Here is a 461,373-nt window from a genome sequence, read left to right as displayed (position 1 = left end):
CGGCAGTATCTATTATGAGTGCATCATAGGCTTCTTGTTTGAATTTATCACACCCGGCAAATACGACTGATGCTGGATCTTGATTTGGTGTGCCAATAACAATGTCGACGCCAATTTTTTGTGCCCATGCGTGTAGTTGTTCGGCAGCAGCAGCACGGAATGTGTCTGCAGCAACGAGTAATACTTTTTTTCCATTTTGAGACAATAAGTGAGCAAGTTTACCAACAAAGGTTGTTTTACCTGATCCATTAATACCAGCTAAAACATATACCTGTCTATCGGCTAATGAAATAGATTCTGTTTTTTGTAGAATAGTTATTAAAATGTTGCGCAATGCATCACGCAAATTTTGTCCTTCTGGTAATGTACCATCTTGGGCATATTGTTTGAGCTGATTAATTATTGTGCGTGTTGTTTGTACACCGGTATCTGCAGATAGAAGAGTAATTTCTAATTCTTTTAAGGTAGATTCGTCTATGGTTGTACGACCAAAGATGGCAGAAACTTTAGTGGTGAAGTTATTATAGATTTTTTGAAGTTTTTGTTTGATAAAATTAAACATAGATAAAGTCCTTAATTCTTTTATTATTAGTGTAGCAAAAGCCCAAATTTTATCCATATTTAGGCTTTTTAAAGAAAAATTTATACACTTGATGGATGCAAAAATAGTTATTTATGGAAAGGTTTATGTATGTTTTTTATATATATGGTTTTTGTATTGTTCGCTATGAATCCACTTGAAGGTATGAAGCGCGTACGTTCTCAAGATGAATTCCCAGTATTTGATGATGCATACTGGCAACGTGTGCAGCAAAAAATTCGGAAGCAAGCACAGGTGGTCAGTAAGGATAAAAAATTGCAAGACAATATATTGCATAAGGTGCTACGTATGCATACTAATGCACGTATTATGCAACACATAGAGTTGGTTCCAGGTTCAATGGCAACGGTTCCGATACAAGTGCCTGCAGATATATGCAGACCTGCAAAAACGGGTAGTTGTTTAGCGTTAGCACCGCAGGGTCCTCATGCCAATAAGGAATTCGAATTTCAAGGGAATATTTTTAAAAAATATCCGAATGATGTGTTATTTGATGCAATTAAACGGGGTGATAAAGAAGCAATACAAACATTATTTAGTAGAAATTCCATACCGCCACGTATAAAAAACGCAGCAGGATGCACGGTACTTCATGTGGCTGCATGTCATAATGCTGAAATCTTACAATTCTTGGTAGAATCATATTCTTTAGATGATTTGGTTGATGAGCCTAATAATGCTAATTTTACGCCACTATTTTATGCGGTTAGTAAGGGAGCGCTTGATTCGACCAAGTATCTACTGTTGCATGGTGCTGATAAAGATAGGCTTGCGGGTAGTCATTTTGATGTTTCATTAATCGATTATGCTGCAAGATATGCTCGCCATGATGCAAAGCATGGAGGACATATTGAAATACTCGCATTATTGATTGATGAATATAATATGCCTTTTGATAAACCAAATAATTACAATAGAACTCCATTGCATCAAATAGCGGCCGGAGGCCATTTGAATGGGGTAAAATATTTATTGGAAAAAGGTGCAAACAAACATGCATGTGATGAAGATGGTAGCACTTTGATGCATTACGCAGCTGTAGGGGGTAATGTAGATATGATGCGGTTTTTATGCGATGACTGTGGTATGCGGGATTTAATTGATAAGCCGGATAAAAACGGCATGACGCCATTGCTTAATATGGTTGAAGAAGAAAACAATAATACAATACCTATGATTGATTTTTTGCTTGCACAAGGTGCAGATATATATGCGTGCGATGTTCAAGGACAAGGCGTATTGCATCATGCTGCTTATAACGAAAATGGCATAGCTATCATGCAGTTTTTACTTGAACAACTAAAAGATGCTGATGCTAAAGAAAAACATATAGAGCGTTATGTAGCCGCAAAAGAATATGATAAATTACTTACATTATTAGTTAAAAAAAATATACCTATAAATGAAAAAGAGAAAAAAAGGAGAAAAACGCCATTGCACATAGCTGCCAAGATTGGCAATTTGCCGATGGTAAAATTTTTGGTCAGTCAAGGTGCAGATATACGTGCAGAGGCGAGCTTTAAAAGAAAGAAAAGACCATTTCACACAGCAGGTTCTCCATTTAAATTAGCAAAAAATAAAGAGCAGTATCATATTGTGGATTTTATAGTTAATTACAGCGCAGAACAAGCAGAATACAAATGCCCGATATGTTTTTCTGAGCCAGTGGAACCTAATCAACGTACAGTAGCTCATTTGAATTGTTTACATTTTTTGTGTAAAACATGTAAATTAGCCTTACATGATCGGCACTGTCCAACGTGCCGTGGCCCATTAGATAAGGATTATGATGTTGGCGCAGCACCATCACATAATGATTAATAAAGATCCTAGTTCGGATAATTATGATTAATACGTACTAATGGTTCAACTCGTTGTAAAAATAATTTAGTGCGGCGATAATCATTACCAATAAGTAATGCATATCGTCGCATGAATATATCGAGTGAATCTTCAGATAATATATTCAACATTTGTTGATACTTGATGAGTGCAAGAAGCAGCTCGTCAAGATTGCTTACTTGGTTGCTATGTGCAAAAAGTGTGTGCAAATAATTGTGGTTGATAAAAAACTGTTTACTCAGATCAAGTGGCATGTTGGTTACAAAAGCATGAATCTTTGGTGGTTCCGGTGCGCATAAGTAGTAGAGCCGTCCCTTTTCTTGATATCCCAACGTCAGACATGCAAATGTAGTTTTTAGAAATTCAAAAATTTGTGGTTGTTCTGCGCGTAATTCTTCTTCAGTTTTTTGATAAGGGAAAGGATAACGTACAGGATCCATAGAACCTGTTTGTACCTGATATACTACACCGAATAAGGTACGGTTATTGCTGGTGATAGTGACCATTGTGCCAAATTGAGGGAATTTATCCCATTGCCAGCTTTGTGCAAGCCAGCCGGTTAATGAGCTTTCAATAACTTCAGCAAATGGTTTGTTGTTCTGCATAATCACTTTCTTGAGGGGTAACAATATTGGTTAAAAAACTTACCCGATGAATAATTGAATGCGTGTGAGTGTTAATTGCAAGTTTATGGCTTTGAGTGCTGTATCCTTTGTGCTTTTGTAAATGATAGCTGGGAAACAGCGTTGCATATTTTGCCATCATATGGTCCCTGGTTACTTTGGCTACAATAGAAGCTGCAGCTATAGAACTCGATTTGCGTTCTCCCTGGGTAAAGCTGTATGTCGGTATGTGTCCAAGCCCGGTATCAAACAGATTCAAAGGTACAGCATCTATGAGTATACATTCAGGGGTGAGTGGGCAGGAGGCCAGTAGGTGTACAAGGGCCTTTTTCATACCCAATATAGTGGCTTGCCAAATATTGTGCTCATCAATCAAGCGGTTATTGATAATGCCAACAGAGTACCAGCAATGCTTTTTGATCCATAAAAAGGCTTTTTCGCGCTCCTGAGGGGTCATGAGCTTGGAATCTTTCAATTGGGGGTGGCTTTTACCAGGTGGTAATATTACTGCTCCAGTGACCAGGGGGCCAGCCAAGCACCCGCGGCCTACCTCATCTATACCACAGACAACAGCCCCTCGTTGCCAAGAGGTTTTCTCATAGTAATTTTTAGTGATTTTCAGGGAGGAAATTTTTTGGCTCATATACCTGTAACCCGTTTGACAATCAGTATATTTGGCGTACAATTAGAAATAATGCAGTGGATTCAATCATACTATAAGAAAACTAAGATTGTAAGAAGGAGTATCTCATGGCTTCAACTTCGACTCAATTACGAGTAAAAGAACTGCTCAGAGAAAAAGGCTGGACCACTAAGGTTTTAGCAGAAAAAACAGGGATGTCAGAGAGTTATCTGACCCATATCAAAAACGGTACTCGCCGTTGGAACGAAGACTCATTACGCAAATTAGCAATGGCATTTGAAATTAGTCCAATCGACTTGTTCTCAGAGCGTCGTCAACGTACTGATAATATTGATAAAAATGTTAGTATGCCTGAAAAATCAGATGTTAACCTACAGGTAAAAATTGTACCGGTTGTAGGTGAAGTTCCATCAAACCCATCTCCATATAACAACCAATTAATGCAAATTACTACTGGTCACAAAGATGAATTTGTACCAGTATTAAACTCAAATGATGATGCAATGTTTGCTTTGTGTGTAGAAAATAACACGATGTCACCAACCTTTGTAAAAGGTGATTACTTAATCGTATCGCCAGAAGTTTGGACACGTTCAGGTGATATTGCTGCGGTAGAATATGGTAATGATACGCCGGTAAAATCTATTGTACAGGTTACCTACACCGAAGATTTTATAGTACTTGAATCAGTGAATCATAAGCAACCACCAATAGCATTGGTGCGTGGCAAAGATCACTTTAGAATTATAGGTCGTGTAATTCACCGATCTCAAAAACTTGCTTAAATAGACTCAGAAAGGTCAGGAAAACTAGATTTTTCTGGCCTTTTTGCTATCTTTGATTATAAATAAACTCTTAAATACTAAATAGAATAGGGTGGTCCTGTTCTATAGTGTTTAGTTCACTTCCACTTAGTATAGAGGAAATGCATGATGCACCGTTATGAAGTACTTATGCTTGCGGTACCTGAAATTACCCAAGATGAGACAAAATCTATCGAAAAACAGATTGATTCTGTAGTTCGCCAATCAAATGGATCATTGATATCATTTGAGCGCTGGGGTAAATATAAATTATCATATCCAGTAGATAGAAATGATTATGGCATATACTTTCTAGCTCGCTTTGAAACTGACAAAGCAGAAACAGCATTGAATGAAATATCATCATTGTTCAAAATCAGGTTAAACAACATTGTAATGCGTAATATGTTGACCAAGCTTGAACCAAATCAGTCACTTGCATATCAGCGTCCAAAATCTTTAGAAGATGCGCCGGAAACAACAAATTCACGCGGATTCATGGATGAACGTAAAAAGATTGAAGGCTTGATTTCTGCAGTAGATGGCAAGAAAGGTCAAGTAACAGATATTGATTTTGAAGAAATGGAAGAAGATACTGAATTTGATGACCAAGAATAAGCTAGTTAAGGACAATAATCATGACTAAGAAAATTAAATTAAAAATTAGCGCTCGATTAGTAAAAAAACGTACACGACGCAATGGCGCAGGTCCAAACAAGCATTGTCGTTTTTGTGGGAAAAAAGAGTATGCATTGAATCTTGATTATAAAAATGCAACTTTTTTGAAAGGTTTTTTAACTGAGCGTGGTAAAATTTTACCTTCACGTATTTCTGGTAACTGTGCATTGCACCAACGTGAATTGTCACGTGAAATTCGTAAAGCTCGTGTAATGTCTTTATTGCCATACACAACTCAATATCTTTAATAGTTAATAACATCAAGGTGCTTGCTTATTGAGGTAGGCACCTTTTTTAACCCAATAGGTGAATAAATGGAGCGTTCTAATCTGCGCAACATAGCAATCATCGCACACGTAGATCATGGTAAAACAACATTAGTAGATCAACTATTACAACAATCTGGTACAGTTAGTATGGCTGGACAAGACCGCGTAATGGACTCAAATGATCTTGAACGTGAACGTGGTATTACTATTTTGGCAAAAAATACCGGTATTACATACGGTGATTATGCAATTAATATTGTTGATACACCAGGCCACGCAGATTTTGGTGGCGAGGTGGAACGTACGCTGCAAATGGTTGAAGGCTTTTTATTATTAGTTGATGCGGCGGAAGGTGTTTTGCCTGGTACGCGTTTTGTATTGCAAAAGGCGTTGCAACTTGGATTACAGCCTATTGTGTTTATCAATAAGATTGATCGTAAAGATGCAGATATAAAACGTACTGAAGAAAGTATTCATGAGCTATTTTTAGATTTAGCACAAGATGATTCGCAATTAGATTTTCCTGTTTTATATGGTTCAGGCAGATTAGGATTTGCAACTACTGATCCTTCAGTTGAATCAAAAGATATGCAGCCTATATTTGATGCGATTATCAAATATGTACCAGCTCCTCAGTCACAATCTGATTCATTACAATTACTGATTACAAATATTGATCACTCAGACTTCTTGGGTCCAATTGCTGTTGGCCGTATCTTTGGTGGAGAACTTAAGTTAGGACAACAAATAGTTCTTTGCAAGGGAGACAAAATAGGTGCTCCAACTAAAGTTACTAAAATATTTAAATTTGTTGGCCTTGATAAAGTTGAAGTGCCGGAAGCTGCAAGTGGTGATATTGTTGCAGTAACTGGGTTTAATGAGCAGCCTTCAATTGGTGCTACAGTTTGTGCGCCAAATAATCCAAATCCATACCCATATGTAGCAATTGATGAACCAACACTCAGTATGTTTATCTCAGTCAACGATTCACCATTTAATGGTAAAGAAGGTAAGTTTTTAACGTCTCGCCATTTAAAAGATCGTTTTGATAAAGAATTAAAAACTAACGTTGCATTACGTGTTGAACCAACTGATTCTCCGGAAATATTTAAAGTATCTGGCCGTGGTCAATTACATCTTGGTGTGTTAATTGAAAACATGCGTCGTGAAGGATTTGAGTTACAAGTTTCTGCACCGCAAGTTATTTATAAAACTATTGATGGTCAAAAGTACGAACCAATTGAATTTGTGGTGATTGATACTCCAGAAGAATATCAAGGTTCTGTGATGGAAAATCTTGGTAGACGTAAAGGTATCATGAAAAATATGGTTACCTTTGGTGATGGGCGTATACGTTTGGAATATGAAGTGCCATCACGTGCTTTGATTGGGTTCAAAAGCCAATTCTTAACGGATACACGTGGTACTGGTTTATTGAACGTGAGCTTTCTTGACTATCAACCATACAAGGGTGATATTCCAACACGTACTAAAGGTGCATTAGTGTCCATGGAAAATGGACCAGTAACCGGATATGCACTGGATGCCTTACAAGAACGCGGTATTTTATTTGTAGAGCCAGGTGAGCCAGTATATGAGGGAATGATTATTGGTGAGCATAGCCGAGACAATGACTTGACGGTAAATCCATGTAAGGGCAAAAAATTAACTAATATGCGTGCATCTGGTTCAGATGATGCTATTAAACTTGCACCAGCGCGTAAAATGTCCCTTGAGCGTTGCATGGAATGGATACGCCCGGATGAACTTATTGAGGTTACACCAAGTTCTATTCGTTTACGTAAACGCGTTTTAAATGAGACAATGCGTAAACGCGTAAAATAGGTTCTATGTTTAAGTATACAATTGTAATTGCGTACGATGGTACCAACTATCATGGGTGGCAGGAACAAAAAGATTTGATGACGGTCACCCAAGTACTTCAAGATACTTTTGCATATGTCTTTAAAAAATCCATAAAAATTCTTGGTGCATCGCGTACAGATGCGGGTGTACACGCACAGGGGCAAGTAGCGCAATTTAAAACCGATTTGCCTTTGGATACAGCAACGATGCTTCGTGTTTGGAATGCTGTATTACCAGGTGATATTATCATAAGATCATTAGATCTTTCTATTGCGGATTTTCATCCATTGTATAATGTGGTGCGTAAAACATATCACTATCACGTTTTTTTGAAAAAACCATCACCATTTGTACAACGATATGGTTGGTTTTATTCTTCTCGTGTTGATATTGATAAGCTCACTAGTGCATTACAGATTTTTGTTGGAACGCATGATTTTACTTCGTTTTGTTCTATTGATGCACCTGATCCTAATAAAATACGTACGATTGATCAAATTTCTGTAGAATACGTAGAGTCATGGGATGCATATCGGATAACAGTCGTAGCGCAAAAATTTTTACGTTATATGATTAGACGCATGGTTGGTGCAGCACTTAAAGTTGCAACAACTCCTGATATGCCGACACATTATATACGTGATGTGTTGCAAGCAAAAAACCCGATAAATACATTACCTACAGCCGCAGCAAAAGGATTGACTTTACATAGCATTGAATATGCTGTACCAAAAATAAAGGGAACTCATGAATAAGCTTATGAAAAAAATTATTATAGCAGCAAGTTTAATTGGTATTGCAGGTGTTGGTTATTATTATGTGCAACATCAAAGCAAACCGCAGCAGGTACTAGAACAAGGTCCTTTTTATACTTATGATGAGGCACGAGATTTAGAATCTATTTTAAAATTGTTTCAAGAAAATTGGTATTGGTTAATCGCATCGCGGCCGGACTATTCGCGCGAATATGCAGAGTATTTTTTCAAATACCGTGCGCCCACAAGAAATCCTTTGCATGCGGGAATATTGCAAATTAAGGTATTACGTGTAGATAACCAATTGGCAGGATTTACTGCTTATTACAAAGAAAATCCGCAGGTTGGTATCTTGCTATTTTTAGCGGTTGATCCAATATTTAGGGGTAAGGGGTATGGAGAACAGCTCGCAAGATTTGCGGTTAATGATTTAATAGCTCAAGGAGCTAAAAAAATACAGCTAGTAACACGTACGGTAAACTTTGCTGCACAGAAAATATATAAACGCCTCGGATTCCAAGAGGTGTACCGTGATGATGAGGGTTATGTGTATTTTGAATATATGGTACCGACTACCTAATCATTTCTGTGGGTATGGGCAGCTGCATTAGTTTTAAAATAAATGGTGCTATATCAGCAAGTTGGGTGAGCGAAAGCTCACCTTTTTTTATGTGCTTGTTAATAACCAGAAATGGTACTGGGTTAGTGGTATGTGCCGTACGCGGTTGCTGATATTTTTCATCATACATCTCTTCTGCATTGCCATGGTCTGCCGTGATAATTAAGGTGCCATCAAGTTCTTTGATTATGACGGTATATAGTTTTTCTAATTCGTGATCAAGGCATTCAACTGCGCGTACAGTAGCATCAAAGTTTCCCGTGTGACCAACCATATCGGCATTTGCATAATTAATCAGATAAAAATCCTGTGGATTTTTACGTAAAGAATCAATAACTGTTTTGGTAATTTCTGCAGCAGACATGCAAGGATATTTGGCATAATTTTTTGCATGTAACGAAGGAATAATTATGCGAGTTTCAGTAGCTACAGGGTTTTCTTGCATACCGTTAAAAAAGTAGGTAACATGGGCATATTTTTCTGTTTCGGCAATACTGAATATTGATTTGCTATGTTTAGCCAAGATTTCTTTGAGTGTATGTTGTATGGTAGAATGCGGGAACATAAAATTTGTTCTTAAATTATCAGCATATGCTACGGGAGTAATAAAAGTACTCAGTGGTATATAATCACGTTTAAAATTACTAAAATCTTTTTGTATAAAAGCTGCAGTCAATTGCCGTGCACGATCCGGTCTAAAGTTGAAAAAAATTATGCCATCACCTGGTTTAATTATACTGTTTGCCGCTAGCTGTGTGGGTGGTATAAATTCATCGGTAATCGATTGATGATAATAATGATCGAGTGCATTTTGCCATGTGGCAAACGGTTTTTGTTTATCTGCTTTTTGAGTAAGTGCTTTGTATGTGTGCTCGGTACGGTCCCAATTGCGATCTCGGTCCATAGCAAAAAATCTACCATGTATTGAACCAATGGTTCCGCGTCCTAATTCTTGTAACTTTTTATCGAGTTTTTTTAGATAAGTTGCCGCTGATTGAGGTGGCGTGTCACGCCCATCTAAAAATGGATGTACTATAATCTTGTGAATCCCATGATTTACTGCTGTATCCAAAAAAGCAAATAAGTGATTTTCAAGGCTATGTACACCGGCATCAGAAAGTAGTCCTATAATATGTAAAGTGCCTTTATTTTGAGCAATAATATCTAACTCATGTTGTAATATTTTATTTTTGGAAAAAGAGCCGTCAGAAATAGCTTTATTCAATACCGTGATTGGTTGTTCTACAATACGTCCACTACCAATAGTCAAATGACCAACTTCTGAATTGCCAATATAACCCGAAGGTAATCCGACTGCTGTGCCAGAAGCTTGTAATAATGTATGTGGATAGTGTGTAAACCAGTTATCTAAATGTGGTCTATGTGCATGCGCAATAGCATTATATTTTTTTGCATTAGAATAGCCAAATCCATCCAAAATAACTAAAACAACTGGTTTTTTATTGGTCATAAATTTCCTTTTTGTTTGAGTCTTAGTAAAATATCTTGCCATAATGCAATATTTTATGGTTATATTAGTACCTAATTTTAAGTAAAAGTAATAGGTATACAGATAAAAAAGGAGCTTATTTATGAAAAAATTATTAGCTATAAGTTTGCTATGTTGTTGGTGTTATGTATACGCTCAGGAAAGTCCATCGCAATATAGTGGTAGCGATCCAGTTAATGTCCCGATGGTCAAAAATTCAAGAGCTCTCAAAAAGAGAAGTGCTTCTAGAGGCAGCAGTGAAGCTCTTAGATTAGGAAAACAACATGGGTTTCCGCCGGTCAATAACACGTCCAATACTTTATCACGCATAGATGGTATTCCAGCGCCTACATCACCACGTTCTATGCCGACTTCACCACGACCATTAACACCAACATCTCGTTGGAGCAGATCAGAACAGACACGGGTGAGATCGAATTCTGCGAGTGCAGGTTCTCAATAACAAAAAGAATAATTTTTGTTCCTTTGCTCAAATAGAGGTATACTAGGCCTTTGTATTCTGTAGTTTTTTGAAAAAAAGGGAACATATGTTTTGTAAAAAAATCTTAACTATAATTGGTATTTCGCTAGTTAGTCTTACGTGTGGACGTCCTCGTGTTACACAGCCACATAAAAATATATCGGTACAAAAACAAAGTACAGTAGTATTATCCGAACAATTTGACCATGTAAAAACAAAAACAGATCTTGATGATAGTTTACGCTTGGCCACCAAAGCAGGAATTCTCAGTTATGTGCAGCAATTGGTAGAGGAATATGGTGCTGATATTACCAATGTAGATGAATATGGTGATACATTATTGCATCACGCATGTTCATTTGGGTTTATTGATGTAGTTAAATACTTAGTAGATGTGTGTAAAATGGATGTCAATGTACAAGGCATGTGTGGAGACACACCATTGCATTGTGCTATTAGCAATGGGCATTACCACATAGTGCGGTACCTAATTGATGAGTGTGGCGCGGATATTTATATAAAAAATAATGAAGGGTTAGATGCAATAGGTATGATGCGAGAAGTGCAGTTATTGTATCAAGCAATGGGCTACTTTATTGAGCAGGCTGCGCAAATTCAAATGGATAAGAAAGTAGAATCGCAAGATGTAGATATGGATGCTTTATTTGATGAATTAATTGATGAAATGGTAGAGCATGGTGCAGTTTCAGAGGATATTTCCATAGAACCATTGCCTCAATGGAAGATATATCTTATGCGTATTGGTGATTTTGTATTACAAAAATATGATGTAGGCAAACAAATGTGTACTGCGGTATACACAAAATTTGTAGGTATACTTTAAAATAATCTATTGGTTGTCATATTATGGAACATGAATTTGCATTGTATCTAGATAATTTATCGCATATACTCAAAAGTCAATCTGATGAATATATTACTATAGATGATAAAGATTTTTTTCATCGTTTAGTACATGTATTGCGTATGCATCAGGGGCAGAAAATTATCTTGTTTGATGCTATGCAACATGTAGAAGTACTTCTTGATGCATTTGAGGGTAAATCCCGTGTTATTGGGCATATTCGTGCATATCATATAAACAAACAGCTTATGCCAACTGTTCACTTTATATTGCCTGTGTTAAAAAGAGAAGATCTTTCTGAAGCGGTATACGGTCTGGCAGAGGCCGGAGTAAACTCTATTCAATTGGTTACTACACAGAAAGTCCAGCGAGTATGGGGTGGTCAAAAAGAACTCGAGCGACTTGAGCGAGTGATTATTGCTGCTGGAGAACAAGCAAAACAATTTTCATTGCCTACTTTGCATGCGCCAATTGAATTAAGTGCGTATCTTGTGCAATTGGCAAAAAGTGCATACAAAATGTATGCTGACCCAGAAGGTATGGCACTTACAACAAGTATTCAACAAATACCATCGTCCATTTCTGAATTATATATCATGGTTGGACCCGAAGGTGATTTGACGCCGTCAGAAAAAGAATTAGTTCACGCGGCATCATTTAATTTTTTTAAACTTACGCCAACTATTTTACGTGCAAAACAGGCTGCCATAGTAAGTGCTGCAGTTTTTCGGTCTATTGTATAATTCTTTTTAAGAAGTGTATTCCAAATAGTATTACTATTTTTATTGATTTTTGTTTTGCAGCAACATTACACTAAAGATAGATGTTACGTTTTGTATATTCGTGACACGAAGGGGTGGAGCAAAATCATATAAAGGGGATATAACTATGGAAAAGGGTCGATCTGATATAGCATTATTATTAACCGTATTAGTTTTGTTTAGTGCTAGTATTGGTTTTTTGCATGGGTCAAAGACGGTCCGCAAAGATACGGTACGATCCTACACTCACCCTTTAGATGAAGTTCGTCGTTCACAAGCCCTTAATTATCTACAACCTTTACTTATTGCACGTGCGCCAGGTGTACTTGCACAAACACTGCAAGGAGTATCCCTTGAGCGGACTGAAGAATTGGCCAGAATAATCATAAAAGATAATAAATCCCCATTGAGTCGTGATGAAAAAGTAGTATTTATTCTTGCACTTGCTCATGCATTTACTCTTGATCAATACGCACAATATAAATTATTTAATTTGCTTCGTTTATTAAAAAAGGGAACGCCGCCTTTAGTTATCGCAGCGCAAAGCGAATATGTTGCAGAGATCCCTGTGCTTACGGGATGGATACGAAGTAAAAATATTATTGAGTTTGCTCCTGAACAAGCATTAACTTATGCAGTTGATACAAATAATATTGATGCATTTATGAATTTGATCAAATACGGTGTGTCATTAAATTCAACTGTTGCAACACAATTATTAACTCTTGTAGTTGAACAAAATAGAGATGTTAGATTTGTATCGTTTTTAGTTGATCATGGTGCGGATGTAAACGTTGTTGAAAATAAACGCACACTACTTATGATTGCGGTAGAACAAAATAATAAAGCCATGGTCCAAACATTGCTTAACTCTGGTGCACAAGTAGGAATAGTAATTGTTCCTGAAATAGGATCCGCATTGCAATTAGCAATAGAAAAAGGGTATGGGGACATTGACGTGCTTTTGCGTGAATATGGTGCGCGTGAGATGAATCAGTAATTTATTTTTGTTCAAAAGCTTGTTGTGCGGCATGTTTTTTTAAATACAATGGTAGCAATTGATATGATATATTTTTTTTCTGCTGCCACTGTTGCCAGCCTATAGTGCCAATTTGTTTAAGTGAACAAGTCTGTGGAAGATGCTCAGGGATATATGCGTTGTTACCAAACATGTGCAAAATATCATCACGATATAGCGCTGTTCCATTTCCTATAAACCGCAAAAAATCGTTGGGATAATCATTATGAATCTGTTTGAGAAGTTCAGTGATTTTCATATACCCAGTTTCAATAGTTTGTAAATGTATATGTATTGCAAAATATACTTCTTGATTAAATGCATTCAGTAAAACAATAGTGTTGGGATATGTATCATTGAGATGTTCCTCAACTAATGCATGTAAGCCATCGATCCCAGTCATAGGTATTTGCTGGGCAAAACTTAACCCATTAGTTGATGCTAAAACTACGCGAAGTGTAGTAAATGGCCCTGGCCCTTGATTAACGGCCAGAAACTGAATAGCATCTAAAGCAATATTGTTACACGCAAGCAGTTGTTGTATGCATGGTATAAAATTTTTACTTGCGTGTATTTTGGGTTCGCATATGACATCAATAAGTCGGTCTTGCTCAAATAACCCTAACTCGATAGATTCATAAGTGTTTTGGATAGCTAAAAAAAGATTTGATGTTAATTTCGATTTTTGCATTTTTGTTGTTGATAAAAGATACTGAATGAATCAGATTCTATAGTCTTTTCTTTTTTTACAATGATTTTACCACAGTTGAGACACTTCCATCCTTCAAAGCTGAGAAAATGATCAAAAAAAGATTGCAAAACCATGAGGCCATCGCACTTTTTACATTTCATCTTACTCTCGCCCCTCTAGCAATCACCTACTAAGTGATTACGCTTGCTTCGTTACCTTACTCCTTCTTTAATTCCATGCTAGCGCATAACAATTATTCTTGTCAATAAATTAGCTATAAAGGCTTATTCTAGCAGATTTTTTTGAAAATTAAGATGATCTAAATATGAACCAAGAATAAGTGCTGCAGCAATGGCATGCGATTGTAACTTATCTTCTTTTGTTTTCGATTTTTGTATACGTGCAGCTTGCTTGCTCGTAAGTCGTTCATCCCACAATTTCCATGTGACAGAACTAAACATTGCTTCTAGCTTAAGGGCAGTGTTTTTTATTTTAAGTGTTTGTTCACTTTCTGTACCACGTAGTGTTTTTGGATAACCAACTACAACGGTGATAATTGGTTCAGCAGATAATATAGTGGTAAGTGTATCTTTCAAATCTTTACTTGCGACTGTTTTATATGGACGCGCAAGCATTTGTAATGGATCAGAAATAGCGATACCAGTCCAACTATCACCAATATCTAGAGCGAGTATTTTCATAGTTTTTATTTTCGTTTTGATCGGGTATGCAGATGTCTAAAACTTGAGTATACTAAAGATTCTCGTGTTGTAAAAATCATTGTACAAAACTGAAGGGAACAGTTGTGATTAACTTGTCTGACATACTTATTATAAAAAATTGGTTACTTGGTTGGCCGTTAATTTTTTATGTCGTAGCAGTCAGTGTTGCATGTACTATTTGGTTGCGTTTTGTGCAGATCCGCTATTTTTTTAAAGCAATCAATACATTACTCAATCCGTCTGAAACTGCACATGCCGGAGATATGACCCCCGTACAAGCATTTGTGAATGCATTGAGTGCAAGTATCGGGAATGGTAGTCTTGCGGGTGTTGCTACAGCAGTGTATATGGGCGGACCCGGTGCTGTATTCTGGGTTATGATTTTTGGTATGGTACTTATGTCTATACGATTTGCAGAAGTTTTTTTGAGCACCCAATTTGCAAAGTATGCACCACGTGGTACCGTGCTTGGTGGTCCAATGTTGTATCTCAAACAGTTGCCATTTGGTTATGTATTTGCCTATTTATATGCAATATCATGTGTCATTTTTGGGTTACTCGGAGGTAATGCAGCACAATCAAACTCAATTATGTTGGGTTTGTATACAACATGGGGTATTCCTCCAATGGTAACCGCTGTTGTAGCTGGTTTGTTTACTCTCTATGTAATTCTGGGTGGCTCGCAACGCATTGTTCAAGTTTCTAATAAAATTGTACCAATTAAGGTTATAGTTTTTTTCAGTTCTTCATTTTTTGTGCTGGCTTATAACTATGCGAATATTTTTAGTGCTTTACAACTCATTGTTATGAGTGCTCTTGAACCGCAAGCTGTGTTTGGTGGCACGCTCGGGTTTACTTTTCAACAAGCCTTGCGTTTTGGTATGGCACGTTCTATTTTTGCTACGGAGGCAGGTTTGGGAACTGCTGGTATTTTATTTGGTTTTACCGGTAGTACAGAATCGGTTAAAGATGGTCTTATTTCTATGGTGAGCACATTTATTAGTGCGCTTGTAGCATTTTTAGTTGGTTTATGTATTGTTACCAGCGGTGTGTGGAATTCTGGATTTGACAGTACGGCACTGACTATTGCAGCATTTAATACAGCATTTGGACAACTGGGTGGTTGGATTGTGAATTTTCTTGCTATTGCATTTGGTATGGGGGTACTTGTTACGTATGCATATGTTGTTCGTGCCGCATGGTTTTCATTAACGAATGGTAAGTATGGATTTGCTTTTGTTGTGGTATATGCGCTGACCACAAGCATAGGGGCTTTGGTTTCTGTTGAATTTGTATGGAATGCGATTGATGTATCAGTTGCTTGTATGTTATTTCTTAATTTATTGGGTATAGCATATTTACTTCCCGTTATTTCTCGAGAGCTGAACGCATATATGCAAAGTGAATAACAATGAATCAAGTGATGATGCCAAAAAAATTTCCTGTTACGTGTCATACCGATTACGTTCAACCAGGATCAACGTTTGTCGCAATCGCCGGCATGAGTGTTGACGGAGTTGCTTATATTCCACAGGCGATCAAAAATGGAGCCTCTGTGATTGTATTGGCTGAGGACGCTCAGGTGTCTGTAGATACTTGGCGACTTATGCGTGATGCTGGCGTTGAGGTTCAACGTGTGCCAGATACACGTAAAGCACTTGCTGTATTAAGTGCGCAAGCAGCAGGATATCCAGCACGTCAATTAAAGATTATTGGTGTCACTGGTACCAAAGGAAAAACGACTACTACTTTTTTGTTAGCACATGTGTTGCAAGGTGCAGGCAAAAAAGTAGGTTTGGTCAGTACGGTACATAATCGTATAATGGATACTATATTTCCACCGGCGCTTACAACACCACAGCCAGATTACTTGCAACAGTTTTTGCGCTGTTGTGTAGATGCGCAAGTAGAATATGTAGTGATGGAGGTTGCTGCACAAGCGCTCAGTTTGCATCGAGTGCATGATATTTTGTTTGATGGCGTTATATTTACTAATTTTTCTCATGAACATTTAGAGTTTTATCCCACTATAGATGCCTACTTTGCGGCCAAATGTTTGATATTTGATCAGGTTAAAAACGGTGCACCAGTATTGATTAACATGGATGATGCACTATCGGTGCCGCTTATACAAAATCAATATAAAGGATTTGGGTTTCATGGAAGTACAGTCATAAAAACAGAACAACCATGCACTATTATGTGTGATGATGTTATTATTGCTTGCCCCGTTTTGTTAGGAAGTTTTAATTGTTATAACATACTCGGTGCTGCGCGTATGGCGCTTGCTCTTGGTATACGCCAACAAGATGTTGTCAGTAGTTTAGCATATTTTTCTGGTGTACCGGGTCGCTTACAACAATTTAGTATGCCGAATGGTGCACGGTGTATTATTGATTATGCGCATAACCCGTCATCATATGAGGCAGTACTTTCTATGTTACGTGCACAAACAGATGATTTGATTGTGGTATTTGGCGCAGGAGGGCAACGTGATCCGCACAAACGGCCTATCATGGGTAAGATAGCATCAACTTTTGCAGATACGGTAATTTTAACTTCCGATAATCCACGAACTGAAGATCCACTAAAAATTATGGAAGATATTGCAGCTGGCATAGAACATAAATATAAAGTTATTTATGAAGTTGATCGGCAAAATGCTATTAATTTAGCATATAAAAAATCACGTGCAGGATCTATTATTGCTATTTTGGGCAAGGGGACTGATGAATATCAAATTGTCGGTTCTCAGAAAAAATATTTTAGTGAGCGGCAAATAATTCAAGCATTGTATTAAAAAAGGATAAGAAATGAAAAATATTAGGTTCATGTTACTTATCTTGATAACAGCTTTGAATATGCAAAGTATGGAAAAAGCCTCACCGGGACTTTCTCTTGAAGAAGCAGTTGTACAACTACGTGAATCGAAATCTAAATATCAATACTTCAAATTTAAAGCTATAGATATGTTGCAACAATATGTGCCAATAACAGATAGTTATGTTATGCATATGGCCAGACAGTTGAGGTTATCTGAATATCGTTATCAAATATATGGGGTAGCTGGCATAGTTTTTATCTTGATGTATTGGTTATCAGAGCCGCTAGGCAACAGAATAGAGCTGTAGGAAAAATTTGTGAAGATACCATTACTTATCGTTATGCTTGTATTTGGGCAATTAGTGGCAGCAATGGAAGAACAAAATCAGCAAGCTAGCGGGCCGCATGTAATTGCATATTTTAATGATGAGCGTGATGAGACTATTTTTGAATTTTTTAAAATACATATACAAGTGCAAAAATATAATGAGCAACGTGCAATTGCACAACTACGACGCGCAGAACAATATCGTATGTATATGGGTGGAGTGATGTGTATAGCAATAGTTAGTTGTGGATTTGTGCTGTATACCTATTTTGGATGGGAAAATTAATTGTATGAAGAAACAATGTTTAATTTTTTTATTATTGGTATGTAGCAATATTTATGCAATGGAATCCGATGGGATTGACCGTAATCAATCCACAGCCATGGTAATCGATAGTAGTGGGCAACATACAATAATACGCTATCAGAAAAATGAAAATGCAGCAGAGGAATTTCTAGAAATCATCAGACAAATTATACAAAAAGATGATGAAGCTCGTGAACGAGAAAGAAATATGCGGATACAATCAGACCGTATAAAATTGGGATTAAAAATGCTTTTTATTGCAGGTGCAGCGTGGGCGATTATAAGTACTATGCAAAGACTGAGTGCTTAAACAAGGAAGCATATGAAAAAGATATTCTTGGCATTGTTTATTGTATGTCCTATTCCTTTGAATGCGGGTAATGACGAAATACAAAAGCAAATAATTGAGCAGACAACAGAGCTTACCTCTAGGCAGCAGTTTACGGTTAACCTATTAAATTATGTCTTTAGGTGGTCAAATCGGCCTGCACCGCGTATTGTAGATCCTAGTCATGTGACTCAACGATCTATAAACCAGGCAATGCAAATAGTTGATCAACGACACGAACAGTTACAAAATACACTTGAGCAGCTACAACAAATAGCAAAAAATCGGCAGCAAAGAGAACAACGAATAAAGAATATAAGAACTATAGCGATTACCGTTGGTATTATATCAAGTGGAGTTGCAGCAGGATTGATTGGATATAGTGCTTACGCATGGTTTAATTCTTGAATAACTAGAAAGATATTGTATGAAAATTATGTACTTTAATTTTCTATTATTGTGCAGTAGCGTAAATATTTTTGGAGTGAATCCTGAAATTAGTCATATTGTAGAACAACAGAACAATAGGAAGAATGAGATTAGGGAGCAGATACAATATGTTGCCAGACGAGATCATGCTCTATATATAGCTTTTAACGATTTACATACAGATTTAAAGCGATCTCAATATCTAGATAAATTAATAATTAGAGTAGCCATTGTATCTGGAATTAGTTCAGTTGTATCAATAGGTGTTGGTCTTTATTATTTTTTTAGTGCTTAAGTAAACAAGGATATACATGCAAAGAATTTTATTTTTAATACCATGGCTAACTACTGCTTGTATATCAATGCATGCTATGGCGCCAGATGATTTTACCAAAAAAGAAAATTATCAAATAGTGCAAGAGAGTCGTGATTTAGATATTGAAGTTGATCAACAAGGAAAATTGCTTGATCAAAGAGAAAATTTAATGGGATTGAGCAAACATTTTCCTATTTCATTAACGCAAGATATGGTTGATCGATTAAATCGTCTTACAAAAATATTTGATCTTGCAGAAGTGCATCATTTCTATATTAATAGTCAATCAGATGAGTTGGTTGATGAAGCAAATAGTCAAGAAAACTGGAGCAGTCAAGCAAATGATGCTTGTAGTGATGATGAAAGAGATGAATCTAATGAAGGTTCCACAAGTAGCAACATGGATGTATGTAATAAATCAGTAAAAATAATCATGATAAATGATACGCAAATATATAAAATATATGGCAGAGCAATGGGTATCGCTTTGGCATTGGTTCTTGCAGGAATATATTTATAATATTGGTATAATTTAATAATTATTAAAAATGATCTAATCAACAAAGAAGGGTATTTACAATAATGAAAAGAATGGTTTTGCCTATAATAGTATGTGCAGTAAGCTGTATATCAGTGCAAACAAATGGTATGAGTAGATTGCCTGGAGTCAAAGAAAATCAGGATAATAGTAAGTTAGAAGTGAATGAGAGCTTTTTTACCCAAAAAAACATAGGTAATTATGGAGAACCTATTATTAAGTGTAGTAAAGTAATAGCTGATGGTACTCAATATGTATATGAAAAAAAGCCAGAAGCGTTCCATGGGGTATTGGCAGCATTAATTCTAGCAGGGTATTATTGGTGGATGATCAGTATTTTTGCTACTCAAAATGCTACTTTACAATCTTAAATCTAAACGGTAATATTAAATTTCGATCTGTGTCGGTACAACCTATTTATTTTTAATAAACGGAGCAGCATACATGGAACTATCAGTTCTCAATTTTTCTCTTATTTTTGGTGGAGTTGCCGCCTTTGGGTTGGCAGTTGTTGCCTTTCTGATGAATGCGATTCAAAAAATTACGGTCGAAGATGAAAAGGCCGAACGTATAGCGCAGGCTATTCGTACTGGTGCAATGACCTTTTTGCGCGAAGAGTACAAAATTATTACTTTAATGGTACTTATTATTGGTACCTTTATAGGGCTCTTGGTAAAAAGCATATTAGTTACTGCGGTATTTATGGTTGGTTCATTCATGTCGATGTTGACAGGTTTTCTTGGTATGCGCGCAGCAACAGCGGCGAACGTACGTACTACCTTGGCAGCAAAAAATCGTGGTGAACACGCTGCATTCCTTGTTTCATTTTTTGGTGGCGGGGTTATGGGTTTTGCAGTTGCAAGTTGCGGGTTATTGGGTCTTGGTACTATATATTACTTGTATTCTGATCGTCCCGACTTTTTATTATTGTTAACCAGCTTTAGCGTTGGAGGCTCACTTGTTGCATTTTTTGCACGTGTTGGTGGGGGTATTTATACCAAATCAGCTGACGTAGGTGCCGACTTAGTGGGTAAAATAGAAGCTGGTATTCCTGAGGATGATCCGCGTAATCCGGCAGTAATTGCAGATAACGTTGGTGACTGTGTAGGTGACACTGCTGGTATGGGTGCTGATATTTATGAATCATATGTAGGTGCTATTGTAGCATCGACTATTTTGGCAGTCAGTATGCATGCAGACAAAATTACCTATGTTACATTGCCAATAATGCTTGCAGCCCTTGGATTAATAGGTTCGTTGTTTGGTTTGATTTCGAATTTATTATTTAAGTTAGAACCAGCAGCTATGTTACGTAATGCAGGGTATATTGCAATTGTAACGCTCCTTGGGCTTTCATTCTGGTATATGCGATCAGTTGGTTTACCAGTTGAATTGTTCTATGCTGTTGCTCTTGGTTGTATATCTGGTGTTGTAATTGGTCTAATAACCGAACATTACACAGGTGGTAAGCCAGTAGAACAAGTTGCAGAAAGTGCAAAAACTGGTTCAGCAACAAATATTATTTACGGTTTATCAGTTGGTATGGAATCTACCGTAGCGCCTGTTATTATTTTGGCAGGTATAGTATTGGTAGCATATCTTTTTGGTGGTGGATTGTTTGGTGTATCATTGGCAGCTGTTGCTATGCTTGCAACGGTAGGTATTAGCATGACAGTTGATGCGTATGGTCCAATAGCAGATAATGCTGGTGGTATTGCAGAAATGTCAGGTTTTGATCCTTCAGTTCGTAAAATTACCGACAAATTAGATGCGCTTGGTAATACTACAGCCGCTATGGGTAAAGGTTTCGCCATAGGTTCAGCGTTGCTGACTGCACTTGCTATGTTCTCTGCATACTCTCAAGAAGCAGGCATAGAGGTGTTAGACGTTTTGGATCCATTTATATTGACTGGGATGTTTATTGGTGCAACAGTACCGTTTTTGATTTCTGCATTAACTATGCGTTCAGTGAGTAATGCTGCATTGCAAATGGTACTTGAAGTACGTCGTCAATTTAAAGAAATTAAAGGCCTCATGGAAGGTAAGGCAGAACCTGATTATGCACGCTGTGTAGCAATTAGTACACGTGCATCATTGCGTGAAATGATATTGCCTGGTGTTATTACTGTTTCTTTACCTGTAGTAATTTTTTATACCCTAGGTAAACCGGCTCTTGGCGGGATGCTTGTAGGTTCAACATTGGTTGGTGTCTTACTTGCTCTTATGATGGCTAATAGTGGTGGAGCTTGGGATAACGCGAAAAAATATATTGAAGCAGGGCACCTTGGTGGTAAAGGTTCAGATGCACACAAATCAGCCATAACTGGCGACACGGTGGGCGACCCTTTCAAAGATACATCTGGTCCAGCACTTAATATTTTAATTAAGTTAATGTCAGTAGTTGCACTATTGCTTGTACTGATGAAGTAACATAAATATGTACTAAAAAAAGCCCTATGGAATTTCCGTAGGGCTTTTTTTTATACTTTATATTGTTGTTTTTTAATGATCATACACGAGATCAAAAAGTTTTCCCCATAAAAATAAGTATGTTTCAAATAAATTTTGAACTTTTTCTATACTAGTAGAATCAATGAGTAATTGTGTCAGCTGTTTTGCTTGCTTGTATTTGAACATATTACCTATTGCAATGATAACGGGAAGATGACCTTCATGGTTAACATGATTTACGTTTGCACCATGCTGTAATAAAGTTTGAACCAATACAAGATTGCCGCCTCGAGCTGCTTTAAACAATGCGGTTTCTCCACCTTTATCTTGGCCATTAATATCTGCGCCAAATAATAAAAGAGATTTTGTCATATTAATACAAACACGTTTATCCTTTTTTGAATTTATTGGCATTTGAGCAACTAAAACCAAAGCAGGTGTATAGCAACTACATGCATTAGGGTTTGCACCATATTTGAGTAAGTAATATACAGCAACATCATCTTTTTGTTGGATAGCTATATCAAGCGGGGTCTCGCCTGTATTACTCCGGTGATTAATAATGTTAATTTTACGTGGATGATCTTGTAGATTAGTAAGAATTAGCTTTAATGCTGCAAGATTGCCGCCTTGCGCGGTTGAATGCAGTGCATTGATGTTATTTGTTTTTTCTAAGCAACTTATGTCTGCATGGTGGTTGAGGAGTAATTCTACCATGTTAGCATACCCGTGAAATCCAGCAGCCATGAGTGGGGTAGCGCCATCGGTATTTGCAGAATTGACATTAGTACCAAGCTCCAATGCTTCTTGGAGTACATCACATTTATTGCATAACGTTGCTAAATGGAGAATGGTAAGCTTTTCATCAGTTGCCGTGCTGTCAGGATGTGCTTCTCCTGAGCGGATCTTATTGAACATGATCTTGAGAAAAGCTTCTAAAGAGGTACGCTTTTCAGCTTGTGATAGGGGTGGTGGCGTAGATGGTTTAATAATATTTGTGTTTTCCATAGTATATATGTTTGTAATCCATATACTTGCATATAAAAAAAGAATAGTTAAAGTGCGAATATTCACAAAGATCCTCCATAATAGTTAAATAAAGCGTTGTTGTTTTTTATTATATATGCGAAATGATACGTCAAATAGAGAACAATTGCAAAGTATACATATATATTGCATATTAACATCTTATTTTGCTAGATTTAAATTGACAGATGGAAATATTTGTTGAGAGGGGGCTGGTATGAAGGGGTTTTTAAATTTAGCTCATGTATTGCATTTTTTTGTAATTATAGCAGGTTCCTGTGTATATGGAGCAGATCTCAAGTTAGGTATTGAAAATGCTTCCCAGCTACTTAAATATACTTATAATAAAAAAAAGATAATGCAATGTAAGGTTGGTTTTATAACTAATCACACGAGCAAAGATCAATCTGGTAATAGATCTGTTGATATTTTATTGCAACATGGACTTACTATTTCTTATTTACTTGCTCCTGAACATGGCTTTTATGGTGTAGTTGCAGCGGGCAAGGATATAACAAACACAGTAGATAAAAAAACCGGTATAAAAATTGTCAGTTTATATGATCAGCATGCCAAGCGGGAAGTCAGCCCAGAGATAATGAAGTCAATAGATGTACTTATGTTTGATGTGCAAGACGTTGGTATGCGCCATTACACGTATATTGCAACCATGTTCTATGCTATGCGTTCTGCTGCACAACATAATAAGCCATTTGTGGTTTTTGATCGCCCTAATCCATTGGGATATCGCATTGAAGGCCCTATTATCGATGAGGTAATTCCTGGTTCTATGATTGCTGCAGTGCCAATTCCATTACGTCATGGGATGACTGTCGGTGAGTTAGCACAATTTTTTAATCGGCATATATTACATAATGCAGTTCAATTGCATGTGATTAAAATGCAAAATTATACGCGGTTCAATACGCCAGATAATCTACTGAAAAACCTTTCTCCTAACATTACATCTGCACAATCGTGTTATGGATATAGTTTTTTAGGATTACTTGGAGAAGTTAGGCCTTTTGATGTTGGTGTTGGTACAGAGATGCCTTTTTGCCGTATAGGATTATCAGAAAAATATGCAGTTACACAAGATGTTTGGAAATCATTACATAGTGTATTACAAACACAAGGTATTCAATCACACATAAAAGATTATACACGTAGAAATCAAAAGTTTCACGGGGTAACGTTTTCTATAAACAACATTCAACAAGTGGCATCATTTGAATTGTTACTCAAGGTACTTAGTTTATTCAAACAAGCAGGTGTGCCGTTACAGTTTTCTGAGTATTTTGACCGTGCAGTGGGGACTCCGTATGTACGGCAGTATATTGAGGGTTCATTGGGGCGTATTGCATTAGCACAAGTAATTAATAATCGCATGTACAAATTTCTTACACAAGCTCGTTCTGCATACTTATATGCGCCAATACCCCAGTATACACAGATGAACTAGTATTTAATTTTCTTTTAGATCTTTTAAAAAGCTTATTTTTTTTACAAATTACTTATATAAATTTTATAATTATATTAAACCCTACCAAATTACTTGTTTGAAGGCGTAGATTACCTATTATTCTGCTTTAAAAATAAATTCAGTAAGAATAAAATTGATATATTAATCAGCAGAAAATTTTAGAATATGTTTTCACAAAAAAAATATGAAAAAACTATTTGATTACGAATCACTAAACGGTTACAGTATATGATACTAACTTGGTGAATACTTTTCACATAGTCAAAATTAATAACTCAAAAAACTGTTTGATTCATTATATAAAAGGTGCCAAAACACCTTAAGGGGATTTGCACCCTAAAATGAAAAATAACCCAAGTTAGTCAAAAAGGATGGTAGTGGTCTGGTGCTTATAGAATGAAAGGATTTTTATGGAACAAAGACAACGTGTTACAGCGCAAGGTGCTATGCCATATGCATATGATACCGGTACCAATCAAGTAAACAACATGTTTAAAAAATATACGGCATATACAGTAATTCGTGCAGATGGTGTACGTGAGTTACTGAGTATTGAACGTATGCATGCTACGGTAGCGTGGGCGGCAACAGGGTATGAATCATTAATTGACATTGACCGTGTATTACAAGAGGCATGTAAAAATGTATTTGATGGGATTACTGACCGTCAAATTGCAGATGCCCTGATACTTGCGACCAGTGTTTTTGTTGAATCAGATCCCGCATATGGCTATGTTGCAGGTCGTTTATTATTTAAAAAATTGTATGCCGAAGCAACTGGAACATCTACGGCACATTCAGATATTGATGCGGTATACCGTCAACACTTTGTAGATACTATCAAGTTTGGTGTAGAAAATAATATATTTGATCGACGGGTATTGGAATTTGATTTAGATCGTCTTGCGCAGGCTTTGGTTCCTGAACGAGATGATCTTTTTGATTATATGGGCTTGCATACGCTGTATCAACGTTATTTTGTACGGCATAAAAAACGGCGTATGGAGCTTCCTCAAGCATTTTGGATGCGTGTTGCTATGGGGCTTGCACTTCAAGAGCCAGAAAAAGAAAAATATGCTATCAAGTTTTATAACTTAATGTCACAGATGCGTTATGTGCCAAGTACGCCAACGTTATTGCATGCAGCACTTACGCGCCCACAGTTAAGTTCTTGTTACTTAACAACGGTTACAGATGATTTAGTGCATATATTTAAATGTTTTGGCGATAATGCTCAAATGGCAAAATGGTCTGGTGGCGTTGCCAATGATTGGACAAACATTCGTTCAACAGGAGCAATTGTTAAAGCCATTAATGCAGAAAGCCAAGGACTTATTCCATTCCTGAAAATCGCTAATGATGTGACGGCAGCTATTAATCGTAGTGGTAATCGCCGCGGTGCATGTTGTATGTACTTAGAAACGTGGCATATGGACATAGAAGATTTTATTGATTTGCGTAAAAATACGGGTGATGAACGTCGTCGTACGCATGATATTAATACGGCAAATTGGATTCCAGATTTGTTCATGAAGCGAGTACAGCAAGATGCTGAGTGGACGCTATTTTCACCACATGAAGTTCCTGATTTACATGATTTATATGGTAGCGCTTTTGAAAAGCGATATGAAGAGTACGAACGCATGGCAGAACGTGGTGAAATTGAGATGACGCGCAAAATATCTGCTAAACAACTTTGGCGTAAAATGCTTAGCAGATTGTTCGAAACCGGTCATCCATGGATTACGTTTAAAGATCCGTGCAATGTGCGTTCTCCACAAGACCATGTTGGTGTGGTGCATAGTTCAAACTTATGCACAGAAATTACACTCAATACATCAGCGGAAGAGACTGCGGTATGTAATTTAGGCTCCATTAACTTGGCAAAACATGTTGTGGAAGCAGAAGTTAATGATCAAATGCTTGCCGATACGGTAACACTTGCGGTACGTATGCTCGACAACGTTATTGATATTAATTTTTATCCAACGCAAGAAGGTAAGACGTCTAATTTACGCCATCGTCCTATTGGCTTTGGGCAAATGGGTTTACAGGATGCGATGTACAAACTTGATATTGCATTTGATAATGAACGTGCGCTTAATTTTAATAATGAGATTCAAGAAAAGCTTGCATATTATGCAATTCTTGCATCTTCAAAACTTGCGCAAGAACGTGGTGCCTATCCATCATACAAAGGTTCAAAATGGGCTAGAGGCATTTTCCCGCAAGATACTATTGCATTGTTAGAAAAAGAGCGCAGTCAAAAAATTGAAGCATTACCATCAGGTAAGCTTGATTGGAACCCAGTACGTGCACATGTTAGAGAATATGGCATGCGTAATTCAAATGTGATGGCTGTTGCGCCAACAGCAACTATTTCAACGATAGCTGGATGTTTTCCATGTATTGAGCCTATTTATAAAAATATCTATGTAAAATCAAACATGAGTGGTGAGTTTACCGTGGTGAATAAGTTTCTGCATGCTGATCTAAAAAAACTTGGATTATGGGATCAAAATATGCTTGATGAACTCAAGTATTACGATGGCAGTGTACAGCATATTGAGCGTATACCACAACATTTTAAAGATAAGTACAAAGAAGCATTTGAGATTGATCCAATTTGGTTAATTAAGCTTACTGCGGCTCGTGGCCAGTGGATTGACCAAAGCCAGTCGCACAATGTATTTATGAAAGGTGTATCTGGTAAAAAGTTAGATGAAATTTATATGACTGCATGGCAATATGGCCTTAAAACTACCTATTATTTACGTACGTTGGCTGCAAGTCAGATTGAAAAATCTACCTTGGATGCGAAGAAATTTGGGTTTACACAAAAACGTACGTATGCAACTAATGATGTGGCTATGTCGATAAATACTGTTGAAGAAGATAATATGGTAACAACTGGACAAACATGTTCAATTTCAGCTGATCCAGAGTGTGATGTATGTCAATAGACAAAAGGAAAATTATGGCAAACTATAATGGAATTATTAATAACTCAGTTGTAGATCCTAATAAAATTTTACCCATGCGCTATCTATGGGCACGGCAGCATTATAAGGATGGTGTAGCGAATAACTGGGTACCAGAAGAAGTTGCTATGCAAAATGATATAGAGCAATGGCAATCTCCTATGGTTTTAACCGAGACGGAACGTCGCCTTATTTTGTGGAATCTTGGTTTTTTCTCAACGGCAGAATCATTAACAGCAAATAACTTGGTATTAACGGTATACAAATATGTAACCAACCCAGAATGTCGCCAATATTTGTTACGCCAGGCATTTGAAGAAGCAATTCATACCGATACCTTTATTTATTGTTGTGATTCATTGGGTTTGAACCCTGATGAAATCTATAATATGTATGCAACCGTACCATCTATAAAAGCAAAAGATGATTTTGTGGTTAATTTAACCAAGTCGATTTTGGATCCAAATTTTACGACTGAAGGTGCCAGCAATATCAAGAAATTTTTGCATGATTTGGTTGGATTTTATGTCATTATGGAAGGCATCTTCTTTTATGCGGGGTTTGCTATGATGCTTGCTCTCAAGCGTCAGGGTAAAATGATTGGCATTGGTGAACAATTCGAATTTATCATGCGAGATGAGAGTCTTCACCTAGCATTTGGCTGTGATTTGATCAATACCATAAAAGCAGAAAATCCCGAGTGTTGGGATCAAGCATTCCAAGATGAACTGGTTATATTAATCAAAAAATCAGTTGAACTTGAGAAATCATATGCAAAAGATGCGTGTCCACAAGGAGTCTTGGGAATCAATGCAGAACAGTTTTGTGAGTACGTCGAATATATTGCGGACCGTCGCTTAGAGCGTATTGATTTGCCCAAAGTATATGGTACTACCAATCCATTTCCCTGGATGTCCCAGTCGACAGACTTGGCTAAAGAGAAGAACTTTTTTGAAACCAGGGTTACTGAGTACCAGACTGCAGGATCGCTTGAATGGGAATAAAGACCTACGGGGCCTGCAAAAGGCCCCTTTTTTTGATGTCTAGGGGTTACAAATAGAAAATATCGGCACTTTTCCTAGGTGTTTTTACTATTCTGAACCTGTAACCGATTACTAGTGCAAGGGGGGCTTTTGCGCTCTGTAAGCCTTCATGCTAGCATAATAATAAGCTAAAATAGTAATAAAAATGGGGTTATTCCTTAAATAGGTATTTTTTACCCATTAACAGGGACTATATTATGAAACAGATTAAATGGATGGTTTTACTACTTAACGTATTGGGTAGTGCTTTGGTATTTGGTATGGAAAGACCACATATGACAGAAGCATTTGTACGTAAGCTGGCTTCTGATGCATTTGTAGGTCAGAGTAGAGATTCTCTAGATGAACTACAAAGTGCATTGAATGTTAATCCAGAGTTAGTACATCCCGTATTAGAGCAACGTATTCTAAAAAATACGGATGATGCTAATGCTGAAGATGTTCTTGCATATATCTATTATCTTAATATGTACATTGGTAAACCGGAAACAAATTTAAATACCATAAAATCTATATTAAGAAATTGTTTAAATGATAATCTTCGATACAAAAGTATGGTTCTGGATGGTATCCAGACAGATAAATTTTTTACTGAGCTTTTTGATATTTTGTCAGATACTTCAGTGGAAGAATTACAAGAATGGCATACAATATTTGCAAATACACGGCATGCAGAATCTATTCTTACAATTATTCGTGATCGCCAAGGTATTTCCACAGAAGACGTTTTAGAATTGCAAGCTGAACAAGAGGGTCCACCCTATCTATATATTCCATCATCAATACAACCTGATAGACAGGCGCAATTGCAAGCAAGAAAAGATAATGCAAGCTATTGGATGACTCTTGAGCGTCAGATGCGTAATGCAGTAAAGAAAAATGATATACATACGCTGTTAGATTTATTTAGTGATAATTTTTCTAGTGATTCAATAAACGTCATGCCATCAGATGCTTATAATGAAATTATGAGCATTATACGTCCTATATTTGAAACATCAGTAGATGAACGTGTACAGCACGTATGGCAAAATTTCCAACGAGATTCTATTGATAGAGCTCGTAATGATCTGCAAGAATTGCAAGAAGCAACGCAAGAGCGTCGTGCTCCTGACTATACAAAAGAACATAAAATTGTACCGGCAACACAATTCCCATTAACACCAGAACAAGAAGAAAGCATTCAACAAATTGGCAAAGAAATAGAACAACTTATAGAAAAAGCACCAGCACCAAGTTCTTCTGCTCCAAAACGCAGAATAGAAGTATTGGTACCATCTATGAATATAGATGGGCAGCCGCAAGAAGGCGCCGCAGCTGCTTTATTTGATATAGCACACGATGCAGGTTATGAAAGCATCAATCATATGTTAGCTTCAGATGAAGGAAAAGCCTTGCTGCATGCAATGGGATATGATACTACGCGTTTATGCGAGCAATATAAACCTAAAATTTTAGGTAAAGGCAAAACTAGAAAACGTGCACTTAGTGCAGTAGAACCTGTTGAAGAACAAAACATGCTGCCTCAGGATGAGAAAGCATCTGCTGTATTGCCGGTGAATGCGATACCAAGTCCAAGTGCTAAGAAGATCTCTATATCTTCTGCTGAAGCATCAATACCTGTTGATGCGGGTAATGTACAGACATTAGGTACCTTAGGTGGATTTATAATGTTTGCACAAAATCGCCCGGTATTGACCATAGTTGGTATTTGTGCTGTTGCTTATATAGGTTCGTGGTTATACAACAAGTATTGGGTTGATAATAAAGATGAAAAAATAGAAGAGAAAAAAAATGATATTGCTTCGGAAGTAACAATAGAAGAAAAGAATCAACAGCCGGTTGAGCAAAAAAAAATTAGTAAAAATCTACGTACAACAAAACATAAAAAACGTAGATAAAAAATGTTAATTAGAGTCTAATCGATGTTTTATAATGGAGGAATTCTTATGAAAAAACATCTTATTTTAGCAACAGCTATTGTTGTTGCAGGTAACGCGTCTGCTATGTCTTGGAAAGAATCTTTTTCTAATACATGGAAAAACGTTTCTGATAAAGTATTAGAAACATGTACAACTGGGGCTACTACAGTAACAGAAAAATACAACAACTTGACTGACAGCCAAAAGCGTCTAGCTAAGTATGGTGCTGCTGCTACAGCTGCTACAATTGTAGTTGCTACAGGTGTATATGTGTACAACACATACTTTGCAAACAATGCAGTAACGCCAGAAGTTACAGAAGCTGCTAAATCTGCTGAAGATACAGTGGTAGTTGAAGAAACTCCAGTAGTAACAGAAGTAGTTGAAGCAACTCCTGCTAAAGCGAAACGTCAAGTACGCAAACCAGCAGCTGCTAAACGTTCAGTACGTCCAGCAGTTCGCAAAGGTGGTTGTGCGAATGGTCGTTGTGGCCGTCGCTAAACTGAGCGAATCGTAAACAAATAAAAAAAAGCCGTTCCACATTCTGTGGGCGGCTTTTTTTGTGCTTATTTCTTGTTCTTATAGTTCTCCCAGAGCTATACTTACTTATAGGGACCATGTATGTGTTAATCAAACATGCAAAAGGGGATCTATGAAGTACGTGTCTTATTTCTTTATATTTTTGCTCTCATGTTCCTTGCATACAACTCAAGCCAGAATGGAAAATTGGTTGCTTGCAGTGTTGCCGTATTTGGATACTTTGTTTGAAGATACCTCATCACAGGATGCTCAAACAGATGCCCAACCAACTGAATGTTTTTTACCTGATGCCTCGGATGAAGAATATCAAACCTATTCCTCGCAAACGTGTGATTATGAAGAACGCGTTGTCTGGTCTCTATCGGGTGGAGTGGCAGTCATTTGTATTCTTGTGGCACTTATGAAGCATTAAATAGTAGGGCTTGCTTTTTCTTGATTGATCAGATAGAGAATGTGTGTGGCATAATGTACCGGAGGAATCATGAAGCACGCATATTTTTATCTACTGTTTTTTTCTTTTTTACCTTTTTTCTCTTTTAGTATGGATCATAATTCCAGTTGTGAGGTATTGGTTCCTATAAGTCCTATAGATTCGTCCAGAGTTTTTGACCCAGCATTGGAGTCTATTTTTGTAGCAACACACATCTTGTCTTGTATTTTGCGTGGTATTGTTACAGAAGATGAATTGCCACACGAGCGAGAACAATCGCTTGTCGATATGACTAACAAGATTGAATTTTTCAAACAAAGTAATCAAGATGACTATAAAAAAATGTTATCGTCCATCCGTACTGAATTTAAAATTAAGAAAAAACTAGGGGTGCTAAACCAGCATCTGTCATTAACTTCCAAAATACGTGAGTTTGGACTTGTTTTATATGCACAATTATTATATAAACGGATTGAGCAGTTACAACTAGAGTTACTCATGAGTCGTGTTAAGCAAAAATATGATGATGTAAATCTTGGATCATGTATTTCAAATAAAATAGCATATATAGGTGGCGGATTACTTGTGTTTAGTTTGCTTGCAAATATAGGTATGGTGATACGGTTGCTGATTATTGCTTCTTGATAAAAAATATGTGATGATCCGAATAAATAGTATAATTTTTTGGAGAGTACCATGTTTAATTTTTATGTATTATTGCTTGTTATGTCAACCACTCTCAATGTGTACCCTATGGAGCGTGTATTGCAAGAAGATGCTTCCCATGAACGGGTGCCAAGTCTTGCGCTTACCGGTGTAACTGTTGAAACAGATGCAGTAACCAGCCAGGAACGGTCTTTGACTACTGAACGTATGATTTTACAAGAATTATTAAAACGTGAAGAGAAAAAAAGAGAGGAAAAACGGAGAACTGAACAACGTGATGCCTTAGCTGACAGCATAGAGCCACATTTTTATGATGCATTACGTCTTGCAGATACCACCGAAAATGCACGATTACGTGCTCAGATAAAACAGTTACGAGCAGAGGCTGCGGAAAAACAGGCAGATGAAGAGCGTAAAAAACTTATCAAAGATAGATTAAAACGAATGTCTGGTGTTGATGGGTTAAGTATTAGTGATCTTGCGCAACATGCTAAAAATTTACGTGCCGGTATAGATGAAATTTATCAAGGACGTCTTGGTGATCCAGATAAGCCAATTGATGAACAATCGTTCAAAGAGCTTGCCTATCAATGTGTTTTAGCGCGCTCAAAATCTGCTCCACGCAAAAGAAGTGAAAAACAACAAAAATTTGTACAACGTAAAGATTTTTTGAATAGGTGGTTTGAGCGTCTTGACCCTGAGGTGGTACAAGAGATTATGGGTGTGTATCAAGAAGCAACATCTGATAGTGAAAAATCGTCAAGTCAACGTGATGTAGTGCCATCAATTGTAAGTGCACTTATGAATATTGAAAATAAGCGTGCTATAAATCCTGATCAGCTCAGTGGACTTATGGAACAACTAGTTACTGAGCATTTGGAAAAAAAGGGTGAGACGAATAAAACATGGTTTATCCGTATGGCTGTTGCGGCAGTCGTGTTACTTGCGGGTAACGTTGGCCAGGCACTTGGCTGGAATATTGGTAATGGTGCGTAATATAAAAAATAAAAACAAGTAAAAAAAGGCATGTATCTAACATGCCTTTTTTTAGGAAAAGAACTAAAACGTGTTGTTAATCAAGCCAAGTATTTCGCTTTTACTTTTAAAACCAGTTGTTTGTTTTACATTTTTGCCATCTTTGAAGAATATCAAGGTAGGGATGCTTCGTACACCATAGCGATGTGCTATAGCTTGTGCTTTATCCATGTTAACTTTAACAAATGTAACCGTATCTATTTCGCGTGCAAGTTCATCAATGATGGGGCCAAGTCGTTTGCAAGGTCCACACCATTCTGCATAAAAATCTACGAGGACATTGCCGGTTGCAATAATAGAATCAAATTCAGATGCAGAGGTTACGTGAACAGTACGGCTTCCCTTGGTTGTTGAGGTAGCCGCTTGAGAAGCAGTTGTTTCTTGTGCTTGCTGACAAGCAGTTAATGAAATACTGCACAGCAATATCAGTGCGAGTGACTGGTGTGTTTTCATAAAAGAACTCCTTTTGATTAAAAATAACGATATGTATAGTTTAGACTAACAAAGGGTTTGGTTACGTCAACGTTATCAGCAAAAAACAAAAGAATAAACGTGCAGGAGAGTATAATGCAGTTTCGTGAGGTTGTATATGTCGATTATGTACCACGTAATATTGAATGCATTTTGGCAGCAGATATTGGCGGAACGAATAGTAATTTTGGTCTTGTGCAATTGGTAGATGGCAAGATTAATCTACTGTTTTCTTTGCATATCAAAAGCCAAAATATAACTAATTTTATCTCCATTGTGCAGGAATTAATCAAATATGTGCAAGACAAATATGCAATTACCATCAGATTTTCTGCATTTGCAGTTGCTGGTGTTGCATCAGTAGCGCGCGATTATGCTAAACCAACTAATTTGGATTTTGCGATTAGTAGTAAAGAAATTTTAGAGCATACTCATTTGTCATGTGCTTTTGTAGTCAATGATTTTGTAGTGATTGGCTATGGGGTGGATCAGTTAGATCCAAAAAAATTGGTCAAGGTGAATGAAGGTCATGTGCGTGCCTATGCAAATAAAGCAGTTTTAGGTGCTGGAACCGGACTTGGCAAGTGTATTATGATGTTTAATTATGAACTTGGTTGGTATGAACCTTCTGCATCAGAAGGTGGTCATGCCGATTTTCCTGCGCAAGATCAACTTGAGCTTGATTTAATACAATACATTCATAAAAAAGAACAGCGTGTATGTAATATATCATGGGAAGATGTACTTTCTGGCAATGGCATTAAGCGTATCTATAGTTTCTTTCTTGCGCGAGCACATGGTAATGCACATGATCATCAGTCGCCGCATCCGGATGAAATTTTTAACGCACGAAACCAAGATGAATATGCTAAGAACACCTTTGATTTATATGCAAAACTATATGCACGTTGTGCAAAGGATTTAGCTCTCAATGCACTCGCTCTTGGTGGTGTGTATATTGCTGGTGGGATTGCGGCAAAAAATCTGCCACTGTTTCAGCAAGAAATTTTTCTGCATGAATTTGTAAATTGTGGTAAGCAGCAGGAACTGCTCAAAGAAGTGCCACTGTATGTTATTACTGATTATAACGTAAGTTTGTATGGGGTAGCTGCATATATGATTTTGGAAGGTATGTGCGATCCATTACTAAATAAGTAACTTGTAACTTTTTGGTTGGCACGCTACACTTAATTTTACCGTAAAATTAAGACTTTTTTTATCACAAAGGTTATCGTGCGTATACCATATGCTACATTATTTTTTAGTATAAGTGTTGTACTTGCAGTGGGAATCATATTCTTCAAGCAGCAACACCAAGATGAGCACAAAAAACTTTTTGTGGTATGTACTACGAGTATGATTACTGATGCAGTTAAAAAAATAGGCGGTGATTTGATTGACGTATATGGGTTAATGGGGCCTGGGGTTGATCCGCATTTATATCGTGCGACTGAAGGAGATGCACATCATTTAGCATCTGCTGATATTATTTTTTATAATGGCTTGCATTTGGAAGGTAAGATGGGCACGATGTTTGCTGCTATGCATGCATATACTACTACTATTGCTATAGCAGATGCTCTTGAGATTGATCAATATATAGCGTCGCAAGATATGCATGCTTTGCATGATCCACATATTTGGTTTGATGTTGCATTGTGGATGCGTGTAGTTACTTTAATACGGGATACGCTTGTTGCGCATGATCATGATGAAGTACATCAAAAAAATTATTACCAGAGAGCCGAATCATTTTTGCATGAGCTATCCATGCTTCATTCCTATGTACAAGCTCGTGCACAAGAGCTGCCAAAAGAAAAAAGAATTCTAATCACTGCTCATGATGCATTTAGTTATTTTGGCCGAGCATATGATTTTGATGTAATTGGATTACAGGGCATTAGTACTGATGCAGAAATTAGTACCAAAGATATACAAGATTTGGTAGAAATTATTATTAACCAAAAAATTCCAGCTATTTTTGTTGAATCCTCTGTTCCTTATCGTAGCTTGCAAGCAGTGCAGGATGCTGTTGCTGCCCATGGATGGCATGTTACGCTAGCAGATGAATTATTTTCTGATGCGCTCGATAGCCCTAACACTCAATCTGGTACCTACATTGGCATGGTTCGGCATAACATTGATACCATTGTTAATGCATTACAAGGGAGAGTATGAACAAATCATATGTTTTAGAAGTAAAAAATTTAACTGTAGCATATAATCAAGAGCCAGTTTTGTGGCATATTAACGGTGCTATACCGGCAGGAGTTATGCTTGCAATTGTAGGGCCTAATGGTGCAGGTAAATCAACATTATTGCAAACCATGCTTGGACTTATACAACCAATTGCAGGTACCGTTTCGTTCTTTGGTAGTGATTACAAAAAATATTACAAAAAAATAGCATATGTGCCACAACGCAGTACGGTCGATTGGGATTTTCCTGCTACCGTATTTGATGTAGTTTTGATGGGTAGGTATGCGCATATTGGTTGGTTACGAAGACCATCAAAAATTGATTATGATGAAGTCCATTTTGCCCTTGCGCAAGTTGGTTTAACTCAATTTGCCAATCGCCACATTAATCAATTATCAGGGGGACAGCAGCAGCGTGTATTTTTAGCACGCGCACTGGTGCAAAATGCAGATGTATATTTATTAGATGAACCATTTGTTGGGGTAGACATGGCAACTGAGCATACTATCATTACTATGCTCAAGCAGTTGCGCTTGCAAGGCAAAACGGTAATAGTTGTGCATCATGATTTACAAACGTTACAAGAATATTTTGATTGGATGTGGTTAATTAATAAACGTTCTATTGTATGTGGTCCAATTGATGTGGCATTACGCAAAGAACATATCGAATCTGCATATGGTGCATCCAACTTATGTATACGGTACCCAAAAGAAAATCAGAAAGTTATATAATGATTATTAATTACACTATCGCATTAACATTGATAGGTGTTACATTGCTGGGTATTACCGCAGGCTTACTTGGTGTTTTTGTTGTATTGCGCCAACAGAGTTTGCTTGGTGATGCAATTGCCCATGCATCGTTACCAGGTATGGCACTTGCATTTTTGATAACATACAGTAAAAATCCTTTCATCTTAATGATGGGGGGTGCATTAGCTGGTGGTGTTGCTGCATTGTTACTTCATATTATTATTCACAAAACACCGCTCAAAAAAGATGCAGCATTAGGAATAATATTATCGGTTTTTTTTGGTATAGGGCTTGTGCTTATTACGGTAATACAAAAGGTTCCTATTGCGAGCCAATCAATTTTAAACAAATTTTTATTTGGTAATGTTTCTACTTTGTTGAAAAGTGATGTATATGCAATGTGTATAATCAGTGTGTTAGTAATCGCAGCAGTTATTTTATTTTGGAAAGAGTTCGTTATGGTAACGTTTGATCAGTCATATGCGCATGCGATGGGCTATCGCGTAGTATGGCTAGATGCATTACTGACAGGTTTAATTGTGCTGACTATTATGATTGGTTTACAAACAGTGGGGGTTATTCTTATGAGTTCTTTGTTAATTGCACCGGCAGCAGCTGCACGGCAATGGACGGTACGCATACTACCTATGGCAGCATTTGCCATATTTTTTGCGGTAAGCGCGAGTGTACTTGGTGCATTGATCAGTAGTCATGTACGTCAGTTGCCGACTGGTCCAACTATAGTTGTGTTATTAAGTGTATATGTTTTTGTTTCTCTTGCATGTGCATTCAAACGCGTAATAATGGTATAGCGTAAGGAATTTTATGAAAAAAATACGATATGCCATAGTGGCATTGTTAGTGTATTCATGTGTAACGTATAGTATGCATAGAATTATGAAATCAAACAAAATATTTGGTTTGAATACAAGACATTTTAGAATGTCGCGTAATTATGTACCAAATATAAAACCTTTACAAACTCCTTGGTATCAAGGTAATGATGATATTAGAAAGCGTACATGTACTCAGCAGCTTATTGAAGAACTAGCAAAACCAGTAGCAGATATTAATTTTGAACGTGCAGTATTTTTAGTCCAGTGTGGTGCAGATCCAAGTATACCAACACAACATGATAACATTCGGTTGCTACAATTGTTAGTAGGACGTCCACAATACAATAACCTCACAAATGCATTATTAGATCATTATCCACAACTTGTACATGATGTATGCATAACAGGGTCTGGTCCATTACACAATGCAGCGCGGATTGGTAATGTTCCTGTATTAAAAAAACTTATTGCTTGTGGAGCTCAGGTGAATAAACAGGATAGTTATGGCTATACTCCCTTGCATACATTGGCATATTTTAATCCAGTGATTACTGGAAAGACAGCTCGTATAGCATTGCTCCTCAAAAAATATGGAGCTGATGTTACTATATTGAATTATGATCACACACCTCGCACTCCTGCGGATATTGCCAAAAATCTTGATAATCAGATATTGTATGATTTGCTACGACCAACCAATACTATGTACTTACCTTTATATACCGATAATGAAAAATAATCATGTTGTTTCAGCTTAATATTTTGATCATTGCTTGTTTAGTTGCCATAGCATGTGTGTTGCCCGGAATATTTTTGGTATTACGAGGGGTAGCACTCATGAGTGACGCGATTAGCCATGCAATTTTGCCAGGTATAGCAATCATGTTTTTGGTAGTGCAACGGCTTGAGTCTCCCCTATTAATTGTTGGTGCATCGTGTGCAGGGTTATTAACAGTCATATGTACAGAACGTTTAATTCAAACACGACGACTTAAAAAAGATGCTGCTATAGGACTAGTATTTCCCTTCTTTTTTTCAGTAGGCGTGATTATTATTAGTCTATTTGCACGTAATGTGCATCTAGATACTGATATAGTGTTATTGGGTGAATTAGCCTTTGCACCGTTTAATAGGCTTATGTTATTTGGTGTTTATGTAGGGCCATATGCTCTTTGGATTCTTGCTGGTATTGCAAGTATCAATGCATTATTTGTTTTATTATTTTATAAAGAATTACAGCTACTCAGTTTTGACGAGTCAATGTGTAATTTATTTCAGTTCAAGCCGGCATTGTTATATTATGCTCTCATGACTATTACCAGCATTACTGCGGTAGCAGCATTTGATATTGTTGGTTCTATTGTAGTTGTTGCGCTTATGATTACGCCACCTGCAACTGCTTATTTGTGTACGCATCGCTTACAGCCTATGATTTTATTGAGTATCTTTTTTGGTATAGTTTCTGCATTGTTTGGATATGCCGGTGCCCGTGTATTTGATGTATCTATTGCCGGGTCTATTGCAAGCATGGGTGGCATATTATTTTTAGGAGCGCTTTTATGTGCGCCATATCATGGGTTAGTAGCTCGTATAATACGTTTGAGATACTATAAACACATACTTGCACGCAAATTACTATGTACCTATCTTGCGCAGTCACCACAAACAGGTAATCATATTGATGACATTGCAGTACAACTTGGTTGGCAACCTATGTTTACACAGGCCATTGCGCAGGAAGCATGTAACAACTTGCTGGTTACTGTCAATCAAGGGTGGGTACAATTGACGTTACTTGGTCATCAAGCATTGGCTGATCAGATGCCAAGGTAATGGGCATTTTTTGTGTGTGTTCTGCATCATCTTGATCAAATAATGTTAGATCAAAAACTGGTTTGTAATTACTACCTTTTACAAACAAAATAGTATCAGTTGTTTGTCCAGGCTCTAGTATTACGGTACGCGTTAATGATTTTTGTTTTATATCTTGTTTAATACGTGTATTAGTACGCAGTGATTGTATGCCTTGTACAGTAGTACTCATGGGCGTATTGACTAAAATCATAAAAGGTACAGAAGCACAGAGTGCTCCGCCGGCAATAGCGGCGGGAATTGACCATGTGAACATACCGATGACAAGCAGTGTAGTGCCACCAATAGCAGTTAATGTAGTGAATGCTGTACCAACAGCAACAATGCTAACCATGCGTAAGAATGTATGATTTTGAATACGGTGTGCAACGTGGTGATACGGAGTGAGCTTTAGATCTATGCTATTTTTATTGAGTATCCATGTTGTTTGGCTATTGTTTTTGATAGACAGTTGAATAGGATATATGCACGTATCATGTTTATGATGTATTAAACGTGACCCTCTGCTTCCAAAAAGTTGAATGCAATCTTGTTGGTCATATTTTTTGGCATATATGTGTATGTCATCTTGCTTTGCTTGGTAGGTAACATATGAACAGAGTGGACGTAAAGGCTTTTTTTTATAAGATTTTACCTTGGCGCAACCCGGTAATAGCAAAAAAAGTGCAATAAGATACATATTAATATATGCAAAATATAAACGACGGATCATAGAACCTCCATATGGTAAGCCTCTCCTTTGCATTTTAGTGTGACTTAATAGGCTTTTTTGTCAATTGTATATAATGTGTAATCGATGTAGTCTGTATAATATTTCACCCTAGTTTTTATATTTTTAAGGAGTGATCATGCGTGTGATGTTTGTTCTATGCCTTATGCTTAATATTGTATTATGTGCTATGGAGAAACCAAATCTACCACCGTTTTTACCACTACCTCCTGAGATTCAGCTAACAATTATTGAATGTTGTATTGCTCAAGAGATAACTTTACTCAATCAAGTACGTTCACTTGCTCAATTACGTTGTGTGAATAGAGATTTATATAATGTTCTTGATTCAGTTAGTATTGGACGAATATTACGCTTTAGTAAGCCTGCACAAGATGCTGACCAGGTGCAGCTTGTTCAGAGGGTAATGGAGTCTGAAGATGTATCTGAAGAAGATTTATCTGCATATGAATTTAGTGAGGATGACTCACACGACAAACAACAAAATCCATTAAGTCCACTGAATACATTATTATTTAATGCAATTGGTGGGCATAGCGCTGTGTGGGCGGCTGGTCTGCTGAGTGCAAAAGCGGATAAAGATACGCGTGATTTTGATGATGGATATACAGGATTACATGTTGCCGTTCATGTAGGCTCTACCAGTTGCTTACTTGCATTACTCAACGCAGGTGCGGACATAAATGCGTGTAATGAAGATGGGTGTACGCCGCTTCACGTGGCAGCAACACAAGGTAAGCTCAATTGTTTAAAATTATTACTCGCGCGTGGTGCAAGCACAGAATGTGTTGATGGTGAAAATAATACACCGCTTGATATGGCAATGGCGCATAAGCAACCTGCATGTATGGATGAGCTGTTACGAGCAGGTGCCTGTCATGATAGAATAGGTACAGATGGTGCACATATCATCCATCGTATGGCAGCTTATGGTACAGTTGATATGTTGAATGTATTATTAGGACACGAGTATACATATGTTGATATAACTGATGATGATGGTAATACGCCACTCCACTATGCTGCTATGGAAGGCAAGCATGCAAATGTACAAGCATTGCTTGCAGAGCACGCAAATTCACAAGCACGTAATCATAGTGGCGATAGGCCATATGATTTGGCATGTGCATATGGACATAGCACATGTGCAAAATTATTGCGTAAAAAGTTTAGATAGATATATACACGGATTCGTATTGCTTTTGACCATAAGGCAATTGCGTTGTATGTTCATACTATCATATTGCCATGGAGTATGCGTAATGAAAAAAAATATCTTGTTTTCTTATGAGCAATCAAGTTTGGTGTATATTGAGCAATTACAACAGATTGGTGCCCAGCTACAACCGGAAATAAATCGCATAGTTGATGCGCTTGAATGTGCATATGATACTCCCTACGCATTTATTAATTTATCTCGTGATATAAAATTACGTGATTATATTCATACAATGGTTGCAGAAAAAAAGAAATTAAATCCTACGGTGTTAGTAGTCATTGGTATTGGTGGCTCAAACTTGGGTACTATAGCAGTACACGAAGCTTTATGTGGAAAATTTTATAATGAGCAACAACCGGATATAAAAGTTTATTTTGCAGATTCAATTGATACTGATTACATCTATGACATTGTGTTGCTTGTCGAGCAGGAGTTAGAACAAGGAAGCAATGTTCTTATTAATGTAGTTAGTAAATCGGGAAGCACCACAGAGACTGTTGCAAACTTTGAATTATTTTTATACCTACTCAAACGATACAAAAAAGATACCTATCACCAATATGTTGTAGTAACTACCGATGAACATTCAAAATTATGGGAATTTGCACAAGAACATAATTTTACCCATCTTATAATTCCTGCTCAAGTTGGAGGACGTTATGCAGTTATGTCTGCCGTGAGTTTGTTCCCGCTCGCATTACTTGGTGTAGATATTGATGCTCTGCATGCAGGAGCACAAAGTATGATACCAACATTGATACATACTGATCTATCGCATAATATTAGTTCCCTATCTGCAGCGTGGTTGGCATATGAGTATCAACATGGCAAAGTAATTCATGATACATTTATTTTTTCAGTGGATCTAGAAGGTGTAGGCAAATGGTATCGCCAGTTGATGGGAGAGAGCTTGGGTAAACCCAATGCACAAGGAAAACCTGTTGGTATGATGCCTACCGTATCTATAGGAAGTATAGACTTGCATTCTGTTGCACAATTATATTTGGGTGGACCGATCAATAGATGTACTACTTTTATATCAGTTGCTAAGAATAAATCACAAATAGTTTTACCGCGGTGGCAAATATTTGATCAATTAGTCGCAAAGCTACAAGGTAAATCATTTCCTGACGTTATGGAGGCAATTATGCAAGGTGTTCAGCGAACGTATACAAAAAAAAGTATTCCATTTGTGTCAGTTGTGTTACCGGAAAAAAGTGCGTATTATATTGGACAGTTATTACAAGTTAAAATGTTGGAAATGATATATTTATGTTATCTACTTGGTGTCAATCCATTCGATCAACCACATGTCGAACTATATAAGAAAGAAACACGAGAGATCTTAGCTCATGAATAATGTTGCGCTTATTGTATTTGGTATAACGGGTGATTTGGCAACGCGGAAACTAATTCCTGCAATCTATCATTTGCTGCAAAAAAAACGAATTGATACTATTGCACTAATTGGTGCCGCATTTGAAGATATGCAACCAGATGTAATTTTGGAACGTGCAAAAAAATATATCCCACATGTTGATCAAAATGTATGGCAAAAATTGCATGAATGTTTTTATTATCAAAAGCTTAATTTTACTAATAAGAATGATTACTTTGCATTAGCACAATTGATTAATACGGTAGAGCAAAAACACCAACTGAGTGGCAACCGTATAGCATATCTAGCTGCTGCATCGCATTTTTTTTGTGATATTACGCAGTACATGGGAGAATCTGGTACCATTAAACGTATGTCAGGTGATGCATCATCCTGGCAGCGCATAGTGTATGAAAAACCTTTTGGCAGAAATTTACAATCTGCGCATGAAATCAATGAGTGTATACAACAGTGGTTTGACGAAACACAAATTTATCGTGCAGATCATTATTTAACTAAAGAGCTGGTAAGCAATATTACGTTATTACGATTTACCAATTGCGTGTTTGAGCCATTGTGGAACAATCAATATATTGATAGTGTTCAAATTATTCTGAGTGAAGATCGCGGTATAGAAAACCGTGGTGCGTATTATGATAAATATGGTGCATTATGCGATGTAGTACAAAATCATATGTTGGAACTTCTTGCTCTAGTTGCTATGGAAGCACCACAAAAACTTATTGGAGACTTTGTGCGTGACAAGCGTGCGCAAGTTCTCAAAGATGTTCGTGTAATTGATGGGATACTTGGGCAATATGCAAACTATACGCATGAAGAGTATGTGCAACCCGATTCAAAAACGGAAACATTTGCAGCACTTTGTCTTGCAGTGGATAATGCTCGGTGGACAGGTGTACCTTTTTATCTAAAAACGGGTAAATGTTTGAATACCTATGAAGTGGTTATTAATATCAAATTCAAACAGGTGGCGTGCTTAATGCTAGCAAAAGACTGTCCTATTGATTCAAACTGGCTTACTATTCGTGTAGCGCCTGATGCTACATTTGTTTTAACTCTAAATGCAAAAAAACCAGGACGCTCTGATGAACTTATTACCATTCCGTTAGAATTTTGTCACAGTTGTTTATATGGTGAAGTAACTCCTGATGCATATGAAGTTTTGCTAGAAGAAGTGTTGACTGGTGAACAAGCAACATCAGTACGTTTTGATGAAATTGAATCAGCATGGCAAGTGATTGATAGGGTACATCATAAAAATTTCCCTGTGTATTCCTATGCATGTGGTAGTACTGGCCCACTAGAAATGGAACAATTTTGTAAGAAACATGGTATGAGGTGGCGATCATGAAGGTTGGGATTATTGGTCTAGGCCGTATGGGCAATGCTATAGCATACCGGCTTATTAATGCTGGGCATGACGTAATAGGTTTTGATCTTAATATGCATGCACGTGCAGAACTTGTTGCTATGGGTGGTACTGCAGTAGATAGTTTAGAACATATAGCGGCCGCTGCACGTATATTTTGGTTAATGGTTCCTGTTGCCGCAGTAGATACGGTAATTCATGAATTAAAAAAATATAGTAAAGCAGGTGATATTTTTATTGATGGTGGTAATAGTTATTTTGAAGATTCGATCCGTCGTGCTCATGAGCTTGCGCAACACAAAATATTTTTTTTAGATTGTGGTACATCTGGTGGTGTATATGGTCGCACACAAGGTTTTTGCTTGATGGTTGGTGGTGATGAAACAATGTACACAAAGGTATATGAGTTATTAGCAGCTATTGCTGCACCCGGTGGTGTAGCCCGTGTTGGCTCATCTGGCACCGGTCACTATGTCAAAATGGTTCACAATGGTATTGAATACGGTCTTATGCAGGCGTACGCTGAAGGTATGCAACTTATCAAGGATGGATGTTTTAAATCAGAGCAATTAGATTTAGAAGAAATTACTCGTATATGGAATACTAGTTCCATTATTCGTTCATTTATTTTGGAGCTTATGCATAATATTTTTACGCAAGATCAAGACTTGAACAGCATACGTGGCAAGGTTGATTCAACAGGTATGGGTAAATGGACGGTGCAAGAAGCGCATAAAGCCAAGGTTCCGGTTCCCGTGATTGAAGAAGCATTGCATGTGCGTGAATGGTCACAACAGACAGGCGGTAACTATGCAACCAAACTTGTTGCGCTGCTACGTCAACAATTTGGTGGTCATCCGATACATACTATTGGAGAAGAGCATGAAAATTCTTGATATTAGCTGGCCTATTAGTACGGCAACAACGGGATACAAGGATAAACACGTAGTTAATTTTGAAGATGTAAAACATTTTGTTGTTGATAACGCACGTGAAACTAATATCTGTTTAAGTTCGCATACGGGAACGCATGTTGACGCGCCATCACATTTTTTAAAAGACGGAAAAACTATTGATGAAGTACATCTTGAGCGTCTTGTAGGGCCCTGCAAAGTGCTTGACTTAATGCATGTACAAGAAAAAATCACCCGTGATGATATACAAGATTATGATATTCAAGAACATGATATTGTGTTATTCAAGACTTCAAATAGTATGTACCATGCAACTGATAAGTTCAGCCCACAGTTTGTGTATCTTGAAGTTTCAGGCGCAGAGTACCTTGCACAAAAAAAAGTAAAAGCAGTAGGCATTGATTATTTGGGGATAGAGCATAGCCAACCGGGGCATCTAACCCATCGAACGTTAATGCATGCAGATGTAATTATTATTGAAGGATTACGGCTTGGGCATGTAGAGCCAGGTGTCTACCAATTTGTGTGTTTACCATTATATATAATTGGACTTGAAGCAGCACCGGCGCGTGCAATTTTAATGAAATAACTAAAACCCTTATACAAGGAGTGCTTATATGAAACGTGTATTATTGTCAGTTGCATTATTAACCGTAGCAGGAGCTCTATCTGCAACATGTTCTTACACAAAATCATGCAATCTATCTGGCGAGTGTGATGGTAGAAAAGTAGAAACTCGTTGTGATAGCTGCCCATGCAAAGATAATGAAGCCAACAAATCAGGCTCAGAATGTTGCAAGGAAGAATGTTTGTGTGATGAAGAAATAAAATGTGCTACTTGTGGTGGCCAAAAAGAAGAGCCTCAAGTTACTGTGCATGATGCATGTGCAGATTGTAATGATGCTGAAATCGAAGATTGCGGTGATTGCTCAGCTGAGTAATATTGATTAAACAGTAATTTATTTTTATAGATACAAGAGAGCTCCGAAATTTCGGAGCTCTCTTATATGGTTCGTATTATATGTAAATTGTAGATATGTGGTAAGGTTTCAAAAATAAGGCTTTTAGACGCGCGAGCTTGTTTGTATTGCTCGTTGGTAACACTGTGCGCCTGGACGTAAGCTGCGCTTTTGTGTGGTAAAATCAGCTTCATACAAACCAAATTTTTTATTGTATCCACGATCCCATTCAAAGTTATCCATCAATGACCAATAAAAATAACCACGTACATCTACGCCTTCTTTAATTGCTTGAGATAGTGCATATAAATAGCGCTTGATATATAAAGGACGGCGATCATCGTTACCATCCGGTACGCCGTTTTCAGTTACATAAATTGGTTTGCCAAGTTGAGCCATTTCTTTGAGCGCTATGTATAACCCTTCGGGATATATTGGATATTCCATGTCTGTCATAATTTCGCCATCAAGGCATGCCGGAGCTACAATATCTTTGGTAGAAAAATCGCAGTTAATTAACTTATCAAAAATATTGGATTTGAGTACCACGCGTGAATAAAAGTTTAAACCGATAAAATCATATGCGTCCGGTGCATCAACAATAGTTCTGCGCAATAACGGTATACGAGGGAATAATTCGCCTGTTTTTAAAAAATGTACTATCGCGTCATTAAACACATAATTCATAAAAAGAGATGGTATATGTTCCAATACACTTATGTACGAATGTGACTCGAAAGATAAATATTGGTGAACAATACCTATTTGTGTATCTTTTCCACCCGGTAATGCTTTGAGTGTATTATATACATCAACATGTGCAATGAGCATATGTTTCATGACAGTTGCTGCGGTGTATATATTGTGTTTGCCTGGGGGAAACGCTCCATGGATATAGCCTTGGAAGGCATAGGGTCCAATCTCATTGATAGTACACCACAGCTTTACTTGATCTTGTAGGTGCATAAAAATGCGTTCACAAAAACGAACAAAGTAACGAATATTTTCTTCTCGCTCAAAGCCGCCTCTTTCTTCAAACCACTGTGGATGCGTGAAGTGATGCAAAGTAATCATGGGAGTAATACCATTGGCGATAAGTTCATTACATACATCTTTGTAATGATCCATTGCCGCTTGGTTGAATTTTCCCTTTTGAGGTTCAATAATACTCCATTCTACGGATAAACGCAGTGCATTGCAGCCAAGCTCTTTGATTAGTTGAATATCATTTTTATAATTGTTCCAGAAGTCGCATGCTATACCGGATGTTTGATTGCCATCAATGGTCGGGTAACCATTTATGGTACCCTGTGCCTCCCAATGAGCCCAGTTACTGTCCGGGCAATTAATTGCTCCTGAATTTTGGTATTCAGACATAGAAACACCGCATAAGGGAGGCAGTACAATATCATTGATATTGATATGAGACCAATCCCAATGTAGGGTGGCAACTAGGGGAAAACTGATAAATAGAAATGCAAGAACTATAGATGGATTTTTAACATTAATCATAAAAAATACTCCGCTAAACAAGAATACACCTATAGTTTATTGTAACAAAATAGGGCTTAGTAACAAGATAAACGTATTATTACAATCCCTTTTCATATGCATCCAAAACTTCAACTATTTTTTCCCCAAAGTCTTTTGCTTGCTTGGGGCCGATAGCAGTTACTACATGGCTTTCAACGACTACGTTCATGGGCACATACTGTGCGCCATAATCTTCCAAAATATCAGGTAGTTTTCCATCTTCGTTCCAGCCAGTTGCCATCTTGCCATCCAAAACTTCTGCATGTGCAAGAATACGAACCGCAGCGCAAATAGCCCCATACGGGATAAGGTTTAATTCAGTAAGTTTGAGAAATTCATAGCTTGTTGCATTATCTAGATGCTCTAGACATCCGGGGCCACCAATAAAATAGATGCCTTCATAGAATTTGGGGTCAGTTTGTGTCAAAAGCGTATCTACTTGGACTTGATTGCCATCTTTATCGGTTGCATAACCATCTTTATTACTTGCAGTGACCACTTGGTAGCCGGCTTGTTCTAAGATTTTTTTGGTATCACCATATTCAACCGGGTGGAATCCTTCATGTGCAATGACGAGCAAAACTTTTTTATTCATAGTATCTCACTTTTTTGGGAGTTCATTTTATGTTTTGCAGAATAGAATTCAAATGATTCTTTGTCAATGGTGCCGTATACGTGAAATATAGGGAAGGTAGCTTCTTGATAGGTGCCAGTATATGTAGTTGGCTCTATATGCACCATGCTGTCTGCAGACAGCACAATATGTGTTGCGTGTGCACCAAGGTGTTTGATGGTGCCATGTTGCTTATGCACTGCTTCACGCATTTGGAAAAATGTTTGCCACGCTGATTTACTGAGTGTTCCATGCCACCATGGCAAGTATACATACTGGATTTTCATATTTTTACATAACGTTGTTATAGCCTCAAAGGTACGCATGCTCGGTTGCAACATAACTACATGATCAATATGTAGCGATCCTGTTAGCTGAATAATGTATGGCATTAACGTGTATTGTACCCATGAACAGGCAGATGCACTTTTGCCAATTACGCCAGGATCAATAATAATGGTTTGTTTGTTGTCATGTGCAATAGTTATGGTGCCACCATTGCATGGTATCTGGTGTAGTATTGGCTTGTATTGTGCATGCATTTGTAGAACAATATAAAAACCTGCTAATAACAAGGTGAATACAATACTCAGATATTTTGCAGTTTCTATTTTACTGTGTAGTACTACATAAATTGCTGTGCATGGTATTATGAACAGTAGCCACATAGATGGCTTTGCAAATCCAATTAAGCAGCTTTGGCTATACCAATCGAGTAGCCAGAGCCATACGCTTGTCAATATATCCAATGCCCAGGCGAACCATGTGTTGGGGATATGTAATAATTCGGTAAAAAATAACAAAGAAGAAAGTAATAAAAACAAACTCAAAAAAGGACTAAAGATTAAGTTTCCCACGGGCGATAGCAAAGATAGCGGCAATCCCCAGGCAATCAAAAATGGTAATGATATAAGGGTAAGAAACAGTTGTAATTGTAAAAAGCGTAGTAAATAAAGTTGAATTTTTGGAATATACAATAATAGGTTCATGTATATAGCATACATGAACCTATATTTTTTGCGAATTAGTAAGGCTTTTGACGGCTTACCGGAGCAGATTCAGATGGAGAATTCTGTGCCAATTTTTTGTGATGTTTTTTGAGGAACAAATCTAAATATGTTCGAGCTTCTGAGGAAATATATGGACTCCCACCAGCAACACTATCAAAATTTGCAGTATCATATTTATGTTTTAGAATTTCAACACATAATTGTGCTCGTTGTAGTTCCAATTTAGCTTGTTCAATTTCATATAGACGGTCTGATGACATACCGTTTGCTTGCGATATGATAACAAGTGATGAAATGATAAGTAATTTTTTCATGGCGATCCTTAATCTATTTTTTTATATGATCGAGTGTTTAAATAATTTATTGATGTATATGCCTCTAAAAAACCTCTTGCCTTTGCCTTAGGTGTATCATTTATACTAAATTTATTGCTGTCCAATATGTTTAGGCATAGTTGGGCTTTTTGCACTAATAATTTTTCATTATAATATCTTTCTTTCATATCTATGTATTCTTGAGTAAGTTTTTTTTGTGATTTCTTCTCCATGCTATGTACAAAACTTACGCCGCATACTAGTAACAACAAAAACTTTTTCATGAATGCTCCTCTGAATTTTAAATTGAGCTTATGGTATCACCAAAAAAAATATGTGCAAAGTTATACCATTGCGTTGCATAATTTATTTTTACTATTCTTATTGCAATGTGGGATTACATGAAGGGGAAATTATGAAAAAGTTTTTTAGCAAAGTACGTGCGCGTCAATTTTGGACACAAGTATATGCTTCACATCGTTGTAAAATGTCTCGTGGAGCACAAAATATTGCACGAATGATTAATTTTGCGAACAAGGATAACTGGAGACGTAAGCAAAAGTAGTTTTGTGTAAACTGGGCATTTAGTTATTCTTAAAAATTATTTTTTTGTTATTGAAAATTTTGCGCTTCCCGCGCGGGGCAAATATATTGCTTGCCCAATATATTTGATACAAGGGCAAAAAAGGAAGAGGACTTCCTTTTTAAATCCTTCCTTGCGCTCATACGGCAAACTCTCGCCTATATTTGCTTATCATGCTTCTGATTTGAAATATTTACATTGCTCACTCAAGATCTCTGTATGCTAACGCGCGGCTGCGGATTGCTTCTACGAGCGCGAATGAACTAATATATAAAATGGATAATCCGGTAGCGCATCGGTAGACCTCGGCCGTAGGCCTGAGTGTCGTGCCTATGCGCGAGAGAGGGATCAAACAGGCTGTTTGTGTATTTTAGTCCAGATCTTTTGTACAAGCAAAAGATCTGGCCGTGTCCGCCATAGCCTTGGCGAAGGCTGGATGCTGCCCGCATAGGGCAAACTTACAAAAAATAAAAACTAAACTCAAAGTACTAAAAAACAAAAAATTAAAAACTAAAAAATTTGTCCTACCCCAACAGGGTTAATATACTGGTCACATTACCACCACTTTCAAAAAAGGAATTTAAAAAATGAATTACGAAAAACAAAAATTTTTAGAACATAAAGCATATAATCTCCGTAAAAATTCAATTTTGTTACCCAGTTATGCAGGCTCAGGCCATCCTACTACGTGCTTGTCAGCTGCAGACATAGTAGCAACATTGTTTTTTGATATAATGCGATACGACCCGGACAATTTTGAAAATCCAAATAATGATCGATTTATTCTTTCCAAAGGACATGCATCAGCTTTGCTCTATGCTGTGTGGCATGAGCTGGGTAAAATCACTGATGCACAGATGAAAACATATCGTGATATTAACTCATCATTGGAAGGGCATCCAACGCTTCGATTTAAGTATACTGAAGCGGCAACTGGTGCATTGGGTATTGGTCTTTCTATAGGACTTGGTGAAGCACTTAATGCAAAACTTGATGCACGTGATTACTATACCTATGTATTACTTGGTGACGGCGAGCTTGCAGAGGGTGCAATCTGGGAAGCAGCAGAGCTAGCGGCTTATTATAAAGTTGACAATCTGATTGCGATAGCTGATATTAATCGGCTTGGTCAAACAGGGGCAACAATGTATGGGTATCATGTACAAAAATATGTAGATAAATTTGAAGCATTTGGGTGGCAGACTTTTTTGGCAGATGGACATAATGTAGTTGACATGGCACAGGTGTTAACTCAAGCAAAAGAAGTTACTGGCAAACCGAGTATTATTATTGCAAAAACTATCAAAGGTCGTGGTGTTGATTTTGCACAAGATGAGAATGGCTATCATGGCAAGCCATTTTTGCAAGATGAATTACAACGTGCATTGCATGAGCTGGAACATAACTATCAAGTAGCTGCTACCTATACTAATGATATTGCATGGCAACCACACATGCCAAAACAAGAGAAGCCACTTGAGCAAAAAAAAGCTGCCAAAATGCCCACTCCTTCATATAGAATCGAAGAAAAAATTCCTACACGCAAGGCATATGGTCAAGCTTTGGCGGTTTTGGGAACGGTAAACCAAAATGTTGTTAGTCTTGATGGAGATGTGAAAAATTCTACCTATGCAGAATTATTTGAGGCGGTGCATCCTAAACGTTTTATTGAGTGCTTTATTGCTGAACAAAACATGGTTGGCATGGGTATTGGTTTTGCACGACGTGGTAAGTTACCATTTATTTCTACTTTTGGTGCATTTATGACACGTGCACATGATCAAATTCGTATGGCGGCAATTGGACAATCAACTATCAAGTTAATCGGTTCGCATGCAGGTATATCCATTGGGCAAGATGGACCATCACAAATGGGCTTGGAAGACATTGCTATGATGCGTGCGTTGCCTGATTCCATTGTATTATATCCATCCGATGCGGTAAGTACCTATAAATTACTTGAACAAATGGCAAACTATAATGATGGCATTAGTTATATGCGTACTACTCGCATGGCAACGCCAGTGCATTATCGCAACGATGAAGAATTTCCAATAGGTGGTTGTAAGATTGTGCGTGTGAGTCAAAAAGATCAAGCATGTGTAATTGCTGCAGGTGTTACCTTAGTTGAAGCACTCAAAGCATATGAAATTTTGCAGCAACAAAATATCAACATCTGTGTCATTGATTTATATTCTATCAAGCCACTTGATACTGAAACCGTATTTCGACTTGGTCAAGCATCTAATAATTATATTATCACGGTAGAAGATCATTATATTCAAGGTGGTATTGGTGAAGCAATTGCTGCGGCTATGTGTAATACGAGTATAGAAGTTACCTCTCTGGCTGTATCTGAATTGCCACGATCAGGAAAACCGGAGGATCTACTCAGTTGGGCAGGTATTGATGCTCAATCGATAGTAAAGGCAGTGATGTATTAATGAATATTTTTTGGATACTTGGTGTATAAGCATAATAAGTTTTTAGCAAAAGGTTGATCATTGGCATTTTTATGCCATATAGTAATTTCTCTGAGCGTGCTGGGCAACAGGCGTAAAAAATATGGTTTATTGAATTCATTATGAAAAATTGCTCGCCCATTTATTTTTATTTTTGCCTGTGTTACATGTGGGTGATTAGGAAATCGCCGATGAGAAAATGGGGGAAACTTAATAGCATGCTTTGATGAGCAATGTTTCTTGCGTAATTGTGGTGCTATAATTTGTACAATATCCAAGCTTGAATATAATACGTATACATGCTCAAACATAGGACTGCCAATTAGGTCCATAGTTTTTGTTTGTACCGGGCATGCGAGCATGACGAGCGTGTCAATGATAAATGGTGTCTCATCTTCTACAGTAGCAAGATTGAGTGCCACATTACCCCCATGACTATGAGTTATTAACTGAATTTGAGGGGCGTACCCATATTCTAGTTTATATGCAGTAACAAGTTTCTTAATTTCTGCATAGAGTACACGTGCTGTTTGTGCACGGATTTCTGCATTTAATTTGCCGGACCATCCGTAGAAATAGAAGCTATCAAAGGGAAAACGTTCTGGTTCATAAATAAATAACGTATGTGCTATGTCGCGCAAATAATGATTGTCTGGAAATTCTGCGGCTTTCTTGAGTCCTGTTTTCCCATGAAATGCTTCTTGCAATGCGCGCCGCGGAAAAAAACGTGTTCCATGAATCCAAATAGTAATGGGAGGGCGTTGTTGCGTGAGCGGTGCAGTTATTGCTGGCTTGCTGAGTGTTATGGTTAATTTTCTTTTAGTTGTTTTTTGTCCGCATGAAGGTAATAGGATTAGTGTACATACTACCATGTATACTATGGAGCGTGTATGCTTTTTGTTTACCTTGTTCATGAGCTACTCTGGTTAGTGGCCCTACTTACTAATCAAAACCATAATGAATGTCAAACAGAATTGTCAACAAGTTTTGGGGACGGATATAATTTACATTTTGTCCTAAATTAATTAGTATAATAACACTTGATGTCACATCTGGGCATGGGGGTTACAATGACACAACAATTCTTTTTTTGGTTAGCAATAGCGTTTTTATTTTTACTCGGTGAGCTCGGCAATCCGGGGCTGTTTTTCTTTATTTCATTCGCATGTGGTGCATTAGTGAGTGCTGTGGTAAGTTTTTGGACTGCTGCACTTATCATACAAATGACTATATTTTTAGTTATTACCGTCATAAGTATCATACTATTACGCACGTTGCTTTCTTCTTATACACAGGTGCAGATAGAGCGTCATTATTATAGTAATGTTGATGCACTGGTAGGCAAAAAAGCGTTGGTAATAAAAACAATTAAACCGGATCAGGCTGGCCAAGTAAGAATACAAGGAGAAATATGGGCTGCGCGTGCCGATATAGAGATTGCAAGTAATACACATGTAGAAATTGTTGCCGTACGTGGAGCTCATGTACAGGTCCGTATTATACACTAATAATATTTCATCGAAAGGCGTTAGCTATGGTAGGATTTCCAATAGGCTTTGCCATCTTTTTTTTAGTAGTATTCTTATTTTTAATTGTATTACTTATAAAATCAGTTTATCTAGTCAAGCAGGCAGAAGTTATTTTGATCGAGCGTCTAGGTAAATATCATCGTATGCTTAAACCAGGCTTACACATAGTAGTGCCATTCTTGGATAATCCACGACAAGTTATGTGGACATTTATTCAAGAAGCAGACCGTGGTCGATATTTTAGATTTAACCGTACTATTACGCGTATTGATTTACGGGAAGCGGTGTATGATTTTCCTAAGCAGAATGTGATTTCAAAAGATAATGTAACTATGGAGATTAACGCATTACTCTATTACCAAATTACCGATCCAAAAGCTGCGGTATATGAGATCAATAATTTACCCCAAGCAATAGAAAAATTAACCCAAACGACGTTGCGTGATGTTATCGGGTCTATGGATCTGGATGAAACATTGGTGTCTCGTGGACAAATTAATGAACGTCTGCGCATTGTACTTGATGAGGCAACTGACAAGTGGGGGGTAAAAGTTAATCGGGTTGAGTTACAAGAAGTTAATCCTCCCGAAGATATTCGCCATGCAATGGAAAAGCAAATGCGTGCCGAGCGTGAACGACGTGAAATGATTTTGCGTTCAGAGGGTAAAAAACGTTCTGCAATATTGGAAGCAGAAGGTGATCAAGAGTCACGTGTTTTAGAAGCAAAAGGCCAAGCAGAAGCGCGCTTGACCATTGCGCAAGCAGAGGCCGAAGCTATCCAGATGATTCAGCGTTCAGTACCGCACGGTGATCCGCTTCCTTATTTGATTGCAATGCAATATATAAAAGTGTTGCCAGAACTTATGAAGGGTAAAGATGATAAAATTATCTTAGTGCCATATGAAGCAAGTTCAATGATTGGCTCGCTAGCTAGCATGAAAAAGATATTTGAACAAGTGAAGTAAACGAAAAGCCCCGCATTATTTGATGCGGGGCTTTTTTATTTAACGAGGAATGTTTGCCGATCTTTTTTACCTTCAGGGTCTTCGTGTGACTCATGCACAAGTTCTTCATGTTCGCTAATTAGGGTATGCACGATCTCTTTGCTGTGTGTTGGCATAACGCATAAAAGCACAATAACTGATAATTTAATCAGGGTTGTCAGACCAACTAGTAGCAAAGCCATCACATGTTCTTTTGATCCTTTCATGTCATTCCCTTTCTTTATTATTTTTTCCAAACGACGTGACATATCATAGGTGTGTAACCTAATACATCTTATTTTGTGTGCATGTATCAAAAATTAAGAAACATGTCGGTGTGTTGTTAACAACAGCACGACTGCCAAATAATAGATGTGGTGCATGACCACGTAATAAAGAAAAAAGAAATAAAGATATTCTGAAGAAAAGAAAGTGAAATTAAATGGTTATTGGAGACGTTGTATTGGCCACCATACCTATCGTATGATCGCCTGCATGAGGATTTGTTTCTAGCCATTGCTTTACTCCTGGCTTAAACGGGTTTTGTGATATGAGTAGAAAACTTACTGCTTACATAAAATTTTCTACATTACGTAATTATTTCTATCACAAAACATATAAGAAAGCAATTTCAATTTAACTTTTTGTTTTTTTTACAGACAGAATTATGTGGTTTGTTTGGTATAAGTATTTATACGGTTTAACCATCCTTGCAAAAATTGTTTTTCATGTTGTGGTCCATTGTGTACGCGTTGCGTGAGTAATGTGCGCGCTGCATTTTGGAAAGCAATTAATGGATCAATATTTTGTGTTTGTGTGTTCATATGTTCAAGGACTTGTAGCAATCCCCATCCTTGTTCTTTATACCGTTCTTTTTTATTAGTACCATCGCCTTTAAAATTTATGTAATCAATGAGTGCATATAGCCCATTACTTGATTGTGCTACACGATTGAACTGTTTTTTTATAGCAGCTCGTTTGTTCTTGGGTGTAGCTTGCAATAAAATGGGAAGTGATTGTTCTAGTCGTTGTATAATAAATTGTGCTTGTATATCGACGGTATTTGCAAGCAATGTGCGTAACTCGCATAGATCAGGGTGATCTAGAGCTGCTAAAAATTCTTGCCGAGATGACCAAGGGCAGTGTTTTGCTGTTGCAAGCCATGCAGGTAACGTGATGTTATTTTTTTTGAAAAATGAAATCAGATCGGGAAATGTTTGTGTATATGGGCTCGTACAATTCTTGGGAAACCAAATAAAATGACCAATTCCCATTGAAGGAAATTCTTCTGCTTTATTCCAAAATGTAAGTCCATCAATGGAGCCATTACATTCATTATGCCAGATGCGTTTACCAATTTGTAATGCATCTTGCTTTGAAACATGTACAGCAAGTAGTGCAGGTGCATAGAATACATATAAAAAAAGTAATGCTATATGCATATTTTACCTTTTAATACGTTTTATTTCTTGTTCTATGTCAGGTGTAATGGTATGTATGTACTGTATAAGTGTATCATTATTATTTAAGATATTTGGATCATGTTTTGCAACTTCAAGAATGATGCCAAGTACATTAAAAAATATACTCGTAACGTAGGGCAGTGAAAGTTTTTCATTTACTACTGCTAGGGCCAGCGCGTGTTCAATAATTTGTGCAATATGACTAACTACAATTTTTGGATTGGTCTCGTCTATAGTATTAGTATATTGTTCGAGATCAATTTCTATAGAATAAATACTTCTAACGGTTGGCGAAATATCATGCGCATATTGTGTTACAGCGTGAGAGTCAATTTCAGATATACTGATGCTTCTGTGTTGTGCAATTTGTAGTACTATACCCAATATATTGGCAAAAATACCGGCTACATGTGGACCAACGTTATGTTTGTCTTCTGCCATTACTACTGCATGTTCAACAATGTTTGCAATATGACCAACTACAATTTGAGGATTTGGACTACCAAGGTCATTTGTACTAATATCAATTTCTGCTGCAATCAGGGGAGGTGAGGCAAGAATGCATATTAATAAGACATAAGATCGCTTCATACTTTGTCCTTTTTACTACTTTTATTCCTTATTATTTTCTGCAAAAATTAATACTTGTCGTACACGCTTAGGGCTTGCTTTTTGAATTTGAAAATAGAAATGTTTGTACAACAACCGCTCGCCTTTTTTAGGTAGATGCTGCAGATGTTCAGTTAAAAAACCGCCAAGAGTGACTGATTCTTCTGATTCAAGACTTATATTTAATAATTCTTCAACATCTTCTAGTGGTATACTTGCATCTACAAGCCAACCACCTTCTTGGAGTGCAATAATTTTTTCACTGATTAGTTCATGCTCGTCACTAATTTCTCCCACAATTTCTTCCAAAATATCTTCGAGGGTAATAAGGCCAGTCATGCTGCCGTGTTCATTAATAACTATAGCAATATGCATATGCTTTTGTCGTAATTCGCGTAGAAGCTGATTGATCTTGACAGTCTCGGGGATGAATATAATAGGGCGCATAAGCTCTGCAATTGATTTGACTTCGTGCTTATACAACATTTCAAAAAGATCTTTTTGGTGTAACATGCCTACAATATTTTCAGGCTTGTCTTCATATACAGGTAAGCGAGTATATCGATAGGTTGAGAATATATCGCGTGCATTGTTAATGGATGCATCTATAGAAATAGACACAATGTCGGTTGCAGGAACCATGATCTCTTTGACTGGTGTATACCCTAATTCAAAAATATTTTCTAACATTTCTGTTTTTTCGGGTTCAATCAAACCTTTTTCATGCGTATAACGGATCAGGAATTGTACCTCTTGTTCTGAAGAAATCCATTCACTGCCGGTAAATGCTTGTTTGCCACTCAGCTGATACACAATGGCATTCGAAAAATTGAGCAATGTGGTAACGAGAGGACTTAGTAAGCGATACATGAGTGCCAGTAGCCAAAGCATATTTTTGAAAATACGCTCGCCACGACCGTGTCCCTTTGCAAGATTTTTTGGAATAATTTCACCAAAAATAATGATGGCTATGGAAGCAAATGCAATACCTGCAGAAAAGCCAAGACCACTTGAAAGATTGAATCGTGCAAAGATGGTTTCCATGATGCCGGTTGCTAATGCGGCAGATGTTACATCAGCAATACTACTCATAATGAGGGTAGTAATTAATACTCGATGGGGTGTTTTTTCCAATGCCTGAAACAGGAAATTGTACTTGCTGCCGGTTGCTTGCGATAATTCCTTAATTTTAAATAACCGCATTGCAGTAATGCTGGTTTCTATAAATGCAAATACTGCACGTATAGCCAGGGCACCTATAAAACAAATTATAGGTGTCCATAATTCTGTCAGTAAAGGTTGTTCCATGATTATTGATTACCTATTATTCATCGCTATCATCTATGTCATCATCTTCATATGCTATATCATCTGCTTGTTTATCTTCTAGTTTTTTTTCTAATAATGCAAGCAATCTTTTACTACGGGACGGATGACGTAATTTGCGCAATGCTTTGACTTCTATTTGACGAATACGTTCACGGGTAACTGAGAAATCTTTACCAACTTCTTCTAAGGTATGTTCTGACGCATAATCTATACCATAGCGCATTTTGATGACTTTTTCTTCACGAGGAGTTAATGTTTTGAGTTCTTCTCGTACACCTTCACGCAGATCATTGTGACCAGCAGTTTCTGACGGTGAAAATTCATTTTCATTTTCTATAAAGTCTTTGATAAATGCATCTTCACTATCGCCTACTGGTGTCTCAAGAGATATAGGTTCTTTTGAAATTTTGATGATATTTTTAATTTTCTTTTCATCCAGATTCAGTTCTTTTGCTAATTCAGCATATGTTGGCTTGCGGCCTTCTTTTTGGTGATACGTACGTTCAATTTTATTGATTTTATTGAGTGTTTCAACCATGTGAACTGGAACACGAATGGTACGTGATTGGTCTGCAATAGCACGGGTAATTGCTTGGCGAATCCACCAGGTAGCATACGTAGAAAATTTATATCCGCGTTCGAATTCAAATTTTTCTACCGCCTTCATGAGACCAATATTACCTTCTTGAATCAAGTCAAGGAAGTGTAAACCGCGATTGACATATTTCTTTGCAATATTTACTACCAAGCGTAAGTTAGCTTTGGCCAAGTCATCCTTAGCTCGCTTATCCATGGCTTGGCTGATGAGCAATTGCTTATAGCGCTCCATCATAGTATCACGTGGAAGTCCGGCTTCTACTTCTAACTTCTTAATAGCTTTATGCGCAACACGGATACTTGTTTCAAGTTCTTCAATAACGCGTTTGTCTTGTTCTGTTGGTTTTTTAATTGCTAAATATGGTTCCAGCTGTTCTTGACATACTTTTATGAGCTCTTCTTTTTCTTCAATCTTTTTGACATGTTTTTCTAAACGTTTGGTCAGACGTTTGATGAGCTTATTAGATAATTTAATAGAGCGAATAGTTTCGCCTATAGCTTCTTTATTTTCTTTTACTTTGGCAAGCATCTCGTTCTTTTTTGCTTGCGAATCTAGGTTGCCACGATACGATTGATAAATCGCATCTTCGTTTTCGATTAATTTTTCTATTTTTTTAATAGTTTTAAGTAAATCTGTTTTTTCTTCTTCTATCTTAGGCAAATTTTCTTCATCAAATTCAGAAAATTGGATAACATCTTTAAGCGGTATAATATTTTTTTCTAATTTATCTGCTAAGACAACAAATTCTTTATATAAAAATGGAAAACGAGAAATAGAATCAATAGATCGTTCTTTGCTGCGTGCAATTTTTTCTGCAATGTCTGTTTCAGTTTTTTTGTTTAGTAATGGTATTTTACCTATATCACGCAGGTATGATTTTACACTGTCAGCAATTTGTGCAGAGGTAGTTTGTTTTGCTTCAATACGTTCTTCATCATCACTATCTTCAGCAACTTCTTCTTCATCCTCATCAAGGTCATCCTCTACTTCGAGAGTAGTCGTAACCTTTGCAGCAGGTGCTTCGTGTGGTTCAAAATCTATGTCACCACTTGCCTCAAGATCTTCTTGCGACATTAATTCAATATGTTCTTTTTCGATTAGCTCTTGGAGCTCATCGGCTTCTTTATCGCTTAAATTCTGCTCATCACTGAAGATAACAAGTTCTTCAAAAGTAAGAACACCTTCTCTTTTGCCGCGTTCTATCAACTCTTGAATGAGTTCTTTTTTCAAATCAAGATCTTTTGCTTTTTTAGTAATAGTACTGGCAGTCGATGACTTTTTAGTGCTCGTTTTAGCGACTACCTTCTTTGCAGAGGGTTCTTTTTGAGAAGAACGAGTAGTTTTTGTCTTTTTGATTGCCATGGTTTATACATACCTTTTTAGGTTAATGGGTTTTCTTATTTTGAAGAAGAAGCTATAAGTTGTTGTTGTAAATGTACAAAATCTTGCATAAGTTTTTTTACTTGTTCTTTATTGCCACTTTGTTTTGCTTGTGCAATTCTGGTTTTTATATCCTGTACAATAACTTTCCATTGTTTTTTTTGCAGTTGGTATACAAGTTGTTCAAATGCTATTTGATCAATTGATGCAGTGCGCTCAAGTAATAAGCCGCTGACGTATTCTTTTTCATGATCAGATAACATATCAAAAAACTGGGTGAAATGTACCTTGCCTTCTGCTGATTGGGCATGCTGTAATTTTTTCAGGATGGTTCGCAGGGGTTCCGGCATATATTCAATAATGGCCAACATACGCTCATTTGTACAAAATTCCGTATTATGCAGTATAGCACAAAAGAGCCTTTTTTCTAGTATTGGTAGGGTTTTTCCATCATCCCCGATAATTTCTTCTGTCTGATCTAGAGCAGGCAAAGGACGGCTATGGATACGCCCTAATTCATGTAGTAATGACTCAAAAGGCATGTCAAATATCTTTGCCGCTTTTTGTAGGAGCATATCCTGCTTTAGACGGTCATCTATATGCTGAATTATTTCTAAAAATTCTCTGATTTTTTCTACTTTTTTATTCAGGGGTAATGAAGTAAATTCTTTACCTTGGGTATGCAGAAAAAAATGGAAAATATTTTGTGAAGTGCCGATTAATGGCCCCAAAGACTTATGGGTTAATAAATATGATGCAGGGTCATCTTTGGCCGGTAGCGTAATAACATGAAGCTCCATGCTTACCTGCCAGCAAAGCTCAGTGAGCCGTAGAATTGCTTTTTGACCAGCATGGTCCCCATCATATAAAACGTATAATTTTTGGGCGTAACGAGACAGGGTTTTCAGGTGTTGTGCAGTACAAGCGGTCCCAAGAGTTGCTATGGTATTTGGATATCCATGTTGTACCATTGCCATACAATCGGTATATCCTTCTACCAGGAAAGCGGTATCTGTTTTTTGAATAGCTTCTTTTGCTAAATCAAGTCCAAATAAAAGGGAACCTTTTACAAAAAAGTCATTTTCTCGTGAATTGTAATATTTTGGGCGTTCATCGTCTAATTTAAAGGTTCTACCACCAAATCCACAAAATCTACCCAAATGGTCCTTAATAGGGAATATAAGGCGTTCTTCAAAGGGTGAATAAAGGACTGTTTTACCCTGGCTAATGATGTGTGCTTCGATTAAATCATGAGGTAACGTATTGTGTTGTTTCATCCAGTCAATAAAGTGCTTAATACTCTGGAGTCCACCCGGAAAATAGCCCAACGTGAAATAATTGATATGGTTTATATCAAAACCTCGCATGCGTATATAATTGAGCAAAGATTCATTTTTTTGTAATTGCTCGTGGCACCATATTGCCATGTATTTGCACAGCTCAAAATAATGATTTCGCTCATTGGTAGCAATGGCAGATGTTTGTGCAGAAAGAGAAGCTGGTAGCTCTAGATTATAGCGGTCGGTTAAATGTTTTGCAGCTTCAAGTTGTGAGCAGTTTTCTATTTTGGATATAAACGTAATAACATCACCACCGACATGGCACCCAAAGCAATAAAAAATTTCTTTGTGTGGGCTGACGGTAAAAGATGCTGTTTTTTCATGATGGAATGGGCAGTGCCCTTTCCAATAGCCACCAGCTTGTTTGAGTGTGGCATATTCTTGCGTAACATCGAGAATAGAAATGTGTTCTTTGATAAAGGTAAATATATTCATATAATTTAAGAATATTATTTTTTTCTACTGATGAAAAGAAAAGCGCAACATGCGGCAAATATAATCCCTAATGCAACCCATTGGTTGACTGAAAAATCTGCTAGCATGGGTGATGCAAAAAAGGTACGGTCATCTCGCCAAAAATCAACCAAAAACCGTTCGAGACTGACAAACAAAAGATAAGAACAAAGTAATTGACCAGGCTTGGTAAACACTCGTTGCAAAACAAAATACTGCAGGGTAAATATACCAAGTAATGCCAAGCTATTATACAGCTGTGTTGGATGGATATACACATGAAGAGGGGCAGAAGATTGTATATCCGTATAAAGTACGGCCCATGGTACATTGGTTGCTACCCCATAGCAACAGCCAGCACAAAAACAGCCAATACGAGAGATCGATTGAAGCAATGGAGCATATATAGATACCAAGTCAAGAAATGGTAGCACTGGTATTTGTAAATAACGCAACAATACGGGTAACATGATGCAAATGGCAATAATACATCCAAGAATAGAAAAGCCTCCTTGCCAGTAGGCAAAAAATTCACCAATGTTTGTAACGCCTCCTGGTTCTGTCAGGGTGTATAACAGGCGTCCTCCAAATACACCGGTAATAATACTTACGATTAAAATAGGATTAAAATATTCTTGCAAATTGAGCTTAGTGAACTGTGGATGGCGTCGAATAAGCCAGAGGAATACGAGTAACCCGAGTGCTATAAAAAGACCATAACTGTAAATTGAAAATGGTCCATAAATATGTAATAATTCGCGACGCATCATAGAGTTATCATTTCTTTGTTAATTCAGTTAGTTTGACTTCTTGTGTACTGATAGGTTGTGCATTGGTGGCATGGATACGATATGGATCGCTCCAAGATTTAAATTGAAGATCAATTGGCTTTTGTCGATCAGTAACACGGAAGGTGACTTCTTTTGCTCGTTGAATTTTACCCCAAGGAGGGTTCCATTCGTATGAATAGATTACATTGAATGTTTGTTCGGTGATATCAATAGCACTGTTTTGATCTACCTTTTTTCCATTAACGTAAATAGTGAAGTTTGTAGGGTAATGATTCATGCAATATTTACGGTATACCGTGTCTTTTGGCTCAATGTTGTTTTTTATCAAGATAGCTGGATGAGCTTGCGTGGCATGAGTAGATGATGATTCTTGTGCCAAAAGACTCAACGAGCTAAATAATAATACATATAACAACAGAAAGAACATGGCATATCCTTTTTATAACTTAATGTTTTTCAGAATACGTAAAAGATTAGTAAATTGCAATTATTACAATTATGCCTTTATATTTTATATAATAATATGGACCTTTTGTTTGTTATATTGATATAATTATTTCAAATAAGAATTTTAGGGGTTGGCATGAAAAATATAGTATATATGATAAGCGCAGGGGTATTGCTTGTATCTCCAGCAATTGGTATGAAGCGCCCAAATAGTGGGATGCCAGAGGGTCAAGGGGTATTAAAAAAGCTACGTATTCAGCAAACAGAGCGGTATCCTATAAAGTTAATAGATAATGCGAGTGGTAATTACACCTACATAGATGCTGAATTATTTCCTTTCGTCGAGCAGCAGTTAGAGGGTTCAGAGGAAATACGTGTTAATTATTCTTATGATATTTTCCCTTTGTTTAAAGAAATGTTGCGTATATGGCATTTGGCGGATCTAGTTGGTCTTGGTCATTATGAGACTACCAAGTTATCTCGACGTTGTGTTTCGAGTGCAGTGATTGATCCTCATATGGTTGATGTGATACAAAGTCCTGAGCTTCTTGTACAAACTATTAAAATGCTGGATTACTTTTCTTTTGCCGGTATAGAACCTGTTATCAAAGGTATAGTGGCAAAATACGCACATATATTAGTTGATTCTCCAGAGCCTATAACGGTTCTCGATTTGCCGCAGCCATATAATGAGGAACTTGCAAAATATTATTACTTACTATCTGGAGGCAAAGAATTACCAGAAATAGAACATCCTGGATATTCAATAGATGAGTTAATTGACTCTCTTGAGTTTAATAGACTAAAGCCGGAAAATCGTATAAATCCTGATAGATTTATACCACGTGAACGTATTGTAGATGGTCAAAGGGTGGTTTATTATGCAGTGGTATTAAGAAATCTTAAGTTACGTTCAGTAGAAGGATTGGATAGATTATTAAAACTAAAGAAAATTCGAAATACACAGCTAAATGGGTTGAATCTGAGTGACAATCAATTGGTATCTCTGCCAGATGAATTTATATCCAATCAGCCAGGACCAGATAATAGGCCTTATTATTATCCACGTTTAGAACAACTTATGTTAGAGAATAATCAACTTACCAGATTACCGGATGATTTTTTACATAACGCTAGCATAATAACGGAATTATATATGGATGATAACAAATTGGAAACATTACCGGCTCATTTTTTATCAAATGCTCCGCGATTGAAAGATTTAGATGTAAGCTCTAATAGGATAACCAGTTTGCCTGCTGATTTTCTGCATAATAGTCCGGAATTAGAGTTTCTTTTTTTAGATAACAATCAATTATCGCTGCAAGAAATCCAATTATTGCGTAATCGCTCACCACAAGCTGCATATGCTATAGATAAAGCTACAGAAGTTTCAGACGAAAACCCAGAAGATTAATTACGTCTTTTAATGGTGCATATAAGCAATGAAACTGCGGCCGGTGTCATGCCGGGAATCAAACTTGCTTGAGCAATGGTGGCTGGTTGGTGTTTGCTCAGTTTCTGTTGCAATTCAATAGAAAGGCCAGGTAGGTCTTTATACGCAAAGTTTACCGGTATTTTTAATGCTTTGTATTGTTCTCTACGTTCTACTTCTTTGAGCTCTCGTTCAAGATATGGTGCATAGCGCAATTGTGCGTGAATAGTTTGCAGTGCACGGTCAGATAGCTGTGTGCTTGTTAAAGCTACAATTTCAGCTTTATGTGTTTGCATGTCTTCAAAAAGAGTAAGCAGATGCGTTATTGTTTTTTCTGCATAAATTTTTTGTACTGTGTCTTCTATTAATTGTTTTTCATGTACAAAATCTGCATACAATTGTTCATCAATCAAACCAAGCTGATATGCTTTTGGTGTTAAGCGTAAAAAAGCATTATCTTGTCGCAATAATAATCGCCGTTCAGCGCGTGAGGTAAACATACGATATGGTTCATCAACACCCATAGTGACTAAGTCATCAATCATGACCCCAATGTAGCTTTCAGTCCGATCCAAAATAAATTCAGGTAGGTTATGAGCTTTCAAGTGTGCATTGATGCCGGCTAGCATGCCTTGTCCTGCAGCTTCTTCATAGCCCGTTGTACCATTAATTTGTCCGGCTAGAAATAATCCTGGTACTTTTTGTACTTCGAGTGTTTGGTTAAGTTGATTAGGTAGTACAAAATCATATTCTACGGCATAACCTGCTTTGGTTATAATCGCGTGCTCAAAACCGTTAATACTACGAATATATTGTTCTTGTATATCAAGTGGTAGTGAGGTAGAAATACCATTTGGATAAATCTCATCACAGGTTTCTGTTTCAGGTTCGACAAAAATTTGATGTGAAGTTTTGTCAGGGAAACGAGCTATTTTGTCTTCGATTGATGGGCAATAACGTGGACCAATGCCAGTTATATTACCGCTATACATTGCAGATTTATTTAAATTTTCTCGAATAATTGTGTGAGTAGCTTCATTAGTACGCGTTATATAGCAAGCTCTTTTATTGACAACATTATGTGGGTAAAACTCAAACAAATAGTTGAGATTGTCATCTTCTTGTTGTTCCATTTTAGAAAAATCTAAACTTGCACGTGACAAGCGCGGTGGCGTACCGGTTTTCAGGCGTTGCATATGCAACCCAAGATTGCGCAAGCAGTCAGACAATGTAGTGACGGCTTGTTCATCGCGGCGTCCTGCAGAGTAATTATGTGTGCCAATATGGATACGACCATTCAAGAATGTGCCAGTAGTCAAAATAACTGTTGGTGCAGCAATGATAGATCCATCTTGTGTACGTACACCAGTAACTTGTTTTTGTTCATTAACGAGTACTTCTTCTACCATGCCATTGCGTAAGGATAGACTAGGCAGTGCTTCGAGCGTTTTTTTACTCAGTTGATTATAGGCTTCTTTGTCGATTTGCAACCGGAGTCCTTGTACAGCCGGACCTTTGCGGGTGTTCAGCATACGTGCTTGCAGGTAGGTCTGTGTGCAAAGTTTTGGCATTAAGCCACCTAGTGCACTTATTTCAAATACAATATGGCCCTTGCCTACACCACCAATTGCAGGATTGCAGGGCATAAGACCTATCTTATTAGTATCCAGAGTAATGAGTAATGTTTTAGAGCCCATGTTGGCTGCAGCGTGTGCGGCTTCTATGCCGGCATGACCACCACCAACAACAATGACATCATATGTGTATGCTTTGTTCATGATTGTTACCTATAAAAAAAAGATACCAGAGCAAAAAGCTCTGATATCCTTTATTGTACGTAAATTACGGTGTTCTTTCAAGCATAAGAGAAATAACCTCCATTTCCCCTAGCCTATATGAATTTATAATTATGCACATTTAATACGGTACCCAAGGCCACCGATTAATTCTGCGTATGATCTATCGTGTTGTTTACGCAAGTGAGAGATAATTGCAGTTTCATCTTTGGCAACTTTAGCTGTTAAGTCTAAGTCTACCTTGCGAAGTGCTGCTTTGAATTTTTCAAATTTTTCTTGTAACTCATTAATAGCTTTTGTAGATGTATATTTTTCTAATTGTTTCATTGCTATACCAACAGCTAATGAGTTTTTAGTTGTACGATGTTGGTTTAAAACTTGGCAAACATGTTTTGCTTTTATCAAAAGGCCAGACACAATATCATGTGCTATGGTCATAGCTTCTTTATATGGACTTGTTTGTAGCGTTGTTTTTAAGTGTTTTTCCAGCAATTGTGCATCAGCAGAAAATTTATTAACTGCATGGTTCATTTCATCGATGTACTTAGTATATGGCTTATTATTTTTTTTGCTGAAAAACTCATCAGTCCATGTCAGTGTGAATTTTACATATCCAGTTAAGTTTTCTACACAGGTATGTACATATTTTTTGACATCATCTGCTGTTTTGAGTGTTTCCGTAGCTTGAACGGTGACCTTAGTTACCTCGGCAGGATTGCTTTTTGTATATCCACCTGGGACTAAAGCCATGATTAATGCAAAAAGGTAGTTTTTCAATGTGAAAATATTCATACGATATCCCTTCCATTCCTAAATAAATCTGTTTAACGAAAGAAGTCTATTTGATACTACTTAGTGTATAGATATATCTGCCCGCGTCAAAAGCCCCCCTTCAGGCCTGTGTTCTATTGATAAAACAGGTATATTTCACTATTCTTGGAGCAGTACTTTAACTTGTGGAGAAAGTCATGTTATACCATATTTCGCATATTTTGACCCCATTTTGGTCTCCTTTGAATGTAGTGCATTATGTGAGTTTTCGGGCCATAGCCGCCCTATTGAGCTCGTTGTTGTTCTCTTTTATCATAGGGAGCTGGTTTATTGATAAATCAAAGCAATTTTTCAGATCAAAAGCTCGGGAATGGACTCCTGAGCGGCATAAGGCTAAAGATGATATGCCGACCATGGGAGGCATATTTATGCTCATGGTGGTGGTTATAAATGTATTGCTCTGGTCTGATTTGACCAATAAGCTGGTGTGGATTTTTCTGCTGAGTATATGTGCATTTGGCGCTATTGGTGGGTGGGATGATTGGTCTAAAATACGATATAGGAAGGGCATATCTGCACGAAACAAAATTATGCTACAGATAGGGGTAGCTACCGTTACCATTATGGTATGGTTATGGATAGGGCATAGCCAGACTGATATAGTATTTCCTTTTTTCAAAGCATTTCACCCTAATATTGGATGGTTTTTTGTTCCGTGGGCTGTTTTTGTTTTGGTAGGTTGTAGCAATGCAGTTAACCTGACCGATGGGCTTGATGGGCTTGCTATTACTTCATTGCTGCCTAATTTTGTTATTTTTTCTTTAATTGCGTATCTTGCGGGACATCTGCAATTTGCTTCCTATTTACATATTCCCTTTGCGGGGACGGCAGAAATAGCGGTAATCGGTGCTATGTTAATTGGTGCCTCACTTGGGTTTTTATGGTATAACGCGTATCCAGCACAAATTTTTATGGGTGATGTTGGTTCGCTTGCGCTAGGTGCGGCGCTTGCACTTATGGCATTGATGGCAAAACAAGAATTATTATTACCTATTGCAGGTGGATTATTTGTGGTAGAGGCAATTTCTGTTATAGCACAAGTATTTTCATATCGTTTTTTGGGACGTAGGATTTTAAAAATGGCACCATTACATCATCATTTTGAATTAATGGGTTGGCCAGAATCAAAAATTACCGTCCGCTTTGGGATAATTTCACTTGTATTGTGTTTATTGGCAGTGATTACTTTGAAGCTACGTTAACTGGTGCATGTTGATTACTCGTAAAGAACATAATAATACCAATTATTATTAGGCTTATAAGTGAAATAAGTGCCGTAAGTCCTGCATAGTACATTGTGTATATGCATGAGGATAACAGTAATAAACAGCTACATAAGCCAAGTGCTGGAATAAACATGTTAATACGCAATTGAGGATAATTTTTTTTTGCTGCTAGTAGTGCAAGTATGCTAAGTGTATAGGCAATTGTGCATCCAAGAGAACCAGTCAATTGTAGAGGTACCTGTGCCCCTTGAGTAACTAATAAATGTATGGTGCACACAAGTCCTTCTGTTAGTACACATAGCCATGGGATGTGATGGCGGTTTAATGAAGTAAACCATGAGCTAAAAAATAAATGTTTATGTTCTGCGAGCGTGTATATGTTCCATGTGTTACTAAAAATAATACTGTAGCTTCCACTAAGTGCAGATGAAGCAATGGCAATGTGGAACATATTGACTAGTGTTTGTGTATAAGATGCATGAGGAAATAATTTACCTATGAGCCCTGGAAATATTGAACGATAGTCTAAATAATGGAGAATATTGGGTGCAAGTGCTCCGAAAGCAACGAACTGGTATATACAGTAAATAAAAATAACAATGCCGTAAGAAATTAACACGGCACGAGATGCGTTTTTTTCTGGATTTTCAATTCTACTGCTCAATGAACAGGCGGCTTCAAATCCTAAAATGCTAAAAAGTACAAGTGGAATGGTGAATGGAATGCCTTCCCATATACGATATGATGATGAAAAATTATTTCCTTTAAATAAAAAGAGGCCAAATATGGCAAGGAAAAAAATAGGAGTCAACTTAAGAATTGTAAATATCGCCTGTAATTGGCTGCCTGTTTTAACATTCAACATATTGCATAGTATAAAGGTGCTTAAAAAACTAAAATCTAGTACAAATGGATGTAGCTGAGCCAAGAAAGGCAGTATTTTTTGTAGAAACAAAACAGATACATGGATCATGATGGTAGCTGATCCCAATTTTCCAATGAAATAACTCCATGCAGCTAAAAATCCAACAAATTGATTTATTTCTTTACTACCAAATACATAAAATCCTCCTGTCGGGTGCAAAATAAGTAATCGAGAAATTGAAAGAATGAGTGGAAGCATGATAATGCCAATAATTACATAGCTCAATACACCCAATGCTCCAGCCCATTGTGCAAGTTCTGTGGTATTAATAAAAACCCCTGCGCCAATCATAATATTGATATTGATTAAGACCGCAGCAAACAATGATAATTTGTGATGTTGTGCCATATAAAAGATCCTACAGGTAATTATTCAAGAATGTTGTGTCAGTCTAAAAATATTTTTTTTATTCAGCAAGTTTCTTACGTAAGGGCTAGCAAGTTGTAGCACGATTGTTTTAATATAAAGCGTAAGGGGGATTTTGCATGAAGAAATTATATTATATCAATTATTTGTCAATTTTGTTGTTTTTTCCTATATCCAGTATGGAAAAAAACAACAGATTTCTGGATGATTTACGATCTGCATTGGATACCGGTAACCTAATAGAAGTAGAAAATATTGTACAACAACATATCACATCTTTAAGTGCGTTTGATCAGCACTCTGTTGCAATGTCTCTTAAAGACAGTATTCAAGGATTATATGAAAGAGATACAACAATGAGAGATGATTTGAAGCATTTTTTCCCCACTATTTTTATGGGGAGTAGCGAATTATGTGCTTATATCTTGGAATCTACTCAGAGTGCGTATGAAAGTACCGATTCATATACGACTGATGAAGATTCTGAGGAATCGTCTATTACTCCGCTGGATGTTATTACACATCACATTATTGGTAATAAAAAGGATGAGCACGGGTTTTTGTTTGAAGTTAAACATAATAATATGCAAATAATTTTGGGATTAGTGATAACGGTAAGTGCCACTTTTATTGGAGGAGCTAAGTTATATACTCGTTATTATGCGTGGAAAAAAGATCAAAATCAGCCTATACCCGCAGAGTACGGTATAAAAATTACTACTCAGCAACGGCGAATATCAAATGGCATGCCAGAATTGATGAATCCGCACGTCAGACAGGTATTCAGACAGCTTGCAGAATCTATGGGGCAAACGCGAGATAAAGGGCAATGGAACCAGCAACGGCAGCGTTTAAACTTTCGGTCTTGCCGGGCATTGGTAGAGTAAGGCGTATGTCGCATTGTTGTACCCAGTCCTCGGGAATGCCATGTGCTTCATTACCGATTACTAATAAGGTGTTTTTGAGGTCAACCTCAGCAGGTGGTTGGCCATTAGATACGACAAGAGCACATAAAGATAAATTTTTTTTGTGTTGAATTAATTGATTCCAACTCATTTGAAAAATGTGTACCAGTCCAATGGTTCCGGCACTTGCATGTATAACTTTTGGACTCCATGGATCAACTCCTTCTATGACGACTACTGTTTTTTTCCCCATTGCAGCAGAGGTACGAATTAAAGTTCCCATGTTGCCTGGATCAGTTATGTGAGCTAGTACGGCTCCGGATCCTAATTGATTGAGCGGTGGTGTAGTTGGCATAACAAATACGCCAAGTATACCACTGGGGCTTTTTGTAGTGCTTATTTTTGTCATTACTTCATCAGTTACTTGCGTGATATGATCATCTGATACTAATTTTTGAGCATCTGTTAGCATAGATGTAGTGACCAATAAATTTTTAAGTTCTTGTCCTGCTTTAATCAATGTGCTGCACACACGCAATCCTTCTGCTATGAATTCTCGATGCGCCGTACGGTATTTTGTCAAATGTAATTGGGTAATATGTTTAATTATTGAATTTTGGCGAGATGAAATAGTTTTCATAGTAATAGCTCAAGTTTTTCGTAATATTTTATATATGGTTTGTTAGGTTACAAAATAATGTTGGATTTTAGTTGTGATATAAGATCATTCACTGCTGCTGATGAAATATTATTATTGAATAACAGTATAGCAAAATTATCAATGAGGGATGGTATAAAAGTAGAATGATTTCTTTTGATGAGTATAGTTATAGCTTTTTTAAGTGCTGCATAGTGTAGTAACAAATATATCTTATCAGCAGTGAAATGTTGATCGAAGAAATAGTGCATAAGAAATGGTGCATTAATGCGTGGCATGAGTTGTTTTAACCAGATTATATGAAAATTTTGGGGGGTATTAAATGTATCCATTTGCCAAATATATGATAAAGATGCATCGGGTAGCCATGCACGCCTATATAATGCTTTTGTATCAACAACATATGTTTGATCATATTTATTATATGCTATAAGTTGATTGCCACTATAAATCATGGCTTTAACATACGTATCGAGTAATGGGAATTCTGCGTGCTGAGTATAATTTTGCAGGTCGAATAAACTAATAGAGCCATTTTTACGTCCAATAGCGCATTTTGTTTCGTCAGTATGCATGCACAAAGAGGTGATGGGCGATATATTGTGTTGCCCTAACGATGCAATAGTAATGCCATCTTTTGTTTTAATTTGTATAAAAAAATGATTGTGGTTATCGTAATTGCCGGGCAACCAACGGCGGTCATTCAAGTCACGCAAAATAATGTAGTTACCATTCTTGAATGTATAAATTTTGCCAGTTTTATTTATTAATATTGGATGGCCAACTGATCGGGATGCGAGTGTTGGTATGGTAAGATATGGACAATAAAGACTAACATTGGGATCTTGCAATAGGCTTTCAATAAGATCGATAGGGAGTCTCTGCAATTGTTCTGCCGAATAATAAGTTATGTGGCGAACAATTGTTTGAGTGGCAATTTTTTTTAAACTACGTGGTTGTTGTCCGGTACATAAAAAAACTAATGTACTCAGCGTACACCATACCAGATAGCGCTTCATTACTACCCCTAACCCTTTGATATTTAGTATGAAGTAATTCTGCAAAAAAATTAAAGTAAAAAATAAAAAAGATGATTTTTAGAGTTTATTGTCAAGAATAAGCTGTCGATATTGTGCCATCAATTGGACCATGAAATGCAAATTGTGGATCGATGCAAGGGTGTGCCCTGCTTGTTCTTTTGCTTTGTGCAAGTGGTGCAAGTAGGCAAGTGTGTAGTTCTGACATGTGTAGCATGTGCAGGTTGGGTCAATAGGATTAAAATTTTCTTTATTACTCGTGTGACCAACTTTAATGTTGCCATTGAACGTGAATAGAAGTCCATGGCGAGCACATTTGGTTGGGTGAGAGCTATCGAACGTATCAATACCAAGGCCAATACATTGGGCGAGTGAAGAAGTATCACCAATACCTAGCAAGTGACTTGGTTTATCTTCTGGCAATTGAGGCATAGTGGAAGTTAGCATGTTGATCATTTCTTCACGCGTTTTGCCCAAGCTGCCACCAATGGCATAACCATTAAATGGCAATGCGCTCAAATATCGACAGCTGAGTGAACGTAAATCCTTATCGATGCCGCCATGTACCACCGCATACATTGCCTGGTTATTGGGATTGGCTAAGTGAGCATCGAGTGATCTTTTTTCCCAGCGATGGGTCCTGTGTAATGATTCGAGTAATTTTTTGTCACGGATGTGATAGGGTGGCAGTTCATCGAGCGGAATTATAATGTCTGCGCCCAAATCTTTCTGAGCTTGCACAGACGTCTCGGGAGTGAGTAAAATTTTGTCTCCGTTGCGATATGACCTGAATACGACCCCTTCTTCAGAGACCTTGAGCACGGAATTGTCATGTTTCTTCTGGCCGCTACTTTTGAGTTCACTATGAACACCTCCATACATGAGGCTGAAGACCTGGAACCCACCCGAATCGGTAATAAGTGGCATAGAACGGTTCATGAATTTATGGAGGCCACCGGCTTGTTTAACCGTTTGGCTACCTGGTTGCAGCATGAGGTGATAGGTATTGCAAAACATGAGCTGGAGGCCAATGGTATCTGCCAAAGTAGTATCAATTGCCTTGAGGGTAGCATTGGTGCCAACGGCCACAAAATTAGGTGTATCAATTATGCCATGTGGCGTATGGATACGCCCTACGCGGGCTCGTGACTTTTTGGATTGATGGATAAGTTCAAACTTGAATGGCTTGCTTGTATTCATGATTCTTTATATAACTTAATAGTTTACTTTTTATTTATAATAACATATTGCGTGGAATTTAATATATTCTTTTGGTAAAGCAAACGTGTTATTTTCCAAGTTCATGAATTTTTTTAGATAACCCTACAAATGGTGTAGCAACTATGATAGCTAGCAGTTTTATGGAGTAGCTGATTATCACGACTTCCCACAAATTGCCGATGATGCCATAAAGCCCTAGAAAGGTGAATAAAACGGTATCAAGTAGCTGGGTGATTATGATAGATGCATAGTTGCGAATAATGAGTAACCGGTTTTGCAGAGTACGCTTTAGCATTCCATACAGCATATAGTCTGCAGTTTGAGAAATTAAATAGACCGTGAACGAGGCGATTACTATACGTGGCATGAAGCCCAATATGGGAACAAAATATTGATGCATGGTGTCATCTATATGAGGAATATAAGCCAAATGGATTTGTGAAACTACCGCATAAAATACCAATAAAAAAAAATTGATCCAAATAGCTTTGCGGGTAATAGGGCGCCCATAATATTCTTGCAATAAATTTAAGCCAATTACTGAACCTATAGTAAAAGCATCAGAGCTGGTAGCGGTAAACCCAAACAAGGTAATTTGTTTAATAACAAACAGGTTGGCCAGCACACATTGTAAGCACACAAATGCAACGAGTGCTGCTTGTCCCAAATAGAGAGCTCCCAGTGCAGTCAAACTAATAAAAATAGCGTGTAAAATAAATATGAGTTCATTCATCATAATATATTAATTCAGCAGTATTGAGCGTTAATCTATTGTTACTATGGTATAAAGTTATGTGTTTTTCAAAATTTGTTACCTCAAAAAAACGGCTTGAACATGTATGGCAAACATAAATAATGCGAGGTAATTTAGTAGATTGTTGTTGCTTTGGCCTATTATATGTATGGTTATACACTTTGCCTAATACCGATAGCACAGTTTCCATACTGTAACTGTTAGAAAAAGTTAATACGTTGATGAGCATACTGAGCACATATAGTTTGATATTCATGGTGAGCAGTGGTTCCATTATTAAAATGTTGTTTTTTTGAAGCAGCTTGCATAGCGGTTATTACGTGCCAACGTCCTTTGCGGGGTCGAGCTGGTTTGGTGTGATGTTTTTTAAATTCAGTTAATTGGTATGTTTGCTGGCATGTATTGCATATGACATGCAAGCAGTTAGTAAATTTTGTGTGTTTTATTATATGTTTTTCAAATTTTTTTGCCTGAAATGTACCAGAGCAATGGCTACATATAACTTGTACATAATCAGCTAAACGATCTTTTTTTTTATGGGTTTGCAGATGTTCTGTCAGTTTGTTTTCTTGGTTAAATGCTGCATAACATCTACCGCATATGAAACTTAAAAACTCAGATGGTATAGGTATATGTATTATGACTGTATTATATTTGTCTGCGTCATAGTCAGGGGATACGTCTGATGATGATTCATGCGCAGTGCTACGAGTAATTGAAGAAATAGTTTCATCATCAGGTAATTTATCAAGTGGTATCTCTTCTTCCAGCAAATCCCAAACGGTTTCTACGTATGATGGATACGAGTCTTCGTACCAAGAGTTATCATCATGGGTACGCTTCATACCGTGTACTAAGCATGAATATGAAAGTAGAATACATAACAGATGTTTTATTGTAGTAGAGGCCATTCTTTAAATCCTATAAGTTGACATTCCGGTTGAGGTATGATTCCAAAAGAATCATATACTTTTTGTTGCATGGTTCGTGCGAGTTGGACAATATCATTGCTTGTTGCATTACCTTGATTAACAATCATATTAGCATGTTGGTATGAAACAGTAGCACCACCTATCTGTAGAGCTCCTTTGATACCAATTTTGTCCAAATAATAGGCAACATAGATCATTTTTTTATTATTACTAACCAATGTTACTTCATGTTCGTGAAAGTTTCTGAAAAAACTTCCACATGTGTGTGTTTGTGGATAACGTTGTGCGCGATGCCGTATAATTTCAATACGTCGTCCCTTTGCATAAGCGGTTTCTATGTCAGTTGCTTTTTTGAGCATGAAGGTTGCATTTACTAAGTAATAGTCTTGCGCATGTAGTTGAGATTGATCATATCCAAAGTTGAACCAATCGGGTAACACTGCTGCAGTAGCACCTGTTTGTTTGTTTATGATTTGAGCGCCAGCTAAAAATTGATCAAGTAGAAATTGAAAATAATGTAGGTTGATAAATACTGCACCGCCGATAGTGCTTGGGATGCCACTGAATTCTTCCAAGCCAATAATATTATGTTCTAGACAATACTCAATCAGTTCATGCATAGTTACACCCGCTTGGGCGTTCACCAAAACATAGGGTGCATTAGTTTGTTGAGTACTTATGTATATTTTCTTTAATTGCGGACGGATAACTAACCCGTCAAATCCATCATCACTTATTAAAATATTTGCCCCTTGCCCCAATACAAAAACTTGTAAGTTATTATCTTGTGCATAGGCAAGCGCTATTTGAAATTCTTGATCATTAGTTGGTTCGCAATAATACCGGGCAATACCGCCTGTTCTGAACCAATTTTTATCTGCTAAAGGAATATTGGTTTGAATAAATGGTTGTATTGGAGGTGGTGGTTGATTAATAATGTGCATGATTATCTAAAAAGTGCACGAAGTGCCGATTTGTACTTTAAGTGGTTTTGTACGGATAGTGACTTCTTTTTTATCAACCAAATCATAGCAAGTAGTGCTGCAACAGTTTTTTAATGTTTTAATGCATGGATCACAGGCTATATAATGTTTATTGCATTTTGTATTTACGCAATTAGTATATTCATCGTATGCTATATTGCATATGTCACAAGTTGTTAAAATATCATCGTTTATTTTGTCTGCTACGCGGCCATCAAATACATAGTTTTTACCTCGAAAAAACCCATCAGGATATTTTTCTGTATAGCGCTGTATACCACCTTTGATTTGATATACTTCTTTAGCAACATGTTTTGATTTAAGGTAACTTGTAGCACGTTCACAGCGGATACCACCGGTGCAATACATTAACACTTCTTTGTCTTTAAATTCATTCAAGTGTTCATCTAGATATTGTGGTAGTTCACGGAAATTTTGAATGTCTGGCAATATGGTTTTGGTGTTTGGAGATTCGAATCTACCAATACGCCATTCATAATCATTACGAGTATCGAGAATAATTAAGTTATCCGGGTGCTTTTTAATAAGTTCATGTACTTCATCTGGGGTCAGATGTTTGCCCCCATCAGCAGGAGTAATTTTTTCAGGATCCACACCAAGATGAACTATTTCATTGCGGACTGTGACATATAATCGTGGGAAGTACTCAGCGCCACCGTGTGCTTCTTTAAAGTCGATACCATCAAATAACGGATGGCCATTCATGATTTCCTTGTATTTATCGGTATTTTCTACGGTACCACCCAGGGTTCCATTGATTCCCTCATGGCCAAGCAAGATTCGGCCTGTTAAGCCTAGTTCTTTGCAAACCTTTTTTTGCCATTTAAGGATTTGTTTTGGGTATTGGATGTGTACATATTTATAAAAAAGTAGAATTTTTCCCATGATTATTGCCCTTTAGAAAAAGATACCTCGGTAAAACCAGTATAACACGAGGTTTTTAATGCGCCAATAACCTATTGGGCAAATCTTATATTTCGTTCGATTTGGTGACTATAGAATAGAACTAATGTAGCAGCTTGTATGAGAGGGCTCCAAGTAATGCAATTTATGTCTTTATTAGACCATAGGTACCACCTTATATTATCAGAAAATTGTAAGGGGCACCCATCTGCCTCTAATTTTTTTTGCAGGTGCGCACGGTAGGCTAGGTGATAGTCTGACCAAATTTCCGGAGCTAGATCAACAGAACAGGCTAGACATAGCTTGTTTGGCAGGCATGTAGAGTTGCCACAGGTGGAGGTACCTTTATGTTGTTCTTTAAGGGCATATGTCAACATGATTTGTAAGGAAGGGTTATTACTGATATCGCTATATATCGTATTTGCTAAACTGAGAATATGTCTACTTGCAAGCGATTCTTCTATGTCAAAATCTTCATAGATTTTAGCTAAACCATACCGTGCGACTAATGAAGCATCTAGGATATTAGTTTGGCAGCGATGTACTGATTTATAATAATTACTGACGATGTTTTGATCTACGTAAAGATTGTTAGATTCTGCTTGTAGTACTAATTGAGCGCAGCTTCGCTTAATTTGCTCTTTAATAATTGGTTCAAATGATTGAGTAGTAATTGGTTTGTTTACTATTTCAGCTACTTTTTCTTTATAGAATAGTTCTGATGCATGATCTTTAACCATACTATGTGCTGAAGCGTGTAATAATAGAGAAAATAAACTTATATATAACCTATTCATACAAAATCCTTCTTGTAATTTCAGAGCAAGTTTAAAAGATTATATAAAGGTATATAAATAATTTTTTTAAATATGGTCAATGCGTTTTTTAAATGCATGCCAAGTAAGGAGAATAAAAACAATACTAAATCCAAATAACGCACTCAGACATAACCAAAGTGGTAAGAATTGAGAGCCTCCGATTATAGCTTGTCGTAAACCTTCGGTTACATAAATTGCAGGATTTAAGTAAAGCAGAGTGCCCAGAGTAGGAGAAAATTCATAAATAATGGTACGTGGAATCCAAAAACCACCCAAGGTAAACATAGGGAGATTTATACGTGCCCATAAAAGCTCAATTTGGCTAGTACGAGTAAAATAAACTGCTGCAAGCATATGATAACTTACGCACATAAGACTACTTGCCAGCAAAATAATAGCTACATAGAACCAATTGGTAGCATGTGTATCCAAAAAGTTACCAAGAAACAGTTTTCCCAATGGGTAAAAAGGAAGCATTAAACAAAAAACAAGAATCCATGCAAATAATATTCGCGCCAAAATAACGAGTCGTGGATGTAGAATAGTTGTTTGATATGTAATAAACTTGTTGCCAAGCAAATCAAAAAAAACATCAAATGTTATGTGAAACGCAGTTCCCATTAAAGGAATAATAATATTACCAGCAAATAATAGGGTGCTCATACTCACATCTTGTTGGCCAAAGTAGGCGCGTGATTGAATATAGGCAAATGCAATAGCATATAAAAATGGATAAATTACCACATAATTGGTGATATAACGCTTGAGTTGCTTGCTGTATACAAATAGTTCGCGCTGTAGGAAGTGCACGAATATATGTGATGTTTGTCCTAATGTTTTCATACTACCCTCACACCGGATCAAGTTGTTTATGGATACCATGACGCGCAGCCGCTATACCAATGATACTGCAAACCAATAAGGTGAGCATAGACCATCCGATGGGCAGATATCCTTCTTGCCCAAGAAGTCCAGCGCGAAGTGCTTCAGTAGCATGCGTAAATGGATTTATCAAAAAAATCTGTGCAAAAATAGGTGAAGTTTTTTTGATTGAATACCAGGTAGTAAATATTGCACTTAGGTTAAAGAACCAACTTAAACATCGAGACCAAATATTGTCACGGAACCAAAAGTAGTCAAATAAAAATGCAAGAGCAAGAAAAAATATACCGCAAAAAGTTAAGACACCCAGGTCAATGGCAAAAAATAATAGCCAATTTAGCCATGTAATTTTTGTAATAGCAAAAGCATCATACAAAACCCAAGCACCAACCCAAATTACGGGTGTTGTGATTATAAACGTTTCAATCATAAAATAGAGAATATATTCTGCAAATAACCATGTTTTTGGTAGTGGTAAAATAAGCTGATATTCCATCCGTGTAGATCTAAAATGTGGAATTTCATCTAAGACATTCACCGAGAAAACGTATCCTTGATAAAAAATTAATATAGCAAATGCAATACCAACATACAGTGGGGCTATCATTTCGTGTGGCAATCCAAGTAATGGGAAAAATGAACCAAACGTAAGAATTTCTATAAAAGTTGTAATAGATGTGTCAATAATCATACTGCGTATTTTATTTTTGAGCATTTTAAAATCACGGCGTAATAATGCCCAAAAAATTCGTGCATTGTGTTGCCAAGTATGTGAGGTAGTGTGCGCCATGGATTTACTCCTGATTTTCTCGTTGTTCTTTCATCAGGTGCAAAAACACATCTTCGAGTTTTTCCATATGATGACGAGCTTTGAGTTCTCCTACTTTTTCAATAAGGAGTACTTTGCCTTGGTGTAAAATACATACGCGATCAGATAATGCCTCTGCTTCATCAAGATAATGAGTGGTTAAAATAACAGTGATGCCTCTTTTTTTCAGATCTCTAATTTGAGCCCATAACTTCTTGCGAATGTCTGGATCAAGTCCCACAGTAGGTTCATCTAATAATACGATTTTTGGATTGTGCATCAAAGCACGAGCAATAAGAACACGTTGTTTGTTGCCACCGGATAACGCGTGCACATCAAAATCTGCATACCGAGAGATTTCTAATTCTTCCATCAAAGCGTGTGCGCGTGGTTTAATTTCGTGTTCAGGCATCAGGAAATATCGGCCAGCAAAAAATAAGTTATCTTGGACGGTTAGGTAAGGATCTAAATTTTGGTATTGTGGACAAAAACCTAGTGCTTTACGATAAGCAAATACATCATCGTAAATAGATACGCCATCAAATAAAATTGTTCCGGATGTTGGTGGGTGTAATGTAGCTAAAATGGAAGATAGGGTAGTTTTACCAGCACCATTGACACCTAAAAGTCCAAAAATTTCACCGTGCTCTATAGACAAAGATATACCATTAAGTGCGTGTACCGTTCTTCCACGAGAGTGATATGTTTTTGTTAAATTTTTAACTTGTAAAATAGGATGAGGCATAATTAGGACCTTTTGAATATAACAAATAAGTCAAATATATCATAATAAAACATGGTTATTTTGTCCATATGTTGGAAATTTCTTGCAAAAAATGCTGTATTGCTGTAGCATTTCAGCATTTCAAAATAATATTATTTTTCATATAAAAAGAGGTAATTTTCTGTGAAAAAATTAACCAATGGTGTATTTATTATTGTATTTATTGTTTATAACTTATGCTTTCAATTTAATCCATTGATATCTGAAGATATAAAACAATATACAGATGAAACAAATACTTCTGTTCAAGATGTGCAGCATTTGCCGATGGGGCAACAATATATAATAGGCTTATATGGTTGTAATGCGTCTAAGATAAACGATAGAGCTTATGTAGAGCGTGTTATGCTGGATGCTGCTATTGCATCGCATGCAACTATTGTAGCACATAAATTTCATCAATTTACACCTCAGGGGGTGAGTGGTGCAGTTATCGTTGCAGAATCGCATTTTGCTATTCATACATGGCCTGAATTTGGATATTGTGCAATTGATATTTTCACTTGTGGAACACATACAGATAATGATGCTGCATTGCAACTGATAAAAAAGGGATTTGATGCTCAGTCTGAAGAAGTAATTGGGGTAAAAATTCGTCGTGCTTATGAAGGCTCTGAAATTGATACCATTATTACGAATCGTAAAGATAATAAATTTGTTCCACTGAATAATGTTCAAGAATTTAAAGAAACATATGCAGCATTTGAAGGGATTGGTACAAGCATATCAGTTAAAAACAAACTTGAATCATTTCAATCCGAATTTCAACATATAGAAGTTTATGATACGGTATCATTGGGTAAAATGCTAGTTCACGATGGGGTTATCATGCTGACGCAATTTGATAATTATGCATATCATGAGATGATTGCGCATGTACCGTTGCTTACTCATCCAAATCCAAAAAAAGTATTAATTGTAGGTGGTGGAGATGGTGGAACATTAAAAGAGGTTCTTAAGCATGCATCTGTTGAAGAAGTTGTATTGTGTGAAATTGATGAAGCAGTGATTTCTATAAGTAAGAAATATTTCCCTGAATTGACTGAAGGTATGGATGATCCGCGGGCTCAAGTTATTGTTCAAGATGGTGTTGCATATATAAAGTCAAAAAAAGATTATTTTGATGTGATTATAGTTGATTCAACTGATTTTTTTAGTATAGCTGATGGGCTTTACCGAGAAGAATTTTATACTGATATGCGTGAAGCATTAACGATTAATGGCATTGCTGTTACGCAATCAGAATCAATGTATTATGACAAGGCTTTTATTGCAAAATTATATAATCAAAATAAAAAGGTGTTTCCATACGTTTCATATTATTATGCATTAGTTCCGACTTATCCGGGCGGTAGTATATGTTTTTCATTCTGTTCAAAAAACTTTACACCATTTGCTCAAATAGACCCGTCAAGAATAGAGGGATTGGGTAAACTAAAGTATTACACGCAAGCTATTCATACAGCAAGTTTTCAGTTGCCTCAAGCGGTCCAGGATGCGCTAGAAATAAGTAAATAAAAACACCCCGCATAAAAGCGGGGTATTTTATTTTTTATTATATTTTGCCATATAGCTTACATATTCTGGAAGTGTTTTTATGTATGGTATGGGGTGTGCTAACGTACTTATATCAACATGTTGTGATGCGCGTGTGTTTAGTTCGGCATCATCAACATAAGGGAGCATGCATAATCTATTAAAGCTTGCATCAAAAAATGATATGACAATGCTACCACTAGTATTTGGATGAATGAGTGCAGATGTAGCAATAGGACGAGCATTGGAATCGAGTCGACTTACTAATTCTTGATCAGAAGGCAACTGATCTTTAGCGCCATATGTTTCGACTATGATAATTTCACCAGTGCGCTGATGATAACTAATAGTGCATTGTATTTTTTCCTGTGCTCGTTTTATTTCTGGATGATCGCTATGCGCACAATGATTAGTTGTTTGTATCCAGTATCCAGGACATCTATGATGTTCACAATGCAATGGCATATGAATAGTGTAGTAACTAGCACCTTTGATTTGGTTTGCTTCAGTCATTTCCATTGATTGCATATATAAGTTATTGCTTATTAATACAATAAGGGTAAAAAATTTCACCTTAAGCATGGATATTACTTTCTTATTTATTTAAATGTTGTAGAAGTTGTTATATTTTTATATATATGATATCCGGTATATATAGCAATGCCTACTACAAAATAAGAGAGATATTCTTTAAAATCGCTTATATGCCAGTCGTGTGTCATGCTTGAGGCATGATTAGTGTGAATATTCGGTTGGGTTGCTTGTGTATGCTGTTGATTACGGTATCCACTCGGCCCACTAGCTGGAGTATAAGTAGTTTGTTGCGCGGGTTTTTTCTGGATAGGATGCCCTTGTGTACGATTTCTTGCAGATTTTTGTGTTTTATTTGTTCGTGGTTGTGATGAAGGGTTATTTTGTGCCATAATTGGAGTTGCAGGATTGCCATTTAGTATTTGTGTTAAATAGCCATATGTTGTGCTGTAACTTGGGTGTTCATGATCTGGCTGTATATGCCCTTGGCCATTTCTTACAAATTGATATGCATTGTTGCATACTTCTTGCACAACCCATCTATAACCATTGGCACATAACATGCGTGCAGCATATTCATCAGCTTCTTGTTCCAGGCGTATCACTTGTACTCGGTTACCTTGTAAAGTTGCTGTCATAGGGTGGTTACGAGCATAATGTGCTGCTTCATGTGCACAAGTAAATAAGCGCATTCCTTCAGAAATGTGTCTAAACGCTTGTTCATTCAGACAGATTTCCATTGATCCCCTGACCATGATGCCTAGATGATTAAATGTACCGCTGAATGCCGTATGTCCTAAAACACTATTGTTAGATCTTTGTAGACGTTTCACTTGTACGGCGTTTGCATTATTTACGCCCAGATGTGTTAAAAATTCACGCGTTTTTTGTTGATAATATGCAAATGATTGCATAGTGCGAGGATTACTTTGTACGGTAGAGCAAATACTAGCAATAACCGTTAATAGTATTAATTTGGTATGTTTCACGAGAAGCCTCCATTTATAGATACAAAAAACTGCTAAATATTGATTATAATTACCAAGATGGTGAAAATTTTTGTCTTGAGGTTGTTTTCTTATTTGTTTCGTTATGTTGTTGTGAAGCTACTATATTTTTGTACAGGTGATATACAACGTATATGGCAATACCACACCCAAAAGGATAGAGATATTCTTTGAAATCTTTTATGCGAAACTTATAATCGGCTGCATGTGTTGGCTGCGCATTACTATATCCACCAGAATTGCTTGTAGTAGTATAGGTAGATTGAGTATGTCCCTGCTGGGCTGGATGTGTTTGTGTACGATTTTGTGCGCGTTGTATTCTGTTTTGTTGTGGTGTATTTTGTGTCGTTGTTGTTGTAGGAGTTGCTTGTAAAATTTGAGAAAAATACGCATACTGTGCTGCATAACTTGGATGTCCGCTACCTGGTTGCACATGTCCTTGTCCATATAGTACAAATTGGTATGCGAAATTGCATATTTCTTGTACTACCCATCTATAACCATTGGCACATAGCATACGTGCAGCATATTCATCGGCTTCTTGTTCAATAACAAGGGATGCGCGATTACTTCTTGGATGATTGCGTGCATAATGTGCTGCTTCATGAGCGCAAGTAAATAGACGTTCTTCTTCAGAAACGTTTCTAAACGCTTGCTCATTTAAACGAATTTTCATTGATCCATTGATGAATATTACATGTCCTAGATCGTTGCTTCCTTGTAAGTGTTCGATCTTTACAGCGTTCGCATTGCGGACTCCAAGATTCGTCAAAAATTCACGCGTTTTTTGTTGATAATATGCAAATGATTGCATAGTGCGAGGATTACTTTGTACGGTAGAGCAAATACTAGCAATAACCGTTAATAGTATTAATTTGGTATGTTTCACAAGAATGCCTCCATTTATAGATACAAAAAACTGCTGAAGTGCAGTTTATAATTACTATAACATGACCGTATTAATTAGTAAAAAGGGGTATATAATTTCATATAGAAATAAAATAGTGGCTACTTTTGACAAAAAACTTGCATTAATAGTCAGGTGTGTTATGTATCAAAATTAGTGAAGTAACTATGTTGTTCTCATAGCAAAGAAGGAGATACGATGAGGCAATATCTGATGGAGTTAATTGGTACCTTATTACTGACATTAGCGATCGCTGGTGGTGATCCTATGGCAGTAGGTCTTGTGCTTATGGCAGCGGTATACTTTGGTGCACATATTTCTGGCGCACACTATAACCCGGCAGTAACTACTGCAGATATAGTTCGCGGTAAAATGGACATCTTTGAAGGTATAAAATATGTAGTAAGCCAACTCATTGGCGCATTACTTGCGCTTTGGTTATATGGAGCAGCAACTGGTAACATATATGGTGTTGATGGTGTTGCTATGGGTGGTGTTGGCATGGCAGTTGTGATGGAAATCATACTTGCCGGTCTATTTGTTTGGGCTGTATTACAGTTGGTATTCAGCAAAAAACTTAAAGGCAACACAGTATACGGCTTGGTAGTTGGTCTTACTTTTGCAGCAGTAATTATGCTTGGTGGTAAAATTAACCCAGCGGTTACTGGTAGCGTTTTAGTAAATGATCTTGTAAAAGGTGCACCATTTGGCGATATAAACAATATCCTTGTATATATTTTAGCGCCATTAGTTGGTGGTGGTGTAGCAGCATTGCTATTCGAATACCTTAATCCAGGCGAATAATTTTTATTACACAATCACCTTGTGATTATGTAGATAAAAAATTTTTGCAGTGTAAAAATAACCCGGTGAATAACATCGGGTTATTTTATTGTGTTTATAACAATTTTGTTATTAAGCTTCTAGGTTGCGCTTTTGGCTATTTTTACCTATGATGAGAAACATTATAGTGTGTTCTACGAATAGGATTTGCTCTCATGAAATTGTCTATTGCTTGGATTTTTGATCACATTGATGCCGATTGGCATAAAATCGATATTCCTGATTTGGTTACTCGTTTTAATCAAACTACTGCAGAAATAGAAGGTGTATATAAAGTACATACGGACATGGATTCGTTATTTTTTGCACAGGTTCAAGAAATCAAAGCTGATAGTATAATTCTACAAACCGATACAGATAAAACCATTACATTGTCGACCCGTGCCGATGCCCAAAAGGATTCTTACTATTTGATAAAAAAATTAAATGGCGAGAATGCGTGGGCACGTGGCTATGATGTTGGTGGTACCAGAGACGTGCTAATACCTGCAATTGCCATGGATGATGACCTACGTAAAAATTGGCGTCAGCATTTTGAACAAGAAGATTATATCTTGGAAGTGGATAATAAATCGATTACTAATCGGCCAGACATGTGGGGGCACCGTGGTTTTGCACGTGAAATTGCAGCCATATTGGATTTGCCACTTAAACCATTCGACACATTTTTATTTGATGTTAAAGTTCATGAATTTGAAAGTAAAGCACCAGCAAGTGTGCAAGAGCCATGGGCAATTGAAATTGAAAAAAATAGTGGCTGTAATCGGCTTGCACTCAATTACATACGCAATGTTATGTATACACCTTCACTACTTTGGATGGCACATCGCTTGCTCCGTGTAGATGCACGTGCTATAGATGCTATTGTTGATGCTACCAATTATGTCATGTTGGATATTGGTCAACCCATGCATGCATTTGATGCAGACAAATTACCAGCAAAAAAAATTGTAGTCCGCCGTGCGCATAAAAAAGAGAAACTTACATTGCTTGATGAGCAAGCAATTGAATTAACACCAGATGATATTGTGATTGCTGATGGGAAAACGCCAGTTTCTTTGGTTGGTGTAATGGGTGGTGCGCTGAGTGGAATTGGTTTGCAAACTAAAAATATTTTGCTTGAATCAGGACATTTTGATCCAACTCCAATTCGTCTTGCTGCAGCTCGGCACAAAGTACGTACTGAGGCTTCTGCGCGATTTGAGAAAAGTTTAGATCCTTCGCAGAATATATATGCGATACAGCGATTTATTCGTTTAATGCAAGACGCATCAATTGGAATGGATGTATCACGTGAGGTTATCAGTGTTGGTCTTTTGTCAGAACCAAAAAAAATTATGGTCTCACATGACTTTATTGAAAAACGACTTGGTACAAACATTACGCCAGAGTTTGTATACAAAACACTCAACAAGTTAGAATTTAAAGTAGATACTGCTGGTAATATGTATAGTATTACCGTACCCACATTTCGTGCTACCAAAGATATTAATATCAAAGAAGATATTGTAGAAGAAATTGGACGATTTATTGGATATGGTACTATTCCGCAGCAAATGCCTTTGATGCGTAGCAAAGCAGCAGAACTGAGCCATTTAATGCGGTTGCGCAGCATAAAAAACTTACTGGCATATGGCATGCAAATGCATGAATTATATAATTATGCATTCTATGATGAATCGTTTCTACGCCAATTGAATTGGCAGCCGAGTGATGCAGCATCAGTTAAAGATCCGGTGTCAGAAAATTGGCAATGTTTAGTTACCTCGTTAATCCCACATATGTTCAAAGCAGTTGTGCTTAATCATGTTCATCATGAACAGTTGCGTTTTTTTGAATGGGGACGCGTGTGGACAAACCATAAAGATATAACTGAAACCAAAAAGCTAGCCGGTATTTTATTTGATAAAAAATCTATAAGTTTTTATGATGGCAAGGCATTATTACATCAACTATTCAATGCACTTGACCTTGAAGTTGATTGGCAGCAAGTACAACATCCAACACAACCATGGTGGGCACCATATCAAACAGCACACATTATGTACCAAGGAAATGTAGTTGGTATAGCCGGGAGCGTTGATACATTATTTTTCAATAAACTTGCAGAAGGTACCGCATTTATTTTTGAACTTGATGGTGATTTTTTGATTAATACTAAGCCAGAAGCTAAACGCTATGCGCCGTCATCTAAGTACCCTGAAGTAATCAGAGATATTAGTATGTTGGTACCATTAAGCAGAACATTCCAAGAGTTGCAAACAGCTGTAGCTCATGTTGATGATCGTATTGTATCAATTGTATTGATTGATTTTTTCCAAAAGGCAGAATGGCAAGATCAGAAATCATTGGCTTTCCGTTTTGTTATTCGTGATGACCACAAAACATTAACCAAGGAAGAAGTCGATACTATTTATCATAAGGTAGTGAAGGTTCTGGAGAAACAAGGAGCAACCATCAGATGATCAAAGTTACAAAGAAATTCTGGTATAGTCTCATATTTGGTTTGGTGATCATTCTTGACCGTATTACTAAGCTTGAAGCATTAGCTACATATATGCAACGAGGAATAGTGAATGATTGGTTATCATTTGAAGTTTCATTCAACCGTGGTATTTCTTGGAGCATGTTTCATTCACAGCACGTATGGGTGTTTACGACAATTAGCTTAATTATTGTTGGTATCACATTGTTATTGGGCGTATATGCGTATGCGCGGTGGCTTAATAAGCAAGCAATTGTTGGAGAAGTATTAGTTCTTGCAGGATCGGTTTCTAATATTATTGATCGTGTGTTGTATGGTGGTGTGGTAGATTTTATTATATTTTCATACAAAGATTGGGTATTCCCTGCATTTAATGTTGCAGATGTAGCTATTGTATGTGGGGTAGGCATTATGTTGTTGGAGTATTATAAAGAATCATGAAACAGTGGTATTCATATTGCGTAACAATGGGCCCCATTGGTTACTTTATGGCGCCAGGTACACTTGCGTCCATAGTTTCTATTCCGGTTGTCTATGCATTGCATTATTATATTCCTGATAGGCATATACAATTAGGCATCATTGTTCTGCTAGCAATATTTGGTCTATGGGTCATTCGTAAAGCACTTGTTGCGTGGCGACGGCAAGATGAAGATCCATCAGAAATAGTATTTGATGAATTTATTGGGTGCTTAATCACCTGGTGGGGTATTGGGTTGACTACGCAAACAGTATTAGTTGGTTTTATACTATTTCGTTTTTTTGATATTTTAAAGCCAGGAGGTATTCGCTTTATAGAACGTTTGAATGGTGAATGGGGTATTATGATTGATGATATTTTGGCTGCAATTCTTGCAAATATTATTTTGAGATTTTTATTCTGATTTTATTTTTTTTATTTCTTACCTGCTTCAAGGCATTTACGATATTCTTCTTGCAGGCCTGAAGGTAACGTTGTGTTGGCAATTATACTCAGAACTGCCAATAACTCTATCGCTTTTTTCTTATTTGAGGGTAGTAATATTGTTACCGTTTTATTAGTTCTTTTTTCTTTTTTTTCCATACACCATACTGGCATTGATATTACCAATAATGTACAAAAGATTAGTTGTTTCATGATGCTTCCTTAAAATTTTATGATTAGAACATACAATAAGCTATATGAACCCAAATATTTTTCAATCTATTAAATTACTTTTTTCATATATTTATATCAAATTTTGGCATATCATTGCCCCACCATTTTGTGCATCTTGTGGATTATTTTTGCCGGAAGATACAATTTTTTGTAGTGAGTGTAGTAAGCAAATTGTTCCCATAATTTCTACAACTATACAAATTACCAATACAAAAGAAGTTAAGGTCTTTGCCATCTCTGCGTATAAAGATCCACTCAAAAAATTAATCTTGGCAAAAAGATATAACAGCGTTGCCAGTTACCAATTGGGTGAACTCATATGGCAATTGACGTACATTAGAAATATGCCTTGTGATGTATTGGTACCTATCCCTCTCCATTGGACCCGGTATGCTTGGCGAGGTTTTAATCAGGCAGAACATATTGCGCAGACATTATCAACATGCAGTGGGTGGCCTATGCAACGATTACTCAAGCGTATAAGACGTACACAGCCACAAGCACAACTGTCTCCTGATGAACGACAAAAGAATGTGCAGCACGTATTTGCATTGCGCGTAAAGCATAAAGAGTTCTATGAAGGTAAACACATTGTATTAGTGGATGATTTAATGACTACGAGTGCTACGGTGCGTACAGCTGCAAAAGAATTGTTCAAATTAAAACCAGCATCTATAACGGTGGTAGTAGTATGTCGTGTGATATAAAAAAATGCTCTGTTGGCATATGACCAAGCAGAGCATTTTTTTAGTGTTATGAATTATTGACCGATGTGTAGTCGCTCACATTCGTTTCCCTGCAGAAGTTCAAGTGTTTCTGCAATTAAACTGAGCATTTCTATTGGTTTTTGCATATGGATAGAAGCATAAATATCGTTTTCTTCATGTGATGTAAAGGTATCATCATAACTATCAAGTTCTATCATGCCTGTTTCGTGTACTAATTTTTGTTCTTCATGTAGATTTTGTATTTCTCGTATATGTTGTAGCAATGCTGTATTTGATTTGTCTAACTGCTCTAATAAGTTTGTTATACCGTCGCGTATGTTTATAGAAGCTTGAGCAATAAGGTTTGCTAATGAAGCACGTTGTGCATTTTTTGCAGTTGCAAAAGCTTTTAATGCTCGTGCATTAACGGCAGGATCAACCAGTTTATAGTTCAATACTTTGAGTGATTCATATATTTTAGTAAGGTCGGTAATCATGCCATGTTTTGCGCAATAATCTATTGCTTTGTTCAAGCGTTGTTGTTGACCTTGTGCTGATAAATCCATTGCCCGTGTTAGTTCAGTAGAAACGTTTTTATGAGTGCCATAATACCAGTCTTTAAGTTTGGTTGTGAATCCAAGGCCTTTTGACCCTTGTTTTTGAACAGGGACTACTTGAGAAGCCTCTAAATTCTCAGCCATCATTACTGATTGAGATAAATCTTGGGTAGCTTGTTCTTGTTGTGCCTTAGGAGCAGTGCGAATTACTCCCTTGTAAACTTGTTTGTATAGTGATAGGTCTTTTTGAGCTTGATTTTGTTCAACTATATCCAAAGCGTCTAACGCTGTTTGAGATATGGTATGCATTCTAATGAGTTCATGTATATAATCACGAGCATCTAATGGTTTTACTTGGTCTGGTGTCTTAGCAAGTGCTTTTTTTGCATTTTCAAGATCGTGTGCTGTTACCTTGGGAGGAAAGTCTTTTATTAGACATTTTTTGCCATATTTTTGTATATAAGATTCAAGGCCATAAGATTCGATATGTTTTTTTCTTATATCGGTTTTGACATTTTTGCGTGATTTTTTACGTTGCCAATCATTATTTTCCATTCCCTGTGCATGTGGCATCCAAGTGAGTAGCAAAGACAAGCTGAGTGTAGATAATACTTTTGCAGTCATGAGAACTCCTTATTTTTTTAAACGTTACGCTCTAAATTTTTTTGTAAGAACAATTTCATCCTATATAATTTTTTTAAAAATTAAAATGGTTATTGATCTTCATTGTCACTAACTTGGTGTGTTATAGCATTACTGTCTTCGATTTTTCCTGCAGAGTAACTAGAATCTAATTGCTCTTGTACTTTTTGTTCATCTATAAATTTAGAGAATAAATTGATGCGTGTATCAACAGGAATATCTTCTAGTAGTTGCTCAACAGTCTGTATTTTTTGTGAAAGATTGAGGGCTTCTTCTTGAATGCGGAGAGTTTGTTTAAGAACCTTTTGTTCGTTTTCAGGTAAATGATTGAATCTATAGAGTAATGCGTTAACTCGAGGATGTTCAGTTTTTATATCTATAATTTTTTTGCCATGTTCACCTAAAGCCTTCATTGCGAGCATTAAGTGGAGATCAGAAACAAGTGGAAGATTGATTTTTATCATGCTTTCTAGATTTTTATGTGATTGTGTTTTACTAGCTTCTAGTAGGCATGCGATAAGATAATAAATACGTTCTTGTGATTGTTTATCAATGCCTTTACTAAATGACTCATTACGCATTAATTCACCAATGTCTTTTACTTCCATTTCTTTTTGAAGATTTTCATACAATTCTTGGTTTTTGAGATCTAATATATACCCATCTGGATCCAATCGTTTGCTAAAGTAGTGCACAAGGTCTTTTGCAGCTTCCATGCTATATATATGCGCATTGCTACTTATTAAAAAGAGTATGAAAAGAAATTTTTTCATAAAATGTCCTTTGTGATTTTGCATAAAATTTTGCATGTAGTATAGCACGTGAAGCGTAAAATGGTATGGGGAAAATGCTAAAAAATTATAGATTGTAAAAAATGCATTTTTTGGTACTATTGCTAACTACTGGATAAGAAAAAAGTCTAGAGTGTAACTGTCTAAAAATTATCAAAAGGGTTCCATATGATTAAGCCACTTTTTAATAAATCACAGATGACTTTAAGTGCGTTAATTATAGCGTTATTGGTATTACCAGGTTGCGGAGTGCTTGATTGGATTAAATCAACATTTGGTGGTCAAGAAACGCAGCGTACAATGCCAAGTGGTACGCAGGAAGGAGTGCCAGTAGAGGTAGGTTTTGGCCAACTAGAAATACTTGATGATGGTAGTGCTGCGGTTGTGAGTATAGAAGGAAAAACAGTAGTAAGTGAAAAAAGTCTTAACAAAGCATTTCAACAATTAATGCAAGAAGATCCACGTATTGCACAAATGTTGCCACTAATGGGTGGTGAAGATGCGCTCAAAGATCGCGTGGCACAAGCATTAGCAGAACAAAAATTAATGAAACGTTGGGCTGTAGATGAAAACTTAGCTCAAAATGCAGAGTTTGCAGCAGACCGTGAGCGCATGCTTGAACAAATTGATTATTTGCTTGCAGATAAATACTTCAAAATGAATTACAAGGCATCTGTACCAGCAAGTGAAGTTAAAAAATTCTATGAAGATAATAAAGATAAAATGGCAGAACTTATGATTTCTCGTGGTGGCATACGTGCAGAAGGCATTAAGTTTGATAATGAAGCAGATGCGCAAGCATTTGCAGCAAAAGTTAAGGCTGCAGGTATGGATTTGGCAAAAGCAGCAGAAGCAGCTGACAAGACTGATGCGATACAAGATTTTCGTGTAGTTAACGGCCAAAGCGTGGGCATAGCACCAAGCTTGCGTGAAAAGATTATGGCACTCAAAACGTTCCCATCAGTCAATGTTATCAAAGTTGATGACAAAAACGTCTGGGTTGTAAAAGCAGAATCAAAAGAAGATACGGTATATCGTCCATTTGAAGAGATCAAAGATCAACTCAAAGCGTATCTTGAGAGCCAAAAACAAGAAGAAGTGGTAAGTGATGCAAAAAATAAACTAAAAGAAAAATATAGTTTAAAGATTGAAAAAACATTTGCGCAACCGCTCGAAGAAGCTCAGGTAAAAATGCGTCAAGATACGTCGGCTGTAGCAGAGGTAAACGAAGAGCACCCAGCTGCAGACGTATCAACTGAACAAATAACGCAAGCAGCTTAATCTAGAAATTGGTATAAAAAAGAGGAACTTGCATACAGTAAGTTCCTCTTTTTTTGTTATACTACTAAAAAAAATATGTAACATAATCTAGGGAGACTGTATGAAAAAGTTTTTTTTATTGAGTTTGATGTGTATTCCTGTATATATGTATGCTCGAGTGATGATAGATACCATTGACGCAGTTGTTTATACGCTTGAAGGTACTCAAATAATAGTACGTTCAGATGTGATGCGTCCATCATTGCAAGGGCAACAACGTCCACTTGAAGCAATTGTTTTTGAGTCGCTGGTGTATTTGGATGCAGAAAAGCATAAAGTAGTTCCGGACGATGATGCGGTTGATAGGTACTTGGCGAGCATTATGCAAGAAAATGATATGAATCAGCAACAGCTTGAAGCGGTATTTATGGAAGGTGGCCGTACATTGCAGGAAGGACGTGAAGAACTCAAGCGTATGCAAACATTCAATACAATGATTGATTTTAAAATTCGTGGCAATTTACTAGTACCACGTAAAGAAGTAGAGGCATACTACAATGAACACCCAGAAGTTGAGCCGGCTCGTTTTACACTTCAGCGTGCCTTTGTACCATTTGATGATTCACTTGCCCCTGCAGATCAAAAAACTCAGCTAGTTATGCAGATGAAAAAAGGGATTTTGCCGGAACTTAGCGCAGAATTTACCATTGAAGCATCTGATATTGCTGAAGATAAGCAATTTATATTGAAATTAGACGTTGGACAAATTTCTCTACCGCGTGAGAGTCAAGAAGGTTTTGAGTTATATCGCCTCATTGCAAAAACAGAAGAGCATGTGCGTTCGCTAGAAGACCGGTATCGAGAAATATCGAGTCTTTTAATGCAGCCAAGATATATAGAAATGATGCAGGAATATCGTAAGCAATTATATGATAATGCTGCTATTGTATATTTAGATTGAGGAATACGAGCGATGAAGCGTTTGATGCTATATATAGTCACTACGTGTTGCTTTTTTCAATTATCTAGTATGAAACGCGTTTATGATGATGATATAGAAAAGTCAGTTATGTTATTTAAACGTTTCAAATTGAGTGATGATTTATTACATAACCCAATGCAACAATCGACAAGCTTGAAAAGGCCGAGGACATTTCATACTACGTTGCCGCGATCTAAAAAAACCCGTTTACATGAAACTAATCGCAAGAGGATGCGTATAGAGCCTTTGGCAAGTGATCGTGACATAAAACGGTTATGCGTATACAAAAGTATATGGGATATTTTTGAGCACCCCGTAGAGGTTAGATACAAACAGTTGATAGGTTTGGACCCAAATGAGTTACAACATATCAGTGTTCATGATCAGATCATATATTTTACCCCATTAAACTACGCAATAAGTGAGCAAGAAGAAAATCTTGTAAAAGTTCTTCTGCAATCAGGTGCTAATCCTAACCTTGCAAGCCAAAAAGCTCATGAGACAATGGTGGGAGTAGCCCATATAGAATCTGAATCACCGCTATCTCTTGCAATTAAATTAAATCATCTTGCTATAATCAGATTGCTTTTGGATTATGGTGCTTATGTTGGCGCATCTGAGCAAGCACACGCACGTTGTTATGCCAATGAGGCAGCACGAGAATTATTACAATAGGGGGGGGAGGCTGCATGAAAAGCATGCATCAGTTACTTTTTTTATGTGGAATTATTATAAGTTCCACATATATTCATACTATGCAGAAGACAGGTTCCATATGGGGTATTTTACAGAGCAATATACAAGAATCTCAGCAAGTAGTTCAGATACATTATGCATATGAACATGGCCAAAACATTAATAAAATTAATGTCATGAGCAATGCATATGAAAATCAAGAGATAACACCAGTATGGTACGCAGTAGCTTACAATAAGTTAGAGGTACTAAAAGCATTACTCAAATGTGGTGCGGATATGTATACGACATCAATTATTTTTAAAAACTATGATGGTTGCTGTGAAATTGTAGAAGAAAGCCCTATCCAAAAAGCACTCAAAACAGATAATATATATGCGGTAAAAATTCTCTTGCGCTATGGTTATGATAGAACAAAATTATCACAACAAGAAAAAGATATTATCAAAAGCATGTTTAAATACCAAGCTAAAACACGATGCACGCGTAATATTAGTATGCTACCTATTATACATGAAGAATCTGAATTAGAAGATGCTTAACTTATTTCTTCTTGTTCATGTTGATGTTCCTCAAGTAACAGCATTGCCTTTTCAATTAAATTACTCTTTTTTTCTTGAAGCCCTGGTCTAGAATCAAAGTATGCACCAAGTAATTCTGGTAAGTTCATGTGCACTTTGGTAGATCCAATACGGCGTTCGCGCACTATTGTTTTTCGGATTGGAATTACGCCAACTATATACATAGCATCAGCACAAATACGTTGAATTTCTTTCAATTCCACCGTATCTTTTACATCTTCAGGTACATGATACAAAATTTTTATAATTGCATCTTTAATATCATGTTTTTGTATTGCAGCGATGAGCTGTTCAGTTTGAGGTTGTCCTTTTTGTAAGATAACTTCAATCTGAATGAATGGACGCATAGGAGTTTTTATAAATTCATGCGTAGCTTTGTTTTTTTGTGGAATTCGTACAACACAAAATCCTTTATCTTCTTTGCGTTCACCAAAATCAACTCGTTCAATTGATCCAGAATAAATAATAGCGGGGTACCCATTTGGATTTAAATTTTGGTAACGATGCAGGTGCCCCAATGCAACATAATCAAATGGTTCAATTGCAAGTTCAGATGGCAAAAACATAGGATCAGTTCCATAGATTGCCCGTTTTTCCGAACCGGAAAAAACGCCTGATGTTACCGTCAAATGGCCCGCAAGAATTGCAGGAATAGTAGGATCTAATTTTTTTGCATGATCTTTAATAATGTGTGTTACTGCATCAGAAATATATTTGGTAATTTCTGTAGCAGATTTATGTACATGCTTGTCCGATATAGAAATAGTATTACGCGTTGGCCAGGGAATACCTACAATTTGTACCGGTCCATTTTTTGTTTCTAGATGTATAGTTGTAGGTTTTGCAATAACATGAAAACCATCCAAAGGTATATCGCCAAATACTTCAAGAGAGTTAGCTTTGCCAAAACTAAGCGGATTGTCGTGATTACCAATAGTGATTATTACCGGAATATTTGCTTTGTATAACCGCAAGAAACATTGTAACAACATTTTTTGTTGCGTAGGGCTTGGATGTGCTGTTTTATAGGCATCGCCGCTGAATAAAAAAAAGTCGACCTTTTCTTGTATGGCATAATCTATACAAAAATTTAGTGCATGTGCAAAATCAAGCAAACGTGTATGAATACCCGTTTGTGGGTCAATTTTGCCATAATTTTCCATGCCAAAGTGTATATCTGCAGTATGTATGAATGTGATCATATCGTTATGTTGTTATATCGTGATGTGTTTTTATGGCACCTAGAAATGAAAATCTATTGCTCTGTTTTTTTTCCCGTATTTTTAGAGCATATTTTTCTTTATTTGTTTGTCGTTCGCGAGCAATAGCTAATGCATCTTCTGGCACATCCTTGGTAATCGTAGACCCAGCTGCAGTAAAAGCACCATGTTTAATAGTCAGTGGAGCAACCAATGTGTTATTACTGCCAATAAAAGCATTGTCTTCTATAATAGTCTGATGTTTTTGTATACCATCATAGTTGCAAGTGATAGTACCGGCACCAATGTTTACTTCATTACCAATGCAAGCATCACCAAGGTATGCAAGGTGTTTGGCATTTGTTTCTGTACCGATAGTACTGTTCTTTACTTCAACAAAATTACCAATGGTTGCATAATCTTGTATAACTGAATTGGTGTGTACATGCGCAAATGGCCCGATATGTGCATGTTTTCCGATAATTGAATTTTTTACAATGGTATGCGATTCAATTATGGTGTTATCATGTATGGTGCTATTTTCTATCGATGAAAATGCTCGAATAATACAATTTTCTCCAATGACTGATCCTGAGCTTACATGTACGCCACACCCGATAAATGTTCCAGCGCCTATGGTTACATCTAGATCAACATGCGTGCTTTGTGCAGTAGGAAAATGTACCCCTTGTTCCATCCAATGTTTAATAAGTTCTGCTCGTTTTATTTGCTCAACGGCCCATAATTCTTGAAGTGTATTGACACCACGAATACAATCAAAAGGTGCAGTATAGGTGGTTACCGTATATTGTTTGTCACTTGCAATTTTAATTAAATCCGTCAAATAGAATTCATTACTTTTGTTATTTTGATCCAGCGATAGGATATGCTCAACTAAGAATTGTTTATTAATCAGGTAAATACCGGCATTGATACAACAGTGTTCAAGTGGATCACCTTCAAAATCTTTTTGTTCAACAATTTGTATACTGTTTTCAGATTTAATTACTCTGCCATAACTATTATTAACCGGATCAGTAATGTGCGAAGTTACAAAACTAATTGCTGCTTGTGTTTTGATATGCTTGGCATACAATTCTTGTACGATAGTTTCTGTTATGAGCGGCATGTCGCCATTCATGACAAGGATATGATCCTCAGTCCATATAGGTTTACTACATAACAGCGCGTGGCCTGTGCCTTTTTGTTCCAATTGTTCTATAAATGAAACCGTGTTATTTGTATATTGTGCTACTACTGGTTGTATAACATCTTTTTTGTATCCAACTATCATAGTGGTTGGTATGTTTAATTGCTTGAGTAATTTAATAGCGTACAAAATCATTTCTTGGCCACAAATTTTCTCAAGCAATTTTGTATTTCCGGTTTTAAAACGTGTAGATTTACCTGCTGCCAAAACAATTGCCTGAATATTTTTGACCATAGATTCTCCTTTCAATTTTATACGGGAGATAATAAGATTAACATACTAAATATTACGCATTATAATACAAAATAATGTATAAGAAAGTAATCATTGAGCGTCAATATTTGAGAAATAGTTATGCAAAATAGTTATTAATTAAAATATTTTACTGACTAAGAGCTTTCAAAAATAAGACTCATACGGTATTATGTATGAAGTAAATCTATTCTTTTTTCAGGTTCATATATTTGAGAGAAATTATTGAATAGCCTACAATGACTCGTTTAGTGCATACAAACTTGGAGTTTAAATACTTTTCTTTTTTTATACTACCCTCTGCTATTGTGTCGAGCGTGCAGGAGAGTGAGGTATATAAAATATGATTAACACGATGTGCAGGAGCAGCAATGTTACATAAAATAAAAAGGTTTGTCAGCTACATGATAGTACTCGCATTGGTACCATCATTATGTAAAGCAATGGTATTTGATAATAGGTTTATCCCATTGTTTCAATGGCGTCGGTTGGTTATAGAAGGGTTGCCATCAGTTATTGAAATGGATGCTATGTTTGCTACCGCAAGTTCTGCATCCGGCCCACAAGAAGATGAAATAGGTATTCCCGAAATTTTTGGAACATTGGATCAAGGGAAACTTAGTAATGCACTTGATATTGTTGGCAAACCAAACCCACTGCGTACTGATTGGCGTGGTGCAAAAATTCCATGGGCTATGACCGGCAAATTACAGGCGCAAGGTGCAGAGTTCTTTTATCACCAAGCAATCACACAGCATCTTTCTGTTGGTGCATCGTGGTTATTTATGCGATCGAATACAAGCCAAGAATTTATATTAAAAGATGATCGTTCTACTATGGATCATGTTTCATTGTTGTTAGGTCCATCTGATAAACAAGAATTGAATGATGAACTGCGCGAGATGTTTCGTGTTATAGGTATTAAATCAAATACCGCGCATCAAACAGGATTTGGTGATATTGACGCATATATCCGTGGTGGGGGCACCTGGGATTTCACCTTACGTTGCAGGCGTATTGATGCGGGAGCTCGCGTTGGCGTTTTGATGGGTAGTGGCGTATTACGCGATATTAATAATCCTGCTTCAATTCCTTATGGTGGCAATGGTCATTGGGGTATGTATGGTGCACTGGATGCACTATTTGAAGTCAAAGAAGATATAAAAGTTGGTTGTTTGCTACGCTTAAATAAACGGTTTGCTAAAACATCAAAACAACGCATTTCAGTGGCAGGAGAACCATTTATTTTTGGTGCTGCAGTAGGTGATGTAAATGTAAATCCTGGTGTAACGTTTATTTGCTCGCCTTGGTTTATGTTAGAAAATTTGCGTGAAGGTCTTGGTGCCGGTGTATTTTATACATTAACAATACATCAGCAGGATGAATGGAATAATGTACGTCCGTGTCCACCAGTTCCTGTATGTATAACTGAAACTGAGCGTGTGTCTGGTTGGTCATCTTCTTATTTTACCGTACTTGTGTTGTATGATTTTGGGCGTATGCGTGTTGTGCGTGATTTTGCACCAGTTGTATCATTACGCTGGGATATTCCATCTATGTTTAAAGCAAAATTTGTACCAAATACGCATAAAGTTGCACTCGGAATATCTTTTAATTTTTAATGTCAAAAGGTAAGCAGTGAAAAATTTAACTATTGTAAAGGTACATAAGGAACGTGTATGAGTTTAAAAAGATTTTTTCCCGCAAAACGATTATTTAGTATTTTTTCCAATGATGTTGCAATTGATCTAGGGACTGCCAACACAGTGGTATATGTCCGCAATAAGGGGATCATGTTAAATGAGCCATCGGTAGTTGCGGTCAAAGCGCATTCTAATCAAGTTCTTGCAGCAGGCAAAACAGCAAAAGAAATGCTTGGTAAAACACCAGAAAATATTGTTGCATGTCGCCCATTGCGTGATGGTGTGATCGCAAACTTTGAATTAACTGAAAGTATGCTGCGTCATTTTATTCGTGCAGTGCATGATGATCGCCGTACGTTAGTGCGTCCACGCATGATTGTTGGTGTGCCATCAGGTATTACACAAGTAGAACGTCGTGCAGTAGAAGATACGGCAAAACAAGCAGGTGCACGTGAAGTATATACCATTATGGAACCAATGGCGGCAGCAATTGGTGCAGGATTACCGGTACAAGAACCATCAGGAAACATGGTGATTGATATTGGTGGTGGTACAACGGAAGTTGCAATTATCTCATTAAAATCAATTGTATTTTGCCGTTCAGTACGTGTAGGTGGTGATGAAATGGATCGTGCCATTGTGCAATATGTAAAACGTAAATACAATTTATTGATTGGTGAACGTACTGCAGAACAAGTTAAGATGGCAATCGGATCAGCTATGCTTGATGATAATCTTAGAAAAGAAAGCATGGAAGTTAAAGGTCGTGATTTGGTAACTGGTGTTCCAAAAACAATTACGCTAACTAGTCCAGAAGTAAATGAAGCTCTCATAGAAACGGTTGCAAGTATTGTTGATGTTGCACGTGTTGCATTGGAAAATACACCACCAGAACTTTCTTCAGATTTAGTTGATCGTGGCATTGTCATGGCTGGCGGAGGTTCATTGCTCAAGGGTCTTGATAGATTAATTTCCAAAGAAACTGGATTGCCAGTGCGAGTTGCAAAAGATCCATTGTTCTGTGTAGTAAATGGTGCAGGTAAAGTGCTAGAAGAACTTGATTTCTTCCGTGAAGCATTAATGGAGTAAGAACACTATGGCGTATGCGTCAGATATTCGTTTAAAAAAGAAATTTGGACAAAATTTTTTACGTGATGGAAATATAACCCATCATATTATTGCTGCAGTTGATTTAAATAAAGATTCATCAGTATTTGAAATTGGCTGTGGTGATGGATTTCTGACGCGTGCGATTTTGGAAGAGCCAATTGCACGGTTGTGGGTTTTTGAAATAGATCCAGAATGGGCAACACATGTACAAAATAAAATTCGCGATACGCGGTTGGTTGTGCATCAACAGGACTTTTTAACCGTAGATCCAGCTATGTTTGAGCCATATAAGCCATGGACTATTCTTGCAAATTTACCATACAATGTAACGTTTCCTATTTTGCATTGGTTGCAAAAAAATCGTCACCTGCTCAAAGAAGGTGTAATCATGGTTCAAGAAGAGGTTGCACAAAAAATTGTAAAAACATCAGGCCGAGGTTATGGATACCCGTCATTATTTTTTCAGCGATTTTTTGAATGGAAATTAATGAATAAGGTGCCTCCTTCAGCTTTTGAGCCACAGCCAAAGATATTTTCACGCCTTTTATATTTAAAACCTAGAACAGATATTCAGCCAATTGTTGATGAAGAAAAATTTTGGGAATTTATTCAACGATGCTTCAAACAACCACGTCGCACCTTGCGCAATAACTTGAGCCAAGGGCATTATGATTTGACTCAATTGTCTGATGAACTATTGCAAAAACGTGCACAGCAATTGAATATGCAAGAACTAATTTCTGTATGGAATATCATTAGAGTATAAAGCTTATAGTGCTGTTGTAGCCGTATGCTCACAGAATGGACAATCTAGTTTAACATGTAGAGATTCGGTGATAATTGATTTTTTCTTATCTTTTTTCTTTGGTTCTTTTACCAATAATACTTGATCTAATTTTTTCTTAGTACGACGTTGTATTTTTTGTTGATGCTTAATTGCACGTGGATTGAGTTTTTCATTTTCTCTTGCATAGTCTAGACTTGCATGTTCATATGCGAGTCGAATGTGCTGATTATATTCTTCTGGTGTATAAGCATCAGGTACATATGATTGTAGTTTGAGACGCCATTGGGTTAAGGTAGTTTGTGGTACAAAATCTACTACTTTGAATACATCAATAGAACTTTGTTTTTTAATTAACATTTGACCTTGTTCAGGACGCAAGTCTACGACAATTGGTTGCGGTGAAGGCAGAACATTTTCCAGTTGTTGTAGCTCATGGATAATATGCGGTGCAAAGGTAATGGTTGGAAATGGATTAAGTGGAAAAATTTCTCTGTAATTAACTGGAGTCCACCCAAAAAACCATAATTCCGAATGACCAGGTGATGCATCACGAATTAAATGTGAGTTCCCTGCCAGCAGAGCTGTATTTTCTAAGTTTTTAGAAAGTTCCAATTTTTTTTGGCTACGACGAGTGCTTGGTGTGCAACGCATAACTTTTAACTGAACTTGAGTTAATTTTTTTTGTGGCGTAAATGCAGAGTATGCTTCAAAGGTACGGTTAGAAAAGAATCGATCAAAAGAAAAGAAATCCAATTGTTGAATGCGATCGCCATCAGAATAAAAATGATATGCCTTTTCAAATAACTGGTCATTGACTAAGAAGTCTGTTTCTCCTTGGATAGGAGAACCTATTAATATAAGTTCATTAATAACAAGAGATGAGTTTGGAAACACTTTTTGTCGTGCACGCCCTAGATTAAGACATACGTTGCCACCGTGGCTATAACCAATGATGCGTAATTTGGGGTATATATTTTGTGCGTGGAATTTGGCCATTTCTTGTTCAAGAACCTCAAAAAAGTGCACACTTTCTTTGTAGCGTACTGTAGGACTCATGAGTCCTGACCATCCATAGGTAAAGTAGTAATTTTTGTGATTATTACCCAGGTATGTATCCATTTCATCAAAGAGCATAGCCATAGCGCCTGAAGCATTACCTTTTCTGTTAGCTAGGCTGGTATCTACCGGTAATAATCCAATGCCTTGCATAGGCTGATTTTTATAAAAGAAGGAATCTTTACGCATATAGTCCACTGTTTTGGAGTATATGGTATTTTCTATATCGTCTACCATGAATTTAAAGAAATTATTCAGAGAGACATGGGGTTTGATGCTTTTGATGCCATGGACAAAGATGGTTACCCAGGGTTCAGATTCAGATACCTGGGTAGATGCTTCAGAATTAGCACCAAACACAGGTATACTCAGGGTAGATCCCAGAAGGATTATATACCGTATATGTGTCAGTGACAGGTTCAGTATATCCCTAAATTTCACACCAAATCCTTTTCTATTAATAATTAATCTACTTAGAAGTATAACAAATAATTTCCCTAATTTTTAGAGGGTTTTGGCTTTACAGGTATCCCTTCATGATTAATAGTACCAAAACTTTAGAAAAAATTTCAATATGTAATGTTTTTTATGATAAATGGCTATACAATTGTCTATCCATGCCATATAAATGGCCAGCGGGTGTTTCAGGTAGAAATTATTAATATCGGGCGAGGGGTGGGTTATTTTAAGGGTATTTTAGGGTTATTATACTAAAGTCTTTTCTGATATACCTGAAATGGTGCACTATAGTAAAAAAGGGGATGGCTATGAAGTGGTTTTGGTTGATAGAATGGGCATGTATCCCATTTAAGGGGCGCTGGTATAATCCAATGGATTGGTGGCAGATTCTCAAGGCAACGTATTACGTATCGCGCTTAAAAGACCCTATTGTTACTATATTTGGTGGTGTGGGTGCTTATGAGGAAGGTAAGTACACTCAGTGGGCATACAGCATTGCCCAGAAATGTGTAGAAAACGATATGTCTGTTATTACTGGTGGTGGTCCTGGTATTATGGCCGCTGCAAATTGTGGCGCATATGATAAAGCGAAGGAACTTGGTATTTCACGATTGGTTTCGCTTGGCATCGGGGTATACGATGTGGATCCAAATTACAAAAATTTATGTGCTCCTGTGGTTTTATTGCCGTATTTTTTTATGCGTAAGTGGTTTTTGAATAATTATGCGTCTGGGTTTATTGTTATGCCCGGTGGTATTGGAACGGCAGAGGAGTTATTTGAAATTTTAAATTGTATGAAGACCGGAAAAATGAAATCAGCACCCATAGTACTAGTGGGTAAAAATTATTGGCACCATTTAATAGGATGGTATAACCATGCAGTTGAATATGAATTAATTAAAAAACAATTTATTGATTTATTTATAGTGACTGATGATATAGATGAAGCAATTAACTTGCTTATTAAATATTGTCGTTAATAAAAAAGCCCGATATACATCGGGCTTTCATAGTTAATTGAAGTTATTTTCAAGTTCATCTATATATGCAACAATTGCATCAAGATTTTCTATGTCTTTTAATACAGGCTCATTACCATACCAATAGAACTTTACATTGTGCCAGGCACAATATGCACAAAACGCGCCTAAGTAGGTGGTGGTTTTTGGGTAGAATACATGACTAGTATCCCACAAATAATGGCGTGTCATATACGGTGGAAACCTTGTCCAATCTTTCTCGCTTACCTTCCAGCTCTCCACGGTAACAAAAGGATTTACAGGGCTTAATGTAATTAATGCAACTATGCCTTGTGCAATTGCTTTTGGTAGGGCCAAGGTTTGAGAATTATCAATTGTTTGTGAAAGTTCTGCAACTTTGAACCCATGGAGTACTCGTGCATATGTTTTGAGCTCTACTAACATTTGTTGGGTAATGTCTTCTTTATTGAGTTCACAAATATTTTTAAATCCTTGTGCATCATAATAGGCAATAGTATTCATCAGTTGCGCTTGCATGGTTGCTTTTTGTTGAGCATACGCTGAGGTACTCATTAAAAAACCGAGCGCCATATAAATGGCCATTTTTTTTATATGTAACATATTTAATTCCTTAATAAAAAAGCCCGATAAGCATCGGGCTTTCATAGTTAATTGAAGTTATTTTCGAGTTCGTCTATATATGCAACAATTGCATCAAGATTTTCTATATCTTTTAATACAGGTTCATTACCATACCAATAGAATTTTGCATTGTGCCAGGCGCAATATGCACACAATACACCGATAAATGTAGAAGTTTTGGGATGCATTAAATGTGCAAATGACCAAGTTATCGATGGTTTATCTCCCATGTATACATTAGCTTGAATTTGCATATCTTGAAATTGGGTAGGCATTGTTTGAAAAACTGATACTTTTTTATATTCAACAGGAATTAATGTATACAATGCAACTAATCCCTGCACAATTGCTTTTGGTAGAGCCAAGGTTTGAGAATTATCAATTGTTTGTGAAAGTTCTGCAACTTTGAACCCATGGAGTATTCGTGCATATGTTTTGAGCTCCACTAACATTTGTTGAGTAATGTCTTCTTTATTGAGTTCGCAAATATTTTTAAATCCTTGTGCATCATAATAGGCAATAGTATTCATCAGTTGTGCTTGCATGGTTGCCTTTTGTTGAGCATACGCTGAGGTACTAATTAAAAAACCGAGCGCCATATAAATAGCTATTTTTTTTGTATGTAACATATTTAATTCCTATTGTTATTTGGTATATAACTTCCTAAAACATATCCTACTAGTGATAATCCAAGTGTGAGTAATTCTTTTGGTAAAAATGGTATCCATATTCTAAAACCAATAAAACCGATGAGTCCCCCTACAATTGCACCAATTGCAGCTGAACGCTTCACATTGTCGGTAAAGTAAGATACTACCAATGGCACAAATAAACAACTGACCATTAGCTCATAACTACTGATAATTAAACCGATAATATTTTGTGATACAAAGTATGATGCGCACAATGTGCCGATTCCAACTACTAATGTAATATATTTTGAGCGTCGCAATGCAGTAGATCCCATGAATGAAAGGTCAAAATCTTGCGCAATGTTAGACCCTATTGCACATAAAAGTGAGTCTGCGGTGGAAGTAATTGCAGCGATAATACCGCACACGGCAAATACCATTACTATATCGTTGGTAAATGTTTCAAGCACCGGAATGAGAGGACTTGTACCTTCTGGAATAATAATTTCCATGATATTTGCTTTCATCCCAAAATAGATTGGAATGAGCGCAAATAGAATAAGGCAAACAGCAGCGCCAAATGCTGATAGTGTTGCAATGCGCGGGGTGCGTGCAGCAAAAAATCGTTGTGCTAAATCTTGTTCGATGAGGGAGAAGAAAATGGGCATAAGTAGCGTAGCGGCAATTTCTTGCATGTTAAAATTTGCAGCAGCAAATTGTTGCTGCCCGTTAAACATGGTAAACAAACTACTCGGTTCAATAAAAATGCTATACAAGAAAAGGCCACTGAATATGATGATGATAAAAATAACTTGTGCTATATCAGTAACGACGACCGCCTTCAGCCCACCAAGCATCGTATATATAATAGTGAATAACCAAAAGGCAACTAATAATGGTTCATTTGCAAATCCTAGACTTGCAAGTAATGCACGTGAGGCGATAACCTGACTTATTAAAATACCACTAAATGTAATGATAGAAAGAAGCGAAGCAAACTTTTTCAGTCCTGGTGATTTATACTTAGTTTCAAATAATTCTGCAGTAGTTGCCACATTGAGCGAGCGTAATTTTGCAGCAAAACCAAGTGCTAATAATATAAGACCAAAGCACATGCCCAAGGTGTACATTAAGCCGTACAAACCAATGGTATATGCTTGTTGTGTAGTGCCTAGCAGCATCCCGCTACCCAGTTGTGTTGCTACCAGTGTAAACATAACTGAAGCAATCCCTAAATTACGACCGGCTAAAAAATAATCATTGGTGGTATATATTTTTTGAGAAGTAGCAATACCCAAAATAGCATACATAATACCAAGGCCAATAAAGACAGAAAAAAATAGAATCGGATTCATGATCATCCTTAAAATAATACAATTAGAAAGGGAATAATATACCAAACAGATTAGAAGTGAGTTGGGTATAGATGCAAGAAGGACTTAGTCCCTCGATAGATCAGAATACGACGTAATAGAGAAATAAATTGATATTGTATCTTCATAATATAACTATATTAATGGGCAAGTTCTGGTGTGTCAACAGGGTATTGGTGCATATATCTATCAATAGCTCTTTTTAACATGGGACGTAATGTAGCCCTAATTGTTTCATCTGAATGATGGTGTTGTTGTAAGATTTCAATAAATGCAGGCATATCACGAATAATTTTTTTGATATTCTTTTCTTGTAGAATGGTATCTGCATGATGCAGTAATGTTTGCGTACATATCACGGGTAAATGTTGCAAGGTAACTGGTAGTAATTGTTTGATTTTTTCCGCTGATGCTGATGTTGCACTGGGGTAGCGTTTTCTTATTGATACGCCATTATCAATCAAAAAGTCTTCTTGGTAATCCTTCAAAAGTTCTATGAAAGAATTTATTTCATACTGATGCATAGTTGGCCATGTTACATATTCGCTGTAAAGAAGTTTCTTTGCAATGGGTAAACATTGTTGCATTTTAGCTAGTTTTTCAGCGACTGGTGCAGTATGAGTTATGGATTTTTTTAAGCGACGTCTCATGATAGCAAGCATTATTTGCTTAAGTGACAAAGATGGTGCAAGAAAATCGCGTGGTACTTCAAATGTATATATTTGTGATGCAGGCTCTAGTTCTTGATTATTGATGTGTATTACAAAATTACCCTGCGGTGTATATGCACAGGCAAGAACTTGGTAATGTTCACAGAAAGAGATTGAGATATGCGGATGGATATGGGTTGCATGTGCTATAAATATTGTGGTATCAGACGCATTGGTAACTTGTTCTATGGATGAAAATATGCATGCTATAGTTTTTTTACTGGGGCCTACTAAAGCATATTGTTCTTTAATACTACGATTGGTACAGGTATAATTAAATTCTTCACAACCCGCCATTTCTATATACGTATCTTTTCCTGCTATAGTCAGGTGATTATCATCGGGATCTATGTGCAATGCACAGCGTTGTTGTTGATCAAGAATTTTTTTTAAATAGTTGGTGTCATAATGTATAGAACTATCTTGTAAGCAATTGAATGCAGTAACTTGTGTGTCTACTAGGTGGTTTATCAGTGCATTTTTTATTTTTTCTTCATTACCATAATTAAACATATAAGCGGGGAATGTCATGTCGCATGCAACGTCAAAATCATGGTCGTGTAATAATTGCCACATATGTGTTGGAAATGAATCTGCTATCAACTCGGCATCGCGTGCATTAATTGGTTCACGCTTAGCTATACAAGCAAGCGCTTTAACTGCTAAAAAGAGACAATCATGTTGTGGGCAGCGCTCTATAATGGTACGTAGTAGATCAGTCGGTGCCGTATGAAGTCGATCTTTTATAGAAGGGGAATCGGATTGATTGAGTGTGGCGTTCAAGCATTGCTCTTTTAATGGAGAGGGTTCTTTTGGTTTTTCTGAGGATTGAATAGTTACTGTTATTCCTAAACATATACCTAGAAAATAGATCTTTTTCATTGGTTTTTTACCGCGCTTCATGGTGATTGATTTTCTATTTTTTCTTCCTATGATACACTAAATAGGTGTATAAAAAAATTCATACTTTGGGTAGGGTTATGGTAAAAAAATATATTATGCTTTCAAAAGCACTCTTTTTTGTTTCCCTGGTCAAACTGTCTCATCTTATTAATTTCAGCTGGGTTGTTGGTTCGCAGATGGCGCTTTTTTCTGCTGCTAATATTATGGTGCCTCTGAGTGGTGTTTTTGGGGGTATTTTGGGTAGCTCGGGATTATTTATTCTTGGTATTTTGCTACGCCTAGTATTTTTTGGTAGTTTGACTGCAAAATTGCTTGCTTTTCATATACCAGGGTTTTTTGCAGCATTATATTGGTCAACAAGACATTGGAGCATTCGCTTAATTATTCCCATTAGTTGCATGATTTTGTTTGTAATGCATCCAGAAGGCTATGCCGCATATGCGTACGCAATGTATTGGCTAATTCCAGTTATTTTGTATTTTGCTCGTACTCAACATGTATTCTTTGAAGCATTGGGCAGCACATTTGTAGCACATGCAGTTGGATCGGTTATTTGGATGTATACGGTGCCAATGTCTGCTGCTACGTGGCTAGCATTAATACCAATTGTTGCTTTTGAGCGATTATTGTTTGCAAGTGGCATGGTACTTGCATATAAAATGATACACGCCGTGACTGCACTAACAAAACAAAAAATTTATGCACGCGGAGCGTCTCATATCACACTGCAATAAATAACACAATAAAGAGGGCGCATGATACAACATCTAGCATGCATTATGGATGGCAATCGCCGATGGGCAAAAAAAAAGGGATGGTTACCATGGCATGGGCACCGCGAAGGCGTGCAAGCCGCAAAACGTGTGATGCAGTTTTGTCTTGAAAAACAAATCTCTCATTTATCATTGTATACGTTCTCTACAGAAAATCTTAAACGATCAGATATAGAAAAGAAATTTCTATTTACTACGCTTGTGCAAGAAGCACACCAAGAGTTACCTTTATTGAAAGAAAAAGGTATTAGAGTTCAGTTTATTGGAGACCGTACGTTGTTTCCAGAAGCCGTTATTCCTATGTGCAATCAAGTAGAGCAAGAAACTGCTGAAGGCAAAAACTTAACCGTACATTTATTATTTTTTTATGGTGCACGCCAAGAAATTATTGGTGGTGTCAAGAAAATAATCAGTAATATCAAGAATGGATTAATTTCTGAAGATGACATTACCTCAGAATATTTTAGTAAACAGTTATGGACATCAGAAATACCAGAGCCTGATATTATTGTGCGTACCGGTGGCATGCATCGCTTAAGTAATTTTTTATTATATCAAGCGGCATATAGTGAGTTATTTTTTCTCGATTGTTTATGGCCAGATGTGCAGAGTGAGCATTTGGAACAAGCGGTTTCTTTTTTCAACAATAGTCAACGAAACTTTGGTGTATAAATGATACATGAAACAGTATGTGTGCTTGGAGCTGGTTCCTGGGGAACAGCAATTGCAACTTTATTAGCAGAAAATGGATATGTAGTTAATCTGTGGTGTTATGAGCCTGAGGTCGCGGATGATATTACACGAACACGTTTTAACAAAAAATATTTACCTGATATAAAACTTGATCCCAACATACAAGCAACTACCGACTTGGCACAAGCTACGTGCAACGTACGTTTTGTATTTGAAGCAACTCCCGTTGCGTACGTACGTGAAGTTTTACAGAAAATACAATCATGTTATACACCTGAACAAGTATGGGTGGTATTAAGTAAGGGTATTGAACAGCATTCATTATTATTACCAACACAAATACTAGATGATGTATTTGGTAATGCGGTGCAAAAAGCAGTTTTTTCTGGCCCAAGCTTTGCCAAAGAAGTTGCACAAAAAGAAATTACTGCGGTCACCGTGGCAGCAACTGATTGTAAATTAGCAGAAACAATACAACAGATGTTGGCAAATACATATTTCAGGCCATATGTTGCTCTGGATATGATTGGTGTACAAGTTGGTGGTGCGCTCAAAAATGTGATCACCATAGGTATTGGATTACTTGATGGTGCAGGATACACCGATAATACCAAAGCTTTTTTATTGACCAAAGGCCTGCAAGAAATTAAACAACTAGCTACGGTGCTGGGCGGTAATCCAGATACACTTGACGGTTTATCTGGTATTGGAGATTTAGTGTTGACTGCTATGGGTAAATCGAGCAGAAATTTAGAATTTGGACGTAAGATAGGTAGTGGCATGTCTCGCGAACAAGCGCTTGCATCATTAGGTCATGTTGCTGAAGGTGCCAATACGGTGCAGTCAGTTTTCCAATTGATGGAAAAACATAATTTAGATTTGGTAATTTGCCGCAATGTGTATCAAGTATTATTTGAGAATAAATCTATTAATGCGATGCTTGATGAGTTAATGGCGCAGCCACTTGAAATGGAATGTGAGGGGTAGTACTCCCCGTACTGAGGGCAAACTAATTTGATTTTTATTCCCTGCTTTTTTTTTCTTTTCAACATATTTTTTCTTTAAAGGTTTGCCCTATCCGGGCGGGACCAGATCTTTTGCTTGTACAAAAGATCTGGACTAAAATACACAAACAGCTTGTTTGATCCTTCTCCTGCGCAAACGCACGACACTCAGGCCTACGGCCGAGGTCTACGATGCGCTACCAGATTTTTATTTTAATAAAAAGTCTTCTATCCGAGCACCTTGATGCGAAGCCGCGAAGCGGATGAGTCAGCAGAATTGTGTGAGAATTAGGCAATCCAACAGCATGTTGGTGCCTTTGTATCAAATATATTGGGCAAGCAATATATTTGCCCGGCGCGGGGAGCGCAGAACTTTCAAATTAAAATAAAAAATATGCCAAGAAATATCGAAATAAATTATAATATCCCCATCGTGATTAAATCTTCCCGCAACTGCTCAGGATTTTTAAACACAATACCAATCATGCCTGCTTGTTGCGCTGCCACAACATTCTCTTCTTTATCATCAACAAATATAATTTTTTTCCCATCGCCATATGTTGTTAAATACTTTTGATAGTATGCGCTGTTTGGTTTGCGTATGTCTGGGGTGTTATTATAATCGACCGTGAATGTGTTGGTGATTAAATCAAAAATATCAGGGTATTTTTTTTTGAGTGGCTCTAGAAATGCCGTACCAATATTTGATGCAATATCAATGATGTACCCTAAGTTTTTTAATGTACGCATAATTTGGATAGTACCAACAATAGGTTCTTGCGCATTGGAAATATCCAGTATTGTTTGGGCAAGGCCATCATATCCATATTCTTTAACGAGTGCGTAGTATTGTTCGCCGGATCCATCATCAAATAAAAATTTAATCGCATGGAATGTCAATTGGGGCAAGTGCCAAAGGCCTTTTAAAATATTGTGCGGTAAATTTCGGTTGAATTCTGGTAATAAATTTGAGGTGCGTAAAGCATTAATTACCCGATTTTTGCTTGGTTCTACAATGACTTTGTGTAAGTCGAATGCGAACTTAGTGTTTTTTGGTGTATACGATTGCGGATGAGTAGTTGATATCAGAAATATACTGAGTATAATGTGCAGGTATTTTTTTATAATCATACGGTTATCTCCTTTTGTTTGTAAAAGAGTAACACGTTGATTACTTACAATACAAGTTGTGCAAGTTGTTGATTCAATTGTAATGGATGTTTAAATTGTATACCAATTACCTGTACACCATATTTTTTACCGGCAGATTCAGCCGCTTGTATATTTTGTAATTTATCATCAATAAATATGATGGCGTGATTGTTGTAACCCTGTTTGCGTAGTACATCAAAATATTTTTTAAAGTACAGGCCACCAGGAACTATTTTATGTGGTTCGCCTGCAGAATACTGTACGCTTTGTTTGTATGTCATCAATTTAAATATATGATTAAAACGACCATTATGTTCTAATTTTTGTAAAAATGTATTACCAATGTCAGAAAGCATGTGCTGTTTATAGCCTTTTGCATGCAGTTGATTGATAATATTAACGGTGCCGGCAATAGGTGTTTGATCATTAGAAATTTTTTCTATAGCGCGCGAAAGTTTTTTGTATTTGTAGTGTTGCAGTAATGCAGCGTATTCTTCTCCCGTACCACGACGTTTGGCAATAGCACGAATTTCTTTACGTAATTTGCCATTACCAAGGATACCAATTCCCGAGAATAAACCACCCAATTGCTTGATGACGCGGTGCTTTTTAGGCTGTGCGATCACATGGTGGAAGTCCCAGGCAATAATGGTATTGCTCGGATTGAGCTTTTTTATAACTGAATTAGGTGTTATAAAGCCGAGTGATAAGAATAAAGGTATAAGTAATGTATACCTGCGTGACAGGTGAAAAACCATAGAATAACCCCCATTTTGACCTATATCCATTTATTACCAGTTTAAAGGAAGGGGGATATATCGTCAAAAGGTAGAAAGTTACACCTGCAATTGTACATGCAAAGGTTTTTCTGGATCTAACATGATGAGTGATCCTGCTTGAGGGCGTTGATTGATAACCACGCATTCAGAACAGGTATGGTTTTTTAGTGTATATTGATGTAATACTTGTATTGACACTTGGTACGAAGATAAAAATGATTGAACTTCTGATACGGTGCATCCATAAAAGTCTGGCCAGATAATTGGTTTTTGTAATGGAGCTGCAATATAAGCAACCAATGATTCATGTTCTAATGATTGGCCAGCAATCGGATATTGTGCAAAGCAAGTGTCGAGTGGATATGTACTGGGCAGTACATAATATCGACAATTTATACCGGATTTTTTTGTTAAGGTTTTTATATCATCGATTGATTGGTGTAACAAGTTTGGTACGGTGTGTGTCGGTGGTTGTTTTGATAATAGTACAAATACTGACTGATGTGGCTTGATCAATTGACCAGCTGCAGGAGTTTGACTGAGTACGGTTCCTGGCGGTAAATCTGCATCTTCTTTTTCGCTTAAAATACGTATATTTAAATTATTATGTGAGAGTACCGTGATTGCATAGTGGATTGAGTTACCTACCAAAGAAGGAGTAGTAATTTGTGGTTGATGCAGCGCAACCTGTATACCTATATATCCGCTAATGAATAGTAGAAATGGGAGTGTCCAAAGATAATTTTTAATCATGTTAGTTCTTTTTCTTAATAATGCATCAATAGATTAAAAAAAGCCCAAGGCATTCAATAAGCCGGATTCTGTCGTGAGCAACCATTTATCTAAGCGGCATACCCGCATGCTCAAGTGGGAACAAACTGACCCATCGCACGCCTATTTTGCCTTGCTCCAGGTAGGGTTTACCCCTTGGGTACATTGCTGTACTCAATCGTGCGCTCTTACCGCACGTTTTCACCCTTACCACCTTTTTTACAAGATGGCGGTTATTTTCTGTGGCACTGTCCATGAACTTACGCTCTCCTACGTTGATGTTAGTCTTCGCAGGTACCTTGTTTGTTAGGAGTCCGGACTTTCCTCTTGCAGGGGGACTACAAGCGATTGCTTAGCTTACCTTGGGCTGGAAATATCAAAGAAAGACACCATATTACTCCTATATTAGCAATAATCTTGGTGGTTGTATACTCGGCTTGCCAGTTGATATCTGCTAAAAACCATTCAATACCAATAATATTAAGTCCTAGGCATATGGTATACAAAACAAGTGGATAAAGCCGGGATTTATACAATAAAGTTTGTAGCGCTATGCTGGCCCAGGTAATAGGTATTATGAAGAGTAGTGAGGCTCCAACGTAGTCATAAAATATAAAAGATTCAAGTATAAGAAACAATGCGGTTAATAATAATCGTACAAAATTAACTGGTTGAAACAATTGTATCACATATAACGCAAGTACGCATTGAGCATATGAATGTGCAAAAAGGGTAAATGCGCTTAGATCTAGGAAAAAGAGCAATAAAAGTAGAAGGATAAAAATATGTGGCGTATTAATCATTGGGTTAACTTTTATAATTGTATGAGGAATCAGTTCTATTTTTTTGTTGATTGTATCTACATAATTAAGTATATTCAAGAGCAACTTGTTGAAAAAAATAAAAAGGTTTGTATTGTCGACAAAAATGATGGCGCGTTAATATTTGAAACAAGTACAGATGAATTAAGTAAGTAAAACTAACTATAATAAGTGTAAGGAGTTTTTTCATGAAAGCACGTTATTTATTAAGCATGTTAATGCTAGTAAGTGTTGCCGGTTCTGTAGTTGCAATGGAAACAGGTGCAGAAACAGTTGATACAAAAGAATGCACAAAATCATGTCGTGTTTCATCTTGTGTAAAATCGTTATTCTCAGATACATTAAGCATGATTACCGATTTGCCAAGTGATTTGTTTACAGGCGATAAAGCACTTTTCCGTCATCCACATAATTTTGCTACAAATGTTTGGAGCCACAGAAAAGCAATCGCAAGCACACTTGCAGTTGTGTATGTTGTACAACACCTTGATGATCTCAAAGCTGCTCTTGGCTTTGGTGGTGATGAAGAAAGTGACGAAGACGAATTATAAGTTATTTCCGTCATTTCTCTGATAGAAAATAATTGTAAGGAGCCGTGTAAAACGGCTCCTTTTTTGTTATCATAGCAGTACTATGATCGCAAAAATTATTCGCTTTATTTTTTTAATGTCATTTTTTGGTAGTGCATGTTGCTTGGGTGCTCTTTTTTTTATACTCAATCATCAATGGATAGATTTGAGTGCATTGGAACATTATGATCCAGGTTCACCATCTATTGTGCTTGATGATGCAGGCAATGAGTTCATGCGTTTTCAGTTTGATCGGCGTAAACCAATTGCACTTAGCCAAATGCCATCACATTTGATTAATGCATTTATTGCTGCAGAAGATTGGGATTTTTTTAATCATTACGGTATCTCATACAAAGGTATCATTCGCTCGTCATTGGTTAATCTATATCATGGCAAAATTGTCCAGGGTGCAAGTACTATTACGCAACAGTTGGTTAAATTGTTATTTTTTGATGCCAACAAAACATTTTCAAGAAAGCTCAAAGAACAATTGTGTTCCGTGCTGGTAGAACGGCAGTTTACTAAACAACAAATTTTAGAAACGTACTTGAATCATATCTACTTTGGTTGTGGTATTTATGGTGTAGAAGCTGCATGCCAACGTTTTTGGAACAAATCAGCTGCAGATATTTCGGTTGACCAAGCAGCAATGCTCGCAGCAATCGTGCGTTCTCCGGGCAGATATTGTCCATTACTCTGTCCACTTTCTGGCTTGCAAAGACGTAATGTAGTACTCAATTCTATGTATAAACTAAAATTAATTGATAAAGATATCTATGAACAAGCATGTGCAGCACCATTGAGCTTGCATGAACAAGAATCTAATGCGTGTGCACCACATATCAAAGAAATGTTGCGGGTCTTTTTAGAAAATTTGGTAGGAAAAGAAGCTTTATATAGAGATGGATTGATTATACAGACGACAATTAATAGTAAGATGCAGCACTATGCAGAAGCATCATTCAAACAACAACATGCTCGCATGAGTGAATCCTTAGCTCCCGACATTGAAGGCGCGCTCATTACCATTGATGTGCACACGGGCGGTATAAAAGCATTGGTTGGTGGATCAGATTTTAATACATCACAATTTAATCGTGCTATGCAGGCACGGCGCCAGATTGGTTCTATCATCAAACCATTACTATATGCGCAGGCATTGCAAGAAGGCTTTTCATTTGCAGATACAGAGATTGATGAACCACTGGTATTAGCGCAAGGTACTTCAGAATGGCGCCCAAGAAACTGGGATCTTAAATTCCGTGGCCCGATTACACTTGCGTATGCATTATCATATTCAAATAATATTGTCTCTATTAAAACATTATTAAAAATTGGTGTAGATAAATTAATTGATCTTGCCAAAAAATGTCATATACAAGGGCCATTTCATCCGTATCCATCTTTGGCATTAGGTGCATTGGACGTTACGCCATATGAGGCAGTGGGTATGTTCAATGTTTTTGCCAACGATGGAGTTTATGTACAGCCTCATTATATTCAATGGATTAAAGACAAATGGGGTACAAAAATTTGGAAACATGAAGCAGTAGTAGAGCGAGTCTTGCCAACTGATGTAACTGGCAAGGTTGCAAAAGTGTTACAACTTGGGTTAAAGCGCGTACATAAACATTTCCGGTCTACGTGGATTGATACGCAAGCAATTAGTAAAACAGGTACTACTAATGATGCGCGTACATGCTGGTTTGTTGCATCTACGCCTGAATATACTACTGCAGTGTATGTTGGGTATGATGATAATCGTGCTATGGGTAACCAGGTATATCCATTGCGTACGGCATTTCCCATTTGGCTGCATACCCAAAATAAAATAAAGTCAGTGCGTACTACATTTGCGTATGATCCATCGCTCCAAGAAGTTACCGTAAATCAATTTAATGGTATGTTGGCGCATGCGCGGCAGCAAGATGCAATTTCTATTTATGTATAAAAAATCTTTAATACTTCTTTCCGTTCTTTTATATGCTTTACCATTTTTCTATCCATATTATGTATGGTGGTTAGTTTTTTTATTTCCCGTGCCATTGTTTTACCTTGCACTACACAAAAAACTTACTTGTTTTGATGGCTATCTATGGGGTGTCGCATCATTCGCTTTGCATTTGGCTGGTGTGGTACTTGGTATGGCCAACATGGCACAAGGTCAACTTATAGTGCGTATGTTGCCTGGTATTGCATTAATTTTGTACGAAGGATTGTATGGTGGTGTGTGGTTTTGGTGCATGGGATTTATGCAACAAATATTGGGAATCAAACAACAATCTATAGCGTTATTATGTGTGTGGACGTTAGGTCTTTGGGTTTATATATATGTAATTGATCAATATTGTTTATGGATTTTCCATCGGCCAGAAGGGTACTTTCTTATGCATCCCTTGTTGCCATTGGTAGTGCATCCACACATACTCAGATTATTACCATTGGTTGGTAAGCATATATTAACCTGGTTGTGGTGTTGTGTGCCCGCTTCTTTGACTGCTGTATTGATCTGGAAAAATAAATTATCATATGTGGTTTTTCTGATAAGTCTCATTCCTTGGATAGCTAGTTATTATATGCCAATAAATAGGTTAGTGGTACCAATGTGGTTACCACGCATAGCATCACTGCCGTCGGTGTATCCAAAAGGATTACCAGATGCTGTTGCACAAACAGTGGCTGATGATTTTAAGCGAATTGTGTATACCAATAAGAAAATTGATATCATTATATTGCCGGAATCATCTTTTTATACAGATGCTGTTTTTACACAAGTAGGTAGTTTAAAGCAGTGGTCACCGTATCATATTGGCAAGCCTCTACATATCCTGGTTGGTTCATTCGGATGGTGTGATTCTGCATATCATAATTGTATGTATTATGTTGCTGATGGTATGGTACAAACACGGTTCGCAAAAAAACATACGATGCCGGTGACTGAGTGCATACCCAACTGGTTGAGCATGCCATGGTTACATACGTTGTATTTTTCACACATGCCACCTATTGTTGCCTCAGATAATATCCGGCCATGCATACAGATTGATGCTAATGTGCGGTTGGTTCCCTACATTTGTTCAGAGCTATTTTTCCAAGAGTGGCCAGATGATGTATATACGGATGTGCCAATTCTTTCATTAACTAATGACCGTTGGTGTGGCTTGTGTTATGTACAAGATTTATTGTATTTAGCAGCACGTTTTAAGGCTATACAATGGCAACGCGATGTATTGTATGTTTCATACACGTATGCACGGTGGTGTGATAGATATGGGAGTGAAGTTGCCTTTTAAAAATGGTATTATTTTGAAAAAAATACCATTTTTGACTTTATGTGAACCGATCAATTTTTGTTGCACTGGCATGCCCTACAGGGAAGCTGTTGCACAAATTTTTACAAAGTTTTCTTATTGAATATTTTTACGTGTTGCGTTTTATCATTTTTGGGTAAAACGCAACACTTTTTTTCTATGTGAAATGTTGCATTTTTCTACATAAACCTCATATATAATTTTACATTTTTCTTGAACTTTTGTTTAAAATACGTACTATCGAACATTAGTAACAGTTATTCTAAGTATACTTTTTTGTTAGGGGTATCGCATGAAAGCCATGCAAAAATTCTATGCACTTTTCTTAGTGCCAGTTATTGTCACATCATGTTCTTATACTATGGATCGCGAAGCCTTGAAACGATCCGGGGTTGCTCTGTCAAAATTTATAAACATATTCCATGATTACCAACATAAAGAATCAGAAATGCCACATGAAACAATGTATGTTTTTGAAGATGAAGAATCATCGAGTGAAGAAGACTGGTTAGATCAACGAGTAGATAGAGTTTTTTCATCATTAGAAGATCCATATGAATCGGTTTCAGGAAGTTCTATTCGAGAGTTAGAGCAAGTTTTACGTGGTGCACCACAAGAGGCGTTGGATATTCTTGAAACTTTTTTAAATCCTCGGGGTGAAATTGATAGAGCCGCGTTATTGGTTGGAGAACCAGGAGTAGGTAAAACAACCCTTGCAAAATCAATGGCGTATCTAGCTCATAAATTAAAAGGCTGGACATTAGTGTTTTATAGTAGTACGGATTTTGGTAGCAGTAATGACCAACGTAATTCCTCTGGCAATAGGCTGCGTGAAACATTAGAAGCTATAGTAGCTCGGAATAAAAAGGCCATAGTAATTTTGGATGAGATTGATAAGATACTGGAAAATCACAATAGTACACATCATGATACCGGTTATATGGCTACTGGGTTGTGGGCATTTTTAGATCGTCAAAGACATAAGGGTAATTTTTATCTTATTGGAACTGCAAATAGGGTAGATTCAATACCAGAACCATTCAAAGAACGGGTGTATGATACAACGATAGTTCTCCCTGAACCTACCCCTGAGATGCGCAGAAAGATATTTCGTGCCAAAATAGATGCACATCGATTTATTATTCTTGATCCTGTATGTGATAATATTTTTTTTGATGAATTTTTAGGACGTCTAGAAGGCTGGTCTGGTCGCCGTTTAGAAAAGATAATTAATAAAGCTGAAAAAATAGCACACAGACCTCACCGAGGAAGCAAAAAGCCTTCGCTCGTCAAGCAAGAACATTTTGAAGCAGCGCTATCTACACTCACTGAGGTTGGAGATAAAACTCTTAAAATTGGACATCAAAAAGAAAGCCAAGAAGAGATACAAAATAGAATGCATGAAGAAAATAAAGAGATGCATAAAGAAAATATAAAAATGCAAAAGAAGAACCAAGAGTTACAGGATCAACATTTTGCACAGAATGCTTACATACAAATCTCCCAATCAAAACAATCGAGTTTAGGCGGTAATGGTGGTCTATCTGTGGGTGTAGGAACTTTGGGGTTATCTGCCAACGTTTCTGCGGGTGGATCATATGCAAGTCAAAGTATTACACAAGATGGTATTGATGGAATAATACGAATGCTTACTAATAAGCAGAAGGTATTTATTTGTAACCAGTTTGAAGCTGACTTTAGAAAACAATGCAAGATAGTAAACGATAATATGGCTTCATTGATTACTAAAATTCGTGACCTTAAAAATAAGAATCTGAAAGAGCTTACTACTAATACAGCTACTCAACTGGCTACATTGAAAAATGAATTCAAAACAATTCAAAGTAAATTTAATGTGTCTAAAGCAAGCCTAGATATTAATGAGGTTTCAACGATAGCAGTTAGCAGCATTAGAATTCTCGCACAGAAAGTTTTAGATACTATTCCGAATGGGGACAGCATAAAACAAGCTGAAAAAGGCGAAAAAGTTAGACAATTTAAAAATAAAAAAATGGTTAGAAGTACTAATTTTGATGTTGATCTATCACAGGACTTATTGGATGGAAAGCTTCTTGATGATCTATCAAATGCTACGTCAGCACCCAAACTGCAACCACAAAAAACAAACAATTCTTGGTGTGTTATTTTGTAGCCGATTATAAAATTATTATATGGATGGTTTTATTATGAATATATTTTTAAAAAAACAATTACCGTTGTTATTGATTCTTTTTTTAGGCAATAGTATTGCTGCAATGAGCTATAATTCTACGTATGATGCAAAGTCTGATGCTACCATTAGAGTTATGGCCGATCATGCTATTTCTCAAGCAGCTACTACCTTCTCAGATACACATATACATAACAGAGAGGTGATTGATCATAGGTCTTATGAAGGATGGAATAATACAAGCACGAGTATGCGTATAGATACTGCTTCAACTCCGGTCATGAAACCGGAACATGTGGCTGATCATGCAGTTGATGCTCAGAAGGTGTATGAAAAATCACAAAGATTATTAGTACCAAAGTTCGAACATGTTGATGATCAACAATCAACCAAGTTACGATTAATACTTTCTACGGGGAGCAAGAGAAAGCTTGAAGATACAAGGCAAAACATTCGAAAGAAATCACCTGGTTTAGTCAAGAGATTTTTAGCTTCATGGGTTACGTTCGAGGTAGAACAAGAAGCAAAACAATATGCTGATTTAGATCTACAAGCAGATTCTTTAACCTCATCACGAACAACAGACCTGTTATTTGCCATAATGAGCGGAAAGTTAGAGGTAGCAGAAGCAGCGTTTCATAACCTTGTTCATAGGAAATTGAATCCTAATTCACCACGAACTATTGATTTTGATTATATCAAAGCAGCTCGAGATATTCTGGAATCGAGGCCTGACTACCAGCGTAAGGTGCAAGATCAGCAAGAACGTTTACATTATAATATGCATGTTCATGCATTAAAAGCATTGGACAAAAGTGCTAATCGTGCAGAGTTTGTACATAATTTAGGCAAAATAACAGATACCGTGTTAGATAATGCTTATGCATTAGATTATGACGTATCCTCAGAAGTTGATACGCAAATTAGTGATTCGCTGGATGTATTAGCACAGACAGACAATGCACATGAATTTGCGTTTCATCTTGCTACGGTTGACCATTTGGTTTGCCACACACAAAAAGAACTTCTGATTAAACAGGACTTATATCAACCGACAGCCGCAGAGCATACAGCAGAATTAGTGCTTCGTGCTGTTCAGAAATACTGGCAAAATCTTTCACCAACGGAAATGGAAGTGTCATTTGTATGTGATCTTGCCAAATATATATCGGATGTTACTATTGGGACGCAGTATCTTCCTGAACAAACAAGAAATCAACGTATACAACAGTTTTGGGATACGATTGACAAGATATCACTGGAAAACATCAAGCAGCTGACTGCAGAGGATTTTGTAGATGGTGCAATGTACGTTGCAGCACGTGTCACATGGTTTACCGGTATAGATAAAGCAATCAAGGTAACAAAAAACCTGAACAACATTAAACAGCTTGGACAATCAGCGGCATTGTTTGCAGGCCGTATGCTTGATAAATTGAATGTGGTAATCAGTGGTGCACCAGCTATGATTACCGCAGATGGGGTGGTAGTACAAACTGCTGCAGCAGAAACGGGTTATATTGCCGCGGTAGCATCATATTTTAAAGATAAGTTCTATGGGCCAGATAACGATCACATAAAAAGTACTGATCAGTTGCTTGAAAAAGAATCATTAATAAAAGATAGAAATCAAAAGATTAATGATTTTCAGCCATTAACAAATAAGCAAGCTCGGCAAAAAGCAAAGGAATTGGGATTTACAGAAGTTAAAAAACATCCCTGTGGTGATACGCGCAATAAACCTGTATTTTACAATGGTAAGGAGTATATAAGTCCTGATGCTGATGGACATAATGGTGGGCATTGGAAGATGTTTGATCGTCGTGGGAATATACAATATAGTATGGATAGAAATCTCGCAAAAAAAGTGAAAATTTATTGAGTAATTTTGCTTAAACAATGGTGAGCAACGGATAAATCAATGAAAAATATATCAATAAAAATGCTTAATACAAAACCTAATGATAAATGGCTTGTTGATCGTACTGAGGAAGGCATAATTATAAAAAGAAGACCAAAATCAGATTGGAAGAATCATGATTGGGCAACTGGTGAAATTAAAATTGATGGATATAGGCAGATTCTGCACATATCTCTCAAATGGTGGACTGTGGAAGATTATAAAGACCAGTGGCAAAAAGGTTTACAGCGTATTTATAATTATGATAAATCTTGTCTTATAAGTAATGTAGGTAATGTGAGTGGACGACCATCCATTGATTGGTGGTTACTATACAAAATAGGTGAAACTATTCATGTTCAAAATCGTTTTTTGTTTGCAGATGAATATCAAGAAATAGTTGGTAAAAATCAATTTACTCCAGAAACATGTTTTAATTACATTCCAGATCGACAAACGCACGAGGATGATGGAGAAGAAATTCCTGAGTTGATTATTAAATTTTAAATAAATTACAACATAGTTATGAAAGAAAGCAATATGAGTTACATGCAAAGATTATCAATGTTATTTTTTATAACAATTAGCGGCTTTTCCTATTCTGTTCAAGATAACTCAAGAAATAGTATCTATTGGTCTATTTTTAATATGCTTAATATATTTGGAAAGCAATCAAATAATCCTGAAAAAATGAATATTTATGATGATGTTTATTTTTTATCTAATAAATATTTTTTAGAGGCAGATTGGTTTGGAAGGCAAGTTTTTAAAGTTTTTTCTTGCTCAGAAAATCAAGATGATATAATTTATGGCAGTTCTTTGTCTGAATTAGATCAGGCATTGGAATTTGCACCACAGGAAGCAAAAGATTTGCTTGCAGATCTATTGAATTCTAGGTGCAAAGGTGAGCGAACAGCTTTGTTTATTGGTGACGCTACAGGTAAAACTACCTTGGCAAAAGGAATATCATATTTAGCGTATCATTTGGGCGGTTGGGGATTTATTGTTTATCATGGCTCTGATTTTGGTCGAAGTAATAATCAAGGATATTTGCCTATATATGGATTACGCGATGCTTTAGATGGGCATTGTAAAAGGGGGGAAAAAATAATAGTTATTATTGATGAAATAGATGTAGCTTTTGAATCAGGAAAGATGAACAAGTATGATATTGACTATGCAGATAATGTTTTGTCCTCTTTTTTAGATCATCAAAGATATAATAAAAATTTTTTTCTTATAGCAACAGCTAAAAATTTTACTAAGATTCCAAAATTATTCAGAAACAGAGCTATTGATAATTTAGTAATGCTTCCTGAGCTGAATAATCAAGCGATTAAAGATATATTAAAAATAAAATTAGATTGGTCTAAATCAATTATGGGTGTTTTAGTTTGTGATGATGATTACCTAAAACACCTTGCAGAGCGCATTAATAATTTTTCAATTAGGCGTGTTGATAAGTTATTGAACAAGGCGGAACAGATTGCCCGTAGGAGTAATCCACAGAGTGATGAGCCTGTGTGGATTAAAAAGGAACATTTTGAAGAGGCCTTATGTTGGATTAATCTATATTTAGACGTATAAATTTAATAAATCCTTTTAATTAATCTATTTTAGTATTAACATAATTCCTTTTTGGATATACCCCACTTGAAGATTCGAAAAATATTCGATATTTGCTGGTTATACGAAACGATCAGAGCTATATATGACCAGCAAAAAGCAAGCAATAGAAAAATTTATTGGTTTTTACTACAAAAGCTCTTATAACTGTTGCCACAGAATTTCTGGATTGTTTTCCACTTGATTTTGTTCAAACACCTTACATAACTTGGGATATTGTGCTGCAAGCGCATATGCATTATTCCGTTGATGTACTGTTGTTTTAGTTTCGAGTGGAATTACCATATGTGGTTTATTGAAAAATAATAATTCAAATAATGTTCCTGCTCCCGCGCGGGTGATCACTACATCTGCCGCCATGTAATAATCAGCTAAATTTTGTTGGTAACTAAATACCTGTGCAAGGATATTGTGTTGGGCATAGAATGTTTGCCAATCGGTGGCATCCTGTGCTCCAGTTTGGTGAATAACTTGATACACATGATCAGCATATTGTTCGACAAATTGCCGCATCAGATTATTCAAAAATAATGATCCCTGGGAACCACCCAAAATAAAATAGGTTTTTTTATCCGGATCTAACCCAATACGCAGACGTACTTCTTGTGGTGTTGTCTGGGTGTGTGTAAAACGTATAGGATAATCTCTGACTATGGATGATGGCAAATAGGTTTGTGCATCAGGAAAGCATACATATATAGTAGTTGCTAGTCGTGCCAATGCTTTAATAGCTTTACCTGGTACTACATTTAATTCAAATAACTCAATAGGGATACGTAGTAAAAACCCGGCGATGCACACAGGTATTGCCACTATACCACCAGTGCTAATAATTTTTGCTGGTTTATGTTTGGCAAGATAATATAAAGATTTAAAAAATGATGAGCATAGATACCACGCAATTAATGGGTACTGATACCATTTTGTATATTTCAAATTGCCGAGCGGAAGGGTGATATGATGGTCAGCCTGATTGCCAATTATTTGCATATCCAACGGTGCATCGGTTGAAAAAAAGAGTATTTCATGATCCGGGTATTGTTGTTGTGCAATGGTTAAACAAGGGATGATATGGCCGCCAGATTTACCTGCAGCAAAACAAATGGATTTTGATGATTTCATAGTTAATGTTGGGTTAGTTTTTTTTCTAAGGTTTTTAATTTACGTTTTTCATATGCCGAGTATGTATGTGCACGTGCTTGTTCTAAAGTATTTTGTGCTGCTTGATGATTGTTTTGTTTATGGTGTACTTGTGCAAGATGAATTAAAATAGTTGCATCAGTCGGGTTATTTTTCAGTAATTTTTCCAATAATTGTTGTGCGTCAGCATATTTTTTTTGCTTGTATAAAATTAAAGCTTTGGTGTCGAGCAGATGTGGATTTTCTTGATCTTTTGTACATGCATGTGTAATAAGCTGTTCTGCTTTATCTATGTTATTGCCTTTAGTTGCCCAGTAGTGTGCGAGCAGGTTAAGCAACGGTGTTGCATCTGCGTTTAATGCATACGCTTGTTCTAATGCGGTACGCATAGCGTCATATTGTTGTTGCTCGAACAAGAGTACGCCCTGTTGGAATAAGATAGTACTTTTTAATGTTGGATCTTGTATAATGTGTGCAGCTTTTTGCAATTGGGTAAGCGCCAATGCTGGTTGTTGTGTCCGCATATGTAGATCAGCCAGATACAGTGGTGCCCAATGAGACGTTGGATGTTTGGCTGCAATTGCTTCGAATGTTTTGACGACTGTATTTAGTTGTGCGCCTTGACGACTGAGCAAATGGAGTGCCTGAAACCATAATTCATTGTGTGGATCTTGGTTTATCCAGGCTTGTAATTGTGCTGCTGCATGATTGAATTGCTGCATAGCGGTGAGTATTTCTATTTTGAGTAAGCGTTCTTTGGTGCCATGCGAGTTTTGTATCAGGCAATGGTCAACTTGGGCAAGAGCTCCTTTATAATTTTTCTGTTCAAACAATGCAAGTGCTTGTTCAAAACATGATTTTTGGACAAAAGCAGTTTGTCTGTTTTGCTGGGAGAGTTTTTGTTTGAATGCAAGTTGTAGTAAGTGATCTGCAATACGTTGGTTGTTATCTTCAGATAATTCAAGATAGTGTGTATACCCTTGTATGGCGTTTTGAATATTGCCTAGCTGTTCTTCGAGCATGGCACGCATGAGCCAACCTTTGTCAAATTCATCATGCAGTTGTAGGCTTTCTTTTACGCTTGCAAGTGCATCATGCGGCTTGTTTAACTGAATATATATTTGTGCTTTCATAAAATGAAAGATAAATAGATTTGCTTTGGCCGGTGAACTATTAAGTAAAGTATTAAGAATTTCCAAAGCATATGCCAATTCTTTATTTGCTATAGCAAAGTTAGCCATTGCAAAAACAACCTGTGGATCATGGGGGAATTTTTTATGCAATGCGGTGAGTTTGTCATAAGCACGTGTTGATTGGTTTGATTTGTGCAGAGCATCAATGATGAGTAGTTGTAGTGCTGCATCATTATCAAACTTAGTACCAACTTGTGGTATTAAATCAACAATTTCCTGATATTTTTGTGTACTGTGTAATAAGTGGACATAACCCGGTAGACTATAAATAGAATGGGGAACGAGTTGTTGAAACCGCTTGTGTGCTTCTTGATGTTGACCTTCATACCGCAAGTAATTCGCCCATAAATTAGTATGATAATCGCTTTGCGATTGCATGCAAATAGGTAGCATGCTCATACACATTACCATTAATTTTTTCATCACTACTCCTGATAACAACGAATAAGAAACGCCTTTAATGCAGAGCGTAATTCTTGATCCGCTATTCTGTCAAGAACTGCAGATTGTTGAGGAGTTAAGGAGATGTTTTTGGGTACTGTGCGTGCAGGCAGAGATGGTGCTTTTTGTTTGAATGGCAGTGCCTTGGTAACCGTTTTAAATCGAATATCTTTAATGTGCGTGTAGCCATGTGCATGAATTTTTCCAAGTAACATGGGCGATAGCATGTATAATTCTTGCATCCAACATGAATCATATACGCCCAATACCAAGGTATCTCCTACTACTTTTTCTATGGTAACTTGATCACTCAATTCACCTATAATAATTGGCCATTGTTGCATAAGGCGTACTTTCCAGTCGCCTTTTTGTGCAATGAGTGTAGATAGAAAATTTTTTATTGGGCGTACCATATAAGTTAACTATTATTTTTTTTCATACAACGCCATTTGTTTTTCGAGTGCGTGTAAGTGTGCCATGAAAGGATAGCATTGAACTTTACGTTGTACATCTGACAGATTATGCCATTGCATATTACAGTCTTTTTGTACATCAAGTAACACGGCAAGCATGGTTGTTTGAGCTTTTTTGATATCAAACTGATCGTGTTCTTGTGACATACAGTTCCCTTGCGTTGTGGTGCAAAGAGCTGCTAAGGTAAGTGACATAAAAAAATATGATATTTTTTGCATAAAAACTCTAAAAGTTAAGAATAATACGATATAACTGAAAGGTATTAATATAACAAAAAAATATACAAGTGTTAGTTTTTAAGTGGATTATAAAGGAAAATAGTGAAAAAAGATTTTGAACAATTACCGCATACGGCTGATATTAAGATTCGTGTATTTGGTGATACGAAAGAAGAATTATTTGCTAACGCGGTGATTGGCATGTTTCAGGTAATACGGCCACAAATAGATGGTTGTCGCATAGCGCATGACCGTGTGGTGTGTGATACGTTGCCTATACAACATCAGGTTGAAGTACGCTCATTTCAAGAAGCATCATTACTTGTTGATTTTTTATCAGAGGCACTATATCTGTCTGATATACATAATGAAGCATATTTACATGTTGATGTACATGAGTTACGAGATACATTTATTTCAGCTACCTTACATGGTATACAAGTACAAGGATTTGAGGTGGTAGAGATTAAGGCAGTAACGTACCATGAATTAGAAATCAAAAAAGTTAATGGTGCGTGGCAGGCAGACATAGTATTCGATATTTAAAAAAGGATAATCATGGCAGAACAATTAATTACGCGTGATGACTTAGTGCAAATAGATGAGTACACGTATGAGGTTCCCAAAACATATCGGCAAGACATGCAGGTACCTGCGCGAGTGTTTATGAGCAAAAATATGATAGAAGATGTATTGAGTGATCGTGCAATCTGGCAATTGGTGAACGTTGCTACGTTACCTGGAATTCAAAAATATGCGTGTGCTATGCCGGATATTCATCAAGGCTACGGGTTTCCTATTGGTGGTGTTGCGGCGTGTGCCATTGCTGAAGGTGGTGTGATTTCTCCTGGTGGTATTGGATATGACATTAATTGTGGTGTCCGATTGCTTGTTGCCAATATGAATGTTGATGAAGTTCGCCCCTATTTGGAAAAATTAGCAACACGCTTATTTCATAAAGTGCCATCGGGTGTAGGCAGAGGTGGTAAGTTAGATTTTGACCCCAATGAATTAGATAAGATTTTAGCCTATGGTGCTGAACGCATGTTGCAGTTAGGATATGGCACGCAAGCTGACTTAGAATTTTGTGAAGAACGTGGGCGTATGGCAGTTGCTGATCCGGATATGGTTTCTGAGCGCGCGAAAAAACGCGGCAGAGACCAAATTGGTACACTCGGATCGGGTAATCACTTTCTTGAAGTGCAATATGTAGAAGAGATTTTCGATCAACCTGCAGCAACGGCATATGGTTTGCATAAAGGTAATGTGACGGTGATGATTCACTGTGGTTCGCGTGGCTTGGGGCACCAGACGTGTACTGATTATGTGCGTATTATGATGGGTAAATTACCCGAATGGGGATATGTATTGCCTGACCGTGAGTTAGTCTATGCACCATTTGATTCCAAAGAAGCACAAGATTATTTTGCCGCAATGGCCGCAGCAAGCAACTATGCATGGGCCAACAGACATATGATTGGCCACTGGGTGCGCGAAGCATGGCAAGAGGTTATTGGCAAACACGTGGAATTGAACACGGTGTATGATGTTTCACACAATATTGGTAAAGTTGAAACGCATAATGTAGATGGTATTGAAAAAAAATTGATTATACATCGCAAGGGTGCTACGCGTGCATTTGGTCCGGAACGTCCAGAAAATCCTGCAAAATATATGAGTGTTGGGCAACCAGTACTGATTCCCGGAACTATGGGTACCGCTTCTTATGTTTTGGCAGGAACGCAAGAAAGTATGGATGTTGCATTTGGTTCATCATGCCACGGTGCAGGTAGACGTATGTCCCGTGCACAGGCCAAAAAAACAGTACGGGGCTCACAATTGCGAGAAGAACTGGAGCGTCAAGGTATTATTATTCGTTCAGATTCAGACCCGGGACTTGCAGAGGAAGCACCAACGGCATACAAAGACGTAGAAGATGTGGTTGATGTAGTGGCAGGTGCACAGCTAGCTCGTAAAGTTGCACGCCTCAAACCGCTTGCGGTTATTAAGGGTGGGTGATATAAAATAGCACGCGGTAGTGATAAAAAACAAAGCTTATTGCGTTGTTGCCTTTACATTTTGTTATCCCTGATTAAACTTTTATTATTAGTTTAACAAATACTTTATCTATGTGGGGGCAACGTGAAAATAATCAATATTATCTTATTAACAAGCCTGAGCTCAATGATGCATGGTATGGATTTCGATCGACTTGAAAGAAAGCCAAAGTTCTCTCAGGAAGATATCTGTGCAACCATAGAAGCGGCTCAGTATGCAGCCAGCTCGGTTATGTACCATATAAAGCATAGCGTGGTACCGGCGTTAGCTACGGTAATTGCCGCTGTGTTTATTGATGATGTTGAGTCAGAAGAACCAACTTTTGCTTCATGCATTGCAGAAAGTGTTCAAGGGTTTAGTGAATCATTGATGAGTTGATGTATACATAATACCTTGTTCTTGAAACCATGTTCGCCAATAATCGGGGGCGGATTGTTGTGATCTGACTTCAAATACAATTGTCGTATTATGGGTAAGATTATAATCATGTGTAATCTGTTTTTGGTCAGAGAATTGTTGTTGTAATTTACGCCCCTGTTTGCTTTGCAAAGAAGGCCATTTACTTTGTGCTTTACATTCATACCAATGCGTGTCGGTAATAAGATCAAATTCGCGCTGGGTATAATTAGTAACTGGTGTAACCTGATAAATGCCGAACGCGCGTATCTGATGAAGCTGTTTGTGCAATAATAATGCTTGTGTAATTTCATACATGTAGCCTTTAGCATTTTCATTATCCACATTTAATAACAGTTTACGTGTTACTTTCAAAAAATTTGGTGTTAGATAAAATGCATCAATTGCTTCCGGAAGAACATGTAAATTTTGTGATATGATAGGAAAATTATTATCGATACTTAGTGCAGATACGCATGCGTGCCAATCATCTTTGTATTCAGGGACAGATTTATTTGTTTTTAGCAGTTCAATAAGATTATTTTGGTATTTGTGGCGGATTCTTGCTTTACATCGAGTGCGCGTGATATTTTTGAGTAATCGATTAAGTTCTGTTGGGTGGCTGCAACAAGCAAAGAAATAAAAAACATTAAAAAAAAACAAATAATATCTACTCTGCATATATCTTCTCCTTTTTGATATGAATTTGCCAAGTACTATAGCATATTATGCATAAAAATAAGCGAGTGTATAGTATGAAAAATAAGATACGTATATTTGTGGCAGTTGAATTACCAGTTGCTGTGCAAAAAGAGATAGAGCGGGTACAGCATATATTGAAAGCATCGGCATTGTTTGAAGGCCGCTTTGCTAATTTGCAACAAAGTCATATAACGATAAAATTTATTGGCGATGTTATGCTCAAAGACATCCCATCTATACATACCGCATTGCAAGATGTTATTTTTTCTCCCAGTAAGGCACAGTTGGATAGGATAGGTATATTTGGTACTGATCACATAATCAAAGTTGTATATCTGAATATTGTGTCACCTGAATTGGCACAACTTGCATTGACTATAGATCATCAACTTGAACCATGGTGTATGCTTGAAGTGCGTGAGTTTGTAAGTCATGTGACTTTAGCGCGGGTAAAAAAAGTTGTAGATAAAAAAGCATTATTAGATTTTATAGAGGGAATTACCATTAATCCCATAATTTTTACTATCGATAAATTTGTATTAATGGAATCGGTATTGACGCCCGAAGGGCCAGATTACAAACGTTTGTATGTATACGAACATTCTTGATTTATCTCATTATCTGTAAAAATAAATTTTTCCAAAACAACTTACTGCTGCCAGGCATGGGCAATTCTTCTAATGCATTTTTCAAACAATGTATGATGGTTTGTGCTTGTTGCATAGTATCTTCTTCTTTTTTCAGGAGAGCTTTTTTGTAGCGTTCAAGCCAGTATGTCAGGAGTGTGTTCATTAATTCAGCACTTTCCAACTCATTTGGCGTATATTTATTCAAAATATCTGTAAAAAATACGGGGGATATAAATTTATGTGCAGTAAAACAATCATATAATTCTTTGAACGGGGATTCATTTGGTGTAGCTGAAAAATTTTCTATAATACAACGCGAGCGAATAGTTGGTAGCAGGCCGTCTGAGCGCTCAGCAAGTAATAAAAAATGGTATCCTGCTGGTGGTTCTTCCAGCGGTTTGAGTAATCGATTAGCACAGGTTGTAGTGAGTGCGCCTGCTTTTTGAATTACAAAAAAATGATGGGATCCTGCATCTAACGCAAATGCAATAGTTTCAAATAGTACATCTAACTGTTCAAGCGTATATTTTTTGTCTGGATATAACCATGTAATAGCATGGTGCTGCTGGGTGTTAATTTGTATACAGCTTGTGCAGGTACCGCAACCTTTTTTTTGGCAGAAGATTGATTGTAAAAATTGGTATGTATGATTGAGTACGGCAGTATGAGTGCCGATCCAAGCATAGGCGGGTGCTACCAGATTATGAGAGGTTATATTTTTTATTCGCGTAGATGATTTGACTTTATCCATGTTTCTATTGCTTGTACAGCTTCTTGAGTTAATTGTTCCGGTGATTGTGTACCGTCCATAAGTATAACATCTTTACGGTTTTTAAGTATTTCATCAAAACCGTAAACTAATTTTTTGGTAAATGATATATGTTCTTGTTCAAAGGTAGTTAATTTTTGGTTGCGTGCTATCAAGCGTTCTTGTGCTTGTTCCGGAGCTAATTTTAAATAAAAAACTATATCAGGACGAATGCCATTCATAACCCATGCATTAATGGTACGTAACATACTAATATCAAGACCACGGCCATAACCTTGATATACAAGGGAAGAATCGCTCAGGCGATCAGAAATAATGATACTATTTGCATGTAAGTGTGGCAAAATTATTTTCTGGAAATGTTCTGCACGATCGGCTGCGAATAATAAAAATTCTGCTTTAGAGCTGAGTGGTACTGTTTGTGTTTGTAAAATTTCACGTAGTTGTTTGCCCAAAGGGCTTCCACCTGGTTCTTTTGTGAGAATGACAGGTAAATGTTGTTGTTTGAGGTATTCAGAAATATTGTGTGCGAGTGTACTTTTTCCTGAACCATCAATACCTTCAATAGCAATGAGTATACCGCGCTTGAGACGTTGCATGCCTTACCTTTTTACAAAAAATAGGTTATGGTAAATAATAGGGTTTTCTATAGATGTTATAAAGAATTTTAGTATAGCGCAATAAAGGATTATTGTGAAAAAAGTTACTATTCAACCGGGTTGTATTTCATGTACCACTTGTCAATTTACTGCACCACAGGTATTTGAAGTAACCGATGTATCACGCGTCAAACCAGATGCAGATATAGAAAAACATGCTGATGCAATTAGATTAGCGGTACAAAGATGTCCGGTACAAGTTATTAAATTTCAAGAAGAATAGGGGTTGAAATGATAACTAATTCTGATGCAAGAGAGCGTGCCCGTTTTGAGCACCTAAAAAATGAAATTAGCTCAAACGGTCAATTAATGTATGCGGGTACGTTGTTGCAATACGCGGCACAAAAATATGATGATACGCCGGCATTAATATACCAAGATAAAACTATCAGCTTTCGTGATTTATATTTATACGCATGTCAATTAAGTACCATGTTGCAAAAACATGGTATACAGTCGGGAGATCGAGTAGTTATTTGGTTAGAAAATTCTCCTGAATTTTTTATTGGTTATTATGGTGCCTGGCAAGTTGGTGCGGTGGTGGTACCTCTTAATATTTTCCTCACCGAACATGAGTTAGGTTATATTCTCAAAGATGCGCAGCCGAAAGTAATTATTACATCGGCAGATCGTGTTGAGCTGATCAAGCAACTTAGCATAGAATCAGTTCCACAAATTATTACCGAACGCGACATGGCATTAGACCAAGCGCCGCAAGAATCTTGGCGCCTTCATCAGCTCATTACACTACCAGAAAATGACATGTCTGCATTATTGTATACATCAGGTACTACCGGGTTGCCTAAAGGCGTCATGCTGAGTTCTAAAAATATTATGACAAGCCTCATACAGACGCTTGCGCGATTACACTTAAACCATGGTGAACGTGTATTTGCCATATTGCCATTATTCCATGCATTTGCCCAAAACGCATTTGTATGGGGTGCTATTTTTGCGGGCGTTACCATAATATTGGCACCAAAAATTGAACGTAGATACATTCTTGAAGGGCTCAAGCACAAACCTACACTGTTTTTAGGTGTTCCGGCATTGTACGGCTTATTGTGTATGATGAAAACTGCACCACTTGATTCAGTCAAATTATTTGTTTCCGGTGGCGATGCAATGCCTGATAAAATTCGTTCTTATTTTGAATTGCTCTATCATCGTAAAATTTGTAGTGGATATGGTTTAACTGAGACATCTCCAACACTATCAGTTGCATTTGATGATGAGGCTATACCAACCGGTAATGTTGGCACATTATTACCAGGTATTCAGGCGTCTGTACGTGATGAGCAAGGTAATGAAGTGCCGCGCGGACACATTGGCCAACTATGGGTAAAAGGCGACAATGTAATGCTTGGTTATTATAATGCACCAGATATGACGGAAAAAGCTTTGCAAGATGGGTGGTTTGATACCGGTGATTTAGTTTATTTTGATGAAAAAAATAGATTAGTAATCACAGGACGTGTGAAAGATCTTATTATTCATAAGGGTCTGAACATTTATCCGCAAGAAATTGAAAATGTTATTCTTATGCATCCGAATGTTATACGTGTAGGTGTTATTGGCAAACATGAGAATGCGGTAGGAGAAGTTCCGGTAGCATTTGTGCAATTACGCAAAGCAGAAGAAGATATAGAACAAAAACTTATCCGTTTGTGTAAAGAACATTTAGCAGCATATAAAGTGCCCAAACAGTTTATCTGTAGTACCGAAGAATTACCCGTAACAGCAACGGCTAAAGTGGATAAAAAAGTATTACGCAAGAGAATTTAACACGCGATGAAGCGTATAAAGTTAGTACACGTAATTTCAAGCTTGAAAATTGGTGGTGCAGAATCATTGCTTGTTGATCTTATAAGATTAATGCCATCGCATAGATATGATCATCACGTGATCTATTTCCATGATGGCCCTAATCGTACAAGATTAGCGCATATGGGTATACCAACTTATCACGTTACGGGCGGATTTTGTTTATATGATCCTATTTTTTGGTTGCGCTTATACCGTTTGCTCAAGATATTACAACCAGATGTAATTCATGGATCATTATGGGCTGCAAATTTTGCTGTACGTTTGATTGGCAAGATGATTTTGCATATTCCAACGGTGTGTGTATTGCATTGGTCGTTGGAGCAAGATGGGCGCATACGCAATATGCTCGATTATGGCACGCTTGATTGGGCAGATCGTGTTGTAGCAATTGCTGATGGTGTTGCGAGTTCACTTGCAGATGCTGCATGGGTATCTCACAAAAATATTCAAGTGATTTATAATGGCATTGACAGTCAGTACGTACATCAACTGGTTACTATGCAAGCAGTAACACGAGATTCACTTGGTATAGCTCCGGAGGCGCTGGTTTTTGGTACGGTTGGTCGTTTTATTTATCAAAAAAATTATCATCACTTGATTAATGTGTTTGCGAATGTATATCAGCACTATCCGCACATTCGTTTATTGCTGGTTGGGCTTGGTCCTCTTGAGCAAGATTTGCGTAAACAAGTAGCACAGTTGGGTATCACATCAGCAGTTATATTTGTTATTGGTCAACCGGCATATGGCTACTATAAACTTATGGACTGTTTTGTTTTGCCATCGGTGCAAGAAGGGTTATCCATAGCGCTACTTGAGGCTATGTCTTGTGGGATCCCTTGCGTTACGACTGGAGCTCAACACCAGGTCATACACCATAATCAGAATGGGATTTTAGTGTTACCGCATGATGCACCGGGGCTTTACCACCAACTTACTCGTATGGTAGCAGAGGAACCGTTACGCAAACAGCTTGGAAAAGCAGGAAAAGCAAGGGTTATAGAAGCATTTCAGTTAGCAGATACTACGCGGGCATATGAGCAATTATTTGAGGATATGTTTGCAACATGAAAACTTTGTTATATCTCGTGCCTAAGCTTAATTACAGATAATGTAAAACAAAATCAAAGTAAGTTTTTCCAGAGAAAAAAATTGCTTTTTACTCCTCCTTCGTGTACATTACAGTAGTAGAAAAGTGCTACTGGCTAAGGCCAATTTAAATGTGATAACCTCCATTTCCCCTATCCGTGACGTTCTGTCTGGGTAGGGGTAATTTTTTTAGTAAAACATAAAAAGCTATTGATTTTTCATATCTCGAGCTGATAGCCAGATAAGTAAAAATAAGAATAATAATAAGAATATATTATTAATTAATGATAAAAGTCTTACTGGTAATGGTGCGCCATATAATGCTTCTATGGTTAATTTGACGAGCTGTCCACCATCCAGAAATGGAATAGGCAGTAAGTTGAATATGGCAACATTTATATTCATGATTGCAAGCCATAATAGAAAAACCATCCAGCCTTGGGCCTGACTTGATTGTGCACTTGTTATGATACCAATGGGTCCCGTCAGTTGTCCACGTGTTTTTTGCTGCCAAATACCAAAAAATCCATGCATAATAGTTTTAGTAAAAGTATACGTGATAAGTATGCCTTGCATAATGACAATAAATATATTGGTTGGCCGTGATTCTTTTTTACTGGTATACCATGCGATCAAGATGAATAATAATGCCGCAAATATAATATTGAAACCAATACCTGCAAGTGTGATAATCATTTTTTGTATATACGTTTTGCTCACAAAGCTTGCGGTATCAATGGCATTGTAGCCGCCGAGTGGAAGAGCTGCAATTTGAAATAGCGTCCCGCCAATTTTGTATCCTATCAATTTGGGGCCAAATCCCACTGAAAATACCGGTACTTGTACACCGAAAAGCCTACAAAATAAAAAATGTCCAAACTCGTGGACAACAATTATGGCGCTTAACCCAAATAATGCAATCAACAGTGATTTTAATTTACCAAGCATCCCAATCCCCTTTTTTATTAATATTAGTTTATCTTATCGTGATAAGTTAAATCAATATTTTAAAATTTTAACCTGAAAACATGTTTTAAAGCCATAAATTATTGATTTTTTTAATCTATATCGCGTACGATACAATATGAAGCAAAGTGAGGGATGTAGGTATGAAATACAGAATAATCATAGTATTGTTAGCAGGTGTACTACAGGGTACCTGTAGTGCCTATATTTACCATACGCAGGTATTGCGCAAGTGGGATCCTACTGCGCGTCACTATCATTATGTAATAGGCTTAAGTGATTTCCATGATAAATCTCACCATGCAACACAACAACAACGTGCGGCTATAGAGCAATTGATTACCAAATGCAGTAATAAACCTGTTGAATTATTGGTAGAGGACCTGAGTTCACCCAATTGGCAGGGTGAGCAACGGTGCGGATCATTTAAAGTTGATTCCACCGGTGGATTGCTAGGAGGCCTGAGCAGTGTTTGCAAACAAAATAATGTTGCCGTTAATAATGTTGAATATCGTTACTGTAGAGTTGCAGCATTTGGTCCGGTTTTGAATAATATGCGTACTCAAGTTGATGCGTTTCCTTCAACAAAAAATATTCCAATGCAAGCAATTTACCAAGAAATAATGCAACAGATTGAGCAAATTAAAGCGTATAATGATCATCCATTGCTACAAAAGTATTATCAAGCTCATATAGCGCGTATTATGGCAATCATGCACAAATTCCATATACCTGCACATTTGAATATGAGTGCATCAGACTATCTGACAGCACATACAGATGACGCTATGAGACATCAAGCACTCAAACAATTGCTGGTGTTTGATAGTACATTGCTTGATTTCCATTTGGTACATGCGGTTATCAATACACAAAAAAATAAACAAGCAGCTTTAGTAGTTGCGGGTGGTAGTCATATAAAAAATATGGCTGCTTTACTCGAAAAAATTGGTTACCAAACAGTGCATAATACCACAATTACATATGATAAAGAACGTGATGCAAATCAATGTATACAAATGCCTATGGTCAACGGACAGTATTGCGTGAAGCCACAGGCAGTTGATCTACGCGTTGTAGAGCAGTTTATACAATGATTAATGCGTAGTGTTATCTTTTTTAAAATATACTGTTTGTATTCGTACTAGTGATAATAGTTTCTAAAATAGGATATGTTTTGATGACAGCGTATTTTCGCGCGGATCGAATTAATTTATCTGCAAGAAAGTTTCTACAATGGTAAGGAGCCATGTCAGTATAATAACGTGATGAATATAGTGCTACTATGTTATGCATAATACGCTCTAATTGATCTTGGTTAGGATGTTTTTTTAATTGTTTAAAATAACCTATTACAGTTTGAGTTAATACTTCTATGGTTGTAGACCCTTTTGAAAATTTTATACCATGACGAGGCATTTTTATCTTTACTTCAAGTATATGAGGATCTTTTAGAGATTTTTTTTCTAAATCATATATCATATCGAGTAATTCAGGAGTTACTTGATCGGGATTATTCCAAATCTTATCATACCAATCAGCTGCATCATGCTTACATTGCCAGTGAATTTTGCGTGCCGTTTCTTCTGGTGTGTCATTATCTTGCAAATCTGACCAATGAGATGCTTGTACAAAAGTTATTTTTGTTTTTTTACCGGTTCGGGTATTAATCAGTTCCTTTTCCATGCTGTATGCATAGGTACCTGCAAATAATATAAGTGCACAGAGAATTTTTTTCATGGGTTATCTCCATAGGTATATGAATTATGTTCTATAAAATGTGATGATAGTACTTAATACCTGATTCTTGGCAAGTAAGGGATATACTTCCTTAGTTACTAATAATTCTTCTGCAATTCGTTTCTTATTTTTTTCAGGTAATGTGGCAAAAAATTCTGAGTCGCATAAAGAGCTAACTGCAGAAAGAGTTTGGGTATGATCGTTACGAGGAGTGCTTTGTATTTTTTGTAATTGAAGTATTATTGCATGATTTAACAAACTAGACACGCGCGGTATATCAAAAAAGCGAGAACACACTATTTGTTTTGTAATAGTTTTTTTTGCCTGATCAAGGATGCTTAGAGTAATGATATCCGGGTTGTTTTGTACCACTTCCATCCAAGCACAACTATCTGGACTGTAGAGTGTTTCGATTTGCATACCATGGTTTGTGGTCATAATTCCTAATAAATACATGAATATCAACTTTTTCATGATGTGATCCATTATAATTTAATAAAAATCTTTAGTAAGGTATGCTCTACCAGAGTCGCTAAATATAACGACAGCATAATCATTTTTGTTTAGTTTTTTTGCATATTCTTGAGCAGCCCATGCGGCAGCACCACTGCTCGGGCCGGCAAGCAGACCATATTTTTTGGCCAGCGTTTTGAGCATAGGAAGCGCATCTTCATCTTTGACTTCTACAATCTCATCCACTACATCATAATTCATTACCTCAGACACAAAATCTATACCCATTCCTTCTACTTTGTATGGTTTTGGGCAGCCGTTGGTCGAACGGTATGAGTTGTTGGAGTCAAGAGCAATTACTTTTATGTTGGGGTTTTGTTCTTTCAGGTATTTACCTGCGCCACTTACGGTACCACCGGTTCCTGCGCATGCGAAAAAGTGTGTAATTTTACCATCTGTTTGTTTCCAAATTTCTGGTCCCAATAATGTATAGTGGCCTTCTGCATTAACTGGATTAAAGTATTGATTTGGCATAAAAGAATTAGGCGTTTCTTTGTGTAATCTGCAGGCAGTGCTCCAATAACTTTTTGGATCATCAACAAAGGCAGTTGGGGGACACATGACAACCTGCGCGCCATAGGCTTTGATGGTATCCAATTTTTCTTTACTTATTTTTTCTGATACGGCAATGATTACGTTATATCCTTTTGCTGCACCAATCATAGCAGTTGCAATACCTTGATTGCCTGAAGAGGCATCTATAATAGTACCGCCCGGTTTGAGCTGGCCATGTTTTTCTGCATAGGAAATCATATAGGATGCGGAACGATCTTTTACACTGCCACCTGGATTTAAATATTCCAGTTTTGCATATATATGTGCAGGAGAATCAAAATCAAGTTTGACGAGAGGTGTGTTGCCAATGGCATCAATGACGTTTTTAAACATAATTTCAAATCTATTTTTTTAGGATTTTTAAAGATATTAATTTTGCGGATTAGTTTATAGTAATTTTCTATATAATGCTACATGCTTTTGGATCATATGTGTGTTGCTAAAATCTGATAAATTATCTTGGTAGGTGGATAACTTTTTATATAATTCTGGATTATTTAGAATAGTAAGCATATTGTGTGCGAGTGTGTGCCATGCTTTTTGTGTGCACAACAATCCATTGTTGCCATGGTGTACCACGTCTTGAATACCACCCGTGTCATAACTGAGAATAGGCAACTGCAGCATGCGTGCTTCTACAATGGCGCATGGCAACCCCTCCCATAATGAGCTCAATACAAATGCATGCCAGGTGAACATAATTGGCGCTACACGATCTTGCCACCCATGTAGTGTGACAATGTCGGTCAAATTGTTTTCCGTTAGCCAGTGTTCAATTTTGGTGCGCTGAGCACCGTCACCAATAATTTCAAGTCGTGTATTTGTATTCTGTGCGTGCACAGTTTTGAATGCATAGAGTAGATCAAACAAGTTTTTTTGTGGTTTGAAACATGCAATAGTTCCAAATATGAATGGTTGTGTGGTGGGTAATGTTGGCAGGGCTTTGCATGCTGGTATATAAAATTGTTCCCAATCAATTGCCGCGCGAATTATTGAATGTTTATGTGCGAATTGTGGAAATAGTTTAAGGCCAACTTTAACATCTGCAGAAGATACGCATACAAAGTGTGTGGTAATAAAGCTTGTTACCAATTCGAGTGTATACGTAACCAACCAAGGAATCCATGATTGATGCGGATGGAACCCATAGCCGTGTACCGTATGAATACGAATTTTAATACCGGCAAAAAATGCGGCCCATCTGCCAAGCAGTCCGGCTTTGGTACTGTGCGTGTGTACCAGGATAATGGCATGTTGTTTTTTTAATGTTCGTAGTTGCTTGATTAAATTAAAAAAACAAATGACTTCATTCCATAGTGCCTTGACGGTAACTTCACGTTTAAAATTATCAATTAAAATTACATCTTTGTTGTGTTTGATATGATCGACGAGTGTGCCACTTGCACCAGAGATTAAGTTGGTAGTAATGCCGTCCTTTTGTAATCCTTCAAATAATGCAAGGCAAACTTTTTGCGCGCCGCCTAATTCTAGCTTAGTGATAATATAAACGATATGTAAATTTGTATGCTTCATTACAATATTTTATTGTGAGAATATTAATAAAAATGAAATTAATACCGCATAAATTGCACATGTTTCAATTAACCCCTGTGCAAACATACTTATGCGAGACAATATACTGTGGGATTCAGGATTGAGTGCAATTTGATGACATGCAGAAGCTGCTGTCCTGCCTGAACTGATACCAGGCCCAACAGTACCAATGCTTGTGCTGATTGCTGCAGCAAGTAGTGCAATGGCATAGATATCAGAAATATTGGTGGTTGGAACTAAGAATAGCAATGCCATAGAAATAACAAATGCAAATATTATAGGAGTTTCAATAATTGTTTGGCTAATTAATGTAAATGAAAAGAGCTTGTTATATGCGCGAGGATTGCTACCGAGCCCGTGGCATGCACTTTGTGCAAATAATGCAAGGCCTATTGCAGGGCCAACGCTACCCAGGCCTATACACAAACCACTACTTATTAAACGTAAACTATCACTTAATGTTGTTGCATTCACTGATTGATATTTAATAATGGTTGCAACAATAAATCCAAAAATTATGGGGCTTTGCAAAAGTGATTGTGTGATCAACATAAACCGCATGATGTGTTGAGCAAAAAATGGTTGACGTGCAATGGCAAAGCATGCTTCACGTGCAGGAAGTGCCGACACAAAGCCAAGTACCATGCCAGAAATACAAATTGCAAATGCAATACCAAGTTCTGCAAGATCAGCATAGAATCCAGATGCAACGGTTCTTGTGCCAAGAAGTAACATAATAGAAATAACCATACCCATGATTGCTGCAGTTTCAATCAATGCCATTCCTAAGATTGCTGCACGCATAATGTTGCCACTTGCGCGTGGTTGTGTGTTCATAGCATCAAGTGCAGCTCTACTGGCAATGCCCTCTCCAATACCAACACCAATTGAGGTAATACCAACAGTCAGTGCAATAGTGCTATAATGAATAAATTCTGATACGGGATGGTACATAATAACTCCGTAAATTAATGACCTTCGCCTTGTAGTGCTATTGAAAGATAGGTAAGTGAAAGCATAGCAAAGACGAATGCTTGTAAAAACCCTTCAAACAAACTGAAGAACAATGCCATACCTATGTTCAATCCGGTAAGTAGTCCGGCAGATTCTGCGATGAGCGAACCTTCAATGGCGCTAAAGTAAATGCGGGTAATAATTGAACTACCAAAAATATTGCCAAATAAACGAAATGAAATTGAAACAACCGAAGCAAGTTTGCCCACTATATTTAGGGGAAGCATAATAAAAAATGGCGCAAAATAGCCCGCAATGTATGCCTTGATTCCCTGTGCTCGTACTGCTGCAATTTGTGTATACAAAAATGCAATTACCCCAAGTGCCAGAGTGGTATTTAAATCCTGTGTAGGTTCTTCTAGCCAGGGAATAGTTGATAAAATATTTCCGCAAAAAATAAAAATGAAGAGTGCTGTGATAAAAGAAAAATGGGTGAATGAAAAAAATGTACCCATAGATTGCATGCACATATCAATAAAAAAACGTACAAATTCAAGCACAATAAAACGTGCGGTGCTTTTTTTCTTTAAAATAATGAATCGTACAACGAGCAACAAGAGTGTGAGTAGCCCCAGAAGAATCCACGTATGCGTAATGGTGCGTGCATTAATAGTAAAAAACGGGTGATCTGATTTAAATACAAACCCAAGAGACCATTGGGGAGATTCTAAAAGGTCAAGTCCACTCATGGTAAAACGCCTTCTTGCTTAAAATTACCAGCCAGAATGCAAGTAAAAACGATACTATTACGACAAGTATAAATAGATGTGAAGGTGAGTGCAACAGATAATAACCAAAACCAATTAATATCATGATGCGCATTATAAATGGTAATATCATATGTTTGCGAGATGGTGTTTTTGAATAAAAAACTCTCCTCTGTTGCATAACAAAGGAGAGTCCATAAAATATACCAAGTACAGTACCCATGAGCAAAGCATGGAATATAGTATTAATCATAACTATTTAGAGTTTTTTCATACCTTTATATTTCCAATATTCAGAAATAATAGATGGTGAACCGGTAATAACTACCAAGCCATATCGTTCATCAACAGATTTTTCTGCCCATTCGAATGCTTCTTTGAAGTTGTGCGCTGCTTTTGCTTTGATCTTCATGCTCTTGATATCATTGGTTACTTTTTCAACATCCCAAGTAGTGTTACCTTTTTGCCCTGGGATTGTATTAACGGGGCAAATAACAACTTGACCGGAAGTTTTTTTGAAGAAATAACGTAATAATTTAAGAAGCTCTGATGTATCCAAGTCTTCTTGGTTGCAACCAAGAACTATAGTTAAACCTTTTAATGGGCGTTGGTAATGGAGTAAGCGGATGCCAAGGAGCACATTTTTGAATGCATCCAAATTACTTGCATTGTCGAGTAACAAGGTTGGTTTTTCTTTATCTAGTAATTGGAATCGACCTGGTAATGTGCTTGAAGCATCTTTCCAAAATTGTTCAAGTGTACGTTTAGGATTTAACTCAGATTGACGCTTAGCTTCAAGCGTTGGTCTGCCACGTTGACCTTTTTGTTTTGCCAACAAACTGTTATTCAACACCAAGGCATCTTTATTTGCAAAGCTATTTACATAAATGTATGCAGCACGTTCTGCAAGTGCAGCACAACGGCCATGCAATTGTTCAAATGGATATGGCAGTGTTGCGAGTTTACGGATTGGCATAGCCCAGGTAGCGCCTTTTTCGTGTGCAATACGTTCAATTTCTTGCAAATTTAATTTGCTTTGATCGCCTGACACTACAAAACAATCTTTTTTAACGATGCTTACCATGTTTGCAATGGTGGCAGCGTCTGCTTGTGCTGCATCGGCATCATCAGTAATTCGTGTAATAGCAACTACTTTTGGTTTACAAATATTGGTAGCATTAGTTGGCGTTGCTTCGCTGACTTCCATTACTGCAACATCCACATTTACTTTGTGGAAGTATAAAAGTGCCATAATGGTAAGTACGTCATATGAGTTTGGGGTAATGTTAAGTAATTCTACCGTATTGAGTACTTCATTACCAATCTCAGTAAATAACTTATTGGCAATGCTCTCGTTATTATGTGTAAAGCGCTCATTGTACGTGAGAATGTGCGGTGCATAGAAGGTACCAACTTGTAAACCTTCTTCTTGAAGTAATTTAGTGGTGAAATGTGCGGTAATACTTTTCCCATTAGTGCCTGATACCAAGATAGTATCTACCTTGTCTGACAGGTTATCTAATGCTTTATCAAGTTGAGTAACGCACGAAAGGTTCGTATCATTTGTATTGGTGTTCCAATTTTTATCAAGCCAATCAACAATTTCTCCGTAACTGCGTTGCTTGCTTGTGACGATACCTTTTGTGGTTGCCTGCTTATGAATGTTAAGATCTTTCATAATACCTCTCCACAACGGATTGCTTTACATGTTTAGTTTACTTCCCACTAGCACACATTAATAACCATTTCATGTATAATTATTTCATATTGAAAATATAGCATGTTATTTTATCAATGCGTGACTTATAGTTTAATCTAGGCTATATTGCAAAAATGTCAATCGGGCAATAAATGCTTAGATTATGAATTCTTATTTACAAAAGAATAATGGATTGATATGCAGAAAAAGCTTTTTTTCTGGGATGATGTAAGCCTTTTAGACTACATTATTCCCTTATTAAAAACCGATCAAATTATAGTTACCTCTACTGATACGGTACCCGGTCTATTGGCGCAAGTTTCACAAAAAACTTTTGACAAATTGAATCAAATAAAAAATCGTGCAGACAAACCATATTTGTTTCTTATTAAATCTTCGCAAGAAACATATCGGTTTGCACGTATGAATCCAAAACTGCAAGTAGAAAAGTTAATGGATGCGTGTTGGCCCGGTCCACTGACATTAATTTTTACGGCGCGATCAGATGCACCGCCATATATTAAAGGACCACAAGGTACTGTTGCAATGCGTGTTCCGGATCATGAAGGATTGCAAAAAATTTTACAGCATGTTGATGCATTATTTTCTACCAGTGCAAACATTTCCGGGCAACCGGTCCCTGCTGCAATGAATGAGCTTGATGCAGAAATTGTGGATCATGTTGCATGTTTGATTGATGATGCAGGGCAGAAAAAAATACCGAGTCAGCCATCTACCATTTTGGATTGTACGGGCGATACCATTCGGGTTGTGCGAGAAGGCGCGTATCCAATTGCATCATTAGAAAAAATATATGGTTCGCAATTCTCTTGACGAATACGTTAGTACTTCTCGTAAGATAAATACATAATAAGATTCTTACGGGGGAATAAAATATGAAATTACGGAACGGATTTAGTTTATTAGAATTGATGATTGTTGTAGCTATTATTGCATTTCTCGCGGTAGTTGCAGTACCAACATATACCCGCTTTTTGTCCAAAGCAAAGCGAGCAGAAGTCTATATGAACTTGAGTGCAATTTACACCGCGCAAAAAGTATATTGGGCAGAGCATGGTAAATATTCAGATGTGTTATTTGGAGAAGGTGGTATTGGCTGGAAGCCAGAAGGGCAATATTATTACACGTACGGTTTTGCTCATGGTACGCAAGGAAAGAATTTTTTCATTGGTAAGTTAAACACGCCAAATAGTTATTTGGCACCGGCAAAAGCGGATGCAAATAGCTTTATAGTAGCTGCAGCTGGTGATTTGCATGGCAATGGTAAGCCGGATATTATTACTATCGATCAAAATAATAATATTCAGATTATTCAGGACGGATTAAATTAGAATGAGTGTGTTTTTTATCAAGAATTTTACGTATATGTTGTTTAATTGGCTCTATTTCTTTATCAGATAGAGTTGTACCACTGTATTCTTTTATAGTGTTTATTAAATCGTCCTTAAATTTATGTTCTTGTATGACCTCTTTTAGTAATAATGGGTGCAAACAAGATAGCAATGGTCGCCGTGCAATTACATATCTGCTTGGAGATTTTAGGAAAGTTTGTCTAAGCATGCCAAACATACTTATTGGTATAATAAATGGGAATATAAACAATAGTTGCTTCATGTCTATCTCCTTTTTATTTATAAATTGATTTAATTACATAATATGCTTTTATAGCATCCGGTATAATTTTGGGCAAAGATAACACAAAATCTCTTTCGTGTTTGAGATTTATTTTCTGCTCCAAACATCTTTGGATAATGTAGCTTGTTCCTGATTGTGTACAGTTTCGTAACAATGACTGCATAGTATATATGTTATGTATGCTTGTACATAAGCATATATATAGTACCATACGCTTCATGGGCTTTTCCTTATAAGTTCTAGCTGTCTATATACTTTACTAATTTATAAGCCGAGTAGTATGTGTGTAAACATATCCTGAAAAAAAATAAATATGATTGCGCCAAATGCCAAGAATGGTCCAAAAGGAATTTTTACCTGCCGATTTGGTCGATGCATGACCATATATATCATGCCAATTACTGATCCAACTGTTGACCCGATTAAAATAGTTGCCCAACAACCGATAACTCCGGTAAAAGAACCTATGAATGCAAGTAGGTCTATGTCTCCTTGTCCTAAACCTTCTTTATTAGTTATCAAATAAAAAAGCTGAGCAATACCAAACAATACACCATAGCCAAAGACAATGCCAAGCATGCTGTGAGTAAATGAGATAGGAAGTAGGTGTGTTAAACTCAATAGTAACCCAAGTGGAATTAAACATAAGGTAACATAGCGCGATATGAGCATGCACTCTAGATCGGAACGAATAGTTACGATAAGTGCAGAAAAAAATATGAAATAACTCAGAAAATATTGGTGTGGAATATATACATATAAAAGAGAAAGCAAAATAACGGTGAGTAACTCTATAAAAGGATACAAAATAGAAATTGGTTGTTTGCACATACGACACTGTGCTTGTAATATGCACCAAGAAACAAGTGGGATATTGTCATACCATGCAATTTGATTCTTACAATGCGGGCACGCAGAACGGCCCCATACAACAGTTTGGTTTCGAATTAAGCGATAACCAAGCACATTTAAAAATGAACCCCAGATAAGAAAAAGTGGTATCAAAAACAACAATTCGAAGAAAAACAATTACAGTTCTCCTTCATCCTTGAGTTTTTGAAGTAGATCATCAATATGACGTTGTTTTGCAAATTGTGCATCATACACAAAGCGCAGCTCAGGTATACGTCTGCTTTGTAGCGTTTTGGAAAGCGCATTGCGTAGAGATGGTTTGTATAGAACAAGTGTTGCTCGTTTTTCTTCAAAATCATTTATACCTTTTTCGGTATAAAAAAAGACGGTACAAACACCACGATCGGCCGAAAGTTTGACACGATTTACTTGCAAACCTTGTAGCCGATCGTCATCAATAGCTATACGTAAAAAAAAGTTTGAAATTTCGCGCAAGAGAACTGATTCCCGTTGAGCATGTTTGATTTCACGTACGCGATTAGTCATTTTTAACGAGCATCCGAATCATAAGTGCCATCTGTAATCATGCGAGTCATGTTTTGTTTAATAGCACGCATAAGACGTTTTCGGCGTTTTTGTGTTTTTGGCTCAAAATAGACACAACGTTTCATGTCTCTGACCACACCTTCACGCTCAATTTTTTTCTTCAATTGGCGTAATGCGCGATCAACGCTTCCTATCACATTTATCTCGATATTTGACTTCTTTTTTGACATGGGGAAAATCACCATCCTAATTAGATTAATAATATTTAAGATACTTAACATTGTACGGTTTTTTAGCTACGATGTCTAGTATCTAGGGAGGTGTTCTGGAGGGAATTTCAGGTATTGATGTGGGACTTTTATGACCAAACCAGAATAAGGGACAGATTAAATGGGGAAAAAATTATATTTTTTGATAGGTATGGCCTGTATAGGGGGGTGCTCCATTGAAGGGATGAAGCGTAATCGCGAGGAAGTGCAAACAGATGAGCAAGTCATAAAAAAGCCTAGGTTAGAACGGCAAAACGCGGAAATTGTAACCCGGGAGCCAAAGTCATTAAAAACCCTCTGTGCTCAGTATTTTATAAAAAAACTAGGACAAGCCACCGTTTCAACAGTTGATGCAGTATACCAAGATTTTATTTCTACCGTGCCTATACATCTTCAGCAAAGCATCAAAACCTATTTCAGGTCCCATTATGGGTGGCGATTAGGTGCATGGTCGAAGCGATTTGTGGAAAAAAATAGTCCTACTCAATCTGAAATGGTAGTGCTATCTGATGATAGTATTGAATTTCCAAAACCCTGCATAAAGATTTTTTTACCAGAGAGTTCAATTGTGTTTGTAGTAAATAATGTAATAGATCCATGTGCAACAGTTGAATTGTATTTTGGGGATAGTATGGATGTAAAGCCGGGCTGTTATGATCATGCGTTATTTCCTGGAATGTGTAGCTGTTTTGTTTATATTGTAGGCATAACATACGAAGACAATGGAGCCAAATTATTAATGCATATGGCAGATGAAACAGCTATTATCCATACGTGTTACTCTTTTGAATCAGTATTATTTGCTCGAGTGCAAGAAAATAGTAAGGATTCTCCAGATGATTTACGAATGCTGTTACAATCTAATCTATTTACAATGCTTTCGGATGAAGAACAGTTCGAATTCAGTATTAGACACAATAGTATTCTTTGTAAAGCTCTTAAAAAACGCCAAACACAGTGAACAATACCGTAGTGCTTCTATAGGTGCCTCGTTGCGCTAGTGGTGCCTGCCACAAGAATCCAACAGAAATATGCGGTGAAAAATCATACGTAAACGCAACATTAGCAAGTTTTGAACTAAATTTGGTTTTTTTGGCGAGTGCTTCTGGTTTAAATGCAGGATCTGGGCATTGCAAAGTGATAGAGTCTGCTTGATGATCTACCATCACGTATTGACTCCAGAATGATAATTTATCCATAAAATGATACGCAGCTAGTTTTGCTGCAAATTGCCAATTGTTGCCGGGGCTTACTTTTGCATTGGTAGTAAATGGGAAAATACCTGACTGGCATTCATAGTTAGGTATACGCATGTTTTTTATATCTCGTTCAAAAAAGTGTGTGAACCCAACTTCTGCACCTACCTCAATGGTTTCAACAAAATCAAAATTTATTCCTGTAGTAAACCCGGTAGCATAAAACCCATTGTTGCCAAATGGTAAGGAGAATGCAAAGCTTGGATCCATAGTTTTGCCAGGAGATACGCTGCCACCAAACTCAAGATATGGAATTGCCAAAAATTGTGGCCAGTTGTCTGCACCAAAATTTACTTGAAATGCATGGCGCCAGAATAACTGGAAGCGTAATTCTTCTACGGATATTTCATCAAAATCACAAATATTGATACCAAGTTCTTCTGTAATATTTTTCATTTGATGCATAAGGTATACTTGTACCTCTTTGAGAGATATATCAGTGCAATTAAAAAATTGCTCAGCAGGCGTAGAACCATCAGATAAATTTTTAGAAGCAGCAGATAAGTCTTTAAAGCCTTGTACGCCGCCTGCAGAATCGGTCAATACCAAACATTGCGAAATATCAGAAATGCCAAGTTGTACGTTTAATCCCCAATCATCCGTCAGGCGTGCATTCATTTCAAATCGTAAGCCATATTTTCGGTATTTGAGTGGAATAGAAAAATAGCCAAATAATTGTTCAGCATCAATTGCTTGCACATCATCAATGGGCCCAACTACACCGGGGAACAATGCATCCCGTGCAGCTTGCAATGTAGGTGGTAACACTTTGCCTTCAGGCAATTCGCCAAATAGTAATGGGATCATACCCCAACGGCCCATGATGTCACCAAGCTCTACTATTTTGCCACCAACATACTTATCCCCACAAAAATTTCTACCACGATTTGCATTTTGACCAAATGGTGAAATGCTCAAGCTCGCACGTTCCTTGAAAAAATATTGTTCAGAGATAAGACCTTTTAGTTTTTGTTTTTCTTGTGTGTACAAGAATTCTTGTGGATCCATCGCGGTGAACATAGGATATGGATCATTTTTTGAAAGTGAAGACAGTGCGTATGTATGGTTCGATAACATACACACTGCAGTTGTCACATATAAGGCGATGCGTGCTATGAGCTGTTTGCGTGCCATCTACTATCTCCTTTAAAATCAATGAGTGCACAACATCATAACGTATAGCATCGTTTTGCTCAATGAGTCAATGACCTACACAAGCTTCGCAATTTCCAGTACAAGTCCTTCAAGTGCAAAATATAAAATGGTAAGTGCTGCAACAATACCAATTAGGGTTTTTATATTTTGTCCAGATTCCCATTCTGCACGTAAAGTTAATAATGTAATGATAGATAATAAATATGCACACACAATAAAGACAGCAGTTAATGAAAAGAACAAATCAATTTTATTGATAGAAGAAAAGCTAATAAAGATGCATAATCCAACAAGTAAAACTGACGTTTTAGCATTAATGATGTTGTTGTTCAACAAGGTTTTTACCGTATTGTTTTTTACTTTTTTCATGAGTGAAATAAGTAATGCACTTGAACTCCAGATCATGGAATGTATAGTGCCCAATACTGCTGATAATATTGAAATATGAATTGCCGTTATTAACCATGGCTTATCAGTAAAGGTCATTTGTAAAATATCTGGAATGCGAATTGAAGAACTAACAAAAAGTTCCAGAGGTGTTGATAGTATAAGTGATGCCACAAATAATGTGTACAAAGAGCCGACTAGTATAATTGAGTAGGTAAGTGCACGAGGGACGTTTTTTTGTGGGTCTTTGACAATGGCAAATAATGATGCGGCACATTCAAAACCAAAAAACCCAAATATTACTGCTCGTGTTGCCTGAAATACATTACGCATGCCATATGGTGCAAAAGGCACCAATAAATTTGTATCTACTTTAGTCAAGCACATGATAGTTGTAGCAATAATGGGGAAAGTAGTACATACAATAAGAATTTGTTGTCCCAATTCTGATAATGCAACGCCAAACATATTCAACAGCGTCAAAGCTATTAAGGTACACAGCCCTAAAGCATAAGGTGAAAATTGTGGGAAGAATGGTTGCAGATAAAATCCTGCAACTTGAGATAATAAACCCATAGCAATGAGTAATCCGGTAAAATATGTCCAACTTGCAATCATTCCCATTAAGTGGCCGCCCCATTGTTGAGCATAGACATAGAATGCGCCTTCTTCAGGATACAATCCTGCAAGACGCGCTAATGATTGAGCTAAAAACCAGACAGCAATAACTACAAAAATATAAGCCAAGATTCCTGCAGGCCCCACATTAGAAGCTAAAGCAGCTGGCGCAGTAAAAATACCAGCACCAATCATAGCATTCATACCAATGATGGTGGCGGTGCTTACTCCAATTTTTGAAGAACTGTCTGTAGACATAAGACATCCTTTAAATAAAAAGAAAATAATATAAACTGAATATTAATGTATCTTCTCATAATATGATGTTTTACACAAGATGGCCTGGGGGCATATGTATTGTTCGTATTATCAAGCGCACGTAAAAAAAGAGACCGGTTGGTTTGTGGTTGGTATTCTTAAAAGTTTTGAGCATATGATGTTTGACCGCACGGTTGATGTGGAGAACAGCATTTTTGAATTTTTTGTTTCACCGGCAGTAGAGCAATATTTTCTCCAAGTAATGACGTATCTTGAGCAAGAGGGGTATATTTCTGATTTGAAGAAGTTACCAAATAGACTCATGCATTCATTGGAACAGTTGTAGTGCCTTTTCTAATCGTTGTTTTGCCTCATCCGTGCCCAGCATGGCCAATAAATCGTGAATCGATGGCCCATTTGCTTTACCCATTAAAGCTAAACGTATGAACCAGAAGATTTCTTTAAGCGGAATATTTTGTTTTTTTGCCGACATCTTAATATTATTTATTAAGAGATCATGATCTTTAATATCTGCTATGTGTAAGCGTATAATTTCAGCATGAGGTTGTACATTTTCTTTATGTACTCGAGTAAATAATTTTAGTGTAAGCACCGGTGGCTCGAAATAAAACCGCAAAGCTGGGACGCAGTCTGCTAAGGTTACTAAATCAGTTCTAATAATGTTTAAGATAGTTGTTAATGTAGCATCGTCTAGTTGTTGTGCTTGTGGATATGCTGCATATAAATACGGTTTGCATGCAAGAGACAGTTGCTCCGGTGTATATTGTGCAATCCACTTATGATTCATCCATTTGAGTTTTTCTACATCATACTTAATTTGGCCAGTTGCATGTATATGTTCAAAATCAAATGTTTGGGCAAGCTCTTTGAGTGACATAATTTCTTCTTTAAATGAACCCCCAATAATAGCCAAATAATTAACTATAGCCTCAGGTACAAATCCCGCATCTTTCAAATCACGTAATGAAAATCCAAAATCGCGCTTTGATAATTTTTTACCATCAATATTACACAAAATAGGCATGTGCCAAAATACGGGTAATGGTGCGTTGAATGCATGGTACAGTGCTGCTTGGCTTGCCGTGTTGCTCAAGTGATCCTCTCCTCTGAACACGTGCGTAATACCCATTAACATATCATCAACAAAATTAGCGAATAAGAAGGTAAAACTGCCATCTTGGCGTGTGATTGGAAAATCTGAAAAATTTTTCAAATCAAAAGTAATTGCGCCGCGTGCCAAATCAACAATAGTAACAGAAGTGTTTTGATCGAATTTAAAGCGCCAAATAAAAGGGGTCTTTTTTTCAAGTAAAAGCACAATTTCATCATCAGTTAATTTAGTACATGTGCGATCATAACGTGGGGGCTGTTTAAGCGCTTGTTGGCGAGTACGTTTTTTTTCAAGGTCCTCTTGTGTGCAAAAACAACGGTATGCCAATCCTTTATGTTCCAGTTCGGCGCGTTTTTCAGCATAGAGATCGGTTCGCTTGGATTGAAAATAAGGGCCGCGTGGACCGCCTTTACCAGGTCCTTCATTAAAATCGATACCAAGCCACTGCAAGTCTTGAATTATATGAGTAGCTTCCGGATCAAAGTTACGTTGAAAATCAGTATCTTCAACACGAATAATAAAGGTGCCATTCTTTTGTTGAGCAAACAGGTAGTTCATGAGAGCGGTACGGACATTGCCCAGATGCATCATGCCGGTTGGCGCAGGGGCAAAACGCAGGCGGATTGTATCTTTATTCATAGTTTTTCCTACATCATTCAAGGTGCGATTGATTATATATTATAGCACAATAAATAGTAATTATATTAATTATTCAATTTATTACGTATCTAACTTTTGACACGTGTGATATAGTTTTGCTACTTTTTGACCTGAAGCAATAAAAAAAGGAGTAGTAATGTATAAATGTTTGAAGATAACCTTCAATGCTAATTTTCCTGAAGGATTCCTCCAGGATTTTGTCCAAAAAAATGCAAAAGATCTTGGTATAGAGGGTACGGTCCAAATTATGAATATGAACAACAAGGTACGGATTGTAGCCTGTGGCGACAAAGACAAGGTAGATGAGTTTCTTGATCTACTGCATAAAGGTACGGCTCAATATATCCCAGAAGATATAGAAGCAGAAGGATTTACTAAGGATAAAGATTACCGCGGTGTGTTTCGAATTATTGAGTAAAACATCCTGGAAATTTCCCCATTTTTTTCTTTATTTATTGTAGATACCTGTTATATTTGGACGTATATGCTACAAGAGCATACTATATAGGGGTTTTATGGGGATATAACTAGCAAAGAAATGGGGTAATTATGGATCATCATCACAATCACGAACATGGACATGATACATCGCTGTCAGCTGAACTATTGCATCATTTTCCGTACGCGGTTTTTTCTGTCACGTTTGCATTGGCTATTTTGAGTCTAGTAGGGGTAACGGCATATGGTGATACTGATCTTAAAATGATCAAAAAAAGTGCCCATATTTTGTTTCATAGCTTTCACTTTATGCATATTGTGTTTGCTGCTACTGGTACCATTATCACGTATTTACGTTTTTCCAAGAATCTTATTAAGGCATTATTGGTTGGTCTAGTGTCACCAACTATTTTTTGTATGCTGTCTGATGCTGTGCTCCCGTATATAGCAGGTCGTATTTTGGGGGTGCATATGCATTTTCATATCTGCTTTTATTCTGAACTTGCTAACGTGCTGCCATTTTTATTTGTTGGTATTGTAACCGGCTTTGTTTTGAGTAAAAATCGCGATGAAAAACAGGGTGATTATAGTTTGTCGTCTCATGCCGTACATATTTTTGTCAGCGCGCTCGCATCAGCCTTTTATTTGGTGGGACATGGCTTTACTAACTGGTATGCGCATATAGGGATGGTATTTCTTTCATTAATTGTAGCGGTTGTGGTACCGTGTACTTTATCTGACGTTGTTGTACCAATGATGTTTGCAAGGGTTGATGCAAAAAATGAAAAGCATAAAGCTAGATAATATAAGTAAGTCGTTTCATGGTGAACTTATCTTAGAAAACACTTCACTTACCATTCCCAAGGGTACGTTTTTTGCGTTGTTGGGGCCAAGTGGCAGCGGTAAAACAACTATACTGCGTCTTATTGCTGGCCTTGAGCAACCTGACAAGGGACATATTTTTATGGGTGATGAAGATATAACGCATGTGCCATTGAATGAACGCCGTATTAATACGGTGTTTCAAAATTATGCCCTGTTTCCTCACATGAATGTATTTGATAATGTTGCATATAGTTTGCACCTAAAAAAGGTTCCTGCAGAAGAAATTGAGCGTAAAGTTACCAAGATTCTAAAAACAGTACACCTTGAAAAACACATGTATAAATCAATAGACCAATTATCTGGTGGCCAACAGCAACGAGTAGCTTTAGCGCGTGCTATTGTCAATGAACCAGAAGTGCTGCTTTTAGACGAGCCGTTAGCGGCGCTTGATTTAAAGTTGCGCGAACGCATGTTGATTGAGTTAATTGATTTGCAGGGTGAACTCAAAACTACATTTATCTATGTAACACATGATCAATTTGAAGCATTAACGGTAGCAGATCAGATGGCCATTATGAATGCTGATGGTGAGATTGAGCAAGTAGGTACACCGCGTCAAATTTATGAATTTCCTATCTCATCATTCGTAGCACAATTTGTGGGTACAACTAATATCTTTAAAGGGGTACTCCATCGTACGCCAACCGGTGATTATCTTGAGGTGGAAGGCCTGGGTCAATTATCTGTAGTTGTACGGCCGGAAATGACATGGGCACAAAACGGATCTACTGTTTTTATGAGTTTACGCCCAGAAAAAATATGCATTAGTAAAAAACCATTAGAAGGTTTTTCTAATCATCTGAAGGGTGTGGTACGCGCTTTGGTGTATTACGGTCGGTCAACACAATACAATGTACAACTATCCAATGGTATGATAGTGCATGTCTTTGAACAAAATGAAGAACATTTTACAAAAGACGTTATTGATTATGACGATGAAGTGTATGTTTATTGGCAAAAAGAAAACGTGGTGTTATTGGAGCGATGAATAAACAATCATTGCGTGCAGCAATTGCACGAGAAATTCCATTTTTATTTTCATTACCAGCATTAGTTTGGTTAATTGCCTTTTTGTGTGTACCAATTGTTATCCTTGGTTACTTAAGTGTAGCTACATCCGTGTATCCATTTATTTCTTTACAAAAATATGTGCATATGTTTGATATGGTGCATGTACGTATCATAACTCGGTCATTACTATTGAGTTTTTGCACGGTGGCCACTTGTTTATTATGTGCGTACCCCATTGCCTATTTTATTGTGATAAAGTCTGGTCGCTGGAAAAACTTGTTTTTATTTTTTCTTATGATTCCACTATGGACGAATTTTTTAATTCAAGTCTATGGTTGGTTTTTTATACTAGAGCGTAATGGGTTAATTAATTCGTTATTGCTCAAAATTGGTATTATCAAAGATCCGCTATATTTATCCAATAACTTATTTTCTATTTTTGTAGTGATGGTCTATTGTTACTTACCCTTTATGATTTTGCCTCTCTATACTATTTTAGAAAAATTAAATCTTCAGTTGTTGGAAGCATCTGCTGATTTGGGTGCATCTGCGTGGCAAACGTTCACCCGAATTACTTTACCATTATCAATGCCGGGTATTCGTACCGGTGTGTTGCTTACGTATGTGCTTAGTTTTGGTGAGTTTGCTATTCCTACCTTAGTGGGTGGTGGTAAATATATGATGGTAGGTAATTTGATTTCGTATTATTTTTTGGTCATGCGTGACATTAGTCTTGGATCTGCGTTTACCTTAGTAAGCGGTATGGTCCTTCTATCTATTACTTCATTTTTATATTGGTATCTTGGCAAATGGTGTTTAGAAGATTCATCAGGGGCAGACGTATGAATTTAACTAAAAAAATAGGTAGAACATTGTTTCCTGTTGCAGTGAGCTTGTTATATTTCTTTTTATATGTCCCTATTCTTGTGCTCGTATTTTTTTCTTTTAATACAGATCCTTATGCATTTGCATGGAAGGGCTTTACCATTAAGTGGTATATACGTTTATTCAAATCAGTAGAAATATGGCATGCATTGCAAAATTCTCTTATTGTCGCGGTAGTATCAGCTACGTTGAGTGTTTCATTAGGTATGTTATTTGTGGTATACATGAAGCGTAAATATCTTGCACAAACACAGTTGTTTTTTTATGGTATCTTGGCCATACCTGAAGTAGTGCTTGCGGTTAGTATGTTGAGCCTTTTTTATTTTATGAATGTACCATTTGGGTTTACTACATTGATTGCAGGGCATACGCTACTTGGTTTGGGATATGTTATTCCGATTGTATATACCCAATTTAGTTCGCTTGATAGACGCGTCATTGAGGCTGCCTATGACTTAGGAGCTACGCGAGAGCAAGTGCTTAGAACTATTATTGTTCCTTTATTGCGCCCCGCATTATTATCAGGAGGGTTGTTGGCATTTGTAATTTCACTTGATGATTTTGTATTTTCATTTTTCTGCTCAGGAGCCTCGGCGCAAACACTACCTATTTATATTTTTGCTATGATCAAAACAGGAGCGTCGCCAGTGATTGCGGTACTTTCTACATTCTTATTAATGGTTAGTAGTATGATGATATTCGTTGTTGTATTTGTACAAGCTAAAAAATTACATATGGTACAACAATGAACAGAACTATCATGCGGTGGATTATCCGTATATGTATGATTATAGTAGTCTTGAGTGGTATTGCCTTATTTTTATATGCACCGTCATTTATTCGCAGGTGGTATCCCGAAAAAAGTATCAATATTCTGGTATGGCCTACCGAAATTGATGCACAGTACTTAACTGAATTTGAACAAAAAACTGGCATTAAGGTAAACATCAATTATATAGAAACAAATGAAGAATTGTTTATTAAAATGCGTGCAGCTCAAGGTTCTGGTTATGACTTAATTATGCTTTCTGACCATATTGTTAAGTTAATGATTAAAGAAGGGTTACTTACACAATTGGACAAATCACGGCTGTCATTTTTTAATCAATTTTATCCGGCATTGCTTGGTCATTATTTTGATCCGCATAATACATATACTATTCCATATTTTTGGGATGTGTATGGTTTGGGCATTAATACTACCTATTATGGCGGCTATTTGCCGGAGGTATCATGGAATTTGGTATTTGATAAAAATAAAGTGCATGACAAAGTTGGGATGCTGGAAGATCGACGAGAAATAATTTTAATTGCTACCAAATATTTGTGTGGTGATATTATGAAGTTGAGAGATCCAGATTGTATGCAGGCAGTTAAAAAACTGTTGCGCGAACAAAAAGAATGGGTTGCTGCATATACTGATATGCGTGTTTCATATTTACTTGGATCAGAAACGGTCCCTGTGTCTATTGCCGTGATGTCTGATGTGCTTCGCCTCAATGAACTACATCCTGAAATTGTCTTTAGAGTTCCTGAAGAAGGTGGCTTTGCTATTATAGATAGCTTTGCAATACCACGTGGTAGTAACAAACAAGAATATGTGTATGAATTTCTTAACTACTTATATACACCACGTATCTTAGAAAAATATCTTAATAAATATGACCTGTATTCACCGATTGTTGGCATCAAATTAAAAGGAGTCAAACAAGCGGCTGTCATACCTACGCAAAAAATGTTCAAAAACTTAGATTTTTATCACAGTGTTGTTGAAGAAAAAATATTTGATCAAATGTGGATTGATATCATTTCTTAATATAAATTGTAGTAGTTTTGTTATTTTATTAAAGTTATTGACATAGAATAACAAAATGATTATGACTCTACATAGATGATCACCGTAATGATTGCTTAATTTTAAGAGTAGTATTTTGTAGTAAAAAAAGCGTAAAAAAAAGGACAAGTGTATGAAGACACACTCTGTAAAGCATAGTATTCTCATGCTTTCTTTTCTGTTACTCAGTTCAATTAATGTATTATATGCAGATGAAGTGTGGGTTGGTACTAGTACGCCATCGGTAGAAAATGAAAATCTTTTATTAGATAATAGTTCGGGTGATATTGTTTTTAACAATAACTTTGATTGTGAAGTTTTTATCCAAGCAACTACCACTGATGTTAACGTGACCATGAATGGGCCAATTGTCATACGTCCGGGTGACCAACAGGCACAAATTACTATTTTAGGAAGTAGTGGTCGCAAAGTTATATTCTTTGTTGATAATGATTTGAGATTTGAAGGTTCAAAAGATGTTGCGCAAGATAAATTGCTGATCTATATAGAACCGCAAGGTAGTGATTTTACCGTAGAATTTCGCATCAAAGGTGGCAACACAGTATCATTCACGTCTGACGTTGATTCAGGGCCAACTGAAGTTTGGCTTGAACTAGATGATACGCCCGGTGGTACCTTGGCATTTTTACGTGATACAACGGAATCGGTAGGCGAGCAAGATTTAAACGTTGGTATTACTGTTGGTAAAAATTCTGTATTAAGTTACATAGACAATGAAGCATTCCCTGATCCAGATGGTGGATTTGGTCGTATTCAATTTAATCCATCAAATGCAACAAATAGAGCTGGTCGCATGGTATTGACGGTAGAAGATAGTGGTGCGGTAATTATTTCGCCACGTACATTTATCGAGGTAAGTTGTGGCGGTGGCATTTATGAAAATATTTTAGTTGATCGTACCATTTTGGGTGCTGGGCTTGCAACGTTTGAAGTAGTCAATACAGCGGGGCAAGCGGGACTACAAATTATTAATGAAAACGCAACGTTCCCTGCGTTACTTGTCGATCCATTCTGTAACGAGTTTACTCGTACTGATACCGTGAACTACAATGGTACGTTCCCTGGCGTGCAATGGGGCTTTATTCTAGGAGCCAATGGCCAAATGAATATTGGGGATGATGCATTTGTTGATTATATCGGTACGCAAACAGATATGTGCCCAACGGTGACGGCAATCCCTAATCAGGATGCAGATTGCGATTCTGCATGTGATTGTGATTGTAGCTGTGGTGTTGGTGTTGATGGATTGCTCAAAGCACGTAATGGCTCTGCACTTATTATTGATGGTTCCAACTTCCCAAATGCATTACCTGCAGCAATGAACTTTGGTATCAATTCCGGATTGTATCTACGTTCCGGTGTAAATTGTCTTGGTTTTGTAGAAGACTACGAGGGTATTCCATTTGCAATTGATCCATTGAGTGAATCGTGTGGTGCAGGGTTAGTAGTATTTGACATTGAAGGTCAATTAAATGTCACTGGTAGTAACAGTGGTAGTCAATTGCGTAGTAAGATTGAAATACTTTCTCTTATGGTGAATCCATTTGGTGGTCCGTTGTTCTGGAACGGTACGCAAACAATTTTCCCAATTCGTACCTTTGCAACAGATACGAATGGCGAATTGATTCAATATAATAAAGCAGCAATGTTGGTAAACAATCGTCTGAATTTGGCTAATATGGCATTAGATCATACCGATCAAATTCACAACGTATATGAAAATAATAGCGTACAATCAGAACCAACATATATTGGTGGTGAAACGTTTACGCTTAAAACAGATGTTGCACGACCAAAAATTGCATTCAACAATTCATATTTCTTAGTACATACCAATGTTGGTGTTACTGGTGTTGATTTATTGGTACCAAATAGTCATGCATCATTTGATCCGGATACTGATTGCATAGATAATGAGAGTCACTTTACCTTCTTCTACAATGGTAAACGGGTAGATTCTGGTACAGGGCGCTTTATGATTTTGGGTACACAACCGGGTTCATTTGCCTGTAACGGTTGTTCAATTATTTCACGCGATGCGCACTTGGATGTAATACAAGATACAAATTGTAGCAATAGCGATGCAGATACTTTGGACCATTTGTTACTTCTTGATGTGAGCGCAAATAATACGTTAGTTAATAATCAAATTAATCCGGCAGAAAATATTAATGGACAATATTCAATCCAAACTATTTTCTTAGGTTTTGCAAGCAACATATCTATTGGTACACAAGCAAACAGCACCGGCTTTGATTTTGATACGCTTCCGCAGTTGAGTATTAGTGGTAACTACTTCTCACTAGATACACAAGGTGGTTTGGCTGGCAGACCTGAATACAGTGGTGTAACCGGAGAAGGCGGTATATTTGTTGATTTGAATGGTACTATTGATATTACCAATGGGTATCAAGCAAGTATTGGTGCCATGGTAACCAAGAGCTTAAATGGCATAGTTAATCTACCAAAAAATCAAGTACTTTTTGAGCCTGGTATTGGTATTTCTAATTGGAATCTTAACTCAGACAGCATTATTATTCCGGCAGGTCAATGCCTATCTGATTACACCTTATATTGGATTGCTGTTGTGAAGGATTATGATATTTTCTGTCCATATTTGGTTGATAATGTAAACAGTTGCACGTGCCCTGCAGTAACACAAGAAAATGTGAATGGTATGCCGGTAATTGCAGGTACGGTACAACAATTGCAAATCAAGGACTCTCGCTTGGGTGATCCGGCTAATATCAAAATTGTGAGCGGTGGTATTGTTGAAGAACTTGTATTCTTACTAAGCAATAAATCTGCTGTTGCGCCAACAGCAGTAGTTATTGTAGAAGATGATGGCGTAGTTGGTCTTGGTTCTGCACATCGCAATGTTGATTCACTGTGTGCATCATTTGTACTTGGTGTTAATGGGGTAACTATCATTGCAAACGGTGATGGCAAAGTGGTGCTCAATGAAGACATGATTATTAATAACGTATGTAGCATTTTGCGTGGTCCTGACTTTAATACCGGAGCTGATGAAGGTATTCTACACATTACTTCAGACCGCACACATAATATATATGTAACGAGCACAGGTACCTTAGATTTACGTTCATTCCAATCGGGTGATCGTGTACAAATAGAAGGTAATGTACAAGTCATTCTTGAATCAGGTGCACGCGTGTTGATGGATGGCGTGGAATTAGTATTTGCCGATGAAGCATGCATGCTCACACAAAAATATGATCTGATATTTAGCGCGTTTGAAGATGCAACAAGTCTTGCTTCTACTGATGATTTCCGTGTATCACTTATTGGTACCGGTACTATTTCCTTGACTGACTGTTCATGTTTCTTTGTACAAGAAGATTCGTTTGTTGGTGTAGAAACATTGTTTGAGTTTAATGGAACAGACACCTGTGAAATTCCAACAACTGATTTGACTATCAGTGTTGGTGATAGTGCACAATTTATTATTGGTACTGATTGTGAAGAAGAAGCAGGTGCATTCCAAGTTGGAAATACTGAAGATCATGATGGTCATGCCGTGAGATTTAACTTAACTATGGCTGGTAGTGATGCAATTTTCCGTATCAGAAAAGGTGGTTTCTTTGGGTTGGCAACCGGTATTGTACAGAAGAATGCTGGCAGTGTGCCAAACAGTTGGGAAATTGATACTACATTTAATGTAGAAAGCGTAACAATTAATGTGCTTGCTGGCCTTTTTGCTCATGATCGCATCTATTCTGGTGATGATGTAGAAGCTGCGCTTATGGCAATAGGTGATGATAGTAATACCGTATTTAGTTTCTTGTATGGTTCTGCCGATACGGAACAAGAATTCCGTGCACTTAATGAAGCAGTGCATGGTGGTGGAAACATCGTACGTATCACACCGGGTGTACCAGTTAATCCAGTTGTGCTTGATACAGACAATACATCTGGCCGTGTACGTACTGGTATTTTGGCATCACGTCCATTGCTTGCCGATACGCCGGAAGCAGTTTCTGTAAGTGGTGATGATCTCTTTAGTGCGATTAAAACGTTAGATATGCAAGCAGTAAACCGTAGTACTGATAAAGCTAATTTTGCAATAGGTGTACAAGCATTCAGGGATGGCCATACCGGCATTCGTACCGGATATATACTTGGTGATATTATTGTGCGTTTTGATGCATTCGATTTCTTTGGTCCGGGGACGCAAGAATCAAAACGTCAACGAGCAATTGACTTGGGTGCTGGTTATATCAGAGTAGCCAATACAAGTACGCCGGAAGAAAGTACCTTTGCATCGGTTATTCCAGCATAAAAATAATATGGCAGGTCACGGATACTGACCTGCCTCCTATTTTAAAAAAAGGATAGTATTTTCGAGACAATGTTTATAAAAAAAAGAAGTGATGAAACAAAAAGGAGAGCAATGAACAAGTCAGCTATACGCATGGGAGCGCTTCTGGGTATGCTTGGCTGTGGCATAGTACAGGCCGTCTTTGAATTTAGGTCTCCACAGCCGTTACGTGATGGCCCTATCCATTATAGACTCCAACCAGTACGTGATGCGTATTGGTATGATGTAGTCAATCAAGACGCAGAACCTACCGAACGCGGATTGAGTATGAAAAATCGTACGCTATACAATGAGGATTGTTGTAAGCCAAGAATGTGCTTCAGTGATGGTATATGGGAAACCTATGTATGGACGGGGGCATATTACCGTGCAGCTGATAGAGCATTTTTTGATGATAAACTTGATTGTGATGGTGAACCCAAAAATAACAATACCAGACATACAACTGGATTAAGCCAATTATTTTTTGGTATTGATCAAGCAACAACATCTTTTGTTGCTGCGCAATCATTTGCCAATAGTACCATAAGTCCGGCATTGTTGGCTCAAACAACTACTGCACTTGCATGGTCAAAAATTACACCCAATCTGAAATTTTCAGAAGCAGGTGCCATGTTTGGTGTAGATGCACGTCGTTGGTTTGGTAAAAACAATGCATGGTATTGTGGTACGCGCTGCAGTTTGCCGTTTGTGGTTGTGGAAGTCAAACCATGTCCGGTATGTCCGGGAGAGTTTGAAGAAACATTAGAAGATGTGTGTCGCATGCATCCATTAAATCAAGATTTAGATGGTGATCCAGATCAAACTGAATGTACCTATCGTCTGGATTTTTTAAGTTCATTGCTCTGGAATTATCAAGATCAAGATGGTCAACAAGTACCGGTACCGTTTTTGCAATACGGTAATGGTAATGACCAACAAACATATATTGGTACTCACCGATTGAGTTTTGCTAGTCCCAATGTTGCAGAAGAACAACCACCTGCGTATGTACAACGCCGTCTAGATGGCACTGCGCCATCAATTCCATATCGTAAGCTTGCATCACAAGTTTCTGGTGCACTTGCTGCTGATGGTTCTGGTGGTGGTGAAAATGCCGTATTATTTTTTGAACAAAATACCAATTATCTTGCTGGTGTTGGTCAAGATATAGCTGCACAATCTGAACTGTGGTTGGTGCCACGCCAAAATGATGCTTCACAAGGTGCAAATGTGCCAGATCAATTGGTAAATGCTGCTCAGGCAATTTGTAATGAAATAAAAACATTAGTTGATATGTCTGGTATTCCGACACAAGAAGGTGCGGTTGAATTCTTAGCGCGTGAGTGCGATATTAATTTGTGTGCTGCTGATCGTGTAGTTGGTCTTGGTGATTTAGAAACTGATTTATATCTTGGCTATGGTAAAGGATGGCGTAGTTGGTACCTAGATGCAATAACTGGTGTGCTATGGCCAACCGGTAAAAAACAAGAAAATTCAGGTGATGTATATTTCTTATCAACCGGTTACAATGGTCACTTTAGAGCAAAAATTGGTATGGAAGGTGGTTGGATGCCGTGTAAATGGTTTGCATTCAAATCAGATTGGGCATTTTACCATGTATTCAGTCGTACTGAAAAACGAGCTGCTCCATTTAAAGGTGCAACTATCAGAAACGTAGGACCGCAAATAAATGCAAAAGTAAAATGGAATTATTGGATATTCCATACTGATTTTACGTTCTTCCATCCGAATAATCCTGAGTTAGGTGTTGTATTGAGTTATGAGTTGTTTGCACGCCAAAAAGATCATGTACGTTTGGGATGTCCTGATCTTGATTGCAATGGTGGGTTTACTACGGATTGTTTGGGACAACGTCAAGAACTCGATTTTACCTTATATGAAACACGTACCAATAGCATGACTAATAAAATTCGTGGTGAAGTGTTTAATCGTTCTGATTATTTTGAATTGTTTGTGGGCGCATCACAAATTGTTGGTGGCCGCAATGCAATGCAAGAAACAGAAGCACATATTGGTGTAGCGCTTTACTTCTAAAATTTAAAAAAGGGGAAATGGTTTTATGAAAGTACTATCGATTGATAAACTACGCATACTGGCAAATGTGTGTATATTATTCGTACAAACAATGGTTTTTGCGCAAGCTGCACGCACAGACAGTATTACTTTAACAAAAGAAGATGCCCAAAAATTAGTTGATTCTTGGGAGCGGGTAGAAAAAGATTTAGAAACACGCGGTCCACGTTCATCAGCGGAACGTGCAGCGCGGCCGGATGGACAAGGACTTGGCGATCCAGCAGCACCCGTACCGTATGTATCAGCTGACCTTGATGAAATTCGTCGATGTGTATGTATTATCAAAGAAAAAGTATGCAATACGAATGATATAATCGGTAACTGCTTGGATGAAACAATTGCAACAGTGACCGGCGCAGAATGTATTACCGTAGGTGAAATTAATGAAATTTGTGCGAGCGTTATTAGTTGGTTAAAAACAATCGTATCTGAGTTGCGTGGAAACCAAGAGACGTGCCCAGCACCGTAACATTAATTTGGTATTTAGTTTTTTGTCGAGCCACTACATTAAAAGAGTGGCTCTTTTTTTTGTCTTTATGCAGACTGGCATTTTTAATTTTGCTTGTGTTTTTTTATAATTGTAAGTTTGCGCTACTCGCGCGGAGCAAGGTATTTTGCTTGTCCAAAATACCTTGACCAAAAGACACAAACAGCCTGTTTGATCCTTTTTCCGCGCATAGGACACGACCCTCTGGCCTTGTCGGCCGAGGTCTACCGATGCGCTACCGGATTTTGTATTTTATAAAATGAAAAGTCTTCTATCCGAGCACCTTGATGCGAAGCCGCTTTAGCGGATGAGTCAGCAGAATTGTGTGAGAATTAGGCAATCCAACAGCATGTTGGTGTATTTTAGTCCAGATCTTTTGTACAAGCAAAAGATTTGGTGCTGCCCGCATAGGGCAAACTTTCAAAAACAAAAAACAAAATCAAAAAAATAAAGAGTCTGTTTTTACATTTTTGTTAATCATATTTTTTATATATACTAATATTTAAAGATAAATTATCTAACCTTCATTTTATGCTGAATAATCATATGTCTAAAAACAAATTCTATGTGACTACTCCCATTTATTATGTAACTGCCAAACCTCATCTTGGCTCTTTGTACTCCACGCTCCTTGCAGATGTCCTTGCTCGTTGGAACAAGCTAGCAGGCAAAGACGTTTTTTTTCTGACCGGAACCGATGAATATGGTCAAAAGGTAGCACGTGCAGCAGAAGTTGCAGGCAAAAAACCGCAAGAATTTGTAGATAGTTTTATTCCGGCATATACTTCTACTTGGCATACGTATGAGATTGATTACTCAAAGTTTATTCGCACCACTGATAAAGCGCATATGCAAGGTGTCTATGCATTAATCAAGACATTATTGGCATCGGGTGATATTTATAAAGATTCGTATACCGGTTGGTATTGCACCCCGTGTGAAACATTTGTTACCGCAAAATCATTTGAAGACAAGACAGAAAAGCCACTATGCCCGTCATGTGGCCGTGAAACTGAAATGGTCTCAGAAGAGACTTATTTTTTCAAACTATCTGCGTACCAAGATAAATTATTACAACTCTATAAAGACAATCCAACGTTTGTGATTCCCAAAGAACGTTTACATGAAGTTATCAGTTTTGTTGAATCAGGGCTCAAAGATTTGAGTATTTCACGCACTACGGTCAAATGGGGTATTCCATTTCCAGATGATGTTGAGCATCGCGTGTATGTATGGCTTGATGCGTTGAGCAATTATATTACCGGTATTGGCTATGGCGACCCACACAGAGCAGCAGAATTCAATAAGTGGTGGCCTGCAGATATCCAAATTTTAGGTAAAGATATTGTGCGATTCCATGCGGTTTATTGGCCGGCATTTCTGATGGCAGCCGGTTTGCCATTACCAAAGCATATGTTGGTGCATGGTTGGATTCAAGTTAATAAACAAAAAATGTCAAAATCATTTGGTAATGTGGTTGATCCTATTGCATTGCAAGAAACATATGGGGTTGATGCAGTGCGTTATTTTTTAACGCGCTATATTCCGGTTAATCAAGATGGTGAGTTCAGCACCGGACAATTAGAACGTGCCATTGAGACTGATTTAGCCAATGATTTGGGCAACCTCCTTAACCGCATGGTTGGTCTTGCAGAAAAGCATGCTACCATGGCACTTACCCCACCGGCCATTTGGGGACAGGCAGCGCTTGCAGTGCGTGATGAATGTTGGAATATGCTTGAAGATGTCCAAGAATACATGCAGGAATGTATGTTCCATTTGGCACTCGGTCGTATATGGAAATTTATTAATATAGTGAATGCATATTTTCATGAACAGGAACCATGGAAAATTGCTAAATCAAACCCAACGCAATTTATGGAAGTTTTGTCTGCAACAGCGCATGGCTTGCATGCTATTGCCGTGTTATTGTGGTCAGTGATGCCGCGCAAAATGGAAGCATTACTTGATAGCCTTGGCGTCAGCTTTACATTGCATGGTAATATGCTCGATGCACTTGATGAAAACCCATGGCAGCTTACATACCAGTTGAAAAAAATTCCTACCTTATTTGCAAAACCAATAGAGGCTGCAGTGAGTACAGACGAGATCAAAAAACAAGAAGAGCCAGTAGTGGACAATAATTATATTACCATTGATGACGTGATCAAAGTTGAGTTGTTGGTGGGCACTATTGAACAATGCGAATCAGTCACAAATTCTGACAAATTGTTACAATTTCAAGTAAACTTTGGCCCCAAAGGTATGCGCCAAATTCTTGCTGGCATAAAAAAACATTATGCTCCAACGGATTTGATTGGCAAACAAGGTGTGTTTATTTTTAACCTCAAGCCACGCAAACTACTTGGTACAGAATCGCAAGGTATGATGCTGATTGCGTATGATGCTGATGGCAAACCACAATTAGTCAGACCCGCAGTTGAGGTACCGAATGGTACGAGATTGCAGTAATTCTAACCCTTCGATACATCGCTACACGATACTCAAGATGAGCGGATTAAGTTGATCTTACATACAAAATCAGCAACATATAGCTCCTCTTTTTTTTTGCATTGATTTTTTATTACGTACTTTGTTAGGTAATATATGATAGTCTTTTTTAAAAAAGGGATTGATATGAATCTAATAAAACGCGTTTTTTTACTTATCTTAATATTAACCGTTCCGTGTATTACGCACGCAATTGATTGTGACTTTCTCATAACACAAACCAATATAGATGGCGGATTAACTATTGATCAAGCAGGTGTGTGGTGTTTTTTTGAAACTACTACGTTTGTTGAAGATACCGGTATTACTATTACAACCACTGGTGTTACCCTTGATTTGCAAGGATTTTCATTTGAAGGTACGCAAGTTGGTACCCGTGCAATTAGCATAGAGCAGGTAGCAGAAGTTACTATTCAAAATGGTGCGATTAAAGATATTTTAGGTAATGGTATAGAAGTAGCTGGAACCACAGAAGTTATTATAGATAATATAACAATGCATAATGTTGGTGGTGATGGTATACATATAGCTAATGCATATCTGGTAGACGCAATGAATTGTACTATAGAACTAACTGATGGTGTTGGCGTAAATTTAGCGAGTGATACACATGATATTGCGCTTTCACATTGTACTACTACTTCTGCAACAAATACTGGATTTTTGCTAGAGGGTACTGACTGCTTAGTGCATTTATGTATAAGTCAACGTACACGTGGTACTGGTACAGGATATGTGTTAGCAGGAAGTAGCATTACGACATCATTCAGCAATGCGCGCTATAATATAAACGGGTATCAAGTATCGGGCGATAATAACGTTATTAAACAGAGTTACATAGGTAACAATAGTGCTGATGGTATATTGGTACTTGCCGGTGCAACAGACAATATATTCTTGGGAAATAGACTGCAATGGAATGCGGGTTATGGTATCCGAGGAACTGGTGGTACCCTAAATACCGCACAATCAAATTCAGCAGAGCAAAATGGTCTGGGTAATTTTTATAGAATTATCAACTTACAATAAATAGATTAGCCTCACTGATAATCAGGTGAAGCTTTTATCTTGCATACATTTGTACATTAATCATATGACTTATATTGAATAATTGATTTTTTATCAAAACTTTTGTTAAGTAAAATAGAGTAGTTTTTTTGCTAATAAAAAAGGAGCGAGTTGCTATGAAGCGTATGCTATATACTTTTCTATGCTTATTAAGTTTTTTGTGCAGTTTGCAACCAGTTTTTGCCGAATGTGGAAATATAAATCCACAACCGGGTGAAAATTTGCATGGACTAACTTTTCGAATTGGTACTGAAGTTGATATTGTTTCATCGCGTCAATGTATTATTGAATCAAAAGTGTGTGACTTGAGTTCAGTGGTTGATATCATAGAAAGCATAGTCGACACTGTTGATTCGAAAGTAGACATTATAGAAAGTAAAGTCTGTATCATAGAAAGTATAGTCGATGTTATTGATTCCAAAACAGATATTATAGAAAGTAAAGTTTGCGAAATTGATTCCAAACTTGATGATCTTATTTATACGGTTTCGCTGTGTTGTGAGTGTGACTTTTTTATTACCCAAGCAGATATTCCATACACCATTACACAACCTGGTGTCTATTGCGTAGCAGAGGATTTAACATTAAGTGGCAGTATCAATATTATTACTGTTGCTGCTTCATGCGTTACTATTGAATTGAGAGAGCATTGTATTGATGGTAACGGAGGTGGTAACAATGGTATTTTTGTACAAAATGTAAATGATATTTTGATACGTAATGGTTCCATCACTGCACTCGGTTCGGGTGTTGGTATTCGTGTTGAAGATAGTCAGTTTGTTACTATACAGAATGTTGGCATAACTGATTGTTTGGCGAATGGGTGCCGCATTTCTAATTCTGATAATATCATAGTGGAAAATTGTGGTGCCTATAATACGGCGAACGGTCAAGGTTTTTTTGTTCTGAGTGGCTCGAGCTTTGTGACATTCCGCGATTGCGTGGCAACTGGTAATGGTGGTAATGGATTTGAAGTGGTGTCATCAAGCCCTGGTGTTTGTTTCTTTAACTGTCAATCATCTGATAACGACGTTGATGGGTTTAACATTGGATTGTCGAGTAATGTTTCTATATTAAGTAACTGTATTGCCACTAACAATACTTCCGATGGTATCGCCATAGCTGCAGACAATTGTCAGATTAGGGGATGCTCTATGACAGGAAACGCGGTAGGGGTTAATAACACAGGAAATGGCTTAATATTCTGCGACAGTCTGGTGTATGACAATCTTTCGCAAGAGCTTATAGGCATAGGTGACAACTGTGACGCATGTGATTTTATTATTCGTCAAGGTGATATTCCATTGCTCATTGCTACACCGGGTGTATGGTGTGTTGCAGAAGATTTAGCACTTGGTGCACCTGCAACATCAGCTATTCAAGTTACGTCATCATGTGTAACGCTTGATCTACAAGGCCATTGTATTGATGGTTTGGGAACTTTGCCTAATGGTATAGTTGTACCTGATGATATAACAAATGTGATGATCCAGAATGGTTTTGTAACCGGTGTTGCAGGTACAGCGGTTAGCGTTACTTATGGTAATAATATTATTATAGAAAACATAAATGCAGCAAATTCGGCTAATGGCTTTATAGTAGCCGGTAATGATGTAATACTCAGAAATTGTATAGCGCATGAAAATGTTTCCGATGGATTTGCACTACAAAATAATATATCAGGACGTATAAGTGCTCGTATAATGGTAGACAATTGTACATCGGTAGATAACATACAAACAGGTTTTAGAATTACTTGTACGGAATGTTATGTGTCAAATTGTACGGCTGATGGCAATGGTCTGGAGGGGTACTCGTTAGTAGGAGACCGTGTGACCATGCGTTCTAGCAATGCATTGAACAATGGATCGGATGGCATATTTGTAGCGGGTGATAATTGTGAAATCCGTGACAGCTCGGTAAGTTCGAATGCCGGCATTGGTATATGGGCGCTGGGGGCTACTGGCTTGGTAGTGTGCAATAACTTGGTGCATAATAATGCTGGTGGTGATTTAGTCAATGTGCCTGGAAGTAATATATGTCAAGGACTCAAGAACATTTGTTCTAAAATTGATGAGCTTTTATTAACCACTTCGCTGTGTTGCGCATGTGATTTTGTTATTACGCAAGATGATATTCCATTAACTATTACTACACCCGGTGTGTGGTGTTTAGCAGAAGATATTAATGGTGGGTTCGCTGGTCTTAATGCTATTACAGTTGATACAAATGATGTAACAATAGAATTGCAAGGCCATATGATTGATGGTCAAGCTGTGGGTGCAAGAGGAATTCGTCTAAATCCATCTGCAGAAAATATTACTATACAACATGGTGTTATCAAAGATGTGATTACTATAGCACTAGATCTTAATGGAGATTATATCACGGTTAATGATGTTGATATTTTGATGTCAGGTGTAGGTGGGGCAGCCGTTGGTGTGTTTTTAGCGAATTCTGGTACTGATTGTACTTTTACTAATTGCCGTATCTATGATACGCCGAGCACAGGTTTTTCTGCAGATGGTATTGGTGTTATAGTGAAGAATTGTTTAGTAGAAAATGCTGGAGCAAGTGGGTTTAATATACCTGATACTTCAAGCAATTTTTGTTTTATTGATTGTAAGGCAAATAATTGTACGAGTGCTGGATTCTCTACCTTTGGGGCAGAACATATACTTAATAATTGTTCTGCAATGAGTAATGTTACTGGTTTTGCCATTGGCGTAAGTGATTCTTTTGTAACCAATTGTATGGCGGGAGATAATACCACAGGTTTTAATTTTGGTATTTTAACCAATAGATGCCTTGTTGAAAACTGCCAAGCAGTTGGTAACTCTACCGGTATTCTTGTTGAGGGTAATGAGGTACAAATTATTGATTCAACTTCGGGATCTAACACAGTTGGTATTAATGGTTCTGCGAGCACTGGTTTAGTTGTGTGTAATAATATTGTAGAAAATAATGGCACGAATTTGATCGGTGTTATGGATAGCAATTTATGTAATGGGCAAATGGAGATTAACTCTAAGCTTGATGAACTTATGTATACCGTATCATTATGTTGCGCATGTGATTTTGCTATTACACAAGCAGACATTCCATTAACTATTGACACACCGGGTGTATGGTGTTTGGCGGAAGATATAGAATTTTCTTCAGGTAATGCGATTACCATAACAACTTCATGTGTAACGTTGAATCTACAAGATCATTGTATAGAAGGTGATGGCGGTGCTATAGGCATAAATATTACGTCTTCAATAGTAGCGGATGTACTTATCAAGAATGGTCAGGTAAAAAGTTCTACAGGTAACGCTATTATCCTAAGAGGTAGCAATATTACAGTTACCAATGTGCAGGTTTCACACGCTGGTGGCGCAGGTATTCAGACAGTTGGTGCATCAAATGTTCTTATACAAGATTGCCGGGTATATGATGGGACATTGGGTGGTTTTAGCCTGGATGGTCAGGATATGGTATTGCAAAATTGCATAGCATCAGGTAATGGTGATGCAGGATTTGTTGTTGATGCAGCTAATTCATGTTTATTGCAATGTAAAGCTATAAATAATAGTATACCATTTCTGGGTACAGGAGCGTTCCATATATTAGCGAATAATTGTGTTTTGAGCGAGTGTGCTGCACTAAATACAGTATCAGTCTTGAGTGGTACGGCGAACGGCTTTTATGTTGAAGGAAATGATAACGTGATGCGTGCATGTGATGCACAAAGTAACGATGATAATGGATTTGAAATACTGGGCACCAATTGTGAAATTCGTGATAGTTCATCGTCTAGTAATATATCAGCAGGTATTCGGGTAACGGCAGGTACACCGGCACAAACGTTGGAAGTGTGTAACAATTTGGTGCATAATAATGGCATTAATTTAGTGAATACCATAGATGGTGATCTGTGCAAGATGGGATGCGACTTTATTATTCAACAAAACGATATTCCATACACTATTACCGTACCGGGTAATTATTGCTTAGCAGAATCTATAACGGTTGGAGCTAGCAATGGTATTATTGTAGCTGCAGATGATGTAACGCTAGATTTGAAAAATAAAATAATAGAAGGATCCGGTACTGATATAGCGTTGGTAATAACCGGAACTAATGTATATGTTAAAGATGGTTTAATTACTAATTTTGAAAACGGGATTTCTGTAGAAAGTGATGCCGGATTTGTTTCAATAGAAAATATGATTGTGAATGATTGTGAAAATACGGGCATAATAGTTTTTAATATAGAAACAAATGTAAATAATTGTAGTGTCAACGGAGGTGGTTTATTAGGTGGTATTATTGGTAGAGCTAAAGAAGTTAGTGATTGTACAATACAAGATATCATTGCAACAGGTCTTCAAGTAGGAGCTGGAGCAGTAGATCCAGTTGTACGAAACTGTACGATACAAAATACTACACCAGGTGTTACTGGCGTTGCTATTGCAACTAATAATGCTACTATCATAAACACAGTAGTATCTAATGTTGTCTTAGGATTTGAAATAGTAACTACCAATAATACTTTACAAAATTGTATTGTGTGTGATGCAACTAATTATGGATTTGACGTGGATGGTAACAATAATATAGTTATTCATTCAATTTCAAACAATAGCGGTATAGGCGGATTCTTAGTTGGTGGTGACACTAATCAATTAAGAGATTGTGAAGTTAGTCAAACAGAAACAGGGTTTGTGGTTGAAGGTGCAGGTAACTTATTTGAAAAATGTACGGCGATTAATGTTACCGATGGTTTTTATTTCGATAATACCGGAGCAGAAAACCTTATTCAAAGTTGTAGGGTGAATAGTTTTACTAACAGTGGTTTTTGGGACGATGCCCTTTTGGGAGTTAATTACTTCTATAATAACAGTGTAGGTCCTGCTGACGGTGGTACTGGTACTGGTTTTGTGAGTGTTACTATTGGTCCAGTTGTTAGTCCTGGTTCGTTAACTGACACTATTGGTTATTGGGCTAATGTTGGTTAATTAATCATAATTTTTTGTTCAAAAAAATACGCTCTGCCAAGTATGGTAGAGCGTATTTTTTTGAGCTTGACTTATCTTTAAATTTATTATTTAGTGAAATAAAATAGTTCTTACAAAAAAGGGAGCTTATTGGTATGAAGTGCATGTTATCACGTCTATTTATTTTATTATTTGTTTTTTCGTTTGGTAGTACTTGCGTGGCTGCTATCACCTTTGTTAATCCCCAGCCGGGTGAAAATATCCATGGCTTGACGTATCGTATTGGTACGGAAGTGGATATTATTGCATCCAAAGCATGCATTATAGAAAGCTTGGTTGATGAACTTGATTGCTCAGCCGGCGATGCGATGATCTGTTCCAAATTAGAAATTATAGAAAGCAAAATAGACGAAATTTTGGATACTATAGAGTGTGATGAAATTATAAATCTACAAGATGTACTGGATGTTGGTACGTTTGTGATTACGCATGAGGGGCGCTATTGTTTTGTAGGTAGCGATGTATTGCTGACTACCACGCTTGATTGTGCGATTGAAGTGCAAGCTGATAATGTTGTCCTGAATTTTGCTAATTTGAGTATAGATGGTAATAATTTGGCCAATCAGTTTGTTTGTTTTCACAATAATAAAAATGTATCAATAATTGGCGGTAGAATTTCCCATTTTACCGAAAATGTTTTTTATGTTGATAATTCTACTAATGTGACTATAACAAAATCACACATTTGTGATAATGAAGTAGCAATATATGTTAATGATTCACAAAAAATTGCCCTAGATGGATTGGATATTTGTAACACATCATCTGCTGGCATCATAATCATTAATACGCAAGACACCATTATTCGTGAAACATTATTAATGAATGATGCTTCAATTACTGTTACGTTGCAAGTTGCTATAGATATATCCGGTTCAAATGATGTGTTGCTAGATGATGTGCGCGTAATTAATTTCCATAATGGCATGTTGTTCGAAAGTACTACTAATATTGTATGTACCAATTGTTTAAGTAAAGAAAATATTAATGGTGGGTATATAGTATTTGGTCCAGGAGCAAAAGATATTATCTTTAGCTCCTGCACAGCACTAAGTAATGAAGGAGCAGGGTTTCGTATTAATGGTTGTAATGTGACCTGTAAAGATTGCTGCGCGATGCATAATGATGCTGGCTTTATATTTGATGCAGATACTTTGGCGGCATTGTTGGATGGGTGTTACGGTATGGGGAATAATATAGGATTGTGCATAGAAATTGACGTACAAAACTTATGTGTAGTCAACTCATATTTTAATGCCAATCTAGAGATTGATATCAAAGGCACAAGTTCATCAACAACATTTGCCAGTGAAAAAATTATACAAGATATTTTGGCCGGACCTGTACGTATTGTACTTGATCAGACTAATTTTGATGCAGGTGAAACGGTAACTATCCGTGTGCCTGGTGTAGTGGTTATTACTGAGGATATTATTTGGACCGTTACGCATAAGTTTGCAATAGTAATTGAGGCTGACAATGTAACGATAAATTTGGGAACAAATACTATTAATGGTATGGACCAAGGCTTTGGTGCAATTTGTTGGGAAGGTGTAAGAAATACACGCATTCTAAATGGTTTTCTGAATAATTTTATTGGTAATGCCATAAAAGCAAGTTTATCGAGTAAGTCTATTGTGCAAAATATATGTGGAATGTCAGCAGATGGACAAAACGTATATTTTGTATTCCAAAACGTAGAACAAGTCACTGTAAAGGAGGTGAATATAACTAAGCCGAATGGTGGTGGTTGTATTCGCTGTGAGGATTGTGAATGTGTTACGGTACAAGATAGTAAAGTAACAGGTGGTGTTACAAATGAAGATTTACTAGTTGAATTAAGAGGTGTTAGAGCTGCTATAGCTGACAACATAGCAGCCACTATTATTGGTGATGCTGTTGGTGTTGCTGCGACAATAGCAACTGGAGTAGGATCCACCTATTTATCTCTTAAAAGTAACAAAATAACGGGGGCAGTTGAGGGTGCAAAAAATGGTATTGGGATGTTGGCTGATGGTGCGAGTTTTGTATCATCTACAAAGAATCTTGTTACAAACACGAATATTGGGCAGAACGTGAGAAATAGCCGAAGCTTTAGTTCGTTCAGGGACTCATTTGGAGATACGAATATTGCGTCTCTATTTGAAGGTTCGAGCGAAATAATAAGTAGAGGTAGAGATATAGCTAACTCTTTATTAGGTGCTAGCTATGATGATTCAGATACAGTTAGTGACGAGGATACCACTGCTGAATCAACGGCTACTGCACTAAGTGCACAAGACTCGAGCAATATTTTATTTAATGGTTATAAAGTAGTGAATTCAGCGTTTTCAGGTTTGCGAGGGAATAACAGCCAGCTGGTGGGGCAAAATGGGAGTATAGATGGGACATCTCTTGGGCCTGCTATACTTATGGAGGATTCTGATTTTACAATAGATGGTCAGCGGCTTGTACACAATTTCGGTGCTCTCAGAAGCATTAATTCGAGTGGTAGGGTAACTGATTTTATTGCAGATGAAACCGATTTCAAAAGTATTTGGCAAAATGGAGGATTTTTGGAGCTTCAACAGGCTATTCTTAATGGTGCTGGTGAAGAAGCATACCTAGGGCAGGCTATAGATTCATTTAGTGGTAGAGATATAAGCACTAACCGCACAGGTGGGGGTACAGCTTCAATCTTAGTTGACGACTTTGGTGACTTGGATTTGGAAGGCCTTGATCAAGAAGATTCTTTTGGTGATGCGCTTCGGGCTAATAATGGTGATAGGGTGAGTGTAAGAAATTCGAGTGCTAGGCGTAGCTCGCAAAATGGTTATTCGTTCAATAATGACGATATCATAGACCTTGAAGATGTAAGTGATTCTGAGTCGGGTGAATCATCGTTCCGATTTGGGTTTACAAATTTAATAGATGCTATAGGTCTAAGTTCTGATGGGTCAGTAGGTGATGCCGCCATTGATCTTGATAATGCTTTTCAGTCTCTATTTGAGGATGTAAACATACGACATAGTAGTGGAGACGCATTTAGAGCTGGGGGGACTGGGAGTGGGAGTTTTTTGAGTTTGCGCAATTCAAGTGCAAGTGATATTGGTGGTAATGCATATTTTTTCGAGACTGTAGATGAAATACTTGCGTATGGTGCAGATGCGGAACGTGTCAATGGTCGCGGGATTGATGCCTCTAGTGGCGGTAGTAGGTTTAGTTGGCGTAATTCGAGATTAAGCAGTATTAGTGGTGATGGCAGTGTGTGGGATGATTGGGATGAGGTATATGCAGATGGAATAGATTACGAAGATATTGGTGGTCACGTAATTGATGCTTCTGATGGTGATATCTTTGGTCTTCGCGATTCGAGTGCACGCCAAGCTGGCGCGGGAATTCGTGGTAGTAATTGGACGGAGTTTTCTGAAGAAGATTCTGATATTCAATCTATTGGTGGAATTGGTCGAGAGTATAGCAATATTGGTCAATATAGGGGACGTAATCTTAGCTCTGATGATACTGGAGATGATGCACTGAGTTTTTCTGAAGTGGACGATACGGATATTGATGGAGCAGATATAAGCCGAAGTAGTGGTAATGCGCTGTCTGCATCGAATGGAAATAGTTTGTCAGTGCAAAATCAAACTTTAGCTGATATAGCCGGCAAAGGTAATGTAGTTGCTATAATGAATAGGGTGTCAATATTAAATTCAGCAGCGGAGAATATTGTTGAAGAATTCATGCATGGAACTGATATTAATACTATGAGTCTTCGTAGTATATCTGAATTTAATGGTGGATCAGATTTTGTGCTCCTTAATGGAGCGATACAGGCATTTATTAGTAAAGCTGATGCCTTTGGTCTTGACGGTACGATGTTTAATCTTGAAGATGTTGTTAATTTAGCTATTGAAAGTGTTAATGGAGGGGGTATTGGAGGAGATGGTGTAAATGGAAAAGGGTTTGCTGTATCTAAAGCATTATTAGATGCACTGAATATTGAGGTCGATGGAAATGGTATTGTATTACCAATATTCGATGATCCTTTCGAAGATCCTCTTGTCAGTAAAACGAGTATTACTAATTCGGTTATTAGGGCTGGAAAAACTGCAATAAGACTTTTTAGATCATTGATTTAATAAAGAGAGTAGAGATGAAGCATATAAATAAAATTTTATTATTTTTATTGTGCATGGTAAGCCCTTTAATTGCCAATATTGTTTTAGATAATTGCTCGTTTTTGAATTCATCCAAAGGGTTTGAGATTGAAAGCTTGTCCGACGTTTTATTGATTAATTGTATTGCGTCTGGTAATGAAACCGATGGCTTTGACTTTATTGCAACTAATTCAATTTTAATGTGTGATAGTTTTGCACACTCTAACCAAGGTGCGGGTATTCATTTTGATGCATCATGTTTTGCAATTGATGTTTTTGATACTATTTCCGAACAAAATACTGGTGGTGATTTGGTAGATGATACGTCTAGTGCGTTCCAGGTGAGTAACAAGATTATTCAAAGCAAAGTGTGTGAGATTGAGGTTGATCTTGCAAGCGACACGGATGCGATATTGTCTGCTATTGATGAGATTGATTTTAATGTGATAATATCTGTTACACTGACTGGCGAGGCGGTCAGCGGGTGTGATTACCTGATTACTGCAAGCCAAATACCATATATTGCAAACAGGCCAGGGGTTCACTGTTTGGTAGAGAATATACAAGGTGGATTTGTCGGCGCAGCAGCAATTACCATTACCTCATCTTGTGTAACGCTCGATATGATGGATCGATTCATAGATGGTGAAGGTACGAGCTTAATTGGTATTAATGTGGGTGGTGCAAATGATGTAACAATCAAGGATGGTACCATAAAAAATGTAACAGATACGGGAATATTTATAGGAACCGGGGCATCAGGCAAAGAACGTATTACTGTAAGCAATGTAAATATTGCGAGTGCAGGTGCCTCAGGAGTAGCAATAAGTAGTGGGGCAAATATAGTGCTTGAAGGTTGCAACATATATAATTGTGCAGCCAACGGTATGTTAATTTTTGGTAGTGCAGCAGATTTGGTAATAAGAGCATGTATAGCAAGCCAAAATGCAGCAGATGGTTTTTTGGTAAGTTCTTCTTCAGTTAATAACTGTATTTTTGAAAACACCATAGCGGGTAATAATGGTGCAGATGGCTTTGATATTCGTGGTAACAATTGCCAGATTGCAAATTGTACGAGTGTATCAAATGCATCAGCCGGTATTAGAGCAGCTACAGGTACATCAGCACAAACATTGGAAGTGTGTAACAATTTAGTGCATAATAATGGCATTAATTTAGTGAATACCATAGATGGGAATCTTTGCAAAATGGGGTGTGATTTTATTATTCAACAAAACGATATTCCATATACTATTACCGTACCGGGTAATTATTGCTTGGCAGAATCAATAACGGTTGGTGCTAGTAATGGTATTATTGTAGCTGCAGATGATGTAACGCTAGATTTGAAAAATAAAATAATAGAAGGATCTGGCACTGATATGGCATTGGTAATTTCTGGTACCAATGTTTATGTTAAAGATGGTTTGATTACTAACTTTAACAATGGAATCTCTGTTGAAAGTGATGCTGGATTTGTTTTAATAGAAAATATGATTGTAAATGATTGCGAAACTTCGGGCATAATAGTTTCTAATATAGAAACAAACGTGAATAATTGTAGTGTCAGTGGAGGTGGATTATTTGGTGGTATTGTTGGTAGAATGCAAGAAGTCAATGACTGTACAATACAAAATATCATAGCAACGGGTCTTGGGATAGGATCAGGAGCAGTAAGCCCTGTTGCGCGAAACTGTACTATACAAAATATTGGAGGGACGGGTGTTGCTATTGCAGTGAATAACGCTACCGTCGTAAATACAATAGTTTCTAACGCCAATCTAGGGTTTGATGTAGTAACAAATAATAATACCATAGAAAACTGTACCGCATGTGATACATCTTCTCATGGGTTTTATGTAGAAGGTAATGATAATATAGTTGTTGATTCAATATCCAATAATAGTGGCCTAGACGGATTCCATGCTGAGGGTAATAATGTTACTTTTAGAGAGTGTTGTGCTGTTGACAGTGCTAGGCATGGGTTCCAGGTTTTGGATGGATCTCGTTATGTGATTAGTTATTGTGAGTCTATTAATAGTGGTATTGATGGATTCAATATTGATCCTACTAACGTAGCAACTGTTTCTAATTGTACGGAGACAGATTCTGGTAGATATTCATATTATTTGGGAGAAACTAATCCATTGGTTGCAACAGAAAGTCTTTTGCCGCCTGGTAGTTATCAGATGACGGGTACACGAGGTATTCATTTGTTCGATAATATTGCAAATCCAAGTGTTGATGTAGGTACTGGTACCACAGCGCGTAATGATGCTTATAATTTTGAATTCTTATTTACACCCTTTGTAGGTCCGGTGACATCACAGCGAGCTCGTCGCTTGTCGAGTACTTTAGGGGTACAAACTAACGGTCAAGGTAATATTGATGAATCATTTGGATCTGTACCAGGAGGATTTATTGCGGCTGCAGCGGACATTGCAGTGTTTAATAGCCGTTCAAACGCATCACCATAATTTTACATCATGATTTTAATTATGGCCCTTCCCTTTAAAAAGGAGGGGCCATTTTATTTTTGTTATATTAGTGAATCTTTTATAGTGTTGACTTTGATCTAAATTTATTATTTAGTGGAATAAGTAGTTCTATAAAAAGGAGAGCTTATTCTATGAAGGTATTGTCTTATATATATGTACTAATTTTACTATTGGTGTCTCATCACATTCATGCGAGTTGTGGTAACATAAACCCACAACCAGCTGAAAATTTACATGGTCTGACCTTTCGTATAGGTACAGAAGTTGATGATATGTCATCACAAGTATGTGACATTGAATCAACGGTAGATGTAATAAACACTAAAATAGATCATATTATAGATGGTATTAGCTTTACCATATCAGTAACATTGACTGGCGAGGCAGTCAGCGGGTGTGATTACCTGATTACACAAACACAAATTCCGTATGTTGCAAATAAACCGGGTGTGCATTGTTTGGTAGAAAATATACACGGTGGATTTGCAGGAGCTGCAGCAATTACCATTACCTCATCTTGTGTAACGCTCGATATGATGGATCGATTTATAGATGGTGAAGGTACGAGCTTAATTGGTATTAATGTAAGTGGTGCGAATGATGTGATAATTAAAGATGGTACCATAAAAAACACAACGAGTAATGGTATATTTATAGGGAGCGGGGTATCGGGTAAGGAGCGAATTACCGTAAATAATGTACATATTGCGAATGCAACTAGTGGCGCGGGAATAGTAATAAACAGTGGTGCAAATATGGTATTTGAGGGTTGCAATATATATAATTGTGCAGCCGAAGGTATGCAAATTTTTGGTACTGTTACAGATTTGGTAATAAGAGCATGTATAGCAAGCCAAAATGCAGCAGATGGTTTTTGGGTAAGTTCTTCTTCAGTCAACAATTGTATTTTTGAAAATACGATAGCAGAAAACAATGGTGCAGATGGGTTTAATATTAGTGGTAGCAATTGCCAGATTACCAATTGTACCAGTGCATCAAATACATCTGCCGGTATTCGAGCAGCTGCAGGCACATCAGCACAAACATTGATGGTGTGTAATAATTTGGTTTATGCCAATGGTACTGATTTAGTGAATGTAATAAACAGTGATTTGTGTTTGATACCTGCCAGTGACTTTAAAATTGCACAACATGATATACCATTGACCATTGATACACCGGGTGTGTGGTCTGTTGCAGAAGATTTAGAATTTTCTTCAGGTACTGCAATTACCATTACCACGAGCTATGTCACCCTAGATTTGTATGGTCATACGATTGATGCACAACATGGTGGTACCCTTGGGGTGAAAGTGAATGCAGGTGCGGGAAATGTTATTGTGCAAAATGGTAAAATAGTAAATGGATTCAGCTTTTCAACCGGCATAGACTTTGATGGTGTACGCGGCAGCATAAGAAATATACAAATAAATGATTTTGGTAATGGTATATCTATTGGTGGTAATGATAACACTGTTCAGGAGTGTACGGTTAGCAATGGAACTATTGGTATAGCTGTTACAGCAGCTGCATTAAGAATAATAATCCAAGATTGTATAACTCAACAAAATAGCAACTCAGGATATTTTATAAATACAAGTTCAAATGATTGGTGTATAGCTGATTGCAAGGCATTATCAAATGCTGGAGGTTTTGTTATTGCGGGTGACAATGGCTTAATGACAGCTTGTTATGCAGTGGGCAATAGTGGTACTGGTTTTGATATTGATGGAGACAATTGCCAACTACGCGATAGTTCAGCTATAAACAATGCGGTAGGAATAGATGGTACCGGAGCGGTTGGCTTAGTAGTTTGTAACAATATTGCAAACAATAATGGTACAGATCTTATTAATGTACCCAATAGTGATTTATGCGATATAGCAGATTGTGGTTGTGATTTTGAAATTACTCAAGATGATATTCCATACACAATTACACAACCGGGAACTTATTGTGTATCAGAGTTGATTAGCTTTATAGGAACAGGTACCGCTATCAGTATAATTTCAGATAACGTAGTACTGGATTTAGATAACAACATAATACAAGGTGACGGATCCAATAACAGTTTTGCAATCAGTGTTGTAGGAGAGCCTAGTCAAGCAATTATTATTCAAAATGGTACCATTGTAAATTTTGATATCGGTATATATGCGTTTGGTGGTTCATTTATTAATGAATTAATAGGTGTAACAATCCAGAATATTACCATACAAGATGTTATACGAGATGGTATTCGATTTACCGGTGGTGTTTCAGAATCAATTATTCAGGATTGCTTTGTATGTAACGTAGCTGATGGTAATGGTATTTCCATTCTTAATCCGTCTGTGTTTAATTTGATTCTCAATTGTAATGTTGAATTAGTTGGAGGCACGAGTGTTTCTGAAGGTAATGGCTTTAGAGATGAAAGTGTAAGCAATACGTATGATGGGTGCTTTGCAGGAAATTGTAATAGAACAGGGTTTTATTTAAATTCATCAAACTCAGTGATCAAAAATTGTCAAGCTATAGATTGTAATCAGCATGGCTTCCATCTTGCAGAAGATGGCGATCATCTATTAATTCAAAATTGCACCGCTAAATTTTGTAGTTTAAGAGGATACTTCATAGAAGGTCCTGAAGTACTTATGAAGGAATGTATTGCTGATAGATGTAATGATGTGGGATTTGTAGTTGATACAGCTAATACACGTGGTGATACAACGGGTACACCACAATCGAATGTTTGTATAGAGGATTGCATTTCTTTTCAGAATGCCGTAGGTGGTTATGAAGTGCGTAATATTTTAGGACAAGCAGAAATAACGAGTGTGGATCCTGTAACAATAACTATCGGTACTTTTAATATTGGTCAATTGCCACCGTTTCCGGGGCCTGCGCATACGGCAAATAGTCGTGGTATTATATTGCTCAGGAATGAATGTGCCGGTAGTCCGATTGATACAAGTTTTTTAATGAGAGTAAGTATAGCAGATACGATAGGTTCATTAGGTCCGGTCACCGTTATATTTCCAATATTTCCATCTATTGGTAGCATAAACTCACCGGCAGGTTTTCTAATACCAAATCCATTTCCAAGTCCAGGAACGTGGATTGCAAGTGAAGCAACAGCATTTGGCGTTGCTATAACAGGTATTTTTACCGCTATAGCAGATGGTAATGTGCTGAAGGATTTTGTGTGGTCTAGTTTCCCACCATGATAGATATACTTTTTGGTACTATGCATGGCCTTATCAACAAAATGATAGGGCCATTTTATTTTTGTTTTCTTTATTTGTGATTTCTATGGTCCTTATACTAGTTACCTAGGGGATCATTATGAAGAAGAACAAATTATCAGATAATTCGATTTGTATTCGGCAGTTATGTACTGATTATATAGCCTCATATCTTGCGCAATTTTCTCCGGAGGTACAAGATGCATTGCATGTATCATCTCTCCAGATGGAGGCAATGTATTTATATGAACGGATTGTACAACAACAATTAGGCAATACGTTGTTTTATTGTGTGTTTGATACCACGCAGGATCAATTAATAGGTGCAGTGGAAATTCGAGATGCACAGGCACACCGGGGGCAGTTGTATTGTTGGATGCATCATGCGCATTGGGGAACCGGCGTATTTAAACACGCACTTGCGTTAGTTACACAAGAATATTTTGCAACAACGGGAGCATTGTTTTTGACCGCATATGTAGATATTGATAATAAACGTAGTTATCATGCGCTTAAAAAAGTTGGTTTTGCTCATGTTGCCAAACGGGGAAGGCAATATGAAATGGTGTTACGAAAGCAGTAAGGTATGCACGTGTATTTGGTAAACTATTTTGATTTTATTAAATTACGTTATATTTTTTACTTTGATTATATTTTATTCTTATTTTTGTAAGTTTGCCCTACGCGGGCAGCGCCAGATTTTTTGCGTGTACAAAAGATCTGGACTAAAATATCCGTCTACGCTTATCCGGGCCTTCCGGCTCGGCAAGCTACGAACGGACAGGCACCAACTTCTCCTCCGCTCACACTGAGCTTGTCGAAGTGCAACATGCTGTTGGATGGCCTAATTCTCACACAATTCTGCTGACTCATCCGCTTTCGCGGCTTCGCATCAAGGTGCTCGGATAGAAGACTTTTAATTTTATGTATTGGTTCATTCGCGCTCGTAGAAGCAATTCTGCCGTCGCTCTTTGAGCTATGGCGGAATTGCCGTCTTTAGTCCGCCGAAGCTATAAGCGTAGGCTGGAAGCCGCGTGATAGTATATAGTGGGATAAAATTAGCAAAGTTAATTTGATCAATTTAAAAATATGAGCAGAAAATATAGGCGAGAGTTTGCCGTATGAGCGCTAAAGAGAGATTAAAAAGAGATTCTTCTCTTTTTTGCCTTTGTATCAAATATATTGGGCAAGCAATATATTTGCCCCGCGCGGGAAGCGCAAAACTTGTGATAAAAGAAAAACTCAAAAATATAACAGTGTAACTAAATTGATAAAAACACTTATTCCTTGTACCCACATTCTTTATCAGAACAATACAACGTAACATTACCATCTTTATCAAATTTCTTGATTAAGAATGGTAGTTTGCATTGCGGGCATTTTGTTTCTTCAATTTGATCAAAGATAGCAAACTTACATTTAGGATATCCCGAGCAACCCCAGAATTTGCCACCTTTCCAGACGCGCTCTACAATATCACCACCGCATTTAGGGCATGGGAATCCTGCTTTATTTTGTTTGATATATTTACATTCAGGGTACCCAGAGCATGCAACAAACGGGCCGTATCTACCAACCAGTTCACGCAATGGTTTGCCACACTTTGGACATGTTTCTTCTAATAATTTTGGTTTTTCTGGTGTAACCAATTGAATTTTACCTTGTTCATCACGGGTAAAGTTCGAGGTGAATGAACAATCCGGATAACCAAGGCAGCCCAAGAACTCGCCGCCTTTGCCAAAACGAATAGCAAGTTTATGTTCTTTACATTCCGGGCACGTAACTTCAGTAGGTTCAGCGATTCTTTTTTTACTATCTTCACCCACAAAGTCTTGTAATTCTTGTTTGAATAATTTATGAAATTCAATCAAAAGCTCATCGCGCTTAATATCGCCATGTTCAATTTTGTCTAAGTCTTCTTCCATTAAAGCAGTGAACTTAACGTCCATAATGCGTGGTAGGTGTTCGACTAATAATTTGACCACTTGCATACCAAGCTCAGTTGGTACAAAGCGTTTACGTTGATCGAGTGTAGTATATGCACGTGCACGAATGGTGTTCAAAATGGTTGCATACGTACTTGGTCGGCCAATGCCTTCTTTTTCCATTTCTTTGACCAATGATGCCTCGGTGTAGCGTGGTGGTGGTTGAGTAAAATGTTGTTTTGGATCCAGTTTTTCCAAATCGACCACGTCTTTTTCTTTGATGTCTGCCGGTAAGATTACTTTTTGTTCTTTTTCATCTTCGTCTTCGGTATAGACTTTCAAAAAACCATCAAATATGAGGGTAGAGCCGGTAACCTTAAAGGTAAACTTACCACCTTTAATAGTTACTTGTCGTTGTGCATATTCGGCTGCATTCATTTGGCATGCGACAAAACGCTTCCAAATAAGTTCATATAGTTTTGCTGCATCAGCAGGTAGGTATTGTTTTGCAATTTTTGGCGTAATACTCACGTCAATCGGGCGAATAGCTTCGTGAGCTTCTTGTGCTTTTGTTTTTGTTTTTCGTTCAAAGACATTCGCCTTGCTTGGCAAATATTCTTTACTAAAATTTTTGCTGATAAAATCACGTGCTTGTTTGGTTGCCGTGTCAGACAAGCGAAGTGAATCGGTACGCATATAGGTGATGAGTGCAACAGGAGTGCTCTCATCTTGGAGTGGCATACCTTCATATAATTTTTGTGCAACCTGCATGGTCTTTTTGACCGAGAACCCAAGGCGGTTATAGCTTGCTTGTTGCAACGTACTGGTCATAAACGGTGCACCCGGATTTTTTTTGCGCGATTTGTCTTCTATAGAATCTATGACAAATGTTTCTGCTTTTATTTCTTTAGTAACCTTTTGCGCTGTTTTTTCATCTTTAATTTCTGCTTTTTTGGTACCAATATGCGTGAGTGCTGCAACAATTTTATCGGTATTGTGTGCAAAGGTACCATCAATCGTCCAATATTCTTCTGGCTTAAAATCGCGAATTGCTTGCTCACGGTCGCAAATTAAGCGCAATGCAACCGATTGGACACGGCCTGCTGATAGCCCGGAAGTAATTTTTTTCCATAAAATAGGAGATACTTCATACCCCACCCAACGGTCAAGTACGCGGCGTGCTTGTTGAGCAGCAACCTTTTTCATATCAATTTTGCCCGGATGGTTGATGGCATCTTCTATTGCAGATTTGGTAATCTCGTTAAACGTAATACGTTGAATCTCGGCATTTTTTTTGGCAACTTTTTCTATATCTTGGCCAATATGCCATGCAATGATTTCCCCCTCGCGGTCAGGATCGGGTGCAAGATAAATAATGTCGGAACCATGCGCAGCCTTGCAAATTTCGGCAATTACTTTTTCTTTGTCTTCCAGTACTTGGTAGTCAATTTCAATATGATTATCATCAGTGATTTCTACCCCAATTTTTTTTGGCGGTAAATCTTTGATGTGTCCCACGGTGGACATGATTTTGAAATCTTTGCCCAGGAACTTGGAAATAGTTTTGATTTTTGCCGGAGATTCTACAATTAATAACTTTTTCATATACTCACATTTAGTTTGACGCTTAATTATCTAGCCCTCTATTTGTACCATGATTCTGATATCTTTCAAATCAAAAATAGTATTCAGATTATAGGTATTGGTACAAGCTTCCCCCTTGGTATAGATCAAGTAGCACACTACCCCTTATATTAGTGGAATAATTTCCTAAAAGTCAAATAATTGCAAAAGTCTACTATATAAAGGATCCTGTTTAAGGCCTTGTGCTTGACTAGTATTTTATAGTATCATACAGGGTAGCAATAGGGACTCATACCTGGAAAGGAATAATAATATGATTATGCGTGTTATGCGTTCGTGGCGAGATTCACTTGCCCTGTTGGCACCTGGTTCTTTAAAGCCTCTGGCCCTGGTTACCCTCAAATCTATTGTTGATGCGCTTAAAACGTTACTGAATGTATGGTATCTGGTGATTGGTACTTTTGGGGTTTTATTATTGATAGGGCTTGGTAGTATATATTTTCTGGTTAATGTGTATGGTTTAGCTACGCATCTTGTTCTTGTGCTTAATCGCTTATTCTTTTTTTTAGTATGGCTATGGGTAGTGAGTATGATTATTCTTGCAGCACGAGCATCGGTAAAGCAAAAAAATAGTGTTTACTTTATCGGGTACACACGATACTGGCTTATGCTGTATACTATTGAAGTAATTATGCTCGTGGGAATATATTATATTGGTATTTCTGAATGGTTATTTTTGTTGATGATTAGCGGTATTACATTTTTAAATACACCTATAGTGCCATTAGGTGTTTTGTTCATGTTATTTTTCTTTGATTCAGAGGGATCTATTAAGTCGTTGTGGATGAGTCTGGTACGTGCGGTTAAAATGGTTATTTTTAATTTACCCGTACTATTTATATTATGTAGTATCTTATATGTATTGTTACAAATTCAGGATAGGGTATTCTTCATATTTATTGAGCAGATGCGTTCTGATAGTATGGTGACTAAAATAGTACTGCTTCTACAAAGTTGTTTTTTATTACTGTTGCAATTAGCTGCAATTTGCATCTGGAACACCATATACATCAAACGTTTGCATGATCAACCGGATGTTTATTTTAATCAACCCAAATAATACCAGGGGGACAGTATGTTGGGTACTTTCGGTGCATTGGTACGGACCTTAGTTTCTCGCTTTTTATTAATATGTATCATTATCATATTTTTTATACCCTTGGTTGTTTACTTATTTTTGCCGCAGCGTATACGGTATGAAAGTAAATTTTTTTTCAATATGGTACAGTTGTTTTATACCTTGGTATTGAAGGTATCATTATTAAAAATAACCTATATTGGATTAGAAAATTTACCGGATGAACCAGCAATTTTTGCCGGTAATCATCAATCATCATTTGATATCCCATTAATGGGTGTGTTAACCAAAGGACAACCGCATGTGTGGCTAGCGCTTGCGGCGTTAATGAAATCACCCGTTTTACGATTCGTGCTTCCGTATATTGCGGTGTTGGTTGATACATCGTCGCCATGGAAGGCGGTGCGCTCATTATTGCAGGCAATGGATATAGTTAAAAAACATCGTATGCATATCATGATATTTCCTGAAGGCAGTCGTTTTGCACAGGATGATGACATACATGATTTTTTTGGTGGCTTTGCTATACTTGCCAAAAGAACGGAGCGTCAAGTTGTGCCAGTATATATACATGGCGTTAACAAAGTGTATCCACCGAACGCTTTTTTAGTACGTAACTATCCGGTTACGGTGGTGGTTGGCAAACCGTTTAGATTTTCAAACGGAGAAGATGAAGAACTATTTAAAAAACGTGTGCATGAATGGTTTATACAGCAAGCTGAAGGGTTTAAACGTTGAATGAATTTTTCTTTCGTTTTGCACAAAGCATTTGGCTATATGTAGCGCTTATTGTGGTATGTGGTGCAATTATTGCCCGGTTAAAAATTGTCAAACGCGTGTTGTATCAGTATACCCTTGGCAATTTTTTGTATGATCGTCATTTGACGAGCAGTGGGTACTACAAAGCCGTGTTATTTGCAATGCGATTGCTATCGTTATTAATGTTGGCTTTTTTACTTGGCAAACCACAATTGGTTGATTCGCATTCTAAAGTACACACAGAAGGTATAGACATAGTACTTGCTTTGGATATATCAGGAAGTATGCAACATGATGATTTTGGTCCCCGTCATTTGTCTAGAATTGAAGCGGCAAAAACAGAAGCGATTCGATTCATAGAAAAACGTAAATACGATGCATTAGGATTGGTTATTTTTGCACAAGATGCAGTATCGCGTGCACCGATTACGGCAGATAAAAAATTATTACATGACATTATTAATGAACTGCATATTGGTGTGATTAATCCTGATGGAACCAAGTTAGCTACGGCAATTGTAACAGCAGTCAATCGATTGAAAGATTCGCACGCAAAAAGTAAAGTCATTATTCTATTGACCGATGGTGAGCCGTCACCCGATGATATAGATCCATCGGTAGCGCTTGAAGTTGCCAAAAAGTTTGGTATAAAAATTTATACTATTGGTATTGGTAGCGATGACGGGGTAGTAATACATAATTTGTTTGGCATGCCGATTGGTCGATTTGGCGTAAATAAAAAATTATTACAAGACATTGCTCAGCAGACAGGTGGGCAGTTCTTTATGGCAACTGATGTACAAGGCATGCGTGAAGTATATGATACGATTGATCAGCTTGAAACAACTGAAATAGAAGTACCAGTATTTACAAAGTATTATGATATTTTTATTCCATTTGTAGCCTGTGTGATCGGATTAGTATGTATAGAGTTATTTTTATCAGCATTTGTATGGTTTAGTATATGATCACATTTTTATTTGGCATTACGTGGAGTGCTCCTGAGCACGCGATTTTTTTTCTTTTGGTCTTTGGTGTAGCTGCTGTGCTGCTGTATTGGTTACGGCGTAAAAAGCATGCGGTCGCAATGTTGGTTGGCCAATCAAAGTTTTTGATAAAAAATTTCTCTTTTACCAAATTGATGATCAGGGCTTTTTTGCTCGTAGTAGCAGTGTTCTTTTTGTGTCTTGCATTGTTGCGGCCACAATGGAATAAAAAAGAAGAAACAGTTTTACAAGAGGGGCGTGATGTTTTCTTTGCCCTTGATATTTCCCGTAGTATGTTGGCTACTGATTGTGCTCCCGATCGCTTGACATGTGCCAAGCAAAAGATAAAAGAAATTCTCAAGCAACTTGATGCAGAACGAGTTGGGTTAATTTTATTTTCTGGTTCTGCGTTTGTGCAGTGTCCGCTGACAGCAGATTATTCTGCGTTTAATTTATATTTAGATCAAGTTGATGTGGAGACCATCTCTTCTGGTAGCACTGCACTTGACCAAGCGTTACAAGAAACACTACGCGCGTTCAAACGATTACCAAGTAGAAAAAATAAATTATTAGTACTATTTACCGATGGGGAAGATTTCTCGAGTAACTTACACGTGCTTAAACGCCAAGCACACGAAGACAATTTGCGCATTTTTGCCATAGGGGTAGGAACCCAAGAAGGTGCGCCAATACCGTTGTATAATCAATATGGCATGCAAGAAGGGCACCAAAAAGATGAGCAGGGCACAGTGGTAATTACCCGCTTGAATGAGGGAATTTTGCGTACGTTAACGCAGGATGCAGGAGGCATGTATATTTCAGGAACTGATGATGGCAGCGATGTGCATATGTTAGTAAAAAAAGTTCAGGAGTTCGAAAAAGAGGCATTAGATGAGCGTTATATGGCACGGCTAGAAGAACAATATCCGTACTTTTTATTGGTAAGTTTTGTATGTTTGCTGATTGAGTGGTTATTATGATGTATGTTTTGTGTTTTATAGTTGTTTTTTTGAATAATCATATGAGTGCTATGGGCACTGCTATTAATTATGGGAAAGCAATAACGCAGACTCATGTAAATAACTGGGAAAGCGCACAAACAAGTATAAATCAATTGCTTGTTGATCAACCAACCAGGGCCGACCTACTCTATGATGCTGGTGTTGCCGCGTATCGTTTACAAGAATATCCAAAAGCACAGGCGTACTTTGAACACGTGACGCAGTCTGATGCACCGTTGCATTTAAAAGAACAAGCATATTTTAATATGGGTAATGCATATGTCCAACAAAAGCAGTTGAAAGATGCTATTGTTGCATATGAGCAAGTCCTAGACATTAATCCAGACAACGAACGTGCACAGCATAATTTAGAAATTGTAAAACAGATGTTGCAAGAAGAAGAACAACAAAAGCAACAAGAAGAACAAAAACAAGATCAGCAGCAAGATAAGCAAAAGCAGCAGCAACAACAGAATAACTCTGCAAATAATCAGCAGAATCAACACAAAGATGATGCACAAAATAACGATGATCAGAAATCTCAAGATCAAACAGATGGATCACAGCAAAATACTCAAGATAACAAGCAAGATAGCAATAAAGATGATGGAGCTGAGAATAATGCTGATCAAAATGGGGAGCAAAACAAACAAGCCAATGATACAGGCGACCAGAAACAGGATGGGCATGAACAAGAACAACAACTTGAACAAAACTCCCAGCAAGGCACAACTGAGCAAGAACAACGAGCTAATCAACATAAAAAATCTCCCGACGAAGATCAACAAGAACAACGACCTTATGATATGCCGGATGAACAACAAAATCAAACAGATACTTCTGAACAGTCTCAATCTGATATAGATCAGGCATTGGGGCAGCAGGCACCACATGAAACTAAAAAAGATAATTCAGCGGAAAAAGGACAGGCGCAGGATCTAGCAGAAGACGAGAAATCATTGGATCCCAAAGAAAAATTTATTCGCTTGGTATTGGCGCAACAAGAAGATGCTGATGCACAAGCAAACAAGCGAATGATTAAACGGGCAATTGATAAAAACTTGGCAGGGCAGCATGGACAAAAACGTTGGTAAATTAATGACCATAGCCGTTATTGGTTTGTTGTATTGCGCATGTTTTCTACGTGCAGCTGATCTGGAGTTGCGTGCATTATCTATGCGTGGTAGACCAATTGATGCAATTGGCATAGGAGAGCCTTTTGTATTGGAGGTGAGTTTGAAAGATGTGTCTGGTAGAATGCCGGCACCCACCTTAGCTCAAAATCAATCATATACCATTAATAGTACTCAGCAAAGCTTTATGATTATAAATGGTCAGCGAGCATATCAATATCGATATGTTGTACACATGGATGCACAAGGTAAACATATTGTAGGTCCAGCAACTATTGTGCACAATGGTACAACTCTGACATCTAATACCATTACGCTAGAAGTTGATCAATCGACCGAATCAATCAAAGGGCAAGAAGCGTTTTTGCGCTTTGTGGTGGATAAAGAGCGTGCCGTGGTTGGTGAGCAAATCAATTGTGTACTTACGTTTTATTATGCAAAAGATTCGATTGAGCTAAAAACTATTGAACCACCACAATTTGTACGTGCACGCTTGGTAGGTGATTTGAATAAGCATACATCTGGTACTGAAAAAATTAATGGAACTAGATATTATTACGAGCGCTGGGAGTGGCAATTGTATCCAGAAGCATCAGGAACTTTGATAATTCCTGCAAGTCGCGCTGAGTACGAAATAGAAGGCAAACGCGCGTATAATATGCCATTTATGATGTTTAGCCGAGCAGAGCGTAAACGTATTTATTCAAATGCCGTTCAAATAGAAGTTGCACCGTTGCCACCATGTAAAGAAACGGTGTATGCGGTAGGGGAATTTGTTAGTTTTGAAGCATCTGTTCATCCTACGGTAGCAAAAGCTGGTGAGGCATTGGTATTAACGCTTGCTATTGAAGGTAATGGTGATATGGGAGCTCTTACAATTCCCCAGTTGAGCCATATGCCAGATGCATTGCGGTACTATGAATCTAAAAATTATATTGAACCGACGCACAACCATTTTTTAGTAAATAAATTTGAATATGTTGTTCAAGGAATGCAAGAAGGTGAATGGACTATTCCTGCACAATCATTTGTTTATTTTGATACTAAATCGCGTACGTATAAAAAGCTGACAACAATACCTCTAGCGGTTACTGTTTTACCCAATGCTGCAATACAACAACCTGCACAAACAGCGAGTGATGTTATCGAAAGTACCGTAGAAATCGACACGCCTGTTGAACAACAGTGCATGGCGCTTGATGAAACAGATAAGTGGTATCCAGTGCACGAGCGGCACCCATTGCCGTGGTGGTTGTTTTTTATGGTATTCTTTATACCATTTTATTATGTAGGTTTTTTGCTCATTCGTGGTGCAATCAGGAGGTATCGCGCAAAAAGCATGCAAATGGTACGTGCAAAAAATGCATTTAAACTGGCACGTGCAGAACTGGATAAAGCACGTGTTCATCATGATCATGCACAGGTGTATGTAGTGATGCGGCAGTTTTTTGCTGATCGTTATATGGTGGCACCGACGCATGTTACACAACAGTTTATTATTGAGCGCTTACAAAGTGCCGGTATGTCTGCACATGTTATTAATCAGTGGGATGAATTTTTTTCTATAGTAGTACAACAGGTATTTGGTGATACGCATAAAAATGATGATAGGTTATTTAATGATGCGCAGCAGTGGTTGATTTTGCTGGAGGGGATATTATGAAACGTTTATCCATGTGGATACTAGGTTTGGCGCTTCCTCTTGTTGCAAACAACCAAGAGACATTTTTGCGTGCAAATAAGTTGTATAAAGCGGGCGATTATCAACAATCACTTGTTGCATATGAATCTATGCAGATGCAAGGCAGTGCTGTGTGGTTGAATATAGGTAATTGTTTATATCAATTAGAACAATACCCACAAGCACTCGTAGCGTATAAACGCGCATTAAAAGGTGCCACTCCGTCGCAATATCGCGCAAGTGTTGTATATCAACATGCGGTGTTGCAAAAACTTGGTAAAAAAGTAGAACTTTCTTGGTGGGATACTATAGTGTTGGCGATTCGTGCACGAACCGGAGGTATCTCTGTATGTGTATTACAATTACTTTTTTTGTTGCCGTGGTTTATACTCAGTTGGCTTATTATTCGCTCAACGCGTGGATTTTGGTATAAAATATTGATTATGGTAGTCGGTATATTTGTTCTTTTCAATGGTATGGTTTTGTATGATACGTATAGTATACGTACACGACAAGTTGCAATTGTGTTTAATAAGGAGCAACTATCGGTTTTTAGCGGCCCTGATGAACGGTATCATGTGCTAGGTACATTGGCATATGCGCAAGAAGTAGTGTTAGAAGATGCGATTGCCGGGTGGTACAAAATACGTTACGACAATAAAGTTGGATGGGTACCCGATTACGTACTCTTGTGTGTCTAAAAAAAGTTTATAACAAGAAAGCTATTTCGTGTCACAACAAAAAGAATTGATTGTAGGAGCAGGGCTCGGGGTGCTTGTTGTGTTGGCTATATTATTAACACAGCAGTATATGTTCTTTGCTCAAGAAGGACGCAGGTTACAGGAATTATCAGCACAATATCGCATGTATATACATACGGTGCGTACTTTTTTACGTAATAATAATATTGTTGATGAAGATGAGTCTTCATTATTTCCTGAAGATGCACGAATAATATCTTCTGATAATCAAGATGATGTGTCTGTTTTTTTAAATAGAAATGAAACATATTTAAAAGATTCAATGCAAGCATACCTTAAAGAACAACAACTTGATGGTTTGATGCAACGTTTGCAAGGGGAAGATTGGTTTGGACCAGTAGATGAGCAACCGCATCAACGCATTATTACCAAAAAGAGATCAGGATCAGCTTCGGTTAATCGTGCAGAGCGACGTGTGCGGCGTCGTTATTTTGATATTGAATTAGATTGGCCAATAGAAAAATCACGTTTTTGGTTAAGTTCATTTTTTGGCTCACGTAAAAATCCAGATGGTTCATATGGGTTTCACCGTGGCATTGACATGGCAGCTATACGAGGAACACCGGTAAAAGCGGCAGCTCCTGGACGTGTAGTAGAAGCACATTATGTATCTGGCTATGGTAACACAGTACTTGTTCAACATAATCATAAATATAAAACACGATATGCACATTTAGATAGGATTAAAGTAACAGCTGGCCAACGCGTGCAAAAAGGTACGCTGGTAGGAACGGTAGGTGATACTGGTTTTGTACGTAAATCTGGGAAGGACGCATCGCATTTACATTTTGAAGTATACATGTTTGGTAAGCGGGTAAATCCACTTTATTGCATGGCGTAAGAGAATTTGTAAAAAAAAATATCATCACTAAACTTGTACATACATTTATTTTTATTGTAAGGAATTATTATGGCAACTCAGCAAAAAAAACAATCTAATTTTTTCAAAAGTGCAGTCGAATTTGTTGGATTGCTCCTGTTGGTGTTTATAATTCGTACATTTGGATTTGGACTATACCAAGTACCGACTGGTTCTATGGAAACAACAATGCTCGTTGGTGAACGTTTTTTTGCTGACAAATTTACCTATTCTTTTATACGCAAACCGCAACGTGGTGACATTATTGCATTTAATGATGTGATGTATACGTATTCTGATAACCCTATAAAGCGATTATTTGAAGAATATGTATATGGACCACAAAATGTTACCAAAAGAATTATTGGTATACCTGGTGATAAAATACGTGGTACGGTAGAAAATGGGCGCCCAGTCATATATCTAAATGATCAAAAATTGGATGAACCGTATTTAAATCAGTACCCACTTATTCGTGTATACCGAGAAGATAAAGCTGCTGTAATCAAGCAAGCAGATCAAGAAATCCGTGCCATGTTGCAAGGTCGACCAGTTGATCCATTTATTCTTGATGCTCTGCGTGAAAGAAAACTTGAAGAATTCAAGACATTAAAATCATATGATCCGGATAAGTCATTCAAAGATCAGCCTTTTTACCAGATACAACCAGATCGTGTAGTGCGTGGACCACAAGGACAATTAGAGTTGTGGTATCCAGGTACCGTATTCCCGCCATCTAAAGCGGAAGTGAAACGCGGTAATAGCCATTGGGATGGTTCAGATGAATTTTATGTTGAGTTGGGTCCGGATGAATATTGGGGCATGGGTGACAATCGAGTAGGAAGCAAAGATTGTCGGTTCTTTGGTCCGATAAAGGAGCATTTAATTCACGGTCGTATTGTATTTAGAATATGGTCAATTGATAGTGATGAATCATGGTGGATTTTGGATTTAATAAAACATCCAATTGATTTTTTCAGTAGGGTGCGCTGGAGTCGTTTTTTGCAACCAGTTTATTAAAAAGGTATTGGTATGAAAAAACTGGTTATAATAAATGTGTTGCCTCAAGAATCATATCATGATTGCCACATTAGTGGATCAATTAATGTGCCCTTGGATCAAATAGAAACATGGGCGCATACGATTGCAAAAGATACACCAATTGTAGTTTATTGTGCGAGTTATGTGTGTGCTGCAAGTGCCCATGCATGGGAAAAGCTAGATGCCATGGGGTTTCAAGAGGTATGGGTGTTTACCGGAGGCATGAATGAATGGTACCATGCAAAATTACCGGTTGAGGGTGTATGTAGCTTGCCTTACCTGGTGAGCAAAATTGAGCAACCAGAAGAAGAAAAAAAGAGTGCTATCAGAGAAATAAACCTGGAAAATCTCAAAAAAATGATGGCTAGGCATGAAATGCTTGCAGAGTAATAAATAAAGTAGTGGCAAACCTTGCATTAATAGGATTTTGTGGTACCTTAATGATACTTTGAAATACATAAAAATACTGAGTATACTAGAATGAATAAGACCTTAAAATTACTATCTATATACGGTGTGTTAGCTTGCTTAGTGATATTGTCTGGATGTGGCAAACCGCATACAGAGAAATTAACAGGCTTGGTTGTTATTAATGTATTGGATAAGCAGTTATATGATGACTGCCATATTAAAGGTTCAATTAGTATTCCATTTGAACAATTGACTGAAGAGATAGAAAAAAAAGTCGATAAAAATGCAGAAGTAATTCTGTATTGTTCAAATTATATGTGTGCATCAAGTGGGTATGGATGTAGGAAGCTTACAGATCTTGGATACACCAACGTATCAGTATATGAAGGTGGTACGGCTGAATGGTTCCAAGAGAATTTACCTGTAGAGGGTCCAGCGCATCAGAAATACTTACAGCGTAAACTTACGCCACCTGAACATGTTGATGATACCGAAGGCATATGTGTTATCACGGTAGATGAATTAGCAGCTAAGTTGGGGTGTGCGAAGTGACAGCTTAAAAAAAGGATGGCGGCATAGCCAAGCGGTAAGGCATGGGACTGCAAATCCCTGATTCCCCGGTTCGAATCCGGGTGCCGCCTCCACTCAAATATGCTGGAAGTAATGAATGGAGTTTGAAATGTTTTGCCGGGGTGGCGGAATAGGTAGACGCAAAGGACTTAAAATCCTTTGAGCGTTATGCTCGTGCCGGTTCGAGTCCGGCCCTCGGCACCATGCTTTAAGAGCTCCGCATGGTACGGCCATTGCATATCTTGATCTTGTCGAAGGACGCAAGGCATGACCATAGCTTTTTCTAAATTCATTAAATTATTAGATAAATTAAGATTAAAAATAAAGCACACCATTTTTTTAGAGCATTATTTTTAACACAAAACAAACATATGTATGTTGCCAGAACTTGACAAAAAAGATTCTATGGATAAGGTACAAGATAAGTACTATTTTTTGTTTTAGCTGGCGGCAAATCACCTAAAGGGACTTTGTATGAACAAAGCAAAGCTAATTGAAAGCATGGCTAAAATAACCAAGCTTCCTAAAGCAACGTGTAAAGAATGTTTAGAAGCGTTCATGGTTTCAGCGACTGATACACTTAAAAAAGGTAAATCAGTTGTATTGACTGGATTCGGAACTTTTTCAGTCATGAAAAGAAAGAGTCGTCTTGGTATTAATCCGGCAACTCGTAAAAAGATGACTATTCCTGCAAGAAAAGCTCCAAAATTCAAAGCGGGTAAAGCATTGAAAGATGCGGTCAGATAAGATTGTTATAAAACAATGCAATAAAAAAGAGGCACCTTATAAAGAGGTGCCTCTTTTTTATTGCTCATTTTTTTTCTTAATTTATACTTTGGGCAAAGTATATAAGAATATAATTTCAAAGGTGTTTTAGTCATGAAAAAAATAAGTATGTTTTTAGTCTTGTGTGTGAGTACATATGGTATTGGTATGGAAAAAGATGATAGTAAATCGGTTAAGATAAAAAAATCAAAGTCTTCCAAGCGGATAGATGTGTTGTCATCTCCTGAACATGATTATTCACAAAAACAATTAAAAAAACATTTAGCATTGCGTAAACAAGAGGTTGAACAACAGGCAGAGTTGATAGAGCTGCAAAAACGTATTGTTCATGCACAAGAGCGTATAGCTGATGCACAAGAACTACGAGCAGTTATAGAAACTTTATTGCGTTATGACGATATGCGAAAACACAGAGACGCGCTTGATTTACCACAGTCGCATATGGGAAAACAGAAATTGAGAGATTCCAGAAAGATACCAGACAAATATACTGAACTGAAGTTGCTTGATCGCTATACTCAATTGGTTAATAAGATACGGTCAAGTAATACAGCAGAATAGAAAAAAACAAAAAGTTTTATCAAAAATACTCTTTTATTGTGTAGTATGATTGTCTCTGGCTATACTTAAACTATAATGAGCTGGTAGATTTAGATTTATAAGGAGTTTTCTATGGAACAATCGATTGAAATTAATGAAATACAAACTTCACTAGATGCGGCTATGCCGGTAACATCGGCTGGACAAACAAGTTTTATTGATACTATTAAAAATCAATTTCAAGGTGTTATGGATAAACTTAAAGATTCAAAAAGTATTCTTATTGATGTTGCGTTGTATGGTGGCATTGGATTTTTAACTGGTTTTTTATTTAGAAAATATAGCACCTACATAGCGTTCCTCGTTTTATTCTTAGTAGGGCTTATTGTATTACAACAAATGAATGTTATTACTATCGCTATTAATTGGATCAAGGTTGAGGAATTGTTTGGTATTCAACAAGGTACTACGACTATAAACGATACATTGCTTGGTTCATTCTGGGAATGGGTTAAAGCGAATTTTATTATAGTAGTCAGCTACATTGTTGGTTTTTTATTTGGATTACGTGTTGGTTAAAACATAAAAGGAAGAGTAGTGGCAATTGGCAAAACATACGTAGATGAATTAACTACCACATTGGTGAAGTTAGGTTTTTTTTCCAAGACTGAAGGTGACGCAATCAAGCAAAATTTTAGTGACTCTGATCAAGCTATATTTGATTCATTCTTATTAGAGCAGGGTTTGATTGAGCGTGACGATTTGCTGCGTGCTTTGAGTATTCACTATCAAGTACCATCATTCGATGTAGTAGGTTATTTTTTTGAGTCAGCTTTATTACATCAGCTTCCTAAAGATTTTTTATTGCGTAATGCAATTATTCCGTTGGAGGTTGATGAAAATATGTTGATTATGATTGCTAGCGAACCTGACTTGTCAGATTTAGTAGTTAGAATTAACGAATTTGTTTCATATGACATTCAATTTTATGTTGGTATACAAGAAGATATTACTGATGCGGTCAAAGAATTTTATGACAAAGCACCTACACAAGAAATTCCAGAAGATGAAGACCTGCGAGAAGAACGTCTTGCACTGCGTCAAGAGCGCGAAGAAGAATTAGAAGATATAGATAATCTTTCTGATGATTATTATGAATGATTAAATATCAGTAAGCCAAGAGAGTAGCCATGCGTGATGAACAATTTGTGGTACAGTTGGTTGATAAAATACTCAAGCAGGCAATAGCTCGTGGAGCTTCTGATATTCATTTGGAACCTGAACAACAACGTTTACGGATACGATTCCGTGTCGATGGTGTTTTGCTTGATCAGATGCCCATAGATGTTTCTGACATGGCACAAATGCTTTCTCGCCTTAAAGTTTTAGCACACATTAATATTGCAGAAAAACGTATTCCTCAAGATGGTAAATTTAGTTTACGCGTCAATAATCAACCTATTGATCTACGTGTATCTACATTTCCTTCTTTGTATGGGGAAAAAATCGTTATTCGTATTTTGGATCGTGCTGCGCATATGATTACGTTGCAGAATCTTGGTTTTTCTGCGGGTATGTTGAAAAAATTTAATGACCTTATGCATCGATCAAATGGATTTTTTTTGGTAACTGGTCCAACCGGTTCGGGGAAAACTACCACCTTATATGCAGCGCTTGCTGCATTAAATGCACCGGAAAAAAATATTGTAACGCTTGAAGATCCGGTTGAATATAACTTGACCGGCATTACGCAAGGGCATATTAACCCCGATGCAGGTTTTACATTTGAAAAAGGTATTCGAGCAGTTTTACGACAAGATCCGGATGTATTAATGGTTGGAGAGGTACGTGACAAACAAACCGCACGTATTGCCATTGAAGCAGCACTTACGGGTCATGTGGTACTCAGCACGTTGCATACCAACGATGCACCAAGTGCAGTCATGCGGCTTATGGATATGCAGATTGAGCCATTTTTAATCAATGCTTCGCTGACCGGTGTACTTGCACAACGCTTAGCACGTAAAATCTGTACCGCATGTCGTCAAGAAGTTCAGCCATCTGAACAGGAGCGTGCACTACTTGGTGAATTTGATCTTGACTGGGATGTTGTGTACAAAGGAGCCGGCTGTTCTGCATGTGGTAATCTAGGGTACAAGGGGCGAATCGGTATTTTTGAATTATTAACAGTGACTAGTTCTTTGCGTGCATTAATAGTGCAGCAACCAGTTTTTGAAGATATCTATGCACAAGCGTTGGCAGATGGCATGATTACGCTACTGGATGATGGCCTTGAAAAGGTGCATGCCGGCATAATTACGCTTGAAGAATTAATGCGTGTGGTTATATAATCTTTCCTTGCAAAAAACAGTGGTATTGATACCTTTAGAAACAGTTCAATTGCACACATTTTGTTTTCAAAAAGGGTATCACATGAAGAAATATGTATTGTTGCTCAATATATTATTAATTGCATTAATGGGCTCTCGCGTTAGTGCGCAAGAAGATGTTGCCATTGCTTTTACCACCTGTGTAGAGACGGTATATGAAGCTGCAGAGAAACTTTCGTGCGAAAGTGGTTTAACCCAACAAAAAGCAGTGGATTTAATGAATGATGAGTTGGTTAAACAAGCACTCAAAACATTAGATCAATATGATATTCAGGACAAGCAAATATATGCTGCGGTGCGTTTGGTTGCACAAGAATTAGAAAATGAAGAAGTAGATGAAATTTTACAACAGGTAGAAAATAGCCAAGCACAAAGTTGGTTTGCACGTCATCCGGTATTGACCTCTATCTTGACAGCAGGAGGGTTGCTTGGTAGTGGGTATGGCTTGTGGTACTGGTGGAAGCATGGTGGTGCCAACGATATAAGAAATCCAAATCAAGAAGATAATATTGATGCAAGTATTACAAGTGATACAGATACCGATGTAGATAATCAAAACTCAATCGGTGATGAAGAAGAAAATGGTTCATTTTCTGAACAAGAAAAAGATGTTGATTCAAGTGCTGCACATGATGAACCGAGTGATCCAAATAGCAATGTAGCAGAACGCGCAACTATGGAATCGCCAGTCAAAGAAGATACAGAACTTGATTTACTCATTGCTGAACTAGGAGGTTCAAAGGAAGTTGTTACCGAAGAAATAGTGGAGGACCATAATGCAACTATAGATGTAGCAGATGAAGCTGGGACTACAGAAACAGAATCAATAGATGCTGCATGCATTGATGAAGATGGTGTGTCTAATTTACCTTTAGATGAGGGTTCAACGGAAGACGATGAATTACTTGTAGATGATTCGGGTATGTCTTATCCTAATAGTTTTTTGGATTCATGGATGTAAATTTTGTTCTGCTCACTGATTAGTTTGGTGGGCAGAGTTTTTTATGAATTGGGGGTTATTTTTTATATGTTACGTATTATAGATCTTTCAATTTCTATTCATGATCAAACTATTGTTCGTAACATGAATATGTTGATCAATTCTGGGCAGGTGCATGCGGTTATGGGGCCAAATGGCTCAGGTAAAAGTACCTTAGCCTATGCACTCATGGGGCATCCTCAGTATGTAATAACTTCAGGATCTATACATATAGATCAAACAGAGATTACTACATTAAGTCCAGCAGAGCGTGCACAATTAGGATTATTTTTAGCATTTCAACAACCGCCAGCTATTCCGGGTGTGAATGTGTTAACTTTTTTGAAAGAAGCACATTACGCGGTTACTAAGCAGCAACTATCGGTGCAAGAATTTAGAACTCTAGTGTTGGATCACATGCAACAACTGGATATCCACCCAAGCTTTATGGATCGTAATTTGAACGACGGCTTTTCCGGTGGTCAAAAAAAGCAATTTGAAATGCTACAATTATTGTTGCTCAAGCCCAAGGTGGTTGTACTCGATGAGATTGATTCTGGTCTGGATATTGATGCACTTAAAAAAGTAGCACAAGGTTTAAAACATATTCATCAACAGAACCCTGCTATGTGTATACTATTAATTACGCACTATCGACGTATTTTAGATTATGTACAACCTGATGTAGTGCATGTATTATGCAATGGTTCTATTGCTGTATCTGGTGATGCGTATTTGATAACCCAGTTAGAAGATAAGGGATATGATGGATACCGCATCAAAGCATCGCGCATCTGAATATGTGTTTAAATCTGCTAAAGGGTTAAATCGTCAAATTGTGATCGAAATTTCTGAACAGAAAAAAGAGCCTGTTTGGATGAGAGAATTTAGACTTGCTGCACTTGAAGTTTTTGAGCACAAGCCAATGCCTACATGGGGTGCAGACCTTTCTGATTTGGATCCAAATGATATTTATTATTACGTAAAGCCGCTTGAACATCAAACTACATCATGGGATGAAGTACCAGATACTATAAAAAATACGTTTGAACAACTTGGTATTCCACAGGCAGAACAAAAGTTTTTGGCCGGTGTTGGTGCGCAGTATGAATCAGAAGTTATTTATAAACGATTGAAGAAAAAGTGGGCAGATCAAGGTGTTGTGTTTACCGACATGAGTGCGGCATTACGCGAATATCCGGATATTTTTAAAAAATATTTTTCTACGGTAATTCCACCGCACGATAATAAATTTGCTGCACTTAATTCTGCCGTGTGGAGCGGTGGAAGTTTTGTATATGTGCCCAAAGGTGTACGTATAGACCAACCATTGCAGGCATATTTTAGGATTAATGCGGCAAGTATGGGGCAATTTGAGCGTACATTAATTGTAGCAGAGCCAGGTAGCTATGTGCATTATGTCGAGGGATGCAGTGCTCCTATTTACCGTAAAAATTCTTTGCACAGTGCAGTAGTAGAACTTGTAGCATTGCCAGGAGCTCATATTCGGTACACTACCATTCAAAATTGGTCAAACAATGTATATAATTTGGTAACCAAGCGTGCAATCGCATACAAAAATGCACAGGTAGAATGGATAGATGGTAATTTTGGTAGCAAAGTAACTATGAAATATCCATCTATAATTTTAAAAGAGCCGGGTGCAAAAGGTAATATAATTTCTATTGCAGTTGCCGGAAATGGGCAACATCAGGATGCAGGTGCAAAAATTATTCATCTTGCACCACATACAACATCTAATATTGTTTCAAAATCCATCAGCAAAAATGGCGGGCGTACTAGTTATCGTGGATTATTAAAAATTATTAAGGGTGCAAAACATGTGCAATCACGTGTACAGTGTGATGCATTGCTCTTGGATGCTGCATCACGTACTGACACCTATCCGACCATTGAAGTACGAGAAGACTTGGTTGATGTAGGTCATGAGGCATCAGTAAGCAATATTAACGATGAACAGCTTTTTTATTTACAGAGCCGAGGGTTGAATGAGCAAAATGCTCGTGCGCTTATTGTGAATGGATTTATTGATGCGTTTGTAAAAGAATTACCTATGGAATATGCCGTAGAAATTAATCGATTGGTTGCCATGGAAATGGAAGGTTCTATAGGATAATGCAAGATACATTAATAATACCATCATACAATCGCATTGATACACCTGTTGTACTACCTACACATAGTGAGCATATGCACATCGTGGTGCAAGTCGGTGCACAGGTGGTGCTGCATGATCTAGTAGATCCTAGTGCTAATCGGACTGTTACGATGGTGATTGAAGATAATGCACATGTTACGTTCTTACATGACCGCGTTGCATCGCAAAATGTACGCGAGCATTATTCTGTGGATATAGGGCGTGCAAGTAGCCTAGTATATTATTCCTTGTTGACGGATACAAATGAACTGCAATTACACATGAATTTAAAAGGTGAATATGCTCAGGCTGATGTGCGATGTGCTTGGTTACTCAAAGAACATGCACAAGTTGCCATGCAGGTTAATCAAAATCACTATGTTCCCCATACTACCAGTCGATTGGATATCAGAACTGTTTTATATGATGCTGCACAAGCAGAATATCAGGGTGGTATTTTTATAGCGCCGGGTGCACATCAAACCGATGCGGCGCAACAACATAAAAGTATTGTACTCAGTAGCCAAGCGCGTGCTATATCAGTTCCTACGATAGAAGTACTCGCGCATGATGTGCAATGTGCGCATGGTAGTGCCGTGGGACAGATTGATGAAGAACAATTGTTGTATATGCAGTCTCGAGGTCTATCGCAATTAGCTGCGAAACATATGTGGTTACGTGGTTTTTTTGCTGATGTGTTCAATGATTCATTGTTGTTTATAAGACTGCAAAATCTTTTAAAAATGCCATGAGATTCTTTCAAAATCGAATCTTTTTTGTATAATTACTAGACTATTATTTTTTATTAGTAAAGGAATTTGTATGCGATATGTACTGTTACTCGTGAATTTATGTTTATCATTATGCTGTATAGGTATGGAGAAAAATAATCCAACCGATAATAAGGTAATGGTATGGTTCAATATTCGTACACGTCAGTTTGAAGCGCAAAAAGTTAATGTAGATAAGTATAAATTGGAACGTGCACGTTATCGTCGTTTATTCAAAATGGTAGCATTGTTACGAGAATGGAAAAGCCATAATAAGGAATGTGAGACATGTTGGAACCGCATACTCAATCAACATAAAAAGGATGTTTCTATATTGACCGGATTGGCTGCAGGTAAAAATACATCAGCACAAGATGCATACACTCGTATACAGTTTAATCATCCGTTATCCGTGACAAAAGAACAACTTAACATATCTATTGATTATTAATACGGGGTTAGGAATGATACAACATGCATAGACGTGTGTATTTTGTATTGGTATTTGGGTTATGTACGTATGATATTTTAGGTATGAGTCAGCAGCTTCCCTTTAATCTCAATCATATAAACAGGGGGCCTGGATCACAAATATTCGAGCGACCAGCATATGATCAACTATTACAAGCCAGTTCATTGTTGCGTACATGGAAATCATCTGGCAAAACAGATCAAAATATTTTATACAAAATAAGCTTACTTGATGACACGGTGCTTACCTATTTAGCAAAACAGAATAATAAGACTGCACAGGATGCACACGAGCAAATTCAACAGTGGCAGATGACATCTTTTGCAGCGGGACAACAAGAGTTACATCAGCGTTTTCTTGCTGCAGTGAAAGAATGTTATGCAGACGAGTGCAAATCGCACTATGTCGATGTATTTACCCATTCATTATTAACTCGTGCTAATTATCAACCTACTATTGATAATGCATCACTAACAGGTATTCAAGGTACAAAAATAAAAGAATATCTTGCATATGTAGTGCGTAGAATTGAACAAGCAGAAATAGACATACATAAAAAAAGTTATCATGATGCGTGCATTGCTATGGACAGTGTATTTGCTGAATTAGAAACTATAGCGAATCAAGGTTCCTTATCTGCTCAGACTATTGGGTATATGCATTATTTGGCTGGGTATGCGTATAAAAAATCTGGCTATGACAAGAGAGCAGATACACATTTTAAACATGCTCATGAAGCATACGTAAGCAATAGTTCTACAAATTCAAGTAATATTGCATACGCATGTGCATATTATGCCGACATGCTTTATCGTGGATGGGGGATGGTTGAGGATAAGGTAGAAGCACGATTATTATTATGTAGTGTTATGGATGGTAATGCATATAATTTAGCACATAACAAAGCTCTTGAAGTAACCCAACGGCTAATACAGGAGTTTGATGATCCATACTTATATTGTTTACTAGCAAGATGTAGTAATGAGCCATGCACATATGTTGAGCAGATGCTCGATAGTCTGAAAAAAAATAATCATGGTTCTGATGATGTGCCCAAAAATGTTATAGAACCACTGATTAATACACTTAAGATACTTGATAAGCAGGGTAACCGTAAGGCCAAACGGTTATTGGGAACGTATTATTATTGGTATGCAGAAACAATCAATAAGAAAAATTTAATAAAAAAGTTAGATCGAGACATTCAACATATTCAGGTCACACAACATTTTAAATCTGCGTTTCAGTATTTATCGGAAGTTCATGATGCTGAAAGCTATGCATTAATAGCGCGTATGTATGTGTTGGGGCATGGGTGTACTGCATCGTGTGTACAAGCGTATGAAATGTTGAAAAAAATAACAGAGCCTGACAAATCAAACATACTACAGCGTATAGTAGATGATCAGCTTATAAATCAACTGATCAACAATATACAAAATAATGAAGAAAAATTTCCCTCACAGTATGTGCTCGCATATCTGTGTACATATGGGGAAGTGTCACCTGATGTTGTACAATTTACCAGAAATATTTTTGCTCAATGCACGAACAATTTAGACGTTTATCGGTGGACTATTGCGCTGAATGCACGATATGCATCTAAAGAGGAAACGTACCAGCAAGTGCAATCACTTATACAATATGCAAGCAAACGGACGATTGCAGAGGAATATTCTGACATATGTATGCCATTAAAGTCATGGGCTTTGCAAGCAGATCAACAAGCATTAATATTATTGGGTTCTTGGTTATATTGCTGCGGTAAACAAAATAATAATCAAGAACTTTTCAAGCAAGCATGGGAATGCTTTGCCCAAGTTGAAGAAAGTAATCATAAAGTCTTGTGGTATAAGTTTAATATGTTGTTATGCGGGCATGGTGTACGGCCTAGTGCTCAAGATACGTATGAAATACTAAAAAAAATAATGAGCAACAGGAAGTCATGCCGTGACTTTACTACGCGCATAAATAAAAAGTTAGATCTATTATTGAATGGTATAAAGCCATATTTAGCAGATACAACATCTACGCAAGCTCAATATGCAGCAGATATAATATCCACCTTATCTTGTTATACTAAAAAAAATATTCCTGTTGATATTATAAACGCAGCAATAAACATCCTGATGCCCCAAGCACGTGCAGGTGGTGCACAAGCATGTGCTTGTGTATTGCCATTATTGGTAGTAAAAAAAGATGCTGCAGCAATAACAAACTATTTTGAAGTGCTTGTAGATAACTTGCATACTGTTCCACATGATCAATTACAGCTTGCATTGCAAAATGTAGATCAAGCAATGATATTTGTAGGAAAGGATACGCAAGGGATACTTGCGCGGTTTTGGTATTTACGTGGATTGCAAGCAAAAGATGAAAAACTTCGTACGCAATTTTTTGACTATGCGTGGCAGATTTGTAGAGATAGCACTGATCTTGAAAGCGTATGGCAACGCGCACTCATGTACGCGTGTGGTCATGGGGTCTCAAGATCGTATCAACGTGCGTATGAAGCAATCTGCTTATTGGATACGACTGAAGAAGGTCGTTCAGTGTTATACAAAAATGTTAAGCAGCTTAATACACAATGGTATAACCAATGTATAGATAATTTATTGCAACAATCGGATACAGAGATCCAATATGCGGCATGCATTATTGGCAGATTTATATATGTGGATGGTACTTGTGTGACATCTGCTGAACGTGATATGGTACTAGCGCTATTGGAAGCACCTGCACAACAAGAAGATGTAGGTGCTTTATGTTTGCTCAATGCACTCCGCATACGTTATATGCCAATAAATCTAGATGCCGACATACACCTATTGACTGCGTTACTTAAAAAGAATTTGGCATGTGGCAAAGATCTGCCCACAGAATGGTCGTATGTATTAGATGCATTAGACCGTATTCATACACATAATAAATTGGTGACAACTTCATTGGGCCAATGGCATTATTTGTGTGGTATTGCACATAATGATCAGATAGCACTGCAAAAAGCATATGCATATTTTGACCAAGTGGGGCATGATGCGTGGAGTAAGTGGCATCAGGTAGTTATGGCATTATTGGGACAGGGGGTAGAACAATCCGGTGACAAAGCCTATGAACTGATACAACATATGCCTGCGTCCAAAGATGCTTTGGTCAATACATTATACTTTTTTATAAAAAGTTCACTCAATAATGAGACCATAGAAGCAATACAATATGCTACAGAGCATCCCGATGCAAAAATACGAGCATGTGCACATTACCTATATGCGTCTATATTGTACGTGCAAAATGAGTATGATCAAGCATTGCCATATTTTATGGCAGTTGCCAATAGTTATTTTAAGCATCATTCATTATGTAACTTTTTTACAATTGAATCGATATTTTTTACAAAACGTACACTGGATGATGCTACGCTAGCATCCATGTTGCCATTAATTCGTAACATAGGCTTATGTAGTGACATAGATCAGCAATATGAAATGGATCATTTTTTTGGGCACTATTTTTGTGACGTACACCTACCACAGCTACTCGCAGATAATTGTATTAAATCTTGTTATGATGTGGTTGAAGCATTGCTTGATGCGCGTGGTATTAGCAATAATGTTGCATGCAAGGTTTTACAATGTGTTGAAAATTATGTACTTGAACATCTTGCAGATGATATCGATATGTTAAAGTTGTTTGATGAATCGAGCATTGGTAAGAAACTTGAACCATTGCTCAGAGGTAAGAATCATGATGCAACTACCTGTTTTTTCCTGGCACAAATTTATCTTAAACGTGCGGAATTTATCAAACACAATAATGACATAGTTGATGAATTTTCTAGTGGTACTAGGAAAAATCAAGAAAAAGCACTTAAATATGTTGAGTGTGCGTATGCGCACACTGATATTCAAGACAAACAGCGTGACTGTATCAAAAAAACATACGCCCATATTCTGGTTTCTCTGGCAGATAGCTTGACTTGTACACAACCAGAGGCAGAGCAATCAAGTGTCCAAGTGATACGCAACAAAGAAGCATTGTTACGTAAGGCAATCAAATTAGATAAAAATTGTACTATAGCGATGCATTCATTGGGAATGTCTCTTGCTGATATAAATCCTTTTTTAGACCAGGTAAAACAAGGTAAGTTAAAAAAACGAATACAAGAGGGCATTGGGTTATTGCGACAATGCGCACGTAGTGATGATCCAGATCCCGTAATACTATATACGATTGGTATGGTATATATGTATGGGATACATATAACTGATTCAGGGCAAAAAGTAATTTTATTCAGTCGCAATGTCCAAGAAGGCATTCAATATTTACACAGAGCATTTAATGCGGGGTACACACAAGCAGCATTATATTTGGGAGAGGCATATGCAGAGTTGTATAATTATTCTAAAGATGAACAAAAAAAGACAGAATATATAGAGCAAGCTTTCATATGGTATGGACGCAATCCAAATGCCCACGAGGCTATGATGTGTATTGGATGCTTGCATTATGATCGGGAGCAATATACCCAAGCATTACAGAATTTTGATAGTATTATTGCCATGCAACAACAAGACTTTGAGCATAAAAAATATTGGCGCAAAGCATGTTGGATGAAAGGGATCATGACCTTACAAGGGCATGGTGTAGAGCGTGATGATAAAGAAGCATTACATCTTTTGAGATTGGCATGTGATGATCATGCTACGATTGATGAGTTACTTGGTACTCTAGAAGAATTGAGTTTATTGACTATATCGTCAGATATACAAAATGTACTTAAACAGCATACAAATGAATTGATCAATAAAAAAAATCTTTCAGATGAAGAAAAAGAATGGTGTTATCTGCTTGGAGCTGTATGTTGTCATATAGCTGAGATAGGCAGTCCCATGCAAGATTATTGGTTTAAATGTGTATCTTATGCAGCTCATGAAGGCCATGTGATGGCACAATTGTTTTTGGGGTTTTCAACTAGGTTTCCAAAGCAGTTACTAGCAGGGCCCCAGCAGATATATTATTTAGGTAATGTGTTGGAGGCAATAGCAGATGATCCATTAATGGAATCATTCTATGTACGTGCATTAAGTTTGTTAGAAATACATTCTGTATCAGGATGCATTAATGCACAAGCACATCTTGTTGCTGATGTTACACGTTGTATAAAAAAAGCAGAAAATAATAATAATCTAACTGATTGTTATACGTACAATGATGTATTAGCTGAGTATTTAATTACTATGCATACTGCTAGTAGTGATTATATATGGTATATACCTTCAGATACTGATGACCCATTGAGTGTTCTGATGCGGTCTGGTGGTTATGGACGGTTAAAATTTTATGCGCAGAATGCATTATTATCGGTGAATATACAGGGTAATGCATGCGTATTGCTTGGGGCAGCGCATTTTATAGCTACACAAAATCAAGAACAGACTAATAATAAAATTAAAGAAAAACACTTCCAGCTGGCTATTGAATGGCTAGAAAAAGGTTGGCGTTTGTATGATAATCAAGAAGGCCCTGTTTATTTAAAAACAACTATTGTAAAGGCATATTGCCGGTATGCGGAATACCTTGAAAAAATGCAGCAGTATGAACAAGCTATTGTATATTGGTGTAAAGCTGCTGATCTTGGGAATGCACAGGCTATATGCAAATTTGCTAATGCATGTATTATAAACGGTGTACGCATTGAAAATGGTCAGGTAAATATCAAAGCTATGCTTGAGCAAGTACTTAATAATGCCAATGATGAAAATATCAAAGGAGAGGCTACGTATTTGTTAGCATTATATTATCACAAAAAAGGATTGTTAAAACGTGCGAGGCAGTATCTGTATCAAACAAAAAAATTTGTATTAGATCCGATCAAAAAACAAAATGTAGAAGCAATGCTGCATGCAATAAAAACAGGGACATCGTTAATATGGGCTAAACCACAGACAGTGAATCCAAATGCTATTAGAGCAATGATAAATAAAACATTGCAGCCTGTTATGTCTGAATTGCCACCGATTACATCACCGATAACACAATGCTCGGATGAATCATTAGTTGGCCTCATCAAAAATACAAGAGAGGATACTACAAAAAGCCCCATTTTTCTAGCGGCTATAACATGCGCTCTGACAGATGACTGTAATGGGCTAGAAAAATTGGTACAACAGCGTAATGTATATGCGTGTGCCTCGCTTGCATCGGCATATCTATTTGGAGGTTACGTTGAACAGGATTATGATATGGCGCGTTATTACATGCTCAAATGCTTGATTGATACTGATGGCATTACGAGCGATGGATTATTTTGGTCAACATTTATTTTGGAATCGTATATTACTTGGTTAGGAAAGCTCAAGCAAGATAGTGATCAAGGGCATGAAAAAGCTGCGGATATATTAAGGTTGCTAAAAAATATAAAAAATGACAGTAATATAAATAAAGAAAAACTAAGAGAGGTAATGGAGATGTTGAGGCACAAATTAGAGCCACGTACTTAAAATGATGATGTTATAATGTAAAGGATCGAACATGGAGCATTTACGTGCAGACTTTCCTATCTTAAACATAAGTATTAATGGTCATAAGTTGTGTTATCTAGACAATGCTTCTACCTCACAAAAACCAAATCAGGTGATACATGCAATCACTGATTTTTATACTACAAAAAATGCAAATATTGCCCGTGGCGTTCATATGTTGGGCGAAGAGGCTACCAGTTTATATGAAGGAACACGTTCTACCGTAGCACAATGTATAGGTGCTGATTCGCATGAAGTTGTTTTTACCAGTGGAACAACGGAAGGTATTAATTTTATTGCAAGTACGTGGGCATATGAGCATGTACACGCAGGAGATGAAGTTCTGATTACTGAGTTGGAGCACCATGCAAATATATTGCCGTGGCAACGACTTGTCCATCAAAAGGGAGCTGTGCTCAAAGCTATACCAATTACACAAAATGGTATGCTTGATATGGAGTCCGCACAAAAACTTATTACCAAAAAAACGAAACTTGTTGCCATTACTCAATGCTCAAATGCAATTGGTACACAGGTAGATGTGGCAACTATTGTTCGGTATGCACGTGCGGTTGGGGCAAAAATTCTTGTTGATGCAGCACAATCGATAGCGCATAAAAAAATTAACGTACATGCATTAGACTGTGATTTCTTGGTTTTTTCTGGTCATAAGGTACTTGGGCCAACCGGCGTAGGTGTATTATATATAAAAAAATCATTGCAAAATGATATTCCACCATATCAACTGGGCGGTGGTATTGTGCGGGAAGCTACATTGCAACATACAACCTTTGTAGATGCGCCGCAGAAGTTCGAAGCAGGTACGCCACCTATTGCACAAGCTATTGGTCTTGGGGCTGCATTTGAGTATCTACAAAAAAATATTAATTTTACTGCATTGCAGAAATATGAAGCAGCGTTGTGTACGCGTACTATTGATGATTTGGAACGTATACCAGGAGTTAAAATTCTTGGACCTATCGAACAGTTAAAAAAAGAAGGACATATTGTAAGCTTTACGGTAAAAAATATTCATCCTCATGATGTGGCAACATATTTAAGTGAGCAAGGTATTTGTGTACGTGCGGGTACTCATTGTGCGCAGCCACTATTTAGCCAATTGGATATCACTTCATCTGTACGAGCAAGCTTCTATTTTTATAATACGTTGGAAGATGTTGATAGGTTAGTCAATACAGTAGCTGAATTGGTTAAGAATTTTTAGATAATACTTACTTAATACCAAGCTTTGCTAATGCATTTTTGGTAGCGCGTGGGCTTTTGTGTATAATGCCCGCGATACCCAATGATTCTGCTGCCACAACATTTTCTTTCTGATTATCAATGAAAATGCAATCTTGTGGGTTCAATGCATAGGTATTTATAATATGTTCAAATATTTTTTTATCTGGTTTGAGCATTTTAATGTTAGCAGAAATAATGATGTCTTGAAATAGGGCAGTAATGTGCGGAAATTCCCTATGCAACACGGCATAAGGTTCTTGTGCAAGGTTGGAGAGAATGAAAAGTTGATAACCATGATCATGCAGGTGTTTTAGTAGGTTAACCATGGCGGGAACCGGCTTGGCAATCTCGGCTAAATGGTCTGGGTTGATACTAATATCAAGAATTTGTGTAATGATATCTTTTTCTTGATCGTTTCTAAAAAAATTTTGTTTGTGTAGCGTATCGAGTTGTGATTTCAGCTGTTGTCTGACATGTTGTGCTGTGGCATTACCCAATTGCCAATCTACTATGCATCGTGGCATAATTCTATCACGATGGCGTAATGGAACTTCTGGTTGGTTAGCTTCTTGAGAACTTATTTTTTGGAGTGTGTCCAAGCATACCGTTTCTGGGTTTGACCAGGAGCTGAGGCTGTAACGAGCTAATGTCCCAACCCCTATTTTTTGGGCGAAGGCAATTTTGTCTTCTTCAAACAATACTCCTTCTAAATCAAAAATTATTGTCTTTTTAGGCATAATTTTTTCCATCCCTGTGTGTTGGGTACCCATGATTCCATATAACATGTTTTGAATATTTAATAGTAACATAAAAATTACTATAAATCTTTTGACCATATTCATGACTACCCTTTTTATCCATGTTTTTTTAATTAATAAGTTGCATTTGTAAATTTTTCATTATTATCATAACGAATCTGATTTTTAAGTAGCAAGAGAAATGCATATTATTATGTAAAGTTAGGTATACTAATACTTTTGCTCAATATAATTCCATACTATGATGTGATATGTATACTGTCATTTTTACTTATTATTTTGATATAGTGGAGGTGTTAGTAGGGATATCCATTACATTTTTGACTAGAAAAAGGATTATAATCATGAAACGATATTTAAAATTGCTCGCATTTATCCTGGTACTTGGTATTGCATGGTGGTTATTCCAATACTTTCATGTTAAAGATTATTTTACTTTAGCAAAGATCAAAGAAGATCGAGCGTTCTTATCAGCACTCGTAGAAGAAAACTATGCTCGTGCAGTGCTTATCTACATGCTTATTTATATTGCTATTATAGCAGGAGGATTCCCAGTTGTAGGGCCGCTGACGTTAGTGGGAGGTTTTTTGTTCGGTGCAATTTTTGGGACCATATACGCATCAATTGCTGCGACTATTGGTACAACACTAACATTCTTAATTGTGCGTTATGTAGTTGCACATACGGTACGTGGTAAATATGGAGCAAAACTAGAAAAGTTCAATGAGCGGCTTGAATCATATGGCCACAGTTATTTATTAACCATGAATTTGATGGGGGTGATTCCATTCTTTGTTATTGCTACATTAGCAGGACTTACTGAGGTTTCAATCATTACATTTGCGTGGACAGCATGTGTAGGTTCATTACCATTAATAGCTATTTATGCATTTGCAGGTAAGCAGCTTGGTACTATGACCTCATTTAGAGATATTTTTTCACCGCAAATTATTTTTGCGTTTATTCTACTTGCGCTCGTAGCGCTTATTCCGATGATCATACGCCGATTTAAAGAAGTAATGGATATTTAAGCATAAAGCCATGAAGAAAAGGAGAGGATCATGAAGAGGTTTATCCTGCTAGTGCTAGCAATGTTAGGACTTATGTTGTTGTGGCGATCAGGGTGCATAAAATTTATGACATTTGCAGAATTTAAACAGGAAGCTGAGGTGTGGTATACATGGACGCAGCATCATTATCCGTTTGTGTTAGCATTGTATTGTCTAATTTTTATAGTGTCGGGTGCCATGATAATACCTGTCACCGCTTTTCTCACGGTTGTAGGTGGGTTCTTATTTGGGCCAATCATTGGCGGTATATGTGCTACGATATGTGCTACCATTAGTTCAGTTATTATAGTGCTTTCAGTCCGTTATTTTTTTGGGACATTTATATTGGAAAAATATGAAACACATTTAGCTCGGTTCAATAGGGCAATAAAAAAACATGGTAAATGGTATATTTTAACCATGCAGATTTTTCCTTTTACGCCTACGCCACTCATGAATATTTGTGTTGGGTTAACTAATATGCCTATATGGATATTTGCGCTAGCTACCGCTATAGGCCTTATACCAGGTACATTTATCTATTCATTTGCGGGACAATATTTGCATCAAGTAGACGATCTATCTAATATTGTATCTTGGCATTTGCTCGTGTTGCTCATGTTTGGGGCTATTATTTTTTTAATGCCGGTATTATGGAGTTACTATAAAAACGGATTAAATGACTTCTAGTTGCTGCAATTCTTGCTCTACATTATCGAAGTTGTCACACAGTATGCTATGCATGCCAACAGCGCGTGCTGCAAGAACGTTTGGCTCTTTATCATCGATAAAAATGCAATCAGTTGGATTAAGCTGATGTGTTTGCAAGAAATGGTAGTAGATTCGCGCATCAGGTTTGCTCATACCAACATGTGCCGATGTCATAACTTCATCGAATAGTTCAAATATCTGTGGAAAATAATTGGTCATAACCTGGAATGAATTGTGTGTAGCATTGGAAAGGACAAATAACTTGTGACGGCGTTTCCCGTTCGAATCTATCTGCGCGTGACATTTTTTGAGTAATTGTAGCCCTGACTCAATAATATTAAATGTTTTTTCGGGTGCTGTTTTAATGAGGTCACGTACAATTGCAGGATCATAATCAAAAATTACGTGGCCAAGGTCAAATATAATATTTTTAGGTTTCATAATTATACCCATACTAAATGCGTCAATTGTTTGTGTTTTTCCCAATGTCTGAATGCTTGTTGAGCATCTTTAAAATTCTTATTTACTACTCGAATGCCATGCATACCAAGTTGTTGTGCCGCTTCGATATTTTCTAATTGATCGTCAAAAAATACACAATCTCCCGGCGTTAAACGATATTCGTTCAGCAAGTTCTTATAAAACTTTTTATTTGGCTTCATAACGCCATATTTGGCAGAAATTGCAACCCCATCACATAGATCAATAAGCTTTTTAAATTGTTTGTTATTATTTTGCAATACATCGATAGATTCAGCATCCCAGTTTGATAGTATATAAATATTGTGGCCGACTTGTTTGCATTGTTGTAGGAATTTTATGCCATCTTTGATTAATTCTCGTGTTTTTGCAAAGCGCTTTGGGGTAAACATCATACGCGCGACGTTGCGTACCAATTTTTTCTCTGATTTAGTGGCAAACCAATCAGGATTGTTGTCGATAGCAGATACAACAATATGTAAAATTTCTTTTGGAGTTTGTGCACCGGTCATCCAGTCACACATAAGTGCTGGCAGTAACTGCCCATCATGATCATGAGCGCAACTTGAATTGATTGCTATAGAGTCAAGTTTATATAATATTTCATATAATTTTTGTTTGATAGCGCTTGATGCTTTGCCCGTAGAAAAAAAATAGGTCAAGATATTACCAAGACCAAGTTGGCGAGTAACGGCAGATTTATTGGTATCAATCAATACGCCGCCAAGGTCAAATATAACGTTAGCACCCTGTAAAGCAGATGCTACAAATAATAATCCGGTAAGTATGTAGGGTGGAAATTTGCGTAAGTATTGCATATCTAATTTACCTCTCATTTTTTCTGAAATATTTAGGTATTTATACCTATAATCAGGGTATCAAAGGGTGAAAATAACGCAACTGGTCAATTGTGACCAAACTGGTTATACTAAAGGGAAAAGAGGGGTTAATTAAGCGATTGAGGAGGTGATTTACTATGAATCTATATCAACACACATTAATGGATCATTATCGTAATCCGCGTAATAAGGGTACTTTGGACAATCCAGACTTTAGTTCTGGTCAAATCAACCCATCCTGTGGGGATGAAATTATTATGCAAGGATGTATTACCAATAATCAAGTAACCCGTTTAGTTTTTGATGGGCATGGTTGTGTTATTACGCAAGCGACTGCCTCAATGCTGACGGAAGCAGCTTTGAACAAATCTATTGAAGAATTAGCGGCGCTTGATAAAGATTTTGTGCTTGCTATGATTGGCATGGAACTTGGCCCAACTCGAATCAGATGTGCGTTATTGCCATTAGAGGCTTTACATACAGGACTTGCTAACTATACAAAAGGTAATACATGCTCAATCGCGCAAAGCTCATGCAAGCCCTTGAAGGGGTAACTAATCAGCTTTTTATCGATACTACACAGGCACATACGTTAGCGCGTGAACTCTGGCACAAAATCTCTACAGACGCTACATTTATTTATAAAGTTAAGGCATCTCATGCACCATGGCCTTTGCCTACTTGGCAAGGCAACTTGAGCGATGCAATAGCAGTTGCTCCTTCTATATCCAATTATCATGTACTATCAGTGGACGGATCACAAATTTATCCCGATCGACATCAAGGCCTTGGTTGTTTTTTAATTAATATTGGTTCAGTAATGCTGCATTATGGGTGTCCCAATAAAGCGGTACAATTTGATTCTGTGCCTCAAGTATTTACTGGGCATGAAAAAGAATTGTATGAAATCATGCCACATGATTTGGTCAATTGTAGGCGCCAAGAAATGGAGCTTGATGCCGGGTTTGCATTGAGTGTGCAACTCAATAAATTATGCACGGATGAAGTGCCACGTGTATTGTTATTTGATGGTTCGTTGATATTTTGGCATCTGGAAGCAAAAGATGATACTTTGCGTACATTGTTTTTGCACAAATATCTGGCAACGCTCCATGGTTTGTACGAAGAACAGATGCCCACTGCAGGGTATGTGAGCTTGCCAAGAAGTAGAGAATTAGTGAATTTATTGCGTCTTGCGCTGTGTAATTTTGATGCAGCGCATGCAGATAAAACTGATGTGTTGGATGGCATTGTTGATGCCACCGTTGCATCATTTTTTCTGCGGCCATTTGAGCGTACGATTGTGTTCCAGAATCATGCGCATATTAATCAATATTATCCAGAACCATTAAAACCATATTTTTTCTATCTACATGTAGGTAATGAAATTGGTCGTGTAGAAGTGCCAGCATGGATTGCGCATGATCAGCAATTAGTTAATGTAATTGCTCAAGTTATAATTGATCAATGCACCAAAGGTCGTGGTTATCCAGTCGTGCTTGCCGAAGCACATGAGCAAGCAGTGGTCAAAGGGCCTGATCGTGATTTTTTTTATCACCTATTACATAAAATTGGTATTGATAACAAACAACGGATTGCATTGTCGCAAAAGGTTATTAAAAAACGTGGTATTGGGATATAGATAATAATTCAAGAAGATTAATTATAAAAAAAAGGCCCCAAAAAATACGGGGCCTTTTTTTATCCTAAAAACTTTTTGAACAATCCGGAGATAAATCCTCCGGATGATTCAGTTTCGGTACCAATTATTTCTGAATACTTATTCAAAGCATCTTTTGCTTCTTTAGATAATTTCTTTGGTACTTGGCATTCAGTAATTACTACCAAGTTGCCGCGTACTTTGCTGCGGAGCTTTTGGAATCCTTTACCGGGGATTACAATGCGTTCACCGACCGGGCACCCTTTGGGGATCTTGATAGTTTCTTTTGTACCGTCAATGCTTTCAATTTCAACCTGGCAGCCAAGAACGAGTTGTGGGTAGGTCAACATTATTCTGCAAACCAAATCGTCGTCTGCGCGGGTAAATTTTGCGTCTGGTTGTATTTTGATTTTTAAGAATAAGTCACCAGGTTGACCTCCATATACCCCGGCATCACCTTTGCCGGTGATACGTAACTCAGCGTTATCATAAATACCTGCCGGAATGGTTACCGTAAACTTATCATATTGTTGTATACGCGATTGTCCGCTACATGAGCTGCATGGGGAAGCGATTATGTACCCTTGGCCGGCACAGGAACTGCATGCTTGGGCATACATGAAAAAACCTTGCTGATATTGAATTTGCCCCATACCTTTGCAGGTGGTGCAGCTTTGCGTAGTCGTACCTGGTTTAGCACCTTTGCCATCACATGTTTGGCAATTGAAGAAGTGATAATAGCTAATTTCTTTTTTAACACCTAAGAATGCATCTTTGAGGGAGATTGATATTTCTTTAGTAAGATCATGGCCACGGATTGCTTGCGGTCCATGTGCGCGGCGCTTGCGTTGTTGGCTGCCAAAGATATCGCCAAATGCCTCGAAAATATCTTCCATATTCATACCGCCAAAGCCACCACCATGGTAACCACCACTACCCATGCCTTGTGCAGCATCGTGACCAAATTGGTCATAGGTGCGGCGTTTTTTATCATCAGATAGGGTTTCGTAGGCAGTAGCTGCCTCTTTGAACTTTTCCTCAGCTTCTTTATTATCTGGGTTACGGTCAGGGTGGTACTTGAGGGCAAGTTTACGGTATGCAGATTTGATCTCATCTGCTGAAGCGGTGCGCGGGACACCTAAAACGTCATAGTAATCTTTTTTATTCATCATAGTATTTTTAGGTATTTTTAGGCTTATTTATATTTATTTTGCCTATCATTATAACATACATTTGTCAGTAGGGCAGCCTTTTTATACCTACCTTGGCATATCTAATAAAAACTTAATCTATTATATTATATATTTTATTAAAAAGTATTGATTTTAAAAGGGTTAAATTGCTACTATCTCAATGAGAAGGGTGGTGATGCCAGATTAGGTTAAAATTGAAAGTAGGGAGAACTTGTATGAAAAAATGCATGGCTATATGTGCCGTATCCCTTGTGGCTTCACTAATGCAAGCTCAAGTTCCAAGTCCGGGTGCAAGTTGGCAACTGGCTGCTAAAACCATACCTTCATTAAAAGATCAGGTAGTTGAGTTACAAACGAATTGGCAAGAGACAGTGCGAGCTTTTGCGCCACTCAAAAGTCAATTTGTTACAACTGACCAAAATAAACGATATGAGTTACTTGGTAGTGCGGGTAAAACAATTAGTGATGATCTTGATGGATTAATTGCCTTGTTGCAGCGCATTAATAATGAAGTTATTGGTGTATATAGTCCACAGGTAAAAGCAGAAGTACAAAAAGCGATTAATATACTCAAAAAGGGACAAGGCTCATTTAATGAGGTATTGCAGAAAATACCGAATGCTAAGAATTTAGGGAAGTAGTGGTGTGCTTCTCGCACTGAGCAAACTAATTTGATTTATTAAATTATTTCGTATCGTATTTTCCTTTGTGATTCTATTTTTTTAATTTATAAGTTTGCGCTGCTCGCGCGGAGCAAGGTATTTTGCTTGTCCAAAATACCTTGACTAAAAGACACAAACAGCCTGTTTGATCCTTCTACCGCGCATAGGACACGACCCTCTGGCCTTGTCGGCCGAGGTCTACCGATGCGCTACCGGATTTTTATTTTATAAAATAAAAAGTCTTCTATTCGAGCACCTTGATACGAAGCCGCGCTAGCGGATGAGTCAGCAGAATTATGTGAGAATTAGGCAATCCAACAGCATGTTGCACTTCGACAAGCTCAGTGTGAGCGGAGGAGAAGTTGGTGCCTGTCCGTTCGTAGCTTGCCGAGCCGGAAGGCCCGGATAAGCGTAGACGGATATTTTAGTCCAGATCTTTTGTACAAGCAAAAGATCTGGTCCGGCCCGGACAGGGCAAATTTTCAAAAAAACAAAAAATAAAATCAAAGTTAGATAGCCACATGCAATGCAAAAATCAAATTAGTTTGCCCCGCGCGGGTAGCGCAAACTTACAAATATAAAAATGTACACTTTAATCAGATTGTTGTTCATAACCAAGATTTTGTTTGATCACTTGCAAACTCGCCCTTTGATACTTACTACAATCAGCACTTGAATGCTTTATATCACCACTACGTGCTGGAACAAATTGTATTTCTTGATGGTATCCAGGAAATTTAACTTTAAGTTGATCTATAAGTTCAAGTAAAGAAATACTTTTTCCTGTGGCAATATTAAAAACTTGTTTATTGGTTAGAGCAGGGTCAAGTGTTGCAAGTGTTAAGTTTGCTTCTACAACTTGTTCAACCGAGATAAAATCACGTGTCTGTTGTCCATCACCAAAAATAGTTATGGGCAAGTTATTTTGCATCTGGTGTGTAAATTTTGCAACTACAGCAGCGTATGCACCGTTGGGGTTTTGTCGTGGCCCGTAGACATTAAAATAGCGTAGCCCAATGGTGGTCATCCTATAGACCGTACTATATTGCTGTGCATATATCTCGTTCATTAACTTTGAAAATCCGTACGGTGAAGTAGGGGATGGTTGCATATCTTCTTTGCAGATTCCTTCTCGTTGACCATAGACCGCAGCAGATGATGCGTAGACAAATGTTTTTACTTTATTATGCCGTGCAGCTTCAAGCATATTAAACATGCCATGTACGTTTACTTCATGGCAGCGCGTAGGGTTTGCAACTGATTCGGGCACCGAAATGAATGCAGCTTCATGAAATACGATTTCCTGATTTTTAGTGGCTTGTAAGCATGCATCAAAGTTGGTAATGCTATCATGAATAAAAGTAACTTGGTCTTTAAAATCGGCAATGTTTTCCAATGTCCCACTTGAAAGATCGTCAAGGATCGTGACCTGTGCACCAATATTGACGAGTATTTGCGCAATGTGTGACCCAATAAAGCCACAGCCCCCGGTTACCAGAACATGTTTATGTGCATAAAATTTTTGTAGATGCTTCATAGGTATTTCTCCGTGGGTGTGCATAGTAAAACTAAGTGCGCTCAGGATGAGTGCTGGTTGGATGCGGTGATTCATGCGAGATATTCCTTTTTTGTTGGTTAATTTTTGATGGCGTGTGGTATCTGCGTGCAGGAATAATGGTGAGCGTATCAGCAATTTTTTTGCCATCGAGTATTGCTTCTTGCATGCTGGCATATTTCCATTCGCCATAGCGCCCGACTGAGTAGACATGTTGTTCTTGCAGGCGGTGTAATAATGTGCTGAGATTCTTTTCACGCCAAAAATCATAAATAACATATGCATGTGGAATGTGAATGATACATTCAGTCGCAATATCTTGTTCATTGATATTAAGAACATGTTTGGTTTTGTGCAATGCATCTTGTAAGGTTTTTTTCACCCATGATGCAGGCTTGTTTACGTGGGCAAACTCACCATACAATGAGCTACATCCTGCAGGGGCCATTGAATCAGCAAAATTATGTGGGAATCCAAGACGATAAAAAGGGTAATTTCTTTGAGGGAAGTATATCCAATGTTTGTCTGAAACATTTTTATTTTTAATACCAAGGTTAAAGTTTACGACCGAGTTACATAATAGATATGGCCGTGCCCGTTTGAAAGCGGTAGTTGGCTTATCCTCTAGGTGATTTAGCAAATTATCAAGTGGCATTGTGGTGATCAATTGCTCAAATGGTTCAACATGGCCGTTGGTAAAGGTGATCGTTTTATGCTGTAAATTAATTGTTTGTACGCAAAAATTGGTGTGTATTGGTTTTTTAATACGTTGGGCGAATTTTTCAACCCAAGCAAATATGCCGCCATGTTTGGGATATAAAAAATTGGCATTATAGCCAATGGATTCAGTGTTATCATATAATGCGCCATTAATAATTTGTGTCAGTGAAGTACTTGGCACAAAACGTCCAGTCCAGCTGGCAGATAACTTGTTAATATCATAGGCAAAAATTTTACGTTGGTAGGGGAAAAAGAAATGTTTGCCAAACCCGGCACCAAAGTTTTTGAGTACCCAATCGCGAAATGTTTTTGGTTGTTTAATATGTGTACTGCGTTGCACAAATCCTTCTATGCAGTTTGCAATGGTTTGTGTTGGCAGGCCATATAAGTTAATTTGGTAGGGATAGCGTGTATATACATCTTGTGAATAAACAAATGAACGGCGTTGTATAATATTAAAATTTTCTAATCCAACGATGTCTTCTAGTAGTGCTCTGAAGTATGGGTCGCTTGTGTGCAATAAATGTCCGGTAAAATCAAATGTAAAGCCATCTTGTTGCACAGATCGACACAGGCCACCAATGGTTGATTCTTTTTCAAAGAGTAAGTAATCAGAAAAACCTTTTTTTTCTAAGTGATAGGCGGCAGATAATCCGGTAAGCCCTGCACCAATGATGACAATTTTTGCCATGACATCCCTTTTTTGATGATACCACCAAGTTATAAAACAAAAGAATGAGAGTGTCTAGTGATGCTAGGTTTATTTCAACATGTTAAGTGCGAGAGCCAATGTATTACCTTGCATGCATTTCTTGAATGGATCGGGTAAACAATTGGATTCAAGTGAAAAGAAGCCGCCTTTGAGGGCATGTTCTATAGTTTCTGGGACGGTGAGTACCAAATAAAACGTTTCAATGGGCCCCAGTGTATGTTTGTTCTCGAAATTGAGTAATAAAGTTTGTTTTGTTTTATTCCAGGTACCATCGCATACTAAGTAATCCTGAATAGGTAAAAATTCTTTTTTTGTTGGATCAAAGTTTTTTTTATACAAAGATGCTATCAACGCATCAATTGAAGCCCCATGCCAGTGTAATTCTAATTTGTGCAAGTGTACTGCTTCATCGGCCTTTTTCTTTTTAAAGGTTATGGTACCAGCGAGCATCCATTTACCGCCAAATTGCATATTTTTTTCATGATTATGTTCAAGATTTTCCCAAGACGGTTCAATAGAAATAGTGAAATCATTTGAGTTGCCAACTAAAGGCAGCATGGTGCATAGTACTGTGCTTAACATGATACTGGTTACCCGTTTCATCTACATATCCCAAGTCTATGGGTCTCACTTTTTTACTTACTATTACCGTAGCACAATTACACGTATATCGTGAAGATTTTTATGGTGAGCAGGACTTAATGTGACACCACAAACTGAATTGGTGTGTCGGGAAGTGGTAAATCATCCCAATCGCATCTGATAGTACAAATATTCCAGTTCAAATAATCGGGAATAGGTGGAAATGAACTGCTTGCATCTCTGATAATATTGGCAACGTATACGTCAAGTGATGGACTTCCACTTGATCGCGTGAGAATAATATTATTCAAGGTACCATCTTTATTAACTACCATGTTAAAGTGAATATCAATTTTTATAGGGTGACTGAGAGGATATTTACTTATTTGCGTACGCCAACTTGTTTGTACGCATGCTAGTATTTTTTGTAAGAATCGACCAACACGCAGCTGAGACTCTGTTGCTTTTGCATTACTTCTGCCTGCCATAGCAATAGAAAGATCGCCTTCTTGTTCCATGTGCTTTGCAAATCCTTGTGCAATTTTAGCAAGAGTAAGAGATGGTTTTTTGACCGTGGTATTGGTCGTTTGAGTTTTTTCAGGTTTTTTTGGTGAGGATGGAAGCGGCTTTTGTACAGAGGCTAATTTATCTGACTCTTTGTTCTGTTCTACGAGTTCTGTTTTCTGGACATCAGCTTGTTCTAATTCGGGTAAGTCTTTAAGCATGGCTTGTACAGATTGATCGGGTGTATTATCACCCTGTGTGGTATCATCTTGTGATTCGGTTTGTGTAATTTGTTGATTGCTGAACTCATCTGTATCAACCATAATAACCGGAGCGCCTTGATGAGGCGCTAGTGCAGCCCATTCTTCACGTTCATGCATGGGCGGATTAATTTCTTGATGTATTTCTTTAAGTTTTTCAAGTAGGGGAGATTCAGGTAAGATATCAAAATCAATAGTGATAAAAGGTATAACGAGCATAAGATGCAAGAGAATTGATATGAGCAATAATGCTGCAAGCGTATTGTTTTGGTGACGTCTGACTTCCATGCTCTCCCTTTATGCGACACGGACTTTTTTTCTTAGAATAGCGTATTTATACTAAAAAACGAAATGATTGCCCTATTTTTTGCTATAATAAATGTCAGATGTTTACTTATAAATGGGGTATAATGTGATTCTTGATCCTTTATTTTATCAGCGTGACACGGTTGAGGTTGCCAAAGATTTAGTAGGTAAAAAAATAATTCGTACAATTAATGGTATCAACCTTTCAGGCATCATCACTGAAACAGAAGCATATGGATTTTCTGACGATCCGGCAAGTCATGCTTACCGTGGTAAAACACAGCGTAATGCGCCTATGTTTGGCCCAGTAGGGTATGCATATGTCTACTTTATTTATGGGAATCATTTTTGCTTTAATATTGTTGCACGAGCAGAAAATCAGATTGCTGGTGCTGTGTTAATTAGAGCAATCCAACCAATTGAAGGTATTGAGTTAATGTCCTACTACCGTCAGCAAAAAGATATACGTATACTCACCAATGGTCCCGGAAAGTTAACACAAGCTCTCCATATTACCAAACAACATAACTATATGAATGTAATGCAAAAAGGTGAACTATATGTGACCGCAGGGGTTATACCTGACACCATTTGTGCAACACCACGCATTGGTATTTCTGTTGGGCAAGATAAATTGTGGCGATTTATTATTTAAAGTTAACCAAATTTTTATTATTTCTTTTATAATAGGTCACTATTTTTTCTTGAATGATATTGTATTGGTTTATTAATGTATTTCTACGGCTTTCACCTTGTATTTTTTGAATAGCATAAATTGTTTTATCCATAGTAAGTTCTATAGCATAAATCTCATGTGCATCAAAAGTTTGTTGTGCATGCAAGATATCTAACTTTGCATGTATTTTTTTAAAAGTGTTAAAAATAGAGTGTTCCATACCAAATACTGTTGATGTAGCTAATACAATAGTGCAGTAGAGTACATATTTCATAGTTGTAACCTGTTTTTATTATTATAAAATACAGCATCCTTTTTTTGTTTTTTTATCTTTGACAACAGTCGAAATGACGGCCATAGTAGCTTGTTCAATATCTGAATTATCCATATTAGGTACAGGTAATTCTTGAGATGAACGTATTTCGTCATAACCTTCATCAGATATTTGTAGTTTTTGAGAGGACGATCTATGTAGTTCAAAAGCATTAATAGATTCTTGTATGTAATTAAGTTTTGCTTGGTATAGTTGTTTAAAGGTAGGGTTTTTTTCTTGGTCGATAAGTGGTTGAGCCTGTGTTAATAATTTGTTAATGGGTTTTATATTTTTTATATCGCGGAATTCTTGCAATTGGTGGAGCAATTGATTTGCCTCGGTCAAAATGTTTTCAAGGCGCGGTGTTTTTTCCATGGCAATAATGGAAGACGTCGCGAATGATAGTATAACAATGCTTCTTATGAGCTTCATGAATATAATTCCTTTTTTTTAAAATAAAGTACAACTCTTATTACGCGTGCCCTTACTATCTTGAGAATTGCGTTTGGTCAGCTTAGGAATGTTTTTATTTAAATCATATGTTTGTTGGGCTTGCGTAAGTTTACGGGTAAGCTTAGTTTTTGTTTCATCATCATGACATTTACTGATGGCTGCATGTGCAACTTGTATAGCTATTTGGATACGCGGGGATTGATTCATATTATCTTGTTGAACAAAGTCATCAATGAGCTGACAGGCAGTATCAACATAATGTTCAGCTTTGGTTATTTTATCTTGAGAACGTTGCATAGCATAACCCATGTTAGGCATTATACATAAGCACATATAAAAAGTCATAAAACGCTTCATAGACAGTTATTCCTCTTTTATTTGATCATACCCCATTCTTTTTCTTTTACAAGAGACCATTGCTGGTGAATGGCATGTGTTTTGCTGCCGGGTTGTCTGAGAAAGCGTAAAATTTCATCAAAGAATTTTTGGCTTGGATCAAATGGTACTCGTGATTGTACAAACCAATACACAAGTATGCGATATACAAGGACTGGGTGCAAAGCAAGTAGCTGTGGAATGTGTAGTCTAGTAGTATTGTTATCAGTTTTGGTAATGTGAGCAAAAGTTTCTGCAGTCAGTTGTTCAAGAAAGTGTTCCGTATCTTTGAGTCGATTGAGTGTAATCAAAAAATTTTGATCAAATCGAGTGTCGCATGCGCGCAGAGCCGGCATCACCGTATTACGAATGCGGTTGCGCAGGAACAAAGGTGACTCATTACTTGGATCAATCAAATATGATATGTCGTGTTCAGCAAGATAGGCAATAATGTCTTGTTTATTAACTTCTAATAATGGCCTGATATAGTTGCCATGCTGTGCGCGCATGGCAGTAAGTCCTGTCAAACTACTGCCTCTAATTAAACGAATAAAAAATGTTTCTTCTTGATCTTGCAAATGATGAGCGAGTGCAATGCGATCTGCTTGGATTTCTTGTGCTACTGATTCCAAAAATTGACGACGCATGACGCGGCCAAATTCTTCTTTTGACCCATCCCATTTTGCAGAAGAAAGCTCAGAAATTTTCTTACTAACAAATGGAATTCCTAGCTTATGCGTTACCATTTGGCAAAATTTAACATCTTTTGACGAATCAGCACGCCATTCATGGTCAAGGTGAGCCGCGGTTAACTGAATGATTCCTTGCTTGTGCAGATCGGCTAATATGTATAACAAAAATATGGAATCAGGACCGCCAGACAAGCCAAGCACAACACGAGAGCCAGAAGGCAGTAGATTATGTTGTTGAATGAATGTATGAATAGATGTAAGTAATGAATTGTTCATAAATATTTAATTATTAAAAAGACCTCAGTGTTGTACTGAGGTCTTTGCATAAACTATATATCCAAGTTACGTACAAAGTGTCCAAAGGTTTCAATGTATTCTTTACGTCCTTGTACATCATCACCCATGAGTGTATTGAACCAGTGATCTGCCTCGAGAGCATCTTCAATGGTAACCTTGAGCATGGTACGTGTTTTTGCATCCATCGATGTTTCCCATAATTGTTCAGGATTCATTTCACCCAAACCTTTATAGCGTTGGATATTCATGTAAGGTTTGCTCAGAGCGCTTATTGCTTGCATAAATTTGCTCGCACCTTTACCTGATACGGACCGATCTTTGGTAAGAGCCTGAATTTTCCAGGTATGGTCTTCTACCAAACTTAATTTGTTGAGCTGATTAAGCAAAGTTTGAATTTCTGAAGAGGTGAAGAACTCAAATGGCACTGTCCATTCTTTGCTTAATTGTCTGAACACAATATCGCCATATTGTTCAATGTATTCTGTGTGTGGATCTTCAATGTCAGCAGGAATGTGAGATTTTTCATGTGAGATACTATATTGTTTGAATACTTTTTTAAGGTTTTCAATAAGTGCATCTACACCTTCATTTGCTTGCCATGGGAATACGCGCATTGCGGCAACCAATTGATGGCATTGGTCCTGTGCGAGTCTAAATTTTCCACCAAGTTTAATTAATTGCTCATCGTATACGAGCAATTCATTAAGAAGCTTATTGTAAATGGTGGCATCCATAAGCTGATCTTTAACATAGAGCTCCGTCTGTTCGCGTGCCCAATCATATAAAAACTCAGTAAATGATTTTTCATCTTTGAGGTATTCTTCTTTTTTGCCAATTTTCGCCTTGTATAATGGTGGTTTGGCAATATACAAGTAACCTTGTTCAATAAGAGGCTTCATATATCTAAAGAAGAACGTAAGAAGCAGCGTGCGAATGTGTGATCCATCAACGTCAGCATCAGTCATAAGAATTATTTTATGATAACGCGCTTTGTTTGCATCAAATTCTTCTCCAATACCTGCACCAATAGCAGATATTAATGCTTTGATCTCTTCATTAGAAAGTAATTTATCTAAACGAGCTTTTTCTGCGTTTAAGATTTTACCTCTAAGCGGTAAAATTGCTTGGTTCAGACGATCACGACCTTGTTTTGCAGAACCTCCCGCAGAATCACCCTCTACAATGAACAGTTCTGTTTGTGATGGATCTTCAATGGTACAATCTGCGAGTTTACCCGGCAAAATAGCTGATTCCAAAACACTTTTGCGGCGTGTTAATTCGCGGGCTTTTTTTGCAGCATCTCGAGCACGTTTCGCAAGTTCTGCCTTTTGCAGAATCTTACGCATGATTGAAGGGTTTTCTTCAAAGTAAGTATCAAGATATGCAAAGGTCCATGAATCAACAATACCTTTTACTTCGCTATTACCTAATTTAGTTTTTGTTTGGCCTTCAAATTGCGGTTCTGGTACCTTGATGTTGAGAACTGCTACCAAGCCTTCACGTACATCATCACTTGAAAAACCATCACCACCTTTAATGATGCCTAATTCTTGTGCTTTCTTGTTGCAAACTTTGGTGAGTGCGGATTTAAAGCCAGAAACATGCGTACCACCTTCTGCCGTATTAATGTTGTTTACGAAAGAAAATAGTTGTTCTCCATACCCATCATTGTACTGCATAGCGACTTCAAGTACGTAATTATCATCGCTTTGTTCAAAGGTAATAACTTCAGGGAAAAGTGGAATTTTCTTTTTATTGATATGTTCAACGAATGAAACAATGCCACCTTCAAAAAAGAATTCGTGTTTTTTGTTTTCGCGCTTATCCTCAAGTGTGATACGCAGTCCTTTATTAAGAAATGCTAATTCACGCAAGCGTGCGGACAATGTTTCAAAACTGAAGTCAGTAGTTTCAGTAAAGATTTGTGGATCGGGTAAAAATTGTACAACGGTACCACGCTTTTTTGTTTCACCAATCACATGCAATGGCGCTACTGGTTTGCCTCGTTTATATTCTTGAAAATGAATTTTACCATCTTGAAAAATGGTAATTTTGAGCCATTCAGAAAGCGCGTTTACAACAGACACACCAACGCCATGTAAACCACCAGAAAATTTGTATGCTTCTTTTTCGAATTTACCACCGGCATGTAACTTGGTAAGTACTACCTCAGCAGCCGATATGCCTTCTGTAGGATGAATACCGGTTGGAATACCACGCCCATTATCTTCAACGGTACATGAGCCGTCAGTGTTCAACGTTACATGAATAGTATTGCAATGACCAGCAAGAGCTTCGTCCACTGAGTTATCAACAACTTCATATACGAGATGGTGTAAACCATGTACGCTGGTTGATCCAATGTACATAGCAGGACGTTTGCGTACGGCTTCGAGTCCTTCCATAACTCGAATCATACTTGCTGTATATTCTTTTGGACTATTGTGATCTTTAGGATCTTTTGGATCTTTTGCCATAGGCATCTCCTGCCAAATTTTTATCTTTTTTTACACAGTTTATAGAGGCACTATACTGAAAATGATAATGTTAAGAATAGTGTTACAATTAGTATAATCAAATATTCATTTTTTTCTAGTTGTTTACCATTGTTATAGTAAATCAAGTGAGGCATTATGAATGCAAGTGTTTTTGGCAAAGAAAAAGATATTGTTTTTATGCAAGAAGCATTGCAAGAAGCATGCAGTGCACAAAAAGAAAACGAAGTGCCGATTGGTGCAGTGGTAGTGAATGCGCATGGTGAAATTATTGGTCGTGGATATAATCAAGTTGAACAAAAGCATTCTCAATGTGCGCATGCGGAGTGTATTGCAATTACCCATGCTGGTAATACGATAGGCGATTGGCGTCTGGAAGGTTGTTGGTTATATGTTACGTTAGAGCCATGTGCTATGTGTATGGGATTAATCAGATTGAGTAGAATTAATGGTGTAGTATATGGTGCATCTTCTCCTTTGTTTGGATATCGTCTTGACAATGCAGCTGAACTTTCGGTATACAATAGAGACTTGCTCGCCATTATTGAGGGGGTTGAGTCAGAAAAATCGGAAGTATTATTGAAGAAATTTTTTCAACAGAAAAGGAAGCATGGTGGAGAGAAATCTTGAAGCAATAAGACAAGAACTTACTGCGCGCAAACAAGAGTTAGAAGAAAAACTCACGCGCATGGCTAAAGAAAAAGTTACCGATGATCAAGTGCAAGATCCTGGTGATAAAGCACTTTCTTCTACTATGGAATCATTAAAATCTTCTTTTCAAGATACTGAGTTGGAAGAATACAATAGAATTATTCAAGCATTAAAAAAAATAGAAGAAGGTACCTATGGTTTATGTGTAGACTGTGGTGAAGAAATTTCACCCAAGCGACTTAAATCATATCCGAACGCAGCGCGTTGCTTAGTATGTCAAGAAACATTTGAAGAAAAAACGAGTGAGTAATCATAGTCATTACACACTCGTTTTCTAGTGTCTATCGGCGAGCTCTTATTTCTTTTTCTATATCTTTCATGGCTTTAGTTGCTACCGCTTCAATTGCTTGTGCAAGTGCTAAAATAAGTGCTTGAGATTTTTGTTTTCCGGTATAAAAGAATCGTTCGCTTTCCAGGTCTTTCTGGACTTTTTTCATGTTTGTTTCGATATCTTTAAAGTCCATGGTAAGCTCGATCCTATTTTTATCTGATCCGGATACGCCTGGTTTTGAGAATGAAGTGTTGTAAGTTATCTTAAGGGTATTAATCAGTTTATCGTTGGCTTGTTTAACCTTATCCATTGCTTTCATGAGGATTGAGTCACCCTTGCCGTTTGTTTCAGTGTATTTTTCGACAGCAGCTACTGCTTTATGCCATTTTTCAAAAGTTGCAGCTGGAATTCGATCTTGGAACAGCCGGTCTTTTGCTAGAGCTGTTGGTTGAGCCTGTGCTATGGTCAATTGTATGTCTTGTGAGCTCATACCGGTAATGCTTATAGCTCCAAAGCTAACCAATAATACTGCTATACTGCTTTTTTTCATAGAAATCCCCCTTTTTAGATTTACAGATAGTCAATATGAGTGTAGCTAAATGAGGAGTTGTTTTACAAGCAAAAGGGTGCTTATTTATCAGTTATGCCATATCTAAGCCCTTAATTGACATTTTCCTTATTATGGGCATAATAATTAATACCTTTATAAAGTATAAAACTCCGGCATAAAGAGGTTCTAAAAAACGCATGGCAGAAAAAAAGAAATCAGCGGCTAAACCAGCAGCTGTATCAGCTCAAAAAGTAGCTAAAAAAGCAGAGAAAGCTCCAAAAAATGCTCCACTATCTCATGGGGTAGGGCGTCGTAAAAAATCGGTCGCTCGTGTATGGCTTCGTCGTGGGACAGGCAACATGTCTGTGAATGGTGTTGAATATACTAAATATTTTGATACTGATATGACCCGAAGCATAGCAAAATCTCCTCTAAAAGCAGTTTCTGTTGGTGATAATTATGATGTTGCCGTTAATGTTGTTGGCGGTGGCAAACAAGGCCAAGCTGACGCGGTCAAGTTGGGTATTGCTCGAGCTATGGTAGCCATAGACGAAGGCATTAGATCAGCACTACGCCAATATGGCTTTTTGACGGTAGATGCACGTGTAAAAGAACGTAAAAAATACGGTCAACGTGGTGCCCGTCGTAAGTTCCAATTCGTGAAACGCTAATCTATTACTTATTTTTGTTCAAAATAAAAAGGATGAACCGATGTGTAGCGTTGTTGGCTATGTCGGGAAGAACCGGAGTAGGTCTTTTGTGTTGGAAGGATTGAGCAGGTTAGAATATCGTGGGTATGACTCTGCAGGTTTTGCTTGTCTAAGTCCCGATGATCATCGCTTATTGTATGCGAAAAGTGAAGGCCGGCTTGAAAACCTTACTAAACAATTTGATACACTTCCTATTGATGGTTATGTCAGCATAGGCCATACGCGTTGGTCAACGCACGGTGCGTCGACCTATCGCAACGCACACCCGCAGTTCGATTCACAAAAAAAGATGGCGATAGTACATAACGGTATTATCGAAAATTATCATGAACTTAAAGCCCAGCTGGAAGATGCTGGGCATAGTTTTGACTCAGATACTGATACAGAAATTATAGCTCGTCTTTTTGAAGTCCTGTTACTTGCACATAAAACATTTAAGCCTGCACTGATTGACTTAGTCAATAAGTTAGAAGGTGCTTATGCATTTATTTGTATTATGGAAGACAAACCTGATCAGATGATTCTTGTACGTAAACGTTCACCATTGTGTATTGGTATTGGTGATGGTGAAATGTTTGTAGCATCAGATGCATTAGCTTTTGCAGGCAAAACAGACAAAGTGCTTTATGTACCTGATAGTAGTTTTGCAGTGCTACAAAAAGATATGATTGAATTATATGATTTTAAGGGTAGCCCACTACAACCACAGGTGCAGAGCGTTGATCTTGCTTGGGACGCGCATGAAAATACGGGACATGAACACTACATGCTCAAAGAAATTTATGAGCAAAAAGGTGCTATACATGCGACGATAGATTTTTTGTGCAACTTGGGTGAAAAAATTTGGGATGATTACATTGGGTTATCTCAAGACTATGTGCGTAATTTAGATAAAATTAATCTTGTAGCATGTGGCACCTCATGGCATGCAGCACGTATTGCGCAATTTTATTTTGAGCAAATATGCATGGTGCCAACAGCGGTACATCTTGCATCTGAATTTCGGTATAAATCATTTTTCCCTGAACAAAATAGTGTATATATTGCTGTCTCGCAATCGGGAGAAACTGCAGATACGCTTGAGGCAATGCGTTTGGTTAGTTCTATGAATATTCCTACCTTGGCATTAACAAATGTCGCATCAAGTACCATGGTGCGTGAAGCAGATGGCTTTTTGTTAACACAAGCAGGTAGAGAGGTTGCAGTAGCTTCAACCAAAGCGTTCTCTACGCAATTGGCCACTTTGTATTGGTTGGCGCATCGTATTGCGCATGCAAAAGGTATTATTTCTGATGTAGATATGGCGCATGCTGAAAGTGATGTGCTTGTAGCGGCAGAAGTCCTGGAAAACACGCTGGAAAATTACAAAGTTGAAATTGCACAAACATTGGCACCTAACTATGCACGCTATAAAAAAGCTATTTTCTTAGGGCGTCATATGAGCTACCCATTTGCTATGGAAGCAGCTCTAAAGCTCAAAGAAGTGGCGTATATTTTTTCTCAATGTTACCCGGCCGGAGAGCTTAAGCACGGGCCATTGGCTTTAGTTGATGCAGAAACACCAATCTTTGTTTTTTCTCATCAAGATCCACTCATTTATCAAAAATTGTTATCTAATACGCAAGAAGCAAAAGCGCGCGGCGGCCACATTATAGCCTTTGCATTTGAAGGTCAAGAAGAGTTGTGTGACTTAGTAGATGTGGTATTTATTTTACCACGGGTAAAGCCATTGCTTAGTCCTTTAGCCATGACTGGTGTGATGCAATATTTGGTCTATGCTATTGCCAAAGAACTTGACCGACCAATTGATAAGCCGCGGAATTTGGCTAAGTCTGTGACAGTTGAGTAGAAAAACTATTTTATTTGCCTTTCCACTTGTATTACGCTCACATGCAGTGAGCGTTTTTTCTTGTAAAGGAAAAGCAATGAAAAAAAAGATACTCGTTGTTTGCCCATATGAGCGTGATAAAAGAGAATTAGGGTTTGTGCATGTGCGCGGAGATTATGACATTGTTTTCCATGAAACAGATCAGTTTGTAAATAGGATAGCTCATAATGGTATACAAGATGCATTTGATGTGTGTAGTGATCCTTTTCATACGGTGAGTGACATACTTAATGTAGCTGAGCATGAGAACGTATCTGGCATCATGAGTTCTGATGATTATCCAGGCAGTATATTGTCTAATATTGCAGCATATGAATTTGGTGTACCAGGTGTGCACCCAGCTATTATTACGCAATTGCAACATAAGTATTATTCGCGGTGTTTACAACAACAATATGTGCCGGAAGCTACGCCATATTATACATTACTTGATCCGCAACGGTTTAAGGTAAATTCATGTGATATAGTGTTTCCAGTCTTTGTAAAACCGGTTAAATCATTTTTTTCTCTTTTTGCCGATACGGCATATAACGTGCATGATATAAAGCATTTTGTACACACTAGTCGTGTTCCATCCAATTTTTTACATACGCTTGATTGGTCTTTGCATAAGTATGCGGCATGTGATTTGAAATCAGATTATTTATTGGCAGAAGGATTATTATCCGGGCATCAAGTAACGTTGGAAGGATATGTAGTTGATAATCATGTGGGGTTAGTAGGTATTGTTGATTCAATTATGTTTCCAGGTACCATTTCTTTTGAGCGATTTGTATATCCATCTAGGTTGCCTGATCATGTACAAAAGCGTATGTATGATATTGTGTGTAGATTAATGCATGGCGTACAATTTAATAACAGCTTTTTTAATGTTGAAATGATGTATAATCCAATGACTAATGCCATTCATATTATTGAAGTAAACACGCGTATGGCTGCTCAATTTGCTGATTTATATGAAAAGGTTGATGGGACTAATAGTTATACCTATGCACTTGATGTAGCAATAGGCAAAAAACCAGAGCCAACGGTACAAAAAGGGAAATATGCTATTGCTGCAAGTTTGGTGTTGCGTATTTTTGAAGATAGATATATTAGGCGTATGCCAACACCCGCAGATATCGAAAAATTGTACATATTATTTCCTGATGTCAGAGTTGAGGCGTATGGTGCTGAAGGTAAAAAGTTATCTGAGGCATTTCAGGATGGTAAAAGTTTTCGGTATGGGTTGATACATCTGGGTGCACGTGATGAACAGGAATTGAATGAGAAATATGCGCAGGCAAAAGATATCCTTGGGTTTGAGTTTGCGTAATAAATTAATTTTTTAATGAAGTTAGTTGCAGAAAGTTGAACATGTTAAAAAGACTTATTTTTATGAGTGTATTGTGGAATATGTTATATATAACACCATGTGCATTATTTAGAAAGTTTCCTGTTTTAGCATCACGTGTTTCCTATATTTCATTATGTGATTTACCAACACCTGTGACCAAACTTAGTAATTTTGGATTAAGAATCGGATATTCTGATTGTTATATAAAAAGAGATGATCTGACGGGTAGAACAAAAAACGGCCATCGATTATATGGCGGTAATAAGCCACGTAAATTGGAATGGTTATTAGCAGATGCTAAACAAAAACAAGCACGTACTATTATTACATATGGCTGTGTTGGATCTAACCATGCATTGGCTACGGCAACATATGCACATGAACTTGGTATGGACACCATATTGATGCTCAAGCATCAGCCAAATTCAGATGTGGTGCGTCAAAATTTGATACTAGATTTTGAATTACATGCGCAGTTGTGTCTGTTTCCGGATAATCAAAGTAGGGACAGAGCATGTGCAGATATAGTAGAACGTAATCCATATGCATACCGTATACCCACCGGTGGATCAAACACTATAGGTACCTTGGGATTTGTAAATGCTGCATGTGAGTTGTATGAACAAATTGTACAAGACGTTATGCCTGAGCCGGATGTGATATATCTACCAATTGGCAGTTGTGCGACTACCGCAGGGTTATTATTAGGACTTGCATTACATAATTCTAGAACAAAAATAATTGCCGTAGCAGTAGAGCCAGAAGCTGAGCCGGGAACACTCCAACAAAGAACACAAGAGTTGTTTGTTGAAACGAATAGGTTGTTGCATATGGTGGATAGTACGATTCCGTTAGTTAATTTTCCTGCTGAGCAACTGATTATTAACACCAAATTTTGCGGTACCAATTATGGGACTTGGACGCAAGAAAGTGCATTTGTCATAAAGCTATTTAAAGAACTTGAGGAAATTTCTTTAGAAGGTACCTATAGTGCAAAGCCAATAAACGCATGTATAGATGATATAGCAAATGGTCTTTTAACTTCAGAAATTGTTCTTATTTGGAATACGTATTGTGGATTGGATTTTAGTTTTGTAACTGGCAAGTATGCTTATCAAGAGCTACCTCATGAATTTCATCAATATTTTGAACAGGATGTTCAGGTAACCAATAAACTGATGCACTTTAGATGATCCGATTTTTCTTCTACTTAAGAAGTCATAAATAATTCATAAAATTAAAGGGTTTTTTGGTTTACTTTTTGCGCATAAGGCTTAATCTATAAAAATATTTAATATTTAACCAGCAAGGAGTCATCATATGCATTTGAAATTACTTACATTACTGATTAGTGTTCCGGTTTTAAGCGCAGCAATGGATCAGACAATTACTATGCCAAAAGCAGAAGTTTTGCGAGACCGTTTAAGTAGCATAGGGTGTGATCATCTTATGGAAAAAACTACAATAGTACAACAGTTAGCAGGTAAGGAGATTAGGGGTTTAGGTGTTGGTGTTGTAGTTGAAACAATATTATATGATTATAATGAATATTGTAAAGAAGGAATGCCTGCACACATGGCAAAAATAACCGCAGTACAAATGCTGATGCATAAGCCCTTAATTATTAGAGAGTTACTGAAGGATCACCCAGATATAGTTGAAGAATTAACAAAAGCTGGAATCTTATAATTTATTGTTATCATTAACTCGAAAATTAAGCCTCACGTTCGTGGGGCTTTTTTTATGTTGAAATTAGTTCTTTACTCTCGATATTTTAAATTGCATCAAATACTTTTTTAATAATCTCCAACTCATTGGCAAGAAAGGTCTGCAATAAAGCAGACCTAACCGATATTAATAAAAATTATTTTGGTTGTAGTAATGTAGTAAGAGAGTAATACATATGATTAATGAAGCTTGCATTAGGTACTCTATGAGTTACACCCCCAAAAGGAAATACATCTACTATAATATCATAGGCGGTTTTGCTTTCATTATTTTTGAGAGATTTATCTGCCCCAGAGCTTACGAGTAAATTGGCTATGTCAGGTATATTAGCACTCCATCCATCACCTCCTAATGAATTTGCTGCTTGTTTAGCTACGATATGTAGAGCACTATCACCACATGCATTCTGTATATTTGGGTTAGCGCCTAACTGCAATAATTTTTTTACTGTCTCAAGTTTATTATATGCCGTGGCGAGTATTAATAATGTGTTACGTAAACAGGGGCTTTCTGTGTAAGGAATTTCGAGCTTAGCATTATACCCTGCTCGTGAAGGACATGCCAGTTGAAGATCTGGGTTAGCTCCTGCTTGTATAAATGCCAATGCTTGATTAATAATTTGGTTAAATGATTTCAACTCATCTTGTTTTTGTTTTAAATTTTTGCAAAAATCATTCAATAAAGATTCTAACCCTCGTCGTGCAACTTCAGTTTTTGTTTCTTTTGGAAATTCTTCAGGAAATGTAACCGATAGATTTTGTTTTTCCATAGCGTGTATATAAGACGCAGTAACTATCAATCCTAAAAATATGTTTCTCTTCGTCATGATTTACCTTTCTTGTAAGGTAAGCTCAACTGCATGTAGAGCTTGTTTAAAACTATTATATATACTATCAGCAAAATAAGTATTATTTTGCTGATTCAAGATGGTGTCCTTTGCCATTAAGTTCTTCCATAATTGTAGTTTTTTATAGTTTTCTTTACTTGGATAGTGCTTGCATATATTGATAAATAATTTGGTAAGTGATTCGATAAAACATGCTACGCAATTGGTATATATATGATTATCTTCTAAAAAAAAATTATCAGGATTATTATCATTTCGTTGCTCTAAATCCAAGATTACAAATTGATTTTGACCATTAATAAGTAAGTTGCTTGCAATATCCCATAATCCTATGAACCGTAACTCATATAATTCTTTGAATGCTTGATCTGGAATATCTTTAAATCGTTCTTGTGCCGAACTTAACTGTGTAAGTTCTTCAGCAATTTGTTCTTGAATTACTACATAATTATTATCGCAACAATTTGTTGGCATTCCAGGTACATGAACTAGGTATGTGGGAACATCTTTAATATATTGTATATTGTGTTTCTTAATACATTTTTTCAGTAATAGATAGTTTGCATACATACTGATGGTATGAAATGTTGGGATATGTTCATCTAATAAATCTATGTTCTGCCTCATTTGTGCAGCATCATGGCCATATGGGTGTGCATAATGAGCCATGAGTGTAGTGAGTCGATTAGCCGGACCAGCAATACGCATAACATACCCTGCAAAAGGTACAAAAATATAATTGAGTTCGCTTTTGTATGCGGGGTATTGATTACTAGCAAGCCTTTGAATTATCTTTTTATCTGTTTCTTGTTTTTGGGGGTTAGTCAGTGGTTGTGGCATAGCAATCAGTTTTTTCAAAAGATCTTTATTTTTTATGATAATGGTGCTGTTACCAGTTCTTATTTCTTGAGCACTTGTATCAAGCCAGGTATTGAGACGTTTTTGTAATTCTTTGGGTACAGGGGTATATTTCTCTGCTAAAGATACCAAGGTAGAAGGACTAATGGTTTCTGATTCATATAATTGTGCATTATATGCATCAGGGACAAGACCTAATTGTTCTGCATGCATTAATGGATATACGCTACCTAGCAAAATGAATATAGAGTAAAATTGCATGAAATATTTTACCACAATGTTTACCATTTCCACCCTCTATATTTAAAATCATATCTGAAATAAATCCTAACTAATTGCGATAAGAAAAGTCAATATATGGTAGCTTTTTTTATCTTAAATTATTGCATTTTGAATAGTGGTTGGTAATATTGGTAATAAGTAAATAAATTTATGTATACACCTAAAAAAGAGGGAATTATGAAAAAAACAGCTTTATTATTAACAACTTTATCAATAGGTGTTAACTCTTATTGGTTAAGTGCAATGGAGTGTAGCGATTTAATTGATAAGCTTGAAGGTCTAGCAAAACAGGTAAAAACAGGATCTAATTTTGTCGAAGCAACAGAGGCTGTGGAGACTAATATGCTGAGCAATAATCAAGCGGTTCAACATGTTTCATTTATGCTTTCCAAAGAGCTTTTTAAACAACAGTATACCCCAGCTTTTGAAACAGCATTTCAAACCGCTCAATTGCAGCTGAAAAGTGATAATAAAGATAACCAGGCTTGGGCGCGGATTATTTTAAATGAATTACTCGAAAATAAATTTTCAGCAGCATTTGATTTTGCTACTCAAGCTGCTCAGAAAGGAATGCAGATAAATTATAAGCCTATTTTAAGATATTCATTGGCAATTTTCGAAACATTATTTAAAAATCGATATGCTCCAGCGTTTGATGCTGCAGAACAGGCTATAGAGCAGGCAGAAAAGGACAGTTCGTGGCAAATGCGCGATAGGACAGTCAATTATTTTGATATTCAAGACGCGGCAAGGAAACTCGAAGATGCATTACATAATGCACGCCAAAAATAAGATTTACTTAGAGTTCATATACGGCAAATAAGAGTGAAGCGGTATAAGATTTGCATCTTTAGAAAATTTGCGTGCGAATAAATATCCTTGCGATATCGCTTTTGTTATACAAATAAGCTGGTCCGGTTCGTGTAAATTAGTAAACATGAATGGGATGCTGTTTCCTGAGCCGGGAGGATTATGTTTTTGCCAGTTTACATATGTTTTATCTACTTTAGTCACTTCTGAAAGTAATCCTTGTGATGCTAAAAATGTTGCTGGGTAGAGTTCATTATCAGCTTCATAGCGCGTGATCAGGTCAATGTAGTAAGAATCATTTATTATTTTTCCAGCGTGTTTTCTGTTTAGAATAACCCATTGTGAACATTTATAACGAAATTCAGCAGGAATATCTTTTAAACTTCGTCTATTGTACAAGTGGTTTTGTATGTGTTGGTGAGGATTTGGTACATAATTGAATATACTTGTATCTGTAGCCATGATGATAGAATAGATTTGTTGAAATGAGCGCAATGGGAGAGTTGATTCAGATAAAAAAATAAATTTTTCATTCAAGGGATCTTGTAATGCCTGTTTTAAGAGGAGAATTTGGGCTTTCATAGTATTAGCCCAGGTAGTAGGGACAGTAGATGGTAATTCATAAGGCTTGAAAAAAGAATCAGCTGAGATGCCTTCTTTGGCATGAATATAGATTGAATAGTTACTTTCATTCCCCTGTAGAAACTGTTTCCAATAAGGCTCATGGTAAATGTTAGCAATAGTAAGAAATAATAAAGCAATTTTCATCTTTTTAAAATTCTATTTCTGCATTTGGCAACAATTGACGTACCCGATCTTTAGTTGCTTGATCGAGTTGGTTATCCTTAAGTAAGAGTATTCGTAAGTTTGTAAGGTTACCAATGGCATCAGGTATGGTAGTTATCTGATTACCGGAAAGATTGAGCCGTTGTAAGTTTGCAAGGTTGCCAATAGCATCAGGTATGGTAGTTACCTGATTACCGGAAAGATAGAGTGCTTTTAAGTTTGCAAGGTTGCCAATAGCATCAGGTATGGTAGGTATTTGATTATTATTAAGATTGAGCGCTTTTAAGTTTGTAAGGTTGCCAATAGCATCAGGTATGGTAGTTATCTGATTACCGGAAAGATCGAACCATTGTAAGTTTGTAAGGTTGCCAATAGCATCAGGTATGATAGTTATCTGATTACCAGGAAGATAAAGCGATTCTAAGTTTGTAAGGTTGCCAATAGCATCAGGTATGGTAGGTATTTGATTATTATTAAGATTGAGCGCTTTTAAGTTTGCAAGGTTGCCAATAGCATCAGGTATGGTAGTTATCTGATTACCGGAAAGATTGAGCTGTTGTAAGTTTGCAAAAGAATCTTTGGGTAATAAAGAGATGCCTGCAATACTTGTTATCGTTCTTTTTATCGTTTCTTTAGAACAGTCAAGTATTTTATATATGATCTTAGGCATTTGATTAAACACAATCAAGTCTGCAATACTAACTCCACCTTGTAAAGCGACCTCTACCCAATCAAGACCCAGAAAGTCAGCAGCTTGCATAAACGCTTGGTTACTGCCTTTGTCTCCATATCCATATATCATCTTTATTATTCTGACTTGTTCAGGAATATCTGCAGGAGTATAAGCTTGATGCATTTCTGTTTTTTCAAAGAACTTAGGGTCTAATTTGAGCACCGGTGCCTGGGTATACACTTGTTCTACAAAATCAACAACAGATTGCAGTGTTGCTGCATCAAAATTTTCTATAGGTATTTCTTGCCCTGCAGGGAATACTTCGAGCAAGTCTTGAATAGTTGGGATTCTTTGAGCAACCGAACGGTCAATTATTACTTGTTGGCCATCTTTGCCTACAAGCGTGACCTGGGTAACCTCTTTTTGCATGGCACTCAATGCGCCAATACCGGCACATGTTAATACAATTACTAATAATTTTTTCATATTTTTTACTCCCTTTTTATCTTTATATTACTGATCATATATTATTTTTTATTCAAATAGCAATAGCTGCAAGGTGGCGTTTATAAGTATTATAATTCAGGAATAGTATTTCCAGGATTGCCAGATTTTACTTTAGACAATAAAAAAGTCCCATAATAGTGCGAGTTTAAGTCAATATCATGCCTGTCGTAATTCGAAGAGCGAAATTGGAATATTATTTTCGTTTTTTAAATGCAGTAAATTGCTTACATTCATTGTTTAGATAAAAGTAAACTTCGAATTTCCACTCATGGAACGAGTCCACCAGGTAACACAATAATAAAAGGACGCGGTTAAGCGTCCTTTATTTGTTCTGTTTTATTTGTATGTGCTTGGGAGGTATTTAGCTTAAGGCCAAATAAAAACAAGAAGCTAAAAATGGCTACACAGGTAACAGTGAGCCTATACTTGAATTTCCTACTCATACATCCTCATTGGTAGCGTGAAAAAGCTGTGTTTTTCCCTATAAATCAGCCTATATGAAGCTATACTACTTGTCAAAAAATTAGGGCCCATTTTTGTGGGCCCCTTCTAGAGACTTTATATTTTGACCTGTTCAATAGTCAGTTGATCCTGGTTGACGTAGTGTTTTTTGATAAATGCCACGGCTTTATCCCGGTTGCATACACGGTCTGGGCACGTAGCCTGGGCGGTTCCCAGGAGGTTGATCAGGGTAATGGTAGCGCGTAATTGGTTGTCTTGTTGGAGCATTTCTTTAGCACGAGTAATCCAGCGGTTTTGGTGTGATTCTACCTCATCTTTATCTTTGGTAGGGATTAATGTTTTAGGCTGTTCTTTGGTGGCATCTGTATTGGTAACCTGAATATGGTTTTTGAATGAAGATTCGTGGCCATAGTTTTTATTGAACCATTGTGCTTGCTCGGTCAATGGCATAGTACGTTCTATCATAAAGTCTGGTTTGATGCCTTGCCCTTGGATTGTTTTGTCATTTGGTAAGTAGTACAAGCGCGTGGTCAATTTGATTGCCGAGTCATTGCTGATTGGTATTACTTCTTGTACGGAACCTTTGCCAAAGGTAGTGGTCCCAACTAAAAATACGAGTAATTTTTTCTGATTAGTAGCATGTAATTGTGCTTGTTTTTCAGAATGTATTTGGAGTACGCCAGCTAAAATTTCTGCAGCAGATGCTGTATAGTTATTGACCAGTACAAAGATTGGTACGGTTGTGTTTGCGATTGGTGTGTGCGAGGTTACATATCGTTGCATTGGTTTATTTTCTTTATCTTTAGTTATTACTACCGTGCTACCTTTATCTAGAAACATGCCGGAAATTTCAACAACGGAACTGAGTAGCCCTCCGGAGTTGTTGCGCAAATCAAGAATAAGGCCTTTATATTTTTCTTTGTTTGCTTCTTGCAACAGCTGTTCTATTTGTTTGACGGCATTTTGAGAAAACGTGTTGAGTGAAAGATAATAGATATTTTGATCTTTGATGTGGAATGAGAGTGAATTTTGTTCTTTTACAACGTCACGTATAATCGTGAAAGAAAGTAGGTCTGGTTTATCTTGACGCAATACTTTGATTCCTACTTTGGTATTGCGAGCACCTTTTAATTTGGTGGTTGCTTCTTCCGTTGTCATCCCGGCAAGTGGTACGCCATCTATTTCTATAATTTTGTCCATTGGATGTACGCCGGCTTTGTCTGCGGGTCCTTCGGGAATTGTGTCTACCACGGTCAGATGTTTATCTTTTGGTTTGCGGGTATTATCAATTACAATTCCGATGCCAAAAAATTCGCCACTGGTACTTTCCATCATGCGTTTATAAGTGTCTGGTCCCAAAAATCCTGAATGTGGATCAAGATTTGATAAGAATGCATCAATAGCTTGTTGCATGGCATGTTCCACATTAGCAGCTTTATAATGTTTTTGGCGAGTAAGGTGCAATACTTCAGCAAATGTTTGCGACCAATTATATATGGTTTCATCAAAGTCAGATGTATTCGCTTGTTTGTTTTTTTGCTGGTCCGGCGCATATATAGATAAGGTGCAAAGCGCAACAAGCGCTATGATATACTTTTTCATTGTCCACTCCCCTTTTTTTACATTGCAGAATTTGGTGCAATGTTTCCTTTATTAAAGCGAATTCTTGCGTACGGTGTCAATAGAGGTGTTATTTTAAAAAGCAAACCTCTTATGATATAAAGGAATGGTATGAAGAGTGTAAAACAAATCATTTTACGTATTTTTTTTGTGATTGAAACGGTAGTATTTGCCTGGATGTATATATTTGGTGCGCAAGGAGTGCGTGTATTGCATACATTAGATGCAGAAAACCATGAGCTTGAATGCACGGTGCAACATATGCGTGATGAATTACGTGAACTTGATCAGCGTATTATTACTTGGGAGAACGAACCATTCCATAAAGAAAAAATAGCTCGTGAGCAGTTGCAGATGGCGCGTGCAGGTGATACCATCTATTATCGTGATTGATGTCTTGATTGTTATATTTTAAGTAAGGATTGTTATGTACAAACTTCCTCCATTACCGTATGCGTTTGGTGCACTTGAACCGTATATTGATGCATTGACTATGGAAATTCATCATGATCGTCATCATCAAGCATATATAAATAATTTGAATACAGCATTGGAGAAATATCCTGCACTACAAAAAGTGCCACTCAAAGAATTATTAGAAAATTTGGATGATGTGCCAGCAGACATTCGTACTACGGTACGCAATAATGGGGGGGGTACGTTTAATCATGACATGTTCTGGACCATTATGTCTCCTAATGGTGGTGGTAAACCAACAGGTAAAATTGCTGATGAAATCAACAAAATATTTGGTTCGTTTGAAGCAATGCAAGAACAATTTAATACGGCTGCCAAAACAGTATTTGGGAGTGGCTGGGCATGGCTGTGCCTTGATCTGACGGGTAAGTTGGTAATTATGAGTACGGCAAATCAGGACACACCACTTTCTGTTGGGTTGTCACCCGTTATGGGGCTTGATGTATGGGAACATGCGTATTATTTAAAGTATCAAAACAAGCGCCCGGATTATATTACTGCCTGGTGGCATGTAACCAATTGGGAACAAGTAGAAGAAAATTATCGTGCATTAGTGGAATAAAAAAGGGGAGTTGGAAAACTCCCCTTTCAAATTATTGTTGTGCTGGTTGTGCTACAGGCATTGCTTCTCTGATTTTTTCTTGAATTTCTGCAGGTAATCTATTGAGTATTTTTTCAAATCTATCTGCTGGTATAATTAGTATAAATAATGAAAGACTGTCTTGTCTTTGCTCTAGTGGTAGAGTAGCTATGCCTAACATTAAATTTCCAAAAAACGTATTGAAGCCATATGTAAATAATAGGTTTTCTATGAGTGATTCTTGTAATACAGATTGTATTGTTAAATTTAATGCTGATGTGATAGGGGCTAGAATAACTTGATAAACATCAATGGACTGATGTGAGAACGTTAACAATGTATTTCCATTTTTACTCGTAGATATAAGATCTTTATTTTCACTTTTGAGTATTCTTTTTGTATCTAAATCCCACCATTCAATTATTGTTTCTTCTTCTTCTTCTTCTTCAAATGTTCTTTTTTCGAGCATAAGTATATTGGTGTCTAATAAAAATTTAATATCTAATGTTATATCATCTGTTTCTGACAGATTATAACTCAGATTTTTCTCAAGATCATACATAGTGAAATAGGTATCGCTACGGGTGACAAGTATGTTTCCTTTATGATTAAAAATGAGTTGTGATGGGAACGTATATTTTGTAGTTATAGTTCGAGGTGTTCTTGATTTGGTATCCCATAATAAGATGCTACTCAAAGCTCCTGAAGCTAGTTGTGTACTATCTGGACTAAAGGTGAGTAGATGTACGTTGATTTGTTTGCCTAATTGATATGATTTTTTAGTCTCTAAATCGTATAAGTAGATATTGCCATCCGTATCAGATGAAGCGAGCCATTTATTGTCAGGACTCAATGCGATTGTATTAGCATTATTAGCGTGATAATTAAGAGTGTCTAGGGCACCTGTTTGTAAATTCCATACACGAATATAATCTTTTTCTTTTTTTGAGGTTACCAAAACATATTTATTGTTTAAAGATATATCAATTTCTTCTACATTAGATAACCGTAACCTTTGTGGTGTTTGTGTTGCAAGATCCCAGATGTGGGCACCATCGTTACTGATGGAGATTAGCTTGGTTGCATCTGTATTAAAAAATACATATTTTACATGGGAAGTAGGTCCGTGCAGCAGTTCTGATTCACCTGTTTTGGTATCCCACAAGCGTATGGTGTTGTCATCTGAAGCAGATGCTATTTTTTTGCCATCTGGGCTGATTTCTATGCTATTAATGGTTTTTATATGACCAGATAATGTGCGCTGTTTGCCGGTTTTTTTGTCCCACAGATATATGGTATGTGCAGTAGAAGAAGAGGTATCTTCTAAATAAGCAATAATGGTGTTACCATCAGGACTTACAAATGCTTCCATTATAACGGTATCTTTTGGCGTTTTGAATGTGCGTTGGTTACCGGTTGCTATATCAACAAGACGTATTATATTGTCGTGAGAAGTGATAAGCAATTGTTTGTTATCAGGGGTAAATTCCATATTATGTAAATGTTCGGTCAAGCCATTCACTAACTGAATTTTTTGTATTTGAGAAAATGTTTTTGATAAATCGAGGGTATTCATATCAAATATGGCAATAGATTCTGCACCTTCTTCTATTGCAACCAATGAACCGTTTTTACTAAATACAACTTCTCCAAATGTAAGACCTTCATCTTCGCCATCATAGAGCATATTAAGGGAGCCATTATCCCATATAAATATTTCGGGTTGCTCTGCTGTTGCAATAATTTTGGTTCCATCCGGGCTTATGCTTAGGTACTTAATATTAATAGGTACTATAGATAGACCTAAATCGTTGTTAACTGTTTCCAAGTCTTGCCACTGCTCAGTATCTGTATTCCAGATTTTTACATTGTGATCAGTAGCAACTACAACCTTTTTACCATCATGTGATAAGGTCGATGCATTGATTTGTTCATTGGGCAATTGCAGGGGAACAACATTGCCATCTTGTGTATTGAGGAGTTCGAGTGTTGTATTAAATTCATTTTCTTGTGATAAAAAAGCACAATACAGACTGTTGCTTATTTGTAGATCTTGCTGCAGATAATCTTGTGTTTGATACAGTTCTTGGTTGGTAGCCAAATCCCATACACGTATAGTATTGTCTAATGAGGTGGAAATGAGTTGTGTATTATCTGGCATTATATACAAGTTAGTAACTCGATTAGTGTGGCCTGGGAGTATGGATCTTTGATTTATTTTTGCATTATAAATAATGATATTGTTGGTATGATCAGTAAATGCTATCAAGTCTACTCGGCCAGAATTATCTGTGCTCACCGCAGAGGGTTTGCTACTTTCCACATTATTTATCGTTATTAATGAAGGCATAGAAAGTACTTCTACTGAGTCAGCATACAGTTTGGATCTGATTTGTTGTAACCGTATGTTACGGATGGAATTCTGTATATCTTGTTCATCTACGTCAGGATTGTTGGTAATGAGTTGCTTCCATGTTTCTACTGGATTATCTGATCTTGTAATACGCGTACACAATGTTTCTATGGTCCAATTGAGTAAAACAGGGGGTATAAGGAAGGCGTTTAAGTCTACAATTAACGTACTCAAATCATTGAGTGGTAAGGTGTTTAAATATTTAGACAATTTATTATAGTCAGATCCTGTTTGTATATTAGCATACAATTGCATGACTTCAATTACTGCAGCGAACCTTTTGCCATTAATATTTGTTAATGGAATTGTTTTTGCTAGTTCTGTAGGACTTACTTCTTCAAGCATGTTTTTCAAAAATTGTGATTGATAGGCTACTGATTGCTCAACCTGGAATTCCTGGCCATCTTGTGTTTTAAAAGTAAAGGCTGTTTCTTTTTCCATGCCGTATAGATTGCTAGCAAGTCCCAGTATCAGGGATATATATAAGTAGTTCTTCATTACGCGTTTCTCCATAAACTATTGGGGGATTATTATATACCGTAACCATATTATTATTTAGGATTTCATAGGTTAAAAAAGGGGAGCTAAGAACTCCCCTTTCAAATTATTGTGCCGGTTGCCTTGCTTCTTGAATTTGTTGTCGTATATTTTCAGGTAACATATTAAGAGTATCGGCTATCTTGTCTTCAGGAATTAAACTCATAAAATTTCTTCGTGATTCTATTGGTAATTGAGCTATAGAAGCGATCATGGAGAGCTTTGGCTTTACGGCAAATAATTGTGATAAATCGAAGTTTTTTACACCTTGTATTAGGGCATTGAATATAGCTATATAATCTAATCTTAAAGCTTGAAAAACTAAAGTATTATCGTCAGTATTGTTGAACAAAGTATTACCATCTTTGCTTATAGATACAAAATCATAATCAGAATCTTTGATCATTTCTTGTGTATCTACATTCCACCATTCAATTTTCTTTTCTGCTTCAGATGTTATTTTTTCTAACATGAGTATATTATTGCTATCCAAAAAAAATTGTATATTTAATTTTTGGTCATCATCTTTTGCAAGTCTATAATGTAATTTTTTGTCAGGATTATAAATAGTGACATCTTCATCTAATGTAACAAGTGTATCACCATTATGATTGAAAATAAGATGGGATATATTACCTATGTTTTTTCGTATGATTTGAGAAGTTTTTAATTTGATATCCCATAGTAAGAGGGTACCATTTGTTGCTCCTGAAGCAAGTTGCATACTATCTGGTCTAAAGGAAAGCAAATGTACTCTTGCTTGATTGCCTAACAGGATTGATTCTTTAGTTGATAAATTGTATAGGTAAATATTACCTTTTGTGTCGGCAGAAGCAAGCCACTTGCTATCTGGACTAAATGCAAGAGTTATAACATCACTCACATGGTATGCTAATGTATCTAAAGAGCCGGTAGTAAGGTCCCATACACGTATGTAATCTTTTTCTTTTAAATCAATGAGTGCGTAATTATTATGCATATCTTTTTCAATGTTATGTATGGATTTACTTGCTAAGCGTATGTTTTGAGGAGTTTTAGTTGCAAGATCCCATAAATACGCCGTATCGTTGCTTATAGAAATCAATTTAGATCCATTAGCATTAAAGAATATGTGATCAATACTCGTAGTATGACCCTGTAATACTTCGGATTTACCAGTTTTTATATTCCATAAGCGTATGGTGTTATCATCAGATCCGGAAGCAATTGTTGTATTGTCGGGACTTATTGCTATGGATTGAACCATGCCTGTATGACCAGATAAGGTTTTCGGTTTACGCGTTTTTATATCCCATACATATATCTTGTTATTGTCAGAAGAAACGTTATCAGATTTTGCTAAATAGGTAGCCATGGTATTACCATCGCGGCTTATCAATACTTTTTCTATGACAGTATTTTTTGGAGTTGTAAGTGTACGCTGAGTACCGGTAGCTATATCAATTAAGTGGATTGTATTATCATACCCAGTCACAAATAAAGATTTGCTATCTGGGGTAAATTCCATTGATTGTATATTTGCAGGTAATTCATCAATAGATTGAATTTTATCATGAGTATTTACATTAAATATAATGATAGATCCATCTTGTTGTGCAGCTACTAAAGAACCATCTCTACTAAATAAAGTCTCTTCAAACAAGGGATCCTCTTCTGTTCCGTCATGAAATATATTTAATATACCGTTATCCCATATATACATTTTTGGTTCTTGAGATGATGTTCCAATAATTTTAGTTCCATCAGGATTTACGGCTAATGATTGTACAATAGCAGGATCTATGACTAAGTTGCCACGTGTTGTTTCTAAGTCTTGCCATTGACCTGTATCCATGCTCCATACTTTTATACTAGTTTCAGTACCAATAACAATTTTTTTACCATCAGCTGATATGGTAGATACAATAATGCGTTCATTTGGTGGAGTTAGACTTATAACATTACCGTTATTTAAATTAAGTAGTTCGACCGTTGTGTCAAATTGATTTTCTTGAGATATGAATGCGCAGTATTTACTATCATTGCTTATGATTTGATTTAGAGGAAAATGGTAGTCTTGCGTTTGGTATAGCTCTTGGCTAGCAGCCAAGTCCCATACGCGTATAGTGTTATCTTGAGATGTGGAAATGAGTCGGGTGTTATCTGGTGTGATATCTAAACTTTCAATGATATTGGTATGACCTTCAAGTGGAGTTACTTGCTGAGTCTGGAGTCGCAGTACATTAATATTATTGTCATTATCATTAGTATACGCCATCAAGAACTCTGAAATTGGCCGGGAGCTTAACGTAGCGGCAGCGATGGAAGCAGTAGTAGGCAACGTAGATATTACACCCATCGAAAACATATCTAATGAATCAGCAAAAAAATCATTCGTAAGTTTTTGTAAAAGAGTGTTGCGTACGGCAATACTAATATCATGTGTGGTTAATTCATTGTTATCTGCTACTAACTGTTGCCATGTTGCTATTGGGTTCCCAGATTGTATCGTGCGATCACATAATTTTTTTATTGCCCAATTGAGTAAAACAGGAGGTACAAGAAAATAATTTAAGTCTACAATTAACGTACTCAAATCATTGAGTGATAAGGTGTTTAAATATTTAGACAATTTATTATAGTCAGATCCTGTTTGTATATTAGCATACAATTGCATGACTTCAATTACTGCAGCGAACCTTTTGCCATTAATATTTGTTAATGGAATTGTTTTTGCTAGTTCTGTAGGACTTACTTCTTCAAGCATGTTTTTCAAAAATTGTGATTGATAGGCTACTGATTGCTCAACCTGGAATTCCTGGCCATCTTGTGTTTTAAAAGTGAATGCTGTTTCTTTTTCCATGCCGTATAGATTACTAGCTAATCCTAGAAGCAGGAATGCATATAAGTAGTTCTTCATTACGCGTTTCTCCATGAACTATTTGGGTTTATTATACCGTAACCATATTATTATTATTATTTGGGTTTCAATATATAGGTTAAAGGTAGTCGATTTAGGCTGATTTATAGTAAAATTTGCAAAAATATTTATACTATGGATTATGCAGTTAAATAGCTATTTTTAATGAGTAAGGTTAGGTAGGGCCATGAAAAAAGAACATATACAAGCAGAAGTGCATGATACTGGATCTCAAGAACATCACGTTCGAGTAGAGAAGGTTAAGAAGCTACGCGAAATGGGTATAGAGCCATGGCCGCAACCAAAACCGACCAATGCTACCTGTCAGCAAGTTCGCGATGAATTTGAGTCGCATGCAGAATCTAAAACATATCAAGTTGCCGGCCGTATTTTGACGCTGCGTGAGCATGGCAAAACTGCTTTTATTACTATTCAAGACCGTAGCGGCACATTGCAACTCTATATTCGCCAAGATAAAGTAGGCGATACCTTATATGACTTTTTCAAGCATTATCTGGATCTTGGAGATATTATCTGGGCTTCTGGCCAGTCATTCAAAACAAAAATGGGTGAAGTTACCATTAAAGTTGATGACTTTGTATTACTGAGCAAGTGTTTGCACCCATTACCGGAAAAATTTCATGGTATTGCTGATCAGGAGATCAAATACCGTCAACGTTATCTTGATTTAATCGCAACACCAGAAAGTCGTGAACGATTCAAAAAACGTTCTGAAATTATTACAACCATGCGTCATTTTTTTGAACAGCATGGATTTATAGAAGTTGAAACCCCCATGCTCCATCCAATTGCAGGTGGTGCAGCAGCACATCCATTTGTAACACACCATAATGCCCTTGATATGCAATTGTATTTACGGATTGCACCGGAATTATATTTAAAACGTTTAATTATTGGTGGCCTTGAGCGTGTGTATGAGATTAATCGTAATTTTCGCAATGAAGGTATTTCTACGCGGCATAATCCGGAATTTACATCGGTTGAATGGTATATTGCACATCATGATTATGAATGGATGATGGATTTTACCGAACGGATGCTCCATGCAATTGCTGCAAAGGTATGCGCAGATCCGGCAGCAGTTCCCTACGCTGATTACGTGTTAAATTTTGCCGCACCATTCAAACGTTTGACTATGCAAGAAGCAGTAATACACTATGTCGGTTGTACCGCAGATGATTTGCATGAACAACATATCGATAAGATGCTTAAAAAACATGGTATTAAGCTTGAGAACAAAGATGCTACCTGGGGACATAAGTTATATGCCTTATTCGACGAATTGGTAGAAAAACAACTCATTCAACCAACCTTTATTACCCAGTTTCCTGTTGAGGTATCCCCACTGGCTAAACGTAATCCAGATAATCCTATGCTAACGGATAGATTTGAATTATTTGTTGCTGGTATGGAACTTGCCAATGCATTTACCGAATTAAATGATCCATTTGATCAAGCAGAGCGCTTTCATGAGCAGGTTGCTGCAAAACATGCGGGTGATGCTGAAGCACATGCCTATGATGCAGACTTTATCCAAGCGCTTGAGCATGGTTTGCCGCCAACCGTAGGTGCTGGCATAGGTATTGATCGGTTGACTATGCTATTGACAAATACAACATCAATCCGCGATGTAATACTATTTCCAACGCTCAAGAGAAAATAGTAAATTATTTCAGTTTGTATCAAATTATTGAGATTTGTTTAGCGCTTATGGTACGCTCATAGGTGTAGAGACAAATTGATTTCTGCTTTTTTGAGGGGAGTAGGCAGATGGTACATATGAAATATACTAGATTCATGCTCACGTTACTGAGCTTTTTTTCTATTGGTAAGCTTGTTGCAACTATGACGGTCTATAATTATACGGATCGACCAATGTTTGCGGGTGTATATTATTACGATCCCAAAGGGGTATCTACACTAAAAACTGCTGTGGTAGAAATTGCGCCGGGAACAAGTCAAAAGCTACAAGAACCTTCTATTTCCATACAGTATGATCGTTATTTAGTATTTGACGATCGTCGAGAGGATCTTAAGCCAACCCTTGGATTTACTGAATTTACTCAACATGTCGGATCAGTACGCGCGCGGTTTCCGGGAGATTATTTTCTGGCACTCAAAGATGGGCGTCTCAAAGGATATACGTGGACCGAATGGAATATAAAAAAAGAAGCGGTCAAACTATGGGAACAGGCAACTAGTGGTATTGATGCAACGGTACGTAATCAAATTAAAAAAGATCAACCTGCCATACAAACAAATCCATACAAAGAAACACCGGTGCAGGTACGAGTAAGTACTGCATTGAATCCAGATGAAATAGCATACCGTAATCAGCGATTCCCCAAAGTACAAAAAGCGCTTGAAAAATTACTGGATCGATCATTAGCTGGTAAAAAAATTCCAGAAATTGCCGTAGTACTCAGTGGTGGTGGGTACCGTTCTATGTTGTATTGTTCAGGTTTTCTAACAGCGGCTGAGGAAGAAGGGTTATTTGATGCGTTTATGTATCAAGTATCGCTTTCGGGGTCTACTTGGGGTGTAGCGTATCTGACGCAAGAATTTTTAAAAGGAAAATCGGTCAAAACAGCATCAGATAATCTACCAGATAAAATTACTAAACATTTGGCTGATACAACATCGCAAGAAATGCAGGATATTACGAATGCATTGTTGGTAAAAGCGGCATTTCAAGAGCCAATAACTACCATAGATTTGTTTGGTTTATTATTAGGAAATAGACTGTTTAATCATTATGGACAAAAAAGACATCAAGTATATTTATCTGATCAAAAAGATGCTATAGCGCGTGGTAATTGGCCATTCCCAATTTATACGTGCGTACCGGCAGAAACGACTCGTTTAGAACGATTGACCTATGAATTTACGCCGGTAGAAATATGGGCGCCATGGGGAATGTCTGTACCGCCATATGCATTTGGTAATAAGTTTACTAATGGCGTACGACAAAAAGATGGTAGCTTATTTGCACCGGAGCAACCGATGGGGATCCTGCTTGGTACTTTTGGTTCTGCATATGCTTTTACGTTAAAACGTGCATATGTTGATATAGAAAAAAAGCTGGGTACTATTTTGCAGCCAATTGTTTCGCAATTGCCAAAAGAGGTTGGTGAAGCACGGGTTGCATCAGCAGATTTCTTGAACTTTACTGCAGGAATAAGTGGTAGCCCCATAAAAAATAATCGTATTATGAAAATGGCAGACGGAGGTCTTGGTATTAGTAATTTACCTATCCAGCCGGTAAGTGGTGATTATAACAGGCGTAAACCTGATATGTATATATTTGTTGATGTATCTGAAACTACGAATGATGCTTCTGAAATGAGAAAAGTAACTGATTATATGCGAGCACAAGGTCATAAGTTCCCTGATATTACAACATTTAAAGGCATTGATCGTAAGAGTATAAATGTATTTGAAAGTAATGATCCTACCGTACCAACGGTAATATATATGCCACGATACAAAGAACTGACCGTATGGGAAGAACACAAAAATAAACCGACATTCAGACGATATAAATCATTTTTAGAAGATTTTGATATTGATCGCTGTGTCAAACAAGAAGGGTGTGCATCATTTGATTTGCAGTATACTCGAGAGACAGCACTTAAGGTACAAAAGCTTGGTGAATTCAATGTGCATGCAAGTATAGATACTATTAAGCAGGCAATTAATAATAAAATTAATCGTATGTCACCGGATTCTGTGTCTGTGGCACCGTAATATTTTTGTCTTGCTTAAAAAAACAAGAGGGGATCCTATGGTGGGTTTCCTCTTTTTTTATTTTATCCCGCTTCCCCTGAGCTTGTCGAAAAGGGTTAAGCGGGATAAAATTTAAGGTTCATATTTTTAAGAATACATGAATTATAAAAAATATTGGTTATACTGGTATAAAATAAATTAATTAAGAATTAATAAGATGCCGTTTGACCCTTCAACAAGTTCCCAGCCGTCGCTAGAAACTATGGCGGGCACAGCAGGGTGAGCGGGATATATAGGCAAATCATGAAAACATCTTTTGTGCAAGGTACAAAATATCTTTGGCAGCTACCAGAAATAGATACCAAATCAGTTGCTGATTTAGCGGCATACTTAAATTTATCATTTCCCATAGCACAAACATTACTTGCACGGGGATTTACTACCAAACAACAGGCAGAAAGTTTTTTATTCAGCTCATATGAAAAAGATGTTGCGCATCCATCCTTAATGAAGGATGCAGATAAAGCAGTTGATCGTATTATTTCTGCTATTGATCGTGGTGAAAAAATCTTGGTGTTTGGTGATTATGATGTAGATGGTATCACCTCTTCTGCTATGATGATGATTTGTTTGTTGCCACTAGGAGCGCAAGTAAACTTCTTTTTACCGCATCGTGTACGTGATGGGTATGGATTGTCGGTCAAGGCGGTCGAGCGTGCAGCACGCAACAATTACAAAGTAATCATTACCGTAGACAATGGTATTACGGCATTTGATCCGGCTAGCAAGGCAAAAGAACTTGGAATAGATTTAATTATTACCGACCATCATAGACCACATGATCATGTACCGGAAGCTTTTGCGGTAATTAATCCCAATCAGCATGATTGCCCGTATCCATTCAAAACGCTGGCAGGTGTTGGGGTGACGTTCAAAATTTTATCACTTCTGTATGAACGCAAAAAATTACGTATGCCCACCAAAGCATATGAGTTGTTATTATTGGGGACGATAGCTGACGTAGTGCCACTACTAGGAGAGAATCGTTTTTGGGTGCGGTATGGTTTGAGCTATATAAATAAGTTTGAAAGTAATTCACTTAAAGTTCTCAAGCAAAATGGCAAACTCGCAAAACCATTGATTTCTGCTACTGACATTGGTTTTTCTATCGCGCCACAAATCAATGCGCTCGGTCGACTTGAAGATGCACGTCAAGGCGTAAAGTTTTTAATTGGTTCAGATATGCGTGAGGTTGAAGAAGTAGGTAAAGTACTTTTGGAACTGAATGAAACACGCAAACAGATAGAACGATCTATATTTGTACAAGTACAAACAGAAATTGAACAGAAAAAAATTGATCTTGATAGAGAAAATGTAATCATTGCAGCAAGTAAAAATTGGCCTCCGGGTGTAATTGGGTTGGTTGCATCACGTTTGGTGAGTGCTTATGGCAAACCGACCATATTGTTTCATATTACTAAAGATGGCCTTGCAAAGGGATCTTGTCGATCAATTCCCGAATTTAATATGTTTGATGCCTTAGATGCACACCGTGATATTATTGAACAATTTGGCGGACATTCGCTTGCAGCAGGTTTGGCATTAAAGCTTGAAAATGTACCAAAATTAAAACACGGTTTGGAAATGTTAGTTGCCCAGCAACTGACAGAGTTTGATTTAACACAAAAAATTGCATTGGATGCACATGCACGTTTATCTGATTTGACCAAAAAGTTTATGGCAGATATGCAGCACCTTGAGCCATTTGGTAATGAGAACCGATCTCCAGCGTTTTTGATTAATGACGTAACACTTGTCGAAAAACCAAAATTATTAAAAGACTTACATGTCAAATGTTCAGTGTTTGCTGATGGTGTTATTAAACCGTTAATGTTTTTTAATCGACCAGAATTATTTGAACAATTTATGGCATGTGAACAAGAACCATTTTCTGTAGCCGCACACATTAGTGAAAATCATTGGAATGGACACGTGAATATTGAACTGACTGGTATCGATGTATCATTCAAAAAGGCCGGCATATGATTGTTACCATAGATGGACCCGCAGCAAGTGGGAAAACAACAATTGGTCGTATGCTTGCTATACGATTGGGCATATATTACTTGTATTCAGGATTTTTGTATCGTGGATTAGCCTATGTACTTACCGAGCATGCAGGGTATACGCTTGATGATTTATACAATCCAAGACCAGAAGATATTGCAGAATATTTAGATACTGAGCGATTAGTATATACATTTAATGGTGAGCAAGAGCATGTTTTTTTTGATGGCCAAGATATTACACCGCATTTAAAAACGAACACTATTGATCGAGCTGCATCAATTATGAGTACTAATCAGTATGTGCGTCTTACGATTAATAACTTAATGCATGATATTGCAGACGAAAAAGATATAGTAGTAGATGGACGTGACGTGGGATCAGTAGTGTTTCCTGATGCAGATTTTAAGTTTTACATTACTGCTCCGGCAGATGTACGTGCGCAACGTTGGCAACGTGATCAACAAAAACTAGGTCCTCAAGTTACTTTTGCCAAAGCATTGGAAACAATAACAGAACGCGATAAACGGGATACCGAGCGCTTAGTATCTCCACTTATTGTTCCTAATAATGCTATTGTGGTTGATACGGCGCAGTTGACACCGGAGCAAGCAGTAGAACAGTTGTTGTTACATATGCAAAATTATTAAGAATAAGGATTAATATGTTTCAGGGATTACGCACGGTTATTTATCAAGTAAATGATCTTGATAAAGCAAAGGAATGGTATACAAAAATATTGGGTGCACCGCCATATTTCGATGAATCTTACTATGTAGGGTTCGATGTTGATGGTTTTGAGCTTGGGCTTATGCCGGATGAAGAATGGGAAAAAGCAGAAAATGTTCTAGCGTATTGGCAGGTTGCAGATATACATAAAACATATAAACATTTATTATCTCATGGCGCTACCGAACATGATCCTGTTCAGGAAGTTGGAGATGGTATTTATGTGGCCAGTGTGTATGATCCATTTGGCAATATACTAGGTATCATAACCACGGAATAAAAATTCCCCCGCAGATGAAAATATCGCGGGGGATAATTTACCTATAAAGGAATTAATAAGGAGCTTGAGAAGTTCTTGTTTCTGTTTTTTGCTCAATGACATTCATTCCTTGATCTGCTTTGCGTTTTGTTGTTTTTTTGTACGTACTACCTTTTTTGCCTCCTGAGCGTACTTGTCTGGTTGTTTTTGAAACTTTTGTAGTTTTTGTTTTTGATTTGCCAGTTTTATTTTTGTGACTGCAACCAGGTAATACAAGAGCTACTGCAAGAAGTACCATGCTAAGTAATAAACCTTTTTTCATATTTTTATCTCCTAAAAAAGGGGTATTTTTATAACACTGCTTTTTTACTATATGAATACTACCATAAAATGATTTGTGATTTAATTGCAAGAATTTTTATCTAGTATTCTGATAATTGAATATTTAAAGTATCCACTAGAAATTGTTGTATATCGGGATTAAAAGCCATAAAAAGGTTGTGTAGATAAGGATATTCATTAAGATTTAATGATTGGTTTTCTTGTGTAAGTGATGACATATAAGCAAGGAGTCGCAGTTGATCAAATACAATAGTTGGTTTGTCTGTGCGAGTGACTGGATCGCATAAATATGTAAGTTGTTTTAGGCTATCCAGGGCAGCTTTATGATTAGGGGTAACAAGTTGCCATATCCGCACGGTACCATCATGAGAAGCAGAGATTAATGCAGTGTCATCAGCAGTAAAGTCAATTGCTTTCACTGCTGCACCATGATGTAATCGTTGAATACATTGTTTTGTAGACAGATCCCAGATGCAAATGGTTTTATCATCGGAGGCAGATGCTAATAGATTTCCAGCATGATTAAAGCAAAGGCCGTAAATAGTATCAGTATGCTTGAGGAATCTATATATAAGATTTTTGGTATTAAAATCTACCAGTAAAATTGTACCGGAGTGTGTATCTGTTACAAATGTATTGTTTGTATGGTTAAATCCAAATTCACCGAAACTTGCTTGTTTTAATATATCTATAGTTGTATACATATTGGTTGCAGCATTCCATTGCCAAAAATATATAGCGTTAGCACAAGTGGCACAGGCAAAAGTAGTATTATTTAAGAACTTGACTCTCCATGGATATTCTTCTATGGGTAATATTTGTATACATTGTTTGGTAGTTATATTCCAAATGCGCGTGGTATTATCCATGATAGATGTTGATACAAGATGTGTACCTGTTGGATTAAAAGTGATGTTACTGACAGGAGTAGTATGTCCTTCAAATGTATGTATAAGGCTGCTGTCCTTTTCTAAATCCCATAGTTTAATAGTGTGATCATATGAACCTGAGGCAAGCAAAAAGGGATTTGTTGGGCTAAAGCATAAAGATGTTATTGCTTGATGGTGGTCTAATAATGTCAAAAGATCATATTTTTTATTAATCGGCTGTATGTATATTATGCCTCGGTTTGAACCAGCAGCTATATGAGTGTTATCTGTATTGAATAAAACGTTATTAAAACCATCATCAATATTATGGTCATTATGTTCTAACTGTAGGATAATAGTATCTGGCATAGGATCTCTAGTGGCAATGTGACGTCGATATAAGTATGAGGTCAACGAGGGTGCAAGTTGATTGTATATACACGCATATAAGGTGGGCACCAGCATATAAGAGGCAATTTGATTGTTTTTTTCATGTAAATGTGCAAAAGATTGAGCTGCAACGCTTTTGTGTATCCATACTTTACAGCTCAGTTGTATGAGTTCTGGAATATTAAGATAGTCGGCTGCTTTCATTACCGTATAAAGATCTTGCAAGGATAGTTGATTTAATAGAGTTTTTATATGTGTACGAATGCCATTGGCTATTTGTGGAGTTAATAACTTTTTTTTGCATCTATATATTTCTGGTACATAGGTTTCAATAATAAGTTGGGCAGTGATTTTATTTATATGCGGAAGGGCAATCGTTCTTTCTGTTGGATTTGTTTCTAAGGCTTCATTGATTGTCTGCCATAAAGCTACATACTTTTTTGGTAATAGTACTTTTTGAGGTGGGTTATGGCTGAGGCATTCTATTGTTATAGTATCACCATCCATAGCGTAGCAACAAAAAACAAAATATAATCCATATGATAATATAATTTTTATGTTCATTACTTCTTTCTCCAAGAAGTGAGTTTATTGTCTAAGATTTTGCCACAAACACCGTCTTATGCAAGAAGATATTTTTTAGCTTAGGCGAGGATATTTAAATGCTTGCGGAATATTTTTTTCTCGGTGGTATTAAACTCATCAAATAACTGTTTCAAATATGGATATCTTCTTAGGTTAAGTGGGTTATAGGTATGTTCAGTAAATGCCAGCCATAACAGTTGTGCATGTTTGAGTAATGTTCTCTTTTGTAATTTGTCTAACAACCGTTTCTTTTCTTGCCCAAGTAATGTCCACATATACAATGTGCAATCTTGTGATGCAGAAATTAACTTGCATCCATCTGGAGAAAAACTTACTTCATAAACATAATCTGTATGCTGATTAATAGTTCTTATACAGGTATCGGCTTCTATATCCCAAATGCGTATCGTATGATCTTTTGAGCAAGATGCTAATAATGTCTCGTCATGATTAAAGACTAAATAAAAAATTGGGCTACTGTGTCCTTTAAAAATACGATACAGTGCACCTGTTTCTACATCTATTAAATGGATGTTATAATCCTGTGTATCAGTAGCAAATATGGTTTGCTTTTTATTAAAACATAATTCGCCATAGCTTCCCTCAAAGCTATTTTTTAACTCAGTTTTTTGATCTTCTAGTAGTTTCCATTGTTTAACCGTATTATCACATGCTGCTACGGTAATAAGATTATCTGTGTTGAAAAAGACTTTCCATGTAGCTCTTGTGTTTCCATTAATAGTATATAAACATGTTTTATTTGGAATACTCCAAATGCGTACTGTTTTATCCTCAGATGTAGATGCAAGTTTAGTGCCATCAGTATTAAACGCGATGGCATTAGTTCCTTTGGTATGTCCTTCCAATACATCACAGATATTGGTATCAAGATGCCAAATGCGTACGGTATGGTCTGCAGATGTTGAAGCAAGTAATTTGGTGTGTGTGGGGCCAAATTTGATTTGCTCTATAACCATAGTATGTCCGACTAATGTATCTACGAGGTACAACGTGTGGGCGTCAAAGATATAAATGCAATGATCACCTGAGCCTGCAGCAATAAAAGATCCATCATGATTATAACTTACTGAGCGTAGTCCAAACCCACATTTGTAAATTGGTTTGTTATGTAATTGTGGTGTGGTTGCTATATGGTTTTTATAAATGTACTGAGCTAATTGAGTACCAATTTCTTTTGTAGCTAAGGTGTCTATTTCAGCTGGTAATAATAAATTAGGTTTAGTAAATAGGGTTTCTCTTTTATATAATTTATGGAGAGTTTTTTGAGAAAAGACGCGTTGTTGCCACGCGTGGCAGGAATATTTAAGTAATTTTTTTACATCAAGAAAATTGCTAGCGTGTATAACAGATTTAAGAACAGGGCTTGCGAGCGATTGGAGCAACGTACGTAATTTGGTATGTATTTTATTTTTTCGGATGCCAGATGTAGTACGCTGTTTCATCTTATGGATAATTTTTAAGTAGTCTTTCACTAATAATAATGTTGCACGATCCAGTTTATCTAGAGGAATGACATCAGTGGATTCCAAATCTTCTACCATGTTAGTTATGGTATTTGAATGTTGGCAGAGGTTTTTTTTGATAGCAATAGGTTCATCCTGAGATGTTTCATCATGCGTGCTGAATTTTAATTTCTCATCGGTAGTCATGCTCATTAAAGCAAAATGGCATGAGAACATTAAAATAAAAGCTGTTTTTTGAAAAGTACTCATTAATAAACCCTTTTTTGAGTTGATCAAATTTAACAAAAAAAAAGCCCAGCAATTTTGCTGGGCTCAGTATATCAAGATTTAATAAACATATTAAAATTTAATGCGTACTTCGTCTTGTTCTTCTTCTATATTAATATCATCTTCAACATTTTTAGTTGTTTCTTCTTCAATGAGTGCTTCAATAATATCAAGCTTCTTTGGGGTTGCTGATTTTTTTTGTTTTGTGCCACCACAAGCAGGAATCACTAATAAAATGCTGATACTTAATGCAGTTGTTAAAACTGTTTTATTCATACAAACTCCGATGAATTAAATGATGTATTATTTTTTTGTTGTTTGTTTTTTCTTAGTTGTTTTTTTTGATTTTGCTTTAATTAGTTTAGCTCTTTTGAATGGATTTTCAATGAAAGCTTCAGCTAATACTTCATCAGTATTTTTTACAAAGACAATATTGAGTGAATCAAGGTTAATTTCTTTTTTGATTTCTTCAATTTCATCTTTATTTTCATATGGCACAATAATCTTTGTCATTTTATGTTGTTGTGCTGCTAACAGTTTTTCTTTTAGTCCACCGATAGCAAGTACGCGGCCCTGCAAGGTAATCTCACCGGTCATTGCAAGATGTTCTAATGTTGGATTTTTTGTTAGAGCAGATACTAATGCGGTAGCAATAGTAATACCGGCAGATGGTCCATCTTTTGGTGTAGCACCTTCTGGAATGTGTACGTGAATATCTTTGCTAGAATGAAATGATGCTTTAAGTCCCAAATCAACAGCGCGTGCACGAATATAACTCAATGCAGCTTGGCCAGATTCTTGCATAACTTCACCAAGTTGGCCGGTCAAGGTGATACCGCCTTTTCCTGGTATGGCAGAAACTTCGATTTCTAGAACATCGCCACCAACTTCTGTCCATGCCAAGCCTGTTGCTAATCCAATGCGTTCTTTGTTTGGATTCAAACTAGTTTTCTTGAAGATAACATTGCCCAACCATTCTTTTACCCGGTCTTTGGTTACCACAATATTCTTTACTTGTTTATTTTGAAGTAAATACTGAATAGCTTTACGCATTAATTTGGCAATAGTACGTTCTAATTGACGTACACCCGCTTCTTTTGTGTATTCGGTAATAACATGCTCCAATATTTCATCAGATATTTTAAACTGACGTTTGGTCAAGTTATATTCTTCTAAGTTTTTAGGGATTAGAAACTCTTTTGCAATGGAGTGTTTTTCTGCATCTGTGTATCCAGATAATGAAATAACTTCCAAGCGATCAAACAGTGGATATGGAATATGTTCAAGTACGTTTGCTGTAGTAATAAACATTACTTTTGAAAGATCATATTCAATATCCAAAAAGTGATCTACAAATGTTTTGTTTTGTTCCGGGTCTAATACCTCTAACATTGCTGCTGCAGGATCACCATGAATATCTCGTGACATTTTATCAATTTCATCAAGCAAAATTACTGGATTCATAGTGTTTGCTTTGCGCATTGCTTGAATAATTTTGCCCGGTAAAGCACCAATATAAGTGCGGCGGTGACCACGAATTTCTGCTTCATCGCGAATACCACCCAAAGAAATTCGAACGAATTCTCTACCAAGTGCATCGGCAATTGATTTTGCTAACGATGTTTTACCTACACCCGGAGGACCAACTAAGCAAATAATTGGTGAACGCTCGAGATTTTTTGAGAATTTTTTTGCTGCCAAAAATTCAGTAATGCGTTCTTTTGGTTTTTTTAAGCTTGCATGATTTTCATTCAAAATACGCTCTGCTTGCTTTAAACTAATGGTATCAGCACTTATTTTATGCCATGGTAATGAGATTACCCAATCAACATAGTGGCGACTTACCACAGCTTCAGATGATAATGGGGGCATTTGTTCAAGACGGCGTAATTCTTTTTCAACCTTTTCCATAGCATCTTCAGGAAGAGATAACTTTTTTGCCTTTGCGCGCAGTTGTTCAATTTCAGCAGATTGATCTTCTCGTCCAAGTTCTTTTTGGATAGCTTTCATCTGTTCGGTCAAATAGTATTCACGTTGACTTTTTTCAACTTGTGTTTGAATTCGACCTTGTATGCGTTGTTCAGTTTGTAAAATTTCTGTTTCTTTATTGAGTAAAGCACATACTTTGAGCATACGATCTTTTAGATCGGGGGTTTCAAGAATATCTTGGCGATCATCAAAAGATACATTGCTATGTACTACAATAGTATCAGTAATGTAATCCATGTCTTCAGGAGTTTTTACCGATTGAATAATATCAATAGGTGCTTTTTCATTAAGTTTTGCATATCCTTGGTATAACCCACTTAATTGACGCCAGATTGCTTCTAGTTCAATGTCTTGATCATTGTTGGTTGTTTTTAAATCATTATAGCTAATGCTAAAAAAACCATCTTGTTCATCAAATGAATCAACTTTTGCGCGACAGATACCTTCTGCCAATATATTGAGAGTACCATTTGGCATACGTCTTACTTGTAGAATGTTTGAACGTGTACCAACCTCAAATAGGTCATTTATAGTAGGGTTTTCAGTTTTTGAGTCTTTTTGAGCCGTAATAAATAATGAACGATCATTATTGAGAGCATGCTCAACCGCCTTAATAGAAAGGGGTCTACCTACGACGATAGGAATAATGCTTTTAGGCAAGATAACTACGTTTTTTAATGGTAACAACGGTAACCTGTTAAAGGTTGCGCTCGTTGCTGCACCCATAGTTTCTTTGTGTTGTTCCATATGCTCTAGTCCTAGATTTAATAGTTTTTTTCTTAAATATGACTGGTTGGGGTACCATAAAGATAAAATGTAAGTACCTCCAAGCTTAACTACTCATAGTATAGCAAAAAGACATTTTTATGCCCAATTTTAAAGTTAATCTACCGGCTTTTTTTGTCAATAAAATGGTAAATTAGATAAAATACACCATAAATGTTTTCATATTGAAAATTATATCGTGATATACGGTTGATAACTTGCTATAATGGCCATTGAGGGTTATGATTGAGCTTTCCGGCCTAGTTGGCTGGATAGCCTTTTATTTTTGATAGGCAATTTTATAAGGAGTAGTTGGAGAGCTAGCTGGGTAAGGGAAAGGGGCGCAATGGCATAGAAAGGACAAATTATTTTTACAAGTTGTTTATCTTCTATTAAACTAATAACGATAACTAAGAGATTTATCTAACAGTATTTTTTCCAATAAGGATCTATATATGTTTAAGCGTATTGCGCAGACCCTTTGGGGTAAGTTTGAGAGTAGAGAAGAAGTACAGAAATTCGGTATGTTAGCAGCTATGTTCGGCCTAATTATCGGTATATATTGGACTATGCGTCCGATTAAAGATAGTATTTTCATGTCAGTTGTGGGTGGCGATTATTTATGGATGGCAAAGATTGTTTCCCTTTTCGTTATTACTCCACTTGTTTTAGTGTATTCAAAATTGGTTGATACTTTCCCTCGTGAAAAAGTATTTTATGGTTTGTTATCTGTGTATGCAGCATTAGCGGTTTTCTTTTGGTGGGCATTCTCTGATCCTACTATTGGATTGGCTAATACAGTAGAAGACCCTACTCGTTATATCGGTTGGGCTTGGTATGTGTTTGTAGAAAGTTTTGGTTCGTTGATTGTAGCGTTATTCTGGGCGATTACTGTTGATATTACTTTGCCAGAATCAGCTAAGCGTGGATTCCCGCTTATTGCATTAGTTGGTCAAATGGGTAACATTTTTGGGCCATATTTCTTAAATGCAAGAACGCTTGGGTTTGCCAATAGTGCGCCAATACTAGGTATTCTTGCAGTATTAATGGGATTGACCTTATTCCTTATGTGGTTGTTCTTTAATATTACACCAAAAAATCAGTTGACTGGTTTTAAAGGTGATAAATCTGCTCATCCAGAATCAGAACCAGGGTTTTTTGAAGGTCTCAGATTATTGGTTACTCAAGGATATCTCTTTGGTATTTTCTTAATTATTTCTTTATACGAAGTTATCGTTACAGTAATTGACTACCATTTCAAATTAACCGTGTATGGTTCTTTTTCGAGTGAGCTTGGACGCAGTGCATTCTTATCTCAATATGCATATATGGTTGGTGTAGTTGCAACGTTAAGCGTATTGTTTGGTATTAACAATATTCAGCGTAAGCTTGGTATGCTCGCATCATTGATCTTATTGCCAATTTTGGTTGCGGGAGCTGTATTGTTGATTACATGGTATCCAACAGCACTATATTTATCGGCTGCTATCATGGTATTCTCAAAAGCTATCAACTATGCATTGAACCAACCGACTATGAAACAATTGTATATTCCAACTAGTGCAGATGCTAAATATAAAGCACAAGCTTGGATAGAAATGTTTGGTTCTCGTGGTTCAAAAGCAACTGCATCATTAATAAATGGTACGCGTGGGGCACTTGGCCTATCCGTATTCTTAACAATGATTTCTGTTGGTTCAATGGGATTAATTGCTGGATGGATTTTGGTAGCAATGTATGTTGCAAAAACATATAATAAAGCTATTGAGAATAATGAGATTGTATGTTAGTCAGTAAGCTGAAGCATACTATTATGATGATGAATTAAAAAAGAAAGAGCCTTCTGTCGATAATCGACGAAGGCTCTTTCATGTATAAAGAAGTGAGTGAATTAGGGTGAGTGAATTAATTCGGGCTAATGTATTTGTTGTTTGTATTTAAGGCAAGAGGGATGCATTGATGGGAATGGGGTCGAAAATAAGAAACGTGTTTGGAGCGCTTTTTGATGTTGAGCCGCATGAGCGGCAAAAGCTATTGTTTTTGTCTATGGCATTTTGTTTGATTATTGGTGGATATACTATAGCTAAAGAATTGAAAGATTCGGTGTTTTTGCAAATAGTAGGTAGAGAATATGTTCCTCTTGCGCGCACGGTGGTGTTATTTGGGCTTATGCCAGCAATTTTTTTATATTCAAAGTTAGTAGATAAGGTGCGTCGTTATCAATTACTGAACTATTGTGCGTTATTTTTTGGGATGCTAGGGTTTCTTTTTACTTATTTATTAGGGCATCCGGTTATTGGATTACCAAACACGAATATAGGTCCCGATCGTATATTTGGATGGGTATTTTACTTTTTTGTCGAAGCATATTCACCATTTTTGGTCAGTGTATTTTGGGCGTTTGCAAACTCAATTTCTAGCCCTCAAGAAGCAAAAAACAATTATGGATTGATGGTTGCAGGGTCTAAATTTGGTGGTGTAACAAGTGCACTTATTGCTTGGATTATATTGAGCGGTATAAGTGCTTCTGCTACCTATTCACGTAGTGTGGACATTTATGCGCATCAGTTAGTCTATGCTATGTCATCATGTATGCTTATTTTAGTGCCGATTATGACATTAATGATGATAAAACATGTTCCTGGCCAGTATTTACATGGTTATGAAGCAGTGTATCAAGCGGAAAAGTTACGAAAGAAAGAGGGTAAAAATGAAACTGGTATGTTTGCCGGATTATGGTTGCTAATTCGATATCCATATGTTTTGGGTATATTTGGTATGGTTTATTTTTACGAAGTTGTCAGCACAGTTTTGAGTTTTTTGCGTTTAAAAGTTGCAGAAGCGAATGCTGATACGCTTGCGGGAGTAACGGCAAATTTATTATGGATGATCATGTTATCTCATGCTATTGGGTTTCTTATCTCGTTACTGGGTACGAGAGAATTACTCAAGCGGCTAGGTACACGAGTGTGTCTTTTTTTAATACCGTTAGTATGTGGGGCAGTATTGTGCTATGTAATGTTTGATGCATCGCCATTTATGTTTGGATTAGCATATAGTATCTTAAAATCTATTAACTTGGCATTTAGCTGGCCAGTCAGGGAAAGTTTATATATACCAACAGTTAAAGAAATTAAGTTTAAATCAAAATCATGGATTGATGCCTTTGGTAGTAAATTTGCTAAGACTAGTGGATCGGCATTTAACTGGGCAACTACACAGGTATCTGTTTCCATGTATATGCCATTACATTCTTTCTTCTTCGCAGGAGTAGTGGGGTTATGGTTTATGGCTGCATATTTGCTTGGTCGTCGATTTGATCGCGCTATAGCAAAGAATGAGGTTATTGGTTTGGATGAAGAGGCAATAAAAATATAGGTATTTAGATTGCAATTGTAGGGCTTTTTGCTACAATCTATAGGGTAGTCTTATAGGTAGAGCTACGAGAGGAATTTTAAGGATTTTTGCATGACAAAACAAATTGATTTCAAAGAATTAGGTAAAGCAGGTACACATTTTGGTCACCGATCAGCTCGTTGGAACCCTAAAATGGCTCCATTCATCTGGGGTACTAAAAATAAGGTTCACCTGATCGATATTTCAAAAACAGCAAGTCACCTTGAACAAGCAGCTAAATTTTTAGAGTCTGTTGCTGCAGATAATAAAACCATTTTATGGGTTGGTACTAAAAAGCCAGCTCAGAAGGCGGTTACTGAAGTTGCAATGAAACTTGGTATGCCTTATGTTAACCACCGTTGGATTGGTGGTACGTTAAGTAATTTTGCGCAAGTAAAAAAAGCAGTAACTAAATTGTTACACCTTGAAGATATCTTGGCAAAATCTGAAAAATTTCCTCATTATACCAAAAAAGAACTAAACGAATTCAAAAAAGATACAGAACGTCTTGAAAAAAGTGTTGGTGGGATCCGTACACTTAAGTGGCCAGTTGGTGCGCTTGTTTTAGTAGATGTTGGTCGTGAGAATTCGGCATTGCTTGAAGCAGTCAATATGCATGTTCCGGTTGTTGCCATAGTTGATACTAACTGTGACCCATCGTTGGTTGATTATGTTATTCCAGCAAATGATGATGCAGTAAGTTCTATTTCCTTAATAATGAACCATCTAGGCAATGCTGTAGAAGCTGGTAAAAAAATAGCACTTGAAAAAGAAAAAGAAGCAGCTTCGGAAAAAACTAAAAAGGGAGAAGCAAAAAAAGCTCCTTCTTCAGTAGAAGCTTCAACTAAAAACAAAGCTAAATCAACTAAAAAAGCAGTGGTTGAAGAAGAAGATGAAGATAATAGTGTCGACAATATTATAATTGATGATATTGAAGATATAGAAGAGTAAAAAAGAACTCTTTTAGACCGGTCTTTTGCAAGGCAATCTCGGAGAGGTGTCTGAGTGGTCTAAAGAGCACGATTGGAAATCGTGTATGTCTCGTAAGAGGCATCGAGGGTTCGAATCCCTCTCTCTCCGAAAATAAAAATTTTGGGGAAGTATGTAAAGAATCTTGGCTTAATCTGTCAGGTCCGAAAGGAAGCAGCAGGGGCACAAGTATATCTTGTACAACTTCCCCATGTGAGTATAGAGCATAGCATAACAAACTCACCCAAAAGAACAGACATGAATACGGTAAAGTTGAACCTCGCACGCAAGTGGCGGTCAAAAAATTTTAATGAAATTGTTGGGCAAGAACTTTCTGTTCGTATGCTCAAAAACAGTCTCTATAAGGGCCAATACTTTCCTGTATATTTATTCTCTGGTCAGCGTGGGTGTGGTAAAACAACGACGGCTCGCGTATTTGCAATGGCGCTCAATTGTGAGCAACTGGAATTATTCCAACAAAAACCTCAAAAAGCTCAGTTACCATGTTTGACGTGCATATCATGCACCGCTATGCTTGCGGGTAAACATCCAGATTTTATAGAAATGGATGCTGCTTCACATACCGGTGTAGATAATGTTCGACAAATTGTTGATGCAGCGTCATTAATGCCGCTAATGGGTACTAAGAAAATTTATTTGATCGATGAAGCGCATATGTTGAGTAAAGCAGCATTTAATGCGTTACTTAAAGTACTTGAAGAGCCGCCATCATCAGTGCTTTTTATCTTAGCAACAACAGATCCGCATAAAATTATTGATACGGTTAGATCCCGTTGCTTTCAATTATTTTTCAAGTCAATTGAAGTGAATACATTAGTGCATCATTTGCAAAATATATGCGTGCAAGAAAATATTCAATTTGATGAAGATGGTCTGCATTATATTGTAAAAGAAACAGATGGTTCTGCACGTGATGCTTTGAATATGCTCGAACAAGTGCGTTTTTCAAGTAGTATTGTAAATAAAGAGGCAGTACTCAATGTATTAGGATATCTTGATGATGCGCGTATTTTGGGTTTGTTTGATGCGGTGGTGACTAAAACCCCTGCAACGTTATTACAGACCATAAAAGAAATCAAACTATCTACGTATGCACCGGAATATGTATGGGGGCGACTATTGGATCTTGCTCGAGCATTACTTTGGGCAAAACATGGTGTAGCATCAGAGCAGTTTAGTGATTATGCATCAGAGCTTTCACATATAGCAACGCATGTTTCTCTTGCGCATATTAACCACATATTAGATACATTCTATGAAAATGAATCTGCATTTTTGAGAACGACTGCTAAGTATTCATTACTCGAAATGATCCTATTGCAACTATGCCATACGCATAGCATCAAAAAAGATCCTGAAGGTTCATCATCTCCTGTACAACAGGCATCAGTTCCTATGGTAGAAGACGAGTCTCAAGATTTGCTAGATGATGAAGAAGATGAAGGAGATTTTGATGAAGAAGATGAGGAAGAGGAAATAGAAGAAGAAGAATTTCAAAAACAATGGCAGACTTTTATAGTGCAGATACAAACAATTAATGATCCATTGGTTACTTCAATCTTCACACAAGGTTCAGTAAAAAATTATAATCCGGCTACCGGTGCATTAGATGTTGAATTTTCTAAAGATTTATCATTCTTTTCTGATTGGTTAAAAAGTACTGAAAAACTTTGGTTTCCAATATTGTGTACGGTATTTAATAAACAAGTAAAGTTCAATCCGTTATTTAGTGGTGCGAAGAAAGAAATTGTCATTAAGCATGTTGCTGCGCCAATTGAACAAAAAACACCAAATACTGCAACAACATTGCATGCATCCAAAGCAGTTCAAGTACAAAAAACATCTGTTAGCAAAGTATACAATCAAACAAGACCGCAACATAGTGTGATGCACCAACGGAACAACGGACGTTCTATGTCTATGCATAAACAGCCAGATTCATATCCTATTGACGTGTCTGATACATCAGTGTGGCAAAAAACAAATCTTATATTACAGTATTTTCCTGGAACCGTACGGGAAATAAGGACATAAAAAATGAGCACATTACCGCGTGTATTAATTGTGGGTAGAATGAATGTTGGCAAATCTACCTTATTTAATCGTTTATCTACTGATGTAAAAAGCTTGGCTTTTGATTATGAAGGCGTAACACGTGATTTTTTAAAAGACACGGTATGTTGGCAAGATAAGTGCTTTGAGCTGATTGATACAGGTGGTATTAGTGTACGCTCATCGCAAGACCCTTTGATTGAAGAAACGCGTAAAAAAGCGCTCTCTTTATTTGAAGATGCTGATATTGTGTTGTTTATGTGTGATGGTAAGGTAGGTGTTTTGCCAGAAGATCTTGCACTATCTAAAATGTTGCACAAAATGAAAAAAGAGGTAATTCTTGTTATCAACAAAACAGATGCACATGTTGCACAAGAACAATTGTATGAGTTTGATCAATTAGGGTTCAAAAAGATTTTTCCTATCTCAGCACAGCATGGTATTGGTATTGCTGATTTATTAGAAGAACTTGTTACTATATTGCCTGAAAAAAAAGAACAAAAAGAAGAAGAGCTTACATGCAAGGTAGTATTGCTTGGTAAGCCAAACGTTGGTAAATCTTCATTATTGAACTTATTACTCAAACAAGAGCGTGCTATTGTTGCTGATATTCCAGGTACTACGCGGGAAGCTATAGCAGAAAAAGTTCGTTTTTTCAAAGAAGATATTTTGGTTACTGATACACCGGGATTGCGCAGGCAGCGTGCGATTACTGAACCGCTTGAAGGGCTTATGGCAAGAAGTTCTTTGCGTGCACTTGATGATGCTGACATTGTTTTATTACTTATTGATTCATCTGAAGGTAAGCTATCAGATCAAGAATTAAAATTGGCATTTTATGCATTTGAAGAAAAACACAAAGGGTTAATCTTGTTGTTTAACAAACAAGATTTGACTGAAGAGTTTGATGTAGAGCAACTTGCTATGGATTTAGATGAATATAAATATTTTATAAAAAAAGTTGCTCAGTTAAACATATCATGCAAAACAGGGCAGAATATTGGTAAGGTGTTGCCACTTGTGCAAAAAGTTTGGCAGCGTTATTCACAAGAATTGCCAATTGATGATCTTACTTTATTCTTTAAAGATGCATTGCATAAAAAGCCGCTCTACCGTAATGAGAGCTTGCTACATGTACATAAAGTTAAACAAATTAAATCAGCCCCAATTACACTCTTGCTATATGTTAATACGCCTGAATGGTTTGGGCCAAGTCAGCTTGCATATTTTGAAAATCTTTTGCGCCGTGCATGTGACTTACAGGGTGTGCCAATCAAATTTGTTGTGCGCAGGTAATACTATTGCGGTATAATACTTCTTGCAGAAGTTCAGCAACCTTCAAAAGGAGTTTATTATGCACAAACGTATTACATTCAGAAATATGGATCATTCAGATGTTATGGAAGAATATGCGAATGAGCAGTTGGCAAAGGTGATCAATTTTCTTGAGCATGAACGTACCCCCATATATATTGATTTGGTACTTGAACCATCAAAAATACATGCGCATCATCGTGTAGAGTTGCGTGTCAAAAGCCCACAATATGACCTTATTTCTAATTATGAAGGTACAGATCTATATGCAGTGTTAGATCGGGTAATTGATGTAATGTATGAAGAATTACACGAACAAAAAAGAAGAGAAGTTGACGAGCGAAAAACGCGTGGTCGTCACGAAGAATTCAAGAAACAACGTTAAAAAAAGCCGCTCATATTGAGCGGCTTTTTTTACTTATCTTTTATAGTGTTCTAGCATTTCAACAAATTTGTTTGGGCTTATTTCATATAATTCTGCACCCCAGCGTTGTAATTCATCTCCCGTGTATGGATCAATGATTAAAAAGGTTGGTGTGCCAATTACTTTGAATTCTTTGAATAATTGCATATGGATTTCATTTTCAGTATCAGATGCATCTAACTGTACAGGAATGAGATCTAGCAATGCTTCTATGACTTGGTCATTTTGCAATAATTTTTTATCTATAGCTTTGCAAATTGAACAATATGGTGCCGTAATATCTACAAAAATATTTTTATTTGTTTTTTGTGCTTCTGCTAAGGCATCATTGTATGATAAGAACCAGAATGATTTTTGATCTGCACATTCCATATCAGAACATGTTTGGCATGTATTCATAAATACATATAGGGAACCCACAAATGCACAAAGGCCGATAATAATTTTAAGTGTACGACCTACCGTAGAAATGTTCTTGTATGCACTGAATATATAATATAAGCCGACGAGCATGAGTGCCGATCCAAGTAACCACATAATAATTTCTTGTGGAAGTAATGGACTTAAAAAATATAATGCCATTCCAAGTAATAAAAGACCAAAAAATTCTTTGACGTCATTCATCCACATGCCAGCTTGTGGTAGTACTGATAGTGAGCTTGAAAAAGTGCCGATAATTAAAAGTGGAATGCTCAAGCCTACTCCGAATGAGAACAACAATGCAAACCCAAGAATTTTGCTACCTAATGCAGTGACAATGCCAAGTAATAATACAAGCCCTGGAGAAACGCAAGGAGATGCCACGGTGCCACTTATAGCACCAAAAATAAACGCTCCTACAAGAGATCCACTTGGTGTATTAGAACCACCTACTTGGATAAAGCGTGGGATATACATGTTATAAAATCCCATCATAGATAATCCCAGATATATCATGAGGCATGCCATGCCAAGAATTACGGGAGTTTGCGTCATGAGACTACCGAATAATTGTCCGGTGAATGCTGCCATAAGCCCTAATAAGGCGAAGGTGGTCGCAATACCGAATGTGTATGCAAGTGCACGACCAAAATTATGTATTACTGATTTACTACCGCCACCCAATATGCCAATGGTAATAGGAATCATGGGATAAATGCACGGTGTAAAACTTAATAGAGTTCCCAGTAGAAGGGATAATATCAGTTGGAGCCAGATAGAATTGGATTCTTGCATTAATGCAGAGATGTGCGATGCCCATGAGGCATTCAAGGTAGAAGCCAATAATAATGTACTGATTAAAACTGACATGTATAGGGGGTGCTTTTTGATCATATGAGCTCCTTTAAGAATGATGCTTTGTTAGGTAATTTACTACTATGATCTACTTATAAAAAAAATCAAATATCAATTAGTGTTTATAGCACAAATTATAAATAATTTTATAAATCATTGCGTATTATCACACAAAAGGTTTATGTTTTACTAGAGATATTTTGATATAAATCTTTATAAAAATGAGGATAAATAAATGAAAAAATATATGATGGTTTTTTTATTTTTAGTAGCAGGATGTGTAAGTGATATAGTTTTAGCAGCAGGGAAGCAGTTTTTGTCTGTTAAAAATGATACTGAGTATGAAATGCGCATTGAAGTTCAGTATTTTGATCGAAAATTGAAAGGTATGGAGTTTTCACTAGCGTATAGTCAAGCAGAGCGCGATGAAATTTATCGTAAGAAACAAGCAGGTGAATTTATAGTAGATGATTTTTTTATATTGCAGCCGCAAGAAGTTCGTGAAATAGGTTTTTTATCAGATAAAAAAGAAGACGCTAGTATTAAAGATGCTCAGGCAATAGTAAAAACAACATGGACATATAATCCATATACGTTGTCACTCAAGAATCCTTTTGTATTAGTGAGCAATAAAAAAGGAAATGCGTGTACATTAACTATTGGGTTTATAGGACAACTGCTTAGTTCAAGATTACATGTAAAAAGTATTCTCTGTGATGTAAAAGCAAGATAGTAACTTTATTTGTATTTTGCAAAATAGTCGTATATGTGGAGGGAATATGAAGAAAAATCTTGTTGTTGCTATGTTGTTTTGCTTGGGAATGTTATTTAATTTTGTGAGCTCAATGGAAAAAGAAGAGCCGGCATATCAACCCAAAGTTTTTATCACAAACGATTCAATTTTTTCATTCAAGGTACATTATATAGATATACACAGAGCACATGTTCTGATGGTCAATAGGGGTAATCGTTTGGTTGAAATTGCTTCAAGGCTAGATAATCTATTGAGGCTTACCATTACGTATTATAATTCTACTTCACTTAATGATACGCTTGCTCAAATTCGCCATGAAGCACAGCAGCCAATTAATAGGGGTAAGGATGTTGAAATAATTGTATCAGCAAATATGCAGCTTGAATGGGTTATATATTATAAGTGGATTCCTGCTGTGCTTAACCCAAAAGAAACTATTGAATTGACGGTCAAAGCTGCAATGGATAATACGGTGTTTGTATCTGAAGGAATAAAACAAGAACTGCGCCAGCACGAGTTAGAAGAATCGACCAGAAGAAAAGTCGTACCATTATCCGAGCAATTGGTAGCTGATTTAAAAAAATCTGCATATGGTTTATTCAGTGATATTCCTGATCAATATAAAGAGGTAGTTGATACATATTTAAAAAACAAAGTCCCAGCATTTACTTTATTTGATTTACTACCAGATGGCGGTATACCTGCAAAAAGAAGAATTCCACTCATTAGGCGTTTAGTTTGGCAAGCATTAGCTGAGTACTTTGGATTTAACACTACATTTGTACCCACACAAAACATGGTGTACTTTGAAAATAAGGAATTACTGCGGGGGAACATGTTGGTGAAGAAAGTAAATGGTGCTGAAACCTCGTGGATGATGCAAGATTATGAAGATGCATTGTATATAAACAAAGATCGTGCTCAAGAAATACTAGGTATTTTGGTATCTAATTATAAGATCCATCTTATGCCAAAAGGTAACAGATATAATGTACTGATTAAGTTATTACAACTCATCAAAGAAAATGGTGAAGTGCAAAAATTAATTGCAACATTTAAATTTAGAGTTGGATCTACATTAGTTCTTGGCAAGAGAGACATAGAACAGATAGCCGATCGGACTGGTGCACGCAGGGAAGATTTACCGAATGAATTAGAGATATCAATACCTGCAGATACGCCATTAGTTGTCATATATCCGGCTAGTGGACAATCGAACGCACAACGATTATTAGAGATTCTGTATGAAGCATTTAATGGTGTTCCAGGCACGGGGCAAGTGCCGCGTTTTAATGAACAAATAACCGATTTATTATATGTAGCACAAGGTAATGGAGATGATAAAGAACAAGTTACGTTACCAGCAAGTAATCCGCGAGCGCGCCCATGGTGGATTCATTATTATGAGCAGCCATTCATGGTGTACTATGCTGCCGACATTACTGGCAAGCAAGTAGATTATCATTTGAAAATCAAAAACAGATGAGTTAGGTGGGGCAGCAAAAAGCTGCCCCGATTTTTTAGGCAGTTTTAGTTTCTTTAATTTTTACATTACCATTAGCTGTATGCACTTCAATTTGTGCTTCACCTGATCCGAGCATGCCATTAACTTCTTTTTTAAAACGTGTCCAAGCTTTGCGGTTCAATTGGGTAGTTTGTTCATTGAGTGTTATATAATGATCAGATACGAGCGTTCCACGTTCAGTTTTGCCTTTCAAGCGTGCATTGGTTTCTGTTGGTAATGCCAATTGAATAGTGCCTGCATTAGTATTTAAACGAATAGTACTTTTTGCGGGAACTTCCATGCAGTTGAGTAGGATATTACCTTTTTCTGCTTGTGCAACAACATTTTTGTATGCTTTATCGATAATAATTGCACCATTAGTAGTGGTTGCGTACACGTTACCTGCTGCGTGTGCAATATGTACAGCGCCAGTTTCTTTAGTTTCTAATTTTACTGCATCATGCGTATTGGCAACCGTAATGTCACCTTGTGTGGTAGTTGCAACAATTGGACTGTATGCTTCATCTATAGTGATTTTACCTTTTTGAGTTATTAAATGTAATTTGGTTTGTGCAGGAACTGAAAGCTCATAGTCTACCTGTGCGCCAACTATTTCTGCAGTATATTCTGTTTTGAGCACTAAGTTATTGTTATTGTATTCACTCACTATGGTTATAGCTTCTAGTTGTTCTGCTTGGGCGGTACGTTTGATAGCTCGTAGTGCTATGGTTACTTGATTAGGATCAGTTTTTATAGTGATATTACCATCAATATTTTCTACGCGAAGTTTTTTCCCTTCTTCTATATCATATGCTTTTTCTAAAATTTCTTCATTTTGTTGAGTTGCAAACCAAGAAGAGACTTTTTTAAAAGAAAATTTACCCTGTGCGGTATGAAATGTTATCATATTCAATATGAATACGCTAAACAAGAACAAATGAGTGTGTGTGCGTTGCATAATATGGTCCTTTGTCAAAAAAAGGTTAATAACAATAAATTCCATATGAAGTTTACAAAAATAGATGTGAGCAAGCAAAGTATCCTCACACAAATACTAAAAAAATATCCGTTGGTTCAAGATATTGTGCATGCGCTTGATGCAGTTGGTGGTAAAGTCGTATTAGTTGGTGGCGCTGTCAGAGATTTATTATTAGGTTTGCCCGTCAAGGATTTGGATATTGAAGTACACAATTTATTACCAGAACAAGTTGAAGATATTTTGTGTACATTTGGTCCAGTGAGTTTGATTGGCAAATCGTTTGGTGTATTTCGTGTACATAAACTTGATGTAGATTGGTCGCTGCCTCGTACAGATACTCATGGAAGAAAGCCACATGTAGCGATAGATCCGTTTATGGGTTTTGTGCAAGCCTTCAGAAGACGTGATCTGACGATTAATGCAATGGGCATTGATTTGATTACCTATGAATTAATTGATCCGTTTCATGGTCAACAGGACTTACGAAACAAAATTTTGCGTGAAACTGATGCGGAGTTATTTGTACAAGATCCGCTCAGATTTTATCGAGTGATGCAGTTTATTAGTCGTTTTAATATGGTTCCAGCTGAATCGCTCAATGTTATTTGTATGCATATGGATATCAAGAATATTTCTGTTGAACGTATCGAGGCTGAGTTTAATAAATTAATGCTCAAATCACAGCGTCCATCGCTCGGTATTCGTTGGATACAAGCTATTGGTAGATTGCATACCGTGTTGCCAGAGTTACATGCATTGGTTGGTGTAGAGCAAGGAGCTGACTGGCATCCAGAAGGCGATGTGTTCGAGCATACGATGCAAACGCTTGATGCATCAGTAGCGACAGTATATACCAATCAATTTGATACATTGGTATTACGGTATGCAGCATTGTGCCATGATTTAGGGAAAGCAACACATACACAAAAAATTGATGGTAAAATTTGGAGCCATGGACATGATAAAGCGGGTGATGCGTTAACAAGAAACATGCTCAAGCGAATTACACGTAATAAGGAACTTATAGATGCAGTATGTAAGTTAGTGAGTCATCATATGGCTCCTTTACAATTTGTGGAAAACGGTGCAAAAAAATCTGCATACAAACGATTAGCAAACAAATTAGCACCACAAGTTACCATGGGGATGCTTGCAGATCTTGCCTTAGCAGATAGGCGTGGACGTAACCCAGATAGTCAAGAACCTTTGGTGAATCCACAACCCGAGGTTGAAGAGTTTCGTGCTCGTGCACAACAAGCACACGTGCTCACCCAAATAGAGCAACCTATTTTGCAAGGTGCAGATTTATTAGATAGCGTGCAGGCCGGCCCGCGTATGGGACAATTATTACGTGAAGCATATGAGATACAGTTGGAAGAGGGCATTAAAGACAAAGACGAGCTCAAGCGACGTATATTGAGTAAAAAATAGTGCACGTCTTTTCAAATGTGTATATACTTTGCTACACTTTGATGAGTATTAAACAGCACACTTTATTTCACGAGGATATATACTATGATCATGGGTAATGCATTATGGCAGTTGGTTAAACAATCAGATGTGGTCAGCTGGATAGTTTTATTTATTTTACTTGGTTTATCAATCATATGTTGGACTATATTCTTTTTCAAATTGTTAGTGATACGGATTAAAAAGCAACATATAAAACGTGCAATTAAACAATTGCAACAAACAAAAACTCATGATGATATACGTGCGCTTGCCATGCAAATGCAAAACACACTCCCTGGATATTTTATGGCAAAATATATTAATTTTGCATATGTGTTACGTGAACAAGCAGTATCATCATCAGATGCGAAAGAAATGCTACAACAATATAGTGAACAATTGTTGGATAATATATTGGTTGATGAGGAAGCATATATCTCATTACTTTCTACGAGTGCAGCAGTTTCACCATTACTTGGATTATTTGGTACGGTATGGGGACTTATTCATGCGTTTGTTGGTATTAGTGAACGACAAACAGCGGATATTGTAGCAGTTGCACCTGGTATTGCACAAGCATTGACTACTACATTGGCAGGCTTAATTGTCGCAATCCCTGCATTTGTTATGTTCAATTATATACAAGGTCAGATACGTGACTTTGAACAACGCGTATATACATTAGCGGATATATTGTCGCTGCGTATGCAAAGTTTAAAATAGCGAGGTTAGTATGAAACGATCACTGCGTCGTCAACGACGGCAGAGAAAGGCTCTGCAAGATATTTCGCTTACACCACTCATTGATACAGCACTTACATTGCTTATTATTTTTATGGTTGCCGCACCTATGATGCAAAATGCCATCCGCATTACATTGCCAAAAGGGCAAGCAAAAGAGGCGCGTGGTGGTAATCAAGAAATTGTGGTGTATGTGGATCAAACAGGAAAATTATTTTTCAATGGTACGCCGATAGCTGACAAAGATTTGATTGTGACACTTAAAAAAGAACTCAATATACAACAAGATCGTACCGTATTTGTAAAAGCAGATACGCAAGCAGCATATGGAAAAGTTTTTGAGTTAGTTGATCAAATTAAAGTTGTTGGCGGAGTAAAACATGTTGCATTGGTTTCACAGAAGCATACATAAACATCTGCGTGTTTGGTTCCCATTAATTGGTTGTTCGCTTCTTTTGCATACATTATTTTTAGCAATAGTATTTGTAGGCTATCGTGATCAATTTGATGAGCTTATTTTTAATATGCATAATCGTCAGCAAATTGATTGTGAAGTTATGGTGATGCTTGAGGCGCAACCAAAACAGGTACAGCGTGTGACAAAACAACCAGTAAAGCAAGCAGCGCAAGCTAAACAAGTTGCTCCTAAAACGGCATTTGTACAAGAAAAAAAAGTGCCTCAAAAAAAAGTAATACCACAACCTAAAAAAGTTACAAAGCCTGTTGGCAAACCGATAGAAAAAAAAATAGCGCCAAAAAAAGAGTTAGCCAAGCCTGTACAACAAAAGTCAAAAGCACAGACAGTAGAAAAAAAGCCGGTAGTCCAAGAACAATCTGCCAAAGCTATGTCTGACCATGTTGCGGTAGCCCAGGATGGTGTAGTTGATACGAGCAAAATAATAGTGTCATATCGTGATGCGCAAGCTGCATATCGTTACCAAGAGTTATATCAAGAACTTGCAAACCGCTGGCATCCACCGCATGGGGTGCCTGATGGATGTGCGTGTAGTGTTATGGTTGAGGTAGATGGGCATGGAGTGGTCAAAAGAGCAGAAATAACGACATCATCCAACATCTTAATGTTTGATGTTCAAGTACGGGCTACAATCTTGGCAATTGAGTGGCCGCGCTGGGCATGGGGTGCAACATTTCCCATAACATTGAAAGCATAAAGGATTATTATGACTAAAATTTTTTATCGTTTATTGAGTGTCATGTGTGTAGTAGTAACCTATACACACCCAACGCAAAACATAGATGTACAAGGTGTACAACGTGCAAAAGTCCCATTAGCTATTTGTGTTGTAGGTGATTCAAATTCGCAACTATTTCAAGTTGCGGGACGATTACAAGATGATTTAACATTTAGTGGTCAGTTTGATGTAGCAATTAAACCAATAGAAACGCCTTTATCAAAAAAAGATATTAAAGATTTATTCAAGCAGGGCTATCCATTGGCCATATTTATGAGTGAAGCAAAACAGGGGAGCGCATTCGAATGGCGTGTATACGACACTGCTTGTGTGCATATGGTGAAAGGTAAAAAATATACAAAACGTAGTATAGATCCAAATGGATGGGCGCATAATATAGCAGATGCTGTGTGGCCAACACTAACCGGGCAGCCTGGTTTTTTTTCAACTAAAATAGCTTACTGTAAAAAAATAGATCCGATAAAAGGCAAAAGTATCAAGCATATTTGTGTTGCCGATTATGATGGTAAGAATGAGAAAATTATTGTTAATACGCCAACCGTGAATGTTGTGCCGCGTTGGAATCATGATGCGCAAAATCCATTAATTTTTTATTCAGAATATACCAATGAAAATGTACGCTTGATGGTAGTTAATATGAAAAAACAACGGCGCATTGCTTCAGACTTTGATGGTATTAATATGTTGACTTCATTTTCTGATGATGGGAAAAAAGTAGTATATTGCGCGTCACGTGGCGATGGCAACTGCCAACTATATTATTATGATGCAACAAGTAAATTCAAAAAACTACAATATACTGATCCGATAACACATCGTTCCATGCAGCATGGCAATAATGTTTCACCAACGCTTACTGCGGATGGTAATACTGTGTTTTTCTGTTCTGATTTTTTGACCGAATATCCACAGATTTTTCAATATGAACTGGCAACTGGGCGAGTAGAACGTATTTCTAGCGAAGGTTATTGTGCTTCGCCAAGCTATTGTGCTACTAAAAACTGCATAGCCTATATTAAGCGAGTAGAAGGGGTTATGCAAATTTTTACCTATGATATTGCCACTAAAAAACATACACAGATTACCCATGATAAAGCAAACAAGGATGAATGTTCGTGGTCCCCATGTGGCAATTATATTTTGGCATCAGTAGAACGGGCTGACCGATCCCGTTTGGGTATTTTTAACATGTTGACCTCAGATTGGCACTATATTACGCCCGTAGTAGCGCATTGTGATTACCCTACTTGGTCGCCGATTTACGGCACATATCCAGTGGTTTAATAGGGTAAATTTACCTAGTAATAAGACTGATTGAGCAGGTTCGCAGGGTTGCTATAAAGTATCATTTATGGTAATATTCAACTAGAAATGGTTGCTTGTTTTTTGCAAGCAAATCCCAGGTAAAAACTCACAAATCTAGGTTCAAACACGATGAAAAAAAAACAAACAAAATCTTGGGGCAATACCCCTAAAAATATCCTTATTGCAGCATTGATATTCGTAGGTAGCTTATATGTTTTACATCAACTGACCGAGCAAAACCGTACTATTCAAACTATGAGTTATTCGCAATTCTTAGATAAAGTCGAGCAAGCAGAGGTACGTGGTGTACGTATTTCTGGACAAGATGTCTATGGCGTTTTGAAGGATGGAACTCATTTTGAAACGGTAATAGGTACTAGTCAAAAGGATTGGGATCTTCTACGTGAACATAATGTAGAAATGGTTGTTTCTCCCTCAACACATACTCTTAATCTTTGGTATTTCTTACCACTTCTGCCCCTATTATTGCTTTTGGGTTGGGGAATATTCTTTTTTATGCGTCAATCACGCGGTGGTTCTAATGGTGGTGGTGCTGGCAATATTTTCAGCATGGGCAAAAGCCGTGCTAAGTTATTTATGCCTTCAACTATTAAAGAAACATTCAATTCCGTTGCAGGTGTAACTGAAGCAAAAGAAGAACTCAAAGATGTAGTTGATTTTCTTAAAAATCCACAAAAATATAAACGCATGGGAGCTAAAATTCCACGTGGCGTGTTGTTAGTTGGTGAGCCGGGAAATGGTAAAACATTGCTTGCTCGTGCAGTAGCAGGAGAAGCTACCTGTCCATTCTTTAGTATTAGTGGTTCAGATTTTATAGAAGTTTTTGTTGGTGTAGGTGCAGCACGTGTTCGTGACTTGTTTGCACAAGCGCGTAAACATGCGCCATGTATCGTATTTATTGATGAGATTGATGCAGTAGGGCGTCACCGTGGTAGTGGTCTTGGTGGGGGGCATGATGAGCGCGAACAAACGCTCAACCAATTATTGACAGAAATGGATGGGTTTCAAACAAATGAAGCACCGGTTATTGTGCTTGCAGCTACCAATAGGGTGGACGTTCTTGATAAAGCATTGTTGCGACCAGGTCGTTTTGATCGCCATGTTGATGTACCATATCCGGATGTTACTAGTCGTGAACAGATTTTACGTGTGCATGCACAGCACGTAAAAGTTGATTCTGAAAATGTTGATTTAAAGAAAATAGCACAAGGGACTCCAGGTTTTTCTGGTGCGGATCTTGCAAATTTAATTAACGAAGCGGCAATTATTGCTTCAAAACGTGAACAAGGCTATGTCACTATAGAGGACTTTGAAGAAGCACGTGATAAAATTATGCTTGGCAAAGAACTTAAAACTATTGTATTAACTGAAAATGACAAAAAAGTTACTGCATATCATGAGGCAGGACATGCATTAGTTCGTTTATTAATGCCAGAGCATACTGATCCATTACATAAAGTTACTATTATTCCTCGTGGTCGTGCGTTAGGTGTTACTCATTATTTGCCTGAACGTGAAAAACATACGTCTACTAAAGATGAAATGCTTGCATCGATTGCGTCTGCATTGGGTGGTCGTGCTGCAGAAGAACTGGTGTTTGATTCTGCAACTACGGGAGCATACAGTGACTTTCAAGTAGCAAGTAAAATTGCACGCGCTATGGTGTGTAACTATGGTATGTCTGCACAAGTAGGGCCTATTATATATGGCCAAAGCAACCAAGACTTTGTGTATTCACAAAAAACAGCAGAACAATTGGATGCAGAAGTAAAAAATATCATAGATATGTGTTATACAAAAGCATGTGATTTATTGCGTTCAAATCGTGATAAACTTGATGCATTGTCACAAGCATTGTTAGAAAAAGAAACGATGTATGCAGGTGAAATTTATGTGTTGCTTGGTATTGAGCCGCGTACTGAACATAAACTTTCTTAATTAGGTTCATATATGCACAAAAAAGGAGTGCTTGATTGGCAGCAGCAACTTGAGCCTATCATGCGTGCGGCAGGTGATATTATACTTTCCTACGTACCTACCGCACAGCAATTGACTCGCATGCCCAAATCAGGTAATAGCTTTGCTACCCAGGCAGATATAGCAAGTGAAGAGTTCTTAAAAAAAGAATTGCATGCATTATTGCCAGAAGCAAGCATATTAGCAGAGGAATCGGGTAGTTCAGGAACAGCTGTCTTGCAGTGGGTAATAGACCCGCTTGATGGTACTACTAACTTTGCTCAAGGGCTGTCATATTTTTGCATTTCGGTTGCATTGACTGAAAACAATATTCCTATTGTAGCAGCTATATATCAACCTATTTTAAATGAATTTTTTTATGCTGAGCATGGCAAAGGAGCTTGGCTCAACGGCCAACAGATTAACGTTTCAACGCCACATGTATTTGATGATGCCATAGTTGCCATTAGCTTGCCCTATTTGCGCAAGCAACGTGGTCCATTGGTAGATGCCCTTGGTTCTATAGCAAAAAAAGCCAGGGCAGTAAGGCATTTTGGAGCGGCTGCTTTGGACCTTGCTTATGTAGCATGTGGCCGTTTAGATGGCTTATTTTTGACGTATTTGGCATGGTGGGATGTAGCTGCAGGAATATTATTAATCCAAGAGGCAGGGGGTCAGGTAACAGACATTACAGGTAAGAATGTTACCCCCAACTATACTTCGTGTATTGCAGGCGCCCCGGTAGTTTATCAAGGATTGATAAAAGAGTTGAAAATGGCGGGTTTTTAGTTGAAAAATTATGAACTTTTGGTATAGTGAGATTCTATAAATAGGTAACTAATCAGCTTATACTGCCCATGGGGCAGGTATCTAAAAAATCACTTAAAGCTCAAGAGGTTTGTCTCATGGCAAGAATTTGTGCAGTATGCAACAAAGGTCCAAGCGTTGGCATGAATGTTAGTAATGCAAATAACCGTACAAAAAAATGGGTATATCCGAATGTTCACGCTATGCGTTTTACCCTAGTTGGCAGTAGCAAGAACACCGTGCACCGTGGTAAAGTTTGTACTAAGTGTGTAAAAGCTGGTAAAGTTCAAAAAGTTATTTAATTCCGGGTAATCTAAAGGGGCATCGATGCCAAATATTAAATCTGCAAAAAAACGCGTAAAACAAACAGAAAAAAAATCAGTACGTAATCTTGCACGCAAATCTGCAATCAAAACAGCAACTAAAAAAGTATTAGTAGCGCTTGAAGAACAAGATGTTGCACAAGCAAAAGAATTATTGAAAGACGTGAGTGCCCAATTAAGCCGTGCAAAAAGCAAAGGCTTAATCCATGCCGGTACCGCAGCTCGCAAAATGAGTCGCTTGGCAAAAAAAGTTGCACAAGCTGATCGTGCGTAAATGATGCTGTATTCAAAATTTAAGGGGCCCTTGGGGGTCCCTTTTTTTATATAGATTATATTTAAACTTTTCCATCCATTAGCTTTTTATATCTAATTAAGAACTCCTTGGCAATTTCGGTTGATACTGAAGCTGAACCGGCACGTTCTACCAATATCACTATGGTTAGTGGTGCATGGTCTTTATACACAATGTTGCCTGCAAACCAACCGTGTTCCCAATAATCAGCGGATAAATTACGTTTTTCTAGAGCACTTGTTTGAGCAGTACTCGTTTTTGCATAGACTTTGATATCTTTTAGATATTTTAATCGTTTACCTGTACCACTAGTAACTACTCGTCGCATTGATTTTTTTAGGAATTTACGTGTGTCTTGATTGATATCAAGTAATTGCTTTTCTATAGGTTGATTAAACAGAATGCGTGTATTTACTAAATAACCCGTGTAAATGGCAGAGATCATACGTGCGATTTGGATAGGTGTTGCCAATAAAAAGCTTTGGCCAATTGCGACCGACAAGGTTTCACCAGGCCACCATCGTTCTCCTTTTTTTTCTTGTTTCCAACTTTTATTTGGGACAATGCCTGTTTGCTCAGGGAACATAGTATTTGTCTTTTTGCCTAAGCCGAATTTATACGCATAGCTTGCCAATGTATCAATATCCATATGAGCGCCAATGTAATACAGTGGCGGGTTACATGATTGTGCTAAAGCTTGATTAAGTGTTAATTTACCGTGGCCTGATTTACGATTACACCAGTGCGTATGATCACCAAACGTATAGAAGCCCTTACAGTTAAAGGTGGCGTCTTGTTCTATTAAATGTTCTTCAAGTGCTGCAGTTATGGTAATGAGTTTAAATATGGAGCCGGGAGGGTACATAGCGTTAAATGCGCGATTTAAAAAAGGATTGTTTTTTTGTAATTCTTGCCATACATCATCACGTATTTTTTCTAAAAAAATAGTTGGATCAAAATTAGGACGAGACAATACGGCAAGTAATGCGCCATCGGTCGGGTCCATAATAATGCAGGTACCACATACATCAGCAGGAAATACATTCTCACACAGTTGTTGTAAATCAATATCTAACGTGGTTTGTATGGTGTTACCACAAAGAGCTTCTTTGAGTGTGGTTTGTGTTACATTGCGACCAAGTGAATCGATAACATTTACTTCGGTTCCGTGTTCACCTTTGAGTGTGTCTTCAAATAATTTTTCCAGTCCTGTTTTGCCATATTGATCTATGCCCATAGTGCCAAGATAGCCGAGCAAATGACTTGCAAAGGCGTGGTGTGGGTAATGTCGTTTAAAGTGGGTTGAAATAGTTATATTTGATGTGCTTGAAAACTGTTCTGCAATTTGGCTTAACTGTTCGAGTGATAGATCAGTTGCAATAAGTGTTTGCTTGCGGTGACGTTCTGCGTGTGTAATTTTTTTTATTAATTCTTCATCGTGTGTGATTGGTTTATTGACTATAGCACTTATTTTTTCAAGCATATCGTATTGCTCTGGTAGCAAGCGATATTGTCCGGTACCTTGCCATAGTAAATTAGTGAGTGGACGGTTGGTAGCGAGTAATCTGCCATAGCGGTCAATAATATTGCCGCGAGGTGATTGTATTGTTTTGATTTGCAAAAAGTTTTTTTGACTGCGTGTGGTAAAGCGTTCCGTTAAACTGATCTGTAGGTACATTAAACGAAGCACCATAATGCCGATAATACAATAGGTAATATAAGCGATGATGTAGATCTTGTAATTGAGTGTGTGTTGTGAGCGTAGGTTCATTACTATTTCTTTTTGAGCATAGTATTTATAGGGTGTAAGGCATCACACATACGGGCAAGATCATCGAGAGATACGTGGGTATATTTTTCGGTGCTTGCGAGTGTTTTGTGGCCAAGCAATTCTTGCACTACACGCAAATCTACTCCTTGATTGAGTAAGTGCGTAGCAAATGAATGGCGAATTTTGTGAGGAGTTATGTGTCGATCAATTTTTAGAAATTTACGGAACATTTCAATAACGCGTTGTACCGAGCGTGCTGTAAAGGGTTCTTTGCGGTAATTCAAAAAAAGTGGTTCATCTTGTTTTTTTGCAGCTGGACGTTCAGTAAGAATATATTCAGCTAATTTATCTTTTGCTTTATCGCCAAATAATACGATACGTTCTTTTTTACCTTTACCACTTACGCGTATGGTTTTATTATCCATATCAATGTCACACAGGCGCATGCTGATCAGCTCCGAACACCGTACGCCAGTAGCATATAAAAGTTCTAAAATAGTTTTATCACGAAGCGGATAACGGGTTGGCAATTCATTGTTATTAACGGAATCCAGTAGATGGAACATTTCATCAATGCTTAAATAGACAGGCAGCTTTTTATCCAAGCGTGGGCGCTTGAGATTCAAATCAATTTTTATACCTTGTGATTGCAAAAAGTGGGTAAAAGATTTAAAGCATGAAAATTTACGTGCAATAGAACTTTTATCTATTTTTTTATAAAAAAGTCCTACTAAATATCGTTCAATAATTTGCCGAAGCCCCAGACTTTTTTGTTCTGCTGGTGCTAGATATTCCCAAAACGTAATAAATTGACGTAGATCGCCTTCATAAGCACGTAAAGTATGATCGGACAGGTTGCGTTCAACTTGAAGATACGTAAGAAATTCTTTTTTCTTTGACTTAAATTGCTCTAAGTTCATGGTGGTACCTATCAGAGCTAGATTAAATTATATTCTCGACATCGCCGGTTGACTGATGAGCGATTAACGCCCAAGAATGTAGCAATTTTATTTTGATTTTGGAACTTTTCCCATAGGGTGGACATGATCTTTTGATCTTTGAGTGCATATTTACCAAGCCGTGCAGCTTCAATGAGCAGTGGATCATTCACATCGTATACCAGGTCAAGATCGGGATCTTGTTCTAAATTATTTTCTTTTGATTTAAGTAATAATATCTGATGTACGCGTGTCTTTAATTCTTGGAGGCTTGTTGGCTGTTTTTGTATTAATTTTTGTTTATCTTTATCGGTAAGCGATAATAAGTTTTGGAACGTGTGTGCTTGAATTGCTTGTTCAGCAAATCCATCTGCCAAATTGAACAATTCATCAGTTGGTAGTGCAATGAGTGATGGCATCGAAAGTGTATTGCGCTTGAGTTCGTGGAGTAATTCTGCCAAGAATTTTCCATCTCGCACTAACAATGATAAGTTTTGGTTAGTTGAGCATAATATACGCGTATTGCTTGCTACTTTTTGATCACCTTTATAGGGGCGATATAATCCTTGTTGCATAAATTCAGTGAGCAACGCTTGTGTTTCCAGATCAAGTAAGTGGATATTTTTTATGAATAGGGTACCGCTGTCATGCAAAACTTCTAATAGAGGGCGTTCGTCAGATGAGCGGAGTATTGGGTTGGTCCCAAATAATTGCATGGCAATATCTTGGTGCTGTGTTACATACTGCAAATTCAGCGTATAAAGTGTTTCACGCAGACTAATGCTATGTAATAATTCTACGATTGGCACAATATCATCATCAGGCACATCAATAAGAGCGGTTTGTTTGCTTAATGCAGTTTTGAGTAATGCAATTTTAAAGTTCAATATTACTTCGCCGGTACCCGGAACAAGTTGATTAATACGTTTACCAGTTTCAGTTGTTTCTAAATACAATACATAATCCCACATGGTTGGATTTTGTAGATGACCAAATTGATTAGTAATAATGTCTGCAATATCAGGATATGATACGGTAATAATTACTTGTTGTTGTTCCAAATGAGGTACGCCAGAAAGTACGAGTGTATTACCATTACTGTCTTTAGCAAATTGTTTTTGTGGAGCTTTGTAGGTATACACATCATGTGCAATAGTTTTGAAGGCCTTGCTGAGTGGGTGCCCAGGTTGTTCATTGAGGTTTATTTGAATCAGTTCTTTTGCCGCTTGGTTACCAAATACGAACTCTCGGTTTTTATGAAAAATGATACCAATATCTTTGGTGCCCATGTCTTTACGTTTTTTGTTGTGTAAGAATGAGCGGATGCTTTCTTTGTATTGATTTATTTCTTGATGTTTAATGTAAAGTTCGTTTTGTAGTTTTTTAGCATGGGTGACCATGGTATCAAGGTTTTTGTTATTAAGTAAGTTAATGCTGCTACCCAAATAACTTGCAAATACAATCATTTCATCACGTTCACTATCATTATAACATGCATCACCGCGAGCACCTTTTTTTACGGTGATATATGCAATCATGCTATTTTGCGCATAAATAGGTAAAAAGATTTCTGCATCAATGGTATCAAGGAAATTAAGTAGCGCATTACGATCTTCATCTTCTTCATAAAAGTGAGAGAATGCAATTTCGTCATAGACCAAAATTTTTAATTTTTCAATAATTTTGCAGACAGAATCGCTGTGTGATCGCATGAATTCTTCGACTAATTTTTTAGTTAAATGTTTGTCATTCATTTGTGCGCCTACTACATGTTCATCCTGACGACTCAAAAGTGTCGTATCTCGCAGGGGAACATGTAAGGCTTCATTGAAGAATAGTTGAGTTACTTGCATGAGTTCATAGAGGCTACTTGCTTGGCTGAGTTGTTCCAAATGTGTTTTGAAGTTAGAAAGAGCATTGAGTCGTGGCACAGACGTGACGTGGCTTGAAAAATTCAAGAATCGTAGTCCCATGACTTTATGCATGCAATAATAGGTAGCCATAATAAGCAATATCGTAGAGAAATTTACCAAAGGTAGAATGTATGGTTGAATGGCAATAACCATAAAATATGAGGTTTGTATAACCTCAGTCATCAAATAAGGACATACCAAATATTTGATAAAAATATTTAATTGTTTACGTAAAATTTTAGGAAGTAACTTGGAACGCATCAAGCGGAACGTATTGTATAAACTAGGTACAATGAGCCCAAATAAGATATAGAGTACGGTGTAGCGCATGGCATTTATTTCTAATGGAATGTTGGTGCTCAACGCTTTGGCAAGTTCGCGTTCTTCTTCACTTATTAAAGTAGTATCAAAGAATGCTTCATATAAAAAATATCCCGCTATGAGCATGCTAACGCATACAAAGAATTGTTGGATACGCGTGGGCTTAAAATATTTATCCATTAAACTTTGGATAAAGAAGGCAAGTGATTGATATTGTAGAACTACAAAAGTCCATGCAATACGAGTCAAGAAGGTGACTGTTGTGTACGAAATGGCTGGATTAAATACAAGACGATATAGCTTAATCATCCACGCAATATCACCAAATAATGAACACCCCAAAATGCCCAAGGCAAAGAACCATGGCCTATGGAAAGTTCTTGATTTTAAGCCCTTTGGAATAAGAATTGCCAAAAAGTATGTTTTAACGGTAAATGAAATTGTTATAGTAGCAAGCAATAACTGCGGGCTATGAACAATTGTATTAAGTGCTTCTAATATTTTTACCATGTTATCATTGATTTTGCATATGCAACTGTTTATACTACTCTACGTACTTTAACATAACTATTACTTCTTAGGAACCCATAGGAGTCCAAATCATGATGTATGATAGTCAAATAATTGATCTTTTGTGTCAATTACTTGTGGTTGTGAAAACATTTTTGCGTTTTCCACCTTCGTGAGTATAGAGTGTGTTGATACACAAACGCAACAAAAATGAGAGGTATGGGCAAAAGGATCACTACTCTAGGTTATATTCTTTGAATCGTCGACTCACGGACGATCTATTGACACCAAGAAACGCAGCAATTTTGTGTTGGCTTTGAAATTTTTCCCACAATAAGGTCATAATCTTGCGATCCTTTAATGCCTGCTTGCCAAGGCGTGCGACTCGCGCTAACTCAGGGTCAATAGTTTGGTAAGCAGGATCAAATCCCGTTTCTTCATAGATATTACTTTTCTGAGATTTTTTCACTAATATATTTTGTACATTTGTTTTAAGTTCTTGCAAACTTGCAGGCCGCATGTGTGCGATTTTGTCTTTATCACGTTCGGACAATGTAAGCATATTTTTAAATGCTTGTGTTTTGACTGCCAAATCACTGAATCCTTGTGCTAAATCTTTCAATTCATCATCTGGTAAAGTTACAAGTGATGGCATAGAAAGGGTGGTTTGCTTAAGTTCATTGAACAAATCAGCATTAAAAGCATTTTGTTGTACAAGTGTTTGCAAGTCTCTGTTACTCGAACAGATAATACGTACATGGCTTGGAATTTTTTGGTCACTTTTGAAGGTGCGGAAAAAACCATAGCGAATAAATTCTGCTAGGTGTTTTTGTGTTTCTTGGTCTAAGTATTCAATGTTTTTAATATACAAGGTTCCTGTTTTATCCAATACTTCAAGAAGCGGCTTGTCATGCTCAATCCCAAAAATAGGATTAATACCGAATAATTGTATGGCAATATCATTATTTTTTATGGGGTGTTGCAAGTCGAGTGTATGTAAGTTATCACGCAAACTAGTGTGATGTAATAGTTCGACGGTTGAGAGCAAATCTTCTTCAGGCATATCGAGCAATATAGCCTTTCTGCTCAATGCGATTTTGAGCAATTCAATTTTAAACTTGAGCAATGCTGGCCCGGATCCGGGAATTAATTGATTAATTAATTTACCAGATTCAGTGGTTTCTAGATACAATACAAAATCCCATTCTGAAGGATCATGCAATAGATCAAGTTGTTTTTTGAGAATATCAGATATTTCCGGATAATGTACCATGATAATAACTTGGTTATGCTCCAAATGTGGTACTGCAGAAAGTACGAGTGGATTACCTTGTACATCTTTGATAAAACTTGTTTGAGGTGTTTTGTATTGTTCTACAGTTTGTGCAACGTTTTTGAGTGCTCGACTAATCGGATGTCCTAACTGTATATTAATATTGACTTGAATAAGTTCCTTGGCTGTTTGATTGCCAAATACAAAACGATTGTTTTTGTAAAAAATAATACCAATGCTTTGTTGTTTTTTATATCGCAAAAATGAACGAATACTTTCTTTGTATTGGTTAATTTCTTGATGTTTACGATACAACTCTTCTTGTATTTCTTTGGTTTGACGTGTCAGTGTTTCAACCGATTTGCTTTGTAATAGGTGAATAATATTTCCCATGTAGCTTGAGAATACAAGCATTTCATCTCGCTCGATACTACTATAGAATTGGTCAAAGCGTGCATGGCGATCAATGATAATGTAAGCAACCAAATTATTTTTTTCATAAATAGGTAAGAATACATCGGCATTTAAGTTGTCCATAAATCTGACGATAGCATTGCCTGCTTCATGATTTTCATAAAAATTGCTGAATGTAATGTCGTCATAGATGAGTATTTTTTGCTGGCGGATATGATCGAGTACATTCTGATCTTGCATACCAAAAAATGTTTCCACACAGCTGGTGATAATATCGTGTTGGCGTAGCTCAGCGCTAGCTGCATCCAATATACGGATATGCAGTGCTGTTTTGCCAAGAGGTACATCAAATGCTTCTTTGAAAAAACTTTGGGTAATATGACGCAGCTCTTCAATAGTGTTAACGTAACTCAATTGTTCAAGGGTATTTTTGAAATCATCCATAAAACTAAAACGGGTAATTTTGGTGTGTACATGATTTTCAAAATTGAGGAAGCGTAACCCCATAATCCTACGGGCACAGAAATAGAATGCGAATATAAGAATTATGTTTGATAGTGATGCAAATGTGTAGCTATTGGTTGTCCAAGTTGGAGAAAAAGAAAGAGGATAAATTTGAAGGATATCGCATAACCAGTAGGGGAAAATTATACCTTGAAGTAATACTTGTAATTGTTTTTTTAAGATACGAGGTAAATTTTTTTGCCGATATTGATACAGTGCTATAATCCCAGCAATAAAGAGAATAGCATTAGAATATATACCAGCTATTTTTAGTACGCTGAATTCAATTTCCGGGCGAGCTATGTTCTCAGCACAATCGAAATTGAATATAGCCAGTCCGGTAAAAAATAAGAAAAATAAACTGGTAATAGTGATAAGTATGTAATGATACCATCTGAGTCTAAGTGTCGTTGTTATTAAACTTTCTAAAAATAATACAATTGTTTGGAAATGAATAACAGACAATCCCCATGTCAAACGTAACCAAAAAAGATAAATTCGAAAGTCCGTGTGTGGAAACCATAAAGAACGAACAAATTTGTATATCCATGCAGAGTTTTCAAGCATAGAACTTAATAAAATAATAGCTAATAAGATTAATGGTAATTTAGCTATGTTTGTTTGTATGCCTTTTTTAACAAGAGCAGTTAATAATAATGCCTTGAATAAAAAAAAGATAATAAAAACACTGAGCAGAAAAGGGGGACTGCCAATTATTACATCAACAGAAATCAAGGAATTTATTATATTTACCATGTTTTATTGATATTCGTGTTTTGTGGCATTATACTTAGCGATAATCTTGTTAGTTAAAAGCTTTTTTAGGAGTTTAAATGCTTAATCACTTATCTCGCTACTTGAATATAATTTTATCTAACCGGGCAGCGCTGTCTCTTATCTTTGTTGTACTAGCATTGTTGAGTGGTGACTCAAGACCTCCAGGGAATTAACCCAAACCTCACCTAATACTTTATCCTAACAAAAAAACGACCTCTCGACAATCTTAAAGGTCGTTATAGGAGCAGGTTATGCCGTCGGATCATGCGCTCCGTGAGCGCGCCATACAAATAGTCAAGAAGTTGCGCATAGCAACTGAAGGAATGGAGGCACCGGCGGCTACTCAAATTGTCCAAAAATTTGGACGTGACCCATACCTGGTACTTGTCAGCTGTGTTCTGAGCTTACGGACAAAAGATACCATTTCACTCCCTTCCTCGCTTGAACTCTTCAAGCATGCCAAAACCCCCCAAGCTATGCTCAAGCTACCTCTCAAGACCGTAGAAAAACTTATTTACCCAACCGGCTTCTATCGGACCAAGGCAAAGAATATTCATGCCATGAGCAAAGAGATTTTAGAGCGCTTCAATGGGCAAGTCCCTCATACCAAAGATGAGCTCATGAGCTTGCCGGGCGTGGGCTCCAAAACAGCCAATCTGGTGTTGGCCGATGGCTTTGGTATTCCCGCTATTTGTGTGGACACCCATGTGCATCGTATTTCTAATCGCCTTGGACTGATCAAAACCAAGACTGTAGAACAAACCGAAAAAGCACTGCAACAAATTCTGCCCAAAGAATATTGGAGTGAGTGGAACAAGCTCCTCGTCATGTGGGGCCAGAATGTATGTGTGCCGATATCGCCATTTTGTTCACGATGTGCAATTGCAGATCTATGCCCGCGGGTAGGGGTGAAAAAGTCGCGGTGAAGAGATTGACTTTTGTGGTAGTAACTATAGCCTGTGCTTTAAAAATTTCCATAGCGCATAACAAAATAAGGAGCATCTATGAAAAAATATCTGATCGTATTTAGTACTTTTGTGCTGTGTATGAGTTTTCAAATACAGTCTATGCATACAGATCAAATACAACGCCTACACAGAGGTAAACGACCGGATCGTTATCCATTAGTACATAGATTTATTGTATCCACAGAATCCAATTTGCAACGAATTCACAATAGATTGAATGATGCTGAATTAGAGGTGAGTAAACATAGACGCACCTTGCGAAGTAATGAATCGCAACAGAGTCATAATGAAACTGAATTACAAAAGACTAATACTGAATTACAAAAGACTAATACTGAATTGCGCAAGGAAAAATTAAGAAATAGAAAAAAGTTTAAACGAATAACAAAAGAGTTGCAACAATTGAAGGGCGATCATGATCTATTGCAGCAGAATCATAATGAGTTAAAACTATTAGTTCTTGCTTTACAAGCGCAGCTTCAATCCCGGGCAACAATAAGTGGACAGGTTTCTAGTTAGCGGCCAGAATGTATGTGTGCCGATATCGCCATTTTGTTCAAGATGTGCAATTGCAGATCTGTGTCCCCGCGTGGGCGTGAAAAAATCACGGTGAGTTAGTCAAAGGGGATCAATGAAGTATTATATACTTGCTGGTTTTTGCTTAGTATTCATATCTCAATTATGCTCCCATGGTTTTGATCCATCTACTTTAGTCAAAAATGATCATAATAGTTGGTATCCTTTGGAGCAAATATGTGAACTTGCTGCAAAGAACAAAAAACAATCTATAGCAAGTTATGATGTTGATAAAAAATGTTGGGTGAGTAGTCATGTTGCCAGTGGTGGTAAAAGTGAAACTAACTGTTATTTTGCGCTAGGGCTTGATGGTGGTTGTAATGACATTATCTGTACACCTACACAAGAATTCTATCTTGCACTGACCAACAAATGGGTATCTGCATATGAGCTGCGCCAAGGTGATATTCTTCTGGGACAATACAACACATTAATTCCTGTTACTTATGTTGAGTTTATAAAAAATAAACGAGCAGTCTGTTCTATTGAAGTACAAAATACGCACACCTTCTTGGTTGGTCAACATGCAGTACTCACACATAACATGGTGTTGCCAGTTGCATTATTAGCTGGGGCAAAAATCCCATTCGAGCTTGGTGCACTTGGAAGTTTATTTGGTTTGAGCATTGGTGCGCCGGCTGTTGTAGGTGGACTGGTGATTGGAAGCGTTGCTGGCATTATATGGAAAAAGATCGCTGGCAGAAAAGTTGTAGATTATAAGTTGTCATTTAATACCGCTTATATTGAACAGCACCAAAAAGAGAATAATAATGCGCAGAGTAATTATAACAACAATTCAAAAATGGCAGCAGGTGGTAGTCCGGAAGATCCGGAAAATAAAGACAAAAATAATAAAACAAATTTTTTTGATAAATTTAAATCAAAAAAAGGTAAGAGAGGAAGAACGCAACGGTTTGGTAATATATACCAAGATCCAGATACAAAATATTGGTGGTCTAAGGATCGAGCAAGTCATGGTGGTTCGCAATATAAAGTTTTCAAAGAAACATCTAAAGGACTTGAATGGATTTTTGATGCAGATGCTCAAGGAAGTCCCATAATGGGAAAACATAAGGGTCCAACGGGTATATTTATACCATACAAAGATATAATAGGTTGTTCATGAATCATATCATTATTAAGCAAGCTAGTGATTTAAATATTATTTTGAATAGTCCAGTACTCATAACTGGTAATCACCAGCTACGTGATGAAGAAACATTGACTAATATGTGGGGCATATCGCTTGACCCAGGAGCAGTAGAAACAGTGTCGATACAGGATTTACAAAAATTTGTCAATAACCTTATTTTACAAATAAAAAGTAATAATCAAGATAAAACGTTATACATGTGGTTTGATGAGATGGCAAGTCAGTTACGTTTTAATATTATTTCTGGGCACGTTACACAGCTGCCATTTGGTTGCAAGATTGATTTGGTTCATGACTCATTGTCAATATTGAAAAATTTTAAAACTTCGTCGTATCATGAAGGTATCCCTTGGAGTGAAGTAACAATAGAAGAAAATATGTCAGATGACGAAGATGACTATAGACTACAAGTATTTGTAGCCTACCTATGATGGTTGTTTAAGATTTATATGTGAAAAAATGCAAATAAAAAATACGTCTGAACATTGTTGTGAGTTGATGAATAACTTTATAGAAGATATTAGAGTACAGATAGGGTATATACCTAAATATAGAGAATATTATATCCCATTGAGCTATAGAAAAAAAATAACTGCAATACAATGTTTATTATATTGTCCTTGGTGTGGTACAAAGTTGCCCGAAAGCTTGCGCGATCAATATTTTGATATCTTGGAAAAAGAGTATGGCATAGAAAATGATACTTATGCTGAAGAAGAAGGAATTTTACCAGAAGAATTCAAAACAGATGATTGGTGGAAGAAGCGTGGATTATAATTTAGAAAATTCAGGAGATATAAATGCATGTAGGTCCACATTGGGATGTTCATAACCTAAAGACAGGAAGACATAAGAATATTTTTCCTGAAAGTAAAGAAGACCGAAAAGGAAATAATAAATATAAATTGGTCTTAACATGCAAAGAAATTTGGTATTTTTCTGCATTAGATGAAATGTTATTTTTTGTATGGATACAGAAAATACCATCTATCAAAAAATTTGATGGTATTGGAGACGAGTTGTATTTGTACTTTGAAACTGATGTAATACCAGATGCTGATCTTATGGAACTTCTTGCATTATTCTATAGATACAAAATTGACATAAAACAATTGAGCAGATTTTTAACTGAAGATAACAAAAAATGGTTTTATGATAATAAAAAAGCATTTTGGCATAAAAAGGTATTTGGCTAATCATAAAAAAATTAGAACATTGGGGCTAAGGAACAAAATAATGTTTTTAATAGTATGTTTTTTAAGCATGGGAATTAATGCTTATGCAATGCTTGCAACGATAAACCCATTTGATTTGGCTCCAGAGCGATGGGAAGAATTTCGTGCATTGCGCATAGATGCGGTGACGAATGATCCACAAGGAATTGGTGGTTCTGTACAAGATGAGGAAAGCCGATCATTGGAATCATATAAAAAACTGCTCGAAGATGCACAACATGGCAATAATATGTGGCTTAGTTTTGTTCAAAATGAGGGTAAGCTTATTGGGGTAGCTGGTGCTATGTGCAAAATGGCGCATCTTTCTGCTTGCAGACACGTGGCTACATTAATAAGCGTATACGTAAAACCAACATATAGAGGCTTTCGTATAGGCGAAATCTTAGTCCGTTCAGTTTTAGAAAAATTAAGAAAGAGTGAGCATGTAACTGAAGTTATGCTTTTTGTAACTACCACACAAAAAGCTGCTATTGAATTGTACAAAAAACTTGGATTCATAAAATGCGGTGAACATAAAAATGCACTTTATATTAATGGCTGTTATTATGATCAAGATATTATGCAAAGACATATTGATAAGAACTATAACTCTTTTTCCATCACATAATTCTTGAGCTTAACCCCCTTGCGTACCACTATCTGTTCTTTGACCACCTTGAACCCCATCCGCTCTGCAGGAATTCGTGCGGTAATACTGCAATCAGTGGTGATTTTGGTCAGGCCAAGTTTACGCGCAGCTTGCTCAATATGCTTGAATAATCGGAATGCAATGAATCGACCTTGGTAATCTTTGTGCACATAGAGTCGATCCAAGTAGCCTTCATGCGTCATGTCGGCAAAGCCGACAACCTTGCCATCAAGCTCTGCTACAAAGGTGATATTTTGTACGAGTGATTTAAGCCATTTGTCTTGATCAATATCTTCTGGTGCCCAGACGGCAATTTGTTCCGGAGCGTAGTGTTGAATGTTGATTGTGTGTACTGCATCGCGGAATAGTTGGATCAGTTCGGGTGTATCAGATGGCTTGAAATGACGAATAGTAATATCGTACATAGATATCTCCGATAAGAAGTTATACTTTCTGTGCAACAATTAAAATACGCTCGGTTTCATATGGGGCAAATGATGACCCATCAATAGCACATTGATTGAGTACTTTAAATCCATTGCGCTGGAGCATATCTTGTAATTGTTGTGCAGTGTATACCTGTAATGTTTGTGCACTTTCTGTAATGGTTGGCTCCTCATTGTCTTTTTTTACATAGTGTGTGGTATATGAGGATAGGATACCTGCTTGATCTATGGTGCTGTATTGAATGTCTCGTACGGCAATATTATCAACAATTTTTTGCCAATCAATAGTCAGAGTTGTGATATTATTGCCATGCAACAAGTAATCCAAATTAAAGATATCAAAAATATATAATCCACCAGGATTTAGATTACTATATATGTTGCGTATGGCTTGTTCAAAATCAGATTTCGTCAGATGGCCGACTGCATTGAATATGGTAATGACTGCATCAAACGTATCAATTTGTGTAGTACGCATATCGCCTTCTATAAATTGTATATCGAGGTTATTGGCTTTAGCTTTTTGCCGTGCAATATCCAACATTTTTTTATTGATATCAGAGCCAACGACTTTAAAGCCTTCTTGGGTAAGCCAAAATACTTGTGACCCGGTACCGCAGGTCATATCAAGCACTGAACGTACTTTATGCTCTTTTAGTATGTTGGTGATGGTCTGATTAATTGTTGCAGATAGTTGTTCGTTAAACGCATCATAAGTTTCTGCTGCAGGGTCATAATGCTCAGGTAATGCACTTGTGTGGAATATTGGTTTCATAAAACTACCTATATTTTGTAATTATTTTTTTCTGTATACCTATATTATAATTTTTTTGTAAAATTATCTTGCTCTGAGTTTTTAGGTAAAGCATAATTGTTTATTATTCATATTTTTACCGGTACATTTTACCTATGACAGAAAAGCAATTCCTTTCTAATCAACGTATTATTGATTGTCTCAATACTGATTATGGTATTGAAGTTGCTGCGCTGACATTTATTCCTTTGGGTGCAGATGTAAATGCATCAGTATATAAAGCTCAAGCGCATGACAATTCAACTTATTTTGTAAAGATTAAACATAGTCACCATTGTGATATTGGTGTTATGGTACAACAAATGCTGCATGATTCTGGAATTCCACAGATTATAGCTCCTATAAAAACAAAGTATGGCAAATCAACCCACTATATTGATGATTTTACTTTTATTGTATATCCATTTATCCAAGGATTAGATGGGTTTAATTGCGCTCTGACCAATGAGCAATGGGTTATGCTGGGCAAAGCCTTGAGGCAAATACATGAATTTCAGTTACCTCCATTTATTAAAGATAAGATTAGGCACGAAACTTATTCGTCTAAATGGTGTGAAGCGGTCCGGTCAATCTATACCTATATTGATACTAACCCACAAGTAACTGATGAGATAGCATTGAATCTATTAACGCTTATGCAAGAACATAGAGAAACCATTCAGCGCTTGGTAGATCGTGCAGAGCAATTAGGACAGCAGATTCAGAAAAAGTCACTTAAGTTTGTGTTATGTCATTCTGATATACATGCTGGCAATGTCTTGATAGCTAATGATAGCTCTCTTTATATAGTAGATTGGGACCAACCTATTATGGCTCCTAAAGAGCGAGATTTGATGTTTATCGGTGGGGGTGTTGGTAATGTTTGGAATGATCTTCACGAAGAAGAATTTTTTTATGAAGGTTATGGAAAAACTGAGATCAATAAGGATATTCTTGCTTATTACCGGTATGAACGAATAGTGGAAGACATTGCTGAGTATAACCAACAGTTGCTTTTGACGACAGATGATACTAAAAATAGAGCAGAAATGTATAAGCAGTTTGTAGATATGTTTATGTCTCAGGGTGTTATAGATATAACATTCAAAACCGATACTCATGTAATGTTAAAAAACTGACTATGCCTAAATTTTATCAACAAATGCTATTACTCGAGCAAATGCACCTGCAGTATCAAATTTTGGTGGTAAAGCGATAACTGTGAATTTAGAAATACCGAATAGTTTGTCTAAGTTAGTAAGCATTTCAATAATTAAAACATCATGTTGCAATAATAGTTGGTGCACAGGAAATGGATAATTATCTGGTGTCGGTGAATCCATGCCAACCATACTAATTTTATGTTCAACCAGTTTATATCCGAATGCTTCGGTAAATACCGGATAAGTTTCAAAATATGCCGGTACGCCAAATGCTTTATCTCGTCCGGTGTGGACAAGCACGATATCACCCGGTTGCATATAAACATCTTCCAAAAGATCCACATCAATGGTATCTCGACCAGATGCATCCAGTATTACACCGCGTCCAATGAATTTGCTTACCGGATATTGTGCAAGTGATTTGCCACCTGCTATCATGTGTTGCGCAGCATCAATGTGCGTGCCAATGTGCATGCCGGTGTTGACGATATTATCAATAACAAATCCATATTTGGTAATCTGTTCCAAAACGAGTGGGGGATCATTCGGCCAACAGGGCAGATCAGGAGTAATTGTGCGGGATAAATCGATATAGTGCATGTGATTATTCCCCTTATTTTTCAACCAATTTCTTCAACTGTTCTGCAATTTCTTGTGCAGTATGTACGCCACTATTTACGTCGAGATCATATTGCTTATCACCATATACCGTTGCATAATGACTGCGTGCATGCCCTTTGGGTGAGGTGCCGCGTTCTTCTTCACGTTTTTCCAATGTATCGAGTGGGATTTCTACCGCTACATAATAGGTAGTCAAGTTTTTGCATTTTTGTTCAAGATCTTTGAACCATGCAGGATTGTATGCAATGTAATCAACAATTACATTACAACCATTCTGTGCATATGCAGCAATGGCGCTATTCATTGCATAAGCAACGCGCTCTCCTTGTGGCCCCATTAATAGTTTGATAGCACTAGCGCCTTCAATATCGTGTATTTCTTCTACCCAACGAATAGGATTTGCTGTTTGCCAGAATGCTACGTTGTTTGGTGTAATATCTGGCATAACTTTATCAAACAAATTGTCGATACCAACCTTAACCCATAAGTTGGGCATCATCAGTTGTTGAAACTCTTTTTGTATAGAACTTTTGCCTGATCCGGAAGGTCCATTAAGAATTATCACCATACCTTGTGCTTGCTGTTCTGTGGTGATCGTTTTTTTGTACCACCATAGATAGGTGACACCACATGCTATGACAAAAAATAATGACCAGTTAGTATGTTTCATATGATTTTAAAAATTGCTTATGTTGTTATAGTTCAAGCTACTTCCTGTGTAGCTTTCTGCAACACTTCATCCAGTGTTAACCCAAATTCTTGTTTGCCATCGGTGTGTCGCAAGGTAATCGTGTTATTTTCAACTTCTTTTTGGCCAACTACGAGCATCCATGGAATTTTGGCAAGTTGAGCGCGTTTAATTTTGCCAGAAATTTGGTCAGATGTTTCATCTATCTCTGCGCGAATACCATGGGCTTTTAGTTGTTCAAGTATACTTCGTGCATATGCTTTTTGCTCATCGGTAATGGTAAGTATCGTAACTTGCACCGGTGCGACCCAGAACGGTAATTTACCTTTGTAATGTTCAAGCAAGATGCCAAAGAAGCGCTCAAATGAACCGTAGATAGCACGGTGGATCATCACTGGACGGGCTTTGGTTCCTTGTGGTGTTGTGTACGTCAGGTCAAAATTTTCCGGCAAGAAGAAATCAAGCTGTACGGTACTGCACTGCCAGGTGCGTCCCATAGAATCTTCTATCAAAAATTCAATTTTAGGTCCGTAGAATGCACCTTCACCTTCTTGAATGTTGTATGCAAGACCTGCTTTTTCAAGTGAGTTTTTGAGTGCGTTGATTGCGCGGTCCCACAAATCATCACTACCCATAGCATTATTTGGTTTAGTAGATAGGCCAACGGTGATGTTGGTAAATCCAAATTTGTTTAATACTTCTTTAACCATTTGTATGGCACTGACAAGTTCTTGTTCAATTTGATCCGGTGTACAGAAAATATGGCCATCGTCAATCATGAATGCGCGCGCACGGAATAGTCCGTGCAGTACACCCGACAACTCAAACCGGTGTACCAGGCCAAATTCTGCCAAGCGCAATGGTAAATCACGGTATGAGCGCGGGCGTTCTTTGTAAATTAAAATGGCGCCGGGACAGTTCATGGGTTTGACCGCATACACTTTGTCTTCTACATCACAAAAGTACATATTATCTTTGTAATGTGCATAGTGACCGGATGCACGCCAGAGTTCATCAGAAAGCATCATCGGCGTTGCAACTTCTTGATAGCCAGCTTCTTCTAACTTGTTGCGCAAGTAGTGTTGCATGGTGTTGAGTACGGTTTTGCCATGCGGGTGGAAGAATGGAAATCCAACCCCTTCTTCATGGAATGAAAACAGATCCAATTCTTTGCCAAGTTTGCGGTGATCATATTTTGCTGCTTCTTCACGCCGTTGTTCAAACAAGCGAAGTTCTTTTGCGCTGGGGAATGCAGTGCCAGCAATACGTTGCAGTGCTTGATTGTTGCGATCTGCACGCCAGTATGCACCGGAAATAGAAAGTAGTTTGAAATGTTTTATGTCCCCGGTTGCCGCAACATGACCGCCTTTGCATAAGTCTACAAAGTCACCTTGGCGAGCAATACCAACGGTATCATCAGGGATGCTGTCTATCAGTTCAAGTTTAAATTTATTATGTTTAAATAGGGCACGTGCTTGATCTTTGGGCATTTGTTCATGTGTGATTGGTAAATTGCGTTTGGCGATTTCGTGCATGCGTGCTTCTAATTTGGTAAGATCTTCTTCTTTGAAATTGGTAGTTGGTAGAAAATCATAGAAAAAACCTTCTTTGGTTGCAGGACCTATCGTGAGGATGGTATCTGGAAATAATTCAAGTACCGCATGTGCCAGAAGATGGGCAGCAGAATGACGCAATTTTTGTAGATCATTATTTTGAGACATACTCAGATCCTTCGTAACTCACTCAAGTATTTTGACTGTTTCTACCGATCCAAGTATAACATGTCGCCAAAAAAAATACATGTTTGCCTGTCCACTTTTGCCTATGCTAGGATCCACAAAAGAGCGCTGATTAATTCAGTTCTTTGAAAAGAGAGAGTGGTAGTATATCAATAACTTCTTAACTGGGTGTCAATCATTATGACAAAATCCACAAGGTTAGAAAAAAAAAGAATATACGTCCTTGATACCAACGTCTTAATTCATGATCCAACCGCTATGTATGCATTCAAAGGATCATGGGTTGCAATTCCATCAATCGTTCTTGAAGAAATAGATAAATTTAAAAAAGAAGGAACCGATCGCGGGCGTAATGCACGTGAGACCATTCGTCTGTTGGATGAATTGCGTGGTAGAGGATCTTTGGGTACTGGAGTTACCCTAGAAGATGGTACTATTATCCAAGTATTTTTCCCACCAGCTGATGAAGCAATCATCATGCCATTTTCTTTACGCATAGAAGATAACATCATTGTTTCTGTAGCATTTATGCTCAAAGAGCAAGGTCATGATGTGCAGTTTATTTCCAAAGATTTGAATGCACGGGTAAAAGCAGATGCACTTGGTATTGCGGTGCAGGATTATATGAAGGAATATATATCCGAGCAGGAATTTTACCAAGGGTGGACACGTGTTAAGGTGCCGGGAGCTGAACTCAAGCAGGGTGTGTCTGAGCGATTGACTTCAATGATAGAAGATGCTGACTTAAGTTTAAATCAATATGTGTTGTTTGAAGATGAACATAATCCAGAGCGTTATCGTGTGTTTAGGTACATGGGTGATGGTATGTTCAAGTCATTGGAGCGACCGGAATTCAAATGGCCACTCAATCCGCGTAATGCGCAGCAATTTATGGCACTTGATTTGTTGACTGACCATGATATTAATTTGATTACCTTACTTGGGCCTGCCGGAACCGGTAAGACATTTTTGGCATTGCTTGCTGGATTGCATCAAGTACTTATAGATGATGAGTATGAAAAAATGTTAATTTCTCGCCCGGTAGTACCGCTTGGCAGAGACATTGGGTATGTGCCCGGTACGATTGAAGAAAAACTCCACAGTTGGATGTTGCCAATTTACGACAACATGGAATTCATTATGCATGAGGTTAATGTTGCACACCACTTTGAAGAGTTGGAAACTGAGCATGGCAGGCGCAAGGGCAAAGCACGCAAAAAATATCGCAAATCAACCGGTGGACTTGCATCACTCGATACACTGATGCACCAAGGCAAGGTAAGTTTGGAAGCGATTACCTATATGCGCGGCCGCTCAATACCGTATCAATTTATTTTGATTGATGAGGCGCAGAACTTAACGCCGCATGAAGTCAAAACCTTAATTACTCGTGTGGGCGAAGGTAGTAAAATAATTTTGGCAGGTGATCCGTACCAAATCGATTCACCATATTTGGATTTTGGTAGTAACGGTTTAGTGTACACGAGTGAAAAATTCCGTGGTCAAAAGCTGTTTGGATCTGTGTTCTTAGAAACGAGCGAACGCAGTGAATTGAGTAGATTAGCAGGCAAGCTGCTTTAAGTTTTTGATGAATTCAAAACTAAGATGAAACAAAGCCCCTTGTTACCAAGGGGCTTTTTATAGTATAAGCCATTTATTAAACATGCGTACAACGGATGGTTGATCTGTTGGTAGTTCGTTCCGATCTTTACCAATCCAGCGTAATTCTTTTGATTCACTATTTTGTACGAAGGTTTCATTGCTGGTAACTTGTAGCAAAAAGCGTACATCATAATGGTAATGTGCTGCTTCTTTTGGATTAGCAGGAACTAGATGTATGTCTATATCGAAAATGTTGTGGTGTACGGGAACAATATGTTGCATGCCGGATTCTTCTTGAGCTTCTTTAATAGCAACACGCAGTACATCGTGATCACCGTCACAATGGCCACCCAATTGTACCCATTTGTTCAGTTTTGCATGGTGCATGAGGAGCGCATTGTTGCCATCTTTGCTGAGCAACCATGCAGATGCCGTGAAATGGCCAATGGTGAGTGAACGTTCAAAACAATTATCGTATTGATGCATGAATTCAAGCATGCGTTGTTTGACAGATTGTTCATGCGAGTCGGACGGGTGGTAAGATTGCAGAAGAGTGATTAATGTATGTTTATTCATTTATTTGCAACTTTAGTTTATGTACTACTTCATCGGAGGCATCTTTGCGAATCCAAAGATAAGCAGTGAATGAATCATCATGAAATTCGCTACCGGTAAACTTATATCTTTTCCAGGTGCTTATTAATTTGCCGGTTAGCTTGAGTTTATAGGCAATTAATTGCATGAAAGAGTATACGCAGGGTATTTCAAATTCTTTTTTTACAAGAAAATAGTCTGCTGGTGAAAGTTTACATAGAATACCGCTGCAGTTTTCTAAGGTTGTTCTTTGCCAACCCGTTGTAATAAGCTGAATAAAGTCATTAATAGATTCAGGTTTGAATTTATCTATAACATACTCATAGATTTGCTTATCCATTTTATTTTCTAGCCTCATACCTGCCCAATTGGAAAGTTGATCTATGGTATCCAATGGTTGTTCATCTGGTTCAGTAAAAGATTCATTGTTTTTTTGACGAGGTAGGAGTCTGTATGTAGGTACTTGTCCGAGTACTTGTCTTTGTAATGGTGTATAATCAAAAATATTTGGAGAGGGTATTTTATGTCCTGCAACCGTATGTACACGATATGTACATGGACCATAATAACAACTAAATACCTGATTGGTAGTAAGTAGCTTTTTTGCATCAGCATAATCTATATCTTCATATATGTTTTGATAAAATAATACTATACCGATATTATTTGTCAGATTATTTTCTTTTAATTTTTTTAATGGTACTGATTTTACTTCTGGTATGTGCTCAATTGTTGCAGATAGCTTATTGCATATATGTTGCATAAAAAGATCAAACATCTCATCAATCCAACCTAAGGATGGTTTAATTAAATAGGTATATTTTCCCCATGGTGTGTAGAAAATGATATCGTAATCCGAACTATCTCTGTTTTCTTGTGTTGTCATAAAAATAGTTCGATGAGTAGTCGTAGTTTGAGATATCTGAATAGATGTTAATATAATTTGTATCAAAGCATGTTCTTTAATGAATTCCTGTGCGGCAGTATGCAAGACATAATCTATACCTGTCATGATTACATCCTCAGGTTTATCTAGAAAATGTGACTGTAACCATGCTTGTGCGCTAGGAGTTTTTAGGTGAAGTGCAGCGTTTATTTCAGGTATGCCAAATCGGGCTGCCATTTCTTTGATGATTAATTGAACCATAGGAGGATTATTTACCGTGGTATAAAACATTTTGTTGGTACATGATAACCAGGTAAGGTATTTGGCAATGACCGGAACGTCAGCATTGTTTTGTATTGCTGGTATGCCAGTGGTTCTGACTATTTGTGTGATAATTTCAATAAAATTATCTTTTGGTAAATCTACAAGATTTATGTCTTGTTCCATGCCATAGCATAGCGATGTAATACAACTGATTATGAATAATCGTGCGTATCTTTTTATCATAGTTATCCTCCAAATGGATTGCATGATAATATGCGTCTAATAATTAACCCTAGTGCGCGGTGTAATGGTTGGGTGTTGAGTTGTTCAATAGCATATGGTGTACAGGTTACTGGATATTTGCAATGTGCGGGACCAAGTAATGGACGTAAACCAGAGATAATGAAAATGATCAGTTTATTTATGATTCTTATCATACGCTTGTAGGACCAGTTCTTTTAATTGTTCGAAGCTCAAATCTGTTGCTCCTTTTTTGACAATAGCAATACAATCAAGACTACGGTCATACAGTTTGTGTTCATATACAATAGATTTAATTTGCCGGCGAATTTTGTTACGTTCGGGTGCACTGCCAACTGCACGAGGAACGATAATTAAAACGTGCCCAATAGAACGTTGCTTGGGTGCCACTAAAAGATGAAGGCCCGGATGTTGAACCACACGCCGGGCTTTCTTGAATAATTCATCGATAGCTTTTTTTGATGGAAATCGCGTAATTTCACGGGCGATTCGTGCCATCGGTTCTACCTCTTAGTAGAAGCGTACAGCAAGACGTTTACGACCTTTTGCACGGCGACGGCTTAGAATTTTGCGGCCATCTTTAGTTTCCATGCGTTTTCTGAATCCATGTTTGCGACGACGTTTTTTGAGACTTTTTTTGAATACGGTTACTGACATGATAGGTCCTTTATAAGCTTATTATATACCCTATTGTAACTAAAATTGTGGTTTTTTCAAATAAAACCTTATATGCACCGTCTTATTTGCCAATGCTTTTTAGATAGCGCTCTGCATCCAAGGCTGCCATACATCCACTCCCGGCGGAAGTCACTGCCTGTTTATAGCGGTAATCTGAAACATCGCCAGCTGCAAATACGCCCTCAACAGAGGTACGGGTATGGTTTTTTATATCGAGGTACCCCCATTTGCCCATAGCAAGTTGCCCCTCAAAAACAGCTGTATTTGGCTTGAGCCCAATGGCTATAAAGACGCCATCAACGTCGAGCTTTGTAGTCTCATTGGTTTTTTGGTTGGTTATGGTAGCTCCGGTAACATGCTGACCATCGCCGTGGATTTGGGTGACCGTAGCATTATAAATAATATTAATATCCGGGTCATTAATGACTCGCTGCTGCATAGCATGTGAGGCGGTTAGTGCATCAGAAATTTGCACAATAGTAATGTTTTTAGTGAACTTTTTCATGAAAGATGCGTCTTCCATAGCGGTATCACCGCCACCGACAATCAATACTTTTTTATCCGCATAGAATGCACCGTCGCATACGGCACAGGTGCTGACTCCTTTGCCCCAATACTCGTCTTCTCCTGGGCAGTTCAGTTTGTTCGGCGTAGCGCCGGTAGCGATAATAATAGCATGCGCTTTGAGCTCTTTATCGCGATCGGTTCTGAGCATGAATGGTCGATGAGAAAAATCAACTTGTGCGACTGATTCTGATAAAAATTCAGTCCCAAAATGTTTGGCGTGTTCTTTCATATTCAGCATCAGCTGTGGACCCATGATATTTTTTTCACCAGGCCAGTTTTCAACTGCAGTTGTGCCCATTAGCTGGCCACCCGGCTCTTTGCCTTCAATAATAAGTGGGTGCAGGTTTGCGCGTGCGGCATATATTGCCGCGGTCAGGCCTGCAGGGCCTGATCCTATGATGATAAGTTCGTGAATTTTGTTTTTCATGATAATTTCTCATAATTTTTCTCCCGTGACTCTTTGACAAGCCAGGAGCGGGAGATTTTATTTCTTCGTTAGTTGATATATTGCGTAGTTAATCGCTTTTTCACGCAGTGCAATACGGTTCAACTCTTCTTCCGGTATAGGGACCTCTTGGCCTTCGATGAGTGGTTCGCTGAACTTAAAGTATAAAAACTCGCGCATGCGTGGCCGTAAGGTTAAATTAAGGTAGGCTTTTACCTCTTGGGGGTCAATCGAAATATTTTCTGTATACGCTAAATGATCTATAAACGTTTGTTCTTTTGCTAATTTTTCTGCTAATTGGCGTACGCGATAGGTGAAATTTTTTTGCGTGCGATATACGTTGTAATCGGGATTCTCGCGTACCATTTCCAGAATATTTTTTTGCTCACGTAAAATAATATGATTGGGAATATCAAAACGATTTTTATTAATCAATAGCTTGAGTGTTTCATCTACCATACTGCGGCGTTGTGAAATGTCATTGCGGTATGAAAATACTTCGATGAGTTTTTTGCCCATGTCTTTGTTAGTTTTTGCTCTAAAGTGGCGTTTGAATAAATCAAAGCAAAAATACCCATAATGTAATATATCAATAATAGTAACTTCAAAATTATAATTGGTATCAAGTTGATTGCCAAAATATGTTTGTAATCCAATGTTTGTACTATAAAAAGTGTCGCCTATTTTTTTATCAAGAAACATGGAGCGTAACGGATTATCTACATCTTCATTACCGACTTTGAACCAAAATCGTTCTGCATAGCCGTTGATTAACGGTTTATTGTTTGGATCAGCAATCGCGAGTGAAAAATATACCCAATCACCAACATTAATACCGTCAATACTGCATTCTTTTAATGCATCTTGTTCTTGTTTGACGAATGATTCAACTTGACGATCAAGATCTTTGTAATTTTTTCGCTTGGGAGCTTTGAATGGTAAATATTTCCATTCGTTAATTTCTATTGCAGGTAACAATGAAAGTTCGAACGTATAATACGCGTCTTCATGTGGGTTAAGTTTGATTTGCGTTAGGCGTGGTGCACCTGCTACAGGAATTTTTTCCTCGCGAATAGAGCGGAATAAGTTGTTGAGCACATTATATTTGAATAGGAATTCTTTCAGGTGCCCCATTAAATTAGTTTGTAAATGTTTTTGTATGTAGGCAATAGGAACATTGCCGAGTGAAAAACCAGGTGCACGTAAGATGCGTTGTTGTGTGCGTGCAGTTTCATGATACATCACATCTATGATGGATGCTGGAATAATGACGTGACCATAGCCAAGTTCTGGTTGAGTTTTTTCAAACTGAAACGATAATTTGTGATGAGAAGATTGATCTTGTTCTTGGGTAACTACATACGATGACGTACTTATAGTGCTTGCACCAGATGCCTGCATTACAGTTTTTTTTTGTTTCACGACCTGCTCCTTTTTTTGGTGCAAGAGGGGGGAGTCGAACCCCCACTCCCTCTCGGGAACTGGATCCTAAGTCCAGCGCGTCTGCCTATTCCGCCACTCTTGCAATTTTGGTACGTGATGGGTTACTCCACAGGAGCAACCCATATTTCAATTCTTATGCAGACTATTGTAGCATAAGTTATAAGAAAAAAAAGCTTTACAATGTAGTAATATCTTTTTCTTTTTTCTTACTTAAGTCATCTACCTTTTGTATATAGGTATCTGTTACTTTTTGAAGCACATCGCTCAAGCGGTTAAAGAAATTTTCAGATATTTTTTTATCTTTTTTGGCATCTCTGATTAAATTGTTGAAGTCCTTTCTTATGTTTCTGATTGCAATTCTGCATTCTTCAGTCTTTTTATTCAAGACTTTAAGGAGTTCTTCGCGACGCTCAGCGCTGACGTTCGGCAATTGTATACGAATAATCGAACCATCATTTGCAGGTTTTACGCCGAGGTCTGAGGTGTTAATAGCGCGTTCAATGTCAGCAATGATTGAACTATCCCATGGTTGGATGGTTAATAATCGTGCTTCTGGTGCCGCCAAGGAAGCCAAATTTTTGAGTGCCATAGGTGCTTGGCCATATGCTGATACCTGTATATCTTCAATCATAGAAGTATGGGCACGACCACTTCTGATTTTGGCTAATTCACCCTGGAAGTGTTTAATCGGTTTTTCTAATTCTGCTTCCATAGGAGTTTGGAAACTTTTTACATCATTTTCTATCAATTGGATCTCAAGAGCCATGAATTTTTCCTTTATGCTAAAATACTGCCAAATGTTTGATTGTGTGCTGCTTGTATAAATGCATCAGGTGCAAAAGCATTAAACACACGAATTACCAAATTATGTTGTGCGGCGAGTGTGTATGCCGTGCTGTCCATGATGGCCAAATTTTGACGGAGTGCCTCGTTGTATGTCGTAGCCGGTATAAACCGAGCATCAGGTTGCTTGCGTGGGTCTGCGTGGTAAATTCCATCAACATCAGTTGCTTTCCAGATCTCGTCTGCACCCATTTGTAATGCGCGCAGTACAGCAGTGGTGTCTGTGGTAAAAAATGGATTACCTGTGCCACCCGTAAAAATAATAATGTCACCACGTTGTTGTGCTTGTTGTATAGTGTGCTCGGATACCAATTGACCTACGGTGGGACATGGTAATGCGCAGAGCACACTGGTGTTTAATCCCAGTTGTGTACATATATTACGTATAATGAGTCCATTCATCATGGTTGCAAGCATGCCAACCTGATGTGCAGTGGTAGGCTGCAATCCCATCGCGGTACCGTGTTGGTTTCCGCGGAAGAAATTGCCGCCACCAATTACAATGCCAAACTGATGCGAACTACGTAACGCATATAACTGACGCACAAGTTGTGTAATATGCACAGAGCTGAGTTTGCCATCTGTATCCAGCAAAATAGTGCCGGTCAGTTTAAGTAGTATGCGTTTGGGGTCCATTATTAAGCACCAATTTCATACCGTGCAAAACGGCGAATGTTAATACGCTCACCAGTTTTTGCCATTAATTCTTCGAGTGCTTGTTCTACGGTAAATTGATCATTTTTAACGAATGGCTGTTTAAGCAAACAAATTTCTGAATAAAGTTTGTTTACTTTACCTTCGATAATTTGATTCAAAATTTTTTCCGGTTTTCCTGATCCGGCAAGTTGTTCTTTTAGAATACTTTTTTCATGTTCTAAAAATTTAGGATCAACATCTGCTGGCGCAAGGTAAAGTGGTTTAAGCGCAGCAATGTGCATGCATAGATCATGTGCGAAGTTTTTAACATCTTGTGTGCGTGCAACAAAATCTGTTTCACAGTTGAGCTCAACCAATACACCAAGTTGACTACCCGGGTGAATGTACGCGTGTACAATCCCTTGTGCAGTATCTTTGTCTGCCCGTTTAGCGGCAACAGCAGCACCTTTTTTACGCAATAATTCGATTGCTTTTTCTATATCGCCATTGGTTTCTTCCAATGCTTTGCGGCAATCCATCATGCCAAGACCGGTACGTTGGCGAAGTTCTTGAATAAGGTTTAAATCTATTTTTGCCATATATCCCCCGAATAAAATAAAGTGGATAGGTATTTGATAATTATATGTATAGTTTGCCATAAATGGGGCTTTTGGCAATGGTAAGGGAGGATTACTCAGAAAAAGAGGAGCCTAAGCTCCTCTCAATTTTTTTGGTAAGCTCAAAAATAAGTTATCTACCTGGTGTTGCAACTGCTGAACCTGATCCATCAACGCCGAAGTACCATGAGTAGGAACCGGCGTCAAGTATCTGGATGTTACCGCCCAAGTTAAGTGCTCCTGCAAAATGTGGTGCTTTAGTTGCTTTATAGTATTGATAACATTCGGTACCCTGTGTTGGATTATTACTTGTTACCAAACGCCATCTGATACCGGTTACCGCATTGAGTCCTGAGTCAAAACGGACCTCTTGCCCCGGTTTGATAGTAGTATAAGATTCAGAGCTGCCAGACCACATAGGTGCTGCCTCAATAGCTTTTGATCCCTTGTTTTGTACCGTAAATACAGCTGCATGTGATTGGCTTGCAATCGCAACAGCGGTAATCAACGCTATATGTGCATATTTCATAGATATCTCCTTTTTTTGAATCTGCATATAATTTTAATATAGCAATTTAAGGAGATAGAAATCAATGAAGTTAAAGTATATAGTTACATTCGGTCAGGTTTGCTCAGCTCCAGCAAATCAAGAATCAACTCAAAGGTGTTGCGTATTTCTTTGACCAATAACAGGCGCGCTCGACTTTTGTTAATATTGTCCGGATCGATAACTCGATGCTGGCTATAGTATTTATGAAACAGGTTGGCGAGTTCAAGGGCGAAATAAGTTAATGTGTGCGTGTTGTATTGTTGTCCAATATCGACGAGCAGGGTTTTGAGCGATACCATCTTTTTGATGAGCAAGCTTTCTTCCTGACCAATGTATTGGCTGTCTTTTGGGCCAATGGTTTCAAGGTCAGTTAATTCTGCTGCTTTACCCAAAATACTTTTGGTACGTACATAAGCATACTGTAAGTAGTAAACTGGATTTTCTTCACTTTTGGTAAGTGCAAGATTGAGATCGAAATCAAGCTGTGCATCAGCTTTGCGGTTCAAGAAGAAAAAGCGTGCAACATCAGAACCGACCGCATCAATAACGTCATCAAGCGTGACCATTTTGCCGGCACGTTTTGACATACGTACTTGTTCACCACCTTCGTTGATTTTAACGAGCTGGTACAAAATAATATCAAGTGGATATTGCCCAAGCCCAAGTGCTTGTTGTACAGCATGTAAGCGTACTACATAGCTATGATGGTCATGACCGAGCGTCATAATAAGACGGTTGGCACCACGATCGATTTTGTTTTTTAAATAAGCAATATCGGCAGCAACGTAGGTAAGTTCTCCTGATGCTTTGCGTACGACACGGTCTTTGTCATCACCAAAGGCAGTAGATTGTAACCAGAGTGCGCCATCTTGTTCATATAAGTAGCCGTTTTTTTTAACAATTTCGAGTGCTTCAGTAATGAGGCCTTGTTCATGAAGTGTTTTTTCCGAGAAGTAATTATCAAACGTGATTCCAAATTTGTTGAGGGTATATTTGATACGTTCAAGTAAATGTGTTTTTGCATATTCAGCAAAAAAGGCATCAGGTTTTTCAAGAACTTGAGCACCATGTGTTTTGATGCATTCTTTGGCAAGCTCTACTAAATATTCGCCATGGTAAGCATCTTCTGGCAGCTGTACATCTTGACCGGCAACTTGCATACAACGTATTTTGAATGCATTACCCAGTTTGTCAATTTGTGATCCAGCATCATTTATGTAAAATTCTGCAGTTACTTGATTACCCAAAAATCTGAGTACATTGCTCAGTACATCACCAATGATGCCTCCGCGCCCATGACCAAAATGCAAAGGGCCGGTTGGATTAGCACTCACAAATTCAACATTAATATGTTGTGGTTTGGCTGGTATAGTTTTGAAAAATTCAATCCCTTGTTCTGCCAATTCTTTGGTGAGTGTACGCAATGCTTCGACAGATAAAAAGATATTTAAAAATCCAGGGCCTGCAGGTTCTATTTTTTGAATATAAGGATGAGAAAAATTCTGTGCAATTTCTTGAGCAAGATCACGTGGAGCACGTTTGAGTTCTTTGGCAAGGAGCATGGCTGCATTAGAACTAATATCGCCAAACTGCTGGCGTGCTTCATCAACATTGAGGGTAAATTCGCATGCTTGGGCACGTGTACTGTTTATACCAAATGTAGTGATAAGATAATCATTAAATGCATGGTGAAGTTTTTCTATTACATTCTTGCTCATGGGTACCTACCAAAAAGATCAATAAATTAAGATGTTTGGCTTAGTATAACGTAATTATAGGATACTGTCATGTAAGTAAAAAGGCCCCAGCATGTGGAGCCTTTTTTAATTCTTAAGAAGCACTAGGAGCTTAGTTAATTGCAAGATCAATTGATTCGGCTACTTGGCCGGATAGATCATAAAAATTCAAATTGAGCATGCTTCCGGGGCGATATTTGCAAGCAAGTATTTTTTTGATGGTTTGACCGGGCATAATGGTTACATTATTGTCGAGCAAGTATTGACCAATCGCCGCATCAATTGCTTGGTTTAATTTACGCAAGTACCACCAGTATACCGGTGTTGCAAAAAGTGCTGCTCTATCAAATAGGTTTGATAATATAACGGTTGGATCTTGAGATAGAGTTAGCATAATTTCCTCTTGTGTCATACCTCTGTTAGCCATATTGAATGACTTGTTAAGCACTATAGGAGCCATAATTAAAGTCTGTATAATTCTGGATCCAAGCCAGAATAAGAGCGGTTTTATGTAGTTTCGGTGATGCAATTTCTTAGTGATTTCTTCTTTGTTGGTAATAAGCGGAATGCGCGTTGAATATGGCATTAATACCAGTGGTTTATCAGTTGTATTGGTAACCGTAATTGCTAGTGGATATATATCTTGACCGGTAAAGTCTTGTACCGTAAGATTTTCATTAAGTTCAAATGGCAAGCCACCAACCTGGAGTGGTACTATTTTATTAGTAGGGTTATTGCAACCGATAATGCTGATATTGATGCCATTTTTGGTTTGTACAGGTTCTATTGGCCATAGGTTAACAGGAAAGCTCACTAGAAGAGACAGTATGAGACTTAGTTTTTTCATGATAGTCCTTTTCTTAATTACTAGTTATGCGTAATTTTTATGATCTTTTTGTTTTTGTGCAATTTTACGTTCAACAATACGATCAACCAAATCTTTGGTGATTTTTTTATCTTCAGTTGCATTGACTGCATTTTGAATTGCAACAACTAGGTTAAAAATATCACGACCAACAAAGTTATTCAATTTACTATTTATCTGATTAATATACGCTTGCGTGAATAATGGGTGTTGCTTAATGTCGGTTTCACCCTGGCTGGCAAGCAATTTATTAATATATAATTCAAGTATTTGTTTGCGTTGTTCTGCTGCAGGTGCACTAACTTCTATTTGAGTGGTAAATCGGCTATCAAAAGCTTTATCAAATTCACCCGGACGGTTAGTTAACGCAATGATCATAAAGTCTTTTTGTGGCGTTCCCATACGTCCCATAATTTCTGTGCGTACGGCACTCATTTTTTCACTCAATGCAATGCCAGATTGACGACTTTGGAATATCATCTCTGATTCGTCAATAATGATCATAAGTTTTTTGCGTGATGCTTTTGCAAAATTAAAGAGTTGTTTTACCTTACGTACGGCTTCTTCTGTTGTATGATCTTCAAATGCGGAAGCTGCAAAATAGATATATTCAAGTCCACAGTTGTCTGCTAAAGCAGTTGCTAATAATGTTTTACCGGTACCTGGAGCGCCATATAATAATACATGTTCAAAGTAGCCATTGTTGTTCACCGTGTTTTGTAAAATATGTGCCAGCTCATCAGTTTCTGTTTTTAACTTTGCGTTAAAAATTACATCACTCAATGCAACTGATTGTGTAGTTTTGCCGAACAATTTTTTGTACCACGGTAGGAGTGAAGTTTTTTCAGCAAGCTCCGGTGTGTTGTACCAATCATTGAGCACTTGAAACCCGAACTTTAGACCATAGAATGTACCAACGGTGCCCAATGTACCGAGTGTCAAGAACACTACTGCTTTGTTACGCGTGTTAGTATTAGTAAATACTTCCATAACTTTTTCTACTGATTCAACCATACCTTTTCGCGTCTGGTAGCCTTGTGCAGCTGCAACTTGTACTTTAGTTTGACGTTCTGCAGTTTCTTCACCAAATTTGCGTAATACTGCAACGCCAGCTTGCCCCATATCTACCAAGGTTTTTGCACCGCCAGCTTGAATATCATTGAGTGCTTTGTTTGTTTCTGCTTCTTGTTTTTGCAGTGCATCTAATTGAGCTTCAGCATCTTGCCTGATTTTACTTGTTGGTGGATAGTTGCTTATAATGTTCATGAGTTCTTTGCGACGTTTGTCTGCACGATCTTGGTTGGCTTGGCGAATGAGGTCTACGGCATTCACACCTGCTCGTACAACCGTTGCACCGGCATGACCTGCAGCGTCTAAACCATATTGTAGATAGCGTAATAATTGTGGGATGTCTTGTTGTGGTTGCTGTGGTGCCGAAGTACTTGGGGCCATACCAAATGCCATAAATGGTTGGCATGCCATGATGGCAAGCAATATAGCATGTATTTGTTTTAGTATATTCATAAAATATTCCTCTTAATTAGTTACTGATACGTTATTAATTTCTTCTTGATCTGTTGCTACTATTGCCGGATCTTCTTTTTTTGATTGCCAATTTTTCAACACATAATTTTTTATACTTTGTGCAACATGTTTTATATCTTGATACACTATGTATGCTGATTGAGCTACTATAGGGCCGAATAATGCGCCACCATAATACGCTGTTATTAATCCACCAATTAGCAGAGCTTCAGTTGAAATAATGCCGGTTTTTGCACCATTATATATAAATTTGATAGGAGTGCGGCTTTTCCATAACAAGCTTGCACTAATTGCGGTAGTCAGCCAACTGACTACGCGGACTTGTACACTTGCGCGCCCCATAACTTTATGAACAAATAAATCTTGGCATGCCGTGCGCCATGAAGTAATGGTAGTTCCGGTTGCAATGAAATCTTTCAGTTGTTGTTGTGCATGTTGTTTGTCTGGATTTTTATTGGATAATTCGTGAGTTGCCTGATACTGTTTTAATAGAGTTATCAATTCATTGGTATTTGTTTGCACATGTTTTATCCATGCACCGTGATATGCACGATCGATTAGGATTAATATTCGTCCGAGGATAATAGCTTCCATTACATAACGCGTTGCGGGTGCATTTTTTACCGTGTGAAGCCAGTCGGGTAGGCCAGTAATTTTATACCAACCTTTTTCTATTGCTTCATCAGGTATGAGTGGCCCTATGTCAGGCATGTTGTCAGTAATTGGTGTGTTCGGATTAGGGATAATAAAAAATTTTAAAGCGGTCATAGCGGCAAGGGGTGATTTTGACCAGAATGCTGAAGACAATCCTACGTACCCATAAAATGTTGCTGCTGTTTTTAGAGCTGTTGCAACATCGTTATGATTGTGTCCCTGATTTGTATCAAGCAACTTTTTGTAATCATCAATTGTTGGTGTATACATGCGATCAAGTTCAAAACGTTCATAACTACCATCCGCTTTTTTTGTGTATGCAAATTGCGCTTCCGGTACAAAAGAGTTTTTGAGGATAATTTTGCTTTGTGCATAACTGCTTGCAGCATGTCCAATCATGGTACCAATGAGTGGCAGGAGCATATCGAGCTTGAAGGGGTTGTATCCAATATATGCATGTTGTTCACCAAATTTTTCCCATAAGGTATCAAGCTCTTTTTGAGTAGTTTCTTGTTGTGCAGCATCAAGTGATTTGCTCTCAATTTGTTTTTGTAGACTTTGAATTTTTTCAAGTTCTTCGATGGTTGTTTCTGTATGGGTGGTCAATAGTTTGTACAAGTGTTCTATGCGGTATTGTTTATAAACATGAAACCCTGCATACGCAATAGCAAGATCTGCAGCAAAAAACGGTAATTCATACAGGTCACGTTTATACAGTGCAACCGGTACTTTTGGATGACCAAGTAATACGGTATTCTGATTTTGTGCACGTTGACGATCTTTTTCAAAGTTGGGTATGGCAGGAAGGAGAATACCTGCTTGTTGCGTAAGCTCATCTATCTGCGGTATGCCCGTGTTGAATGGGGCAGCATGCTGTGCTTCATCCTGTGCCATTTCCTGCAGAATGGCTTCTATAGTTGTGCCATTCTGGTTCATTTCTTGTATAGCCTGTGCTGCTTCAGCTTGGATTGTCTGGAGTTGGGCATTGGTAAGCTGTTGTGCGCCTTGTTCCATAGCACTAGCTTGGGCAGCCAAAAACCCACTAATAAATAGGGTAGTAACAATACGTATATACTTTTTGCGAATCATGCGGAATAACCCCCAAAGCGTGAAAATGACTTGTAATACTTCATTATAATATCTTTTCAGGTTTTTTTAGCAAATGGATGGCCCTAAAATAAGGTGTTTTGGGAGGAAATAATCAACTAATTATTCTATATGTAACAATTATAGGCTATTATACCCTAGTTGTTTTGTCCTCATTTGTTATACTGAAAGTATGAAAAAACTAAAAATAGCAGCGCTGGTTTCCGGCGGGGTAGATAGCTCCGTAGCTCTTGCATTACTCAAAGCCCAAGGGCATGATGTAACCGCGTTTTATCTAAAAATCTGGCTTGAAGACGAGCTTGCGTACCTAGGGGATTGCCCATGGGAGCAAGACTTGAGCTACGTGCGCGCCGTGTGCGAGCAATTAGGGGTACCTCTCAAGATTATCTCATTACAAAAAGAATACTCCGATACCGTGGTAGGGTATACTATTGCCGAAATTAAAGCCGGTCGTACACCAAATCCGGATATTATGTGTAATCAACGTATAAAATTTGGCTTCTTTTTGGATAAAATTGATGCTTCATTTGATAAAGTAGCAACCGGTCACTATGCACAGGTCCAAGAACGGTCGGATGGTACCGTGCGCTTGCTGAGAGCACCTGATGCGATTAAAGATCAAACGTATTTTCTATCCCATTTGAGTCAAGAACAATTGCAACGTATTATATTCCCTATTGGACACTTAAACAAAGCAGAAGTGCGTGACTTAGCGCATCAATTTAATCTACCTAATAAAGATCGTAAAGATAGCCAAGGAATCTGTTTTTTGGGCAAGTTAAAATTTACTGATTTTGTAAAACATCATCTTGGAGAACGGCCAGGCAATATGGTGGAAGTAGAAACTGGTAATGTTATGGGACAACACCAAGGTTTTTGGTTTTATACTATTGGCCAACGTCAAGGATTACGACTTGCCGGTGGGCCGTGGTATGTGGTTGATAAAGATCCGCGTAATAATATTGTCTATATTTCACGTAATTATCATGCAGACGACAAACAACGTAAATCGTTCACTATTGCCAATTGCAATTGGACTACTGGTCAACAACCTATTGATTCTACCTTGCACATCAAGTTACGCCACGGTGCATATATGCATTGTGGTACCGTGACATACAAAAATGACGGAACTGCCGCAATAAATTTACAAGAACGTGATCAAGGTATCGCCCCGGGACAATTTGCAGTATTATATAAGGGTGATGAATGTCTTGGTGGTGGCGTGATCACCGGCATGTAATAAAAATCTGTGAACCAATTGCTATGTTTGAGGTGTGATGGCACGATTTGATATAAAGAAAATAAAAAGTATAAATCTGCGCTTATTACACCAGTTACCGGCTGAGCAAAAACGTATCACTAGTGCTACCTGGGTTACCTTTATGCGTATCGTATTAACACCGATAATTGTTGTTGCTATGATTATGCAACAGTGGGGTGTCGCATTTTGGTTGTTTGTGTTAGCATCAGTGTCAGATTTTCTTGATGGGTACATAGCACGATTACGTGATGAACGCACGTTTTTAGGTGCGTGTCTAGATCCTATAGCTGATAAAGCTTTATTATTGTCTTGTTTTTTTACTTTAGCATTTGTACAATCGCCACTTTTTGCAATTCCTGTATGGTTTGTATGGGTTGTTTTGTTTAAAGAAATATTGTTAGTTGGTGGATCACTTGTGGTGCTTGCACGTACGGGTAACTTACGTGTACAACCAACACTGCTAGGTAAAGTTACTACCTTTGCGCAGATGGGGTTTATCACATGGTTATTTGCGTGTTATTTTTTTAAATGGGTACCCATTAAAACATATTATACTTCACTCGGTATATTGTTTACATTGGTTGCAGTAACATTTGTACAGTATGTAGTTATTGGTGTTCGTGCCTATGCACGTGTATTATTTCGATAAAAGGAATCATATGCATCGTAGTAAAACATTATTTTTTATTCTTGGTATGTTAGGTATTGTTTATATATTTGCAGAACAAATAGAAAACCCTTTCGTTGTTACAAAAAAAAAATTACCATCAATCAGTAAATTAAAAGAAGACAATACACAATTATTGGGTAATGTCTTGCAAAATTTGCCCAGTCTGATTAAGTCTGTTGCTGATTTGCAAGAAGTAAGTATGCAGCATCTGCTGTCCTATGCAGAAGGTAAGAAAAATTGCTTTTGGACCTGTGCAACAAAAGAAGAATTAGATGCATGCTGTACTAAATTGCAACAATTTGAACAGCGTGTGGAATGGATGCAAAAGCAAGTACAAGAAATAGTACAGTTTTTAAAAAACTTAGAAAAGTAGATTCTTATAGCTATCTAACTTTGATAAATTTTTCTTCTTTTTCGTACATTTGCCTTATGCAGGCGGCACCAGACCTTTTGCTTGTACAAAAGGTCTGGACTAAAATACACAAACAGCCTGTTTGATCCTTTTCCCGCTCGTATGCATGACCCTCGAGCCTATCGGCCGAGGTCAAGGCTCGCTACCGGATTCTTTATTTTATGTATTGTTTCGTTCGCGCTCGTAGAAACAATCCGCAGCCGCGCGGTAACATACAGTGGGCTAAAATTAGCAAAATAGATTTGATCAACTTAAAAACATGAGCAGAAAATATAGGCGAGAGTTTGTCGTATGAGCGCAAAGAGAGATAAAAAAGAGATTCTTCTCTTTTTTGCCCTTGTATCAAATATATTGGGCAAGCAATATATTTGCCCTGCGCGGGAAGCGCAAAACTTTCAAAAAAAGAAAAAATATACGCAAAACTAAAAGTAAATATAAAATTAAATTAAAAATCAAATTAGTTTGCTGTGTAGAGGATTGACTTAATCAAAAAAATAATAAATCATTATAAATCTATATAAAATCAACAAATCTTTTATTGCATTATAATTTTTGTTATCCGGAAAGGTACGTCATGGCAGGATATAATCGTATTATCTTAATCGGTAATTTAACTAGAGATCCCGAGCACAAAGAACTTGCATCAGGACAAGGTGTATGCCGCTTAGGATTGGCAACTAATCGCCAATTTAAAAACAGACAAACAGGGGAAATGGTGCAAGAAGTATTGTTTGTGGATATTGACGTGTGGGGACCACAAGCAGAAAGTTGCCGCCAATATTTAAGCAAGGGGCGTCCGGTATTAGTAGAAGGCCGTTTAAAACTTGATACATGGCAAGATCAAAATGGTCAAAACCGTAGTAAACATTCAGTAGTTGCTGATCGCGTGGTATTCTTAGGTGGAAGCAATGAAGCAGGCGTAGCTATAGAAGAACAACAAGAGCCAAAAAATGAGCTTGAACGGGAACTTCTTGATCAGATAGAGACTATAAAAAAGAATGCTATAAAAAAACAAGAAGCAGCAATGGTTCAAAAACCCCAGGTTGAACCTGCAAAAACAGTCAAATCTGCGCCAATAAAACCACAAACAGTTTCTACTTCTGAAGATGACATGAGCACCGGGGAGCTCAATTTTAATGATCAGCCGCCATTCCAGGATGATTTACCATTCTAATGACCAGGTTCGCATAGCATATAGCCCTCCATTTGGGGGGCTTTTTTATTGCAATATACCACCCTTAATCCATTGACAAATAGAATATAAATATGTGAATATACTAGTGAGTAGGGATGTTTGTATATATCTTTATGCATTATCATATGTATTTTCGAGCGGGTGAGGAGTATTCATGGAAAAGGTGGTAAGATCAAAAACATGGTATATCGTATTACTCACCGTGTGGAGCGCCTGGTTACAGGCAGATTGTGTTCCGCTTGACTTGCAAAGTCCTATGCGTTCTTCTTGGTATAAAAAATCATTTGATTCATGCATGCAAGCATGGCATGCAGCAAGTATTTTACAGCAAGACAATAGTGATGCTGTTTCTGAAGATGAATGTACCATACATATCAATGTATTGATGGGGCAGCTTGTGTTTGCCTCATTTTGTCTTGATCATTGTATACACACACGTATGCGTGTTGTTCCAGATGATATTACGTATCTTATGCAGATTGTAAATCGTATTAGGCAGTGTTGTTCTACTTTGATGTCTACGTGTGCAGAGCATATTGGTTGTGCACAACATACATTGCATACAATGACACATCAATTAGAACAGCTATATGGTTTACAGCAAACCAACTACGCCGGTATTAGTTCCGGCAAGTAATATACCGGTAGCTCCAATTGGACTTAGCCACAAGAAACGTGCAATGGTATTGAGCAGGGCATTATTGAGTGTTGTCGATTGTTCTACGCGCCATATTTGTGTATCAAATGGTATTACGCCTATCTTTGTTTGTGTTGGTGGATTGCATATAGAGTTGAAAATAAAAAATCGTCGACCACCGTCTGAGAAGAAATAAAAAATAGGATTTAGTGTTTTGAATGCCGTGAGTGCGCTGTCTTCTGCATTAAAAAATTCTGGAACATTATTTATATCAAAGTCGCCATCACTATCCCCGCAAGCGTTTGTTTGATGTACGCTACTACGGTCATATGTTTTGCAGTTTTTCTGATCCTCAACGCTAATTGGCCATACGGTATGTGGTATTGGTGTTTCCATGCCAAAAATATTGCTATACATGGTAGTATCATCGGGAGTGACTAACTCCCACGCAGCTTCAATTGCATTCTGTGCATCGGGGATACCAGTGTTATCGAGTGATTGATTTGCGGCAGATACAAATAATCCTTTGTTGGTAGTCAGTACTAATTGCGTTTTGTCTGATGGGTCATTAGCAGTACAGGTGCTGGTGGCCACAAGTTCTATGCCCGTGAACATCAATTGGTTATCAAATGGTGCTACGCCAGTTTCTGCGATAGTAAATATATTTGCAGAATCAAACATAGTTGCAATATTGTCTGCTAAAGGAATTGATAACACCTTATTTTTAAGCGGAATATTGTTTTTGCAATCAACTTCATACGTGAGCACAAATAAATTTTCACCAAGAATTTCTAGATCAACTATTGCTCCGTTTATGGTATCTATTTTTCGCCATGCGCCATTGAACGGATATTGATCAAGTGTGCCGAGTGCTGCAACATTAAACCCATTACCGGTATTATCAGCAAAGACATATAGTCCTTTTTGCGTGCCGGCAAAAAAGTAATTTGCATCACCTTCTTGGGTTGAAGTACGAGAATATTCAAGTACATTAACACAGCCAGGAGTTCCGGGTAATTGTGTTTCTAAGCAATTTTGTTCTGAAGTGAAATTAGTAATAACTTCTTGCTCAGCGCATACATCTGCTATGTCTTGTGAAATGCTAGTACGTAAAAATACTACTTTATTTGTACCACCAAAAAGGGCATAACGATTGATGGTACCATCCAAAAAACCACGGGTGGCTTGATGTAAATCTAAAACTGAATAGCTACCACATGTTAATTTTGTATTCAACGTATTGACTAAGCTGCCAGGAACACTGCTAGTTGCCCATGTAGTTACGCCGACAACTTGGCCCGTGGTTCCTTCTACCAAACAAATGTTGCCAGTTTTTGCATCTACTTCAAAAAAATTCACTGAACCATTATCCGTTAAATTACCCGGTAGTAACACGCCAGGAAATGCATTAAATGGTGCGGCGCGGCGTACCCATGGAGTCCAACGTGCAATTTTGCCATCGGCGCTGAATTCTGCTTGTGAATAAAAAATACCATATGAACCAGTAGAACTTGGTGCCGAGTCATCAGAAATAGAAACATACACCGCATCGCCAACTACATTAATGTCAGAAATCATTTCTTCCGGCAAAATAGGCAGTGGACATGCACCAACTATGGTAGCTGGTTCATTTTCTGTTGCCAAATCTCCCGGCATGGTTGCAGGAACGGTAAATTTAAAATTGGTGAGTGGTGCATCTTTGTCAGCGAGGGTTCCATGTAGGTTTGGACTACCATTATCATCTACCAAAGGAAGAGCAAAAATCAAATTACCAACTTGATCCGAAAATCCGTTACCACCATTAACAATTAAATAACTTGGGCCGGTACTTGCATGCATAGTACGGATATGTTTGATAGCAACTGGTCCGGTACCGCTTACTACAATTTCATCATCTGCGCCGGGTGTGATGGCAGCATTAGCAACAATGTTTTCGAGTACAAGTCCGGTGCCAATGCGACCAACCGTAACGGCTTTTGCAATGAGGCTTGTGTCAGTTTCCACACGAACACCAATATACAAACGTGCAAATACATTATCCCAGTACATGGCCACTTTATTAATATCGTCAGGATCTGATAAAAATTGTATATCATTGGTACCATCAGTTAATACTGCTGTATTGAAATCAAGCTCTTGTGCCCGATTGCCATTTTGACCTGTAGTTGCATCTTTGGTAATTAAATCAATGGTTGCGGCAGAAAATTCTTTGCAGCATACGATATTGATGAGAGCAATCCCACTGTCTTCATCGCCAAAGTCACCGCCATCAGGCCGTACTGCTGCAAAAGCATATGCAGAATTTGCTTCAAGTTGCACTATACCCGCAGTCAGATTTTCGGCAGCATCATTAAGATCATCCGATTCTACATAACTAGAACCGTCTTCAAAAATGGCTGCAATATTAGTGGCTTCAAACAAAGCATTGTTTGCTTGAATAACAAAAGGTAAAATACACGGACAATTTGCAGGTTCTGATAGTGCTAAAAACTCAATAGAAGCATTGTCAGGAAAGTTAGTATCAGTGGCGATAGGAACAAAATTTGGTGTCGTATTGCTTATAGGGCGTCCGGCTTTTGAAATAGCATATTGATTATTATCCGGCGCATCTACACCAACAAATATGGTACCGGTAGATTTTTTTAGAACTTTTGCTGTTACTGGTTGTGTAAAACCATAGGGTGCGCATTGATCGTCACCCTGGATAATTATGGCCGTATAGGTATAGGTATAAAGAATAACACACCACAAAAGTGCATGGCGTACTGTTCGCTTCATTTTTTTGTGCTCCTTTTAAATTTTTCTATGCTTATGTTGTTAATAATTTAAGTTAATATCAATGCCGATGCTGCCACCACCAATGCTCGTTTTGAATATTCGTTTACCACTTACTTCTAAGTTATAAAAAGCAGCAAGTCGTACACCGGTGCGTGAATCTTCTTTGCTAAAATCATACTCAGACCAGAAATGTAATGTATGCATTTTCCAACCTTGTAATGCTTCATCTGAGTTAATAATGCCAGGATCGAAACAACAATCACACGTATCTAGGGTAATATTATTTTGATTTGAGAATGTATAGCCAAAAAGGAGTGATAAGCCGCGTGTAATATGATCAGCTTTTAAGTAGAGACCGGCATTCCAGAGTGAACGGCGGTCTATGGTTACTTGACCTTTTGCTAGCTTAATTAATCCACTTTGATAGAGTGCTGTTTTTAAGCGGATGTCACGAGTGGTTTTTGCAAAAAATATGGCATCTACATGACCACCAATCGTAAGCCAATCATATAAACCAAGCGCAAGATCGGCAGAGATAGGAACGCCCCAGTGGCCGTTGTAGCCCATAGGTAAAGAAAATACTTGGTCTTCATTGCGTTTTGCACCAGTTGGTGCGAGGATGCCGAACTTGAAGGTCATATCTATAAAATCGAGAACTTCCGTATCTTGATGATTGTGAGTCCATCCAATGAGGAATGAAGTATCACCAATACCGGTTTTGCAAAATGGTGCAATGCTTAAACAATATTGATTAAGCATGTCATTGAATAAACAGAGGAATGTCTGCCAAATAGGAGTTTCTTTGTTAGGACATAGATCATCACAGGGAGAAATATCTTTAAAACAAATATCATGAATTTGTAATTTACGGATGGGTGCATGGATTTGAAAGAAAAACCCTTTTGTTAAATTTTGTGTGTAAAAAATGTTTGCTTCAATAATATTGAACTCTCCGCCAACTGAAAAAAAGCCAAATTGGTATTTGGGATCGCAATTGCAATCGAGCACGGTACGACCTGGTGTGCGAGACAGTTCTACCAGGGTCATGTCTACTAAATTGCACAAGTTTTTACCAGGCACGCCTACACCCAAATCAATCATATTGTATGGTCCATAAATATCGAGCAGTGGAACAGTGTCTCGGTGAGAGTTTCTGGCTTTTTTTGTAGATCCGGCAGCAACACTAACGTCAAAAGTAGTCAAGTAGGATCGTTCAAATCGAGGTTCTTGAAACAGGTTTGTTGCACGATAGAAATGGGCATTATCAATAGCATGTATACTTTGGGTAAGTGTTAGTACTAACAGGAGCTGTTTCTTCATTAATTTTATCCTCAGTTAAAGAAGTAGCTTTCGCATGTTCTTGTTCTATGTATAAAAAAAATCCGTCAAAAAAGAAAGAGTTAATGAGTTTTGTACTGCCAACTGCAGTTGCGTTGGCACCATGCTATGATATACTACAAATAGGGCTAATTATAGCGGATTTTATATTTTTCTCATTTTAAATGTCAGATCAAATAATTATGAAAAACAATATTGAAGAACAAGAATCATTTGAAACAGTAGAACAAACAACACCTGAGACCCATACACAACCTGATAATGTATTGATGCAGTGCCAAGAGCAGCTTGCATTGTGGCAAGATAAATATATGCGTTTAAATGCGGACTTTGATAACTATAGAAAACGTACCGCAAAAGAACAGATCTTGTGGCGTCAGAATGGCCAAAAAGAAATTCTACTACCTTTACTTGATATTGTGGATAATTTTGATCGTGCCTTGAAAAAAGATGTTGCATCTGAGCAACAAGCATGGCAAGAAGGCTTTGTACTTATCCGCAAAGCGTTAGATAAGTTATTATTCCAATTTGGCGTTGAACCAATGGACAATTATCAAGTATTTGATCCGGTATTCCATGAAGCATTGGCACAGGTTGAATCACCTAATCATAAAGAGGGTGAAATCGTGGAAGTAATACAACCAGGGTATTTAATGAAAGATACTAGTATTAATCATACATCTGTGTTGCGTACTGCAAAAGTGACTATCGCAAAATAAAATTTTTTAGTCAGTATGATAACCTTGTTCTAAAGGTTCTAACAATCGATCAGATCCGGAAAAACTAGCGCTTCGAGGAAACATCGGAGAATCTTGTTTGTATTGAGATAGTTTATTAGGAGATGGTGGAGTGGATTGTCCGTTACAAAAAAAATTGTTGATAATACGTTGTGCCTCAAAAACTACACGTTGATTAATTGTTATATCATGTAGTTTATTTTGTAAATCTATACTCCAATTAATTTTATCTGCTAATTTATATACTTCGATTGCAAGTTGTACACGTTGATATTCTTTTTTCCATTCAAATTTTTCTCGAGCTAAATTAAGTTGTTCTTGTTCCATACTGATAGATGTACAACAGAATATCATAAGCCCGAGCTCATATATACATTTAATGTTCATAATCCACTCCTTAAAAAAATGTCTCAAGTGGATACTAATAATATGTAGCAGATAAATGCAACACTCAAGTATTATTGATTTTCGCTTAACTCATCTAATTCAAATTGGCATGTTTCATGTGGGGTATTTGGCGGTGCTGGTGTGGTAACTGGTACGCGCCGACGAGTTTTTAATTGTTTCATATTTATAACCAAAGAGCGTAGATAGCTCATAATTTGATTATTAGTGAAATGTTCAACTTCATCTATTCCTTCTTCATCAAAGAATGTGCCTCTTTTATACGATGAGTTATGCAGGTGTAAAGCTAGTTGAGTTTTGATTAATTCTTTATGCTCGAGCCATTGTTCTTGTTGTTGTTCAAGCATGCGTGTAATTATAGTATTTTGTTGCTGCTGCAGGGCTATATACTCGGTTATGTGATTGGTATATAAAGTCAGGAGGGTTTGAGCAAAAGCTTGTGCCTTTTGTAGTTGTTCGCTCAGTTTTTCGCATTCATATTCAGCAACGGTTTGGCGATCAGTGGCATCACGAACTTGTTGATTAAGACGTATAAAGTGCTGTTGATGGCTTGCATGAGATTCTTTTAATTGTGTAACTTCTTGTTCAAGTTGTTTTTTTTCTTTCTCGAGTTCTATATTTTTTTCTACGGCACGTGCAATTGCAGTACTACATTGAGTAATGTGAGTGCATGCAATTGGTGCACTAGTATTAAATTGTGGATTATCACCTGATTCCATAGCAAAACAAGAAACATTGATAGATAAAAGCAAAAATGCCATATGCTTCTTCATTACATATCCCTTTTTTTAGATACATTTTACTGTAAATAATTGAGTAAACCGACGATAAGTTCTATAAAAATTAATATAACAATAAGTAATGAGAGTATATCTTCCCGTACGGCGTCAGTTTTGTGCTGGTACACCATCCGAATATCTTGAATAATAGCAAGTTTACGATCAAGCCCATTACGCCAGTTGCGCAGATCTAATTTTTCTTCAAGTAGTTCATATACTTCAGAGAAATATGGCTCACCGGCAATTTTAATATTACCTTCCAAACGCTCAGTAATTGCAGAAATATCAACCTTGAGTTTACCCAAATCAACTACCGGATCATGGCCTAGCGTGCCAAGTAATGGTAAATAAGAAGAGATGGGAATTTTTTGCACACCTTTTTCGTAAATTCGATTGAGTTGTTGTGCAAGGAGGCTATCAAAATATTTCAGTTCAAGTTGTTGAATATTGGTAAATTCAAAAAAGTTTTGAATTTCTTCAAACTCTGCATCATATGCAAATGATGCATCGGTATCTATAATTACTAAATCACCACGGAAGTATCCAATAGCAGCATCTAAAATCTCATTCTTTTGATCTTCTGATAGTGTTTCTGTTTCAAAACGCAACATTGAAGCAATAACACCGCCAAATTGCTCTTGTAGCTGCGTTACCGAAATATTTGGTTTTGGATCAACCTGAATTACTACATATGATGCGTGTACATCAAAGAATTTTGGTTTTGTGATGTACGGGGAAATTTTATTAAAAACAGCTTTGACATCAAGCATGCTTTGTTCATGGCAATCATTATCTATAAAATCTAGGTTTTTGCGTAAATTGCTGAGGGTATCGGAAAACGGAATTTTGTAGGTTAATGATATTGCGCCAAAATCATGAATTTTACAACTAATGCATCTGCTATCTGCTGATCCATCAGGTACCTTGACTGCAATAGGTGCATGGTAGCTTTTAAAATATTTAGGTAGTGATAAAGGAATGGTAGTAATAGCCTGTTTTTCTTCAATAGCTTCGAGGTTTATATCATCGCCAACATCAAAGGCATGAAAAATATATATATTGCCAGAAAAGAGCTCTTTTGTTTCGGTCATACATTGTCTCCCGCATGATCAAGAAAGTAACTTAATGACTATAGCATATTTTCTGCAAGAAGAAATAGCTAACACATATGGGTATCTATTTGGCTTATATAATTTACTTTTTCAAGATACTCAAGAACGCTTCCTGTGGTACTTCAACATTCCCTACTTGTTTCATCTTCTTTTTACCTTCTTTTTGTTTTTCAAGTAGTTTACGTTTGCGCGTAATATCACCACCGTAACATTTTGCAGTTACATCTTTACGCAATGGAGCTACACGATCACGAGCAAGAACTTTTGCACCAAGTGCAGCTTGAATGATTACCTCATACAATTGGCGTGGAATTGCTTTTTTCAGGCGAGCAGTCAATTCACGGCCAATATAATACGCTTTATCTCGGTGCACAATGCAAGAGAGTGCGTCAACTACTTTACTATTAAGTAAAATATCCATTTTGACCAAATCAGCAGGTTCATAACCAGCTTCTTCATAGTCAAAACTTGCGTATCCAGAACTGAGTGATTTGAGTTCATCATAAAAATCAGTTGCAACTTCATTGAGTGGTAAGCGATATTTTAATATAACCCGTTCCTCATCCATGTAGCGCATATCTTTTTGAATGCCACGTTTTTCTTCACAGAGTTTTATTAAATTTCCTAAGTATTTAGTAGGTGTAATAATAGTAGCATTGATGATTGGTTCTAAAATTTCTTCAATTTTATTTGACTCAGGAAAATCAGCAGGGCTTTCTATATTAAGAATTTCACCGGTATGAGCGAGTTTTATTTTATATAGTACGCTGGGTGCTGTTGCAATGACTGAGAGATTATATTCTTGTTCTAGACGTTGTTTGAATACATCCATGTGCAACAAACCCAAAAAGCCACATCTGAACCCTAGACCAAGAGCAGCCGATGTTTTTTTCTCAGTGGTGACGCTTGCATCATTCAAGGTAAGTTTTTCAATTGCTTCACTGAGCTCAGTAAATTCATCGGAAATAACCGGATATATGCCGGCAAAGACCATTGGTTTTGCAGGTTTGAATCCCGGAAAAGGTGTTACCGGTTTTTTATGGTGATAAATAGTATCACCAACACGTGCTTCACGTACGGTTTTCATGCCCGTGATTAAGTAACCAACTTGTCCTGGATAGAGTGCTTCAAGTGGCGTTGGCTCTGGATACATAATACCAATTTCTAAAACTTCATACGTGGTTTCAGATCGTGCTAAGTTTATTAAATCGCCTTTTTTGATAATACCATCTTGTACCGCGATCAAGCATATTACGCCACGGTATTCATCAAACCAAGAATCAAATAAAAGTGCTTTGAGAGGTAGGTTAATAGAACCTTTTGGTGCTGGAATACGTTCAATGATGGCATTTAGAATGTCGGTCATACCAATATTTGCTTTTGCAGAAGCAGCAATAATTTCACTTTTTTTGAAATCAAATAATGATTCTAACTGGTGTGAGATACGATCCGGATCTGCATTAGGAAGATCAATTTTATTCAAAACAGGAATAATACTCAGATCTTGATCAAATGCTAAGTAAAAGTTTGCCATAGTTTGTGCTTGCACACCTTGTGCTGCATCAACTAAAAGCAGAGCTCCTTGGCATGCGTATAATGATCGAGATACTTCGTAACTGAAGTCAACATGGCCTGGTGTATCAATTAAGTTGAGCAAATATGTTTTGCCTTGGTACTCATAAAACATAGAAGCACTTTGTGCTTTTACGGTAATACCGCGTTCGCGCTCAACTTGTAATTTGTCTAAAAACTGTTCCTTTTTTTCACGGTTAGTAATGGTGCCAGTATCTTCCAGTAATCGATCTGATAAAGTAGATTTACCATGATCGATATGTGCAATGATAGAAAAATTCCTGACTAAGTCAGGACTAAAATTCTTGAGATCTATTTTTTTTGTAGCCATATTGTTCTTCCGTATAATTGCTTATTGTACGGCAATATGGTTATTTTGTAAATCAGGTGGTTACTAGATGTATTTTGGTAGTGATTGATTTACGTACTCATTATAATTTACTGATTAAATTGGCTACTGACTTACTGCATATCAGGTGTAAAGAACATAATCATTATTTCTTTTCCACACTTAATAGTGATTGGTAATTGAGCAGGTACAGCTGATTGATGCATTTCTTCCATTGAATCAATTACGTCTGCCAGTATAGGTTGCTCTGTTTCATATACTGATTGTTGATCATCTATAGACGGTTGTTCATCGATAACAATTGCATCATATATAGGTTGTTTATCTATCAGTGCATTGGTAGATAATTCACTATTACTCGACGTGTTGTCTTGATTTAACCGCTTTTCACCGGTATGAGTTCTGGTATGTCTTTTTAAATCTGATGAGCTTGCAAAACCCTTATTGCATGTGGGGCAGATATAAGGCTTTTCGCCGGTATGAGTTCTGGTATGTCTTTTTAAATCTGATGAGTCAGCAAATCCCTTATTGCATGTAGGGCAGACATAAGGCTTTTCACCGGTATGAGTTCTGGTATGTATTTTTAAATGTGATGAGTTAGCAAAGTTCTTATTGCATGTAGGGCAGACATAAGGCTTTTCACCCGTATGAGTTCTGGTATGTCTTTTTAAATGTGATGAGTTAGTAAAGTTCTTATTGCATGTAGGGCAGACATAAGGCTTTTCACCAGTATGAGTTCTCATATGTGTTTTTAAATGTGATGAATCAGCAAAAGCCTTATTACATGTAGGGCAGATTTGGTATAGCTTTTTATAAGCATCAATTATTGATGCGGGTTTTTCTCTATAGACACTATCATGTTCCATAGTATCATGTGTACGCTTCATAGCGACTGTAGTGTTACTGATAATACCGAGCATCAGCATAGGTATAAATAGACTTAGATTTTTCATAATAACCTCCATTATTATTAATCTATTATATAGCGTAAATCTATGTTTTCTATTTGTCAAAAGGGGGGAGGGAGTCCAGGTAGGCTTGCCAAGCTATATCCCTGTATTGTTTGGCAGCTTGTGCTTGATCAAAAGCCTGGTATATACCCCGGCCAACTATAATGATATCAGTGCCCAGTGTGCCTATTGCATATGCAGGGGTATTATATTGTTGCTTGAGGTCATCTCCTGATTTGCTGAGGTGTACTCCAGGGGTTATATGAATCATGCATGGATCATTGCTTAGTTGTTCCTGGCATATAAAACCAATGACAAAATCGCTATAGTGGTGTGCCAGTTGGATTGTTTTTTGTGTGTATTCAGCTGAGATTAGATTTTCTTTTGAACTCATCTGTGCAAGTAGTAATAACCCTCGCTGGTTTTTGGTGTGGTCATTGAGTCCAGCGTACAATCCTTCAATAACGCTAGGGCCAGAGACTGTATGGGCATTAGTGATGTGTGCCCATTCGACTATACGATGCACGCCCTGTGTGTACTGATGAGTTACCGTATTGCCAATATCTGCAAATTTACGGTCTTCAAAAATTAAAAAATTATGCTTATCAGCGAGTGCTTGCAATTGCTCAACAAGATCCCAATCAAAATCGTTGATAATATCTATATGGGTTTTCAGCATACATATATAGGGACCAACGGCATCTGCAAGTGTAAGTAACTGTTGTTTGGTAGTTACATCAGCACTTACTGCAAGGTTGGTTTGTTTGCCGGCCATGATCGTAAATAGTTTTTTGCTGATCGGATGCGTGCATAAAGTTGCGCGTTCAGCGAAGCTTAGTTTTACTGGTGCAGATGGAACATGTCCATGTGCGGGAGTTGTAAGCATTCCTAATCCTAAGATGATAGTGAATAGTATCATGAACAGCATTGCTTTGGTTGTTCTATGAAGTAGCGCACATCTGCTGCTTGTTCATCGGTGATTCTACCTGCATGCTCCAATACCGTAATCACTTGGGATATGGTAAACAGCGAGTGTAGGTGGTATCCTCTTTCTGCTAGTTTTTCATTACCACTACTTTGATAGTTAAGTAAGGTAAATATATCATGAACTTTAAGGTTGTTATTTTCGAGGTTATCAATTACTTCTAAAATGCTTTGTCCACTTGTGATTACATCTTCAATTACTATAGCTGTGTCGCCATCATTATATATGCCCTCTATAGCACGTTTAGTGCCATGATCTTTAACAAAAGGGCGTGCAAGGATCAGTGGTTTAGTACGGTTAAAAGCAATACTAGATGCCAAAGGGATTGCCGCCATTGGTACTGGACATATGACATCAAAAGAACAATGTTTAATTTGATTCCATAATTGTTGTTCAACTTCATGTAACACCTGTGGGTGAGACATAATTTTACGCAGATCGACATAAATCGGTGAAATAATTCCACTTTTGAAAGTAAAGGTGCCAAACATGATAGAGCCAATATCATGCAGGGCAAGGATAAGTTGTTCCGTATCGGAATCTAGAGAAAAAGTTGCATGGGATTTAATATTACATGGTGTTATGTTCATGAAAATTCCTAGTGATAGTATGGTCAAAACTTTGTGAAGTGTGTGCATAGTATTTCTCCTGTAAATAATGTGCTGCCAAATATGGGTTCCACATAGTGCCGGTGCCACTCATGGCTACTGCTGCTCCTGCATATAAAAAGACATCAAATTGTTCGGGGAGTGTTATACCACCGGTTCCTACTATAGTCAAACCCAAATCATGTTTCTTATTTATGGCATATGCATGTTGAATCCAATCAAGCGCAAGGTTAAAAATAGACGCACCACTTACGCCGCAGGTGCGGCGCGCTTCGCCAAATACTGGATTGTTGTGTTCATCGAGTACTTGCATGCTCAGTGTATTAATACCACATATGCCACGTGCACCAGCGCGTGCTATAGTGATCATGACTTCTTCCATCAGATGTTTGTCGGGGAATATGCCGACTTTGATGACCAATGGAATTGGATTAATAGCATCAACTAATTGTTGTACCAATGAGCCGAGTGTTTTGGGATCAAGATAGAGCGCGTTACGGTATCCAATGTTGGGGCATGATACATTTGCTTCTACTATGTGTGCGCCTGCCTCTACTACTTTGCGTGCAAGAAATACCCAGTCTTGGTAAAATGATCGTTGATCATTTTCTGCACCATAAATAGAAGCAGCTAATACTTGTCCTGGTTGAAGTATCATGCGTGTATCACTAATATTTTGTAATGATGTAGTCAGTTCTTGGGATGAGTTGCCTATTGAATTGGCAATAGTTAATGTGCTCATGGATGAGGGGTGTGTTTGTGTATATTTAATTGGTGTGTTTACCTGGGCTAAGGTGAATGGTGCAGTGTGCTCAACATACACCACATTAGGGAACGGATATGCGTGGTGTTGAGTGCTGCGTATTGTTTTTTGTGTGAATACGCTGAAGCCAAGTTGAGATAGTAACTTTATATGATTGCTTGTAGCAGTGATAGGGCATGCCGGTACGCCAAGTCGATTTGCAATTTTGTATCCGAGAAAATCATGGAACTGTGTAGGATTGACGGTTGGGATCTTAGGAATTAAAACATGCAAAGATGATGCACGCATCATGTTATCATCAATGCTCGTATGAATATCAAAAATTGGATTTATATGGGTAGAAAAATTGCTTAATTCGTACTTTCCCTTTTTTTTCATAAAATTCCTTTGATTTAGTTGCATGATTTGATACAGTGTATCCAATTGTCCAATTTTAATCAAAGAAGGAGGAGATAGAGGATGAATGATAGGTCAATTACCGCGTTTAATACGGTGGAATCGTATCATAATATCGTACAAAAATTGAGAACATTTTTTCTTGATCGCGGATTTCTAGAAATTGATACACAATCACGGTTGAGTATTTTGGCTGCATGTGAAGACCCACGTACTATTACAACATTTGAGTTTGCCGGTACAAAATGGCCACTGCCACAAACAGGTCAAATGTGGTTAGAACATGAGTTGTTAACAAATCCGCGCCTTCCCGGCGCTTTTTGTTTGACTACAAGTTATCGTGATGAGCCAAATCCAAATCCAAATCGACACCTTAAGATATTCAAAATGTTTGAATTCGAAACGCATGGCAATATGGAAGTGTTACAGCGATTAATGGAAGATTTATTTGAGTGGCTTGGATTGGGGTCAAGAGATCTGTATCGTCAAGGCGATTATGCATTTGTTGCAGATTATTATAAGACCAAATTTATAGAAGCAGAGCATGAAGAAAAATTGTGGAAAGAATTTGGCCCGGTTTTTTTCCTGAAAAATTTTCCTGGTTATACGCATCCTTTTTGGAATATGAAAAAAGATGGTGATGTGCATAAAAAAATTGATGCTATCTTATATGGTGTAGAAACTATTGGTTCAGCAGAGCGTAGCTGTAATGTAGATGAAATGCGTGATATATTCCATACAATTAGTGATGGTCAATATGCGAGCATTTTATTTAAACATTTTGGTAAAGAACGGGTAGAAAAAGAATTAGAAGAATTTTTAAGTTATGATTTTTTCCCACGTTTTGGTGGCGGTATTGGGATAGCGCGATTAATGCGTGCAATGGAACTTGCCCAGCAAGAACACACAGGAATAGTTACGCCAGTAGCTGGAGCAACAAAAACGCAAACAACATATACGTTGTAATAATTTTATTGAAAAAGCACGCCGGATATTTTATTGGATATCCGGTGTGCTTTGTGGTTTTTTATCAAGTAACACTTGTTCAATTTGATAAAGAACTAATTTGCAAGATCTGTGCTTGAGTTTGTCTTGAAAGGAGCGAATAAGCGTAAGTGCTGATTCGCCGTTGTTGTTAGTATGACTAATATCTATGTTGTGTTTTTCAAGTAATTTTTGAATAGTTTGTCTTAATTGGTTAACTTGGTTATTTTCAAAAAAAGCATTCTCATCCTTAGGATGGCGTCCTACCGCAATACCATAATCCAAAAATGCATATATGCACCACATGAGTGCTGCTTTTTCTATAGCAGGTAAGAAGGCGTTTATAAGTCTTTTTATCATAAGAAATGTTGGTGAATTATTAATGTTACCTTGTTCATCATCCTTATTAAATTCATCATGGATCGTATGAGATGCATATGCAAGTAGACATGATACGACAAATTTTCTAAAAAATGATCGAAAGTCGTCAGTAAGATTGCCGGCTTCTGATAGACGCCCCAAAACGGAAGATGCTTCTATTTCTATGAGTGCTTGACCAATCTCTTTTATTGCTTCCATCAATGGCGTATTGCCATTATAAGGACGTATTGTATTGATAGATACACCCTTATTAAGCAATTGTTCAACCTTTTTATAATTTCCTTGTGCAACGGCAATAAAAAGTTGACTGTCCTTGATGATTGATTGCGTACATGAGTGAAATACGAGAAAGAAAATAATGATATATAACATGTGCTTCATTAGTTCTCCTGCGTATATGAAAAATATGTATAAGTCTGTCCATAATCTGAGTGTTACACAATGCTTAATAAAATGAACAGTAAAAATGTTTTTATCCTTATTATTTACGTACATAAAAAGAGCTTTTTCTTGTCTGATTGAGTTATTCCATGTATTATACTAGAGTGTTAATAATGTCTATTATTCTGATAAAAAATGTCTAAGAATATTCTGTTTTGTCAATAAGAAATAGTTTAAGAAGGGGCCAAGTTGTATGGAACCGGTAGAATCGAAAAAAAATAATGGAAATGCCCAGGTAAAACCGGTATTAGTTGAAAAAGAATTGAAAGATTCTTTTTTAGATTATGCAATGTCGGTTGTTGTAAGTCGTGCAATTCCTGACATACGCGATGGGTTAAAACCTGTACATAGACGTGTGCTATATACCATGCATCAACTTGGTTTTCATTATAATAAACCATATCATAAATCTGTTCGTGTAGTTGGTGAAGTTCTTGGTAAATATCATCCACATGGTGACCAAGCGGTGTATAATACCATGGTTGGTATGGTACAAGATTTTTCTAAAAGATATCCATTATTAGATGGTCAAGGTAACTGGGGTTCAGTTGACGGTGATAGTGCAGCTGCAATGCGTTACACTGAAGTTCGTATGGAAAAAATTTCACAAGAAATTTTGGCCGACCTTGATAAAGAAACCGTTGATTTTGTTCCAAACTTTGATGAGTCTACGGTAGAACCGGTGGTGTTACCAAGTAAACTCCCTAATCTATTAGTAAATGGTACATCAGGTATTGCAGTTGGTATGGCAACCTCTATTCCTCCACACAATTTGGGAGAGGTAGTTAATGGGTGTTTAGCGCTTCTTGAAAATCCTAATTTATCGGATGATGAGTTATTTAAACTTATTCCTGCACCGGATTTTCCAACGGGTGGTATTATATGTGGTCGTGCTGGCATTGTTAAGGCATATACTACAGGCCGTGGACGCGCAATATTGCGTGGTGTAGCTGAAATTCAAGAAGATAAAAAAGGTACGAGCATTATTATTACTGAGCTGCCGTACCAAGTTAACAAGGCAGAACTTACTATAAAAATTGCAGACCTGGTAAAAAATAAAGTTATTGAAGGCATTTCGAATATCAAGGATGAGTCTGACAAAAAAGGAATGCGTTTAATCATTGATATTAAACGAGGAGAAATCCCACAGGTTGTTTTGAATTTATTATATAAACATACTGCATTAGAATCACCAATTTCTATTTTAATGCTTGGGCTGCTCGATAATCGCCCGGTGATATTCAGCTTACGACAATTAATAGAAGAATTCTTATATCATCGCAAACAAGTTATTTATAAACGAACTGTATATGACCTTAAAAAAGCACAAGCACGTGAGCATTTGTTAGAAGGTTTTATTATTGCGCTTAGTAATATTGATGCAATTGTAGCGTTGATTAAAAAAGCAACAGATGCGTTAGAAGCTATAGAGCATTTAGGCAGAGAGCATAAATTTAGTGAAGCGCAGGCAAAAGCAATTTTAGAAATGCGTCTACAGCGCTTGACTGGTTTGGAGCAAGAAAAAATTCGCGCAGAAATGGAAGAGATCAAAAAGACTATTGCATATTTGCGATCAATTATTGAAAGTGAAACAATTCTTAAAAAAGAAATTGTTAAAGAATTGCAAGAACTCAAAGAAATGTATGGTGACGAACGCAAAACACGCATAGAAGGTGCGGTCGATGTGTTGACCGAGGCTGACTTAATCCCTGATGAAGAAGTAGTTATTACCTTAACTATGAAGGGATATATAAAGCGTGTTCCATTAGAAGTATATGGCGTGCAGCACCGTGGTGGTAAAGGTAAAATGGGCATGGCGAGTCTTGAAGATGTAGATGATGCCGTTCTTGATATGTTTGTGGCACGTAATCATGATGATTTATTGTTCTTCACTAATTTTGGACGCGTGTACAGCTTGAATGTATTTGAAATTCCTGAAGCAAGTCGTACGGCACGTGGGCGTGCAATCATTAATCTACTACCATTGCAACCTAATGAAAAAGTAGTGAAGTTGTTATGCACACGTGATATGGAAAATAAATTCATTGTGATGCTCAGTAAACACGGTATCATAAAACGTACTGACGCTATGAGCTTTGCAAAGATTCGTGCAACTGGTATCCGTGCAGTAACACTCAAAGAAAATGATGAGCTTGTGTATTGTGACTTAAGTTCAGGTAATGATACCGTTATTATTGCAACTAAGAATGGCCAAGGTATTCGCTTTAAAGAAGAAGAAGTACGTGAAATGGGTAGACAGGCGAGTGGTGTAATTGGTATTCGCTTGCGTAAAAATGATGAAGTTGTTGGTATGGAAGTAGTATCTAATAGTGGCGATATCTTATTTGCAACTGAAAATGGATATGGTAAGAAAGTGCGTATTGAAGATTTCCGCATTGCACATAGAGGTGGTGTTGGCGTGCGTACTATACCAACCGGTGGACGTAATGGTTTTGTAATTGGTCTTACGGTGGTACGACCAGAATCAGAATTGATGCTTATTGATAAAGCAGGAAAAATTATTCGTCTACCAGCAACCGAAGTCCGCACAATGGGTCGCCAAGCAAAAGGTGTACGCTTGATTAAGCTTGATGAAGGACAACAACTTGCAACTATTTTTGCATTTGATGTGGATCATGAAGAGCAAGAAAAAACACACGATTCTGGTACGCCCGGTGGCAGTGGTGGTGAGTTCGTAGAAGAAGTAACGCAAACATCTGCCAAAAAAGCATCCGCGGATAATGAAGACAAAATGGAAGCCGGACAGCAAGAAACAGAATTTGATATTTTCGATTTCCATGCTGGACAACATGAAGAGCTTTCTTTTGATGAACCAGAACCATCTCAAGAAGATGACGATTCATTTATGGCGTTTTAAATAAACAATAATTAAGTTATATATCCCCGTTTACGTATTTAATAAACGGGGATTTTTTTTATGAAACTATCTGATCAACATATTATACTTCATCTTTCATTAATCACCGGAATTGGACCAGCAACACTGACCAATATGATTCAAGCGAAGCCTGAATCTATGACATGGTCCGATGTATATGCATGTGATGTTCAGCAGCTTGTGTTATGGTTTGGTATGACCGAACGAATAGCACAGAGCATAGTTACTGGATTGCAAGATTTTTCTCTCATACATAAAGAATTGGATCTTATACAACGGCATGATATATCTTGGGCTACCTTATCAGATGCTGAATATCCTCAATTGTTGAGGCATATCCATGCACCGCCGGCAGTTATTTATTGGCAGGGCAGATGTCCCCAAGTAGATACTATGATTGCTATTGTAGGTGCTCGTAAAGCAAATTATTATGGTCAGCGTGTGATCAATCAAGTAGTACCTGTGCTTGTAGAAAATGGATGGACTATTGTAAGTGGTGGTGCAATAGGTGCTGATACCATGGCTCATCGGGCAACCCTTGCGGCAAAGGGTTCTACGGTGGTGGTGTTAGGGTCAGGCTTATTGGAGCCATATCCTTCTTCAAATAATAAGCTATTCAAGGAAATTGTGGCTTGTGGTGGTACGGTACTAAGTTCTTTTCCATTAGGAATGCAAGGACTTCCTGGTAATTTTCCCGCGCGCAATAGAATTATCTCTGGGTTGAGTAAGGGGTGTGTGGTAGTGCAGGCAGCCATACAAAGTGGCGCACGCATTACGGCGCAATATGCCTTAGAGCAAGGGCGCGAGGTATTTGCTGTACCGGGACCGATTGATGACCCTTTGAGCGCAGGGTGCCATGCACTTATTCAGGAAGGTGCAAAATTAGTAACTTCGGCTCAGGATATTATTACTGAATTTACACAAAGCTATGGTGTGGGATATGTGCAACAAAATCTCTTTGTTGAGCCAGCTTGTGAATCACCAATCATAACAACATTAGAGGGTAAGATTGTGCGGGCATGTAGTCAGCCAAAATCCACAGATGATTTGGTGGCAGAATTTGGTCTTGATTTGTCACAAATACAGGTTAAACTTTTTGAGTTACAGCTTGCAGGCCAGGTAGAACAAGACTTTACCGGCATGTGGGTAGCACGTTAATTTTTGCGTTTTTGCCTAAAATAGTATACAATTTCAGTATCTTTGATTGTATATAACCATGGTAACATTTCAAGTAGAAAAAATCATAATTTCTATAGTTCACAAGGATGATAGATGCCAGTACCAAAGCGTAAGCGCTCCAAGTCGCGCAGAGATAAACGATTTGCAAATAAAGGTCTTTTAGAACATGCAATTACTCGTTGTAAGAATTGCCAAGAACCATTGACTCCTCATCAGGCATGTAAAGGTTGTGGTTTTTACAAAGGTGCAAAAGTAATTGCAACCAAATCTGACCGTGCAGTCAAACGTACAGAAACTAAGTCTAAAGAAGCACAATCAAAGCAAGAAGTGCCAGCTACTGAGTAAGTATGAGTATAACTGCTTGTGCTGATCAAGGAAAATCCATGATTGCAGTTGATGCAATGGGTGGTGATTTAGCACCACACGCAATTGTACAAGGTGCACTTCACGCAGCGCGTAGCGGTATACCTATTACATTATTTGGTGACGAACAGGTGATAACGCCTATTCTGAATGAATTAGATGCGCAATGGCGTAAAACGCCTATTGCGCTTATTCATTGTACAGAAAAAATAAATATGGATGATGCGCCAACCAAAAGTGTAATCCGTAAAAAAGATGCGTCATTAGTACGTGCCATTCAATTTGTCGCAGATGGCAATGCAGATGCAATAGTTTCTGCGGGTAATTCGGGTGCCGTACTGGTTTCAAGCACGTTATTAATTGGTCGTGCATCAGGTATTAATCGTCCTGGTATTGGTGGTTTTTTACCAACAAGCAGCGGTAACAGCGTATTTTGTCTGGACTTAGGTGCTAATATAGACTGTAAACCTGAGCATCTTGAGCAGTTTGCTACCATGGGACATGTGTATGTTCAGTTGATGAAAAATATTCATAGCCCACGTATTGGTCTTCTTGCTAATGGGCATGAGCCATACAAAGGTTCCGCTTTGGTAAAAGAAGTGTATGCGCGGTTATCCCAACACAAAGAACTTAATTTTATAGGTAATATTGAAGCACGTGATGTGTTTGATGGTCATGCAGATGTTATAGTTGTGGATGGTTTTGCGGGTAACGTGTTACTCAAAACGGCACAAGGAGCTTCTCGTATGATTATGCATTTGCTTCGTACAGAAGTTAATAAATTATCATGGTGGCGTCGCTTATTGTATGGGCTTAACCGAGGTGTGATAGAAAACATCAAAAAAAATACTGATTATGCGCGCGCTGGTGGTGCATTATTATTGGGACTAAAAAAACCCGTTGTGGTAGCGCACGGTTGTTCTCATGGACGTGCGATTGAACAAGCGATACGATTTGCACATCGTGTAACTGAGCAAAAATTTATTTCGATATTCAATGAACGTGTGTTTGAGTGTTTGAAGAAGCAAAATCGGCACACAGGGTTCGTAGCAAAAAAAATAAAATCTGTTATAGAGTGGGTGCAGTCATAAATAGGCTTCATCTTTTTACATAAATGTGATAGCTTTCCTTTGTTTTTATGTAGTTTTGAAGGTTAACCACATTACAAAAATTATAAAGGAATATAATGGCAGTTCATGGATTTACGCAAGAAATTCGCTCTACGGTATATGGCTGGTACAACAGAATGATGGGCCGCAAACCTCAACGTTCACCGTATTTGAAATATGTGTTTATAGGTTCGGGCATTGTGCTGGCAAGTGGTATTTTGTTTTTTATGTATCGTTGGTATGTTTCTTACCGTGAACGAGCGGCGCAACGAGTTTTTGCACAATATGTTACTGAATATCGTCGTGCATATCAACAAGGTACTGGATGGGGTGCAGTGCAAGATTTATTCCAACTAGGTGCTGATCAACAGAGTGGTTCATATCTACAGCCGTATTTTTTAGCTTTTCAAGCTGATGCTCTTCTTAAAGAAGGCAAAAAAGATGAGGCATTAGCAGTATTAGATAAAGTAGTTGCGTCTTTGCGTAACAATGACCCAGTAGCACCATTATTTAAAATGAAACATGCATTGTTGCAAATAGATATGTCAGATGCAGCTGTACAACAAGTTGGGGTACAAAGTTTGATCAACTTAGCGCATGATGAGACAAATAAGTTTCGTGATGCAGCACAATTCTTTTTGGGCGATTACTATTGGGCACAGGACAATATGTCAGAAGCACAGAATGTCTGGAGTGCACTGGTACAATCACAACATGATATAGACATGGTTGCTGTTTCGCCATGGGCCCGACAAGCTCAACAAAAATTAGCACAAATCGCATAAAATAAAAATATTAGGAATTGTATGAGTACGCATACTAATAAAACTATTCGGGTGCGTTTTGCACCATCTCCAACAGGGCATTTACATATAGGTGGTTTGCGTACTGCGCTATTCAATTGGTTGTTTGCACGTCATAATGGTGGTACGTACTTAGTACGTATTGAAGATACAGATCTAGAACGATCAAAGCCAGAATATACTACATCAATTCTTTCATCATTAACATGGGCAGATCTATTGCCTGATGAACCGATAGTAACACAATCTCAAAATATTCAGAAACATAAACGAGTATTGCAGGAGTTGCTTGTTGCAGGTAAAGTGTATAAATGTTTTTGTGACCCGGAAGCACATATTAAACGTTATCAAGCAACGCATACAGAAGATAATCCATTTATTAAATATGATCGGTATTGTCGTACACAGCAGCCAAAAGAGCAGGGCAAACCATATGTCTTACGGTTTGCATTACCAGATGACCGTTCAGAAATTGTGTTTGATGATTTAATTCGTGGACGTGTTACTTTTCCTATAGATCAATTTGATGATTTTATTATTGCACGTTCTGATGGTACCCCAATGTATAATTTCGTGGTTATAGTAGATGACCATGATATGCACATATCGCATGTTATTCGTGGCGAAGATCACATTTCCAATACACCAAAACAAATATTGCTGTATGAAGCATGTGGGTATGAAGTACCGCAATTTGCGCATTTACCTCTCATACTAGGGCCAAGCGGCGATCGGTTGAGCAAACGTGATGCGGCAACTTCTGTGCTCGAATACCGCACTGAGGGGTTTTTACCTCGTGCATTAGAAAATTATTTAGTACGATTAGGCTGGGCGCATGGCGACCAAGAAATTTTTACTCGCGATGAATTAATTCAATATTTTTCATTAGCAGATATCGGTAAAAAAGGCTCAATTTTTGATGTTAATAAGTTGCGATGGGTCAACAGTGTATATATGCAAGCAGCATCCGCAGCAGAGTTATATGATTACATAGTTGCAGATGTAGAACCACATATATTAAAGCGATTATCAAATTGGAATCAAGGACAGATTCAGCAAGTGATTGATTTGTACAAAGTGCGTGTACAAACTTTACGTGAACTTGTGCAAGAAATGATCCGTTTGCATGATGGGGTAACCCAATATGATCCAGCTGCTTTGACCGAATGGATAGATTCTCATTCTCCTGAGTATCTACAAGAGTTGATAAAAATTCTTGAGAAACAACCTGCATTTGACGTAAATATAATAAAAGAAGAAGTAAAGAAACTTGCAAAAGAACATGCTATTAAATTGGCACCATTGGCACAATTAGTACGTATTGCATTGATCGGCACGAGCTCGGGGCCAGGAGCGTTTGAATTGCTTGTGGTAATGAACAAAATGGAGGCTATTACGCGTATGCAGAGGTTATTAGATACTATCAAGTAATGTGTGCAATACGCTACAAACCTTAATAAGGGGCTTTATGAAAATAGCATTATTGTTTCCCGGATATGGAAGTCAATTTGTTGGCATGGGGAAAGAATTATATGATGACTATCGTATTGTACAAGAATATTTTGAAGAAGCAGCAAATTGCTTGGATCATAATTTTGTAAAGTTATGTTTTGCTTCTTCAGATATTGAACTGAGCAAAATGGATCGTGCATATGCAAGCATATTTTTAGTCAGTTCTGCCATTTATGCGGTATTAAAAGAAATTGGCGTAGAACCTGCGTTGGTAGCTGGATATAACATAGGTGAATATAGTGCACTTTTTGCAGCTGGAAGTATTACGCTGCCAGATGGTTTATATTTGATTAACAAGTTTGCTGGTTTTTATGAAAAAGCACTTGAAACTATGCAGATAGATGTTATTCGTGTGCGTGGTATTGATGCCAAACGTATGAAAAAAATTTGCATGCAAGCTAGTGCTGATGATGCACAGGCTGATATAGCAATATATAATAGTGATACTGATCACGTCATTTCTGGGCATACATCGGCTCTTGTACGTGTGCGGGAACTTAGCAAGAATGAAGATGATGCGATTATAGAAGATCTCAGCCCAGAAATTGGTTTGTATTCTAACTTGATGCAACCAATTGCAGATGAATTTAAAATTTACTTGGAAAAAGTAGATTTTAAAGATGTCAAAATTCCCATGATCTCTGGCATAGATGGTCGGGTGATCATTCAAGGCGAGGATATTAAGCAACGCGTGGTTGCGCATATTACCTCTCCAATTATGTGGGCTCGTGTATTGGAAGGCTTGCAGGATGTTGATCTAATTATAGAAGTGGGTCCTGGCAATACATTAGAAGGTATGATTACTCAGATGTATCCAGAAAAAAAATACATATCAATTAATAAGCGTACAGATATTGAGGCATTGAAAACATTGCTTCCACAAACAGAAGTCATAGAACAAACTGAAACAACGGAATCATAATAATGGCAGAATTCAATAGACAAGATACCTTTGATAAGGTAGCAAAAATTATTGCAGATAAATTGAGCATAGACACAAAAACCATTTCTGGTACTGCTACATTGCAGGATCTTGGTGCAGATTCACTTGATATTGTTGAAATCATCATGAAAATGGAAGAACAACTAGGGGTAATGATTAGTGATGAACAAGCAGAGAAGTTGCAAACGGTAGATGATGTAGTGGGATATGTGCATAGTCTACGAAATAAATAAGTACATGGCTCTGGTCATAGCTTAAGCGAAGTCGGAAGTACAATCCGAAGGATGCACCGTTTACGGAATAAGTAAGATTTGTAAGAGCAAGGTTTCATGGCATGCTAAGTAGAGAATACTTTGGTGTGCCATTTGCGATATTAGAACGATCTAATATATTAAACAATTTTGTCTATAAGAGGTTTTTTAGCAAGCAATGTGTACCTAAAAAGGTACCTGATTAGGCTTTGCGAGTGGAAGTTATTTATGAAACATCCTTTCTTAAAATTTCAATTTTAAAAGACTATAATTTGTAATGAAATAATAAGAGTGCAAATAAGGTCAATCAATCTCTGTGATTCCACATAATTCAAAGAGTGTTCGAATATGCCTTAAAGTAAAGTCATATTCAAAGTCAATTATTGACATATAGAAAATATAGTTAAACTCACTCCTGTCTTATTATAGTAAAACATTAATTCTATAGGTAACGTTTATCTGTAATTAAATCTACCACTTGAACTTTTATATAAAATCCCTAATATCGAACAATAGTAGCAGTTATTCTAAGTATACTTTTTTGTTAGGGGTATCGCATGAAAGCCATGCAAAAATTCTATGCACTTTTCTTAGTGTCAATTCTTACTATCTCATTTTCTTACTCTATGGATCATCCAACTGATTGGCGCAACCTTGCCAAATCAGAAATGAGGTTTGAAGATAGTTTATCTTCTTCAGAATCAGAAGAAGTATTTTACTCAGAAGAATCAGATCAAGAAACTCCAGAAGAAAAATTAAATGATGATCAAATTCTCAACAAATATGGCTATAGTAAACAAAAATTAAATACCGCATTTGATAGTGCACCAATCGAGGCGAAAAGAATTCTCAATATGCTACAAAAACCTCACTTATATACAGAATTGTATCCGATGATGCTGTTCTGGGGACCATCAGGTACTGGTAAATCAATTTTTTCTCATGCACTTGCGTATAAACTAGGTTGGAACCATCATTCTATTATTGGGAAAGATATACGAGAGAAAGGCAGAGGTAGCACTGCGGCTAATATGATGAAAATTTTGAATGATCTAGTTCGTAAAAAAGTACCGACTATCATTAACTTTGAAGAAATCAATCTGTGGTTTGAAAACTTTAGTGATGCTAATTATGATACGCAGGAGAACTCTACTGATTTTTGGACTTTTATGGACTACATACAAAGGCTAAGATATTTATATGTTACCGGCACATTAAACCGATTAAATAAATTACCAAAACAATTTCTGAGCAGAGCGCGTGGTAATTGGGTTGAGTTTACTAAGCCACTTACACACGCAGATACACATAAAGTCTTTACCGATGTGTGTAATAAAGATAATGTGCAATTAGATGTTGCATGTGATACAAATTTTTTAAATCAATTCTTACAACCATTATTTAATGATGGTTGGGTTGGACGTGATTTTGAACATTTAGTAGCCATAGCAGTTAGATTAGTACGTGATAGTGATGATGAAAATCCAATAGCTATTATTAAGCAACAACATTTGCAAGATGCACTCGCATATATCCATAAGTTTGATGGTTATACCAGTTATAGGCAAGAAGAAGAAACAAAAGAGCAGCGCCAGGAAAAACTTCAAAAGAAGAATATTAAGTTACAAAAGCAAGGATTAGCGTTGCAAAAAGAAGGCATTGAGGTGCAGCGCGAAGGCCAATTGATACAAAAAAGTCAGTTTGTGCGAAATCATTTAATTCAAAGAGCATTACAATCAAATCAAGTAAGTATTAACGGATCTGGTCAGGCTGGAGTGAATGCCTCTGCAGGACTATTTGGTGTTGGAACATCCCTAGGGGGATCGGTTGGAGGCAATAGTGGTGTTGCTTTGCATAATATTTCATGGAGCGATCAAGCGGTGCGCCAGCATTTATCTCGGGATGAAGAGCTTATTATTCGTCAAGAACAGACATATGATACGGCAGTTAGTGTTCTTAAAAAACTAAAAGAAAAGCTGCCAACTCAAACGGATACACAAGCTGCTGATACGAAAAAAGAAATCGCAACATTAGAACAGCTGATTCATGATCTACAAGAGCAACGAAAAAATTGGAGTGCTGATGCGGTAGATACTATTTTGGCAAAAATTGATCGTGTTACACACGATAGGGATCAGGGGATTTTGGGGTTTATTTGGCATAAGATAACAAGTTAAGGAAGTATGTTATGTTAGTTCCTATTTATAAAAAAATAACATTACTTTGGCTGGTGTTGATGAATCCGGGCATGTCGGTTCCTCCTATGCGGTATACAGTCCTATATGACCAAAGCCATATAACATTTACTAATGCCCAAGAAACGCTCACATTTTCAGGGGAGCAAATAGATGCAATTGTATCGTCTATGCCGTCTGATATTCAGGTAAACTTTGTAAATGGGCGATGGGATTGGAACAGGCTTGCTGATTATGTGCAAGATAATAATATTACACCAGCCAGTATTGTTCCTGATCAAATACAAAGCAATCATCAACCACGTGCTCCAATCAACCGTGCTACTTTATATCACAATAATGCCAACAAAGAACACTATATGGTAACGGTTGCTCATGTGAGCGAAAGTAAGCTACATAAATTATATAATCATCGTGATATACAAGCATTGCAAAAGATCAGAGATGAGTTACAAAGTGAGATTAGATGGTCTTATGTTACGGCATTATTTTGGCCATCAGTACGCAAGCCAATGCGGGAGCTACTTGCACAAGCAGAAAGCTATATACAAGATATACAGGATGCAATGGCAAATAATGTTAATCATATAACACGGCATGTTTCTGATCAAAATTCACCCCGATTGCGTATGATCTTGTCTACCGGAAGTAACCACGCATTACAACAAAAGAAAAATATTCTTTTGCAAGAATCGCGTACAACTTGGCATGCAATTAAACAAGATTATGCATATAACCAAGCGATGCATGCAGATACTATGCTGAAAGAGCCTATAACTGAAATATTGTTTACTATTATGACAGCTGATTTGGCAAGGGCACAGGCAGAATTTAATGCATTGGAAGACAGTTGGCCTTGGTATGGTGGAGAATTATGCGTAAGTAAACAACAGGCGCATGAAATATTGCAATACATAAAAAGAGTGGGTTTTAACGAACTGCAAGTAGCACGGGAAATTATGCAGGTACGTTTGTCACAAGAAGGACCAGTAAAACGCAAAAGTGCTGAGCAGAAACCGGCTATTGCAATGGATCACAATCAAATACAATTCGATGATAGTATAGAACTTGTTTCTACACCAGCGTATAACTATTCCTATAATATTAGCCCAGAAAAAGATACTTATCTAAATAACTTATTAGACAAGATAAAATCAGATTCAAGCGATTTCGATCAGTATTTAGAATGGTCAGCATTGGCCCTTGAGGCTAACAGTAAGAGTGGCATGTTGAAGGCGGAACAACCAGTGAGTCTGATTGATCATGCAGCGTATGCAACGCACTTGATAAAAATAGCTAGTGCTGAATGCTTATCTCGTTTTGATCCAACGTTGCAAATAACTGACTATGTTGTGCTCATCAAGGAACTAGGGTTGCTTACGATAGATATGGGATTGGGTGCAGCGCATGTATTGCAATTTGGTGATTTGGCAAATAAAGATATTCAAACAGAACAACATGGTATCGTAAATACACGAGAACTGATGCCGCAACGATTGAGAAATCGTATAGAAATGTTTGAAACATTATGGCACACCATGCCAGATATTATGAACCAGTTAGCCCAAATGCCAGCAGAAGATCAGGCTCGTATTATTGGCCGTATCATTGGTGATATTGCATTTGCTAAAGGAATAGCAAAAACTATTTCTCTTATACGTAGTGGAGAAATAGTAACCTTATTGCAAGAAGGCGGTGAGCTTGCAGCTAACTTTAAAAATACGATAAAGAATGGCATTAAAAATATAAGCAATAAACCGACTGTTGTAACGCCTGAGGGTTTGACAGTAAAAGTTGGACAAGAAGCTGGAGAAACATCATCATGGTTTCAGAATACAACAGACAAGGTTGTTGGCGGTGCACAGAAAGCATTGTCTGCCGAGCAGACTTTGTTAGAAGCATTTGCTGAGAATATATTGGGGCGACTCGAAAAAGAAATAGAGTGTCTTCGTAATATGTTTGACTTTAAAAGAAAAGGATTTGGTAAGGCAGCAAATAAATTTTTGAAGTTTAATTACAAGCATATACTAGGATTTGATTTACATTTTAATAAGAAAGGAGTAATGAGGTTTGGGGGGTTACATCATGATTTTAGGAATATTATTGAACAAAGTCAGTCATTTAAATTTATCAATAAGATAACACATGAAAGTGGCTTTTATAAAGCTGACATCTTAGTTAATGGAAAGTTGCTTAAAGATAAAACATTTTTTCCTTCGCATTGGACGCGAGAGCAAGTTCTAGATGCCATTTGTCAAGTATATGATAGTTTTGTTAAAAATATACCTAAAGAAATTATGGAAAAAGGTGGCAAATATGTAATCGAAGCTTCTTTTACAGATGGAGTTAAGATTCGCATGTTTATGACAGAAAATGGGCTTATAACATCAGCATATCCCATTTTAAAATAAAAGGGTTTAAATGGATTTTGTAAAATTATTATTTAATAAAAATTTGGGAACTTATAGTTACGAGAATGCATCTAATATAGAAATGAGTAATCTGAGTTTTTTCTTAACTGATGATGTGGGTTGTTCTAAAGAAGATTCATTCAAAGGTTTTATTTTAGATAATCGATTTTCTTATACAAGTAGCAATGCAACATTTTTAGAGAAAGAAGATGGATATATTTTATTAAGTAGCTTGCATGCAGAAGATTTAGATAATCCCATTGAATTTAAGATACCTATTAAAATGTTTATAAAATTACTCGATGATTGGCAGGAAAAAGTTTGCAAATTAAAGCCTAAAGAAGTAATTATCAAATACGAAAATGATGAATTTATTTTTGAAACTAAAGAATAATGAGTTATTTGATTCATCAGCTAGAAAAGCCCCGAGTAATCGGGGCTTTAGTGTTTTCAGCATTTACAAATAAATGATTATCAACATATATAGGATTTGATTTACATTTTACTAAAAAAGGTGTGTTAAAACTTGGGGGGTTGCATCATGATTTTATGAATATTATTGAAAATAGTAAATCATTTAAATTCGTGAATAAAGTGATGCATGAAAGTGGCTTTTATAAAGCGGATATATGGGTAAATGGTAGACTATTTAAAGATAAGACATTTTTTCCTGCACATTGGTCACGGGAAAAGGTTGTTGGTATTATTTGTGAAGCATATGATAATTTTATAAAAGATGGAGCTAAGTTTGTAGAAGTTCCTGGTGGAAAATACAGAATTGATAGCTATGTTCAGAATGGAGTTGATATTCGTATGTTTATGACGGAGAATGGACTTATAACATCTGCATACCCTATTCTTAAGTAAGGTAAAATATTATGGAATTTGTAAAATTATTGCTAAATGATCGTGGATATTATTCATATCAAGGTGCATCTAATGTAGAAATGAGTGATATAAGTTTTTTCTTAACTGATGATGTGGGTTGTTCGGGAAGAGAATCATTTAGAGAATTTGCACTAAATGATAATGAAACAGGTACAAGCAGTAATGCGACTCATTTAGAAAAAGAAGATGGATATATTTTATTAAGTAGCTTGCATGCAGAAGATTTAGATAATCCCATTGAATTTAAGATACCTATTAAAATGTTTATAAAATTACTCGATGATTGGCAGGAAAAAGTTTGCAAATTAAAGCCTAAAGAAGTAATCATCAAACATGAAAATGGCGAATTCATTATTGAAACTAAAGAATAATAACCTTTTGGTTAGTTAGTTTAGCCCCGATAAATCGGGGCTTTAAAAATGGCGAGAGGAGGCCTGTAAAAAAGATTTAAGGCTAATTTAATTAATCTCTTTGATACTTGTACTCATATATTTTAAATCCTGGTGGGGATAATTTTTTACCTGATGCATAACGCGCAAGATCGTTGATAATAATGGTATGGGTAATATAGGTATTTTCTACATTGTGTCCTGGGTTAGTTGGATATTCAACAATGTAATGTGGCCATTCATAGCCGGTATCGATATATATTTTACCCGTATCACTTGCGTCTTTGTTAACTAAAATTTTTTTCAATGTACCTTTGTTAATAGTGCATTGGCGTAGCCCATAGTGTATGGTTACTTGTTCAGGTGATGACATGTCGTCTTTAAACATAAATATAATGGTATCAGGGAATTCTTGCTGATTAATGGTATCGAATCCTGCATGCACATAGCACATATGTGTGATTAATACTATGGTTACTATGGCGCGTATACGTATCATATTTTCAACCTTTATAATAGATTCTTATAATAGATTCTTATGTAGTAAATCCAGCCTTAATCCAGAAGCTCCATTGTGATAAGGTAGTTTTATCTGGTTGAATGGTATCGCGTGTATTGATACCTTCGAATTCTATATCGGCACCAATACCAACGAATGGCACATATTGGTTTTGTTCAAAGCGTTCTTCCCATGCATAACCCAGGTAGGTAAAAATCTTATGTGTCATTGCACGTGATGCAGCAGCAGAATGCAAGTCTATATTTTGTTCGGTGAGGAACACCGGTGAGTTGACGTCAGCTACCAAGAGTTGATCAGCAAAGTTGTTCCCCATTAAGGTTGCGGTACTTTGTGTAATGTTGCTTGGTGCACCACCGCCAAAAAATGTGTCTTGAATACCTTTTAACGCATAACGATTATCGGGAAAATTACAATTCAATTTTATTTTTTCTCGACTTCTAATCCAACCATTGTAACCAATATCAAACAAAAAGTTATTATAGGTATAACCAAACATAAAAACCATATCAATTTGCATAGATACATGCACGTCACATGATAGCGTAGATTTATTAATGAGTGGTGCGAGTTCACCAATTGCATTGCCATCAGCATCAAACTCTTTAATTAAAATATAGCGGCTGCCAAAATTTATATCATCATCACAATCGCATGGCCCATTGTGTACATCGAATGAACGTAGTTGTCGTGAGCTGAATAAGTGGGTCAAGTTAACATCAGCAAAAAAACGTAATTCTTGATCACCGTCTTTTTCCCAAATTAATACATCGCCGGAAAATCCAACGCCCAGTTCCCAATGCTTGCCATTACCTACAACTGGTTCAAATAAGAATCGACTATTAGGTCGTGTGCCTGTTGGGATTGCAATTCGTATGTTTAATCCTGCATGACCGTGTTCGCGCAAGATAAAATCATAACCCAGTGCCATTTGAATGTCTGAAATGCCGCCTTTTGATTGTGCACCATTTACTTTGCCAAATTGTAAAGGAGTTTGCATAGCACCAAATGTAGTGTTGCCTTTCAGAGCTTCAACAAAAGAATCTACCGGTGCAGGTACTGCATCCAGGGCCATATAGAGCGGTGGGAATGGTACCGTGCTGCCTGTGTTATTTACCAACTCGGTCATGTTCATATCCCACTCAGTCCAAACTGCAGGTATTTTTACTTGTAAGTATAATCCACGAATCCATTCATTAACCCCCCAAAAACCTTGGAAGGTTACCATAGCGTTTTGTATGCGTGGGGCTAAATGTACTTCTGAAAGAAACTCAGGCGATAATCCAAAATAATCCGCCAAGATATCATTATGTCCACGATTAGTGACCATACTGCCTGATATGGTTAATAAATCTGTCCCAAATAATGCTTCTGCTATGCGGTTAGCACGGATAGAACGTGCATAGGTCATATAGAATCCATAGGTGCCATAATTTTTTGGCGTGTTGCGATGGATGAATGGGTGCCAGCCGGTCAGTTCACTTGCAGCATCTTCGCTTTGTGAGCGTGCGCTGAAAAAAGATTTACCTTGTAATACGTTGACGAAAGAAGTATCAGCGTGGATGTATGTACTCAACATACTTCCACATATGAGCAGATATAACTTTTTATTCATGGCAAGCCCCTTTCGCACCAAGTATAAAAAAATAGAATTCTTAAGAGCAAGCATCTTATTATTTGTACAATACACCGTGCTTCATCAGAAGATGTATCAAAGCATAGATTATCTAAACGTACATCCACATTTTATCCACACGCCCCAATATGAAAGTGCCGCATTAATACAGCATGATACTTCTTTTGCTGGTGTGCATCCTGCCCGACGCCCGAAATCAATTTCTGCACCAAAACCAAAATATGGTTTGACTGAAGTGTGATCAATGAGCGTGTAATTAAAATGCATGAATAATTTTTGTGCGACATAGCGTGCACTGGCACTAGACAAGTCAATATCTGCGCGCGTGAGTACAATTGGGTTGATTGATGTATTAATTTGATTATTGCCTGGATCACCAATACCCGGTGCATAGAGCAATGCGGTATTGCTTGTGCCGGCGGTAGCTGCTTGCGGGTTATCTATGTTGGGATTTTTTTGACCTGGTACAAAATCTGTAGTATCGCGTGGAAAGTTTGTACCTGTATGTACTGTTGCTTGACTTTGGCTTGCCGATAGGGCAACAGGATCATCTGCTTGCAGTGGCGCATCATCAGTACTCATAAAGCCATACATCTGTGCATCACCTTTGAGCACCCATTTAGTAGTATCATCATCAAAAGGGGTTTTGCATATGCATAATTCTTCACAACTGCGTGCCCAGAATCCATAACCAATGTTCCAGCTGGACCGTTCATGAATGTACGAAAGCATGAGTGCTAGATCAACTTGTAGACCAACGTGTACATCAATGTCCAAGGTAGTTAAATTTGCAACAGGAGTATAGGTACCGGCAAATAAAAAGTCGGGCTGTGTTGGTGTACCATCTACCGTGCCGCGTAAGTTATCAGGATTATTTGTGTTGAATTTTGCCGCAAGCATGTAGCGACTATTTGGTTTATTTTTTATATCAAAAGAGCGCCTTTCTTGTGAACTCAGTACGCTAGTTAAATTAATGTCACCATGAATCATAAATTGTTCACCGGTGTCTTCATGGTTAATAGCCATTACATGTCCTGAAATACCAATACCAGCTTCCCAGTGATGACCATTACCAACCATAGGCTCAAACAAAAACTCACCATGTGGTTTATTGCCTGCGGGAATAGAAGTGCGTACATTGACGCCCAAGTGATACCAATCAGCAAGTAAAAAGTTCCAGCCAAGGGCAAGTTGTATTTCAGCAAAGCTTGTTTTATGTAACGTGTGTAAACTCATTTTAGCATGTTGTAATGGTTCAAATGTAATGTCTGCTATGTCTGGTGTTGCACATCCGCTGATAAAGTCTAAAAAACTGGGAACTAAATCATGGCGTTCTGCACCATCTGGATTAAAATATCCCGGAGCATACGCATTAGTGCCTGTCTTTAGTATATCTTCGCAGATGTATAAATTCCATTTGGTGTATTCGACCGGTGCGTGTATGCGTAGATATAGTCCATGACTGAACCCCAGGTACCAATCAAAATCAACGATAAGATTATTTATTTGAGGTTTGACATGGATTTCACTTTCATAATCAGTTGGTAATCCAAAGTAATCAGCAAGCCAACTAGTTGCAGTACGTCGTGCGCTATGACTACCGGCTACTAAAAAACTGCTTTGGCAGGTTCGATATTTAGTTAAGTTTGGTTGAAAATTATCACAACATTTGTGTGTATTCGCATGTTTTTTACAACAGACAGGAATATTTTCTGGGCAATTGAGTACATCATCACCAAAGAGACATTGGGCGATACGGTCTGGGCGGAATGATTTGGTGGCTTCAAATGCAATTGCAAGCGTTGAATAAAACTTATTATTGTTATAAATATTGACGAGCCGTTCCCATCCGGCAAGTTCTAATGCAGTATTAGTGCTTGCCGATCGTTGATTGATAAACGTGATAACTTTTTTTTCTGATTGAGCAAAAAGGAGTGAACTGGAGCATATAACTATGAGAACTTGATATATTTTTTTCATAGCATGTCTCCTTTTTTTTGTTCACTCCTTTTAGCTTAATATCTTTCTTGGGTATAGTTCAATATTCTGAATTATCTGAATGCAAGGCCGCCCTTGATCCATATTCCCCATTGAGATGCTGCACAACGTACACATGGACCATTGCAATAAGTAGGGCATGAATCATTTGCATCTTGGCAGGTATCATTTTTTGCAAATTCAACTTCAAAACCTACACCAAAAATTGGTGCAAATGTTTCGCCCCATTTTTTACGTTCTGCACCTTCGTAACTGAGGTAAGTAAATATTTTGTTGGAAAAACCTTGTGTACGTACTAAATTCAAATCCATATTTGTGATGACTATAGGATCAATTGATGTATTAATTTGGCCGTTGGTGCCTACTACTGCATCGAGCACTTGATTACTTCCTGCAAATGCTTGGTTGGCATGATCTATGTGTGGATTAAGACGTCCCGCAGTAACTAAACCAGGTGTGCTTGCACCGCTTGCAAGATAGTTAGTACCTGCATAAATGGTTGCATCGCTTTCTGACGCGGATAGTTCTACGGCAGCGCCTTCTAGTAATATATCGGTAGTACGTGCAAATCCATAGACTTGTGCATCACCTTTGAGTACCCAAGCATTTCTGTCAAGTGCGGTCGGACAACCTTTTCTTGGATGTATTGATTCGCATGAACGTGCCCAAAGATTGTAACCCAGGTCAAAGCTCCACTGGTTCCAGGTGTAGTTGCACATAAGTACCAAATCAACTTGTACGCCAATACTTACATCAACATCAATAGTGGTCAAATTTGCTACCGGAGTAAATTCATGATCAAATTGCAATATAGGTGCAATGTTAAATACATTATCTAATCCTTTGTTGACTGGTGCAGTCATTTTAGCTGCAAGCATATATCTGCTGAGTGGTTTATCTTGTAAATCGAACGTGCGTGATTGATGATTTTTAAACATATGGGTAATGTCTGCGCCCATATAAAAATCGAGCGAACGATTTTCATCTTCACTTAAATATAATTTAAGCTGCGCGTTACCGCCAATGCCAAGTTCCCAGTGGCCATCATTGCCGTTTTGCGGTGCGAATAAGAAAGCAGGTTTTACTTTATTTCCCGTTGGGATAGAGACTTGGACATTCAAACCTGCATGGTAATGATTGCCTAACAACGCATTCCACCCAAGTGCAGCACGTACTTCTGAAAGTGTAGTTTTTGTTTTGTTTCCGCAATTGCCCATTTTTGCACATTTGAGTGGATTGAATATAGTAGTAATTGTTTCAGATGTAGTTGTAGTTGCGGTAACATCCTGAATAAATATGTTATTTGCGGGAGCATCACCCAATGCATATGCAGAAAAACTATTCAGCAAATGAGTACGATTGAGTGCAGCAGGCGTAAAATACCCAGCATCGTAACCATTGGTACCTTCAGTTATATGTTGTTCGCAAAAGTTCAAATCCCATTTAGTCCAGGTGATTGGTGCTTGAATGTAGAAATATAATCCCTTGAGCCAATTATCAAGACCCAAATGATAACACATATCTACCAAAAAGTTTTGTATGATCGGATCTACGGTTACTTCACTTTCAAAGTCAGTTGGTAGATAGAAATAATCTGCAAGTAACGCATTACTGTCGCGATTGTCTACGCGGCTACCTTGAATTTTTAGCTTGCAATCGCAGAGCGCATCTCCAAACAGACATGATGCGATATCATCCGATCTGAATGAGCGGCTATATTCAGCAGCAAAGTACAAATTATCATAAAAGTCAGTTTGGAATGGACGATAGAATTCATCACTAAATCCTACTATGCGACGTGGTTGATTTAGGCCTTGTGAACGAGTAACAAATTTTGGTGTTACTACGTTATTGGTACAACAATCGGATGCGGCAGTAGGTAGTGCATAAAAAGCAACGATACTCAGAGCAATTATTTTTTTGTGCATAAATTTCCTTTTTTTTGAGAGTGATAAAAGCGTAGTTCAAATAGTGAATATGTTGTTATTCAAATGCAATACCACCTTTCGCCCAAATACCCCATTGTGATACGCTACAATTAAGGCAGGTTGTTGTACATGAACCTACGCAATTACTTTTGCATGCATCATTATCACCAGTGTGACCAAATTCAACTTCTCCACCCAAACCAAAAAATGGAATCCAACCGGTACGTTTGTTCCAGGAATGGCTTATGTGGAAAAATATTTTACTCGAGTGAGCACGTGCGCTAATGAGTGCAATATCATCAGCACTAATTAATATAGGATTAATTGATGTGTTAATTTGGGTATTGCTATTAATAGTTGTGTCTAATTGCGTGTCATCATCAGCAAAGGCGAGTTGTGGGTTATCTATATTCGGGTTGGTGCTTGGTGTGCTGCCATTTGTACCATTGGTAATAGTTGCGTTATTTTCTGTCGCAGAAAGGGCTACTGCATTATTATCATCGCGTCTAAATCCAAATACGTGAGCATCGCCTTTGAGTGCCCAGGTGCCAAGGTGTAGTGGCTCACACTCTACAATGCGTTTAATCGTTTCACATCCACGATACCAGAAATTGTAACCCAGATCATAACTCCAATCACCATGGGTATGATTGAGCATAATAGTCAAATCTGTTTGCAGATTTATTTTTGATTCAACTTCCATAGTGGTTAAATTAGCAAGAGGTGCCATTTGATTATCAAATTGATACGAAGGTACTACCGCACTAGCTGCAAGGGGGCCACCTTTCAGATCTTCAACATCAGATGTCATTTTTTGTGCTAACATGTACCTACTGAATGGTTTATCTTGTAAGTCAAACGTGCGCGTTTGTTTTTTTTCCATCAGATGTGTCAGGGTAAGGTTAAAGTAGACACCACATGTTGCATCGGTTTCTTCGTTGTGGTACCCCACATATTGACCGCCGATACCAGCGCCAATTTCCCAATGGTATGCATTGCCAACAATTGATTCGAAGAATACATCACCTTCTGGTTTGTTACCGGTTGGTGCAGCAACTTGTACATATAAACCTAAGCGTCCTTTTTCATTGAGCAGTGCGTTCCATCCAAGATTGGCACGTACATCTGCAAAGCGAGTACGAATACTTTTTTTATGCTTAATACGTGCTTTATCAAGTGATTGGAATACGACCGGTTGTAAGGTAGTGGTTGGAATGATACTCAGTCCACACGCATATTCGGAAAAATTATTCAGAAGTTCTTGGCGCCCAATACCGTCAAAGTTTCCATTAAAATAACCAGGTTCGTAATCATTGGTCCCTGGGTTAATTACTTGTTCACAAAAATTCAAATCCCATCGACTGTGTACAACTGGCGCAAATAATTCGAAATATAGTCCTTTAATACATTGGTCAAGACCAAAAAACCACTGTAAATCAACAATAAAATTATCAATGACCGGCTTAAAACGAATCGTACTTTGAAAGTCGGTTGGTAAATAGAAATAATCTGCAAGCCAATCAGTTGCTGCACGATCTGCTACTTGACTGCCAGATATGGTAATTATTTTGCAATCAGTTTTGCAACCAAACAAACATGCGTTGATGTTCTTTGGATCAAATGTGCGGCTGTATTCAGGAGTTATGGCAAAATCAAAATAAAATGTGTTGTGATCAAGTAAAAAAACATGGGGAACCATGCCTACCATGTGTCGGGGCGCATTGACACCTTGTGATCGCATCATAAAGAATGGAGTTACTAACTTATCAGCATAGGCTGTACAGGTAATGAGGGTAACAATGGTGTATACCAAATAGTTGGTAATATTCATGAGGACTCCTTTTTTGTTATGCGATCTTTTGTCTTATTTATATAATGGATATGGATAGAATGCAACAAAAAAAGCCCAGCATAATATGCTGAGCTTTTCTACAAAATTGCTTGTAAAATTATTCGAAAGAAACACCACCTTTAACCCAAATACCCCATTGTGATAAGCCGCAGGTCAGGCATGCCCCATTGCCGGTATCGCACGTGGTGTTACAATTGGTTTGACAATCGGTATCGCAAGATTCTGTGCAATCATTATCACATGCAAATTGATTGCAGCTACTTTTGCAAGAAGCGCCACCATTTTGTGCGAATTCTACTTCAGAACCAAATCCAAGGTATGGAATCCAGCGTTCTCTATCAGGCCATGTGTAATTGAAGCTGATAAACAATTTGTGTGTTAGTCCTTTGGTGCGTACAAAATTTATATCAGATTGTTTGATGAATATTGGTTGAATAGATGTGTTGATTTGCGGATTTGTTGCATCATTAATATCGGCAATAGGTAATACGCGTAATTCAGTATCAGCAGTAAAAGGGTCTGTTACATCACCGGTTGCAAGCTGCGGGTTATCTATATTAGGGTTTGTTTTAGCGGTTAAGATATCACTTGCAGTAGTCAGACCACCAACACCAAAATTTGTACCACCATAGATGGTTGCTTCACTGTTTGTAGCGGATAGAGGTACAGCGCCAAAAACATCTACAGCATCGACATCAAAACCATATACTTGCGCATCACCTTTGAGAGCCCACGTGTTTTCTGTAAATTGGCCACAATCGCAACGTACATCTATTTTTTCGCAACTTCTGCCCCAGAAATTATACCCAAAATCTATTGCCCAGTTACATACGGTGTAGTTAAACCATACGAGTACATCTGCTTGTACGCCGACTTTTACGTCAACATCAAATGTTGTGATATTTGCGACAGGAGTAAATATATTTTTGAACTGCGCATCTGGTGCTGTGCCATTGCCTTCTAGGTTAAATAAAATTTCAGATCCCATTTTTTCTGCAAGCATATAGCGGCTTAATGGTTTGTCACATAAATCAAATGTGCGACGTTGTCTTTTTGCAAACATATGCAATATATCAGCATGAAGGTTAATACTGCATGAATGATTTTCGCATGCAGAACGCCAGAAGGTGTAGTGACCATCAATATTGACCCCGAGCTCCCAATGCTTGTCATTACCATTTTGCGGTTCAAATAAATATTCTGCTTTTGCACGTGTACCAGTAGGGAATGCTGTTTCTATACCAAGACCAAGGTACCCATTTTCTGTTAATAAGAAATTGTATCCAATGCCCAATCTAATATCAGCAATATTGGTTTTTGATTTACTTTTGCGCATTTTTGCAAATTGGAGTGGGCGTAGTTGTGCTGTTATTTCTTGTTGCGGATCATCAGTACCTATTGTTTGTGTGAAAGTTCCTGGTGTATTACCAAGTGCGTAGTCTCTGAAATCTTCGAGCAATACATCGCGGCTGAGTGCGTTAGGAGTAAAATAGCCAGCATCATAACCATTAGTACCGTAGTCTTGAACATTTTCTCTGATATTGAGTGCCCATTTAGTCCAGTTGAAAGTAATAGTATTCCATGCATATAGCCCATTAAGTAGATAATCAAAACCTTTGTAGCTATATAATTCAGCAGTTATATTTTCAATACGAGGACTAAAACACACAATACTATTAAAGTCGGTTGGTAAATAAAAGTAATCAGCAAGCAAAGCATTTGAATCTCGATTGGCAACCCGGCTTCCTTGGATACTCAATGAACCATCGCAAACTGCATCACCAAATAGGCATTCAGTAATTTTACTGTTACGGAATGAACGGGTAAATTCAGGCGTGAGTGACCAGGTAGCATAAAAATTATTGCGATCTTCTTGGCCAAATAAATAAATGTGATTGTCAACTAAGCCTGGCAGACGGCGTACACTATTAAACCCTTGTGAGCGAATGGTAAATTTTGGGGTAACTTCTTTTTGGTTTGTATGCGCTGCATACATAACCGGAATGCTCAGTAATGAGGATACCGTAATAAGATTCTTGATGTGTTTCATTATTATACCTTCTTTTATAAACATCATAGATATTCCAATTTCTATATATTGTTTTAATTAAAAATTGGCGCCAGCTTTAAACCATATGCCCCATTGGCTGAGTCCACATTTTACACATGAACCAGATGCATCGCAGGAGTCATCACATTTTTCGTCACATTTTGTGTCTGCATCGCAACATACGACAATACCGCAACAGTCTGTTTCGCAATCATCTTTGCAGCAGCTAGAACCGCTTGTTGAAGCCCATTCAACTTCTCCACCTATGCCTACATACGGAAGAGCATGGTTTTTTTCTGTCCAGGTATAACCCATGTGGTAGAATATTTTATTTGAAATACCTTTAGTACGTACAAAGTTCACATCAGATTGTGCAATAAAAACTGGTTGTATTGAAGTATGAATTTGACCAAGTCCACCGCTACTACGAGATGCGTTCAGTGCAGTATCACTGGTGTCTGCAGTTGCCAATTGTGGATTATCAATATTTGGATTTAATCTACCGGCATTAATTTGTGCGGTAGTGATGGTACCAGAAGCTGGGAAGTTTTTGCCTGCGTTAATAGTAGCTTCACTTTGGGTAGCTGATAATGCGACCGGATCATTAATTAGTAAATCCGTGTCACTAGCGCTCATGTAGCCATATACTTGTGCATCACCTTTGAGCGCCCAGGTATTTTCTAAGAATGTAGGGCATTTACAATCAAGTTTTATTTTTTCACAGCTTCTGCCCCAGAAGTTGTACCCAAAATCCCAACTCCATGAGCCGGATGTATAATTAAACATAGCAACCACGTCTGCATTAACCGCAACGCTGACGTTCACATCAAAGGTAGTCAGGTTTGCAACCGGTGCAAATACTTCATTAAACTGTGCAGTTGCGGCGGTACCGTTTCCTTCAAGATTATCTGCAACATCAGTAGTTAATTTTTCTGCGAGCATATAACGACTGAGCGGTTTATTGCACAAATCAAAACAACGGCATTCATTATTGTTGAACATGTGTGTAATATTTGCATCTAGATAAAATCCGAAATGTTTTTCTTCGTCTTGTGAACGCCAGAAGATATAGTGTGCGCCAAGCCCACCACCAAGTTCCCAATGTTTATCATTACCATTTTGTGGTGAGAACAAGAATTTGGATTTTACTTTATTACCTGTAGGGGCAGATGCTTGAATATTGAGACCAAGATGGTAATCTTCTTTAAGTAAAAAATTCCAGCCCAATGCAAAGCGTAATTCAGATAAGCTCGTATTTGTTTTGCTGTCAGGACATATTCTTGCACATTGCAAACTTTGGAATGTTGTATCAAATTGTGCATTTATCGCATCAGCTCCTTTGGCTGCAAATTGCGTTACAACATTATCGGTACCTGGTGCATTGCCACTGACAAATTCTGCAAAGCTATTGAGTAATTGATTACGTGGTAACGCGTTGACGGTAAAATATCCTTCATTATAGGCATTTATACCAGGATCAATAACACGTTCATGGTAACGTAAATCCCATTTAGTCCAGGTGAGCGGTGCTTGTACCCAGAAATAAAGACCATGCACTAAATGATCAAAACCAACATAGTAATTAAAATCAATCAGTACATTTTGAATGAGTGGTTCTATAATTACTTCACTCGAAAAATCAGTTGGTAGGTAGAAATAATCAGCAAGTAAAGCACATTCATCTCTATTGCATGCTTGGCTACCTTGAATTTTTAAAATACGTTTATCACATAAAAAACTGCCAAACAAACATTCTGCAATTTGAGGAGCATTGAATGAGCGTGTGTATTCAAGCATAGCTGATAAGTTGTGATAATTTTCATCCATATCATAGATATCCACTTTGTCTACCGTGCCGACTAATCTGCGCAGTGCATTGGTACCTTGTGATCGAATGGTGAATTTGGGTGTTACTGTTTGGTGATCGGCTGTTATGATAAGACTAGTGGCTAACAGTATGAGTGATAAATATTTTGCATGTTGCTTCATTAGTAAGGCTCCTTTTTTTACATGAATAGTAGCTTTGCTTCTTTATTTTGTTTATACATTCCTTATATAAAAAATCAACAAATTTAAATAATTACATATCTAATACAATAAAAGAAGGCCCGGATAAAACCAGGCCTTCTTTAGAATTGTCTGATGTACTAAATTAACGATAAGAAACACCACCTTTGATCCATACACCCCATTGGCTTAAACCACATTTGAGGCAATTGCCATTGGTACTGTCATCACAGCAGCTGGTATCGCAGCAGCTCGAGTTGCTGGTGCACGGTGAACAGCATTCATCTTTGCAATTATCGCCATGTGAAGCCCATTCAACTTCAAAACCAACGCCCACATATGGCATCCATGTTTCGTTGTTGATCCAATTGTAGCTCAAATTAGAGAATAATTTATTAGAAATGCCTTTGGTTCTTGCAAAGTTAATATCAGATTGGGTGATGAATACCGGTTGAATTGAAGTGTTAATATTTTCAACATCAACAATGTCACCACGTTGTGGAGTGAGGAACTCAAGGGTATCTTCTGTAGCACCAGCAAGTGCAATTTGTGCATGATCTATATTTGGGTTACCTTTACCAGCAAGAGCCGCTACGCTACCACCAGCAACACCAGCAGTACCAAAGTTTGTGCCACCATTAATAGTAGCTTCACTTTGTGTTGCAGATAATGCAATAGGATCATTTGCTTCTAGAGGGTCGCTGTCACCAAGCATGTAACCATACACGTGCGCGTCACCTTTGAGTGCCCATGTATTTTCTTGGAAGGTTGTGCAGTTGCAATCAAGTTTGATTTTTTCACAGCTTCTGCCCCAGAAGTTGTAACCAAAATCCCAGCTGAGTCCGCCACTGGTGTAATTGAACATAGCAACGATATCAGCATTTGCACCAACACTTACATCAACTTTTAAGTTAGTAATGTTAGCAACTGGGCAGAATTCTTGCGCAAATTGAGAAGTTGCTGCAGTTGTTGCGGTAGACGCAAGATCAGGTATACCAGTTAAATTATTTTCCACTGGTCTGCCAAGTCTTTCAGCAAGCATATAACGGCTGAGTGGTTTGCCACACAAATCAAAGCAGCGGCATTGGCTGTTTTTGAACATGTGGGTAACGTTTGCATCCAAGTAGAAACCGAAGTGTTTTTCTTCGTCTTCACTTCTCCAGAGTAAAAAGTGTGCGTTTAATCCCACACCAAGTTCCCAGTGGTGGTCATTACCATTTTGTGCTGCGAATAAATAAGTTGGCGCTACATTGTTACCAGTTGGAGCTGAAGCTTGGATGTTAAGACCAAGGTGGTAATCTTCTTCTAATAAGAAGTTCCAACCTAAAGCAAAGCGTACTTCAGGAACGGTAGTTTTAGTATCTTCACCACAACCACAGATTTTTGCACAACCAAGTTTGCAGAACTTAGTTACAAATTCTACATCTGCTTCGCCACCAAAATCAGCTTCTTGAGTGATGGTGCCATTGCCCGGCGCATTACCACTGATATATGATTTAAAGCTTTGGAGTAATTCACTACGTGGTAATTCATTTGGTGTAAAGTAACCTTCGCAGTGGTTGTTAGTACCAGTGCTTACAATTGTTTCACAGAATTGTAAATCCCATTTTGTCCAAGTAATTGGGAATTGAACCCATGCATATAGACCAGTTGCCCATTGATCTAAACCAAAGTAAAGAAAGAAATCTGCAGAGAAATTTTGAATTTTAGGATCAATGCTGAAAGATCCATCATAGTCAGTAGGTAAATAGAAGTAATCAGCAAGTAATGCATTTTCATCTCTGCCTACCAAGTGGCTACCTTGTACATTTACTTTACAGCCGCACAACGCATCACCAAATAAACATTTTGCAATATCATCATTATTAAATGATTGGCTGTATTCAAGTGTTAACGCATAGGTGCCATTAAAAGAATCCATACCATATAAAAACATGTTGCCAACTGATTCTACCATTCTGCGTACTGCATTGGTACCTTGTGAACGAATGGTAAACTTTGGTGTTACCGATTGTTCAATTGCTCCAAAAGCAAGACTACTGCTCAGTAGTAATGCAAATGAGAGTTGTTTACGAAATTGCTTCATCCGGGACTCCTTTTTTGAAAGGTGGGTTAATGATACTCTTTTTTTTCTTTTATACATCAAGCCTATAAAAAAGCAATAAAAATTCACAATAAATTTTAACTAAAAAAACAAGGCCCGGAAAAATCCGAGCCTTGAAGTACTAGTTTTTATTTGCTCGCTGGTTATTAATTTCTTAACAACTAACGTTAAACAAATAACAAGAGAAAGCACGAGGCTTTCTCTTGTATGATATCATTAGTTAAAGGACAAGCCACCTTTAACAAACACACCCCATTGGCTTAGGCTGCATTTGAGGCAGTTACCATTGGTGTCGCAATCGCCACAGTCGCCACAATCACCGCAATCGTTGCAGCATTCATCTGCACAGTCACAGCTGCTGTTTGAACCGAATTCAGCTTCGAAACCAACGCTTAAGTAAGGGATCCAATCTTCTCTATCAACCCAAGTGTAGCCAAGGTTTGCAAACACTTTGTTTGAAATACCTTTAGTACGTGCAAAGTTAATGTCTGATTGTTTAATGAACACTGGTTGGATTGAAGTATTTGTTTGGCCAAGAACGTCAGCACGTGCTGCGTCTATTACTACTGGAGTAGGTCCACCAAAAGCAAGTTGAGCATTATCAACATTAGGGTTTAGAGTTGGTGTTCCACCATTTGTACCAGCGTTAATAGTAGCTTGGCTTTGTGTTGCAGATAACGCGATGAAATCGTTTACTGCAAACGGTGCATCTGCTACGTCAAAATAACCGTATACTTGTGAATCACCTTTAAGTGCCCAAGTGTTTTCTGCAAATGTTGTGCAGTCACAGTCTAGGCGGATTTTTTCACAGCTTCTGCCCCAGAAGTTGTAACCGAAATCAAAGTTCCATGCGTTGCATGTGTAATTGAACATAGCAACGATATCAGCATTGACTGCAACGCTTACATCAACTTTAAAGTTGGTAAGATTTGCAACCGGTGCAAATTCTTGTGCAAATTGGTAGTCAGCTGCAACCGCTGTTTCATCAGTAGCACCACCACTCAAGTTATCAGTTGCACTAGCAGCTGCTAATTTTTCAGCTAACATATAACGGCTTAATGGTTTGCCACACAAGTCAAAGCAGCGGCATTGGCTGTTTTTGAACATGTGAGTAACGTTTGCATCTAAATAGAAACCAAAGTGTTTTTCTTCGTCTTCACTTCTCCAGATGATGAAGTGTGCGCCAAGACCTGCACCAAGTTCCCAGTGTTTGTCGTTACCATTTTGTGCTGCGAACAAGAATGTTGGAGATACATCATTACCAGTTGGAGCTGAAGCTTGGATGTTCAACCCGAGGTGGTAGTCTTCATCAAGTAAGAAGTTCCAACCTAATGCAAAACGAACTTCAGATACTGTTGTTTTGCTAGTTTCGCCACAACCACAAATTTTTGCACAGCCAAGAGCGTTAAAGACAGTTGCTACTGCAGTGTCAGTATCTTGAGTAGATGCAGTTTGAGTTATGGTGCCAGGAGTATTACCTTGGATATATTCTTTGAAGCTACCTAATAATTCGCTACGTGGTAAAACGTTTGGTGTGAAGTAACCTTCAGCGTGGTCATTTGTACCAGCATCGTTTACTCTGTCGCAGAAATTAAGATTCCATTTAGTCCAAGTTACCGGGAATTGTACCCAGAAATAAAGACCTTGTGCCCATTCATCTAATCCAAAATAGAAGAAGAAATCAGCCATGAAGTTTTGGATTTTTGGATCAACACTGAAAGATCCATCATAATCAGTAGGAAGATAGAAATAGTCAGCAAGCAATGCATTTGCATCTCTGCCATCTACGTTGCTACCTTGTACTTTAATATTGCAATCACATGTACCAAACAAGCATTCAGCAATTTTATCGTTGTTGAATGATTGAGTGTATTCTAAAGTCAATGCCATAGTACCATTTAATTTGTCCATATCATACAAATTCATGTTGCCAACAGAATCAATCATACGGCGAACTGCGTTTGTACCTTGTGAACGAATGGTATATTTAGGGGTTACTGAATTGGTGCCTGTATTGCCATCACAACAGTCAGTTGTGCAGCAACTATCTGCTGATAACACGGCGCTGCTTAATAGTAGCGCAATGGAAAGAACCTTTTTTAACGTACGTTCCATAACGTCGACTCCTTTTTGAGTACTTGTATTAGTGAGTTACTACCTTTTTCGGGATGATGTTTTTAAAAAACATCGCAAAAGATTGAGTATATATGATTATGATTTGTGGTGGATTAGCTCTCCTTTCATTTTTTATAGGGGTTGAACCTATAATTTTCTACTTCTCATTCACTACTTTATTAGAAACTGGTTGGTATGGCAAGATGTATTAGACCATTTCTTAAATGACAGTATAATATGTTGATATTTAAAATGTAAAGAGAAAATATTATCAAATTAACGTGTGGATCGGTTTTTCCGTAGATTTAAGCATTAAATGAGGCTTCCCATGCTATTTTTTTATATATGGATTGCTTGCCAAATAGTCTTGGAGAGTCTTCCAATTAGCAGCTCAGGTCATATACAATTGCTCGAAGCCTTTAGTTCACGGATTTTTGGGCAAAGTAATAATTTTTTTGTTGGATTTAAAAGGTTTTTTGCGCGTGCCATACCAATTGATACACTTGCGCATGTATTGCATGCTCCCACAGTATTGATTGTTACGTGTTTTTTTTATAATCGTTGGATGTTTTTACTGCAACATATACAAAGGACATGGCGTATTATATTAAAAATTGTGTTTTTGGTCGGTATAGTTGATACGATTACTGCGTTGTTTTTTATTATATTTAAATGTGTATATCAACCCGAAATACCTTTGGGGTTAGGATTTTTTATTACCGCATGTACATTATATTCAACGCGTTATTGTGTATCACTTAAACCCAAGCAGTGGTCTTGGCAGTATGCTATTGTTATAGGTGTAGTACAAGGGATTACCTTATTACCAGGAATTTCTCGGTTTGCATCTGTGTATGCCGCAGCGCGGTGGTTGGGGTTGCCTCAAACTAAAGCATTTGAAATTACCTGGTTAGTTCAATGGCCATTAATTTTTGTAGCAAGTATGCATGGGATATATGCACTTTATACATATAATATGTTCCAACTATTTATACAGCCATATACGCTCATGGTCATGGGTGGTGCAACAATAATGGGATATTATATATTATATTGGATGTATGTACTCGCGCGTACCAATATGCTCTGGCGATTGAGTTATTATATGTTGGTGCCTATACTAGGGTGGTTATTATTATACTGCAACCTATTACTTTCTTAAGATTTCTTGTTTATAGTGTGGCAATAGCGGTACACTGAAAATAAATTTAATTCTTGAGTTATGAAGGAACTAGTATGCGAGTATCTTTTAATAAAAATACATTCATTTTATATGGGCGAGAATTGGTAGCATTGCTTGTATCATTGATAGCAGTTCTTTTTGCCGTTTCTTTATATTCATATAATCCAACAGATTCTTCGTGGTTTTTTATTACCAGCTTAACTCCGCGAGTGACGAACTGGTGTGGGTGGGTTGGTGCGCATATTGCTGCATTAAGTTGCTATTTATTTGGTGCTGCAGCCTGGTTGTTAGTGTTTGTGTTATTATTTAGTGCATATATTATTCTACGGGCACGGCCATTTTCTTATGAGTGGGAACGCTTTGTTGGTTTTGGTGTATTAATTTGGGTTGGTGCCGCATTATGCCGTGTTCATGCATTAGATTTTTGGGGTAGCCCCGTGTCTGGTGGTATAGCGGGACGTATGCTATATACCGGTTTATACGTAGGTATGAATCATGTGGGAACTATTATCTTATTATATGGTATATTTTTTGCGAGTGCTATTCTGGTGATTCGTTTTTCATGTATACGGTTTGTACAACAAGCAGTTATATTTAATCGTAAATTATTTGGTGAATATAAAGTGGCGCACAAAGCGTATGCATATGGCAAATTTATAGTGCTGCATATGGTATTTAAACCAATTGCTGGATGTGCGTATCATATAAAAGCATTACTTGATGGTTCTGCATTAAAAGAAACAGGTTTACTTGTACCAAAACAAGATGAAGATGAGCAAAACGTATTTTATTGGGATCCACAGTCGACGTCACAAGCATATGCTATTGAACATCAGGATGAAGATGACAGTGATTACATGATAGCGTCACCATCATTTAACGTTAATGATGCAGTGGTATCTCCAACGGTAATTGATATGGCACAAGGAGTTTCATCTGATCGCGCACAGATAGTGCCTAAACAGAAAATTAATACGTACTCTTTGCCGAGTTTAAATATTTTTATCTCAACTGCTGCTGAGCAACAAGATGCTGTTATTCGTAAAGAATTAGAAGAGCGAGCACACGTGTTGGAAGAAAAATTGGGCAGGTTCGGCGTGAGTGGTAAGGTAACAGAAATACGTCGTGGACCGGTGGTGACGGTATTTGAGTATGAACCGGAAATCGATACAAAGATTAGTAAAATTTTAGCGCTTGAAGATGATCTTGCCATGGCACTACAGGCATTGAGCATTCGTATTCTAGCTCCTATTCCGGGCAGATCGGTTGTAGGGTTTGAAGTTGCTAATAAAAAAAGAGAAGATGTATTATTTGCAGATGTAGTGCGTTCGGTAGATTTTACTAAATTTAAAGGATCATTACCGCTTGTGCTTGGTCAAGACACGGTGGGGCATAATGTGATTGTTGACCTTGCTAAGATGCCTCATTTATTGATTGCAGGATCTACCGGATCTGGTAAATCAGTTGCATTGAATGCTATGTTGGTGAGTTTGTTATGCAGGCTTAAACCAGAAGAATTACGTTTGGTACTCATTGATCCAAAGCGATTAGAGTTTGCTTCATACGCTGATATTGCACATTTATTGTTTCCTATTGTGACTGATCCACGTCGTGCAGCACCGGTGTTACGTTGGGTGGTTAAAGAAATGGAACAACGGTATGAAAAAATGGCAGCGTGTGGTGCGCGCAATATTTTTGATTATAACAATTGTACGATACATGCAGAGCATCAAGAAAAATTACCATTTATTGTGGTGATTATAGATGAACTTGCAGACTTAATGATGACTGCAGGTAGAGATATAGAAGATTTAATTACACGCATTGCACAAATGGCGCGTGCATCTGGTATTCACATGATCGTAGCGACACAGCGGCCATCAGTTGATGTGATTACAGGACTTATTAAAGTAAATTTCCCAAGCAGAATTTCTTTTCGAGTTACATCTAAGATTGATTCACGTACTATTTTAGATTGTGTGGGTGCAGACAAATTGTTAGGTCGAGGGGATATGTTATTTCTTGATGCAGCTACCGCTTCACTCAATCGTATACATGGCGCTTATCTGTCTAATAAGGAAATAGAAGATTTAGTACGTCATATACATGCAGAACGTACCGTGATGTACCTTGATTTGCATGAACAATTATTAAAGGAAGAAGACGCGTTATCACAAGAAGATGGCGAACTTATGCAAGAGATAATGGAATTTTTGCAAGATATTGATGAAGTTTCAATTTCATTACTACAACGTAGGTTTAGGATTGGTTATAATCGTTCGGCGCGCATTATAGATTTACTAGAATCGCGTGGTGCAATTTTACCAGCAGATGGTAGTAAGACACGCAAGGTTGTACGTTAAAATTCATATATGTGATTTTAGTAAGATAAATAAAAGACTGTATTTTACTCTGTAGACCCATTTTAGCTTGACAAATGAGCAAAAAAAAGCGATGTTGTTGTCCTTGCAAAATAGAGTGGTAAAAATAGAGAAAAAAATAAGCGTAATTAAGGTTGTTGTAGTGGTATGTTTACCTGGAGATAATCGATGCGATTTGATGAGCATTTTGTAACTGGTGTACTTTCTGACGTATCGATTTTATATAATACGTTTCCTCAAGATCATAAATTTTCAATAAATTCACGTACGTTGTTGCCCGGAGATATTTTTGTTGCATTGCCCGGCATGCGTTTTGATGGTCATGATTATATTGCACAAGCTTTTGAAAAAGGCGCAGCTGGGTGCATTATTTCTGCCGATAAAAAACATGTTTTGGATGCGCTTGATACTACAATGCTTAAAAATAAATTGGTATTAGTTGTTTCTGATACACTGCAGGCATTATTACGCTTAGCCGTTGCATGGCGAGCACAGTTTACGTACCCCGTTGTTGGCGTGACTGGTTCTGTTGGCAAGACTTCAACTAAAGAATTACTTGTAAATATTTTTACGCAGAATGGTACGAGCTTTATTGCTTCATATGATAATCAAAATACGAAGATTGGTCTTTCATTAAACATATTACGCATGCGTGCATCACATCAAGTTGCAATTTTTGAATTGGGTATTAGCAAACGTGGTGAAATGGCAGAATTAGCTGAGTTAGTTCGTCCAACCAGTGCGATTATCACCAATATTGGGCACCAGCATATGGATGGTCTTGGGTCGTTATATGATATTGCATTGGAAAAACGCGATATTTTTAAATGTTTTACTGAAGATAGCATAGGTATTGTTTTTGGTGATCAATCAGTACTTTCTCATGTTGCCTATACGCATCCGGTAATACGGTTTGGTTCAAAAACTACCAATCAAATTCAGGCGCGTAAAATACGTGTAGATGGAACAGATTTGCATTTTGTGATGAAAATTTATAAAAATAAATATCCTATTACGTTAAAGCATACACATATGGGTGCGGTATTTAATATACTTGCCGCAACAGCAGTAGCATATTTATTACGAGTTCCCGACAATATAATTGTACAGGCAGTGCAAAAGTCGCTTAAAGTTGCGGGTCGGTTTGAGCAGCTTATGCTCAAAAGATATCCTGGTACGCTTATTAATGATTGCTATAATGCAAGCCCAGAAAGTATGAAAGCATCATTGCTGGCGTTCCAAAATCTTGAAACATCAGCTCAAAAAGTTGCTGTGCTTGGTGATATGTTGGGACTTGGCGTTAACAGTCAGTTCTGGCATCGCCAGATAGGAAGATTCCTGCGTAAAACGCCATCGGTAAAACAAGTGATTTTAGTAGGAAATATGGTACAATGGATACAAGAGACCATTCCGGTAGGTACGCAGGTTGACTTAGTATCATCCTGGCAAGATGCGGTAGAACTCTTGGATAAAAAATTATATAAAGAATCAGTAGTACTGGTAAAAGGATCACATGATGTTGGTCTTGGAAATCTTGTTGATGTTATCAGTACCTAATTAATAATGTTCATATGCATGAAATAAATAAACCCTCGATTCACAAAACAGTCTTAGTACAAGAAGTGCTTGCGTATCTTGATCCACAGCCGGACAAGGTATATGTGGATGTTACATTTGGTGGCGGTGGCCACACGCGTGCTATTTTGCAGCATGAACCACGTTGCAAGGTTATTGGCATTGATTGGGATGCTCAGTCGTTAGAAACCTATGGCCCATCTATGCAAGAAGAGTTTGGTGATCGCTTTTCATATATATGGGGAAATTTTGGCCATATATATAGGTTGCTCAAAAAGGTTGGTATAAAGAAGGTTGATGGTATTTTAGCAGATTTTGGAACATCACAAATTCAAATTATTGAGCGTGCAGGGTTTTCTATCTATCGTGACACACCATTGGATATGCGCATGTCTGCTGGTCATCAGAGGACTACTGCTGAATATGTAGTCAACAAAGAACCAGAAGAAAAATTAGCGGATATCTTTTTCCACTACGGAGAAGAGCGTCAAGCAAAAAAAATTGCACGACTTATTGTGCAAGAGCGTAAATTGAAAAAAATTACTACGACCAAACAACTTGCTGAGCTGATTGAACGTATATTGCCCAAGCATCCTGGCATTAAAATACATCCTGCTACCAAGGTATTCCAGGCGTTGCGTATTTATGTAAACCGTGAACTCGATAATATTATATCATTTTTGGCAGCAGCACCGACGCTTATTACGCCGGGTGGTAGGCTTGTATGTATCAGTTTTCACTCGCTCGAAGACCGTTTAGTCAAACAGACATTCAAGGAATATGAAGACCTGGGAAAAGCAAAAGTTTTGACCAAAAAGGTAGTAGCTGCTACGCAAGAAGAAGTACAGAGAAATCCTTCCTCGCGGTCGGCAAAATTACGGGCCATTCAGGTGTTATAAGGACACCTTAGAATGGGTCAAAAATTATTTGACAAAACAGATCTTTATACTACAATTAAAGGCAGTTGTAGTAGGAATAGAAGCACTATTAAGGGATATTAAATCTCTGAAGGATTACAGCCATGGAAATAACAGAAGTCAAAGTTTTTCCAGCAAAGGACAACGGGCGTTTGAAGGCGTATGCAACAGTAGTTTTTGACGCTTGTTTTATTGTCCGAGATTTGAAGATTATTGAAGGTCACAAAGGTTTATTTGTATCGATGCCTTCACGTAAGCGCAAAGATGGTACCTTCAGAGATATAGTTCATCCACTTAATGCAGATACGCGTAGCAGAATTGAAGGCCGCGTGATAGAAGAGTACAACAAGGTAAAAGACGAAATTGGTGCAGGGACTTACCAAGTACCATTGGAAGACTAGAGATTTAATATCCTTCCTTTTTTACCAAAATCTGTTGTTTAACTTAGACATTATCTTAATTTTCTACTGGGGTGTAGCCAAGCGGTAAGGCAACGGTTTTTGGAGCCGTCATACGTAGGTTCGAATCCTACCGCCCCAGCCATTCATTTTCCCATTTTGTAAAAATCTACTATGAAGTATCATATGGTACTAATCAATAATAATAATTTTCTGTTTAAAGAATTTGAATTTAAGATTAATTAAAAGTGATTTTTTACCTCACTATAAAAAGTATTAACAATAATTATTAAAAGTCTCTTAATTTAAGAGACTTTTTTTGTTGATAATGTAACCCCCTGATTTTTTATCTGCAAAGCTTACATACCACTTGAACTTATTGTCAGATTGGGTACTATCGAAGATAGTAAGCGTGTTTGATTATCTCTGTAAATGGGGGCCATAGGCATGAAAATTATACAAAAATTGTCTATTTTTTTTCTTTTATCAGTAGTTGTATTACCATCCTATTCAATGGAAAAACCATCAGAAGACCAGAAAAGGGGTTTTCGGCAAGACCAGTCAAAGGGTAAAGGTAAGGGTAAATATAGAGAAAACATGGATCAATCGAACTCTACTTCTCAAGATTCCCGCAAAACTTCAATGAGGCCCTTTCATAAACCAACCACCTCAGGTTCTAAAGATTCCTCTTCACCTAACCCTGATCTATATACCATTAATTTTACTGATGATCTTATCAAGGAGATGAAGCAGGTTGCCAAAAATGTACCTGAAGATGCCAAGAATATTATCAATCACCTGGAAGACCCTACATTTTTACGTGATGGGTATTATCGCTATGCAACCTTTGTGGGAGAGCCAGGGACAGGTAAATCTACTCAGGCGAAGTTTATTGCATACAAATTAAGCAAGATAGGTTGGCAGCATAGATTCATTTCTAGTGGTGAACTTTTAGAAGATACACGGAATAGAACATTAGTACGTTTGCGCAATATGTTACACGAGCTTATCAGTAGTGATATTCCTTTTATTTTCATCATTGATGAGCTTAACGAATTATTAGAAAACACAGAAAGTGCTCATTACGATACCAGTGCGACGGCTAAGTTTTTGTGGCCATTTCTTGATGCTCAAGATAATAATCATAATTTCTTTTTTATAGGTACTATGAACAGAGACTCAAAATTACCTCATGCATTTAAAAATAGAGTTTGTTTACGTCGTATTAAATTTCATCTGTTTACTGATATAGCAACAAAAAATGCGGCTTTTCGTAGTAAATTCGATGAATATATAAAATTTGATCAGGATATTGATGATCAGTATTTGGATGCCCAGCTACAAAAGATAGGTACATGTAGTGGGCGTGATTTGCGTGAATTTTCTTCATTACTTAGAAGAATATTCCGTAGGTATGATAAGAAAAGCCCTATATTTCTTATTAATAAAAAATACCTAGAGGAAGGCATAAATGAATATATTGAAAATCGTGATGATATTCAGCATGATGACCGTGAAGAAACAGAAGCAACAATTCGCGAACGTCATTATGTGCAAGAAAAGATAGAAAAATTATTAGAAAAGCTTGGTGAAGAAAGAGTTTATTGTGTAAGATTGCCTAACGGTAATCCTCAATCTGGGAAACAATACATTATTAGTCTAATAGAAAGCGGTAATATAAATACTATTTATGATTTGGTGAGTAACAAAAATAAGGATCAGGATTGTAGGTATATTATTGAACAAATGTTGATACTTTTTACTGATGAACAAACAAAAATCGCTGAAGATTTGTTGCAAAATATTATTAGAAAAAGAAAGCGGGCATTAGAGGCATATAAAGTTCAGCCGCAAAATAATGAGGGTTGTTCTATTCTGTAGATTTTAATGAAGGAGAGTAGCAGAGAGATCATAGTTTAATAATGATTCAATATAGTTTTTACAAAATGGTGATTCATGCTACAAAAGAAGTTTTTTATATGGTTAACTTTAGTTCTTTGTTTACCTGCCCACACAGTTCCATCTGATGCACAAAACAATCAGAATCAGCTCCCTCGTCATGTAGATGTTAGTGCACCAAGTTCAAAAAGTAAACGTAAGACACGGTTAAAGCCATATCATAATCCTAATCCAGACAACAATAATCAGATACCTGGTAAGCAAGAGAATGCAGCTCCAGTACCACCACAAAAACCGATGCCTGATTGGTTAATACGTGCCAGTATTAAAAATGCACCTCCACTTTTAAAAGGTATTGTTTTTTATTTGGGTTCATTGCCTGATTGCGCTTTGGTACCATCATTTCATCGTCTTATTCTGGTAGGTCCACCGGGTACAGGTAAAACGACTTTAGCTCGCTCATTAGCGCATATGCTTGGATATTCGTCGGTGTATATTGCGGCTTCTCAGCTACTTGGTAAATATCGCAATGAAACTGCAGTTAATATACGAAATTTCTTTAACACTTTTACCAAAGACCATACAAAAAAAATTATTATTATTGACGAACTGCATAAGTTGTTTGAGCATTATGCGCAAGAAAAGACTGATCACTCTGAAAATGCTGCAGCGTTTTGGTTGGAGCTTGATAGATTAGAAAAAAACAACCCAAATATAATAGTAATTGGTACAGCAAATGATGCAAGTAAGCTGCCAGCAGAAATAAAAAGTCGTTTTCATGGCAAAATTATTACCATGCCATTACCTGATAAACAGCAAAAGATAGAAGCGTTTAAAAATATTATTAATCATGATGATTCTGTTATGTTTGATGATTCTATAGATGATACATTTATCACAAGTATTATTACGCGATGGCATGATTGTTCATTACGCGATGTGCAGTTACTTGTTGATACGGCAAAAATGTTCAAATATGCAGAGATTGGTTTTTCTTACAACTACCATGTCACATTAAGTCGTATTCATTTTGATTTGGCGTTAATGCAATTACGCAGTGAAACAGAGAATTTTTCAGAAAGTTTTGCCGACAAAATATATCCAACTGTCAAAAAATGGGGATTATTTGTTTCAGTCGCACTCAATTGCATTGCTTTAGCAAAGATAATGTCTAAAGTTGTTGGCAACGTGCAGCCCCATATGGCGCATGCTTAAGTAGGGAGAAATATGAATTGTAGATTAAAGAAAATAAAATACTTATCCGTATTACTGAGTATTTTAACACTTAGTTTTAATACGTACTCTATGAAATTGAGTGATAATGATTTAAGCGATGCTGATTATAGTTATAGTATTAGTGATAATGATTTGACTGATGGAGAGCTAAGCGATAACAATTACTCAGATCAAGATTATGATTACAATAATAATTTTTATGGTGTTCATCCTGATACAATGGAGCTGCTAGGCCCACCGGATGATCCAGAATACAGAGATGATTTTGATTTTCCGGATCTGTATCCGGTATCGTACCCAGTTACTATTGATCGTTCAGATCTTCAGTATAATAATTTAGATAATGATACGAATAATTCAGTAGACTCTTGGCATGAGTATCAAAGAGACCAAAACATAGATACTGCTCGAGAACGAATGGATCAAGCGCAACAAGAACCTACTAGTCCGCAGTTGCAATCGCAAGATGATCAGCGGCAAGCCGCGCCTGTTAGATCCTCTATGCCTCTTGCTAATACGATCCGAGCAGTTAATCAAAATATACAATCCGATGCATACCAACAAAAACTTGCAGACTTAAAAACTAGTCTTGATGAAAAAATAAGTCACGCATGGCATTGGCAAAAAAATGAACTTGAAAAACAAAAAGATTTTATAGATAACTTGCTCGATGGAACTGTATCTAATCTGCTATATACCATTCAATATGGTAGTCAAAGAAAAGCCGGGCGTGCTTTGCGTACCCTGCATAATTTATGGCCATGGGGTAATCATTTGCAAGAACCAAGCCAAAAAGAACAAGAATTTTCTCGTGCAATTGGCTCTAATATTATGCAAAAAGCGGAAGCTTGTTTTGTAATGCGTGAAGATTTTCTGAAATATTGTGGTGCTTGGCATGCAATAAAAGAAGCGACTGGTGATTATCGTGTCATGCAAAAAAAGGGTGACATGAAAGGTCTAAGGGCAGAGCAAAAATATCTTATGAAGCAAGTCAAAAAATGTGACATGAGAGATGAGCCATTGCTCAGGGCACAGATTGTTCTGGTAGATACTTTTTTGCATGCACCCGAAACACAAATACTATCTACGATAGCGCATGAAAAACCACATGTAGCAAAAGTAGAATTAGAACATCTTGAAGCGCAATTATATGATCATGTAACCAAAGAAGGATTTGAATCGCTAGAAGCAGCCAGAGAATATCTCATTGAAGATTTGGGTTTTGATGTTCTAGGCCAAGCTCATGCTTTGTATGAATCGCGACCGGATTGCCAAGAATTGGGAGAAAATTCCAGGTTTATACCAATCGCCGTACAGCAAGATATTATTTCTGCATTAGCTTCAGAGCAAAGCCATGAAGCAGTGATAGAAGAAATTGATGATCTGAAATATAGGGTGCTTTATAACGCAGATAATTGCCAATACTATGTCCCTTTGGCGGTTGAAACTCAGCTTCAAAATTCTATAGATACGCTTAAAACTACTAAGGATTCACGCCAGATAGCGTTTCATATTGCCGTAATGGATCGACTATTAGGTGATATTCATGAGCAAACTGCATTGCAGGTCAACCAAGAAGCTGCGCTACTCGAACGATCACCAGAACTTTTAGCTCGTGCATTAGAGAAATATATTACCCATCTGAATCCAATTACGCAGGTAAAAAGTATTTGTGAATTTTGGGTAAGTACTGCTCATTACGTATGTGATGTTACGTTGGGTAAGATATATCTTTCTCCAGAACAATATCAACAGCGCATTGATAGCTTTTGGAATACCATCGATGCATTATCGCCGGAAAACTTAGCACAGCTCACTGCTGAACAATGGGTGGACTTGGCAGCACAATGTGCAGCAGATATTACCTTTGGCATGGGGCTGGGCAAAACAATAAAATATCTGAAGAATATTGATGCTGTTGCTAGAACTCAACGGCAAGCTGCACGAATAGCGCAGAGGTTTAAAGATACAATAGAAAAAGGACTCAAGCGATTAGAACATGGTATCCCTATTGGAATAACACCCGAAGGTATACCTCTGAAAGATACAGGTCAATCATTATTTCAACGAGTGAAAAATAAGTTTATTGACGGTGCTGCGGAAGTAGTTTCACTAGAACGAACAACATTAGAGTCTATAGTTACAGATATATTATCAAGCTTAGAAAAAGAGTTACCTGCATTGCGTAGTATGTTTGATAACACAAAAAAAGGCTTTGCTGAATTTGCAAATAAATATATCAAAATTGATTATGAACATATTTTGGGAGTTGATATATTATTTAATTCTAAGGGACTGCCTAAATTAAGTGGGATGCACCATGATTTTATGAATACTATTGAAAAAAGTGGGGCTTTCAAATTTGTTAACAAAGTTATGCATAAGAGTGGTTTTTACAAAGCTGATATCTGGGTAAATGGTGTAAAATTTCCTGACAAAACATTTTTCCCAGCAACCTGGACTAGAAGTCAGGTGGTTGAAGCAATTTATGAGGCATATGATAATTTTGTAAAAAGTGGTACAAGGGCTGTTTTAGAAAACAATGGAAAATATCTAGTTCACGGAATTACAAAAGATGGTGTTAAGCTAAGGATGCATATAACAAAAAAAGGATTAATAACTTCAGTTTATCCTGTTATTAAGTAAGGAAAATAAATGAATTTTGTAAGACTTATATTAGATATTGATTATGGTAATTATTCTTATAATGGTGCTTCTAATACAGAAATGGGTAATTTAGGTTTATTTTTTACTGATGATGTAGGGTGTTCAGGGGGAGATTCATTCAAGGACTTTGTTTTAAATGATAAATTTTTGTGTGCAAGTAGTAACGCAACTTACTTGGAAAAAGAAGATGATTATATTTTGCTCAGTAGTTTGCATGCAGAAGATCTATATAATCCTGTTGAACTAAGGATAACTAGAGATCAATTTTTGAAATTGATTAATGATTGGAATGAAAAAGTCTGTAAAGTAAAACCCAAAGAGGTCATTATAAAGTATGAAAATGGCGAATTTATTTTTGAAACCAAAAATTAAATGAAAAGTACAGCAATAGAGCAAGCAAAATTAATAGCCCGTGGAGACACCGAAGCTGATTTGGAAAAAGCTCAAGAAATTTTAATGGAGTATTTAAAATATCATCCTAAGGATACCGATAATGTTATACAATATGGCGCTTTGAGTGCTCCCTTGAATACTAAAGAAGAAGAAATCGCAGAAAGCTAATGATACAAGGGAGTAATAAGCGGTTACTGACGGGCACGAATATGACGACTATCAAATTACTCAAAGAAGATTTGCAAGAGGCGCTTAATGAGCCGGATAATGAGATTAGAGTAGGTAAGTTTTGGTGTTTTTCAAGACATTATGATCATATCTATCCTTTTTTAAAAAAGATCTATTGTGATAAAGAGCTAAAATCGATTGCATATGAATATACTTTTGAGTGCATAAAAATTACAAGAATTAATGATGCATTTCGAGTTGAAGATGTCGAAGATAGGGAATATGATGTTTTCTCTGATAATGAAATAGCCTTTTTCATAGATTTGTATGAAAAATCCCAAATGGTTGAACCAAATATAATTTATATGGATGAGCAGCAAGGGGATAACTAATATGCTGTATTCAATTGTATACCCAATGCATGAGAAACAGTCTGAATATGATTAAGGATAAAACCATATTCTATTTCGTAGTTCAGGAACTGGTGTACCAGGGGCAGCCATTTAGTACAATTCTCGTAATTCTCCGCTCACCCTGAGCTTGTCGAAGGGTCAAATCAAACGGCTTATGCAGTTCCCAGTGCAGGTTTTCGCCAGTTATGGTCAAGTTCTAAAGTGCCAATTTCATTAATTGTCGTTTTTCTTCAACTTCAGAACTCATGAATAATTAAATTAACGGTTTTTATAACAAATAATAAAACCTATACTTTACTTATAGCGTTGAATTCGTTATTACTATAATAGAAATATATTGTTAAATATGTCATAAAATATGGGTAAATAATATGAACATAAAATTGTCGATTTTGGTAATATCATTGCTTTGTATGAATATGCCACTACTAGTAGCGATGGAGAAATCCCAAAAAGAATCATTGGATAGTTTTATGGAGAGTATGCGGGAAGAGAATGATTTTATTCAGAAAGAACTTCTGAAATTTTATCCTGTATCAGCTAGTTGGGTGAAAGAACTCAATGTACTAGACTTCATAGATATATCTCGTAATGCTCCTGGTTTAAATTTGCAAGGTTATTCATTAATAGGAATCACTTTGCTGAAAAATATTAGTTTTAATGAAAAACAACAAGTTATTCGACAATTGCTTCAAAATGGTGTCAAGCCAATGCAAAAAGACATTGATATTGCTTTTTTTTATGAATATCAACATGATCCACTTAAATTTGAAAGACGATGGGAAGTTATTAAGGGTTACTACAGTCCAAACAGTTCTTTTGTTAGGTTACCAAAAGAACTGATTTTGGAAATCATGAAACATGTGGAAAATCAAGATCTATTGATTCCAAAAGAAAATATGCCGTCTAAATAACAAAACACAATTTGACTATGTAAAAAGGCCCGCAATAATGGGCCTTTTTTAATGTGCGAATGATTATATCATGTGTGCAAATTGATCTACATATTTACGCATCATACTGATAGCCATATGTTTTCCCATCAATGAATCCTTCTTTTTAATTTACTTTTTGTATGTATACTAACCTATGAGTAGAATATCTTGCTCATTCTTTTGAAAATCGCTCAGATGTTAAAAATAATCATATACTACAAAGGAGAGTTTTATGCGTGTATCTCAATTATTTTCGGTTATGTTCATGCTATTTACTTTATCTACCAACCCTATGCTCAGACAAATGAGTGCAGTTGGTGCAAAGTCACGAATGTTTGCTGTAGTGCCATGTGCTCGATTTAGTAAGAAAGAACCTATTATTATTGAAGGAGGCAATTTTTTTGAAGTTAGATCAGGAAAAAGAGAAAGCTTTTCTTGTGTACGCCTAAAGATTTCAGAAAAACTGGAATCTGATAAAAAAGAAGAAGAGCATGGAGATTTTAAAGATGGCCGACATTTTCTTAACGCTTATTGTGCAGCATTAGAGTATATTAAAGAGATTGAACAAAGATTAGAAGAAATTGAAAACACAGAGAAGAGATGCATTATTTTATTAAAAGAAAATAATGAATTAAAAAATTATGCACAGTTAAGAAAAAAACATGCGGTTATTGATTTAATTAGAAAATCTAAGTATCTAGATCAATATGTGTCAGATGTTATTAAAGGGAATAAAGAAGAAAAATAAATCAATTTTAGTATCTTCTATCCATTCTAACCCACCGTGGCAAGCTCAGGGCTAAAGATCGTTCGATTTTTTCGAGAAATGATAGTTTGCCCTGATCTTATTGAAGGGTCAAATCAAACGGCTTATGTAGCTCTTTATACAGGTTTTAATAAATAAACCATCTTATTTAAAACGCTTTTCTTTTGCAAACCATTGCAAGTGTATATTTTCAAATAGTAAAATTAATATAGTATAGGCTGTATTAATTAACTATGTTGAAAGGTTTGTAGTATGAATCATCGTATAATTTCTTTGGCTATTCTAACCTGTATTGCAGGTTTGAATATATCTTTTGTCGATGCTGCTAGAGGCGGTGGCAGAGGTGGAGCACGTATGGGCGGTGGTGGCCGATCATTTTCTGGCGGACGAGGTGGCGGCATGAGGTCCGGAGGAATGCGCTATTCAGGAGCTCGTCGTGGTGCTGCTGTACGTCCTGCTGGCAGAAGTGGTGCTGCAGTGCGTAGAACGAGTGGTAGCGGGAGAAGTAGAGTTCAAACAGCTTCTGCACGTCGTGGTAGCTGGTCAGGGCGTGGCCATAGAGGTTATAACAGAGGATATAGAGGATATAGAAGAGGTGGGTGGTACAATCGAGGCTACAACCGTTATTGGTACAATGGTGGTTGGTGGGGCTTAGGCTATTCATGGTATCCATGGTTCTGGAACACTGGCTTGTATCTGACGTGGGGGTTCCCTGGTTGGGCTCAAGCGGGTGAATGGAATCGTATTGTAGATAAATTAAATGATGAGATTGATCGTCTACAAGATGAGATTGATCAATTGCGTGCACAGAACGCAAGTCAATCCCAAATTCAAGATCTAGAAGATAGGCTTGATAAATTGGAAGATGATTTAGAACTTGCGCAACAATATCGCGATAATCCACCACAATCATAAATTGAAAGGTTTGTAATATGAATTATCGAATAATTTCTTTGGTTGTTTTAACCTGTGTTTCAGGTTTGGGCGTATCGCATGTTCATGCTATTCGAGGTGGCGGAGGTCACTTTGGTGGTGGGCACATGGGCGGTGGTCGTATGGGTGGAAGCAGGTCGTTTGAAGGACATGGTAGAGATCTAGGCGGCATGCACGGACGCGCAACCGAACGTAATTGGCAAGGTCATCGTGGGCATCGTGGTGATTGGTATAACCGTGGTTACAATCGCTCTTGGCACAATAGTGCTTGGTGGGGCGTAGGTTATTCATGGTATCCTTTGCTATGGACTACAGGAATATATCTTGCATGGGGATTCCCGGCGATGGCTCAAGCAGGGCAATGGGATGATATCGTGGATAAGTTAAATAATCAAATTGATGATTTACAAGACCAAATTGATCAATTGCGTGCACAAAATGCAAATCAGTCTCAAATCCAGGATCTACAAAATAAAATCGATACCTATGAGCAGGACTTGCAACTTGCACAAGAATACCGCGATAATCCACCACAATCATAAAAAAGAAATAAATATAGACCGGTTGTTGTAAGACGACCGGTCAACTAAAAAAGAGGGTTATGGTGAAAAAAATTTTTACTATCATAATGTTATTAGCAAATGTGGCATACATGAATTGTATGCAAAAGGAACAAGTGGAAAAAGCGCAAGAAGAGTTGAGGGAGCATATTAAGGATCTGCCGCAAGATATGCAGGCAGAGATTGCTACCTACAAACTAAAGAATTTATTGAATAATTATGCGGAAGATATTTCAGAAAAAGCTCCTGGTTTTGTATATACAGAGGCGTTTAGAGGTATGGTACCCGCTGCATTGTTATTAATACAAGCAGGTGCTAATCCAAATGTACAAAATAAGTTTGGATATACATTATTACAATTATCTATCCAGTATAATGCATATGAAACGTTAAAATATTTGCTGAAGTATAGAGGAATAAACCCAAATATTCAAGATAACGATGGTGATACTGCATTGCATATCTTAACCAATAAAATTAACTATTCACTTATGGCATTTGGTGAATTTTTTCAGGATGAAAATGATTTGCTCGATATGTTAATTGCTGCCGGAGCTCGAAAGGATATAGAAAACAACCAAGGTAAGACGCCCTATGATATTATTAATGATACCCTGCAATTAAATATATATGATCGCATACCTCAACAGCAAGCACAACAAAACAAACAAAGAGTACTTGAGTTATTAAAACCTGATAACCAATAATTTTGGGCAACATAATAAATTACAGGTATACTCTCATGGTGGAATTATTATTCATACCATGAGAGTTTTTTTATGATTAATTTTAACAACGTATTATTACTTGGTTCTAAATCACCTTCACGTCAGCAATTATTGCGTGACAGCCAAATTCCTTTTGCTTTAATTGATCAGCGTGCAGATGAATCGCAGTGTGACTGGGGACTTTCATTACCGCACGTGGTGCAATCTATTGCACGACATAAAATGAACCACCTTATTTTATCGGATGGCAAAAAAGAAGGGGAGGTTTGTTTTGTTTTAACAGCTGATACGTTATCACAAAGTTTGGATGGTACATTGCACGGCAAACCAACTGACCGTGCAGATGCGATTGCAAAAATTAAAGATGCGCGTAAAGGTGCTCGCTTGTGTTCTGCTTTTTGTTTGGAGAAAAAAATATGGCGGCAAGGTACCTGGTATACGCAGCAGAAAATAGAAGAAGTAGTGCATGCATCATATATCTTTGATATTCCTGATGAATGGATTGATATTTATTTAGAACGATCGATTGGTATGCAAACAGCAGGTGCAATTGCAGTAGAAGGATATGGTGCACAATTCTTAAAAATGGTGGATGGATCATATCCAGCAATTGTTGGGTTGCCTATGTTTGAGTTGCGGCACGCGTTGGAAAAGGTTGGCTTTTTTAATTAACTAATAAACCCCCGATTGACTCGGGGGTTTACATTAATTCAACATATTTTTTTTATGTGGTTTCCATCGCTTGAGCAATTCCTTGAACAACTGCTCTTTGGCATTGATATTAGGATTTTTTTCAATCTTGCTTGTTGTTTTTTCTAAGCTGAATCGTACCGTAGCATCATCGCAGATAGTTGAATCAATTTGTTCCACGGCAGGCATCAGGTTTTTTTGTCGTGCTCGTTTTTCCACTTGTTCATGCATGGATTCTAATAATAACGCTTCGAGCATGCCAAAAAAATCTATGATGCTGTGCTGCATGTCTTCTGCTTGTGCAGCTAGGTTAATATCATCTAGTTGTTTAATTTCTTGGCAGAATTGTTCAGAGCTTATTGCCTTTTTTATTACCTTTTTTAATTTTTCTGCATCATGATCAATGAGCCAGCGTAATAAGCATAATAATTCATACGAGAGCGTGAATTGCGCGTGTACATCATCTTGTAAGTCATTGTGTATCATAATCAGGCCCCTTTATTTTGGATGGTAGAAATCCCTTAGTTGGTTTTAGCCTTACAATTTTTTTAGGCAAGTGGAAACATTTTTTCATAAAGGGCACGAAGCCGCGCTACACGTGAGCTCATTGGCGGGTGCGTTGAGAATAATGCGCTCCATGAGCTACTGGTGAATGGGTGTACAATAAAAAGTGATGCAGTACTTGCATGTTGTCCATTCGCATTGTGTAAATGTGCATGTGGCAGGTGGTTATGTAATTTTTCTAATGCGCTGGCAAGTGCAAGGGGATCGTGGCAAGCATGTGCACCAGTTTCATCTGCTAAATATTCTCGAGATCGTGAAATTGCAAGTTGTATAATCATGGCAGCAATAGGCATAAGTATACCAACGAGTAATAACCCCAATGGATTTTCATTGCGTTTGCGATCATGACTAGACCCCCATAGGGCAGACCATCTGAGCATATTTGCTAGGTATCCAATTGCGGTTGCAAGAGTAGCTGCAATAGTGCTGATTAAAATGTCGCGGTTATAAATATGCGCCATTTCATGTGCAAGTACGCCACGCAACTCATCTTGATCAAGCAAATCTATAATGCCAGTGGTGAGTGCGATTGAGGCATGTTTTGGATTGCGACCAGTAGCAAATGCATTTGCCATAGCATTATGTATAAGCCAGAGTTTTGGCATAGGTAAATGCATGCTTTGAGCAAGATCATGTACGATATCGTATATCCAACCATATTGTTCTTGGTTTAATGGTTGTGCTCGGTACATACTCAAGACAATGCGATCAGAGAAAAAATAAGCAATGCCATTAAATACTAATGCCATGATAAAAGCAACTTGTATGCCTGATTGCCCAGCAAACAATCCACCCAAAAGCATGAGCAATCCGCTCAGGCTAGCAAGCAGTATGAAGGTTTTTATTTTGTTAAAGATCATGGTGTTTACCTCTATTCGTCTTCGTATTTTATTTCCCAATTATCAATATCGAGTGGCTCGGTATTAATCTGTTGTTCTATGGTAGTATCTTCACGCTGTTGCAATGCTTGTTGTTCTTGTTTGATGCGTAATAATTTTTGCCTGCTGTGCTGAATAATATCTTTTGCTTCTTGTGAGTCTTTATCAAGTTGTTCTTGTGTTTGATCAAACACTTTGTTCATATCATCTTGCATTTTCTTAATCTGTTTTTTGAGCTTTAATACCATCTCTACACCAGCCAGATTAATGCCAAGTTCATGCGTCAGATAGATGATGTTTTCGAGTCGATCAATATCTTCTTCTGAAAATAGGCGCGTGCCGCCTTCAGATCGTTTGGGGGTTATAAGCCCCTGTTTTTCATACAAACGAATAGTTTGCTGGTGAACAGAGAACATTTTAGCTACCGCTGATATGGAAAAAAATCCTTTTTTTCTATTTACTTTCATAGTTATCTTTGATCCGGGTTATGCAAAGTGATAAGCTTCGTTACCTTTTTTATCTATTTTACCATAGTTTAGCATATTTTTTTTGGCAAATCATGGTATAAATATAAGTTTACATATAGAAAAGATAGTCAATTGACAGCAGATTTGAGTTATAACCCTTGTGTGCTCTGGGTGAGCACATACCCACTATGATTATGTAGTGGGTATTTTTGTTGTATAGAATCTATAAACTGTTGCACTTATTATAGGCGTATTCTAGAATAAATGCCGGGCCTGGTTGAAGCTGTCAGCAAAAGGAGAGTCTCATGAATTATCGTTTAATTCTTGTGGGTGCATTGCTTAATTGTACCATGTTTTCTGCGCATGCATTTGGCAAAAAATCGTTCTTTTCTACGCGGTCGCAGAGTGTCAATGCAGCATTGGAGCTGGTAGGCCGCCAGCAACATATTCATATGGCAGATCAGCCTCATTGTTATGGTAACCTTTTTGCAACATTAGAATATACGCGTTCGTTCCAAGCGGAAAAAATAGCAAAGTTTTTATTTGGGAAAGAACATGTAGTTTTTTCTGGTAGCTTTGCCGACAATCGCGGCGAATCAGATGTGTTAGCAGATTATTTTGGATTGCCATTTTGTTTTAAGAGCTGCGTATGCTTTAAACCACGTATTTCCAATGTAGTGTTGGATCTTGATTGGTATCAAGATTTATCTTCAGTTGTAGACGGTTTGTTTCTTGATATTCATGTACCGATTGTACATACCAAGTGGGATTTGCATCCACATGAAACGGTCTATAATGATGGCACTATGTGCCCGACGTTTACATTTTATCCGGCGGGGTACATGGGAGCAGAACAAATAAATCGTGATGAAATGCCTATCAATGTACTTGATGCATTTAGAAGTAAAAAATTTGTAGGTGATAAAGAGCCACTTGCATATGGTAGAATATTTGGGCGCCAAGTGGCATCCAGGCTGAGTGATGTGCAAATAGCACTTGGGTATGACATGGTGCTCAAGGAAGATAGGCATTTTGGACTGAGCGTGCGTACCTCAATCCCGACTGGTACTCGTCCGGATCAAGAATTTTTATTTGATGCTATTGTTGGTAACGGGCATCATTGGGAGCTGGGTGCAGGACTAACAAGTCATATTAGGTTTTGGGAACGGGAAGATGAATATGCGCAGTGGTGTATATATCTTGATGCAAATATTACCCATCTTTTTAAAGATACCCAAAAACGTTCATTTGATTTGAATAATGGGCCAGGTAGTCGTTACATGTTGTTGCAAGAATTTGCGGATAGTTCGGTAAACTTACACATCAATGGAGTGGATGCGCCTAATCAATATACTGGGCGCATTTTGCCAGCAATTAATGCAACAACGCTTGATGCCTGTGTAAGTATTGCTGTGCAGGCGGATATAGTAATCAAGTTTGCGTATCAACGTGCGAGTGGATTTGAATTTGATCTTGGTTACAATTTATGGGCACGCAGTAAAGAAGATGTGAAGCTTGATTGTTGTGGCTGTCCACCATTTTTGGATAATCGTTACGCAATTAAGGGTGATGCACAAGTATATGGTTTTGTGAGTAATGATCCTGTACGTTTAAATGTGAGTCAACATGAAGCTACGCTGCATGCTGGGCAGGGTGATGGTAATTTTGTTGCGGGTAGCGAGTTCAGAAACGCAAATGCCGATAATCCTGCGCTGGCAAGTGATGGAAGTAATGTGGCATTGCAACAGTTGAATGCAGCGGATGCGGCGGCATTTAATCTTATGCAAGCGCAAATTAATACATCAAATCCTCCAATTTTGTTGACCAAAAATGACCTTGATATTAGTTCAGCTACATTGCCTAAAGCGCTATCGCATAAGCTATTTTTTAATATTGGACATACGTGGTTTGAACTAGAACGCCTTAAACCATATCTGGGCGCAGGTTTTGACGTCGAATGGGCATGCGCATGTGTGAATAATAATAGCGCTTTTTCACAATGGGGTATGTGGTTGAAGGGTGGTATAGGCTATTAAAGATCGACAGAGAGGCTATGATATCTAATCTGGTTCATCTCCGATGATTTAACCTATATCCAGGTAATTTATAGGTAAACTTTTCTCATGGTAATGCCAAAAGGTGGGGCGGTTGTTGATTTCCCTGTATCTGGTATAGTTAATAATACCTATACAAGGGCAGTTTTACCCTTAAATGGAGGCATTAATAATGACTATTCTACGTCGCATATTTTTTGTATGTTTATCCGTCGCCGTACTGGGAGTGACTACCCAGCCTATTCTGGCTGCCCAAGAGCAAAAGAAAAATCAGTACTATCAAGAGGTACTTGATTCATGGAAGAAGGCAGTTACCTTAAATTGGTCTAAAATTACTCGAAGTGATTTGTTTAATATTGCTGCAACGGTAGTGGTGGTAGCGGGTGCTTATGGTTTGTGTACGCATTCTTTTGGCATGCCAGTGCCAGATAAGGTGGATACAGGTACAAATCCAATAAAAGACATAATGCTATCTAAATCAGAAGATAATACGTTAGTCAAAAAAGCAGAAGATATGGTTCATGAGGCCAAGAAAGAAGCAGTATCAAGCAGTGCACCAACACGACCAGAAGAATTAGATACAGTTTCTGAACGGTCTGTAACCCAAATTCAGGTAGCAAACCAAACAGGTGCGAGTTGTGGGTATCATGCATTACTCAATGCACAACACCTATTGCTTTATGTACCATCAGGTTTTGATATGTTATTCCCGACACCCGTACAAGTCCAATTTGATACAACACGTATGCGGCAACAGCTGTTTGAAGGCAATGCTGGTCGCTGGCGCCAACATGTGGCAGGACGACGCATAGAATCAAATTCAAAACGTTATTTAAAAAATAAATTACATGCATGTATGGTGCTTACCGATGAACAAAAAGAATCATTCGTTGGATTCTGGGGTGCATTGAAGTGGATTTTTGCTGGGAATGTTCTGCGTACCTTAACACAAGAAGAGCAAAATGCATTAAGTAATATTGTTGATCTGGTAGTTGAGAATTTATTGCGCAATCAACAAATTGATCTATCAGCTACACAAGCTCAGACGATTATCAATGCCTTGCACGTGAAATATCCTAATCAGACGGTGTCCAGACAAACTGCATGGCAAAATATTTTGGGATATCTTGATGCGCAAGAATTACACAATAAGTTTGAGGGTACACAGCTATCGGCGCAAAATGGACTCATAGCCAATCCATATACTGATAATATATTCAATGATGATATTGCCAGTTTGATCAATTTGGATAGGTTACGTCGTATTACTATTATTGAAGATTCATCATTAATTGATAATCGATATAATGAACCTACGTATTCTACTATACAGAGATTAAAGCGTCAGGATGCGTTTGTTCATGCGTTTGTTGTTCGTACTACGTATAAAAATACTACTGATCAAGAATTGACTGATGAAAAGCTTAAAGAGCTTGCTGCAGCTGGTGGTACACACTGGATAGCGGTAGTTATTCGCAAGACGAGAGATGGTATTGAGTCTTGGGTAGCTGATTCATTCAATAATACAGATCGTACTCATGATCCGGATGTTGCTCGATTGATAAGGGTATTTGAAGAAAATAAGGCCTAATAAAATCATATGGTACCAAGTACATAATAAAAAAGACCCATCAATTGTGGGTCTTTTTTTATTGTAAAATAGGTGAACTTATGCAGGAATGTAGTCAGTTATATCATCATCCTGATCATCGTTATATTGTCCCGTAGTAATTTCTAATAAGACTTTTGCTTTTTCAATTCGGTTCAACATAGCTTGTAGATCTTGTAATTTTTGTTCAAGGTACTCACGATAATAAAAACCAATAATCATATTCTTAATACCATTTTGTATGCTATATACTCCGGCTACTGTGGTAGCAGTCAACGCAGGAATAGCATATTTTGTAGGCATTGTTAGTACTACTTCATAAGGTTTTTGTAAGTAACGAGGTTGTAAAAAACGAGTAATAGGTCTGACAATTTTTTGCGTTATTTGGTTACCTGAGACATGATGCCAACCTGCATACATAGGAGCCATTCCGGTTAAATATAAGCCCCCTACACATTGCCCAAGCCCTTTTGTAAAGGTGAGTAGGCGTATAGGGTACTTTTGCCATTCTTGCTGTAATTGTTGGCGGTGAGTAGATGCACGAATTTCAAGTTTTTGTAGCATGGCTGTATAGGCGTCAATAAGACCAGGTACTCGAGTGTTTTCTGCGTCATATACGCAGGTTAAGTCAAAAAGACCCATAAATGATTCAAGATCTGCTTTATCAATGGCCTGCATTAGTCTGGGGGTATTTTGCCTGATATGTTCAGGGGTTACCGGAGTAGCCTGCAGAATGGATGTCCCTACCACGATAGATAGAATAATATGGTAAAAATGCTTATGCATACAATATTCCTGATTACTATTAGAAAATAATGCTGTTTCACTTATTATTTTTAATAATAAATGAAAGGGTGCGAAACGCAAGGGCTATACGTTAAATCGTACCAAAATAATGTCACCGTCTTTGACTAGGTAATCTTTGCCTTCGGTACGTACCTTGCCTAGTTCCTTAAGCTTGGTTATGCTGCCTTGGGTAAATAGATCTTGGCAATTGAATACTTCAGCACAAATGAACCCACGCTCCAAATCTGAGTGGATTTCCCCCGCAGCAGCCTTTACGGTTAAACCTTGCTTGATTGGCCATGCATGGATTTCTTTTGGTCCGCACGTAAAAAAGGTAATAAGGCCTAGATTCTGGTAAGTAGTACGAATAATAACATCTAAACTGCGCTCATCAAGGTCGAGCATTCCCATCATTTCTTGCGCATCTGTATCAGACAGTTGAGAGAGTTCATAGGCAACCTTTGCGCATACTGGAATCACACGATCTTGGCCAAATTTATTAACCAAGGCAAGGTAATGTTTGTTTTGTTTATATGCTTTGTTATCGAGTTCATTTTCAGCAATATTGGCAATGATTAAAAATTTCTTGGCAGCCAAAAGAGGGATGGTGCTTACGGTTGCGTTTTCAATGAGATCACGTACCAAAGTGGCATTGCCGGCATCGAGTGCGGCTTGTACTTTTTCCAATAAATCGAATTCTCCAAAGGCTTCTTTATATTCTATGGATCCAGGTTTGAGCCCACGTTTTTCTTTTTCTAGTTTTTGCAATCGCTTGTGTACCGAATCCAGATCTTTGAGCATAAGCTCAGATACTATAATTTCATAATCAGCTATAGGGTCTATAGTGTTACCTGTGTGTATGATATCAGAATCTTCAAAGCAGCGAAGTACATGAAGAATTAAGTCTACTTCTCTGATATGGCCTAAAAATTGGTTACCAAGGCCTTCGCCTGATGCGGCGCCTTTTACTAACCCGGCAATATCGACAAATTGTACGGTAGCAGGAATTTGTTTTTGTGAGCCATAGATGCTTTGTAGTTTGTTCATACGTTCATCAGGTACTTCAGTAATGGCTACATGTGGGTCTATGGTACAAAAAGGATAATTTTCTGCGGGAATGCTTGATTTGGTTAATGCGTTAAATAGGGTTGATTTACCTACGTTTGGTAACCCGACGAGTCCTGCTTGAATTCCCATAATAGTGCCTTTTCTAGATAGTATATGAATAATGTTATAGTTTGCGCGAAAATAGCATTTTATTCAAATGTTTTTATCGGTATAGGTGTAGATTTATTGTGTTATGAGGGTGTGGCTTGCTATAGTGTGACTTAGTGTTAAAATGTTCAGCCTTTTTTAAAGGGGATCTAATGATGAAGTCACCTATCATACATATTATTGTGGATGCAGCATGGATTATTACAGGTTTAGCAGCATTAAACATAGGTTTAATGCCGTTTGGTTTTGATATATTCAGCACAAACTTTCTAATGTTTAATTATCCTCAATTATCAGTAATTTTACGTTATTTAATAGGGATTTCAGGTATTATCAGTTTGGCTGCTTTTTTCTTGAGCATTGGCAAACATGGTAATTGCAGCTGTAACTGCTGTGGTTGATTGACCTATCCTCTGAAAAATAAAAAAGGGCCTTTTGGGTATAAACCAAAGGCCTCTTTTTATTGAAATACCCTTCGTCCTTTTGACAAATGGAAAAAAGGCTATAGTCTTAGTTATGTATACTTTATCTATATTTTCCCTTCAATTGTATTAATCTGTAACATGTTTTCTGTGAGGTTTATGAGTATAAAAGCATTGGGCATCAATGAACGGCTGGTGAAAGCGGTTCATGAATTAGGGTTTGTTAATCCTACCGCCATTCAAGAAAAAGCTATTCCGTTGTTGTTGCACGGTGATACCGATTTTATTGGTCTTGCCCAGACAGGTACTGGTAAAACAGCTGCCTTTGGTCTGCCAATGTTGCATCGTATTGACCCATCTGATAAAAAAACACAAGCATTAATATTAGCGCCAACAAGAGAATTGTGTTTGCAAATTTCTAACGAACTTACGCGCTATGCAAAATATATAGATGGACTGGAAGTAGTTTCAGTGTATGGTGGGGCGAGTATTACTGAACAAATTAGAAGTTTGAAAAAAGGTGCGCATGTAGTAGTGGGCACACCAGGTCGTTTGATTGACCATCTTAAGCGTCGTACGCTTTCTTTACAAGATATTCGTGTATTAATATTAGATGAAGCAGATCAAATGCTTGATATGGGCTTTCAGGAAGATATTGATACAATTTTAAGTTCTGCCAATGCTGGAAAAAATACTTGGTTATTTTCAGCAACTATGGAACAACGTATTGCAAAAATAGCACAAACATATATGCGTAACCCGCAAGAAATTACTGTTGGCTCTCGTAATAGTGGCGCAACAAACATTACTCACCAATATTGTGTGGTCAAAAGAAGTGATGTGTATGAAGCGATAAAACGCTTTATTGATTTCCAGCCAGGCATGTTTGGTATTTTATTTTGCCGTACCCGTAAACAAGTGCAAGAAATTACACAAGATTTGACACAAGAAGGTTACAATGTTGATGGCTTGCACGGTGATTTGTCACAAGGTCAACGTGACGTGGTAATGAGCAAATTCAGAAATAAACAATTACAATTATTGGTAGCAACAGATGTTGCAGCTCGTGGTATTGACGTTGGTGATGTTACCCACGTATTACATTACGGCTTGCCTGACGATGTTGAAAATTATACACACCGTAGTGGTCGTACTGCGCGTGCAGGTAAATCTGGTTATTCAATTATTATTTGTTCTGGTTCAGATAAAAGCCGTATCAGGTTTATTGAGCGCAAAATAGGCAAATCAATTGAGCATATCCAAATACCGACCGGTAAACAAATATGTGAAAAACAGTTGCTTAACTTTTCTGAAAAAGTATTAAATCCGGCGTTAGATGCGCAGATAGTCAAACCATATGTTGCTGCTATTGAGCAAAAATTACAGGCTCTTACAAAAGAAGAACTTATTGAACGTATGGTTACGCTTTCATGTAAAAAGATGTTGAAAAAATATGCCGGCACATCTGATCTGAAGTCAGAGAGTGTATCTGCTTCTTCATCACGAGCGGAATATTCTGATCGCCCAGAACGTAGAATGAGAACTCGTAAAGGCAATGGAAATGGATCTTCAGCATCACGTTTGGGATCTTCATCTAATAAGTTATTTATTAATATTGGTAAAATTGATGGTCTTGGTACAGGCGGTTTGATTAATTACATTTGTAAAAATGCAAACGTCCAAGGTGCAGAGATCGGTAAAATTGTGTTGCAAGATAGACATTCATGGGTAGGCATAGACGATAACAGTAAAGCCATGAACATAATTCGTAAATTACACGGTACTTCTTATAAAGGCCGTACATTACGTGTTGAGCTTGCTGCATAATTTATTTTGTATTAAATTAACCAACTAAAAAGCCCGGGTTTTATCCCGGGTTTTTTTAGTGATTCTGGTAATATAACTGAAAAAATTGTGCAACATTTTTGTTGCGATTTCAATGTGTAACGCAATGTACAGAGAAGCTTGTTGCATAGTGTTGTTGCGTGATTCAAATAGAATATTTTGACTTGTTGCTTTTTATCAATTTTGTAACAAACGCAACACTTTTTTCTATGTGTAATGCTGCGTTTTGCAAAATAGATTTGTTAATTAATTTTATATTTTACTTGAACTTTTGTTTAAAATACGTACTCTCAAAAAAGATAGCAGTGTTTTTAATGACCTCTTTGTTTTTTCTGTTAAGGACCATAGCATGAAAGTCGTGCAAAAGTTTTCTGCGTTTTTCTTAATATCGATTATTACCACATCATCATCATTTTCCATGGATTTATCTAACTCAGCAAATTTGCGAGAGCATGATGAATCAAGTTCTGCTCCTACGCAAAGACCACATGATTGGCATGAATACGTAGCAAAAACAACATCGAATTCTGCTAATTCCGCTTTAGATGATGCTCCTGCAGATAGAGTTGATTCTAACACGCAAGCGAATGATCATGCCCAGGAACAAGCCTTTCATGAAAGGCTCATGTATACTAAACCCGAATGGTTTCAACAAGGGACTCAATCGTATTATAAAAAAATAGACCCAATTATATCCAGACCAAATATGGGAATAGATGAATGGTATCCCAGCAGTATTTCTATCGATGGGCATAAAGTAATCCCTAATGCCAATGGTAGATATGTCTATCAGGGTATATCTTTTGATCTTAATTCCCGTACTAATTTTAATCCAAATGCACCGTTAACTATTGCAGTTATACATGATAATAAATCTGTTAAGGTTAGCTTTAGTCGATTTGCAGAAAATAAAGTTCCGGCGTTAATTCATTTTGATAGTTATAATGCTTTATTGAATGCAGCGCGTAATAATAAAATATCGCTTGTACACAAAATACTATTCAAAGGTATCATACGAGTTCCGGGTGGCAAACCCCATGCTATCTTGATTGAAATGGAACATGGTCTACAAAAGCCGATTATGCTCCAAGGAATACAATTTGTTTATAATAAAGATGAAGCAATAACTAGAATTTTTTTTGATTTTCTTGATACTGCGCAAATGCCCGTAGACTTTATTGACCCCATTGAATGTAGACATACCAGTGTGGTTGCGGATTCAATGGTTTTTTGTATCAAAGATCATAAAATGTATGAATGTACCGGTAAGACTATATACAACTTTTTTGACTCAACTGAAGTGCGTAAAAAATGGGCGCCGCAAGAATCAGGTTTTTATGATCAGAATAATCGATGTTTAACTACCTTGCCAAGTTGCTATGGCAATTCTGATAATCATCAGGAAACATTAAAAGATCCCGTTGCTTGGGTTTTAGGTGAAGGGTATGATTCATTTTATCAGTTACATGGTGCAGATTTTAGAGATAAAAATGACCATGTATATTGTGATGATGGTGTATTTTATGCCATGTTGCCATACAAGGCACTTTGTAAAGAATATTTTACACAAGATCCAAATAATAATGTGAAATTCGATTATGTAGTACAAGTGAAAAAGCCGCATTTTATTATCAATAAAGATGTACGAGTTGAAGGTGGTCACCGTGATTGGCCAAGTGGGTTGTATCAGCGAGTACGTACAAAAAACAGAATATACTGGCAGCGCGTAGGTAATGTGGCTACTGATACAATTAAATTCTGGGATAAAATTATATTGAACACCACATTTCCCTCTGAGCCGCTTACTGCCCCACAAATAAACCAGTGGTGTAATGCGGCGCAAAGATTTTTTGGACGCTTTGATGCTTCTATTCATCATTGTGATAAAGTTGTATTAAATGGACTAAAGACGTGGGATAAATTAACCAATTTAAATTTATCCCGTGTGGAATTGACAAATGATGTAAAGTGGGATGAACTGTTTTCTGCCATTGCAACTATGAAACAACTAACGCATTTGTGTTTTGAAAATAATCATCCGATAGCAAATCTTTTTGATGGTGTTTATACCACAATGGCTGATAAAGCAAGGGATTACTATATAAATCTAGCTGCTTGTTTAAACAAATTAACGAATTTGAAAGAGTTGCGTATTCAAAAATTATGGTTAAAGCCGCATACACAGTTGGGATCCGGTTGTTCAAATGAGAGCTCAGTGTCTACAGAAGTTGCTAAGTTAACTGGTATAATAAATCATGATGGGCAAACTGGGGTGAAATCAATTATACAAAGTATTTGTGCTTTACGTCAGCTTACTCATCTTCACATCGATGGTATACCTAACCATGGAAGTTCTCAGTGGGCTAGACAAACACGTGCCGCAAAAGTTGTTTTTTTCGTAGCTCATTTAATTGAATCCCCTCTTTTTTATATTGATGGAAACACACAAGATGCTGCTCTTAAACAGCTTGTCAAAAGTGTTGCCGATCAACTTGCTCAGATGTCTTCGTTAAAAGAAATATCCGTATATTCTCCGGGTGGCAATTGTGTCGACTACTTTAGCAAGGCATTTAGAGAACGGCTTGCAGCTACGCGATCTGCTCATACAAATTTACAACCACTTACTATCAAAGCTGAGGTATTACAATAATGTTTGCATCAACTCGTCAGCCATTCAAAAACATAATTCATTATCTTGTTATAACCGGTTTACTTTTTGGGCAGGTTTCAGCTATGCAACAAGTTCCAGCAGAACCTCGAGAAGATCAAAAAGAACAAGTTCAAGTACATAGTAAGATCCCATTGCCATTGTCTTTGTTTAAACGACGCATTGTACCGTTGTTATTTGCGTCTGGCAATGAGTTATCATTGGTTTTTGACCAACCACAAGGAATGTTTTTATTTGATTATCAAGCAGATGGCAAGCCTGTTGGGCATCTTATCCAAACTGATGGGCAGATGTTTTTTGAAAGTCATGCTCCACAGAAATATGATTTTTTACTCAAGAGCTCTTTGAAAACTGGTAGATTGCATGTTGATACCAAGGGACGATTTGTATTTGAAAAGCCAGTAGAAATCGAAATGGCTTCTTTTGCATGTAAATCAGTAGAATTCCTTGATATATTTTCAAGCACGAAAAATATTTCTTTAGCTGTAGATTATTGTGATAACTGTAGTGATGTTACGTGTACAGATTTACTCTTTCAAGGTAATCAATTTAATTGCATGCCTGAAAGTAAGTTGACCGTGCAAGGTTCGCTGGCTGTATTAGCTACAAAAGGTCTTTTTAATGATGGACAGATATCAAGTGCAGATAATGTGCTCATACAGACACCGTCATTTGAAAATTGGGGAACAGTAGAAGCTGAAAAATTGATTTTTGAAGGCGGAGATATTCTTAATGAAGGCTTAATTACAATTCATGACTCTTTTGCAGGATTATGCAAGGAGATTGATCATCGGGGAAGATTAAAGGTTGATAAAGATTGTATTTTAGAAAAAGTTGATAACCTAATAACAACACGATCATCTTCATGGCATGTTGGTAATAATTGGAAATCACATATTGCAAAACTGCATCTTGCAGGTAGCGTATTTGTAGGTAATTTAGCTTTGTTTAATGTGGCTTCTCATGCAATTTTGGGTGGTCACTTCCATGCACCTATTATTCATGTTGAAAGTAATGATCTAATTACCTGTGACTTTCCGGCTCACCTAATTGCTAGTCATTATATTGGATTAAAAGCAAAAGGGTGGATTGATTATCAAGGTGATGTAGTTAAAAAGTTCGTGCATGAGGCAACAAAATCAAAAACATTGAATAAAGAAAGTCAACTTTTCAAAATTTTTCCACGAGGTGTGTTTTTACACTCACAGCAGAGTGGTATTAAAAAATCAGGAAGTATTGTATCAAAACAAGGTACCGTGTCTTTGGATGCAAAAAAAGGATTGATACATACTGGTGTTACTGATGCAGGAATTGCTCAAGACGCAATGCTCTTGATGAATGCAGCATCTTTGAACCTAGAAAAAGATTCCCTACTCAAATCTCTCAATGCAAAACTTAATGCACAAAATTCAGTTAAACAGCAGGGTGATGCACAGATTAAAAATAAACTCACCATGCAAGCACCTCAGATAGTTCATAGTGGTTCATCACAAGCTGCTGAACTAGTTGTACAAGCGGATACTATTGAGACCTCCATATCATCACGTATTTCTGCTGGAAAAATTGCTGTATTAGCAGCAAAAGAAAAAATTAAAAATGCCGGAGCCATAACGTCTTCAAATGAACTTGGTATGTTTGCAAAAGATATTACATTGCAAGGTACTTCTCGTGTTACATCTGGTACTGCGACGCTTAAAGCTGATGAAACAATAGATAATCATGGTAATTTGAATGCCTCAGCAAATTTATTATTACATGCCAAATATGTGGAGAATGCGAATACAATATCTGCTCACAATGCACACATAAAAGCAGATCGTTGGTGGTGGAATACGTGGAATGGAAGCGTAGATGTTGCAGAACAGCTCATAATAGATGCCGGTTTGTCTATGAATACAGGCGGTTGGTTGCGAGCGCATGATCTTAATATTAACGCCGGTGTTGATCTCAATTTATTTGGTAGATACTATGCAAAAAACACGACTATTAATTCTTTAATCGGGTTGAATGCTGGTTTAGTCGTTCCTCAATTTGATTCACCAGCAGATCTTCTTACCTGGAGTAATGCATTAAGTGTTGGTGAAGGGTTGCTGACTGCCTTTTCTCCGCAGGCACGTTTAGCATTGGGAATTGGTAGGGGGTTATATGGGATATGTACTAATGGTATGCAGGTATATGACCAAGCGCAAAAATTGTATTATACAGAAAATACCGATGTCAGTGATTGGATACCGTTGCTATGTAGCACTAAAAATCTTGCTACTTCTGCTTATCAAACAGGAAAAATGGGATGGGATGCTGGTGGTAAAGACCTATGTGAAAAATATTGGCCAGGGAAGACTGATACAAGCTTAGCGCAACAAGCAGCACAACAGTCAGTATTGCCGGACGCGAGTGCTCAAGCGCAAACGAATCAACCTCAAGTAAGTTTGCAAGATGCTGCATCACAAAAATGGAAAAATATAAAAGAAAGTGTGCAAGATAGAAAATTTTTACAACAGGTAGGATTGCAAACAGCTTCAAGTATTGCATCAACACTTGGGCCACAGGTCAATAGAGATTCATTAATTGATATAAATGCCGGTGTTACACTGGGCATGAATGGCTATTCTCGCAGTATTTGGAATATTAATGGCGGTGTTTCTGCATTTGCAAATAGATATACCGTTGATACCGTTTATGGTTCTAATATGGGCATTTTTGCTGCAAGTGATCTGAATGTGCATGCATTAAGATCATATGATAGTACGGGTGTTCTTGCAGCTGGAAAAGCTTCTGTTGAAGCACAAAATCTTACTGTTGATGGTAAGGTTGGTACTATTGGTAGTGCTTATTTTAAGGCTGAAAATACCGCATCTATTGGTGCAGATGTGAGCGCAAGTGAGGTGAATATTCAAGCAAAAGAGGCAGTACTCAAGGAAGGTAGTCATATAACTGCGCGAGATGGAGCTGCACAAGTTGTAGCAGATCGCATTACGAGCAAAGCTGCTATAGACGGTAAACATGTGTATGTTGCAGGTAAAGATGTTACCTTACAAAATGGTAGTGAGATTCGATCACATGGTGGGGATGATGCAGTCATTATCAAGGCAGATAATCAATTAAAATTAGAATCTGGTTCTACCATGTCTGGTAGTACAGTTGCAATTGATGCCAAATCGTTACAAGGTGAAGTTGGCAACACAATCAGTGCAACAAATCATACCTATGTGAAGACGCAAGAATCAGACAACAAAGGGTCAATTAAAGGCAGCTTAGCGGTAGAGTTCACTGGTGATGTACATCAACTTAAGGGAATTGGTCATGTTGATCATGTTCAATACCGTGGCACGGTAGTAAATAATTTGGCAGATATGCTTGTTGAAGGTAACAGCGATCTATTGCATGTGAGTAAATCCGGTAGTGTGACGGTGCTTGCAGACAAACAGGATGTGCACCTTAAAGATCAACATGATACTTCGCATGCATGTACTGTTATAAGTAATGAGAATATCACTATTGATAAAACATTAAAATCACACGGTTCGGTTGGATTATATGCCGATAAGAATATTAACCATAAAAATATACATGCATCTGATTCAGTTGATATGTCTGCGGGTGGTAATATTGTTGCCGAATCATCAGTAGAACGCACGGTTGAAGGTGTAAATTATACCGATACGATAAAAAAGGTTCACGTAACGGCAGGTAAAGCAGTTAATATAGATGCTCAGGGAGGTATTTTGCATGTGGGTGTACATCTACACTCAGGCAAAGAGGGAACCCGCATGAAAGCTGGTGGCAAGATTGTACTTGGTGCCAAAGGAACTGAGAAATATTCTGAAACAAATACTACCAGCAAAAATCGTAAGACAACTACAACAACTAAAGATACGTCTGTAAAGGCACATGTTTCTGAATATTCATCTGCCGGTGATATACGCATGCAGGCGGGTGATACATGTGAATTGTATGGTACAACGATCAGTACAAAGGGTGTCAAGTCGATTCATGGTAAGAATGGAACAAATGGCCATGAAGTTTATGATTCCCATGAACATAGGTCAGAATCTACAACCGATGGTGGGTGGTTTGGCACAGCAAAAAAGCATAAAGAAAGCTCCCTGTCCAAGACAGCAAAGGTGGTAGATTTTAAAGGTGGTTCTGTACCGGAAGTTTCTTCTGATGCCAAAATTTCTATGGCATTCACGAGTGATTCAGAAAAAGTAATTTTCAATGCGCCGGAGTTAGAGTTTAAATTGGCTCAAAGTGAAAAACAGTTTGTATCTGAAAGTTCGACAGAAAATCTTGTATGGTGGTCCAAGGACGCTCAAGAAAAATATGATGTAACCTATTCGCCAACATTTAAGGGTACTGTAGAAACTAACGCACAGAAAATATCTATGCAATCAGTTGAAGAGCGTGCTCCGTGGTCAGTAAAGACAACACATGATCATGCAGCTTTCAATAATACTATGCTCAAAGAAATTCATGAGCACCAAAAATTTTCTGCGCAAGGACCAACAAAAGCAGCAAGTGCTGTTATTGCATTAGCGATCACTATGGCAACTGCGGGTACCGGTTCGGCTATTGGTGCAACGTGTGCAACAGCGGTTGGGTGCCAGTCTGCGATGGCATCTGCAATTGTAACCAACATGACTAGTGCGGTCTTTACCTCTTTATGCGTACAATCAACAAGTGCATTATTGCATTGTAATGGTGATTTTGTTGCAGCGGGACGCCAGATAGCAAGTGGCCAAACGATAAGGAATTTAGCTGTTGCTGCCATTACCGGTGGTTTAAGAACCGGTTTAGAAGCAACTGTATTTAATGGGTTGCCTTCGGTTTCTCAAGCAACGAATATAAATGAACTTGCTGCATTTACTATGCCGCGCGAAGCTATGACTGCTACGGTTAATACTATGGGTGGGATTGCATCAGGACAGCGCGTTGAGGATGCGGTACTTACGAATGTGAAGAGCTTTGCTGCAAACACTATTGGTAAGGCGGGTGCGCATCAGATTGGGGATGCATATGGCAAGGGCAAAATTGACCCGGTGACGCACAAAGTATTGCATGCCGGATTGGGTGCAGTTACCGGTGGTATTGTTGGTGGCAAAGAGGGTGCAATGGCAGGAGCTATGGGCGCTGTTATTGCAGAAACTATTGCCGATACATTTAGACCAAAAGAATCGTATCATACAAAAATTTGTGAAGAAAAAATACGAGCCCGTGAAGCAGAACTTGGTCGTGCGTTAACGAAACAAGAATTTGTAGCGATTTGGGATAAACAAAATGTAGCATATTGGCAAAGTGCAAATACTGTTGCAGATGTTTCAAAGTTAACAGTAGCAATGGTAGCTTTAGTTGCTCGCCAAGATGTTGGTATTGCAAGTGATACAGCAACAATGGCAGTTGATAATAATTTCTTGCACTTGATAGGTTTAGGTATTATTGCAGGAAGTACTGCGTACTCTGCGTATAATGTGTACGATGCATATTGTGAGGGAGGACCTGAAGCTGCCTTAAAACAATTAGGTATAGAACTTATCACTGAAGGTGTAGGTATTACAACCGGTGCTGTTGTTGGAAAAGTTGGGTATAAATTAGGCACTAAGATTTATCCAACTGCCAAAGCTGTTTTACATGTTATATTTGACGCAAATCCAGCTCTTAAGATAGTGTTTGGCAACGCTAAAAATGCGTTTATAGCTGGTGCTGAAAAATTTGGCAAGTCAGCAATGGGTAATGGCTTGAAAACAGCAGATAAATGGGCATTCAAGCAAACTACCAAAGCAACACGTGGTGTTACCAATCGTCTGGGTGGATTGGGTGAAGGGCTTGCAGCAGCACATACGCCAGGTAGTGTGGTAGCTAAAATGGAAGCTAAAGCTGCGCAGGTAGCAACATATACTGGACAAGCAACAGGATTAATGCCGACAACGCAAATGGCAGGTCAAGCTGTAAAAACAGGCAGTGGTTATTTGAAAGTCCATAAGCCCGGCGAGAGAGAAGCATCAGGTGTTTTTAATAGTTCGACTAAAGGCAAACATAGTAAGTTAATAAGCTCGCCTAAAGTTACAACACCAGAGGATTTGATTAAATCTGCTAAGCCGGGGAAAAAAACGGGTGGAGTAACAACGCAATATAAATTCAAGGGTGGATTTAAAGAGGCATTAGATCATTTTGATTTACTTAAGCCCAAGAATGTTAAAATTAGGAACCTTGAAAGAGGTATCTTGAAATCAGGAATATTAGAAGATGGACGTACTATTGTAGTTAGAGAATTTAGTGGAGTAAAGAATGGCCCATCAGGCCCCCCTACTTTAGAGATACAGGTAAAAGATAGCCTTCAAAAAATTAAATGCCGTTATGATCAATAAGGAATTGATATGGAAATATGGAAAGCATGGATTCCTGAGGTAAAAATGCCTACATTTAAATTTTTACATTATATGGGTTGTCGTATTACAGAAAAAGGACTGGTTATTAATCTTGAAGATGAGGATGAGAGTTCCAGAAAAATAACTGTTAGTTTTTTAGATGGATACTTATCAAATCGTGAAACAGATGAAGGTGGTATTTATGACACTTTGTGTGATATATATGCTTATGCTAATGAAGAAAAATGGAAAACTGCTAATTTTTTGAAAGTAGAGAACTCAAATTATGTGCAATGGTTTAAGGATCAAAACTTTGGCAAATATAAAGATGTAGAGATAAGTCATTATATGATTATTGCGTTTGATGTGATATCCGAAATACTATCAACAGGAACTCCAAAAATTGAGATTTCAGAATGGAGATGAATACTAATCTTGGAACATGGAAAAAATGGAAACCGGAAGTTGATATTTTTCCAAATTTTTGTATTAAGGCTATTGATAATACTACAGAAGGCCTGTTTATTAATCTAAAAAATGAAATAGATAATGATAATATCGTTATTATGATTAATGTAATATGGTTTTCTTATAGAGTTATTAAAATAGAAAATTGCTCTAAAACAATCGAAAGATTGAAAGAAATAGAAGGACCAGATTTTTTTGATTCATGGTCGTTATTTGAAGTAGAAGATTCAAATTATTTAAAGTGGTTTGAGAAAGAGAGTTTGGGTATATACGAGGGGGTAAAGCACTATGTTTTTATGGGATATAATCTTGTCTTTGAAGTACTTATGTATGAACCAGGCTCGCTAAAGATTATAAAAGAAGATGTTTCATAATTATGCACGTTGGTTAGAAGATGAGAGTTATGGATTCTATGAAGCTGCTAATTTAAACAATTTTGTATTTATAGGTACAAATAAGGTTTTTGAAGTATTGGCTGGTTATAAACCAGAAGTTGTGCTGGAAGAAATGAGCTAGGTATTGTAGAAGAAATCATTAGTTTATAGGTATTGTATATCGTATCCCAAAATGGAGAATTTATGTTCAAAAAAATAGTACGCATGCTCATGGTATTAGCTTTAGTATTGAATACAGCATCGCATGCAGATTTAACTGATATATCTGTTGCCTCTGTAGAATTGGAGAATACATGCAATGAGGCGTTTAAAAGCGAAAAAATATATACATTATATATGCAACTTATTTCTCTTGAAAAAGAAAAAAAATACGATGAAGCGATTAGACTCATTGATAAAATTGTTCATGTAGCTCATAACGATTTAGGCCGTACGAGTGAGCATAAGCGTGAAACGGTGAGAAATAGATTTGTGTCATTTTTATACGCACTTCAGGCCAAATATAATTGTGAATTGAGGCGATTAATTTTTGCAATTAATAGGTGTGACTTAGCATTAAAATATGATGAAACTAATGCATATGCTTATTTAATTAAAGCTTATGCCTATGAATTATCTAAAAATAATGAAGAGGCAATAAAGTGTATTGAGATATCATCTGAGATGGGCTGTAAAGAGGCAAGAAAAATTCTTAAAGCTAGAAAAGAAAGAATACAAAATATTATGCTGGCTGTTTTTGAAGGTACTTTAAAGGGGCTGGTAAGAGCATTTTTTGGTGTAAGTGTATATTAAAAATGGTGCCATATAAAGCCGAATAAGCTCCACTTGATTGTTTCTATTTGTCAATTTAGTGCGAGTAAGTCATGTTTTTAGGTGTTTTTGCCAAATCCCATTTGACTAATATTGTACCTCAATTACTATAATTTATAGTTTTATTTATAGCTTATTTCTAAATGGAGGATCTATGTTCAAAAAGACAGCACTTATATTAATGGCACTAGCTGCCCCAAACTTATCGTATGCAGACGCGCAACCACTTACCATTCAACAAATTCCTCAAGAAATTGATTCTCTTTTTTCAAATAAAAAATACGCCGAGTGTATTTTGTTAATTGATCAACTTATTACATTTTTTAGAACGGCATTACGGGATAACCCAGAACAAATACAAGATATAGATTCTATAAATAAGGCTTTATTAGAGTTATGGTTACTACGAGCTCGATGTCATATCAATATGAATCTTTTTCATGAAGCACTTGATGATTGTGATAAAGCTTTACAAAAAGATAAAAATTATGGCTATGCATATTTTGTTAAAGCTGTTGCACTTTTTAAACTGAATAAGGAAAAAAAGGCAATAGAGTATTTAAAAATTGCTGCAAAAAAGGGTTTCATGCCGGCTCAAATTTTAGTTGCTCAATATCAACTCTAAAATATTATTAAAAGGAAATGAAAATGAATTTGAAAAATAGAAGTTTAATTTTTTTAGTGGCTTTGCTTGGTTGCTCATCAATTAATTTAAAAGCAAATATTTATGCTGGCTCATTTACGCTGGATGGCCACTTGAACCAAGATACTTTAAAAATAAATGCTCAAAGATTTTATGGGTATGGCACTATTGAAGGGAAGAATATAACGATAAAGTGTGAAGAATTTAAATTTAAGGGTACTATCATATCTCATGGTAAGTGTATTATACATTGTGACAATCCTTTTGATTATTCAAGTTTTGCCAAAAAAGGAACGGGAATAATTGTTGTTGTTAAAGGGCCATATAGTTATGATGTTTTTAGTGATCCGAATATAACTAAAGAATTTATGCTTGATGATTTAGTTAATATTACTGATGAAGTTATTGATAATCGAATTAAATCAATTAGGAATTATGCCCGTTTGAATGAGATAGATGAAAAGATTATATTTGATTCTCTTGTTAAAACACTGGATGATGAAATCAAATTCCATAAAGATCATATAGATGAGATATATGACCAGTCTCATTTGATTCGTGTACTTATTGGTTCATCTTTAACATTGGTAGGGTTGATTGCTACTGGTATTTTTACTATGAATTTAAAAAAACCTGATATGGGGTTAGCTGCGTCTTCTGCATTTATGTCTTGTATACCTTTTTTTAATATTGCATTGCCATCACTGCCATTTATGTATGAACAGCATGATAAAAAAATAGATAAATTGATTATAGTTAAAGAGTGCATTAATCAAGCATTATGCATGCCATACATTCCGGAAACAGACCAACAAGTAATTAAATTACAATAATTATAAGTGAAGTAAAATACTCTATATAACAAAAAGCCCAGATTTTATTCCGGGCTTTTTTGTTGCTTGTTTATACGCTTAGCTTATTTCTGCATCAATTGGGCCTTGTTCGGTTGAACTTTGTTGTGGGCCAGATTGGTGTGCTTGATCAGCTGTTTGTTGTTGTGTCCCTTGTTCTTTGTACAAGATTTCAGCAACTTTATGTGAAGCTTGCAACAACTCTTCAGTTGCTTTTTGCAGTTCTTCTGCATTTTCAGCGTGATCTTTCAGAGCTTGTTTAGCTTTTACGACCGCTTGTTCAGTTGCCGTAATATCAGCTTCAGCAAGTTTTTCTTTGTTGTCTTTTAATGTTTTTTCTACTTGCAAAATAATGCCATCAAGTTGGTTACGTTTTTCTACCACTTCTTTGGCTTTTTTATCTGAATCTGCATGTTCTTGTGCTTCGCGTACCATGCGTTCGATTTCTGATTTATCAAGACCGCTACTATTGGTGATCGTGATTTTTTGTTCTTTACCGGATGCTTTATCTTTTGCAGATACATGCACAATACCATTGGCATCAATATCAAAGGTAACTTCAACTTGCGGTACACCACGTGGAGCAGCTGGAATGCCATCAAGTCTGAATTGGCCAAGTTGTTTATTATCTTTTGCAAACTGGCGTTCACCTTGTACTACTCGGATGTCTACTGCTGTTTGGTTGTCTTCTGCAGTTGAGAATACTTGTGATTTTCTTGTTGGAATTGTTGTATTACGTTCAATCAATGGTGTTGCAACGCCGCCCAATGTTTCAATACCTAAGGTTAGTGGAGTAACGTCAAGTAATAATACATCATTAACTTCACCTGCAAGTACACCACCTTGAATAGCTGCACCATCGGCAACGACTTCATCTGGGTTTACTGATCGGTTTGGTTCTTTGCCAAAAAGTTCTTTAACCAAGTTTTGCACTTTTGGAATGCGTGTTGATCCACCGACTAAGATCACTTCGTTGATCTCATTTGGGTTGATCTTTGCATCATTTAATGCTTTTTTGCATGGTTCTACCAAACGATTGAAAATATCAGCGCATAGGCTTTCAAGCTTTGCACGTGATAGGGTAGTTACTAAGTGTTTTGGCCCTGTTGCATCAGCGGTAATGTATGGTAAATTGATTTCTGTTTCTTGGAGCGCAGAAAGTTCTTTTTTAGCTTTCTCTGCTGCTTCTTTTAATCGTTGTAGTGCTGACGTGTCGCGTTGCAAGTCAATACCATGTTCTTTTTTGAATGCATCAACTAAGAAATCTAATATACGTAAATCGATGTCATCACCACCCAAATGGGTATCCCCATTGGTTGATTTTACTTCTATGACGCCATCATTAATTTCTAATATAGATACGTCAAAGGTACCACCACCGAAGTCGAATACAGCAATATTGCCGGCTTTCTTTTTGTCCATACCATATGCTAATGCTGCAGCGGTAGGTTCGTTAATAATACGTTTTACATCGAGTCCAGCAATTCTTCCAGCATCTTTGGTTGCCTGACGTTGTGCGTCATTAAAGTATGCAGGGACGGTGACTACTGCTTCTGTAACTGAGGTACCTAGGTATTCTTCTGCTACTTGTTTGAGGTGGCTCAAGATAGCTGCAGAAATTTCCTGCGTTGAGTATTCTTTATTCTGAATTTCGATGCTGATGCTGCCTTTGCTATTTTTTACGACTTTGTATGGCATGCGTTTAACTTCTTCGGCTACTTGAGAAAAATCTTTACCGATGAAACGCTTTGCAGAGAAGATGGTGTTTTCTGGATTGGTTACCGCTTGACGCTTTGCCATAGTACCAACCAAACGTTTACCATCTTTGGTAAATGCTACCATAGATGGGGTGGTGTTGTTACCTTCTTTGTTAGGGATAACTTTTGGTTGCCCACCTTCCATGAATGATACCACTGAGTTAGTGGTACCCAAGTCGATACCGATTATTTTTTTTGCCATTGAGAGTCCTCCTTTATGGGTGTATAATTTCATGATTGAGACCCATAATTTTTATGGGCCGATTTTTATTTATTATTATGCCGAATCAAGGTATGGCTGTCAAATTTACACTCAAAAAATCTTAGTCTTGTAATGTAACTTATTTATATTTTAAATATAAGAAATGCTGAGTGGGGCTTGATAGCCATATGTCGCATAATTAATCGAGGCATGAGTTGATATGATGAGGGTAGAAGGGCATTCTTATTCCGGCTCGCCCGTGTGCCTTGCCCGTGGTCGGGCCATGCGGCCGCTCCACGGACATACGGCAGCCCGGTCTTGCCTTCATACCCGCCATGGGCGGGTGGTAGAAAAGGAATAATTTTATAGACTACTCTCCTTTAATTGCTCGTTCCGAGCAAAATAGGAATGTATTTTTATATAATTTTTTTGGTTAATTATTGGTGTATACCATGATTGACTATAATGGATTCCATGGTGAATGACGAGTACTACTCCTGTACATACACAAGCACCTTTTATAAAGAACCGGAAGGGGAATTGCGCAACGTAGTAATAGCGAGCGCATACAGCCATAATGAGTAAACTTACCAATCGAACGCCATGTATACAGGCAATCGTTCCTAACAAACCAAGGTACGTATTTAACTGATGGGTAAATAATAATATGAGCATGATACTATACGGTACATATGCGATGAATAGTAAAAAATAATTTTGTTTAATTTCGAGCAAACGTTCATAGGGTAATAACAATATTTCTGTTAGGTAACAGGTAGCCATAATAATGAATGCATAGAATATAAAGGAGCTATTGAACCAATAATTAGATTGTAAGGAAACTACCATAATAATTCCTAAAAGGGGAAGGCATAGACCCACTACCTTTGTGGTTAACCGTCTGAATGCCAATGGCATTACTTCATCGCTATCTATACGCGCTTGTACATGTGCAAGTAATGCCGTGTCAGTAGTACCAATGGTCTTGATGGCAATGCGGTAAAACAGTAATGCAGCATCATTAGCAACTTTAAATATGTTGGCATACACAGGCCCTATCGTATGAGTAAAAAACGGAACCAAAAAATTTCGCTCTGATAAACTTTTTAAATTGTTGTTTATCCACATAATGCTGGTGTGCTGGATGAATTGGCTGCGTATATGAGACCAGGATGTATGCGGCATGTTAGCATGCATGTCTATTTTTCTTGTATGCAGTTTGTAGCTTGTTGCGAGTATAATGATGTTTGCGCATAACTTGGTACTTAGTAAAGCGCATATTAAAGAAACGGCACTTGGTATGGTATATACCAATGTTATATTGATTACGAGTTCTGTGATGTATGTATAGGTACTTATTGAATTGAATTTTTTATGTGAAAATTCTGCATGAAATATTGAACGTATGAGCGATACGCATCCTTCTGATATAAATACTGCGCTTGCAATAGGCAAGATAGCATGTAGTTCGACATGTAACGTGGTAAATAGATAATATATAAATAAAGGAAGCGCCAATATGAGTAATGCAATTTGGAACCATATAATATGATACATGAATAAGTATTTTTCTTTGTCTATCAATTGCGCTGAATATTGTGTAATAGATTTGCGTAATCCAAAATCTGTCCATAAAAGTAGAAGAAATAATGAGCTGTTTATATTTACCCAAGCTGAAAAAATGGCGGTATCTAGTGTGTAATACAAAACAAAAGTAAATATAGTAGTGGTAATTTTATAGAAAATATAAAATGCAGCATTCCAGCGAACGCCATGAGAGAAATTTTTAAATAGTTCTTGTGTAGTCATAAAAAGGAGTGTTATTTAGCCGTATAACCATTAAACCTAATTCAGCATTATACCAAGCATATTTTTACTATTGCATGTTTCTAAACCCCTATAGTAGGCTATATAAACAGAAGGATCAAGCATCAATGCAAACAAGGAGTCAGATGTATGAGGCTGCGAAAAGCACTTTTTCTATCGCTTGGTATAAAATGCGCCGTTTTATTATTTATTTTATGTTTAGTGCGTACTCATATTGTAGTTCATGCATTTGATAATATTTTATTTGATTTTAATAGCTCTTTACCAGAGATGCGTAGTGCGTTGGCACGTGGTGTGAATGTTGATATGCGTAATGAAGAGGGTATGACTCCCTTGATGATTGCAGCAAGGCGTGGTGATTTGGAGCGTGCTCGGTTTCTTGTGCGCAGTGGTGCAGATATAAACGCACGATCACTCACCTGGAACAATATGACGCCATTACAATTTGCCGTGTTATACGGTGCCAACCTCAATAGTATGGCAATTGCAAAGTTTTTGATTGATAGTGGTGCGGATGTCCAGGTTCAAGATTCCAATGGTGATACCGTGTTGCATAATAGTTTGCAAATTATTACTGCCTATAAACAACGAATGGATATGGTTAGTTTTTTAATTAAACATGGTGCATTGGTAAATGCTCAGAATAAAAAAGGTAACACGATGCTGCATGATGCCGTAGAAATTCGTGATCAAGATTGGATTGAATTGTTCCGCAAAGATTTTTTTCTTCTTATCGATGAAAATGTAAAAAATAACAAAGGATTTACCGCGTATGAATATGCATTAGATTTTCTGTTTACCGATCTGGCGCGAAAATTTAACGAAAAACCTGCTATTGTTGGTATGCGTGCAACTGAACCAATTGATACATTTAGCGCAGTTGGGCTTACACCCTTGATGTATGCAGTACTTGCTCATAACAAAGACCTAGTCCAAGAACTGATTAATGTTCGTGGTGCACGTGTAAATTTAAGATCACAAGATAATTTACAGTACCCACCATTGCAACTTGCCATGTTGCAGCAGAATGTTCCTATGGTTGAACTATTACTCAAAAGCAATGCGGATATTTCAGTGCAAAATGCCTCTGGCCAAAACTCTATGGAATTTATCGAATGGGTTACCAATAGCAGTGATCGTAAGAAGATACTCAATCTTTTTATGCAGACTGGCGCTAATATCAATATGCAGGGTAGGGATGGTAATACATTGCTTCATCGTGTAGTTATGCGTAATGATTTAGAATTTGGTAATTACATGATTAAAACGTATGGGAAGCTGATAAATGCTGGCATTAAAAACAATGATTATAATACCCCTTTAAATCTAGCTAATCAGGCTAATAATAGGCCTATGATTGATCTGATTAATCGCCTTAATCGGTCCTCAAAATAAAGGTTCTAGTGTTTCTATGTGAAAACTTTGAGTTGCTTTTGACCTTTTTGGATCCTGAAAACACCTAAAATAGCCTAAAATAGGGCTATACCACTTTTGTTCATCTCTTATTCTGCTATACTGATTTATACCTAAAAACAGGGGAAAATACCTATTTTGAGGTATAATGAATAAGGGACAGATATGAAACTGAAAAATGTATTAAACTATAGCCTACTCGGCGCATTGCTTTTTGTGTCTGTACCACAGGTTACCTATGGTATGGATGTATCTGAAGCAAAAGAGTGTGGCATATGCTATGAAGAACTAGCTGATGGTAAAAGACTTATTTCAATGCCATGTTGCGAACATAAACAGTCTATCTGTTTTGATTGTCTAAAACAGTGGATCGGATCTAGGTATACAGATAATTTTCAAATTCCTCTAGATAACAATTCAACTGTTAATATCAAGACAACAGGGCAACCTCGTTACACATGCCCCATGTGTAGAAAAGATATAAGAGCTTTTGGTCAAGGTTTTCCTGTTGATATTGCTCAGTATTTTAACATTCCGATTCCAAAACCGCTCTGGGTTTATCAACTATATGGTACTACCGCAATGGTAGCTCTGGGTGCAATATCCTATTATATTTTAAACAAAATATATTCGTCTCAATTCAATTCTCTTGAATATTCAGTGGATACTATAATTAATTCTTTAGTGTCACCGAATAAAAACTGGAATTTTGATTTACATAATCCGCCATTCATATTACTTGGCTTGCAATTACAATATGATCTTGAGTGCATTATGAATTCTATATCTTCAGATGAATTAAAAGTAAAATTGGAAAATGCTATAAAAAATTTTGATAAAACACTTGAAGTTGTTTGGAACACCTTAGATAAAGATGGCTATTATGCCAAAAGCAAAGTGGCATTTATGCGCGATAAAAAACATCAAGTGGAAGATTTGCGTGCAGCAGCACAATCAATAAAAGAAATTCTAAGCGAATGTCGAACACGCACCAGTATATGGAAACAAGTATTGGGAATTACAGCACTAGGCACTCTGGGCCTTGGTGCATACGTATATGCGCAACGTTAGACTTTAGGATAAATGGAGGACTTTATAATGAATACATTACGTTTGTATACACGTTTATTATTTGTATGCACCGCATTACTAGTAGTGTCGCAGTCAAGTATGGCGATGTCAATTTTCAATACTATTTTTGCTAGTAATAGCTCGAATAACCGCTATGTGTGTGTTGTATGTAATGAAGATATTCGTGCAAAAAACTTACCGGTATACCAAATGCCGTGTTCAAAGCATCATTTTGTGCATATGAAGTGTAGTAAGTCTATTGAATTTACTTGTCCTTCTTGTCATCATACATTTGATGAACATACCAAAAAGCAGGCATTTAATAATAAAGCAGCACATGAGTTAATGAAGCAAATAAAAGATGCACGAGAAGAATACCAACAAAAAGATGATAAAGGTAAAGGTAAGGGAAAAACCAAGTCACTACACAAGCCCATACGTCAAAAGCAACAAAAAAAAGAAGCAGAAAAACATTTTTGTCCTGTATGTAAGGATTCCAAACCAGCTCACACATTTGTGAATTTTATTAATTGTAATCATGAGTTGTGTATTGGTTGTATGAAAGAAACTTTAAATGCAGAAAACAAAATGTGTCCGTTGTGTCCACGCCAGCAGGTACAGAGACCGGCACAATCTTTTCAAATGCAACGACCTCAATATGATTATGTGGATAGAATATTAAGCCCTAATGAAATTCAGTTGATTCGTAACCAAATGCATAATATGCGCAATGACATGATAAAAACACTACCAGAGCCAAAACGCTTTGATTGGTGTACTGGATATTGTGCCCGTTATGAAGAAGAAGATAGAATTAAATCACTTAGACCTGAATGTGGGCATGTTTTGTGTTCAGCATGCTTATTGCAAAATAGGCCTAACACGTGTCCAATGCCAGGATGTAGTCAATCAATTCCCGATAATGCATTACGATATAAATTTGATAAGGAAACTAAGAAATTAGTATTATGGCAACCACAACAAAAGCATCATGATATATTTTGTGCAGGGCATTGTCGTACACAGGAATTTATTGATCGTAAAAAATTTGTAGATACTGCTACGGGTGGTTTTTTTGTAGTAAAAAAATCCTGTGGTCATCATGCGTGTTTGCCGTGTGGTATAAAAAACCCTGTGTGTCAAATGAGCAAGCTGCATGACTTACCATGTGGCCATCAAGTTGCTGGTGCATGTTCTCCTATTCCTGCATGTTCCAAATGTTTTTATCAATATGCGGCATTTGGAGTTGTTGGGGCAGCTGCGTTCGGATACACCGCGTATAAAGGTATACAAACATGGATGTATGCTATATTCAATAATATCGAACATTCAGCAAATCAACTTGTTCGTATATTAATCTCCTCTGAAGAGCCAAATTGGAATTTTGATTTGTATAATATTCCATTTATTATTTCTGCACTTTCGGTGCAACATAATATTGAAGAACTAGTCAAATCGGTCAAATCGCACGAGTTGCAACAACAATTAGATGTTGCAATCAAGAACTTTGATGCTGCGTTTTATGCAATATGGCATGCTATAGAACACGAAGGCTACTATGCAAAAGGCAAATCAGTTTTTATGCAAGATAAAAAAGCATTAGTGCAGACTATGCAACAACGTGCTGATGAACTCAAAAAAGTCTTGGCTGAATGTCGTGCGCAAGCAAGTGTTTGGAAAAAAGTATTGGGAATTGCCGCTTTGAGTGCACTTGGTGTTGGTGCATGGATATATACATTGTCTTAATAGGATTACTGATGAATAAAAAAATAAAAAATAGTGTATTGCTTTTTAGTATTGGATGCTTTTTAACAACGCCGTTACTCGGTATGATGTTTAATTCATCAGTGCCAGTTCGACACGCTACCCAACAAAATACGCCACCCAATTACACAGTAGGTTTTCAAAGTTGTACAGAGTCTGGATTCAAGGATTTTTATGTTGTCTTGGGGGTACCTCGTAATGCGACTTTAGATCAATTGAAGAGAGCATATAGAGCTCAATCACTTATTCATCATTCTGATAAAGGTGGTACTGGCAATACGCAAGCAGATCTTAATAAGGCAAAAGAAATACTTATAGATAATGGACCTGCTGTTCGTGCGCAATACGATCAGCAATTGCTGAACTTTGATTATGTACAGTTTCAGCGAAATATGCCATGGAGTTTAGCTAATAAGTGGACTATTAGCGCTTCTATGTGTGCATCGGCCACATGTGTTGGGCTACGTTTATATAACTCAATATTTGGCTTGCGTAATCAGCTTGATGGTATTCAAAATGTCGCACAGAATATGATAGAACGTTTGCATGCAAAAGATTTTGACCGCTATCACCGCACGCAAGACATGGCACCCTTGCTTATACAGTGTGCTAACACGGATACACTATTAGCTTCATTATCCAATGACGATTTGCGTATACAACTTATAAGCGCTATTGTTCACTTTGATGAGGCATATGATGCGTTGTTTAATATAATTGCGTGGCAACCACATACAGCAAATCAAAATAATACGATTATGTTAAGTATTCTGGTTCAGCAACGGTTACAAGAATTGATCAACATACTCAATGAGTGCCGTAATGATTTGGGCTATAACAAAGGTATTATGGGTCAAGTAGCATGTGCTTTTGGCCGCATGGTGACGCCATAATTTATTGCCACAACCAAAAGAATACGCATGAGCAAAATACAGCTGCTAATCCAAAAACCGGCTGTAGTTGCCATGATGGTGTTATTGACCATGAACGTGCCGCAATCAATCCTAATAAAACGTAACTTATTAATCGTATTAGTACTATTGCAACTAGTGCCAGTAGGGCAGATTGTGGTGCAATGTACCATATGGTCATATACATAGCTGACCAGGCTAGTAGTTGGATAATGGCTAAATAATGCGTTTTTTCTTCATTTAAAAATAATTTTTCGTATGGTATAAAAAAATTTTGTGAAAATATGATCACAAAATATAGTCCTATCATAAGCATATCAGTTGTATTATGCGTACTAGTGTCCCCCATAATTTTTTGGAAATTTATTATGCCAAAAATAGCACACGCATATAATGCATGGTGTATATAGTTGGTGATATGGCTGAATATTGCTTGTTTTGCGCTATAATGCATATTTTTTGCGTGTGCAAAAAGTACCTGGCTTGTTAATCCAAATACGTTGTATATAATAGCACCTACACTGTGACATAAATGACTTATTAACTTGAAAGTTCCCACCGTATGCAGGCCAACATGCATAGCGAGTAAGGGGATAAGTATGTTACCAGAAAATAATTGCTGACTCATATCACTTAAAAAGCTATATAGTCTGTTATGCGCAATCGGTTTGTTGTTAAAGGTTACTCCTTGCTCGTCTGATAATTCTGAGTAAAATTTTATAATCTCTGAGAAAAATAACATTGCACTCAATAAAGAACTTATAAGTAATGGTATAAATACGCTATACAGCGTAAAGTTTTGTGTGTACCCATACCATCCCCATACCATACTGGTGTACAATACAATAGCCATAGAATCTGTACTGGCAGTGATATGACTTTTAAACATAAGTTGCAAAATTACTTTCCCTGATTTTTTCATGCTTTCTGAACCTATGATTGCAGCCAGTATCAAAACCAAAGAGGTATTTATGTATGGATAGTAGATTCCACTGAGCAACAATCCAGATGTGACAATTATAATTACTATATAGTTGGGAATTAGTTGATACCATACATGGTATATAAAATGTTTTTTGCTCAGGCATGCTTCTTGCCAATGGGTGCCGACTGCATGATCGAATCCCATATTGATGAGTGATATACTCAAATAGATAATGGAAAACAAAATGCCTGCTAACCCATAGGTTTCACGTGGCATGGTATTAAATACTAACCATTGATGGGACATGAGTGTCCCATGGTATACAATCGATTCTATGGTGTTCCACCATGCATTGCGCAAAAAAGATTTATAGAGAGTGCTCATATAATTCCTAGTTAATTTCTAACATGTAATTTACAGTGTAATAAAACTATAGACTATTGTTAACTGCACAGTTCAACCAGACCGATGCAAAATTAAAATTTTTATGGTATGATCATTGGCACAGGGTGAAACTTTGTTTTGGTGTTGAGCTTTCTTTAACTAAGGAAGGGGTAACATCATGTTCTCTTTGAAAGAAAAAGTTGTTTACCCTGGTCATGGTGTAGCAGAAATTAACCGCATAGTCAAAAAGCGTACTGGTGATACCGTTACGAACTTTTTAGAATTGAAATTCATCAACAAAGATATGACTATCTTGGTACCAGAAAATAATGCAACCGCAGTTGGTATTCGCCCATTAAGTTCCAATAAACGCATACAGGACATTTTCAAGTTTCTTGCAGAACCGGTTAAAGAACAAAATCCAGATCAGCCTGTTGTCAATTGGAGCAAACGCAACAAAGAATACCAGGGACAATTACGTACCGGTGATTTGCATAAAATTGGTGCCATATACAGAGATTTAAAGCATATTTCAGCACGCAAAGAATTATCATTCGGAGAGCGTAATTTAATGCATCAAACTGAAGCATTATTGGTAGAAGAGATAGCGATAGTTGAAGAGATTCAACCAGATCAAGCAATAGAGCGTGTGCGCTCATTAGTACCATAAAGTACGTACAAGCACATGACAGGAATAAAAAGAGGGTCTGTACTGAACAGGCCCTCTTTTATAAGGTTTGTTTAATGAGTATACAAAAAACAAAAAGCATTTTGATTATTTATGGTCCGACCGGTGTTGGCAAAACTGATTGTGCGCAGATTATTGCACAGCAATTACCTTCAGAAATTATTAATCTTGATATGGGACAGTTGTATACCCCGCTAACCATAGGTACTGCTAAACCTAATTGGCGTTCTGAATCTACGCCTCATCACTTGTTTGATATTATTGATACGCCACGTAACTATTCTGTTCAAGAATATCGTGATGCGGTTATTCCGCTCATTAAAGAAATATGGGAACGAGACAGGCTGCCTATTCTAGTTGGCGGTTCTGGTTTTTATTTGCGTTCTCTTTTTTTTCCACCGAGCGTTGAAGATCTTGCTGAGTATATACCCGATGAAGAAATATCAGCACAGAATTTATGGCAAGATCTCTATGCAATTGATCCTGAACGAGCACAAAAAATTCACAAACATGATGTATATCGAATTAAACGTGCTTTATCTATTTGGCAATCAACGGGGCGCAAGCCTTCAGAATATCTGCCACGTTACATACCAGTCGCGCCATATCGTATTATATTTTTAAACCGCGAACGAAACGAATTGTATACACGTATTAATGAGCGAGTGCATACAATGATAGAAGCAGGATGGCTTGATGAAGTACGCGCATTGATGGGTACCGCATGGGAACCATTTATTCTTGATAAAAAAATTATTGGTTATGATGATTTGATACGATATTTTACTGGTGAGCACACAACTGAAAGCTTTCAACATACCATTAGCTTGATTCAAAAAAGAACACGTCATTATGCAAAAAGACAACTGACGTATTGGCGTATGTTGCAGCGTGATCTTATTCATTCACATGAACATTACCTGCGTACTCACGCCAATGGATTTGGTATTGAGCTTGATGAGGTCAACTTGACGTTCACTAATCTTGAAGAGTATATTAATAAGCTATTAAATTAACCTATCAAAAGTAAGGTGTGTAGCTACAATGAACGAATATAATAATGAACAAAAAAAGCGAGAGTCATTCGAAGAAAAAAAATGCGTTTGCACGAGTACGCATGGATTATTTGTACCTAATCGTCAACTGAGTACTATTGTAGCATTTATCATGCTTATTCCATTTATGTCTTTTTTGGGAGGCTATTTTTTTGGTATCCATTTTGGAGCAGAAGATTTTACGCATAGAGTAGAGCAAGAATCTTTTACCGATCAGATTTATGCATCATTGTGTGTAACGCCACAAGAAAAAGATGAGAATTTCGTAATAACGCAAGATGAATCTATTGAACCTGCACAAACAGTTGATATTGATGCAAGTTCTATTGCTGTTGCTCACGAAAATAATGATAAAGCTTCTATTGTTGAACCAACTCTATCAAAAGAACGTTTTTATGCACAGTTGATAGGCTTTGGAACTTCACGTGCGGCTAATAACTTTGTACAGCGTATGGAAGAAAATGGTATTACAACCACTATAAAAACTCGTAAAAGCAAAACCTCTAAAGGTAAAGTAGTATCATGGTACCAGGTAGTTACTGAACCGTATGCTAACAAAAATGAACTTTTACGTATTGTTGAAAGAATTAAAGAAAAAGAAAAAATAAAAGATATACAAATTGTAACCTGTTAGTAGCAAGAAAGGTAGCACACAATGATCATCGACATTAGACGTTACATGAAAACAGATTCTTATCGAACTGTGTTATGGTTTACCGTTGCGGGCTTAATTATCGCTATGGTATTACCACCGGTTTTTAGCGGTTTGTCAAACAAGATTGATGAATGGGTTGTTCAAGTTAATAACGATACTATTTCATTTGCTCAATTCAGACAAAAAGTTATAGAACAGCAGCAATATATTTCATTTTTCAAACAACAGTATGGGCCGTATGCAGATGCACTCTTACAATCAATGGGCATGAGTTCTGATCCACGCGAAACAGCGTTTAGGTTTGCTGTTCAGGATGAACTTATAAATCAAGTTGCTGCGGCGATAGGTATAGAAATTCATGATGATTTAGTTAAAGAGCAATTACAGAATCAACGATTTGTTCAGCAAGAATTGAGTGGGTTGGTTCCAGGATATGTTTTTGATGCTACTGGCTCTATTAATCAGTTAGCGCTCAAACGTCACCTTAAACAAATAGGTATGTCTGTGGGCGACTTTAATCTAGCGGTTAAAAATGCTATCGCACGCAATACGGTGATGAGTATTATTGCTGTCGGTAATTATGCTACCGATGCACAAGTGCGCCAATCATATATTAATGAAAAGTTGGGCAAAAAATTTGCTATACTCGGACTTTCATTTGATAAATATTTAAAAAATGCACGTGAAAAATCAGTATCAGATCAAGAATTGCAAGCTTTTTTTGATAAACAAAATAGTGCACAACGTAGGTACTGGGTGCCAGAAAAACGCGCTGGTATTAAATGGAAATTCAGCCCTGAAACTTATGGAATTGCTATAGATGATAGTGCTATGCAGTCCTATTATGAAGACCATAAAACTACCGATTATGTTGATAATCCAACTCAAGTACAAGTTAGACGTATTTTGTTTAAGGTAGATAATGAATTGTCTGCCGTTAATGCGCATACTCAAGCAGAAGAGCTGCGCCGTGAATTGTTAGCTAATCCTGATCAATTTGCTGCCAAAGCAAAAGATATCTCTGAAGACAAAGAAAACCTTATACAATGGGTTACGCGTTCAGACAAAGATCGTGAATTAGAGCGTGCGGCATTTCTACTTAAAAACAATGGCGATATTTCATCAGTAATTCGCACTACAAATGGCTTTGAAATTATTCAACGCGTTGATAGGAAAGAGCGCACATATGTGCCATTTGCTAAAGTTAAAAATGATATTAAGACCTTATTATTGAACAAGAAATTCAAAAATCAATTTGTTGCAGATATGGAAGAAGCGTTACGATCAGGCGATAAGAATAAAGCCATAGCTGATTTGGTTCTTCAAAAAGGCGGTAAAAAAACTCCGGTTGCGTTAATTAATAATGATAATACACCTCTGGCACGTGCTTTATTTGGAACCAAAAAAGATGATATGAATTTTTATGTTGAAGGGAATGAAGGGTATGCGATTCAAGTAGAAACAATTCAAGAGCGCTACCTGCCAAGCCTAGACTCTATTAAAAAAACTGTCCTAGATGACCTGCATGAAGACCAAGCTATGCGATCTTTGCAAGATGATATAGTCAAGGCAAAAGATATGATCCATAGCGGACACTCCTTGGAACAGGTTAAAAATGCCTTGGGTGGCACTATTTCCCATACACCATGGATAAAACGAGATGAGGCAGAAGCAGCCAAGATCTTTGAGCAGTATGAACTAAATCCTGAACGTGCATTACAATTAGAAAAGATTGGTGCATTATTAACGCATAGTTCAGGTAAAAATGCTGTATTAGTCCAGCTAAATGCGGTACAAGAGATAGATCCGATCGAGTTTGCATCTCAACGTGCTGAAATGGCACGGACTATTGACCAGGAGCAAATTCCCCTTATTCTGCAGGGATTTGTTGCGTCTTTACGCAAAAATGCTACAATAAAAGTGAATGAATCAGCCTTAAACCTCTATCAATAATACATACACATGAAACAGAAAACATCCTCAGAAAAACATGTACTAAAAAATGATGAAAACACCTCAAAAAAGAAGGCTTTAGAGGTTACTTTTGCTCAAATTGACAAGCAATATGGCAATGGTGCCGTTATGCTTTTGGGGCAGGTTGGCAATAATAAAGTAGAGGCTATCTCGACAGGGTCAATCAAAATTGATCATGCGATTGGGGTAGGCGGGTTTCCGCGAGGTAGAATTATTGAAATTTTTGGCCCAGAATCGTCTGGTAAAACAACACTTGCTCTACATGCGATCGCTCAAGCACAAAAGAATAATGGTATTTGTGCATTTATTGATGCCGAACATGCCTTGGATGCAGCTCATGCACAGCGCTTGGGTATCAATATTGACGATTTAATTATTTCTCAACCTGATTACGGCGAACAAGCGCTTGATATAGCAGAAATGCTTGTCCGGTCTGGTGCTGTTGATATGATTGTAATTGATTCGGTAGCAGCGTTGGTTCCTAAGGCGGAACTAGAAGGCGATATGGGTGATTCGCATATGGGGCTTCAGGCTCGCCTCATGTCGCAAGCGCTAAGAAAGTTGACTCCTGTTGTGCATAAATCAAAAACAACATTGGTTTTCATTAATCAGGTTCGACAAAATATTGGTTCTATGCCATTTGCTCCTAAAGAAACTACAACTGGTGGTAAAGCACTTAAGTTTTACGCTTCAGTTCGTTTGGAAGTTCGACGTATTGCAAGTTTGAAACAGCAGGAAGCAAACATAGGCAATAGGGTTCAAGTGAAGGTTGCAAAAAATAAGGTTGCGCCTCCATTTAGAGTGGTTGAAGTTGATTTGTTATTTAATGAAGGTATAAGTAGGGAGCTTGATTTGCTAGACGTAGCAATAGATTGCAATGTGATAGAAAAATCAGGTGCATGGTTTTCATTTGAAGATAAAAAAATTGCACAAGGTCGTGATCAAGCTTTGACATATTTAAAAAATAATCAAGATGTTGTTACGATCATACATCAAAAAGTTCTGACTGCATTAGCAGGCAATGAAAACCCTGAAATATAAATATTAACCTATAAAGCGCATAGATTTGGTGTGGATACATTGAAAGAATTGAAAGATAAACGAGAAAAATCCCCGTTGATAAATGAAAAAATTAGAGCTGATCGGTTTCAATTGATTGGATCTAGTGGTGAAAACATTGGTGTTGTTTCCCGCAGTCAAGCACTACAACAGGCAGATGAAGAAGGCTTGGATTTAGTGCTTATTGCAGAAAGTGGCAAAGATGGGTTGCCAGTTGCAAAAATTATGGACTTTGGGAAAGTTCTGTATGAGAAGAAAAAAAAGAAAGCAGAAGCAAAAAAACACCAAAAAGTAATCCAAGTTAAGGAAGTTAAAATTAGTCCTAAAATTGGTGAGCATGATTATCAAACAAAAATGAAGCAAGCTATTCAATTTTTGGAAGATGGTAAACGAGTTAAGTTTACTTTGTTTTTCAGAGGTCGAGAACAAGCAACAAAAGATGAGCGTGGTGATGAGCTATTTGCGAAAATAGAAAAAACTTTTCGTGATAATGGATTTACCAGCGACAATATGCTTCAGGAAAGTGATATGAAAGCAGGTCGCTTGTGGTCTCGCATATATTATTTAAAAGGTAATTAACATAGGTGATTGTATGCCAAAAATAAAAACTAAATCAGCAGCAAAAAAAAGATTCAAAAAAGTTGGTGGCAAAAAGAATGGTAAAATAAAACGCGCTAAAGGTTTTAGACGTCACTTGTTGACTAAAAAGACTAAAAAAAATAAGCGTCAATTACGCAAAAGTGCATACGTAAGTGAAGCTGATTATAAAAGCATAGCTAGATTGTTACCATACTAATTATAATTCAATAATACTAGGATATTAATCATGACACGAGTAAAACGAGGTATAGTTGTAAAAAAGCGCCATAAACGCTTATTAAAACAAACTAAAGGCTTCTGGGGACAACGTAAAAACGTATTTAAACGTGCAAAAGAAACTTTAATGCGTGCATGGGCATATGCATATAAAGGTCGTAAATTAAGAAAACGTGATATGCGTTCTCTTTTTATCTCGCGTATTAGTGCTGCAGCAAAAGCGCATGGTACGTCATATAATAAATTTATGTATGGTTTGAGTAGTTCTCAGGTAATGTTGAATAGAAAAATGCTTAGCCAGTTAGCTATCTATGAGCCAAAAGCCTTTGCACAATTGGTTGATATAGCCAAAAAGTAGTTTTCTTGACAATGCGAGTCTCGTAGTACTAGTATCTTTCTTACCTGATAAATAATGTAAGGTAAGATAGGGGAGAGATGATGGATGCTTTAAAGGTACTAGAAGAAAAAGTTGTGACACTTGTAGCACTTATTAAGGATCTTCAAGGTCGTAATAAGAAATTACAAGCAACGTATGAAGAATTACAAAAGCATTCGGATACGTTAGCAACTAATAATGAAGAACTAAAAGCTGAAAATGCTAAACTCGCAGAAGAAAACGGACAATTGATAGCACGGCTTGATGGATTAGAGGGATCAGTTACTCAAGGTAGCAAGCAGATACAAGAATTAAGCAAAGAAAAAGAACTGACCAAAGTGGTTGTTGACGATCTAATCAAGAGTATAAATGACCTTGTAGGAAGCGAAAAACAACAATAATGAAAGAAAAGAAACGGTATACCGTACAAATAATGGACGGTGAGTATACATTAGTAAGTGATGAAGCAGAACAGCATATTAGACAATCTGCAGCAAAAGTAGATGATATTATGCGTTCACTTTCTGAACTTTTACAGAATGTAGAGCCAAAAAAAATAGCTGTTTTAACAGCATTGCGCATAGCAAGTGAACTTATAAACACGCAGGAATCAGTAAAAGCTATTGAACGCAAAGAGGCTGCTCTTATTGATCGTATAGATCAAGAGCTACTCACGCCTTTATCATAACGTCCTTTCATCGTGGTCGGTACAACAGTGACTACCTCATGTGTATGTATTAATTCCATATACACAGAGCCTCTCTTTTTTACTTCAAGCCTTATATTTAAAAATACTAAGCATACTTATGCATAGTATATAAAAAAGCAATAGTTGGAATCACCTAGTTGATTCCAACCAAGTAAAACAGATTGGATAAAGATTATGATAGGAATTTCTCTTATTACTATATTGGGCATATTTGGCCTTGCTATTACAGCTGCCGGTATGCTTTTATTGTTGTATGCACAACGCAAAATAAAAGGTGCTTCAACATTATTGGCAGAAGCAGAAGAAAAATGGCAAAATACAAAACGTCATATTGACAATGAACGCAGAGAAGCATCCTTAAAGCTTAAGGATGAAATGTACCGTAAGCGTAAAGAATTTGAGTTGGAACTTAAGAAAGAACGTCTTGAGTTGGATCGCTTGCAAAATAAGTTAAATGCAAAGTATGAGAACTTGGAAAAAAAGGATGAGCATCTTGATGAAATGCGTCGGGAAGTTCAACAAAAAGAACGAGAGCTTTTACGTGCAGAAGATACGCTACGAGTTAATGAATCAAAGCTCAAGAATCTATACAATGAGTTAATCGCAAAGCTCGAACGTATTGGCAATATGAGTAAGGATGAAGCAAAAAAAACTTTATTTGATACGCTTCAGGAAGAGGTGGAGCTTTCAAGCCAGCAATGGATTCAAAAGATTGAAGAAGAGGCGCGACAAACGGCAAAACAACGAGCAGTCGATACGGTAGTTACTGCAATGCAACGGTATACAGCAGATCAAGTGACGCCTCATGCATCGGGTATAGTTCATTTACCAAATGAAGAAATGAAGGGTCGAATTATTGGTAAAGAAGGCCGCAATATCAAATCTTTGGAAATGGCAACCGGTATGGAGTTTATTATTGGTGATTCGCCAGACATTACTATATCGGGTTTTAATCCAATTCGTCGTGAAGTTGCACGACGAGCATTAGAGCGTCTTGTCGCAGATGGTCGCATTAATCCAACTCGTATTGAAGAAACGGTGGTACAATGCGAAAAAGAGATCGAAGATATGATAGAAGAATATGGTAAACAAACTATTCTTGAATTCAATCTACAAGGGGTGCATCCTGAAATTGTTACCCTACTTGGTAAACTACATTTTCGTACTAGTTTTTCACAAAATGTATTATCGCATTCAAAAGAAGTGGGAATTTTTGCTCGCATGATAGCCGAAGAGCTTGGCCTTGATGGGCAAAAAGCATTACGAGCTGGATTACTTCATGATATTGGTAAGGCTGTTACAGCTGAAGTTGAAGGACCTCACGCGCAAATAGGTGCCGACATTGCTAAACGTTGCAAAGAGGACCCGCTGGTAGTTAATGCTATTGCTGCACACCACGAAGAAGTTCCATTTACCTCTATTTATGCACCAATTGTTGTCATAGCAGATACATTGTCTGCATCACGACCTGGTGCACGAAGAGAGACTTTAACTGCATATATCAAACGCTTAGAGAAGCTTGAAGAGATTGCTCAATCATTTCCTGGCATCAAAAAAGCATATGCTTTACAAGCTGGACGTGAATTACGCATACTAGTTGAAGAAGATAATCTAGATGACGAGAAAACTATGATGCTTGCACGTGATATTGCACGCAGAGTGGAAGAAGAGATGAGCTTTCCAGGGCAAATTAAAATTAACGTTATTCGTGAGAAACGTGCAGTTGAATATGCAAGGTAACAATATGAGTACATTACGAGTCTTATTAATCGGTGATGTAGTTGGCGATACTGGTTGTACTATGTTTCAAAAGCATATCAACCATGTGCGTGAGAAATATCATATTGATGCAATTATTGTAAATGGAGAAAATAGTGCTTCGGGTGGTAAGGGTATTACATCTCGTATCGTAAAATTTTTCAAGCATAATGGGGTAGATGTTATTACAACTGGAAATCATGTATGGGCTAAAAGAGAGATTTATGATTACATTGCTCAGCATCATGATGTATTGCGTCCGGCTAATTTTCCAATGGGTGTTCCCGGCGTTGGAGTTGCTACATTCGAGTGTAAAGGGCAAACTATTGGTGTTATTAATGTACAGGGTCGCGTATTTATGCGTGACCTTATTGATTGTCCATTTCGTACGGTAGAATCAATTTTGACTTACTTACGCAGTAAAACTAAGATAATTTTTATTGATTTTCATGCAGAAGCAACTTCTGAAAAGATGGCAATGGCCTATTTTGTGGAAGGCAAGGTATCTGGTGTCGTAGGAACTCATACGCATGTGCAAACAGCAGATGAACGGATTTTGCCTGGTGGAACTGCATATATTACTGATTTGGGCATGACTGGATCGTTAAATTCATCGCTCGGTATGAAAAAAGATGTAATTATAAAGCATTTTTTAGATCAAATGCCCGTAAAATTTGAAGTTTCTACTGATATGCCGGTAATTATGACGGGTGTTTGGATAGAGGTTGATGTACATTCAGGTAAAGCTATTAAAATTGAACGGGTAAAAATACTTGATGATAATTTACACATTCATAATACCCTAGGAGATTGATAGTAAATTATGTGAGGGTGCTAATGTTTCCAGTAGTATGTATGTATGCACTATTTGCTTTGAACCTGGTTATGGTTAAAGCTGGTCTGGGATATATACATCCTATTTTTTTACAAGGTATACGTTTATTTATCGCAGGTAATTTGCTACTTGTGTATCTCTATTTTTTTAAACCAACTACATTAAACGTAGACAAAAAAGATATACTTTCATTTGTACAAGCAGGTTTCTTTTTAATGTATATTAGTTTTGTGCTTGGCATTATGAGCTTAGACGATTTCTCATCTGCTAATCAATCGTCTTTATTGAATTTATCTCCTTTTTTAGCAGCATTACTTTCATATGTATATTTTGCAGAACGATTAACGAAGTACAAATGGATTGGCTTAGTTATAGGAGTATTTGGTTTTATTCCACTTATTTTGCTTTCTTCTGTAGATCCAGCTAATAAAGCGACATTCTTTTCTATTCCTGGTATGCAAGCAACAGGATCAATTTTTGGATATACCTATGGATTAGTCTTGGTGCGGCAACTGGTTAAGGATAAAGGATATTCTCCGTTATTGATTAATGGAATTACTATGGCTTTAGGAGGTGTTTTGGCTTTATGTACCTCATTTTTTTTAGAAACATGGTATATAGAATCGTTTAGTCTATTATTTGAGCCATTTTTATTTGGCTTAATAATTGTTGTACTCTGCACCGATATGCTTCGCTATAACATGTATGCTATGCTTTTACGGCGATATACGGTAACTTTTATGTCATTCGCGGGTTTTATGTACCCTTTGTTTGCAGCTTTATTTGGTTGGCTTTTTTTAAAGGAAAGTATCTCAAAGTGCTTTCTAATCTCAACTTCTATTATTTCTATTGGATTATATGTTTTTTATCTGGAGGAATTACGTAAATAAGAGCTAGCAGCACCGCTTATTCTGCACTATACTTAATTGTTGCGTGATACTATTATTGTAATAACCTATCTGGGATTTTATAATGTTTTTAATTATTCTTCTTTATGCATTACTAGCTAGTACGTTTACCCTTGGGAAAGCAGCGCTTGATTATGGTCGACCATTCTTTTTAATAGCAGTACGTATGTTCGTAGGGGGAGGGATATTGCTTTCCTACCAATATTTTGCTGATCGTAGCAAATTTTACCTTAAAACGAAGGATTTGTTTCTTTTCTCACAAATATTCCTTTTCCACATTTATCTTTCGTATATGCTTGAATTTTGGGCTCTTGAATACCTTTCTGCTGCTAGCGTAGGGCTTATTTATAATATTTCTCCCTTTGTTACTGCTATTTTTTCTTATTTTCTCTTTCACGAACGACTTTCCGGTAAGCAAAATCTTGGCTTGATTATTGGTTTTTTCGGTCTATTACCCATAATTATGCAACAAACACCAGAAGAGATAGCGGTTGGAAGCTTTTATGTTTCATTGCCCGAATTGGCCTTGTTTATCTCTGTAGCTGCCGCATGTTATGGTTGGATAGTGATGAAACAATTACTCGACCGTGGTTATACACCCGTGATGGTTAATGGGGTGGGAATGATTGTTGGTGGTTCCATGGCCTTACTGACCTCATTGTGGTGGGATGGTTTGCCGGTGATAAAGCCAGCTGAATCTGAAGGGTTAATACGTCCGTTCTTGATAAATATATTGGGATCTCATGGTGCAGGGATAGCGATATTTGCTTGGTATGCATTGCTCCTTGTTGTTGTTGCTAATATTATATTTTATAACCTATATGGTGAGCTACTTAAGAAATATTCGGCAACGTTTCTATCATTTGTAGGTTTTATAACGCCACTATTTGCTGCATTGTTTGGTTGGTTAATGCGTGGTGAAGAGGTTACCTGGCATTTCTTTGCTTCAGTAATTTTTGTAACCTTTGGCTTATATGTTTTCTATCAAGATGAGTTATAAGAAAAACGAGATCTATATAGGTTTAGGCAAATAAAAAAGAGGCCTTTTATGGGGCCTCTTTTTTTAGCGCAAATATCTTACTTAGCAGATTTTGCTTTACGTACACGGCGTTTAGCCATTCTGCGTTTGCCATCGCGAGTCAACATAGGCTCTTTTTTTGCGACTGCTTTTTTCGCAGTTTTACGTTTACGACGAGCTACCTTACGTTTGCCAGTCTTACGTTTTGCAGATTTACGTTTAGTAGTTTTGCGTTTTGCTACTTTACGCTTGCTAGTCTTACGTTTTGCAGATTTACGTTTAGTAGTTTTACGTTTTGCTACTTTACGTTTTGCAGTACGTTTAACTGATTTACGTTTTGTAGTCGCTTTTTTACGACTTACTTTACGTTTTTTTACTGCCATTTTCGTCTCCTTTTTTGAGGTTCCTCTTTTTTTCTTTTTTGCGAATTTCAACATCTCACTATAAATCGTAAATGATTTGAATAAAAAAATGCAATAGTTTGATAGGTTTTAATAACAATAAAATAAAAATATATTTTGTAATAGTTGATTTTCAGGTCTAATTCTGTACTTTTTTGCATAATGCAGTAATATGAAATATAAAGAAAAAATAAGCACTATTAAATACTATGGTAGGTACATGAGCAAGCTTCCGAGTATAAAAAATCAATTTCCAGAATGGTATCAAGAAGTAATCCATCAAGCAGAACTTGTTGATCAATCACCCGTACGCGGCACTATGGTCATTAGACCGTATGGGTATGCAATATGGGAAAATATTAAAGAAATATTGGATCGTCGGATCAAAGAAACAGGGCATGAAAATGCCGCATTCCCTCTTTTTATTCCAGAATCGTTCATTAAAAAAGAAGCCGAACATGTGGCAGGATTCGCACCTGAACTTGCCGTGGTAACTCATGCAGGAGGCAAGGAGCTAGAAGAGCCTCTTGTTGTCAGACCAACCTCTGAAACCATGATTCATTATATGTTTGCTCGGTGGATCAAATCTTGGCGTGATTTACCTCTCAAAATAAACCAGTGGGCCAATGTAGTTCGGTGGGAAATGCGACCTCGAGCATTTTTACGTACAACGGAATTTTTCTGGCAAGAAGGTCACACCGCACATGCAACACAACAAGAAGCAGAAGAAGAAGTAATGCTTATGTTGCAGGAGTATGTTAATCTTGCTCAAAACTATTTGGCAATTCCGGTAATTGCTGGTGAAAAAACACCAACAGAACGATTTCCGGGTGCGGTCAAAACTATGACATTTGAAGCACTTATGCAAGATGGTAAAGCCTTACAAATGGGAACTTCTCACTTGCTGTCTCAAAAATTTGCAGAATCATTCCATATTGAATTTCAAGATAAAGAAGGTAAGTTGGCTATGCCATACCTTACTAGTTGGGGGGTAACAACACGGCTTATAGGGGCAGTAGTTATGGTACATGGCGATGAGCGTGGCCTTGTTATACCGCCCAAAATAGCTCCAATTCAGGTGGTCATTATTCCAATTTTAAAAAAGAATATGGATAATACAACAGTACTTACGGCTGCTCAACACATTAAAAACGAACTGCAAAGCAAAGGCATTCGTGTCTTTTTGGATGAAGATGAACACAAAACACCAGGTACCAAATTCTATAAATGGGAATTACGTGGTGTGCCAGTACGCATAGAAATTGGTCCACGTGACGTAGAAAACAATCAAGCTGTAGTAGCAGATCGTATTGATCTATCTAAAGAGTCAGTTGCTTTAAATACTATAGTACCTCACGTAGAGCAATTACTTGAGCGTGTACAAAAAGAATTGTTTGACCGTGCAGTGGCACGTCAGAAGGCTATGTGGCATAAGGATGCAAAGCTTGCTGAATTCGGTCCGATTTTGGAAGAACATAATGGAATATATCAAACCGGGTGGTGCGGTGATGCGGCATGTGAAGCTGAACTTAAACGATATAAAGCTTTTACCCGTTGTTTGATACAAGAAAAAACATTTGATACATGTTTTAATTGTACAAAACCAAGCATAGGTGATGTACTTGTAGCAAAAGCATACTAAAAAAATCCCTGGGTTTCTCCGGGGATTTTTAAAATATCTTATTAAAATCTAAGCCATATAATGTACTATAGTCATGCGTAGCATGACTATGTTATACTACGCATATCCAGAAAAAAGGGGAGAAGTAGTATGGAAAACTCAACAATATTATATAAGTTTGAAGCCTACCTTTTAACCGAAAAACGTGTTGCAGTCAATACGTTAGCAGCTTACAAAAAGGATATTGATCAATTAGCTGATTTTTTAAAGAAGAAAAAATTAGAAATCCAACAAGTAACATTGAAAGACCTCAAATCTTTTTTAAAATACCTACACAAGCAATCGTTGAGTGCTCGAAGCATAGCACGTAAAATATCTGCATTAAAAACGCTTTTTTCTTACCTAAATGATCAATTTGAGTGGAAAAATGTTGCTAAAGATTTGCGTATTCCTAAAATGGACAAAACATTACCGCATTATTTGTCTGAGCCAGATGTAGAAAAACTATTTGCGGTTGCTGATAACGATAATTCTACGCATGCATTGCGTAATAAAGTTATGTTATATCTTATGTATACTTCTGGCATGCGGGTGAGTGAGCTTGTTCGCCTTAAAACATCTGATATTCAATTTGATACCGGGTTCATAACGGTTGATGGTAAGGGAGGCAAGCAACGTATAGTACCAATACCACATGCTATAATTAATATGTTGCGTGAATATATTGATACCAAACTAGAAGTGCAAAATGCAACACGCAAGGCGCGTACGGTAGTGCCTTATTTATTTTCCACCCAATATGCGGGAGTTATTAAACCTATGTCACGGCAATCATTTTGGATTATTTTGAAAGAAATGTGGGCCAAAACGGGAAGTAAGAAAAATATTTCTCCACACCAATTGCGACATTCTTTGGCAACTCATATGCTAAAAAAGGGAGTTGATTTACGTTCTTTACAAATGATTTTAGGGCATGAAAATTTATCTACTGTGCAAATTTATACTCATATAGAAACAAGCTATTTGCGTACTATTTACGACAAAAAACATCCACGTTCTTAAGGTTTTTTTAGATATTGTTCTTTTTATTTTTTGCTGCCATAGTATACTTTATTGATTGAGGATAAAGCCGGCAGAATTCCAAAGGAATTAAAACATGAAAAACACGTTTATTGTTGAACAGAAACCATTTTTATCATTACTTGCATCTATGCAACCAATTTGTACTAAGCGCACTACACTTGATGCAACATCATCTATTCTGTTTCAAATTGGTCACAAAGAATTAGTACTAAAAAGTACCGATTTAGAAATTAGTTTACAAGCAAGTTATCAACTTGAACATGCAGACATCATGCAACCGCAGTCATTTTTAGTTTCTGGGCGCCGTGTGTTTGATCTTATTAAAGAACTGGATGGTCAAATTGAAATTACTGTGACAGATAAACAAATGCGTCTAAAATCTGGATCTGCAAAGCTTGCGCTTAATATTAAAGATGCGCAGGATTTTCCGCCATTTCCCGAGCGCATTGAGAATTTGATGCATCTAGATCAGAATTTCTTGTTGGATATGTTGAATAAAGTTGCATTTTTGATTCCGCAGAATAACGCAACTCCAGCATTAAATGGTTTATACTTGGAGATATCAAGACAAAATCTTAAAATGACTACAACTGATGGTCATTGCTTAGCACAAGTTTGTTCAGAAAAATATCAACTTGAAGAACCCAAGACATGGTTATTACCACGTAGAGCGGTTTTTGAGGTAAAAAAATTATTAGAAGGTACAGCAGAGAGTAAACCAATATTTTTAGGTGTATGTGGGAATCAATTGGTATTTTCAGGTGAATCATTCAATTTTTTTACTAAATTGCTAGTTGATCCATTCCCACAATATCAAAATATTTTAGAGCGTAAAGGGTTTGTTCCTGCTAAAGTCGATCGTTCTCACTTTGTGAAAACACTCAAACGTTCATCCTGCTTGTTATCAGGACAATTTATTGCAACAACTTTTGGATTTGACCCTGAAAAAATACATGTCTCCATGCAAAATAATGAAGTAGGCGCCTTGCAAGAAGATGTACCGCTTGAAGGTTTTACTGGTGAACAATTAGACGTGCGCTTCTATGCACCATATTTGTTAAGTGGCTTGCAGGTTTTCCCGCAAGATCAAATACAGTTTTATCTAAAAAATGCCTCAAAACCAATAATATTCGAGTCTGCAGATAAAGAATATAATATGTTATATTTAGTAATGCCAGTGGCCCCAACACATGCAACATAATGATATATCATTACAACTTAAACGTTTGCACATAAAAAATTTTAGATGTTTCAATGATCTTACACTTGATTTACAGAGTCCTGTAGTTTTGATTGAAGGCATAAATGGAACAGGTAAAACCTCGATTTTAGAGGCATTGTATTATTCGTGTTACTTACGTTCTTTTCGTACGCATTGGCCCCGAGAGCTATTGCAATTTAATCATACTAATTTTTTTATTAAAGCTATTGTTTCAGCCGAATCAATTACGCATGAAATTCAGGTTGGTTTCTCAGGAGCAAAACGTTTAGTTAAAGTTAACCAAAAGGTAGTAAGTTCATACAAGGAGCTTATGAATTTTTACCGAGTAGTAAGTTTAACTGAAGATGATTTGGAGCTTATCAACGGAGGCCCTCATATTAGACGCGCATTCATTGACCATGCGCTATTGCTGCATAATCCAGAATTTATACATGATATTCGTACGTTGAAGCAGATTGCAGATCATAGGAACAGCTTACTTAAAAAAGGTAGGGCAGACAGACAGGCCTATACGCTCTGGACAGAGCAGTTATGGGATATATCTCATATCATCCAGCACAAACGGCAAGAGCTCCTTGCTATACTGGCAAAAAAGACCCAAGAAATGATAGATACCTTCTTTGGCGGATCTATATCGATTGTATTTGAGTATCAGATTAAAAAAATGTCTCTAACAAGGGATGCTATGGTGGCCGATGATCAGCTTTATCGAGATGAACAACGGCTTGGCAGGTCACTATTTGGAGCCCATTTGGACGATATAAATATCACATTTCAGGACAAAAAATCAAAGTCTTTTGCCTCTCGTGGCCAACAAAAACTGATCATATTTCTATTAAAAATAGCCCAAATCCAGTATTTGAAGGATTTCCAGGGTTCAGCAGTATTTCTTATTGATGATTTTATGACTGATTTCGATGAATTGCGGGCACATACCATTCTTGCCGCACTTACCGGTCTTAACTCCCAGCTAATCTTTACCTGCCCCGTACGCAACCTGTTTTTAGAAGACAATCTTAGGCAGCATGGTTTGCAACATATAAAATTGACAATCTGAAAACCATGGCCTAGTATAGGCCATAATTATTTTTTAAAGAAGTTGACAGCCATTAAAAAATAGTTTACATTATTTGACAATAAGGTTGAATTTGTCCTTTATATTAAAGCTTTTTTTAGTTTATTAAAGTTGACATTTTAACTAAAAGATTTAACCTTATTATTACTTAACTTAGGCTTCATTACTACTCTCCTTTTTTCCAACGCACCGATTATTTTAATCGGTGCGTTGGTTTTTTTACGCAAATTATTGCTACTATAATAATGACTGTCATACGCTGTATCTCATCTTTCTTTTTGATCAAAAGGTATTCATGTATGAAGCATCTATTTGTTTTTAGCACATTGTTATGTATTTGTTTTTTTTGTAGCAATATATATACCGTTGAATACCTTTATCCTATCGATACTTTCAAGCATGAGGGTGATGATATTGTATTAATTATGCATCAAGTATCCAACAGGGAAATACAATTGCTTGCATGGCATGCAGAAAAAGAAATTTATATACCATTGCTATCGAAGCAATACAATCCAACAAGTGTAAAGCTATTACCGGATAAGAATGGCTTTAGCTTTATTGATAATGGACTACTAAAAATAAAAAAATTTGATAAGCGTTCAGTTCATATTGTAGAGTTTGATAAGCCTCTTTATAACATAGGGTACATTCAATGGATTAATCCACAACAATGTTATTTTCATGCAAAGTATGGTGAGCGATATGGTATTTACAAAAGTAATATGGAAGGTGAAATAACACCTTTAATTACTGACACATCTTGTAATAATATGTATCCACAAAAAATTGATGATACAATTTTTTGCATTGAACATATACATCATCAGTATAAAGTTATTGCAGTTCATCATTCTCAAGATAGCCTACATCAAGTCAAAACTGTAGTTAAGGATTTTGGTAACATTGCTATAGCATATCTTACTATGACTGATCGCAATGAAGGTTTTGTAATTGCCCATCCAAAATATATCGAAACACATAGCAAAGTTATTAATTTTCAGATGTATCAAATAAAAATTTTTGATGGTATATCTTCATGCGAAAAAATTTTGGACTTTAATTTACCAACCAAGTTATTTTTTGACAATAATTATTTATTACACGAAGGAATAATACCCTTTTTGCCTCGCATATCAAAACAGGGTATAAATTTCAACGACACCAAAAGAAGCAAGTTGATTGATCCGATGTATTATCTATTTAAAGATCGTTCGATTAAAGAGTGTTTTTGTGAGTGTTTTTTTCAACCGCCTAGCCAAAAAACTATTATTGGATTTTTTGCACCTATCCTAGTTGGGCAATACTATATATACGGATATGCGTGCGATTAATAATTTATTATTTATTATTTTTTATAAAATTTGTGACTTATTGATCTATGGTTTAGATGCTATTTTTATAGTCTCGCATAGCGTATAAAAACTAAGAATGAGATATGAAATTTCTATATTTTTCTGGTTGGATATTTGCATCAGATCGTATATTTACATTTTTTAACATAATATCCATTATCGGGCATAAGGTATATTCTGGGTTAAATTTTGAGGCAAAAAATGTAAGAAGGTTTTGACTCGAAGTTGAGTCAAGAAAATTTCAAGATTACTCATGCTCGTAGAGCACTACTACTATAGGTATATGTTTTTCCATATGGAAGTCAAGTAAAATTTTTTCGAACTCAATAAACCATGGTGTAGCAAGTAGCTCTTTTGTCGCTTCAATCCATATGAAATCATAATAAAAGTCTTCTATAAAAAATTCTTCCAGATCACGAATATCAAATGGATCTAGGTATCCTTTATTGGAAATACTACGATAAATATGAGTAATCCTAGGTGGTAATTGTTGTTCAGATAAGGTAACGCATGCCCCATCATGATGATACATTTGCAGTGATGAAACAAATCGTTCTACTAAAGTACGTCCAACTACTTGATTTGGAACTTTGATATAATGAAATCCGTTTGTTAAAAATTTATCCTGCAATTCTAAAATTACTTGCTCAGAAAGTGGCTCACGCAATATCTCGAATGTACGTATAGATCGAGTCAGATCAATCGGTAAAACCTTATTGAGCAACAAAGAGTCTCCAACCATAAGAGCCTCCCATCGAGTATGTCCCCCTTACCCTTCTTTCCCTACCCCTACTCTATATGAGTGTCATGCAAAAAAACAATAGTTTAACGTAAAAGTTGAGCTCGATGTTTCCATAAACCACAAAGAGTTATTGCTAAAGCATCAGTTACATCTTCTTTTTCAGGTTTTTCAAGCCTTGGAAAAAGTTGTAAGATAACACGAGCAACCTGATCTTTGCTAGCACCACCAAAGCCAGTTATTGCTTGTTTAATTTCCCGAGGTGAGAATTCATGCATGATAAGATTATTATTATGCGACAAAAGATATAGGATACCACGAAGATAACCTAGCTTTAAAAAATTCTGAGCATTTTTACCTAGAAATGGTGTTTCAAGCGCTAAATCAGTTATATGCCATCTAGCAATCTTTTCTGCAAAAAAATTATGAAATATAGAGATTCGCTCTGATAAATGCTTGGTTGGTGACATTTTCAAATAACCGCTATCAAGTAATAATATCCTATTGCCCTCTTTTTTTATAATACTATAACCTGCTATGTGAAAGCCTGGGTCAATTCCTAAAATTATCATATATTTATTCTCTTCATCAAAATGATTGCTATGAAAAATCATAAACAAGTAAACTAATATGGGGAGTAGTATATATGAAAAAGAAAATAGTCATATGGTGTATATTTCTCGTAGGGCACATAGATAGCATGCAAGAAAAGTTACAAAAGATAATGCTAGACGCTCGCCTCAATTATGCGATAGATGAAAACAATCCCAATATGGTACGGTCATTAACCCACCAAGGAGCCAACATTCATGCGACCTCGCCAATACAAGGCCTCAATATGATACATTATGCCAAATTTCTGAAACGTAATAAGTGTGTAGAGATATTGCAAAAGGCCGAAAAAAAAGGCCGTAAACATACGTATACGGCCAAAAAATAATATTTAATGATTCATTAAGAAAATTATTTCATTGATACAAAAAAAGTAAGCCTTGATAAATCAAGCTACCAACTACACCAAATGCCAAGCTGTAGATTACAAAATCAATTCTGCTAGATTGTTGAGCAATAACCGATCTACTATCCACATTGACCCCTTTACTTAAAATGGTTGATCATTAATCTCTTCAAACTTAGTTAATTCACGAACAAAATTTAAATGTACAGTACCAGTTGGTCCATTGCGTTGTTTGCCTACAATAAGTTCTGCTAGTGCAGGATGCTCGGTTTCAGGATTATATACAATATCACGGTACAGAAACATAATAACATCTGCATCTTGTTCAATTGCACCTGACTCACGCAAATCAGAAAGCATTGGTCGCTTATCCATCCTACTGTCAACAGCACGAGAAAGCTGCGATAATGCAATTATAGGAATCTCGAGTTCTTTAGCAAGTGCTTTTAAGGAACGAGAAATTTCTGATACTTCCTGATGCCTATTTTCATGTCGCTTATTCACATGAATAAGCTGTAAATAATCTATAATAAGTATATCCAAGCTACCAGTAGCCTTTAATTTACGTGCTTTCGCGCGTAGTGACATAATATCAAGCATAGCAGTATCATCTATAAATATTTTTGATTCTGCCAGCTGAGCTGCAACGTTAGTGAGCTCTACCCATTCTTGCGAGGTGATAGTAGCATTTCTTATATTATGATGCGCAATGCCAGATTCTGATGATAAAACACGTAATGTTAATTGTTCTGCTGCCATCTCAAGTGAAAATATACCTACAGCTGCTCCTTGGCGCGCTGCATGTGCTCCCAAACAAAGAGCTAATGCTGTTTTACCCATAGATGGTCGTGCTGCCAATACAATTAAATCGCCATTTTGAAAACCCGATGTCATAGCGTCAAGTTGCCCAAATCCACTTGCAATACCAGTAATACCCTTACTATTACTTTTAATATCAGATAAATGTTGAAATGTTTTTTTCAACCAAATATCAATTTGCACAAAGCTTTGATTGGTACGTTTATCTGATATCTCAAAAATAGTTTTTTCTGCTAAATCTAATACCGATTCTATGCTGCCGTTTTCTTGTGAATAACAATTGGCAATTATATCTGCTGCTGAATTAATCAACTCACGTAAAACAGACTTTTCTCTGATAATAGTAGCGTGCTGTGCAACAAACCCTACAGAGGTAACATCCTCTTGCAGAGAGAGTAAATATACTTCGCCACCCACAGCATCTAATGAATTATTTGTCGCTAACGTATCTTGCAAAGTTACTAAATCAATACGTTTTTGCGCTTGTGATAAATCTAGCATTGCTTTAAAAATAGTCTGATGTCCTGGATGATAAAAATCTTGCGGACGCACTATTTCAGTTACTTTGCTGAGTACATCATCATTAAGCAAGAGTGCACCAAGAACAGATTTTTCTGCCTCAACATTTGCAGGCAAACTACGCCCAAGGATCGTTTGAGCGTTGTTAATTCTTTGAGTATTCATAGAAGAGGTATCACGATGTTGCTTTTTAATCATTGTGGCATGCACCAATGTACTATTCTGGTAACACGTTTAAGGTGAGCTCTGGTTGCAATCGAGAGGTAAGCTTAATAACAACCTTATGAGCACCTTTAGATTTTATTGATTTATCAATAACAACCTGGCTCTTATTAATACTAACACCTTGTTCGGCTAATAAATCAACAACTTCACCTTGACTGATTGCACCATACAATTTACCATCGTCATGCATTTTTCGTTTAATGGTAATTTTCATAGTATTAATACGTTCTGCAAGCATTGAAGTTTTGCTTTCAATAACTTCTTTACGATGTTCTATTGACTTAATTTTGCTTTGATAAAATGACTGGTTTTGTGGGGTGATTTCAATTGCTATATTGCGTGGGATAAGATAATTACGCGCATAACCATCGCCGACTTTAACAATTTCACCGGCCATACCAATTTTTTCAATATCTTGTTTTAGAAATACTTTCATGCCGCCCCTCTTGAGATAAAAAAGTATGTGAGATAAAAATAGTATAAACAAAAAAGACCCAATTGCCTACGATCTTTTATGCCTTTATGGTATACGATTCAGATTGTAACACCTGGTTATTTTGGGCCAATTGCACGGTAACCTTAAGACTACCTTCTTCAGGGACAAAAAAAATAGCTCCCTTATATCTATTTTGCCAATCATTAAGGATTATCTCCTTTCGATCACCCATACATTGCAACTGATAGCTATAGAAAGATACCAAGGTTTTACTATAATTTAATAATCCTACAAAGGCATAGTATTCTTGCTCATACGCTTCGCGCTGTATGGCAATATCCATAATATTACTAACATTGCGAATAATAATAGTAGCTAACGATACTAAAATACTAGATAATAATATTACAATCAAAATAGCTGAACCCGACTTATGCATGCAAATAAACCTTGCGCTCTACCGTACAATTAGATTGGTGTAGAGTTACTGCAATCATATTAATTGTTTGGTGGTTACCTTCAATAGAAAAATAGGCAGTATCTATATGCTCAGAAACTATACTTTTTTTATAAGTATGCCAGGTATCATCTTGGGGGTTATAGGTTCCTTGATACCTTATCAACTTGCCCGGCTCTATCTGCCACCCCACACACATGGTCCCATTGCACCAAACTAAATACGTATTATTCAACATAACCCAAGCCTTTCTTGTTCTTGGCGCCATACGCAAGTCGCGTATACACGCATCATGTGCAGCATACATTTCAGTCAAAATATTACACGCAGTACTTTGCTGCATTAATCGCTGTTGCATGGTAATTAAGGCATGAAACCACGTTGTTGCCATGATTGAAAAAAGTACGCTGTATACCATACATTCAATAAGAGAAAATCCCTTTTGATTCATGTTATCCCCATGCCGCTAGAAAGATATACACTATGTTGGCCCCAGGAGGCCCATACGCTAATAGTATAAAAAGATGGCTTTTCTTGCAGTATATATGGCATATCCAAACTTACTAATGGCACCTGTTGCGCTTCATACCGTATGGTAAATTGATCAACCTGTTCAGACAATTCAGATGGCAATCGCTTATTAACCAGTATTTTGTCCAATCTTTCTCCAGCTATAGCTATAGCTTGCATGCGGTTGCAGGCATCTCTCTGAACCTGAATAATACCTGCCTGATACTGAGCCAGCACTAAGGCTACACAGCTCATGATTGCCATAGCAACCAAAAGCTCTATAAGCAAGAAACCTTCAAGTGGTCGCTTCATGGGGGACCTGTCGACAAACGTGGGCCTTGGTATATACTGTAATTATATACCGTTACTTCCTATCTACACCATTACTTCATTAGGCATTTTCTACAATTAAGGTACACTATACTACGGTGTATTTGATAGGCGCAATGAACTAAAGGAACCGGAGGACAATTCTATGATTCTAAAACGTATTAAGCAATTTTTATGTATTGGTCTAGTCGCATGTAGTATGGTTACCTCAGTACATACCGTACAAGGTATGACAAATACTATGCCAGCGGCAAACATGCCTCAAGATCCGCAAGCAATGATGGCCGAGCTCGAAAAAGCAGCTCAAGAAATTGATTCTTTTGTAAAATCATTACCAGAAAATGAACAAAAAGAATTTTATGCCATGGTTGAAAAAATAGAAACAAAAATTCAGCAAAAAGTTGATCAAGAAGGCGAAGAAGGTCTTGCAAAACTACTAAGTAACCCACAAGAATTCGAACGCTTTATGGAAGAAATCTCAACTGATGTTGTACCACAACAAGAACCATTGCCTATTGAAAAAGTAAAAACCACACAAAAAAAAGCAAAAACAAAAATTACACCAAAACAGCAAAATCAAGAAGATCAGGCAATTGATTTAATAAATACCGTTGTCAAAAAAACTAATACTTTCTTGGTAAAAATTCAGGGAATCCCAGAATTTGCAAGCAAAGTAGAACGTTGGGGTAAAGCAAAACGTATTTATGATTGGCAACCAGGTCTGACATGGCAAACAGTCAAGAATGATATAGAAAAATTTGTAAATAAAATCAACATGCTATCAGAGCGTGACCCCAAAAGTAACAAGTATAAATACCTAGGTGAGCTCATTAAAGACGAGTCATTATATAATAATTTGGCAAAATTAAGAACCAACTTGGTGGAATATGAAGAGCAAATAGATATTTCTCCTTTTGGTATTGAAAAAATGAGTAACCCTGTTAAAAATGCTTTACAAAAAACTATTAGTGCATATACAGAAAGCTTGTACCAACTGAATGTTAATGATGCAATTGATAAAATCATAGCAACCTATGAACCACGCGCAAAAAAATTAACCGCTGAAGAAAAAGCTGCACAAGAACGCGCCGAACAAGAATCAAAACGTCCACGCCCAACAGGTCGTGTTACTGTTGCTGGACGCGCAGAAGACTATGGTGCAGGATACTATTCACCAGAAAGCTATGATTCTGATTATGGTTATTATGGCGCTCCTTCTACCTATGACAGCAATGAATACTATTCAAACACGCCAATTGCCAAAACAAAAAATTCAACAGCATCAAGTAAACCTGCATCAATGTCTGGTGCGGGAGAACCTGGAAAAAAACAAGGTACGCCGGCAAAAGATAAAAAAGAAGATAAAGAAGGCAAAAAAGTAGCCGAAGCAGATAAAAAGAAAAAAACAGAAGAAAAAGAATCTACTAAAAAAGATGAGAAAAAACCTCAAGACAAGACAGAAACTCTCATAAATTATGAACTTGATAAAGTAGAAAAATACCTTGAGCAATCAGTTAAGGCAATGAATACCCTTGATATTGATGCGATTGCGAAAAAACAAGTAGATCAAACCAAAGATTCTATGGAAAAAGATTCACAAGATACTATTAGTTTTGTCCAAAAAAATCTGGCACAAAGCGAATTAGGTCAGTTGGGCTCAGCAGGTTTGGCAATTGAAGAACTTCAAAAACTCTCTAAATCATATACCCCACTCCGCAAAAAGGGTATTCAAACACGATTGACCAAAATACTGAACAAAAGAATAAGACGTACCTCACTCAAAACCGGCAAAATAGAAGAAGTAAGCATCAAACAATCACTCAATGAGTTTGCCCAAAAAATCGATAGTCTAGAGCAAGGAATCAATGATGGTACCATTAAAATCCCTACATACAAACAGTACCTATTATTTGGAAAAACAACTCAAGAACCGGCAAATGATGAAGAACGTGCTTTACTAGAAACTGTACGACAAGCTCAATCAAAGACATTGGAATTATACTTAGTGCGTGATACAATTAAGACAATAGAACAATTGATTGAGGGTTTTGCACAAGATACCAAAAAACCTAGCCAGGCTAAGGGTCAAAAATAAAAAATAGCTTTAAAATCAGTACATTGTCCCCACCTATGATAGGTGGGGATTTTGTTGCCAAAATTTTTAACTAGCATTATCATACCGGATATATGCATATTTGCATACAACTCATAACCGCCCGAATAGGAGCATTCTTTTTATGATATGGTTTTTATATACGTTTGCATCAGCATTTTTTGGTGCCTTGTCAGTTATATTGACACGTATTGGCCTTGCAGGGGTTGACCCTACATGGGCAGCTACCATTAACTCTTTGATCACAACAGGATTTCTTGTTACTGCAAGTTTGTTCTTAAGTAAATTTAATGAAACCATGATAAAGATAAATATGAGTAATATGGGGTATATACTCTTGGCTGGGATTGCAAGTGGTACTGCTTGGTTATGTTATATTATAGCTCTGAAATATGGAGCTGTGTCTGGTGTTGTAGCTATAGAAGTTGCTATCGACTTTGTTCTTGTTCTCGTCTTTTGTGCTCTTATTTGGGGTGAATATACCAGCATTAAATATATTATTGGAGGTATACTCATGACCGCCGGTGCTGTATTGGTATCAATATAACAGCTAATATCTTTTCCCCCGCTTTGTGTAAGTGGGGGAATTTTTTGAAACACCAATAAAATTATGCCACAGTTATTAAGTCTTGCGCATAATACTACTTCATCCTATGATCATATAAAATTGTATCATGGGAGTTTAGTAATGAATTGGTTTCTATATGCCATTTGCATCAGCATTATTTGGGGCCTTAGCAATTATATTCACACGCATTGGACTTGCTGGCATCGACCCTACCTGGGCAGCTACTATTGAATCATCAGTAATAACTGCATGTTTAGTTCTTACTAGTATAGTATCACGTAAAATTAATGGAGCTAATGTAATCACGCTACAAAGCACATATGGTTGGTATATTTTACTTGCAGGTATTTGTGGTGGAGCTGCATGGGTTAGCTATTTGATAGCACTTAAGTATGGCGTTGTATCCAAAGTAGTAGCTATTGAGCGCTTAAGCTTTGTGCTAGTACTTATATTTTGTGCACTTATCTGGAACGAATATACTAGCATCAAATATCTTATTGGCGGGATACTCATGACTGTCGGCATATTATTAATTTCTATGTAAGGTAAGCATTTTACCATAAGATATTTTGCATCCTCATCAATGCCTATGCACTTATATAGTAAATAAGCAAGTACCAAACAATCAGAATAATAATATAGGTCTAAACATCTTGCTATTTATTTAACAACCTATGGCAACGCTCACATAGATAATGTGCATATTCAGTTGTGTCCCAGTTCCAACATCGCGGACATTTATTACCATACGCACGTTCTACCTTAATCAATAGGCCGGGTAATGAAGATTTTTCTAAGGTATTATCCTGATCAACAATATTAAACTGCGAAACAATCACAAACTCTTTAAAGAAGTCTTGCAAGCTTTGCTGCTGCAGATTATCGGTAAAACTATCAAATAATTGTTGCTGTTCTTTTGGTAACATCAGATGTATTGAAACACGAGCTTCAAGAGAGTGTTTAATTAACCCTTGCTCACGTTGTACTTCAATAGCTTTCAAGATTACTGAACGTATTCTTTTGAGCAAATCCCAACGTTCTTCATGTTCTTCTGCAGAACCAAGTTGTTCAATAATAGGACGTATATCGGCAAAACGTTGCAAGTGAATTGATTCAGTTTTATTTTTTTCGTAATTATCAGAAACTTGCTCTGCTGTGAAAGAAAGCACTGGTGCCATTAACTTAGTTAATGTATCTAGAATATACCAACATGCAGTTTGTGCTGAGCGGCGAGCATGGCCATTTGCCTGCTCAACATACAAGCGATCTTTGATAATATCCAAGTAAAATGAACTTAATTCCACCGTGCAATAATCAACCAATTGATGATATACACCGGTAAAATCATGTGTTTGGTATGCATGCAAAACAACCTCATTGAATTCAGTTAATTGACGCAGTGCATATTGATCAATTGCTTGAAGGTTTTCAAACGGTATTGCATCAGTCTTTATATCAAAATCATATAAGTTAGATAATAAGAATCGGCACGTATTACGCACCTTACGCAATACTTCTTGGACATTGCGCAAAAGTACATCAGAAACTACTGCATCATCCGCATAATCAATACTCGCTGCCCATAGCCGTAATCCATCGGTCCCCAGTTTGCTAATAATTTCTTGTGGAGAAACCACATTGCCTAGTGATTTAGACATTTTACGACCGGTAGCATCTACCGTAAATCCATGGGTCAAAAATGCCTTTGTGCATGCTTCGTGCTCTAATGCAATACTAGTCAACAATGAGCTTTGGAACCAACCACGATGCTGATCTTTTCCTTCTAAATAAATATCTGCAGGAAACCTAAGTTCTGGTCTTTGCATAAGTACTGCATAATGACTAACCCCAGAATCAAACCAAACATCAAGAATGTCCGTTTCTTTTTTCCAATCATTATACTGACACATCGGGCATTCAAAATCTGCAGGAAGCAAATCTTTCAAGGAAACTTCATCCCAATATTCAATACCATATTTAGCAACTTCTTCAGCTACTCGATCAATCAGCACTTGTGCAGTATAGGTATAATCACAATGGTTACAAATTAATGCCGGAATTGGCACACCCCACACACGTTGGCGTGAAATACACCATTCTAGGCGCCCTTCCACCGTTGCAGCAAGCCGATTGCGTGAAGCTTCAGGAAACATATTCAAATGAGCAATAGCATCCAGTGATTTATGCTTTACATTACCCTTTGCCAAATCAAAAAACCATTGTTTTGTTGCGCGGAAAATAAGACCCCCGCGACATCGCCAACAATGCGGATATGAATGGCGAACACTCGATTTGTATAATAATTTGTCCAACTCAACTAATTTTTTAATTACCCAAATTTGCCCATCTTGCAAGCTCATACCTTCAAGTTCTGTTGGAGCAATACCATGCGCATATTTACCATCGGGAGTAACTGGAGAAAAAATTTCTAAATTATGTTTTACGCCAACCTCGTAATCAATTGGGCCAGCGCCGGGAGCACTGTGTACATTAGCAGTCCCTTCACTCAATTCAACCGATTGGTCAGCGATAATTGGTACTAATAAATTTTTAATAAATGGATGATATACACGAGCGCCAAGTTGTATCAAAGCATCCGAATTGAATGTAGCAATGATCTTTTTTTCTGTGGTAAGCAACGTACATACTTTATCTGCTAATGCTGCGCCAACAATTACATATTTACCATTAATATCTAAGATCACATATTGTTCATTGGGTTTGACAAGCACCGCCCGATTAAGAGGCAACGTCCATGGAGTTGTAGTCCAAATCAACATACTAACTTCTTTATTTGCCACGTCAGGAAATAACTTATTTACTATCGATTCCTCAAGGGGAAATTGGACATAAATTGATGGATCTTTTCGATCTTCGTATTCTATTTCTGCCGTAGCTAGTACTGTCTGGCACGATGTACACCAAGGAACTGTTTTATTTTTACGCTCAATATAGTTTTGAGCAACAAAATTACCAAATGCTCGCAATATTGATGATTCATAATCAAAATTCATAGTCAGATAAGGATCTTGCCAATCCATAAGAACACCAAGCTGTTTGAACTCATCACGCTGAATATCAATCCATTTTTGCGCATAGGAACGACATGCTTTTTTAAGCTCACTGCGCGATAAACCAGGGTGTTCTTTGGTTACTTTTAATTCAATAGGCAGACCATGGCAATCCCATCCAGGGGTCACCGGCACATGCATGCCAAGCATGCGTCTTGATTTGGTAACAATGTCCTTTAGAATTTTATTATATGCATGACCAATATGAATGTTCCCATTAGCATAGGGAGGGCCATCATGCAAAATATACTTTTCATTGCCTTGATTAAGGTTAAAGGTCTTTGTATATAAATCTTCTGAAGCCCAACGGGCAAGCATGGCAGGATCGTTTTCTTGGGCATTGGCACGCATAGGAAAATCAGTGTGAGGTAAATTAAGCGTATCTTTAAAACTAACCTCTGTATCCTGTTCTTTTTTCTCTGCCATGAATAGACCCTTTTATGATTTTTACTCAGTAATTATCGTATATGGTCAAGTATATCGTTTTATTAGAATTTTTCCAAAACACAGGTATAAAATAGACTTGACGATAAAACATATCTCACTAGGATATGTTATGATCACACCAAAAAGGAGCTCTTAAATGAAAAAAATATTTGTTATTGTAATCATGCTATACGCTTCTATTGAATGCATGGACCAATCAAGCAGAAGAACCCGTCATGCAACCGTAAGTGGCAGTGGTGGCCCAATACGACGCTCAGATCAAACGAGTAGCCGAGAAGAACCGTACCGCATGCCATATCACTTGAGAAGCAGAACAAGATCACAACAAGTAGTAAGCCCTCCCGCTCAAGTAGAACAAAATAATGAAGAATCTGATGAAATGCAAGAAGGAATGAGCTCATTTTTACAACAAATATTCGACACGCCAGCATTTCAAGAATACATAAATGGCATAGCGCAAGAAATAGCCGAAGAGATATCCCAAGAAGAACAAACAACTGTGATGACATCAGATCAAAGAAAAATAGAACTTATAAAGGTTATTCAAGAAAAATTTTGTCACATTCAACAATTAAAAGATAAAGAAGGTACTACCGGTAATCTTAAACGTCTGAGCTTTGTGCAAATACTTAATAAGTATAAAAAATTACAACAAGAAAAAGTACGGACACTTGAATACCTTAATTTATATCAAAAAGATATAAAAGAACTAACAGAAATGTATCAGGAGCTTACAAGAGAACATCAATTGCTCGAGCATCTTCAAAATAATCCACAACAAATAAACCAAAATACCTGTTGTATTTGCTGTGATGATAATACCGAGTTAATGCATATACCATGCCAACAAGAACATACTGAACGCATATGTATAATATGTTACGGGAAAATACTTAGTACACACAATGATGAACTATTTCCGGATCAACTAGAACAAGCCACATACAATAATTGTCCCCTATGCAGAACAGAGTTTAACACATAATATTGATTTTTATTGTGTATATTCATGCGTAGAATATACTATTTTCTATGCTTTAGTAAATAAATGATTATATAAATGGGAGTACTATTTATGCATAGAAAACTGATTATTTTATTATTACCATCATTCTGCTTAATTTTTCCTATGAAACGCACATGCGATGCTATTGCTACAGACATAATAACCCAATGTGAATTAAAATTTAAAAAAATAAAACTAGAAACACCACAAACGCGCAAGAGACCAAATCCATATACATCTGATAGAAAAATATCAAAGAAATTAAAAACGACTCATGGTATTGACCTATTTGAAGAATTTGAATACGAACTAAAAAAAGAATCTCATAAAGAACTACATGCTTGTACACCGGGCAATATGGCAATTGCATTTATTCGTGCAACTATGGACAACAATATAGAACAAATGGAAACATTGTTACAACAGGGAGCGTTTATAGATGCAAACATTAGTCAACATGGATGGACCGCTCTTATGATAGCAACATTACAAAGAAAAACCGCAATTGTACAATGGCTCCTGGAACATGGTGCAAATATGTACCGCAAAAATACATATGGTGAATGTGCATGGGATTTTGCACAATACCGCGTAGAAAGTTTACCTATCCTGCAGGAATTTCAAGAACAAAATTTGTGTCAAAACTTTGACCATATGTTGATTGATGATGACAAGATGTTAATTGAATAAAAATATGAATATACAAAATAAAAAAATTGGAATTTGGGGATTTGGTCGTGTTGGTAAATCGGTTGCAAATTTTTTACAAATACACAGTAACAATACCATCGAAGTAATGAATGATACCGAATTATCACCAGATGATAAAAAATGGCTAGATACACATGCCATTGTATTACGTTCTCAACTTGATCCAGAAGACCAAAAAACATTTTTTACTCATAACGATTATATTATACCAAGCCCGGGAATTGATATCCGACCATATTATCATACATACAAACACAAATGGCTGGCAGAAGTTGATTTGTTTTATACACATTTTCATAAACCAATAATTGCTATTACGGGATCAGTTGGAAAAACAACAGTAACTCATATATTAGAGCAATTACTCAATGCATATAAATACAAAGCGCGCGCATGTGGCAATATCGGTACCCCTATGCTTGATATTGTATCAGAACAAAATCAATTAGATTATGCCGTTATAGAAGTTTCTAGTTTTCAGCTTGAATACGCCAAGCTATTTGCGCCAAACATTGGAATTATTACTAATATTTCTGCCAATCATTTAGATCGGCATTCTATGCTAGAATATATTGCTGCAAAACGGAATATTATGGCTCGCCAAGATAAAAATAAAAAAGCTCTAGTTCCTCTTGAATTGGTCGAAAAATTACGCATACAAAACCAACCTCTACATGTGTTTTACTCTGAACCATTATCCATAGAAAAACAAAAATTATTAGAAAAAAATGATGTAGTCTTTTTTATACAAGAAAACCTACTTATTAAAAAAACAATTGATTCTGAAGTCAAAATAATTGATATGGCAATGCTTCCAAACATAACTTTTGCCCAAAACTGGCTTATTATATGTAGTATATTAGATATGATAGGATGCAAATTAGAAGATATAGCTCAACATATAGATACTATCAGACTTCCTGAGCATCGTATGGAAAAAGTTACATGCACAATCCAGGACATTACATTTATTAATGACTCTAAATCAACAACCATACAATCAACTCTTGCAGCAGTGCATGCACTCAAGGATAAATCAATCATACTTTTTATTGGTGGGCTTTCCAAAGGAGTAAATCGTTCTGATTTAATTAAACAGCTACCCAGCAATATAAAAGAAGTGTATTGTTTTGGACATGAACACAAACAATTATCCGACGCATGTATAACCTATGGAGTTTCATCACATGCTTTTGCTACGCTCAGTGATGCATTTGCTGTATGCGCACAGCAGATAAATCCCGGTGATTATGTGCTTTTATCTCCCGCAGGCAGCAGCTATGACGAATTTAAAAATTATGAAGAGCGTGGCCGACATTTCAAAAAATTGGTCAAGGAGTTAAATGATGTTCATACGAAGCAAAATAAACCATGATTTACAAATTTTTTTAGGAATTATTTTTGGTCTACTCATCATTGGAGGATTATTTATATATTCAGCAAGTTCTGTGTATGCCTTAGAACATTTTGGCAGCTCACATTATTTTGTAAAAAAACAAATTTTTGGAATAATAGTCGGTATTATTGCTTTGATTATTGGGTGTATAGTTCCCATAGATACAATAAAAAAATATAGTCCAGTATTGTTAGTTGGCGCTATGCTCCTAACCGCATTAACCTTATTTCCACAATTTGCGCAGAAAATTCATGGTTCAAATAGGTGGCTTAAGTTGGGAGGATTCGCGTTCCAACCAAGTGAATTATTGAAAATCGCTGTTATTCTCTATACCGCCTATTTTCTTGATAAGAAGATCTACAAACAATCATCTTTTACAAGAAGTTTTTTACCTCTTATTGTTATGATTGGTATACCATGTATTATTCTGCTCAAACAACCAGATTTTGGTATGACGTTCACACTGCTTATCACGGTATTTATGGTGTTATTTATCGCACATTTTAATAACAAACAACTTTTTATAACTACCGCAGCATTCATCCCCGTTGTACTTGGGCTTATTATTATGAAACCATACCGATTAAAGCGGATTATAACATTCTTAAATCCTTGGAATGATCCAAAAGGAGCGGGGTTTCAAATTATTCAATCATTAATAGCTATTGGGTCAGGAGGTCTAACGGGAGTTGGTATTGGTAATTCAAAACAAAAATTTTTCTACCTACCAATGCAGCATACTGACTTTATTTTTTCAATCATTGCTGAAGAGACAGGGTTTATTGGTTCTATTTTCTTAGTTTTCTTATTTGGTTCCTTATTATATTTTGGCATACGTATTGCATGGCAACTATGTACACCATTCGACACGTTTGCCGCGCTTGGTTTCACCATATTAATTAGCCTTCAAGCAATTATAAATATTGCAGTTGCAACTGGGCTTGCACCAACCAAAGGACTTGGATTACCATTTGTCAGCTACGGAAATTCTGCACTAGTATGTAATTTATTTATGGTAGGAATTATTATTAACATGGTACACAACACACACAAGAAATAATACTGTCTCAATTTGTTTTTCGTATAAATATTTTTTATCCTTGATATAAATTCACCCAAACAAGGATATATAATCATGGAACAACAAATACCGTTAAAACCAAAAACTGTTTTCTCATTAACTGATAGCACTAATAACTTTGAAAACCACATTGACCCACTTGGTGATAACATTAGCTCACTTGCATTAGTTCGCGCTTCTGGATCAGATGTGGATATTGTAAATGCTGCACGTGTATCGTATGGCAAATTTGTAACAGAAATACAAGAACGCGACAGGAATTTGATCAGATTTTTAGTCGAGCACAATCACACAAGCCCGTTCGAACACAATCAATTATCCTTCCGCATAAAAGCGCCTATGTTTGTTGCCCGTCAATGGATGCGTCATCGAATTAATTCATATAATGAAATTTCATATCGTTACGTAAAAGCACCACTCGAATTTTACATTCCACCAAAATGGCGTTATCAAGACAAAGTAAACAAGCAAGCATCAGTCGGGGCATTTGATGATTCACATGCATTAGCCGAATACAAAAAGGGATTAGAAATAGCAAAACAAACATATGAATCACTACTTGAGCGCGGAATATGCAGAGAGCTTGCACGAGGAATTTTGCCAACGTGTACTTACACACAATTCATTTTCACATGTAACTTACAATCATTGACTCACTTTTTAAAATTAAGGCTTAATCCTGGAGCTCAACATGAAATTCGCATGTTCGCACATGGCATGCTTGCGCTTGCGCTACCACATTTTCCCGTATGCTTAGAAGAATGGAGGCGAGTTCATATTCCTGATTTACAAGTAAAAACATTCGACGAATTTACGCCCGCATTTACACAGGCAGTAGAAGAAAAATAAGCACACTGTTTCCCCTTTAAGGAATCCATAAAATTATTCCATATAACAATAAAATTAAAATCATAACAAACCATATGGATTCCTTATAAACCATTAATTAGTTCTATTTAAAAATGTAGTCGAAACCTGCAGCCATAAGTCCGTTGGCAAACCGAGCGTATGCGAGGAAAGTGCCAACGGGCAAGGCGAAACGGTTGAGACGGAATAAAGATATTAAATATGTTTATCACCCCATTACACAATTCGCATGCTAACATATGTTATGCGACACAGAAGAATATAAAGAAGGCGGTGAATACAATAACCACCGCCTTTCACATATAATTATTAGTAAAAAAATTAATTTGGCCAATTCATAGCTAGATCAACCAACAACCGCACACCAACACCGGTTGCACCCGAGCGGTAGTACGGACGATCAGGCACATCAAAGGCTGTGCCGGCAATATCCAAATGTACCCAAGGAATATCACCAACAAAGTTTTTCAAAAAGTGCCCTGCCGTAATTGCACCTGCTCTATATTTGCCAGACCCAATATTACATAAATCAGCAACATCAGATTTAATCGCCACTTTATAATCATCATGCAATGGTAAACGCCACACATGATCACCAGAATGAAATGCTGCATCTTCTACAATATCTATTAGCTCATCGTGCTGACTCATCATACCTGTATAAAAAGGACCAAGAGCCTGTGAACATGCACCGGTTAAGGTTGCCAGATCAATCATAGCATCCGGCTTGTAATGTTGAGCAGTATATGAAAGTGCATCAGCCAATATCAAACGACCTTCTGCGTCAGTATTTTTGACCTCTGCTGTTTTACCATTATAAAAACGCAAAATATCACCTGGCTTTGTCGCTTTGCCACTTGGTAAATTTTCTGCCAATGGAGTTACCCCTACCACATTAACCTCTGGTTTAAGTTGTGCCAAGGCTTGCATAGTTGCTATAACCGCCGCTGCACCTGACATATCATCTTTCATCGTTTCCATAGATACTGCAGGCTTTATACTCAACCCTCCTGAGTCAAAGGTAATCCCCTTGCCTACAAAAGCTAATGTTGGTGCATCTTTTTTCTTTGTTTTATATTCCATAATTACTAGACGTGGCTCAATGTCAGAGCCAACTGATACACCCACAATGCCACCCATACCTAATTTTTCTAATTGCTTTTTATCAAAGACAGTAATATCAAGATGATGCTCTTTTGCTATTGCCATTGCTTTATCTGCAAGTTGTGGTGGCGTCAATACACTTGGTGGTAAATCAATCCAATGGCGTGCCATGTTGACTGCTTGGCCAATATATGAACCTTCTTTTGCACCTTCTTTTACCTGTGTAGCATGTTTCGCATCAACACAAAGTACTACTTGAAATAGATCAATATCTTCTTCTTTGTTTTTAGAAATATATTCGTCAAAGTGATATGCAGCCATTTGCACAATAGTAGCCGTTTGTTGCGCAAGATATTGAACATCCGCACCAAATAGGTTTGCTGAAGGAACTGCAACTGCTGCGGTTTCACATTTTAAATCAATGGCAACACGCAATGCTTTTCCTAATGCACGACGATAGTTTTCAATCTCTAGGTATTCATCTTTTTGTTTACCCATGCCAACAAGCACCACATAGACAAGCTCATTATGTATACGTACGGGAACCGTGATAGTTTGCAACAACTTACCGGTAAAATTCTTTTTTTTAAGCAACGCATGCAAATCCGGATATTCTTTTGCTAATATTGCAACATCTTTTTTGCCAAAATCGTGAGCAAGCAACATTATATAACATGCAACCTTTTGCTCAAACAATTGTTTACTACTGACATCTATGGTAACCATGGTAATACCTTTCATATGAATCATTCAAATGCTAGAAAATAAGTATACAAAAAAAAGCTCAACCCGATAAGGCTGAGCTTTTGGAGAACAATTTAAACTATTATAAAACCAAAGTTAATTACCAATTCCAAAATAAATGCCACTTCCCCAATATGGGCCACCCCAATATCCACGTCCATATGGCCCCCAGTAAGGACCGTAATATGGACCATAGTATGGATAATACGGATATCCATAATACGGACTAACACCAACGCCTATGCCAAAAGAAACATCAGAACGTTTACGTTTTCTTTCACGTCTCTCTCGTCTGCGTTCTTTACGACTATCATCTGCACGGTAATCTGAACGATAGTCTGATTGTTGATCATACTGCCTGATAGCATTCGTCCTATGTTGATTAGCATTATATAATGCATAGGCAAGTATCACCACAACAAAAATCACAATTGATTCTTTTACATACTTCACTAGTATACCCTTTATAATTCTCTCACATTAAGGCCGTCTACCACCACCACGATGCCCACCATGACCATGGCCACGATAGTATCCGCGGCCGCCTCGATAATAACCGCCTCTATAGTAACGTCCACCACCCCAATAACCACCGCCCCAGTAGGGGTAGCCATAATATGGGTAACCATAATATGGATAACCAACTCCAACACCTATACCAAAAGAAACACTCGAACGTGGACGACTTGCCTCATACTCTTCTCGTGCTTTTTCTTGTTCTTTACGTATTGCGTCTATGCGATCACCAAAATGTTGATCAATATAACTACGCAAATCACTTCCTGAAACATCGCCAGTAAGCATTGCCGCCTTTACTCGTTGCCCATCGCGAAATAACATAATCGATGGCACACGAGCACTATACGTATGTGCAACATCCGTTAAATCTTTATAACGTCCCACATTTGCATGAATAAACGCTACGCCAGTTTTATCATAACGAGAGTCTTTACTTACGTTAACGAACATATCCTTCATTCGTTCAGTATCTTGGTTATAAAATAAGACCACCGCTAATTCATGCTCACCCAATAAATTATTAAATCGCCCGGGACCACGTACGGTATAATCATCTGCATATATTACTTGCGCACATACAGAAGCTATAATCATTAAACTCAATTGTTTTACATAACACTTCATACTATTCCTCTTATCTTTTACTTACCAATACCAACCATACCAGCCATAATATGGCCATCCCCATCCCCAGTACGGCCCTCCCCAACCCCAATATGGGTAATAATAGGGAGTATAATAAGATCTGAGTTTTGCTTTTTCTATTTTAAGCTTAAGCACACGTTGTTGTTCATCCAGAATATCATCGATTTTATCACCCAAGTATGTATCAATAAATTCGTTCAATTGCAGACGATTCACATTTCCAGTCAAAATTAATGGCTTATTGTTTTTTGTAATAACAACACCTTCTTTGAACAAGAGAAATGACGGAAAAGCAGTAATCCCATAATCACGCGCAATAGTCGCAACATCTTCGCGCTTTACATCACCCTGCACAAACAACATTTCTACTTCTTTATAGCGTTCTGAATCGCTGACCACCTTAAACTCTGCTTGTAAGTCTTTAATATTTTGCAAAATATCTTTATAGGCTCGTCGTTCTGATTTATCTTGAGGCCGATCTGGCGTATTATAAAACATGACAACCGCAACATCTGACTCACGTAAATATTTACGCAGACTCTCGTCTGATTTAAATGTTTTTACTTTTGCATGCAACACAATACCAAGCACTAAAAATAAAATACTTGCACACAATACAAAGTAATGCCGATTAAAGTGATGCTTCATGCTTATCTCCTATAGATACTGTTTCATGAGCATCTTCAATTATTTGTGGTTCATTATTACTACGATATTTGCCATGTAACACATCATTTAAAAACGAACGTACTTTTTCCGTATACCCTTCTGGATTATAAAAGTATGAATCAAAATGACGTCTACCATTGGTAATCCACATCTTTTTAGGGCCTGCAGCACCTGTAAATACTGATTTACCTGCCTCTATTGGCACTTTTTCATCATTTCTACAGTGAATAAAAAAACATGGCACAGAAATATTTTTTACTGATTCTTGAGGGCTAAAACGCGGTATATTCATTTGAATATTTTGCGTATCCATTTGTGCTACCGTCTTGAGTAATGCTTTTACAAATGATTGCACATAGGGATGAAACGCATATTGACGTATATAATTTTTACATGGTAATTCAAATTTATATCCAAAGACTGAAAACGTAATCGAATCAAGGCTACGTTGTAAAATTTTTTCTGATGAATCAAATGGACAATCAAGAACCATTGCATCAAACAATTTCTTACGAGACTGCGCTTCTATCGATGCTGCAGCTCCCATTGAAAATCCATATACAAACAATGGTTTATTGTGCAAGTCAGGATGATTTCTTAAAAATTTACCCGCTGCAATCACATCATGCGCTTCATCATGGCCTAAGGTACATTCCTGCCCTGCTACATTCTCACCATGGGCACGAAAATCAAACGTCATGACATTATATTTGCCACGAGGAAACAACCGACGCAACAATCCTGCATCATGCTTGTCACACATAAACCCATGACATACCAAAACAGTGGCTTTGGCATTTTTATAACGTACCAGAATTCCACTGCGCTCTATCTTGGTTTTGACCCCTGCATGCTCACGTGGGTAGATCTTGACACGCTCAACAATGGCATTGGTAATAGTATTTTCTTCTCTACTGATTACTTTGCCATAGATCTGTGGATACGCCTGCTCTACAATAGCCTGGGCATCCAAATTTGCTTTATCTTGAGCCTCCAATGAACTCAAAAAAACCACACAAAAAGCCATCAAAGCTATTTTTAGCCCCTGCCTGCTCAATTGGCTGATTATGTGGATATTCATGGCTCTACCCTATCTTTTTTACATTTATCACAACTTAAGGACCTATACAAACCCCTTCTATAAAGATTTTACCAGTAAATATTTTCAGATTGCAACAATTTTACAAAAAGAAAATAATTATAGAAATGGCTTTAAGCTAAGCCAAAACTACTGGGATAGGTGACAAATAGCATAAGTCAGAAAAAATGGAGGCTAAATTAAATCTATGAACAAAAAAAGGGCCACAGATTTTGTGGCCCTTTTGCAACGTTATTATTCAATAATTAATATATAAACTTACTCACAAAGTCTCTCAACTCAGCCCGTGTCATAGCACTCACATGGCGCGCAACTAGCTTACCATCTTTAAATACTAGCATGGTTGGTATTTTAAATACTTTGTATTCATCCGCAATTGCTGCTGCTTCATCAGTATCCACCTTAATAAAGGTTACTTCTTTGAACTCTTTTGATACTGAGTCATAGACAGGTAACATTTGCATGCATGACGGACAGTAATCAGCAAAAAAGTCTACAAACACAATCTTGTTGTTTTTGATCACATCTTTGAGCGTTTGCATGTTTTTGATCTGTTGAACCCTACTTGACTGGTCTTTTGACGATTCTATTGTACGCTTAGTTTTCTCTTGAAGCTGTTGAACAATTGCATCATTGAATCCTATTTCTGCCAAAAATTTTTCAGCATCAAGTGCCGCTGCATTACCACGCCCTGACGCAATAAACGCCTGACGATAAAGGTTATCTTCTATATCACCCGCAGCAAATACACCTTTGACTGATGTTTCTTGCGTTCTGCCACGCATGATAATATTGCCATGGCTATCTAACGCCAATTGACTTTTGAATAACCAACTATTAGGATCATGCCCTACTGCCAGAAATACCCCATCAATTGGCATATCCACAGTTTCATCTGTTTCATGATTAAGTAATTTGATATGAGTCAACTGATTTCCATTACCCAAAATTTCCTGTATTTGTACATTATGCATAATCTCAATATTTTTGTACCCTTTTAAACGGTCTTGCATACTCGCTGCTGCGCGCATTTTACCCTTGCGCACAAGCACAGTGACCTTATTGACGTGTTTGGCAAGTTGAATCGCCTCTTCTACTGCAGAATCACCACCACCTACAACTACCACATCCTTGCCTTTATAAAACGGTGCATCACATACTGCACAACTTGATACTCCTCCTGATCCCCAATAAGTATCTTCACCCGGAACATCAAGTCTACGAGGACTTGCCCCCGTAGTAATAATTAATGATAATGCATGTATTGTTTTACCATCTTCAGTCACAATTTTGAATGGCCATTGACTCAAATCAACCGATGCTACGGTATCAGCTAAAAATGGCACCCCAAAATATTCAACATGTGCACGAACTTTTTTCATCAAATCCGGACCCATAATACTTTTTTCACCCAGCCAGTTTTCTACTTCAGTCGTCTGCATCAATAGGCCACCCGGATTATTACCTTCAATAACCAACGGTTGGATATTGGCACGTGCCGCATATAAAGCAGCACCCAAAGCAGCTGGGCCTGAGCCTATAATAACTATTGGCTCTATGTTTTCTTTTTGAATAGCATGTTCGATATTAAAATCGAACGTTTTTTGAGCTGGCATACCGGTAGTACTACCGATACACATTGCAAGTAATACGCTTAATAGACTTGTCATAATTATTAATCCTCCAATTACCAATTTCTGCTTTTTATCCATTGCTGTTCAACCCTTGTAAAAACATATTTTGTTCATCGACAAACACGTTGTAAAAGACTATTATATGTCACAGTAATTTACACAATTTTCAATCAATTCTCAGGAGCAGACACCTATGAACTTTTCAAATAGAAAACATATCATACGCACCCTCATAGTCTGTTTTTTAAGTATACCCATTCTACCAATAATGGCCAATGCCCTCGATTTATCCCTGGCGGGATCCCCGTATGGAGGGCAATCTAAGACCTCTATCCTAGATCGATACAGGGACGCCCTGCAAAAACAGCTGGAAGAGATCCATGGTATTCTTTCAGATCTATCAGCCATAATCTATGATGGCCAGGTTAAAACAGTCCGCCATAAAGACCAAACTATCATGAATATCCAACTGCTCATGCGGGATATAGAACGTAAA

Annotated in this window: 422 protein-coding genes, 5 tRNA genes, 2 other RNA genes and 2 pseudogenes (2 of these 431 only partly in view); 257 read left to right on the top strand and 174 right to left on the bottom strand. The window is 37.3% G+C overall.

The genetic code is table 11. From position 1 onward, the window contains the following. Positions 1-562: the 5' portion of a signal recognition particle-docking protein FtsY gene (gene ftsY, locus PK943_03340; protein HRN78248.1), read on the bottom strand. Its footprint begins 338 nt before the window's first position; the window shows 562 of its 900 coding nt (coding positions 1-562); it begins with the start codon at positions 560-562; its stop codon lies beyond the left edge, outside the window. A 129-nt stretch (positions 563-691) separates the two neighbouring features. Here ftsY and PK943_03335 point away from each other — a divergent pair, with 129 nt between their 5' ends. After that, entirely contained in the window at positions 692-2,422 is a 1,731-nt protein-coding gene (locus PK943_03335) for an ankyrin repeat domain-containing protein (GenBank protein HRN78247.1), read from the top strand. An 8-nt stretch (positions 2,423-2,430) separates the two neighbouring features. Here PK943_03335 and PK943_03330 read toward each other — a convergent pair whose 3' ends face one another. Then, positions 2,431-3,048 (bottom strand): hypothetical protein, encoded by a 618-nt coding sequence (locus tag PK943_03330; protein HRN78246.1) that lies wholly within the window; start codon positions 3,046-3,048, stop codon positions 2,431-2,433. After that, on the bottom strand, positions 3,023-3,709 hold the full coding sequence (locus PK943_03325; protein ID HRN78245.1) for a ribonuclease HII: 687 nt from the start codon (positions 3,707-3,709) through the stop codon (positions 3,023-3,025). Before PK943_03325 ends, PK943_03330 begins: the two co-directional genes overlap by 26 nt. A 107-nt stretch (positions 3,710-3,816) precedes the next feature. On the opposite strand from PK943_03325, the gene PK943_03320 reads away from it, so the two are divergent. The 6 genes from PK943_03320 to PK943_03295 all read left to right on the top strand — a co-directional run bounded on the left by PK943_03320 (position 3,817) and on the right by PK943_03295 (position 8,660). Then, positions 3,817-4,494 carry an XRE family transcriptional regulator gene (locus PK943_03320; protein ID HRN78244.1) on the top strand — a complete coding sequence of 226 codons (678 nt, stop codon included), beginning with the start codon at positions 3,817-3,819 and terminating at the stop codon, positions 4,492-4,494. Between the two features lie 144 nt (positions 4,495-4,638). Further along, entirely contained in the window at positions 4,639-5,130 is a 492-nt protein-coding gene (gene rpsF, locus PK943_03315) for a 30S ribosomal protein S6 (GenBank protein ID HRN78243.1), read from the top strand. A gap of 20 nt (positions 5,131-5,150) precedes the next feature. Further along, positions 5,151-5,438, top strand: coding sequence for a 30S ribosomal protein S18 (gene rpsR / locus PK943_03310; GenBank protein ID HRN78242.1), 288 nt, complete (start codon positions 5,151-5,153; stop codon positions 5,436-5,438). A gap of 66 nt (positions 5,439-5,504) precedes the next feature. Further along, the gene (typA, locus tag PK943_03305; protein ID HRN78241.1) at positions 5,505-7,304 is read left to right on the top strand and encodes a translational GTPase TypA; all 1,800 of its coding nucleotides are present in this window, start codon (positions 5,505-5,507) and stop codon (positions 7,302-7,304) included. A gap of 5 nt (positions 7,305-7,309) precedes the next feature. Continuing rightward, positions 7,310-8,080: a tRNA pseudouridine(38-40) synthase TruA gene (gene truA / locus PK943_03300; GenBank protein ID HRN78240.1), complete on the top strand. Its 771-nt coding sequence runs from the start codon at positions 7,310-7,312 to the stop codon at positions 8,078-8,080. Next, complete coding sequence (locus PK943_03295) at positions 8,073-8,660, top strand: GNAT family N-acetyltransferase (GenBank protein ID HRN78239.1); 588 nt, start codon at positions 8,073-8,075, stop codon at positions 8,658-8,660. Before truA ends, PK943_03295 begins: the two co-directional genes overlap by 8 nt. Here the strand turns inward: PK943_03295 and gpmI are convergent. After that, a complete protein-coding gene (gene gpmI, locus PK943_03290; protein ID HRN78238.1) occupies positions 8,653-10,170 on the bottom strand; it encodes a 2,3-bisphosphoglycerate-independent phosphoglycerate mutase in 1,518 nt (505 codons plus the stop codon). The genes PK943_03295 and gpmI overlap by 8 nt on opposite strands. Positions 10,171-10,291: 121 nt before the next feature. On the opposite strand from gpmI, the gene PK943_03285 reads away from it, so the two are divergent. The 4 genes from PK943_03285 (at position 10,292) to PK943_03270 (ending at position 13,295) form a co-directional block, all read left to right on the top strand. Further along, complete coding sequence (locus tag PK943_03285) at positions 10,292-10,651, top strand: hypothetical protein (GenBank protein HRN78237.1); 360 nt, start codon at positions 10,292-10,294, stop codon at positions 10,649-10,651. An 85-nt stretch (positions 10,652-10,736) separates the two neighbouring features. Further along, positions 10,737-11,513, top strand: a complete 777-nt coding sequence (locus PK943_03280; protein HRN78236.1) for an ankyrin repeat domain-containing protein — start codon at positions 10,737-10,739, stop codon at positions 11,511-11,513. 23 nt (positions 11,514-11,536) lie between these two features. Then, complete coding sequence (locus PK943_03275) at positions 11,537-12,277, top strand: RsmE family RNA methyltransferase (GenBank protein ID HRN78235.1); 741 nt, start codon at positions 11,537-11,539, stop codon at positions 12,275-12,277. Between the two features lie 145 nt (positions 12,278-12,422). Beyond that, the gene (locus tag PK943_03270; GenBank protein ID HRN78234.1) at positions 12,423-13,295 is read left to right on the top strand and encodes an ankyrin repeat domain-containing protein; all 873 of its coding nucleotides are present in this window, start codon (positions 12,423-12,425) and stop codon (positions 13,293-13,295) included. 1 nt (position 13,296) lies between these two features. On the opposite strand, the gene tsaB is transcribed toward PK943_03270, so the two are convergent. Both tsaB and ruvX read right to left on the bottom strand, forming a co-directional pair. Then, entirely contained in the window at positions 13,297-14,004 is a 708-nt protein-coding gene (gene tsaB / locus PK943_03265; GenBank protein HRN78233.1) for a tRNA (adenosine(37)-N6)-threonylcarbamoyltransferase complex dimerization subunit type 1 TsaB, read from the bottom strand. Between the two features lie 284 nt (positions 14,005-14,288). After that, positions 14,289-14,705, bottom strand: coding sequence for a Holliday junction resolvase RuvX (gene ruvX, locus PK943_03260; GenBank protein ID HRN78232.1), 417 nt, complete (start codon positions 14,703-14,705; stop codon positions 14,289-14,291). A gap of 104 nt (positions 14,706-14,809) precedes the next feature. Between ruvX and PK943_03255 the strand changes: the two genes are divergently transcribed. The 10 genes from PK943_03255 (at position 14,810) to PK943_03210 (ending at position 22,225) form a co-directional block, all read left to right on the top strand. Then, positions 14,810-16,135, top strand: coding sequence for an amino acid carrier protein (locus PK943_03255; protein ID HRN78231.1), 1,326 nt, complete (start codon positions 14,810-14,812; stop codon positions 16,133-16,135). A gap of 2 nt (positions 16,136-16,137) precedes the next feature. Further along, complete coding sequence (locus PK943_03250) at positions 16,138-17,526, top strand: UDP-N-acetylmuramoyl-L-alanyl-D-glutamate--2,6-diaminopimelate ligase (GenBank protein ID HRN78230.1); 1,389 nt, start codon at positions 16,138-16,140, stop codon at positions 17,524-17,526. Positions 17,527-17,539: 13 nt separating this feature from the next. Beyond that, positions 17,540-17,857 (top strand): hypothetical protein, encoded by a 318-nt coding sequence (locus PK943_03245; GenBank protein HRN78229.1) that lies wholly within the window; start codon positions 17,540-17,542, stop codon positions 17,855-17,857. A gap of 9 nt (positions 17,858-17,866) precedes the next feature. After that, positions 17,867-18,163 (top strand): hypothetical protein, encoded by a 297-nt coding sequence (locus tag PK943_03240; protein ID HRN78228.1) that lies wholly within the window; start codon positions 17,867-17,869, stop codon positions 18,161-18,163. Between the two features lie 4 nt (positions 18,164-18,167). Next, positions 18,168-18,494, top strand: a complete 327-nt coding sequence (locus PK943_03235; protein HRN78227.1) for a hypothetical protein — start codon at positions 18,168-18,170, stop codon at positions 18,492-18,494. Between the two features lie 12 nt (positions 18,495-18,506). Beyond that, positions 18,507-18,920, top strand: coding sequence for a hypothetical protein (locus PK943_03230; protein ID HRN78226.1), 414 nt, complete (start codon positions 18,507-18,509; stop codon positions 18,918-18,920). 19 nt (positions 18,921-18,939) lie between these two features. After that, complete coding sequence (locus tag PK943_03225) at positions 18,940-19,236, top strand: hypothetical protein (protein HRN78225.1); 297 nt, start codon at positions 18,940-18,942, stop codon at positions 19,234-19,236. A gap of 16 nt (positions 19,237-19,252) precedes the next feature. Further along, positions 19,253-19,777, top strand: a complete 525-nt coding sequence (locus tag PK943_03220; protein ID HRN78224.1) for a hypothetical protein — start codon at positions 19,253-19,255, stop codon at positions 19,775-19,777. A gap of 62 nt (positions 19,778-19,839) precedes the next feature. Beyond that, positions 19,840-20,166 (top strand): hypothetical protein, encoded by a 327-nt coding sequence (locus PK943_03215; GenBank protein HRN78223.1) that lies wholly within the window; start codon positions 19,840-19,842, stop codon positions 20,164-20,166. A 73-nt stretch (positions 20,167-20,239) separates the two neighbouring features. Continuing rightward, the gene (locus PK943_03210) at positions 20,240-22,225 is read left to right on the top strand and encodes a sodium-translocating pyrophosphatase (protein ID HRN78222.1); all 1,986 of its coding nucleotides are present in this window, start codon (positions 20,240-20,242) and stop codon (positions 22,223-22,225) included. A 72-nt stretch (positions 22,226-22,297) separates the two neighbouring features. Here PK943_03210 and PK943_03205 read toward each other — a convergent pair whose 3' ends face one another. Continuing rightward, on the bottom strand, positions 22,298-23,320 hold the full coding sequence (locus tag PK943_03205) for an ankyrin repeat domain-containing protein (protein ID HRN78221.1): 1,023 nt from the start codon (positions 23,318-23,320) through the stop codon (positions 22,298-22,300). Positions 23,321-23,489: 169 nt separating this feature from the next. Here PK943_03205 and PK943_03200 point away from each other — a divergent pair, with 169 nt between their 5' ends. The 8 genes from PK943_03200 to PK943_03165 all read left to right on the top strand — a co-directional run bounded on the left by PK943_03200 (position 23,490) and on the right by PK943_03165 (position 33,333). Further along, entirely contained in the window at positions 23,490-24,734 is a 1,245-nt protein-coding gene (locus tag PK943_03200) for a DUF1343 domain-containing protein (protein ID HRN78220.1), read from the top strand. A gap of 431 nt (positions 24,735-25,165) precedes the next feature. Then, positions 25,166-27,718 (top strand): ribonucleoside-diphosphate reductase subunit alpha, encoded by a 2,553-nt coding sequence (locus PK943_03195; GenBank protein HRN78219.1) that lies wholly within the window; start codon positions 25,166-25,168, stop codon positions 27,716-27,718. Between the two features lie 14 nt (positions 27,719-27,732). After that, positions 27,733-28,740, top strand: coding sequence for a ribonucleotide-diphosphate reductase subunit beta (locus PK943_03190; GenBank protein HRN78218.1), 1,008 nt, complete (start codon positions 27,733-27,735; stop codon positions 28,738-28,740). 236 nt (positions 28,741-28,976) lie between these two features. Then, the gene (locus PK943_03185) at positions 28,977-30,680 is read left to right on the top strand and encodes a hypothetical protein (GenBank protein ID HRN78217.1); all 1,704 of its coding nucleotides are present in this window, start codon (positions 28,977-28,979) and stop codon (positions 30,678-30,680) included. 48 nt (positions 30,681-30,728) lie between these two features. Next, entirely contained in the window at positions 30,729-31,202 is a 474-nt protein-coding gene (locus PK943_03180) for a hypothetical protein (protein ID HRN78216.1), read from the top strand. A gap of 151 nt (positions 31,203-31,353) precedes the next feature. Further along, a complete protein-coding gene (locus tag PK943_03175) occupies positions 31,354-31,653 on the top strand; it encodes a hypothetical protein (protein ID HRN78215.1) in 300 nt (99 codons plus the stop codon). 69 nt (positions 31,654-31,722) lie between these two features. Then, a complete protein-coding gene (locus PK943_03170) occupies positions 31,723-32,316 on the top strand; it encodes a hypothetical protein (protein ID HRN78214.1) in 594 nt (197 codons plus the stop codon). 51 nt (positions 32,317-32,367) lie between these two features. Then, complete coding sequence (locus PK943_03165) at positions 32,368-33,333, top strand: hypothetical protein (protein HRN78213.1); 966 nt, start codon at positions 32,368-32,370, stop codon at positions 33,331-33,333. 63 nt (positions 33,334-33,396) lie between these two features. On the opposite strand, the pseudogene trxA reads toward PK943_03165, so the two are convergent. After that, positions 33,397-33,702, bottom strand: a pseudogene (trxA, locus tag PK943_03160) (thioredoxin). Between the two features lie 237 nt (positions 33,703-33,939). On the opposite strand from trxA, the gene PK943_03155 reads away from it, so the two are divergent. From PK943_03155 to PK943_03130, 6 genes are all read left to right on the top strand, one after another. Next, on the top strand, positions 33,940-35,001 hold the full coding sequence (locus tag PK943_03155; protein ID HRN78212.1) for a glucokinase: 1,062 nt from the start codon (positions 33,940-33,942) through the stop codon (positions 34,999-35,001). Positions 35,002-35,076: 75 nt separating this feature from the next. Then, positions 35,077-36,021: a zinc ABC transporter substrate-binding protein gene (locus PK943_03150; GenBank protein HRN78211.1), complete on the top strand. Its 945-nt coding sequence runs from the start codon at positions 35,077-35,079 to the stop codon at positions 36,019-36,021. Beyond that, positions 36,018-36,776, top strand: a complete 759-nt coding sequence (locus PK943_03145; protein HRN78210.1) for an ABC transporter ATP-binding protein — start codon at positions 36,018-36,020, stop codon at positions 36,774-36,776. The genes PK943_03150 and PK943_03145 overlap by 4 nt, the downstream gene beginning before the upstream one ends. Then, positions 36,776-37,609 (top strand): metal ABC transporter permease, encoded by an 834-nt coding sequence (locus PK943_03140; protein ID HRN78209.1) that lies wholly within the window; start codon positions 36,776-36,778, stop codon positions 37,607-37,609. Before PK943_03145 ends, PK943_03140 begins: the two co-directional genes overlap by 1 nt. Before the next feature lie 13 nt (positions 37,610-37,622). Beyond that, complete coding sequence (locus tag PK943_03135) at positions 37,623-38,372, top strand: ankyrin repeat domain-containing protein (GenBank protein ID HRN78208.1); 750 nt, start codon at positions 37,623-37,625, stop codon at positions 38,370-38,372. Between the two features lie 2 nt (positions 38,373-38,374). After that, entirely contained in the window at positions 38,375-39,466 is a 1,092-nt protein-coding gene (locus tag PK943_03130) for a metal ABC transporter permease (GenBank protein HRN78207.1), read from the top strand. On the opposite strand, the gene PK943_03125 is transcribed toward PK943_03130, so the two are convergent. Beyond that, positions 39,399-40,217, bottom strand: a complete 819-nt coding sequence (locus PK943_03125; GenBank protein ID HRN78206.1) for a hypothetical protein — start codon at positions 40,215-40,217, stop codon at positions 39,399-39,401. The two genes, PK943_03130 and PK943_03125, sit on opposite strands and share 68 nt — an antisense overlap. Positions 40,218-40,353: 136 nt before the next feature. Here PK943_03125 and PK943_03120 point away from each other — a divergent pair, with 136 nt between their 5' ends. The 6 genes from PK943_03120 to PK943_03095 all read left to right on the top strand — a co-directional run bounded on the left by PK943_03120 (position 40,354) and on the right by PK943_03095 (position 46,077). Beyond that, positions 40,354-41,412: an ankyrin repeat domain-containing protein gene (locus tag PK943_03120; GenBank protein HRN78205.1), complete on the top strand. Its 1,059-nt coding sequence runs from the start codon at positions 40,354-40,356 to the stop codon at positions 41,410-41,412. Positions 41,413-41,497: 85 nt separating this feature from the next. After that, positions 41,498-42,814, top strand: a complete 1,317-nt coding sequence (locus PK943_03115) for a hypothetical protein (protein HRN78204.1) — start codon at positions 41,498-41,500, stop codon at positions 42,812-42,814. Further along, positions 42,807-44,204: a glucose-6-phosphate dehydrogenase gene (gene zwf, locus PK943_03110; GenBank protein ID HRN78203.1), complete on the top strand. Its 1,398-nt coding sequence runs from the start codon at positions 42,807-42,809 to the stop codon at positions 44,202-44,204. The genes PK943_03115 and zwf overlap by 8 nt, the downstream gene beginning before the upstream one ends. Further along, on the top strand, positions 44,201-45,118 hold the full coding sequence (gene gnd, locus PK943_03105; protein HRN78202.1) for a decarboxylating 6-phosphogluconate dehydrogenase: 918 nt from the start codon (positions 44,201-44,203) through the stop codon (positions 45,116-45,118). The genes zwf and gnd overlap by 4 nt, the downstream gene beginning before the upstream one ends. Beyond that, positions 45,105-45,725 carry a cyclase family protein gene (locus tag PK943_03100; protein ID HRN78201.1) on the top strand — a complete coding sequence of 207 codons (621 nt, stop codon included), beginning with the start codon at positions 45,105-45,107 and terminating at the stop codon, positions 45,723-45,725. The genes gnd and PK943_03100 overlap by 14 nt, the downstream gene beginning before the upstream one ends. A 28-nt stretch (positions 45,726-45,753) precedes the next feature. Beyond that, a complete protein-coding gene (locus tag PK943_03095) occupies positions 45,754-46,077 on the top strand; it encodes a hypothetical protein (protein ID HRN78200.1) in 324 nt (107 codons plus the stop codon). Between the two features lie 123 nt (positions 46,078-46,200). Here the strand turns inward: PK943_03095 and PK943_03090 are convergent, their stop codons facing one another. The 5 genes from PK943_03090 to PK943_03070 form a co-directional block, all read right to left on the bottom strand. Next, positions 46,201-47,607 carry a family 1 glycosylhydrolase gene (locus tag PK943_03090; GenBank protein HRN78199.1) on the bottom strand — a complete coding sequence of 469 codons (1,407 nt, stop codon included), beginning with the start codon at positions 47,605-47,607 and terminating at the stop codon, positions 46,201-46,203. A gap of 79 nt (positions 47,608-47,686) precedes the next feature. After that, entirely contained in the window at positions 47,687-48,223 is a 537-nt protein-coding gene (locus PK943_03085) for a DJ-1/PfpI family protein (protein HRN78198.1), read from the bottom strand. After that, a complete protein-coding gene (locus PK943_03080; GenBank protein ID HRN78197.1) occupies positions 48,220-49,230 on the bottom strand; it encodes a ComEC/Rec2 family competence protein in 1,011 nt (336 codons plus the stop codon). Before PK943_03080 ends, PK943_03085 begins: the two co-directional genes overlap by 4 nt. Before the next feature lie 35 nt (positions 49,231-49,265). Further along, positions 49,266-49,565 (bottom strand): hypothetical protein, encoded by a 300-nt coding sequence (locus PK943_03075; protein ID HRN78196.1) that lies wholly within the window; start codon positions 49,563-49,565, stop codon positions 49,266-49,268. An 8-nt stretch (positions 49,566-49,573) separates the two neighbouring features. Beyond that, positions 49,574-49,849, bottom strand: coding sequence for a hypothetical protein (locus PK943_03070; GenBank protein ID HRN78195.1), 276 nt, complete (start codon positions 49,847-49,849; stop codon positions 49,574-49,576). Positions 49,850-49,980: 131 nt separating this feature from the next. Here PK943_03070 and PK943_03065 point away from each other — a divergent pair, with 131 nt between their 5' ends. Further along, positions 49,981-50,130 carry a hypothetical protein gene (locus PK943_03065; GenBank protein HRN78194.1) on the top strand — a complete coding sequence of 50 codons (150 nt, stop codon included), beginning with the start codon at positions 49,981-49,983 and terminating at the stop codon, positions 50,128-50,130. Positions 50,131-50,735: 605 nt separating this feature from the next. Next, entirely contained in the window at positions 50,736-52,592 is a 1,857-nt protein-coding gene (locus PK943_03060) for a transketolase (GenBank protein HRN78193.1), read from the top strand. On the opposite strand, the gene PK943_03055 is transcribed toward PK943_03060, so the two are convergent. Next, positions 52,589-53,524, bottom strand: coding sequence for a hypothetical protein (locus PK943_03055; GenBank protein HRN78192.1), 936 nt, complete (start codon positions 53,522-53,524; stop codon positions 52,589-52,591). The two genes, PK943_03060 and PK943_03055, sit on opposite strands and share 4 nt — an antisense overlap. A gap of 156 nt (positions 53,525-53,680) precedes the next feature. Between PK943_03055 and PK943_03050 the strand changes: the two genes are divergently transcribed. Together PK943_03050 and PK943_03045 are read left to right on the top strand one after the other, a co-directional pair. After that, positions 53,681-54,118, top strand: a complete 438-nt coding sequence (locus tag PK943_03050; GenBank protein ID HRN78191.1) for an NfeD family protein — start codon at positions 53,681-53,683, stop codon at positions 54,116-54,118. Positions 54,119-54,144: 26 nt separating this feature from the next. Further along, positions 54,145-55,104: an SPFH domain-containing protein gene (locus PK943_03045; protein ID HRN78190.1), complete on the top strand. Its 960-nt coding sequence runs from the start codon at positions 54,145-54,147 to the stop codon at positions 55,102-55,104. A gap of 35 nt (positions 55,105-55,139) precedes the next feature. Here the strand turns inward: PK943_03045 and PK943_03040 are convergent, their stop codons facing one another. From PK943_03040 to PK943_03005, 8 genes are all read right to left on the bottom strand, one after another. Continuing rightward, the gene (locus PK943_03040) at positions 55,140-55,349 is read right to left on the bottom strand and encodes a hypothetical protein (GenBank protein HRN78189.1); all 210 of its coding nucleotides are present in this window, start codon (positions 55,347-55,349) and stop codon (positions 55,140-55,142) included. A gap of 438 nt (positions 55,350-55,787) precedes the next feature. After that, positions 55,788-56,564: a hypothetical protein gene (locus tag PK943_03035; GenBank protein HRN78188.1), complete on the bottom strand. Its 777-nt coding sequence runs from the start codon at positions 56,562-56,564 to the stop codon at positions 55,788-55,790. Between the two features lie 3 nt (positions 56,565-56,567). After that, positions 56,568-57,176 carry a hypothetical protein gene (locus PK943_03030; protein ID HRN78187.1) on the bottom strand — a complete coding sequence of 203 codons (609 nt, stop codon included), beginning with the start codon at positions 57,174-57,176 and terminating at the stop codon, positions 56,568-56,570. Positions 57,177-57,197: 21 nt separating this feature from the next. Then, the gene (locus PK943_03025; protein ID HRN78186.1) at positions 57,198-58,502 is read right to left on the bottom strand and encodes a hemolysin family protein; all 1,305 of its coding nucleotides are present in this window, start codon (positions 58,500-58,502) and stop codon (positions 57,198-57,200) included. A gap of 16 nt (positions 58,503-58,518) precedes the next feature. Continuing rightward, positions 58,519-60,483, bottom strand: a complete 1,965-nt coding sequence (gene rpoD, locus PK943_03020; GenBank protein HRN78185.1) for an RNA polymerase sigma factor RpoD — start codon at positions 60,481-60,483, stop codon at positions 58,519-58,521. Positions 60,484-60,518: 35 nt separating this feature from the next. After that, entirely contained in the window at positions 60,519-62,276 is a 1,758-nt protein-coding gene (gene dnaG, locus PK943_03015) for a DNA primase (protein HRN78184.1), read from the bottom strand. A 14-nt stretch (positions 62,277-62,290) separates the two neighbouring features. Further along, a complete protein-coding gene (locus PK943_03010; GenBank protein ID HRN78183.1) occupies positions 62,291-63,064 on the bottom strand; it encodes a prolipoprotein diacylglyceryl transferase in 774 nt (257 codons plus the stop codon). Between the two features lie 7 nt (positions 63,065-63,071). After that, on the bottom strand, positions 63,072-63,512 hold the full coding sequence (locus tag PK943_03005; protein ID HRN78182.1) for a hypothetical protein: 441 nt from the start codon (positions 63,510-63,512) through the stop codon (positions 63,072-63,074). A gap of 156 nt (positions 63,513-63,668) precedes the next feature. Between PK943_03005 and PK943_03000 the strand changes: the two genes are divergently transcribed. Beyond that, positions 63,669-64,949 (top strand): hypothetical protein, encoded by a 1,281-nt coding sequence (locus PK943_03000; GenBank protein ID HRN78181.1) that lies wholly within the window; start codon positions 63,669-63,671, stop codon positions 64,947-64,949. On the opposite strand, the gene mnmG is transcribed toward PK943_03000, so the two are convergent. Together mnmG and PK943_02990 are read right to left on the bottom strand one after the other, a co-directional pair. Beyond that, positions 64,946-66,745 (bottom strand): tRNA uridine-5-carboxymethylaminomethyl(34) synthesis enzyme MnmG, encoded by a 1,800-nt coding sequence (gene mnmG, locus PK943_02995; GenBank protein ID HRN78180.1) that lies wholly within the window; start codon positions 66,743-66,745, stop codon positions 64,946-64,948. The two genes, PK943_03000 and mnmG, sit on opposite strands and share 4 nt — an antisense overlap. A 129-nt stretch (positions 66,746-66,874) precedes the next feature. Beyond that, a complete protein-coding gene (locus PK943_02990) occupies positions 66,875-67,555 on the bottom strand; it encodes a hypothetical protein (protein HRN78179.1) in 681 nt (226 codons plus the stop codon). Positions 67,556-67,731: 176 nt separating this feature from the next. Here PK943_02990 and mraY point away from each other — a divergent pair, with 176 nt between their 5' ends. Further along, on the top strand, positions 67,732-68,796 hold the full coding sequence (gene mraY / locus PK943_02985; GenBank protein ID HRN78178.1) for a phospho-N-acetylmuramoyl-pentapeptide-transferase: 1,065 nt from the start codon (positions 67,732-67,734) through the stop codon (positions 68,794-68,796). Here the strand turns inward: mraY and PK943_02980 are convergent. Continuing rightward, entirely contained in the window at positions 68,777-70,093 is a 1,317-nt protein-coding gene (locus tag PK943_02980) for an APC family permease (GenBank protein HRN78177.1), read from the bottom strand. The two genes, mraY and PK943_02980, sit on opposite strands and share 20 nt — an antisense overlap. A 137-nt stretch (positions 70,094-70,230) precedes the next feature. Between PK943_02980 and PK943_02975 the strand changes: the two genes are divergently transcribed. Then, positions 70,231-70,998 carry a hypothetical protein gene (locus PK943_02975; protein HRN78176.1) on the top strand — a complete coding sequence of 256 codons (768 nt, stop codon included), beginning with the start codon at positions 70,231-70,233 and terminating at the stop codon, positions 70,996-70,998. Here the strand turns inward: PK943_02975 and PK943_02970 are convergent. From PK943_02970 to PK943_02920, 11 genes are all read right to left on the bottom strand, one after another. Next, on the bottom strand, positions 70,913-71,656 hold the full coding sequence (locus PK943_02970; protein HRN78175.1) for an RNA methyltransferase: 744 nt from the start codon (positions 71,654-71,656) through the stop codon (positions 70,913-70,915). The genes PK943_02975 and PK943_02970 overlap by 86 nt on opposite strands. A gap of 47 nt (positions 71,657-71,703) precedes the next feature. Continuing rightward, positions 71,704-72,693 carry a hypothetical protein gene (locus PK943_02965; protein ID HRN78174.1) on the bottom strand — a complete coding sequence of 330 codons (990 nt, stop codon included), beginning with the start codon at positions 72,691-72,693 and terminating at the stop codon, positions 71,704-71,706. A gap of 78 nt (positions 72,694-72,771) precedes the next feature. Next, positions 72,772-73,911, bottom strand: a complete 1,140-nt coding sequence (tgt, locus tag PK943_02960) for a tRNA guanosine(34) transglycosylase Tgt (GenBank protein HRN78173.1) — start codon at positions 73,909-73,911, stop codon at positions 72,772-72,774. A gap of 88 nt (positions 73,912-73,999) precedes the next feature. Further along, the gene (locus PK943_02955) at positions 74,000-74,668 is read right to left on the bottom strand and encodes a queuosine precursor transporter (GenBank protein ID HRN78172.1); all 669 of its coding nucleotides are present in this window, start codon (positions 74,666-74,668) and stop codon (positions 74,000-74,002) included. A 218-nt stretch (positions 74,669-74,886) separates the two neighbouring features. Then, positions 74,887-75,531 (bottom strand): hypothetical protein, encoded by a 645-nt coding sequence (locus tag PK943_02950; GenBank protein ID HRN78171.1) that lies wholly within the window; start codon positions 75,529-75,531, stop codon positions 74,887-74,889. A gap of 47 nt (positions 75,532-75,578) precedes the next feature. Next, on the bottom strand, positions 75,579-76,562 hold the full coding sequence (murB, locus tag PK943_02945; GenBank protein ID HRN78170.1) for a UDP-N-acetylmuramate dehydrogenase: 984 nt from the start codon (positions 76,560-76,562) through the stop codon (positions 75,579-75,581). A gap of 6 nt (positions 76,563-76,568) precedes the next feature. Continuing rightward, positions 76,569-77,507, bottom strand: a complete 939-nt coding sequence (locus PK943_02940) for a rhodanese-related sulfurtransferase (GenBank protein ID HRN78169.1) — start codon at positions 77,505-77,507, stop codon at positions 76,569-76,571. Positions 77,508-77,578: 71 nt separating this feature from the next. Beyond that, on the bottom strand, positions 77,579-78,322 hold the full coding sequence (locus PK943_02935) for a hypothetical protein (GenBank protein ID HRN78168.1): 744 nt from the start codon (positions 78,320-78,322) through the stop codon (positions 77,579-77,581). A 66-nt stretch (positions 78,323-78,388) separates the two neighbouring features. Next, on the bottom strand, positions 78,389-79,186 hold the full coding sequence (locus PK943_02930; GenBank protein ID HRN78167.1) for an ABC transporter permease: 798 nt from the start codon (positions 79,184-79,186) through the stop codon (positions 78,389-78,391). Positions 79,187-79,193: 7 nt separating this feature from the next. Then, entirely contained in the window at positions 79,194-80,015 is an 822-nt protein-coding gene (locus PK943_02925) for a hypothetical protein (protein ID HRN78166.1), read from the bottom strand. Between the two features lie 4 nt (positions 80,016-80,019). Further along, positions 80,020-80,778: an ABC transporter ATP-binding protein gene (locus PK943_02920; protein HRN78165.1), complete on the bottom strand. Its 759-nt coding sequence runs from the start codon at positions 80,776-80,778 to the stop codon at positions 80,020-80,022. 162 nt (positions 80,779-80,940) lie between these two features. Between PK943_02920 and speE the strand changes: the two genes are divergently transcribed. Further along, entirely contained in the window at positions 80,941-82,335 is a 1,395-nt protein-coding gene (gene speE, locus PK943_02915) for a polyamine aminopropyltransferase (GenBank protein ID HRN78164.1), read from the top strand. Between the two features lie 27 nt (positions 82,336-82,362). Here speE and PK943_02910 read toward each other — a convergent pair whose 3' ends face one another. Genes PK943_02910 through PK943_02900 form a run of 3 tightly spaced genes read right to left on the bottom strand, consistent with a single transcriptional unit; the run spans position 82,363 to position 84,780 of the window. Further along, positions 82,363-82,935, bottom strand: coding sequence for a hypothetical protein (locus PK943_02910; GenBank protein HRN78163.1), 573 nt, complete (start codon positions 82,933-82,935; stop codon positions 82,363-82,365). A gap of 17 nt (positions 82,936-82,952) precedes the next feature. Further along, positions 82,953-83,873, bottom strand: coding sequence for a hypothetical protein (locus PK943_02905; protein HRN78162.1), 921 nt, complete (start codon positions 83,871-83,873; stop codon positions 82,953-82,955). 49 nt (positions 83,874-83,922) lie between these two features. Next, entirely contained in the window at positions 83,923-84,780 is an 858-nt protein-coding gene (locus PK943_02900; GenBank protein HRN78161.1) for a hypothetical protein, read from the bottom strand. Positions 84,781-84,996: 216 nt separating this feature from the next. On the opposite strand from PK943_02900, the gene PK943_02895 reads away from it, so the two are divergent. The 4 genes from PK943_02895 (at position 84,997) to PK943_02880 (ending at position 89,010) form a co-directional block, all read left to right on the top strand. Next, positions 84,997-85,602, top strand: coding sequence for an aquaporin (locus tag PK943_02895; GenBank protein ID HRN78160.1), 606 nt, complete (start codon positions 84,997-84,999; stop codon positions 85,600-85,602). Between the two features lie 194 nt (positions 85,603-85,796). Next, the gene (gene pheT / locus PK943_02890; protein ID HRN78159.1) at positions 85,797-88,106 is read left to right on the top strand and encodes a phenylalanine--tRNA ligase subunit beta; all 2,310 of its coding nucleotides are present in this window, start codon (positions 85,797-85,799) and stop codon (positions 88,104-88,106) included. Beyond that, positions 88,103-88,567, top strand: coding sequence for a signal peptidase II (gene lspA / locus PK943_02885; protein HRN78158.1), 465 nt, complete (start codon positions 88,103-88,105; stop codon positions 88,565-88,567). The genes pheT and lspA overlap by 4 nt, the downstream gene beginning before the upstream one ends. After that, a complete protein-coding gene (locus tag PK943_02880) occupies positions 88,564-89,010 on the top strand; it encodes a phosphatidylglycerophosphatase A (protein HRN78157.1) in 447 nt (148 codons plus the stop codon). Before lspA ends, PK943_02880 begins: the two co-directional genes overlap by 4 nt. An 11-nt stretch (positions 89,011-89,021) precedes the next feature. Here the strand turns inward: PK943_02880 and PK943_02875 are convergent, their stop codons facing one another. After that, positions 89,022-89,243: a hypothetical protein gene (locus tag PK943_02875; protein ID HRN78156.1), complete on the bottom strand. Its 222-nt coding sequence runs from the start codon at positions 89,241-89,243 to the stop codon at positions 89,022-89,024. Positions 89,244-89,287: 44 nt separating this feature from the next. Here PK943_02875 and PK943_02870 point away from each other — a divergent pair, with 44 nt between their 5' ends. After that, positions 89,288-89,971: a ComF family protein gene (locus PK943_02870; protein HRN78155.1), complete on the top strand. Its 684-nt coding sequence runs from the start codon at positions 89,288-89,290 to the stop codon at positions 89,969-89,971. A 53-nt stretch (positions 89,972-90,024) separates the two neighbouring features. Here the strand turns inward: PK943_02870 and PK943_02865 are convergent, their stop codons facing one another. Continuing rightward, positions 90,025-91,152, bottom strand: a complete 1,128-nt coding sequence (locus PK943_02865; GenBank protein ID HRN78154.1) for a hypothetical protein — start codon at positions 91,150-91,152, stop codon at positions 90,025-90,027. Positions 91,153-91,241: 89 nt separating this feature from the next. Next, positions 91,242-91,943, bottom strand: coding sequence for a hypothetical protein (locus PK943_02860; GenBank protein HRN78153.1), 702 nt, complete (start codon positions 91,941-91,943; stop codon positions 91,242-91,244). A gap of 186 nt (positions 91,944-92,129) precedes the next feature. Here PK943_02860 and PK943_02855 point away from each other — a divergent pair, with 186 nt between their 5' ends. The 4 genes from PK943_02855 to PK943_02840 all read left to right on the top strand — a co-directional run bounded on the left by PK943_02855 (position 92,130) and on the right by PK943_02840 (position 95,441). Continuing rightward, positions 92,130-93,242 (top strand): peptidylprolyl isomerase, encoded by a 1,113-nt coding sequence (locus PK943_02855; GenBank protein ID HRN78152.1) that lies wholly within the window; start codon positions 92,130-92,132, stop codon positions 93,240-93,242. Between the two features lie 100 nt (positions 93,243-93,342). Then, positions 93,343-94,182: a peptidyl-prolyl cis-trans isomerase gene (locus PK943_02850; protein HRN78151.1), complete on the top strand. Its 840-nt coding sequence runs from the start codon at positions 93,343-93,345 to the stop codon at positions 94,180-94,182. 12 nt (positions 94,183-94,194) lie between these two features. Then, on the top strand, positions 94,195-94,878 hold the full coding sequence (locus tag PK943_02845; GenBank protein HRN78150.1) for a hypothetical protein: 684 nt from the start codon (positions 94,195-94,197) through the stop codon (positions 94,876-94,878). Positions 94,879-94,892: 14 nt separating this feature from the next. Beyond that, positions 94,893-95,441 carry a hypothetical protein gene (locus PK943_02840; protein ID HRN78149.1) on the top strand — a complete coding sequence of 183 codons (549 nt, stop codon included), beginning with the start codon at positions 94,893-94,895 and terminating at the stop codon, positions 95,439-95,441. Here PK943_02840 and sbcD read toward each other — a convergent pair. Both sbcD and glmU read right to left on the bottom strand, forming a co-directional pair. Beyond that, on the bottom strand, positions 95,438-96,682 hold the full coding sequence (sbcD, locus tag PK943_02835) for an exonuclease subunit SbcD (protein ID HRN78148.1): 1,245 nt from the start codon (positions 96,680-96,682) through the stop codon (positions 95,438-95,440). The two genes, PK943_02840 and sbcD, sit on opposite strands and share 4 nt — an antisense overlap. Positions 96,683-96,686: 4 nt before the next feature. Beyond that, positions 96,687-98,123, bottom strand: coding sequence for a bifunctional UDP-N-acetylglucosamine diphosphorylase/glucosamine-1-phosphate N-acetyltransferase GlmU (gene glmU / locus PK943_02830; protein ID HRN78147.1), 1,437 nt, complete (start codon positions 98,121-98,123; stop codon positions 96,687-96,689). Positions 98,124-98,512: 389 nt separating this feature from the next. On the opposite strand from glmU, the gene PK943_02825 reads away from it, so the two are divergent. The 3 genes from PK943_02825 to rsmA are packed head-to-tail and all read left to right on the top strand — an operon-like array spanning position 98,513 to position 101,660. Further along, positions 98,513-99,763: a hypothetical protein gene (locus PK943_02825; protein HRN78146.1), complete on the top strand. Its 1,251-nt coding sequence runs from the start codon at positions 98,513-98,515 to the stop codon at positions 99,761-99,763. 57 nt (positions 99,764-99,820) lie between these two features. Continuing rightward, entirely contained in the window at positions 99,821-100,873 is a 1,053-nt protein-coding gene (locus PK943_02820; protein ID HRN78145.1) for a rod shape-determining protein, read from the top strand. A gap of 7 nt (positions 100,874-100,880) precedes the next feature. Next, complete coding sequence (rsmA, locus tag PK943_02815; protein HRN78144.1) at positions 100,881-101,660, top strand: 16S rRNA (adenine(1518)-N(6)/adenine(1519)-N(6))-dimethyltransferase RsmA; 780 nt, start codon at positions 100,881-100,883, stop codon at positions 101,658-101,660. 3 nt (positions 101,661-101,663) lie between these two features. Here rsmA and PK943_02810 read toward each other — a convergent pair whose 3' ends face one another. Beyond that, positions 101,664-102,926: a hypothetical protein gene (locus tag PK943_02810; protein HRN78143.1), complete on the bottom strand. Its 1,263-nt coding sequence runs from the start codon at positions 102,924-102,926 to the stop codon at positions 101,664-101,666. Between the two features lie 578 nt (positions 102,927-103,504). On the opposite strand from PK943_02810, the gene PK943_02805 reads away from it, so the two are divergent. After that, positions 103,505-104,176, top strand: coding sequence for a TIGR00730 family Rossman fold protein (locus PK943_02805; protein ID HRN78142.1), 672 nt, complete (start codon positions 103,505-103,507; stop codon positions 104,174-104,176). A 33-nt stretch (positions 104,177-104,209) separates the two neighbouring features. Here PK943_02805 and PK943_02800 read toward each other — a convergent pair whose 3' ends face one another. From PK943_02800 to PK943_02785, 4 genes are all read right to left on the bottom strand, one after another. Further along, positions 104,210-104,797: a hypothetical protein gene (locus PK943_02800; protein HRN78141.1), complete on the bottom strand. Its 588-nt coding sequence runs from the start codon at positions 104,795-104,797 to the stop codon at positions 104,210-104,212. Positions 104,798-104,844: 47 nt separating this feature from the next. Beyond that, positions 104,845-105,447, bottom strand: a complete 603-nt coding sequence (locus PK943_02795) for a hypothetical protein (protein HRN78140.1) — start codon at positions 105,445-105,447, stop codon at positions 104,845-104,847. A 2-nt stretch (positions 105,448-105,449) separates the two neighbouring features. Continuing rightward, on the bottom strand, positions 105,450-106,805 hold the full coding sequence (locus PK943_02790) for a sodium:solute symporter family protein (protein HRN78139.1): 1,356 nt from the start codon (positions 106,803-106,805) through the stop codon (positions 105,450-105,452). Positions 106,806-106,963: 158 nt separating this feature from the next. Continuing rightward, entirely contained in the window at positions 106,964-108,436 is a 1,473-nt protein-coding gene (locus tag PK943_02785; protein ID HRN78138.1) for a hypothetical protein, read from the bottom strand. 77 nt (positions 108,437-108,513) lie between these two features. Here PK943_02785 and PK943_02780 point away from each other — a divergent pair, with 77 nt between their 5' ends. The 3 genes from PK943_02780 to PK943_02770 are packed head-to-tail and all read left to right on the top strand — an operon-like array spanning position 108,514 to position 110,889. Then, on the top strand, positions 108,514-109,170 hold the full coding sequence (locus PK943_02780; GenBank protein HRN78137.1) for a hypothetical protein: 657 nt from the start codon (positions 108,514-108,516) through the stop codon (positions 109,168-109,170). A 21-nt stretch (positions 109,171-109,191) separates the two neighbouring features. Then, on the top strand, positions 109,192-109,881 hold the full coding sequence (gene uppS / locus PK943_02775) for a polyprenyl diphosphate synthase (protein HRN78136.1): 690 nt from the start codon (positions 109,192-109,194) through the stop codon (positions 109,879-109,881). After that, positions 109,882-110,889, top strand: a complete 1,008-nt coding sequence (locus tag PK943_02770; protein HRN78135.1) for an NAD(P)H-dependent glycerol-3-phosphate dehydrogenase — start codon at positions 109,882-109,884, stop codon at positions 110,887-110,889. It abuts the gene before it with no gap. Between the two features lie 434 nt (positions 110,890-111,323). Here the strand turns inward: PK943_02770 and PK943_02765 are convergent, their stop codons facing one another. The 4 genes from PK943_02765 to rnpB form a co-directional block, all read right to left on the bottom strand. Next, positions 111,324-112,037: a hypothetical protein gene (locus PK943_02765; GenBank protein ID HRN78134.1), complete on the bottom strand. Its 714-nt coding sequence runs from the start codon at positions 112,035-112,037 to the stop codon at positions 111,324-111,326. Between the two features lie 44 nt (positions 112,038-112,081). Beyond that, a complete protein-coding gene (locus PK943_02760; GenBank protein ID HRN78133.1) occupies positions 112,082-112,816 on the bottom strand; it encodes a DUF2608 domain-containing protein in 735 nt (244 codons plus the stop codon). Between the two features lie 78 nt (positions 112,817-112,894). After that, entirely contained in the window at positions 112,895-113,590 is a 696-nt protein-coding gene (locus PK943_02755) for a PASTA domain-containing protein (GenBank protein HRN78132.1), read from the bottom strand. Between the two features lie 41 nt (positions 113,591-113,631). Next, an RNA gene (gene rnpB / locus PK943_02750) (RNase P RNA component class A) lies at positions 113,632-113,973 on the bottom strand. Positions 113,974-114,617: 644 nt separating this feature from the next. On the opposite strand from rnpB, the gene PK943_02745 reads away from it, so the two are divergent. The 7 genes from PK943_02745 to PK943_02715 all read left to right on the top strand — a co-directional run bounded on the left by PK943_02745 (position 114,618) and on the right by PK943_02715 (position 123,969). Beyond that, positions 114,618-114,980, top strand: a complete 363-nt coding sequence (locus PK943_02745) for a hypothetical protein (protein ID HRN78131.1) — start codon at positions 114,618-114,620, stop codon at positions 114,978-114,980. Positions 114,981-115,062: 82 nt separating this feature from the next. Further along, positions 115,063-116,952, top strand: coding sequence for a transglycosylase domain-containing protein (locus PK943_02740; protein ID HRN78130.1), 1,890 nt, complete (start codon positions 115,063-115,065; stop codon positions 116,950-116,952). Next, positions 116,945-118,294 carry a hypothetical protein gene (locus tag PK943_02735; GenBank protein ID HRN78129.1) on the top strand — a complete coding sequence of 450 codons (1,350 nt, stop codon included), beginning with the start codon at positions 116,945-116,947 and terminating at the stop codon, positions 118,292-118,294. Before PK943_02740 ends, PK943_02735 begins: the two co-directional genes overlap by 8 nt. Before the next feature lie 310 nt (positions 118,295-118,604). After that, positions 118,605-120,464, top strand: coding sequence for an ATP-binding protein (locus tag PK943_02730; GenBank protein HRN78128.1), 1,860 nt, complete (start codon positions 118,605-118,607; stop codon positions 120,462-120,464). Positions 120,465-120,498: 34 nt separating this feature from the next. Continuing rightward, positions 120,499-122,364 carry a toxin C-terminal domain-containing protein gene (locus tag PK943_02725; GenBank protein HRN78127.1) on the top strand — a complete coding sequence of 622 codons (1,866 nt, stop codon included), beginning with the start codon at positions 120,499-120,501 and terminating at the stop codon, positions 122,362-122,364. Between the two features lie 39 nt (positions 122,365-122,403). Beyond that, the gene (locus PK943_02720; GenBank protein ID HRN78126.1) at positions 122,404-122,889 is read left to right on the top strand and encodes a hypothetical protein; all 486 of its coding nucleotides are present in this window, start codon (positions 122,404-122,406) and stop codon (positions 122,887-122,889) included. Between the two features lie 33 nt (positions 122,890-122,922). Then, positions 122,923-123,969, top strand: a complete 1,047-nt coding sequence (locus tag PK943_02715; protein ID HRN78125.1) for an AAA family ATPase — start codon at positions 122,923-122,925, stop codon at positions 123,967-123,969. Positions 123,970-124,149: 180 nt separating this feature from the next. Here PK943_02715 and PK943_02710 read toward each other — a convergent pair whose 3' ends face one another. From PK943_02710 to PK943_02695, 4 genes are read right to left on the bottom strand one after another with little or no spacing between them, the layout of a single operon-like run. Next, on the bottom strand, positions 124,150-125,130 hold the full coding sequence (locus tag PK943_02710) for a UDP-N-acetylglucosamine--N-acetylmuramyl-(pentapeptide) pyrophosphoryl-undecaprenol N-acetylglucosamine transferase (protein HRN78124.1): 981 nt from the start codon (positions 125,128-125,130) through the stop codon (positions 124,150-124,152). 2 nt (positions 125,131-125,132) lie between these two features. Further along, on the bottom strand, positions 125,133-126,764 hold the full coding sequence (locus PK943_02705; protein ID HRN78123.1) for a tetratricopeptide repeat protein: 1,632 nt from the start codon (positions 126,762-126,764) through the stop codon (positions 125,133-125,135). A gap of 2 nt (positions 126,765-126,766) precedes the next feature. Further along, positions 126,767-127,195, bottom strand: coding sequence for a DUF721 domain-containing protein (locus tag PK943_02700; GenBank protein HRN78122.1), 429 nt, complete (start codon positions 127,193-127,195; stop codon positions 126,767-126,769). 12 nt (positions 127,196-127,207) lie between these two features. After that, positions 127,208-127,402 (bottom strand): hypothetical protein, encoded by a 195-nt coding sequence (locus tag PK943_02695; GenBank protein HRN78121.1) that lies wholly within the window; start codon positions 127,400-127,402, stop codon positions 127,208-127,210. Between the two features lie 174 nt (positions 127,403-127,576). Between PK943_02695 and PK943_02690 the strand changes: the two genes are divergently transcribed. The 3 genes from PK943_02690 (at position 127,577) to PK943_02680 (ending at position 129,910) form a co-directional block, all read left to right on the top strand. Beyond that, positions 127,577-128,020 (top strand): archease, encoded by a 444-nt coding sequence (locus PK943_02690; protein HRN78120.1) that lies wholly within the window; start codon positions 127,577-127,579, stop codon positions 128,018-128,020. Between the two features lie 12 nt (positions 128,021-128,032). After that, entirely contained in the window at positions 128,033-129,493 is a 1,461-nt protein-coding gene (locus PK943_02685) for an RtcB family protein (protein ID HRN78119.1), read from the top strand. Positions 129,494-129,616: 123 nt separating this feature from the next. Continuing rightward, positions 129,617-129,910 carry a hypothetical protein gene (locus PK943_02680; GenBank protein HRN78118.1) on the top strand — a complete coding sequence of 98 codons (294 nt, stop codon included), beginning with the start codon at positions 129,617-129,619 and terminating at the stop codon, positions 129,908-129,910. Here the strand turns inward: PK943_02680 and PK943_02675 are convergent. Beyond that, positions 129,896-130,609 carry a hypothetical protein gene (locus PK943_02675; protein ID HRN78117.1) on the bottom strand — a complete coding sequence of 238 codons (714 nt, stop codon included), beginning with the start codon at positions 130,607-130,609 and terminating at the stop codon, positions 129,896-129,898. The genes PK943_02680 and PK943_02675 overlap by 15 nt on opposite strands. A gap of 74 nt (positions 130,610-130,683) precedes the next feature. Between PK943_02675 and thpR the strand changes: the two genes are divergently transcribed. Further along, on the top strand, positions 130,684-131,238 hold the full coding sequence (gene thpR / locus PK943_02670; GenBank protein HRN78116.1) for an RNA 2',3'-cyclic phosphodiesterase: 555 nt from the start codon (positions 130,684-130,686) through the stop codon (positions 131,236-131,238). 1 nt (position 131,239) lies between these two features. Here thpR and PK943_02665 read toward each other — a convergent pair whose 3' ends face one another. Beyond that, entirely contained in the window at positions 131,240-132,010 is a 771-nt protein-coding gene (locus tag PK943_02665) for a hypothetical protein (protein HRN78115.1), read from the bottom strand. Beyond that, positions 131,980-132,627: a dTMP kinase gene (gene tmk, locus PK943_02660; GenBank protein ID HRN78114.1), complete on the bottom strand. Its 648-nt coding sequence runs from the start codon at positions 132,625-132,627 to the stop codon at positions 131,980-131,982. Before tmk ends, PK943_02665 begins: the two co-directional genes overlap by 31 nt. Before the next feature lie 94 nt (positions 132,628-132,721). Between tmk and PK943_02655 the strand changes: the two genes are divergently transcribed. From PK943_02655 to PK943_02645, 3 genes are read left to right on the top strand one after another with little or no spacing between them, the layout of a single operon-like run. Further along, a complete protein-coding gene (locus PK943_02655) occupies positions 132,722-132,910 on the top strand; it encodes a ferredoxin (GenBank protein HRN78113.1) in 189 nt (62 codons plus the stop codon). Positions 132,911-132,918: 8 nt separating this feature from the next. Continuing rightward, entirely contained in the window at positions 132,919-134,472 is a 1,554-nt protein-coding gene (locus PK943_02650; protein ID HRN78112.1) for an AMP-binding protein, read from the top strand. Positions 134,473-134,478: 6 nt separating this feature from the next. After that, positions 134,479-135,585 (top strand): glycosyltransferase, encoded by a 1,107-nt coding sequence (locus PK943_02645; GenBank protein HRN78111.1) that lies wholly within the window; start codon positions 134,479-134,481, stop codon positions 135,583-135,585. Positions 135,586-135,810: 225 nt separating this feature from the next. On the opposite strand, the gene PK943_02640 is transcribed toward PK943_02645, so the two are convergent. Beyond that, positions 135,811-136,551, bottom strand: coding sequence for a site-2 protease family protein (locus PK943_02640; GenBank protein ID HRN78110.1), 741 nt, complete (start codon positions 136,549-136,551; stop codon positions 135,811-135,813). 161 nt (positions 136,552-136,712) lie between these two features. On the opposite strand from PK943_02640, the gene PK943_02635 reads away from it, so the two are divergent. Continuing rightward, positions 136,713-137,666, top strand: a complete 954-nt coding sequence (locus PK943_02635; GenBank protein HRN78109.1) for a hypothetical protein — start codon at positions 136,713-136,715, stop codon at positions 137,664-137,666. Between the two features lie 22 nt (positions 137,667-137,688). Here PK943_02635 and PK943_02630 read toward each other — a convergent pair whose 3' ends face one another. The 7 genes from PK943_02630 to PK943_02600 form a co-directional block, all read right to left on the bottom strand. After that, positions 137,689-138,309, bottom strand: coding sequence for a hypothetical protein (locus tag PK943_02630; protein ID HRN78108.1), 621 nt, complete (start codon positions 138,307-138,309; stop codon positions 137,689-137,691). 24 nt (positions 138,310-138,333) lie between these two features. After that, a complete protein-coding gene (locus tag PK943_02625) occupies positions 138,334-138,783 on the bottom strand; it encodes a hypothetical protein (protein ID HRN78107.1) in 450 nt (149 codons plus the stop codon). 18 nt (positions 138,784-138,801) lie between these two features. Continuing rightward, positions 138,802-139,710, bottom strand: coding sequence for a cysteine synthase family protein (locus tag PK943_02620; protein ID HRN78106.1), 909 nt, complete (start codon positions 139,708-139,710; stop codon positions 138,802-138,804). Positions 139,711-139,764: 54 nt separating this feature from the next. Further along, positions 139,765-140,910, bottom strand: coding sequence for a glycosyltransferase (locus tag PK943_02615; GenBank protein HRN78105.1), 1,146 nt, complete (start codon positions 140,908-140,910; stop codon positions 139,765-139,767). A 9-nt stretch (positions 140,911-140,919) separates the two neighbouring features. Continuing rightward, complete coding sequence (locus tag PK943_02610; protein HRN78104.1) at positions 140,920-141,885, bottom strand: ATP synthase F0 subunit C; 966 nt, start codon at positions 141,883-141,885, stop codon at positions 140,920-140,922. Positions 141,886-141,899: 14 nt separating this feature from the next. Further along, positions 141,900-142,634: a FoF1 ATP synthase subunit a gene (locus tag PK943_02605; protein ID HRN78103.1), complete on the bottom strand. Its 735-nt coding sequence runs from the start codon at positions 142,632-142,634 to the stop codon at positions 141,900-141,902. Positions 142,635-142,911: 277 nt separating this feature from the next. Beyond that, entirely contained in the window at positions 142,912-144,330 is a 1,419-nt protein-coding gene (locus tag PK943_02600) for a hypothetical protein (GenBank protein HRN78102.1), read from the bottom strand. 219 nt (positions 144,331-144,549) lie between these two features. Between PK943_02600 and PK943_02595 the strand changes: the two genes are divergently transcribed. Further along, positions 144,550-145,185 carry an L-threonylcarbamoyladenylate synthase gene (locus PK943_02595; protein HRN78101.1) on the top strand — a complete coding sequence of 212 codons (636 nt, stop codon included), beginning with the start codon at positions 144,550-144,552 and terminating at the stop codon, positions 145,183-145,185. Between the two features lie 62 nt (positions 145,186-145,247). Beyond that, positions 145,248-145,703: a prepilin-type N-terminal cleavage/methylation domain-containing protein gene (locus PK943_02590; protein ID HRN78100.1), complete on the top strand. Its 456-nt coding sequence runs from the start codon at positions 145,248-145,250 to the stop codon at positions 145,701-145,703. On the opposite strand, the gene PK943_02585 is transcribed toward PK943_02590, so the two are convergent. From PK943_02585 to rpsU, 5 genes are read right to left on the bottom strand one after another with little or no spacing between them, the layout of a single operon-like run. Then, on the bottom strand, positions 145,681-145,986 hold the full coding sequence (locus tag PK943_02585) for a hypothetical protein (protein ID HRN78099.1): 306 nt from the start codon (positions 145,984-145,986) through the stop codon (positions 145,681-145,683). The two genes, PK943_02590 and PK943_02585, sit on opposite strands and share 23 nt — an antisense overlap. Before the next feature lie 13 nt (positions 145,987-145,999). Continuing rightward, positions 146,000-146,227 carry a hypothetical protein gene (locus PK943_02580; GenBank protein HRN78098.1) on the bottom strand — a complete coding sequence of 76 codons (228 nt, stop codon included), beginning with the start codon at positions 146,225-146,227 and terminating at the stop codon, positions 146,000-146,002. A gap of 44 nt (positions 146,228-146,271) precedes the next feature. Next, positions 146,272-147,036 (bottom strand): prepilin peptidase, encoded by a 765-nt coding sequence (locus PK943_02575; protein ID HRN78097.1) that lies wholly within the window; start codon positions 147,034-147,036, stop codon positions 146,272-146,274. Continuing rightward, positions 147,037-147,405, bottom strand: coding sequence for a ribosome-binding factor A (locus PK943_02570; GenBank protein ID HRN78096.1), 369 nt, complete (start codon positions 147,403-147,405; stop codon positions 147,037-147,039). A 2-nt stretch (positions 147,406-147,407) separates the two neighbouring features. After that, on the bottom strand, positions 147,408-147,635 hold the full coding sequence (gene rpsU / locus PK943_02565; GenBank protein ID HRN78095.1) for a 30S ribosomal protein S21: 228 nt from the start codon (positions 147,633-147,635) through the stop codon (positions 147,408-147,410). Between the two features lie 223 nt (positions 147,636-147,858). On the opposite strand from rpsU, the gene PK943_02560 reads away from it, so the two are divergent. Next, positions 147,859-148,635 carry a hypothetical protein gene (locus PK943_02560; GenBank protein ID HRN78094.1) on the top strand — a complete coding sequence of 259 codons (777 nt, stop codon included), beginning with the start codon at positions 147,859-147,861 and terminating at the stop codon, positions 148,633-148,635. Here PK943_02560 and PK943_02555 read toward each other — a convergent pair. Continuing rightward, complete coding sequence (locus tag PK943_02555; GenBank protein ID HRN78093.1) at positions 148,613-150,064, bottom strand: hypothetical protein; 1,452 nt, start codon at positions 150,062-150,064, stop codon at positions 148,613-148,615. The two genes, PK943_02560 and PK943_02555, sit on opposite strands and share 23 nt — an antisense overlap. A gap of 75 nt (positions 150,065-150,139) precedes the next feature. Then, positions 150,140-151,348, bottom strand: coding sequence for an APC family permease (locus tag PK943_02550; protein ID HRN78092.1), 1,209 nt, complete (start codon positions 151,346-151,348; stop codon positions 150,140-150,142). Positions 151,349-151,442: 94 nt separating this feature from the next. Here PK943_02550 and PK943_02545 point away from each other — a divergent pair, with 94 nt between their 5' ends. Then, positions 151,443-151,694 (top strand): hypothetical protein, encoded by a 252-nt coding sequence (locus PK943_02545; protein ID HRN78091.1) that lies wholly within the window; start codon positions 151,443-151,445, stop codon positions 151,692-151,694. Here the strand turns inward: PK943_02545 and gltX (PK943_02540) are convergent. Continuing rightward, complete coding sequence (gene gltX / locus PK943_02540) at positions 151,677-153,119, bottom strand: glutamate--tRNA ligase (GenBank protein ID HRN78090.1); 1,443 nt, start codon at positions 153,117-153,119, stop codon at positions 151,677-151,679. The two genes, PK943_02545 and gltX (PK943_02540), sit on opposite strands and share 18 nt — an antisense overlap. 157 nt (positions 153,120-153,276) lie before the next feature. Between gltX (PK943_02540) and PK943_02535 the strand changes: the two genes are divergently transcribed. The 16 genes from PK943_02535 (at position 153,277) to PK943_02460 (ending at position 184,181) form a co-directional block, all read left to right on the top strand. Continuing rightward, complete coding sequence (locus tag PK943_02535; GenBank protein ID HRN78089.1) at positions 153,277-153,558, top strand: acylphosphatase; 282 nt, start codon at positions 153,277-153,279, stop codon at positions 153,556-153,558. Positions 153,559-153,689: 131 nt separating this feature from the next. Further along, entirely contained in the window at positions 153,690-154,382 is a 693-nt protein-coding gene (locus PK943_02530; GenBank protein ID HRN78088.1) for a hypothetical protein, read from the top strand. Then, complete coding sequence (locus PK943_02525) at positions 154,360-155,451, top strand: ABC transporter ATP-binding protein (protein HRN78087.1); 1,092 nt, start codon at positions 154,360-154,362, stop codon at positions 155,449-155,451. Before PK943_02530 ends, PK943_02525 begins: the two co-directional genes overlap by 23 nt. Continuing rightward, positions 155,448-156,320, top strand: a complete 873-nt coding sequence (locus PK943_02520; GenBank protein HRN78086.1) for an ABC transporter permease — start codon at positions 155,448-155,450, stop codon at positions 156,318-156,320. The genes PK943_02525 and PK943_02520 overlap by 4 nt, the downstream gene beginning before the upstream one ends. Then, positions 156,317-157,108, top strand: a complete 792-nt coding sequence (locus PK943_02515) for an ABC transporter permease (protein ID HRN78085.1) — start codon at positions 156,317-156,319, stop codon at positions 157,106-157,108. The genes PK943_02520 and PK943_02515 overlap by 4 nt, the downstream gene beginning before the upstream one ends. Next, positions 157,105-158,175 carry a spermidine/putrescine ABC transporter substrate-binding protein gene (locus PK943_02510; protein ID HRN78084.1) on the top strand — a complete coding sequence of 357 codons (1,071 nt, stop codon included), beginning with the start codon at positions 157,105-157,107 and terminating at the stop codon, positions 158,173-158,175. Before PK943_02515 ends, PK943_02510 begins: the two co-directional genes overlap by 4 nt. Before the next feature lie 151 nt (positions 158,176-158,326). Beyond that, complete coding sequence (locus tag PK943_02505) at positions 158,327-162,514, top strand: hypothetical protein (GenBank protein HRN78083.1); 4,188 nt, start codon at positions 158,327-158,329, stop codon at positions 162,512-162,514. A gap of 111 nt (positions 162,515-162,625) precedes the next feature. Continuing rightward, on the top strand, positions 162,626-164,590 hold the full coding sequence (locus PK943_02500; GenBank protein HRN78082.1) for a hypothetical protein: 1,965 nt from the start codon (positions 162,626-162,628) through the stop codon (positions 164,588-164,590). Between the two features lie 25 nt (positions 164,591-164,615). Continuing rightward, positions 164,616-165,098, top strand: a complete 483-nt coding sequence (locus PK943_02495) for a hypothetical protein (protein ID HRN78081.1) — start codon at positions 164,616-164,618, stop codon at positions 165,096-165,098. Between the two features lie 549 nt (positions 165,099-165,647). Then, the gene (gene metG, locus PK943_02490) at positions 165,648-167,588 is read left to right on the top strand and encodes a methionine--tRNA ligase (protein HRN78080.1); all 1,941 of its coding nucleotides are present in this window, start codon (positions 165,648-165,650) and stop codon (positions 167,586-167,588) included. A gap of 165 nt (positions 167,589-167,753) precedes the next feature. Then, positions 167,754-168,656, top strand: a complete 903-nt coding sequence (locus PK943_02485) for a right-handed parallel beta-helix repeat-containing protein (protein HRN78079.1) — start codon at positions 167,754-167,756, stop codon at positions 168,654-168,656. Positions 168,657-168,811: 155 nt separating this feature from the next. Further along, positions 168,812-173,698: a right-handed parallel beta-helix repeat-containing protein gene (locus PK943_02480; protein ID HRN78078.1), complete on the top strand. Its 4,887-nt coding sequence runs from the start codon at positions 168,812-168,814 to the stop codon at positions 173,696-173,698. A 134-nt stretch (positions 173,699-173,832) separates the two neighbouring features. Next, positions 173,833-177,858 (top strand): right-handed parallel beta-helix repeat-containing protein, encoded by a 4,026-nt coding sequence (locus tag PK943_02475; GenBank protein HRN78077.1) that lies wholly within the window; start codon positions 173,833-173,835, stop codon positions 177,856-177,858. 14 nt (positions 177,859-177,872) lie between these two features. Continuing rightward, positions 177,873-180,353 carry a right-handed parallel beta-helix repeat-containing protein gene (locus PK943_02470; GenBank protein ID HRN78076.1) on the top strand — a complete coding sequence of 827 codons (2,481 nt, stop codon included), beginning with the start codon at positions 177,873-177,875 and terminating at the stop codon, positions 180,351-180,353. 152 nt (positions 180,354-180,505) lie between these two features. Then, complete coding sequence (locus PK943_02465) at positions 180,506-183,580, top strand: right-handed parallel beta-helix repeat-containing protein (protein HRN78075.1); 3,075 nt, start codon at positions 180,506-180,508, stop codon at positions 183,578-183,580. Between the two features lie 118 nt (positions 183,581-183,698). Further along, the gene (locus PK943_02460; protein HRN78074.1) at positions 183,699-184,181 is read left to right on the top strand and encodes a GNAT family N-acetyltransferase; all 483 of its coding nucleotides are present in this window, start codon (positions 183,699-183,701) and stop codon (positions 184,179-184,181) included. 697 nt (positions 184,182-184,878) lie between these two features. On the opposite strand, the gene topA is transcribed toward PK943_02460, so the two are convergent. Further along, positions 184,879-187,128 (bottom strand): type I DNA topoisomerase, encoded by a 2,250-nt coding sequence (gene topA / locus PK943_02455; GenBank protein HRN78073.1) that lies wholly within the window; start codon positions 187,126-187,128, stop codon positions 184,879-184,881. Between the two features lie 292 nt (positions 187,129-187,420). On the opposite strand from topA, the gene PK943_02450 reads away from it, so the two are divergent. The 25 genes from PK943_02450 to PK943_02330 all read left to right on the top strand — a co-directional run bounded on the left by PK943_02450 (position 187,421) and on the right by PK943_02330 (position 213,288). Then, positions 187,421-188,227, top strand: a complete 807-nt coding sequence (locus tag PK943_02450) for a hypothetical protein (protein ID HRN78072.1) — start codon at positions 187,421-187,423, stop codon at positions 188,225-188,227. Positions 188,228-188,242: 15 nt separating this feature from the next. Next, complete coding sequence (locus tag PK943_02445; protein ID HRN78071.1) at positions 188,243-188,983, top strand: lysophospholipid acyltransferase family protein; 741 nt, start codon at positions 188,243-188,245, stop codon at positions 188,981-188,983. Continuing rightward, positions 188,980-189,972 (top strand): VWA domain-containing protein, encoded by a 993-nt coding sequence (locus tag PK943_02440; protein ID HRN78070.1) that lies wholly within the window; start codon positions 188,980-188,982, stop codon positions 189,970-189,972. The genes PK943_02445 and PK943_02440 overlap by 4 nt, the downstream gene beginning before the upstream one ends. Then, positions 189,969-190,970, top strand: a complete 1,002-nt coding sequence (locus PK943_02435; protein HRN78069.1) for a VWA domain-containing protein — start codon at positions 189,969-189,971, stop codon at positions 190,968-190,970. The genes PK943_02440 and PK943_02435 overlap by 4 nt, the downstream gene beginning before the upstream one ends. Further along, positions 190,967-192,085: a tetratricopeptide repeat protein gene (locus PK943_02430; protein HRN78068.1), complete on the top strand. Its 1,119-nt coding sequence runs from the start codon at positions 190,967-190,969 to the stop codon at positions 192,083-192,085. Before PK943_02435 ends, PK943_02430 begins: the two co-directional genes overlap by 4 nt. Next, positions 192,066-193,787: a BatD family protein gene (locus tag PK943_02425; GenBank protein ID HRN78067.1), complete on the top strand. Its 1,722-nt coding sequence runs from the start codon at positions 192,066-192,068 to the stop codon at positions 193,785-193,787. Before PK943_02430 ends, PK943_02425 begins: the two co-directional genes overlap by 20 nt. After that, positions 193,784-194,506, top strand: a complete 723-nt coding sequence (locus PK943_02420) for a tetratricopeptide repeat protein (protein HRN78066.1) — start codon at positions 193,784-193,786, stop codon at positions 194,504-194,506. The genes PK943_02425 and PK943_02420 overlap by 4 nt, the downstream gene beginning before the upstream one ends. Positions 194,507-194,534: 28 nt before the next feature. Next, complete coding sequence (locus PK943_02415) at positions 194,535-195,407, top strand: M23 family metallopeptidase (protein HRN78065.1); 873 nt, start codon at positions 194,535-194,537, stop codon at positions 195,405-195,407. 69 nt (positions 195,408-195,476) lie between these two features. Next, positions 195,477-196,445 carry a signal peptidase I gene (gene lepB / locus PK943_02410; GenBank protein HRN78064.1) on the top strand — a complete coding sequence of 323 codons (969 nt, stop codon included), beginning with the start codon at positions 195,477-195,479 and terminating at the stop codon, positions 196,443-196,445. A gap of 12 nt (positions 196,446-196,457) precedes the next feature. Then, on the top strand, positions 196,458-196,856 hold the full coding sequence (locus tag PK943_02405; GenBank protein ID HRN78063.1) for a rhodanese-like domain-containing protein: 399 nt from the start codon (positions 196,458-196,460) through the stop codon (positions 196,854-196,856). Between the two features lie 90 nt (positions 196,857-196,946). Next, the gene (locus PK943_02400; GenBank protein HRN78062.1) at positions 196,947-197,429 is read left to right on the top strand and encodes a rhodanese-like domain-containing protein; all 483 of its coding nucleotides are present in this window, start codon (positions 196,947-196,949) and stop codon (positions 197,427-197,429) included. Positions 197,430-197,446: 17 nt separating this feature from the next. After that, positions 197,447-197,521 (top strand) — tRNA-Cys (locus PK943_02395). 42 nt (positions 197,522-197,563) lie between these two features. Continuing rightward, a tRNA-Leu gene (locus PK943_02390) sits at positions 197,564-197,651 on the top strand. A gap of 270 nt (positions 197,652-197,921) precedes the next feature. Continuing rightward, positions 197,922-198,194 carry an HU family DNA-binding protein gene (locus PK943_02385; GenBank protein ID HRN78061.1) on the top strand — a complete coding sequence of 91 codons (273 nt, stop codon included), beginning with the start codon at positions 197,922-197,924 and terminating at the stop codon, positions 198,192-198,194. Between the two features lie 132 nt (positions 198,195-198,326). After that, positions 198,327-198,794, top strand: coding sequence for a hypothetical protein (locus tag PK943_02380; protein HRN78060.1), 468 nt, complete (start codon positions 198,327-198,329; stop codon positions 198,792-198,794). A 111-nt stretch (positions 198,795-198,905) separates the two neighbouring features. Beyond that, positions 198,906-199,352, top strand: a complete 447-nt coding sequence (locus PK943_02375; protein HRN78059.1) for an FUN14 domain-containing protein — start codon at positions 198,906-198,908, stop codon at positions 199,350-199,352. A gap of 18 nt (positions 199,353-199,370) precedes the next feature. Beyond that, positions 199,371-199,934: a hypothetical protein gene (locus PK943_02370; protein ID HRN78058.1), complete on the top strand. Its 564-nt coding sequence runs from the start codon at positions 199,371-199,373 to the stop codon at positions 199,932-199,934. A 29-nt stretch (positions 199,935-199,963) separates the two neighbouring features. Further along, positions 199,964-201,124 carry a GspE/PulE family protein gene (locus PK943_02365; GenBank protein HRN78057.1) on the top strand — a complete coding sequence of 387 codons (1,161 nt, stop codon included), beginning with the start codon at positions 199,964-199,966 and terminating at the stop codon, positions 201,122-201,124. Between the two features lie 82 nt (positions 201,125-201,206). After that, positions 201,207-202,124 (top strand): hypothetical protein, encoded by a 918-nt coding sequence (locus PK943_02360; protein HRN78056.1) that lies wholly within the window; start codon positions 201,207-201,209, stop codon positions 202,122-202,124. 66 nt (positions 202,125-202,190) lie between these two features. Continuing rightward, positions 202,191-202,940: a Fe-S cluster assembly ATPase SufC gene (gene sufC, locus PK943_02355; GenBank protein ID HRN78055.1), complete on the top strand. Its 750-nt coding sequence runs from the start codon at positions 202,191-202,193 to the stop codon at positions 202,938-202,940. Further along, complete coding sequence (gene sufB / locus PK943_02350) at positions 202,906-204,279, top strand: Fe-S cluster assembly protein SufB (GenBank protein HRN78054.1); 1,374 nt, start codon at positions 202,906-202,908, stop codon at positions 204,277-204,279. Before sufC ends, sufB begins: the two co-directional genes overlap by 35 nt. Beyond that, a complete protein-coding gene (locus PK943_02345) occupies positions 204,279-205,052 on the top strand; it encodes a SufD family Fe-S cluster assembly protein (GenBank protein ID HRN78053.1) in 774 nt (257 codons plus the stop codon). The genes sufB and PK943_02345 overlap by 1 nt, the downstream gene beginning before the upstream one ends. Positions 205,053-205,122: 70 nt before the next feature. Continuing rightward, positions 205,123-205,521, top strand: a complete 399-nt coding sequence (locus PK943_02340; GenBank protein HRN78052.1) for a hypothetical protein — start codon at positions 205,123-205,125, stop codon at positions 205,519-205,521. A gap of 23 nt (positions 205,522-205,544) precedes the next feature. Further along, positions 205,545-212,042 (top strand): hypothetical protein, encoded by a 6,498-nt coding sequence (locus PK943_02335; GenBank protein ID HRN78051.1) that lies wholly within the window; start codon positions 205,545-205,547, stop codon positions 212,040-212,042. A gap of 31 nt (positions 212,043-212,073) precedes the next feature. Further along, positions 212,074-213,288, top strand: coding sequence for a SufS family cysteine desulfurase (locus PK943_02330; protein HRN78050.1), 1,215 nt, complete (start codon positions 212,074-212,076; stop codon positions 213,286-213,288). Between the two features lie 7 nt (positions 213,289-213,295). On the opposite strand, the gene PK943_02325 is transcribed toward PK943_02330, so the two are convergent. Further along, entirely contained in the window at positions 213,296-214,045 is a 750-nt protein-coding gene (locus PK943_02325; protein ID HRN78049.1) for an HAD-IA family hydrolase, read from the bottom strand. 365 nt (positions 214,046-214,410) lie between these two features. On the opposite strand from PK943_02325, the gene PK943_02320 reads away from it, so the two are divergent. Together PK943_02320 and PK943_02315 are read left to right on the top strand one after the other, a co-directional pair. Beyond that, complete coding sequence (locus tag PK943_02320; GenBank protein HRN78048.1) at positions 214,411-215,097, top strand: VTT domain-containing protein; 687 nt, start codon at positions 214,411-214,413, stop codon at positions 215,095-215,097. A 30-nt stretch (positions 215,098-215,127) separates the two neighbouring features. Next, positions 215,128-215,805: a VTT domain-containing protein gene (locus PK943_02315; protein ID HRN78047.1), complete on the top strand. Its 678-nt coding sequence runs from the start codon at positions 215,128-215,130 to the stop codon at positions 215,803-215,805. On the opposite strand, the gene PK943_02310 is transcribed toward PK943_02315, so the two are convergent. Together PK943_02310 and PK943_02305 are read right to left on the bottom strand one after the other, a co-directional pair. After that, positions 215,791-216,267, bottom strand: coding sequence for an HAD-IA family hydrolase (locus tag PK943_02310; protein HRN78046.1), 477 nt, complete (start codon positions 216,265-216,267; stop codon positions 215,791-215,793). The two genes, PK943_02315 and PK943_02310, sit on opposite strands and share 15 nt — an antisense overlap. Before the next feature lie 2 nt (positions 216,268-216,269). Continuing rightward, the gene (locus tag PK943_02305) at positions 216,270-217,124 is read right to left on the bottom strand and encodes an HAD-IA family hydrolase (protein HRN78045.1); all 855 of its coding nucleotides are present in this window, start codon (positions 217,122-217,124) and stop codon (positions 216,270-216,272) included. A 158-nt stretch (positions 217,125-217,282) separates the two neighbouring features. Between PK943_02305 and PK943_02300 the strand changes: the two genes are divergently transcribed. Then, positions 217,283-217,699, top strand: coding sequence for an iron-sulfur cluster assembly scaffold protein (locus PK943_02300; GenBank protein ID HRN78044.1), 417 nt, complete (start codon positions 217,283-217,285; stop codon positions 217,697-217,699). Continuing rightward, entirely contained in the window at positions 217,657-218,787 is a 1,131-nt protein-coding gene (locus PK943_02295; protein HRN78043.1) for a DNA double-strand break repair nuclease NurA, read from the top strand. The genes PK943_02300 and PK943_02295 overlap by 43 nt, the downstream gene beginning before the upstream one ends. 59 nt (positions 218,788-218,846) lie before the next feature. On the opposite strand, the gene dnaJ is transcribed toward PK943_02295, so the two are convergent. After that, on the bottom strand, positions 218,847-219,977 hold the full coding sequence (gene dnaJ / locus PK943_02290; GenBank protein ID HRN78042.1) for a molecular chaperone DnaJ: 1,131 nt from the start codon (positions 219,975-219,977) through the stop codon (positions 218,847-218,849). Between the two features lie 236 nt (positions 219,978-220,213). Here dnaJ and PK943_02285 point away from each other — a divergent pair, with 236 nt between their 5' ends. Continuing rightward, positions 220,214-220,639, top strand: a complete 426-nt coding sequence (locus PK943_02285; protein ID HRN78041.1) for a hypothetical protein — start codon at positions 220,214-220,216, stop codon at positions 220,637-220,639. Positions 220,640-221,252: 613 nt separating this feature from the next. Here PK943_02285 and PK943_02280 read toward each other — a convergent pair. The 4 genes from PK943_02280 to PK943_02265 form a co-directional block, all read right to left on the bottom strand. Then, a complete protein-coding gene (locus PK943_02280; protein HRN78040.1) occupies positions 221,253-222,272 on the bottom strand; it encodes an NAD-dependent epimerase/dehydratase family protein in 1,020 nt (339 codons plus the stop codon). Then, a complete protein-coding gene (locus PK943_02275; protein HRN78039.1) occupies positions 222,229-223,626 on the bottom strand; it encodes an FAD-dependent oxidoreductase in 1,398 nt (465 codons plus the stop codon). The genes PK943_02280 and PK943_02275 overlap by 44 nt, the downstream gene beginning before the upstream one ends. A gap of 69 nt (positions 223,627-223,695) precedes the next feature. Then, a complete protein-coding gene (locus tag PK943_02270; GenBank protein ID HRN78038.1) occupies positions 223,696-224,250 on the bottom strand; it encodes a hypothetical protein in 555 nt (184 codons plus the stop codon). A gap of 95 nt (positions 224,251-224,345) precedes the next feature. Further along, on the bottom strand, positions 224,346-225,281 hold the full coding sequence (locus PK943_02265; GenBank protein HRN78037.1) for a TonB C-terminal domain-containing protein: 936 nt from the start codon (positions 225,279-225,281) through the stop codon (positions 224,346-224,348). A 124-nt stretch (positions 225,282-225,405) separates the two neighbouring features. Between PK943_02265 and PK943_02260 the strand changes: the two genes are divergently transcribed. Continuing rightward, positions 225,406-225,954 carry a DNA-3-methyladenine glycosylase gene (locus tag PK943_02260; protein ID HRN78036.1) on the top strand — a complete coding sequence of 183 codons (549 nt, stop codon included), beginning with the start codon at positions 225,406-225,408 and terminating at the stop codon, positions 225,952-225,954. On the opposite strand, the gene PK943_02255 is transcribed toward PK943_02260, so the two are convergent. The 5 genes from PK943_02255 to gyrB are packed head-to-tail and all read right to left on the bottom strand — an operon-like array spanning position 225,947 to position 230,582. Further along, positions 225,947-226,249 (bottom strand): hypothetical protein, encoded by a 303-nt coding sequence (locus PK943_02255; GenBank protein ID HRN78035.1) that lies wholly within the window; start codon positions 226,247-226,249, stop codon positions 225,947-225,949. The genes PK943_02260 and PK943_02255 overlap by 8 nt on opposite strands. A gap of 21 nt (positions 226,250-226,270) precedes the next feature. Further along, positions 226,271-226,720, bottom strand: a complete 450-nt coding sequence (locus PK943_02250) for a hypothetical protein (protein HRN78034.1) — start codon at positions 226,718-226,720, stop codon at positions 226,271-226,273. 18 nt (positions 226,721-226,738) lie between these two features. After that, a complete protein-coding gene (locus tag PK943_02245) occupies positions 226,739-227,098 on the bottom strand; it encodes a hypothetical protein (protein HRN78033.1) in 360 nt (119 codons plus the stop codon). A 17-nt stretch (positions 227,099-227,115) separates the two neighbouring features. Beyond that, positions 227,116-228,084, bottom strand: coding sequence for a tRNA lysidine(34) synthetase TilS (tilS, locus tag PK943_02240; protein ID HRN78032.1), 969 nt, complete (start codon positions 228,082-228,084; stop codon positions 227,116-227,118). 53 nt (positions 228,085-228,137) lie between these two features. After that, a complete protein-coding gene (gene gyrB / locus PK943_02235; GenBank protein ID HRN78031.1) occupies positions 228,138-230,582 on the bottom strand; it encodes a DNA topoisomerase (ATP-hydrolyzing) subunit B in 2,445 nt (814 codons plus the stop codon). Between the two features lie 156 nt (positions 230,583-230,738). On the opposite strand from gyrB, the gene PK943_02230 reads away from it, so the two are divergent. Together PK943_02230 and PK943_02225 are read left to right on the top strand one after the other, a co-directional pair. Further along, positions 230,739-231,230, top strand: a complete 492-nt coding sequence (locus PK943_02230; GenBank protein ID HRN78030.1) for a nucleoside deaminase — start codon at positions 230,739-230,741, stop codon at positions 231,228-231,230. Next, entirely contained in the window at positions 231,214-231,561 is a 348-nt protein-coding gene (locus tag PK943_02225; protein ID HRN78029.1) for a TraR/DksA C4-type zinc finger protein, read from the top strand. Before PK943_02230 ends, PK943_02225 begins: the two co-directional genes overlap by 17 nt. A gap of 31 nt (positions 231,562-231,592) precedes the next feature. Here the strand turns inward: PK943_02225 and PK943_02220 are convergent, their stop codons facing one another. Beyond that, positions 231,593-232,132, bottom strand: a complete 540-nt coding sequence (locus PK943_02220) for a hypothetical protein (GenBank protein HRN78028.1) — start codon at positions 232,130-232,132, stop codon at positions 231,593-231,595. A 197-nt stretch (positions 232,133-232,329) separates the two neighbouring features. Here PK943_02220 and rpsI point away from each other — a divergent pair, with 197 nt between their 5' ends. The 5 genes from rpsI (at position 232,330) to PK943_02195 (ending at position 237,755) form a co-directional block, all read left to right on the top strand. Beyond that, positions 232,330-232,803, top strand: coding sequence for a 30S ribosomal protein S9 (gene rpsI, locus PK943_02215; protein ID HRN78027.1), 474 nt, complete (start codon positions 232,330-232,332; stop codon positions 232,801-232,803). A 40-nt stretch (positions 232,804-232,843) separates the two neighbouring features. Next, positions 232,844-234,691, top strand: coding sequence for a glutamine--fructose-6-phosphate transaminase (isomerizing) (glmS, locus tag PK943_02210; GenBank protein ID HRN78026.1), 1,848 nt, complete (start codon positions 232,844-232,846; stop codon positions 234,689-234,691). 76 nt (positions 234,692-234,767) lie between these two features. Continuing rightward, positions 234,768-236,045: an ATP-grasp domain-containing protein gene (locus PK943_02205; protein ID HRN78025.1), complete on the top strand. Its 1,278-nt coding sequence runs from the start codon at positions 234,768-234,770 to the stop codon at positions 236,043-236,045. Between the two features lie 41 nt (positions 236,046-236,086). Further along, positions 236,087-237,259, top strand: a complete 1,173-nt coding sequence (locus tag PK943_02200; GenBank protein ID HRN78024.1) for a pyridoxal-phosphate dependent enzyme — start codon at positions 236,087-236,089, stop codon at positions 237,257-237,259. Between the two features lie 127 nt (positions 237,260-237,386). Then, complete coding sequence (locus PK943_02195; GenBank protein ID HRN78023.1) at positions 237,387-237,755, top strand: hypothetical protein; 369 nt, start codon at positions 237,387-237,389, stop codon at positions 237,753-237,755. Positions 237,756-237,930: 175 nt separating this feature from the next. Here the strand turns inward: PK943_02195 and PK943_02190 are convergent, their stop codons facing one another. Together PK943_02190 and PK943_02185 are read right to left on the bottom strand one after the other, a co-directional pair. Next, on the bottom strand, positions 237,931-238,620 hold the full coding sequence (locus PK943_02190) for an ankyrin repeat domain-containing protein (protein ID HRN78022.1): 690 nt from the start codon (positions 238,618-238,620) through the stop codon (positions 237,931-237,933). Positions 238,621-238,623: 3 nt separating this feature from the next. Beyond that, positions 238,624-239,787 carry a hypothetical protein gene (locus PK943_02185; protein ID HRN78021.1) on the bottom strand — a complete coding sequence of 388 codons (1,164 nt, stop codon included), beginning with the start codon at positions 239,785-239,787 and terminating at the stop codon, positions 238,624-238,626. A gap of 171 nt (positions 239,788-239,958) precedes the next feature. On the opposite strand from PK943_02185, the gene PK943_02180 reads away from it, so the two are divergent. Continuing rightward, positions 239,959-240,573 (top strand): hypothetical protein, encoded by a 615-nt coding sequence (locus PK943_02180; protein HRN78020.1) that lies wholly within the window; start codon positions 239,959-239,961, stop codon positions 240,571-240,573. Between the two features lie 3 nt (positions 240,574-240,576). Here the strand turns inward: PK943_02180 and PK943_02175 are convergent, their stop codons facing one another. From PK943_02175 to PK943_02165, 3 genes are all read right to left on the bottom strand, one after another. Continuing rightward, positions 240,577-241,359 carry a beta-1,6-N-acetylglucosaminyltransferase gene (locus tag PK943_02175; protein HRN78019.1) on the bottom strand — a complete coding sequence of 261 codons (783 nt, stop codon included), beginning with the start codon at positions 241,357-241,359 and terminating at the stop codon, positions 240,577-240,579. Positions 241,360-241,363: 4 nt separating this feature from the next. Then, positions 241,364-242,536, bottom strand: a complete 1,173-nt coding sequence (locus tag PK943_02170; GenBank protein ID HRN78018.1) for a leucine-rich repeat domain-containing protein — start codon at positions 242,534-242,536, stop codon at positions 241,364-241,366. A gap of 579 nt (positions 242,537-243,115) precedes the next feature. Next, a complete protein-coding gene (locus PK943_02165; GenBank protein HRN78017.1) occupies positions 243,116-244,621 on the bottom strand; it encodes a S41 family peptidase in 1,506 nt (501 codons plus the stop codon). A 129-nt stretch (positions 244,622-244,750) separates the two neighbouring features. Between PK943_02165 and PK943_02160 the strand changes: the two genes are divergently transcribed. Together PK943_02160 and PK943_02155 are read left to right on the top strand one after the other, a co-directional pair. Next, positions 244,751-245,032 carry a septum formation initiator family protein gene (locus tag PK943_02160; protein ID HRN78016.1) on the top strand — a complete coding sequence of 94 codons (282 nt, stop codon included), beginning with the start codon at positions 244,751-244,753 and terminating at the stop codon, positions 245,030-245,032. 34 nt (positions 245,033-245,066) lie between these two features. Then, complete coding sequence (locus PK943_02155) at positions 245,067-245,678, top strand: superoxide dismutase (GenBank protein ID HRN78015.1); 612 nt, start codon at positions 245,067-245,069, stop codon at positions 245,676-245,678. A gap of 31 nt (positions 245,679-245,709) precedes the next feature. Here the strand turns inward: PK943_02155 and PK943_02150 are convergent, their stop codons facing one another. Both PK943_02150 and PK943_02145 read right to left on the bottom strand, forming a co-directional pair. Beyond that, complete coding sequence (locus PK943_02150; GenBank protein ID HRN78014.1) at positions 245,710-248,607, bottom strand: hypothetical protein; 2,898 nt, start codon at positions 248,605-248,607, stop codon at positions 245,710-245,712. A gap of 106 nt (positions 248,608-248,713) precedes the next feature. Then, positions 248,714-251,545, bottom strand: coding sequence for a hypothetical protein (locus PK943_02145; GenBank protein HRN78013.1), 2,832 nt, complete (start codon positions 251,543-251,545; stop codon positions 248,714-248,716). A gap of 187 nt (positions 251,546-251,732) precedes the next feature. On the opposite strand from PK943_02145, the gene lysS reads away from it, so the two are divergent. The 5 genes from lysS to PK943_02120 all read left to right on the top strand — a co-directional run bounded on the left by lysS (position 251,733) and on the right by PK943_02120 (position 258,368). Next, positions 251,733-253,229: a lysine--tRNA ligase gene (gene lysS, locus PK943_02140; GenBank protein ID HRN78012.1), complete on the top strand. Its 1,497-nt coding sequence runs from the start codon at positions 251,733-251,735 to the stop codon at positions 253,227-253,229. Positions 253,230-253,336: 107 nt separating this feature from the next. After that, positions 253,337-255,313, top strand: coding sequence for a hypothetical protein (locus PK943_02135; GenBank protein HRN78011.1), 1,977 nt, complete (start codon positions 253,337-253,339; stop codon positions 255,311-255,313). A gap of 282 nt (positions 255,314-255,595) precedes the next feature. Continuing rightward, positions 255,596-257,338 (top strand): single-stranded-DNA-specific exonuclease RecJ, encoded by a 1,743-nt coding sequence (recJ, locus tag PK943_02130; protein HRN78010.1) that lies wholly within the window; start codon positions 255,596-255,598, stop codon positions 257,336-257,338. Further along, positions 257,335-258,009, top strand: a complete 675-nt coding sequence (cmk, locus tag PK943_02125) for a (d)CMP kinase (GenBank protein ID HRN78009.1) — start codon at positions 257,335-257,337, stop codon at positions 258,007-258,009. Before recJ ends, cmk begins: the two co-directional genes overlap by 4 nt. Positions 258,010-258,023: 14 nt before the next feature. Further along, positions 258,024-258,368 (top strand): VOC family protein, encoded by a 345-nt coding sequence (locus PK943_02120; GenBank protein ID HRN78008.1) that lies wholly within the window; start codon positions 258,024-258,026, stop codon positions 258,366-258,368. Between the two features lie 52 nt (positions 258,369-258,420). Here the strand turns inward: PK943_02120 and PK943_02115 are convergent, their stop codons facing one another. From PK943_02115 to lon, 5 genes are all read right to left on the bottom strand, one after another. Then, a complete protein-coding gene (locus PK943_02115) occupies positions 258,421-258,669 on the bottom strand; it encodes a hypothetical protein (protein ID HRN78007.1) in 249 nt (82 codons plus the stop codon). Between the two features lie 100 nt (positions 258,670-258,769). After that, complete coding sequence (locus PK943_02110; protein ID HRN78006.1) at positions 258,770-260,512, bottom strand: WD40 repeat domain-containing protein; 1,743 nt, start codon at positions 260,510-260,512, stop codon at positions 258,770-258,772. A gap of 80 nt (positions 260,513-260,592) precedes the next feature. Next, a complete protein-coding gene (locus tag PK943_02105; GenBank protein HRN78005.1) occupies positions 260,593-262,266 on the bottom strand; it encodes a hypothetical protein in 1,674 nt (557 codons plus the stop codon). A gap of 90 nt (positions 262,267-262,356) precedes the next feature. Continuing rightward, a complete protein-coding gene (locus PK943_02100) occupies positions 262,357-262,560 on the bottom strand; it encodes a hypothetical protein (protein HRN78004.1) in 204 nt (67 codons plus the stop codon). 27 nt (positions 262,561-262,587) lie between these two features. Continuing rightward, on the bottom strand, positions 262,588-265,020 hold the full coding sequence (gene lon, locus PK943_02095) for an endopeptidase La (GenBank protein HRN78003.1): 2,433 nt from the start codon (positions 265,018-265,020) through the stop codon (positions 262,588-262,590). Positions 265,021-265,493: 473 nt separating this feature from the next. On the opposite strand from lon, the gene PK943_02090 reads away from it, so the two are divergent. From PK943_02090 to PK943_02055, 8 genes are all read left to right on the top strand, one after another. Next, positions 265,494-266,828, top strand: a complete 1,335-nt coding sequence (locus PK943_02090; protein ID HRN78002.1) for an Npt1/Npt2 family nucleotide transporter — start codon at positions 265,494-265,496, stop codon at positions 266,826-266,828. Between the two features lie 169 nt (positions 266,829-266,997). Continuing rightward, the gene (locus tag PK943_02085; protein HRN78001.1) at positions 266,998-268,416 is read left to right on the top strand and encodes an Npt1/Npt2 family nucleotide transporter; all 1,419 of its coding nucleotides are present in this window, start codon (positions 266,998-267,000) and stop codon (positions 268,414-268,416) included. Positions 268,417-268,506: 90 nt separating this feature from the next. Continuing rightward, on the top strand, positions 268,507-269,385 hold the full coding sequence (rpsB, locus tag PK943_02080; protein HRN78000.1) for a 30S ribosomal protein S2: 879 nt from the start codon (positions 268,507-268,509) through the stop codon (positions 269,383-269,385). Between the two features lie 40 nt (positions 269,386-269,425). Then, positions 269,426-269,514: transfer RNA gene (locus PK943_02075), tRNA-Ser, on the top strand. Between the two features lie 11 nt (positions 269,515-269,525). Next, an RNA gene (ffs, locus tag PK943_02070) (signal recognition particle sRNA small type) lies at positions 269,526-269,620 on the top strand. A 41-nt stretch (positions 269,621-269,661) separates the two neighbouring features. Beyond that, on the top strand, positions 269,662-271,458 hold the full coding sequence (gene dnaX, locus PK943_02065) for a DNA polymerase III subunit gamma/tau (protein HRN77999.1): 1,797 nt from the start codon (positions 269,662-269,664) through the stop codon (positions 271,456-271,458). 3 nt (positions 271,459-271,461) lie between these two features. After that, positions 271,462-272,772, top strand: a complete 1,311-nt coding sequence (der, locus tag PK943_02060) for a ribosome biogenesis GTPase Der (GenBank protein HRN77998.1) — start codon at positions 271,462-271,464, stop codon at positions 272,770-272,772. Between the two features lie 58 nt (positions 272,773-272,830). Beyond that, positions 272,831-273,175 (top strand): HPF/RaiA family ribosome-associated protein, encoded by a 345-nt coding sequence (locus PK943_02055; GenBank protein HRN77997.1) that lies wholly within the window; start codon positions 272,831-272,833, stop codon positions 273,173-273,175. A gap of 33 nt (positions 273,176-273,208) precedes the next feature. Here the strand turns inward: PK943_02055 and PK943_02050 are convergent, their stop codons facing one another. Next, entirely contained in the window at positions 273,209-274,528 is a 1,320-nt protein-coding gene (locus PK943_02050) for a cytochrome c biogenesis protein CcdA (protein ID HRN77996.1), read from the bottom strand. A 196-nt stretch (positions 274,529-274,724) separates the two neighbouring features. On the opposite strand from PK943_02050, the gene PK943_02045 reads away from it, so the two are divergent. Then, entirely contained in the window at positions 274,725-275,222 is a 498-nt protein-coding gene (locus tag PK943_02045) for a hypothetical protein (protein HRN77995.1), read from the top strand. A 46-nt stretch (positions 275,223-275,268) separates the two neighbouring features. Next, entirely contained in the window at positions 275,269-276,729 is a 1,461-nt protein-coding gene (locus PK943_02040) for a hypothetical protein (protein HRN77994.1), read from the top strand. Between the two features lie 34 nt (positions 276,730-276,763). Here PK943_02040 and PK943_02035 read toward each other — a convergent pair whose 3' ends face one another. After that, positions 276,764-277,705: a DUF4097 family beta strand repeat-containing protein gene (locus PK943_02035; GenBank protein ID HRN77993.1), complete on the bottom strand. Its 942-nt coding sequence runs from the start codon at positions 277,703-277,705 to the stop codon at positions 276,764-276,766. Positions 277,706-277,750: 45 nt separating this feature from the next. Between PK943_02035 and PK943_02030 the strand changes: the two genes are divergently transcribed. From PK943_02030 to rpsT, 9 genes are all read left to right on the top strand, one after another. Continuing rightward, positions 277,751-279,157 (top strand): HD domain-containing protein, encoded by a 1,407-nt coding sequence (locus tag PK943_02030; protein HRN77992.1) that lies wholly within the window; start codon positions 277,751-277,753, stop codon positions 279,155-279,157. Positions 279,158-279,241: 84 nt separating this feature from the next. After that, positions 279,242-279,901, top strand: coding sequence for a MotA/TolQ/ExbB proton channel family protein (locus tag PK943_02025; GenBank protein HRN77991.1), 660 nt, complete (start codon positions 279,242-279,244; stop codon positions 279,899-279,901). Positions 279,902-279,911: 10 nt separating this feature from the next. Continuing rightward, the gene (locus PK943_02020; protein HRN77990.1) at positions 279,912-280,331 is read left to right on the top strand and encodes a biopolymer transporter ExbD; all 420 of its coding nucleotides are present in this window, start codon (positions 279,912-279,914) and stop codon (positions 280,329-280,331) included. Continuing rightward, positions 280,300-281,091: a hypothetical protein gene (locus tag PK943_02015; protein ID HRN77989.1), complete on the top strand. Its 792-nt coding sequence runs from the start codon at positions 280,300-280,302 to the stop codon at positions 281,089-281,091. The genes PK943_02020 and PK943_02015 overlap by 32 nt, the downstream gene beginning before the upstream one ends. A gap of 9 nt (positions 281,092-281,100) precedes the next feature. Further along, complete coding sequence (locus PK943_02010; protein ID HRN77988.1) at positions 281,101-282,417, top strand: hypothetical protein; 1,317 nt, start codon at positions 281,101-281,103, stop codon at positions 282,415-282,417. 150 nt (positions 282,418-282,567) lie between these two features. Further along, the gene (gene ftsH, locus PK943_02005; protein ID HRN77987.1) at positions 282,568-284,397 is read left to right on the top strand and encodes an ATP-dependent zinc metalloprotease FtsH; all 1,830 of its coding nucleotides are present in this window, start codon (positions 282,568-282,570) and stop codon (positions 284,395-284,397) included. Between the two features lie 12 nt (positions 284,398-284,409). After that, on the top strand, positions 284,410-285,204 hold the full coding sequence (locus tag PK943_02000; protein HRN77986.1) for an inositol monophosphatase family protein: 795 nt from the start codon (positions 284,410-284,412) through the stop codon (positions 285,202-285,204). Positions 285,205-285,320: 116 nt separating this feature from the next. Next, a complete protein-coding gene (rpmB, locus tag PK943_01995) occupies positions 285,321-285,524 on the top strand; it encodes a 50S ribosomal protein L28 (protein HRN77985.1) in 204 nt (67 codons plus the stop codon). A 25-nt stretch (positions 285,525-285,549) separates the two neighbouring features. Beyond that, positions 285,550-285,819 (top strand): 30S ribosomal protein S20, encoded by a 270-nt coding sequence (gene rpsT, locus PK943_01990; protein ID HRN77984.1) that lies wholly within the window; start codon positions 285,550-285,552, stop codon positions 285,817-285,819. Between the two features lie 61 nt (positions 285,820-285,880). On the opposite strand, the gene PK943_01985 is transcribed toward rpsT, so the two are convergent. The 4 genes from PK943_01985 to PK943_01970 form a co-directional block, all read right to left on the bottom strand. Then, on the bottom strand, positions 285,881-287,608 hold the full coding sequence (locus PK943_01985; GenBank protein ID HRN77983.1) for a penicillin-binding transpeptidase domain-containing protein: 1,728 nt from the start codon (positions 287,606-287,608) through the stop codon (positions 285,881-285,883). Between the two features lie 2 nt (positions 287,609-287,610). Further along, the gene (locus PK943_01980; GenBank protein HRN77982.1) at positions 287,611-288,528 is read right to left on the bottom strand and encodes a tyrosine-type recombinase/integrase; all 918 of its coding nucleotides are present in this window, start codon (positions 288,526-288,528) and stop codon (positions 287,611-287,613) included. A gap of 17 nt (positions 288,529-288,545) precedes the next feature. After that, positions 288,546-291,290 (bottom strand): sigma 54-interacting transcriptional regulator, encoded by a 2,745-nt coding sequence (locus PK943_01975; protein HRN77981.1) that lies wholly within the window; start codon positions 291,288-291,290, stop codon positions 288,546-288,548. Between the two features lie 235 nt (positions 291,291-291,525). Beyond that, entirely contained in the window at positions 291,526-294,237 is a 2,712-nt protein-coding gene (locus PK943_01970) for a sigma 54-interacting transcriptional regulator (GenBank protein HRN77980.1), read from the bottom strand. A 272-nt stretch (positions 294,238-294,509) separates the two neighbouring features. On the opposite strand from PK943_01970, the gene nth reads away from it, so the two are divergent. From nth to PK943_01935, 7 genes are all read left to right on the top strand, one after another. Beyond that, a complete protein-coding gene (gene nth, locus PK943_01965; GenBank protein ID HRN77979.1) occupies positions 294,510-295,184 on the top strand; it encodes an endonuclease III in 675 nt (224 codons plus the stop codon). Positions 295,185-295,262: 78 nt separating this feature from the next. Then, complete coding sequence (locus PK943_01960) at positions 295,263-295,745, top strand: hypothetical protein (protein HRN77978.1); 483 nt, start codon at positions 295,263-295,265, stop codon at positions 295,743-295,745. 112 nt (positions 295,746-295,857) lie between these two features. Further along, on the top strand, positions 295,858-296,928 hold the full coding sequence (locus PK943_01955; GenBank protein HRN77977.1) for a Hint domain-containing protein: 1,071 nt from the start codon (positions 295,858-295,860) through the stop codon (positions 296,926-296,928). After that, a complete protein-coding gene (locus PK943_01950; protein ID HRN77976.1) occupies positions 296,925-297,386 on the top strand; it encodes a hypothetical protein in 462 nt (153 codons plus the stop codon). Before PK943_01955 ends, PK943_01950 begins: the two co-directional genes overlap by 4 nt. Positions 297,387-297,414: 28 nt before the next feature. Beyond that, a complete protein-coding gene (locus PK943_01945; GenBank protein ID HRN77975.1) occupies positions 297,415-297,732 on the top strand; it encodes a hypothetical protein in 318 nt (105 codons plus the stop codon). 23 nt (positions 297,733-297,755) lie between these two features. Continuing rightward, a complete protein-coding gene (locus tag PK943_01940) occupies positions 297,756-298,151 on the top strand; it encodes a hypothetical protein (protein ID HRN77974.1) in 396 nt (131 codons plus the stop codon). 40 nt (positions 298,152-298,191) lie between these two features. After that, positions 298,192-298,797 carry a GNAT family N-acetyltransferase gene (locus PK943_01935; GenBank protein ID HRN77973.1) on the top strand — a complete coding sequence of 202 codons (606 nt, stop codon included), beginning with the start codon at positions 298,192-298,194 and terminating at the stop codon, positions 298,795-298,797. On the opposite strand, the gene PK943_01930 is transcribed toward PK943_01935, so the two are convergent. Together PK943_01930 and PK943_01925 are read right to left on the bottom strand one after the other, a co-directional pair. Continuing rightward, positions 298,773-299,243, bottom strand: coding sequence for a GNAT family N-acetyltransferase (locus tag PK943_01930; GenBank protein ID HRN77972.1), 471 nt, complete (start codon positions 299,241-299,243; stop codon positions 298,773-298,775). The two genes, PK943_01935 and PK943_01930, sit on opposite strands and share 25 nt — an antisense overlap. 19 nt (positions 299,244-299,262) lie before the next feature. Continuing rightward, complete coding sequence (locus PK943_01925) at positions 299,263-300,039, bottom strand: methyltransferase domain-containing protein (GenBank protein HRN77971.1); 777 nt, start codon at positions 300,037-300,039, stop codon at positions 299,263-299,265. Positions 300,040-300,173: 134 nt separating this feature from the next. Between PK943_01925 and PK943_01920 the strand changes: the two genes are divergently transcribed. Next, positions 300,174-301,196, top strand: coding sequence for an aminoglycoside phosphotransferase family protein (locus PK943_01920; GenBank protein HRN77970.1), 1,023 nt, complete (start codon positions 300,174-300,176; stop codon positions 301,194-301,196). A 6-nt stretch (positions 301,197-301,202) separates the two neighbouring features. Here the strand turns inward: PK943_01920 and PK943_01915 are convergent, their stop codons facing one another. Genes PK943_01915 through thrS form a run of 3 tightly spaced genes read right to left on the bottom strand, consistent with a single transcriptional unit; the run spans position 301,203 to position 304,250 of the window. After that, entirely contained in the window at positions 301,203-301,820 is a 618-nt protein-coding gene (locus tag PK943_01915) for a cyclase family protein (GenBank protein HRN77969.1), read from the bottom strand. A 13-nt stretch (positions 301,821-301,833) separates the two neighbouring features. Continuing rightward, positions 301,834-302,511 carry a hypothetical protein gene (locus PK943_01910; protein HRN77968.1) on the bottom strand — a complete coding sequence of 226 codons (678 nt, stop codon included), beginning with the start codon at positions 302,509-302,511 and terminating at the stop codon, positions 301,834-301,836. A 32-nt stretch (positions 302,512-302,543) separates the two neighbouring features. Then, a complete protein-coding gene (thrS, locus tag PK943_01905) occupies positions 302,544-304,250 on the bottom strand; it encodes a threonine--tRNA ligase (GenBank protein HRN77967.1) in 1,707 nt (568 codons plus the stop codon). Positions 304,251-304,448: 198 nt separating this feature from the next. On the opposite strand from thrS, the gene PK943_01900 reads away from it, so the two are divergent. Beyond that, positions 304,449-305,849, top strand: coding sequence for a PhoH family protein (locus tag PK943_01900; GenBank protein ID HRN77966.1), 1,401 nt, complete (start codon positions 304,449-304,451; stop codon positions 305,847-305,849). A gap of 57 nt (positions 305,850-305,906) precedes the next feature. On the opposite strand, the gene PK943_01895 is transcribed toward PK943_01900, so the two are convergent. From PK943_01895 to PK943_01820, 16 genes are all read right to left on the bottom strand, one after another. Further along, complete coding sequence (locus tag PK943_01895) at positions 305,907-306,446, bottom strand: NUDIX hydrolase (GenBank protein ID HRN77965.1); 540 nt, start codon at positions 306,444-306,446, stop codon at positions 305,907-305,909. Further along, positions 306,439-307,857: a hypothetical protein gene (locus PK943_01890; GenBank protein ID HRN77964.1), complete on the bottom strand. Its 1,419-nt coding sequence runs from the start codon at positions 307,855-307,857 to the stop codon at positions 306,439-306,441. The genes PK943_01895 and PK943_01890 overlap by 8 nt, the downstream gene beginning before the upstream one ends. 2 nt (positions 307,858-307,859) lie before the next feature. Continuing rightward, a complete protein-coding gene (yidD, locus tag PK943_01885; GenBank protein ID HRN77963.1) occupies positions 307,860-308,051 on the bottom strand; it encodes a membrane protein insertion efficiency factor YidD in 192 nt (63 codons plus the stop codon). Then, positions 308,032-308,373 carry a ribonuclease P protein component gene (rnpA, locus tag PK943_01880; protein ID HRN77962.1) on the bottom strand — a complete coding sequence of 114 codons (342 nt, stop codon included), beginning with the start codon at positions 308,371-308,373 and terminating at the stop codon, positions 308,032-308,034. The genes yidD and rnpA overlap by 20 nt, the downstream gene beginning before the upstream one ends. A gap of 12 nt (positions 308,374-308,385) precedes the next feature. Beyond that, complete coding sequence (gene rpmH / locus PK943_01875) at positions 308,386-308,532, bottom strand: 50S ribosomal protein L34 (protein HRN77961.1); 147 nt, start codon at positions 308,530-308,532, stop codon at positions 308,386-308,388. Between the two features lie 82 nt (positions 308,533-308,614). After that, complete coding sequence (trxB, locus tag PK943_01870) at positions 308,615-309,547, bottom strand: thioredoxin-disulfide reductase (protein HRN77960.1); 933 nt, start codon at positions 309,545-309,547, stop codon at positions 308,615-308,617. Between the two features lie 57 nt (positions 309,548-309,604). Continuing rightward, positions 309,605-310,987: a trigger factor gene (locus PK943_01865; GenBank protein ID HRN77959.1), complete on the bottom strand. Its 1,383-nt coding sequence runs from the start codon at positions 310,985-310,987 to the stop codon at positions 309,605-309,607. A gap of 16 nt (positions 310,988-311,003) precedes the next feature. Continuing rightward, positions 311,004-311,090, bottom strand: a tRNA-Leu gene (locus PK943_01860). Positions 311,091-311,183: 93 nt separating this feature from the next. Beyond that, entirely contained in the window at positions 311,184-311,774 is a 591-nt protein-coding gene (gene frr, locus PK943_01855; GenBank protein HRN77958.1) for a ribosome recycling factor, read from the bottom strand. Positions 311,775-311,785: 11 nt separating this feature from the next. Further along, positions 311,786-312,487 carry a UMP kinase gene (locus PK943_01850; protein HRN77957.1) on the bottom strand — a complete coding sequence of 234 codons (702 nt, stop codon included), beginning with the start codon at positions 312,485-312,487 and terminating at the stop codon, positions 311,786-311,788. Between the two features lie 2 nt (positions 312,488-312,489). Continuing rightward, positions 312,490-313,086 carry a translation elongation factor Ts gene (gene tsf / locus PK943_01845; protein ID HRN77956.1) on the bottom strand — a complete coding sequence of 199 codons (597 nt, stop codon included), beginning with the start codon at positions 313,084-313,086 and terminating at the stop codon, positions 312,490-312,492. Positions 313,087-313,237: 151 nt separating this feature from the next. Continuing rightward, positions 313,238-313,633 (bottom strand): hypothetical protein, encoded by a 396-nt coding sequence (locus PK943_01840; protein HRN77955.1) that lies wholly within the window; start codon positions 313,631-313,633, stop codon positions 313,238-313,240. 83 nt (positions 313,634-313,716) lie between these two features. Next, on the bottom strand, positions 313,717-315,372 hold the full coding sequence (gene argS / locus PK943_01835) for an arginine--tRNA ligase (GenBank protein HRN77954.1): 1,656 nt from the start codon (positions 315,370-315,372) through the stop codon (positions 313,717-313,719). Positions 315,373-315,502: 130 nt separating this feature from the next. Then, positions 315,503-316,237, bottom strand: a complete 735-nt coding sequence (locus tag PK943_01830) for a hypothetical protein (GenBank protein ID HRN77953.1) — start codon at positions 316,235-316,237, stop codon at positions 315,503-315,505. A gap of 24 nt (positions 316,238-316,261) precedes the next feature. Then, on the bottom strand, positions 316,262-317,779 hold the full coding sequence (locus tag PK943_01825; protein HRN77952.1) for an AAA family ATPase: 1,518 nt from the start codon (positions 317,777-317,779) through the stop codon (positions 316,262-316,264). Between the two features lie 12 nt (positions 317,780-317,791). Next, positions 317,792-319,543 (bottom strand): hypothetical protein, encoded by a 1,752-nt coding sequence (locus PK943_01820; protein HRN77951.1) that lies wholly within the window; start codon positions 319,541-319,543, stop codon positions 317,792-317,794. Between the two features lie 190 nt (positions 319,544-319,733). Between PK943_01820 and mnmA the strand changes: the two genes are divergently transcribed. The 5 genes from mnmA to PK943_01795 all read left to right on the top strand — a co-directional run bounded on the left by mnmA (position 319,734) and on the right by PK943_01795 (position 323,739). Continuing rightward, a complete protein-coding gene (gene mnmA, locus PK943_01815; protein ID HRN77950.1) occupies positions 319,734-320,804 on the top strand; it encodes a tRNA 2-thiouridine(34) synthase MnmA in 1,071 nt (356 codons plus the stop codon). A 37-nt stretch (positions 320,805-320,841) separates the two neighbouring features. Continuing rightward, a complete protein-coding gene (locus tag PK943_01810) occupies positions 320,842-321,474 on the top strand; it encodes a CDP-alcohol phosphatidyltransferase family protein (protein HRN77949.1) in 633 nt (210 codons plus the stop codon). 10 nt (positions 321,475-321,484) lie between these two features. After that, entirely contained in the window at positions 321,485-321,868 is a 384-nt protein-coding gene (locus PK943_01805) for a hypothetical protein (protein HRN77948.1), read from the top strand. Between the two features lie 613 nt (positions 321,869-322,481). Continuing rightward, entirely contained in the window at positions 322,482-323,081 is a 600-nt protein-coding gene (gene ssb / locus PK943_01800; protein ID HRN77947.1) for a single-stranded DNA-binding protein, read from the top strand. 175 nt (positions 323,082-323,256) lie between these two features. Next, positions 323,257-323,739, top strand: a complete 483-nt coding sequence (locus PK943_01795; protein HRN77946.1) for a hypothetical protein — start codon at positions 323,257-323,259, stop codon at positions 323,737-323,739. On the opposite strand, the gene PK943_01790 is transcribed toward PK943_01795, so the two are convergent. Next, positions 323,698-326,517 (bottom strand): hypothetical protein, encoded by a 2,820-nt coding sequence (locus tag PK943_01790; GenBank protein HRN77945.1) that lies wholly within the window; start codon positions 326,515-326,517, stop codon positions 323,698-323,700. The genes PK943_01795 and PK943_01790 overlap by 42 nt on opposite strands. 39 nt (positions 326,518-326,556) lie before the next feature. Then, entirely contained in the window at positions 326,557-327,837 is a 1,281-nt protein-coding gene (locus PK943_01785; GenBank protein HRN77944.1) for a hypothetical protein, read from the bottom strand. A 200-nt stretch (positions 327,838-328,037) separates the two neighbouring features. On the opposite strand from PK943_01785, the gene PK943_01780 reads away from it, so the two are divergent. Beyond that, positions 328,038-328,574 (top strand): nucleotide exchange factor GrpE, encoded by a 537-nt coding sequence (locus PK943_01780; protein HRN77943.1) that lies wholly within the window; start codon positions 328,038-328,040, stop codon positions 328,572-328,574. Positions 328,575-328,580: 6 nt separating this feature from the next. On the opposite strand, the gene PK943_01775 is transcribed toward PK943_01780, so the two are convergent. The 8 genes from PK943_01775 to PK943_01740 all read right to left on the bottom strand — a co-directional run bounded on the left by PK943_01775 (position 328,581) and on the right by PK943_01740 (position 336,493). Continuing rightward, positions 328,581-328,979, bottom strand: coding sequence for a hypothetical protein (locus tag PK943_01775; protein HRN77942.1), 399 nt, complete (start codon positions 328,977-328,979; stop codon positions 328,581-328,583). A 71-nt stretch (positions 328,980-329,050) separates the two neighbouring features. Next, positions 329,051-329,770, bottom strand: a complete 720-nt coding sequence (locus tag PK943_01770; GenBank protein ID HRN77941.1) for a hypothetical protein — start codon at positions 329,768-329,770, stop codon at positions 329,051-329,053. Between the two features lie 26 nt (positions 329,771-329,796). Then, the gene (locus tag PK943_01765; GenBank protein ID HRN77940.1) at positions 329,797-330,867 is read right to left on the bottom strand and encodes a hypothetical protein; all 1,071 of its coding nucleotides are present in this window, start codon (positions 330,865-330,867) and stop codon (positions 329,797-329,799) included. 103 nt (positions 330,868-330,970) lie between these two features. Continuing rightward, positions 330,971-332,791, bottom strand: a complete 1,821-nt coding sequence (lepA, locus tag PK943_01760; protein ID HRN77939.1) for a translation elongation factor 4 — start codon at positions 332,789-332,791, stop codon at positions 330,971-330,973. 131 nt (positions 332,792-332,922) lie between these two features. Further along, entirely contained in the window at positions 332,923-333,762 is an 840-nt protein-coding gene (locus PK943_01755; GenBank protein ID HRN77938.1) for a C2H2-type zinc finger protein, read from the bottom strand. 49 nt (positions 333,763-333,811) lie between these two features. Further along, positions 333,812-334,678, bottom strand: a complete 867-nt coding sequence (pyrF, locus tag PK943_01750; GenBank protein HRN77937.1) for an orotidine-5'-phosphate decarboxylase — start codon at positions 334,676-334,678, stop codon at positions 333,812-333,814. Further along, on the bottom strand, positions 334,675-335,334 hold the full coding sequence (gene pyrE, locus PK943_01745) for an orotate phosphoribosyltransferase (GenBank protein ID HRN77936.1): 660 nt from the start codon (positions 335,332-335,334) through the stop codon (positions 334,675-334,677). Before pyrE ends, pyrF begins: the two co-directional genes overlap by 4 nt. Beyond that, on the bottom strand, positions 335,315-336,493 hold the full coding sequence (locus PK943_01740; protein ID HRN77935.1) for a hypothetical protein: 1,179 nt from the start codon (positions 336,491-336,493) through the stop codon (positions 335,315-335,317). Before PK943_01740 ends, pyrE begins: the two co-directional genes overlap by 20 nt. Before the next feature lie 81 nt (positions 336,494-336,574). Here PK943_01740 and PK943_01735 point away from each other — a divergent pair, with 81 nt between their 5' ends. After that, positions 336,575-337,477 carry a transposase gene (locus PK943_01735; GenBank protein HRN77934.1) on the top strand — a complete coding sequence of 301 codons (903 nt, stop codon included), beginning with the start codon at positions 336,575-336,577 and terminating at the stop codon, positions 337,475-337,477. A gap of 30 nt (positions 337,478-337,507) precedes the next feature. On the opposite strand, the gene PK943_01730 is transcribed toward PK943_01735, so the two are convergent. Beyond that, complete coding sequence (locus PK943_01730) at positions 337,508-338,257, bottom strand: hypothetical protein (protein HRN77933.1); 750 nt, start codon at positions 338,255-338,257, stop codon at positions 337,508-337,510. 253 nt (positions 338,258-338,510) lie between these two features. Between PK943_01730 and gyrA the strand changes: the two genes are divergently transcribed. The 13 genes and pseudogenes from gyrA (at position 338,511) to PK943_01665 (ending at position 353,241) form a co-directional block, all read left to right on the top strand. Beyond that, complete coding sequence (gyrA, locus tag PK943_01725) at positions 338,511-341,195, top strand: DNA gyrase subunit A (GenBank protein ID HRN77932.1); 2,685 nt, start codon at positions 338,511-338,513, stop codon at positions 341,193-341,195. A gap of 60 nt (positions 341,196-341,255) precedes the next feature. Beyond that, positions 341,256-342,374 carry a DNA-processing protein DprA gene (dprA, locus tag PK943_01720; GenBank protein HRN77931.1) on the top strand — a complete coding sequence of 373 codons (1,119 nt, stop codon included), beginning with the start codon at positions 341,256-341,258 and terminating at the stop codon, positions 342,372-342,374. Positions 342,375-342,488: 114 nt separating this feature from the next. Beyond that, positions 342,489-342,656, top strand: a pseudogene (gene rpmF / locus PK943_01715) (50S ribosomal protein L32). An 86-nt stretch (positions 342,657-342,742) separates the two neighbouring features. Next, positions 342,743-343,849 (top strand): phosphate acyltransferase PlsX, encoded by a 1,107-nt coding sequence (gene plsX / locus PK943_01710; protein ID HRN77930.1) that lies wholly within the window; start codon positions 342,743-342,745, stop codon positions 343,847-343,849. Between the two features lie 95 nt (positions 343,850-343,944). Then, positions 343,945-344,652, top strand: coding sequence for a hypothetical protein (locus PK943_01705; GenBank protein HRN77929.1), 708 nt, complete (start codon positions 343,945-343,947; stop codon positions 344,650-344,652). Positions 344,653-344,673: 21 nt separating this feature from the next. Next, positions 344,674-346,101: a glutamate--tRNA ligase gene (gene gltX, locus PK943_01700; protein ID HRN77928.1), complete on the top strand. Its 1,428-nt coding sequence runs from the start codon at positions 344,674-344,676 to the stop codon at positions 346,099-346,101. A gap of 37 nt (positions 346,102-346,138) precedes the next feature. Then, complete coding sequence (locus PK943_01695) at positions 346,139-347,104, top strand: ACP S-malonyltransferase (GenBank protein HRN77927.1); 966 nt, start codon at positions 346,139-346,141, stop codon at positions 347,102-347,104. Positions 347,105-347,106: 2 nt separating this feature from the next. Continuing rightward, a complete protein-coding gene (acpP, locus tag PK943_01690) occupies positions 347,107-347,358 on the top strand; it encodes an acyl carrier protein (GenBank protein HRN77926.1) in 252 nt (83 codons plus the stop codon). Positions 347,359-347,933: 575 nt separating this feature from the next. After that, positions 347,934-349,553: an ATP-binding protein gene (locus PK943_01685; GenBank protein ID HRN77925.1), complete on the top strand. Its 1,620-nt coding sequence runs from the start codon at positions 347,934-347,936 to the stop codon at positions 349,551-349,553. Between the two features lie 11 nt (positions 349,554-349,564). Then, entirely contained in the window at positions 349,565-351,982 is a 2,418-nt protein-coding gene (locus PK943_01680; protein HRN77924.1) for an EndoU domain-containing protein, read from the top strand. A 10-nt stretch (positions 351,983-351,992) separates the two neighbouring features. After that, positions 351,993-352,376 (top strand): hypothetical protein, encoded by a 384-nt coding sequence (locus tag PK943_01675; protein ID HRN77923.1) that lies wholly within the window; start codon positions 351,993-351,995, stop codon positions 352,374-352,376. A 122-nt stretch (positions 352,377-352,498) separates the two neighbouring features. Next, complete coding sequence (locus PK943_01670; GenBank protein ID HRN77922.1) at positions 352,499-352,849, top strand: EndoU domain-containing protein; 351 nt, start codon at positions 352,499-352,501, stop codon at positions 352,847-352,849. A gap of 11 nt (positions 352,850-352,860) precedes the next feature. Next, complete coding sequence (locus tag PK943_01665; protein ID HRN77921.1) at positions 352,861-353,241, top strand: hypothetical protein; 381 nt, start codon at positions 352,861-352,863, stop codon at positions 353,239-353,241. Between the two features lie 91 nt (positions 353,242-353,332). On the opposite strand, the gene PK943_01660 is transcribed toward PK943_01665, so the two are convergent. The 9 genes from PK943_01660 to PK943_01620 form a co-directional block, all read right to left on the bottom strand. After that, a complete protein-coding gene (locus PK943_01660; protein HRN77920.1) occupies positions 353,333-353,758 on the bottom strand; it encodes a hypothetical protein in 426 nt (141 codons plus the stop codon). Positions 353,759-353,795: 37 nt separating this feature from the next. Continuing rightward, on the bottom strand, positions 353,796-355,391 hold the full coding sequence (locus tag PK943_01655; GenBank protein HRN77919.1) for a hypothetical protein: 1,596 nt from the start codon (positions 355,389-355,391) through the stop codon (positions 353,796-353,798). A gap of 108 nt (positions 355,392-355,499) precedes the next feature. Beyond that, the gene (locus tag PK943_01650) at positions 355,500-357,392 is read right to left on the bottom strand and encodes a hypothetical protein (protein ID HRN77918.1); all 1,893 of its coding nucleotides are present in this window, start codon (positions 357,390-357,392) and stop codon (positions 355,500-355,502) included. Positions 357,393-357,463: 71 nt separating this feature from the next. Further along, complete coding sequence (locus PK943_01645; GenBank protein ID HRN77917.1) at positions 357,464-359,338, bottom strand: hypothetical protein; 1,875 nt, start codon at positions 359,336-359,338, stop codon at positions 357,464-357,466. 55 nt (positions 359,339-359,393) lie between these two features. Continuing rightward, positions 359,394-361,169, bottom strand: coding sequence for a hypothetical protein (locus tag PK943_01640; GenBank protein ID HRN77916.1), 1,776 nt, complete (start codon positions 361,167-361,169; stop codon positions 359,394-359,396). A gap of 118 nt (positions 361,170-361,287) precedes the next feature. Next, complete coding sequence (locus tag PK943_01635; GenBank protein ID HRN77915.1) at positions 361,288-363,240, bottom strand: hypothetical protein; 1,953 nt, start codon at positions 363,238-363,240, stop codon at positions 361,288-361,290. Between the two features lie 57 nt (positions 363,241-363,297). Beyond that, positions 363,298-365,229 (bottom strand): hypothetical protein, encoded by a 1,932-nt coding sequence (locus PK943_01630; GenBank protein HRN77914.1) that lies wholly within the window; start codon positions 365,227-365,229, stop codon positions 363,298-363,300. A 163-nt stretch (positions 365,230-365,392) separates the two neighbouring features. Continuing rightward, positions 365,393-367,333 carry a hypothetical protein gene (locus tag PK943_01625; protein ID HRN77913.1) on the bottom strand — a complete coding sequence of 647 codons (1,941 nt, stop codon included), beginning with the start codon at positions 367,331-367,333 and terminating at the stop codon, positions 365,393-365,395. A 234-nt stretch (positions 367,334-367,567) separates the two neighbouring features. Further along, positions 367,568-369,466, bottom strand: coding sequence for a hypothetical protein (locus tag PK943_01620; GenBank protein ID HRN77912.1), 1,899 nt, complete (start codon positions 369,464-369,466; stop codon positions 367,568-367,570). 328 nt (positions 369,467-369,794) lie between these two features. Here PK943_01620 and PK943_01615 point away from each other — a divergent pair, with 328 nt between their 5' ends. The 18 genes from PK943_01615 (at position 369,795) to PK943_01530 (ending at position 387,290) form a co-directional block, all read left to right on the top strand. Continuing rightward, positions 369,795-370,628, top strand: coding sequence for an undecaprenyl-diphosphate phosphatase (locus PK943_01615; protein ID HRN77911.1), 834 nt, complete (start codon positions 369,795-369,797; stop codon positions 370,626-370,628). Positions 370,629-370,702: 74 nt separating this feature from the next. Then, positions 370,703-373,012, top strand: a complete 2,310-nt coding sequence (locus tag PK943_01610) for a DNA translocase FtsK (protein ID HRN77910.1) — start codon at positions 370,703-370,705, stop codon at positions 373,010-373,012. 186 nt (positions 373,013-373,198) lie between these two features. Beyond that, the gene (gene murF, locus PK943_01605; GenBank protein ID HRN77909.1) at positions 373,199-374,587 is read left to right on the top strand and encodes a UDP-N-acetylmuramoyl-tripeptide--D-alanyl-D-alanine ligase; all 1,389 of its coding nucleotides are present in this window, start codon (positions 373,199-373,201) and stop codon (positions 374,585-374,587) included. 14 nt (positions 374,588-374,601) lie between these two features. After that, a complete protein-coding gene (gene rsmH / locus PK943_01600; GenBank protein ID HRN77908.1) occupies positions 374,602-375,504 on the top strand; it encodes a 16S rRNA (cytosine(1402)-N(4))-methyltransferase RsmH in 903 nt (300 codons plus the stop codon). Between the two features lie 122 nt (positions 375,505-375,626). After that, positions 375,627-375,923 (top strand): septation regulator SpoVG, encoded by a 297-nt coding sequence (gene spoVG, locus PK943_01595; GenBank protein ID HRN77907.1) that lies wholly within the window; start codon positions 375,627-375,629, stop codon positions 375,921-375,923. Between the two features lie 67 nt (positions 375,924-375,990). After that, positions 375,991-376,065: transfer RNA gene (locus tag PK943_01590), tRNA-Gln, on the top strand. A 302-nt stretch (positions 376,066-376,367) separates the two neighbouring features. Further along, on the top strand, positions 376,368-377,801 hold the full coding sequence (locus PK943_01585) for an ATP-binding protein (GenBank protein HRN77906.1): 1,434 nt from the start codon (positions 376,368-376,370) through the stop codon (positions 377,799-377,801). A gap of 75 nt (positions 377,802-377,876) precedes the next feature. Continuing rightward, positions 377,877-379,034, top strand: coding sequence for an ATP-binding protein (locus PK943_01580; GenBank protein HRN77905.1), 1,158 nt, complete (start codon positions 377,877-377,879; stop codon positions 379,032-379,034). A 12-nt stretch (positions 379,035-379,046) separates the two neighbouring features. Continuing rightward, positions 379,047-381,701: an EndoU domain-containing protein gene (locus PK943_01575; GenBank protein ID HRN77904.1), complete on the top strand. Its 2,655-nt coding sequence runs from the start codon at positions 379,047-379,049 to the stop codon at positions 381,699-381,701. A gap of 9 nt (positions 381,702-381,710) precedes the next feature. Continuing rightward, positions 381,711-382,094 (top strand): hypothetical protein, encoded by a 384-nt coding sequence (locus PK943_01570; GenBank protein ID HRN77903.1) that lies wholly within the window; start codon positions 381,711-381,713, stop codon positions 382,092-382,094. Beyond that, on the top strand, positions 382,095-382,283 hold the full coding sequence (locus tag PK943_01565; protein ID HRN77902.1) for a hypothetical protein: 189 nt from the start codon (positions 382,095-382,097) through the stop codon (positions 382,281-382,283). Positions 382,284-382,324: 41 nt separating this feature from the next. Continuing rightward, on the top strand, positions 382,325-382,675 hold the full coding sequence (locus tag PK943_01560) for a hypothetical protein (GenBank protein HRN77901.1): 351 nt from the start codon (positions 382,325-382,327) through the stop codon (positions 382,673-382,675). Positions 382,676-383,067: 392 nt separating this feature from the next. Then, positions 383,068-383,610, top strand: coding sequence for a hypothetical protein (locus PK943_01555; GenBank protein HRN77900.1), 543 nt, complete (start codon positions 383,068-383,070; stop codon positions 383,608-383,610). Positions 383,611-383,863: 253 nt separating this feature from the next. Then, the gene (locus PK943_01550; protein HRN77899.1) at positions 383,864-384,379 is read left to right on the top strand and encodes a hypothetical protein; all 516 of its coding nucleotides are present in this window, start codon (positions 383,864-383,866) and stop codon (positions 384,377-384,379) included. A gap of 270 nt (positions 384,380-384,649) precedes the next feature. Continuing rightward, complete coding sequence (locus PK943_01545; protein HRN77898.1) at positions 384,650-385,312, top strand: hypothetical protein; 663 nt, start codon at positions 384,650-384,652, stop codon at positions 385,310-385,312. A gap of 17 nt (positions 385,313-385,329) precedes the next feature. After that, a complete protein-coding gene (locus PK943_01540; protein HRN77897.1) occupies positions 385,330-385,872 on the top strand; it encodes a hypothetical protein in 543 nt (180 codons plus the stop codon). A 59-nt stretch (positions 385,873-385,931) separates the two neighbouring features. Further along, entirely contained in the window at positions 385,932-386,597 is a 666-nt protein-coding gene (locus PK943_01535; protein ID HRN77896.1) for an ankyrin repeat domain-containing protein, read from the top strand. Positions 386,598-386,669: 72 nt separating this feature from the next. Beyond that, complete coding sequence (locus PK943_01530; GenBank protein ID HRN77895.1) at positions 386,670-387,290, top strand: Maf family protein; 621 nt, start codon at positions 386,670-386,672, stop codon at positions 387,288-387,290. A 33-nt stretch (positions 387,291-387,323) separates the two neighbouring features. Here PK943_01530 and PK943_01525 read toward each other — a convergent pair whose 3' ends face one another. The 3 genes from PK943_01525 to PK943_01515 all read right to left on the bottom strand — a co-directional run bounded on the left by PK943_01525 (position 387,324) and on the right by PK943_01515 (position 389,217). After that, the gene (locus PK943_01525; protein HRN77894.1) at positions 387,324-387,794 is read right to left on the bottom strand and encodes a hypothetical protein; all 471 of its coding nucleotides are present in this window, start codon (positions 387,792-387,794) and stop codon (positions 387,324-387,326) included. Between the two features lie 62 nt (positions 387,795-387,856). After that, a complete protein-coding gene (locus PK943_01520; GenBank protein HRN77893.1) occupies positions 387,857-388,732 on the bottom strand; it encodes a zinc metalloprotease HtpX in 876 nt (291 codons plus the stop codon). A gap of 11 nt (positions 388,733-388,743) precedes the next feature. Beyond that, a complete protein-coding gene (locus PK943_01515; GenBank protein ID HRN77892.1) occupies positions 388,744-389,217 on the bottom strand; it encodes a MerR family transcriptional regulator in 474 nt (157 codons plus the stop codon). Between the two features lie 305 nt (positions 389,218-389,522). On the opposite strand from PK943_01515, the gene PK943_01510 reads away from it, so the two are divergent. Beyond that, positions 389,523-391,253 carry a hypothetical protein gene (locus tag PK943_01510; GenBank protein ID HRN77891.1) on the top strand — a complete coding sequence of 577 codons (1,731 nt, stop codon included), beginning with the start codon at positions 389,523-389,525 and terminating at the stop codon, positions 391,251-391,253. A 190-nt stretch (positions 391,254-391,443) separates the two neighbouring features. After that, positions 391,444-392,862 (top strand): hypothetical protein, encoded by a 1,419-nt coding sequence (locus PK943_01505; protein ID HRN77890.1) that lies wholly within the window; start codon positions 391,444-391,446, stop codon positions 392,860-392,862. A gap of 78 nt (positions 392,863-392,940) precedes the next feature. Here PK943_01505 and PK943_01500 read toward each other — a convergent pair whose 3' ends face one another. Then, the gene (locus tag PK943_01500; protein HRN77889.1) at positions 392,941-393,666 is read right to left on the bottom strand and encodes a hypothetical protein; all 726 of its coding nucleotides are present in this window, start codon (positions 393,664-393,666) and stop codon (positions 392,941-392,943) included. Between the two features lie 84 nt (positions 393,667-393,750). Further along, entirely contained in the window at positions 393,751-394,857 is a 1,107-nt protein-coding gene (gene ychF / locus PK943_01495) for a redox-regulated ATPase YchF (GenBank protein HRN77888.1), read from the bottom strand. A gap of 176 nt (positions 394,858-395,033) precedes the next feature. Between ychF and PK943_01490 the strand changes: the two genes are divergently transcribed. From PK943_01490 to PK943_01445, 10 genes are all read left to right on the top strand, one after another. Then, positions 395,034-395,282, top strand: coding sequence for a hypothetical protein (locus tag PK943_01490; protein ID HRN77887.1), 249 nt, complete (start codon positions 395,034-395,036; stop codon positions 395,280-395,282). A gap of 180 nt (positions 395,283-395,462) precedes the next feature. Continuing rightward, positions 395,463-397,130 carry a DEAD/DEAH box helicase gene (locus PK943_01485; protein HRN77886.1) on the top strand — a complete coding sequence of 556 codons (1,668 nt, stop codon included), beginning with the start codon at positions 395,463-395,465 and terminating at the stop codon, positions 397,128-397,130. A 367-nt stretch (positions 397,131-397,497) separates the two neighbouring features. Continuing rightward, positions 397,498-399,798, top strand: coding sequence for a hypothetical protein (locus PK943_01480; protein HRN77885.1), 2,301 nt, complete (start codon positions 397,498-397,500; stop codon positions 399,796-399,798). Continuing rightward, positions 399,798-406,181 carry a hypothetical protein gene (locus tag PK943_01475; GenBank protein ID HRN77884.1) on the top strand — a complete coding sequence of 2,128 codons (6,384 nt, stop codon included), beginning with the start codon at positions 399,798-399,800 and terminating at the stop codon, positions 406,179-406,181. The genes PK943_01480 and PK943_01475 overlap by 1 nt, the downstream gene beginning before the upstream one ends. Before the next feature lie 9 nt (positions 406,182-406,190). Continuing rightward, positions 406,191-406,607 (top strand): hypothetical protein, encoded by a 417-nt coding sequence (locus PK943_01470; GenBank protein ID HRN77883.1) that lies wholly within the window; start codon positions 406,191-406,193, stop codon positions 406,605-406,607. Then, positions 406,604-407,023 (top strand): hypothetical protein, encoded by a 420-nt coding sequence (locus PK943_01465; GenBank protein HRN77882.1) that lies wholly within the window; start codon positions 406,604-406,606, stop codon positions 407,021-407,023. Before PK943_01470 ends, PK943_01465 begins: the two co-directional genes overlap by 4 nt. After that, positions 407,013-407,165, top strand: a complete 153-nt coding sequence (locus PK943_01460) for a hypothetical protein (protein HRN77881.1) — start codon at positions 407,013-407,015, stop codon at positions 407,163-407,165. Before PK943_01465 ends, PK943_01460 begins: the two co-directional genes overlap by 11 nt. A 62-nt stretch (positions 407,166-407,227) precedes the next feature. Continuing rightward, entirely contained in the window at positions 407,228-407,836 is a 609-nt protein-coding gene (locus PK943_01455) for a hypothetical protein (protein HRN77880.1), read from the top strand. Positions 407,837-408,008: 172 nt separating this feature from the next. Next, positions 408,009-408,479, top strand: coding sequence for a hypothetical protein (locus PK943_01450; protein ID HRN77879.1), 471 nt, complete (start codon positions 408,009-408,011; stop codon positions 408,477-408,479). Positions 408,480-408,502: 23 nt separating this feature from the next. After that, on the top strand, positions 408,503-409,330 hold the full coding sequence (locus PK943_01445; GenBank protein ID HRN77878.1) for a hypothetical protein: 828 nt from the start codon (positions 408,503-408,505) through the stop codon (positions 409,328-409,330). Between the two features lie 78 nt (positions 409,331-409,408). On the opposite strand, the gene dnaK is transcribed toward PK943_01445, so the two are convergent. Next, positions 409,409-411,307, bottom strand: coding sequence for a molecular chaperone DnaK (gene dnaK / locus PK943_01440; protein ID HRN77877.1), 1,899 nt, complete (start codon positions 411,305-411,307; stop codon positions 409,409-409,411). A gap of 363 nt (positions 411,308-411,670) precedes the next feature. Beyond that, complete coding sequence (locus PK943_01435; protein HRN77876.1) at positions 411,671-413,116, bottom strand: hypothetical protein; 1,446 nt, start codon at positions 413,114-413,116, stop codon at positions 411,671-411,673. Positions 413,117-413,263: 147 nt separating this feature from the next. Here PK943_01435 and PK943_01430 point away from each other — a divergent pair, with 147 nt between their 5' ends. The 4 genes from PK943_01430 (at position 413,264) to PK943_01415 (ending at position 418,275) form a co-directional block, all read left to right on the top strand. Continuing rightward, positions 413,264-414,529: an ankyrin repeat domain-containing protein gene (locus PK943_01430; GenBank protein HRN77875.1), complete on the top strand. Its 1,266-nt coding sequence runs from the start codon at positions 413,264-413,266 to the stop codon at positions 414,527-414,529. Positions 414,530-414,712: 183 nt separating this feature from the next. Continuing rightward, complete coding sequence (locus PK943_01425; GenBank protein HRN77874.1) at positions 414,713-415,618, top strand: RING finger protein; 906 nt, start codon at positions 414,713-414,715, stop codon at positions 415,616-415,618. Positions 415,619-415,645: 27 nt separating this feature from the next. Continuing rightward, positions 415,646-417,364 carry a hypothetical protein gene (locus tag PK943_01420; protein ID HRN77873.1) on the top strand — a complete coding sequence of 573 codons (1,719 nt, stop codon included), beginning with the start codon at positions 415,646-415,648 and terminating at the stop codon, positions 417,362-417,364. A gap of 11 nt (positions 417,365-417,375) precedes the next feature. After that, a complete protein-coding gene (locus tag PK943_01415; GenBank protein ID HRN77872.1) occupies positions 417,376-418,275 on the top strand; it encodes a J domain-containing protein in 900 nt (299 codons plus the stop codon). Between the two features lies 1 nt (position 418,276). On the opposite strand, the gene PK943_01410 is transcribed toward PK943_01415, so the two are convergent. Further along, positions 418,277-419,602, bottom strand: coding sequence for a hypothetical protein (locus PK943_01410; GenBank protein ID HRN77871.1), 1,326 nt, complete (start codon positions 419,600-419,602; stop codon positions 418,277-418,279). A 178-nt stretch (positions 419,603-419,780) separates the two neighbouring features. On the opposite strand from PK943_01410, the gene PK943_01405 reads away from it, so the two are divergent. The 14 genes from PK943_01405 (at position 419,781) to PK943_01340 (ending at position 431,435) form a co-directional block, all read left to right on the top strand. Then, positions 419,781-420,272 carry a CarD family transcriptional regulator gene (locus tag PK943_01405; GenBank protein ID HRN77870.1) on the top strand — a complete coding sequence of 164 codons (492 nt, stop codon included), beginning with the start codon at positions 419,781-419,783 and terminating at the stop codon, positions 420,270-420,272. Positions 420,273-420,346: 74 nt separating this feature from the next. Next, entirely contained in the window at positions 420,347-421,306 is a 960-nt protein-coding gene (gene miaA, locus PK943_01400; protein HRN77869.1) for a tRNA (adenosine(37)-N6)-dimethylallyltransferase MiaA, read from the top strand. A gap of 28 nt (positions 421,307-421,334) precedes the next feature. Beyond that, positions 421,335-421,979, top strand: coding sequence for an SPOR domain-containing protein (locus PK943_01395; protein HRN77868.1), 645 nt, complete (start codon positions 421,335-421,337; stop codon positions 421,977-421,979). Positions 421,980-422,000: 21 nt separating this feature from the next. Beyond that, on the top strand, positions 422,001-423,953 hold the full coding sequence (locus PK943_01390) for a SurA N-terminal domain-containing protein (GenBank protein ID HRN77867.1): 1,953 nt from the start codon (positions 422,001-422,003) through the stop codon (positions 423,951-423,953). Positions 423,954-423,962: 9 nt separating this feature from the next. After that, positions 423,963-425,015, top strand: a complete 1,053-nt coding sequence (gene recA, locus PK943_01385; protein ID HRN77866.1) for a recombinase RecA — start codon at positions 423,963-423,965, stop codon at positions 425,013-425,015. A gap of 30 nt (positions 425,016-425,045) precedes the next feature. After that, positions 425,046-425,612 (top strand): translation initiation factor IF-3, encoded by a 567-nt coding sequence (infC, locus tag PK943_01380; protein HRN77865.1) that lies wholly within the window; start codon positions 425,046-425,048, stop codon positions 425,610-425,612. A gap of 13 nt (positions 425,613-425,625) precedes the next feature. Beyond that, positions 425,626-425,829 carry a 50S ribosomal protein L35 gene (rpmI, locus tag PK943_01375; GenBank protein HRN77864.1) on the top strand — a complete coding sequence of 68 codons (204 nt, stop codon included), beginning with the start codon at positions 425,626-425,628 and terminating at the stop codon, positions 425,827-425,829. Positions 425,830-425,859: 30 nt separating this feature from the next. Next, positions 425,860-426,207 carry a 50S ribosomal protein L20 gene (rplT, locus tag PK943_01370; GenBank protein HRN77863.1) on the top strand — a complete coding sequence of 116 codons (348 nt, stop codon included), beginning with the start codon at positions 425,860-425,862 and terminating at the stop codon, positions 426,205-426,207. A gap of 77 nt (positions 426,208-426,284) precedes the next feature. Further along, positions 426,285-426,626, top strand: coding sequence for a hypothetical protein (locus PK943_01365; protein HRN77862.1), 342 nt, complete (start codon positions 426,285-426,287; stop codon positions 426,624-426,626). After that, on the top strand, positions 426,626-426,913 hold the full coding sequence (gene zapA / locus PK943_01360) for a cell division protein ZapA (GenBank protein ID HRN77861.1): 288 nt from the start codon (positions 426,626-426,628) through the stop codon (positions 426,911-426,913). Before PK943_01365 ends, zapA begins: the two co-directional genes overlap by 1 nt. 195 nt (positions 426,914-427,108) lie before the next feature. Next, positions 427,109-428,674, top strand: coding sequence for a ribonuclease Y (gene rny / locus PK943_01355; GenBank protein HRN77860.1), 1,566 nt, complete (start codon positions 427,109-427,111; stop codon positions 428,672-428,674). A gap of 4 nt (positions 428,675-428,678) precedes the next feature. Continuing rightward, positions 428,679-429,506 (top strand): TIGR00282 family metallophosphoesterase, encoded by an 828-nt coding sequence (locus PK943_01350; protein ID HRN77859.1) that lies wholly within the window; start codon positions 428,679-428,681, stop codon positions 429,504-429,506. A gap of 23 nt (positions 429,507-429,529) precedes the next feature. Then, the gene (locus PK943_01345) at positions 429,530-430,417 is read left to right on the top strand and encodes a DMT family transporter (GenBank protein HRN77858.1); all 888 of its coding nucleotides are present in this window, start codon (positions 429,530-429,532) and stop codon (positions 430,415-430,417) included. A gap of 82 nt (positions 430,418-430,499) precedes the next feature. Continuing rightward, positions 430,500-431,435 carry a DMT family transporter gene (locus PK943_01340; GenBank protein ID HRN77857.1) on the top strand — a complete coding sequence of 312 codons (936 nt, stop codon included), beginning with the start codon at positions 430,500-430,502 and terminating at the stop codon, positions 431,433-431,435. A gap of 77 nt (positions 431,436-431,512) precedes the next feature. Here the strand turns inward: PK943_01340 and PK943_01335 are convergent, their stop codons facing one another. Continuing rightward, positions 431,513-431,836 carry a hypothetical protein gene (locus PK943_01335; protein HRN77856.1) on the bottom strand — a complete coding sequence of 108 codons (324 nt, stop codon included), beginning with the start codon at positions 431,834-431,836 and terminating at the stop codon, positions 431,513-431,515. 190 nt (positions 431,837-432,026) lie between these two features. Here PK943_01335 and proS point away from each other — a divergent pair, with 190 nt between their 5' ends. From proS to PK943_01310, 5 genes are all read left to right on the top strand, one after another. Then, positions 432,027-433,496, top strand: coding sequence for a proline--tRNA ligase (gene proS, locus PK943_01330; protein HRN77855.1), 1,470 nt, complete (start codon positions 432,027-432,029; stop codon positions 433,494-433,496). A 129-nt stretch (positions 433,497-433,625) separates the two neighbouring features. Continuing rightward, the gene (locus tag PK943_01325) at positions 433,626-434,537 is read left to right on the top strand and encodes a tyrosine recombinase (GenBank protein ID HRN77854.1); all 912 of its coding nucleotides are present in this window, start codon (positions 433,626-433,628) and stop codon (positions 434,535-434,537) included. Positions 434,538-434,631: 94 nt separating this feature from the next. Next, positions 434,632-435,759 carry a DNA polymerase III subunit beta gene (dnaN, locus tag PK943_01320; protein ID HRN77853.1) on the top strand — a complete coding sequence of 376 codons (1,128 nt, stop codon included), beginning with the start codon at positions 434,632-434,634 and terminating at the stop codon, positions 435,757-435,759. Then, a complete protein-coding gene (gene recF / locus PK943_01315; GenBank protein HRN77852.1) occupies positions 435,749-436,837 on the top strand; it encodes a DNA replication and repair protein RecF in 1,089 nt (362 codons plus the stop codon). The genes dnaN and recF overlap by 11 nt, the downstream gene beginning before the upstream one ends. 317 nt (positions 436,838-437,154) lie before the next feature. After that, entirely contained in the window at positions 437,155-438,189 is a 1,035-nt protein-coding gene (locus tag PK943_01310; protein ID HRN77851.1) for a hypothetical protein, read from the top strand. A 268-nt stretch (positions 438,190-438,457) separates the two neighbouring features. Here the strand turns inward: PK943_01310 and PK943_01305 are convergent, their stop codons facing one another. Continuing rightward, entirely contained in the window at positions 438,458-438,952 is a 495-nt protein-coding gene (locus PK943_01305) for a hypothetical protein (GenBank protein HRN77850.1), read from the bottom strand. Between the two features lie 83 nt (positions 438,953-439,035). Next, positions 439,036-439,563 carry a crossover junction endodeoxyribonuclease RuvC gene (ruvC, locus tag PK943_01300; protein ID HRN77849.1) on the bottom strand — a complete coding sequence of 176 codons (528 nt, stop codon included), beginning with the start codon at positions 439,561-439,563 and terminating at the stop codon, positions 439,036-439,038. Between the two features lie 32 nt (positions 439,564-439,595). Here ruvC and PK943_01295 point away from each other — a divergent pair, with 32 nt between their 5' ends. After that, on the top strand, positions 439,596-439,889 hold the full coding sequence (locus PK943_01295; GenBank protein ID HRN77848.1) for a hypothetical protein: 294 nt from the start codon (positions 439,596-439,598) through the stop codon (positions 439,887-439,889). Positions 439,890-440,051: 162 nt separating this feature from the next. On the opposite strand, the gene dnaB is transcribed toward PK943_01295, so the two are convergent. The 5 genes from dnaB to PK943_01270 form a co-directional block, all read right to left on the bottom strand. Further along, positions 440,052-441,443 (bottom strand): replicative DNA helicase, encoded by a 1,392-nt coding sequence (gene dnaB, locus PK943_01290; GenBank protein HRN77847.1) that lies wholly within the window; start codon positions 441,441-441,443, stop codon positions 440,052-440,054. 19 nt (positions 441,444-441,462) lie between these two features. Then, positions 441,463-441,906 carry a 50S ribosomal protein L9 gene (rplI, locus tag PK943_01285; protein HRN77846.1) on the bottom strand — a complete coding sequence of 148 codons (444 nt, stop codon included), beginning with the start codon at positions 441,904-441,906 and terminating at the stop codon, positions 441,463-441,465. A gap of 76 nt (positions 441,907-441,982) precedes the next feature. Continuing rightward, positions 441,983-442,345, bottom strand: coding sequence for a hypothetical protein (locus PK943_01280; protein HRN77845.1), 363 nt, complete (start codon positions 442,343-442,345; stop codon positions 441,983-441,985). Beyond that, the gene (locus PK943_01275) at positions 442,338-442,814 is read right to left on the bottom strand and encodes a prepilin-type N-terminal cleavage/methylation domain-containing protein (protein HRN77844.1); all 477 of its coding nucleotides are present in this window, start codon (positions 442,812-442,814) and stop codon (positions 442,338-442,340) included. Before PK943_01275 ends, PK943_01280 begins: the two co-directional genes overlap by 8 nt. Then, positions 442,811-443,185, bottom strand: coding sequence for a type II secretion system protein (locus tag PK943_01270; GenBank protein ID HRN77843.1), 375 nt, complete (start codon positions 443,183-443,185; stop codon positions 442,811-442,813). Before PK943_01270 ends, PK943_01275 begins: the two co-directional genes overlap by 4 nt. 163 nt (positions 443,186-443,348) lie before the next feature. On the opposite strand from PK943_01270, the gene PK943_01265 reads away from it, so the two are divergent. The 3 genes from PK943_01265 (at position 443,349) to PK943_01255 (ending at position 446,428) form a co-directional block, all read left to right on the top strand. Then, positions 443,349-445,298 carry a hypothetical protein gene (locus tag PK943_01265; protein HRN77842.1) on the top strand — a complete coding sequence of 650 codons (1,950 nt, stop codon included), beginning with the start codon at positions 443,349-443,351 and terminating at the stop codon, positions 445,296-445,298. A gap of 142 nt (positions 445,299-445,440) precedes the next feature. Further along, positions 445,441-445,863, top strand: a complete 423-nt coding sequence (locus PK943_01260) for an EamA family transporter (protein HRN77841.1) — start codon at positions 445,441-445,443, stop codon at positions 445,861-445,863. Positions 445,864-446,020: 157 nt separating this feature from the next. Further along, positions 446,021-446,428, top strand: coding sequence for an EamA family transporter (locus tag PK943_01255; GenBank protein HRN77840.1), 408 nt, complete (start codon positions 446,021-446,023; stop codon positions 446,426-446,428). Between the two features lie 112 nt (positions 446,429-446,540). Here PK943_01255 and ileS read toward each other — a convergent pair whose 3' ends face one another. Next, positions 446,541-449,381 carry an isoleucine--tRNA ligase gene (gene ileS, locus PK943_01250; protein HRN77839.1) on the bottom strand — a complete coding sequence of 947 codons (2,841 nt, stop codon included), beginning with the start codon at positions 449,379-449,381 and terminating at the stop codon, positions 446,541-446,543. Positions 449,382-449,538: 157 nt separating this feature from the next. Here ileS and PK943_01245 point away from each other — a divergent pair, with 157 nt between their 5' ends. From PK943_01245 to thyX, 5 genes are all read left to right on the top strand, one after another. After that, positions 449,539-450,387 carry a hypothetical protein gene (locus tag PK943_01245; protein HRN77838.1) on the top strand — a complete coding sequence of 283 codons (849 nt, stop codon included), beginning with the start codon at positions 449,539-449,541 and terminating at the stop codon, positions 450,385-450,387. A gap of 90 nt (positions 450,388-450,477) precedes the next feature. Then, positions 450,478-451,098: an ankyrin repeat domain-containing protein gene (locus PK943_01240; protein HRN77837.1), complete on the top strand. Its 621-nt coding sequence runs from the start codon at positions 450,478-450,480 to the stop codon at positions 451,096-451,098. Between the two features lie 4 nt (positions 451,099-451,102). Further along, positions 451,103-452,494: a UDP-N-acetylmuramoyl-L-alanine--D-glutamate ligase gene (gene murD, locus PK943_01235; protein ID HRN77836.1), complete on the top strand. Its 1,392-nt coding sequence runs from the start codon at positions 451,103-451,105 to the stop codon at positions 452,492-452,494. Then, positions 452,463-453,575 carry a putative lipid II flippase FtsW gene (gene ftsW / locus PK943_01230; GenBank protein ID HRN77835.1) on the top strand — a complete coding sequence of 371 codons (1,113 nt, stop codon included), beginning with the start codon at positions 452,463-452,465 and terminating at the stop codon, positions 453,573-453,575. The genes murD and ftsW overlap by 32 nt, the downstream gene beginning before the upstream one ends. Positions 453,576-453,650: 75 nt before the next feature. Continuing rightward, entirely contained in the window at positions 453,651-454,445 is a 795-nt protein-coding gene (thyX, locus tag PK943_01225; GenBank protein HRN77834.1) for an FAD-dependent thymidylate synthase, read from the top strand. Between the two features lie 339 nt (positions 454,446-454,784). Here thyX and PK943_01220 read toward each other — a convergent pair whose 3' ends face one another. The 6 genes from PK943_01220 to PK943_01195 form a co-directional block, all read right to left on the bottom strand. Then, positions 454,785-456,308 carry a leucyl aminopeptidase gene (locus PK943_01220; protein ID HRN77833.1) on the bottom strand — a complete coding sequence of 508 codons (1,524 nt, stop codon included), beginning with the start codon at positions 456,306-456,308 and terminating at the stop codon, positions 454,785-454,787. A gap of 99 nt (positions 456,309-456,407) precedes the next feature. Beyond that, positions 456,408-456,764, bottom strand: a complete 357-nt coding sequence (locus PK943_01215) for a hypothetical protein (GenBank protein ID HRN77832.1) — start codon at positions 456,762-456,764, stop codon at positions 456,408-456,410. A gap of 27 nt (positions 456,765-456,791) precedes the next feature. After that, positions 456,792-457,454 (bottom strand): thioredoxin family protein, encoded by a 663-nt coding sequence (locus PK943_01210; GenBank protein ID HRN77831.1) that lies wholly within the window; start codon positions 457,452-457,454, stop codon positions 456,792-456,794. Between the two features lie 21 nt (positions 457,455-457,475). Beyond that, positions 457,476-458,123 carry a hypothetical protein gene (locus PK943_01205; GenBank protein HRN77830.1) on the bottom strand — a complete coding sequence of 216 codons (648 nt, stop codon included), beginning with the start codon at positions 458,121-458,123 and terminating at the stop codon, positions 457,476-457,478. After that, complete coding sequence (locus PK943_01200; protein ID HRN77829.1) at positions 458,107-459,225, bottom strand: alpha/beta fold hydrolase; 1,119 nt, start codon at positions 459,223-459,225, stop codon at positions 458,107-458,109. The genes PK943_01205 and PK943_01200 overlap by 17 nt, the downstream gene beginning before the upstream one ends. A 263-nt stretch (positions 459,226-459,488) precedes the next feature. Beyond that, positions 459,489-460,913 carry an FAD-dependent oxidoreductase gene (locus tag PK943_01195; protein HRN77828.1) on the bottom strand — a complete coding sequence of 475 codons (1,425 nt, stop codon included), beginning with the start codon at positions 460,911-460,913 and terminating at the stop codon, positions 459,489-459,491. A gap of 421 nt (positions 460,914-461,334) precedes the next feature. Between PK943_01195 and PK943_01190 the strand changes: the two genes are divergently transcribed. Beyond that, a protein-coding gene (locus tag PK943_01190) for an AAA family ATPase (GenBank protein HRN77827.1) crosses the window boundary here: on the top strand, positions 461,335-461,373 show its 5' portion. It continues 2,076 nt past the right edge of the window; 39 of the gene's 2,115 nt are visible here — the first part of the coding sequence; the start codon lies at positions 461,335-461,337; its stop codon lies off the right edge, out of view.

The organism is Candidatus Dependentiae bacterium, assembly GCA_035445995.1.
Lineage (GTDB): Bacteria > Babelota > Babeliae > Babelales > Vermiphilaceae > DAOMRS01.
Note: the sequence above shows the minus strand (reverse complement) of the source record. Positions and strands in the feature narration are given on the sequence as shown.

Bases quoted from the DNA above. Each gene is read 5' to 3' on its own strand.
- PK943_03190 (HRN78218.1), top strand. From the start codon at position 27,733: ATGGCAAACTATAATGGAATTATTAATAACTCAGTTGTAGATCCTAAT.
- PK943_01975 (HRN77981.1), bottom strand. From the start codon at position 291,290: ATGGTAAAAATATTAGAAGCACTTAATACAATTGTTCATAGCCCGCAG.
- PK943_02010 (HRN77988.1), top strand. From the start codon at position 281,101: ATGACTAAAATTTTTTATCGTTTATTGAGTGTCATGTGTGTAGTAGTA.
- PK943_01490 (HRN77887.1), top strand. From the start codon at position 395,034: ATGATGAAGTCACCTATCATACATATTATTGTGGATGCAGCATGGATT.
- PK943_02860 (HRN78153.1), bottom strand. From the start codon at position 91,943: ATGAAAAAATTTCTTTTCATACTCTTTTTAATAAGTAGCAATGCGCAT.
- PK943_01210 (HRN77831.1), bottom strand. From the start codon at position 457,454: ATGAAGTGTTATGTAAAACAATTGAGTTTAATGATTATAGCTTCTGTA.
- PK943_03060 (HRN78193.1), top strand. From the start codon at position 50,736: ATGAATTACGAAAAACAAAAATTTTTAGAACATAAAGCATATAATCTC.
- PK943_02230 (HRN78030.1), top strand. From the start codon at position 230,739: ATGAATGCAAGTGTTTTTGGCAAAGAAAAAGATATTGTTTTTATGCAA.
- PK943_01580 (HRN77905.1), top strand. From the start codon at position 377,877: ATGCTACAAAAGAAGTTTTTTATATGGTTAACTTTAGTTCTTTGTTTA.
- PK943_03245 (HRN78229.1), top strand. From the start codon at position 17,540: ATGAAAAATATTAGGTTCATGTTACTTATCTTGATAACAGCTTTGAAT.
- dnaX (HRN77999.1), top strand. From the start codon at position 269,662: ATGAATACGGTAAAGTTGAACCTCGCACGCAAGTGGCGGTCAAAAAAT.
- PK943_02465 (HRN78075.1), top strand. From the start codon at position 180,506: ATGAAGGTATTGTCTTATATATATGTACTAATTTTACTATTGGTGTCT.
- PK943_02250 (HRN78034.1), bottom strand. From the start codon at position 226,720: ATGAAGCTCATAAGAAGCATTGTTATACTATCATTCGCGACGTCTTCC.
- rpsU (HRN78095.1), bottom strand. From the start codon at position 147,635: ATGTCAAAAAAGAAGTCAAATATCGAGATAAATGTGATAGGAAGCGTT.
- PK943_02535 (HRN78089.1), top strand. From the start codon at position 153,277: ATGTATAAATGTTTGAAGATAACCTTCAATGCTAATTTTCCTGAAGGA.
- PK943_02265 (HRN78037.1), bottom strand. From the start codon at position 225,281: ATGGAAGTCAGACGTCACCAAAACAATACGCTTGCAGCATTATTGCTC.
- PK943_02930 (HRN78167.1), bottom strand. From the start codon at position 79,186: ATGAAAACATTAGGACAAACATCACATATATTCGTGCACTTCCTACAG.
- PK943_02725 (HRN78127.1), top strand. From the start codon at position 120,499: ATGAATATATTTTTAAAAAAACAATTACCGTTGTTATTGATTCTTTTT.
- glmU (HRN78147.1), bottom strand. From the start codon at position 98,123: ATGGTCAAAAATATTCAGGCAATTGTTTTGGCAGCAGGTAAATCTACA.
- PK943_01705 (HRN77929.1), top strand. From the start codon at position 343,945: ATGGCAGTTCATGGATTTACGCAAGAAATTCGCTCTACGGTATATGGC.
- PK943_02925 (HRN78166.1), bottom strand. From the start codon at position 80,015: ATGGCGCACACTACCTCACATACTTGGCAACACAATGCACGAATTTTT.
- PK943_01255 (HRN77840.1), top strand. From the start codon at position 446,021: ATGCCATTTGCATCAGCATTATTTGGGGCCTTAGCAATTATATTCACA.
- PK943_01280 (HRN77845.1), bottom strand. From the start codon at position 442,345: ATGCATAAGTCGGGTTCAGCTATTTTGATTGTAATATTATTATCTAGT.
- PK943_03090 (HRN78199.1), bottom strand. From the start codon at position 47,607: ATGATTAATGTTAAAAATCCATCTATAGTTCTTGCATTTCTATTTATC.
- tsaB (HRN78233.1), bottom strand. From the start codon at position 14,004: ATGCAAAAATCGAAATTAACATCAAATCTTTTTTTAGCTATCCAAAAC.
- PK943_01770 (HRN77941.1), bottom strand. From the start codon at position 329,770: ATGAAGAAGCATATGGCATTTTTGCTTTTATCTATCAATGTTTCTTGT.
- PK943_03170 (HRN78214.1), top strand. From the start codon at position 31,723: ATGAAGCACGCATATTTTTATCTACTGTTTTTTTCTTTTTTACCTTTT.
- PK943_01615 (HRN77911.1), top strand. From the start codon at position 369,795: ATGCTATTTTTTTATATATGGATTGCTTGCCAAATAGTCTTGGAGAGT.
- PK943_01840 (HRN77955.1), bottom strand. From the start codon at position 313,633: ATGAAATATGCACATATAGCGTTGATTACCGCTGTTGCGATTGCAAGC.
- PK943_01510 (HRN77891.1), top strand. From the start codon at position 389,523: ATGAATTATCGTTTAATTCTTGTGGGTGCATTGCTTAATTGTACCATG.
- PK943_02880 (HRN78157.1), top strand. From the start codon at position 88,564: ATGAAACAGTGGTATTCATATTGCGTAACAATGGGCCCCATTGGTTAC.
- PK943_03115 (HRN78204.1), top strand. From the start codon at position 41,498: ATGAAAAAAAATATCTTGTTTTCTTATGAGCAATCAAGTTTGGTGTAT.
- PK943_02730 (HRN78128.1), top strand. From the start codon at position 118,605: ATGAAAGCCATGCAAAAATTCTATGCACTTTTCTTAGTGCCAGTTATT.
- murF (HRN77909.1), top strand. From the start codon at position 373,199: ATGCGATTTGATGAGCATTTTGTAACTGGTGTACTTTCTGACGTATCG.
- PK943_02910 (HRN78163.1), bottom strand. From the start codon at position 82,935: ATGCTTAAGGTGAAATTTTTTACCCTTATTGTATTAATAAGCAATAAC.
- PK943_02845 (HRN78150.1), top strand. From the start codon at position 94,195: ATGAAGCGTTTGATGCTATATATAGTCACTACGTGTTGCTTTTTTCAA.
- PK943_01950 (HRN77976.1), top strand. From the start codon at position 296,925: ATGAATCATATCATTATTAAGCAAGCTAGTGATTTAAATATTATTTTG.
- PK943_02520 (HRN78086.1), top strand. From the start codon at position 155,448: ATGAATAAACAATCATTGCGTGCAGCAATTGCACGAGAAATTCCATTT.
- PK943_01620 (HRN77912.1), bottom strand. From the start codon at position 369,466: ATGGAACGTACGTTAAAAAAGGTTCTTTCCATTGCGCTACTATTAAGC.
- PK943_02870 (HRN78155.1), top strand. From the start codon at position 89,288: ATGAACCCAAATATTTTTCAATCTATTAAATTACTTTTTTCATATATT.
- PK943_01450 (HRN77879.1), top strand. From the start codon at position 408,009: ATGTTCAAAAAGACAGCACTTATATTAATGGCACTAGCTGCCCCAAAC.
- PK943_02435 (HRN78069.1), top strand. From the start codon at position 189,969: ATGATCACATTTTTATTTGGCATTACGTGGAGTGCTCCTGAGCACGCG.
- PK943_02040 (HRN77994.1), top strand. From the start codon at position 275,269: ATGAAGAAAAATCTTGTTGTTGCTATGTTGTTTTGCTTGGGAATGTTA.
- acpP (HRN77926.1), top strand. From the start codon at position 347,107: ATGGCAGAATTCAATAGACAAGATACCTTTGATAAGGTAGCAAAAATT.
- PK943_01415 (HRN77872.1), top strand. From the start codon at position 417,376: ATGAATAAAAAAATAAAAAATAGTGTATTGCTTTTTAGTATTGGATGC.
- uppS (HRN78136.1), top strand. From the start codon at position 109,192: ATGATACAACATCTAGCATGCATTATGGATGGCAATCGCCGATGGGCA.
- PK943_01420 (HRN77873.1), top strand. From the start codon at position 415,646: ATGAATACATTACGTTTGTATACACGTTTATTATTTGTATGCACCGCA.
- PK943_01810 (HRN77949.1), top strand. From the start codon at position 320,842: ATGGCACGATTTGATATAAAGAAAATAAAAAGTATAAATCTGCGCTTA.
- PK943_01335 (HRN77856.1), bottom strand. From the start codon at position 431,836: ATGGCAGTAAAAAAACGTAAAGTAAGTCGTAAAAAAGCGACTACAAAA.
- sufB (HRN78054.1), top strand. From the start codon at position 202,906: ATGATGGATACCGCATCAAAGCATCGCGCATCTGAATATGTGTTTAAA.
- PK943_03005 (HRN78182.1), bottom strand. From the start codon at position 63,512: ATGTTCTTTCTGTTGTTATATGTATTATTATTTAGCTCGTTGAGTCTT.
- PK943_01640 (HRN77916.1), bottom strand. From the start codon at position 361,169: ATGAATATTACCAACTATTTGGTATACACCATTGTTACCCTCATTACC.
- PK943_02420 (HRN78066.1), top strand. From the start codon at position 193,784: ATGAAACGTTTATCCATGTGGATACTAGGTTTGGCGCTTCCTCTTGTT.
- PK943_03285 (HRN78237.1), top strand. From the start codon at position 10,292: ATGAAAAAATTATTAGCTATAAGTTTGCTATGTTGTTGGTGTTATGTA.
- PK943_03335 (HRN78247.1), top strand. From the start codon at position 692: ATGTTTTTTATATATATGGTTTTTGTATTGTTCGCTATGAATCCACTT.
- PK943_03185 (HRN78217.1), top strand. From the start codon at position 28,977: ATGAAACAGATTAAATGGATGGTTTTACTACTTAACGTATTGGGTAGT.
- PK943_02165 (HRN78017.1), bottom strand. From the start codon at position 244,621: ATGAAAAAGTATATCATAGCGCTTGTTGCGCTTTGCACCTTATCTATA.
- PK943_01830 (HRN77953.1), bottom strand. From the start codon at position 316,237: ATGAAAAAACTAAGTCTCATACTGTCTCTTCTAGTGAGCTTTCCTGTT.
- mraY (HRN78178.1), top strand. From the start codon at position 67,732: ATGTTATACCATATTTCGCATATTTTGACCCCATTTTGGTCTCCTTTG.
- PK943_02780 (HRN78137.1), top strand. From the start codon at position 108,514: ATGGTAAAAAAATATATTATGCTTTCAAAAGCACTCTTTTTTGTTTCC.
- PK943_02150 (HRN78014.1), bottom strand. From the start codon at position 248,607: ATGAAGAACTACTTATATATATCCCTGATACTGGGACTTGCTAGCAAT.
- PK943_02825 (HRN78146.1), top strand. From the start codon at position 98,513: ATGTTACATAAAATAAAAAGGTTTGTCAGCTACATGATAGTACTCGCA.
- PK943_03140 (HRN78209.1), top strand. From the start codon at position 36,776: ATGATTATTAATTACACTATCGCATTAACATTGATAGGTGTTACATTG.
- PK943_01765 (HRN77940.1), bottom strand. From the start codon at position 330,867: ATGACCGAAACAAAAGAGCTCTTTTCTGGCAATATATATATTTTTCAT.
- dprA (HRN77931.1), top strand. From the start codon at position 341,256: ATGAAACTATCTGATCAACATATTATACTTCATCTTTCATTAATCACC.
- PK943_02385 (HRN78061.1), top strand. From the start codon at position 197,922: ATGAACAAAGCAAAGCTAATTGAAAGCATGGCTAAAATAACCAAGCTT.
- PK943_02380 (HRN78060.1), top strand. From the start codon at position 198,327: ATGAAAAAAATAAGTATGTTTTTAGTCTTGTGTGTGAGTACATATGGT.
- PK943_01425 (HRN77874.1), top strand. From the start codon at position 414,713: ATGAAACTGAAAAATGTATTAAACTATAGCCTACTCGGCGCATTGCTT.
- PK943_02625 (HRN78107.1), bottom strand. From the start codon at position 138,783: ATGAAAAAGTTGATATTCATGTATTTATTAGGAATTATGACCACAAAC.
- PK943_03135 (HRN78208.1), top strand. From the start codon at position 37,623: ATGAAAAAAATACGATATGCCATAGTGGCATTGTTAGTGTATTCATGT.
- miaA (HRN77869.1), top strand. From the start codon at position 420,347: ATGAGTATACAAAAAACAAAAAGCATTTTGATTATTTATGGTCCGACC.
- PK943_02585 (HRN78099.1), bottom strand. From the start codon at position 145,986: ATGAAGCAACTATTGTTTATATTCCCATTTATTATACCAATAAGTATG.
- PK943_02050 (HRN77996.1), bottom strand. From the start codon at position 274,528: ATGATCAAAAAGCACCCCCTATACATGTCAGTTTTAATCAGTACATTA.
- PK943_02980 (HRN78177.1), bottom strand. From the start codon at position 70,093: ATGGCACAACATCACAAATTATCATTGTTTGCTGCGGTCTTAATCAAT.
- PK943_02015 (HRN77989.1), top strand. From the start codon at position 280,300: ATGTTGCATTGGTTTCACAGAAGCATACATAAACATCTGCGTGTTTGG.
- PK943_01585 (HRN77906.1), top strand. From the start codon at position 376,368: ATGAAAATTATACAAAAATTGTCTATTTTTTTTCTTTTATCAGTAGTT.
- PK943_03095 (HRN78200.1), top strand. From the start codon at position 45,754: ATGAAACGTGTATTATTGTCAGTTGCATTATTAACCGTAGCAGGAGCT.
- PK943_02270 (HRN78038.1), bottom strand. From the start codon at position 224,250: ATGAAACGGGTAACCAGTATCATGTTAAGCACAGTACTATGCACCATG.
- ftsH (HRN77987.1), top strand. From the start codon at position 282,568: ATGAAAAAAAAACAAACAAAATCTTGGGGCAATACCCCTAAAAATATC.
- PK943_01730 (HRN77933.1), bottom strand. From the start codon at position 338,257: ATGAAGCACATGTTATATATCATTATTTTCTTTCTCGTATTTCACTCA.
- PK943_01485 (HRN77886.1), top strand. From the start codon at position 395,463: ATGAGTATAAAAGCATTGGGCATCAATGAACGGCTGGTGAAAGCGGTT.
- recJ (HRN78010.1), top strand. From the start codon at position 255,596: ATGAAAACATCTTTTGTGCAAGGTACAAAATATCTTTGGCAGCTACCA.
- PK943_02325 (HRN78049.1), bottom strand. From the start codon at position 214,045: ATGCCTAAAAAGACAATAATTTTTGATTTAGAAGGAGTATTGTTTGAA.
- PK943_02685 (HRN78119.1), top strand. From the start codon at position 128,033: ATGGCAGAACAATTAATTACGCGTGATGACTTAGTGCAAATAGATGAG.
- lysS (HRN78012.1), top strand. From the start codon at position 251,733: ATGAAAAAAGAACATATACAAGCAGAAGTGCATGATACTGGATCTCAA.
- PK943_01785 (HRN77944.1), bottom strand. From the start codon at position 327,837: ATGAAGAAACAGCTCCTGTTAGTACTAACACTTACCCAAAGTATACAT.
- PK943_02560 (HRN78094.1), top strand. From the start codon at position 147,859: ATGAAGCGTAATCGCGAGGAAGTGCAAACAGATGAGCAAGTCATAAAA.
- PK943_01970 (HRN77980.1), bottom strand. From the start codon at position 294,237: ATGGTAAATATAATAAATTCCTTGATTTCTGTTGATGTAATAATTGGC.
- PK943_01610 (HRN77910.1), top strand. From the start codon at position 370,703: ATGCGAGTATCTTTTAATAAAAATACATTCATTTTATATGGGCGAGAA.
- gyrA (HRN77932.1), top strand. From the start codon at position 338,511: ATGGAACCGGTAGAATCGAAAAAAAATAATGGAAATGCCCAGGTAAAA.
- PK943_02765 (HRN78134.1), bottom strand. From the start codon at position 112,037: ATGATTATAAAAAAATACCTGCACATTATACTCAGTATATTTCTGATA.
- PK943_03165 (HRN78213.1), top strand. From the start codon at position 32,368: ATGTTTAATTTTTATGTATTATTGCTTGTTATGTCAACCACTCTCAAT.
- PK943_02875 (HRN78156.1), bottom strand. From the start codon at position 89,243: ATGAAACAACTAATCTTTTGTACATTATTGGTAATATCAATGCCAGTA.
- PK943_01470 (HRN77883.1), top strand. From the start codon at position 406,191: ATGGAAATATGGAAAGCATGGATTCCTGAGGTAAAAATGCCTACATTT.
- PK943_01515 (HRN77892.1), bottom strand. From the start codon at position 389,217: ATGAAAGTAAATAGAAAAAAAGGATTTTTTTCCATATCAGCGGTAGCT.
- PK943_02425 (HRN78067.1), top strand. From the start codon at position 192,066: ATGGACAAAAACGTTGGTAAATTAATGACCATAGCCGTTATTGGTTTG.
- PK943_01625 (HRN77913.1), bottom strand. From the start codon at position 367,333: ATGAAGCAATTTCGTAAACAACTCTCATTTGCATTACTACTGAGCAGT.
- PK943_01775 (HRN77942.1), bottom strand. From the start codon at position 328,979: ATGAACATTAAATGTATATATGAGCTCGGGCTTATGATATTCTGTTGT.
- PK943_03035 (HRN78188.1), bottom strand. From the start codon at position 56,564: ATGCATATAGCATTACTTTTTTTATATGTATTCTATGCACCTGCACTA.
- PK943_01460 (HRN77881.1), top strand. From the start codon at position 407,013: ATGTTTCATAATTATGCACGTTGGTTAGAAGATGAGAGTTATGGATTC.
- PK943_02330 (HRN78050.1), top strand. From the start codon at position 212,074: ATGGAGCATTTACGTGCAGACTTTCCTATCTTAAACATAAGTATTAAT.
- PK943_02525 (HRN78087.1), top strand. From the start codon at position 154,360: ATGAAAAGCATAAAGCTAGATAATATAAGTAAGTCGTTTCATGGTGAA.
- PK943_03145 (HRN78210.1), top strand. From the start codon at position 36,018: ATGAACAAATCATATGTTTTAGAAGTAAAAAATTTAACTGTAGCATAT.
- PK943_02315 (HRN78047.1), top strand. From the start codon at position 215,128: ATGAAGAGGTTTATCCTGCTAGTGCTAGCAATGTTAGGACTTATGTTG.
- PK943_03025 (HRN78186.1), bottom strand. From the start codon at position 58,502: ATGGAACAACCTTTACTGACAGAATTATGGACACCTATAATTTGTTTT.
- sbcD (HRN78148.1), bottom strand. From the start codon at position 96,682: ATGATCACATTCATACATACTGCAGATATACACTTTGGCATGGAAAAT.
- PK943_02705 (HRN78123.1), bottom strand. From the start codon at position 126,764: ATGAAAAAATTAATGGTAATGTGTATGAGCATGCTACCTATTTGCATG.
- PK943_01915 (HRN77969.1), bottom strand. From the start codon at position 301,820: ATGCACTATATCGATTTATCCCGCACAATTACTCCTGATCTGCCCTGT.
- PK943_01265 (HRN77842.1), top strand. From the start codon at position 443,349: ATGATTCTAAAACGTATTAAGCAATTTTTATGTATTGGTCTAGTCGCA.
- zapA (HRN77861.1), top strand. From the start codon at position 426,626: ATGAAAGAAAAGAAACGGTATACCGTACAAATAATGGACGGTGAGTAT.
- PK943_02470 (HRN78076.1), top strand. From the start codon at position 177,873: ATGAAGCATATAAATAAAATTTTATTATTTTTATTGTGCATGGTAAGC.
- PK943_02590 (HRN78100.1), top strand. From the start codon at position 145,248: ATGAAATTACGGAACGGATTTAGTTTATTAGAATTGATGATTGTTGTA.
- PK943_01245 (HRN77838.1), top strand. From the start codon at position 449,539: ATGAAAAAAATATTTGTTATTGTAATCATGCTATACGCTTCTATTGAA.
- PK943_02630 (HRN78108.1), bottom strand. From the start codon at position 138,309: ATGAAAAAAATTCTCTGTGCACTTATATTATTTGCAGGTACCTATGCA.
- PK943_02800 (HRN78141.1), bottom strand. From the start codon at position 104,797: ATGTTACATATAAAAAAAATGGCCATTTATATGGCGCTCGGTTTTTTA.
- PK943_01545 (HRN77898.1), top strand. From the start codon at position 384,650: ATGAATCATCGTATAATTTCTTTGGCTATTCTAACCTGTATTGCAGGT.
- PK943_01205 (HRN77830.1), bottom strand. From the start codon at position 458,123: ATGAAGCATCACTTTAATCGGCATTACTTTGTATTGTGTGCAAGTATT.
- pheT (HRN78159.1), top strand. From the start codon at position 85,797: ATGAAATTGTCTATTGCTTGGATTTTTGATCACATTGATGCCGATTGG.
- PK943_02700 (HRN78122.1), bottom strand. From the start codon at position 127,195: ATGGTACGCCCAATAAAAAATTTTCTATCTACACTCATTGCACAAAAA.
- PK943_02755 (HRN78132.1), bottom strand. From the start codon at position 113,590: ATGATTAAAAATTATCTTTGGACACTCCCATTTCTACTATTCATTAGC.
- PK943_02500 (HRN78082.1), top strand. From the start codon at position 162,626: ATGAACAAGTCAGCTATACGCATGGGAGCGCTTCTGGGTATGCTTGGC.
- metG (HRN78080.1), top strand. From the start codon at position 165,648: ATGCTGAATAATCATATGTCTAAAAACAAATTCTATGTGACTACTCCC.
- PK943_02770 (HRN78135.1), top strand. From the start codon at position 109,882: ATGATACATGAAACAGTATGTGTGCTTGGAGCTGGTTCCTGGGGAACA.
- plsX (HRN77930.1), top strand. From the start codon at position 342,743: ATGAGTATAACTGCTTGTGCTGATCAAGGAAAATCCATGATTGCAGTT.
- PK943_02100 (HRN78004.1), bottom strand. From the start codon at position 262,560: ATGAATAAAACAGTTTTAACAACTGCATTAAGTATCAGCATTTTATTA.
- PK943_01665 (HRN77921.1), top strand. From the start codon at position 352,861: ATGGAATTTGTAAAATTATTGCTAAATGATCGTGGATATTATTCATAT.
- dnaN (HRN77853.1), top strand. From the start codon at position 434,632: ATGAAAAACACGTTTATTGTTGAACAGAAACCATTTTTATCATTACTT.
- PK943_01430 (HRN77875.1), top strand. From the start codon at position 413,264: ATGAGGCTGCGAAAAGCACTTTTTCTATCGCTTGGTATAAAATGCGCC.
- PK943_01900 (HRN77966.1), top strand. From the start codon at position 304,449: ATGACAAAATCCACAAGGTTAGAAAAAAAAAGAATATACGTCCTTGAT.
- PK943_03000 (HRN78181.1), top strand. From the start codon at position 63,669: ATGAAAAATATAGTATATATGATAAGCGCAGGGGTATTGCTTGTATCT.
- topA (HRN78073.1), bottom strand. From the start codon at position 187,128: ATGAAAAAGTTATTAATTGTAGAATCTCCGGCAAAAATCAAAACTATT.
- PK943_01895 (HRN77965.1), bottom strand. From the start codon at position 306,446: ATGAATAAACATACATTAATCACTCTTCTGCAATCTTACCACCCGTCC.
- pyrE (HRN77936.1), bottom strand. From the start codon at position 335,334: ATGAACATAACACCATGTAATATTAAATCCCATGCAACTTTTTCTCTA.
- PK943_03045 (HRN78190.1), top strand. From the start codon at position 54,145: ATGGTAGGATTTCCAATAGGCTTTGCCATCTTTTTTTTAGTAGTATTC.
- PK943_02920 (HRN78165.1), bottom strand. From the start codon at position 80,778: ATGCCTCATCCTATTTTACAAGTTAAAAATTTAACAAAAACATATCAC.
- PK943_02760 (HRN78133.1), bottom strand. From the start codon at position 112,816: ATGGTTTTTCACCTGTCACGCAGGTATACATTACTTATACCTTTATTC.
- PK943_02345 (HRN78053.1), top strand. From the start codon at position 204,279: ATGCAAGATACATTAATAATACCATCATACAATCGCATTGATACACCT.
- PK943_02970 (HRN78175.1), bottom strand. From the start codon at position 71,656: ATGAAAACTATTTCATCTCGCCAAAATTCAATAATTAAACATATTACC.
- rpmB (HRN77985.1), top strand. From the start codon at position 285,321: ATGGCAAGAATTTGTGCAGTATGCAACAAAGGTCCAAGCGTTGGCATG.
- ftsW (HRN77835.1), top strand. From the start codon at position 452,463: ATGATGTTCATACGAAGCAAAATAAACCATGATTTACAAATTTTTTTA.
- PK943_02155 (HRN78015.1), top strand. From the start codon at position 245,067: ATGTACAAACTTCCTCCATTACCGTATGCGTTTGGTGCACTTGAACCG.
- PK943_02335 (HRN78051.1), top strand. From the start codon at position 205,545: ATGCATAGACGTGTGTATTTTGTATTGGTATTTGGGTTATGTACGTAT.
- PK943_01345 (HRN77858.1), top strand. From the start codon at position 429,530: ATGTTTCCAGTAGTATGTATGTATGCACTATTTGCTTTGAACCTGGTT.
- PK943_02550 (HRN78092.1), bottom strand. From the start codon at position 151,348: ATGTCTACAGACAGTTCTTCAAAAATTGGAGTAAGCACCGCCACCATC.
- tsf (HRN77956.1), bottom strand. From the start codon at position 313,086: ATGGCAAAAATAGATTTAAACCTTATTCAAGAACTTCGCCAACGTACC.
- mnmG (HRN78180.1), bottom strand. From the start codon at position 66,745: ATGAACAAAGCATACACATATGATGTCATTGTTGTTGGTGGTGGTCAT.
- rsmA (HRN78144.1), top strand. From the start codon at position 100,881: ATGGCGTATGCGTCAGATATTCGTTTAAAAAAGAAATTTGGACAAAAT.
- PK943_01435 (HRN77876.1), bottom strand. From the start codon at position 413,116: ATGACTACACAAGAACTATTTAAAAATTTCTCTCATGGCGTTCGCTGG.
- PK943_01260 (HRN77841.1), top strand. From the start codon at position 445,441: ATGATATGGTTTTTATATACGTTTGCATCAGCATTTTTTGGTGCCTTG.
- PK943_01890 (HRN77964.1), bottom strand. From the start codon at position 307,857: ATGATAAAAAGATACGCACGATTATTCATAATCAGTTGTATTACATCG.
- PK943_03055 (HRN78192.1), bottom strand. From the start codon at position 53,524: ATGAACAAGGTAAACAAAAAGCATACACGCTCCATAGTATACATGGTA.
- PK943_02820 (HRN78145.1), top strand. From the start codon at position 99,821: ATGAGTTTAAAAAGATTTTTTCCCGCAAAACGATTATTTAGTATTTTT.
- murB (HRN78170.1), bottom strand. From the start codon at position 76,562: ATGCACATTATTAATCAACCACCACCTCCAATACAACCATTTATTCAA.
- PK943_02480 (HRN78078.1), top strand. From the start codon at position 168,812: ATGAAGCGTATGCTATATACTTTTCTATGCTTATTAAGTTTTTTGTGC.
- PK943_03275 (HRN78235.1), top strand. From the start codon at position 11,537: ATGGAACATGAATTTGCATTGTATCTAGATAATTTATCGCATATACTC.
- PK943_01405 (HRN77870.1), top strand. From the start codon at position 419,781: ATGTTCTCTTTGAAAGAAAAAGTTGTTTACCCTGGTCATGGTGTAGCA.
- lepA (HRN77939.1), bottom strand. From the start codon at position 332,791: ATGGCTACAAAAAAAATAGATCTCAAGAATTTTAGTCCTGACTTAGTC.
- PK943_02715 (HRN78125.1), top strand. From the start codon at position 122,923: ATGAGTTACATGCAAAGATTATCAATGTTATTTTTTATAACAATTAGC.
- PK943_02695 (HRN78121.1), bottom strand. From the start codon at position 127,402: ATGTCACAAGAACACGATCAGTTTGATATCAAAAAAGCTCAAACAACC.
- PK943_02990 (HRN78179.1), bottom strand. From the start codon at position 67,555: ATGAATATTTTCACATTGAAAAACTACCTTTTTGCATTAATCATGGCT.
- PK943_01275 (HRN77844.1), bottom strand. From the start codon at position 442,814: ATGAATCAAAAGGGATTTTCTCTTATTGAATGTATGGTATACAGCGTA.
- tilS (HRN78032.1), bottom strand. From the start codon at position 228,084: ATGAACAATTCATTACTTACATCTATTCATACATTCATTCAACAACAT.
- PK943_02430 (HRN78068.1), top strand. From the start codon at position 190,967: ATGATGTATGTTTTGTGTTTTATAGTTGTTTTTTTGAATAATCATATG.
- proS (HRN77855.1), top strand. From the start codon at position 432,027: ATGAAATATAAAGAAAAAATAAGCACTATTAAATACTATGGTAGGTAC.
- PK943_01930 (HRN77972.1), bottom strand. From the start codon at position 299,243: ATGTACGATATTACTATTCGTCATTTCAAGCCATCTGATACACCCGAA.
- frr (HRN77958.1), bottom strand. From the start codon at position 311,774: ATGGCTCTTGAGATCCAATTGATAGAAAATGATGTAAAAAGTTTCCAA.
- PK943_01820 (HRN77951.1), bottom strand. From the start codon at position 319,543: ATGATTCGCAAAAAGTATATACGTATTGTTACTACCCTATTTATTAGT.
- PK943_02650 (HRN78112.1), top strand. From the start codon at position 132,919: ATGATAACTAATTCTGATGCAAGAGAGCGTGCCCGTTTTGAGCACCTA.
- PK943_03070 (HRN78195.1), bottom strand. From the start codon at position 49,849: ATGAAAAAGTTTTTGTTGTTACTAGTATGCGGCGTAAGTTTTGTACAT.
- PK943_03080 (HRN78197.1), bottom strand. From the start codon at position 49,230: ATGAACCTATTATTGTATATTCCAAAAATTCAACTTTATTTACTACGC.
- PK943_03215 (HRN78223.1), top strand. From the start codon at position 19,840: ATGAAAAGAATGGTTTTGCCTATAATAGTATGTGCAGTAAGCTGTATA.
- PK943_02665 (HRN78115.1), bottom strand. From the start codon at position 132,010: ATGGATAAAGTCAAATCATCTACGCGAATAAAAAATATAACCTCTCAT.
- PK943_01325 (HRN77854.1), top strand. From the start codon at position 433,626: ATGGAAAACTCAACAATATTATATAAGTTTGAAGCCTACCTTTTAACC.
- PK943_02940 (HRN78169.1), bottom strand. From the start codon at position 77,507: ATGGGAAAAATTCTACTTTTTTATAAATATGTACACATCCAATACCCA.
- rpsF (HRN78243.1), top strand. From the start codon at position 4,639: ATGATGCACCGTTATGAAGTACTTATGCTTGCGGTACCTGAAATTACC.
- PK943_01675 (HRN77923.1), top strand. From the start codon at position 351,993: ATGGATTTTGTAAAATTATTATTTAATAAAAATTTGGGAACTTATAGT.
- mnmA (HRN77950.1), top strand. From the start codon at position 319,734: ATGAAAAAACTAAAAATAGCAGCGCTGGTTTCCGGCGGGGTAGATAGC.
- PK943_01475 (HRN77884.1), top strand. From the start codon at position 399,798: ATGTTTGCATCAACTCGTCAGCCATTCAAAAACATAATTCATTATCTT.
- PK943_02175 (HRN78019.1), bottom strand. From the start codon at position 241,359: ATGAAAATTGCTTTATTATTTCTTACTATTGCTAACATTTACCATGAG.
- rsmH (HRN77908.1), top strand. From the start codon at position 374,602: ATGCATGAAATAAATAAACCCTCGATTCACAAAACAGTCTTAGTACAA.
- PK943_02340 (HRN78052.1), top strand. From the start codon at position 205,123: ATGCGATATGTACTGTTACTCGTGAATTTATGTTTATCATTATGCTGT.
- PK943_02025 (HRN77991.1), top strand. From the start codon at position 279,242: ATGATCATGGGTAATGCATTATGGCAGTTGGTTAAACAATCAGATGTG.
- sufC (HRN78055.1), top strand. From the start codon at position 202,191: ATGTTACGTATTATAGATCTTTCAATTTCTATTCATGATCAAACTATT.
- PK943_01550 (HRN77899.1), top strand. From the start codon at position 383,864: ATGCGTGTATCTCAATTATTTTCGGTTATGTTCATGCTATTTACTTTA.
- PK943_01410 (HRN77871.1), bottom strand. From the start codon at position 419,602: ATGAGCACTCTCTATAAATCTTTTTTGCGCAATGCATGGTGGAACACC.
- trxB (HRN77960.1), bottom strand. From the start codon at position 309,547: ATGAAAAACAAAATTCACGAACTTATCATCATAGGATCAGGCCCTGCA.
- PK943_01925 (HRN77971.1), bottom strand. From the start codon at position 300,039: ATGAAACCAATATTCCACACAAGTGCATTACCTGAGCATTATGACCCT.
- PK943_01635 (HRN77915.1), bottom strand. From the start codon at position 363,240: ATGAAACACATCAAGAATCTTATTACGGTATCCTCATTACTGAGCATT.
- PK943_01530 (HRN77895.1), top strand. From the start codon at position 386,670: ATGATTAATTTTAACAACGTATTATTACTTGGTTCTAAATCACCTTCA.
- PK943_01465 (HRN77882.1), top strand. From the start codon at position 406,604: ATGAATACTAATCTTGGAACATGGAAAAAATGGAAACCGGAAGTTGAT.
- PK943_02840 (HRN78149.1), top strand. From the start codon at position 94,893: ATGAAAAGCATGCATCAGTTACTTTTTTTATGTGGAATTATTATAAGT.
- PK943_02020 (HRN77990.1), top strand. From the start codon at position 279,912: ATGAAACGATCACTGCGTCGTCAACGACGGCAGAGAAAGGCTCTGCAA.
- PK943_02505 (HRN78083.1), top strand. From the start codon at position 158,327: ATGAAGACACACTCTGTAAAGCATAGTATTCTCATGCTTTCTTTTCTG.
- PK943_02285 (HRN78041.1), top strand. From the start codon at position 220,214: ATGAAAAAATGCATGGCTATATGTGCCGTATCCCTTGTGGCTTCACTA.
- PK943_01535 (HRN77896.1), top strand. From the start codon at position 385,932: ATGGTGAAAAAAATTTTTACTATCATAATGTTATTAGCAAATGTGGCA.
- PK943_02485 (HRN78079.1), top strand. From the start codon at position 167,754: ATGAATCTAATAAAACGCGTTTTTTTACTTATCTTAATATTAACCGTT.
- PK943_01955 (HRN77977.1), top strand. From the start codon at position 295,858: ATGAAGTATTATATACTTGCTGGTTTTTGCTTAGTATTCATATCTCAA.
- gltX (HRN77928.1), top strand. From the start codon at position 344,674: ATGAGTACGCATACTAATAAAACTATTCGGGTGCGTTTTGCACCATCT.
- PK943_01395 (HRN77868.1), top strand. From the start codon at position 421,335: ATGAACGAATATAATAATGAACAAAAAAAGCGAGAGTCATTCGAAGAA.
- PK943_02200 (HRN78024.1), top strand. From the start codon at position 236,087: ATGTTAAAAAGACTTATTTTTATGAGTGTATTGTGGAATATGTTATAT.
- rpsR (HRN78242.1), top strand. From the start codon at position 5,151: ATGACTAAGAAAATTAAATTAAAAATTAGCGCTCGATTAGTAAAAAAA.
- PK943_02300 (HRN78044.1), top strand. From the start codon at position 217,283: ATGAATCTATATCAACACACATTAATGGATCATTATCGTAATCCGCGT.
- PK943_02035 (HRN77993.1), bottom strand. From the start codon at position 277,705: ATGCAACGCACACACACTCATTTGTTCTTGTTTAGCGTATTCATATTG.
- PK943_02785 (HRN78138.1), bottom strand. From the start codon at position 108,436: ATGAAGCGCGGTAAAAAACCAATGAAAAAGATCTATTTTCTAGGTATA.
- PK943_02895 (HRN78160.1), top strand. From the start codon at position 84,997: ATGAGGCAATATCTGATGGAGTTAATTGGTACCTTATTACTGACATTA.
- PK943_03050 (HRN78191.1), top strand. From the start codon at position 53,681: ATGACACAACAATTCTTTTTTTGGTTAGCAATAGCGTTTTTATTTTTA.
- PK943_02635 (HRN78109.1), top strand. From the start codon at position 136,713: ATGAAATACAGAATAATCATAGTATTGTTAGCAGGTGTACTACAGGGT.
- PK943_01655 (HRN77919.1), bottom strand. From the start codon at position 355,391: ATGAATAAAAAGTTATATCTGCTCATATGTGGAAGTATGTTGAGTACA.
- PK943_03195 (HRN78219.1), top strand. From the start codon at position 25,166: ATGGAACAAAGACAACGTGTTACAGCGCAAGGTGCTATGCCATATGCA.
- rny (HRN77860.1), top strand. From the start codon at position 427,109: ATGATAGGAATTTCTCTTATTACTATATTGGGCATATTTGGCCTTGCT.
- PK943_02720 (HRN78126.1), top strand. From the start codon at position 122,404: ATGAAAAATATATCAATAAAAATGCTTAATACAAAACCTAATGATAAA.
- PK943_02710 (HRN78124.1), bottom strand. From the start codon at position 125,130: ATGAAATCATCAAAATCCATTTGTTTTGCTGCAGGTAAATCTGGCGGC.
- rpoD (HRN78185.1), bottom strand. From the start codon at position 60,483: ATGGCAATCAAAAAGACAAAAACTACTCGTTCTTCTCAAAAAGAACCC.
- PK943_03120 (HRN78205.1), top strand. From the start codon at position 40,354: ATGCGTGTGATGTTTGTTCTATGCCTTATGCTTAATATTGTATTATGT.
- PK943_02170 (HRN78018.1), bottom strand. From the start codon at position 242,536: ATGAAAAAATTATTAGTAATTGTATTAACATGTGCCGGTATTGGCGCA.
- PK943_03320 (HRN78244.1), top strand. From the start codon at position 3,817: ATGGCTTCAACTTCGACTCAATTACGAGTAAAAGAACTGCTCAGAGAA.
- murD (HRN77836.1), top strand. From the start codon at position 451,103: ATGAATATACAAAATAAAAAAATTGGAATTTGGGGATTTGGTCGTGTT.
- glmS (HRN78026.1), top strand. From the start codon at position 232,844: ATGTGTAGCGTTGTTGGCTATGTCGGGAAGAACCGGAGTAGGTCTTTT.
- PK943_03130 (HRN78207.1), top strand. From the start codon at position 38,375: ATGTTGTTTCAGCTTAATATTTTGATCATTGCTTGTTTAGTTGCCATA.
- PK943_01825 (HRN77952.1), bottom strand. From the start codon at position 317,779: ATGAATATACTAAAACAAATACATGCTATATTGCTTGCCATCATGGCA.
- PK943_01790 (HRN77945.1), bottom strand. From the start codon at position 326,517: ATGAAGCGAACAGTACGCCATGCACTTTTGTGGTGTGTTATTCTTTAT.
- PK943_03175 (HRN78215.1), top strand. From the start codon at position 31,354: ATGAAGTACGTGTCTTATTTCTTTATATTTTTGCTCTCATGTTCCTTG.
- PK943_02975 (HRN78176.1), top strand. From the start codon at position 70,231: ATGAAGAAATTATATTATATCAATTATTTGTCAATTTTGTTGTTTTTT.
- PK943_02955 (HRN78172.1), bottom strand. From the start codon at position 74,668: ATGATGAATGAACTCATATTTATTTTACACGCTATTTTTATTAGTTTG.
- PK943_02935 (HRN78168.1), bottom strand. From the start codon at position 78,322: ATGAATAGGTTATATATAAGTTTATTTTCTCTATTATTACACGCTTCA.
- PK943_01570 (HRN77903.1), top strand. From the start codon at position 381,711: ATGAATTTTGTAAGACTTATATTAGATATTGATTATGGTAATTATTCT.
- thpR (HRN78116.1), top strand. From the start codon at position 130,684: ATGAAAAATAAGATACGTATATTTGTGGCAGTTGAATTACCAGTTGCT.
- PK943_01960 (HRN77978.1), top strand. From the start codon at position 295,263: ATGAAAAAATATCTGATCGTATTTAGTACTTTTGTGCTGTGTATGAGT.
- PK943_01850 (HRN77957.1), bottom strand. From the start codon at position 312,487: ATGGACCCCAAACGCATACTACTTAAACTGACCGGCACTATTTTGCTG.
- PK943_02745 (HRN78131.1), top strand. From the start codon at position 114,618: ATGAAAGCACGTTATTTATTAAGCATGTTAATGCTAGTAAGTGTTGCC.
- PK943_02450 (HRN78072.1), top strand. From the start codon at position 187,421: ATGATTATGCGTGTTATGCGTTCGTGGCGAGATTCACTTGCCCTGTTG.
- PK943_01695 (HRN77927.1), top strand. From the start codon at position 346,139: ATGAAAATAGCATTATTGTTTCCCGGATATGGAAGTCAATTTGTTGGC.
- lon (HRN78003.1), bottom strand. From the start codon at position 265,020: ATGGAACAACACAAAGAAACTATGGGTGCAGCAACGAGCGCAACCTTT.
- PK943_03155 (HRN78212.1), top strand. From the start codon at position 33,940: ATGCAGTTTCGTGAGGTTGTATATGTCGATTATGTACCACGTAATATT.
- thyX (HRN77834.1), top strand. From the start codon at position 453,651: ATGGAACAACAAATACCGTTAAAACCAAAAACTGTTTTCTCATTAACT.
- PK943_03330 (HRN78246.1), bottom strand. From the start codon at position 3,048: ATGCAGAACAACAAACCATTTGCTGAAGTTATTGAAAGCTCATTAACC.
- ruvX (HRN78232.1), bottom strand. From the start codon at position 14,705: ATGAAAATACTCGCTCTAGATATTGGTGATAGTTGGACTGGTATCGCT.
- PK943_02675 (HRN78117.1), bottom strand. From the start codon at position 130,609: ATGCAGAGTAGATATTATTTGTTTTTTTTTAATGTTTTTTATTTCTTT.
- PK943_02545 (HRN78091.1), top strand. From the start codon at position 151,443: ATGTATTGTTCGTATTATCAAGCGCACGTAAAAAAAGAGACCGGTTGG.
- PK943_01795 (HRN77946.1), top strand. From the start codon at position 323,257: ATGGAAAAGGTGGTAAGATCAAAAACATGGTATATCGTATTACTCACC.
- PK943_02510 (HRN78084.1), top strand. From the start codon at position 157,105: ATGAACAGAACTATCATGCGGTGGATTATCCGTATATGTATGATTATA.
- PK943_01565 (HRN77902.1), top strand. From the start codon at position 382,095: ATGAAAAGTACAGCAATAGAGCAAGCAAAATTAATAGCCCGTGGAGAC.
- ssb (HRN77947.1), top strand. From the start codon at position 322,482: ATGGCAGGATATAATCGTATTATCTTAATCGGTAATTTAACTAGAGAT.
- lepB (HRN78064.1), top strand. From the start codon at position 195,477: ATGGCAACTCAGCAAAAAAAACAATCTAATTTTTTCAAAAGTGCAGTC.
- gnd (HRN78202.1), top strand. From the start codon at position 44,201: ATGAAGGTTGGGATTATTGGTCTAGGCCGTATGGGCAATGCTATAGCA.
- PK943_02160 (HRN78016.1), top strand. From the start codon at position 244,751: ATGAAGAGTGTAAAACAAATCATTTTACGTATTTTTTTTGTGATTGAA.
- PK943_02620 (HRN78106.1), bottom strand. From the start codon at position 139,710: ATGTTTAAAAACGTCATTGATGCCATTGGCAACACACCTCTCGTCAAA.
- PK943_01650 (HRN77918.1), bottom strand. From the start codon at position 357,392: ATGAAAAAAATATATCAAGTTCTCATAGTTATATGCTCCAGTTCACTC.
- PK943_02515 (HRN78085.1), top strand. From the start codon at position 156,317: ATGAATTTAACTAAAAAAATAGGTAGAACATTGTTTCCTGTTGCAGTG.
- ileS (HRN77839.1), bottom strand. From the start codon at position 449,381: ATGGCAGAGAAAAAAGAACAGGATACAGAGGTTAGTTTTAAAGATACG.
- rpsB (HRN78000.1), top strand. From the start codon at position 268,507: ATGACAAAACAAATTGATTTCAAAGAATTAGGTAAAGCAGGTACACAT.
- PK943_02365 (HRN78057.1), top strand. From the start codon at position 199,964: ATGCGTGATGAACAATTTGTGGTACAGTTGGTTGATAAAATACTCAAG.
- cmk (HRN78009.1), top strand. From the start codon at position 257,335: ATGATTGTTACCATAGATGGACCCGCAGCAAGTGGGAAAACAACAATT.
- PK943_01340 (HRN77857.1), top strand. From the start codon at position 430,500: ATGTTTTTAATTATTCTTCTTTATGCATTACTAGCTAGTACGTTTACC.
- dnaB (HRN77847.1), bottom strand. From the start codon at position 441,443: ATGATTAAAAAGCAACATCGTGATACCTCTTCTATGAATACTCAAAGA.
- PK943_02850 (HRN78151.1), top strand. From the start codon at position 93,343: ATGAAAAAGTTTTTTTTATTGAGTTTGATGTGTATTCCTGTATATATG.
- PK943_02640 (HRN78110.1), bottom strand. From the start codon at position 136,551: ATGCTTGGTAAATTAAAATCACTGTTGATTGCATTATTTGGGTTAAGC.
- PK943_02220 (HRN78028.1), bottom strand. From the start codon at position 232,132: ATGAAAAAAAGCAGTATAGCAGTATTATTGGTTAGCTTTGGAGCTATA.
- PK943_02965 (HRN78174.1), bottom strand. From the start codon at position 72,693: ATGAAGCGCTATCTGGTATGGTGTACGCTGAGTACATTAGTTTTTTTA.
- PK943_02810 (HRN78143.1), bottom strand. From the start codon at position 102,926: ATGCGTAAAGATTCCTTCTTTTATAAAAATCAGCCTATGCAAGGCATT.
- PK943_03065 (HRN78194.1), top strand. From the start codon at position 49,981: ATGAAAAAGTTTTTTAGCAAAGTACGTGCGCGTCAATTTTGGACACAA.
- PK943_01940 (HRN77974.1), top strand. From the start codon at position 297,756: ATGCATGTAGGTCCACATTGGGATGTTCATAACCTAAAGACAGGAAGA.
- PK943_02790 (HRN78139.1), bottom strand. From the start codon at position 106,805: ATGAATCCGATTCTATTTTTTTCTGTCTTTATTGGCCTTGGTATTATG.
- PK943_03295 (HRN78239.1), top strand. From the start codon at position 8,073: ATGAATAAGCTTATGAAAAAAATTATTATAGCAGCAAGTTTAATTGGT.
- PK943_03040 (HRN78189.1), bottom strand. From the start codon at position 55,349: ATGAAAGGATCAAAAGAACATGTGATGGCTTTGCTACTAGTTGGTCTG.
- PK943_03270 (HRN78234.1), top strand. From the start codon at position 12,423: ATGGAAAAGGGTCGATCTGATATAGCATTATTATTAACCGTATTAGTT.
- gyrB (HRN78031.1), bottom strand. From the start codon at position 230,582: ATGGCAAAAGATCCAAAAGATCCTAAAGATCACAATAGTCCAAAAGAA.
- dnaJ (HRN78042.1), bottom strand. From the start codon at position 219,977: ATGATGAATAAAAAAGATTACTATGACGTTTTAGGTGTCCCGCGCACC.
- PK943_02555 (HRN78093.1), bottom strand. From the start codon at position 150,064: ATGGCACGCAAACAGCTCATAGCACGCATCGCCTTATATGTGACAACT.
- PK943_01540 (HRN77897.1), top strand. From the start codon at position 385,330: ATGAATTATCGAATAATTTCTTTGGTTGTTTTAACCTGTGTTTCAGGT.
- PK943_02950 (HRN78171.1), bottom strand. From the start codon at position 75,531: ATGAAGCGTACCCATGATGATAACTCTTGGTACGAAGACTCGTATCCA.
- PK943_03280 (HRN78236.1), top strand. From the start codon at position 10,737: ATGTTTTGTAAAAAAATCTTAACTATAATTGGTATTTCGCTAGTTAGT.
- PK943_01735 (HRN77934.1), top strand. From the start codon at position 336,575: ATGAATGATAGGTCAATTACCGCGTTTAATACGGTGGAATCGTATCAT.
- PK943_01365 (HRN77862.1), top strand. From the start codon at position 426,285: ATGATGGATGCTTTAAAGGTACTAGAAGAAAAAGTTGTGACACTTGTA.
- PK943_02320 (HRN78048.1), top strand. From the start codon at position 214,411: ATGAAACGATATTTAAAATTGCTCGCATTTATCCTGGTACTTGGTATT.
- PK943_02275 (HRN78039.1), bottom strand. From the start codon at position 223,626: ATGGCAAAAATTGTCATCATTGGTGCAGGGCTTACCGGATTATCTGCC.
- der (HRN77998.1), top strand. From the start codon at position 271,462: ATGAGCACATTACCGCGTGTATTAATTGTGGGTAGAATGAATGTTGGC.
- PK943_02090 (HRN78002.1), top strand. From the start codon at position 265,494: ATGTTTAAGCGTATTGCGCAGACCCTTTGGGGTAAGTTTGAGAGTAGA.
- rpsT (HRN77984.1), top strand. From the start codon at position 285,550: ATGCCAAATATTAAATCTGCAAAAAAACGCGTAAAACAAACAGAAAAA.
- PK943_01660 (HRN77920.1), bottom strand. From the start codon at position 353,758: ATGATACGTATACGCGCCATAGTAACCATAGTATTAATCACACATATG.
- PK943_02185 (HRN78021.1), bottom strand. From the start codon at position 239,787: ATGGTAAACATTGTGGTAAAATATTTCATGCAATTTTACTCTATATTC.
- PK943_03100 (HRN78201.1), top strand. From the start codon at position 45,105: ATGAAAATTCTTGATATTAGCTGGCCTATTAGTACGGCAACAACGGGA.
- dnaG (HRN78184.1), bottom strand. From the start codon at position 62,276: ATGAATATATTTACCTTTATCAAAGAACACATTTCTATTCTCGATGTT.
- PK943_01455 (HRN77880.1), top strand. From the start codon at position 407,228: ATGTTCAAAAAAATAGTACGCATGCTCATGGTATTAGCTTTAGTATTG.
- PK943_02865 (HRN78154.1), bottom strand. From the start codon at position 91,152: ATGACTGCAAAAGTATTATCTACACTCAGCTTGTCTTTGCTACTCACT.
- PK943_02610 (HRN78104.1), bottom strand. From the start codon at position 141,885: ATGTACCATCCCGTATCAGAATTTATTCATTATAGCACTATTGCACTG.
- PK943_02605 (HRN78103.1), bottom strand. From the start codon at position 142,634: ATGAGTGGACTTGACCTTTTAGAATCTCCCCAATGGTCTCTTGGGTTT.
- PK943_02400 (HRN78062.1), top strand. From the start codon at position 196,947: ATGAATAAGACCTTAAAATTACTATCTATATACGGTGTGTTAGCTTGC.
- dnaK (HRN77877.1), bottom strand. From the start codon at position 411,307: ATGGCAAAAAAAATAATCGGTATCGACTTGGGTACCACTAACTCAGTG.
- PK943_02740 (HRN78130.1), top strand. From the start codon at position 115,063: ATGATCGCAAAAATTATTCGCTTTATTTTTTTAATGTCATTTTTTGGT.
- PK943_02795 (HRN78140.1), bottom strand. From the start codon at position 105,447: ATGTTACATACAAAAAAAATAGCTATTTATATGGCGCTCGGTTTTTTA.
- PK943_02530 (HRN78088.1), top strand. From the start codon at position 153,690: ATGGATCATCATCACAATCACGAACATGGACATGATACATCGCTGTCA.
- PK943_01755 (HRN77938.1), bottom strand. From the start codon at position 333,762: ATGAAAAATCTAAGTCTATTTATACCTATGCTGATGCTCGGTATTATC.
- PK943_03230 (HRN78226.1), top strand. From the start codon at position 18,507: ATGAAAAAGATATTCTTGGCATTGTTTATTGTATGTCCTATTCCTTTG.
- gpmI (HRN78238.1), bottom strand. From the start codon at position 10,170: ATGACCAATAAAAAACCAGTTGTTTTAGTTATTTTGGATGGATTTGGC.
- PK943_03030 (HRN78187.1), bottom strand. From the start codon at position 57,176: ATGAAGCGATCTTATGTCTTATTAATATGCATTCTTGCCTCACCTCCC.
- PK943_01445 (HRN77878.1), top strand. From the start codon at position 408,503: ATGAATTTGAAAAATAGAAGTTTAATTTTTTTAGTGGCTTTGCTTGGT.
- PK943_01295 (HRN77848.1), top strand. From the start codon at position 439,596: ATGAAAAAGAAAATAGTCATATGGTGTATATTTCTCGTAGGGCACATA.
- PK943_02305 (HRN78045.1), bottom strand. From the start codon at position 217,124: ATGCAATACTTACGCAAATTTCCACCCTACATACTTACCGGATTATTA.
- truA (HRN78240.1), top strand. From the start codon at position 7,310: ATGTTTAAGTATACAATTGTAATTGCGTACGATGGTACCAACTATCAT.
- rnpA (HRN77962.1), bottom strand. From the start codon at position 308,373: ATGGCACGAATCGCCCGTGAAATTACGCGATTTCCATCAAAAAAAGCT.
- PK943_01920 (HRN77970.1), top strand. From the start codon at position 300,174: ATGACAGAAAAGCAATTCCTTTCTAATCAACGTATTATTGATTGTCTC.
- PK943_01980 (HRN77982.1), bottom strand. From the start codon at position 288,528: ATGAACTTAGAGCAATTTAAGTCAAAGAAAAAAGAATTTCTTACGTAT.
- rpsI (HRN78027.1), top strand. From the start codon at position 232,330: ATGGCAGAAAAAAAGAAATCAGCGGCTAAACCAGCAGCTGTATCAGCT.
- PK943_02615 (HRN78105.1), bottom strand. From the start codon at position 140,910: ATGAAGCATACAAATTTACATATCGTTTATATTATCACTAAGCTAGAA.
- nth (HRN77979.1), top strand. From the start codon at position 294,510: ATGCCGTCGGATCATGCGCTCCGTGAGCGCGCCATACAAATAGTCAAG.
- PK943_02205 (HRN78025.1), top strand. From the start codon at position 234,768: ATGAAAAAAAAGATACTCGTTGTTTGCCCATATGAGCGTGATAAAAGA.
- PK943_03225 (HRN78225.1), top strand. From the start codon at position 18,940: ATGAAAATTATGTACTTTAATTTTCTATTATTGTGCAGTAGCGTAAAT.
- recA (HRN77866.1), top strand. From the start codon at position 423,963: ATGAAACAGAAAACATCCTCAGAAAAACATGTACTAAAAAATGATGAA.
- rpmH (HRN77961.1), bottom strand. From the start codon at position 308,532: ATGTCAGTAACCGTATTCAAAAAAAGTCTCAAAAAACGTCGTCGCAAA.
- PK943_02475 (HRN78077.1), top strand. From the start codon at position 173,833: ATGAAGTGCATGTTATCACGTCTATTTATTTTATTATTTGTTTTTTCG.
- PK943_02375 (HRN78059.1), top strand. From the start codon at position 198,906: ATGGAACAATCGATTGAAATTAATGAAATACAAACTTCACTAGATGCG.
- PK943_02295 (HRN78043.1), top strand. From the start codon at position 217,657: ATGCTCAATCGCGCAAAGCTCATGCAAGCCCTTGAAGGGGTAACTAAT.
- PK943_01575 (HRN77904.1), top strand. From the start codon at position 379,047: ATGAATTGTAGATTAAAGAAAATAAAATACTTATCCGTATTACTGAGT.
- gltX (HRN78090.1), bottom strand. From the start codon at position 153,119: ATGAATAAAGATACAATCCGCCTGCGTTTTGCCCCTGCGCCAACCGGC.
- PK943_02310 (HRN78046.1), bottom strand. From the start codon at position 216,267: ATGAAACCTAAAAATATTATATTTGACCTTGGCCACGTAATTTTTGAT.
- PK943_02595 (HRN78101.1), top strand. From the start codon at position 144,550: ATGCAGAAAAAGCTTTTTTTCTGGGATGATGTAAGCCTTTTAGACTAC.
- zwf (HRN78203.1), top strand. From the start codon at position 42,807: ATGAATAATGTTGCGCTTATTGTATTTGGTATAACGGGTGATTTGGCA.
- PK943_01645 (HRN77917.1), bottom strand. From the start codon at position 359,338: ATGCACAAAAAAATAATTGCTCTGAGTATCGTTGCTTTTTATGCACTA.
- PK943_02145 (HRN78013.1), bottom strand. From the start codon at position 251,545: ATGAAGAACTACTTATATGCATTCCTGCTTCTAGGATTAGCTAGTAAT.
- PK943_02600 (HRN78102.1), bottom strand. From the start codon at position 144,330: ATGAAAGATCTTAACATTCATAAGCAGGCAACCACAAAAGGTATCGTC.
- argS (HRN77954.1), bottom strand. From the start codon at position 315,372: ATGAGCAAGAATGTAATAGAAAAACTTCACCATGCATTTAATGATTAT.
- PK943_03085 (HRN78198.1), bottom strand. From the start codon at position 48,223: ATGAATAAAAAAGTTTTGCTCGTCATTGCACATGAAGGATTCCACCCG.
- lspA (HRN78158.1), top strand. From the start codon at position 88,103: ATGATCAAAGTTACAAAGAAATTCTGGTATAGTCTCATATTTGGTTTG.
- PK943_01910 (HRN77968.1), bottom strand. From the start codon at position 302,511: ATGAAACATACTAACTGGTCATTATTTTTTGTCATAGCATGTGGTGTC.
- PK943_02360 (HRN78056.1), top strand. From the start codon at position 201,207: ATGAAGAAATATGTATTGTTGCTCAATATATTATTAATTGCATTAATG.
- PK943_01505 (HRN77890.1), top strand. From the start codon at position 391,444: ATGACTATTCTACGTCGCATATTTTTTGTATGTTTATCCGTCGCCGTA.
- PK943_01240 (HRN77837.1), top strand. From the start codon at position 450,478: ATGCATAGAAAACTGATTATTTTATTATTACCATCATTCTGCTTAATT.
- PK943_02580 (HRN78098.1), bottom strand. From the start codon at position 146,227: ATGAAGCGTATGGTACTATATATATGCTTATGTACAAGCATACATAAC.
- PK943_03210 (HRN78222.1), top strand. From the start codon at position 20,240: ATGGAACTATCAGTTCTCAATTTTTCTCTTATTTTTGGTGGAGTTGCC.
- tgt (HRN78173.1), bottom strand. From the start codon at position 73,911: ATGAATACAAGCAAGCCATTCAAGTTTGAACTTATCCATCAATCCAAA.
- PK943_01500 (HRN77889.1), bottom strand. From the start codon at position 393,666: ATGCATAAGCATTTTTACCATATTATTCTATCTATCGTGGTAGGGACA.
- PK943_01195 (HRN77828.1), bottom strand. From the start codon at position 460,913: ATGACAAGTCTATTAAGCGTATTACTTGCAATGTGTATCGGTAGTACT.
- PK943_02195 (HRN78023.1), top strand. From the start codon at position 237,387: ATGCATTTGAAATTACTTACATTACTGATTAGTGTTCCGGTTTTAAGC.
- PK943_01525 (HRN77894.1), bottom strand. From the start codon at position 387,794: ATGATACACAATGACTTACAAGATGATGTACACGCGCAATTCACGCTC.
- PK943_02000 (HRN77986.1), top strand. From the start codon at position 284,410: ATGCACAAAAAAGGAGTGCTTGATTGGCAGCAGCAACTTGAGCCTATC.
- PK943_02135 (HRN78011.1), top strand. From the start codon at position 253,337: ATGGTACATATGAAATATACTAGATTCATGCTCACGTTACTGAGCTTT.
- PK943_03075 (HRN78196.1), bottom strand. From the start codon at position 49,565: ATGAAAAAATTACTTATCATTTCATCACTTGTTATCATATCGCAAGCA.
- PK943_02445 (HRN78071.1), top strand. From the start codon at position 188,243: ATGTTGGGTACTTTCGGTGCATTGGTACGGACCTTAGTTTCTCGCTTT.
- PK943_02190 (HRN78022.1), bottom strand. From the start codon at position 238,620: ATGACGAAGAGAAACATATTTTTAGGATTGATAGTTACTGCGTCTTAT.
- PK943_01780 (HRN77943.1), top strand. From the start codon at position 328,038: ATGAAAAACAATATTGAAGAACAAGAATCATTTGAAACAGTAGAACAA.
- pyrF (HRN77937.1), bottom strand. From the start codon at position 334,678: ATGATACTATTCACTATCATCTTAGGATTAGGAATGCTTACAACTCCC.
- PK943_02570 (HRN78096.1), bottom strand. From the start codon at position 147,405: ATGACTAATCGCGTACGTGAAATCAAACATGCTCAACGGGAATCAGTT.
- PK943_01310 (HRN77851.1), top strand. From the start codon at position 437,155: ATGAAGCATCTATTTGTTTTTAGCACATTGTTATGTATTTGTTTTTTT.
- PK943_01555 (HRN77900.1), top strand. From the start codon at position 383,068: ATGAACATAAAATTGTCGATTTTGGTAATATCATTGCTTTGTATGAAT.
- tmk (HRN78114.1), bottom strand. From the start codon at position 132,627: ATGCAACGTCTCAAGCGCGGTATACTCATTGCTATTGAAGGTATTGAT.
- PK943_01680 (HRN77924.1), top strand. From the start codon at position 349,565: ATGTTAGTTCCTATTTATAAAAAAATAACATTACTTTGGCTGGTGTTG.
- PK943_01390 (HRN77867.1), top strand. From the start codon at position 422,001: ATGATCATCGACATTAGACGTTACATGAAAACAGATTCTTATCGAACT.
- PK943_02115 (HRN78007.1), bottom strand. From the start codon at position 258,669: ATGAAAAAAGGTTTATTACTTAGCATGGTACTTCTTGCAGTAGCTCTT.
- PK943_03325 (HRN78245.1), bottom strand. From the start codon at position 3,709: ATGAGCCAAAAAATTTCCTCCCTGAAAATCACTAAAAATTACTATGAG.
- PK943_01520 (HRN77893.1), bottom strand. From the start codon at position 388,732: ATGATCTTTAACAAAATAAAAACCTTCATACTGCTTGCTAGCCTGAGC.
- PK943_01480 (HRN77885.1), top strand. From the start codon at position 397,498: ATGAAAGTCGTGCAAAAGTTTTCTGCGTTTTTCTTAATATCGATTATT.
- PK943_02855 (HRN78152.1), top strand. From the start codon at position 92,130: ATGATTAAGCCACTTTTTAATAAATCACAGATGACTTTAAGTGCGTTA.
- PK943_01945 (HRN77975.1), top strand. From the start codon at position 297,415: ATGCAAATAAAAAATACGTCTGAACATTGTTGTGAGTTGATGAATAAC.
- PK943_01740 (HRN77935.1), bottom strand. From the start codon at position 336,493: ATGAAAAAAAAGGGAAAGTACGAATTAAGCAATTTTTCTACCCATATA.
- PK943_02405 (HRN78063.1), top strand. From the start codon at position 196,458: ATGAAAAAACTGGTTATAATAAATGTGTTGCCTCAAGAATCATATCAT.
- ruvC (HRN77849.1), bottom strand. From the start codon at position 439,563: ATGATTTTTCATAGCAATCATTTTGATGAAGAGAATAAATATATGATA.
- spoVG (HRN77907.1), top strand. From the start codon at position 375,627: ATGGAAATAACAGAAGTCAAAGTTTTTCCAGCAAAGGACAACGGGCGT.
- recF (HRN77852.1), top strand. From the start codon at position 435,749: ATGCAACATAATGATATATCATTACAACTTAAACGTTTGCACATAAAA.
- PK943_02045 (HRN77995.1), top strand. From the start codon at position 274,725: ATGAAAAAATATATGATGGTTTTTTTATTTTTAGTAGCAGGATGTGTA.
- PK943_03250 (HRN78230.1), top strand. From the start codon at position 16,138: ATGAATCAAGTGATGATGCCAAAAAAATTTCCTGTTACGTGTCATACC.
- PK943_02105 (HRN78005.1), bottom strand. From the start codon at position 262,266: ATGAGTACTTTTCAAAAAACAGCTTTTATTTTAATGTTCTCATGCCAT.
- yidD (HRN77963.1), bottom strand. From the start codon at position 308,051: ATGATAAGAATCATAAATAAACTGATCATTTTCATTATCTCTGGTTTA.
- PK943_01200 (HRN77829.1), bottom strand. From the start codon at position 459,225: ATGAATATCCACATAATCAGCCAATTGAGCAGGCAGGGGCTAAAAATA.
- PK943_02805 (HRN78142.1), top strand. From the start codon at position 103,505: ATGAAGTGGTTTTGGTTGATAGAATGGGCATGTATCCCATTTAAGGGG.
- PK943_02085 (HRN78001.1), top strand. From the start codon at position 266,998: ATGGGAATGGGGTCGAAAATAAGAAACGTGTTTGGAGCGCTTTTTGAT.
- PK943_01270 (HRN77843.1), bottom strand. From the start codon at position 443,185: ATGAAGCGACCACTTGAAGGTTTCTTGCTTATAGAGCTTTTGGTTGCT.
- PK943_03010 (HRN78183.1), bottom strand. From the start codon at position 63,064: ATGATGCGTCGCGAATTATTACATATTTATGGACCATTTTCAATTTAC.
- PK943_01630 (HRN77914.1), bottom strand. From the start codon at position 365,229: ATGAAGCAACATGCAAAATATTTATCACTCATACTGTTAGCCACTAGT.
- PK943_03220 (HRN78224.1), top strand. From the start codon at position 19,253: ATGCAAAGAATTTTATTTTTAATACCATGGCTAACTACTGCTTGTATA.
- PK943_01220 (HRN77833.1), bottom strand. From the start codon at position 456,308: ATGAAAGGTATTACCATGGTTACCATAGATGTCAGTAGTAAACAATTG.
- PK943_01935 (HRN77973.1), top strand. From the start codon at position 298,192: ATGTTTTTAATAGTATGTTTTTTAAGCATGGGAATTAATGCTTATGCA.
- PK943_02110 (HRN78006.1), bottom strand. From the start codon at position 260,512: ATGAACATAAAAATTATATTATCATATGGATTATATTTTGTTTTTTGT.
- PK943_02495 (HRN78081.1), top strand. From the start codon at position 164,616: ATGAAAGTACTATCGATTGATAAACTACGCATACTGGCAAATGTGTGT.
- PK943_02120 (HRN78008.1), top strand. From the start codon at position 258,024: ATGTTTCAGGGATTACGCACGGTTATTTATCAAGTAAATGATCTTGAT.
- PK943_01685 (HRN77925.1), top strand. From the start codon at position 347,934: ATGAAAGCCATGCAAAAATTCTATGCACTTTTCTTAGTGTCAATTCTT.
- PK943_01985 (HRN77983.1), bottom strand. From the start codon at position 287,608: ATGAACCTACGCTCACAACACACACTCAATTACAAGATCTACATCATC.
- PK943_02280 (HRN78040.1), bottom strand. From the start codon at position 222,272: ATGAATCACCGCATCCAACCAGCACTCATCCTGAGCGCACTTAGTTTT.
- thrS (HRN77967.1), bottom strand. From the start codon at position 304,250: ATGTCTCAAAATAATGATCTACAAAAATTGCGTCATTCTGCTGCCCAT.
- PK943_03235 (HRN78227.1), top strand. From the start codon at position 18,168: ATGAAGAAACAATGTTTAATTTTTTTATTATTGGTATGTAGCAATATT.
- PK943_02735 (HRN78129.1), top strand. From the start codon at position 116,945: ATGTATAAAAAATCTTTAATACTTCTTTCCGTTCTTTTATATGCTTTA.
- rpmI (HRN77864.1), top strand. From the start codon at position 425,626: ATGCCAAAAATAAAAACTAAATCAGCAGCAAAAAAAAGATTCAAAAAA.
- PK943_02030 (HRN77992.1), top strand. From the start codon at position 277,751: ATGAAGTTTACAAAAATAGATGTGAGCAAGCAAAGTATCCTCACACAA.
- PK943_03200 (HRN78220.1), top strand. From the start codon at position 23,490: ATGAAGGGGTTTTTAAATTTAGCTCATGTATTGCATTTTTTTGTAATT.
- PK943_02255 (HRN78035.1), bottom strand. From the start codon at position 226,249: ATGAAATATGTACTCTACTGCACTATTGTATTAGCTACATCAACAGTA.
- PK943_03180 (HRN78216.1), top strand. From the start codon at position 30,729: ATGAAAAAACATCTTATTTTAGCAACAGCTATTGTTGTTGCAGGTAAC.
- PK943_02460 (HRN78074.1), top strand. From the start codon at position 183,699: ATGAAGAAGAACAAATTATCAGATAATTCGATTTGTATTCGGCAGTTA.
- PK943_01560 (HRN77901.1), top strand. From the start codon at position 382,325: ATGACGACTATCAAATTACTCAAAGAAGATTTGCAAGAGGCGCTTAAT.
- rplI (HRN77846.1), bottom strand. From the start codon at position 441,906: ATGAAAGTATTTCTAAAACAAGATATTGAAAAAATTGGTATGGCCGGT.
- rplT (HRN77863.1), top strand. From the start codon at position 425,860: ATGACACGAGTAAAACGAGGTATAGTTGTAAAAAAGCGCCATAAACGC.
- typA (HRN78241.1), top strand. From the start codon at position 5,505: ATGGAGCGTTCTAATCTGCGCAACATAGCAATCATCGCACACGTAGAT.
- PK943_01350 (HRN77859.1), top strand. From the start codon at position 428,679: ATGAGTACATTACGAGTCTTATTAATCGGTGATGTAGTTGGCGATACT.
- PK943_01305 (HRN77850.1), bottom strand. From the start codon at position 438,952: ATGGTTGGAGACTCTTTGTTGCTCAATAAGGTTTTACCGATTGATCTG.
- PK943_03125 (HRN78206.1), bottom strand. From the start codon at position 40,217: ATGATCCGTCGTTTATATTTTGCATATATTAATATGTATCTTATTGCA.
- PK943_02645 (HRN78111.1), top strand. From the start codon at position 134,479: ATGAAGCGTATAAAGTTAGTACACGTAATTTCAAGCTTGAAAATTGGT.
- PK943_01805 (HRN77948.1), top strand. From the start codon at position 321,485: ATGCATCGTAGTAAAACATTATTTTTTATTCTTGGTATGTTAGGTATT.
- PK943_02180 (HRN78020.1), top strand. From the start codon at position 239,959: ATGAAAAAAACAGCTTTATTATTAACAACTTTATCAATAGGTGTTAAC.
- PK943_02055 (HRN77997.1), top strand. From the start codon at position 272,831: ATGCACAAACGTATTACATTCAGAAATATGGATCATTCAGATGTTATG.
- PK943_02245 (HRN78033.1), bottom strand. From the start codon at position 227,098: ATGAAGCGTTTTATGACTTTTTATATGTGCTTATGTATAATGCCTAAC.